At 41.3% G+C, this 461,373-nt stretch carries 458 protein-coding genes, 8 tRNA genes, 12 pseudogenes, 1 riboswitch and 1 other annotated feature (1 of these 480 only partly in view); of the genes and pseudogenes, 256 read left to right on the top strand and 222 right to left on the bottom strand.

Annotation, left to right across the window (positions count from 1 at the left end; all coding sequences use genetic code 11):
- The first annotated feature begins 240 nt into the window (after positions 1-240).
- Both RB151_RS10640 and RB151_RS10635 read left to right on the top strand, forming a co-directional pair.
- Positions 241-840, top strand: a complete 600-nt coding sequence (locus RB151_RS10640; RefSeq protein WP_042843857.1) for a DJ-1/PfpI family protein — start codon at positions 241-243, stop codon at positions 838-840.
- 517 nt (positions 841-1,357) lie between these two features.
- Positions 1,358-1,669, top strand: coding sequence for a helix-turn-helix domain-containing protein (locus tag RB151_RS10635; protein WP_071548052.1), 312 nt, complete (start codon positions 1,358-1,360; stop codon positions 1,667-1,669).
- A 224-nt stretch (positions 1,670-1,893) separates the two neighbouring features.
- On the opposite strand, the gene RB151_RS10630 is transcribed toward RB151_RS10635, so the two are convergent.
- The 11 genes from RB151_RS10630 to RB151_RS10585 all read right to left on the bottom strand — a co-directional run bounded on the left by RB151_RS10630 (position 1,894) and on the right by RB151_RS10585 (position 12,175).
- On the bottom strand, positions 1,894-2,889 hold the full coding sequence (locus RB151_RS10630) for a fimbrial protein (RefSeq protein WP_071548051.1): 996 nt from the start codon (positions 2,887-2,889) through the stop codon (positions 1,894-1,896).
- Positions 2,880-5,363 carry a fimbria/pilus outer membrane usher protein gene (locus RB151_RS10625; RefSeq protein ID WP_042843860.1) on the bottom strand — a complete coding sequence of 828 codons (2,484 nt, stop codon included), beginning with the start codon at positions 5,361-5,363 and terminating at the stop codon, positions 2,880-2,882. Before RB151_RS10625 ends, RB151_RS10630 begins: the two co-directional genes overlap by 10 nt.
- Positions 5,364-5,372: 9 nt before the next feature.
- Positions 5,373-6,074: a fimbrial biogenesis chaperone gene (locus RB151_RS10620; protein WP_048607139.1), complete on the bottom strand. Its 702-nt coding sequence runs from the start codon at positions 6,072-6,074 to the stop codon at positions 5,373-5,375.
- A 119-nt stretch (positions 6,075-6,193) separates the two neighbouring features.
- Positions 6,194-6,814 (bottom strand): fimbrial protein, encoded by a 621-nt coding sequence (locus RB151_RS10615; RefSeq protein WP_071548050.1) that lies wholly within the window; start codon positions 6,812-6,814, stop codon positions 6,194-6,196.
- A gap of 1,587 nt (positions 6,815-8,401) precedes the next feature.
- Entirely contained in the window at positions 8,402-8,641 is a 240-nt protein-coding gene (locus RB151_RS23655) for a putative hemolysin (protein WP_042843863.1), read from the bottom strand.
- Between the two features lie 299 nt (positions 8,642-8,940).
- Positions 8,941-9,150 carry a hypothetical protein gene (locus RB151_RS10605; protein ID WP_042843864.1) on the bottom strand — a complete coding sequence of 70 codons (210 nt, stop codon included), beginning with the start codon at positions 9,148-9,150 and terminating at the stop codon, positions 8,941-8,943.
- Positions 9,151-9,476: 326 nt separating this feature from the next.
- On the bottom strand, positions 9,477-9,599 hold the full coding sequence (locus RB151_RS24310) for a hypothetical protein (protein WP_257786028.1): 123 nt from the start codon (positions 9,597-9,599) through the stop codon (positions 9,477-9,479).
- A 29-nt stretch (positions 9,600-9,628) separates the two neighbouring features.
- Positions 9,629-10,069, bottom strand: coding sequence for a YcgN family cysteine cluster protein (locus RB151_RS10600; protein ID WP_042843865.1), 441 nt, complete (start codon positions 10,067-10,069; stop codon positions 9,629-9,631).
- A 20-nt stretch (positions 10,070-10,089) separates the two neighbouring features.
- Positions 10,090-10,746, bottom strand: a complete 657-nt coding sequence (locus RB151_RS10595; protein ID WP_042843866.1) for a fumarylacetoacetate hydrolase family protein — start codon at positions 10,744-10,746, stop codon at positions 10,090-10,092.
- A gap of 23 nt (positions 10,747-10,769) precedes the next feature.
- Positions 10,770-11,858, bottom strand: a complete 1,089-nt coding sequence (locus RB151_RS10590) for a lytic murein transglycosylase (RefSeq protein ID WP_042843868.1) — start codon at positions 11,856-11,858, stop codon at positions 10,770-10,772.
- A gap of 47 nt (positions 11,859-11,905) precedes the next feature.
- Positions 11,906-12,175, bottom strand: a complete 270-nt coding sequence (locus RB151_RS10585; RefSeq protein ID WP_042843869.1) for a YcgL domain-containing protein — start codon at positions 12,173-12,175, stop codon at positions 11,906-11,908.
- A 129-nt stretch (positions 12,176-12,304) separates the two neighbouring features.
- Here RB151_RS10585 and minC point away from each other — a divergent pair, with 129 nt between their 5' ends.
- The 3 genes from minC to minE are packed head-to-tail and all read left to right on the top strand — an operon-like array spanning position 12,305 to position 14,133.
- Positions 12,305-13,006, top strand: coding sequence for a septum site-determining protein MinC (gene minC / locus RB151_RS10580; protein WP_042843871.1), 702 nt, complete (start codon positions 12,305-12,307; stop codon positions 13,004-13,006).
- Positions 13,007-13,029: 23 nt separating this feature from the next.
- A complete protein-coding gene (gene minD, locus RB151_RS10575; protein ID WP_042843872.1) occupies positions 13,030-13,845 on the top strand; it encodes a septum site-determining protein MinD in 816 nt (271 codons plus the stop codon).
- A 3-nt stretch (positions 13,846-13,848) separates the two neighbouring features.
- Complete coding sequence (gene minE / locus RB151_RS10570; RefSeq protein WP_042843873.1) at positions 13,849-14,133, top strand: cell division topological specificity factor MinE; 285 nt, start codon at positions 13,849-13,851, stop codon at positions 14,131-14,133.
- Between the two features lie 202 nt (positions 14,134-14,335).
- Here the strand turns inward: minE and RB151_RS24305 are convergent, their stop codons facing one another.
- The 6 genes from RB151_RS24305 to RB151_RS10540 all read right to left on the bottom strand — a co-directional run bounded on the left by RB151_RS24305 (position 14,336) and on the right by RB151_RS10540 (position 21,708).
- On the bottom strand, positions 14,336-14,581 hold the full coding sequence (locus tag RB151_RS24305; RefSeq protein WP_042843874.1) for a hypothetical protein: 246 nt from the start codon (positions 14,579-14,581) through the stop codon (positions 14,336-14,338).
- A gap of 251 nt (positions 14,582-14,832) precedes the next feature.
- Positions 14,833-15,954, bottom strand: a complete 1,122-nt coding sequence (gene rnd / locus RB151_RS10560) for a ribonuclease D (RefSeq protein ID WP_042843875.1) — start codon at positions 15,952-15,954, stop codon at positions 14,833-14,835.
- A gap of 85 nt (positions 15,955-16,039) precedes the next feature.
- Positions 16,040-17,728, bottom strand: coding sequence for a long-chain-fatty-acid--CoA ligase FadD (gene fadD, locus RB151_RS10555; protein ID WP_042843876.1), 1,689 nt, complete (start codon positions 17,726-17,728; stop codon positions 16,040-16,042).
- 420 nt (positions 17,729-18,148) lie between these two features.
- Positions 18,149-18,745 carry a Slp family lipoprotein gene (locus tag RB151_RS10550; RefSeq protein ID WP_042843877.1) on the bottom strand — a complete coding sequence of 199 codons (597 nt, stop codon included), beginning with the start codon at positions 18,743-18,745 and terminating at the stop codon, positions 18,149-18,151.
- A gap of 244 nt (positions 18,746-18,989) precedes the next feature.
- Positions 18,990-19,688 (bottom strand): tRNA (adenosine(37)-N6)-threonylcarbamoyltransferase complex dimerization subunit type 1 TsaB, encoded by a 699-nt coding sequence (gene tsaB / locus RB151_RS10545; RefSeq protein WP_071548049.1) that lies wholly within the window; start codon positions 19,686-19,688, stop codon positions 18,990-18,992.
- 103 nt (positions 19,689-19,791) lie between these two features.
- A complete protein-coding gene (locus RB151_RS10540; protein ID WP_071548048.1) occupies positions 19,792-21,708 on the bottom strand; it encodes an ATP-dependent DNA helicase in 1,917 nt (638 codons plus the stop codon).
- A gap of 150 nt (positions 21,709-21,858) precedes the next feature.
- Here RB151_RS10540 and RB151_RS10535 point away from each other — a divergent pair, with 150 nt between their 5' ends.
- The 4 genes from RB151_RS10535 to RB151_RS10520 all read left to right on the top strand — a co-directional run bounded on the left by RB151_RS10535 (position 21,859) and on the right by RB151_RS10520 (position 26,344).
- Positions 21,859-22,206, top strand: a complete 348-nt coding sequence (locus tag RB151_RS10535) for a RidA family protein (protein ID WP_042843880.1) — start codon at positions 21,859-21,861, stop codon at positions 22,204-22,206.
- 356 nt (positions 22,207-22,562) lie between these two features.
- A complete protein-coding gene (locus tag RB151_RS10530) occupies positions 22,563-23,288 on the top strand; it encodes a gluconate 2-dehydrogenase subunit 3 family protein (protein ID WP_048607134.1) in 726 nt (241 codons plus the stop codon).
- 2 nt (positions 23,289-23,290) lie between these two features.
- Entirely contained in the window at positions 23,291-25,066 is a 1,776-nt protein-coding gene (locus tag RB151_RS10525; RefSeq protein WP_071548047.1) for a GMC family oxidoreductase, read from the top strand.
- 12 nt (positions 25,067-25,078) lie between these two features.
- Positions 25,079-26,344, top strand: a complete 1,266-nt coding sequence (locus RB151_RS10520) for a c-type cytochrome (RefSeq protein WP_094301205.1) — start codon at positions 25,079-25,081, stop codon at positions 26,342-26,344.
- A 98-nt stretch (positions 26,345-26,442) separates the two neighbouring features.
- On the opposite strand, the gene mdtI is transcribed toward RB151_RS10520, so the two are convergent.
- Both mdtI and mdtJ read right to left on the bottom strand, forming a co-directional pair.
- The gene (gene mdtI / locus RB151_RS10515; RefSeq protein ID WP_042843883.1) at positions 26,443-26,775 is read right to left on the bottom strand and encodes a multidrug/spermidine efflux SMR transporter subunit MdtI; all 333 of its coding nucleotides are present in this window, start codon (positions 26,773-26,775) and stop codon (positions 26,443-26,445) included.
- Position 26,776: 1 nt separating this feature from the next.
- Complete coding sequence (mdtJ, locus tag RB151_RS10510; RefSeq protein ID WP_042843885.1) at positions 26,777-27,205, bottom strand: multidrug/spermidine efflux SMR transporter subunit MdtJ; 429 nt, start codon at positions 27,203-27,205, stop codon at positions 26,777-26,779.
- Positions 27,206-27,839: 634 nt separating this feature from the next.
- Between mdtJ and pdxK the strand changes: the two genes are divergently transcribed.
- Complete coding sequence (pdxK, locus tag RB151_RS10505) at positions 27,840-28,688, top strand: pyridoxine/pyridoxal/pyridoxamine kinase (protein ID WP_071548045.1); 849 nt, start codon at positions 27,840-27,842, stop codon at positions 28,686-28,688.
- Positions 28,689-28,769: 81 nt separating this feature from the next.
- Here pdxK and zwf read toward each other — a convergent pair whose 3' ends face one another.
- Positions 28,770-30,245, bottom strand: coding sequence for a glucose-6-phosphate dehydrogenase (zwf, locus tag RB151_RS10500; RefSeq protein ID WP_042843887.1), 1,476 nt, complete (start codon positions 30,243-30,245; stop codon positions 28,770-28,772).
- A 474-nt stretch (positions 30,246-30,719) separates the two neighbouring features.
- Here zwf and RB151_RS10495 point away from each other — a divergent pair, with 474 nt between their 5' ends.
- Positions 30,720-31,565 carry a MurR/RpiR family transcriptional regulator gene (locus tag RB151_RS10495; RefSeq protein ID WP_042843888.1) on the top strand — a complete coding sequence of 282 codons (846 nt, stop codon included), beginning with the start codon at positions 30,720-30,722 and terminating at the stop codon, positions 31,563-31,565.
- A gap of 199 nt (positions 31,566-31,764) precedes the next feature.
- Positions 31,765-33,207: a pyruvate kinase gene (pyk, locus tag RB151_RS10490; protein ID WP_042843889.1), complete on the top strand. Its 1,443-nt coding sequence runs from the start codon at positions 31,765-31,767 to the stop codon at positions 33,205-33,207.
- Positions 33,208-33,269: 62 nt separating this feature from the next.
- On the opposite strand, the gene lpxM is transcribed toward pyk, so the two are convergent.
- The 3 genes from lpxM to znuA all read right to left on the bottom strand — a co-directional run bounded on the left by lpxM (position 33,270) and on the right by znuA (position 36,684).
- Complete coding sequence (lpxM, locus tag RB151_RS10485; RefSeq protein WP_042843890.1) at positions 33,270-34,244, bottom strand: lauroyl-Kdo(2)-lipid IV(A) myristoyltransferase; 975 nt, start codon at positions 34,242-34,244, stop codon at positions 33,270-33,272.
- A 118-nt stretch (positions 34,245-34,362) separates the two neighbouring features.
- Positions 34,363-35,703 carry a murein DD-endopeptidase MepM gene (gene mepM / locus RB151_RS10480; RefSeq protein ID WP_042843891.1) on the bottom strand — a complete coding sequence of 447 codons (1,341 nt, stop codon included), beginning with the start codon at positions 35,701-35,703 and terminating at the stop codon, positions 34,363-34,365.
- Between the two features lie 21 nt (positions 35,704-35,724).
- Positions 35,725-36,684, bottom strand: coding sequence for a zinc ABC transporter substrate-binding protein ZnuA (gene znuA / locus RB151_RS10475; protein ID WP_042843892.1), 960 nt, complete (start codon positions 36,682-36,684; stop codon positions 35,725-35,727).
- A 76-nt stretch (positions 36,685-36,760) separates the two neighbouring features.
- Between znuA and znuC the strand changes: the two genes are divergently transcribed.
- Positions 36,761-37,528, top strand: coding sequence for a zinc ABC transporter ATP-binding protein ZnuC (znuC, locus tag RB151_RS10470; RefSeq protein ID WP_042843893.1), 768 nt, complete (start codon positions 36,761-36,763; stop codon positions 37,526-37,528).
- Complete coding sequence (gene znuB, locus RB151_RS10465; protein WP_042843895.1) at positions 37,521-38,306, top strand: zinc ABC transporter permease subunit ZnuB; 786 nt, start codon at positions 37,521-37,523, stop codon at positions 38,304-38,306. Before znuC ends, znuB begins: the two co-directional genes overlap by 8 nt.
- Before the next feature lie 534 nt (positions 38,307-38,840).
- Here znuB and ruvB read toward each other — a convergent pair.
- From ruvB to aspS, 6 genes are all read right to left on the bottom strand, one after another.
- Positions 38,841-39,851, bottom strand: a complete 1,011-nt coding sequence (gene ruvB, locus RB151_RS10460) for a Holliday junction branch migration DNA helicase RuvB (RefSeq protein ID WP_042843896.1) — start codon at positions 39,849-39,851, stop codon at positions 38,841-38,843.
- Between the two features lie 16 nt (positions 39,852-39,867).
- Positions 39,868-40,485: a Holliday junction branch migration protein RuvA gene (ruvA, locus tag RB151_RS10455; protein WP_042843897.1), complete on the bottom strand. Its 618-nt coding sequence runs from the start codon at positions 40,483-40,485 to the stop codon at positions 39,868-39,870.
- Positions 40,486-40,627: 142 nt separating this feature from the next.
- The gene (ruvC, locus tag RB151_RS10450) at positions 40,628-41,149 is read right to left on the bottom strand and encodes a crossover junction endodeoxyribonuclease RuvC (protein ID WP_042843898.1); all 522 of its coding nucleotides are present in this window, start codon (positions 41,147-41,149) and stop codon (positions 40,628-40,630) included.
- A 276-nt stretch (positions 41,150-41,425) separates the two neighbouring features.
- The gene (locus tag RB151_RS10445) at positions 41,426-42,169 is read right to left on the bottom strand and encodes a YebC/PmpR family DNA-binding transcriptional regulator (RefSeq protein WP_042843899.1); all 744 of its coding nucleotides are present in this window, start codon (positions 42,167-42,169) and stop codon (positions 41,426-41,428) included.
- A gap of 31 nt (positions 42,170-42,200) precedes the next feature.
- Positions 42,201-42,632 carry a dihydroneopterin triphosphate diphosphatase gene (gene nudB, locus RB151_RS10440; RefSeq protein ID WP_042843901.1) on the bottom strand — a complete coding sequence of 144 codons (432 nt, stop codon included), beginning with the start codon at positions 42,630-42,632 and terminating at the stop codon, positions 42,201-42,203.
- Positions 42,633-42,641: 9 nt separating this feature from the next.
- Positions 42,642-44,426, bottom strand: coding sequence for an aspartate--tRNA ligase (gene aspS, locus RB151_RS10435; protein WP_042843902.1), 1,785 nt, complete (start codon positions 44,424-44,426; stop codon positions 42,642-42,644).
- 494 nt (positions 44,427-44,920) lie between these two features.
- Between aspS and RB151_RS10430 the strand changes: the two genes are divergently transcribed.
- The 5 genes from RB151_RS10430 (at position 44,921) to cmoB (ending at position 48,147) form a co-directional block, all read left to right on the top strand.
- Positions 44,921-45,244 carry a DUF4377 domain-containing protein gene (locus RB151_RS10430; RefSeq protein WP_042843903.1) on the top strand — a complete coding sequence of 108 codons (324 nt, stop codon included), beginning with the start codon at positions 44,921-44,923 and terminating at the stop codon, positions 45,242-45,244.
- Positions 45,245-45,342: 98 nt separating this feature from the next.
- Positions 45,343-45,747, top strand: a complete 405-nt coding sequence (locus tag RB151_RS10425) for an NUDIX hydrolase (RefSeq protein WP_042843905.1) — start codon at positions 45,343-45,345, stop codon at positions 45,745-45,747.
- A 149-nt stretch (positions 45,748-45,896) separates the two neighbouring features.
- Positions 45,897-46,295 carry an MAPEG family protein gene (locus RB151_RS10420; RefSeq protein ID WP_042843906.1) on the top strand — a complete coding sequence of 133 codons (399 nt, stop codon included), beginning with the start codon at positions 45,897-45,899 and terminating at the stop codon, positions 46,293-46,295.
- A 128-nt stretch (positions 46,296-46,423) separates the two neighbouring features.
- Entirely contained in the window at positions 46,424-47,173 is a 750-nt protein-coding gene (cmoA, locus tag RB151_RS10415) for a carboxy-S-adenosyl-L-methionine synthase CmoA (RefSeq protein WP_042843907.1), read from the top strand.
- 2 nt (positions 47,174-47,175) lie between these two features.
- A complete protein-coding gene (gene cmoB, locus RB151_RS10410; RefSeq protein WP_042843908.1) occupies positions 47,176-48,147 on the top strand; it encodes a tRNA 5-methoxyuridine(34)/uridine 5-oxyacetic acid(34) synthase CmoB in 972 nt (323 codons plus the stop codon).
- A 62-nt stretch (positions 48,148-48,209) separates the two neighbouring features.
- On the opposite strand, the gene RB151_RS10405 is transcribed toward cmoB, so the two are convergent.
- From RB151_RS10405 to RB151_RS10385, 5 genes and pseudogenes are all read right to left on the bottom strand, one after another.
- Positions 48,210-48,986 carry a dimethyl sulfoxide reductase anchor subunit family protein gene (locus RB151_RS10405; protein WP_042843909.1) on the bottom strand — a complete coding sequence of 259 codons (777 nt, stop codon included), beginning with the start codon at positions 48,984-48,986 and terminating at the stop codon, positions 48,210-48,212.
- A gap of 1 nt (position 48,987) precedes the next feature.
- Positions 48,988-49,605: a DMSO/selenate family reductase complex B subunit gene (locus RB151_RS10400; protein ID WP_042843910.1), complete on the bottom strand. Its 618-nt coding sequence runs from the start codon at positions 49,603-49,605 to the stop codon at positions 48,988-48,990.
- Positions 49,606-49,615: 10 nt separating this feature from the next.
- Positions 49,616-52,039, bottom strand: a pseudogene (locus tag RB151_RS10395) (DMSO/selenate family reductase complex A subunit).
- A gap of 281 nt (positions 52,040-52,320) precedes the next feature.
- Positions 52,321-53,082, bottom strand: coding sequence for a copper homeostasis protein CutC (cutC, locus tag RB151_RS10390; RefSeq protein WP_042843912.1), 762 nt, complete (start codon positions 53,080-53,082; stop codon positions 52,321-52,323).
- A gap of 182 nt (positions 53,083-53,264) precedes the next feature.
- Positions 53,265-53,816 (bottom strand): VOC family protein, encoded by a 552-nt coding sequence (locus tag RB151_RS10385; RefSeq protein ID WP_042844350.1) that lies wholly within the window; start codon positions 53,814-53,816, stop codon positions 53,265-53,267.
- A gap of 170 nt (positions 53,817-53,986) precedes the next feature.
- Between RB151_RS10385 and argS the strand changes: the two genes are divergently transcribed.
- A complete protein-coding gene (argS, locus tag RB151_RS10380; RefSeq protein WP_042843913.1) occupies positions 53,987-55,717 on the top strand; it encodes an arginine--tRNA ligase in 1,731 nt (576 codons plus the stop codon).
- Positions 55,718-55,917: 200 nt separating this feature from the next.
- On the opposite strand, the gene murJ is transcribed toward argS, so the two are convergent.
- Together murJ and rimJ are read right to left on the bottom strand one after the other, a co-directional pair.
- Positions 55,918-57,456 carry a murein biosynthesis integral membrane protein MurJ gene (gene murJ / locus RB151_RS10375; protein WP_042843914.1) on the bottom strand — a complete coding sequence of 513 codons (1,539 nt, stop codon included), beginning with the start codon at positions 57,454-57,456 and terminating at the stop codon, positions 55,918-55,920.
- Between the two features lie 91 nt (positions 57,457-57,547).
- The gene (rimJ, locus tag RB151_RS10370) at positions 57,548-58,135 is read right to left on the bottom strand and encodes a ribosomal protein S5-alanine N-acetyltransferase (RefSeq protein ID WP_042843915.1); all 588 of its coding nucleotides are present in this window, start codon (positions 58,133-58,135) and stop codon (positions 57,548-57,550) included.
- Between the two features lie 274 nt (positions 58,136-58,409).
- On the opposite strand from rimJ, the gene mdtH reads away from it, so the two are divergent.
- Both mdtH and RB151_RS10360 read left to right on the top strand, forming a co-directional pair.
- Positions 58,410-59,615 carry a multidrug efflux MFS transporter MdtH gene (mdtH, locus tag RB151_RS10365; protein WP_042843916.1) on the top strand — a complete coding sequence of 402 codons (1,206 nt, stop codon included), beginning with the start codon at positions 58,410-58,412 and terminating at the stop codon, positions 59,613-59,615.
- 38 nt (positions 59,616-59,653) lie between these two features.
- The gene (locus tag RB151_RS10360; RefSeq protein ID WP_042843917.1) at positions 59,654-60,214 is read left to right on the top strand and encodes a lipoprotein; all 561 of its coding nucleotides are present in this window, start codon (positions 59,654-59,656) and stop codon (positions 60,212-60,214) included.
- 143 nt (positions 60,215-60,357) lie between these two features.
- Here the strand turns inward: RB151_RS10360 and RB151_RS10355 are convergent, their stop codons facing one another.
- Together RB151_RS10355 and ghrA are read right to left on the bottom strand one after the other, a co-directional pair.
- A complete protein-coding gene (locus RB151_RS10355) occupies positions 60,358-60,909 on the bottom strand; it encodes a TorD/DmsD family molecular chaperone (RefSeq protein ID WP_042843919.1) in 552 nt (183 codons plus the stop codon).
- 194 nt (positions 60,910-61,103) lie between these two features.
- Complete coding sequence (gene ghrA / locus RB151_RS10350; protein ID WP_042843920.1) at positions 61,104-62,045, bottom strand: glyoxylate/hydroxypyruvate reductase GhrA; 942 nt, start codon at positions 62,043-62,045, stop codon at positions 61,104-61,106.
- 351 nt (positions 62,046-62,396) lie between these two features.
- On the opposite strand from ghrA, the gene RB151_RS10345 reads away from it, so the two are divergent.
- Positions 62,397-62,484: transfer RNA gene (locus RB151_RS10345), tRNA-Ser, on the top strand.
- 8 nt (positions 62,485-62,492) lie between these two features.
- On the opposite strand, the gene RB151_RS10340 is transcribed toward RB151_RS10345, so the two are convergent.
- From RB151_RS10340 to RB151_RS10320, 5 genes are all read right to left on the bottom strand, one after another.
- Positions 62,493-64,010 (bottom strand): alanine/glycine:cation symporter family protein, encoded by a 1,518-nt coding sequence (locus tag RB151_RS10340; protein WP_042843921.1) that lies wholly within the window; start codon positions 64,008-64,010, stop codon positions 62,493-62,495.
- A gap of 86 nt (positions 64,011-64,096) precedes the next feature.
- Entirely contained in the window at positions 64,097-65,581 is a 1,485-nt protein-coding gene (locus RB151_RS10335) for an aldehyde dehydrogenase (protein WP_071548044.1), read from the bottom strand.
- Between the two features lie 15 nt (positions 65,582-65,596).
- On the bottom strand, positions 65,597-66,463 hold the full coding sequence (dapA, locus tag RB151_RS10330; RefSeq protein WP_071548043.1) for a 4-hydroxy-tetrahydrodipicolinate synthase: 867 nt from the start codon (positions 66,461-66,463) through the stop codon (positions 65,597-65,599).
- An 18-nt stretch (positions 66,464-66,481) separates the two neighbouring features.
- Positions 66,482-67,729, bottom strand: a complete 1,248-nt coding sequence (locus RB151_RS10325) for an NAD(P)/FAD-dependent oxidoreductase (protein WP_071548042.1) — start codon at positions 67,727-67,729, stop codon at positions 66,482-66,484.
- 9 nt (positions 67,730-67,738) lie between these two features.
- On the bottom strand, positions 67,739-68,689 hold the full coding sequence (locus RB151_RS10320) for a 4-hydroxyproline epimerase (RefSeq protein WP_042843925.1): 951 nt from the start codon (positions 68,687-68,689) through the stop codon (positions 67,739-67,741).
- Between the two features lie 152 nt (positions 68,690-68,841).
- On the opposite strand from RB151_RS10320, the pseudogene RB151_RS23650 reads away from it, so the two are divergent.
- The 7 genes and pseudogenes from RB151_RS23650 to dauA all read left to right on the top strand — a co-directional run.
- Positions 68,842-69,399: pseudogene (locus tag RB151_RS23650) on the top strand (PAS domain-containing protein); the annotation flags it as partial.
- Positions 69,400-69,488: 89 nt separating this feature from the next.
- Complete coding sequence (locus tag RB151_RS23645) at positions 69,489-69,644, top strand: helix-turn-helix domain-containing protein (protein ID WP_237071530.1); 156 nt, start codon at positions 69,489-69,491, stop codon at positions 69,642-69,644.
- 236 nt (positions 69,645-69,880) lie between these two features.
- Positions 69,881-70,504, top strand: coding sequence for a CDP-alcohol phosphatidyltransferase family protein (locus RB151_RS10310; protein ID WP_042843928.1), 624 nt, complete (start codon positions 69,881-69,883; stop codon positions 70,502-70,504).
- A 13-nt stretch (positions 70,505-70,517) separates the two neighbouring features.
- The gene (locus RB151_RS10305; protein WP_071548041.1) at positions 70,518-72,284 is read left to right on the top strand and encodes a bifunctional alpha/beta hydrolase/class I SAM-dependent methyltransferase; all 1,767 of its coding nucleotides are present in this window, start codon (positions 70,518-70,520) and stop codon (positions 72,282-72,284) included.
- A gap of 203 nt (positions 72,285-72,487) precedes the next feature.
- A complete protein-coding gene (locus RB151_RS10300; RefSeq protein ID WP_071548040.1) occupies positions 72,488-73,825 on the top strand; it encodes a phosphatase PAP2/dual specificity phosphatase family protein in 1,338 nt (445 codons plus the stop codon).
- Positions 73,825-74,226, top strand: a complete 402-nt coding sequence (locus RB151_RS10295) for a hypothetical protein (RefSeq protein WP_071548039.1) — start codon at positions 73,825-73,827, stop codon at positions 74,224-74,226. Before RB151_RS10300 ends, RB151_RS10295 begins: the two co-directional genes overlap by 1 nt.
- A 274-nt stretch (positions 74,227-74,500) precedes the next feature.
- Positions 74,501-76,216, top strand: a complete 1,716-nt coding sequence (gene dauA / locus RB151_RS10290; protein ID WP_042843932.1) for a C4-dicarboxylic acid transporter DauA — start codon at positions 74,501-74,503, stop codon at positions 76,214-76,216.
- 64 nt (positions 76,217-76,280) lie between these two features.
- On the opposite strand, the gene RB151_RS10285 is transcribed toward dauA, so the two are convergent.
- From RB151_RS10285 to hemA, 7 genes and pseudogenes are all read right to left on the bottom strand, one after another.
- A complete protein-coding gene (locus RB151_RS10285) occupies positions 76,281-77,015 on the bottom strand; it encodes a tetratricopeptide repeat protein (protein WP_042843933.1) in 735 nt (244 codons plus the stop codon).
- Positions 77,016-77,037: 22 nt separating this feature from the next.
- Positions 77,038-77,940: a TIGR01212 family radical SAM protein gene (locus RB151_RS10280; protein ID WP_048607109.1), complete on the bottom strand. Its 903-nt coding sequence runs from the start codon at positions 77,938-77,940 to the stop codon at positions 77,038-77,040.
- Positions 77,941-77,952: 12 nt separating this feature from the next.
- Positions 77,953-78,807: a 3-deoxy-8-phosphooctulonate synthase gene (kdsA, locus tag RB151_RS10275; protein WP_042843935.1), complete on the bottom strand. Its 855-nt coding sequence runs from the start codon at positions 78,805-78,807 to the stop codon at positions 77,953-77,955.
- 45 nt (positions 78,808-78,852) lie between these two features.
- Complete coding sequence (gene sirB1 / locus RB151_RS10270) at positions 78,853-79,662, bottom strand: invasion regulator SirB1 (RefSeq protein WP_042844351.1); 810 nt, start codon at positions 79,660-79,662, stop codon at positions 78,853-78,855.
- A gap of 23 nt (positions 79,663-79,685) precedes the next feature.
- A complete protein-coding gene (prmC, locus tag RB151_RS10265; protein ID WP_042843936.1) occupies positions 79,686-80,519 on the bottom strand; it encodes a peptide chain release factor N(5)-glutamine methyltransferase in 834 nt (277 codons plus the stop codon).
- Positions 80,519-81,601: a peptide chain release factor 1 gene (gene prfA, locus RB151_RS10260; RefSeq protein ID WP_042843937.1), complete on the bottom strand. Its 1,083-nt coding sequence runs from the start codon at positions 81,599-81,601 to the stop codon at positions 80,519-80,521. Before prfA ends, prmC begins: the two co-directional genes overlap by 1 nt.
- 31 nt (positions 81,602-81,632) lie before the next feature.
- A pseudogene (gene hemA, locus RB151_RS10255) lies at positions 81,633-82,894 on the bottom strand (glutamyl-tRNA reductase).
- A gap of 628 nt (positions 82,895-83,522) precedes the next feature.
- Between hemA and lolB the strand changes: the two are divergent.
- The 3 genes from lolB to prs are packed head-to-tail and all read left to right on the top strand — an operon-like array spanning position 83,523 to position 86,028.
- Positions 83,523-84,152, top strand: a complete 630-nt coding sequence (gene lolB, locus RB151_RS10250) for a lipoprotein insertase outer membrane protein LolB (RefSeq protein WP_181469335.1) — start codon at positions 83,523-83,525, stop codon at positions 84,150-84,152.
- The gene (gene ispE / locus RB151_RS10245) at positions 84,149-85,024 is read left to right on the top strand and encodes a 4-(cytidine 5'-diphospho)-2-C-methyl-D-erythritol kinase (RefSeq protein WP_071548038.1); all 876 of its coding nucleotides are present in this window, start codon (positions 84,149-84,151) and stop codon (positions 85,022-85,024) included. The genes lolB and ispE overlap by 4 nt, the downstream gene beginning before the upstream one ends.
- Positions 85,025-85,080: 56 nt before the next feature.
- On the top strand, positions 85,081-86,028 hold the full coding sequence (prs, locus tag RB151_RS10240) for a ribose-phosphate diphosphokinase (protein WP_042843941.1): 948 nt from the start codon (positions 85,081-85,083) through the stop codon (positions 86,026-86,028).
- A gap of 274 nt (positions 86,029-86,302) precedes the next feature.
- On the opposite strand, the gene ychH is transcribed toward prs, so the two are convergent.
- Positions 86,303-86,575, bottom strand: coding sequence for a stress-induced protein YchH (gene ychH, locus RB151_RS10235; RefSeq protein ID WP_034783625.1), 273 nt, complete (start codon positions 86,573-86,575; stop codon positions 86,303-86,305).
- Between the two features lie 300 nt (positions 86,576-86,875).
- Between ychH and pth the strand changes: the two genes are divergently transcribed.
- Both pth and ychF read left to right on the top strand, forming a co-directional pair.
- Positions 86,876-87,466 carry an aminoacyl-tRNA hydrolase gene (gene pth, locus RB151_RS10230; RefSeq protein WP_042843942.1) on the top strand — a complete coding sequence of 197 codons (591 nt, stop codon included), beginning with the start codon at positions 86,876-86,878 and terminating at the stop codon, positions 87,464-87,466.
- 102 nt (positions 87,467-87,568) lie between these two features.
- Complete coding sequence (gene ychF, locus RB151_RS10225) at positions 87,569-88,660, top strand: redox-regulated ATPase YchF (protein ID WP_042843943.1); 1,092 nt, start codon at positions 87,569-87,571, stop codon at positions 88,658-88,660.
- Positions 88,661-88,851: 191 nt separating this feature from the next.
- Here ychF and RB151_RS10220 read toward each other — a convergent pair whose 3' ends face one another.
- Positions 88,852-89,745, bottom strand: a complete 894-nt coding sequence (locus RB151_RS10220; protein ID WP_071548037.1) for a LysR family transcriptional regulator — start codon at positions 89,743-89,745, stop codon at positions 88,852-88,854.
- Between the two features lie 124 nt (positions 89,746-89,869).
- Here RB151_RS10220 and RB151_RS10215 point away from each other — a divergent pair, with 124 nt between their 5' ends.
- The gene (locus RB151_RS10215) at positions 89,870-91,519 is read left to right on the top strand and encodes an alpha-keto acid decarboxylase family protein (RefSeq protein ID WP_048607080.1); all 1,650 of its coding nucleotides are present in this window, start codon (positions 89,870-89,872) and stop codon (positions 91,517-91,519) included.
- Positions 91,520-91,584: 65 nt separating this feature from the next.
- Here RB151_RS10215 and RB151_RS10210 read toward each other — a convergent pair whose 3' ends face one another.
- Both RB151_RS10210 and RB151_RS10205 read right to left on the bottom strand, forming a co-directional pair.
- Positions 91,585-92,562, bottom strand: a complete 978-nt coding sequence (locus RB151_RS10210; protein ID WP_042843946.1) for a Gfo/Idh/MocA family protein — start codon at positions 92,560-92,562, stop codon at positions 91,585-91,587.
- A 53-nt stretch (positions 92,563-92,615) separates the two neighbouring features.
- The gene (locus RB151_RS10205) at positions 92,616-93,533 is read right to left on the bottom strand and encodes a LysR family transcriptional regulator (protein ID WP_048607078.1); all 918 of its coding nucleotides are present in this window, start codon (positions 93,531-93,533) and stop codon (positions 92,616-92,618) included.
- 112 nt (positions 93,534-93,645) lie between these two features.
- Between RB151_RS10205 and RB151_RS10200 the strand changes: the two genes are divergently transcribed.
- The 5 genes from RB151_RS10200 (at position 93,646) to RB151_RS10180 (ending at position 98,813) form a co-directional block, all read left to right on the top strand.
- The gene (locus tag RB151_RS10200; RefSeq protein ID WP_048607076.1) at positions 93,646-94,122 is read left to right on the top strand and encodes a DMT family transporter; all 477 of its coding nucleotides are present in this window, start codon (positions 93,646-93,648) and stop codon (positions 94,120-94,122) included.
- A gap of 4 nt (positions 94,123-94,126) precedes the next feature.
- On the top strand, positions 94,127-94,555 hold the full coding sequence (locus RB151_RS10195; RefSeq protein WP_042843950.1) for a DMT family transporter: 429 nt from the start codon (positions 94,127-94,129) through the stop codon (positions 94,553-94,555).
- A 268-nt stretch (positions 94,556-94,823) separates the two neighbouring features.
- Positions 94,824-95,546, top strand: a complete 723-nt coding sequence (locus tag RB151_RS10190) for an IclR family transcriptional regulator (protein WP_042843951.1) — start codon at positions 94,824-94,826, stop codon at positions 95,544-95,546.
- Between the two features lie 26 nt (positions 95,547-95,572).
- Entirely contained in the window at positions 95,573-96,988 is a 1,416-nt protein-coding gene (locus RB151_RS10185; protein ID WP_048607074.1) for a YfcC family protein, read from the top strand.
- A 10-nt stretch (positions 96,989-96,998) separates the two neighbouring features.
- Positions 96,999-98,813, top strand: a complete 1,815-nt coding sequence (locus tag RB151_RS10180; RefSeq protein ID WP_071548841.1) for a CocE/NonD family hydrolase — start codon at positions 96,999-97,001, stop codon at positions 98,811-98,813.
- A gap of 82 nt (positions 98,814-98,895) precedes the next feature.
- On the opposite strand, the gene RB151_RS10175 is transcribed toward RB151_RS10180, so the two are convergent.
- The 9 genes from RB151_RS10175 to RB151_RS10140 all read right to left on the bottom strand — a co-directional run bounded on the left by RB151_RS10175 (position 98,896) and on the right by RB151_RS10140 (position 109,710).
- Positions 98,896-100,041: an ABC transporter substrate-binding protein gene (locus RB151_RS10175; protein ID WP_042843952.1), complete on the bottom strand. Its 1,146-nt coding sequence runs from the start codon at positions 100,039-100,041 to the stop codon at positions 98,896-98,898.
- Positions 100,042-100,059: 18 nt separating this feature from the next.
- On the bottom strand, positions 100,060-102,183 hold the full coding sequence (locus tag RB151_RS10170) for a TonB-dependent receptor family protein (protein WP_071548036.1): 2,124 nt from the start codon (positions 102,181-102,183) through the stop codon (positions 100,060-100,062).
- Between the two features lie 210 nt (positions 102,184-102,393).
- A complete protein-coding gene (locus RB151_RS10165; protein WP_071548035.1) occupies positions 102,394-103,248 on the bottom strand; it encodes a dimethyl sulfoxide reductase anchor subunit family protein in 855 nt (284 codons plus the stop codon).
- Positions 103,249-103,259: 11 nt separating this feature from the next.
- A complete protein-coding gene (locus RB151_RS10160) occupies positions 103,260-103,802 on the bottom strand; it encodes a DMSO/selenate family reductase complex B subunit (protein ID WP_042843955.1) in 543 nt (180 codons plus the stop codon).
- Positions 103,803-103,815: 13 nt separating this feature from the next.
- A complete protein-coding gene (locus RB151_RS23640) occupies positions 103,816-104,970 on the bottom strand; it encodes a molybdopterin dinucleotide binding domain-containing protein (protein ID WP_237071528.1) in 1,155 nt (384 codons plus the stop codon).
- A 14-nt stretch (positions 104,971-104,984) separates the two neighbouring features.
- Complete coding sequence (locus tag RB151_RS23635; RefSeq protein WP_225832910.1) at positions 104,985-106,397, bottom strand: molybdopterin-dependent oxidoreductase; 1,413 nt, start codon at positions 106,395-106,397, stop codon at positions 104,985-104,987.
- A 32-nt stretch (positions 106,398-106,429) separates the two neighbouring features.
- Entirely contained in the window at positions 106,430-107,107 is a 678-nt protein-coding gene (locus RB151_RS10150; protein ID WP_042843957.1) for a TorD/DmsD family molecular chaperone, read from the bottom strand.
- Positions 107,108-107,141: 34 nt separating this feature from the next.
- Positions 107,142-108,464, bottom strand: a complete 1,323-nt coding sequence (locus RB151_RS10145) for a radical SAM protein (protein WP_071548034.1) — start codon at positions 108,462-108,464, stop codon at positions 107,142-107,144.
- 784 nt (positions 108,465-109,248) lie between these two features.
- On the bottom strand, positions 109,249-109,710 hold the full coding sequence (locus tag RB151_RS10140; RefSeq protein ID WP_042843960.1) for an Lrp/AsnC family transcriptional regulator: 462 nt from the start codon (positions 109,708-109,710) through the stop codon (positions 109,249-109,251).
- A 171-nt stretch (positions 109,711-109,881) separates the two neighbouring features.
- Between RB151_RS10140 and RB151_RS10135 the strand changes: the two are divergent.
- Positions 109,882-110,492 (top strand): annotated as a pseudogene (locus RB151_RS10135) (LysE family translocator).
- Here RB151_RS10135 and RB151_RS10130 read toward each other — a convergent pair.
- Both RB151_RS10130 and RB151_RS10125 read right to left on the bottom strand, forming a co-directional pair.
- Positions 110,489-111,055 (bottom strand): HutD/Ves family protein, encoded by a 567-nt coding sequence (locus tag RB151_RS10130; RefSeq protein WP_042843962.1) that lies wholly within the window; start codon positions 111,053-111,055, stop codon positions 110,489-110,491. The pseudogene RB151_RS10135 and the gene RB151_RS10130 sit on opposite strands and share 4 nt — an antisense overlap.
- Before the next feature lie 92 nt (positions 111,056-111,147).
- Positions 111,148-112,572 carry a PLP-dependent aminotransferase family protein gene (locus RB151_RS10125; protein ID WP_048607059.1) on the bottom strand — a complete coding sequence of 475 codons (1,425 nt, stop codon included), beginning with the start codon at positions 112,570-112,572 and terminating at the stop codon, positions 111,148-111,150.
- 226 nt (positions 112,573-112,798) lie between these two features.
- Here RB151_RS10125 and RB151_RS10120 point away from each other — a divergent pair, with 226 nt between their 5' ends.
- The 5 genes from RB151_RS10120 to zinT all read left to right on the top strand — a co-directional run bounded on the left by RB151_RS10120 (position 112,799) and on the right by zinT (position 117,355).
- Positions 112,799-114,136, top strand: coding sequence for a cytochrome ubiquinol oxidase subunit I (locus tag RB151_RS10120; protein ID WP_042843965.1), 1,338 nt, complete (start codon positions 112,799-112,801; stop codon positions 114,134-114,136).
- Entirely contained in the window at positions 114,126-115,136 is a 1,011-nt protein-coding gene (gene cydB, locus RB151_RS10115) for a cytochrome d ubiquinol oxidase subunit II (protein WP_042843966.1), read from the top strand. The genes RB151_RS10120 and cydB overlap by 11 nt, the downstream gene beginning before the upstream one ends.
- The gene (locus RB151_RS10110; protein ID WP_048607056.1) at positions 115,093-115,272 is read left to right on the top strand and encodes a DUF2474 domain-containing protein; all 180 of its coding nucleotides are present in this window, start codon (positions 115,093-115,095) and stop codon (positions 115,270-115,272) included. Before cydB ends, RB151_RS10110 begins: the two co-directional genes overlap by 44 nt.
- 401 nt (positions 115,273-115,673) lie before the next feature.
- Positions 115,674-116,513, top strand: coding sequence for a siderophore-interacting protein (locus RB151_RS10105; RefSeq protein ID WP_071548033.1), 840 nt, complete (start codon positions 115,674-115,676; stop codon positions 116,511-116,513).
- 197 nt (positions 116,514-116,710) lie between these two features.
- The gene (gene zinT, locus RB151_RS10100) at positions 116,711-117,355 is read left to right on the top strand and encodes a metal-binding protein ZinT (RefSeq protein WP_042843968.1); all 645 of its coding nucleotides are present in this window, start codon (positions 116,711-116,713) and stop codon (positions 117,353-117,355) included.
- Between the two features lie 67 nt (positions 117,356-117,422).
- Here the strand turns inward: zinT and phoH are convergent, their stop codons facing one another.
- From phoH to RB151_RS10075, 5 genes are all read right to left on the bottom strand, one after another.
- A complete protein-coding gene (gene phoH, locus RB151_RS10095) occupies positions 117,423-118,208 on the bottom strand; it encodes a phosphate starvation-inducible protein PhoH (RefSeq protein ID WP_042843969.1) in 786 nt (261 codons plus the stop codon).
- Positions 118,209-118,254: 46 nt separating this feature from the next.
- Positions 118,255-118,437: a hypothetical protein gene (locus RB151_RS10090; RefSeq protein WP_042843970.1), complete on the bottom strand. Its 183-nt coding sequence runs from the start codon at positions 118,435-118,437 to the stop codon at positions 118,255-118,257.
- Positions 118,438-118,704: 267 nt separating this feature from the next.
- Entirely contained in the window at positions 118,705-119,655 is a 951-nt protein-coding gene (locus RB151_RS10085; RefSeq protein ID WP_164975511.1) for an endonuclease, read from the bottom strand.
- A 244-nt stretch (positions 119,656-119,899) separates the two neighbouring features.
- Positions 119,900-120,370: a threonine/serine exporter gene (locus RB151_RS10080; RefSeq protein ID WP_042843971.1), complete on the bottom strand. Its 471-nt coding sequence runs from the start codon at positions 120,368-120,370 to the stop codon at positions 119,900-119,902.
- A complete protein-coding gene (locus RB151_RS10075; protein WP_042843972.1) occupies positions 120,361-121,170 on the bottom strand; it encodes a threonine/serine ThrE exporter family protein in 810 nt (269 codons plus the stop codon). Before RB151_RS10075 ends, RB151_RS10080 begins: the two co-directional genes overlap by 10 nt.
- Positions 121,171-121,365: 195 nt before the next feature.
- Between RB151_RS10075 and RB151_RS10070 the strand changes: the two genes are divergently transcribed.
- Positions 121,366-122,004, top strand: coding sequence for a TetR/AcrR family transcriptional regulator (locus tag RB151_RS10070; protein ID WP_042843973.1), 639 nt, complete (start codon positions 121,366-121,368; stop codon positions 122,002-122,004).
- Here RB151_RS10070 and RB151_RS10065 read toward each other — a convergent pair whose 3' ends face one another.
- Positions 122,005-122,406: a hypothetical protein gene (locus RB151_RS10065; protein WP_048607047.1), complete on the bottom strand. Its 402-nt coding sequence runs from the start codon at positions 122,404-122,406 to the stop codon at positions 122,005-122,007. It lies immediately after the preceding gene.
- A gap of 238 nt (positions 122,407-122,644) precedes the next feature.
- Here RB151_RS10065 and RB151_RS10060 point away from each other — a divergent pair, with 238 nt between their 5' ends.
- Positions 122,645-122,938, top strand: coding sequence for a DUF5339 domain-containing protein (locus RB151_RS10060; protein ID WP_042844358.1), 294 nt, complete (start codon positions 122,645-122,647; stop codon positions 122,936-122,938).
- A gap of 75 nt (positions 122,939-123,013) precedes the next feature.
- Here RB151_RS10060 and RB151_RS10055 read toward each other — a convergent pair whose 3' ends face one another.
- The 5 genes from RB151_RS10055 to RB151_RS10035 all read right to left on the bottom strand — a co-directional run bounded on the left by RB151_RS10055 (position 123,014) and on the right by RB151_RS10035 (position 126,070).
- On the bottom strand, positions 123,014-123,451 hold the full coding sequence (locus RB151_RS10055; RefSeq protein WP_042843975.1) for a universal stress protein: 438 nt from the start codon (positions 123,449-123,451) through the stop codon (positions 123,014-123,016).
- Positions 123,452-123,622: 171 nt separating this feature from the next.
- A complete protein-coding gene (locus RB151_RS10050; protein WP_042843976.1) occupies positions 123,623-123,958 on the bottom strand; it encodes a hypothetical protein in 336 nt (111 codons plus the stop codon).
- A gap of 121 nt (positions 123,959-124,079) precedes the next feature.
- Entirely contained in the window at positions 124,080-124,508 is a 429-nt protein-coding gene (locus RB151_RS10045) for a universal stress protein (RefSeq protein ID WP_042843978.1), read from the bottom strand.
- Positions 124,509-124,619: 111 nt separating this feature from the next.
- A complete protein-coding gene (locus RB151_RS10040; protein ID WP_042843980.1) occupies positions 124,620-125,057 on the bottom strand; it encodes a glyoxalase/bleomycin resistance/dioxygenase family protein in 438 nt (145 codons plus the stop codon).
- Between the two features lie 74 nt (positions 125,058-125,131).
- Positions 125,132-126,070, bottom strand: a complete 939-nt coding sequence (locus RB151_RS10035) for a Gfo/Idh/MocA family protein (protein WP_042843981.1) — start codon at positions 126,068-126,070, stop codon at positions 125,132-125,134.
- Between the two features lie 157 nt (positions 126,071-126,227).
- Here RB151_RS10035 and RB151_RS10030 point away from each other — a divergent pair, with 157 nt between their 5' ends.
- On the top strand, positions 126,228-126,413 hold the full coding sequence (locus RB151_RS10030; protein WP_042843982.1) for a hypothetical protein: 186 nt from the start codon (positions 126,228-126,230) through the stop codon (positions 126,411-126,413).
- Here the strand turns inward: RB151_RS10030 and RB151_RS10025 are convergent.
- Positions 126,403-127,182 carry a YaeF family permuted papain-like enzyme gene (locus tag RB151_RS10025; protein ID WP_042843984.1) on the bottom strand — a complete coding sequence of 260 codons (780 nt, stop codon included), beginning with the start codon at positions 127,180-127,182 and terminating at the stop codon, positions 126,403-126,405. The two genes, RB151_RS10030 and RB151_RS10025, sit on opposite strands and share 11 nt — an antisense overlap.
- A 229-nt stretch (positions 127,183-127,411) precedes the next feature.
- On the bottom strand, positions 127,412-127,600 hold the full coding sequence (gene sra, locus RB151_RS10020) for a stationary-phase-induced ribosome-associated protein (protein ID WP_048607043.1): 189 nt from the start codon (positions 127,598-127,600) through the stop codon (positions 127,412-127,414).
- Between the two features lie 306 nt (positions 127,601-127,906).
- Here sra and RB151_RS10015 point away from each other — a divergent pair, with 306 nt between their 5' ends.
- Complete coding sequence (locus tag RB151_RS10015) at positions 127,907-128,551, top strand: glutathione S-transferase family protein (protein ID WP_042843986.1); 645 nt, start codon at positions 127,907-127,909, stop codon at positions 128,549-128,551.
- 43 nt (positions 128,552-128,594) lie between these two features.
- Here the strand turns inward: RB151_RS10015 and RB151_RS10010 are convergent, their stop codons facing one another.
- Positions 128,595-128,945, bottom strand: coding sequence for a hypothetical protein (locus tag RB151_RS10010; RefSeq protein WP_181469237.1), 351 nt, complete (start codon positions 128,943-128,945; stop codon positions 128,595-128,597).
- Between the two features lie 413 nt (positions 128,946-129,358).
- Here RB151_RS10010 and RB151_RS10005 point away from each other — a divergent pair, with 413 nt between their 5' ends.
- From RB151_RS10005 to catA, 3 genes are all read left to right on the top strand, one after another.
- Complete coding sequence (locus RB151_RS10005) at positions 129,359-130,054, top strand: aspartate/glutamate racemase family protein (protein WP_042843987.1); 696 nt, start codon at positions 129,359-129,361, stop codon at positions 130,052-130,054.
- 307 nt (positions 130,055-130,361) lie between these two features.
- The gene (locus RB151_RS10000) at positions 130,362-130,619 is read left to right on the top strand and encodes a helix-turn-helix transcriptional regulator (RefSeq protein ID WP_225832907.1); all 258 of its coding nucleotides are present in this window, start codon (positions 130,362-130,364) and stop codon (positions 130,617-130,619) included.
- A gap of 193 nt (positions 130,620-130,812) precedes the next feature.
- Positions 130,813-131,454 (top strand): type A chloramphenicol O-acetyltransferase, encoded by a 642-nt coding sequence (gene catA / locus RB151_RS09995; protein WP_042843990.1) that lies wholly within the window; start codon positions 130,813-130,815, stop codon positions 131,452-131,454.
- Positions 131,455-131,539: 85 nt separating this feature from the next.
- Here the strand turns inward: catA and RB151_RS23470 are convergent, their stop codons facing one another.
- Together RB151_RS23470 and RB151_RS09990 are read right to left on the bottom strand one after the other, a co-directional pair.
- Positions 131,540-131,680 carry a hypothetical protein gene (locus RB151_RS23470; protein ID WP_164975491.1) on the bottom strand — a complete coding sequence of 47 codons (141 nt, stop codon included), beginning with the start codon at positions 131,678-131,680 and terminating at the stop codon, positions 131,540-131,542.
- Positions 131,681-131,962: 282 nt separating this feature from the next.
- Positions 131,963-132,199, bottom strand: a complete 237-nt coding sequence (locus tag RB151_RS09990; RefSeq protein ID WP_071548030.1) for a YgdI/YgdR family lipoprotein — start codon at positions 132,197-132,199, stop codon at positions 131,963-131,965.
- An 878-nt stretch (positions 132,200-133,077) separates the two neighbouring features.
- On the opposite strand from RB151_RS09990, the gene ttcA reads away from it, so the two are divergent.
- On the top strand, positions 133,078-133,992 hold the full coding sequence (gene ttcA, locus RB151_RS09985; protein WP_042843992.1) for a tRNA 2-thiocytidine(32) synthetase TtcA: 915 nt from the start codon (positions 133,078-133,080) through the stop codon (positions 133,990-133,992).
- Positions 133,993-134,248: 256 nt separating this feature from the next.
- Here the strand turns inward: ttcA and zntB are convergent, their stop codons facing one another.
- Both zntB and RB151_RS09975 read right to left on the bottom strand, forming a co-directional pair.
- On the bottom strand, positions 134,249-135,232 hold the full coding sequence (gene zntB / locus RB151_RS09980; protein WP_042843993.1) for a zinc transporter ZntB: 984 nt from the start codon (positions 135,230-135,232) through the stop codon (positions 134,249-134,251).
- Positions 135,233-135,578: 346 nt separating this feature from the next.
- The gene (locus RB151_RS09975) at positions 135,579-137,201 is read right to left on the bottom strand and encodes a peptide ABC transporter substrate-binding protein (RefSeq protein ID WP_071548029.1); all 1,623 of its coding nucleotides are present in this window, start codon (positions 137,199-137,201) and stop codon (positions 135,579-135,581) included.
- Positions 137,202-137,862: 661 nt separating this feature from the next.
- On the opposite strand from RB151_RS09975, the gene tpx reads away from it, so the two are divergent.
- A complete protein-coding gene (tpx, locus tag RB151_RS09970) occupies positions 137,863-138,366 on the top strand; it encodes a thiol peroxidase (RefSeq protein ID WP_042843995.1) in 504 nt (167 codons plus the stop codon).
- A gap of 79 nt (positions 138,367-138,445) precedes the next feature.
- On the opposite strand, the gene RB151_RS09965 is transcribed toward tpx, so the two are convergent.
- The 8 genes and pseudogenes from RB151_RS09965 to pspA form a co-directional block, all read right to left on the bottom strand.
- Complete coding sequence (locus RB151_RS09965; protein ID WP_042843996.1) at positions 138,446-138,820, bottom strand: hypothetical protein; 375 nt, start codon at positions 138,818-138,820, stop codon at positions 138,446-138,448.
- Positions 138,821-139,039: 219 nt separating this feature from the next.
- A complete protein-coding gene (locus RB151_RS09960) occupies positions 139,040-139,468 on the bottom strand; it encodes a hypothetical protein (RefSeq protein WP_071548028.1) in 429 nt (142 codons plus the stop codon).
- Positions 139,469-139,473: 5 nt separating this feature from the next.
- Positions 139,474-141,033 (bottom strand): transcriptional regulator TyrR, encoded by a 1,560-nt coding sequence (tyrR, locus tag RB151_RS09955; protein WP_048607033.1) that lies wholly within the window; start codon positions 141,031-141,033, stop codon positions 139,474-139,476.
- 240 nt (positions 141,034-141,273) lie between these two features.
- Positions 141,274-142,329 carry a YcjF family protein gene (locus tag RB151_RS09950; protein ID WP_042843999.1) on the bottom strand — a complete coding sequence of 352 codons (1,056 nt, stop codon included), beginning with the start codon at positions 142,327-142,329 and terminating at the stop codon, positions 141,274-141,276.
- Positions 142,326-143,723 carry a YcjX family protein gene (locus RB151_RS09945; RefSeq protein ID WP_071548027.1) on the bottom strand — a complete coding sequence of 466 codons (1,398 nt, stop codon included), beginning with the start codon at positions 143,721-143,723 and terminating at the stop codon, positions 142,326-142,328. Before RB151_RS09945 ends, RB151_RS09950 begins: the two co-directional genes overlap by 4 nt.
- Positions 143,724-144,090: 367 nt before the next feature.
- Positions 144,091-144,447 (bottom strand): envelope stress response membrane protein PspC, encoded by a 357-nt coding sequence (gene pspC / locus RB151_RS09935; protein WP_042844002.1) that lies wholly within the window; start codon positions 144,445-144,447, stop codon positions 144,091-144,093.
- The gene (pspB, locus tag RB151_RS09930) at positions 144,447-144,677 is read right to left on the bottom strand and encodes an envelope stress response membrane protein PspB (protein WP_042844003.1); all 231 of its coding nucleotides are present in this window, start codon (positions 144,675-144,677) and stop codon (positions 144,447-144,449) included. Before pspB ends, pspC begins: the two co-directional genes overlap by 1 nt.
- A gap of 80 nt (positions 144,678-144,757) precedes the next feature.
- Positions 144,758-145,422 (bottom strand): annotated as a pseudogene (gene pspA, locus RB151_RS09925) (phage shock protein PspA).
- Between the two features lie 267 nt (positions 145,423-145,689).
- Between pspA and pspF the strand changes: the two are divergent.
- The 7 genes from pspF (at position 145,690) to sapF (ending at position 153,575) form a co-directional block, all read left to right on the top strand.
- Positions 145,690-146,700, top strand: a complete 1,011-nt coding sequence (gene pspF, locus RB151_RS09920; protein ID WP_048607030.1) for a phage shock protein operon transcriptional activator — start codon at positions 145,690-145,692, stop codon at positions 146,698-146,700.
- A 567-nt stretch (positions 146,701-147,267) separates the two neighbouring features.
- Positions 147,268-147,873 carry a hypothetical protein gene (locus RB151_RS09915; RefSeq protein ID WP_048607028.1) on the top strand — a complete coding sequence of 202 codons (606 nt, stop codon included), beginning with the start codon at positions 147,268-147,270 and terminating at the stop codon, positions 147,871-147,873.
- Positions 147,874-148,249: 376 nt separating this feature from the next.
- Positions 148,250-149,935, top strand: coding sequence for an ABC transporter substrate-binding protein SapA (gene sapA, locus RB151_RS09910; RefSeq protein ID WP_048607026.1), 1,686 nt, complete (start codon positions 148,250-148,252; stop codon positions 149,933-149,935).
- Positions 149,932-150,897 carry a putrescine export ABC transporter permease SapB gene (gene sapB / locus RB151_RS09905; protein WP_042844008.1) on the top strand — a complete coding sequence of 322 codons (966 nt, stop codon included), beginning with the start codon at positions 149,932-149,934 and terminating at the stop codon, positions 150,895-150,897. The genes sapA and sapB overlap by 4 nt, the downstream gene beginning before the upstream one ends.
- Complete coding sequence (gene sapC, locus RB151_RS09900) at positions 150,884-151,774, top strand: putrescine export ABC transporter permease SapC (protein WP_042844010.1); 891 nt, start codon at positions 150,884-150,886, stop codon at positions 151,772-151,774. Before sapB ends, sapC begins: the two co-directional genes overlap by 14 nt.
- Complete coding sequence (gene sapD / locus RB151_RS09895) at positions 151,774-152,769, top strand: putrescine export ABC transporter ATP-binding protein SapD (protein WP_042844011.1); 996 nt, start codon at positions 151,774-151,776, stop codon at positions 152,767-152,769. Before sapC ends, sapD begins: the two co-directional genes overlap by 1 nt.
- On the top strand, positions 152,769-153,575 hold the full coding sequence (gene sapF / locus RB151_RS09890; protein WP_042844012.1) for a putrescine export ABC transporter ATP-binding protein SapF: 807 nt from the start codon (positions 152,769-152,771) through the stop codon (positions 153,573-153,575). The genes sapD and sapF overlap by 1 nt, the downstream gene beginning before the upstream one ends.
- A gap of 21 nt (positions 153,576-153,596) precedes the next feature.
- Here sapF and RB151_RS09885 read toward each other — a convergent pair whose 3' ends face one another.
- On the bottom strand, positions 153,597-154,463 hold the full coding sequence (locus tag RB151_RS09885) for a DUF817 domain-containing protein (protein ID WP_071548026.1): 867 nt from the start codon (positions 154,461-154,463) through the stop codon (positions 153,597-153,599).
- 292 nt (positions 154,464-154,755) lie between these two features.
- On the opposite strand from RB151_RS09885, the gene gstA reads away from it, so the two are divergent.
- Positions 154,756-155,361 carry a glutathione transferase GstA gene (gene gstA, locus RB151_RS09880; RefSeq protein ID WP_042844014.1) on the top strand — a complete coding sequence of 202 codons (606 nt, stop codon included), beginning with the start codon at positions 154,756-154,758 and terminating at the stop codon, positions 155,359-155,361.
- A 55-nt stretch (positions 155,362-155,416) separates the two neighbouring features.
- On the opposite strand, the gene pdxY is transcribed toward gstA, so the two are convergent.
- From pdxY to anmK, 4 genes are all read right to left on the bottom strand, one after another.
- Positions 155,417-156,280, bottom strand: coding sequence for a pyridoxal kinase PdxY (gene pdxY / locus RB151_RS09875; protein WP_042844015.1), 864 nt, complete (start codon positions 156,278-156,280; stop codon positions 155,417-155,419).
- Positions 156,281-156,513: 233 nt separating this feature from the next.
- On the bottom strand, positions 156,514-157,788 hold the full coding sequence (gene tyrS, locus RB151_RS09870) for a tyrosine--tRNA ligase (protein ID WP_042844016.1): 1,275 nt from the start codon (positions 157,786-157,788) through the stop codon (positions 156,514-156,516).
- Positions 157,789-157,948: 160 nt separating this feature from the next.
- Positions 157,949-158,602 (bottom strand): pyridoxamine 5'-phosphate oxidase, encoded by a 654-nt coding sequence (gene pdxH, locus RB151_RS09865; RefSeq protein ID WP_042844017.1) that lies wholly within the window; start codon positions 158,600-158,602, stop codon positions 157,949-157,951.
- A 19-nt stretch (positions 158,603-158,621) separates the two neighbouring features.
- On the bottom strand, positions 158,622-159,743 hold the full coding sequence (gene anmK, locus RB151_RS09860; RefSeq protein ID WP_042844019.1) for an anhydro-N-acetylmuramic acid kinase: 1,122 nt from the start codon (positions 159,741-159,743) through the stop codon (positions 158,622-158,624).
- A gap of 519 nt (positions 159,744-160,262) precedes the next feature.
- Between anmK and RB151_RS09855 the strand changes: the two genes are divergently transcribed.
- Positions 160,263-160,730 carry a glycine zipper 2TM domain-containing protein gene (locus tag RB151_RS09855; RefSeq protein ID WP_042844020.1) on the top strand — a complete coding sequence of 156 codons (468 nt, stop codon included), beginning with the start codon at positions 160,263-160,265 and terminating at the stop codon, positions 160,728-160,730.
- 483 nt (positions 160,731-161,213) lie between these two features.
- Here the strand turns inward: RB151_RS09855 and slyA are convergent, their stop codons facing one another.
- Both slyA and RB151_RS09845 read right to left on the bottom strand, forming a co-directional pair.
- On the bottom strand, positions 161,214-161,648 hold the full coding sequence (gene slyA, locus RB151_RS09850; RefSeq protein WP_042844021.1) for a transcriptional regulator SlyA: 435 nt from the start codon (positions 161,646-161,648) through the stop codon (positions 161,214-161,216).
- Positions 161,649-162,185: 537 nt separating this feature from the next.
- Positions 162,186-162,425, bottom strand: coding sequence for a DUF1289 domain-containing protein (locus RB151_RS09845; protein ID WP_042844023.1), 240 nt, complete (start codon positions 162,423-162,425; stop codon positions 162,186-162,188).
- 176 nt (positions 162,426-162,601) lie between these two features.
- Here RB151_RS09845 and gloA point away from each other — a divergent pair, with 176 nt between their 5' ends.
- Positions 162,602-163,009 (top strand): lactoylglutathione lyase, encoded by a 408-nt coding sequence (gene gloA, locus RB151_RS09840; RefSeq protein WP_004910442.1) that lies wholly within the window; start codon positions 162,602-162,604, stop codon positions 163,007-163,009.
- A 127-nt stretch (positions 163,010-163,136) separates the two neighbouring features.
- On the top strand, positions 163,137-163,781 hold the full coding sequence (gene rnt / locus RB151_RS09835; protein WP_042844024.1) for a ribonuclease T: 645 nt from the start codon (positions 163,137-163,139) through the stop codon (positions 163,779-163,781).
- 81 nt (positions 163,782-163,862) lie between these two features.
- On the opposite strand, the gene RB151_RS09830 is transcribed toward rnt, so the two are convergent.
- A complete protein-coding gene (locus RB151_RS09830) occupies positions 163,863-164,210 on the bottom strand; it encodes a Grx4 family monothiol glutaredoxin (RefSeq protein ID WP_042844025.1) in 348 nt (115 codons plus the stop codon).
- A 470-nt stretch (positions 164,211-164,680) separates the two neighbouring features.
- On the opposite strand from RB151_RS09830, the gene sodB reads away from it, so the two are divergent.
- Both sodB and purR read left to right on the top strand, forming a co-directional pair.
- Positions 164,681-165,259, top strand: coding sequence for a superoxide dismutase [Fe] (sodB, locus tag RB151_RS09825; protein WP_042844026.1), 579 nt, complete (start codon positions 164,681-164,683; stop codon positions 165,257-165,259).
- 435 nt (positions 165,260-165,694) lie between these two features.
- Entirely contained in the window at positions 165,695-166,720 is a 1,026-nt protein-coding gene (gene purR / locus RB151_RS09820) for an HTH-type transcriptional repressor PurR (RefSeq protein WP_042844027.1), read from the top strand.
- A 9-nt stretch (positions 166,721-166,729) separates the two neighbouring features.
- Here the strand turns inward: purR and punR are convergent, their stop codons facing one another.
- Positions 166,730-167,635 carry a DNA-binding transcriptional activator PunR gene (gene punR, locus RB151_RS09815; protein ID WP_042844028.1) on the bottom strand — a complete coding sequence of 302 codons (906 nt, stop codon included), beginning with the start codon at positions 167,633-167,635 and terminating at the stop codon, positions 166,730-166,732.
- 122 nt (positions 167,636-167,757) lie between these two features.
- Between punR and punC the strand changes: the two genes are divergently transcribed.
- The 3 genes from punC (at position 167,758) to RB151_RS09800 (ending at position 170,345) form a co-directional block, all read left to right on the top strand.
- Positions 167,758-168,981, top strand: a complete 1,224-nt coding sequence (punC, locus tag RB151_RS09810) for a purine nucleoside transporter PunC (RefSeq protein ID WP_071548025.1) — start codon at positions 167,758-167,760, stop codon at positions 168,979-168,981.
- Positions 168,982-169,289: 308 nt separating this feature from the next.
- The gene (locus tag RB151_RS09805; RefSeq protein ID WP_225832903.1) at positions 169,290-170,048 is read left to right on the top strand and encodes a helix-turn-helix transcriptional regulator; all 759 of its coding nucleotides are present in this window, start codon (positions 169,290-169,292) and stop codon (positions 170,046-170,048) included.
- A gap of 24 nt (positions 170,049-170,072) precedes the next feature.
- The gene (locus tag RB151_RS09800) at positions 170,073-170,345 is read left to right on the top strand and encodes a putative quinol monooxygenase (RefSeq protein ID WP_048607016.1); all 273 of its coding nucleotides are present in this window, start codon (positions 170,073-170,075) and stop codon (positions 170,343-170,345) included.
- Between the two features lie 229 nt (positions 170,346-170,574).
- Here RB151_RS09800 and RB151_RS09795 read toward each other — a convergent pair whose 3' ends face one another.
- Positions 170,575-171,237 (bottom strand): riboflavin synthase, encoded by a 663-nt coding sequence (locus tag RB151_RS09795; RefSeq protein ID WP_042844031.1) that lies wholly within the window; start codon positions 171,235-171,237, stop codon positions 170,575-170,577.
- A gap of 283 nt (positions 171,238-171,520) precedes the next feature.
- Here RB151_RS09795 and RB151_RS09790 point away from each other — a divergent pair, with 283 nt between their 5' ends.
- The 6 genes from RB151_RS09790 to RB151_RS09765 all read left to right on the top strand — a co-directional run bounded on the left by RB151_RS09790 (position 171,521) and on the right by RB151_RS09765 (position 175,823).
- On the top strand, positions 171,521-172,894 hold the full coding sequence (locus tag RB151_RS09790) for an MATE family efflux transporter (RefSeq protein ID WP_048607015.1): 1,374 nt from the start codon (positions 171,521-171,523) through the stop codon (positions 172,892-172,894).
- Between the two features lie 158 nt (positions 172,895-173,052).
- Positions 173,053-173,129, top strand: a tRNA-Val gene (locus tag RB151_RS09785).
- 32 nt (positions 173,130-173,161) lie between these two features.
- A tRNA-Val gene (locus RB151_RS09780) sits at positions 173,162-173,238 on the top strand.
- A gap of 32 nt (positions 173,239-173,270) precedes the next feature.
- Positions 173,271-173,347 (top strand) — tRNA-Val (locus RB151_RS09775).
- 405 nt (positions 173,348-173,752) lie between these two features.
- Positions 173,753-175,165 carry a pyruvate kinase PykF gene (gene pykF, locus RB151_RS09770; protein ID WP_071548024.1) on the top strand — a complete coding sequence of 471 codons (1,413 nt, stop codon included), beginning with the start codon at positions 173,753-173,755 and terminating at the stop codon, positions 175,163-175,165.
- A gap of 421 nt (positions 175,166-175,586) precedes the next feature.
- Positions 175,587-175,823 carry a major outer membrane lipoprotein gene (locus RB151_RS09765; protein ID WP_004263789.1) on the top strand — a complete coding sequence of 79 codons (237 nt, stop codon included), beginning with the start codon at positions 175,587-175,589 and terminating at the stop codon, positions 175,821-175,823.
- 94 nt (positions 175,824-175,917) lie between these two features.
- Here RB151_RS09765 and RB151_RS09760 read toward each other — a convergent pair whose 3' ends face one another.
- The 9 genes from RB151_RS09760 to ydiJ form a co-directional block, all read right to left on the bottom strand.
- Positions 175,918-176,985 (bottom strand): L,D-transpeptidase family protein, encoded by a 1,068-nt coding sequence (locus RB151_RS09760; protein WP_071548023.1) that lies wholly within the window; start codon positions 176,983-176,985, stop codon positions 175,918-175,920.
- A gap of 237 nt (positions 176,986-177,222) precedes the next feature.
- Positions 177,223-177,639, bottom strand: coding sequence for a cysteine desulfuration protein SufE (gene sufE, locus RB151_RS09755; protein WP_042844037.1), 417 nt, complete (start codon positions 177,637-177,639; stop codon positions 177,223-177,225).
- 36 nt (positions 177,640-177,675) lie between these two features.
- On the bottom strand, positions 177,676-178,914 hold the full coding sequence (sufS, locus tag RB151_RS09750) for a cysteine desulfurase SufS (protein WP_042844038.1): 1,239 nt from the start codon (positions 178,912-178,914) through the stop codon (positions 177,676-177,678).
- Positions 178,915-178,919: 5 nt separating this feature from the next.
- Positions 178,920-180,227 (bottom strand): Fe-S cluster assembly protein SufD, encoded by a 1,308-nt coding sequence (gene sufD / locus RB151_RS09745; protein WP_042844039.1) that lies wholly within the window; start codon positions 180,225-180,227, stop codon positions 178,920-178,922.
- On the bottom strand, positions 180,202-180,948 hold the full coding sequence (sufC, locus tag RB151_RS09740; RefSeq protein WP_042844040.1) for a Fe-S cluster assembly ATPase SufC: 747 nt from the start codon (positions 180,946-180,948) through the stop codon (positions 180,202-180,204). Before sufC ends, sufD begins: the two co-directional genes overlap by 26 nt.
- Positions 180,949-180,994: 46 nt before the next feature.
- A complete protein-coding gene (gene sufB / locus RB151_RS09735) occupies positions 180,995-182,494 on the bottom strand; it encodes a Fe-S cluster assembly protein SufB (RefSeq protein WP_042844041.1) in 1,500 nt (499 codons plus the stop codon).
- Positions 182,495-182,510: 16 nt separating this feature from the next.
- Entirely contained in the window at positions 182,511-182,879 is a 369-nt protein-coding gene (gene sufA, locus RB151_RS09730) for a Fe-S cluster assembly scaffold SufA (protein WP_042844042.1), read from the bottom strand.
- Between the two features lie 410 nt (positions 182,880-183,289).
- Entirely contained in the window at positions 183,290-183,706 is a 417-nt protein-coding gene (gene menI / locus RB151_RS09725) for a 1,4-dihydroxy-2-naphthoyl-CoA hydrolase (protein ID WP_042844043.1), read from the bottom strand.
- On the bottom strand, positions 183,706-186,759 hold the full coding sequence (gene ydiJ, locus RB151_RS09720; protein WP_042844044.1) for a D-2-hydroxyglutarate dehydrogenase YdiJ: 3,054 nt from the start codon (positions 186,757-186,759) through the stop codon (positions 183,706-183,708). Before ydiJ ends, menI begins: the two co-directional genes overlap by 1 nt.
- Before the next feature lie 256 nt (positions 186,760-187,015).
- On the opposite strand from ydiJ, the gene ydiK reads away from it, so the two are divergent.
- Positions 187,016-188,131 (top strand): AI-2E family transporter YdiK, encoded by a 1,116-nt coding sequence (gene ydiK / locus RB151_RS09715; RefSeq protein ID WP_042844045.1) that lies wholly within the window; start codon positions 187,016-187,018, stop codon positions 188,129-188,131.
- 706 nt (positions 188,132-188,837) lie between these two features.
- Here ydiK and ppsA read toward each other — a convergent pair.
- On the bottom strand, positions 188,838-191,216 hold the full coding sequence (gene ppsA / locus RB151_RS09710) for a phosphoenolpyruvate synthase (protein WP_042844046.1): 2,379 nt from the start codon (positions 191,214-191,216) through the stop codon (positions 188,838-188,840).
- 295 nt (positions 191,217-191,511) lie between these two features.
- On the opposite strand from ppsA, the gene ppsR reads away from it, so the two are divergent.
- The 5 genes from ppsR (at position 191,512) to RB151_RS09685 (ending at position 198,370) form a co-directional block, all read left to right on the top strand.
- A complete protein-coding gene (ppsR, locus tag RB151_RS09705; RefSeq protein ID WP_269466240.1) occupies positions 191,512-192,333 on the top strand; it encodes a posphoenolpyruvate synthetase regulatory kinase/phosphorylase PpsR in 822 nt (273 codons plus the stop codon).
- 119 nt (positions 192,334-192,452) lie between these two features.
- The gene (locus RB151_RS09700) at positions 192,453-193,502 is read left to right on the top strand and encodes a 3-deoxy-7-phosphoheptulonate synthase (protein WP_042844048.1); all 1,050 of its coding nucleotides are present in this window, start codon (positions 192,453-192,455) and stop codon (positions 193,500-193,502) included.
- 532 nt (positions 193,503-194,034) lie between these two features.
- Positions 194,035-196,194, top strand: a complete 2,160-nt coding sequence (locus RB151_RS09695; protein ID WP_071548022.1) for a TonB-dependent hemoglobin/transferrin/lactoferrin family receptor — start codon at positions 194,035-194,037, stop codon at positions 196,192-196,194.
- Positions 196,195-196,322: 128 nt separating this feature from the next.
- The gene (locus RB151_RS09690) at positions 196,323-197,372 is read left to right on the top strand and encodes a hemin-degrading factor (protein WP_071548021.1); all 1,050 of its coding nucleotides are present in this window, start codon (positions 196,323-196,325) and stop codon (positions 197,370-197,372) included.
- A 626-nt stretch (positions 197,373-197,998) separates the two neighbouring features.
- Entirely contained in the window at positions 197,999-198,370 is a 372-nt protein-coding gene (locus RB151_RS09685) for a helix-turn-helix domain-containing protein (protein ID WP_042844051.1), read from the top strand.
- Positions 198,371-198,449: 79 nt separating this feature from the next.
- Here the strand turns inward: RB151_RS09685 and RB151_RS09680 are convergent, their stop codons facing one another.
- The 11 genes from RB151_RS09680 to btuC all read right to left on the bottom strand — a co-directional run bounded on the left by RB151_RS09680 (position 198,450) and on the right by btuC (position 209,441).
- On the bottom strand, positions 198,450-199,466 hold the full coding sequence (locus RB151_RS09680) for a lipoate--protein ligase (RefSeq protein ID WP_042844052.1): 1,017 nt from the start codon (positions 199,464-199,466) through the stop codon (positions 198,450-198,452).
- A gap of 65 nt (positions 199,467-199,531) precedes the next feature.
- Positions 199,532-200,020 carry a C40 family peptidase gene (locus tag RB151_RS09675; protein WP_042844053.1) on the bottom strand — a complete coding sequence of 163 codons (489 nt, stop codon included), beginning with the start codon at positions 200,018-200,020 and terminating at the stop codon, positions 199,532-199,534.
- 82 nt (positions 200,021-200,102) lie between these two features.
- The gene (arnF, locus tag RB151_RS09670; protein ID WP_048607002.1) at positions 200,103-200,516 is read right to left on the bottom strand and encodes a 4-amino-4-deoxy-L-arabinose-phosphoundecaprenol flippase subunit ArnF; all 414 of its coding nucleotides are present in this window, start codon (positions 200,514-200,516) and stop codon (positions 200,103-200,105) included.
- Positions 200,513-200,860 carry a 4-amino-4-deoxy-L-arabinose-phosphoundecaprenol flippase subunit ArnE gene (arnE, locus tag RB151_RS09665; RefSeq protein ID WP_042844055.1) on the bottom strand — a complete coding sequence of 116 codons (348 nt, stop codon included), beginning with the start codon at positions 200,858-200,860 and terminating at the stop codon, positions 200,513-200,515. The genes arnF and arnE overlap by 4 nt, the downstream gene beginning before the upstream one ends.
- Positions 200,857-202,515 (bottom strand): lipid IV(A) 4-amino-4-deoxy-L-arabinosyltransferase, encoded by a 1,659-nt coding sequence (arnT, locus tag RB151_RS09660; RefSeq protein ID WP_042844056.1) that lies wholly within the window; start codon positions 202,513-202,515, stop codon positions 200,857-200,859. The genes arnE and arnT overlap by 4 nt, the downstream gene beginning before the upstream one ends.
- Before the next feature lie 7 nt (positions 202,516-202,522).
- On the bottom strand, positions 202,523-203,416 hold the full coding sequence (gene arnD, locus RB151_RS09655; RefSeq protein WP_042844057.1) for a 4-deoxy-4-formamido-L-arabinose-phosphoundecaprenol deformylase: 894 nt from the start codon (positions 203,414-203,416) through the stop codon (positions 202,523-202,525).
- Positions 203,416-205,401: a bifunctional UDP-4-amino-4-deoxy-L-arabinose formyltransferase/UDP-glucuronic acid oxidase ArnA gene (gene arnA, locus RB151_RS09650; protein WP_042844058.1), complete on the bottom strand. Its 1,986-nt coding sequence runs from the start codon at positions 205,399-205,401 to the stop codon at positions 203,416-203,418. Before arnA ends, arnD begins: the two co-directional genes overlap by 1 nt.
- Positions 205,401-206,393, bottom strand: coding sequence for an undecaprenyl-phosphate 4-deoxy-4-formamido-L-arabinose transferase (gene arnC / locus RB151_RS09645; protein ID WP_042844059.1), 993 nt, complete (start codon positions 206,391-206,393; stop codon positions 205,401-205,403). Before arnC ends, arnA begins: the two co-directional genes overlap by 1 nt.
- Positions 206,393-207,538: a UDP-4-amino-4-deoxy-L-arabinose aminotransferase gene (gene arnB / locus RB151_RS09640; protein ID WP_042844061.1), complete on the bottom strand. Its 1,146-nt coding sequence runs from the start codon at positions 207,536-207,538 to the stop codon at positions 206,393-206,395. The genes arnC and arnB overlap by 1 nt, the downstream gene beginning before the upstream one ends.
- A gap of 128 nt (positions 207,539-207,666) precedes the next feature.
- A complete protein-coding gene (locus RB151_RS09635; protein ID WP_042844062.1) occupies positions 207,667-208,434 on the bottom strand; it encodes an ATP-binding cassette domain-containing protein in 768 nt (255 codons plus the stop codon).
- 5 nt (positions 208,435-208,439) lie between these two features.
- Positions 208,440-209,441, bottom strand: a complete 1,002-nt coding sequence (gene btuC / locus RB151_RS09630; protein ID WP_048606996.1) for a vitamin B12 ABC transporter permease BtuC — start codon at positions 209,439-209,441, stop codon at positions 208,440-208,442.
- Between the two features lie 115 nt (positions 209,442-209,556).
- On the opposite strand from btuC, the gene RB151_RS09625 reads away from it, so the two are divergent.
- Positions 209,557-210,495: a RhoGAP domain-containing protein gene (locus tag RB151_RS09625; protein ID WP_042844064.1), complete on the top strand. Its 939-nt coding sequence runs from the start codon at positions 209,557-209,559 to the stop codon at positions 210,493-210,495.
- A gap of 76 nt (positions 210,496-210,571) precedes the next feature.
- On the opposite strand, the gene ihfA is transcribed toward RB151_RS09625, so the two are convergent.
- From ihfA to fos, 12 genes are all read right to left on the bottom strand, one after another.
- Positions 210,572-210,868 carry an integration host factor subunit alpha gene (ihfA, locus tag RB151_RS09620; RefSeq protein WP_004263721.1) on the bottom strand — a complete coding sequence of 99 codons (297 nt, stop codon included), beginning with the start codon at positions 210,866-210,868 and terminating at the stop codon, positions 210,572-210,574.
- 4 nt (positions 210,869-210,872) lie between these two features.
- Entirely contained in the window at positions 210,873-213,260 is a 2,388-nt protein-coding gene (pheT, locus tag RB151_RS09615) for a phenylalanine--tRNA ligase subunit beta (RefSeq protein WP_071548020.1), read from the bottom strand.
- A 14-nt stretch (positions 213,261-213,274) separates the two neighbouring features.
- Positions 213,275-214,258, bottom strand: a complete 984-nt coding sequence (gene pheS / locus RB151_RS09610; protein WP_048606990.1) for a phenylalanine--tRNA ligase subunit alpha — start codon at positions 214,256-214,258, stop codon at positions 213,275-213,277.
- A 120-nt stretch (positions 214,259-214,378) separates the two neighbouring features.
- Positions 214,379-214,510, bottom strand: a sequence feature (Phe leader region).
- 87 nt (positions 214,511-214,597) lie between these two features.
- Positions 214,598-214,954 carry a 50S ribosomal protein L20 gene (gene rplT, locus RB151_RS09605; protein ID WP_042844069.1) on the bottom strand — a complete coding sequence of 119 codons (357 nt, stop codon included), beginning with the start codon at positions 214,952-214,954 and terminating at the stop codon, positions 214,598-214,600.
- Between the two features lie 45 nt (positions 214,955-214,999).
- Positions 215,000-215,197: a 50S ribosomal protein L35 gene (rpmI, locus tag RB151_RS09600; protein ID WP_004263702.1), complete on the bottom strand. Its 198-nt coding sequence runs from the start codon at positions 215,195-215,197 to the stop codon at positions 215,000-215,002.
- 81 nt (positions 215,198-215,278) lie between these two features.
- A complete protein-coding gene (infC, locus tag RB151_RS09595; RefSeq protein ID WP_071548019.1) occupies positions 215,279-215,818 on the bottom strand; it encodes a translation initiation factor IF-3 in 540 nt (179 codons plus the stop codon).
- Positions 215,819-216,190: 372 nt separating this feature from the next.
- Positions 216,191-216,730: a translation initiation factor IF-3 gene (gene infC / locus RB151_RS09590; RefSeq protein WP_071548018.1), complete on the bottom strand. Its 540-nt coding sequence runs from the start codon at positions 216,728-216,730 to the stop codon at positions 216,191-216,193.
- A gap of 3 nt (positions 216,731-216,733) precedes the next feature.
- On the bottom strand, positions 216,734-218,662 hold the full coding sequence (thrS, locus tag RB151_RS09585; RefSeq protein ID WP_042844073.1) for a threonine--tRNA ligase: 1,929 nt from the start codon (positions 218,660-218,662) through the stop codon (positions 216,734-216,736).
- Between the two features lie 257 nt (positions 218,663-218,919).
- Complete coding sequence (locus tag RB151_RS09580; RefSeq protein WP_048606987.1) at positions 218,920-219,507, bottom strand: hypothetical protein; 588 nt, start codon at positions 219,505-219,507, stop codon at positions 218,920-218,922.
- A gap of 73 nt (positions 219,508-219,580) precedes the next feature.
- Positions 219,581-220,030 carry a methyltransferase family protein gene (locus RB151_RS09575; protein WP_042844075.1) on the bottom strand — a complete coding sequence of 150 codons (450 nt, stop codon included), beginning with the start codon at positions 220,028-220,030 and terminating at the stop codon, positions 219,581-219,583.
- A 100-nt stretch (positions 220,031-220,130) separates the two neighbouring features.
- Entirely contained in the window at positions 220,131-220,529 is a 399-nt protein-coding gene (locus RB151_RS09570; protein WP_042844076.1) for a hypothetical protein, read from the bottom strand.
- Positions 220,530-220,634: 105 nt separating this feature from the next.
- On the bottom strand, positions 220,635-221,048 hold the full coding sequence (gene fos, locus RB151_RS09565) for a fosfomycin resistance glutathione transferase (protein ID WP_071548017.1): 414 nt from the start codon (positions 221,046-221,048) through the stop codon (positions 220,635-220,637).
- Positions 221,049-221,502: 454 nt separating this feature from the next.
- Here fos and RB151_RS09560 point away from each other — a divergent pair, with 454 nt between their 5' ends.
- Positions 221,503-222,207, top strand: a complete 705-nt coding sequence (locus RB151_RS09560; protein WP_042844079.1) for a MarC family NAAT transporter — start codon at positions 221,503-221,505, stop codon at positions 222,205-222,207.
- Here the strand turns inward: RB151_RS09560 and RB151_RS09555 are convergent.
- On the bottom strand, positions 222,201-222,860 hold the full coding sequence (locus tag RB151_RS09555) for a transglycosylase SLT domain-containing protein (RefSeq protein ID WP_042844080.1): 660 nt from the start codon (positions 222,858-222,860) through the stop codon (positions 222,201-222,203). The genes RB151_RS09560 and RB151_RS09555 overlap by 7 nt on opposite strands.
- Before the next feature lie 283 nt (positions 222,861-223,143).
- Between RB151_RS09555 and RB151_RS09550 the strand changes: the two genes are divergently transcribed.
- The 5 genes from RB151_RS09550 to RB151_RS09530 all read left to right on the top strand — a co-directional run bounded on the left by RB151_RS09550 (position 223,144) and on the right by RB151_RS09530 (position 227,925).
- Complete coding sequence (locus RB151_RS09550; protein ID WP_071548016.1) at positions 223,144-224,055, top strand: metal ABC transporter substrate-binding protein; 912 nt, start codon at positions 223,144-223,146, stop codon at positions 224,053-224,055.
- A gap of 1 nt (position 224,056) precedes the next feature.
- Complete coding sequence (locus RB151_RS09545; protein WP_042844082.1) at positions 224,057-224,947, top strand: manganese/iron ABC transporter ATP-binding protein; 891 nt, start codon at positions 224,057-224,059, stop codon at positions 224,945-224,947.
- A complete protein-coding gene (locus RB151_RS09540; protein WP_042844083.1) occupies positions 224,944-225,834 on the top strand; it encodes a metal ABC transporter permease in 891 nt (296 codons plus the stop codon). The genes RB151_RS09545 and RB151_RS09540 overlap by 4 nt, the downstream gene beginning before the upstream one ends.
- Complete coding sequence (locus RB151_RS09535) at positions 225,827-226,693, top strand: metal ABC transporter permease (RefSeq protein WP_042844084.1); 867 nt, start codon at positions 225,827-225,829, stop codon at positions 226,691-226,693. The genes RB151_RS09540 and RB151_RS09535 overlap by 8 nt, the downstream gene beginning before the upstream one ends.
- A 362-nt stretch (positions 226,694-227,055) precedes the next feature.
- Entirely contained in the window at positions 227,056-227,925 is an 870-nt protein-coding gene (locus RB151_RS09530; protein WP_042844086.1) for a fructosamine kinase family protein, read from the top strand.
- A gap of 151 nt (positions 227,926-228,076) precedes the next feature.
- Here RB151_RS09530 and RB151_RS09525 read toward each other — a convergent pair whose 3' ends face one another.
- The gene (locus tag RB151_RS09525) at positions 228,077-228,616 is read right to left on the bottom strand and encodes a YniB family protein (RefSeq protein WP_071548015.1); all 540 of its coding nucleotides are present in this window, start codon (positions 228,614-228,616) and stop codon (positions 228,077-228,079) included.
- Between the two features lie 282 nt (positions 228,617-228,898).
- Here RB151_RS09525 and hxpB point away from each other — a divergent pair, with 282 nt between their 5' ends.
- The 4 genes from hxpB to RB151_RS09500 all read left to right on the top strand — a co-directional run bounded on the left by hxpB (position 228,899) and on the right by RB151_RS09500 (position 232,538).
- The gene (gene hxpB / locus RB151_RS09520) at positions 228,899-229,564 is read left to right on the top strand and encodes a hexitol phosphatase HxpB (protein WP_042844088.1); all 666 of its coding nucleotides are present in this window, start codon (positions 228,899-228,901) and stop codon (positions 229,562-229,564) included.
- Positions 229,565-229,755: 191 nt separating this feature from the next.
- Positions 229,756-230,331 (top strand): metal-dependent hydrolase, encoded by a 576-nt coding sequence (locus RB151_RS09515; RefSeq protein ID WP_042844089.1) that lies wholly within the window; start codon positions 229,756-229,758, stop codon positions 230,329-230,331.
- 181 nt (positions 230,332-230,512) lie between these two features.
- Positions 230,513-231,904, top strand: a complete 1,392-nt coding sequence (locus RB151_RS09510; RefSeq protein ID WP_042844090.1) for an L-cystine transporter — start codon at positions 230,513-230,515, stop codon at positions 231,902-231,904.
- 247 nt (positions 231,905-232,151) lie between these two features.
- Entirely contained in the window at positions 232,152-232,538 is a 387-nt protein-coding gene (locus RB151_RS09500) for a YkgJ family cysteine cluster protein (RefSeq protein ID WP_042844092.1), read from the top strand.
- Between the two features lie 94 nt (positions 232,539-232,632).
- Here RB151_RS09500 and RB151_RS09495 read toward each other — a convergent pair whose 3' ends face one another.
- Positions 232,633-233,637, bottom strand: a complete 1,005-nt coding sequence (locus RB151_RS09495; protein WP_042844093.1) for a luciferase-like monooxygenase — start codon at positions 233,635-233,637, stop codon at positions 232,633-232,635.
- Positions 233,638-233,912: 275 nt separating this feature from the next.
- Here RB151_RS09495 and RB151_RS09490 point away from each other — a divergent pair, with 275 nt between their 5' ends.
- Entirely contained in the window at positions 233,913-234,236 is a 324-nt protein-coding gene (locus tag RB151_RS09490; protein ID WP_042844094.1) for a hypothetical protein, read from the top strand.
- Positions 234,237-234,534: 298 nt separating this feature from the next.
- A complete protein-coding gene (locus RB151_RS09485; RefSeq protein WP_042844096.1) occupies positions 234,535-234,723 on the top strand; it encodes a YegP family protein in 189 nt (62 codons plus the stop codon).
- A 61-nt stretch (positions 234,724-234,784) separates the two neighbouring features.
- Here the strand turns inward: RB151_RS09485 and RB151_RS09480 are convergent, their stop codons facing one another.
- Positions 234,785-235,102 (bottom strand): AzlD domain-containing protein, encoded by a 318-nt coding sequence (locus RB151_RS09480; RefSeq protein ID WP_042844097.1) that lies wholly within the window; start codon positions 235,100-235,102, stop codon positions 234,785-234,787.
- A gap of 2 nt (positions 235,103-235,104) precedes the next feature.
- The gene (locus tag RB151_RS09475; RefSeq protein WP_042844099.1) at positions 235,105-235,761 is read right to left on the bottom strand and encodes an AzlC family ABC transporter permease; all 657 of its coding nucleotides are present in this window, start codon (positions 235,759-235,761) and stop codon (positions 235,105-235,107) included.
- A 150-nt stretch (positions 235,762-235,911) separates the two neighbouring features.
- On the opposite strand from RB151_RS09475, the gene RB151_RS09470 reads away from it, so the two are divergent.
- The gene (locus RB151_RS09470; RefSeq protein ID WP_042844101.1) at positions 235,912-236,472 is read left to right on the top strand and encodes a helix-turn-helix domain-containing protein; all 561 of its coding nucleotides are present in this window, start codon (positions 235,912-235,914) and stop codon (positions 236,470-236,472) included.
- A 59-nt stretch (positions 236,473-236,531) separates the two neighbouring features.
- Positions 236,532-236,708, top strand: coding sequence for a DUF2526 family protein (locus RB151_RS09465; protein WP_071548014.1), 177 nt, complete (start codon positions 236,532-236,534; stop codon positions 236,706-236,708).
- 117 nt (positions 236,709-236,825) lie between these two features.
- On the opposite strand, the gene RB151_RS09460 is transcribed toward RB151_RS09465, so the two are convergent.
- The 6 genes from RB151_RS09460 to dalD form a co-directional block, all read right to left on the bottom strand.
- On the bottom strand, positions 236,826-238,010 hold the full coding sequence (locus tag RB151_RS09460) for an amidohydrolase (RefSeq protein ID WP_048606980.1): 1,185 nt from the start codon (positions 238,008-238,010) through the stop codon (positions 236,826-236,828).
- A 58-nt stretch (positions 238,011-238,068) separates the two neighbouring features.
- Complete coding sequence (locus tag RB151_RS09455) at positions 238,069-239,304, bottom strand: Zn-dependent hydrolase (RefSeq protein ID WP_042844103.1); 1,236 nt, start codon at positions 239,302-239,304, stop codon at positions 238,069-238,071.
- An 8-nt stretch (positions 239,305-239,312) separates the two neighbouring features.
- A complete protein-coding gene (locus RB151_RS09450; protein ID WP_042844104.1) occupies positions 239,313-240,536 on the bottom strand; it encodes a hypothetical protein in 1,224 nt (407 codons plus the stop codon).
- A gap of 637 nt (positions 240,537-241,173) precedes the next feature.
- Positions 241,174-242,463, bottom strand: a complete 1,290-nt coding sequence (locus tag RB151_RS09445; RefSeq protein ID WP_042844105.1) for an MFS transporter — start codon at positions 242,461-242,463, stop codon at positions 241,174-241,176.
- Between the two features lie 89 nt (positions 242,464-242,552).
- Positions 242,553-244,022, bottom strand: a complete 1,470-nt coding sequence (gene xylB, locus RB151_RS09440) for a xylulokinase (protein ID WP_048606978.1) — start codon at positions 244,020-244,022, stop codon at positions 242,553-242,555.
- 11 nt (positions 244,023-244,033) lie between these two features.
- Positions 244,034-245,422 carry a D-arabinitol 4-dehydrogenase gene (gene dalD, locus RB151_RS09435; RefSeq protein ID WP_048606977.1) on the bottom strand — a complete coding sequence of 463 codons (1,389 nt, stop codon included), beginning with the start codon at positions 245,420-245,422 and terminating at the stop codon, positions 244,034-244,036.
- Between the two features lie 176 nt (positions 245,423-245,598).
- Here dalD and RB151_RS09430 point away from each other — a divergent pair, with 176 nt between their 5' ends.
- Entirely contained in the window at positions 245,599-246,549 is a 951-nt protein-coding gene (locus RB151_RS09430) for a sugar-binding transcriptional regulator (protein WP_048606975.1), read from the top strand.
- 97 nt (positions 246,550-246,646) lie between these two features.
- Here the strand turns inward: RB151_RS09430 and crcB are convergent, their stop codons facing one another.
- Positions 246,647-247,027 (bottom strand): fluoride efflux transporter CrcB, encoded by a 381-nt coding sequence (gene crcB / locus RB151_RS09425; RefSeq protein ID WP_042844110.1) that lies wholly within the window; start codon positions 247,025-247,027, stop codon positions 246,647-246,649.
- Between the two features lie 111 nt (positions 247,028-247,138).
- Positions 247,139-247,208: riboswitch (Fluoride riboswitch) on the bottom strand.
- 117 nt (positions 247,209-247,325) lie between these two features.
- Complete coding sequence (locus RB151_RS09420; RefSeq protein WP_042844111.1) at positions 247,326-248,111, bottom strand: helix-turn-helix transcriptional regulator; 786 nt, start codon at positions 248,109-248,111, stop codon at positions 247,326-247,328.
- Between the two features lie 98 nt (positions 248,112-248,209).
- Between RB151_RS09420 and RB151_RS09415 the strand changes: the two genes are divergently transcribed.
- Complete coding sequence (locus RB151_RS09415) at positions 248,210-249,622, top strand: MFS transporter (RefSeq protein ID WP_071548013.1); 1,413 nt, start codon at positions 248,210-248,212, stop codon at positions 249,620-249,622.
- Positions 249,623-249,788: 166 nt separating this feature from the next.
- On the opposite strand, the gene RB151_RS09410 is transcribed toward RB151_RS09415, so the two are convergent.
- From RB151_RS09410 to RB151_RS09390, 5 genes are all read right to left on the bottom strand, one after another.
- Positions 249,789-250,751 carry a sugar-binding transcriptional regulator gene (locus RB151_RS09410; RefSeq protein WP_042844114.1) on the bottom strand — a complete coding sequence of 321 codons (963 nt, stop codon included), beginning with the start codon at positions 250,749-250,751 and terminating at the stop codon, positions 249,789-249,791.
- A 162-nt stretch (positions 250,752-250,913) separates the two neighbouring features.
- Entirely contained in the window at positions 250,914-251,567 is a 654-nt protein-coding gene (gene dhaL, locus RB151_RS09405; RefSeq protein ID WP_042844115.1) for a dihydroxyacetone kinase subunit DhaL, read from the bottom strand.
- Positions 251,568-251,578: 11 nt separating this feature from the next.
- The gene (locus tag RB151_RS09400) at positions 251,579-252,580 is read right to left on the bottom strand and encodes a dihydroxyacetone kinase subunit DhaK (RefSeq protein WP_071548012.1); all 1,002 of its coding nucleotides are present in this window, start codon (positions 252,578-252,580) and stop codon (positions 251,579-251,581) included.
- 12 nt (positions 252,581-252,592) lie between these two features.
- Complete coding sequence (locus RB151_RS09395) at positions 252,593-253,864, bottom strand: MFS transporter (RefSeq protein WP_042844117.1); 1,272 nt, start codon at positions 253,862-253,864, stop codon at positions 252,593-252,595.
- A 128-nt stretch (positions 253,865-253,992) separates the two neighbouring features.
- A complete protein-coding gene (locus RB151_RS09390; protein ID WP_042844118.1) occupies positions 253,993-255,105 on the bottom strand; it encodes an MDR/zinc-dependent alcohol dehydrogenase-like family protein in 1,113 nt (370 codons plus the stop codon).
- A gap of 323 nt (positions 255,106-255,428) precedes the next feature.
- On the opposite strand from RB151_RS09390, the gene rpiB reads away from it, so the two are divergent.
- Positions 255,429-255,881, top strand: a complete 453-nt coding sequence (gene rpiB, locus RB151_RS09385; protein WP_042844119.1) for a ribose 5-phosphate isomerase B — start codon at positions 255,429-255,431, stop codon at positions 255,879-255,881.
- 21 nt (positions 255,882-255,902) lie between these two features.
- Complete coding sequence (gene tkt / locus RB151_RS09380) at positions 255,903-257,912, top strand: transketolase (RefSeq protein ID WP_071548011.1); 2,010 nt, start codon at positions 255,903-255,905, stop codon at positions 257,910-257,912.
- A gap of 98 nt (positions 257,913-258,010) precedes the next feature.
- Here the strand turns inward: tkt and RB151_RS09375 are convergent, their stop codons facing one another.
- Complete coding sequence (locus RB151_RS09375) at positions 258,011-258,775, bottom strand: SDR family oxidoreductase (RefSeq protein ID WP_410054824.1); 765 nt, start codon at positions 258,773-258,775, stop codon at positions 258,011-258,013.
- 493 nt (positions 258,776-259,268) lie between these two features.
- On the opposite strand from RB151_RS09375, the gene fetA reads away from it, so the two are divergent.
- Together fetA and fetB are read left to right on the top strand one after the other, a co-directional pair.
- Positions 259,269-259,919, top strand: a complete 651-nt coding sequence (gene fetA, locus RB151_RS09370; RefSeq protein ID WP_071548009.1) for an iron efflux ABC transporter ATP-binding subunit FetA — start codon at positions 259,269-259,271, stop codon at positions 259,917-259,919.
- A 12-nt stretch (positions 259,920-259,931) separates the two neighbouring features.
- A complete protein-coding gene (fetB, locus tag RB151_RS09365) occupies positions 259,932-260,708 on the top strand; it encodes an iron efflux ABC transporter permease subunit FetB (protein WP_042844124.1) in 777 nt (258 codons plus the stop codon).
- Between the two features lie 65 nt (positions 260,709-260,773).
- Here the strand turns inward: fetB and RB151_RS09360 are convergent, their stop codons facing one another.
- The gene (locus RB151_RS09360; protein ID WP_071548008.1) at positions 260,774-261,802 is read right to left on the bottom strand and encodes a substrate-binding domain-containing protein; all 1,029 of its coding nucleotides are present in this window, start codon (positions 261,800-261,802) and stop codon (positions 260,774-260,776) included.
- Positions 261,803-262,039: 237 nt separating this feature from the next.
- Between RB151_RS09360 and RB151_RS09355 the strand changes: the two genes are divergently transcribed.
- Both RB151_RS09355 and RB151_RS09350 read left to right on the top strand, forming a co-directional pair.
- Positions 262,040-262,768, top strand: coding sequence for an SDR family oxidoreductase (locus tag RB151_RS09355; RefSeq protein ID WP_042844127.1), 729 nt, complete (start codon positions 262,040-262,042; stop codon positions 262,766-262,768).
- A 45-nt stretch (positions 262,769-262,813) separates the two neighbouring features.
- Positions 262,814-264,442: an FGGY-family carbohydrate kinase gene (locus RB151_RS09350; RefSeq protein ID WP_071548007.1), complete on the top strand. Its 1,629-nt coding sequence runs from the start codon at positions 262,814-262,816 to the stop codon at positions 264,440-264,442.
- 118 nt (positions 264,443-264,560) lie between these two features.
- On the opposite strand, the gene RB151_RS09345 is transcribed toward RB151_RS09350, so the two are convergent.
- The gene (locus tag RB151_RS09345; protein WP_225832900.1) at positions 264,561-264,884 is read right to left on the bottom strand and encodes a hypothetical protein; all 324 of its coding nucleotides are present in this window, start codon (positions 264,882-264,884) and stop codon (positions 264,561-264,563) included.
- 1,121 nt (positions 264,885-266,005) lie between these two features.
- Here RB151_RS09345 and RB151_RS24300 point away from each other — a divergent pair.
- Positions 266,006-266,296, top strand: coding sequence for a hypothetical protein (locus tag RB151_RS24300; protein WP_048606965.1), 291 nt, complete (start codon positions 266,006-266,008; stop codon positions 266,294-266,296).
- Positions 266,297-266,363: 67 nt separating this feature from the next.
- Here RB151_RS24300 and RB151_RS09335 read toward each other — a convergent pair whose 3' ends face one another.
- Together RB151_RS09335 and RB151_RS09330 are read right to left on the bottom strand one after the other, a co-directional pair.
- Positions 266,364-267,257 (bottom strand): endonuclease/exonuclease/phosphatase family protein, encoded by an 894-nt coding sequence (locus RB151_RS09335; protein WP_071548006.1) that lies wholly within the window; start codon positions 267,255-267,257, stop codon positions 266,364-266,366.
- A gap of 253 nt (positions 267,258-267,510) precedes the next feature.
- Positions 267,511-268,545 (bottom strand): LacI family DNA-binding transcriptional regulator, encoded by a 1,035-nt coding sequence (locus RB151_RS09330; RefSeq protein ID WP_042844132.1) that lies wholly within the window; start codon positions 268,543-268,545, stop codon positions 267,511-267,513.
- 230 nt (positions 268,546-268,775) lie between these two features.
- Here RB151_RS09330 and RB151_RS09325 point away from each other — a divergent pair, with 230 nt between their 5' ends.
- Genes RB151_RS09325 through RB151_RS09315 form a run of 3 tightly spaced genes read left to right on the top strand, consistent with a single transcriptional unit; the run spans position 268,776 to position 270,799 of the window.
- Complete coding sequence (locus tag RB151_RS09325; protein WP_042844133.1) at positions 268,776-269,222, top strand: PTS sugar transporter subunit IIA; 447 nt, start codon at positions 268,776-268,778, stop codon at positions 269,220-269,222.
- A gap of 21 nt (positions 269,223-269,243) precedes the next feature.
- A complete protein-coding gene (locus RB151_RS09320) occupies positions 269,244-269,531 on the top strand; it encodes a PTS sugar transporter subunit IIB (protein ID WP_042844135.1) in 288 nt (95 codons plus the stop codon).
- Positions 269,532-269,542: 11 nt separating this feature from the next.
- Complete coding sequence (locus tag RB151_RS09315) at positions 269,543-270,799, top strand: PTS ascorbate transporter subunit IIC (RefSeq protein WP_036958647.1); 1,257 nt, start codon at positions 269,543-269,545, stop codon at positions 270,797-270,799.
- A gap of 177 nt (positions 270,800-270,976) precedes the next feature.
- Here RB151_RS09315 and RB151_RS09310 read toward each other — a convergent pair whose 3' ends face one another.
- The 3 genes from RB151_RS09310 to RB151_RS09300 form a co-directional block, all read right to left on the bottom strand.
- Positions 270,977-271,426 carry a GNAT family N-acetyltransferase gene (locus RB151_RS09310; RefSeq protein ID WP_042844137.1) on the bottom strand — a complete coding sequence of 150 codons (450 nt, stop codon included), beginning with the start codon at positions 271,424-271,426 and terminating at the stop codon, positions 270,977-270,979.
- Positions 271,427-271,612: 186 nt separating this feature from the next.
- The gene (locus tag RB151_RS09305) at positions 271,613-272,557 is read right to left on the bottom strand and encodes an SPFH domain-containing protein (RefSeq protein ID WP_042844138.1); all 945 of its coding nucleotides are present in this window, start codon (positions 272,555-272,557) and stop codon (positions 271,613-271,615) included.
- 261 nt (positions 272,558-272,818) lie between these two features.
- Positions 272,819-273,562, bottom strand: coding sequence for an aspartate/glutamate racemase family protein (locus tag RB151_RS09300; protein ID WP_071548005.1), 744 nt, complete (start codon positions 273,560-273,562; stop codon positions 272,819-272,821).
- Positions 273,563-273,683: 121 nt separating this feature from the next.
- Between RB151_RS09300 and RB151_RS09295 the strand changes: the two genes are divergently transcribed.
- Positions 273,684-274,571: a LysR substrate-binding domain-containing protein gene (locus tag RB151_RS09295; RefSeq protein ID WP_042844140.1), complete on the top strand. Its 888-nt coding sequence runs from the start codon at positions 273,684-273,686 to the stop codon at positions 274,569-274,571.
- Between the two features lie 66 nt (positions 274,572-274,637).
- On the opposite strand, the gene RB151_RS09290 is transcribed toward RB151_RS09295, so the two are convergent.
- The gene (locus tag RB151_RS09290) at positions 274,638-275,921 is read right to left on the bottom strand and encodes a dicarboxylate/amino acid:cation symporter (RefSeq protein WP_042844141.1); all 1,284 of its coding nucleotides are present in this window, start codon (positions 275,919-275,921) and stop codon (positions 274,638-274,640) included.
- Positions 275,922-276,748: 827 nt separating this feature from the next.
- Here RB151_RS09290 and RB151_RS09285 point away from each other — a divergent pair.
- The 5 genes from RB151_RS09285 to RB151_RS09265 all read left to right on the top strand — a co-directional run bounded on the left by RB151_RS09285 (position 276,749) and on the right by RB151_RS09265 (position 281,332).
- Positions 276,749-277,702, top strand: a complete 954-nt coding sequence (locus tag RB151_RS09285; protein ID WP_042844142.1) for a 2-keto-3-deoxygluconate permease 1 — start codon at positions 276,749-276,751, stop codon at positions 277,700-277,702.
- Between the two features lie 10 nt (positions 277,703-277,712).
- Positions 277,713-278,987, top strand: coding sequence for a D-threonate kinase (gene dtnK / locus RB151_RS09280; RefSeq protein WP_042844144.1), 1,275 nt, complete (start codon positions 277,713-277,715; stop codon positions 278,985-278,987).
- Positions 278,988-279,003: 16 nt separating this feature from the next.
- A complete protein-coding gene (locus RB151_RS09275; protein ID WP_042844362.1) occupies positions 279,004-279,960 on the top strand; it encodes a D-threonate 4-phosphate dehydrogenase in 957 nt (318 codons plus the stop codon).
- Positions 279,961-279,963: 3 nt separating this feature from the next.
- Complete coding sequence (locus RB151_RS09270; RefSeq protein ID WP_042844145.1) at positions 279,964-280,734, top strand: DeoR/GlpR family DNA-binding transcription regulator; 771 nt, start codon at positions 279,964-279,966, stop codon at positions 280,732-280,734.
- A 166-nt stretch (positions 280,735-280,900) separates the two neighbouring features.
- Positions 280,901-281,332: a carboxymuconolactone decarboxylase family protein gene (locus RB151_RS09265; protein WP_071548004.1), complete on the top strand. Its 432-nt coding sequence runs from the start codon at positions 280,901-280,903 to the stop codon at positions 281,330-281,332.
- A 79-nt stretch (positions 281,333-281,411) separates the two neighbouring features.
- Here RB151_RS09265 and map read toward each other — a convergent pair whose 3' ends face one another.
- Together map and RB151_RS09255 are read right to left on the bottom strand one after the other, a co-directional pair.
- A complete protein-coding gene (gene map / locus RB151_RS09260; RefSeq protein WP_042844148.1) occupies positions 281,412-282,182 on the bottom strand; it encodes a type I methionyl aminopeptidase in 771 nt (256 codons plus the stop codon).
- Entirely contained in the window at positions 282,175-282,381 is a 207-nt protein-coding gene (locus RB151_RS09255; RefSeq protein WP_048606948.1) for a ParD-like family protein, read from the bottom strand. The genes map and RB151_RS09255 overlap by 8 nt, the downstream gene beginning before the upstream one ends.
- A 302-nt stretch (positions 282,382-282,683) precedes the next feature.
- Here RB151_RS09255 and RB151_RS09250 point away from each other — a divergent pair, with 302 nt between their 5' ends.
- Together RB151_RS09250 and RB151_RS09245 are read left to right on the top strand one after the other, a co-directional pair.
- Positions 282,684-283,109, top strand: a complete 426-nt coding sequence (locus RB151_RS09250) for a universal stress protein (protein WP_071548003.1) — start codon at positions 282,684-282,686, stop codon at positions 283,107-283,109.
- 140 nt (positions 283,110-283,249) lie between these two features.
- Positions 283,250-283,678 carry a hypothetical protein gene (locus tag RB151_RS09245; RefSeq protein WP_071548002.1) on the top strand — a complete coding sequence of 143 codons (429 nt, stop codon included), beginning with the start codon at positions 283,250-283,252 and terminating at the stop codon, positions 283,676-283,678.
- A 5-nt stretch (positions 283,679-283,683) separates the two neighbouring features.
- Here the strand turns inward: RB151_RS09245 and RB151_RS09240 are convergent, their stop codons facing one another.
- Both RB151_RS09240 and RB151_RS09235 read right to left on the bottom strand, forming a co-directional pair.
- Positions 283,684-284,457 carry a nucleotidyltransferase domain-containing protein gene (locus tag RB151_RS09240; protein WP_071548001.1) on the bottom strand — a complete coding sequence of 258 codons (774 nt, stop codon included), beginning with the start codon at positions 284,455-284,457 and terminating at the stop codon, positions 283,684-283,686.
- The gene (locus RB151_RS09235) at positions 284,438-285,667 is read right to left on the bottom strand and encodes a nicotinamide mononucleotide deamidase-related protein YfaY (RefSeq protein ID WP_071548000.1); all 1,230 of its coding nucleotides are present in this window, start codon (positions 285,665-285,667) and stop codon (positions 284,438-284,440) included. The genes RB151_RS09240 and RB151_RS09235 overlap by 20 nt, the downstream gene beginning before the upstream one ends.
- 230 nt (positions 285,668-285,897) lie before the next feature.
- Between RB151_RS09235 and RB151_RS09230 the strand changes: the two genes are divergently transcribed.
- Complete coding sequence (locus RB151_RS09230) at positions 285,898-286,443, top strand: toxin-antitoxin system YwqK family antitoxin (RefSeq protein WP_042844153.1); 546 nt, start codon at positions 285,898-285,900, stop codon at positions 286,441-286,443.
- 173 nt (positions 286,444-286,616) lie between these two features.
- On the top strand, positions 286,617-287,084 hold the full coding sequence (locus RB151_RS09225) for a YcxB family protein (RefSeq protein ID WP_048606943.1): 468 nt from the start codon (positions 286,617-286,619) through the stop codon (positions 287,082-287,084).
- Positions 287,085-287,150: 66 nt separating this feature from the next.
- On the opposite strand, the gene fabV is transcribed toward RB151_RS09225, so the two are convergent.
- Positions 287,151-288,350 (bottom strand): enoyl-ACP reductase FabV, encoded by a 1,200-nt coding sequence (gene fabV, locus RB151_RS09220; RefSeq protein ID WP_042844155.1) that lies wholly within the window; start codon positions 288,348-288,350, stop codon positions 287,151-287,153.
- A 126-nt stretch (positions 288,351-288,476) separates the two neighbouring features.
- Positions 288,477-288,791 carry a DUF1090 family protein gene (locus tag RB151_RS09215; RefSeq protein WP_048606937.1) on the bottom strand — a complete coding sequence of 105 codons (315 nt, stop codon included), beginning with the start codon at positions 288,789-288,791 and terminating at the stop codon, positions 288,477-288,479.
- 163 nt (positions 288,792-288,954) lie between these two features.
- On the opposite strand from RB151_RS09215, the gene RB151_RS09210 reads away from it, so the two are divergent.
- The gene (locus RB151_RS09210) at positions 288,955-289,509 is read left to right on the top strand and encodes an SMI1/KNR4 family protein (RefSeq protein ID WP_071547998.1); all 555 of its coding nucleotides are present in this window, start codon (positions 288,955-288,957) and stop codon (positions 289,507-289,509) included.
- Positions 289,510-289,542: 33 nt separating this feature from the next.
- Here the strand turns inward: RB151_RS09210 and RB151_RS09205 are convergent, their stop codons facing one another.
- From RB151_RS09205 to RB151_RS09130, 16 genes are all read right to left on the bottom strand, one after another.
- Positions 289,543-290,103: a hypothetical protein gene (locus RB151_RS09205; protein ID WP_042844159.1), complete on the bottom strand. Its 561-nt coding sequence runs from the start codon at positions 290,101-290,103 to the stop codon at positions 289,543-289,545.
- A 121-nt stretch (positions 290,104-290,224) separates the two neighbouring features.
- The gene (locus tag RB151_RS09200; RefSeq protein WP_042844161.1) at positions 290,225-290,377 is read right to left on the bottom strand and encodes a hypothetical protein; all 153 of its coding nucleotides are present in this window, start codon (positions 290,375-290,377) and stop codon (positions 290,225-290,227) included.
- Positions 290,378-290,647: 270 nt separating this feature from the next.
- Positions 290,648-290,734: transfer RNA gene (locus tag RB151_RS09195), tRNA-Leu, on the bottom strand.
- A gap of 132 nt (positions 290,735-290,866) precedes the next feature.
- Positions 290,867-290,953, bottom strand: a tRNA-Leu gene (locus RB151_RS09190).
- Positions 290,954-290,959: 6 nt separating this feature from the next.
- Positions 290,960-291,033, bottom strand: a tRNA-Cys gene (locus tag RB151_RS09185).
- Between the two features lie 23 nt (positions 291,034-291,056).
- A tRNA-Gly gene (locus RB151_RS09180) sits at positions 291,057-291,132 on the bottom strand.
- 165 nt (positions 291,133-291,297) lie between these two features.
- The gene (gene pgsA / locus RB151_RS09175; protein ID WP_071547997.1) at positions 291,298-291,846 is read right to left on the bottom strand and encodes a CDP-diacylglycerol--glycerol-3-phosphate 3-phosphatidyltransferase; all 549 of its coding nucleotides are present in this window, start codon (positions 291,844-291,846) and stop codon (positions 291,298-291,300) included.
- Positions 291,847-291,903: 57 nt separating this feature from the next.
- Positions 291,904-293,736 carry an excinuclease ABC subunit UvrC gene (gene uvrC / locus RB151_RS09170; protein WP_042844163.1) on the bottom strand — a complete coding sequence of 611 codons (1,833 nt, stop codon included), beginning with the start codon at positions 293,734-293,736 and terminating at the stop codon, positions 291,904-291,906.
- Complete coding sequence (locus RB151_RS09165) at positions 293,703-294,389, bottom strand: LuxR C-terminal-related transcriptional regulator (protein WP_042844164.1); 687 nt, start codon at positions 294,387-294,389, stop codon at positions 293,703-293,705. Before RB151_RS09165 ends, uvrC begins: the two co-directional genes overlap by 34 nt.
- A gap of 202 nt (positions 294,390-294,591) precedes the next feature.
- A complete protein-coding gene (gene pepT, locus RB151_RS09160) occupies positions 294,592-295,824 on the bottom strand; it encodes a peptidase T (protein WP_048606933.1) in 1,233 nt (410 codons plus the stop codon).
- 63 nt (positions 295,825-295,887) lie between these two features.
- On the bottom strand, positions 295,888-297,441 hold the full coding sequence (locus RB151_RS09155) for an AbgT family transporter (protein WP_042844166.1): 1,554 nt from the start codon (positions 297,439-297,441) through the stop codon (positions 295,888-295,890).
- A gap of 292 nt (positions 297,442-297,733) precedes the next feature.
- On the bottom strand, positions 297,734-298,141 hold the full coding sequence (gene psiE / locus RB151_RS09150; protein WP_370661220.1) for a phosphate-starvation-inducible protein PsiE: 408 nt from the start codon (positions 298,139-298,141) through the stop codon (positions 297,734-297,736).
- A 245-nt stretch (positions 298,142-298,386) separates the two neighbouring features.
- Positions 298,387-298,800 carry a GFA family protein gene (locus RB151_RS09145; RefSeq protein ID WP_042844168.1) on the bottom strand — a complete coding sequence of 138 codons (414 nt, stop codon included), beginning with the start codon at positions 298,798-298,800 and terminating at the stop codon, positions 298,387-298,389.
- A 96-nt stretch (positions 298,801-298,896) separates the two neighbouring features.
- Complete coding sequence (locus RB151_RS09140; RefSeq protein ID WP_042844169.1) at positions 298,897-299,157, bottom strand: hypothetical protein; 261 nt, start codon at positions 299,155-299,157, stop codon at positions 298,897-298,899.
- 171 nt (positions 299,158-299,328) lie between these two features.
- Positions 299,329-300,816, bottom strand: a complete 1,488-nt coding sequence (locus RB151_RS09135) for a DUF3999 family protein (protein WP_042844170.1) — start codon at positions 300,814-300,816, stop codon at positions 299,329-299,331.
- Positions 300,813-303,689, bottom strand: a complete 2,877-nt coding sequence (locus RB151_RS09130) for a DUF2339 domain-containing protein (RefSeq protein WP_071547996.1) — start codon at positions 303,687-303,689, stop codon at positions 300,813-300,815. Before RB151_RS09130 ends, RB151_RS09135 begins: the two co-directional genes overlap by 4 nt.
- Before the next feature lie 607 nt (positions 303,690-304,296).
- On the opposite strand from RB151_RS09130, the gene RB151_RS09125 reads away from it, so the two are divergent.
- The 7 genes from RB151_RS09125 to RB151_RS09095 all read left to right on the top strand — a co-directional run bounded on the left by RB151_RS09125 (position 304,297) and on the right by RB151_RS09095 (position 313,854).
- Positions 304,297-305,220 (top strand): AEC family transporter, encoded by a 924-nt coding sequence (locus RB151_RS09125; protein ID WP_048606927.1) that lies wholly within the window; start codon positions 304,297-304,299, stop codon positions 305,218-305,220.
- 148 nt (positions 305,221-305,368) lie between these two features.
- Entirely contained in the window at positions 305,369-306,346 is a 978-nt protein-coding gene (glpX, locus tag RB151_RS09120; RefSeq protein ID WP_197679472.1) for a class II fructose-bisphosphatase, read from the top strand.
- Positions 306,347-306,498: 152 nt separating this feature from the next.
- Positions 306,499-307,971, top strand: a complete 1,473-nt coding sequence (gmtY, locus tag RB151_RS09115; protein WP_071547865.1) for a gamma-mobile-trio recombinase GmtY — start codon at positions 306,499-306,501, stop codon at positions 307,969-307,971.
- Positions 307,968-310,589, top strand: coding sequence for a gamma-mobile-trio integrase GmtZ (gene gmtZ / locus RB151_RS09110; protein WP_071547864.1), 2,622 nt, complete (start codon positions 307,968-307,970; stop codon positions 310,587-310,589). The genes gmtY and gmtZ overlap by 4 nt, the downstream gene beginning before the upstream one ends.
- Positions 310,586-311,254 carry a gamma-mobile-trio protein GmtX gene (gene gmtX / locus RB151_RS09105; RefSeq protein WP_071547863.1) on the top strand — a complete coding sequence of 223 codons (669 nt, stop codon included), beginning with the start codon at positions 310,586-310,588 and terminating at the stop codon, positions 311,252-311,254. Before gmtZ ends, gmtX begins: the two co-directional genes overlap by 4 nt.
- Positions 311,247-311,687, top strand: coding sequence for a VPA1267 family protein (locus RB151_RS09100; protein ID WP_071547862.1), 441 nt, complete (start codon positions 311,247-311,249; stop codon positions 311,685-311,687). Before gmtX ends, RB151_RS09100 begins: the two co-directional genes overlap by 8 nt.
- The gene (locus RB151_RS09095) at positions 311,680-313,854 is read left to right on the top strand and encodes an AAA family ATPase (protein ID WP_071547861.1); all 2,175 of its coding nucleotides are present in this window, start codon (positions 311,680-311,682) and stop codon (positions 313,852-313,854) included. The genes RB151_RS09100 and RB151_RS09095 overlap by 8 nt, the downstream gene beginning before the upstream one ends.
- Before the next feature lie 179 nt (positions 313,855-314,033).
- Here the strand turns inward: RB151_RS09095 and RB151_RS09090 are convergent, their stop codons facing one another.
- The gene (locus RB151_RS09090) at positions 314,034-315,002 is read right to left on the bottom strand and encodes an integron integrase (protein WP_008169685.1); all 969 of its coding nucleotides are present in this window, start codon (positions 315,000-315,002) and stop codon (positions 314,034-314,036) included.
- A gap of 361 nt (positions 315,003-315,363) precedes the next feature.
- Between RB151_RS09090 and dfrA46 the strand changes: the two genes are divergently transcribed.
- The 7 genes from dfrA46 to RB151_RS09050 all read left to right on the top strand — a co-directional run bounded on the left by dfrA46 (position 315,364) and on the right by RB151_RS09050 (position 320,557).
- Positions 315,364-315,837: a trimethoprim-resistant dihydrofolate reductase DfrA46 gene (dfrA46, locus tag RB151_RS09085; protein ID WP_071547860.1), complete on the top strand. Its 474-nt coding sequence runs from the start codon at positions 315,364-315,366 to the stop codon at positions 315,835-315,837.
- Between the two features lie 180 nt (positions 315,838-316,017).
- Positions 316,018-317,241, top strand: coding sequence for an erythromycin esterase family protein (locus tag RB151_RS09080; protein WP_071547859.1), 1,224 nt, complete (start codon positions 316,018-316,020; stop codon positions 317,239-317,241).
- 124 nt (positions 317,242-317,365) lie between these two features.
- A complete protein-coding gene (locus RB151_RS09075; RefSeq protein WP_071547858.1) occupies positions 317,366-317,908 on the top strand; it encodes a DinB family protein in 543 nt (180 codons plus the stop codon).
- Positions 317,909-318,002: 94 nt separating this feature from the next.
- Complete coding sequence (gene maoP / locus RB151_RS09070) at positions 318,003-318,404, top strand: DUF413 domain-containing protein (protein WP_071547857.1); 402 nt, start codon at positions 318,003-318,005, stop codon at positions 318,402-318,404.
- A 553-nt stretch (positions 318,405-318,957) separates the two neighbouring features.
- Positions 318,958-319,464: a hypothetical protein gene (locus tag RB151_RS09060; RefSeq protein ID WP_071547856.1), complete on the top strand. Its 507-nt coding sequence runs from the start codon at positions 318,958-318,960 to the stop codon at positions 319,462-319,464.
- Positions 319,465-319,567: 103 nt separating this feature from the next.
- On the top strand, positions 319,568-320,008 hold the full coding sequence (locus RB151_RS09055) for a hypothetical protein (protein WP_071547855.1): 441 nt from the start codon (positions 319,568-319,570) through the stop codon (positions 320,006-320,008).
- Positions 320,009-320,092: 84 nt separating this feature from the next.
- On the top strand, positions 320,093-320,557 hold the full coding sequence (locus RB151_RS09050) for a GNAT family N-acetyltransferase (RefSeq protein ID WP_071547854.1): 465 nt from the start codon (positions 320,093-320,095) through the stop codon (positions 320,555-320,557).
- 453 nt (positions 320,558-321,010) lie between these two features.
- On the opposite strand, the gene RB151_RS09045 is transcribed toward RB151_RS09050, so the two are convergent.
- Positions 321,011-321,637, bottom strand: coding sequence for a hypothetical protein (locus RB151_RS09045; protein WP_228130981.1), 627 nt, complete (start codon positions 321,635-321,637; stop codon positions 321,011-321,013).
- 356 nt (positions 321,638-321,993) lie between these two features.
- Entirely contained in the window at positions 321,994-322,635 is a 642-nt protein-coding gene (locus RB151_RS09040; protein WP_000796664.1) for a hypothetical protein, read from the bottom strand.
- A gap of 293 nt (positions 322,636-322,928) precedes the next feature.
- On the opposite strand from RB151_RS09040, the gene RB151_RS09035 reads away from it, so the two are divergent.
- The 19 genes and pseudogenes from RB151_RS09035 (at position 322,929) to RB151_RS08945 (ending at position 336,834) form a co-directional block, all read left to right on the top strand.
- The gene (locus RB151_RS09035) at positions 322,929-323,249 is read left to right on the top strand and encodes a hypothetical protein (RefSeq protein ID WP_000547566.1); all 321 of its coding nucleotides are present in this window, start codon (positions 322,929-322,931) and stop codon (positions 323,247-323,249) included.
- A 303-nt stretch (positions 323,250-323,552) separates the two neighbouring features.
- Positions 323,553-323,738 (top strand): hypothetical protein, encoded by a 186-nt coding sequence (locus RB151_RS09030; RefSeq protein WP_001186917.1) that lies wholly within the window; start codon positions 323,553-323,555, stop codon positions 323,736-323,738.
- A 219-nt stretch (positions 323,739-323,957) separates the two neighbouring features.
- Entirely contained in the window at positions 323,958-324,926 is a 969-nt protein-coding gene (locus RB151_RS09025; protein WP_000085162.1) for an AAA family ATPase, read from the top strand.
- A 10-nt stretch (positions 324,927-324,936) separates the two neighbouring features.
- Positions 324,937-325,908, top strand: a complete 972-nt coding sequence (locus tag RB151_RS09020; protein WP_237071525.1) for a hypothetical protein — start codon at positions 324,937-324,939, stop codon at positions 325,906-325,908.
- Positions 325,905-326,435, top strand: a complete 531-nt coding sequence (gene ssb, locus RB151_RS09015) for a single-stranded DNA-binding protein (RefSeq protein WP_000987165.1) — start codon at positions 325,905-325,907, stop codon at positions 326,433-326,435. Before RB151_RS09020 ends, ssb begins: the two co-directional genes overlap by 4 nt.
- Before the next feature lie 94 nt (positions 326,436-326,529).
- Positions 326,530-327,118, top strand: a pseudogene (bet, locus tag RB151_RS24610) (phage recombination protein Bet); the annotation flags it as partial.
- A gap of 463 nt (positions 327,119-327,581) precedes the next feature.
- The gene (locus RB151_RS09005; protein WP_000706865.1) at positions 327,582-328,592 is read left to right on the top strand and encodes a YqaJ viral recombinase family protein; all 1,011 of its coding nucleotides are present in this window, start codon (positions 327,582-327,584) and stop codon (positions 328,590-328,592) included.
- 199 nt (positions 328,593-328,791) lie between these two features.
- Entirely contained in the window at positions 328,792-330,069 is a 1,278-nt protein-coding gene (locus RB151_RS09000; RefSeq protein ID WP_000170086.1) for a DUF3150 domain-containing protein, read from the top strand.
- An 84-nt stretch (positions 330,070-330,153) separates the two neighbouring features.
- Complete coding sequence (locus RB151_RS08995; protein WP_000039318.1) at positions 330,154-331,950, top strand: VWA domain-containing protein; 1,797 nt, start codon at positions 330,154-330,156, stop codon at positions 331,948-331,950.
- 61 nt (positions 331,951-332,011) lie between these two features.
- Positions 332,012-332,347 carry a hypothetical protein gene (locus RB151_RS24295; RefSeq protein ID WP_001071288.1) on the top strand — a complete coding sequence of 112 codons (336 nt, stop codon included), beginning with the start codon at positions 332,012-332,014 and terminating at the stop codon, positions 332,345-332,347.
- 264 nt (positions 332,348-332,611) lie between these two features.
- Positions 332,612-333,151, top strand: a complete 540-nt coding sequence (locus RB151_RS08985) for a hypothetical protein (RefSeq protein ID WP_000018872.1) — start codon at positions 332,612-332,614, stop codon at positions 333,149-333,151.
- 90 nt (positions 333,152-333,241) lie between these two features.
- Positions 333,242-333,742 (top strand): hypothetical protein, encoded by a 501-nt coding sequence (locus RB151_RS08980; RefSeq protein WP_000793769.1) that lies wholly within the window; start codon positions 333,242-333,244, stop codon positions 333,740-333,742.
- Between the two features lie 73 nt (positions 333,743-333,815).
- A complete protein-coding gene (locus RB151_RS08975) occupies positions 333,816-334,700 on the top strand; it encodes a hypothetical protein (RefSeq protein WP_000477209.1) in 885 nt (294 codons plus the stop codon).
- A 65-nt stretch (positions 334,701-334,765) separates the two neighbouring features.
- On the top strand, positions 334,766-334,990 hold the full coding sequence (gene yfaE / locus RB151_RS08970) for a class I ribonucleotide reductase maintenance protein YfaE (RefSeq protein ID WP_001102700.1): 225 nt from the start codon (positions 334,766-334,768) through the stop codon (positions 334,988-334,990).
- Between the two features lie 61 nt (positions 334,991-335,051).
- On the top strand, positions 335,052-335,441 hold the full coding sequence (locus RB151_RS08965; RefSeq protein WP_000026577.1) for a hypothetical protein: 390 nt from the start codon (positions 335,052-335,054) through the stop codon (positions 335,439-335,441).
- Positions 335,431-335,883 carry a hypothetical protein gene (locus RB151_RS22940; protein ID WP_001176699.1) on the top strand — a complete coding sequence of 151 codons (453 nt, stop codon included), beginning with the start codon at positions 335,431-335,433 and terminating at the stop codon, positions 335,881-335,883. Before RB151_RS08965 ends, RB151_RS22940 begins: the two co-directional genes overlap by 11 nt.
- Positions 335,884-335,887: 4 nt before the next feature.
- Entirely contained in the window at positions 335,888-336,163 is a 276-nt protein-coding gene (locus tag RB151_RS08955; RefSeq protein ID WP_000340223.1) for a hypothetical protein, read from the top strand.
- 57 nt (positions 336,164-336,220) lie between these two features.
- Complete coding sequence (locus RB151_RS08950) at positions 336,221-336,412, top strand: hypothetical protein (protein WP_000651508.1); 192 nt, start codon at positions 336,221-336,223, stop codon at positions 336,410-336,412.
- A gap of 2 nt (positions 336,413-336,414) precedes the next feature.
- Positions 336,415-336,834 (top strand): hypothetical protein, encoded by a 420-nt coding sequence (locus RB151_RS08945; RefSeq protein ID WP_001909295.1) that lies wholly within the window; start codon positions 336,415-336,417, stop codon positions 336,832-336,834.
- On the opposite strand, the gene RB151_RS23185 is transcribed toward RB151_RS08945, so the two are convergent.
- Positions 336,831-337,013 carry a hypothetical protein gene (locus RB151_RS23185; RefSeq protein ID WP_000498033.1) on the bottom strand — a complete coding sequence of 61 codons (183 nt, stop codon included), beginning with the start codon at positions 337,011-337,013 and terminating at the stop codon, positions 336,831-336,833. The two genes, RB151_RS08945 and RB151_RS23185, sit on opposite strands and share 4 nt — an antisense overlap.
- 12 nt (positions 337,014-337,025) lie before the next feature.
- Between RB151_RS23185 and RB151_RS23625 the strand changes: the two genes are divergently transcribed.
- The 7 genes from RB151_RS23625 to RB151_RS08915 all read left to right on the top strand — a co-directional run bounded on the left by RB151_RS23625 (position 337,026) and on the right by RB151_RS08915 (position 343,558).
- Entirely contained in the window at positions 337,026-337,577 is a 552-nt protein-coding gene (locus RB151_RS23625) for a hypothetical protein (RefSeq protein ID WP_227522997.1), read from the top strand.
- A gap of 77 nt (positions 337,578-337,654) precedes the next feature.
- Positions 337,655-339,034, top strand: coding sequence for a DNA cytosine methyltransferase (locus tag RB151_RS08935; protein ID WP_227511112.1), 1,380 nt, complete (start codon positions 337,655-337,657; stop codon positions 339,032-339,034).
- Complete coding sequence (locus tag RB151_RS24290) at positions 339,015-339,278, top strand: hypothetical protein (protein WP_227511111.1); 264 nt, start codon at positions 339,015-339,017, stop codon at positions 339,276-339,278. The genes RB151_RS08935 and RB151_RS24290 overlap by 20 nt, the downstream gene beginning before the upstream one ends.
- 60 nt (positions 339,279-339,338) lie before the next feature.
- Entirely contained in the window at positions 339,339-339,770 is a 432-nt protein-coding gene (locus RB151_RS08930; RefSeq protein ID WP_000687894.1) for a hypothetical protein, read from the top strand.
- Between the two features lie 73 nt (positions 339,771-339,843).
- A complete protein-coding gene (locus RB151_RS08925) occupies positions 339,844-340,398 on the top strand; it encodes a hypothetical protein (protein WP_001093868.1) in 555 nt (184 codons plus the stop codon).
- 232 nt (positions 340,399-340,630) lie between these two features.
- The gene (locus RB151_RS08920; protein ID WP_000042274.1) at positions 340,631-341,017 is read left to right on the top strand and encodes a hypothetical protein; all 387 of its coding nucleotides are present in this window, start codon (positions 340,631-340,633) and stop codon (positions 341,015-341,017) included.
- Positions 341,018-341,104: 87 nt separating this feature from the next.
- Entirely contained in the window at positions 341,105-343,558 is a 2,454-nt protein-coding gene (locus tag RB151_RS08915) for a phosphoadenosine phosphosulfate reductase (RefSeq protein WP_001187970.1), read from the top strand.
- Between the two features lie 58 nt (positions 343,559-343,616).
- Here RB151_RS08915 and RB151_RS24285 read toward each other — a convergent pair whose 3' ends face one another.
- A complete protein-coding gene (locus tag RB151_RS24285) occupies positions 343,617-343,742 on the bottom strand; it encodes a hypothetical protein (RefSeq protein WP_002210523.1) in 126 nt (41 codons plus the stop codon).
- 17 nt (positions 343,743-343,759) lie between these two features.
- Between RB151_RS24285 and RB151_RS08910 the strand changes: the two genes are divergently transcribed.
- From RB151_RS08910 to RB151_RS08850, 14 genes are all read left to right on the top strand, one after another.
- Positions 343,760-343,963: a hypothetical protein gene (locus RB151_RS08910; protein ID WP_000050848.1), complete on the top strand. Its 204-nt coding sequence runs from the start codon at positions 343,760-343,762 to the stop codon at positions 343,961-343,963.
- A 71-nt stretch (positions 343,964-344,034) separates the two neighbouring features.
- Entirely contained in the window at positions 344,035-344,640 is a 606-nt protein-coding gene (gene yfbR, locus RB151_RS08905) for a 5'-deoxynucleotidase (RefSeq protein ID WP_000071870.1), read from the top strand.
- Complete coding sequence (locus RB151_RS08900) at positions 344,633-344,902, top strand: hypothetical protein (protein WP_000184110.1); 270 nt, start codon at positions 344,633-344,635, stop codon at positions 344,900-344,902. The genes yfbR and RB151_RS08900 overlap by 8 nt, the downstream gene beginning before the upstream one ends.
- 13 nt (positions 344,903-344,915) lie before the next feature.
- Positions 344,916-345,134 carry a hypothetical protein gene (locus RB151_RS08895; RefSeq protein WP_000260293.1) on the top strand — a complete coding sequence of 73 codons (219 nt, stop codon included), beginning with the start codon at positions 344,916-344,918 and terminating at the stop codon, positions 345,132-345,134.
- 73 nt (positions 345,135-345,207) lie between these two features.
- Positions 345,208-345,765, top strand: a complete 558-nt coding sequence (locus tag RB151_RS08890; protein ID WP_000064432.1) for a hypothetical protein — start codon at positions 345,208-345,210, stop codon at positions 345,763-345,765.
- 74 nt (positions 345,766-345,839) lie between these two features.
- Positions 345,840-346,691, top strand: coding sequence for a hypothetical protein (locus RB151_RS08885; RefSeq protein ID WP_000595210.1), 852 nt, complete (start codon positions 345,840-345,842; stop codon positions 346,689-346,691).
- Between the two features lie 204 nt (positions 346,692-346,895).
- Positions 346,896-347,042 carry a hypothetical protein gene (locus tag RB151_RS23430; protein WP_001032042.1) on the top strand — a complete coding sequence of 49 codons (147 nt, stop codon included), beginning with the start codon at positions 346,896-346,898 and terminating at the stop codon, positions 347,040-347,042.
- Positions 347,043-347,148: 106 nt separating this feature from the next.
- Positions 347,149-347,535, top strand: coding sequence for a hypothetical protein (locus RB151_RS08880; protein WP_001077335.1), 387 nt, complete (start codon positions 347,149-347,151; stop codon positions 347,533-347,535).
- A gap of 177 nt (positions 347,536-347,712) precedes the next feature.
- A complete protein-coding gene (locus RB151_RS08875; RefSeq protein WP_000122923.1) occupies positions 347,713-349,440 on the top strand; it encodes a DUF7146 domain-containing protein in 1,728 nt (575 codons plus the stop codon).
- A complete protein-coding gene (locus RB151_RS08870) occupies positions 349,427-349,705 on the top strand; it encodes a hypothetical protein (RefSeq protein WP_000268337.1) in 279 nt (92 codons plus the stop codon). Before RB151_RS08875 ends, RB151_RS08870 begins: the two co-directional genes overlap by 14 nt.
- A 72-nt stretch (positions 349,706-349,777) precedes the next feature.
- The gene (locus RB151_RS08865) at positions 349,778-350,017 is read left to right on the top strand and encodes a permease (RefSeq protein WP_000714162.1); all 240 of its coding nucleotides are present in this window, start codon (positions 349,778-349,780) and stop codon (positions 350,015-350,017) included.
- Positions 350,018-350,263: 246 nt separating this feature from the next.
- Entirely contained in the window at positions 350,264-350,638 is a 375-nt protein-coding gene (locus RB151_RS08860) for a hypothetical protein (protein ID WP_000868821.1), read from the top strand.
- A gap of 113 nt (positions 350,639-350,751) precedes the next feature.
- Positions 350,752-351,477, top strand: a complete 726-nt coding sequence (locus RB151_RS08855) for a hypothetical protein (protein WP_000988732.1) — start codon at positions 350,752-350,754, stop codon at positions 351,475-351,477.
- Positions 351,478-351,609: 132 nt separating this feature from the next.
- On the top strand, positions 351,610-354,639 hold the full coding sequence (locus RB151_RS08850) for a DUF6531 domain-containing protein (RefSeq protein WP_021228991.1): 3,030 nt from the start codon (positions 351,610-351,612) through the stop codon (positions 354,637-354,639).
- Between the two features lie 198 nt (positions 354,640-354,837).
- Here the strand turns inward: RB151_RS08850 and RB151_RS08845 are convergent, their stop codons facing one another.
- The 4 genes from RB151_RS08845 to intI1 all read right to left on the bottom strand — a co-directional run bounded on the left by RB151_RS08845 (position 354,838) and on the right by intI1 (position 360,772).
- Entirely contained in the window at positions 354,838-355,842 is a 1,005-nt protein-coding gene (locus RB151_RS08845; RefSeq protein WP_000427623.1) for an IS110-like element IS4321 family transposase, read from the bottom strand.
- 78 nt (positions 355,843-355,920) lie between these two features.
- A complete protein-coding gene (locus RB151_RS08840) occupies positions 355,921-358,893 on the bottom strand; it encodes a Tn3 family transposase (protein ID WP_001138073.1) in 2,973 nt (990 codons plus the stop codon).
- 2 nt (positions 358,894-358,895) lie between these two features.
- The gene (locus tag RB151_RS08835; protein ID WP_001162012.1) at positions 358,896-359,453 is read right to left on the bottom strand and encodes a recombinase family protein; all 558 of its coding nucleotides are present in this window, start codon (positions 359,451-359,453) and stop codon (positions 358,896-358,898) included.
- 305 nt (positions 359,454-359,758) lie between these two features.
- Positions 359,759-360,772 carry a class 1 integron integrase IntI1 gene (intI1, locus tag RB151_RS08825; protein ID WP_000845054.1) on the bottom strand — a complete coding sequence of 338 codons (1,014 nt, stop codon included), beginning with the start codon at positions 360,770-360,772 and terminating at the stop codon, positions 359,759-359,761.
- A gap of 149 nt (positions 360,773-360,921) precedes the next feature.
- Between intI1 and RB151_RS08815 the strand changes: the two genes are divergently transcribed.
- The 6 genes from RB151_RS08815 to RB151_RS08790 all read left to right on the top strand — a co-directional run bounded on the left by RB151_RS08815 (position 360,922) and on the right by RB151_RS08790 (position 365,967).
- Positions 360,922-361,476 (top strand): aminoglycoside N-acetyltransferase AAC(6')-Ib3, encoded by a 555-nt coding sequence (locus RB151_RS08815; protein ID WP_032488579.1) that lies wholly within the window; start codon positions 360,922-360,924, stop codon positions 361,474-361,476.
- Positions 361,477-361,557: 81 nt separating this feature from the next.
- Positions 361,558-362,385 carry an oxacillin-hydrolyzing class D beta-lactamase OXA-2 gene (locus RB151_RS08810; RefSeq protein ID WP_001007673.1) on the top strand — a complete coding sequence of 276 codons (828 nt, stop codon included), beginning with the start codon at positions 361,558-361,560 and terminating at the stop codon, positions 362,383-362,385.
- A gap of 60 nt (positions 362,386-362,445) precedes the next feature.
- Positions 362,446-362,736 carry a DUF1010 domain-containing protein gene (locus RB151_RS23180; protein ID WP_000470556.1) on the top strand — a complete coding sequence of 97 codons (291 nt, stop codon included), beginning with the start codon at positions 362,446-362,448 and terminating at the stop codon, positions 362,734-362,736.
- Between the two features lie 104 nt (positions 362,737-362,840).
- Positions 362,841-363,188 (top strand): quaternary ammonium compound efflux SMR transporter QacE delta 1, encoded by a 348-nt coding sequence (locus tag RB151_RS08800; protein WP_000679427.1) that lies wholly within the window; start codon positions 362,841-362,843, stop codon positions 363,186-363,188.
- Positions 363,182-364,021, top strand: a complete 840-nt coding sequence (gene sul1 / locus RB151_RS08795) for a sulfonamide-resistant dihydropteroate synthase Sul1 (RefSeq protein WP_000259031.1) — start codon at positions 363,182-363,184, stop codon at positions 364,019-364,021. The genes RB151_RS08800 and sul1 overlap by 7 nt, the downstream gene beginning before the upstream one ends.
- Positions 364,022-364,425: 404 nt before the next feature.
- Complete coding sequence (locus RB151_RS08790) at positions 364,426-365,967, top strand: IS91-like element ISCR1 family transposase (protein ID WP_000050481.1); 1,542 nt, start codon at positions 364,426-364,428, stop codon at positions 365,965-365,967.
- A gap of 197 nt (positions 365,968-366,164) precedes the next feature.
- Here the strand turns inward: RB151_RS08790 and RB151_RS08785 are convergent, their stop codons facing one another.
- A complete protein-coding gene (locus RB151_RS08785; RefSeq protein ID WP_001067855.1) occupies positions 366,165-366,869 on the bottom strand; it encodes an IS6-like element IS26 family transposase in 705 nt (234 codons plus the stop codon).
- A 159-nt stretch (positions 366,870-367,028) separates the two neighbouring features.
- On the opposite strand from RB151_RS08785, the pseudogene RB151_RS08780 reads away from it, so the two are divergent.
- A pseudogene (locus RB151_RS08780) lies at positions 367,029-367,868 on the top strand (IS5 family transposase); the annotation flags it as partial.
- 325 nt (positions 367,869-368,193) lie between these two features.
- Positions 368,194-368,967 (top strand): 16S rRNA (guanine(1405)-N(7))-methyltransferase ArmA, encoded by a 774-nt coding sequence (gene armA, locus RB151_RS08775; protein WP_000359986.1) that lies wholly within the window; start codon positions 368,194-368,196, stop codon positions 368,965-368,967.
- On the opposite strand, the gene RB151_RS24605 is transcribed toward armA, so the two are convergent.
- Together RB151_RS24605 and RB151_RS08765 are read right to left on the bottom strand one after the other, a co-directional pair.
- The gene (locus RB151_RS24605; protein WP_172691603.1) at positions 368,948-369,157 is read right to left on the bottom strand and encodes an aminomethyltransferase beta-barrel domain-containing protein; all 210 of its coding nucleotides are present in this window, start codon (positions 369,155-369,157) and stop codon (positions 368,948-368,950) included. The genes armA and RB151_RS24605 overlap by 20 nt on opposite strands.
- A 291-nt stretch (positions 369,158-369,448) precedes the next feature.
- Positions 369,449-369,634 (bottom strand): hypothetical protein, encoded by a 186-nt coding sequence (locus RB151_RS08765; RefSeq protein ID WP_002026779.1) that lies wholly within the window; start codon positions 369,632-369,634, stop codon positions 369,449-369,451.
- A 48-nt stretch (positions 369,635-369,682) separates the two neighbouring features.
- On the opposite strand from RB151_RS08765, the pseudogene RB151_RS08760 reads away from it, so the two are divergent.
- Positions 369,683-370,435, top strand: a pseudogene (locus RB151_RS08760) (IS4-like element ISEc29 family transposase); the annotation flags it as partial.
- 32 nt (positions 370,436-370,467) lie between these two features.
- Here the strand turns inward: RB151_RS08760 and RB151_RS08755 are convergent.
- Entirely contained in the window at positions 370,468-373,476 is a 3,009-nt protein-coding gene (locus tag RB151_RS08755; RefSeq protein WP_071547993.1) for a Tn3 family transposase, read from the bottom strand.
- 163 nt (positions 373,477-373,639) lie between these two features.
- Here RB151_RS08755 and RB151_RS08750 point away from each other — a divergent pair, with 163 nt between their 5' ends.
- The 5 genes from RB151_RS08750 (at position 373,640) to RB151_RS08725 (ending at position 377,739) form a co-directional block, all read left to right on the top strand.
- The gene (locus RB151_RS08750) at positions 373,640-374,197 is read left to right on the top strand and encodes a recombinase family protein (protein ID WP_001235713.1); all 558 of its coding nucleotides are present in this window, start codon (positions 373,640-373,642) and stop codon (positions 374,195-374,197) included.
- Between the two features lie 182 nt (positions 374,198-374,379).
- A complete protein-coding gene (locus RB151_RS08745; protein WP_000027057.1) occupies positions 374,380-375,240 on the top strand; it encodes a broad-spectrum class A beta-lactamase TEM-1 in 861 nt (286 codons plus the stop codon).
- A gap of 141 nt (positions 375,241-375,381) precedes the next feature.
- Positions 375,382-376,242 (top strand): aminoglycoside N-acetyltransferase AAC(3)-IIe, encoded by an 861-nt coding sequence (gene aac(3)-IIe, locus RB151_RS08740; RefSeq protein WP_000557452.1) that lies wholly within the window; start codon positions 375,382-375,384, stop codon positions 376,240-376,242.
- Between the two features lie 12 nt (positions 376,243-376,254).
- Positions 376,255-376,548, top strand: coding sequence for an AAA family ATPase (locus RB151_RS08735; RefSeq protein ID WP_000587836.1), 294 nt, complete (start codon positions 376,255-376,257; stop codon positions 376,546-376,548).
- 52 nt (positions 376,549-376,600) lie between these two features.
- Positions 376,601-377,739, top strand: a protein-coding gene (locus tag RB151_RS08725; protein ID WP_162832797.1) for an IS3-like element ISKpn11 family transposase whose coding sequence is annotated in 2 segments (ribosomal slippage) — positions 376,601-376,868 and positions 376,868-377,739 — 1,140 coding nt in all. Because the reading frame shifts where the segments join, the coding sequence is not laid out codon by codon here.
- A 65-nt stretch (positions 377,740-377,804) separates the two neighbouring features.
- Here the strand turns inward: RB151_RS08725 and RB151_RS08720 are convergent.
- The 3 genes from RB151_RS08720 to RB151_RS22925 form a co-directional block, all read right to left on the bottom strand.
- Positions 377,805-377,990 carry a hypothetical protein gene (locus tag RB151_RS08720; protein ID WP_004197549.1) on the bottom strand — a complete coding sequence of 62 codons (186 nt, stop codon included), beginning with the start codon at positions 377,988-377,990 and terminating at the stop codon, positions 377,805-377,807.
- 272 nt (positions 377,991-378,262) lie between these two features.
- Positions 378,263-378,814, bottom strand: a complete 552-nt coding sequence (locus RB151_RS24280; RefSeq protein ID WP_002063129.1) for a DUF6596 domain-containing protein — start codon at positions 378,812-378,814, stop codon at positions 378,263-378,265.
- A 67-nt stretch (positions 378,815-378,881) separates the two neighbouring features.
- Positions 378,882-379,642 (bottom strand): IS5-like element ISKpn12 family transposase gene (locus RB151_RS22925; protein ID WP_085947932.1). Its coding sequence is split into 2 segments (ribosomal slippage): positions 378,882-379,318 and positions 379,318-379,642, totalling 762 coding nucleotides; the frame shifts between segments, so codons are not numbered across the junction.
- Positions 379,643-379,766: 124 nt separating this feature from the next.
- Between RB151_RS22925 and RB151_RS08700 the strand changes: the two genes are divergently transcribed.
- Positions 379,767-380,039, top strand: coding sequence for a helix-turn-helix domain-containing protein (locus RB151_RS08700; protein ID WP_004197545.1), 273 nt, complete (start codon positions 379,767-379,769; stop codon positions 380,037-380,039).
- A 95-nt stretch (positions 380,040-380,134) separates the two neighbouring features.
- Positions 380,135-380,422: a LexA family protein gene (locus tag RB151_RS08695; protein ID WP_122037036.1), complete on the top strand. Its 288-nt coding sequence runs from the start codon at positions 380,135-380,137 to the stop codon at positions 380,420-380,422.
- Between the two features lie 125 nt (positions 380,423-380,547).
- On the opposite strand, the gene RB151_RS08690 is transcribed toward RB151_RS08695, so the two are convergent.
- Complete coding sequence (locus RB151_RS08690) at positions 380,548-381,480, bottom strand: IS5-like element ISKpn13 family transposase (protein WP_004235553.1); 933 nt, start codon at positions 381,478-381,480, stop codon at positions 380,548-380,550.
- Between the two features lie 199 nt (positions 381,481-381,679).
- On the opposite strand from RB151_RS08690, the gene RB151_RS08685 reads away from it, so the two are divergent.
- On the top strand, positions 381,680-382,321 hold the full coding sequence (locus RB151_RS08685) for a type A-2 chloramphenicol O-acetyltransferase CatII (protein WP_011751353.1): 642 nt from the start codon (positions 381,680-381,682) through the stop codon (positions 382,319-382,321).
- Between the two features lie 279 nt (positions 382,322-382,600).
- On the opposite strand, the gene RB151_RS08680 is transcribed toward RB151_RS08685, so the two are convergent.
- Entirely contained in the window at positions 382,601-383,866 is a 1,266-nt protein-coding gene (locus RB151_RS08680; RefSeq protein ID WP_000812657.1) for an IS4-like element ISPa12 family transposase, read from the bottom strand.
- Positions 383,867-384,389: 523 nt separating this feature from the next.
- On the opposite strand from RB151_RS08680, the gene RB151_RS08675 reads away from it, so the two are divergent.
- Positions 384,390-385,322, top strand: coding sequence for an IS5-like element ISKpn13 family transposase (locus RB151_RS08675; protein WP_004235553.1), 933 nt, complete (start codon positions 384,390-384,392; stop codon positions 385,320-385,322).
- Positions 385,323-385,474: 152 nt separating this feature from the next.
- On the opposite strand, the pseudogene RB151_RS08670 reads toward RB151_RS08675, so the two are convergent.
- The 7 genes and pseudogenes from RB151_RS08670 to RB151_RS08635 all read right to left on the bottom strand — a co-directional run.
- Positions 385,475-385,645: pseudogene (locus RB151_RS08670) on the bottom strand (winged helix-turn-helix transcriptional regulator); the annotation flags it as partial.
- Positions 385,646-385,746: 101 nt separating this feature from the next.
- Positions 385,747-386,607 (bottom strand): TniB family NTP-binding protein, encoded by an 861-nt coding sequence (locus RB151_RS08665; RefSeq protein ID WP_000344784.1) that lies wholly within the window; start codon positions 386,605-386,607, stop codon positions 385,747-385,749.
- Positions 386,608-386,609: 2 nt separating this feature from the next.
- Positions 386,610-387,044 (bottom strand): annotated as a pseudogene (locus RB151_RS08660) (Mu transposase C-terminal domain-containing protein); the annotation flags it as partial.
- A 53-nt stretch (positions 387,045-387,097) separates the two neighbouring features.
- Complete coding sequence (locus tag RB151_RS08650) at positions 387,098-387,802, bottom strand: IS6-like element IS26 family transposase (protein ID WP_001067855.1); 705 nt, start codon at positions 387,800-387,802, stop codon at positions 387,098-387,100.
- 64 nt (positions 387,803-387,866) lie between these two features.
- A pseudogene (locus RB151_RS08645) lies at positions 387,867-388,046 on the bottom strand (ArsR/SmtB family transcription factor); the annotation flags it as partial.
- Positions 388,047-388,365: 319 nt separating this feature from the next.
- Positions 388,366-388,620 carry a hypothetical protein gene (locus RB151_RS08640; RefSeq protein ID WP_071547991.1) on the bottom strand — a complete coding sequence of 85 codons (255 nt, stop codon included), beginning with the start codon at positions 388,618-388,620 and terminating at the stop codon, positions 388,366-388,368.
- 39 nt (positions 388,621-388,659) lie between these two features.
- A complete protein-coding gene (locus RB151_RS08635; protein WP_071547990.1) occupies positions 388,660-388,926 on the bottom strand; it encodes a hypothetical protein in 267 nt (88 codons plus the stop codon).
- Positions 388,927-389,232: 306 nt separating this feature from the next.
- Between RB151_RS08635 and RB151_RS08630 the strand changes: the two genes are divergently transcribed.
- The 10 genes from RB151_RS08630 (at position 389,233) to RB151_RS08580 (ending at position 397,928) form a co-directional block, all read left to right on the top strand.
- Positions 389,233-390,186: a tyrosine-type recombinase/integrase gene (locus tag RB151_RS08630; protein ID WP_048821757.1), complete on the top strand. Its 954-nt coding sequence runs from the start codon at positions 389,233-389,235 to the stop codon at positions 390,184-390,186.
- A gap of 15 nt (positions 390,187-390,201) precedes the next feature.
- Positions 390,202-391,017 (top strand): DUF4365 domain-containing protein, encoded by an 816-nt coding sequence (locus tag RB151_RS08625; protein ID WP_071547989.1) that lies wholly within the window; start codon positions 390,202-390,204, stop codon positions 391,015-391,017.
- A gap of 20 nt (positions 391,018-391,037) precedes the next feature.
- Positions 391,038-392,045 carry a hypothetical protein gene (locus RB151_RS08620; protein WP_071547988.1) on the top strand — a complete coding sequence of 336 codons (1,008 nt, stop codon included), beginning with the start codon at positions 391,038-391,040 and terminating at the stop codon, positions 392,043-392,045.
- Between the two features lie 492 nt (positions 392,046-392,537).
- A complete protein-coding gene (gene lepB / locus RB151_RS08610; protein ID WP_071547986.1) occupies positions 392,538-393,287 on the top strand; it encodes a signal peptidase I in 750 nt (249 codons plus the stop codon).
- Positions 393,271-393,624, top strand: a complete 354-nt coding sequence (locus RB151_RS08605) for a hypothetical protein (RefSeq protein WP_135017213.1) — start codon at positions 393,271-393,273, stop codon at positions 393,622-393,624. The genes lepB (RB151_RS08610) and RB151_RS08605 overlap by 17 nt, the downstream gene beginning before the upstream one ends.
- 34 nt (positions 393,625-393,658) lie before the next feature.
- Positions 393,659-394,180: a GDSL-type esterase/lipase family protein gene (locus RB151_RS08600; RefSeq protein WP_048607698.1), complete on the top strand. Its 522-nt coding sequence runs from the start codon at positions 393,659-393,661 to the stop codon at positions 394,178-394,180.
- Positions 394,181-394,197: 17 nt separating this feature from the next.
- Positions 394,198-395,133 (top strand): restriction endonuclease, encoded by a 936-nt coding sequence (locus RB151_RS08595; RefSeq protein ID WP_071547984.1) that lies wholly within the window; start codon positions 394,198-394,200, stop codon positions 395,131-395,133.
- An 89-nt stretch (positions 395,134-395,222) separates the two neighbouring features.
- Positions 395,223-396,185 carry a hypothetical protein gene (locus RB151_RS08590; protein ID WP_048607629.1) on the top strand — a complete coding sequence of 321 codons (963 nt, stop codon included), beginning with the start codon at positions 395,223-395,225 and terminating at the stop codon, positions 396,183-396,185.
- 58 nt (positions 396,186-396,243) lie between these two features.
- Entirely contained in the window at positions 396,244-396,810 is a 567-nt protein-coding gene (locus RB151_RS08585; protein WP_048607627.1) for a hypothetical protein, read from the top strand.
- 41 nt (positions 396,811-396,851) lie between these two features.
- The gene (locus RB151_RS08580; protein ID WP_176489328.1) at positions 396,852-397,928 is read left to right on the top strand and encodes a hypothetical protein; all 1,077 of its coding nucleotides are present in this window, start codon (positions 396,852-396,854) and stop codon (positions 397,926-397,928) included.
- A 94-nt stretch (positions 397,929-398,022) separates the two neighbouring features.
- On the opposite strand, the gene RB151_RS08575 is transcribed toward RB151_RS08580, so the two are convergent.
- From RB151_RS08575 to RB151_RS08560, 4 genes are all read right to left on the bottom strand, one after another.
- The gene (locus RB151_RS08575) at positions 398,023-399,558 is read right to left on the bottom strand and encodes a UvrD-helicase domain-containing protein (RefSeq protein WP_048607625.1); all 1,536 of its coding nucleotides are present in this window, start codon (positions 399,556-399,558) and stop codon (positions 398,023-398,025) included.
- A 151-nt stretch (positions 399,559-399,709) separates the two neighbouring features.
- On the bottom strand, positions 399,710-400,120 hold the full coding sequence (gene traA / locus RB151_RS08570) for a TraA family conjugative transfer protein (RefSeq protein ID WP_230683873.1): 411 nt from the start codon (positions 400,118-400,120) through the stop codon (positions 399,710-399,712).
- Between the two features lie 62 nt (positions 400,121-400,182).
- Positions 400,183-400,989 carry a DsbA family protein gene (locus RB151_RS08565; RefSeq protein WP_071547983.1) on the bottom strand — a complete coding sequence of 269 codons (807 nt, stop codon included), beginning with the start codon at positions 400,987-400,989 and terminating at the stop codon, positions 400,183-400,185.
- A 16-nt stretch (positions 400,990-401,005) separates the two neighbouring features.
- The gene (locus tag RB151_RS08560; RefSeq protein WP_048607622.1) at positions 401,006-401,647 is read right to left on the bottom strand and encodes a hypothetical protein; all 642 of its coding nucleotides are present in this window, start codon (positions 401,645-401,647) and stop codon (positions 401,006-401,008) included.
- Positions 401,648-401,677: 30 nt separating this feature from the next.
- Here RB151_RS08560 and mobH point away from each other — a divergent pair, with 30 nt between their 5' ends.
- The 17 genes from mobH (at position 401,678) to RB151_RS08475 (ending at position 418,470) form a co-directional block, all read left to right on the top strand.
- On the top strand, positions 401,678-404,179 hold the full coding sequence (gene mobH, locus RB151_RS08555) for a MobH family relaxase (protein ID WP_048607620.1): 2,502 nt from the start codon (positions 401,678-401,680) through the stop codon (positions 404,177-404,179).
- On the top strand, positions 404,176-406,089 hold the full coding sequence (gene traD, locus RB151_RS08550; RefSeq protein ID WP_048607619.1) for a conjugative transfer system coupling protein TraD: 1,914 nt from the start codon (positions 404,176-404,178) through the stop codon (positions 406,087-406,089). Before mobH ends, traD begins: the two co-directional genes overlap by 4 nt.
- Positions 406,090-406,440: a hypothetical protein gene (locus tag RB151_RS24275; protein WP_048607617.1), complete on the top strand. Its 351-nt coding sequence runs from the start codon at positions 406,090-406,092 to the stop codon at positions 406,438-406,440.
- A gap of 11 nt (positions 406,441-406,451) precedes the next feature.
- Positions 406,452-407,111 carry a DUF4400 domain-containing protein gene (locus tag RB151_RS08540; RefSeq protein ID WP_048607615.1) on the top strand — a complete coding sequence of 220 codons (660 nt, stop codon included), beginning with the start codon at positions 406,452-406,454 and terminating at the stop codon, positions 407,109-407,111.
- Between the two features lie 82 nt (positions 407,112-407,193).
- Positions 407,194-407,475, top strand: a complete 282-nt coding sequence (locus RB151_RS08535) for a hypothetical protein (RefSeq protein WP_048607613.1) — start codon at positions 407,194-407,196, stop codon at positions 407,473-407,475.
- Positions 407,472-408,263, top strand: coding sequence for a DsbA family protein (locus RB151_RS08530; protein ID WP_048607612.1), 792 nt, complete (start codon positions 407,472-407,474; stop codon positions 408,261-408,263). The genes RB151_RS08535 and RB151_RS08530 overlap by 4 nt, the downstream gene beginning before the upstream one ends.
- A 21-nt stretch (positions 408,264-408,284) precedes the next feature.
- Positions 408,285-408,569: a type IV conjugative transfer system protein TraL gene (gene traL, locus RB151_RS08525; RefSeq protein WP_023159936.1), complete on the top strand. Its 285-nt coding sequence runs from the start codon at positions 408,285-408,287 to the stop codon at positions 408,567-408,569.
- A complete protein-coding gene (locus RB151_RS08520; RefSeq protein WP_048607610.1) occupies positions 408,569-409,222 on the top strand; it encodes a TraE/TraK family type IV conjugative transfer system protein in 654 nt (217 codons plus the stop codon). The genes traL and RB151_RS08520 overlap by 1 nt, the downstream gene beginning before the upstream one ends.
- Complete coding sequence (locus RB151_RS08515; RefSeq protein WP_048607609.1) at positions 409,215-410,216, top strand: TraK domain-containing protein; 1,002 nt, start codon at positions 409,215-409,217, stop codon at positions 410,214-410,216. The genes RB151_RS08520 and RB151_RS08515 overlap by 8 nt, the downstream gene beginning before the upstream one ends.
- A 3-nt stretch (positions 410,217-410,219) precedes the next feature.
- Positions 410,220-411,512 carry a TrbI/VirB10 family protein gene (locus RB151_RS08510; protein WP_053083858.1) on the top strand — a complete coding sequence of 431 codons (1,293 nt, stop codon included), beginning with the start codon at positions 410,220-410,222 and terminating at the stop codon, positions 411,510-411,512.
- Positions 411,513-411,528: 16 nt separating this feature from the next.
- Positions 411,529-412,041: a type IV conjugative transfer system lipoprotein TraV gene (gene traV / locus RB151_RS08505; RefSeq protein WP_023159932.1), complete on the top strand. Its 513-nt coding sequence runs from the start codon at positions 411,529-411,531 to the stop codon at positions 412,039-412,041.
- A gap of 130 nt (positions 412,042-412,171) precedes the next feature.
- A complete protein-coding gene (locus tag RB151_RS08500; protein WP_048607605.1) occupies positions 412,172-412,936 on the top strand; it encodes a thioredoxin fold domain-containing protein in 765 nt (254 codons plus the stop codon).
- On the top strand, positions 412,936-415,422 hold the full coding sequence (gene traC / locus RB151_RS08495) for a type IV secretion system protein TraC (protein ID WP_048607603.1): 2,487 nt from the start codon (positions 412,936-412,938) through the stop codon (positions 415,420-415,422). Before RB151_RS08500 ends, traC begins: the two co-directional genes overlap by 1 nt.
- On the top strand, positions 415,415-415,684 hold the full coding sequence (locus RB151_RS08490; RefSeq protein WP_048607601.1) for a hypothetical protein: 270 nt from the start codon (positions 415,415-415,417) through the stop codon (positions 415,682-415,684). The genes traC and RB151_RS08490 overlap by 8 nt, the downstream gene beginning before the upstream one ends.
- A 1-nt stretch (position 415,685) precedes the next feature.
- Positions 415,686-416,201 (top strand): signal peptidase I, encoded by a 516-nt coding sequence (gene lepB, locus RB151_RS08485; RefSeq protein WP_048607599.1) that lies wholly within the window; start codon positions 415,686-415,688, stop codon positions 416,199-416,201.
- Complete coding sequence (locus RB151_RS08480) at positions 416,195-417,415, top strand: TrbC family F-type conjugative pilus assembly protein (RefSeq protein ID WP_053083857.1); 1,221 nt, start codon at positions 416,195-416,197, stop codon at positions 417,413-417,415. The genes lepB (RB151_RS08485) and RB151_RS08480 overlap by 7 nt, the downstream gene beginning before the upstream one ends.
- On the top strand, positions 417,415-418,470 hold the full coding sequence (locus RB151_RS08475; RefSeq protein WP_048607598.1) for a TraU family protein: 1,056 nt from the start codon (positions 417,415-417,417) through the stop codon (positions 418,468-418,470). Before RB151_RS08480 ends, RB151_RS08475 begins: the two co-directional genes overlap by 1 nt.
- Before the next feature lie 61 nt (positions 418,471-418,531).
- Here the strand turns inward: RB151_RS08475 and RB151_RS08470 are convergent, their stop codons facing one another.
- On the bottom strand, positions 418,532-418,882 hold the full coding sequence (locus tag RB151_RS08470; protein ID WP_048607595.1) for a hypothetical protein: 351 nt from the start codon (positions 418,880-418,882) through the stop codon (positions 418,532-418,534).
- A gap of 82 nt (positions 418,883-418,964) precedes the next feature.
- On the bottom strand, positions 418,965-419,723 hold the full coding sequence (locus RB151_RS08465) for a hypothetical protein (RefSeq protein WP_048607593.1): 759 nt from the start codon (positions 419,721-419,723) through the stop codon (positions 418,965-418,967).
- Positions 419,724-419,904: 181 nt separating this feature from the next.
- Here RB151_RS08465 and RB151_RS08460 point away from each other — a divergent pair, with 181 nt between their 5' ends.
- The 11 genes from RB151_RS08460 to RB151_RS08410 all read left to right on the top strand — a co-directional run bounded on the left by RB151_RS08460 (position 419,905) and on the right by RB151_RS08410 (position 434,483).
- Positions 419,905-420,633: a hypothetical protein gene (locus tag RB151_RS08460; RefSeq protein WP_048607591.1), complete on the top strand. Its 729-nt coding sequence runs from the start codon at positions 419,905-419,907 to the stop codon at positions 420,631-420,633.
- Positions 420,634-420,763: 130 nt separating this feature from the next.
- Positions 420,764-421,261: a hypothetical protein gene (locus tag RB151_RS08455; protein ID WP_048607590.1), complete on the top strand. Its 498-nt coding sequence runs from the start codon at positions 420,764-420,766 to the stop codon at positions 421,259-421,261.
- A gap of 77 nt (positions 421,262-421,338) precedes the next feature.
- Entirely contained in the window at positions 421,339-422,628 is a 1,290-nt protein-coding gene (locus RB151_RS08450; protein ID WP_048607589.1) for a recombinase RecT, read from the top strand.
- A gap of 48 nt (positions 422,629-422,676) precedes the next feature.
- Entirely contained in the window at positions 422,677-423,771 is a 1,095-nt protein-coding gene (locus RB151_RS08445) for a lambda-exonuclease family protein (RefSeq protein WP_071547982.1), read from the top strand.
- A 37-nt stretch (positions 423,772-423,808) separates the two neighbouring features.
- On the top strand, positions 423,809-424,177 hold the full coding sequence (locus RB151_RS08440) for a hypothetical protein (protein WP_048607587.1): 369 nt from the start codon (positions 423,809-423,811) through the stop codon (positions 424,175-424,177).
- Positions 424,178-424,230: 53 nt separating this feature from the next.
- Positions 424,231-425,238, top strand: coding sequence for an AAA family ATPase (locus RB151_RS08435; RefSeq protein WP_048607586.1), 1,008 nt, complete (start codon positions 424,231-424,233; stop codon positions 425,236-425,238).
- A gap of 98 nt (positions 425,239-425,336) precedes the next feature.
- Positions 425,337-426,524, top strand: coding sequence for a DUF3150 domain-containing protein (locus RB151_RS08430; protein ID WP_048607585.1), 1,188 nt, complete (start codon positions 425,337-425,339; stop codon positions 426,522-426,524).
- 64 nt (positions 426,525-426,588) lie between these two features.
- Positions 426,589-428,529: a VWA domain-containing protein gene (locus RB151_RS23320; RefSeq protein ID WP_071547981.1), complete on the top strand. Its 1,941-nt coding sequence runs from the start codon at positions 426,589-426,591 to the stop codon at positions 428,527-428,529.
- 235 nt (positions 428,530-428,764) lie between these two features.
- Positions 428,765-429,796, top strand: coding sequence for a conjugal transfer protein TraF (traF, locus tag RB151_RS08420; protein ID WP_048607580.1), 1,032 nt, complete (start codon positions 428,765-428,767; stop codon positions 429,794-429,796).
- A 15-nt stretch (positions 429,797-429,811) separates the two neighbouring features.
- On the top strand, positions 429,812-431,221 hold the full coding sequence (locus RB151_RS08415) for a conjugal transfer protein TraH (protein ID WP_071547980.1): 1,410 nt from the start codon (positions 429,812-429,814) through the stop codon (positions 431,219-431,221).
- Positions 431,222-431,309: 88 nt separating this feature from the next.
- Complete coding sequence (locus tag RB151_RS08410; RefSeq protein ID WP_237071522.1) at positions 431,310-434,483, top strand: conjugal transfer protein TraG N-terminal domain-containing protein; 3,174 nt, start codon at positions 431,310-431,312, stop codon at positions 434,481-434,483.
- A 59-nt stretch (positions 434,484-434,542) separates the two neighbouring features.
- On the opposite strand, the gene RB151_RS24270 is transcribed toward RB151_RS08410, so the two are convergent.
- Positions 434,543-434,716, bottom strand: a complete 174-nt coding sequence (locus RB151_RS24270; protein WP_155405756.1) for a hypothetical protein — start codon at positions 434,714-434,716, stop codon at positions 434,543-434,545.
- A 239-nt stretch (positions 434,717-434,955) separates the two neighbouring features.
- Between RB151_RS24270 and traN the strand changes: the two genes are divergently transcribed.
- Positions 434,956-437,727: a conjugal transfer mating pair stabilization protein TraN gene (gene traN / locus RB151_RS08405; protein ID WP_053083867.1), complete on the top strand. Its 2,772-nt coding sequence runs from the start codon at positions 434,956-434,958 to the stop codon at positions 437,725-437,727.
- A gap of 33 nt (positions 437,728-437,760) precedes the next feature.
- On the opposite strand, the gene RB151_RS08400 is transcribed toward traN, so the two are convergent.
- From RB151_RS08400 to RB151_RS08385, 4 genes are read right to left on the bottom strand one after another with little or no spacing between them, the layout of a single operon-like run.
- Positions 437,761-438,600 carry a hypothetical protein gene (locus RB151_RS08400; protein ID WP_048609141.1) on the bottom strand — a complete coding sequence of 280 codons (840 nt, stop codon included), beginning with the start codon at positions 438,598-438,600 and terminating at the stop codon, positions 437,761-437,763.
- Complete coding sequence (locus RB151_RS08395) at positions 438,600-439,160, bottom strand: FlhC family transcriptional regulator (protein ID WP_023159982.1); 561 nt, start codon at positions 439,158-439,160, stop codon at positions 438,600-438,602. Before RB151_RS08395 ends, RB151_RS08400 begins: the two co-directional genes overlap by 1 nt.
- Positions 439,157-439,678: a hypothetical protein gene (locus tag RB151_RS08390; RefSeq protein WP_158516019.1), complete on the bottom strand. Its 522-nt coding sequence runs from the start codon at positions 439,676-439,678 to the stop codon at positions 439,157-439,159. Before RB151_RS08390 ends, RB151_RS08395 begins: the two co-directional genes overlap by 4 nt.
- A gap of 22 nt (positions 439,679-439,700) precedes the next feature.
- Positions 439,701-440,249 (bottom strand): transglycosylase SLT domain-containing protein, encoded by a 549-nt coding sequence (locus RB151_RS08385; RefSeq protein WP_023159981.1) that lies wholly within the window; start codon positions 440,247-440,249, stop codon positions 439,701-439,703.
- 486 nt (positions 440,250-440,735) lie between these two features.
- Between RB151_RS08385 and RB151_RS08380 the strand changes: the two genes are divergently transcribed.
- Entirely contained in the window at positions 440,736-441,194 is a 459-nt protein-coding gene (locus RB151_RS08380) for a hypothetical protein (RefSeq protein ID WP_048609139.1), read from the top strand.
- A gap of 335 nt (positions 441,195-441,529) precedes the next feature.
- Here RB151_RS08380 and RB151_RS08375 read toward each other — a convergent pair whose 3' ends face one another.
- Complete coding sequence (locus tag RB151_RS08375; RefSeq protein ID WP_071547978.1) at positions 441,530-441,949, bottom strand: hypothetical protein; 420 nt, start codon at positions 441,947-441,949, stop codon at positions 441,530-441,532.
- 323 nt (positions 441,950-442,272) lie between these two features.
- On the opposite strand from RB151_RS08375, the gene RB151_RS08370 reads away from it, so the two are divergent.
- The 18 genes from RB151_RS08370 to RB151_RS24260 all read left to right on the top strand — a co-directional run bounded on the left by RB151_RS08370 (position 442,273) and on the right by RB151_RS24260 (position 455,791).
- Positions 442,273-443,085, top strand: a complete 813-nt coding sequence (locus tag RB151_RS08370; protein ID WP_048609135.1) for a DUF4942 domain-containing protein — start codon at positions 442,273-442,275, stop codon at positions 443,083-443,085.
- A 296-nt stretch (positions 443,086-443,381) separates the two neighbouring features.
- Complete coding sequence (parM, locus tag RB151_RS08365; RefSeq protein WP_071547977.1) at positions 443,382-444,341, top strand: plasmid segregation protein ParM domain-containing protein; 960 nt, start codon at positions 443,382-443,384, stop codon at positions 444,339-444,341.
- Between the two features lie 4 nt (positions 444,342-444,345).
- Complete coding sequence (locus RB151_RS08360) at positions 444,346-444,726, top strand: plasmid partitioning/stability family protein (RefSeq protein WP_071547976.1); 381 nt, start codon at positions 444,346-444,348, stop codon at positions 444,724-444,726.
- A 10-nt stretch (positions 444,727-444,736) separates the two neighbouring features.
- Positions 444,737-445,228, top strand: coding sequence for a hypothetical protein (locus RB151_RS08355; protein WP_071547975.1), 492 nt, complete (start codon positions 444,737-444,739; stop codon positions 445,226-445,228).
- 1,115 nt (positions 445,229-446,343) lie between these two features.
- Complete coding sequence (locus tag RB151_RS24265; protein WP_158516018.1) at positions 446,344-446,490, top strand: hypothetical protein; 147 nt, start codon at positions 446,344-446,346, stop codon at positions 446,488-446,490.
- A 71-nt stretch (positions 446,491-446,561) separates the two neighbouring features.
- Positions 446,562-447,398, top strand: coding sequence for a replication initiation protein (locus tag RB151_RS08350; protein ID WP_071547974.1), 837 nt, complete (start codon positions 446,562-446,564; stop codon positions 447,396-447,398).
- Positions 447,399-447,478: 80 nt separating this feature from the next.
- Positions 447,479-447,628 carry a hypothetical protein gene (locus RB151_RS08345; protein WP_158516017.1) on the top strand — a complete coding sequence of 50 codons (150 nt, stop codon included), beginning with the start codon at positions 447,479-447,481 and terminating at the stop codon, positions 447,626-447,628.
- A gap of 261 nt (positions 447,629-447,889) precedes the next feature.
- Positions 447,890-448,723, top strand: coding sequence for a DNA replication terminus site-binding protein (locus RB151_RS08340; protein ID WP_048609121.1), 834 nt, complete (start codon positions 447,890-447,892; stop codon positions 448,721-448,723).
- Positions 448,720-449,016 carry a hypothetical protein gene (locus RB151_RS08335; protein ID WP_145927301.1) on the top strand — a complete coding sequence of 99 codons (297 nt, stop codon included), beginning with the start codon at positions 448,720-448,722 and terminating at the stop codon, positions 449,014-449,016. The genes RB151_RS08340 and RB151_RS08335 overlap by 4 nt, the downstream gene beginning before the upstream one ends.
- On the top strand, positions 449,013-449,438 hold the full coding sequence (locus tag RB151_RS08330) for a hypothetical protein (RefSeq protein ID WP_071547971.1): 426 nt from the start codon (positions 449,013-449,015) through the stop codon (positions 449,436-449,438). Before RB151_RS08335 ends, RB151_RS08330 begins: the two co-directional genes overlap by 4 nt.
- A gap of 251 nt (positions 449,439-449,689) precedes the next feature.
- A complete protein-coding gene (locus RB151_RS23520) occupies positions 449,690-450,442 on the top strand; it encodes a hypothetical protein (protein ID WP_071547970.1) in 753 nt (250 codons plus the stop codon).
- A 311-nt stretch (positions 450,443-450,753) separates the two neighbouring features.
- Entirely contained in the window at positions 450,754-451,170 is a 417-nt protein-coding gene (gene umuD, locus RB151_RS08320) for a translesion error-prone DNA polymerase V autoproteolytic subunit (RefSeq protein ID WP_048607663.1), read from the top strand.
- Positions 451,170-452,432 carry a translesion error-prone DNA polymerase V subunit UmuC gene (gene umuC, locus RB151_RS08315; protein WP_071547969.1) on the top strand — a complete coding sequence of 421 codons (1,263 nt, stop codon included), beginning with the start codon at positions 451,170-451,172 and terminating at the stop codon, positions 452,430-452,432. Before umuD ends, umuC begins: the two co-directional genes overlap by 1 nt.
- Before the next feature lie 426 nt (positions 452,433-452,858).
- Positions 452,859-453,905: a ParB/RepB/Spo0J family partition protein gene (locus RB151_RS08310; protein WP_071547968.1), complete on the top strand. Its 1,047-nt coding sequence runs from the start codon at positions 452,859-452,861 to the stop codon at positions 453,903-453,905.
- Positions 453,906-453,907: 2 nt separating this feature from the next.
- Entirely contained in the window at positions 453,908-454,252 is a 345-nt protein-coding gene (locus RB151_RS08305; protein ID WP_071547967.1) for a single-stranded DNA-binding protein, read from the top strand.
- The gene (locus tag RB151_RS08300; protein WP_071547966.1) at positions 454,245-454,667 is read left to right on the top strand and encodes a hypothetical protein; all 423 of its coding nucleotides are present in this window, start codon (positions 454,245-454,247) and stop codon (positions 454,665-454,667) included. Before RB151_RS08305 ends, RB151_RS08300 begins: the two co-directional genes overlap by 8 nt.
- 8 nt (positions 454,668-454,675) lie before the next feature.
- Positions 454,676-455,068 carry a hypothetical protein gene (locus RB151_RS08295; protein WP_071547965.1) on the top strand — a complete coding sequence of 131 codons (393 nt, stop codon included), beginning with the start codon at positions 454,676-454,678 and terminating at the stop codon, positions 455,066-455,068.
- A 354-nt stretch (positions 455,069-455,422) separates the two neighbouring features.
- Entirely contained in the window at positions 455,423-455,791 is a 369-nt protein-coding gene (locus RB151_RS24260; RefSeq protein ID WP_071547964.1) for a hypothetical protein, read from the top strand.
- A 96-nt stretch (positions 455,792-455,887) separates the two neighbouring features.
- Here RB151_RS24260 and RB151_RS08285 read toward each other — a convergent pair whose 3' ends face one another.
- Together RB151_RS08285 and parA are read right to left on the bottom strand one after the other, a co-directional pair.
- Complete coding sequence (locus RB151_RS08285; RefSeq protein ID WP_071547963.1) at positions 455,888-456,115, bottom strand: plasmid partition protein ParG; 228 nt, start codon at positions 456,113-456,115, stop codon at positions 455,888-455,890.
- 91 nt (positions 456,116-456,206) lie between these two features.
- A complete protein-coding gene (gene parA, locus RB151_RS08280) occupies positions 456,207-456,830 on the bottom strand; it encodes a ParA family partition ATPase (protein ID WP_071547962.1) in 624 nt (207 codons plus the stop codon).
- A 320-nt stretch (positions 456,831-457,150) separates the two neighbouring features.
- Here parA and RB151_RS08275 point away from each other — a divergent pair, with 320 nt between their 5' ends.
- The 4 genes and pseudogenes from RB151_RS08275 to RB151_RS08255 all read left to right on the top strand — a co-directional run.
- Complete coding sequence (locus RB151_RS08275; RefSeq protein ID WP_023159984.1) at positions 457,151-457,396, top strand: AbrB/MazE/SpoVT family DNA-binding domain-containing protein; 246 nt, start codon at positions 457,151-457,153, stop codon at positions 457,394-457,396.
- The gene (mazF, locus tag RB151_RS08270) at positions 457,396-457,728 is read left to right on the top strand and encodes an endoribonuclease MazF (RefSeq protein WP_071547961.1); all 333 of its coding nucleotides are present in this window, start codon (positions 457,396-457,398) and stop codon (positions 457,726-457,728) included. Before RB151_RS08275 ends, mazF begins: the two co-directional genes overlap by 1 nt.
- Before the next feature lie 159 nt (positions 457,729-457,887).
- Positions 457,888-458,680: pseudogene (locus RB151_RS22915) on the top strand (IS5 family transposase).
- A 67-nt stretch (positions 458,681-458,747) separates the two neighbouring features.
- Positions 458,748-461,373, top strand: partial view of a class I SAM-dependent DNA methyltransferase gene (locus tag RB151_RS08255; RefSeq protein WP_071547959.1) — the 5' portion only. Its footprint extends 83 nt past the window's final position; the window shows 2,626 of its 2,709 coding nt (coding positions 1-2,626); its start codon is at positions 458,748-458,750; its stop codon lies off the right edge, out of view.

Below are 461,373 nucleotides of genomic sequence, written 5' to 3'. Positions count from 1 at the left end.
CATTCTGGCTCTGACACAAAATGGGCAATGGTCATAAACATATAGTTTCATTTTTAACCTCATTGTTCAGGGAGTAAAAAAAACCAATACATATTTACAGTATACTTTAGTGATTTTGTTTATGTGTGAATGATTTGTAAAATTTCCCTTACTTTTAGTGTTAATAAAGTGCACAAAATCCCAATAATGAAGTAATAATCATGGCAAAATAGCCACATTACAGAAATGCCAGAGAGACTTATGACGTTAGACTCTATTGCTATCATTCTTTTTAATGAATTTGAAACCCTTGATGTCATGGGGCCTGTAGAGGTATTTGGCCGCTTAGATAATTGCAAAATTAACTTTATTTCCCCATCTGGCTTACCTATGACTAGCTCACAAGGTGTCACACTTGAAACTATACGAGTAGATAAGCCTCGCTATAAACATATTTTAATCCCAGGGGGACAAGGCACTCGGCCTTTATCGCAAGACGATAGGTACATCCAATGGTTAATGAAACAATTTGAGTTTGCTGATACTGTGATTTCAGTTTGTACAGGATCTGCACTCATTGCAAAAACCCCTCTTTTAAATGGGCTTCGCGCAACCACCAATAAACTAGCCTATGACTGGGTTACATCGCTAAATAAAAAATTTTTATGGCAACCTAGTGCAAGATGGGTGCATGACGGAAAATTTTATACCTCTTCAGGTATTAGTGCCGGTATTGATATGTCGTTGCAAATTGTTAATGATTTCTATGGGTTAAATATAGCAACTGATATCGCTATTAAAATGGAGTATATATGGAACCAAAACCCAAAACATGACCCATTTGAAAAAGTCATCATATAAGATTATTTAAGCATTTATTTAAATTAATAAACACTCACATTTTATTAATATTATTAACCTATTAAAGCGTGTGTTTTATAGTTAACTTATATTTAGAGTTAATATATTAAGCATAAAATTAACAATATAACACCACATTCTTAACTTTTTCATTTGAATTTTATAGTTTGCTATTAAAGATATCGTAATTGATTGTATTTATAGAGTTACCTATAGTACTTCCAATATAAAACATGCCCAGATTGAAAGTATTAAGCTAAATTTCCTATCTTTCACTTGTGCTAACAACCTTACTTTCAAGTAATAAAATAAAATTAATTATTTTTACTTATTAAGTGATACAATCCCCCTACTAAAAATAATGTTATTTTTTATTAATCATTAGTTGTAAATGGAGATTTTTATCATAATTATCATCATTAGAACTTTTAAAGTACTTTAGTTTTTAATATACTATATAATGTAAATCTTATTAAAAATATTAAATATAACCCTTCATATAAATTGAGGATGTCATATGGACATTCATACTCTAATAGGTATCAAGATAAAAAACCGGAGAAAAGAACTAGGTCTATCTGGAACCAATTTAGCTAATAAACTAAATTTAAGCCAACAACAAATATCACGTTATGAAAATGGTATTAATAAAATACCAATTAATCATTTAGTTGATATCGCAGAAGCGCTAAATTGCCCTATTGAATGGTTTTTTCAAGGTTATGTAAGTAGTTCAAAATCAAACGAAAATGGACTATCTAATGAACTTAATCAAGAGTTAAGATACACCGCTGAAAGTGTTATCGCCCCTTCTAAAGATCAATATTAATACAACCAAAACATTAAGTTCATACAAATAAAGTACAAATAACATAAGCATTTTTATGCCATGTTATTTGTACTTTTATTTTTCTAAGATTATTAAAATAAAATGGCTAATCTTCTACATAAAGATTAGCCATTTATTTAAAGTTGATTTTATCAACTTACAGAACAGCACCAAAAATTTAGTTTAATTATAATCACACTACATCAAAATTTATGTATAAAACTTTAATCATAGGTAATATTAAAAACCATTTTAGAATTTACTTCCCCAGCAGAAATTGTACGGCCATATTGGTAATAACGAGCTTTATAATTTAAATCAAGATATTTTGTTTGTCGGTCAACTAAACGTCCAACTTTGTATTTTTCATTAAACATAAGTGGTTTATTAGCTTTACGTTCTAAAACTTGAATACCAACCCCTGTAGCTCCGCTACTGGATTTATTCTGATTAACCAAAACACCTTGTCGATTATTCATATTTGTTGGAATATCGCCGCTGAAAGTCATATTAACATTTGCAAAACCAGAAATGCTAACACCACCACTGCATATTAATCGAATATCAAAATCTTTTTCGCCTGCCGTCGCCCCTGTACCATTCAGTTGTGAGCGCTTAATAGGATCAAGATACACATTTTTTTCAGTTCCCCCTTCAACTTGGCAAGAAGGTGAAACTATTGTGATAGCTTCAGCATCTAACTTAGTAATTAAAAACGGGTTGTTGTTTGGAGTATATCCATAAGACGTATAAAGGCCACTCGCTATAGTTCCAGAACCGGTAACCGGAGCAGTTTTCACCAGAGTTAAAATAAATTTTGAACCCGCAAGATAATAGTTACTTGATGAAGGCGCATAAAATGTATCCGGGTACGTCATTCTCACTGCACCTTCACGGTGAAATTTCATACCAATTCCTGGCACATTTGTCTGGTAAATTTTGTTCCCTACTGGAACTAAGCTTGGCATAGTTACGGAGGCTGTTATCGGTGTATTCCTCGTACAATACGCATAAATAGCACTTGAGTTTTCCCGCATATCCCATGTTTGCTCCGCAATGGTATCGCCAACATTTAAGTTAGGGTCTACCACGACTCCCCCCATCTGCATATTTAATTCATATGTCCGAGTTGAAGTCCTATTACAATACGCAGAAGCATAACTCGCGGTAAGAAACACACCAACTCCGATATACAAGCAAATTTGTTTCGTTATTGACATAAACTTTCCTTACTATTGCCAGCTTCTAAAGAAAATGAACACTGCCCGTTTTCCCATTTTATAATTGCCACTTTTGCAGTTTCGCTACTAATAAATACTGTACCACCTTGACCAACGATACCTATGGACTCACCATCTATATCAGTAACATTCGCCCCAAATGGCAATGGCTTATTTCCAGCTCTTACAACATTAAATGCGATATTCTTTTCGACTTTAGTACCAAATTTAACCTTAACGATACTCCCTTCATAAGGAACAACTTGCGTTGCTGTATTTTCAAAAACAATATCTTCAGGACTTCCTTTTGGATCAATTTCTACATTATTAATGCGATAAGCTCTGACATAAGGAGCAACAGCATAACCATTTCCGTCAATCCGTGTTCCCGGAGCTCCCATGATTGATGCACCTTCCGCACCTTTCGCTTCAATTAAAGCCAACGTTGTTGAAGTATTTGGTGTGAATGTGATGCCTTCAGAGTGCACAATCATTGAACCATTTGCACCAAGCCCAAACTGACGATACCCCTGACCTTGGCTATAGTTCGCATTCGTATTAACAAACGGTGCACGATACCCCGTATTCAAACCAATATTTTTCTGTCCACCATTTGCAACGGAAGTATTTACGCCATAAGTCCAATTATTATCTCTATCAAATGCACCACTCGCACCGATTTGGCTGGAACCAAATTTTTCATTATTGAATGCCGTATTTGAAGTTAATGTTGCGCTCTGACTCTCACCGAAATACAGTGGGTAGCTAAAGTTTAAGTTGATGCGGTCATCTTTTTTATTATTGGTATTTTCTGCATAAACTCTCATAAATGCGACGCCATAAGAAAGACGATTAAAATTATTGTTATAACTCAGTTGGTATTGCTTTTCTGTCCCTGACTTATCCCAGTAATTAGAAATACGGCCCGTAAAATAAACCCCACCATAACCATCAGGAAGGTTTTGATTTACTGTATAACTAAAGCCATTTTTCTCACGTCCTAATGTATTCTCTACACCACGCTTATCGTTATCTATCGCATATAATGCATTACTGACGTTATAGTAATCTTTCGTTGAATACCGATAAGCAGCTAATACCAAGTTAGTATCCGTTTGAGTAAACAAACGACTAAATGTTAGACGGTAACTTTGCCCATTTTCTGTTCTATATTTAAATGCGGTTCTAGACTGAGTTAAATCCACAGCAACTGCACCAAACCCAGTGTTAACACCAGTACCAACTAAGTAAGCTTGATAGTCATCAAATGCAGTGACACCACCATAAAGCGTAAACGTATTATTCAAACCATGTTGAATAGTACCTTGCATAATAAATGGACGATTTCTCAACCCATCAGCATCAGCTTTACCACCAGCAACTTGATAACGTGTAAAACCAGGACGTAATAGCTGTGCTAATGATGAATATGGCACGCTAAAGCTACTTTCACTTCCGTCAGCTTCTTTTACTGTTACAACCAAATCATTCCCGTAACCTGATGGATAAACATCCGTCAAGCTAAAAGGACCAGGTGAAACCGTTGTTTGATAAATAATAGAGTTATTTTGTGTTACTGTTACTAAGGCATTACTTTGTGCTATTCCTCTGATTTCAGGCGCGTATGTTGCCATTCCATCAGGATACATATTGTCATCTGTTGCTAGTTTTGCACCACGCAAACTAATACTGTCAAAGAGATCACCATCGGTATAAAACTGCCCTGCTGTCGCTTTTGATTTTAGTTCGGCGATTGGTTTTTGCAGATATGTTTGATTGCTATTCCAATTCGTCCCGCCATGACGCTGCCAATTAAAGTTTCCAATATGTTTGAGTAGCCACCCATCAAAACTTAAACCAGCATTCAGCCCTAAATAAGCGCTAGCGTTATTCGTTCCCTTTGAGCCACTGGTATGGTTATCATAATAGTTAGCCATATAACCGATATTTAGTGCAGGAATGCCCGTTTCCCAAAATTGAGGAGAAACATAACCACGGGAAGTTCTCTGTTCATATATTTGTGGAACAGAAATATCCAAACGCAATGTAGAAGAATGAAATGTATCTACAACGTCTTTTTGATCATTCCAATCCATTAAAGGTAAACAAGTATTACTATCTTTACTAACCGTAGGATTTAGCTTTTCAATATTAATACCAAAGTCAGAAAGCATTTCTGGTGTATAACACACTCCTAGTTGACCGTTTTTTTGTTCTTCAAAATTAAGATCGTAGCGCCCCTTCCAATTGTTATTCGTATATACGTCAACTGAATATTTACCGGGGCTGATCCCTGAAGAATTGAAACGCGTTAAATCAACATCTTCCTTACTACCTATAATAAAACCACTATTAAATTCATAGGTTGTATCTTCTTCACCCCAAGCATTAAATGTAGGCACCATGCATGCAGTGACAAAGCAAGTCACAGAGAGCGTATTGCTATATTTATTTATTAACTCTCGCTGTTTCATTATATATTCCTATTTAACGGTGGTTTTCACCGCAATATCTGACCCATAATCATTAATATTATTAATTACGATATGACTTCCTGACCTTACGGCTTGTTTTAATTCAACTGTTGTTTGACTTTTTGGTTCTAATAAAATTGTTTTTTCATTTAACCCAGATTTACCATCTGTTGAAATTTTTGTAATGGTAATATAGTAAGGTGTCGGGTTATCTATAATAATGCTCTTGCCATTTGCTTTTATAACAAGTTGCTCTGGCGCTAATTCACGGCTACTCAGCCCTGTTGGTCGATAAAAGAATTTAAATCTAGAACGGATCGCTAATTGCAATACATTCTGACTATCCCCTTCTTTAGCTTTAGCCATAGGGGGAATATCCAAAATATTCAACCACCATAAGCTTTCGCGGTCTTGAGGAATACTTCCTTTATCCATTAATTTGATTCGTAACGTTTGCCCACCTTTAGCTTCTACACGCGAAATTGGTGGTGTAATCTGAAATGGTGTTTTTATCGTATCTGGTGTTTCTGACGCATCACCTGTGTCAAGCCACGCTTGTGCAATTGCAGGACGATCGGCAGTATTATTTAATTGCACGGTAATTTCTTTTTCATTTCCAGGATAAATAAACCGTGTACCATTAACGATAATATTATTAGCAAATGAATGCATACTGAAAATGAAGCAGAAGATAAATACTATTGCTTTCATTTGAACCTCAAAATAAAAGCGGCAGTATACCTACCGCTTATCAAAGTAATGCTGATTAAATTAATATTTAAACAATGCTTACGTAATTAAAACTAATAAGGAATTAACTTATTACTTTCTTATTGATAAGTGATTTCATAAGTTGCATAACTTTTAACTTCACCTGTTATGACATCTTTAGGTGTAGAAGTTGCGTAACCAACGTAGTATTGGAAACGAGCTCCATTCTCAACTTTAGTTAAGTCACCTTTAACTTTTTTCTGAGATGGGTTACCAGGAATGATTTTACCTGATAAGTCAGAGCTATCATCAGTTGAAAGTGCTAATTGAATATTTTTAGCACCTGTAGTTTCAGTATTTGCTAAGTAACCTTCTGAGTTACCTGATGCACCTTGCAGTAAGTTACCACCAGTCCAGTTAACGTTTAATAACGTTTTATCGATCGCAGAATCATTAGCTACATCTTTAACATCTGCTGCAACACAATTAGTTACGTCAATAACAAAAGATTTTGGTTTTAACAATGCATCTGCACCACCATCACGAACTTCTGTTAATGAAACTGGCGCTAAGTAAACGCTAGCATCACTACCTTGTCCATCCACAGAAACAGTACAAGAAACATCGGTCACTTTACCGTGAAAATTAACTTGGCCACCACCAACGTTGGTGCTTGCAGCGTTAGCTGTTGATAAGCCAATAATAGTTGTTGCAACTGCAGTCAGTAGTACTTTCTTCATTTTCATTTCCTAATATGAGGGTATTTATTTTTTACATTAAAAAGAACTGATTAAGTTTTTTGTTTTATTGTTAGGCAAAAAATAAATGCAAGAGCCTAGTCATACATAGAGTATGACCGGTAGCTTATGCTTCATTTTGAACCATTCGTATTAATGCAAATAAATGTATTTCTTAATTAGTCCTATTTAGAATTTATAATCATATGCTCTATATGATTTCGAAGAGAGGATACATAATAACTTAAGTTTTATTAAATCGTTTTTATCATCGCTTATTTATTTTTTAATAGGCCACACCTATTAAACTGATCTATTGATTGAATTACTTGATATGGTTATTTCACTAAACTACTCGTGTTACGCTTACATTTTAGAAAAAAATCTTAATTTTATTGATTTATAGATTTAATTATCTATTAATTCCTAATAAATTAGATTTATATGAACAACAAAAAATACATTTATCATATTTAAATGATACTAAATTACACATTTTGATACTTTTAGTCGCAAAATAACACTAACACACATCCATTAATGATCATCCTTTAAAGATAGTATCATTAATTTTATTAATGTATAATCACTAATATTAGTAATAAATTTCGATTTCAAAAAAAAATTTAATACCGAATTTTTATGCTAAAAACCTAAAAAAAACACACTATGAGTGTATAATTGAGTTTTTATATCAACAGTCAGCTTTGGTCGTTATTAAAATTCTGAAATGTGTGTTTTGGAGGAATAAACATCGATTTTAATTAAAATAATAATATATATGATGAGGGGAAATTTAGAATGATAACGAAAATGACGATAAAATCGCAATATAATCCTCTTTTCATTCAACTCTAAATTATTACTAAAAACTCAATATCAACTTGTACAAGTAAGTCTATGTTAGAAAAAATTATCATTGTTTTTGATATAAAATAAAAAAACAGAATAGTTGCACAAACTATAAACTAACTTATGTCAATTTTTCTATTTTATAACCATATGAAAATACGGGTGTTTTCCTAAACCGAACAACAGCCAAAAATGTGATCTATACACTGTTTTTTATCATTAAGAATATTCCTAATTTACTCTCATAGTGTGTTAAAGTGTGATCCTAAGCTTAAAGCTATCAATAAATGATGTTTTTCTTACCCTCATTTAAGCATAAAAAGGAGAGTTTACCGTTTTTCAAACAATTCAATCCCATGAATAACACTCATTTTTTGTCGATTACATAACATAAAGTAGCTATCTCCATTTTAGTACCATAATTTAACAATTTTGAGACATTAACAGATAAAAATATTTTATATCAATAATTTGCCATATACCGACTAGCTTACCTTTACTAAATCAATATGCCTTTCTTAAAATGTCGCCTAAACTACATACGGAATAGTTGACGGATACTATCTGCAACATATCATTCCGTTATCTGCTTTATGACGAGCAAAAAACGATTGATACTCATTTAATATCGGCTAATAAATTGAAATGATTAATCACTAAAAAAGGAGAATGCCTGATGGTGGTATAGCAAAAGCCCATAAGGAGTAGAGCCTTTGCTAATAACGATGAAAAGGAAGGTTAGTTTGAATGGCCTTTACGATATAGCTCCCATTCTTCTATTCTTTCTTTTGAAGGCAAAATACAATAGCCAACCTGCCCGCTAGGAGTATCAACCGTCTCAGATTTACCACCAGATTGTACACAATATACCGATGCAGGATTAGGCATCCCTACTGCTTGTTGAGGCTCTGTTTTAGTATTTTTAGATACACAACCCGCTACTGCTATTAACGCAGTAAAAATGAATATTTTTTTCACACAACCCCCTATTTACGTTAGGCTAGCTTATTATAAATAAATAATAGCAAACTAACAACAAATTACCGTAAATATCACCTTTTAGTAGGTAAAAATACTACACGTTAGTGTTGTATATTAAAAATGTCATTATTATTTTGGATACGACAATTTGTGTCGATAAGATAAAAAAGAATCTAAGGGTTTAGACTCTTTCTGCTATATGGAAGGAATACATAGGATTATAGTTAGTTAATTTTAGTGATTTTAGTCTATATCTAGTAAGAAAAAGAGAGGACTTATCACCCCAAGCGGCCTTATTATTTACGCTTTCTACTATCAAAAATAACAATTAATACACCAAAAAAAGCAACCAACAAACTACCAATAATATAATTTTGCCTATCAAATGCTAAGCCTGTGTCTTTAATCGACTCTCCATAAACAATAGGGATACTAACATCCATATTATAAGAAATAATCGCTGTAATTAACCCAATAATTGTGAGCACAACACCAAACGTTTTCATTCCAGACCCTCAAATCACTTCTGTTAAAATAGGGTAGCGAACTATCTTTATAAAAGCAAAGCAAGGAGCCGCTAGTTGTGCGGCTGTTATTATAAATAGGCTTTTTTTTGCGTAACTACAATAATAAATGTGTTCTAAGGCACAGTTTAATTGGAAATTACAGCTTAATAAATGGAGTGTTTTTAATAAGCTAAAACAATCGAGTGATATTAATAAATAATTTTTTATCGTTAAAGTCAACATATGAAATAATATTTATGCTTAAAACTGACATTATTTCAAAATAGTTCTTTCGATATTATTGATTCTATTTAACTCAATAATGTCTAAAATGTATAAAGCATCATCTCTGCATACTGACAGAATTTTTCGATAAAAACCCCAAGAGCAGGCAATAAAGATGCATTGATGAGAATAGATAAAGCTGCGGTTAGTAAAGAGATACCCATTAAAATTACCTTACCAATGAGGGGGAATATTACCCCCTACCCATAGGCCGGTTCATAATGTGTTCTTCCCAATCCACCACATCAATTTCTTTTACAGCAATATGGCGAACCGAAATACCCTCACTATGCATCGCAGCTTTTGAACCTGTTTTCAATGGATGCCAAGCAGGGAGCGACTTACCTTCAAGTAACAAACGATAAGCACACGTATTGGGTAACCACTCAAACGTTTCTAAATTATAACGATTAAGTTTAATACAGTCCGCTTCATAACTAAACCTGTCTTCATAATGCTTACATTGACATGTTTTTAAATTTAGCTGATTGCAAGCTACATTAGTAAAATAGATTTCATCAGTGTCTTCATCCATTAATTTGTGTAAGCAACATTGCCCACACCCATCACAGAGAGACTCCCATTCCTCATCCGTCATTTCATCCAATGTTTTAACTTGCCAAAACTGCGACATAATACTAATTAATCCTATAATTAAATAATTCGAGTAGTCAACGAATGATCATTTATCGATAACTTCAGCATATCACCAGAAGCCAATGGGCCTACACCTTCAGGAGTCCCAGTCAAAATGACATCCCCTGCACGTAGAGTAAAGAAACGGGACATGTAGCTAATCAGTGGTAAAATTGGGGTGATCATATCACGCGTCGAGCCGCTTTGGCGAACTTCACCATTAATTTCCAAAGAAAGCTCAATATTTTGTAGGTCATTCGGGTTACTAACAGGAATAAAACCAGAAATTGGGCAAGAACCGTCAAAAGCTTTGCTTTTTTCCCATGGCTGCCCTGCTTGCTTAAATTTAGCTTGTAGATCACGTAATGTTAAATCCAGAGCAACTGCATAACCGACAATAGAACGCGAAACTCGGTCTTCATCGGCATTTTTTAACGGCATACCAATTAAAATTGCCATTTCAATTTCATGGTGAACCTCACCAAAATCTTTTGGAATAACAATTGATTGTGTAATATCGCATAAAGCTGTTTCTGGCTTAATAAAAACCACAGGCTCTTCAGGAACCGCTGACCCCATCTCTTTAATATGCTTTGCATAGTTACTACCCACACAAACTACTTTGTTTGCTGGGAAATCAAGTAACGCACCTTGCCAATCACGATGTTGATACATAAGGGGACTCCTATCTACTATCATTATTTTATTTTGTTAGCGATGCCATCTGCCATCATACAAACACTCAGTGCAAAATAATATGAGCGGTTCCAATGCATAATGGTGCGAAAGTTTTCAGTCACTAAAAATGTTCTCCCTTCTGGATCATCAGGGATAACTACCCATGTTTTCACGTCTGGAGATAATTGCGCACTTGTAGGCAATTTAACACCTAATTGTTGCCATTCGCTCACTGTTTTCCCTTGTTCAGTTTTTACGCCTTCCAGAGTTCGGTTGAAATCAGCAGGTAAAGTGACTTGATAACCCCAAGGTAATTGTGATTGCCAGCCCTCAGTTGATAGGTAATTGGCAATAGAGGCAAAAACATCGGCCTTATTAGCCCATATATCCATTTTCCCATCGCCATCGCCATCTGCGGCATAGGATAAGTATGAGGTTGGCATAAATTGGCTCTGCCCCATCGCCCCGGCCCATGAACCTTTCAATTGCTGGTCTTCTGGAATGAAGCCTTTATCCATTATTTCAAGTGCGGCTAATAATTGTTTACTAAAAAGCGCCTCTCTACGCCCTTCGAACGACAGTGTCGCAAGAGCAGAAATGACATCCTCTTTCCCTTGAGAGCGCCCAAATCCACTTTCTAATCCCCATAACGATACAATAAATTGGGGTGGCACCCCATATTTTTGGCTAGTGGAATCCAACAAGTTTTTATTTTCTAAGTATTTATTATACCCTGCGTTAACCCGTGATTGTGGCAAGACATTTTTTAAATAGCTGGCTAATGTAACGGTCGCTCTTTTTTCTGGCTGACCTTTATCTGCTTTTACCACTCGCTCTATAAAATGTATATTAGCAAAGGCTCGCTCAATCGTTGCGGGTTTAATCCCTTGTGCAACAGCATGTTCTTTTAGTAATTCCACATAGGCAGGAAATTGCTCTGGTTCACGTTGTTCAATTGGAAATGCTTTATCTAGCGCGGCAACTTCTTGAATTATTGCCTCGTTTTGTTTTGCAGTAATCGGTTGAGTTACCACGGATTCAGGTTGTGTCGCAGAACAACTTGCTAAAAGCAAACCAGCGACTAATGTATATAATAATGTTGGTTTCATTCGTATCCTCCAGACAGAATTACTTTTCAGGATTTTCTTAATTTGCTTCAGTTATTCAGTTCTTTGTGTTCTGAAAGCAAATTTTCCACCGGAGGTGGGAATTGTAGGTAATAACCAACATCGATAAGATCGGCCTTAACACGTGCTAAGTCAGCATTGGCAAGCCTGTCGCGTTTATCCAACGCAATAAGCATAGCAAATTGTGGTGTTCCAAATTGGGCTAATAAGTCCTCAGGAACCCGTGAAAAATCATCTTTCTTTTCAATATAAAGATAAGTTTGCTCACGCTTAGGGCTTCTATAAATTGCACAAATCATTATATTTAACTCTTTTTCTTAGTTCATTAGCTTGCTTGAAGAATACAGTAACTATAACATGCTATTGTTTTACAGAATATCTTCACCCGAGGATTGTTTCGGAAATTTTAATTTGCTGAGTCTAGATAGATGCCACAATCGCCAATAGAACTTAAAGGCAGCAGTTTTACTCTTTCAGTAATTCACTTATACAGTGAAGAGCCTAAACTCATCAAAAAAGCGCTGCAAGATAAAGTAAGTCAAGCTCCTGACTTCTTTAAAAATGCCCCTGTCGTAATTAATATTGCTGAACTATCACCAAATGTAGACTTATCGAGTATTCACAAGTCCGTTATTTCAGCTGGTTTACGAATTGTCGGTGTCAGCGGATGTACTGACCCACAGTTACGACAAAAAGCAAATGATGTTGGTTTACCGGTATTGAATGAAGGTAAAAGCCAAAAACCTGTTGAAGTGCAAGCTGAAACTCAGGTTACGACGGTTCAAACTGAGCCGCTGTATCGTAAAACTCGAATTATAAATACCCCTGTTCGTTCTGGGCAACGCATTTACGCACCAAATAGTGATCTAATCGTCACAAGTAATGTGAGCGCAGGTGCAGAACTGTTAGCAGATGGTAATATTCATATATATGGCATGATGAGAGGTCGCGCATTAGCAGGTGCCTCTGGTGATGTTGAAAGCCAGATTTACTGTACTCACTTGCAAGCTGAATTAGTTTCAATTGCAGGTGAATATTGGTTGAGCGATCAAATCCCTGCTGATTATCTTGCCAAAGCAACTAAACTTCGTTTAGTTGATAATAAACTTAACATCGAATATTTAATTTAGACCTTATTTACAAGGAATTATTCATGGCACGCATAATTGTAGTGACTTCTGGTAAAGGTGGCGTTGGTAAAACCACTTCAAGCGCGGCCATAGCTACTGGCCTGGCACAAAAAGGAAACAAAACGGTAGTGATCGATTTTGATATCGGCCTACGTAACCTTGACCTTATTATGGGGTGTGAACGTCGAGTAGTGTATGACTTCGTGAACGTCATCCAAGGTGACGCTACCCTAAATCAGGCACTGATTAAAGATAAACGCACCGAAAACCTATTTATTTTACCCGCTTCACAAACTCGCGACAAAGATGCATTAACTCGTGAGGGGGTCGCTAAAGTCCTTGATGAATTAAGTGATAACTTGGGCTTTGACTTTATCGTTTGTGACTCACCAGCTGGTATTGAAAGTGGCGCATTAATGGCGCTCTACTTTGCTGATGAAGCTATTATTACTACAAACCCAGAAGTTTCTTCCGTCCGTGACTCTGACCGTATTTTAGGTATTTTAGCCTCTAAATCACGTCGTGCTGAAAGAGGTGAAGAGCCAATTAAAGAACATTTACTACTGACTCGTTATAACCCAGGCCGTGTTACCCGCGGTGATATGCTAAGTATGGAAGATGTACTTGAAATCCTTTGCATTCCTTTAATTGGTGTTATTCCTGAAGATCAATCGGTACTGCGCTCATCTAACCAAGGTGAACCCGTTATTTTAGATACTGAGTCCGAAGCGGGCCAAGCGTATGATGATTGTGTTGCACGTATTTTAGGCGAAGAACGCCCTATCCGTTTCATTGAAGAAGAGAAAAAAGGTTTCTTAAAACGCCTATTTGGGGGATAAATAATGGCTTTATTGGATTTCTTTCTGTCGAGAAAAAAACCGACAGCGAATATCGCAAAAGAGCGATTGCAAATCATCGTTGCAGAACGTCGCCGTGGTGATAGTGAACCCCCATATCTGGCCGATATGAAACGCGATATTCTGCAAGTTATTTGTAAATATGTTCAGGTTGACCCTGATATGTTATCAGTGCAGTTTGAACAAAAAGGCGATGATATCTCTGTTCTAGAGCTCAATGTTACGTTACCTGAAGGTGACGAAATAAAAAGTTCAACAGCTGAAAAATAATTTGCAAAGAAGCCGCTATTTACTATGGCGGCTTGCTTTTCAACCCAAGCATTACATCGCTGTGATGCCAGTCTTTCTATCTTATTATTTCTCTAATGAGAAATAATAAGATAGGCTGTTCAATTTATTCTCACTCTATGAGCTTTTCTTGGGCTTATTCAAATTAATTTTTGTTTTTGATGACCTGTCTTTGCTATACGTTTCACTGTTTTTTTGCGACCTCAATTAGTGCGCTTTCCAATTCAACTGGCGAACTCATTAATCCACTCGAACCAACAAGGGGGTCTTCAGTTTTAGCGATTTGTTTTTCAACCAGTAATTGAGATAAAGCAACCGTTATGACATCTGAATTAATCGGTACCAATATTTTTGCAGATACTGAACTGCTCCGTAGACTGTAATAAGTTAGCCCACCATGTAGCAATAATGAGACAATAACTGCATACAAAAAACGTGAAATAGTGGTTTTATTTCCAGTTTATTAAAAAATAACCTTATAGTAATTAATTATATTATCCCTCTTTACTCTTTTTTGTTTGTTTATTTTTAAGAGTAAATTTAATTAAAAACCAATTTTAATTTAAATATAGCAGACGATTAACTAGAATTTATTTGTTAGAGTGATTAAATGAAATGATAATATAACTGAAAAGGATGTTTTTAGTAGGTACAAGGGAAAACCCCCTGTACCTTAAACGATTATACGTTTGTTAGTAACTTTGAAATAGGTTTTGCAAGCAACTTTCCACGCCAACCATCGAGAAGCTCAGGGGGCGTTGCCGAAGTTTTTAGCCCCCAATGTAAAGAAAGTAACTGGTTAATCTGCCTTCTTGAGGCTAATAATTCTGCATTAAATTTTTCATTTTCAGCGATATCTTTGACGATAGCTTTAATTTCTTTAAAGAGATTTTTATATTCACTTTGTTCAGTAATATTTGCCACAGGTGCAGGATATTGGCTTGCATCAAGTTTTTTAGCTTGATCCACAATAGCTAACAAACGCTTACCGTGACAACGGATTTCTTGCCCCGTCAAACCTAAGCTATCAAGTTCGCCGAGAGAACCCGGTAAAAAACGAGCCACTTTCCACAAGTGCTCTTCTTTTACAACAAAGTTAATTGCCATATCACGAGCTTTTGCCTGATTTAATCGCCATGCCGCGAGTAACTGTAAACACGCGAGTTGTTCATCACGTAATTGCCAAGCATTATGAATATTTAGGTATGCTTTTTCCGGTTTGAGTGTTTTTTGACGACGAGCGACAACACGTTGGCACTCATCTTTAACATCTTCTAAATACCCAGCCTCCATCACTTTAGCCATCAGGATTTCAGCTAATGGTAGTAAATACAGCACATCCGCTGTTGCGTAATCACACTGTTTTTCACTCAATGGGCGCGCTAACCAATCAGTACGAGACTCACTTTTATCCAACTCAATTCCCAGATGTTCTGATACCAACGACGCAAAACCACACGAAATAGGATACCCTAAAAAAGCCGCTATAATTTGCGTGTCAATCATGGGTTCAGGAACGCAGCCGAAATCATGCATAAAGACTTCGAGATCTTCACTGCCCGCATGTAAGAACTTAATTTGATTTGGGTTAGTCAAAAGTGCTTTGAACGGGCTAAAATCCGTTATTGATAACGGGTCAATCAACGAAACTTGCTTTCCATCATACAGCTGTAGCAAACCTAATTGAGGATAATACGTTCTGGTACGAACAAACTCGGTATCCAACGCAAGCCATGGCGCATGGCTCGCTTCTTGACATATTTGGGCTAGTTCACTATCTGTAGTTACTAAACGATAATTCAAAACAAGTTTCTCTTTTTATATTTTCATCACAGTAACGCCGGTATAAACCGGCGTTACTTATTATCTTTATGAGACTAAACCATCATCATACTGGTGTTTTATCTCTTTGCAATTTTTCTTCATCACGCAGATCTTTACGTAAAATTTTACCTACGTTAGATTTTGGTAATTCATCACGAAATTCAAATAACTTAGGCACTTTATACGCGGTTAACGAACGACGGCAAAAGGTTTTAAGTTCATCAGCAGTTAAATTCGTATTTTTCGTCACAACAAACACTTTAACGGCTTCCCCTGTACTTTCGCTAGGAACACCAATTGCAGCGCATTCAATCACATCAGGGTGTGCCGAAATGACATCTTCAATTTCATTTGGATAAACATTAAAACCAGAAACAATAATCATGTCCTTTTTGCGATCAACAATGCGAATATAGCCTTCAGTATCTATTTCAGCGATATCCCCTGTCGCTAACCAGCCATCAACGATGGCCTCCGCGGTTGAGTCAGGGCGATTCCAATACCCTTTCATAACCTGAGGGCCTTTTACCCACATTTCACCGGGTTCACCAATGGCAACTTCATGACCATCATCATCAAGGAATTTAACATCAGTTGATGGAACAGGTAAACCAATACTTCCACTATAAGACGTTAAGGTATAGGGGTTCCCCGTCACTAATGGTGAACATTCTGTCAAACCATACCCTTCAAGCAAATGTTTCCCGGTGAGCTGCTGCCATTTTTCAGCCACTGCTTTTTGTACTGGCATCCCCCCACCAACCGAAAGACGTAAACGTGAAAAATCTAACTTCTTAAATTCATCATTATGAAGCCATGCATTAAATAATGTATTCACCCCAGTAATGGATGTAACAGGATAACGCCCTAATTGCTTCACCGTGTCTGGTACATCACGCGGGTTAGTTATAAGTAAATTGACTCCCCCAACATTGATGAATAACAAACAGTTCACCATCAGCGCAAATACATGGTAAAGAGGTAATGCAGTCACAACAAACTCTTCCCCAAACTTCAACACAGGGCCGTAAGCTGCTCTCGCTTGTTCTAAATTCGCTAACATATTGCGATGGGTTAACATCGCGCCTTTGGCAACCCCTGTTGTTCCCCCCGTGTATTGCAAGAAAGCCAAATCACTACCTGCAATGTTTGGTTTAATATATTGCATACGATAGCCATAATGCATTGCACGACGAAATGATATGGCATCGGGTAAATTGTATTTAGGAACTAAGCGTTTCACATACTTAACAACAAAATCCACAATGGTCGCTTTTGGTCGTGAGAGTTGATCGCCCATTCGCGTCAAAATGACATGCTTAACTTTGGTGTTATAAACAATTTTTTCTAGCGTATGAGCAAAATTCGACACAATCACAATCGCTGCGGCACCGCTATCGTTTAGTTGATGTTCTAATTCTCGCGGTGTATACAGTGGATTAACATTCACCACTACCATACCTGCCCGCAATATCCCAAACAAAGCAATAGGGTACTGCAAGAGGTTCGGCATCATTAATGCAACACGATCCCCTTTTTTTAGACCAAGCCCATTTTGCAAATAAGCAGCGAAAGCACGGCTTCTTTCCTCCAGCTTCCGATAAGTCATGACTGCGCCCATATTGATAAATGCAGGCTGATCAGCATATTGAGAAACCGCGTTTTCAAGTAACTCAGCCAAAGAGGCAAAGCGATCAGGATTGATTTCTTCCGGCACATCAGTAGGGTAATTTTTTAGCCAGATTTTTTCCAAAATGTTACTCCTGAATTTAGTGAATTTATTATACTCAACACATGTTTTAACAAATTATTAACTCAGCGTACCAGTTTGAAAAACAGACAATGTCAAGGTTGAGACCTCTATCACTAAATAAATTTTATTCTTCTAAGAAAAAACAAGGCGGTCTATGCCGCCTTGTTTGTCTTAAGATTAATTAAATAGATGTAAATCTATACAAGATAACGTAATTATACACCGAACTACACTAAGTTTGGAGAGCTTATCGATGCTTAATAACTTGCCATATCAAAAAAAGATAGTTTTAGTGGTATAAAAGACTGCCGAAGAACGCCATTATTTATCTTCAAGCACAAAAAAAGGCCATTACTTTAAAGGTAACAGCCTTTTCCTTTTTACTTAGTGAGTCTTAAGTTCAAAAACAGAGATAAAATATTACTCAGTTAAGTAAGTGTGAACCTGAGCCGGGCCGCCTGGATAGCCATATCCCCACCCCCAAGGATGGTTATAATAGTAAGGGTCCCCGTAGTAGCCATAATTCCACGGCCCACTCGGTGGTATCATAACACTTTGTGCAATATTCCAACGTTGAAAACCTGTCACATCTAAAGTGACATATTTGTAAGGAACTTGCCCGACTTTACCTGGTTGTTCACCAGTGATTTTACCGACTACCGTAACGTAACGATTAGTGAAATCACTCGGCTCACGGAAACCATTCAAATAAGCATATATACGACCAATAGATGGAGCATTGAGTTCAGGTGCAGCATCGTATTTACTCAATGCCATCACCGCAATTTCTAAGCGAGTCCTTGTCGGCTCATTTGCCACAGCAAGGACTTTTCCACCAAAGCGTGCCTCTTGACCAATATACATTTCAGGTGCATTTTGTACGGATGTTAAGTTATCCGTAGGGTTTTGTACCGACCCTTGAATTGATGCGGGTATCGAGACGCACCCTGTTAGTGCTAATACGCTTGCGACAAAAAGACCTTTAAGTGCAGTGCGGCAGTTTAATTCAATATTCATAGACCACCTCCGATTAGCAATAGTATAATTTTATATTGTGTTGTTTAAAATAGTCTTAATTTGAGACAACACAATATGTTAAACAGGCATACATTACCTTTTAATAATAACCTATCTTTTTAAACAATTCGATTTGTATTTTAATTTATCAAGATATTATGTATTACCTAAATTAGATAATAAATTGGCTATATATTTAGTGATAAGATACAGCCAATTCAATTTTTGATGACTTCTGCTGAACTTATTCTCTACCGGGCAATTTTTTCCAAGTCACTTCATTACGCAAATAAGTTGGTTCTACATTTTCAACTGCAATCGCTTTACCTTGTTGCCATAACTGTGCAGCAATTGGCAGCATGTCTTGCGCATCAGGTAACGTCACCTGACTATCACTCAATGCCTTATCACCAGCTAATAATGTTGGATAAGCTGCCCAACCTGTACCGGCATAGCACCATTGCCCAGTCAATGAGGTGAATTGGGCTTTAAAGTCATCAGGTTGTAGAACAGCTTCTGTGCCTTCACCTAACCATTGCCTATCTACAACATATTGATATTGAGCACAATAGATTTCAGACATACGTGCATCAATGGCAACTAGGACTTGCGTTTGCCCCGTGAGACGTAATGCACCTTGAGCGAGAGTCATTAATGAAGAAACACCAATCATTGGCAAATCAGCACCTAATGCTAACCCTTGTGCTATCCCTACACCAATGCGCACTCCCGTGAAACTACCCGGGCCACGACCAAATGCTAATGCATCTAACTGGTTTAGCCCCATACCTGCTTCGGCCAAAACCTCTTCAACCATGGGTAAAACTTTTTGTGTATGTTCACGAGGGGAAATAGCAAAGCGTGAAATGATTTCACCATCACACCAAAGTGCAACTGAACATGCTTCGGTTGCTGTATCAACAGCAAGAATACGGGTCGACATGCCTAAACTCCGGCAAATTAATAATTTTTGATTAAAAGATGTTATGCATATTAACACAAACAACTTCCGTAACAGCAGAAAAACGCCAAGGAATTGACTCTTTTTAGGGAGACTGTCGCCTTTTTTCTTCAAGAAATTCGATAGCCTTGGTTACGCTTCTCGTCCGTGGAGATGGAGGAAGGCTGCGTAAAAATACCTCACCATAAGGACGAGTCACTAGGCGATTATCACAAATCACTATCACACCATAATCACTTGTATCACGAATTAACCGACCAACACCTTGTTTTAAGGTAATAACAGCATCAGGTAGCTGTACATCGGCAAAAGGGTCGCCACCGCGTAATTCACAGTCTTCAATTCGCGCCCTCAATAAGGGGTCATCTGGTGCCGTAAATGGCAGTTTATCAATAATCACACAAGTAAGTTCATCGCCACGTACATCTACCCCTTCCCAGAAACTACTTGTTGCGACTAACACAGCGTTTCCTGCCGCAATAAACTGAGATAACAGTTTGTTCTTACTGCTCTCCCCTTGCATTAATACGGGTAACGTTAATGAGGCTTTAAATTCTTCGGCTAATTCACGCATCATCACATGAGATGTACACAAAAAGAAGCACCGCCCTTGGTTTTTCTTGATTAAAGGCCGTAACATCGTTGCCAGTTTTTGCGCAACTCCGCGTTGATTCGGTTCCGGTAAAAAACGCGGCACACACAACAACGTTTGACGTTGATAATCAAATGGGCTCGCCAGTAATAATGTTTTGGCTTTAACCAAACCTAAGCGGTCTGTAAAATGACTTAGCTTTTCATTGACAGATAACGTTGCTGATGTGAAAACCCAACTCGCAGGTGTGCTATTAATCATCTCACTAAATTTTTCTGCGACCGTTAATGGGGTCAAAGCGAGTAAAAAATGACGTCCATAGCTTTCAAACCAATAACTGTAGCCAGCAATAGAAACATCTTTAAGCCGGTTTAGCCGGTTGCGATACATAGTCACTCGCTCGAAAATAGAATCTAAGCTTTGAGAGCGCCCTAAAGAGGTTTTAATTACCTCATAGCATAATTCTAATGAATCATCGAGTAATGTCAGCGCCCTTTGCACTGCAGGTAGCTTAAGTAAGTCACGTAAGTTCCCACGGAAGCTGTTTTCCCCCAAATTCAACCTAAAATCTAACGTGCTTTGCGTTAGCCTATCCGCACTTTTTTGCAGTTGTACTTGGTCTTTCAACTCCGTTCGATACGTCATGACCATGTCCCGGGCAAGGTCAAGTAATTGACGACTACTTAACTGTTGGCCAAAATATTGGCTGGCAATATCTGGAATTTGGTGTGCTTCATCAAAAATCATCACCTCTGCTTGGGGAATTAGTTCCCCAAACCCCGTATCTTTGACGACTCTATCCGCCATGAATAAATGATGATTGACGACGACAATATCCGCTTCTAAAGCTTTACGGCGAGCTTTGAGAACAAAACACTCTTTATAACGAGGGCAATCACTTCCCAGACAATTATCATTGGTACTAGTGACTAGTGGCCAAACCGGGCTATCCTCAGCAACATCATGGCAAGTACTGGTGTCGCCTAACTCAGACTCTATTGACCAACTACGTAACCTAACAACGGCAGATAAAATTTCTGGTTCGAGGCTTCCGCCACCTAATGATTGCTGATCTAACCTTTCTAAACACAAGTAATTGGAGCGCCCTTTCAATAAAGCTGTGCGCCCAGTATAGTTCATCGCTTCGATTATTGAGGGTAAATCCCGATGATATAATTGATCCTGTAGTGCTTTTGACCCTGTTGAAACAATAACTTTTTTCCCACTACGCAATGCTGGCACTAAATAAGCATAGGTTTTTCCTGTTCCCGTTCCCGCTTCAGCCACCAGCACCTGTTGCTGTTCAATCGACTCAGCTACGGCTTTGGACATAGTAACCTGAGCTTCACGAGGTTGAAAACCAGGAATTGTTCTGGCTAAAAAGCCATCCGCAGAAAAATCATCGTGCACAACAAAAACCTATTTATCAAAAAAATGAGTAGCACACTTTACCATGAGTTGGCTTACCCTGCTGAGCTAATTAATACTTGGTTGAACAACTGATTTTCATCCGGCTATCAAGCTGCTATTCTTGAGTTACATGTATAATAAGGAATGATTATGTCCATTAAACGTATTGACCCAGATAATCGTTGGTCTGAAGCTGTTATTCATAATAATGTTGTTTACTACACCAGCGTGCCAGAAAACCTCGATGCCGATATCGTGGCGCAAACCGCCAATACACTTGCTGCAATTGATGTCATGTTAGAGCGTATAGGTTCGGATAAAAGCAAAATCCTCGATGCAACAATTTTCTTGGCTGATAAAGCTGATTTTGCTGGGATGAACCAAGCATGGGATGCATGGGTCGTTGCGGGAAGTGCACCTGTACGTTGTACTGTACAGGCATTATTGATGAAGCCTGAATATAAAGTTGAAATAAAGATAATTGCTGCAATTGATTGATTTTATATTTAAAAATAAGTGATTGTAGGGTTAGCTTAGGAGTCCTAGTAACGAAACTGGGGCTCTAAACTAAAAATATACCCTTTAAATTTAAAACTGCCTCCTGTCTGCAATCGCCCGCGAATAAAATAGCTCAAGCAGCATCCCAATTTTCTCAATCCAGCTTCCCTTATTAACAATTTATTGCCACTAAAATCTGCGTTTTGTTACATAAAACACATTTAGAAACCTTTTTTAGGCAAACATCCCTCATTAAAATAAACGACTATAAATTTTAGATAGTTCTATCTTCTATCGCACACTAAAAGAAACTTATGTGTTTATTTAAATTAATAGATCATAACTGGGATAGTAATATGAGCAAAAAAGAAAACGTACCTCCTAGGCGAATTTTTTTACAAAAAACATTAGCTATCATTCCGCTTACCGCGCTAGGCAGCAATCTAATAACCATGGACAGTTTAGCTGCTACATCTCATTCACCCAATAATTTATCAACGCTATATTCCCCGCTTTTTTTTAATGAAATTGAGTGGCAATTCGTTCTTGCTGCCACCAATAGGCTTATTCCTGCCGACCAATATGGCCCAGGTGCCGTCGATGAAGGTATCCCTATTTTTATTGATAAACAAATGGAACAACCTTATGGATATGGGCATCTTTGGTATATGCATGGCCCCTTTGCAACTAGTGTTCCAGAATTAGGTTATCAATCTCCGTTAACCCCTCGTGATTTATGGCGCAATGGGATTCAGGATGTCAATGTATGGTGTCAACAACACCACAATAAAATGTTCGCTGAACTAGAAACGGCAGAGCAAGATGAAATACTCACTCAGCTTGAAAATGGCGCGCTTGAACTTTCCTCCGTTCCAAGCGAACTGTTCTTCACACAAATGCTTGAAAATACAAAAGAGGGCTATTTTTCTGACCCGATTCATGGCGGAAATCAAACGATGGCTTCGTGGAAATTAATTGGGTTCCCTGGTGCTAGAGCTGATTATCAACAAGTTATGGATAATCCTGGTCAACCGTACCCATTAGGGCCCGTGAGTATTTCAGGTAAGAAAAGAGGGATATAGCCATGGAAATTAAAAAAGATCCTGTTGATATTATCATTGTGGGTTTTGGTTGGACTGGGTCATTAATGGCCATGGAGCTCGCCAATACAGGTCTAAAAATAGTCGCTCTTGAACGAGGTGAAAAACGGGATACTTATCCTGATTTTGCTTATCCTCGAATTGCAGATGAATTGACTTATGGTATTCGACTGAAATTATTCCAAAATATATCTGGAGAAACCATAACGGTAAGGCATAAACAATCAGACACTGCGCTGCCTTATCGGCGTTTAGGCTCTTTCTTGCCCGGAAATGGGGTTGGTGGTGCGGGTGTTCACTGGAATGGCATGCTTTGGCGACCGTTACATGCAGATATCAAAATGCGCAGTACTGTTATTGAAAAGTATGGGGCTGACTTTATTCCATCGGACATGACTGTACAGGATTATCCTTTTAGTTATGAAGAAATGGAGCCCTATTTTGACAAATTTGAAAAAATTTGTGGAACTTCAGGCCAAGCCGGTAATATTAATGGCAAAATTTTGGATGGAGGAAACCCTTTCGAGTCTGAACGGAAAAACCCTTATCCAACTAAACCATTAAAAATGCAATATTCATCCATATTATTTAATGAAGCAGCAAAATCCCTTGGTTACCACCCTTTCCCAACACCAAGTGCTAACTGTACAGAGCCTTACGTCAACCCTTATGGCGTTCAACTTGGGGTTTGTAATTATTGTGGTTATTGTGAACGTTTTGGCTGTTTTAACTATTCTAAAGCATCCCCTCAAGCCTGTGTGCTCCCAGCATTAAGGCAACATAAGAACATTGAATTACGAACAAACTCACATGTTGTTCAAGTCAATATGGATTCGACGGGGAAAAAAGCAACGGGAGTCACTTATATAGATAGCCATGGGCAGCGTGTTGTACAGCCAGCAGACCTTGTTATCTTAAGTGCATTCCAATTACATAATGTCCGACTACTTTTGTTATCGAATATAGGAAAGCCTTATAACCCTACTACAGGAGAAGGGGTTGTCGGTCGTAACTTTGCTTATCAAATGAACGGTGGAGTCACTTTATTTTACGATCAAAACCAATTCATGAATCCATTCGCCGCCGCGGGCTGCACAGGTAGTTTTATTGATAACTATAACGCTGAAAATTTTGACCATAGCCAACTAGGCTTTATCGGCGGTTCAACAATATCGACGACAACTTCAGGTGGACGCCCTATTCAGCAAATGACGATACCAAAAGATTCGCCAACATGGGGAACAGGTTGGAAAAAAGCTATTAAAGAAAATTATTTACACTCAATGCATATTGGGGCCTCAGGGTCTGTCATGCCTTATAAACAATGTTACCTAGACCTTGATCCAACTTACCAAGATAAGCATGGCCTACCACTGTTAAGAATGACATTCGATTGGCAACCCAACGAATTGAAAATGACTAACTTTGTCGGTTCTAAGGCTGAAGAAATAACAAAAAGAATGAACCCTAAACATTATGAAATGGGGTTTATGTCAATGGATGCACATTATGATGTACGCCCATACCAATCAACCCATACCACCGGTGGTGCAGTGATGGGTGACTCCCCACAAAATAGTGTCGTCAATAAGTACATGCAAACTTGGGATGTTCCCAATGTATTTGTATTAGGGGCTTGTTGTTTTCCACAAAACCTTGCTTATAACCCAACCGGGATAGTGGGTGCGACAGCACTGTTTGCTGCAAACGCTATACGTGAACTTTATTTACCAAACCCAGGTCCTTTGGTTCAAGCCTAAATAAAGGGGAATATGATGGGTAAGCTAAAAATAAACTCTCTATTATTGATTATTGGCCTTTGTAGCATTGCAGCCAAAGCAGACAATAATTTCACTAATGGTCAACAGTTGGTCGCAGCTGGAGATTGTATTTCTTGTCATACCGCTAAAGACGGAGCTCCTTTCGCGGGAGGATTAAAGATGATCACCCCAATTGGGGCCGTTTATTCTTCAAATATCACACCAGATAAAACGTTTGGTATCGGTAATTATAGTTATGATGACTTCGTTAAGGCAGTACGTGAGGGGGTTGCCAAAGACGGCCGTAACCTCTACCCCGCGATGCCTTATACTTCATATGCAAAAGTGACTGACCAAGATATGCGCATGATTTATGATTATTTCATGACGCAAGTTAAACCCGTAAAGCAAGCCAACTTAGAAAGTGATATCCCTTGGCTAATCAGTATGCGCTGGCCGCTGGCTGTCTGGAATGAAATCTACTTAGACAACAGTATTTATCAAGCAGACAATTCAAAAAGCGAACAATGGAACCGAGGTGCTTATTTAGTTCAAGGGTTAGCGCATTGTGGGGCCTGCCATACCTCTAGGGGGATTGGATTCGCAGAAAAAGCACTAGACCAATCTGATCAGACTTATTTAACAGGGGCACTAATCGATAACTGGTATGCACCTGACTTAACTGAAAATGCGATAAGTGGATTAGGTAATTGGTCTAAGCAAGATATCATTCAATTTTTAAAAACTGGCCATAATGATAAAAATGCCGCATTTGGCTCAATGTCTGATGTGATTAAAAATAGTACACAATATTTGTCAGATGAAGACCTAACGTCAATAGCCGTGTATTTAAAATCATTAACATCAACGAGTAAACACTCAGCGTCTTCAACAACTAACAACACAACCACTTCGTTAGTTGCTGGAGATATGAGCCAACCTGGTGCTCAAGAGTATATGGACAACTGTTCTGCATGCCATCGTATTGATGGTCAGGGTTATACTAAAACCTTCCCATCCCTTGCAGGCAGCCCAGTAGTCTTAAGTGAAAAACCCGACTCTTTGATAAGGATAGTATTAAATGGCAGCCAAGTTCCTGTGACTCAAGATGCGCCAACCGGGTTAACTATGCCTGATTTTGCGTGGCGTTTAGATGACCTACAAATGGCTAATTTATTGACGTTCATCCGTAGTAGTTGGGGGAATAATGCAGAGAAAGTGACGGTTAGTGATGTCAAATCAGTGCGAGATGCAACTACGACAAAAGGCAAAAATTAAAAGAATATACTTTTAACGTATTGATAGATAACAATAAGCCCAAGCCGAACTCCTCAGTCCGACTTGGGCTTATATTACTTTTCAATATACCAAATAGGTTAAGACATTTTAATCAGCACCATTCCTAGCAATAGCAGCACTATCCCACCCCAACCTTTATAATTTAGCCGCTGGTTGAAGAGTATCCAGCCTGCAGCTACTGTGGCAATAATACCAAACGCGCCCCATAGAGCATAAGCAATTGATAATTCAATGCCTTTTACTGCTTGGGCTAAGGAACTAAAAGCCCCTAATACCGCCACCAACGATAAAATACCTAACCAATATCGTTTAAAACCATTCGACATCTTTAGTAAAATATTGGCGATAATTTCGAGTACTACCGCTAGGATCAAAAAGGCTGCATGCCACCATTCAAAATGACTGGCCATCTTATGCCTCCGACTTAGCTTCGCGTCCAACTAGAGCATTAGTTTTGGCTGCATTGACCGCATTTTGCGTTACTTGTTTTACCTTTTGTGCAGATTGGCGAACCGTGGCTTTTTTGGTCCCTGATTTAATCAAGCCAATACCGGTGATCAGTAATACTAACCCACCGATTTTCATGGGTGATAACGTTTCTCCAAACCACATTACGCTAAATGTCGTAATAAATAAAATCCCGATACCTTCCCACAGTGCGTATGCCACACCTAAAGCCACTTTTTTTACTGCAACGGCCAATAAAATATATGATGTTGCTATCATGACATACATCACCACCATACCGGTGAAATCGCCACTGACACTGGCATGTTTCATTGATAAGGTACCGATAACCTCGGTTATGATAGCTAATACTAAAAATATCCAATAAATCATTATAATATCTCTCTATATGCAACCGCGTAATAGACTATTTTTTATACAGACCAAGGGGTCAAAATACCCATACGCAGTTGTTGAAAATTCAAATAAATAACAACGTGTTGCTGAGTTTATTCAGCAGAATGAATAATCGAGAGAGACGCTATAATGCACCACACCAGTAGTGTTCACTGGAAAGGATAGCTGAAAGGAAAAGCCGATGTGTCGTTCTTTTTTGGGACTTACTGATCTTGCCGCTAGTTGAGCTAAGCATGATATCTCATTCTTTTCATCAGGTAGACATCTACCCAATTTACTCCGAACCCTCATGTTGATAGTTAATTACTGCTTATTTTTAGCATGTCATTTTTATTAAGTCAATGAATATAAACACCTTTTAGTTTGAATAAAAAATCGCATAATTATGCATCGATAAACACGATAAACGTAACTTTGGCATTCTAAAAACGAATAAAAAGTCGAAGATAATACGTTTTACACAAATATTTTTTAATAAAAAAATAGATTTTTACCCTTTTTTTCACTTTACAGGCAGCACTAATATGCTATTTGATCTTTAACATTGACAAGCCAGTTGAACAAGCTTCTTATAGTAGCTATATGATTGAAATATACCTAAGAGAGAGTCATGAACACCTTCAGCCTTACCTCCAATAGTTTTCAAAATGCCGCCGATGCGACTCCACTACCCTATGATGTTGTATCAATCCAATCTCAAGTTATTTATGGTAGCGTCGGTAATAGTATTGCGGTACCTGCACTCACCAAGCAAGGCCTGCGTGTTGCTGCCGTTCCCACTGTGGTACTCAGCAATACCCCACATTATTCTACTTGCTATGGTGGTGAATTGCCTGGTGAATGGTTTCGTGGCTACTTAAACGGCTTTATAGAGCGAGGTAGTTTAGACTCAGTAAGAGCTATCCTTACAGGTTACTTAGGTTCCCCTGAGAAAGCACAAGACTTAGCTAACTGGCTAATACGCATTCGGGAGCAACACCCAACATTGCCAGTTATTGTTGACCCAGTTATGGGGGATGAAGATAGCGGCTTTTATATTCCGCCAGAAATCGCCGAAGTTTACCGTGATAAGGTCATCCCTTTAGCAACGGGTATCATTCCAAATAAATTCGAATTAATGACATTGAGTGGTAAACAGGTCAATAATTTAGATGACGCTGTTAACGCAGCACGCACGCTACTAAAAGGTAATACTCAATGGGTGATTATCACCAGCGCATTTCAGCCTGATGAAGACAATATCGAGGTAGTTTGCGTGACACAACATGAAGTTGCGGTGATCCGTCACAAACGTTACCCCGTGACCCCCAAAGGGACTGGTGACTTATTTGGTGCAGAGTTAACCGCCCAACTTCTTGCGGGGCTTTCAGTACCTGACGCAGCCAAAATGGCCTGTTTACGTATCGAACAAGGCATTATTCATATGGTTGCCACGGGCCGCAGTGAGTTAATTCTCTAAGTGTTTATCTCCCCCTCACGACAAAAAAGCCAAACAATTGTTTGGCTTTTGCGGGATGAGTTAACTAAATAACATCAGCTGTTACTCAAATTCATTCCAAGAACGCCCATCGCGAGCAATCATGGCAACAGAAGCAATCGGCCCCCATGTACCTGCTTGGTATGGTTTTGGTGCGTCATTATCCATTGCCCATGCATCAATAATGGAATCAACAAACTTCCACGCTTCTTCTACTTCATCACGTCGTACAAACAATGCTTGGATCCCTCTCATCGCTTCGAGTAGTAAGCGTTCGTAGGCATCGGCTAAGTGTGTTTGATTGAAAGTTTCTGAAAAGCTTAAATCCAGTTTTGTAGTTTGTAACCGATGTTTATGATCAAGACCCGGTGCCTTATTCATAATTTCAATATCAATCCCTTCATCTGGCTGTAGACGAATGGTTAATTTATTTTGCGGCAGGTCTTGGTAGCTTTCAGAGAAAATATTCAATGCCGGTTTTTTAAAGTAAACAACCACCTCAGAACATTTTGCAGGTAAACGTTTACCGGTACGTAAGTAGAAAGGAACGCCAGCCCAACGCCAATCATCAATATCTACGCGCAGGGCAACAAATGACTCAGTCATGCTTTGTTTATTCGCCCCATCTTCTTCTAAATAACCAGGGACTTTTTTGCCTTGCACAAAACCTGCAGTGTATTGCCCACGAACTGCTTTTTCACGCACATTGCTGTGGTCGATTCGGCGCAGTGAACGTAATACTTTCACTTTTTCATCACGAATACGGTCGGTCGTTAAATCTGCTGGGGGTGACATTGCTATCATCGTTAAAATTTGCAACAAGTGGTTCTGTACCATATCACGCATTTGCCCTGCTTGGTCAAAGTAACCCCAGCGACCTTCAATACCAACCTCTTCTGCTACGGTAATTTGCACATGGTCAATAGTGCGATTATCCCAGTTATTAATAAATAACGAGTTAGCAAAACGCAGAGCTAATAAGTTTAAAACCGTTTCTTTACCAAGGTAGTGGTCAATACGATAAACTTGGCTTTCATCGAAATACTTCGCTACTTCATTATTAATTTCTTGTGAGGATGCTAAATTCGTTCCTAATGGTTTCTCCATTACGACACGATTAGGTTTTTTATTTAATTTTGCATGACCCAGTCCTTGGCACATAGCCCCAAATGTGCTTGGCGGCATAGCGAAATAATGGATAGCTGGTTGGGAATCTTGTTTTAACATTTCAGCGAGACGAACAAAACTTTCTGTTTCATTAACGTCCAAGTTACAGAAATCTAAGCGTGCGCTGAGCTTTTCCCACAATGCTGAATCGAGTTCCTCTTTTAAGAACTTATGTAACGCTTCTTCGACGAAGTTAACATAATCATCTTGGCTCCACTCTGCACGGCCAACACCTATGATACGCGTGTCTGGGTGAATGTAGCCTGCCTTTTCTAATTGATAAAGCGACGGCAGCAGTTTGCGACGTGCAAGGTCACCCTTGGTGCCAAAGATAATTAAGTCACAAGCTTGAGCAGCATTATGTACCGCCATATTGGTTCTCCTCAATTTGCGGAATCTAAGACCTAACTAGGATAGGCCTTATTGTAATTTTGTTAAAATTAGCCCTAATTCCGCTAATGTACCCTGTTGCAAGTGTCCAGTAAATGTTCATGATGCCGATCACAGTTTTTATGCTGAAAAAAACAACATAATTTTGTCCTAATCTCATGTTATAACGGGAATATTCTTTATTGTACGAAAAGTGCGCATCAAAACTGAATGGAGCCAGCCCGTGAAACAAAATAACCAAATCTGTAGGATGTTTACTAATCTGAAAATTAGATACGGGTCAAAGTTTCACAAAAAAGCTACCATTTAGCCTCTGCATTCAGATAGTTTACACATCATACATAGTATATTTTCACACACCATAACAGCCTCATGAATAAGAAACTTAAAATCAACACTAGGATAACGTGATGGCTCAAAAATTTCTCCTTTCGATGAAATAGGCGCTTTTGCTATATGAATATTTTAGAACAAATGAAAATGAGTCTCGATTTTTTAAGTAAATCAGAAAAAAAAGTGGCTGAAGTCATTCTAGGCATGCCGCAAAACGCTATTCATCTTAGTATCGCAGCCTTAGCACAATTAGCAGACGTTAGCGAACCAACAGTGAATCGTTTTTGCCGAAAAATGGACACTAAAGGGTTCCCTGATTTTAAATTACGGCTCGCACAAAATTTAGCGAATGGCACCCCCTATATAAACCGCCATGTGGAAGAAACGGATACCGTAAACACTTATACACACAAAATTTTTGAATCAGCTATGGCAGGCCTTGATAACGTAAAACATACCTTAGATATCAGTGCCATCAATCGAGCAGTCGATTTATTAACGCAAGCACGAAAAATAAGCTTTTTTGGTTTTGGTGCTTCTGCGGCTGTCGCTCATGATGCGATGAATAAATTTTTCCGCTTTAATATTCCTGTCATGTACTTTGATGATATTGTTATGCAACGCATGAGCTGCATCAATAGTATTGAAGGAGATGTCATCGTGTTAATTTCCCATACAGGAAGAACCAAAGCACTCGTTGATATGGCTTATTTAGCCCGTGAAAATGATGCCACCGTAATTGCTATCACCTCAGAAAATACCCCTTTAGCACAAGCCGCCTCCCTTGCCATTATTATCGATGTCCCAGAAGATACAGATATGTACATGCCAATGGTTTCCAGAATGGCACAGCTCGCTGTTATTGATGTGTTAACCACTGGCTTTACGTTAAGAAGAGGTGAAAAATTTAGAGATAACTTGAAGCGCGTCAAAGAAGCATTACGTGATTCGCGGTTTGATAATGCCTGAATACAATAAATTGGCAGTGTGAATGATTTTCTTTGCTTATCAGACTTTAATAGTTTTGCAGACCTGATAGCATAAAAATATTCGCAGTATATAATAGCTGTGCTCGTGTCAGCATCCCTATTTGCAGTAAACAGGTTTCGAAATGGAGTGAAATGGTTTCACTCTTTTATCAACACCATACAGGTCAACGGAGTAATACATGTCTAGACGGCTTAGAAGAACTAAAATTGTTACAACTCTTGGTCCAGCTACTGATCGTGATAATAACCTTGAAAAAATTATTAACGCTGGTGCCAACGTTGTTCGCCTTAACTTCTCCCACGGAACTCCAGAAGACCATCAAATACGTGCTAATAAAGTACGTGAAATTGCCGCTCGTTTAGGTCGTCATGTTGCGATCCTCGGTGATTTACAAGGTCCAAAAATTCGCGTTTCTACCTTTAAAGATGGCAAAGTTTTCTTAAATGTTGGGGACAAATTTATTCTTGACGCTAACCTAGGTAAAGGGGAAGGCGATCAGCAAAAAGTAGGTATTGACTATAAAGGTTTGCCTGCTGATGTAGTACCTGGCGATATCCTGCTCCTTGATGATGGACGTGTTCAATTAAAAGTACGTGAAGTCCAAGGCCTGCAAGTATTCACTGAAGTTACGGTTGGTGGTCAGCTCTCAAATAATAAAGGCATTAATAAATTAGGCGGTGGCCTTTCTGCTGAAGCATTAACTGATAAAGACAAAGAAGATATTAAAACCGCAGCAAAAATTAACGTAGACTATTTAGCTATTTCTTTCCCTCGTTCAGGTGAAGACTTAGATTATGCACGTCGTTTAGCACGAGATGCAGGCTGTGAATGCCAAATCGTAGCGAAAGTTGAACGTGCCGAAGCCGTTGCTAATGATGAAGTCATGGATGAAGTGATCCTTGCATCTGATGTCGTTATGGTTGCTCGTGGTGACCTCGGTGTTGAAATTGGCGATCCTGAACTGGTCGCGGTTCAGAAAAAATTGATCCGCCGCTCACGTCAATTAAACCGCGTCGTGATCACCGCGACACAAATGATGGAATCGATGATCACCAACCCAATGCCAACTCGTGCAGAAGTTATGGACGTAGCAAACGCGGTGCTTGATGGTACAGATGCGGTTATGCTTTCAGCTGAAACGGCAGCAGGTCAATACCCAGCAGAAACTGTTGCTGCGATGGCGCAAGTGTGTTTTGGCGCAGAAAAAATGCCTGGCTTGAATGTCTCTAAACACCGTTTAGATGCAGAATTTAATAGCCCAGAAGAAGCTATTGCGATGTCAACAATGTACGCAGCTAACCACCTTAAAGGGGTTAAAGCCATTATTGCGATGACAGAATCAGGCCGTACCGCTCGTATGATGTCACGTATTAGTTCTGGCTTGCCTATTTTTGCAATGTCACGCCATGAGAAAACACTCAACCAGTGTTCACTATACCGTGGCGTTACTCCAGTTTTCTGTAGCACCCATACTGATGGAATTGCTGCCGCCAATGAAGCGGTAACTCGCCTACGCGACAACGGCTATTTAATGAGTGGTGATATTGTCCTAGTTACTCAAGGTGACTTGATGGGGACTATCGGTAGTACCAATACTTGCCGTATTTTAGAAGTCGAATAACCTTTTGCCCTCGCCTATTCAGGCGGGGGCTCATTTCATTGTTAACGTATAGTATCCGATAGTTAGCGATATAAATCTTTACGCTGATAAGGCTCAATTTCCCCTTCTTTGCGGGTTTTTAGTAATTTCAATATCCACGTATATTGCTCAGGGTTCGGTGAAACAAGGTATTCCAATTCCTCATTCATTCTTCGTGCTATATATTCATCATCCTTACCATCAATATCATCCATCGGTTCACGAATATAAATATGTAATTGATGTGTTTTATGGTCATATACAGGAAATAGCGGAACAACTTTTGCTTTGCACACTTTCATCAACCGACCAATTGCAGGTAACGTCGCTTTATAAGTACCAAAAAAATCGACAAACTCACTGTGCTCTTCACCATGGTCTTGGTCTGGAAGATAAAACCCCCAGTATCCTTGCCTGACAGAGGCGATAAACGGTTTGATACCCGCCTCCCTTGAGTGTAAACGCCCACCAAAATGATAGCGGGCTTTATTCCATAAATAATCCGCTACAGGGTTTTTCTGGTGATGAAACATAGCGGCCATAGTCTGACCTCTTGCCGCTAATAACATAGCTGGGACATCAACTGCCCAACCATGAGGCACCATAAAAATCACATTACTTTGTTGTTGTTTTAAGCGTTCAATGATTTCTTCATTATGCCAATGTGTTCTTGCGAGTGTTTTATTTGCTCCGCGAAGACATAATTCAGCTAACATAACAAAAGACTGCGGCGCAGTTTCAAACATGCGGTCAACCAATTGTTCTCTTTGTGATTCCGTTAATTGTGGGAAACAATAAAGTAGATTGATTTTAGCGCGACGACGCGCACTTTTAGCTACCCGTCCTACCCATTTCCCTGCCTTTGCTAGTAATGGGTCCCGAACTTTAACAGGGATGTAAGCTAAGCCTGCTAATACAGCTGCGCCCATCCAAACTCCCCAATATTTAGGTAGTAGATAGGAACGATGAAAGGTTGGCACATACCCTTTTTTACTATCAGTGTCTTGGTCTTTATTCATGCTGCACTCAAGTGAATAACGGCTATCTTTTATAGCCTATAATAATAATTTTCGAAAGCATTACAAAGAAAACTGGCAGATACAAGTACCTGCCAGCTATGAAAAATAAGATCATTAATTATTGCAGTTTAAGTTGGGGTTTTGTTTCTTTAACTAACGCTAAATATTCTTTCCTTTCTTTCCCCGTTAAACCACCAGAACTTGGTAATTTTGCTGTTAGTGGATTCACTGCTTGTTGGTTAACCCACATTTCAAAATGCAAATGAGGCCCCGTTGAACGCCCTGTATTACCAGATAATGCAATACGATCACCACGTTTAACTTTTTGGCCTGGCTTCACTAATAATTGACGTAAGTGCATATAGCGAGTGGTATACTGGCGACCATGGCGGATCGCGATAAAATTCCCCGCCGCACCACTGTATTTCGATACAATCACTTCGCCATCCCCTACTGCAAGGACAGGTGTCCCTACTGGCATAGCAAAGTCGACACCTTTATGGGGTGCTACACGCCCTGTAACCGGGTTTACACGACGTGGGTTAAATTGGGAAGAAACTCTAAATTGTTTTGCCGTTGGGAAACGTAAAAAACCACGTTCTAAACCATTCCCTTCACTGTCATAATAACGGCCATCTTCCGCACGGAATGCATAATAGCTTTTCCCATTAGTTTGCAACCGAACACCTATTAACTGGCTTTGCTCACTACGACCATTAAGCATTTCGCGGCTCATTAGAACACTAAATTTGTCGCCTTTTTTCAATTTACGAAAATCAACTTGCCATTGTAAAGCTTTAATCACGTCACGACCTTCACTACGCGTTAAACCTGCTTTACTCGTGCTTTGTGCAAATGTACCGTCGACTGTCCCTTTTAAGACGCTATTTGTCCATTCGCCAGTGCGAATTTGTTTAGCTTCTTCAAATTTATTCGTTGCTCCAACACGGGTAAACACACGAGTTTCACGGCGAGAAACCTCCCATGTTAAAGACTCTAACTCGCCTTGATCTGTCAAAGACCAATTTAACGATTGACCTATTTTAAGATTTCTTAGTGATTTATGTTGATTTGATAGCGTCGCAACATCACCAGCTTCTATTCCAAATTGGGTTAAAATGGTTGTTAAATTATCACCACTTGCCACAACATACTCATGGGGTAATGGCGCAACCTCTCCACCGGTCTCAGCAGCTTCAACCTCAGTGTCAGCTAACCCTTCATCAGGAAGTTGATCGCTACTATCTTGAATTATATCGTCAGTGGCGTCACGAGGAGAAAGTAAAGAGAGTGGAATAATAGTATCAGGCGTACCATCATTTTCAGAAGTGGCTGGTATATGGACTGGCCGCCAAATTGCGACGGCCATGGTAGCTACTGTGAGCGTACTTAATACAATTTTGTGAGTTCTAGACAGGCTACCATATACCTGAGCCAGACTTTTGGCCATTTGCTGCACTTAAACAATTCCTTCTATTTTTTAATTCAGGCAGCTGGCGTATTGTTCCGACAATTGTGTCAAAAACTGCATGTAGCTATCTGGCCCTATAGCCAGCCCAATTCCAAGTGGGTCGAGAGTTCCCATTTTTACTCCCGTATTACGTGCTACACTTTCAATCACAGCAGGCCTGAATTGTGGCTCAGCAAAAACACATTGCGCTTTATGCTCAACCAATTGAGTTCGTATTTGATGTAATTTCTGCGCACCAGGCTGTATTTCCGGATTTATCGTAAAATGCCCCAATGGAGCTAATTGATAGTGTTTTTCAAAGTAGCCATAAGCGTCGTGAAAAACGAAATAACCCTTGTTTCTAGCTGGCTGCAAAATCTTAGCAATTTTTTCATCATTTTGCGCCATATTTTCTTTGAATTTACGAAGGTTTACGTCTAGCTTATTTTTTTGTTCCGGATAAAGCTCTACTAAATGTTCATAAATGTCCTGTGCAGCAGAATTTGCAATGTCTGGGGATAACCAGATGTGCATATTATACTCACCATGGTGATGATGTTCGTGATCCTTGTCATAGTTAGCCTCATCACCATGTTCATGGGTGTGCTCATCTTCGTGAGGCTCTGCTAAAAGTAATGATTTGATATTTTCCTGCTCGGCCAATGCTAGTCTTTTATTCTGTGGTAACGTATTGATTGGCTTTTGTAAAAACATTTCCATATCCGGTCCAACCCAAACGAATAAATCAGCCTGTTTAATTTTTTTCAAATCAGAAGGTTTAAGCGCATAATCATGGGGGGATGCGCCATCGGGAAGGAGAACTTGGGTACCGGTTACACCGTCAGCAATTCCCGCTGCGATAAAAGCTAATGGACGAATTGAAGTGACAACATCCGCATAGGATGCAGACACCATAGTTGCACTCAATACGGATGTTGCCACCGCCCCGAAAAGAAATTTACGGGCAATATGTTTCGATTTATGTATCATAGCAGTCTTTTTCCGTGATTTTAATTTTGAAATGTTATAATATAACACAACATGAATTCTGCAAGATGTTTTTCATATGCAACCATTACTCACTTTAAATAAGATTTCTGTTTCATTTGGCGAAAGACAAGTTCTCGAAAACGTCTCCTTTGAGCTAAATAAAGGGGATATCGTCACGCTTTTAGGCCCTAATGGGGCGGGGAAATCGACAATTGTACGTGTCGTGTTAGGGTTACTGGCCCCGACATCGGGTACCGTAACACGCGACTCTTCCCTTGCCATTGGCTATGTTCCACAAAAACTTCATTTGGACACAACCCTTCCTCTTACTGTTAAGCGCTTTATGTTATTAAAACTCGGTGCACGCAAAGAACATTTACTGCCTGCACTGGAACGGGTTAAAGCAGCACATTTACTTGACCAACCAATGCAAAAATTATCAGGTGGTGAAACCCAACGAGTTTTGCTCGCTCGCGCATTACTGAATAAACCTGACCTACTGGTTCTTGATGAACCTGCGCAAGGTGTCGATATTACAGGGCAAGTTGCGCTATATGACTTAATTAACCAATTAAGAACTGAGCTCGGTTGCGCGGTATTAATGGTTTCCCATGATTTGCATTTGGTTATGGCTAAAACGGATAAAGTGCTATGTATCAATGGGCATATTTGTTGTTCAGGCGCTCCGGATGTAGTTTCAAATCACCCTGAATTTGTTGCCATGTTCGGCTACCGAGGTGCACAACAATTAGGGGTATACCGTCATCAACATAATCACCAACACGATTTAGAAGGTAATATTATTTCAGGGCATCAGCATAACAAGGACTGTAAACATGATTGAATTGTTATTACCTGGTTGGATTGCAGGCATGCTACTTGCTATTGCGGCTGGCCCTCTTGGTTCTTTTGTTGTATGGCGCCGAATGTCTTATTTTGGCGATACGTTGGCCCATGCCTCTTTATTAGGTGTCGCCTTTGGGTTGCTTTTAAACATAAACCCATTTTATGCGATTATTGCCGTAACTTTGTTATTAGCTTTAATACTGGTATGGTTAGAAAAACGCCCTCAACTTGCTGTTGATACCTTGCTTGGTATTATGGCTCATAGCTCACTGTCATTAGGTTTAGTCGTTGTTAGTTTAATGGCAAATGTCCGTGTAGACCTAATGGCCTATTTATTCGGCGACCTACTCTCTGTAAGTTACGAAGATATTACCATAATACTGGTTGGTGTTATTGTTGTTTGTGGGTTGCTTTTTTATCGTTGGCGGGCACTTTTATCTATTACTGTCAGCCCTGAATTAGCATTTGTGGATGGTATTAATATCCAACGCTTACGTTTATTGCTTATGTTAGTTACTGCATTAACTATTGGTATCGCAATGAAATTTGTTGGTGCGCTAATTATTACCTCCTTATTAATTATACCCGCAGCTACAGCCCGTCGATTTGCTCACACCCCTGAGCAAATGGCATTTATAGCAATTATCATTGGTATGCTTTCAGTTACTGGGGGGCTCACCTTTTCCGCTTTTTACGACACGCCAGCAGGCCCGTCCGTGGTGTTAATTTCAGCGGTCTTATTTATATTTAGCTTATTAGTTAAAGCAAAGAATTAATTCATTATCAAAATATGCATATGCCCTAGTCTTTTTTAACTAGGGCACTTTGTTATGAGTTTACCCTCTTATTTATTATCTTTCCTTTATTTATTAATTTATTACTTTTCTTTTATTTTTTTGTATAGAGTGGCTAACTAATTTGAGTAAGATTAAATAAAAGCTACCTCTACCCTAGTGGGCTTACTTTCAGTATTCATCAAAAAGAATAAAGAGTCGTATTTTTATAGGGCAATTATTATTTAATAATAATTAAGTTTAGCCTATATTAACTTCAGACATAAGACAGCAAGGTTATATAATACGATACAATATTATAGTAATAAAAAAGTGACTACTAAGATCTTGCTACTTGCCAAGGTCGTAGAATTGAATAAGGCATAAATTATTAATAATATAACGAATAATTTAAGTTTAAACAGAATATTGATACTCTGTGAACATGCCCGTTTATGCCTTTGTCGTTATTTACAACCGTATATCAAGCTTGCAAACTACCTGTTATTTAGCTTTCCCCAACCGTGAAAAAAGTAATTAAACCTCTTTCGGAGACAAACCAAAGTGATTGTAGGCGTGTGTTGTTGCCATGCGACCTCGAGGTGTACGCTGGATAAAGCCTTGTTGGATCAAATAAGGTTCCAGTACATCTTCTATTGTTTCGCGTTCTTCACCAATAGCTGCGGCAAGGTTATCCACGCCAACCGGCCCCCCCATAAATTTATCAATAATTGCGACTAATAATTTACGGTCCAAATAATCAAACCCTGCGGCATCAACATTTAGCATGTCTAGTGCTTGGTTAGCAATCTGTTCATCAATAGACCCATCACCTTTAACCTGTGCGAAATCCCGTACACGACGTAACAAACGGTTTGTTATGCGTGGAGTCCCCCTTGAGCGCATGGCTACCTGATGAGCACCACCTTCGGTGATATCTAACCCCATGTATTGTGCACTTCTTTTAACAATATGCTGTAAGTCGTCCACTTGATAAAACTCTAAGCGTTGCACAATACCGAAGCGATCCCTTAACGGAGAAGTTAATGACCCAGCACGTGTAGTTGCCCCAATTAGAGTGAAAGGTGGTAAATCAATTTTGATTGAACGTGCAGCTGGGCCTTCACCAATCATGATATCTAATTGGTAATCTTCCATGGCAGGATAGAGAATTTCCTCAACAACAGGCGAAAGCCGATGAATTTCATCAATAAATAACACATCATGGGGTTCAAGATTAGTCAACATAGCAGCAAGATCGCCTGCTTTTTCTAAGACCGGACCTGATGTGGTACGTAAATTCACGCCTAATTCATTTGCGACAATCCCTGCAAGCGTTGTTTTACCCAGCCCTGGTGGCCCAAATATTAATAAATGATCGAGTGCGTCCCCCCGCATTTTGGCTGCTTGAATAAAAATTTCCATTTGGTTTTTAACTTGTGGCTGACCAATGTATTCATTCAACAGCTTAGGCCTGATCGCACGGTCAATAGCTTCTTCATCTGACTGCAACACTTCAGCGGTAATTAGGCGATCAGCTTCAATCATATTAATAGTCTCTCAATCAGAGTGCTGCACGTAAGGCATCACGGATCAATGTTTCTGAATCACTACCAGGTTTAGCTACTTTGCTGACCATCCGGCTGGCCTCTTGCGGTTTATAACCTAAAGCAATCAAGGCTGCCGCTGCCTCAGCTTCAATATCCGCAGTGCTTGGCTGTTTACTGTTAACATTAGGAAGATTGATATCACTTGTTTGATTAAACAGATCCCCATTAAGGCCTTTAAAGCGGTCTTTCATTTCAACCACTAAGCGTTCTGCGGTTTTTTTACCAATACCGGGAAGTTTCACTAGTGATGCAATTGCTTCTTGTTCTATTGCTGAAACAAATTGTTGGGCGGACATACCCGATAAAATCGCCAGAGCCAATTTTGGACCAACACCATTGACTTTAATTAATTCCTTAAATAGCGCTCTTTCTTGCTTATCATTAAAACCGTACAATAATTGGGCATCTTCACGAACTACAAAGTGAGTAAAAACAATAGCTTCTTGGCCAATATCTGGTAGTTCATAGAAGCACGTCATTGGCATATGGACTTCATAGCCAACCCCTTGCAACTCTAATAATACTATTGGTGGTTGTTTTTCTAATACAATGCCACGTAAACGACCAATCACATTGAGCCCCTCTGTTATCGTCTAAAATTCGACCAATTTAGCCTGCTATTATTAATACTGCTGTTTATACCATAAAAAATGCTGGATGCATATCCAGCTGAGAAGCTATTTACTATTAAAAAGTTACTTGAAGAGCAGTAAACTACCTCAATCGCCCGCGCGTTAACACCAGTCGTGGGTCTCCAACTTTCAGTAAATTTTGATTAAAATGGCAATGGGTGATCGCAATTGCCAAAGCATCAGCCGCATCAGACTGAGGGTTCGCTGACAACTTGAGTATAGACTTAACCATATGCTGTACTTGGCTTTTTTCAGCAGCACCTGTACCGACAACGGTCTGCTTTACTTGCCGTGCCGCATATTCGAACACAGGGATATTTGCATTGGCTGCAGCAACAATAGCAACTCCCCTCGCCTGACCAAGTTTTAAAGCTGAATCCGCATTTTTTGCCATAAAAACTTGTTCAATTGATAATATATCAGGTTGGTATTGGGTGATAATTTCCGAGACACCCGCGTAAATTCGTTGCAGACGACTTGGTAAATCATCAACTTGAGTCCGAATACAACCACTACCCAAATACAGCAGTTGCCTGCCTTGTTGGCGAATAACACCGTAACCGGTGACTCTTGAACCGGGATCAATCCCTAATATAATCGCCATATAAAATCTATTTATGCCTCTTTATATTAATTACATCATAATTTATTGTTCTGGTTAGCTGCATAATACTATCAATTTCAATTAAATAGCTATTTGAACATCATAATATTAGCCAAGCATATATGTAAAAATAAATTAAGTTATCAGTATTGAAAAGTATAGCGAATAAAAGAAGGGATATCATGGAAGGCGTTAGAGAAAACAGGCTGCAACAGCCCGCTTTCTCTACGCGGATATGTCTTAAATTGTAGCGAGTGTAATAAAACACCTCACTTTTTACAGTGTCGCTGCAACTTCGTCAGAAATATCACCGTTGTGATAAACTTCCTGAACATCGTCAGAATCTTCTAACATATCAATGAGTCGTAACAGTTTTGGCGCTGTTTCTGCATCCAACTCCGCTTTTGTTGATGGGATCATTGAAACTTCAGCGGCTTCGCTAGTAAAACCCGCGGCATCAAGTGCGTCTTTTACTTCACCGAAAGTTTCTGGCGTCGTATACACATCCATCGCACCATCATCGTAAGTTTCTACGTCATCGGCACCCGCTTCTAATGCCGCTTCCATCAAGGCGTCTTCATCAACACCCGGTGCATAAGTGATCACACCACGTTTAGTAAACAGATAGGCTACAGAGCCATCCGTCCCTAAGTTACCACCGGTTTTAGTGAAAGCATGACGCACTTCAGAAACGGTACGATTACGGTTATCGCTTAAACATTCAACCATAACCGCTGTTCCACCAGGGCCATAACCTTCATAAATGATTGTTTCCATATTATCGTTATCATCATTACCCACACCACGTGCAATTGCACGGTTTAAGGTGTCACGAGTCATGTTATTTGATAACGCTTTATCTACAGCTGCACGTAAACGTGGGTTAGTTGCGGGATCACCACCACCTAAACGGGCTGCTGTAACTAATTCACGGATAATTTTTGTAAAAATCTTACCGCGTTTCGCATCCTGGGCTGCTTTACGGTGCTTGGTATTGGCCCATTTACTATGACCTGCCATGAAATATCTCCAAAAACGTCAATACAATAAATTAAATAGCAAATTCTAAAATAGCCTGACTGTTACTCCATGATTTGGTTAATTTGGCGGCTTCTTGCGGCGTCAACCAACGAAAATCAGTATGTTCAGTCAGTAATGGCATTTGTTCTTCATCGAGAACTAGTTTAAACCAGTGCTCTTTGCAATGTGATACATCTGGTGCATAACGATGCCTGAAATGCGCGAAAATTTCAAAAATGATACTATGAAATAAGTCTTGTGGCGGATTTTGTTCGACGTCAAAACCTGTTTCTTCTTTAATTTCACGACACGCCGTTTCAAACGGCGTTTCGTTAGATTCCAGACTTCCCGTTACTGACTGCCAAAAGTCTGGATCATCGTTACGCCTTAACATAAGCACCCGACCACTATTTTTAGCCACGATAATGACTAATACCGATTCTGGGCGCTTATAGATTTTCATTCGGCGTTATCACTCTTCATTTTTTACTTCTAGGTCTTTTGCAACGACGGCAATGGCTAACTCAGTTAAAGCCTCTGGGTTCGCATAGCTTGGTGCATTTGTCATTAAACATGCTGCCGCCGTTGTTTTTGGAAACGCAATAACATCACGGATGTTATCAGTCCCAGTTAGCAACATCACTAAACGGTCAAGACCAAATGCAAGACCTGCATGTGGTGGTGTACCATATTTTAATGCATCTAATAAGAAACCAAACTTCTCTCGCTGATCTTCTTCATTAATACCTAAAATACTAAATACAGTTTGTTGCATCTCATTACGGTGAATACGAACAGAACCGCCACCCACTTCATAACCATTAATTACCATATCATAAGCATTGGCAACTGCTTCTTCTGGCTTGTTAGCGAGATCTTCTGGAGTGAAGTCTTTCGGTGACGTGAATGGGTGGTGCATAGCAGTTAAACCACCTTCACCATCTTCTTCAAACATTGGGAAGTCAATCACCCACAGCGGTTGCCAGCTATTTAAGTTGGTGATTTCAAAGTCGCGACCAACTTTCAAACGCAACGCGCCCATTGAATCTGTGACAATATTTTTCGCGCCAGCACCAAATAGAATGATATCACCATCAGCGGCACCTGTGCGCTCAAGCAATTGGTTAATAACCTCTTCGCTCAGGAATTTAGCCACTGGGCTTTGAATACCTTCAAGGCCTTTTGCACGCTCATTGACTTTCATCCACGCCAAACCTTTCGCGCCGTAGATACCTACAAATTGACCATATTCGTCAATCTGTTTACGTGTCATTGCGGCACCACCAGGGACTTTTAATGCAGCCACTCGGCCTTTAGGATCGTTTGCTGGACCTGAAAATACCGCAAACTCAACATCTTTAACGATGTCAGCAACATCCACCAGCTCCATTGGGTTTCGCAGGTCTGGCTTATCAGAACCATAACGACGCATTGCTTCCGCAAAAGTCATGATTGGGAAGTTGCCTAAATCAACCCCTTTTACCTCTAACCATAAGTTACGGATCATGCGTTCCATGATTTCACGCACTTGCTCAGCGGTCATAAATGAGGTTTCGACGTCGATTTGGGTAAATTCAGGTTGACGATCTGCACGTAAGTCTTCATCACGGAAACATTTTACGATTTGATAATAACGGTCAAAGCCAGACATCATCAGTAACTGTTTGAACAGTTGAGGTGATTGTGGCAGCGCGTAGAATTTACCTTTATGTACACGGCTTGGGACTAAATAGTCACGAGCACCTTCAGGGGTCGCTTTGGTTAACATTGGGGTTTCTACATCTAAAAACCCTTCTTTATCCATAAAATTACGCACAAAACTGGTAATTTTTGCACGGGTACGCAAACGCTCAGACATTTCAGGGCGGCGTAAATCCAAATAACGGTATTTTAAACGACGCTCTTCTGTATTCGTTTGATTGCTATCTAATGGTAGCGGCTCAGAGCGGTTAAAAACATCAAGCTCTTCAGCAAAGATTTCAATTTCCCCAGTTGCCATATCTTTATTTTTTTGGCTATCTGGGCGCGCGCGTACTGTCCCTGTGATTTGGATACAGAACTCATTACGCAGCTCTGACGCTTTTTCAAATATGTCTTTGCGATCCGGATCGAAAAAAACTTGTACGATACCTTCACGGTCACGCATATCGATAAAAATCAAACCACCTAAGTCACGACGGCGGTTTACCCATCCACAAAGGGTGACCTTTTGGCCTTCATGAGCAATGTTTAACTGCCCACAATAATTAGTACGCATACAATATCCTTTTACTCAGCTTGTTGTGCATTTGCTTGCTGCGGGAATTTGGCATTTTGCTGAACATTGAGCTGAAAATTCAGAATGTCAAAAAGGCAGACATTATACAGGAAATTCTGTCAGACAAATAGTTACGGATCTAACTTATCGCGTAAACCATTTTGTTTTTAATCATATTTTCATCAATTTTAATGCCACCAATAAATAACATTAAAATTAAATCACTAGGCATGCAGACAGCACACGATGATCTGTTCGATTTTAAGTGACTATGAGCACCATGTACATATTACTACAAAGGTTTATTTTATCTGTTCAAGGGAATATTGAATAAAAAAACAACCTTTTGTTGATTTCATTACCTATCGTCATTCAGCAACACCATTTTTAGTGACAAAATTTTCTATTTAGGAATCGTTACCTTTTTCAGTTTGCTATAATCGAAAACTGTATCAATGCTCAATTAATCATCATCTGCTGTTTAAGGATTGCATATGAAAAAAATGTTACTTGCCTCATCCATAATTATGCTACTTGTAGGATGCCAAACTGTGAAACCCGCAGATACTGATAATACCAAAACATTTTATGTCGATTCTTCACTCGCTGACTGTGTCGGCGTTGCTCCAATGAAATGTATGAAAGTAAAAGAAAACCCTAATGATGACTGGCAATTATTTTATAATTCAATTCAAGGCTTTGAATACCAACCCGGTTTCACTTATACCCTACAAGTGAAACAGTTTGATGTGCCAAACCCACCAGCAGATGCCCCAAGCATTCGCTATGAACTTGTCAAAATCATTGAAAAAAAATAATGTTTAATCATTAAGCTAGGGTTTCTACCCTGCTTAATGATTTTACTCAGTGTAAACTTCAAATTTTTATTATCAAAAAATAAAAGAGTGACGACATTGTGACTGATAAAATTATTGATAAGCTGGGGTTAATCGCCTTATCACAAAGCAAAATTGCCATGGTTCGCTCCCATAACAAACAGCTGTTTTATATCCCTGGCGGCAAAAGAGAGCTTGGTGAAACGGATGAACAAGCATTATGCCGTGAAATTGATGAAGAACTCACACTAAAACTGGACACTAGCTCTATTCGTTTTTACGGTGAATTCATTGGGTTAGCGGATGGCAAGCAAGATGGCACTCAAGTCCGTATTCGTTGTTATTTTGCCGAATATAACGGCAAACCGCAGCCTGCAGCTGAAATTGCTGAACTCGCTTGGTTTGATAGCCATGATTTATCACGCTGTTCCACAACAGCAGTACATATTTTACAACGATTAAAACAAGATGGTTTAATCAAATAAGATTGAATGATTACCCAAAAAAGTTGTGATTTTATTTGTCCTATGGCTTTTTAAGAATTACAATTTACAAAATATCGTTAATACACATTACTATAACTTATATTTTTAGGTGTTTTCATAGTTTGATTCGTTTTATGGTGGAGTAAAAAATGGTCAGCTCTTTGTACGCTGTACTAGGTGCCTTACTGCTACTTAGATTATCTTTAAATGTTGTGAAGCTGCGTAATCAATATCGTATAGCTTATGGTGATGGCGGTTTTTATGAATTACAAACTGCAATCCGTGTTCATGGCAATGCCATCGAATATATCCCTATCTCCCTTATTTTGTTACTTTTTATGGAGATGAACGGCGCACAAGTTTGGATGATCCACGTTTGTGGTCTTATCTTAATTGCGGGTCGCCTACTTCATTCCTATGGCTTAAAAAACCATGACTATACATATCGCCGTTCAGGTATGGTAGCAACCTACCTTGCTATGGCATTGATGGTTATGGCAAACACTTATTATTTGCCATGGATACAAATCGTTTCGTTTAATCTTTAATTTTTATCGTCTATACGGCACTTACTCACGTGCCGCCGCATTATTCCATGGTATATGGATAGATTTTCAGAAAGCAGCCTTTCTGATACAATCCCCCACTACTTTTGTTTTTGATTAATACAGAACTTATGTCAAGTCAGGACCCAACCCAAAAAGACAGCCTTTTTTCTGCACCTATTGCTAACCTTGGTGATTGGCAATTCGATGAAAAAGTTGCCGAAGTTTTTCCCGATATGATCCAGCGTTCAGTACCGGGGTATTCAAATATTATTACCATGATTGGCATGCTTGCTGGTCGTTTTGTTAAGCCACACAGCCGAGTCTATGACTTAGGGTGTTCGCTAGGTGCTGCCACTTTATCTATAAGACGCAACATTACCGTCGAAAATAGCCAAATCATCGCAGTCGATAATTCACCTGCAATGGTCGAGCGATGCCGTCGTCATATTGATGCTTACCGTGCAGATACACCGGTTGAGGTTATTGAAGGCGATATTCGAGATATCAATATCGAAAATGCCTCAATGGTTGTGCTCAATTTTACCTTACAATTCCTCAATCCGAATGACCGCCAGTTATTACTGAATAAAATTTATCAGGGGTTACAACCAGGTGGTATCTTAGTACTTTCTGAAAAATTTAATTTTGAGGATCAAAAAATCGGTGAATTATTGTTCAATATGCACCACGATTTTAAACGTGCAAATGGCTACAGTGAGCTAGAAATTAGCCAAAAACGCAGCATGCTAGAAAATGTGATGCTGACAGATTCTGTTGAAGCTCATAAAGAACGCCTAAAAAATGCAGGTTTTACTCACTGTGAGGTTTGGTTCCAGTGCTTTAATTTCGGTTCACTTCTAGCACTTAAAGAGGCTTGAGTATGATTGATTTTGGTCGTTTTTACCAACAAATCGCTGTTGGCCCTTTAAGTCATTGGCTTGAAACCCTTCCAGCGCAAATTACTGAATGGAAAAAGCAAGGTTTACATGGCGGTTTTTCCTCATGGGAAAAAATGTTAGATAACTTACCTGTCATGACACCAACACATTTAGATTTACTCAACAGTGTCACTGCCACACGTGAGCCCGAACTGACATCCGGTGAGACTCGACGTTTAAATAATATCCTTGAGCAATTAATGCCTTGGCGAAAGGGGCCATTTTCACTGTATGGCGTCAATATTGATACCGAATGGCGTTCTGATTGGAAATGGGATCGCGTTTTGCCTCATATTTCGTCGTTAAAAGACCGCTATGTGTTAGATGTCGGTTGTGGAAGCGGTTATCACATGTGGCGCATGTTAGGACAACAAGCTAAATTTGTCGTCGGCATTGACCCAACAGAGCTGTTTTTATGCCAGTTCGAAGCAGTCAGAAAACTATTAGGGGATGACCAACGTGCCCATTTATTACCTCTAGGGATAGAGCAACTCCCTGCACTTAACGCGTTTGATACCGTATTTTCAATGGGTGTACTATATCACCGTCGTTCACCACTTGATCACTTATGGCAACTGAAAAATCAGTTAGTTAACGAAGGTGAATTGGTCCTTGAAAGCCTTGTCATTGAAGGTGATGAGTTCCAATGTCTAATCCCGGGTGATCGCTATGCTCAAATGCGCAATGTGTACTTTATTCCTTCAGCTAAAATGCTCAAAGTTTGGTTAGAGAAATGTGGTTTTGTGGATGTACGTATTGTTGACCAAGCGGTGACATCTTTGGAAGAACAGCGCCGCACACAATGGATGAGAACAGATTCATTAGCGGAGTTTTTAGACCCTAATGACCAAACTAAAACCATTGAAGGTTATCCTGCACCGTTACGCGCTATCTTAGTTGCTCGCAAACCTTAAAACTAAAACGCCTAGGGGAAGTTTCCCATAGGCGTTTATTTTAATGATTATTTATCAGAAAGTTACATTGTTATTTGCCATAAATTATAAAAAGCAATTCGACCCGACAACTCTGCTAAGATCACGGCTATTGCACAAATACCCAGTAGCGCCGTCGAATTCCGTCCCCGGTATAAAAGTGCTGGGAAAACAAACAGCATCAATGCGAGAACAACCAGTTGGAAGCTCCAAAAACCCGCTTGTTCCGCACTAATTTCAGGCCCTGTTTCACCCAAAAATGACACATAAGCGGCTCTTGTAGCAAAAATAATAACTGCCCCAATAAGGAAGGCCAAAGCCCCTAACCGCTGAGCACCCAATAGAATGGCTAATGCCCCTCCACCGACTAGCAACGTCATCCACATTTGTAAGGTTGTGAAGACAGTAAACCAATTAGCAACTGTGGCAATGTTATAAACTTGTGGAATTGACCATACAAATGCCAGACCAAAAATCACCGTGCCGATGTTACATAGTTCACTTAATACTTTATTTTTAATAAATAAAGTAAACAGTAAAGTTGCAGCCCCAAAAGCGACAAAAATACCACTCAATAAAGCTTCATTACTCATTGGTGAGCGGCCAACGCCTAATAGCATATTAAAGAAGCGCAAAGGTTGCCCCACATGCAGTGCCCCCAAAGCTAACGCAATTATCATCGTAATAAAAGCCACTATATTGGCGTTACGCAATTGGTACTCATCAACCATCCCTATCTTTTTACTCAAATAAGCAAGTAAATATAGACCCGCTGCTGACTGACCCAATACGGTAAAAAATACAAGAGGAAGTTCGTGCATGTTATACCTCCGCCGGGTTTTGTAATTTACCGCTCGTATCACCATAAGGCTTCGCGTCTTTATGCGGTTTAATCACAATATTAGGGTTGGTTAGATTAGGATTTGGCATAGGTGCAATACCACTTATATTACCGTGACGTTCACGAAGTATATTGATATCGTCAAAATCTAATGCTCGCTGAGGGCAAGACTCCACACACACAGGTTTCATCCCCTTTTCAACTCGTTCGTAGCAACCATCGCATTTGCTCATCAGATGTTTCTTTTCATCGTACTGTGGCGCACCATAAGGACAACGTAATTCGCAGTAGCGACAGCCAACACAAACACTTTGGTCGACGACAACTAAGCCATCCTGTTCTCGCTTATGCATGGCTCCCGTTGGGCACCCTTCAACACAAGTCGGGTTAGAACAATGGTTACACGAAATGGATAAGTAATAGCTATAGACATTTTGTTGCCAAATGCCATCTTGCTGCTGCCAACTTCCACCACCGAACTCATAGACTCGACGAAATTTAGGCCCTAAATCGAGATCTTTTTCATCTTTACAACTGACCTGACAAGTTTTACATCCCGTGCATTTCGTTGAGTCAAAATAAAAACCATACTGTTTCATCAATCACTCCTTATGCACGTTTTACGTCAACTAAGTTAGTATGTTGAGGGTTACCCTTCACTAAGGCCGATGGCTGTTGGGTGGTTAATGTATTAATACATCCACCAATATCAACACCCTCATCATTCACTTCACGCCAAGCACCTTGTGGAACAGCAATAACCCCCGGTAAAACACGCTCAGTGACTTTAGCTTTGATATACATTCGCCCGCGGTCATTAAATATTTCGGTATTATCACCATCCTTGATCCCTCTAGCAGAAGCATCGATTGGGTTAATCCAATATTGATGGGGTACCGCTTCTCGCAATATTGCAATATTAAAATAAGACGAATGCGCATGGCCCTTATCATGGTAGCCGGTCATTTGTAGCGGATATTTTTGTTTAGCTTGTTTGTTTTCAACACCTTCTGTATTTACGCAATATTCAGGTACTGCTGGAATGCGTTGGTCTGACGGGTATTCCCACTCTTTCGCTATCTTCGCTAACCGTTCTGAATAGATCTCAATTTTCCCTGATGGTGTCGGTAGAGGAGCCGTTTCTGGTGAGTCACGGAATGATTTTAATGCAATATAGTCCGCACTATTCGCCAGTTTTCTATCGACAATCCCCATATCATTTGTTTCTTCAAATGTCGGTAAATGCGGGTTTTTCTCGCGCATTTGATTGTAGCAGTACTCAATCCACTGCTCATGGGTACGCCCTTCGGTAAATTGCTCTTTAATACCTAGTTTTTGCGCAATATCAGCCAGTACATCATAAGATTGGCGGCACTCCCATAATGGCGTAATCGCGTTTTGCAGGCGAATTGCATAATGATATGCACCACTTGCATAGGAATTATTGATCAGGTCATTAGACTCTACGCTCGTGACATCAGGTAAGATCAAATCTGCATATTTTGTCGATGGCGTCATATGTGTGTCCCAAACAAGGATAAATTCACACAAAGACTCATCCGTCAAAATGTTGTGAGTTTTATTTAAATCAGAGTGTTGATTGCCAGTAACATTGCTTGCGTAATGCCATAAGAATTTTACATTTGTTTCGAGGCGCTCTTTACCGATAAGCGTCGAATTTGTTGCTGTCATCTCCGTTCCACGGGCAATGGCATCCGTCCACATAAAACAAGGGATTTTAGTCTTGACTGGGTTAGGAATAGCAAACCCTGGCACTGAATAAGCAACATTACCGCCCCATCCTCCGGCGTTGGTACCAGGACGGCCAATATGGCCCGTAACAATGGGCAGCATCATCACTGCGCGAGAAGCCTGCTCGCCTGACGCTGTTCTTTGCAGCCCCCAACCTTGAGAGATCCACGCTGCTTTAGCATTCCCTAATTCACGAGCTAGTTGAACAATACGGGTAGCTGAAACGCCAGTAATTCGGCTCGCCCATTCAGGTGTCTTTTCTATGCCATCATCACCTTTGCCTAAAATATAATCTTTATAAGAGCCATTTTTTGGCGCAGACTCAGGCAATGTTTGGCTATCCCAACCAACACAGTATTGGGCTAAGAATGCCTCATCAGTTAGCTGTTCTTTAATTAAAGTATGGATGATTGCAGCAACCAAAGCCCCATCTGTCCCGGGGTAAATAGGTATCCACTCAGCGCCAAGTGTTGTCACACTATCTGTCCGGCGTGGGTCAATAATAATCACTTTAGCTTTGCTTTTTTCTAATGCATGGAGGGTTTCATAAAATTGCCCACCACCTGACATGCGTGTTTCTGCAATATTATGACCGAACATCACCACTAAATCGCTATTCGCAATTTCAGACAACAGTGAGTCGTCTAATTTCCCATAAACATAGGGAATAACACCGTTTATTTGCGCGGTTGAATAGGTACCATGTTGGTCAAGGAACCCACCCAGTTGGCTTAATAGGCGCTTACAAGCATTACGCCCTTGTAAATTTGCTCCTGTCGAGCCTGAACCATATTGGTAATAAATAGCTTCATTACCATAAGTATCAATAGTAGAACGTAGTTTTTGTGCCACTATTGTTGTTGCTTCATCCCAAGTGATACGTTTAAATTTCCCTTCTCCGCGCTTTCCTGTACGTAATAGCGGGTACTTCAGTCTATCTGGGTTGTAGGTTTTCCAACGAACAGAGCGCCCTCTTAAGCATGGGCGTATTTGATGTAAACCAAATTGCGAGTCATCATACATAGTCTCATTGGAGATTCGGGTAATTACATCATCCTTCACATGCACTTTTAACGGGCACCTGCTCCCACAGTTCACTAAACATGCGCTGTATTTAATCGTTTCATTGATTTCATCAGGTTGAATGGTAACTGGTGGTGTTGCTTAGGCAGAGAAAGGTAAAGTGATGGAACTGACAATGGCCGTTGTGGTCGCGACTGATGCAGAGGCTTGAATAAATTGCCGCCTACTCAGCGCTTTTTTTCTGATATTGTTAATCATTACATTGCTACCTTTTATTATTATAAATTGAATTACATCGTATTTTTATAGTAATTAAATAGTAGCCATATAAAAAACATGGTTAATTGATATGCATCAACACAACCGATAATCACACCATTAATAGCAAATAAATCATATTATTTACGGTATTAAGCGGTATTTATTAATGAATTAACTGCTAAAAAGCGCAAAAGCAATAAGGAAAACCAATTCATTGATTTTCCTTATCTTATACACAACACCTAAATACCGTATTGTTGAATGCCTTAAATTATCAGCTACGCAGAGGCTTTTTCTGTAATAGAAATAAAGTCTTTCATCGCTTCTACCGTTGGCCCATCAACACAATAATGAGTAAATTCATCACTTTCACTATTTGATGCCATTGTGACACCGACTTTACGATAATTCATCGTTGAAGGGACGGTTTTACCCGCTGAGCTATGAACTTCGGTCAAACCTATTTCGATAAACTTACTTAAATTAGCTAAACGAACGCCAGCCCCGGCCATGATTTTCGGCCCATCCATCTGGCGGCTTTTTTCATGCAGTTCTTTCAGGAGAGGTAAGCCCAATTCTGCACCTTGTTGTTGGCCAGAAGTTAATATCCGTGCAACACCTAGCTCTTTTAACTGTTCTAGTCCAAGCATTGGGTTGATACACATATCAAATGCGCGGTGGAATGTGATATTCATTCCCTGTGCTATTTCCATTAGTACCTGCATTCGGTTAATGTCAATACGTCCCTCTGTATCAAGGACTCCCACGACTGCCCCAGGAAACCCCATTTCTTTAATCATGACTAAATCTTCACAAATAACATCAAACTCACTAACGTTATAACAAAAATCACCACCCCGAGGACGAATAATAGGATGAACTGGAATATAAAGTTTTTCCCTTGCTAATTTCAGATAACCATAACTTGGTGTCAGCCCACCATCTGCGGCGCCAGAGCACAATTCGATACGATCCGCACCATATTCTTGCGCCACTTGGGCACATTCGATCCCGAAACAGCAAATTTCCAGTTTTGCCATGATGACCTCCAAAAAGTGGCAATAAAGCTAATGCTTTAAATACCCTACAATAACAGTAGGGTTATAATGTTAAACGTTAACACTTGAATTAATAATGCCATTAATCAGTGAATGTTATCGGATGGATATCACACCCCGAAAAGTTAACGGGGACTATTGATCAATAACGTTACTTGTATCACTTATTTTTCACTTTCAATTATCTTTTTTAGCGAAAATGGATGGTATTTAACCGTTATCTCACCATTTGACACTGCTAATGTTGGATTAGGCAACCTTTCTTGCTGGCCTTTGGGTTGACTTACTTTGATCCTGTAGCCATAAGGTAGAGGGTCTGGCAGTAGAGCACGTGCTGCCATTTCTAATTGTGAAGGCTCAACATCAATGACCATCTCAATATGTTCCCAGCTTTCTTTTGGGTAGATTTTATCTTTAGGGAATGGAAGCTCAATAATATAAACATCCTGCTGTGCAATACTAATCGGCTCTGCTAGCTCATATAAACGTATTGGGCGGCCATTGATAAGGTTATCTGACACCAGTTGCGCGCACTGCATTAAACCTTGGTGCCAACGTTCTGCGGTGTTAATCTGATGGCAACGTACTGAGATATGGTCAATAAGATATGATGACAAGGATAAATTTAATTCCTCAGCCATCTGCTGTAATTTATCCCTAAATACAGGTAAATCGTCCCATAAATCTTGTAATTGTGAAACTTCACTCAATTTCATGACGCCAAAAGCCCCTTTCAATAAAACTAATCCCCTAAACAATGGCGCAGACTGTAGCATGAGAGCCCTAAAATGTGGTATAAAACCTGCCGATTTTTCTCTTCCACCTTTTAGTTCTGCGCATGTGATGGCACAATGCGGTAACTATGTTCGTAATTTAAGGTATTTCGGTGAATATTCAGGCGATTCTTTCAGATAAAATTGGTGCTGCAATGCTAGCAGCAGGTGCTCCAGAAGGCAGTGACGCGCTGGTACGTCAGTCCGCGAAGGCTCAGTTTGGCGATTATCAAGCCAACGGGGTAATGGGCGCTGCTAAAAAAATGGGGATGGCTCCGAGACAACTTGCTGAGCAGGTTGTTAATCACCTTGATTTGGACGGGGTTGCAAGCAAAATCGAAATTGCAGGTCCTGGGTTTATTAATATTTTCCTTGAACCGACTTGGATAGAGAAACATATCGAAGACGCTTTAACTTCACAACGGTTAGGCATCGCACCCGTTAAACCTGAAACGATTGTTATTGACTACTCCGCACCAAATGTTGCAAAACAAATGCACGTTGGTCATTTACGTTCAACTATCATTGGTGACGCTGCCGCGCGTACTCAAGAATATCTTGGTCATAAAGTGATCCGTGCCAACCACGTAGGTGATTGGGGTACGCAATTTGGTATGTTAATTGCCTACCTTGAAAAAGTACAAAACGAAGATGCAAGTGATATGGCCCTTGCTGACCTCGAAGCGTTTTACCGTGAAGCGAAAAAGCATTACGACGAAGATGAAGAGTTTGCCGTGCGTGCCCGTGGCTACGTAGTAAAACTTCAGTCAGGTGATGAATACTGCCGCCAAATGTGGCGTAAATTGGTTGATATCACCATGCAACAAAATCAACAAACTTACCGCCGTTTAAACGTCACATTAACTGAAGATGACGTGATGGGTGAAAGCTTATATAACAGCATGTTACCTAATATTGTCGCGGACTTAAAAGCAAAAGGCCTTGCGGTTGAAAGCGAAGGTGCGACGGTTGTCTTTCTTGACGAGTTTAAAAACAAGGAAGGCGAGCCTATGGGGGTAATAGTTCAGAAGAAAGACGGCGGCTTCTTATACACCACCACAGATATTGCTTGTGCCAAATACCGCTATGAAACCCTACATGCTGACCGTTCGCTGTATTATATTGACTCACGCCAACATCAACATTTAATGCAAGCATGGACTATCGTGCGCAAAGCCGGTTACATCCCTGAATCCATGTCTTTGGAACACCATATGTTTGGTATGATGTTGGGTAAAGATGGTAAACCATTTAAGACTCGCACAGGCGGAACGGTACGTTTATCTGACTTACTTGATGAGGCTATTGAACGCGCACAAAACCTGATCCGCGAGAAAAACCCTGAAATGCCAGAGGACGAGTTGGTCAATGTTGCAAATGTTGTGGGCATTGGTGCGGTTAAGTATGCTGACCTGTCAAAAAATAGAACCACAGATTACATTTTTGATTGGGATAACATGCTAGCCTTCGAAGGAAATACAGCTCCTTACATGCAATATGCTTATACGCGTGTGGCCTCTATCTTCAAAAAGGCTAACTTAAGCCACACTGACCTCACTTTACCGATTTCATTACAAGATCCACGTGAAATTGCACTAGCAACACGGTTATTACAGTTTGAAGAAACCATCCTGACAGTAGCAAGGGAAGGAACTCCTCATGTTATGTGTGCCTATTTATACGAATTGGCTGGGTTATTCTCAAGTTTCTACGAGCATTGCCCTATTCTGTCAGCAGAAAATGAAAATCAACGTCAAAGCCGCCTGAAACTTGCAGCATTAACACAAAAAACACTGAAAACTGGTTTAGATACACTTGGTATAGAAACCGTTGAAAGAATGTAATTGTAGCTATCAAGCCCAAAAAACAGCCCACTATGTGGGCTGTTTTTTTATACTTAGAGACTAAACTCTTTGTCACTTTTCTAGATTTCATTGATGGAATTACCAACCTCATCATAAAAACAAATGATAAGGCTCGCGAAAAAGCAACAAAAAAGCCCAATACATTGATTGGGCCTTTCAACATTAGTCCGATTTACAGCTTAAGCGATACTGCGTTTCATAAAATCACGTGGCCGAAAACCGAGGGCGAACAAGGCAATAAAATAACTAGCCGCACCAATAACCACCACCATAATTAAACGTAGCATGCGCATTAGCATATTCCCTTCTTGCCATGATGGCATAAAGTGCAATACACCAAATAACACAAGCCCCATTACCACTAAAGCAACTAATAATTTAAATAGAAAACCTTTCCAGCCAGCTAGAGGTTGGAAAATATCTTGTTTACGTAATTGCCAATACAGAACACCGGCATTGAAGCACGCTGCTAAGCCAATAGACAAGGCTAAGCCAGCATGCTGGAGTGGCCCAATAAAAGCCAAGTTCATCAATTGAGTTAATATTAAAGTCACGATAGCAATTTTAACTGGTGTGCGAATATCTTGGCGTGAATAAAACCCCGGCGCTAAAATTTTCACTAAAATCATCCCTGTCAAACCCACACAGTAAGCCACTAAAGCATATTGTGTCATCAAAGAATCATGAGCTGTAAAATTGCCATATTGGAAAAGAGAAACCGTTAACGCTTCAGATAATATTGCTAACCCAAGAGCACAAGGTAGCGCCAATAGTAGACAAAGACGCAACCCCCAATCCATTAACTGACGATATTCATTCTGGTTACCGCTTGTGAAACTTTTCGCCAACGACGGCAGCAGAATAGTCCCTAAGGCGACCCCGAGTACACCAGACGGTAACTCCATCAGGCGGTCTGCATAGTACATCCAAGAAACCGAGCCTGACTGCAAAAATGAAGCAAAAATAGTATTAATAATTAATGAGATTTGCGCGACAGATACCCCAATAATAGCGGGTCCCATCATTTTCATTACACGCCAAACGCCGCTATCTCGAAATGAAAGACGTGGCAGAACTAACATACCAACCTTTTTTAAATAAGGTAGCTGATAGACTAACTGTAAAACCCCACCCACAAGTACTGCCCATGCAAGAGACATAATCGGTGGATCAAAATAAGGGGCAGCAAAAGCAGCAAAAATGATCATGCTGACATTGAGCAAGGTTGGGGCAAAGGCTGGAACAGAAAAACGGTTCCAAGTATTCAGGATTGCTCCCGCTAATGAGGCGAGTGAAATCAAAAAGATATACGGAAAAGTGACACGAAGTAAATCCGTTGTTAGGGCAAATTTACCCGCATCATCGGTAAACCCTGGGGCAGTTACATAAATAATCCAAGGTGCCGCCACCATACCAGCCACCGTCACAATTGCCAGTGCCAGTGTTAGCATCCCTGCAATATAAGCAACAAATGTACGAGTTGCCTCTTCGCCTTGCTGATTTTTATATTCAGCTAATATAGGAACGAAAGCTTGAGAAAACGCGCCTTCTGCAAAAATCCGACGCAATAAATTTGGTAATTTAAACGCGACAAAAAAGGCATCAGCTGCAGCCCCAGCGCCAAAAACCCGAGCAATGATAGCATCACGAATAAACCCAAGCACACGGGACATCATGGTCATTGAGCTTACAGCTGCTAGCGATTTTAATAAATTCATGATTGATAAACTAAAAGAATACAATCGTATCAGTTTAACAGCGCCCGCTGCTACTGACTACGATTGAAAGGTAAATTAGGAGTTTAGGTATTTAAACTTTATGGCGTCCCCACGCATCATCGGTTAATGCCGTCAAGACATGATCTCGCCATTCACCATTGATTTGTAAGTACTGCCTTGCATAACCTTCACGTTCAAAGCCCAACCTCGCCAGAAGGTTACCACTACGCATATTATGAGGCATATAATTAGCCATAATACGGTGCATTTTTTGATGCTTTTGCATATAACGCGTCACTTGCGTTAATGCCTCATACATCAAGCCATGACCTTGCCATTTCTCACCTAAGGAATACCCTAAATAACATGCATGAAATGAACCTCGTAGGACATTACTAAAGTTAGCAACCCCCATCACTTCATTTTCTTCTTTATCTAGTAAAAGAAAATGATAAGCACTTCCTTCACGGTGCATTTCATTCATCACTTGTAACCGGTTTTGCCAACCTGCGGGTTGATAATGTGAATTATCCCGCGTTGGTTCCCACGGCATCAAAAAATCTTTATTCAAACTATAATAATCAGCAAGTCGATAATTATCACGTTCATAAGTCAAACGAATAATCATTCTATCAGTAATAAGACGTACTTTAGGTACATTTGAACGATAACCAAACATCGTTAACCCTTAATTAATAATAAACCCTGACAACTGTTCTAGATTGTAATTTAAAGAGCTAGGAGCATACATAAATATGTGACTAGACTTGTTTAACGCAACCAATAACACTGCGATGCAAAATATGGCGGCTATTTATCGATAAAAATAAATCATCAATAACCACCTTTACCCACGATAAAAAAATATCATCTATTGCCTCATATTATACTGATATTATTGACAAGTAACATTAAGGTTCCATCCCTCTTGGCTATTTTTCTAATGGTGTGTCATGGCGCAGGTGTCACGGGCAAGAAGCCTTGGTAAGTATTTCCTTTTATTCGACAACATGTTAGTTGTTCTCGGGTTTTTTGTCGTTTTTCCCCTTATTTCAATTCGATTTGTTGACCAGCTAGGTTGGGCAGCCGTAATCGTTGGTTTTGCCTTAGGCCTTAGGCAATTTGTACAGCAAGGTTTAGGTATTTTTGGGGGAGCTATCGCTGACCGTTTTGGCGCCAAGCCCATGATTGTAATTGGAATGCTGTTGCGTGCTAGCGGGTTCGCCGTCATGGCAGTTGCCCATGACCCGTGGGTTTTATGGCTATCCTGTGTACTTTCAGCTCTTGGCGGCACCCTGTTTGACCCACCCAGAACTGCGCTTGTGATCAAATTAACTCGTCCTTACGAACGTGGGCGCTTCTATTCTTTGCTGTTAATGCAAGACAGCGCTGGGGCAGTAATTGGTGCCTTAATTGGGAGCTGGCTTTTACAATACGACTTCCACTATGTTTGCTGGGTAGGAGCCGCTGTCTTTGTTATTGCGGCTATTTGTAACGCTTGGTTATTACCTGCTTACCGCATTTCAACCGTTAGAACCCCAATAAAAGAAGGTATGGCTCGGGTATTAAAAGATAAACGTTTTGTCACTTATGTTGTAACTCTAGCGGGTTACTTCATGTTATCTGTGCAAGTTATGTTAATGTTTCCTATTGTTGTTAATGAATTGGCAGGGACACCAACCGCGGTCAAATGGATGTACGCTATCGAAGCCGCGATATCTTTAACATTGCTCTACCCGATTGCGCGCTGGAGTGAAAAACATTTCCGCCTTGAACAACGCCTGATGGCCGGCTTATTTTTGATGAGCATCAGCATGTTCCCAATTGGAATGACAACTTCGCTCAATACATTATTTGCACTTATTTGCCTGTTTTATCTTGGAACCGTTACCGCTGACCCCGCTAGAGAAACTCTCAGTGCTTCTCTCGCAGATCCTCGTGCTCGTGGCAGCTATATGGGGTTTAGCCGCTTAGGCTTAGCATTAGGAGGAGCCGTCGGTTATACCGGAGGCGGCTGGATGTATGATATTGGCCATCAATGGAATATGCCGCAACTACCGTGGTTTTTATTAGGCATTATCGGCTTTATTACTTTATGGGCACTCCACAAGCAATTTAATCGTAAAAAAATAGAAACAGTCATGTTGAGTGGGCAGTAATACGCTAAACTAGCAGTATTATTGTAAAAGGAGTCATTATGAAAAAATTTTTATTGGCGACAATGATTGGCTTTCTCACTTTGTTGACTGGCTGTAGTCAATTATCTGAATTCAGTATTAGTGAATCACAAATTAATAACTATCTGGCGAACAAAGTAAAATACGACCACAAGGTTGGGGTAACCGGCTTTGCAGATGCGGATATTCAACTGGCGAATTTAAAATCAGAAATTGGCCGCAGTGAACCGGGGAAGATAGCACTAACTGGGGATGCAACCGTTAAATTAGACTCCCTGATTGGTAAAGCGGAAGCGCAAATTAACCTCACGCTGACCGCCCGCCCATACTTTGACGCACAAACAGGCTCTATTTACCTAAAAGAATTAAATATTAGCCAATATACGGTGATGCCAGAAAAAATGGACACCGCAATGTCAGCCGTTATCCCTTATTTGAATAGCTCCCTTGAAACATTTTTCGAAACTCAGCCTGTTTATGTATTAAACCCAGATAACGGTGCAGCTGAGGCAACCGCTAAAAAATTAGCGAAAGGCTTAGAAATAAAACCCGGTAAACTGGTCATTCCATTAGTTGATTAGTTATCACCATAAATTATTTCGATTGAGAAACGCATTTAAGGCAACAGAGAAATCTGTTGCCTTTCTAGTTCAATCAAAAATATTAATCAATGCATGAGAATACTAGGCTAAAACCGGCCTCTCCTGATGTGACCCTGTCACAATCACTCTATTTCTGAATCCAACTCATCACGTAAAGCAATAACAGCGTCACGAGTAATTTGTGCCAGCGTACGATAAAATGCCGTTTTGGCGTGAGCTTCAACTTTACCTAAAAAAGTACCATACCAACTTAGGATATAACTATCGAATAGCTCTTCTTGTGCGGCTATTTCATCTTCCGCTGCTTGGTCTTCCAACCACGATGCTGCCAGTAATAAAGCCCCAAATGCGTCTGTTGGTGCATCGGTTAAAGACATGCCTCTCACCGTTAAAAACTCACGGACCTCTGCCTCAGTGATTTCGGAGTCGTAATCATTCGCTAGCATTGATACTGCCGGCACTTCACCCGTAAATAACGCATGATAATCCGCACTAATGGCTTTGACATCTAACCCTGTTGACATACGAGACCAAAGTTCATCTTGCTCTAATGGCCATGATGCTTTCAGTTTATCTTGTGCGATCAGGTCAATCAGCGGTTTAACTAGGCTGTCATCAGGGCTACGTTGAAATAGTGTGCCTAAAATACGGCAAACGATTGAAAATTCGTTCATATACATTTTCCTATTTTACAAATCAATAGCCACATCGTCGTGACCAACGCAATGATCTTTTAGTATATCGAAAAAATAGGAAATATATTAGGTAAGAAAAAGAGGAATAACCTCGACAGGTGAATAAATAGAAACAAGATAATAGCGAGTGGCTCTTGGTATACACCGCCCCACTCGCAATAACAGAACAGTAATTAATAACCGCGCTGCATATCAACAACACCAACTGGGGCTTCACCCGCTTCGATACGCTGAATATTACTGGTAATCATATCCATCGCTTCATTAGGTAGCGTAAACGCCGCGACATGTGGCGTAATGGCAATGCGTGGATGTGTCCAAAATGGGTGCATTTGCGATAATGGCTCGCTAGCAAACACATCTAGCGCCGCACCAGCAATTTGCCCTGAATCAAGCGCTGAGAGTAAATCTTGTTCAATTAAATGTGCGCCACGTGCTAAGTTAATCACATATGCGCCTTTTTGTAGCTGGCTAAATAATTGCTGGTTGAGAATACCAACCGTTTCAGGAGTACTTGGTAATAGGTTGATCACCACACGAGTTCCTGCAAGGAAGCTTGCAAGCTGGTCATGGCCATAATAACTCTTCACTTTATCAAGGTGTTTTTCAGAGCGGCTCCATGTTTTGACGTGGAAACCAAAGCTAACTAGGCGCTTAGCCACCGCTTGCCCTAGAGCACCAGCCCCCATCACACCAATAACAAATTCGTCATGTTGATACGCTGGCAATTGTTTCCATTGGCGCTGTGATTGTAACTGCCGGTATTCATCCATACGACGGAAGTAAGATAAGACTTTCGCACAGGCATATTCTTCCATTTGAATCGCCATCCCCGTATCTTCTAACCGCATAACAGGCACCCCAGCCGGTAATGTCCCAGGGTTATCGTGCTCCTGTTTTAAAATAGCGTCGACACCTGCACCTAATGCAAAAATCCCTTTTAAATCACTGCGCCCAGCTAAACACTCATAAGGGGGTAACCAAACCATGGCATAATCAGCTGCTTGATTATCCCCTTTTTCCCATTGACGAATATTAGCTTGTGGTAATCTAGCACGCATGCCTTCAATCCACTGTTTTGAATCAAAAAATGGATGGTAAAATAAAATATTCATGGCGACTCCTCTTCGGTTTCTAACAGAGTGTGCCGAATGGCTTTTCTTTTCAAGTTAATCAACCTTATACAGCTCACTCTATAAGAATTTTGTTAACTAGCTAACGGTTTTCACTCTCCCTTCTTGCAGTTCAAAATTAACATAACAAATATCAGTCACCCTAAAATATAACAATTAAGATTAGATAATAATCAAATTGATTTTTATTTAGCTAAACAACCATAAATGTGGGAAAAAGAATAAATAGATAGTTGACGCAAGACGCTATTTTCCCTATAGTAGCGCCCCGTTGCAGAGCAGGTTTTTATTACCTACTCCACAACGGATATAGCAGTACAGATTTAGAAAAACGGTGAGGTGTCCGAGAGGCTGAAGGAGCACGCCTGGAAAGTGTGTATACGGCAACGTATCGAGGGTTCGAATCCCTCCCTCACCGCCATTTTTCGTCTAGTTTTCCCTTTCTTCTTTATATAAAACTTCCTTTTCTTGCCCATTTTTAGGGCCAATACCGATACCTCTTTCATGGTACTCGCGGCTAATGTCTTCCCAAAGTTCAGCATTTTCCACCCCTGCTACTTTTGGGTCGAAAACAGGGTCAATTCCCAGTTTTTCTTGTCGTTCATAATCCCGTAAAGCACGCAATGCAGGTTTCGAAAGAAAGACTATCGCGATTAAATTGAGATAACTCATACTACCAAAGCCAATATCGCCTAAACTCCACATTAGGCTAACTGACTCCACACTTCCCATAAAGACGATAATTAAAAATACAAACTTAAGGATCAATTTGAGTACTGGATAAGACAGCTTCCTATCAAGGTAAACGATGGTTGTTTCTGCAATATAATAGTAAGCCATCAGTGTTGTGAAAGCGAAAAGGAATACGGCAATTGAAACAAACCCTGACCCGGCTGAAGTAAATACTGTGGATACCGCCATTTGTGTCCACGCCGTTCCTGCGGCCACTCCTGGGACATATTCAACTAATGCTGTTGCAGAACCGTCAGGGAACACATTGTACATATTGGTCACGAGGATCATCAACCCTGAAGCCGTGCATACCACAACTGTATCAATATAGATTGAAAAGGCTTGGATCAAACCTTGTTTAACCGGATGGCTCACTTCAGCCGCCGCAGAACTGAATGTTGCCTCACCTGCACCAGCAACATTAGAAAAAACAGCTCGGCGTACCCCCCATGAAACCGCAGTACCGATAATTCCACCAAAAACAGCATCCATCCCCATTGCACTACGGAATATCAAGCTAAACATTGCTGGGACTTTCTCATAATGGCTACCTAAAATAATCACCATCATCACGATATAAGCAAGAGCCATAATCGGCACAATTTTATCCGCAGCACTCGCAATACGCTTGACGCCACCAAAGATTAACCACGCCATTAGCACAGTGACGATTACACCTGTCACAATCGGAGGGAGATTGAAAGATGTTTGGAAAGCATCTGCGATGGTATTGGCTTGAATACCAGGAACTAATATCCCATAAGATAAACAAATGACAGCAGCCACCACGATTGCAAACGGTTTTAACTTTAAACCTTTTTCAATGTAGTAAGGGGAGCCGCCTCGATATTGGCCATCAGAACGTTGCTTATAAATCTGAGCTAATGTTGACTCAATAAAAGCACTAGCCCCTCCTAATAGCCCCATGACTACCATCCAAAAAATAGCACCGGGACCACCCGCGGCAACGGCGGTTGCGACCCCAGCAATATTACCAACACCAACGCGACCAGATAAAGCTAAGCAAAATGCTTGGAATGAAGAAATCCCATCCTTTGATGCTTTATTTTCCTTTAATAAACAAACCATTTTGATGATATAGCGAAACTGTACTCCACGTGTCGCTAAAGTAAAGTAAAGCCCCACACCTAGCGATAATATGACTAATGCATTACCCCAGATGTAACCAACGATTGTATTAACGATGGCTTCCATTTTGTACTCCTTCGTTATTGTAATTGTTTATTGTGTGTTTGCAGGGGAAAAAAAACCTGAGCCCTTAGAGCTCAGGTCAACGTTATTTATTGGTGAATAAACCAGATAACTTTCTTTTGTGTATATTGTTCGAAAGCCTCTAACCCATTATCTTTACCGCCAAAGCCTGATTGCCGGAAACCTCCAAACGGCGTAGCGATACTACCCTCACTGAATCCGTTTACCGAAACCGTTCCTGCATTAATACGACGGGCAACATGCATAACTCGATGAATATTCTGACTATAAAACGAGGCCGCTAAGCCGTAGTGCGTATCATTCGCTAAAGCAATTGCTTCATCATCATTTTTAAATGAAGTGACTGCTAAAATGGGCCCGAACACCTCATGTTTAAACAGTGACATTTGGGGAGTAACTTCATCAAAAATTGTCGGCTCGAGATACCAGCCTGAACCTATCTCATGATGGACTTTTCCACCTGTAACGAGTTGACCTCCTTCTTTTATTGTTATGTCTAAAAACGATTGAACCTTCTCAAAATGCGCTTGTTCAATCATAGGCCCTATTGACACCTCAGCCTGTCGTGGATCACCCAATTTCCATTCTTTCAGTGCCATCGTTAGCTTTGCTAATAGTGGCTGTTTAATACTTTCATGTACTATCAGACGAGAACCACAGCTACAGTTTTCACTCATATTCCAAAATGCAGCGGCCAAGATATGCGGAATTGCAGCCTCTATATCTGCATCTTCGAACACAAGTTGCGGGCTTTTACCACCACACTCAAGAATAATTTCTTTTAAGTTACTTTCAGCCGAATACTTTAGAAACAGGCGCCCTACCTCAGTTGAACCAGTAAAGGAAACAACATCAACATCATTGTGCCGCCCAAGTGCCTCACCGACTTTTTCCCCTAAGCCGCATACAAGGCTTAGTGCCCCTTTAGGAACACCCGCTTCATAGGCAAGCTCGACCAAACGATAAGCACTTAACGATGTTAGCTCCGCCGGTTTGACCACCACAGAATTACCCACAGCAAGAGCTGGCGCAACCTTCCATGCAAACATTTGTGCTGGGAAATTCCACGGAAGTACTGCCCCAACCACGCCAATAGGCTCATTAACAATCAGCCCTAGCTCTTGCTGACTAGTTGGTGCAATTTTACCAAACAGCTTGTCGAGAGTTTCAGCATACCAATAGAAAGTTTCAATGGTGGCGGGTAAATCCGTATTTAAACATTCAGTTATTGGTTTACCTGCATCAACACAATCCAACGCAGCTAACTCCTCGCTGTGCAGGCTAATAAGATCAGCCCATTTAAGCATTACAGCTTTACGTTCTTGAGGGGATTGGTCACGCCAAATTCCCTTTTCAAACGTGTTGCGAGCCACTCTTACCGCAGCTTCAATATCTTGGGCATCCCCATCTGCGATATACCCAATGAGGCTATTATCAATCGGCGTATGGTTTTCTAACTTATTATTATGATTTGCATACCCTTCAATCAAATTGCCCGCCCATAATTTCCCTTGATTAGCGCGTTCGAATACCTGTTCTTGAGTGATTTTCATTCTGTGATCCCCCAGCTACGATTTGACTAATTTGATAAATTCATTACGTGCTGCAGTTGCTAAATTTGATAATGGCAAGCGAACAGGCCCCGCATTAAATGAGCCATTTAAGCAGCCAGCTTTAGCTTTTTGGTTATAATCACCTGATTCCATAGAATAAATTGCTGGGTATATGGTCTTCATAATTTGCTTGGCTTTATCCCAATCCCCTAATTGAGCAGCCTCATAAATTGCCACCTGTTCAGATGGGAATACATTACCTGCTCCAGCAATCCAACTTTTAGAGCCCCAGAAGAAAAAGTCCACAGGCTGGTCATCACAACCGCAGATCACTTCAAAGTTTTTAAATGGCGTTTGGAGTAAATGAAGTGCGCGGCTAAAACTACCGCTGCTCTCTTTGATAGCGACAATGTTGTCAATTTCTGCCAACTTTATCACCGTATCAATTTCAATTTCTATACCAATACGAGCAGGGAAATTGTACATAATAATGGGTAATGAGGTTGATTTTGCTACTTTTTCATAGTGGGCATATACCCCTTGTTGATCGGGTAGACTATACGGAGGCGGTGATAACATTAAACCTTCATAACCGAGGTTTTTCGCTTGTTCAGCACGTGCGATTGCTCCCTCGGTTGACAAATCGTTAATGCCAGCAATTAATGTCACACGCCCTTTGGCGATTTTGCTGACCGTTGATAATACGGTTTGGCGTTCATCTTCATTTAATGCGTAATATTCACCCGTTGTTCCGCACACGACTAAACCAGTGACGCCCTTTGCAATTAACTGCTCCGTTAGTTCTGCTAATCCACTAATATTTAATGATAAATCATCGTGAAATGGAGTGACTAATGGTACAAGAATGCCATGAAAGTTCATTTGAATTATCCTCAAAATTTAAAGAAAACGCTCAATAGAAAACGGACTACAATCGACGGCTGTCGGCTGTTCATGAATAAAACAATTAACTATATCTGCGGTGATAGCCGCTTGGGTTAACCCTAGGTGTTGGTGCCCAAAGGCAAAGATATACGGGCCTTTGTGGTCAATTACGGGTAAAGAATCTGATGTGGAAGGGCGAAACCCCATCCACGGCGTTGATTCTTGGCTATTAAGCGGGGTGGTTAGCATCGGCTCTGCTAAGGGAAGAAAATGATGAGCACGTTGCATATTCGGCGGTCGTTTTAACCCTGCATATTCAACAGTACCCGCAAGGCGTAATCCCCCAGCCATTGGGGTCATAATAAAACGCCTATCCATACTTGAAACAGGAATATTCAGCCGCTGCCCCTCCTGCGGCAACATTAAATGATAACCCCGCTCAGTTTCTAGCGGCACATTAATGCGACTGACCATTCTGACTAATGATTTAGAAAATGCGCCGCCTGCGATCACGACTTTTCGTCCTGAAAATACGCCTTGCGTTGTTGTTACTGTCGCTTCCAAATTTGAAGTTGAAGTAATTTGCGTTACTTCACAGTGGGTTAACACTCGGCCACCCAAATTGATAAACGACTGAGTGAGCCTTGAGTGCAATTCTGCTAAATCAATAACATGCCCAGTATCAGGGTAGAAAATCCCTCCCAACTGGCTTGTTGATAGAGCTGGCTCACGCTGCAATAGTTCAGCTTGTTGAATTAATTGGTTTTTAACACCAATTTTTGTAAGGTATTCACTATGTTCACCCAGCTTATCAAGGGTTTCATTTTTTTCTGCAACCAATAACGACCCTTCCATTTTAACAAGGTCACTAAGTTGCCATTTTTGAATAAAAGTTTGCCATGAATCAAAAGCAGCACGATTCAACGTGGTCAATGTACGGTGGATGTGTGTAAAAGGCTTGTGACGCATATTACCCACCAGCTTACATAACCATGGTGTTAACGGTAATAAGTAGCGCCAATCTAAACGTAAGGGCCCAAGCGGGTCGAGAAGCATTTTCGGAATGGATTTTAACACTGCAGGGTCGGCAATAGGAAATACCTGTTCAGTTGCAATATGCCCTGCATTACCAAACGAAGCTCCAGAGCCAATTTCATGTTTATCAATGAGCAACACATCCGTACCATTAGCTTGCACACTTAGTGCAATACTTAAGCCAATAATACCACCACCAATCACGACTACAGGATATTGATAAGCCATACCATTCCCCTACGAAACCGAAATGCCAAAACGGAATGGGTCTTGCTCATCAATAAGCAAGGTATTTTGACCACTAATGTAAGCGTTGCCTCTAATCGTAGGGATAATCCCATTCGCATCAGCATGCTGAAAACTAGCTTGAAATTGGCTTCCGATAACGCTGGCTTGATGCCACACTTCACCAGCCACTAATTTTTTATCCGCAGCAAGGCAAGCTAGTTTTGCACTTGTTCCCGTACCACAAGGTGAACGGTCATAAGCGCCCCCAGGGCAAAGAACAAAACTTTGACTGTTCGCTGTTGGGTGTGAACTAAATAACTCAATATGGTCAATTTCTTGGTTATCTTTACCAAAAACTTTTTGGTCTAATAAGGCTTGTTTTATTTTTAAACAGATTTCTGTCAGTAGGTTTACTTGTTGAAAATTGACTGCAACAGGCGAATTTTCAACTAAGAAAAACCAATTCCCTCCCCAAGCGATATCTCCAGTGATGGTGCCAACTTCAGGGACATCAATCTGTACACCTTTACGATAACGATATGAATAAACATTTTGAATACTCACACTGCCATCCTGATGTAACTCGGCGGTGACTTCGCCTACGGGGGTTTCAATTAAGTGTTTTCCATATGAAATCTGCCCTAAAAAATGCAATGACGCGACTAAGCCAATTGTGCCGTGACCGCACATGCCTAAGTAACCTTCATTGTTGAAGAAAATAACACCAGCTGCAGCAGCTGGGTTTTGCGGCTTACATAGGAGTGCGCCGACAAGAATATCGTTACCTCGAGGCTCTAAAATGGTTGTACGACGCCAATCATCATGATGCTCACGCAGTAACTCTAATCGTGCAGCTATACTTTCATTTCCCAACTCAGGGAAACCGCCGATCACTAAACGCGTTGGTTCTCCGGCGGTATGAGAATCTATAACTTCAATTTTTTTATATTGAGATTGCATTTGTTAGCACCCTATCCACTTTAATTGTTAATAGAATGCTTGATTTTTGTTAACAACTCTTGATATCTTTCCAATCAACTTATGCGTTTTTCTGCACAATCTCAAAATATTTAAGAAAATTAGTTAAATTAATTTAAGAACCGGAGAACAGCATGATCAATTTAAATAAATTATTATTGATTAGTCAGGAAAATATGCTTTTTCCCGTTGATAATATTGATACTTTGCTAAATCACCTAGGTTTAGTGATGCCTCTTATAAATACATTGCCTAATGTGACTTTCTTTGTGAAAGACCATAATGCAAAGTATTTACTTGCGAATGATAATTTAGCCACTCGCTGTAAAATTGAGCATGTTAACCATGTAGTAGGTAAAAGCGCTGAAGATATTTTCCATTCTGAGTTAGGCCAAAGTTATAGTTCACAAGATTATTTAGTGATGGAAAAGAAAATTAGTGTCATCAATAAACTTGAACTTCATCTCTATAAAGTAGGTTTACTGGGTTGGTGTTTAACCACTAAAGTTCCTATTTTTAATACGAATAACCAAGTCATTGGGGTTGCTGGTATTTCAGTTGACCTTCAAGACGCGAAATCAGTGAGTCCAAAACTAAACAACCAACTTAGTCGAGTTGAACGCTACATTAGCGATAACTTTGATACTGCGATTAAAATGACAACGCTTGCGGAAATTTCCGGCTTATCTCTATCCCAATTGAATCGCCAATTTAAAGCTATTTTCTTGATCACTCCTCAGCAATATATTCAAAAAAGCGTCTTGAACATGCTATTGAATTATTGGAGGATAATTATTCAATCACTGAGATTTCCAGTAAATGTGCCTATGCTGATCACAGTGCGTTTTGCCGTAAATTCAAAGAAATGACAACCATGACGCCTAGCCAATTTAAACGGATGCGAGCAGCCATAGACAGACAAAAAATAATTGCCTAATTAATACTGAACTACTCAGTAAAGATTAGATAATGAAAGTTATTTAACATTCATTGATAATGTTTATTTTATATTTTAATTCAATGAGTTAGCCAACACTCAATCTCAATTTCTACTCTATTCTCCCTTTTCTATAATATTAACTTAAGATAGCTCTTATTGTGGCTTAAGATGGATCGCGTATTGATATGTCACAAACCTGCATACTATTCGCAGTGATAGGAAAGGATAAACCAATGACAATTTATGATCTGAAACCTAAATTTCAAGATCTACTCCGCCCGCTAGTGCGTTACTTATTTAAAGCCGGTGTGACAGCAAACCAAGTGACTATAGCCGCGTTACTTTTATCCGTAATGGTCGGTGCTGTTTTATTTTTCTTCCCCAACCCTCACTTGTTTGCTTTATTACCTTTTATTTTGTTTATTCGGATGGCATTGAATGCGATTGATGGCATGCTAGCCAGAGAACATCAGCAAAAAAGCAACCTTGGTGCATTTTTAAATGAGCTCTGTGATGTCATTTCTGATATCGCTTTATACCTACCATTTATTGTTATTTTTCACTCGTCCTTCTGGTTGATATTATTGATTTTAGTACTGTCAGTATTAACCGAGTTCATCGGTGTCATTGCCCAAGCCATTGGTGCATCACGACGCTATGATGGCCCTATTGGTAAAAGTGACCGTGCGTTTATTTTTGGGGCTCTAGGGTTATTGGTGAGCATATTCCCACACATAGCCTTATCAAACTGGGTTATTTACCTGTTGGTTATTATGTCATTGTTGCTGTTTTATACCTGCTATAACCGTATCCAGCGAGCACTTGCTCAGTTAAATACACCACTGGATAATAAATAATTAAGGAATAATTATGAACGTTCAGACAGATTATCTGACGCAACGCTCCGTTACCGAATCACACTTTACAACTAGCGACCATGCCTCTATTTTTTATCGCTATTGGCCAACTGAAACCCCCACTCAGAAAGCTATTGTCTTATTCCATCGCGGTCACGAGCATTCAGGGAGAGTGGCTCATTTAGTTGATGAATTAAATTTACCTGACTTTGCAATGTTCGCATGGGATGCTCGTGGGCATGGTCGAAATGACGGCCCGAGAGGTTATAGCCCCTCATTAAGTACATCTATTAGTGATGTAGATGAATTTATTCGCTATATATCTAGGCAGTATCAGATACCATTAGAAAATATCATTGTTATCGGCCAAAGCGTTGGCGCAGTGCTCGTCTCCTCTTGGGTACATGATTACGCCCCCAAAATCCGCGCAATGGTATTAGCTTCCCCCGCATTTAAAGTTAAATTATATGTCCCATTTGCACGTACTGGCTTAGCTTTAATGCAAAAAGCTCGTGGTTTGTTTTATGTTAATTCGTATGTAAAGGCAAAATTTCTCACCCATGACCAACAAAGAATTGATTCGTTTAATCGTGACCCTTTAATCACTCGCCCTATCGCTGTTAATATTTTACTCGAACTGTACAAAACGGCCGATAGAATCGTCGCAGATGCAGGTGCGATTACATTACCAACCCAATTATTTATTTCAGGTAGTGATCACGTGGTTCACCATCGCCCTCAACACCAATTCTTTGAAAAACTGAATACACCAATTAAAGAAAAACATGTGTTACCCGGTTTTTATCACGATACGTTAGGCGAAAAAGAGCGCCATATTCCTATTGAAAAAATTCGGGATTTTGTCGAAAAACTGTTTAGTTTTCCCCTTTATCAACATAATTACCAATATGAAGACACCTGGAGTGTTAGCGCAGAAAAATACCGCACTCTAATGACCCCGCTCCCTAAATGGTGCCCTAAAAACCTTATGTATAAAACCATGAGCAAATCCATGAGTACGCTTGGAAAAGCCTCTGAAGGGATACGTATTGGTTATGACAAAGGCTTTGATTCTGGTTCAACATTGGATTATGTATATCGTGATAAAGCCCAAGGAAAAGGCTTATTTGGCCGTATTATTGATAGACAATATCTCAATAGCATTGGCTGGCAAGGAATACGCCAACGAAAAGTAAACATTGAAAACATTTTACGCCAAGCTATTCGTGAGCTAAGCGAAAATGGCATACCTGTTCGGATCATGGATATTGCTGCTGGCCAAGGCCGTTATATCTTTGACGCTATTAATGATTATGGCAAAGTCGAATCTGTTTTGTTACGCGATTATAGCTCAGTCAATGTTGAACAAGGCCGTTTACATATTAAGCAACGTTACCTTGAGGATAAGATCCAGTTTATAGAAGGTAATGCATTTGATGCTGACTCCTTAGCTGCGGTAACACCATCACCAACGATAGGTGTAGTCAGTGGTTTATATGAGCTTTTCCCCAGTAATGAGTTAATTAAGCAATCATTAAATGGGCTTTCTCGTGCCATACCTTCAGGCGGTTTACTTATTTATACTTGCCAGCCTTGGCACCCCCAAGTCGAAATGATCGCGCGCGTACTACCAAGCCACCAAGGCGGCCAAGCATGGGTAATGCGTTGCCGAAGCCAAGGCGAAATGGATACATTAGTTGAAGAAGCAGGTTTTGAAAAATTAAACCAATCTATCGATAACTGGGGTATATTCAGTGTATCTATAGCTAGACGCCGCTAATTTACTTTCATAGTAAGTGATTGATAGTATGATTAATTTCGCCATCAATCACTTACCTTTAGCGGCCGTCATTATTGGTTAACATCAACGCTGTTATGTCATGAAAGCTGATTTGAAACGACCTTATACAACATATATACCTATTTATATGGCTATTGTTTATCATTAACCTATCCGTACTTTAAGGAAGATAGCAAAGGACTATGACTGTAATTTCTATTCCTAAACAAGCACCATCACGACGTCAAATTATATTATATGGCTTGTTATGGCTCGCGTTCTTAGCCCCTTTTTTCTTTCTAACTTATGGCCAAGTTAATGCTTATACCGCAACATTAAACCATGTCCCTTCCGTTGTTTTTTCTTGGGAGCCAGAGATCCCTTTTATCCCTTGGACGATCATTCCCTATTGGAGCATCGACCTTCTATATGGGCTATCGCTATTTATTTGCACAACTCGTAAGGAACAAACGATACACGGGTTACGACTCGCTATGGCTTCGGTTGTCGCTTGTATTGGTTTTTTATTATTTCCCCTTAAGTTTAGTTTCTCTCGCCCAACGACAGATGGCCTTTTTGGCTGGATGTTTGATAGCTTAGAGTTATTTGACCTACCCTTTAACCAAGCCCCATCATTGCATATTATTTTATTATGGATCTTATGGTTACGATTTCGTGCTCATACACCTAACAAATGGCGTTGGTTGCTCCATAGTTGGTCTGTATTAATTTTAATTTCAGTTCTCACTACTTGGCAGCACCATTTTATTGATGTAATAACTGGCTTTGCTGTTGGCATCATAATTAGTTATTTGTTACCTATGCATACCCGCTGGCAATGGCATTACACGGGTTCTCCTCGTAGCTTCAAAATGAGTAAAAATTATGGCTTAGGGTCAATATTTTGTTTTGCTTTAGCTTTTTTTATTCAAGGTACAGCATGGTTATTACTCTGGCCTGCAATAGCATTATTTTTTATCACTGTAGGCTATTTGGGAGCCGGCGCTAGTGTCTTCCAAAAAACCCCCGACGGCAAAATTTCCCTTTCAGCCGCTATCCTCTTACTGCCTTATCGGCTCATTGCTTGGGGAACCTATCATTACTTTGCTAAACATTGTGCACAACCGAGTATTATCAATGCGTATATTGTTTTGGGAGGGCGCCCGCTTTATCCTTTGCAAACACAAGCCGTTTTAGATATGACTTGCGAATGGCCTCGCAATACTTATAGCGAAGGGCAAGCTTACTGTAGCCAACCACAAATTGATTTGTTACCACTAAGCGCAGAAGATATCGAAAAATCAGTACATAGCATGGACCAGCTAGCAAAATTTGGTACTGTTTACATTCACTGTAAGCTAGGCTATTCACGTAGTGCTACGGTTGCTGTTGCATGGTTAGTCCACCATGGTGATGCAACAAACATAGAAGAAGCAATCGCGTTAGTTGAACAAGCACGGCCACAAGTTATTTTGAATGCGGCAACGAAAGAACAACTAAACTATTGGTATACACAATATCATTTAAATAGAGTGGCATAATGAATACTTTGATGGATAAAAATCATGGCGATATAATTATTGCTTTCACTAATAGCTGGCGCTATTTAGCAACGGGCTCCATTTTATCCTTTATTTGTCAGTTTAGCCTATTCCTCTGTTTAAATTATAATAAATACTATTTATTTATTGCCATAATTATATTTATTATTAGTCATTATTATATTTATCGACTTTGGTTAGATAACCATTTCTTTAAAATTATCTATCACCAAGAAAACACCAAAGCCTTTGATAATACTTTAACTTTTTTATTTCCCAGGAAAACCAAAGACAGAAGTATGGAGCAACGCTGGTACGGCACCAAACAGCTATTTACCCGGGCATTACTGTCAGTACTATTACTTTGGTTATGGTTATTAATTACTGTAGCTACATTATAAGTAAATTAATTAGTGGTGATTAATATATTATTTACTATTAATCCCCACTAAAAAACACTAATTAAATATAATTTAAACCGGCAAAATTAAATAGCCGAATAAAATAAAACTGGCTATTTAACATTATAATATAATGGCTTTTTTTACTTTCACCACTGAAAACGTTATGATAATTGCAGATTCATTGATACATAACAGTTTTTTTCAGGTTGCTAAGCGTATCATTATAGATACATTTTCGTTTATTTTTCACCCTGTTATTTGGTAGGGTATAATGAGTACAAAAAAAATTAATAGTTTGCGTCCTTTTAGTGCGCTGATAGATTCTTGTTGGAAAGAAAAATATACCGTTGCCCGCTTAGTTAAAGACTTAATCGCGGGGATTACCGTTGGGATTATCGCAATCCCTTTAGCTATGGCATTAGCGATTGCAAGTGGCGTTCCACCGCAGTATGGGTTATATACTGCAGCAATTGCTGGGGTTATTATTGCCATAACTGGTGGGTCGCGCTACAGCGTTTCAGGGCCAACGGCTGCTTTTGTTGTAATTTTATACCCAGTATCGCAACAGTTTGGGCTAAGTGGGCTACTCGTGGCAACACTGATGTCAGGTATCATACTCCTTGCCATGGGCTTTGCTCGTTTTGGTAAATTTATTGAGTATATCCCTGTTTCCGTTACTTTAGGGTTTACCTCAGGTATCGCAATTACCATAGCAACCATGCAAATAAAAGATTTCTTTGGCTTGCAAATGGAACATGTGCCTGAAAACTATGTTGATAAACTAATTGCGATTGGGAACACATTTCCAACGCTCCAATACAGTGACACACTCATTGGTTTATCAACCTTATTAGTTCTTATTTTTTGGCCAAAATTAAAATTAGCCTTTCCGGGGCATTTACCCGCTCTGGTTGTTGGTACTATCGTGATGTGGGTACTTTCATTATTTGGTCAAGAAGTGGCGACTATAGGTTCTGAATTTAGCTATTTACTTCCGGATGGCACCGAAGGTAATGGTATTCCGCCTATTCTTCCACAATTTATTTTACCGTGGGAACTCCCAGGAAGCTCACCAATTAGCTGGGGGATGATCACCGCATTAATGCCAGCCGCCTTTTCTATGGCTATTTTAGGTGCAATTGAGTCCCTACTTTGTGCTGTTGTATTAGACAATATGACAGGTAAAAAGCACCATTCAAATAGTGAACTCATTGGCCAAGGTATCGGGAATATTGCAGCGCCATTTTTTGGTGGTATCACAGCAACAGCAGCCATTGCACGCTCTGCGGCTAACGTACGTGCTGGAGCGACATCGCCAATATCTGCCGTGATCCACTCAATATTAGTCATACTCACCTTGCTCGTATTGGCTCCAATGCTTTCTTACCTACCACTCGCAGCAATGTCGGCTTTACTATTAATCGTTGCATGGAACATGAGTGCGGCTGGTAAAGTGATGTACCTAATTAAGCGCGCTCCAAAAGATGACATTATTGTATTAGTTCTTTGTATGTCTTTAACCGTGCTATTTGATATGGTTATTGCTATTACCGTTGGTATCGTTCTTGCTTCATTGCTGTTTATGCGTCGTATCGCCAACATGACTCGCTCAACACAACTTGCTGAAACCGATGAAGAAAAAAGCCGCTTAGTCGTTCGTATTAATGGCCCATTGTTCTTTGCCGCAGCCGAACGCATTTTCGATGAGCTACGGGTAAAAAGTGAAGGCTATGAAAGCATTATCATGCAGTGGGATGCTGTACCAGTTCTTGATGCGGGTGGTTTAGAAGCCTTTGAGAAATTCATAGAAGCGGTACAAAAAGATACACATATTTTAGTCTGTGATATCCCGTTCCAACCATTAAAAACATTAGCTCGCGCTAAAGTTATACCTATTGAAGGTGTATTGAGTTTCCATAACTCAATAGATAATGCATTGGAAGCAGTTAAAGAAATAGAGCAGAGTAAGGCGCCCACCCAAAAGTGACCCTGTAACAATTTAATTCTTTACTCTCGAAACCGCCACGTTAAATCACGTGGCGGTTTTCACATTAATATTCTAAACAAAACATTTCGTTTCCTGCTTTTTTACCTTTCTCACAAGCAAGTTCCCTAAGTTTTTTAGCTTTTTTCGGATCAATTCTTACCGTGCCTGTATTATCTTCAGAAAATTTAAATGCAGCCATCCATTCCGCATAGCCGGGATACGTCATATCATCAGCCTTATCAAACCATTGCTGCGCTTGTTTTTCATCTTTAGGGACACCTTGACCATCTAAATAGATAACCCCTAACCAAATTGGGGCAGTAAAATAATCAGGATTATTAAGAGCAACCACTTCATTAAGTAAATTCACTGACTGTGCGTAGTCTGTTTTACCAGCAGTTGGGTTAATTAAAGACTCTGCTAGGCTAATTTTCCCTCTAATACTGCCCAACTCAACCGCTTTTTTTGCATTTTTCCTTGCTTCAATAAACTCATCGTTAAAATAACTATCATTTAATAAGCTAATATCAGCCAATAATGCATATCCATCCGCATTACCATTCTTAGCTGCTTCATTGGCCCACAAGCGAGCACTATTGAGGTTTTGTAAAACACCTAAACCAGAAAAATACATCTCGGCTAATTGATATTGTGCTAATGCATCATTATTAATTGCTTTTTGCTGTGTCTGGGTAAAAACCTGCTTATCTTCGGGTGTAATATCTAGTTGAGCAACAGAATGAAAAGAAATAAAAAAAACAGAGGATACTATAATAGCGGTGTGATTTATCCGTAACATAAAATACTCTCATTAAAATAAATTAAAGTGCAGAACCTTGCCCGCCATTTTTTAAAAAATACTGATATAAATTATTCATTCCAACCCAATGATTTTCACACCACAAAGGTGCCAATAAGGTAGGTTTCCTTGCGCTAGCACTAATGCGGTGATAAACAATTTCAGGTGGTGTATAACGGATCATTTCCCCTGCAATTTGAGTATATTCATCAAGAGAAAGTGTTGCTAAGCGCCCTGCTCTCCAGCCTTTAGCCATCACACTGCCTTCGACGATATGTAATGGATGAAGTTTAATGCCATCAGTACCACAATTGAGTACTTTTTCGAGTGTCTGCATGTTCATTTGCATATTCTCACCCGGTAAACCACAAATTAAATGGGTGCAGACTTTTAGCCCTAATCGGCGGGCTTTTTGTGTAGTCTGCTGATAAGCAGCAAACCCATGACCACGGTTAATGCGATGCAATGTTTTATCATGGCCGCTTTGTAGTCCTAGTTCGAGCCAAATTTCATAGCCTTGTTCTTTATATTCGCTCAATAAAGATAATACAGAGTCGGGAACGCAGTCTGGACGAGTACCAACACACAGGCCAATAATATCCGCTTGCTGTAATGCCTCTTCATATAACTTCTTGAGTAGGCTCACTTCTGCATAAGTACTTGTATAAGCTTGAAAATAAGCAAGATAGCGCTTTGCTCGAGAAATGCGGGAGACTTGATGATTAATTTGCTCGCTAATTGTTTGCGAAGATTGGCTTTCATCTGAAAAGGAAGCGACATTACAAAACGTACAACCGCCTCGGCCGAGAGTACCATCACGGTTTGGGCAACTAAAACCACCATGTAACGTGATTTTATAAATTTTTTCACCATATCGACGCTGTAAATCAGCGCCGAACATGGAAACAACTTCAGTTAGTTGCATGTCACGTCTGATTTAGCGACTTGTATCTAACTCAGGGAAGCTTTTAACAACTTCATCAATTGCTTTCATTTGCTTCAGGAATGGTTCTAATTTATCTAAAGGCAGTGCTGATGGGCCATCACAACGTGCATTGTCTGGGTCTGGATGCGCTTCAAGGAATAACCCGGCGATCCCCACCGCCATACCCGCTCTAGCTAACTCTGCAACTTGCCCACGACGACCACCCGATGCCGCTCCAAATGGGTCACGACACTGTAAGGCATGCGTCACATCGAAAATGACAGGGCAACCTTTAGAAGATTGAACCATCACGTTAAAACCTAGCATATCAACGACTAAGTTATCATAACCAAAGTTTGCACCACGATCGCAAAGAATAATTTTATCGTTACCGCCTTCAATAAATTTCTCAACGATATTACCCATTTGCCCTGGGCTAATAAATTGTGGTTTCTTAATATTAATGACTGCATCCGTTTTTGCCATAGCAGCGACAAGGTCGGTCTGACGAGCCAAAAAAGCAGGTAATTGGATAACATCGACCACTTCAGCTACAGGTGCAGCCTGTGCCGGTTCATGGACATCCGTAATGATTTTAACGCCAAAGGTTTGTTTCAGTTCTTGGAAGATTTTCATCCCTTCTTCAAGACCTGGTCCACGATATGAATGTATTGATGAACGATTAGCCTTGTCAAATGAGGCTTTAAATACGTAAGGGACCCCCAGTTTTTGCGTCACAGTGACATAATGCTCACACACTTTCATCGCCATATCACGAGATTCAAGCACATTCATTCCGCCAAATAACACAAACGGCAAGTCGTTCGCGACATTGATATCACCAATATTGACTACTTTCTGTTGCATACTCTTACCTTTAATATTTAGACAGGCTATCTGTCTGTACGTTAATTAATGTAATATGACTGGATGGTTATCCAATGAGTAAATTTGTATTTTAATCATTTCAGATACGGGGTCTTCTGGGCAATGTTCAATAAAGTAATTGAGATCACTTAATGCCACATGGTTGCAATCTAAATGTGCAAGTATTAGCCCACGATCACGAATTTCATAAGGGTCTTCTGGGTCGAGTGTCAGTAGCGTTTCGCAAACTTTAAGCGCTAACTCCATCTTTTTCTCTTCCATTAGCGCTGCTTTTAATGTGTCAAAGATTTTACGAATAACAACACTATTTTCTGCGGTCTCAAGTTGGTCATAAAAAAACTCAGAAAAAGGGTCAACGGTGCCCTTTAACCACATATTAAGAGTATGCAATGATAATGAATCGCCATTTACAGGGTTAATAACCCACTGTGAACCATCATTTTTTTCTGCAATGAACAATAATTGTGTCGGGAAAATCGCTGGCGCTATCTCTATACCTAAACGCTCTGCAATATATAAAAAAAGCGAACCGAGGGATACGGGCGTCCCTTGCTTGGAAGATAATACTTTATCAAGCCACAACATATCAGACAGTGAATAAATCCCTTCTGCCGGGCCAAATGACCAATCCCGATAGAACAAAGTAATAAGTTGTTCAATTTTTGACTCATTATCAGCTTGTAAATCAATAGCTGTTTGTGCCGCTGAAACTAAACTATCTAACTGAGCTTGCACTTTCATTAGTGGAAAATCATGGCGGATACATTGTGAAACGGCCATGATCCCTTCACTTAAGGGGAGTTGGTTAAATTCTATATTCGCTATGGTTTTCATTACATTTCCACTGCTGTGCCCACTTAACCATTCCATTGACCAAGTGAAATTCTTTCTCGTCCACCATAATCAAGGCATGTCTCAATTTTGGTGTACCCATGTTCTTTAAATAAACCACGCACCGCGGGACCTTGTGTCCAACCGTGTTCAAGTAGTAACCACCCTTGATTCTTAATATATTTTTTAGACTCTTGAATAATATGTGCTAAATCGGCTAACCCTTCATTTTCAGCGACTAAAGCCGTTAAAGGTTCAAAACGCACATCCCCTTCACTTAGGTGATTATCATTTTCGTCAATGTAAGGCGGATTACTAATAATCATATCAAATTGTTGAAGAGATAGTGAAGCGAACCAATCACTTTGTATAAATTGCACATTTGAAATATTTAATCGCTGTTGATTTCGTTGAGCAAGTTTAACCGCATCAGGGTTAAAATCTACACCGATAACCTTGCTTTTAGGCATCTCAGATGCCAAAGCTAGTGCAATTGCCCCAGTTCCAGTACCTAAATCCAATAATTGGCTGGATTGTTCTGTTAAACGAGATAAAGCCTGCTCGACGATACATTCTGTATCAGGCCTAGGGATTAATGTGGCGGGAGAAACATACAGCGGAAGTGACCAGAACTCACGTTCGCCAACGATATAGGCAATCGGCTCACCTTTTTCTCTTCGTTGCAAAAGTGATTCTGCATGTTGAAACTCTTCTGCTTTTAATGTTGTTTCACCAAAAGCAAATAGATAGGTACGACTACGGCCTGTCACATGTTCCAGCAAAATCTCTGCGTCACGCTTTGCACTGTCACTTGCAGACAGCCGGTTAGCTGCCTGCTTTAGCCATTCTGTGTACTGCATTATTCCTGCTCAGACAACGCTGAAAGTTGGTCTGCTTGGTATTCGTTAATAATTGGTTGGATTAACGAATCTAATTTCCCTTCCATTACTTCATCTAAACGATACAAAGTTAGGTTGATGCGGTGATCTGTCACACGCCCTTGAGGGAAGTTATATGTGCGAATGCGGTCAGAACGGTCACCTGTTCCTAATAGATTTCGGCGCTCAGAAGCCTCTGCTGCATGGCGTTTATCCATTTCAGCTTGGCGAATACGAGCACCTAGCACAGACATTGCTTTCGCTTTATTTTTATGCTGAGAACGCTCATCTTGGCATTCAACCACGATCCCTGTTGGGATGTGCGTAATACGAATCGCTGAGTCAGTTGTGTTTACGTGCTGACCACCCGCTCCCGATGAACGGAATGTATCGATACGCAGGTCTGCTGGGCTGATTTCAGGCAATTCCGCTTCAGGGAGTTCTGGCAAAATAGCGACGGTACACGCTGATGTGTGAATACGGCCTTGTGATTCAGTTTCAGGGACACGCTGAACTCGGTGACCTCCTGATTCGAACTTCAAACGCCCGTATACGCTGTCCCCTGAAATTTTGGCAATGACTTCTTTAAAACCACCATGCTCACCATCACTGGTGCTCATTAATTCCACTCGCCAACGATTATTTTCTGCATAACGACTATACATACGGAATAAGTCACCTGCGAAAATAGCGGCTTCATCGCCCCCAGCTCCAGCACGGATTTCAACAAAACAGTTATATTCATCATCAGGATCTTTTGGAAGTAACAATAATTGTAACTGCTGTTCTAGCTCTTCATTGCGCGCTTTCGCTTCTTTTAGCTCTTCTTGAGCCATCTCTTTCATTTCAGGATCATCCAGCAGTAATTCTGCTGTTTCAATATCATCCTGTACTGTACGCCATGCGGTGAAGCATTTAGCCACATCAGATAATTGAGAATATTCTTTAGATAAAGCACGAAAACGGTCTTGATCGGCAATCACACCCGCATCGGCAAGGTGCGCTTCAATTTCTTCGTAGCGTTCTTGTAATGCTTCTAGTTTTGCGACAATAGAAGGCTTCATTCGTTATATCAGACCTATGATTAAAAAGTGGTTATTGATGGTCCAGCCCTAAGCTGTCCCTAAGTAGATTTAGACGCTCAATATCACCATTTCCTGCTGCTTGTTGCAAGGATTTGGTTGGGGCGTGAATAAGACGATTGGTTAATTGTTGCGATAATTGCGTGATCACTTGCTCAGGGTCTGCGCCTTGGCGAATTGCCATTAACGCTTTTTCAGCCATATTAGCCCGAATGACCTCAGCTTGTGCTCTATAATCGCGAATTGTAGACACTGCCGCTTGTGAGCGTAACCAATCCATAAAGTGACTACTTTCTTGCTCAACAATAAATTCAGCTTCAACGGCGGCTGCTTTTCTCTGAGCAAGGTTCTGTGCAATGATAGATTCAAGATCATCCACAGTATAGAGATACACATCCCTTAATTTTTCAACATCTTGTTCTATATCACGGGGAACTGCAATGTCTATCAACAACATTGGTTTACTGCGGCGCACTTTCATTGCGCGTTCAACCATCCCTTTACCGATAATAGGTAGTGGGCTTGCTGTAGAACTAATGACAATATCTGCTTCCGCTAAGCGGTTATCAATATCTGATAACGAAATCACCTGAGCATTCACTTCATTGGCTAATAGTTCTGCCCGTTCACGAGTCCGGTTCGCTATCATCATTTTTTGCACACCATGTTCACGTAAATGGCGAGCAACAAGCTCGATAGTTTCACCTGCGCCGACTAACAAAATATTTAAGTGCTTGAGTGATTCAAAAATTTGCCGAGCAAGTGTACAAGCTGCAAATGCGACTGAAACGGCATTCGCCCCAATTTCGGTTTCTGTACGTACACGCTTAGCAACCGAAAAAGATTTTTGAAAAAGACGCTCCAGCTCACTTGATAACGAATGGTTGCCTTGTGAAAGTGCAAACGCTTTTTTCACTTGCCCTAGGATTTGTGGTTCCCCTAGTACCAAGGAATCCAAACCACTTGCTACACGCATTAGGTGACTAACTGCTCTATCATCTTGATGCCAATACAAACTGGGTTGTAAATCTTTTGGGGTAATACCGTGAAAATCACACAACCATTTCACTAGCTGTTCTTGAGCCCGATCTTGCGATTCAAGGCTCAGGTATAGCTCTGTTCTATTACAGGTAGACAGCACAACGCCACCACTCACTTGGGGCTGCTTAAGTAGGTCCTCAAGTGCGTAGTCTATTTTTCAGGACCAAACGTTACCCGCTCACGCAGGGCAACAGGTGCTGTTTTATGGTTGATGCCTAAGGCTAATAAGGTCATTGTGCTTTACGACTTACTCACATTGCTTACATTGCTAATTATTTTCAGTAGCGCCTATCAATTAAGTTAACCATTGGCAGTACTGTTATTTATATTTTTCTATTGTAAATGATCCGCGCCCCTCTTTCTACGGTTTGCAAAGCGCTAACCCTCAGAAAGATGACCAACACCAAAAAATAAACCAAAAAAATGGCTTTCAATGGCTGTTTTTACAGGTTAAAGCAGATATCGGTTTTATAATTTATTAATATATCGTTACCAATTATCAGCCACATCATTATTAACTACAATAAGATGCATAAAGAATGCAATTATTTCGCACAGAAAGCAAACGCGGGCTGTTTGCCGTTACTTTTCCTACATAGTAAATTAAATAATAGGAATCTGATTGATTGGTTAGCAATTTTAGCGCACTATTTTTCTTATTATTACACTATGTTATCTGCATGTAATGGGGAATGTTCTATTGATATTAGCTCGCTATCCTATTTATCATCTAGACCATTAAGTGACTCCGACAACACAAAACCGCTAAACTAGCTCAATGCCAGTAACTCAATGGATGCTGCTATCGGCACCGAATACAACTTTGAGATTTGATATGCAATTAACCCAAATGTTACCCTTTATTCGTCCCAATGTCCGTTTGCTACGCATGCTCCCGCTGTCTTGCCTGCTCCTTACTGCTTGCGTGACAACGTCACAAAACACCACTAAAGGGACTAGCTCTGCTACAGATAGCCAGTGGAAAGCCCATCAACAAGAATTAAGCCAATTACGTGATTACCAAACACGCGGGTCATTCGCTTATAATGGTGGCGAAACCAAAACTTACGCTAAGTTTTTCTGGCAACAATATACCCCTGAAAAGTACCGTCTTTTACTCACTAACCCATTGGGGAGTCGTGAACTTGAGCTAACTGTTGAACCTGATTTAGCACGTTTAACGACCAAAGACGGGCAAACACATATGAGCGATGTCCCTAACGAGTTAATTTATCAGTTGACTGGGATGGAAATCCCCATCGATGACTTAACAGCTTGGCTGACCGGCTCTCCAGGCCGTGCCACAGATTTTACCTTAGATGAAAACCACCTCTTAAAAAGTGTCACTTTTGAAAATAATGGTGAAAAATGGCAACTTAATTATATCTCTTATGACAGCAAAACATCCCCGATGCTGCCAAATTACCTTGAACTACGCCAAGGTGATAGATTAATTAAATTGAAAATGGATAGCTGGACACTGAAAAAATGACATTAACATGGCCCTCTCCTGCAAAATTGAATCTTTTTTTATATATTACTGGCCAGCGCTCTGATGGCTACCATGAGTTGCAAACTTTATTTCAATTTGTGGATTACGGCGATGAAATCACCGTCACAACTCGTCAAGATGACCAGCTAAATTTATTGACAGAAATGGCGGGCGTCCCTGCCGATAAAAATTTAATTTTACGTGCTGCAAAACTGCTACAAACATACTGTCGACAAGTATTACAGTATTCTGGCCCGTTAGGCGCAGACTTTTCTATCCATAAAATATTACCAATGGGCGGTGGTATTGGTGGCGGCTCATCTAACGCTGCTACCACCTTAATTGCACTTAATGAGCACTGGGGGACTCAAGTTACTGATGAAACTCTGGCTGAACTTGGGGCAACATTGGGTGCAGATGTCCCTGTATTTGTTCGTGGTCATGCTGCTTTCGCTGAAGGTATAGGTGAAATTTTAACCAAAGCTTCCCCCAAAGAGAAATGGTATTTAGTCGCCCACCCCGGAATTGAAATATCAACCCCGATGATCTTCACAGATCCGCAATTAAATCGAAATTCTCCAAAACGCTCCCTAGCCGCATTATTACTGGCTCCGTACGCTAATGACTGCGAACCAATTGCAAGAAAACGTTTTCGTGAGGTTGAACAGCTTGTTTCTTGGCTGTTAGAATATGCTCCGTCTCGCCTGACAGGAACAGGCGCATGTGTTTTTTCTGAATTTGAAACACAAGCGGATGCCCTACAGGTGTTAAATCAAGCCCCATCGTGGGTGCAAGGGTTCGTAGCTCAAGGAGTTAATGTTTCCCCTCTGCACAAATTCCGCGCTGGGATAACCCGTGTATTGCACCAATAAGCACTGTCGCTATTGGTCAACAATATCTCTCTGGACGCAAGCCTGAGGTTTTTCTCGTGCCCGATATGAAGCTTTTTGCTGGTAACGCTACACCGGAACTAGCACAACGTGTTGCTAACCGCCTTTACACTAATCTTGGAGACGCGGCTGTTGGTCGTTTTAGCGACGGCGAAGTCAGTGTTCAAATTAATGAAAATGTTCGCGGTGGTGATATTTTTATCATCCAGTCAACTTGTGCACCAACCAATGATAACCTGATGGAACTGGTTGTTATGGTCGATGCCCTACGCCGTGCTTCTGCTGGTCGTATTACCGCTGTTATCCCTTACTTCGGTTATGCAAGACAGGATCGTCGCGTACGTTCTGCCCGTGTACCAATCACCGCTAAAGTTGTTGCCGATTTTCTGTCAAGTGTAGGTGTAGACCGTGTTCTCACTGTCGATTTACACGCAGAGCAGATCCAGGGCTTCTTTGATGTTCCTGTTGATAACGTATTTGGTAGTCCTATCCTTCTGGAAGATATGCTACAGAAAGATTTGGAAAACCCAATCGTTGTATCCCCAGACATCGGCGGCGTGGTACGTGCTAGGGCTATCGCAAAACTCCTGAATGACACTGATATGGCAATTATTGACAAACGTCGTCCTCGTGCAAACGTTTCTCAAGTTATGCATATCATTGGTGATGTTTCAGGTCGTGACTGCATCTTAGTTGACGATATGATTGATACCGGTGGAACTCTGTGTAAAGCAGCTGAAGCACTGAAAGAACGTGGTGCAAAACGTGTGTTCGCATACGCTACTCACCCAATTTTCTCAGGTAATGCTGTAGACAACATCAAAAATTCAGTCATTGATGAAGTCATTGTTTGTGACACTATCCCTCTTTCACCTGAAATTAAAGCGCTGAGCAATGTTCGTACTTTAACACTTTCAGGTATGTTGGCTGAAGCAATTCGTCGTATTAGCAACGAAGAATCAATTTCAGCGATGTTTGAGCACTAATTCCCGTTAGCTGGTTTTTAGCGTTCTGACAACGATTAAATGTCACCACAAAAATACAAGCCCCTACAGAAATAACTGTAGGGGCTTTATGATTTTAGAAAGAAAATAAACTATAGATACCTATTTCTATGACGCCTTAAGCCATAAAAATAACCAACTTACTCAAAAAACAAAAAGTTTTTGTGACATTACACTTGCAAGAGTGAAACTCACCTGACTTCCACTCTCACCTAGCCGTTAATAACATCAGCACGCCCTATAAACTAGTCACTATTTATGGATAACGGTGATTATCCCTACGTGAATGATAATGGCGTTTTAACAACCAATAACGGTCTGCAACTTTTTCTCGGCCACCGACTCTCGCACCCGTGAGCCAAACAATAGCACCGATGAAAATACCAAACAGGGAACCATTAGTAACAAGCTCAGAAAGATTGAGATTAACAATATGAGAGAATAAGTTGATGCCTATGCTCCCTATCATTAAAACCATCCCTATTCCCATAAGAACATTACCAAGAAGATGAGCGCTTTTCCGTTTCATATATACCTCCAGTACCAGTAAACTGATAAGCAAGCATGTGTAAAAAAATTCGGTAATACTTTATATTTATGTAATGATTATAGTGCATTAAGTAAAATTTTTTGCGATGAGCATCACATGGAAGGAAGTTAGCTAGGATTTCTACACAAAAAATGCTCTTTATCAAAAAAATAGAAAATCCGAATAATTTATAGCGTAACTATACTTAGGGTAATTTTACCCATGACAATTTTGTACATCTCCCATTTCTCAAGGTAAACTAGCGTATTACTTCCATAAACTGACAGTGAAATAGTCGCCGTGAGCAAAATTAAATTAATTGTTGGACTTGCAAATCCAGGTGCGGAATATGCACAAACACGTCACAACGCAGGGGCATGGTATGTCGATTTACTGGCCGAGCGCCATAATCAACCGTTAAAAGAAGAAGCTAAGTTTTTCGGTTATACCGCACGTATAAACATGGCTGGCAATGATATTCGCTTATTAGTTCCAACCACATTTATGAATCTTAGCGGTAAATCCGTTGCGGCCATCGCTAATTTTTATCGTATTAACCTTGATGAAATTTTAGTCGCCCATGATGAACTCGACTTGCCACCCGGCGTAGCGAAAATGAAATTAGGCGGCAGTAATGGCGGCCATAACGGTTTAAAGGATATTCAAAGTAAATTTGCCAATAACCCTAACTTTTACCGTTTACGTATTGGTATTGGGCACCCCGGTGATAAAAACAAAGTTGTTGGCTTTGTGCTCGGTAAGCCCCCGCTTTCTGAACAAAAGCTCATTGATGACGCTATTGATGAAGCAACAAGATGCACTGATATTCTACTTACAGATGGAATGGATAAAGCAATAAATAGGCTCCATAGCTTTAAAGCCTCCGCATAAGAGTTCATTTCATCAAAATCAACTTTTTGTGTATAATCAGCGCCAATTTCTAAACATTAGGTGCAGCATACGTCTGCCCCTTGCTATTAAGGTGAGAAACATATGGGTTTTAAATGCGGTATCGTTGGTCTACCTAACGTGGGTAAATCCACCCTATTCAATGCATTGACCAAAGCCGGCATCGAAGCAGCCAACTTTCCTTTCTGTACAATTGAACCCAATACGGGTGTTGTACCAATGCCAGACCCACGTCTTGAGCAATTAGCTGAGATTGTAAAGCCACAACGTATTTTACCAACCACTATGGAATTTGTGGATATTGCGGGCTTAGTGAAAGGTGCATCCAAAGGTGAAGGCCTAGGTAACCAGTTTTTAACTAATATTCGTGAAACTGAAGCTATCGGTCATGTCGTCCGTTGTTTTGAAAATGACAATATTATTCACGTTGCAGGTCAAGTTAACCCAGCAGAAGATATTGAAGTCATTAATACAGAGCTAGCATTAGCCGATCTCGATACCTGCGAGCGTGCTATTCACCGTGTACAAAAACGGGCTAAAGGTGGCGATAAAGACGCAAAAGCAGAATTAGAAGCTTTAGAAAAATGCTTGCCACATCTTGAGCAAGCCGGCATGTTACGCACTTTAGACTTATCAGCGGAAGATAAAGCCGCAATCCGTTATTTAAGCTTTTTAACATTAAAACCAACCATGTACATTGCTAACGTCAATGAAGATGGCTTTGAGAATAACCCTTTCTTAGATGTCGTTTATAAAATTGCTGAAGCGGAAGGTTCTGTCGTTGTTCCAGTTTGTGCGGCGATTGAGTCTGATATTGCCGAACTGGAAGATGAAGAACGTGATGAGTTTATGGCAGATTTAGGCATCGAAGAACCCGGTCTTAACCGCGTTATTCGCGCAGGATATGAATTGTTAAACTTGCAAACTTATTTCACGGCGGGTGTCAAAGAAGTACGTGCATGGACTATTCCTGTCGGAGCAACAGCCCCACAAGCAGCAGGTAAAATTCATACTGACTTCGAAAAAGGCTTTATCCGCGCACAAACTATCGCTTTTGATGATTTTATTCAATATCGCGGCGAACAAGGTGCTAAAGAAGCAGGTAAAATGCGCGCTGAAGGTAAAGATTATATCGTTAAAGACGGCGATGTACTTAACTTCCTGTTTAATGTGTAAACTACCACTTTAGTCTCACACTAATGCATTTTATTATCTAATAGTGTAAAGCGCATAAAACCTATGGGCTTTACACTTTTTATTTCACTTGAACATCAATATTTCTATAAAACCAAATGCCTCAATGCATTTAAACCCGCCCCTACTTGCTTCGTCCTGCATCGTATTTTTTAGTAATAAACACCAGGAATCTAGTGACTTTGGTCTTTAAGCATCTCTACCGCCAAATCATGCCATAGTTTTACACGGCGGTTTTGGTGACTGCTTTTTAATGTTGCTAAGGCTAAGTCATAAGACAATACAGGCTCAATCACCGAAATGGCAGATAACCCTTTCGAATTGCTTTTATTCCACATGCTATCAGGAAGCAATGTCACCCCAACCCCAGCTTTAACCATTGCAGTAACCAAATCTAGGTAGTGACTACGTCCTGCAATTATTGGTTGCTTCCCATAAATACCACATGCACTAATAACTAATTCATTAATTAAAAAATCATCTGAAAAGAAAATGAAAGGCTCATTCACTAATTCACTAAACTTGACCGTTTCTTTCTCAAACAATGCATGCTGTTCATTCACTAAGAGCACCAAGCGGTCAGTAGCAAAAATATGTAAATCATAGTCCTCATTGTCAAATGGCAGCATAACGGCGGCAGTTTCCACTTCTCCATTTAATAGTGCATCCATCATTTTACGTGTGCCTAACTCATGAATTTTCAACTCAATATCAGGGTAACTCTGGCTAAATTTCATGATTATGTCAGCAAAATATGTAGAAGCAATAACTGGGGGTAAACCCACATGTAAGATACCTGCTAATGGTCCTGACCTCTCTTTCAGTGATTTTTTCATATTGTTAAAAAGTTCAAGTAATTGCACCCCGTAACGGTACAGAATTTCGCCTTCATCGGTCAGCTTAACCCCATCAGGTGCCCTCACTAATAAAATATAACCAAGCTCCTGCTCCAACTTTTGAATACTTCGACTGATTGCCGGTTGTGTAATAAATAAGCTTTTCGCCGCTCGGCTGAACCCATTAAGTTGTACAACCTCTACAAAATATCGTATTGCGCGTACGTCCATTTCTTCACCTATTACTTTTAGTTATAGCTACGATGATTATATGTGATTTCCAAATAAGAGAATTATGCACTAGAAATAATATAAAGCAGAAGATTTGTCTAATATAATTACTAGGAGCAATATAATGAGTAAGACAGTCATTGAACATGTTCTGAGCCGCTTAAACGAAATTGGAATTTGTGACATTTTTGGTGTTGCTGGTGACTACGCCTTCCCAATTGAAGATGCAGTTTGTGAAAGTAAAAATATGCGTTGGATAGGCAATTGTAACGAATTAAACGCCTCATATGCAGCAGACGGCTATGCGCGGACAAAGGGTGCCGCCGCACTGTCTACAACCTTTGGTGTGGGCGAACTGAGCGCATTAAATGGTATTGCCGGTTCTTATGCTGAAAACCTTGCTATTTTCCACCTTGTAGGGATGCCAGCAAGCGGCGTGCAGAAAAAACATCGCTTAGTTCACCATTCTCTTGGTAATGGTGATTTTGATGTTTTTTATCAAATGAGCCAACATTTAAGCTGTGCTCATGCCATTTTAACACCTGAAAACTGCATAGCAGAAACCGAACGTTTAATCACGACAGCCTTACATGAGCGGCGCCCTGTTTACCTAGGTTTTCCCTCTGACTACGCAGTCATGCCTGTCATCGCAGATGAAAACACTGAAACAATCACTATACATAAAAGTAATGATGAGTCACTATCAGCTGCAGTAACCGCTATCATAGAAAAACTCAATTCAAGCTCACAAGCCTGCGTTATTCCCGGTATTTTAACGGCTCGACTCGGCTTAGCTGACGATGTTCAAACTATTATCAATAAAACAGGGCTTCCTTACGCAACCATGTTTATGGATAAAGCTATTTTAAGTGAGTCTAATCCGAGCTATATGGGGATTTATAATGGCCAATTAATGAACCATTCTGTCGCTGAATTTGTTGAAAATTGTGACTGTATTTTAGGTATAGGGGCTGTATTAACTGATTTTAATTCAGGGAGTTTTACCGCAACTGTTAAAGTGGAAAACTGGATTAATATTCTAGCAGACCATGTCAAAATAGGCTCTGCCGTTTATCCACAAGTTTATATGAAAGACGTGCTTAGCGAACTGAAAAGGCTAGCCCCATCATTAAACCATCGAGGCATCACAGCACAAGGGCTCGGAGAACCAATTCAAAATCAACAAGGGAAAATTACCGCCGCCTACCTCTATCCACGCCTAGAAAAAATGTTTAAAAAGGATGATATTATTATTACGGAAACAGGCACCGCTTCCATGGGCTTAGGTTTCGCCTTATTACCTGAAAATGCTCAGGTCTATAACCAGACTCTATGGGGTTCGATTGGCTGGGCGACCCCCGCTGCCTTTGGCGCGGCCATCGCTGCACCACAGCGACGTGTTATTCTAGTCACAGGGGAAGGTTCACACCAATTGACAGTACAAGAAATTAGTCAGTTTGCCCGTTTTGGTTTAAAACCCATTATTTTTGTACTCAATAATGATGGTTACCTAATTGAGCGCTTACTCTGTAAAAACCCTGAAGCTTATTACAATGATATAGCTCAATGGAATTATGCACAATTACCCGCAGCACTGGGGTGTACAAATTGGTATTGCCAGAGAGTCACTGATTGTAACGAGCTAGATGCCGCAATAAAAGCAGCAGAGTTATCAGACAATGCTGCTTATATAGAGATCGTTATGGATAGGTATGCCGCATCTGAACTCGCACAAAAACTCGGTGATTCTATTGCTTCATTATATTCGTTTTAAACCAGAGTGTTCAGTACCCTCGGTGTTTTCATACACCGAGGTATAAAAAGCAACCTAAAAGTAGGTTACTCAAATACTAAGCCTACATCATGTTTTGATTGACTCAGTATCTTCGAGACGGTTAATGCCAATTCTAGCAGTTCTTGGCAAGTCGTTAATTTATTGGAGGCAATCTGATCACGAAAGAACGCAAATTCGTAAACCATATGATTAATTGCCCTATCCCGAGAAACCGTTGTGATGTCCCCATCAATACACACCTCAACTGATTCACAAAGACTCGGTGCGCCAATAACACGAATATAGCCTTTCGTCCCTTGAATAATAAAATAACCTGGACTTGCTGAATCTTTAGCGCCAACACAAGTAGCTACCGCAGTAGAAAAATAGGCCGTTAATACACCTGAAGTATCAATCCCATTATACCCTTTGTTGCAAATATATTGGCTTTTCTCTGGAGCCCCCAATAATGCGGATAACAGATAAATATTATAAAGGTTGATATCATACAGTGCTCCACCTGCTTGTTTGGGGTCAAATGCAGCATGAATATGGCCTTGTAAATAATCATTATATCGGCTTGAATATTGTGAATAATTACCTTGAATTATTTTTATTTCGCCTATTTTATCAATATATTGCTTAATAAAATGAAATTCAGGTGTGTGTATTGATGTAATAGCTTCGAATAGATATAAACCTTTTTGACGTGATAAAGAAATTAACTCCTGCAACTGTTCCCAATCTGGCGTGAAAGGTTTCTCACAAATAACATGCTTATTTGCCATCAACGCATCATAGGTATATTTGTAATGCAGATGATTTGGAAGCCCAATATATACAACATCAATATCCGGCTGTTGTAAGAGTTTTTCGTAATCCGTATACAAGCTAGCTATATCAAATTGTTGACAGATTGACTCCCCCTTTTCAATACTTTCAGCCCTAACACATAATGCGGCCAATTCTACCCCTTGCACCTGCGTTAGCGCATCAAGAGCCATCATGATTATTTTACCTGAACCAATCAGCGCTATTTTCATCTACGTTACCTATATAAGAAGAGTAAATTTTATTCTGCCACAGAGCATCACAATTAAGAAATCCCTTCGATTAATTTTTGATACTGACTCCCCGTTCCAAACTGTTCAATTAAAAACTCGGTAAATGCTGAGACTTTTCGTGGTAAGTATTCTTTTGCAGGATATACCGCATAGATATTGTGCTCAGGTAATTGATAATTCCCCAATAAAGGAACTAATTGATGGTTACTGTCACCTATAGCCGTAATGAAATAAGGTAACAATGCGATACCTATATCCGCTAATACGGCTTGGATTAGTGCCTGACTATTATTGGCACGAAAAGACCCTTTTGGTATATGGCTATATTTTTTCCCTTTTTGGTAAAATACCCACTCTTGCCCTGCTTGGTAAAATGAATAGCACAAACAATTATACCCTTTAAGATCGGCGACTTTTTGGGGAGAACCATATTTCGCCAGATAAGATTTCGATGCATACAGCCGACTATGGCAAGGGGATAATTTACGCGCAATTAAGGACGAATCAGGCAACGCACCAATACGAATAGCTAGGTCATATCCCTCACTAATTAAATCTACTACTTTATCATTAAAAGATAACTCAACATTAAGCTCAGGGTATCTTTGCATAAACTGGGGGAGAACTTTAGCTAAGTGTAAAGTGCCAAAAGACATTGGAGCTGAAACCCTCAGAGTTCCTGTTATTTTATCACTAAATTTAGCGGCAATATCATCTGCCATAACCGCGAATTGATAAGATTGTCGAATATAACGAATATATACAGCCCCCGCTTCCGTCAAACTTACCGTTCGAGTAGTACGATGGAAAAGTTTTATTCCCAGTTTGTCTTCGACGATTTGAATTGTTTTACTTACCGCCGATTTAGTCATATTTAATGAATTTGCCGCTTTAGTCAGACTTAAACTATCAGCCACTGCAATCAAAACTGGAAATGCATTCATATCCATAGATACCCCATTGTCAATCAAAAGGAAACAGTGTGTTTTCTTGATACCAAAGAAAAAACAGCATACCTTATCGCTACAGAAATACAATGTTTACGCGATAAGACATATCATTATGAAAAATAAATATATTCTATCTTTTCTTGCCTTAGCCTCTGGGGTTTTACTGTCAATGATGATCATGGCAAATAGTTACCTAGCCCGCTTTACAACACCATTGACAGCATCATGGCTTACTCATGGCATCGGAACATTATTTTCACTCGTTATTTATTTTTTTTACTTACAAAAAAGGAAACAACAAGTAAGAAAACAACAAGTTCAGCCACAAGTCATAAAAAAAGGGAAAATGATTTGGTATTTAGGTGGTATTCCTGGGGGCTTTACCGTTTTATTGGCATCAATAACCGTTAATAGCCCACTATCACTTGCGGGAAGCATTATTTTAATGATCACCGGCCAAATTATATTCGGTTTGTTAGTAGACGCTATGGGCTGGTTTGGTGTGATAAAACGTAAAATTACAGTTAGTGACTTTCTGATGTGTACATTATTAATAACAGGCTGCAGCTTGTTAATTATAGGAAAATAATAAAATGAGTATATATATTTTTATCGCATTACTAAATGGTATTTGTATTGTCATTAGCCGCACATTAAATGGCAAATTAGCTCAACAACATAATGCGTTCTACAGTTCACTAATCAACCACTTTGTTGGTTTTTTGTTTCTCACTATCATGGTGCTCATTTTTAAAACATACCTGTTTAATTTCAATGAGATCCCGTTAGTTGCATTCATTGGCGGTATCATTGGTGCGTTTTTTGTTATCATTAATAGCTATGTTCTACCATTGCTTGGTGTCATGCTCACCTCAATACTGGCTATTTGCGGCCAAATGATTTCAAGCTTAGTGATTGACCTTGTAAATGGCGCACATAGTCAAAATGTATACTTACAATTAATAGGCGTTGTATTAATTATTGGTGGTGTATCCATTCATTTTATCAGGCGAACCAATTAAATTACTTTTTAAGGTTTTTTATCTCTGTTTATTTTGTTTTTTACTTGAACAGCCATCCGCTTTCTTTATTTGCCAAATAGAAATTAACCAATTGTTTTATATAAAAAATCAATTATTAAATACGCTTTCTAACACACTAAATTCATTTTCAAAAACCTAATCCACCTCACAATTTATTAACAACTCTCTTGAATCATTTTTAGTTATTCCCCATGCTAATTTTATTATATAAACCAGTGGTTTACTGTACAAACCAAGTGAGGCAATCATGAAAGACAATATTGTGACGGCTGTTGATGATGCTTTATTACTGATGATGTTATTAGGTGAGAAAAATAACCTTGGATTAAGTGAGCTAGCTCGCTTATCTGGAATGAATAAATCTAAAGTATACAGGCTATTATGCACATTGGAGCATCGTGATTTTGTACAAAAAAATGATAACCCTGTTACCTATCATTTGGGTCATCAATTATTAAGCTTAGGAAATTGTGCTCGCCAGCAAATCAACTATATCCAAGTAGCTGATATTGAAGCTGAACATCTACGCCAACTTTTTGATGAAAACATTCAACTGCGTATACGTGATCACCATGAAATTTTGCAAGTTCTTCATAAAGCTTCAGGGCAGTCACTACAAGTTCGCAGTGAAGCTGGTAACCGCCGCCCACTCGGTTCAGGTGCCTCAGGAAGAGTATTACTCGCCTATGCTCCTACCACTGTGCAGGCGCCCTTTGTTGAAAAAAATGCCTCCCTGACCAAATCCCTTGACGAAATACGGGCACGGGGTTTCGCCATTACACGCGGGGAATTAACGGCGGGAATAGGTGCTATTGCCGCCCCTATTTTTTCTCAACAGGGCGAATGCATTGCAGCACTCAGTATCAGCCTTCCTCTTAGCCGCTTTTCTGATGAAAAAGAACACAATATGACGGAGCAATTACTCCAAGCGACTCAACGTATTTCGAGGCAACTCGGTTACCACTTATAATTAATACAATAAAAGAGATAACACCCATGCAACCAACACAAACCACAATACACAGCCCATCACCATCTCCTGGCTGGCAAATGAACCCCGTTTTAGTGATGTTAACCATTGTTGTTATTGCTTTTTTAATGACTTACTTTGTTAATTCAGGGCAGTATGAACGCGAGGGTAAAAAGGTCATTCCAGGTTCCTACCAAACCATCACAAAACAAGTAACTGTTGACCAAGTATTGGGAATAGAAAAACCGGCTGAAAATGAAGCGGCTCCTGTCAGCCTACTTCAGCTATTCAAAGCCATTCCTGAAGGAATTATTAAACAATCCCCACTTATTTATATGGTTCTATTTATTGGTGGCATGTTTGGTATTCTCAATAAAACAGGCGCGATTGAGTCAGGTTTAGAAAGGTTGCTGCATGTCACTCGTGGCAATATTTACCTCTTAATCCCTTTTTTAATGATTGTTTTTTCTATGGGTAGTACCTTTATGGGGTTAGCTAAAGAGTATCTTTTAGTGATCCCGATGGTTATTGCCTTAATGAAGCGTGTCGGGCTTAATGAGCTCATCGGTCTTGCTATTGTCGCTATCGCTGTCAAAGTGGGTTATTTGGCATCAATTACTAACCCATATGCCTTATCTATTGCACAACCGCTCGTTGGCTTACCTGTGTTTAGCGGCCTCAGTATGCGGGTTGCAGCCTACTTTGTGTTTATTACTTTAGGGATCTTATTTGTTTTCTATAGCATTCGTAAGACAACATTAACTTCTTATGTTGTCGAAGAACATGTCCAATCAAGTCAGTTAACCCGCCGCCATAAACTCATGCTCATTGTTTTAGCGATTGGCGTGGCATTTTTAGTTTATGCGTCTAATCGCTGGCATTGGAAAAATAATGATTTATCTGCTTATTATTTATTTTTAAGTGTCATTCTCACTTTTTGTAGCGGATTAACCGCCAGTGCAGCGGCGGATGCCTTTGTCAGCGGGATGAAAAAAGTGCTGATTGCTGGTGTCTTAATTGGCCTAGCTACCGCCGTTGAAATTATTCTTTCACAAGGGAAAATTCTCGATACCATTATTCATCAACTAGTTGGTTTAGTTGGCGACCATGGTGCTTATATCTCGTCATATAGCATGTTCCTTTCGCAGTTATTACTGGATGTCGCCATCCCTTCCACATCAGGTCAAGCCGCCGTTACTATGCCAATTTTAGGTCCAGTAGGGGAAATTTCAGGCGTTTCGCCACAAACAACCGTCTTTGCGTTTTTAATGGGCAATGGATTAACCAATATGATCACACCAACATCCAGTGGGCTACTCATCTTCTTAGCTACCGCAGGGGTAAGTTGGACGACATGGGCAAAATACATTTTTCCTCTATTTTTAATTTTTATGGCAGTCGGAATTGGCTTATTAACCATAGCAGTAACCATAGGGTATTAGCAGGATGGATATGAAGAATTACCGCGTAACAATGCGCGATGGGATCACGCTTTCTACTGATGTTTATTTTCCTCAGGGAAAATTATCAGCAGCTTACCCAGTTATTATTGAGCGTACACCTTACGATAAAACTGCACCTTCACGCTCAGAAAAAACGGCTTCTGGACATCAAATTACACGCCAAGAGATGGCCCAGTATTTCGTTAACCACGGGTTTATTGTGATATTTCAAGATTGCCGTGGGCGCTATGACTCTGAAGGAGTATTCACTAAATACATTAATGAAGCCGAGGATGGTTTCGACACATTACAATGGATCATGGAACAACCTTGGAGCAATAAGAGAATAGGTTCAATGGGCCTCTCATATGCCGCACACACGCAATTGGCAATGGCTTGTTTGAACCCTCCAGGTTTGCTAACTATGGTGTTAGATTCCGGCGGTTTTGCCAATGCCTTTCAGTGTGGGATCCGCCAAGGAGGCGCATTTGAACTTAAACAAGCTACTTGGGCATTTAAGCAAGCAAAATTAAGTCCATTAGCGCAACAATCGGCTAAAATAGCAGCAGCACTTGAGCAAGAAAATATTCATGATTGGTTTGCTGCAATGCCATGGCATCAAGGACATACCTTACTAAAACATGTCCCTGAATATGAATCCTACTTGTTTGAGCAGTGGGAAGAAGAGTGTTTTACAGATTATTGGCAGAAAATAGGCATTTATGCGGAAGGATATTATGACCAAATACCTGATATCCCAGTACTATTCATGTCCAGCTGGTATGATGCCTATGTCAGTTCCACATTAGATAATTACCGTGCATTTGTCACCAAGAAACAATCCCCGCAAAAATTAATCATGGGGCCTTGGTTACATGGGGATCGTAATATCACCCACAGTGGTGATGTCGAGTTTGGTGATATCGCAACATTTGACCGCAATGTAAGCGAAGATTGGTTATCTTGCCGTTTATCTTGGTTCCAAGAACACTTACAAGGTAATACAACTGACTGCCCCCATGAGGATGTAACTATTTTTATGATGGGGGGAGGTTCGGGTAAACGTAATACTAACGGGCGTTTAGAGCATGGTGGCCAGTGGCTAACCCATCACCAATGGCCGCTGCCCAATATTAAGCCTACAGCTTTTTATTTATGGCCCGACAATTCATTACGCCATGAAAAATACTCTGAAGCAGTGACTTTATCCTATTGTTATGACCCTAAACACCCCGTCCCGACAATTGGAGGGGCTTTAACATCTGGGCAACCCATATTTTGGGGCGGTGCATTTGATCAGCGTGAATTACCGCAGTTTTTTGGTAGCAAAGGAAATAACCTTCCCCTTGCATCTCGTTCTGATGTACTGGTATTTGAAACGGAAGAATTACAAGAAGAGGTATGCTTAGCTGGGGATATTGAAGTCTCATTATGGATCAGTAGTGATGCCCTGGATACCGACTTTACAGCAAAGCTGATCGATGTTTACCCACCAAGTGATGATTACCCACAAGGGTATGCAATGAATATCACCGATGGCATCATACGTTGCCGCTTTCGTAATGGCTATGAACAAAAACAGTTACTCATACCGGAGCAAATTGTTGAAGTGAAGATAAAACCATTTGCTTGTGCTAACCGCTTTACCAAGGGCCACCGTATCCGGTTAGATATCTCAAGCAGTAATTTCCCCAAATATGATTTCAATACCAATACGGGGGAAATGATTGCAGGTGATAGGAAATTACAAGTAGCCCGCAATAGCATACATATTTCGAGCGAACACCCATCAAAAATTGTATTACCTGTTATTAAACCACGTTAATCGTTTTCAATAATAGTTAATGTATTCCGTTACCTGCTTTAGTTATTTGATAACACTAAAGCAGGTAAAACATGGTCATCGCCTATTGTGCTTGTACCCAAAATACACCGTCACCATCTAGCGCGGTAAAAGTTTGGTGTAAATAGTCGCTATCGGCTTGGGGATCAAGATCCGCAAATAGCTCCGGATGGATAAACTTCGCAATCGCCTCCACTGCAATAATATTAAATGGAGTATCATAATATTGTTGATATAGTGCTAATACTTGTTTGTTTTGAAATGCCGCTAACGAACGAAACTTAGGGCGTTCCATCAGCTTGTTCAGTCGCGCTAGAGACTTTTGTTTATCCCCTGTATAACCCAATGGTACTGAAGCGCTACCTTTACGGGTACTATCCCAATCAGCGGCTGTCATCAAATAGTAATCTGGGTTGCTGTGGATTAATTGCTCCTCACTAATTTCCCCACCCATGCCAATGCTAAACCATTGTGAACCGAGGTTATTTCCCCCTGCTGTTTCAACAAACTCACCAAAATTACCATTACCAAAGGTTTTACAACAGTAATCAACCCCTGAAATACCAGCGGCCCTTTCAATAAATACACTTGGACGTTTATCTTTATCAATCGAGGAGACCCTTGAACGAATTAACCCCAATTTTTGTTGATAAAACTGGTTAAATTCCTTCGCCTGCTGCTCCTCACCAAATACTTGCCCGAGTATCGTCATACTCGGCATAGTATTTTTAAGTGGGTATTGTCTAAAATCGATAAAAATGACAGGTAAACCGCTTTTTTCCAATAATGATAACGTCCCGCTTTCTGTTAGCTTGCTTTTCAAGCCAATATCAAAAATCAATAAATCGGGTTGAGCAACTAGCGCTTTTTCTACGCTGAAATCAGTAGTGTATGGGTTAGGAAACACAGGGATCTTTTTGAGTTCTGGGAATTTTTTGCTATATGCAACACTTAGGTCAGGTGCTTTTTTTATTAACGCGTCATCCCAAGCAATAACCCCTTTTAATGGCGTTTTTGGGTGTAGTATATTCAGTGCTACCAAGACACGGCTATCCGCTAACATTACACGGGATACTGGCACATTCACCGTGACTTCCCGACCTGCAATATCCGTGACCACAGTAGGTGCAGCCATGCTTGTAGCCGCAAAAAATAGGCTAACGACGCTAAGAATTACACCCAATTTTTTGATAGTTTGTCTACCAGTCATTATTTTGCCTTATATTCATTAAAATTTCACAGACGCTTGAACGTAGTAAGTTCTCGGCTGCCCAACATAAATGCCATAATTGTTATCCGTAGAGCGTGTGAAATAGGTTTGATCAAATAAATTTTTAATACCAGCGGATAGCGTTAAATCAGACAAACTTCTCCCAAAATGGTATTCACCGCGAGCGTCCCATACCATATAACCTGGGATAGTCCCATAACGGCCATCCACGCTTGGTTTAGTAACATATTGGTCTGTTGTGCCTGGTGACTCTTGGGTTGATTGCGCATAAGTATTCAAGTTCCAAACCCAATTCCCCGTTTCGTAACGGCCACCTGCGGTGAATACTTGGCGTGAATAAAAAGGTAAATCTTTATGAGCAAAGTTCCCTTTCTTACTCACCGCCTTAGTGTAGGTATAGGTACTGTAAACACTCGCGCCTTCAAGTGCATCAGTAAGGTCAGGTAAGTTGTACCTCGCGGCTAACTCGACACCTTGGTGTGTTGTTGCACCTAGGTTCGTCCAACCCGTTGTATTTTCAACGTATAATAATTGGTCATCAAAATCGATATAAAATAATGTTGCTTCAAGGGACAAGGCGGTATTGTCGTATTTAGTACCTACTTCATAATTATGCGCTTTTTCTGCACTTAACCCATTCGCAGGTGAGTTACCAACCCCTTTAGTATTCAATTGGAAATATTGCAAACTCCCAAATGATGTGCTGGCATTGGCAAATAACTTCCATTCATCATCAATATGGTAGATCACTGCTAGTGCAGGAAGTGGTTCACTATAACGTTTACTGCGATGTTGTTCTTTAAAGCTATCGTCTAAATGAATGTTAATATTTTCGTATCTAATTCCGGGAATAAGCGTCCAATTACCAACATCGATAGTGTCATCCAAATAAATCGCATGGGCTTCTGTTCCCCCAGACGTGTGCTGATAATAATTATTGGTATCAGGGCGAGTGCTTTGGCTCCCCGCTTGGTACCAATTTGAGCGGTACGCTTTTTCATCTGCCGTTTCATTTAAATAACGATAACCAATGGTAACCTCATGGGAAATATCATTAAAACGGAATAATTGCGAGTAACTTGGTTCAATCGCATAAGCAGTATAATGACGAGGGTAAGACACTAAGCGCCTTTCATTCGCTTTTTCTTTATGGTCACTTTCTATATAACTCCCCCGGTAACTTTTGCTAAACCAAGTCATCAATTCAAATTGTTTGTCATCTACTTCGTGCTTGTATTTCAATGACAGATCCTGCCGATTACCTTCAAAACGGTCATAAGGCCGTGTTGATTGGAATGGGTCAGCATTATATTCAGCTTGGGTCAAGCCTCCGGGCATACCCGACATTGCACGGTAATAATGAAAATTAGCTAATAATTCATCGTTATCTGTTAAGGCATAACGCGTTTTCAGCATGAGGTCATCAATATCCGTGTTATCATTGCTTTTACGGTAACCTTGCCCGTGTAAACCCGAATAAAGCAAAATTGCCCCAGCAGAATCATCCGCTTTAGAGCCCCCTAGCGAGGCATCCACTAATGTTTTTAACCCGCCTGTTTTGGCACCCTGCGTCTGTACTGATACACCGCCACCAAAATCTTTAGGGATAGGCTTAGTCACAAAATTAATCACTCCCCCTACATTTTGTGGCCCATAACGTACCGAAGCCCCTCCGCGTATGACATCAATAGATTCAATACTTCCCAAAGATAATGGGGACATAGAAAGCTGCGGCTGGCCATAAGGTGCTGCGGCTAATGGCATCCCATCAAGCAAAATAGTTGAGCGCGGTGAAAGACGCGAAGTTAACCCACGGACTCCCACATTCAAAGAAACATCACTGCCACCGGTTCCATTACTTTCACGAACTTGTACACCTGGGATCCCTTTTAATGCATCTGCGATTGTTTCACTGCCAGTTTCTTTTATTTGTTGTTGTGTTTTTACCGTTCTAGCGCCGGGATGATTAAATACCACTTCACTGTCTTGTGTATTTTCGAGCCAATTGCCCGTAACTGTGATTTGGTCACTCTTTGTATTATCAGCCGCAACAGCGTAATGAGATATCAGAGCAGTAGAAATTGCGAGGGGGGTAAGTAATTTGCGAGTTTTTAATTTCATAACCGATGAGCTAAAAGAGAATTAAGAGCGATAATGATAATTATAATCATTAATAACAATCAACATAATTTACTCACTTTTGGTAATTAATTTGTCAATAACCCACTTTTATAATCATAATTTAGTTTTTGCTGTACTAAAATGCACATAAGCATATAAAAAAAATCCGAAGGAGCTCACCTTCGGATTTTAGATTAATATGATGATAAATTAACCACCAAGTGAGAAAAATACCACTCGTCCAACACCCTCACCGGCAAAAATACACAGCGTGGCCAAAGACATCACAACCGTAGCGTTGGTATTTTGCCCCGTCTTTTGGCACAGCAAGCGGCCAACAAATAGTATGCCTAATGCGATTAGCACTACACGAACAAGGCTTAAACTCAGTAGCCCTTCTGGCATTTCACGCTGGGTCATACCGAGGTAAATCGGCTCACCTATATTACCAAGCAGCGATAAAGCCCCTAATAACATAAGTAGTACCCCCATAATACCTAGCCCTAAGGTAATTTTAACCACTCGTTGTACCTGCTCTTCTTTCGCACTTCGGCGCAAAGACCCCACCAGCAAAAGTGCAGCAACAACACCGCCTACCAGTAATACCGCGCCGAAGAAACTCGCGTAAGTGAATAAACCATTCCATAAGTTAAATAATGTATTGGCATATAACGCTGACATCGCATACATATACATCAAGCCAGCAATCGCACTCAGTACCAGTAATGCAGCATTCGCTTTTTGTTTCAGTAAAAGTAAAGCGACACTAAAAAATAGTAACCCCATGTAAATTGCAGTCGCCCAAACTTCACGGCTCATCCATGAGGTCGACACGTGCAGCATAGTGTAAAACATGTGCAGAGGGTTCCCCATGTGAAATAACGAACCGAGTAACCCAATGCAACCTAAAACAAAACTGGCTAAAACAGGTCGTTTGATAAACTGAACATTCTGAATATCATTTCCCCCGCCAAGTACCCGGAAATAACAGATTAATGCAACAACCAAGCAGCCCACTGAGGCCTGCATAAATAAGGTGAAAATCACCAATGGAAATTCATGCATGATAGTTTTCCTTATCCTTTCGTGCCGACAACAAGGTTCGGCTTCGTGATTGATGAGCTTGGTAACCCATCAATATCCGCATTTGTGCCATATTTTTTGCGCAATTCACTGATTAAGCCAAATTCAATGGCACGCATTGGGCAAGAATCCACACACATAGGGTTTCCCCCTTTCTCACGCAGGTCGATGCAGGTATCACATTTGGTCATCATACCAATACTCGCATCAAATTGTGGTGCTTCATATGGGCAAGCCCAAGTACAATAGCGGCATCCAACACATTTATTGTGATCGACCAACACAACCCCATCTTCTTCACGTTTATGCATTGCCGTTGTTGGGCAATGACTGACGCACTGAGGGTCATCACAGTGATTACAAGCTATTGATAAATGCCAGAGACGAGGCCGCGGGTATTCCCCAACTTCAACGTCATATACTCGGCGAAAATTACGCCCAACCTCAAGGTCGTTCTTGTCTTTACAAGCTACTACACAGGTTTTACACCCAATACAGGCAGCAACGTTTATATAAAATCCGACTTGTTTATCCATTTCTTATTGCCCCCTAAAAAATAATACGCTGTGGAATAGCAGCATCTGGAACTAATTGATCACCATGCCATTTCTCGATATTACACAGCATGGTGTTCCAACCTGATGTGCCAAGACCCGTTGGTACTTGGATCGTTAGCGTATTATCAGCCCCTGCCATATCTATCCCTGTTTTTTCATCCACATTCGTCCAACTACCATGAGGTAATGCAACCACTCCTGGTTTCATCGTTTGGGTAACCAATGCTGGACGTACAATTTTCCCTTGTGGGCTTGTAACTAACACCGTTTCACCATGCTTAATTCCTAGGCGCTTTGCATCCGACGCATTGATGTAAATTGGGCTAGGCCACTGCTCGCGTAACCAAGGCACATTATCAAGGGTACTGTGTGAACGGCGTAAATAATGAGGGTTATAGATTTGGAATGGATAATCCCCTTTTTCTTTTTTAGAGAAATCCTTAAAGCTAGCTTCATAGCCATTTGCTGAAGGAATGTACTCAGGGATCGGAGGTAATTTTGTCCAACCACATTCATCCGCTTTTTCTACCAATGTTTGGCAATAAATTTCAAATTTACCACTTGGCGTTGGGCGCGGATTCCCTTCAGGGTCTCGAATAAAGTCTTCATAGGCGATATAACCATAGTTATCACCTTTAGTTCGTTTAACTTGATATTTCCCAACGGTAAGAAACTCATTCAATGTAATGCGACCTTGCTGAGGTTTGCCTGTCACTTGCCATTCATCAATGTCTGCTTGGGTAATTGTCAGCAATGGCTCAGTGGTTTTACCATCTTCACCAATAATTGTTGCACCATTAAGCTTATTGAAGAACTGCTGTTTCTCAGAAACAGGGAATACTTCATCGACATTAATGCCAAGGCGTTTTCCGATTTCTTTGGCAATCCATTGGTCACTTTTCGCTTCATAAAGAGGTGGGGTCACATTAACCGCGGCAATAATAACTTCGCGGTTGCTTGGATTTAATATGGTCCCTTCACGCTCCCATTCGGTAGTTACTGGCAGTACAATATCGGAGTATTTAGCGCAAGTGTGTGGAACATAAGCTGCTGTTACCACTAATTCCACATCTTTACGGTAGGCTTCAATACTCTGCGAAATATTGGCGCGTGTTTGCAGTGTGGCATTAAATGGGTGGATAATCATTTGAATGTTAGCGTTTACATCACCCACACCGCGTTGACGGAATTTTTCTCTAATAATGCACGGTTGAGTTCATTATGGTTAATTTTCAGGCTAATTGGGTTTGGCACCGCCGGTAAACCACTGTCGCCAGCCATCACTAAGCGAGTACCGTTATTCCCTGCCGCAAAATGGCAGCTTACCCCTGTCATACGCCCCGGTTTACCCATATGCCCTGTCATAAAACCTAAGGTTGAGAATGCTTGTACCCAACCTTCTCCATTATGAACACGAGCTGGAGCCCAGCCAGTAAGTAGTGCCACTCGGTTTGTCCCACCAATTTCACGGGCCAATTTACGGATATCTGTAGCGGATAGCCCACAAATGTTAGATGCCCATTCAGGTGTTTTCGGCTCCCCTGTATACGTACCTAATAAATAATCTTTAAAATTACCTTTTGGATCAGCCCCTGCTGGCATATTAGTTTCATCAAAACCAACCGTACAACGGCGCAAGAAATCCCAATCAATTAATGGGTTATCTTGGCTGTCCATTTCCAATAGAGCATACATGATGCCCAACGCTAAAGCGTGGTCAGTACCCGGGTTAATAGGGTACCAATCAGCATCCATTAATTCCGCTGTCGCAGTATAGCTTGGGTCGATACAAATAAACCGAGCTCCTGCTTTTTTTGCTTGATAGTAGTTATAGGTTGGGCTACCAGGGCTACTCCACGCAGGGTTTGCCCCCCACATAACAATCAATTGTGAATTACGCATATCAAAGCGATCATTGGTACCAAAGGTATAAAAACCTTCTAACAACCCTAAATGGGCTGGTGTTTCAAACCATGCTCCCCATGACGTTGTTCCCCAGTCGCCAACAAATCCACCCGCTTTCGCATAAACATTTTGGATATCAACACCATTGCCGCCTGTGATCCAAATGGATTCATTACCATATTTTTCTTTGATGCGTTTGCTTTCTGACGCAACAATATCAAGTGCTTCATCCCAGCTAATACGTACCCACTGGTCACGCCCACGCAAGCTTTTATCTCCCCCTCCGGGAGCCCAACCTTTACGTTTCATTGGGTATTTTAATCGATCGGCGCCGAACACCTGTTTACGTTGAGAACGCCCACGTAAACAGCCTCGTTGTTGTGGAAAGTCAGGTGAGTCCGCTACCACATCATCTGTTTTTTGCCTAACAACGACACCTTCAACGACGAGGGCTTTATTGACACAACGACCACCGCAGTTATGCCAACATGCCACGGGCTTCCATGTCCCTTGAGTGACAGCGTCGGTTGCTTGGGCAACGGCTTTTTCCTCTTCTGGTGTTGCAGCATAAAGTCGTTTACTTAGCGGCAACGTAGCCATCACTGATGCCGCCGATGTCCATGCTAAAAATGAACGACGACTTAAGGCTACTTTCTGTCTTTCTGACATTGCTCTTACCTCTTCACTTTGCTTTATTATTATTAATTAACTAATTCATTGATTCTTTTAAGGTCGTTGCGCAAAAAAAGCTCTAAAAGTGAGCTTAATTGGCGATAAAATAAGGTTTCTGCATGGTTATGCATTGCACGGCAAAACGGGGTAATAAATGCTAAAAGATGCGTATCTAAGAATGCAGATGACCCTAACAATAATTTTTTTGCGTCTTCGCCTAGCTCATTTCCAACATCGACAATCGCAACAATGCGTTGACTTAAATTCCACATAAAATCTAACTCAAACCCAATATGATCTGCTGCCTCCATGTCACCCTCAGGTAATTGGAACCCATATTTTTGATAAAAGGTTTTTACAGCTAATGTGTTTTCTTGAAACAACAATTTGTCACGGGAGACATAAGTAGACTCCCATGGTGCCGCCGGAGGCGCTTCTGGGCCAATAAATAAGCGGGTAAAATCCCAATGTAAATCTTCAAAACTATCCGCGTTTGCTTGTAACGTCCGTGACTGTAAATCTTTTCCCATTTCCTCAATTGCATTTTTCATCGCGGGTAATGCTTCATCACAAGGGAATAATGCCAACCCCGTATTATCCAAATAATTTAATAACTCAGGGGTAGGTTCTTCTATTAATAAGCGTCTTAATACGTCATAAGCAAATTGACGCGCATAGAGATAATCAAATGTTGGGATGTTATTCATTACAGGAACCTTCATGCAAATCGGCCAATAAAAATTAAGTTGGTGTCGTTAATTCAACCTTCACTTCTTTAATTAAAGGGTTGCCCTGCTCATCAGGCTCAATGATGTGTGAGGTGAGTGCGATGGGTAAATCAACGAGGGAAGTTAAATACAAAATAGATTCGGGATTAAACTGCAAAAAGCCGTGCAACAACTCTTCGTGATAAGAAATTCCCGCTTGTTTTAATAGTCTTGCTACTTGTGGGCGGTCATCACCAAATACTTTGGCGCTTTTATAAAAATAATCGCGAGATGAAAATAGATAATGTTGCCCAATAAGCTGAGCATGTTGCCGAAAAAATGCGTTACTTTGGTATACTTGACCTGTGTGTTTATTCTCCAAGGAACAATAATGCACACCAAGTGATAGCTGTTGTTCTAATGCAAATTTAACCACACGCAAACAAGCTAATTCACTTTGGGAGACAGCAAGCCCACCTGCATACCAATAATTGTAATACACTTCATAAGGGGGGTTTTTAAGTTGAAAGCCCCGTGATTGGTAAGCGTCACTATTTGTTAAAGGAAAACAAAATTCCAATAAGTTAATCCCATCTATACCAATATCATCTAACCGCATGAGTAACTTGTACATTTGCGGTTCAGTGCCTGGGATAACCGGCATCTCCACCATCACCGTCGGGAAAATTTCTCTTGCTAATTCAATGCGGTGTAAAACTTTCTCAATCCGTTCTTCTGCATCATCAATTTTGATGCTAAAGCGAATTTCTTTAAGGCCTGCGTTTGCTAAGGCTACCGCTGTGCTACGGTCTAATGGGTCACCAGCTGTATATAAGCGGCTATGAACCTGAGGTAATTTCTGTTGAACTGCTGCGAAAAACGCAATGCTCTCTTGGCGGAAAAGTAATGGTTCACCTCCCGTTAAAGCAATATGTGTTAGCGGGTATTCTTGCTCTGCAATTGCAGCAACTTCGCCAACAGCATCCCTCATCTCATGTTGAAAACCTTGGTAGTTCTCTTGGTTAGGATTGAAACAAAAATAGCAGTCGCGGTGGCATTTTAATGATAAAAATGTGGTGTAACTCCCTTCCCCTGTGCGGCACTGCACACAAGCACTCGATAGCCAATGACTATGTATACTCTTTCCATTATTCGCAAAACATGCACCTAGCGCTTTAATATCCTGTTTAAGCTGGTTTATCTCACTTTGCTGTGAAAAAGCAGGTTCAAAACTAACCCCATATTGAGTAATAGCTTGCTGTGTTTGTCTCTCAATATCCAAATAACGCATAGCATAACGCTTAAACTCAGCGTTATTGATGGTAGGCAACAGCCTATCAGTAATCGGATAAATCATAGTTTTCCTTCAATTTACTGACGAATAGTTTCTTTAAAATTTGAGCTTCATAATTCGAATAAAGAAATATAATAACCATCTAATTCACTGGCAAACTGATAACAGAACAAAGCCGTGCCAATAATTACATTCGTGTTATTGAAATAAACTGGAAATTACTAACTTCATTAAATAAGAAATATTCGCATTATATTTTTTTGATTAATACTAGTATAAGGAAGGGATATAAAATGATGTTGCGCAGGATCAAAAAAAAACCATTTCATTACTGACATATCAAGCAATTAGATTACGCTATCAGTAGTATTGATTTATAAACCCAACAGTTACTATTATTGAGCCAAATACCTAATCAAAAAACGAACCGATATATAAATAAGTACATTTCACATTCTCACACTAAACAACAACGCTACTATTTCACCATAACTTTTCTCTCTATATATTAAAATCAATAATTATATTTCAATTTGTAAAATTAATTTTCAAAATACAATTAAATATCACCTACCCATAGTTAAACAATATTTAATAAATAAAAATTTTATTTTATATTTTACTTATTGTCTTTTCTTAAAATACTAAATAATATATCGGTTACTATTATTGATTCGTCACAACCGCCATAATGCCTGATGCAAGGCATATTATGCCCACTATTTTAATTGTTAAATCAAAAAAATGGGGAAATCAGGCTATTTTTACTTACCTGATAACACTGTAGAGCTAACTGAATGTGCCCCAACAAAATTGATAAAACAACAATAAACGATTAGCGATACTGTCATAATGGTAATGCATAAGTCACTTTAACTGTTTCCATTGGCACTTCAGTCTTAATACTTTGAATACTATTAATTTGTGTCAGATGGTCGGCATGGAAACGGCGATATGATGCAAGATCATGTGTCACAATACGGACTAGCGCATCACATTCCCCTGCCATTAAGTGGCATTCAACAACCTCTGGCATTTGCTTTATCTCTTGGACAAATTGATTGATGGTGTGAGCATCCTGCGTTTTAAACCAAATACGCGCAAATAAAGATAACCCCGCCCCAATCTTAGCGCCATCAAGCACCGCAACGTAACGTTTTATCACCCCAGCTTCTTCCAATAATTTAACTCTGCGTAAACAAGGAGAAGGGGAAAGCCCAACTTCTTTAGCTAATTCAATATTTTGAATTTTACCGTCTCGTTGTAAAACCCGTAAAATATGTTTATCTATGGCATCAAGTTTTACCATATTTTCACCTATTGAATCTGAGTGCTATTTTTAAGTTAATTTTTGATATTTAATATCAAAAATTAACGCTTTACAAGCAATAAAAAAACCCAACACTATCGATACATAGTTATAATTTTATTGCGACTGGCCAGTTGTGTTAAATAAAAATAATCAACATGAGGTATTCAAATGGAGTTACAAACTTTGCTGTTATTTAGCGCAACTGTGATCCCTCTGGTATGTACACCAGGACCTGATCTGCTGTTTATTTCTGCTCAAGGTCTTTCCGGCGGGGCCATTGCTGCTTGGAAAGCTAATTTAGGAATTATTATGGGCTATATGACCCATGCTATACTTGCCGCATTAGGGTTATCAGCGATTGTTGCTGCCTCACCAGCCATTTTCCATACAATTAAATGGGTAGGTGTCGCGTATGTGGCTTATCTCGCGGTTTGTATGCTGCTATCAGCCATCAGAACACGTGAAATATGCATTAAAACAGCCTCGACAAAATCAATCATCGGCAAAGCCTTTTTGACCAGCTTTCTCAACCCTAAAGGTCTCTTAGTTTACTTCGCCATCTTACCTAATTTTATCCAATTAAATGAAAGTGTTGCTATTCAATCGTTGATCTTGTCTGCCACTTTTATTTTTCTTGTATTGTTATTTACGGTGTGATCGGAGCATTATTTGCGTCCATGCATAACAAGCAAACTTATAATGATAAAAAACGCCGCATAACCGAAGGTGTTGCAGGGGGAATGCTGACTTTTGCTGCAATTGGCTTAGCAACCAGCTAGTGAGGCAACAACTCAATCCAAATTAATTTGCTATCGGTGCTAAGTGGCTTAACCTCCCCTTCACCGATATCAGGAAGCCACCAGCCCCCTTGCCCTTTTGCCATTATGTTACAATTTCCACCAAAAACCTCCCACTGGCCCTCAAGTACATAAACAAGGCCTGCTTGGTTTGCCGGTAACCTACGTTTTTCAGTCACTAAATAATTTTTAACGCTCCACCTATCTTGTCGAAAAATAAAATTCAATAATTGAGTTGAGGGTTGCTTTATATTAACTGCACAATACTGCTGAGCAGAAAACTGAATACTGTCACCCACTTGCCCTAGTGGATATTCAACACCCTTGTTATCGGTTAATGAAAGCGGCTGTTTATTAAGCAAGATAGCTAGCCTTTCGCCTTCCGCATAGCGTTTTAAGTAGCTATCTTTATTAATCGTTGCAATACTTGCACGTAAAGAGTAATCCGATGCGACAGGCCAGCAAAAAACCTCTTGGCTAAACCCCCCGCCATCATTCCAATCAAGGATAGGTAACTCCGTCATATCAAAACATTTTATTTTCACATTACCCCCTATGCTGCCATTGGTACTTGTGGTTTTAGCTTAGATTGGCAAAGTTAGTCTCTCAAGGCAATGAATTAACAACAATAATGTGACTATTCGCGCCTCTCATTAATTAAATAGTGACATAAACGACCTAAAGTTTTCATGGCCTCTTCTACTTGCTCGTTCCATGTAAATGAAGCATTCAGACGAAATGCATGGTTGAACTGCTCGCTCGTTGAAAACATACTACCAGGCGCAATACTGATCCCTTCTTTAAGAGCCAATTGATAAAGACGAATAGCATTAAAAGGTGCTTCAAATTCTAACCACAAAAAATACCCGCCTTTAGGCATATTAACTTTTACTGAAGCCGGCATATATTTTGCTATGGCCCCGAGCATCTGATGTTGACGTTGCTCCATAGTTTGCCGCAGTTTACGCAAATGATTGTCATAACCGCCCAGAGAAAGATACTCAGCAATCGCCAATTGAGTCGGTACACTGGCAGAAACTGTGCTCATCATTTGTAAATGTTGAATTTTTGTCGCGTGGTGACCAGCCGCAACCCAGCCAACCCGATAACCCGGCGCTAAACATTTGGAAAATGAAGAGCAATGGAAGAAATTACCTTTGGTATCTAAAGCCTTAGCAGGGATGGGTTGTTTATTGCCAAAATAGAGTTCACCGTAAACATCATCTTCAATTAACGCAATTTGGTGTTTATTGAGAATATCAACTAAGCGCTTCTTGTTAGCCTGTGGCATCGTGCCGCCAAGGGGGTTTTGATAGTGAGTCATTAACCAACAGGCTTTAATTGGGTATTTATTCGCTATCTCTTCAAGTGCATCTAGGTCGATACCAAAGATAGGGTCAGTTTTGATAGCTATTGCTTTGAGTTTTAAACGTTCTATCGCCTGTAAAGAACCATAAAATGCTGGAGACTCGATAACAACCCAGTCCCCTGGTTGCGTAACTGATTGTAAGCTAAGAACTAAGGACTCCATCGCCCCAGCTGTAATGACAATTTCATCGGGTGCAACGTGGATCCCTTGAGTGGCATAACGTTGGGCAATATTACGCCGTAATTGCTCATTCCCCGGTGGAAGGTTCGCTGGTGTATTAAATTTTGATAAGCGCCTTGCCACTGAAGCTAGCGATTTAGCAAGCTTTGGTTCATCTAACAGGGCGGGTTCTGGAAATGCGGAGCCAAATGGGATAATATCTGGGTCCTTACAAGCTTGTAGCACACCAAAAATAGAGGCGTTAATCTCTACATTCTCATTTAAATGTAGCCCTTTTCCTCCCTTTGCCGCAGCAAATGAATTATTACGGTTAGCCACATAGTAGCCTGATTGCGGGCGAGCAACGACCCAACCTTGGCTTTCGAGTAATTGGTAGGCTTGTACCACGGTCATTAAACTCAGACCTGATTGCTTAACGCTTTCCCTAAGTGAAGGTAATCTGTCACCAACTTGCCAGATATGGTCTTCAATTTGTTGACGAATTTGCGCTGCTAACTGTTCATATCTCGTCATAGCCGCCTCAACTGTTATAGTTAATTTCTCAATAATTGTTACTATTATAGTTTATCGTCTCATGTTCTACTTATCCACACATTCACCTGACTTTTTTTAACTATAAGCACAAAACATTTTTAGCTGTATCCGGCGTTAACGATTTTTTGCTAGGGATAAGCGCTTCGATTGTTATCACCAAAGCTTTAAATGGGCGTGCCATTAACATTTCCATTCAGGGGTCAATATGTTTGGACTAAGTGCGTTGGAACTCGCCCGTATTCAATTTGCGTTTACGGTCTCGTTCCATATTATTTTTCCCGCCATTACGATTGGGCTAGCGAGTTACCTCGCTGTGCTTCAAGGTTTATGGCTTAAAACTCGTGATGAAGACTATATAAAGCTGTTCCATTTTTGGTCAAAAGTTTTTGCGGTTAATTTCGGAATGGGTGTCGTTTCTGGGTTGGTAATGGCTTATCAATTTGGGACTAACTGGAGCTTCTTCTCTGATTTTGCAGGCGGTATTACTGGGCCATTACTAACTTATGAAGTCCTCACTGCATTTTTCTTAGAAGCGGGTTTCCTTGGTGTAATGCTGTTTGGTATGAACCGTGTGGGTGAAAAACTTCACTTTTTTGCGACTTGCATGGTCGCACTCGGAACCATTATCTCAACATTCTGGATCTTAGCATCTAACAGCTTCATGCAAACGCCACAAGGCTTTGAAATCATTGATGGTCGTATTGTACCCGTTGACTGGTTGGCCGTTATTTTCAATCCATCCTTCCCTTATCGCCTACTGCACATGACAACCGCAGCATTCCTTGCGGCAGCTTTCTTTGTCGGTGCTTCTGCTGCATGGCACCTACTAAAAGGTAACAAGTCCAGTGCCATGAAAAAGATGTTTTCCATGTCACTGTGGCTAATTTTGGTATTAGCCCCCGTTCAAGCTTTGATTGGTGATGCACACGGCTTAAATACATTGAAGCATCAACCAGTTAAAGTTGCTGCAATGGAGGGCCATTGGGAAAACAAACCCGGTGAAGCGACGCCACTTATTTTATTTGGTATCCCCAACCAAGAAAAAGAAAAAACGGAATACGCTATCGAAATCCCTTATCTGGCAAGTTTAATTTTAACACACAGCATTGATAAACAAGTGCCAGCGTTAAAAGAATATGCACCAGAAGATAGGCCAAATGTGTTTATGGTGTTTTGGTCATTCCGCGTCATGGTCGGGCTAGGCTTGTTAATGATAGTTGCTGGCGTGTGGGGGCTATGGCTGCGTTATCGTAAAAACCTTTACGAGTCAAAAGCATTTTTACGTTTTATTTTCTTCATGGCACCTTCTGGTTTAATCGCTATTCTTGCAGGGTGGTTTACCACAGAAATAGGCCGCCAACCATGGGTTGTCTATGGGTTACAGCGAACCGCTGATGCTGTTAGTGCACACGGTGAAATGCACATGAGTATTAGCCTAATCGCTTTCTTTGTCGTCTATGGCAGTGTATTCGGTATCGGTTACATGTACATGATGAAATTAATTCGTAAAGGTATCGCGGAGGACGCAACTCATGGGCATTGATTTACCTCTCATTTGGTTTGTCATCATTGTATTTAGTATGTTGATGTATATCGTAATGGATGGCTTCGATTTAGGTATAGGGATCTTGTATCCAGCCCTGAAAGATAGCCAAGACCGCGATTTGATGATGAATAGCGTTGCCCCCGTATGGGATGGCAATGAAACTTGGCTGGTTTTAGGTGGTGCCGCCTTATTTGGTGCATTCCCACTCGCCTATGCAATTGTATTAGATGCTCTTTCTATCCCTTTAACCTTCATGTTATTAGCGTTGATTTTCCGAGGTGTTGCTTTTGAGTTCCGCTTTAGAGCAGACGAATCGCATCGTCGACATTGGGATCATGCCTTTATTTGGGGGTCTATTTTCGCCACATTTGTACAGGGTGTGGTTGTCGGGGCATTTATTCAAGGCTTCCATGTTGAAAACCGCGTTTACATGGGGGGCTATTTTGATTGGTTTGCGCCGTTCCCACTATTTTGTGGTTTTGGCTTAGTCGTGGCATATGCGTTGCTCGCTTGTGGCTGGTTAATCATGAAAACTGAAGGCCACCTACGCCGTACCATGTATCGTATCCTGCGCCCATTAACCTTACTGATGTTAGCTGTTATTGCAATCATTAGCTTATGGACACCAATGTTAAATGAAGCTGTGTTTGACCGTTGGTTCTCACTCCCTAACCTATTCTTCTTTTTACCTGTTCCATTACTAGTATTAGGCTGCACTTGGTTGATCTTAAAGAGTGCTAAACGCCAGCAACATGATAGCGTGCCATTCTTGGCGGCACTTTTACTGATTTTCCTTGGTTTTACTGGCCTAGGGATCAGTATTTGGCCAACGCTCATTCCGCCAGTAATTAGCTTCCGTGAAGCCGCTGGTCCACCGGAAAGCTTGGGCTTTATGCTCGTTGGTGCATTATTCATTATTCCCGTTATTTTGGTTTATACCTATTGGAGTTACTATGTCTTCAGAGGAAAAATTACCCCAGACCAAGGCTACCACTGATAACGTGATAGCCTCACCTTGGTGGAAAAAACTTGGTTGGATGGCGGTCATTTGGCTAGGGAGTGTATTCGCGTTATTCGCATTCTCTTATCTATTTAAGTTAATGATGACCGCCGCCGGAATGAAAGTGAAGTAGTTAACCTATTGAATGCCGTATAGTTTATATACGGCATATTTTATAAATACGCTGAGTGCATTCAGTGAGTCGAAAGAGTTCATTGCCTAAACGTTACAACGTAACAAAGTACCTTTTTACATATTCAGTCAATTTTTCATGCCTTCAAATGTATTCTTACGACCATACTATACCGCTTTATTTTACTGATTTATCGATTAACCCCTGCTGAATAGTCATCCCATCGCTATTCCTTAAGTGACGGCTATCAGTACAGATCAATCACTCAATTGACTACCGGTTAATAAAACACAAAAATCCTCCCCACAATCATAGACTATGTATTGCAACTTTTCGGCATATTCATGATAATGATAATAATTACCATATAATAAAATTATCATTAACATAGGAGATTGTCCGTGGCTACCGAACAACCCGTTGAAAAAAATATCTACCGCCCGGCTCCACCACAGCTTATCCAAGTTAAATCGATTAGGGATGTCAGCCCTTCTATCCGTTGCATTACCTTCACCGGAGAAAAACTCAGTGCTTATCCTACAGGTTGTGAAGGTGGGCATCTGAAAATTTTTCTCGCTCCTGATTTAAAAAGCCAGCCAGCATTACCTGTATTAACAGAAAAAGGTCGTAGTTGGCCAGAAAATGAGCCCCACCCATTTGTGAGAACCTATAGTGTGCGTGCTATTCGACCTGAAATAAAAGAAATTGATATTGAATTTGCAATGCATGATGGCGTGACAGGCCCCGCTTATCTTTTCGCTCGGGATGCAAAGCCGGGTAATTGGATGGGGATCACCAATCCTGGTGGTCCAGACCCACTCTTACCTATTAGAAAACACTATTTTATGGCTGGGGATTCTAGCTCATTACCAGCCATTGCCGCATTACTAGAAAAAATGCCTAAAGATGCACAAGGTAAAGTTGTTTTACGGTTAGATAGCCAAGAAGATATTCGTGAATTAGAAAAACCACAACATGTTGAAATTATTTGGATTTGTGGTGATATCACTAAAACGGATGCGTTAATCTCTACTTTTAAATCATGGGACATTCCAACCAGTGATACTGCTTTTTGGATTGCCGGAGAAGACCAAATAATTCGTGATTTACGCCGTTTTATTCGTCGTGAAAAGGGTTTTGGCCGTGAAGATATTTATGCTATCCCATACTGGCGTCATGGCTATGATGAAGAAGGTTACCATCATGAACGCCACGCCGTAATGGATAACCCAGACGATTAAAACCCCCTCTACTCGCTTATTAGCCCTAATAAGCGAGTTTATCTACCCCACCAAACTGTCATTCACAAACGCCACCATTTTATTGCATCGCTTAAAAATGACGTTAAAACACTTTTCATTGCCATTAATGTTATGTTATAACATACCCATCATTTTCTTATCCACTCGATAAAATAGGGAAAATTATTGTGTACAAAATGGCAATTCTAAAAGCGAGCTTATGCACTGTTCTTGCTGTAACCAGCTTTACTGCAACTTCTCATGGTTCACACAGTCACGCTCATCCCCAATCAGAAAAAGCACTTCAAGCTTCCAAAGGGGTTTTTGATGATGCTGATGTCAAAAATAGGTCACTGAGTGATTGGCAAGGTATTTGGGTATCCGTCAACCCATTATTATTAAATGGAAAACTTGATGAAGTGCTCGAAAATAAAGCGAAAAAAAATAAAGATAAAACCGTTGAAGAGTACCGAGAGTATTATAAAAAAGGCTATGCAACGGATGTTGATAGCATCGGTATTGAAAATGACATTATCGAATTTACCCAAAATGGTGTCGTAAATAGCTGCCACTACACATATTCTGGTTATAAAATACTGAATTACGTTTCGGGGAAAAAAGGTGTTCGCTATTTATTTGAGTGCCAAGACGCAAACTCGAAAGCACCAAAATATATTCAATTTAGCGACCATATCATTGAGCCGCAAACCTCGGGCCACTTCCATTTATATATGGGTAATGATTCGCAAGAAAAATTATTAGGGCAACTAGAAAATTGGCCAACCTACTACCCTTATACTTTAACCGATGAACAAATTGTACACGAAATGTTATATCACTAATCAACCGCTTTCAGATTAAACAAGATGCCCCGTAATTAACCACGGGGCATCAGCAATAATGACGATATTAATGGTTATAAGCCAACAATGCCTTATGACACAATTGTGACCGAACACAATCTTCAATCGTGAAATTCACCATTGAGACCATTTCATCACTACTAAAACGTTGTAATGCATCTGCCAACCCTGATGGCACATTCTCAGGTAAATCACATTGTGTGACGTCACCATTAACAATTACCGTCACATTCTCACCTAATCGGGTTAAAAACATCTTCATTTGTGTGACTGTGACATTCTGCGCTTCGTCTAAAATTACAATCGCATTTTCAAAGGTTCTACCACGCATATAGGCAAATGGCGCTATTTCCACCTTAGCAATTTCAGGACGTAAACAATATTGTAAAAAAGAGGCTCCTAACCTTTTCAGCAAAACGTCATAGACAGGACGAAAGTAAGGTGCAAATTTTTCCGACATATCCCCCGGTAAGAAACCGAGATCTTCCTCCGCTTGAAGAACAGGTCTTGTCACAATAATCTTATTGATATCTTTATGAATTAACGCGTCCGCAGCAAGTGCAGTACTTATGTAGGTTTTCCCACACCCCGCTTCACCATTAGCAAAAATTAATTGCTTATGCTTAATGGAATTAATATAGAGCTTTTGAGCGTCATTTCTTGGCAAGATAGGAGATTCATCACGACGTTCTTTTGCCATACCAATAGGCTCAATGCCTGTAAATTCAGCAAAAGACGCAACATTATTCATATCAAACCGACCAGAACGGTCTTTACGTGATGAACGTTTCATTTCACGACGTGCCTTTGTTGCAGCTTTCTGTCTACTCATAGTATTAACCCTTCCAGGTATCAGTGATGTCAATTCAAATGACGGACTATTCAAAACAGAGAGGAGCTCCCTTCAAGCTCATAGTTAATGGTGGAACTTGTGCTTGGCGATATAATTTCATTTCAGAAAAGTCACCAATAAAAAAACCGGTTACCAATCTCACCATGACAGTTCCATGATGGAGTGGTAACCGGTTTTGCATACACCTAAATAAACAATTATTTCCCATTAGTTTCTCCTGTGACAGCGATACCTTTAAACTAATGAATCTGTATGACATTAATATGACAAACTGCAACATTTTTTGAAACCCGATGAGCTCATGTTTTTGCTACAGTTTTTTATTTACATTAAATATAGCGTTATTTTTTTTCGAAAAGCAACATTTTTCTAACATTTTTTAATGGTTTTGTGATAAAAAAACATTTGGTGTCATAGCTAAAAAATAAAATAAGCTAATCAAATAATTACCTAGTTAGGTGAAATAAACATATCGTCAACGTGGTTTACAATTTCCCGCTAATATAAAACCAGCTGCTTTAGCCTCGGCCTCTGTTGCAAACATTTTAGCATTTTTATCTGCGGTGGTTTTAAAGCCTGAACAGTGTGAAAAATGGTATTTTTTTGAGTTAATGTTGCCTTTGATTTCATAGGATTCAGGTCTATTTGTCACTCGTTGCTGATTGTGACTATAAGTGGATGATGACGGTTGTGAAACACGCAACCCTTCCCCTGTATTTTTATGATTTAAACGCCATTTTTTTTCCCCTGTCACAAATGGATTATGATGCCCCATGACTTTTGCTATTCGCTCATCTCGTTGCATTTCCCACTGACTAGGCGGATATTTTTCATCCCAAGCCATTAATAATTGTTGCTGTTGGCGTGACATCGATAAATTATAACGGTCATGCATATAAAAATAGACACGAGCAACTTGGCCTTTGACTTCATTACGGGGCTCAAACACCCTCTGTGCAAAGTCTACACGGCTCTGGCACATTCCATACGGATAAGCTACATCATTGCCCAATTGCCCAAAACGGTAATTGCTTCGGTCACCATTAACTTCCCCTATGGATGGAGCCAAATTATGCAAATCAGCCTCCATCATCCCAAATACTGGGTCAGTTGAAACACAATTTTTTCTGCCGCCTTTTTGCCAACATTGTCGTTGATGCCCAAAGACCCACGCCGGAACAATATGCTCCCATTCAATTCGTTGAGCACGTGTTTGCTGTTTACGCACTTGGTAGCCGCAGGAGGCTAAATCAACTTGTCCACCGCTTTTGCCAGACCATTCCCACTGACAACCACAATATAGTGTCCCTTCGCCCTGTTTATTTTGGTCTTTATACACCTGATTTTTACTGAGAACTTTAGCTTCTGTAAACGAATTTGGTGATGAAAATGCAGGAATGGAAAAAAGAATAATTATAAAAGGAATAAAACGTTTAACGTATTTAAATACACTGGATTGTTTCAAAATAGCACCGATGACTAGAATAGCAGCAAAAAATAAGAATAAGGTGATAGGATTAACGCTAACACCTTAAAGTATATAAGAAAATATACATCTATTCTAATCAAATAAAAACACAAATGGTATCAGGAGTCACTCAATTTTATCTATTAAAACCATGATGAGAATTTATGCAAAGTTAGTAGAAACTGTTACTTTTAATTTATCATTAAACACTCGGCCTTTTGCGGTAAAGCCATAAGCCAGGTAACGAGATACCAATAGATAATGCCCCAACGATAAAAGATGCTTTGAGAAAATTAGTGACTAAAACCTCAATTAACTCAGGGTTATAACCAAATTGAGAGATTTTCACGACCGAAATCATCGCAATATAAGCACTAATTCCCGGAAACATCGGTATCACCGCAGCGACAGTAAAAACCTTAGGGTGTGCTAACCACCAGCGAGACCACTGAATACCAATCACCCCAACGAGTATAGCGGATACAAAACTGGCCCATTCTATTTGTAAACCAAATTCAATTAATACAATTCTAGAGCCATAACCAATCGCGCCTAATAATGCACAATATTTTAATGCTCTAGCAGGAACATTAAATACCATAGCAAAACCTACCGCAGGGATTGCAGCTAACGCCATCTTTTCAGCTAATTCAAGTAGAAAACTTATGCCCATTCTCTTAAATCCCATATTGTCATAGCAACTACCACACCAATACATGTCGCTAATGTCAGCAAACTTGCCATGGTCCAACGTGCAACCCCTGTATTGACATGCCCTTTGAACATATCAGCAACCGCATTGATCAACGGAAAACCAGGCACTAACAGCAATACGCTTGCTGCCATCGAGATGGTTTCTGTAACCGCCAAATATGGGATCTTCAACAATAGGCCTGAAACGGAGGTGGCAACAAACGCAGTCATACAGAAATTAATCAACGGGTTCATTTGGTGAGACGTTAAGACTTGGCGAATATACATCGCACATCCACTGGCTATAAATGTAATCAATGCACTTTCCCAGCCCCCGCCATTTAAGGTACTAAAACAAGCACAAGATAATGCCACCATGAATACCATTAACCATCGGGGGTAACGTAACGGTTTAATTAACGACAGTTTTTTCTGCAATTGTTTACTGTCTAATAAATGATGCTCTACAAGGATCACCGCATGTTGAACCTCAGTAACAACATGCATGTTAATCCCACGATCAATAATACGACGAGTGGATGTTAAACAACGCCCATCAATAATTGTGGTCAATACCAGTGAATTCGATGAAATTGCACTATCAACCTGACTTGCCCCAAGAGCAATACCAACACGTGTCGTAAGTTGTTCAACTAACATACTTTCGGCACCATGCTGTAAGAGAAGTAAACCACACTCGATACACAGCCTGGTTATTTCTCTCTGCTTATTAATTGATTCATTCTCGCTGACGTTTTGCTCTGTTGCACACCCTACCATCTCGTCCCCCTAATGACATCCATTCAGATATCGACTTAAACATGTTAACCTCTAAAATATCATAGAGCTAAACATACGTTGAATTTATGATCTCTTTCAGGTAAAAGCGCGAATAAGGTGACTTGATTCAAACTATTTTGGTAAAATTGATAACATTATTTTGTTGTTGAGTAAAAAGGGGAAGATTAATCATTTATGAATAACCCATTAGTGGCTAAAACCCCAAAAGGGAAACGCCGTAATCAAGCATTAATCACTGCCGCTGCTGATATTTTTCTTCAGTATGGTTTTGAAGGGGCGACTTTGGATATGATTATTGAGCGGGCGGGTGGTTCTCGTTCTACCCTGTACAAAAACTTTGGTGATAAAGAAGGGTTATTTGCAGCCGTGGTTGCCGCTATGATAGATGACATCTTTATTGAGCCAAATGAAAAAGCTCCAAAACTTGATACCATTGAAATGGTTTTATCATTTTACGGTTCCCGCTTTCTCTTGAATGTCCTTAAGCCACAATCCATTGGTTTATATCGGCTAATTCTTGGCGAATATAACCGATTCCCCGAAATCAGTCAGGCCTTTTTTGAACAAGGCCCTGTAAAAAGCTACCGTTCACTCACACAAAAACTCAGTCAATTACCTGATGTTAAAGTGGATGAAACAACACTCCTAAGTATTTCTTCCCGTTTCCTAGAAATGTTAAAAGCGGATGTATTCATTACAACTTTTTGTGTCGCTGATTTCAAACCTAGCGATGAATTTATTGAACAACAAATCACCCTTTCTGTTGATATCATTGCCAGCTATATACGCAAAATAAGTTCCACTGCAATATAACTAAATTAAAGCTAACTCAGCTTGCTCTTTGGCTGTTTTAACATCAACGGCTAACAAAACTTCAGGACCATACAATTCTGATAACATAGGTGCCATACGTTCTTTTTCTTCTTTATCGCTGCCATCTGGTTGCAACGTCACAACCATGGCACGGCAATGTTGTTCCATAGGTTCTTTTGCATATTTTAGCCAACGGCGTACATATTTCATCCCTTCCATATCTTCCCTCGATGGTTTTTCTTGCACGGCAATTGGCGGATAAACCAACACAAATTGCTCTCTTCTCGCTAATAGTAAATCCATTTCCTCTACCCATAAGCGTGTTTCATCCATTGATGTAGGAAAGGTATTCATTACACAGACAGGCCAGTTCTCTGTGCTGACCATAATTTTATTTGCCATAGTTATTCTCTCATACCAATAAAGTGTACTTGAATGTACACTTTTTCACTGCACTAAGTCAAGAATGATTATCATTTCTATTTTGCAAAATATGCTATAACGCCAAGTTATGGAAAGGAATAGTCTTAATATGTATGTAATTTTTATATCTTAAAAACATTAGCAACCTTTGAGTGGTGCGTTTTTTTATATGGAATGTTATCCTGATTATATTATGACTTTTAAAAGCGAAATTATGATGAAAAGAACTCTTCCGTTAATCTGTGGTCTATTTGTGGCTCTAACCGCTTTTAATGCAAGTGCAGGGCCAACATGTGATACCTATTTTAAAGAAATGAATGATCTGGTTAAACAAGCAGAAGAACAATACAAAGACGAAGCTAATGCGGGAGAGCAAATTGCCTTAATGAAATCCCAATTAGAAGAGGCGAAAAAGGCATTAGCAAGCTACCCCGATGATGCCCAAGAGCAAGCCTGTAGCCAAGCCCTTAAAGCTATTGAACAAGCGAAAGAAGCGGTCAAAACGAAGTAGTTTCGTTCATATATATCACCTAAAAAAATACAGCCTAGAATTAGGCTGTATTTTTATTCTTACTTGCATTTCTTTCTAGCGAACAACAAGTACTGATATTTTAGCGTAAGAAACAATACCTGAAGCATTAGAACCTAATAAATGGGTTGAAATACTCGGATTACGAGAACCTATTACAATTAAATCAGCATTAATACTTTCAGCTTCTGATAACACTTTATCTCTTGGTGAACCAAATTCAACCTTATAAGTGATTTTGTCTGAAGGGTAATCAATTTTTTCAATAATTTCTTTTAATTGCTCTTCAGAACGTTCTACTGCTTTTTTAGCGAAAGAAGACAGTAAATCATAATGATAACTATAGCTCATAGAGAACCTTGAAACATCAGGTACTGAGTGAAATAAGTGAATTGTCGCATTAGTCATTTTAGCCAAGTAAACAGCATGTTTTAATGCGTTATCTGTTAGTACATCTTCAGATATATCCACGGGAACCAAAATTGTCTTATACATATGATGCCCTCTTTAATTGTGTTTATCCTCTTTTAAACCGTATTTTAGTTAGTTTTTACGATTTAATCGTTAGGAAGTGCGGGTGAATATTTACTATTTCATCGATAAAAGTATAGTATTTCTATTGTAAAAAAGCTGTGAACTTCCCTAACATTACGACAAAAAATAGACCTATTCTTCTAAATGCCATTTATGCAAAATACGATGAATAAAGGGTGTTACAATCAAGCCAATACTGATAATAAAAACACTTTGTAGAAATAAACCATAAATAGCAATAAAAAAGCGACCAGCACGCGTAATCGGTGCAGGCTCTATTGGTTGCCCACTTAGCATTGATAATGCATTTAGCATTGACTCAATCAGTGAGTGACCTTCTATACAATAGAAACCGATAATACCGGGCAATAACCCGAGGAAAAACACCAAAAGCGATAACAAATAAAAACGCAAAACTCGAAGCAAGAAATACTCAATACGTAATAATTCTTTTGAAAATTTTTCCATAGGGATTCAAAAATTCCTTACTATAAATAAAATAGATTCTATACTTTACCCACTAAATTTATAACTAAAGAAATCCTATTTAGAAAGAACCTACATTTATAGGTAGGTTCTTATCTGTAAATTAACGAACAACAAGCACTGAAGTTTCTGCGTAACGAACAATACCCGCAGCTGTAGAGCCTAAAAGATGAGTCGTGATATTCGGGCGGCGTGAACCAATGACAATAATATCAGCATTGATATCCTTTGCAGTATTAATCACTTCATCACGAGGGGAACCAAATGTAATGGTGTAGCTAACATGATCATGAGGTAGATCTATAGAATCCATTAGCATTTTCATATCCTCTTCTGCTTTAACTGTTGCACGGTCTTTTATTTCCATGTAACCCAAAGCATAGGCATTAATAATTGCAGATGATATAGGCAAAACGTGAATAAGATGAATGTTAGCACCCGATTGTTTTGCAAGATTGACAGCATGACGAACCGCTTTACTGGTTAATTCATCTTCAGTTAAATCAATAGGGACCAGAATCGTTTTATACATAACCCCTCCACAAAATAGTTAAAATTAAGATTTACCATAAAATTATAAACAATTAGCTAAGAATGTCTCTCATTCACAAAGATAAATGAGATCTCTAGCGATAATTTAAAACTATTCTCTTAACCAAGGTGTAACTGTTAATCCAATAAGAATACCTTCAGGACTTAACAAACGAGTTACCGTTTGTCCCCAAGGCTCAATTTGATTAGAGACTAATAATTTATAGCCATGTTCGAGGCAAGTTTGAGTGATTTTATCAATATCTGAAACTTCAAATTCCATCCAACTTTGGGGGATAGGAATTTCAACTGGCCATTGTCGTTCTTTAAAACAAGACAATGCTGCTTGCTCAATCGGCCAAAGTGCAAAATGTTTAGTTCCATTGAGAGCATCTTGCTCACAAGTCAAATACTGACTCCCCTCTTCTATTGGTTTTAAGGGCAGTTTTAGTACATCCAAATAAAAATGCTGACTCATTGGGTGATCAACAACAATGGGGCCAAAACCCGCAATAAATAACACCTCTGAACTATTTGTTAAGTTTAGCATATGGGGATCTCACTATCATGGCTGCTGAAATAAAAAAATGATAATCGACTTTATATTTAACTCTAACTATTTAATTAAGTATTCGCCATTTGCTTTGATTCTAAAATCATTTTTTCAACCAGCCTTTGAGCCATAATCGCCTGCTCACCACTGATCAATGGTTGAGACTGGTTTGAAACCGAGTCAATAAAGTGACGAATTGCCCCATCGAAACCACGTTGTAGTAAGGTTGAATCCCAACTTCCGGGATTTGCCTCATGAATACCAGTGCCGTCTTCACTTCGCCAATGATTCATATTGGTTATTTGGTGTATGCTATCTTCTGCCACAGCAATCAATTTCTCTTGTTGGCTCCCAGCTTTTCGATGCATAGATGTCGTTAGCCAACATAGCCCTGCTTGTATATGGTGTTCCGCGTAAAAAAGTTCACCTTGTGATGTTGCTTGAATATTTCCACTGATTAATTTCGCCTCTGAGTCAGCCCCCGCCATCCAAATTACGGTGTCGACCACATGCAAGTAATCATCTAATAATGTGAACCTAACATCTTTTGGTCCAACACTGTTCGTACGATGTTTTTCCATACGAAGTGAAGAAATATTTTGTAAGTCATATTTTAAAGCCATGTAGAAAGGTGAAAACCGGCGATTAAAACCAACCATTAACCCTTTCTGTCGAAGGTCTGCTAATTCAATTAATTGCTCAGACTGTTCAATCTGCTCAGTTAATGGTTTATCGACATAAACATGCACATTTAAATCTAATAACCTTTTTATGACCTCATAGTGGCTTGCAGTAGCACTATGTACAAAAACCGCATCACACTGCTGAGCGAGAGAATCAAGACGACTAAATAGCTCTATTCGATATCTGTCACAAACTAATCTGGCTTTCGATTGATTCGGCGAAAATGCGCCTATTAATTCCCAATTATCTTCCTTGGTTAAGATGGGTAAGTACGCCTTTTGCGCAATTGAGCCTAAACCTACGACACCAATTTTTAGTTTTCTCATACTGAATACACTCTTTAGTCGATTATCTAGGCTGAAATAATCGCATTAAACGATTTTTTTTAAATAAAATTATTAGTAAAAATACAAAAAAACAGCTTAATTAGCATTAACTAATTGTTTTTCATGCATAAATAAAATAAATCAGTAGAAATAAAGAATGAGTAGCAATACAAAAAAAGGGGTTGATTTATTAAATGAGAATGGTTATCTTTTACCTCGTGAATACTTGAGTAAATTACTCAAGTTTATCACAAACGACATTGCTCACATTGCTTCCAGTTTAGCAGGCCAACTTAATACGTTGGCCTTTTTTTTGCTTGTAAAACAATGCGCTATTTTTTAAAGATAGCGTTACTGAAGCTCCACGATTTCAAATGGCCAACATAAACTAAGCGCTGAGTTGGCATAAACGTTGGCACATCCCCTGTACGCATATGTAATATATCTGCTGGGGTTATCCATGATGAATTTCCTTCAAATAAAGGAATACCTGCATATTTGTATGCATCAATAACGAACTGAGAACAAAAGAAACCATTTGCTTGGTCTACGTCATCACCTAACTGGACTTTAGCTAACGTCTGTAGACAAAAATTGCGTATTGTTTCACCAATTAATGGTAGTTCACATATTCTTTTTGTCACCATCCAAGGGGCTATCATCACAATACCTTTATAATTATATTTACGCCCATCATTACGCATCGAAAATTCACGTAATTTATCTGCGTGTAGTGATGTAAGACCCGACTGTCGCAATACCACCATATTATTCGAATCCCTTACGGCTTGGTTCAATGAAATAACTCTCACACCACTGCCAACAGATTCAGCAACCTCACCAAGTCCCAAATAAATAGATGCATGACTTACACCACTAATACTAAATAGCCTAATTCCCCACGAGTTTAACCCTGTCGCTGAAGACAAAAGAATATCGCCAGGCAACATGTCGGAAACAGCAAGTGGTTCAACGGAATCTTTAATAGGAATAGTATTGGCATGTTGGATACTGAATTTTAAACGATTTGTTTTTTCATCTGATTTAAATTGAGTAGAACACCCTGTTAAAAACATATAACACAAAAACAACAACCAACAGTAAGATTTCATCCAAAAGCGCCTAATCGTAATCATTATTTTTCATTTTATACAATGGATGGAATCTTAACGTTTAATTATATTTCTGACTACAATTATTGTTATAAAAAATTATATTCAGCTAAATATGATTAATTTATTTCGTATTAAAAATAGGATAAGAAATGAGTTTTTTATTAAAAACTAAGTGAAGAGTGTTATTTTAACCCCCTAGAGGGTACTAGAGGGTTAAAAATAATAATTAACCGACTACATATTCAGGGTAAAAAACGGTAATTGAATGATATGTTTTCTTTTCTGTTGCTTTGTTTTTTTGGACTGCTACAGCAATATTATCTTTAGAACCAATAGACACTCGAATATTCTTCTTAGAACGGCTCAATTTGTAAGGCATACCTAATAAACGACGTGCGCTATTATTACTAACCATTATCGACTCCTTAAACTACTAAATTAAAATTCATTAAAAAAATGAATATCAACAAATATAGTCATCGTTGACCACAAAGGTTTTTTTTGTTTTGTATCAATAACAAAACCAACTACAACTCAATTAGTATACCATTAATATAAATATATATAATCCAGTTATTCTTATTAGTTTACACCCGTAACTACAACTGGGTTTTATTTCAATCACCGTAGGTGGGGTTATCGCAATAACTATAAAAATACAATTGCATAACATAACTATCTATGTTATTTGAATATTATTATTTTTAAGGGGCTAGATAAAATGTTAAAGATATTAGGTCGAACATCCTCAATTAATGTTCGTAAAGTGTTATGGACAGCACACGAACTGAACCTTGAATTTATTCATGAAGACCAATGGGGAAATACAGAATCTCTAAAACAACTAAACTACTTAAAACTAAACCCTAATGCACTCATTCCAGTATTAATTCATGACCAAGGAGCATTATGGGAAAGCAATACAATATGTCGCTATTTAGCAGCAACAACCCAACATGAAAATATATTACCAACAGACCCTCTTGCTAGAGCCGAAGTTGAAAAATGGATGGATTGGCAAAGCGCTGAACTAAACCCTGCTTGGCGAGCCGCTTTCATGGCCCTAATTAGAAGAGACCCCTTCTATTTACAACACTATGAGCTAGTAGAATCCAGTATTGTTTTATGGAACGAAAAGATGCTAATACTGGATTCTGTTTTAGCACAAAATAAGACCACAAAAAACCACTACGACTACCTATGCGGGGAGTATTTTACCCTGGCAGATATTGTTGTAACACTGTCTATTCAGCGTTGGCTACTAACACCTTTAAATCGGCCGAACACTCCATTTTTAATCGATTATTATCATAGGATGATAAACCGCCCAGCAGCATTAAAATGTATCGACCCAAACACCGCCTAGCATTGCCTTATAACAAGCTACTGACAGCAATAAATACAAATAGCTACGATAACGACTCTAACGGAGATGCTGGGCTAGAACATTTGTCATGCCAAATTTGGTTGACCTGTTCTGGCAACAGTATTTCATGACCGCCATCAACAAATGGAATGGAAATATCCATTCGACCTTCATCATTCGTATACGCTTTAACGATAAAACGTTTAAATCCGTCAGGCTTATCATTTTTATACCGATAAACTTCCCCACATACATAACCAACCTTACCTTTATCGGCAGTATAACGAGCGAAGTGATATTCTATATTTCTAAACTCAGCGGCTTGCGGGTATGCCAAAACATCATTAACATTCTTTTTGACTTGCTCAACTAAACTTAATTGGGTTGGCTTCATATATAGTGCCCCTAATAGAAAAGCAGCACCAAAAATAAGTATCGCAATGATTATTTTAAAAAAATTCATTTGATGGTCGCCATTACCTTACCAATATTATGCATGTGATTTCATTTATGATAATAACTGTATATCATTTAAAATCCATCTTTAAAACGTAAATATTGTTAACTTAGCTCATTTTATTTGATTTTTATTACATCAACAGCCAAAGACCATGCAATAAGTAATGTTTAAATGAAATTAATACCATACATAAGCCAAATATAAAAACAGATTAAACTTAGGTTTAAGACCATGCATATTTTTATATAAGTAAAAAACAGTCATCTTTATAATGCTATCGCATTGTGATTATCGATAAAATATTAGTATAGTCAAAACTAAAACTGTCAGTTATACGGAGCCCCACAATGAAAACAATTGGACTTATTGGTGGTATGAGCTGGGAATCTACTCTGCTTTATTATCAACAACTTAATGAAGGCATTAAACAACATTTAGGTGGCTTACATTCTGCAAAAATTATTTTATATAGTGTAGATTTCGCCGAGATAGAACACTACCAAGCCAATGGTCAATGGGATTTGGCAGCTCAATGCTTAGCTGAGGCAGGGAATCGTTTAAAGCTTGCAGGCGCTGATTTCCTTGTTCTATGTACGAATACAATGCATAAAGTTGCCACGGCAATTGAAATGGAAACTAACCTCCCTCTACTACATATTGCTGATGCAACAGGTGAGCGGATAGTACAATATGGTTTAAAAAAAATAGGGTTACTGGGAACTTCGTTTACTATGGAGCAACCTTTCTATAAAGATAGGCTAACAAATAAATTTAATTTAGACGTATTAACACCTAATCTTAATGATAGAAAAATTATTCATGAGATTATTTATAATGAGCTTTGTTTAGGGAAAATAAACCAAGCATCAAAAAAAGAATACCAACGGGTTATGTCATCATTAGTACAACAAGGAGCCGAAGGGATTATTTTCGGATGTACTGAAATTACATTATTAGTTAATGAAAAAGATACCACAGCCAAAGTATTTGATACGACAGCTATCCATGCTCAAAAAGCGGTGGAAATCGCATTATCTATTTGATTATCAGGGTAACAATAGATACTGCCTTTAATACCATTAGAAGGTAGTATCTACTAATTAAATCTAATCTATTCAGCATACTTATTAGTGTAATAAGCATAATTTATCATTCATCATGATACATCCTACTAATTTCAAACATATAGCACATATAAAATGTCATTAAATTTTGATAGCCAAACTATTCAAATTAAATTAGTTTAAATTAACATTGCTTATTAATAACTTTAATCTTTCATTTTACAGATTATTACCCATTGAATATTAATTTTCATCTACGATAATCACTAAAAAACTCACTGAAAAAATGGCTATTATGAAGAAAAACAAAGTTGGTAACATCGTATTAGGTAATTTTATTAAGGAAAAACGTCTAGAAAGTCAATTAACGACAAAGCAAGTAGCAGAACTGATTTCTGTTTCTGAACGCGTCTATATAAAATATGAGGATGGTTCCCTATCTATATTTATAGACCACCTTGTATTACTTTCTAAGATATTCAAGGTTGATCTTAAGGTGCTGTTTGATATTTATATTGATGCAGAACCATCTTCTAAATTATAGTATTACCTTTATGACTGTACACTAAGGACGCTCTTATTTAGATTATGTCACATTTAACTCGACAAGATGTAACTATTCAGTAAAATATTAATCTATTATAACCATTATACAGGGGGCTATCATAATGTTACCAAAAGCAGAAAAACTCCCCTTCTAATAAAAAATTTCCATTTATTATTAGAAGGGTTTAAAAGTGAATTACATAAAATTTAACGTTGATACATGGCAACGTAAAGAGCACTTCCATGTATACGACCAACTTATAAACTGTGGTTTTAGTTTAACAACGAAGATAAATATCACCAATTTAAAAAAGCAAATAGATTCAACAAATTATAGTTTTTACCCAATTATTATTTATTTGCTATCACAAGTGGCAAATACCTATGATGAGTTTAAATTAGCCAAAAAAAATGGTGAGCTTATTTTATGGGATAAAATTAACCCAAGCTTTACAATTTTCCACCAAGAAACTGAAACATTTTCTGCTTTATGGTGCGAGTATTCTGATGATATTTGCCAATTTATGGAGAATTATCATCAACAGTTGATATTGTACAAAGATAACCCCAAATTATCTCCTCAGCCAATACAAGCTGACAATCTCTTTTATATATCATCTTTGCCATGGGTAGAATTTGATAGCTTTAATTTGAATATCTCTGATATAACAAAAAATTTCGCCCCAATTTTTACTATAGGGAAATTTTACAGTGAGAACGATACATTATTACTTCCACTAGCAGTACAAGTACATCATGCTGTCTGTGATGGTTTTCATGTTGGTAGGTTTCTCATGAGATTACAAAAACTGTGTGATGAATTCACTATTTAGTTCTATTTAACCAGTCAGAAGGAAGTTAAACCTTCCTTCTTTCCAGATAAACACAGGCGATAACTATTAATATGGTGCAGAATTTTTACCCTATAAATAGCCAACTGATAAATACCACATCACCTATAGCCCCACTTTGAACGATATATTCTACTGGGGTGACCACCATTTTTATGGTATTTGCTATAGTATATGAAATCAACTCCATCGGGTTTATTGTAGGCATGTTTCCTCCATTTTTATCTAGGTTAATCACTTGTTTATTAGTATTCAATCAGATAAAAACTATAAATTTTTCTATTCCATTTTTACTTAACCACACCAACTTCTATCTTAGTTGTACCATCATATCCCTTCTAGCGACATTATTGTACTTTGGAGGTTTCAATTACCTATCCGAACAAATAAAAAACCTCTACATAAAGAGGTTTTTTATCACATCAATGACCTAGCTAAAGTACATCGATGAATGCGATTAAATTAACACCAAAACAATATATGAACTTAATTAATTTTGTAACTCATTCATATTTTTTATTTGGTCTCTGTTTATCTGCTCAATCTCACCCGTTTCAGCATTTTTATAGGAAACCAGTCCTGTTTCGCTATCCACTTCAGGTTTTCCATCTGAAATAATAGCCCGGCCGTCAACAGTCTCTATTTTTTGATTTGATGAACACCCTGCGATACCCATCGCTGATATAGAGGCGAATATAAAAATGGCAAATAACTTTTTAATTTTCATATCTATCTCCTAATTCAGTTAATAACAACGCCTACATATATTAAATATAATATATAAGTCGAAACTTTCAAGTAAATAGATTAAAGTATCAATATTAAAATTAGGTTTATCAACTTTTTATTTACCAAAAAAACACCATAACTAATTGATAGTTAACAAAAAAATAAATCCAACAACAATCATCAACTTACACTATTACTCATTATATTTACAAATATAACGGTAACTTTATAAAAAACAAAATTAATAACTAAATTAAAATCATAATATTAATCACGCGTTGTTAATTAAAACTATAGGGCATTTTTTGTCACCCCTCTATAAAAATAGAAATATTAATAGCGGTATATTTAATAACTCAAATCTAATATAAGCTAATTTGGACTATTTTTACATAACTCAAATATTTTTAGAAAAAATCGCTCGTTTAATATAATGAACTCAAAAAATTAAACAAAGTTAACTAGCTGTACGATAGTATTAACCCTACATTTTTAGCTCTACCATTTTAGATTGGACTTCGACTCATCAATTAGAGCTTACCCATTATTTTTCAAGTTAATGTACCTCCTCAAGTTGCTTGCCAAACTATCATACTAGTCAAGAAGCAAGACACATAATAAAGCTTTTTTACTAATTAGTATCGAAAGCCCCCAACCATCTGCTATCATTACAGGCTAAGAAATTTCTATGCTAGGAATGTTTTTTAGTTTTGTGTCTGTTAGCTATTTATTTCTAATCTTGGGACTTGGTTTTTTTGATTTTTTCAGGCAAAAATAACCGAAAAGTGACACCCAACCATGAACATCACAAAGCTAAAAAACAATTAATTTACAGCTAATTGCGTAACAACCAGCAACAATGAAGAACAATTTAGAATGACAAACAATAAAGAACAATACAACTTAAACAAGCTGCAAAAAAGGATCCGCCGTGATGTCGGCCAAGCGATCGCTGATTTCAATATGATTGAAGATGGTGACCGGATAATGGTTTGTTTATCCGGTGGCAAGGACAGTTATACCTTACTTTCCATTCTACAAAGCTTGCAAAAAAGTGCACCAATCCAATTTTCATTGGTGGCTGTAAACTTAGACCAAAAGCAACCGGGTTTTCCTGAACATATTTTACCCGCCTATCTTGACAACCTTGGCGTTGAATACAAAATTGTTGAAGAAAATACCTATGGCATTGTTAAAGAAAAAATTCCGGAAGGCAAAACAACCTGCTCCCTATGCTCCCGTTTACGTCGTGGGATCTTATACCGCACAGCCACAGAATTAGGCGCGACAAAAATAGCGCTTGGTCATCATCGTGATGATATTTTGCAAACCATGTTCTTAAATATGTTTTACGGTGGTAAATTAAAGGGTATGCCACCTAAACTAATGAGCGATGACGGAAAACATATCGTTATTCGCCCTCTGGCTTATTGCCGTGAAAAAGACATTGAGCGTTTCGCACAAGCTAAACAATTCCCCATCATTCCTTGTAACCTTTGCGGTTCACAGCCAAACCTGCAACGGCAAGTGATCAAAGAAATGTTACGTGATTGGGATAAACGCTACCCTGGTAGAATTGAAACCATGTTCCGTGCCACCCAAAATGTTGTTCCATCTCATTTATGTGATACCGAGCTTTTTGATTTCAAAAATATTTCTCACGGCGATGACATCATCGATGGTGGAGATTTAGCATTTGATCGAGAAGAAATCCCACTACAAGCTTTTACTGATGAAGATGATACCCCAGATTTTATTACACAACGTCTTGATATCGTAGAAGTGAAATAATTAACCTATAGCCTCCATAACGGAGGTTATTTTTTGTCGGATTTTAAGCAAAAAAAAGCCGATGTAATCAACATCGGCATTACAGTGGTCAATTATTCTGTATAAGAACTCAATATGAGAAAAACTACAATTATGGAGCACAACGTTCATCGCTCAACGTTGCATTCACCTGCAGGACTTATACTGCCCTAAAACCCCATTGGTTTTATTGATTTATCTCAAACTAGGTTGGGTTATAAATAATAAGTCATCAATTTTAGAGCCAACGGCTTTTTCTCAACCACCATAAGACCGTTCCAATTAAGATCGCCAATAAAACACAAAAGGCGCTAAAAGCAAAACGGAACTCATTTCCTGGTATCCCGCCTAAATTAACACCAAACAACCCTGTCAAAAAAGTAGTGGGTAAAAATATCATCGCCATTAATGACATTGTATAGATACGACGATTCATCATCTCTGTCATCATATTAGTTATCTCATCAGAAATAATCGCGGTACGAGCAATAAAACCATCGAGATCTTCAATACAGCGCCCTAATCTATCTGATATTTCTTGAATTCGACGACGGTCGGTATCATCTAACCACAGTAATTTTTCAGTCGTTAAACGTGAAAACATATCCCGCTGAGGAGCCATGTAACGGCGAACTACAATAATCTGCTTGCGAAGTAAAGCAAGCTCCCCTCTTTCCGGAATTTGGCCATTTAATATAAAATCTTCCATATCAATTAGGCGTTCATGCAGAGAGTCAGTAAAATCACTTATTTCATCCGTAATCGAATCAGCAACCTCAACTAACCAATCCCCCGTACTTTGTGCGCCCACGCTTTGTTTTAAATCATCGATAACAGGGTCAAGTGAATTAACTTTTCGGTGGCGGCTTGAAATTATCATCCGGTTGTTAATGAATACACGAAAAGCAATTAACTGCTCAGGGCGCTGACCGACATTAGTATTTAAGGTTTGCAGTGTTAATAAAATACCATCACCAACCCGGATCAACCGCCAACGACCAGAATGACCTGATAGCGCTGATTTTACTTGGTCATTAAATAAACCCGATTGTTGGATCCAATTAAAACTTTGTGGGTCTTTATAATCGTAATGAAGCCAAAATGGCGATTGCTGACTGGCACTCGCATTAACATCAAGTGGCAGCAGCCCACCGTCCCCATTTAACTGAAACGCATGTACAGGATTTGAGTTTTGAAATAATGAACCATAAATCAGCCCCATGCAATTTCTCCCTTTTATTAACAATATGTTATTTTTAATCGAATAAATGAAGTATTGCAATTATTTCAAGGCGATGTTTGAAATCAAAAGCGCAGAACAATAAAAACCCATAGAAGACAAATAGACCATGATAAATAGTAAAATATCGCCATTTTTGCTAAAAAAAGACACATCGTTGACACAAACGAGCAATAAAATAACTTATAAATTTTTTATTATAAAAAGGTAGTGTTTATTCCTTTTTGGTCCTCCTTCCCTTTCTCCAGAGGAAGGAGTTTTTTTAGATACTAATTTAAAAAATTAGCCTATACCTAGTACAGGCTAAGTAAATATTTAATATGTTACGTTAGTGTTTTATGATATAAAAACTATGGCTATAGGCCACATCCTCTGGGTTTTCAATCGGATACCCCTTTAACCAAGGCTTAATTAAACGTGCATTAGTATATTGATAGATAGGAGCAATAGGTGCCTCTTTAGCAATAATTTTTTCCGCGTTATTATAATATTGGTTACGTAATCGCTCATTGGTCTCAATACTGGCGGACCCCATAACGTCATCATATTGCTGGCTATTAAATTTTGGAATATTGCCACTATGTTGTGATGTTAATAAAGACAAAAATGTCGACGGCTCATTAAAATCCCCAATCCATGATGCCCTGATAACATCAAAGTTCCCAGTATTACGGCTATCAATATATGTTTTCCACTCCTGATTAACTAACTTAACTTCAGCACCTAATTTTTTCTTCCACATAGAAGCAATAGCAATGGCTATTTTTTGATGGTTTTCCGAACTATTATACAATAATGTTAATTTCAACGGGTGATTTGTACCAAACCCAGCTTCTTGCAACAAAACTTTCGCTTGCTGGTCTAATTCTTTTTGCGAGTAGCTGTTATATAAGCCTTTCTCTGGTTTAAACCCGTCGGTAACATCTGGAGTAAAATAATAAGCTGGCTTTTCTCCTGTCCCTAATACCTTGCTCGCAATTAATTGGCGGTCAATCGCCATAGACAACGCTTTTCTGACCCTAACATCACTCGTTGGCGCACGTTGTGTATTAAAAGCATAATAATAAGTCCCTAATTGATCTGGTGTAAAAACCTCATTAGGAATATCCCTTAACAATTTTTGATAGCGTTGCTTGGGGAATGATTCTGTAATGTCTAAATCCCCAGCTAGATAACGGTTTGTTGCATGAGATTCTTGATTAATAGGTACAAAAGTCACCTTAGTAACCACCGTATTTTTATGATCCCAATAATTTGTATTTGGCGTTAAAACAATTTTTTCATTTACAACACGGTCAGATAATACAAATGCACCATTACCAACGAGATTTCCTACTTTTATCCAATTAGCACCAAATTTCTCAACGGTTTCGCGATGTACTGGAAATAAACTAAAATTGGCAGTAAGAGATGGAAAGTACGGGACTGGTTTATTTAACACAATTTTTAACGTGTGTTGATCAACTGCCTCCACACCAAGTTGCTCGACAGGCAATTTCCCATCAATAATATCTTGTGCATTGTTGATACCAGCTAATGCAGCAAACCAAGCAAAAGGGGACGTCGTATTAGGCGAAACAAGCCGTTGCCAGCTATAAACAAAATCTTGTGCTGTCACCGGTTCACCATTAGACCAGCGTGCATCAGGACGAAGATTAAATATCCAAACTCGGTTATCCGATGTACTCCATTTAAGCGCAGTTCCAGGAATAGGTTTGCCATGCTTATCTTGGTTAACTAGACCTTCAAAAAGATCTCGCATGACTTGTGCTTCTGTTAACCCTACGGATTTCACTGGGTCCAAAGAAGCTGGTTCATCTTTAAGGTGGCGAGTCACTTCCTGATTTTCAGCTAAAACAGTCCCCGCAGGAATAACTGCACTAATAGCAGGTGTAGTAAAAAAAACTGAAGCAAATAAAATAGTTAAAGGTGTGAATGGACGTTTATGCATTTTATTTTCTATCTGGTTAATATGTAAATTTAACTAAAAATCAGATTTAGCTAAGTGATTTGAATAGAGACAGAGTATGAACAATATTAATCTGTTGAGCCCCCTCTTTATTCACAATTTTTCCTTTATGCAGCATATGCTTTGAGCTTTAAAAAATCCATATCCTAGGTTTTCTTTAGCGTATTGTAAGCTTAAATAGATCTGAGCCTTGGAGCGCGTCGCCATCCCAAAATTTTATGAGTCGCTGCGTCCAATAAAATAACATTAAAGATCATGATATTTTATCCTATAAATTATAGGTTGCTAAAGAAATGGATACAGGCTAACGAGCTTTTGTTACACTCAACAGAGTACTTTGAAAAAGGTATGATAAAAAATGTGGGCATTAACAAGGCTTAACAGTTATATAATCATCCGACGTGATACCTTAATAAGAAACTTAATTTATCGTTATGTCGCCGTGTTAATGAGTCACTTGCCCCACACACAACTTAAGGTATACAGTAAGTCAATGTAGGCAGCAGTATAAATTTTGGTCATTAATAGAGTATAAAACTCAACACTGTGTCACTTTATCTATGAAAGCCTTTAATCGCGAAGACTTTTCTTTAAAAAACAGATTAAGTAACCAGTGACTCAATTTATAAACGGGAGAATATTCATGTCGCAAACAGTTAAACTAAAAGGCAATGATGTTGCAGTTAATGGCGTATTTTTACAAGCAGGAACAAAAGCAAAGCCTTTTACCCTTGTTACGAAAGATCTCAGTGAAGCAACTTTAGAAACGTATGCAGGCAAACGTAAAATCTTAAATATTTTTCCAAGTGTTGATACCGGTGTTTGTGCGGCATCAGTTCGCAAGTTCAATCAACTGGCTAGTGCTTTAGATAACACAGTGGTTCTATGCATTTCAGCCGATTTACCATTTGCACAAGCTCGTTTTTGTGGTGCAGAAGGTATAGACAATGTTGTTATGCTATCCGCTTTTCGTAGTGATTCTTTCGCTGATGATTATGGTGTTGCTCTCGCAAGTGGCCCTTTAAAAGGCCTCACCGCTCGCTCTGTTGTCGTTTTAGATGAAAATGACAATGTTATTTATAGTCAACTAGTACCAGAAATCACTGAAGAACCTGACTATGACGATGCTTTAAACAGTTTAAAATAAGTGATTTAATATTATTTAGGTCACCACCAAGCGGGAAGGTTTATTTCCCGCTTTCACCTTGCTGCAACAAAATATCAAGTCAATCAACATGTGCCCAATAGAGTGGGTGATGGTTCTTCGCATTAACGACATTCGCAAACAATTTATTACCGCTCATGAGTGAAATCAATGTGTGCGATAACGTGCTTAATACTTTTAATGCTTGCTCCTGTGTCACAGGGCAACACGATGTCAAAATATCGATAATTAAATCGCGGGGTTTATAACCATTTTTTACTAAGGCTTCCCACGTAAAACGGTTTTTTTTGGTTAAATATTTCACAGCCGCTTTATTCATTAAATACAATTCAGCAGCCGATGCCGCAGACTCAAACATATCATTTTTATAATGAGACTGACTCATGTATTCACGCAACTTAAGGTTTACAACAAAATTAATGGTGAATTGATCCATGGCGACTCCTTGTAGGCTTTAACCTATTGAATGAGATTAGGTACCCATAAACAGCTGCTATATTTATTATATAGCAGGAAAAATCACCAATTAGCAATAGTATTAGTCGGGTTTTGCCCGTTTGAAATCTAAATATGAGTGGTTAAACAGAAAAATAAGCATTCAGCAAGACAAGCGCGTTTTATCGCCTCCCCGCCGAATGGTTAATAAAGAAATGAATTAATCAAGGTGTTTAGTAATTTCTAGCGATGTCCCATCACTATTTTGCCTAAATTGTAAGTGAGTTTCCCCACCTTCAAATTCCTGTTCAATTTTTAAGTTCTGACCACCATTCCAACGGTAGCGAATAGCAACACACCCTTCAGATGGACATGGCATATCCATATCTGTTTTTATCATTAGCTTTTTAGTTAAGAATTGTTGCCCATCAACCAACCCTGCTCGGTAGTGTTGATAGGCTTCTAGGATTGAATCACCCGTAAAATAGCATTTAGTCAACGCACCATTTTCATAGATTTCATCCATAGTTTGCACAGTATCTTGGCAATATTGGTTTAGCTCATTATTTGGTATCGATGTTTCCGCCATCATTGGTGTACTCACTCCAACCAATATTGCAGCTAATATGAATGTTAATCTTTTACTCATTGTATTTAATCTTGCTCTTTTTTGGTATTGAGGCCATATTCTCTCAGCTTATTGGCAATTGCTGTATGAGAAATATCCAAACGTTTTGCTAATTTGCGCGTACTTGGATAATCACGGTATAAACGTGACAACACCGAAGCTTCATAACGCTTCGTTATTTCATCTAGAGAACCATTAAGTGAATCCAACGCCAGAGCAGGTGTGTTCGCAACAGTTGGCAGTTGGACGTTATCTGCATCTAAAGTATGGCCATCTAATTGCGTTAAACTTTGATAAAGTGCATTTCTTAACTGCCTTACATTGCCCGGCCAGTCATAACTTCCCAAATACTCAATTAATGAAGGCGTTAATTTAGGTTCAGCCATATGTAATTCTTTCGAGAAACTCGCAACAAATGCTTTAGTCAACGGTAAAATATCTTCTTTGCGTTCACGTAATGGCGGTATAGCTAGTGTTAACACATTTAAACGGTAGTAAAGGTCTTCCCTAAATTTCTTCTCTGCGACTAGCTGAGGTAAATTTTTCTGCGTAGCACAAATCACGCGAACATTCACTTTCACTTCCCGCTCTTCGCCAACACGCCTGAATGTCCCATCATTTAGAAAACGTAATAATTTAATTTGCATTTGAGGCGACATTTCCGCAATTTCATCAAGTAAAACAGTGCCACCATTTGCTTGTTCAAAAAAACCTTTTTTACCTTCAACTGCATTTGGATACGCCCCTGCGGCATAACCAAATAATTCACTTTCCACCACATCATCAGGCATCGAAGCACAATTTAACCCCAAGAAAGGTTCCTTCCCCCTCGCGCTATGTAAATGGCAAGCTTTCGCTAAAATATCTTTCCCTGTTCCTGTTTCACCCACAAGTAACAAGGGTTCATCAAGCATCGCTATACGTTTTGCCCGTTCAACCACATTTACCATCACAGGGCTAACAGCAATAATTTGTTCAAAGCCGCTTTTATCAATTTCAACCACTTGTTTACGCTGTTGGTCTAAAATTTCAGCCGATTTCAGCAATAACACTGCACCTGTACAATGGGATTTACCATTTTCATCAGCCAAGATAATTGGTGTGACTTGCATTAAATAGTCTCGGCCTTTAATAACGACTTTTTCTGTATAAGGCTCTGGTGATTCACGTTCAAACCAACGCAATAAACCTTGGCTACCAACGAGTTGAGAAAATGTTTTCTCACGAATCTTGGTTTCATCGTAGCCAAATAACTGTAATGTCATTGGGTTAACCAATTCGATATTTAATTTATTATCAATAGACAAAACGGGCTCTGGAAATGAATTTAATAACGCCCAAACAGCTTTATGCTCTCGTTCTGAAGGCATAAAGTAAATTCGACGTACATCAATGACACCATTAATACGGCGAATCTCTGCCATCAATGTACTAAATACCTGAAAATCTACAGGTGTGAAGTTAAGGTAAATTTTACGTTGTGGTGAAATCTCAATCCCTTTCAAGTCAATATTTTGCAGGACTAAAAGATCAAGTAATTCACGTGTTAAACCGATTCGGTCTTGGCAGGTCACTTCGAGGCGCATGGATAGAAACCTTTATCAGAAAAGTCGATTGAATAAAGGTATTTTAGCGTTAAATACTAGGGGAATACAGTGTTTGTGTCACATATTGTTGACAGTCTGTAATGTTAACGTGAATACTCAGACAATATCACTATTTTAGGCTTTTTTTTGTGTGTTGGAATAGCAATAAAACTATTAATTGACAAATAATGCTGCAGGGTGAGTCAAAACTGTCAACTCCCCCTGCCAATTATTCTCTATTTATGATTTATTTTTCTTACTGGGAATAACATTCTTTAATTGACCAATAAGTTGATGACGAAAATCAGCTAACCTTGGTTTGTCTTCAATCCAAGGCAATGGCCGGCATAGCTCCATCGCTTTGATACCAAGGCGAGCGGTTAGCAAGCCTGCACCGATACCTTGTGCGGCACGTGTCGATAAACGCGCGGTGATATCCTGTGACAGCCAATCCATACCGACCTCACGGATCAATTCAGATGCTCCAGCGAATGCAATATTGATTAACACCATACGAAACAACCTAATACGGCTATAATAGCCCAATTCTATGCCATAAATTGCAGCGATTCGGTTGATTAAACGAATGTTACGCCATGCAATGAAAGCCATATCGACAATCGCTAATGGGCTAACCGCGATCATGATTGCCGACTCTGCCGAGCAACGACTAATTTCTTTGCGTGCTTGTTCATCCAAAATAGGTTGAACCATTCTGCTGTATAATTCTACGATTTCTCGGTCATTATGAGAATCATGGATAGTTGCCTGCCAACGTTGCAGTGCGGGGTGTTGTGCCGATAATGCCGATTGTTTGGCTAATTTTTCACAAAAAGGCTTCCCTTGCCCCATGCCATGGCTGTGTAAAAGTTCTCGCGCAAAATCCCGTTCTTGCGCCCGCTCTCTTAAGCGGTACAAGCGCCGCCATTCTCCCGCAATTGACCCTACACCGGCAATAATAATCAAGCCCCCTGCTGCCGCAGTACCTAGGGCCGTCCAATCCTGAGTAACCCATGACTGGTGTATCCAAATACCTAATTGAGCGACCACACTGACAGCAAAAACCCCCACTGCGGTTCCGACTAACTTACGCCAAAAACTTCTTTTAGGTTTTAATGCTTCGTTAATTAGGCTTTCTACCTCACCTTCTTGGTTATCTTGTTCTAATTCCAAAGAGATAGGCGTAAATTTTTCAAGCTCTTGCTCATCAAAAAAATGTGCCTTTTTCAGCTTTTCTTCATTTTCTTTTTCAAGGCTATCAGCAAAATCAAGACGTTGTTTTAGAGGTTCATTCATTTTAGTTTATCTCCCAACAGAAATTCTAGCGCGCTATCCATACGGATATGGGGCAATGGTTGGTCAATAGGTGTAAATCGTGGCCTAAAGTTTTCAAACTGGAAACCTTGCCGTTGCCAGAATTGCTCATTTGGCAGCCGTTTTGGCACTTCCCCTGGATAAAAAGTCAACGGCAAACCATCACTTAAGCGCTCGCCTTTTAAAGCGGGTAGTTTCTCGCCTTTATAATCCACAAGACCGCTTTCTGTGGCCTGTATCGACGCTAACCCAACACAATCCATGCTTATCCCTTCAAATGCGGCGTGTTGCCAAGCTTCTTGAACCAATTGTTGTAAAAGCGCCACTAAATTTGCATGTTGATCAGGGGTAACATGATCGGACTTACTGGCAGCAAACAGTAATTTATCAATACAAGGAGAAAATAAGCGTCTTAATAATGTCCGTTTCCCATATTGAAAGCTGCGCATCAATTGGGTCAGCGCCATTCTCATATCATTAAATGCATCAGCCCCACTGTTTAACGGTTGCAAGCAATCAACTAAAACAATTTGCCGATCAAAGCGTTGAAAATGCTCCCGATAAAACCCTTTTACTACGTGCTCACAATAATATTGATAACGCTGTTGTAACGCGCCAATATTCGTATTCTTACCTGCTTGGGCGAGCTTTTTCTCCCCATATTTTGCAATATTTGGCCAAGGGAAAAATTGCAACGCTGGAGCCCCAGCCAATTCCGCAGGTAATACAAAACGACCAGGCTGAATAAAATGTTGCCCTTGGGCCTTACATTCTAATAAATATTGTGTATACGCTTCTGAAATTTCGGCCAATAAATTCTCATCGACAGGCGCTAATGGGTCACATTTCTCACACAAAGTCAGCCATGATTGCGCTAAATGAGCTCGTTCCCCTTTGACTAAAGTATGCATTTGCTCTGACCAAGCCAAATAATGCAAATCCAGCATAGGAAGATCCAATAGCCATTCACCTGGGTAATCAACTATTTCCAAATATAGCGAAGAATTATCAACAAAATGGCGAAGGAAAGAATCTTCTGAACGATAATGTAATTTTAAGCGGATTTCACTCACGCCTCGAGTCGGCGTTGGCCATTGTGGAGGTTGACCATAGAGTGAAGCGATCCCTTCATCGTACGCAAAACGTGGTACCGATAAATCACGGTGAGGAACGCGTTTAACACCCAATAATCGTTTGTCCCTTGCAGCGGAAAATAATGGTAACCGGGCACCAGTATTAACATTCAATAATTGATTAACTAACGAGGTGATAAATGCCGTCTTACCACTACGGCTAAGCCCGGTTACTGCTAGCCTGACATGACGGTCAACACTCCGGTTCATCAAATCAGTTAATTCATTTTGCAGCCGTTTCATGCTCCTCCGAAGACTTATCCTTTAAATATAAATCAATTTCACCAACAACACTGGTGGTTAGATAGATAATACCCTTATTAATTTAGCATAAAACAACAAATTGAATTAGGTTAACCGCTTAATTAACGCATTTATTAGCCACTTACTGCTCAACAGCTTAATTATTTTCCCGATGACACCCGCAGGGCCATAAGTCATCAATAACAATAAAATAAATTTAACTCCTCTCTTCAATATTAGTTGTTTAGCGAATTTTTTTAATCGAGGATTGGTTTGATTTGACATACTGCGCTCACTGACACGTTGAAAACAAAAGGGATTCGGCATCAATACCTAACCCCTTATCGTGTGATGACAATGCGAAATGTTATAGATCACGAAATTTACTATTAACAGTATAAGTATCTGAAGTTACATATCTTTCAATCTGGCGTAGCTTCATTTCACCTGATTTTAACTGTGTATCTATTTGGTTTATTAGGCTACTCACTTCAGGCCCAATATCTTGCTCTGAGCGATAACCACTTGGCGCGGTTTCAACAACAAAGCACATAACAATATACAAAATTAATGTAATTCCGAAACTGACAAATAAAGCCAGTACAGCCAATGCCCTAACCAAAGCAACCGGAAGTTCCAAGTATTCTGCAATACCCGAACATACACCACCGAACACTCGTCTATCCGTTAAACGGTACAGCTTACGGCCGCGAAATTGAGTCATTATTTTTGCCTCCAATTTGGGTGCTCTGCATCCAAAATGTCTTCAAGCGTTTTAATACGTTGCTGCATATGTGATGCCTGTTCAGCCAATTGCATTAAACGCTGTATTTCATTTTCGGTTAGCTGACTCCCTTGCCCATTATTCTTTTTGCTGTAGTGTAACCACAGCCAAATAGGCAAAATAAAAATGAGAAAAATTATTAATCCGAGAGACAGAAAAACGTAGCCCATCACATTTCCTTATACATATGGTTTGCTTGTCTACAGCACTGATACGATGTTACCAACGCATCAGTGCATCAAAAATACTGTTATTGCTCTTTGTTTATTTTAGCTTTAAGTGCAGCTAATTGCGCACTAATTTCATCGTCTGCTTTCAATTCAGCAAACTGTTGGTCCAGTGATTTTTGTTTGCCAATACCATAACTTTGGGCTTCGCCTTCCATATGGTCGATACGGCGTTCAAACTGTTCGAAACGCGCCATAGCTTCATCAAGCTTGCCGCTATCCAACTGACGGCGAACATTACGGCTTGATTGCGCAGCTTCCATACGAACTACCATGGACTGCTGCTTAGCACGCGTTTCCTGCAGTTTATTTTCCAATTCAGTAATTTCGCCTTTCAAACGGGCTAATGTTTCACCAACAATAATTAGCTCATGTTTTAATGTATCTACCATGTCACTAACTTTTTGTTTTTCAATCAATGCAGCACGCGCTAAATCTTCTTTATCTTTAACGAGTGCTAATTCTGCTTTTTCTTGCCAATCAGCAACTTGCTTTTCACCCATTTCAATACGGCGTTCTAGCCCTTTTTTTCTGCTAGAGTACGTGCAGATGTTGAGCGAATTTCAACCAACATATCTTCCATTTCCTGAATCATCAGGCGGATCATTTTTTGCGGATCTTCAGCTTTGTCTAACAAAGAAGCGATGTTTGCATTAATGATATCGGCAAAACGTGAAAAAATACCCATTATTTATTTCCTCTTGATGGATTTTATCATTCTGTAGCGCCTCGACCTGATTTGGCTTCCAACCAATACCTGACGCTCCGTAAGTCATACAATTAATTCGTTATACCAAACTATTTGCGAAGAAAATATTGCAACTAGCGTGCCAACTTTAAAATTTATTTATATCCAAATGATTTTTAAGTAAATAATTATATGCTTTCCCTTTTATTTCATTTTAGCCTATAGTAAAAAATAGGCATTTTAAACCAACTATTGGTAAAAATAACCATGAAAGAGACTAATGACCCGATCCTTGGTATTTCAAGTAATTTTTTAGACGTACTAGAACAAACCTCCGAGCTCGCTCAACTGAGTAAACCTATACTGGTTATTGGTGAACGAGGTACAGGTAAAGAGCTTATCGCCGATAGGCTTCATTACTTATCCCCTCGATGGCAAGAAGCTTTTATCTCTCTCAATTGCAGTGGACTCAATGAGAATTTACTGGATTCTGAATTATTCGGACATGAGGCAGGGTCTTTTACAGGCGCACAAAAACGCCATCAAGGCCGCTTTGAACGCGCTGATAAAGGGTCACTTTTTCTGGACGAATTAGCCACAGCCCCAATGTCAGTACAAGAAAAATTATTACGAGTAATTGAATATGGTGAATTAGAACGAGTGGGAGGAAGCCAATCATTACATGTTGATGTTCGTTTAATTTGTGCTACTAATGCGAATTTGCCAGAACTGGCGAAACAAGGTCGATTTCGAGCAGACCTCTTAGACAGACTTGCTTTTGATGTAATCCGCATACCACCTTTGCGTGAACGCCAACCAGATATTTTACTACTAGCAGAGCATTTCGCCATTTTAATGTGTGGAGAACTAAAACGTTCACATTTTACTGGTTTTACTCATGATGCCCAACAAACACTACAACAATACCCTTGGCCTGGTAATGTACGTGAATTGAAAAATGTCATAGAGCGCTCCGTATACCGTCATGGTGACCGTGCAGAGCCTGTCAACAATATTATTTTTAACCCCTTTGGAGAGCGACTCACAGAATTACATGAGTCATTACCTGCTCAACAATCTGTGTCTCCTTCTTCCTCAACATTGCCCTCGTTACCTTGTGACTTGCGCCAATGGCAACAAACATCTGAGAAAAGGTTGTTAGAGCAAGCACTTGAAATAAGCCATTTTAACCAACGTAAAGCTGCAAAATTACTTTCATTAAGTTATGACCAACTACGTGGTTTGATTAAAAAACATCAGATTAAATTAGAGCCCTAATAATAAATAGTGTTCAAGTGACATTATGGTTATTTGAACACGGCTTTAAATTTAGACATTATTATCTTCCTTATTAACTGTATTTTTATTGCCAAATATTTCAAAAAATTGGCCTCAACCTTTATTACCTAATACGCGATAACACCTAATAATATTTAAATTTTAAATACATATATATTATTTTTTCTAAATAAAAGCAAAAAACCAAACCCCGAGTTTAAATTCACGCATATCAATTAGATAAGGTTCAATTTTTATCAACTTGCCTTAAATTAATTAATCTGCAATTATTTTCAATGAGATAAAAAATTAAGGTTATCTTAACTAAGTATTTTATACAATTTTATTGGGTAAATCTTCTCGCACAATAAGTTAATTATTAACATAATGATTATGGCAATGTTATACCCTGCATTCTTATCATTATAATTTTTTACTATTCTCAGAACACTCTTTAATAAATTAAATTATTTCTTTATTTTACAAATTGTCATATTTATCTACTGTGCGAAATGTATTTATGTGATATCTCTAGACCATAACTTTATTTACTAAAAGGAGACTATTATGAAAAATATAAACATTTTAGCTGTAACATTTTTTATTCTAGCTTTATCTCCTATCACCAATGCTGAGTCATTAATGAGAACTTTTTCTTATTGTGACTCATCCTTTTTTGAGAAAATTAAAGAAAGCCCTGTCTTACAAGATGTCTCTGACATTTTAAATAAATCACAGCTTAGTGATGGTAAGCAAATTTCTGTCAATATCAATTTTTCCCCGACAAATAAAGTCACTTTTAACCGTTTTATTGCTAGTCATAGTGATTTTGACAAATATGATGACTTTTCTTATATGGGAATGCGTGGACAGTATTATTTTTGGGGGTTCGAAACAACACAAAGCCTTGAAGAAGTGATCCGCCATACTACATCAAGGATTAGCATTATCAAGATTGGTAATAGTTATATATATTCCCCCATGATTAGGCATAATTTACAAGATCACTGGGTATTTAACGAAAATGCAGCTCAACGTTACAACCTTGACAAGAATGCCGCTGAAAAAATGCTGATTATTGAAAAGGATGAGCAAAGAGGTGTCGTTCGCTTTTTGTGTACCCTTCAAGGCAAAGTGACAAAAGATGATTTAAAATATGTTGGTTTAGAATAAATTCGCTTTTTATTACTGCCGTCTGTGCCAATTGACTGCTTATGTTTGGATAAAAAAAAGCCAGCACCCATGCTGGCTATCAAATAAAACACTGGAAGCAATGTGAGCAATGTCATGCCTTGTCTACATAAGCGTTTGCTTAATCGACAAAACGAATGATAATCGTTATCAATGCCGTTTGTAAAGCTTTTTAATGAGATTTTTTCTCATTAAGACATAGTTCAATGATAAACCTAATAATTTAAAGTTAGATTATTAGGTTTACTCCATTAATTACGCCTATTCATTCCTATTTTTTTGATTAAAATTTTGCTTATACCCAGAGCCCCTATTTTTACGCTACAATAGGCTCATTCAGGTTAACGATATCAGTGTTATGCGCCAACTAACTTTTTGGTTTTTACTTATCATTTCTTTATCTGCCCGTGCACTTGCTAACCAAGGGCATTACCCAGACATCGTGGCAAACGAGGTCCCAGCTGATATACGCCAAAAAGGTTTTATTTATTGTGTAAATGGCATCGTCACAACATTTAACCCTCAGTTGGTCAGCAGTGGGCTCATTGTCGACCCTCTTGGCGCACAAATTTATGACCGCCTATTAGATGTCGACCCTTTTACCTATCGTTTAATTCCCGAACTTGCATCACGTTGGGAGGTTCTTGATAACGGCGCAACTTACCGTTTACACCTACGTAAAGACGTAAAATTCCAAAATACGCCTTGGTTTTCACCGACCCGTAACATGAATGCAAATGACGTTGTGTTTAGCTTCGCCCGTATGTTTGAGGTAAATCATCCTTACCATTATATTAATGGTGGCCGTTACCCTTATTTTGATAGTTTGCAATTTGCGAGTAGCGTACAAAGTATACAAAAAATTAATAACTATACGGTTGAGTTCCGTTTGAACTCACCGGATGCCTCCTTCTTATGGCACTTAGCGACTCACTATGCCCCTATCCTGTCGGCTGAATATGCAGACTACCTTTCGAGTATTAACCGCCAAGAGTTGATTGACTGGCGTCCTGTTGGCACAGGGCCATTTAATTTAGATGACTACCAAGCTGGGCAATTTGTTCGTTTACTTAGAAATGACCAATATTGGAAAGGTCAACCTCGTATGGAAGAAGTCGTCGTCGATATGGGTGCCGGTGGAACTGGGCGTATTTCAAAATTACTCACAGGGGAATGCGACGTTTTAGCTTACCCCGCGGCAAGCCAACTAAAAGTGTTACGTGATGACCCACGCTTACGGATTTCCATGCGCTCGGGTATGAATATCGCTTATTTATCATTTAATACCAGTAAACCGCCATTAGATAAGCTAAAAGTACGCCAAGCTATTGCTTATGCGATCAATAATGAAAGGCTAATGCAGTCTATTTATTATGGTACCGCTGAAACAGCGGCATCAATCCTACCTAGGGCTTCGTGGGCATATGATAACCAAGCAAAAATAACAGATTACAATCCAGAACTCTCAAAGCAAATGCTACAAGAAATGGGGTTAGAAAACCTCAAGTTAGACTTATGGGTGCCAATTGCTTCACAATCATACAACCCCAGCCCATTGAAAATGGCTGAGCTTATCCAAGCTGATTTAGCACAAGTCGGAGTTATTATGAATATCCGTTCTGTTGAAGGCCGCTTTCAAGAAAACCAATTAATGGATAGGTCTCATGATATGACACTCGCAGGATGGACAACAGACAGTAATGACCCTGACAGTTTCTTTCGTCCTTTGCTTAGCTGTGCAGCAATAGGTTCACAGACCAACTTGAGCCACTGGTGCAACCCTTCATTTGATGAGATTTTGCATAAAGCATTGCTGACACAACAACTCGCTGCTCGTATCGATTATTACCATCAAGCGCAGCAAATTTTAGGGGAAGAGCTTCCCGTTTTACCCCTAGCCTATTCTTTACGTTTACAAGCATATCGTTATGATATTAAGGGCTTAATGATCAGTGCCTTTGGTAACACATCCTTTGCTGGGGTGTATCGTGAAATGGAGCAAAAAATTAAAGTTGCACCTAAAAAGCCGAGTTCGCAACCATGATAATTTATTCTCTGCGTCGTTTTTTATTGCTACTAGTTACCGTATTCTTTTTATCATTAGTGAGCTTTAGCTTAAGTTATTTTACACCTAACGCGCCGTTAAGTGGTGCGTCACTCATTGATGCTTATATTTTCTATTTCGATGGTTTACTTCATTTTGATTTTGGTGTTTCTAGTATCAATGGTGAGCCAATAACCGAACAGCTAAAAGATACCTTCCCTGCAACAATGGAGCTGTGTATTTTAGCCTTTATCTTTGCATTAACCACAGGGATCCCGCTTGGAATTATAGCGGCTTTTTGGCGTAACAAACCTGCCGATATTGTTATCAGTATTTTTGCTTTATTGGGCTTTTCTGTGCCTGTCTTTGTACTAGCGCTTGTTTTAACTTTATTCTTCTCATTACATCTTGGGTGGCTCCCCGTCTCTGGTCGTATTGACCTTTTATATAATCTTAAACCGGTAACAGGGTTTGCTTTAATTGATGCATGGCTTTCAGATTCGCCCTATCGTAAGGATATGATAATTAACGTACTTGAGCATATGATGCTGCCCGTGCTAACCCTAGCACTCGCTCCCACGACAGAAGTTATACGTTTGGTGAGGAACAGTACCGAAGAAATTGCTAGTGAAAACTATATAAAAGCCGCAGCTATCCGCGGCCTCTCAAGAATTAAAATTATTCAGCGCCATATTTTTCACAATGCTATTCCACCTATCATCCCTAAACTTGGGTTACAGTTCTCAACAATGCTAACTCTCACAATGGTAACCGAGCTAGTCTTTAACTGGCCGGGGCTTGGCCGTTGGTTAGTCACTGCGATCCGTCAAGAAGACTATTCGGCGATTTCAGCCGGGGTAATGCTAATCGGTGCATTAGTCATTACAGTAAATGTACTTTCTGATATTTTAGGCGCTATGATGGACCCATTAAAGCATAAGGATTGGTATGTCCTCAGATAATTTTTATCGTGAACAAAAAATGCCATCCCCAACACGTGTGGTATGGAATTTATTTTCATCAGATGTTATTTCAATGGTGGGGTTTATTGGCGTCCTAATTTTGTTGGCTCTATGCTTTACAGGTTCTTATCTTGCTCCTTACGCATTAGATCAACAGTTTTTAGGTTATCAATTAACACCACCCTCTTGGTCGCACTACGGTGAGGTCGCATTCTTCTTCGGGACTGACGATCTTGGTCGCGATATTCTTAGCCGGCTATTAATCGGTACTAAATCAACTTTTGGCTCTGCTATTTTAGTGACCTTCATTGCGACAATTATCGGGTTGGTTTTAGGTTGTTTAGCCGGAATGACTCGTGGGTTAAAATCCGCAGTGTTTAACCATATACTTGATACCCTATTGTCTATTCCCTCATTATTATTAGCCATTATTGTTGTGGCATTTATGGGGGCTAGTTTGCAAAATGCTATGCTAGCTATTTGTCTTGCATTGATTCCTCGAATGGTAAGAACTATTTATGTTGCAGTGCATGATGAATTAGATAAAGAATATATTGTCGCCGCACGCCTTGATGGGGCGTCAAATATTTTTATTTTATGGTATACCGTACTTCCTAACATCACACCAATTTTGGTTACTGAGCTGACTCGCGCGCTATCAATTGCCATATTAGACATTGCCGCTTTAGGCTTTCTTGATTTAGGTGCACAACTCCCTTCCTCTGAATGGGGGGCAATGCTTGGTGATACTTTAGAACTTATCTATGTCGCACCTTGGACCGTGATCCTTCCTGGTATTGCTATCATGATAAGCGTGCTCTTTGTTAACCTTTTAGGCGATGGGTTACACCGAGCGATTAATGCGGGAGTTGAATAATGCCACTATTAGACATCCGCAATTTAACCATCGAATTTATGACGGCGAATGGCCCTGTTAAAGCGGTTGACCGTGTATCCATGACTCTATCTGAAGGTGAAATACGCGGTTTAGTCGGCGAATCAGGTTCAGGTAAGAGCCTAATCGCCAAAGCAATTTGTGGGGTAACTAAAGATAATATTAGGGTAACAGCCGACCGCTTTCGTTTTCAAGATATCGACTTATTAAAACTCAGTCCTCGTAAACGCCGCCGGTTAATTGGCCATAATATTTCAATGATATTTCAAGAGCCCCAGTCTTGTCTCGACCCTGCGGCAGATATTGGTAAACAGCTAATTCAATCTATTCCCAGTTGGACCTATAAGGGCCGTTGGTGGCAACGCTTTAATTGGCGAAAACGCCGAGCGATAGAGTTATTACACCGGGTTGGTATTAAAGACCATAAAGATATTATGCGTAGCTATCCCTATGAACTCACTGACGGTGAATGCCAAAAAGTGATGATAGCTATCGCCATTGCTAACCAACCCCGTTTATTGATTGCGGATGAGCCGACCAACGCAATGGAGTCCACCACGCAAGCTCAAATATTTCGTTTACTTGATAAGTTAAATCAAAACAATAACATGGGTATTCTACTGATTAGCCATGATTTGGAAATGATGTCAAAATTAGTTGACCGTATTAATGTACTTTATTGTGGTCAAACCGTTGAAAGTGCGACTCCTGAAGATATGTTACAGCGCCCACGGCACCCATATACACAAGCCCTAATTCGTTCAATTCCTGATTTTGAAAGCCCAATTCCTCACAAAGGGCGGTTGAATACCTTACCCGGTGCAATTCCTTCACTGGAACATTTGCCTATTGGTTGCCGCCTTGGTCCACGTTGCCCTTATGCGCAGCGTACTTGTATCATTGCGCCTCAATTACGCAGTATTAAAGGCCATCTCGTTGCTTGTCACTATCCGTTAAACACCGAGGAACAGCCATAATGGAAACCTTACTTGAAGTACGTAACCTCACTAAGACTTTCCGTTTCCGTGAAGGGCTATTTCATCGCCATGAGTTACAAGCCGTAAAACCTGTCAGTTTTAACTTACAAGCGGGCCAAACCTTAGCCATTATTGGCGCCAACGGTTCAGGGAAGTCGACACTTGCACGTATGTTATCAGGTGTTGTCGAGCCCACTAGTGGCGATATTTTTATCCGTGGGCAGCACCTCAAATTTGGTGATTACAGTTACCGTTGTCAACGGGTTCGCATGATATTCCAAGACCCCAGCACCTCATTAAACCCAAGGCAGCGTATTGGCCAGACCCTTGAGCTTCCTTTAAAGCTAAACACTGATTTAACAGGAATTGAGCGTGAAAGGCGTATAATTCAAACACTTCGCCAAGTAGGTTTACTTGCTGACCATGCAGAATATTACCCTCATATGTTAGCATCAGGGCAGAAACAACGCATCGCATTGGCTAGAGCACTTATCCTACAGCCGGAAATTATTGTTGCGGATGAAGCATTGGCTTCTTTAGATATGTCGATGCGTTCGCAAATCATTAATCTAATGTTGGATTTACAAGCAAAGCAAGATATTGCTTTTATTTATGTCACCCAACATTTAGGCATGATGAAACATATTAGCGATAAAATGCTAGTGATGGATAAAGGAGAAGTTGTCGAGCGAGGCAATACTGCTGAAGTTTTAGCCGCCCCTCTGCATGATGTCACTCGCCGCCTAATTGAAAGCCATTTTGGTGAGCCTTTATCTATCGATGCATGGCGGCAAGATTTATCATAATTAATGCCGCTATTTATGCTATTAGCGTGAGATTGTCACATTTGCCTTAATATGTTTGAGATGTACAACAATTGTGAAGGTGACAATCACTAACAGTGACCATGCTCCCCATTTGCCCGCATGCACCATTGACCAAGCACCAATTTGGTTTGGGTATTGCCAAACACCAAAAAATGTCCCAAAGTTTTCAGCTAACCAAATAAAAAAACCAATCAACATAAAAGCTAGTAATAAAGGCATTCTGCGTTCTTTATCTAATGGGGTATAAAAAACGACACTACGTGCATACAAGCCAAAAATAAAAGCTGTCAAATACCAACGGTAATCATCAATATAATGGTGGCTAAAAAAATTCACATAAATGGCAAGAGCAACAAATGTCGCCATCCAATAAGGTGGGTAATGTTCAATTCTAACGTTAAAAAACCGCCAAGACTGAATGATATAGCTCCCTACCGCCGCATACATAAAACCAGTAAACAAAGGAACGCCCCAAAGCTTGGAATAAGCCTCATCGGGGTATTGCCATGAACCAATAGTTGCAGAGGTTTTAAATAACTCCATCATAAAACCGACTAAATGAAAAACACAGATTGCTTTTAATTCATCCCATGTTTCTAGTTTTGACCATACCAATAAAGCTTGAAATGTGACGGCAAAAATTAATAGGGCATCATAGCGAGGAAGCCCCATTACCCCTTTCGCTGGCACTAAAAATAAGGCCAAAAAGAAAAAACCAGCAAATAAACAAGAACGTGCATTGATGATACCAAAGAACCAGAACTCTAAAATAAAACGTTTAATCCCTTGGCTATTATTTGGCGTGTGCGCCATCAAAATTTTATCTAGCTTCCCTAAGATATTTAATTTTTGACACCCGTTGGTCATTTATTTACTCGCTAATTTCAATTGTGCGACTGTATTTTTATATACAAAGTAAGCTGTAGATTTTAGCAAAGCATAGCGAATACACCTAAGGCAACTATCTTAATTTTATGGCTTTTTTTCTTTTACCTTAACATTCTCATTTTTACTCTTGGGCCCTATTTTTGTTTAAATTTTAATTTTTGTATGTATCTCGCACCTGATGGCAATTCGTTAACAGAAAGTAATGATATACTTAAGTGATATGTGTTTATTTGCTATATGAATGCCCACTTAATAACTTAGGAGTTTTATCATGAAATTGTATTACGCTCCCGGTGCTTGCTCGCTGTCCCCTCATATTATTCTGCGTGAGACTGGATTAGACTTCAGTATTGAACGAGTTAATATCAAAGAGAAAAAAACAGAGAAAGGCGAGGATTATTTAGCAATAAACCCTAAAGGACAAGTTCCAACTTTAGTGCTAGATAATGGTGAGCAGTTAACAGAAGGTGCTGTTATTGTTCAATATATTGCTGATCAAAAACCTGATCGTAACCTAATCGCACTACCAGGGTCGATGAAACGTTATCACCAACTCGAAGCCCTTAATTTTATTTCGACAGAATTACATAAAAATTTCTCGCCGTTATTTACCCCCGGTACACCAGAAGAATATAAAGACACCGCTCGTGGCATATTATTTAATAAGTTTAAATATGTCGACAACGTACTATCAAAACAGGCTTTCTTTGCTGGTGATAGCTTTAGTGTTGCCGATGCTTATTTATTTACCGTTAGTGGTTGGGCAAAACATGTCGGGCTGGATTTAGCTAGCCTAACCCACCTACAAGATTACATGGCTAAAATTGCCAAACGCCCTAATGTCCAAGATGCATTAAAAGCTGAAGGACTGATTTAATCCGTAAGATAGCGCTCAACCAACGGGCGCTATCTATTTTATTAACTCATTAAATTTAATCTAACTGCGTCGCACAGAATTTATGTTCAGGATTGACCATTTTGTCTTGGGCTGCAACCAGTTGTAATTCGTATTCACCCATTTCTTTGGTTTTAATCATCACTTCGTATATTGCGGCTGCAACATGCTCAAGCCCTTTATCAAGAGGCTCCCCTTTCAATAAATTGACTAACATTAAACCACTCGTTAAGTCACCGACGCCTACTGGTTGTTTTTCACCAAAATCTACAAGTGGACGACTCACATGCCAGCTATGCTCTGCCGTCACTAAGATCATTTCAAAACGATCAGCCCGATAGCCTGCTCGGCTTAAATGCTTCACCAGCACAATTTTCGGCCCTTTGTGACATAATTCACGAGCGGCTTGTGCTGCTTCATCTACTGTTTTAATACTTCTACCAACTAAAGTTTCTAACTCAAGTAGATTTGGGGCGATGACATCGCTTACTGCTAATGCACGGTGACAAAGAAACTCCGCAACACCTGGTGCAACGATACAGCCTTTTTCAGGATGCCCCATGACAGGGTCACAAAAATAAAGTGCTTGTGGATTTGCCGCTTTAACTTTTTGTACAATCGCAAGGATATCATCCCCTTGCTCTGCGGAACCGATATAACCACTTAAAACCGCATCACAAACTTCTAATTTATGGATTTTTGCTAAGCCTTCAACGATATCGGTTAAGTGCTGAGCTGAAAAAACATTCCCTGTCCACTGTGGATATTGCGTGTGATTCGAAAATTGTACGGTATTAAGTGGCCACACATCTACGCCCATTCGGCACATAGGAAATGCAGCGGCACTGTTTCCTGCATGGCCGAAAACAACATGGGATTGAATTGATAATACGCTTTTCATTAAGAACCCAAAGAATTGTTATGTCGAATGAAGAGAAATCAGTGATTCGCCATTGCTAATATGAATATACTCCAAATAATTCGAGTTGCATGGAGGCGACAAGAGAAGAAAGCCCTATGAGTATACTTGACTCTATACTCGGCTAACTGGACACAATCAACACCTATGCAAATTGAAATATGACGAGTATAGCCTGGGGAACCCCAGGCTAATATTACAAAGGTTAGTCAGAGCTATTTCCAATTAATTAAACAGTCGTTTTTCTTACCACGACGGATTAAAGTATAACGACCAAATAAACGGTCTGCATCACTAAATACATACATAGGGTCTGTTTGTTTTTGACCGTTAATGGATACTGCATTAGAACTGATTGCAGTTCTTGCTTGTCCACGAGATGGCGTTAATTCTGAATCAACTAGAGCTTGTTGTAAGTCAGCTCCCGCATCTAGTGTAATACAAGGCATGCCGTCTTGTGCTAGTTGCTCAAAATCAGCTTCTGTTAAATCAGATACCGCACCTGAGAACAAACTATCAGTAATACGTTTTGCTGCGGCTAACCCGCTTTCACCATGCACCAGTTTAGTCACTAACTCAGCTAAAACATATTGAGCACGAGGTGCTTTACCGCTATTTTTATCTTCTTCTTCCAATGCTTGAATTTCTTCTAATTCCATAAAAGTGAAGAATTTTAAGAAACGATAAACGTCAGCATCAGCGGTGTTAATCCAGAATTGATAGAATTTATATTGGCTAGTTTTCTTAGAATCTAACCATACTGCACCACCCTCGGTTTTACCAAACTTAGTACCGTCCGCTTTTGTAATTAGAGGAACTGTCATACCAAACACTTGATTTTGATGTAAGCGGCGAGTTAAGTCGATACCGGAGGTAATGTTACCCCATTGGTCTGAACCCCCAATTTGCAGTTCAACACCCATCTCTTTATTCATATTGGCAAAGTCATAACCCTGTAGCAGGTTATAAGCAAACTCGGTGAACGAGATCCCTACATCATCACGGTTTAAACGTTGCTTAACAGATTCACGGTTGATCATTTGGTTAACGGAGAAATGTTTACCAATATCACGTAAGAATGTCAGCACATCCATTTTACCAAACCAATCATAATTGTTAGCAAGGCGTGCGCTGTTATCACCACAATCAAAACTTAAAAATGGTGATACTTGGTTGCGTATTTTTTCTACCCACTCTTGAACGGTTTCTGTGGTGTTTAATTTACGTTCAGTAGCTTTAAAGCTCGGATCGCCAATTAGGCCCGTTGCGCCACCCACCAACGCCACAGGCTTGTGCCCGGCTAGTTGGAATCGTTTTAAACACAGCAAAGGAACCAGATGTCCCAAGTGCAAGCTGTCAGCGGTAGGGTCGAAGCCGCAATAGAGGGAGATAGGCCCTTGCGCCAGTCTCTCTGCTAACGCATCCTCATCCGTTACCTGGGCAACGAGGCCCCGCTCTTGCAATTGTTTAATCAGGTTATTGCTAGACATCAATGACTCCATCGGTTGAATTTTGTCTATCTATTTAGGGTTAAAAAACCAACGATTTTGAGACTCATATCAAAAGCTCGTCAGTTTAATTTGTCAATTTTATTAAATGAGTCTATAGCATAAAGCGCATATCAATTAAGTGCCAGTTAAAAAACTATAATTAAGGGGCTAATCTGTCAATTTTCCAGCCATCCCCTTCGCGTTGATATAAAAAGCGGTCATGAAGGCGGTGAGCGCCCCCTTGCCAAAACTCAACGCTATTAAAAACCACTCGGAACCCACCCCAAAAACTGGGTAATGGAACCTCGCCATTTTTGAATTTTTGTTTTAGCTCTAAAAACTTGCCTTCTAAAATCCCTCGAGCAGAGATTTTAGATGATTGCGCAGAGGCCCACGCTGCAATTTGGCTGTCTTTAGGCCTACTATGAAAATACTTAACAACTTCAATTGGATTTAATCGCTCAGCGACACCCGTAAAATTGACTTGGCGCTCTAGCGGGTACCATGGAAAGTGCAAACTTATTTTGTTATTTTTTTCTAAATGTTGCGCCTTTCTGCTACCTAAATTGGTATAAAAAATTAAACCGTTATCATCAAAATGCTTTAACAATACAATACGTTGATAGGGCTGCCCTGTTTCATCAACTGTAGCAACCGACATTGCTGTTGGGTCACTTAAACGAGCCTCGCACGCTTGCTTCATCCACAATTCAAACAGTGTTAATGGGTTTGGTGTTAAATCATTACGTCTTAAACCACCTTTTGTGTATTCACGACGTACCGATGCGAGGTCTATTTCATCTAGCTCGTTCATTTTTATATCCTTAATACGGTTATTTTTTAGCGATATTTTTAGGGTATATCGCACCGAGAACAGTTTCTTCACTTGCCCCTGTTACAGAAGCAAGATTTCCTGATAAACCGGCTACAGTTCGAGCCGCTAACCACGCAAAAGCTAACGCTTCCATATCGTCACCACTTAACCCAAATTTATCACTAGGAGCGACCTCAATCCCCGGTAACAAAGCCGCTAAACGCTGCATTAGAAAGTGATTCTTTGCGCCACCACCACAAACAATTAAGCGCTCACAGCCGCCACATAATAAAACTTGGTCAGTAATCGATGTTGCCGTCAGCTCACAAAGCGTTGCTTGAACATCCTCAGCAGAAATTAATGGAAACTTATCTAAGTGTTTCTCTAACCATTGCATATTAAAATATTCACGCCCTGTGCTTTTAGGGGATGAGCGTCTAAAATATGGGTCGCTTAGCATGGATTTTAATAATGTGTTATCAACCTTGCCACTACTCGCCCATTGACCATCTTTATCATATGCTTTCTGTTTATTACGCCAAGTCCATGTATCCATTAACATATTCCCAGGACCTGTATCGTAGCCTTTAACATAAGCACCAGGTAATAAAGCTGTCACATTCGCAATTCCACCAATATTTAATACAATGCGTTTCTCAGTAGGATGCCCTAATACAGCAAGGTGAAATGCAGGCACCAATGGTGCACCTTGCCCGCCATATGCCATGTCCCTACGACGAAAATCCCCAACAGTGGTGATCCCCGTTAAAGCGGCAACTCTGTTGTTATCACCTAATTGCATGGTAAAAGGCTGTTCGCCATCAGGTTCATGCCAAACAGTTTGACCATGGCAGCCAATAGCGATGATATCTTCAGACGTTAAACTGGTTTGTACCAACAGCTGATTAATAGCATCTGCATACAATGACCCTAACTGCCGATCAATTTTGCCAACCTCTGACAATGTTGTTGTTTGCCCTTGGCAAATATTTAAAATTTTTTTCTTTAATTCAATTGGGAATGTGACACTCAAACTAGATTGTTCAGCAACAAACTTATCACTGATTGCTGCAAGCACCACATCAACACCGTCTAAACTCGTTCCCGACATGACACCTATGTAACGACCGGACTTAATCATTATGCTTGTTCCTTCAGTGTGCACATTAACTTGACTAAATATCACTATAAAAGATTGTGCTTTGATGAAGATTTTTGTCAACAATTCGATGCAATTTCTCGGGCAGCTTCGCAGGAATAATAAATAATCACCTTTAAGTTAAAAATAACTAGACAAACTAAATAAAAAAGGCACTTTTTAATATCACGATTTCTCTTTTTGTTTACAATGGTTCATAATAAAATTATAAACCAAGCACTAGTTACAGGGTCTTGACTAAGATGATAAGGCGTCCTATTTAGCTATAGATGCGAAATCATACTCATAACTTGACATCCCTTTAACAAACAGTGCCTTTGTCAGTGAAATAATCCTGAATTTGAGATATTTTACCTAGTGTTTACACTCTATTTAAACCAAAATAAGTAATCTAACCTTCGCTTTTTAATACCATTATTTTGATAATTGTTGTGTTTATGGTGAAAACAAATATACGATGCTATGTTAGTGCCACAGACAGCAAATCTCATAGGAGTTATTATGCTTAAGAAAGTTTTTGTAGGTGTTGTTGCAGTTGCAGCGTTATCAGGCTGTGTCAATACCAGTACGCTTTCTGGTGATACTATTTCAGCCAAGGATGCGAAACAGGTACAGACTGTAACCTATGGTACCGTTTTGAATGCCCGCCCTGTGACAATTCAAGCTGGTGAAGATGGTAACGTTATTGGCGCAATTGGTGGTGCTGTGCTCGGTGGTTTATTAGGTAACACTATTGGTGGTGGTACTGGTAATACACTAGCAACTGCAGCAGGCGCAATAGCAGGTGGCTTAGCAGGTCAGCAAGCACAAGGCGCATTGAATAAAAGCCAAGGGGTTCAGTTAGAAATTCGCTTAGATAGCGGCAAAAATATCGTGGTTGTTCAAAAACAAGACCCAAGCACTTTCCGTAACGGTCAACGCGTTATGATTGCAAATAGCGGCAATACAGTCACTGTATCTCCTCGCTAACTTTACTATTCTAAATTAAAATATGTTCACCGGCTCATGGTCGGTGAACATACTTAGTGTTAATTAACTAATATTTAGTTATTAATAACCTCTATTAATTAATTATTTTCCTATATTTTTATCTTTAATATCATGTGTAGTATTCTAGTTAGTCATCCCTCTAGTTATACATATAGATATTTCATTATTCAATGTGAAATAGTTATTTAAGTTATCATTTTTTAGTGAAGGTTTTATTGCTGAGTATTCTACAAGCCGTGTATCATCACTAACTAATGATTGCAGAATAATGTTAAAGAAATTATTTTAACTCAAACCATACACTACAAAAATAACTGCAATACAATATATATTTCACAGAAATAATTTACCATCTATAAAGATCATTTTATTTAAAATCAATTTGAATAATTATTGTCTTTATAATAATCACCATAATAATAGTTGGTGTTATATTTATTCACATGCTAAATTATACCAAATTCAAGAGTCATTCTGTAACTGTATAATGTTTCTTTCAAGTTTAAGAAGTAACTGAGACAGTTGCTCAAGCTCTTCTTCACTAATATTATTCAATATTTCTAGCCGTGTATTATTAATTACTTGGTCTACTGTCTTAATAAATGGTTCAGACTCTTCTGTCAATTTTATTCTTTTAGCTCTCCTATCATTTGCACATATATGCCTAGAAATGAGTTTTTTTTCCTCTAATTGGTCAAGGGTTCTCACTAGTGATGGTTGTTCTATTCCTATTGCCTTTGCCAGTTGTATTTGCGATTGTTCCGGTGGTAACTGGCTAATATTATGTAATGTAACCCAATGTGTTTGCGTAAGTTTAAGGGGTTTTAAACGATGATCGATTAATGCTCTCCACATACGGACTACACGTGATAATTCTGTTCCAATTTGTGATTCCAATTTACCCTCCTTTATATAATTATAATGTCTAAAAAATATACCAGACTCATATTATTTTTTAAATTATATATTAATTTCCTTTTATATTTACAACTTTTTATTGATGCATAGGACAACAAATACCTATTTATAGTGATGACAAACTCTTCATGAGACGATGTACCTCTAACTAATACCTTGCGACTCATGCCTTTTCAAATTAGTAGGCTTAATAAAGCAACCTATCAATTATCTTATTAATAAGAATAGCCTTACTCTCCTTTCGGATCTATCTATTTTAACCCTTATAGTAATTACAACTAACAATAAAAAAGCAATACCAAATAAATGGTTTAAAAACAAAAGTATATAGTTAATCTTAAAAATATGTTATTTATGGTTGTTTTTATAGAATCTATAGCTATTTTGAATAAATAAAATTTTATTGAAAGATAAACAACGAAATTAATTAAAATAAAATAATTAAAAAAGAACTAGTTACTTTAATTAACAAAACAATTAATTGAATTATAAAAATAGATTCATTTGTATTACACTTTAAAAAAGCTGTTGTTGGGGATCGGGTAAATCTTTTGCAGTCGCCTGTTTACTCAGTGACCTTAAGTACCGTTGACGGCATAATCGAATAATATTTCGTTTTTCAGGATCAGAAAATTTTAACCAGTTAAAACGCTCATCTCGTGTACGATAACAACCTCGGCAGTAACCTTGTTCATTTACTTGGCAAATACCACGGCAAGGGCTTGGAATATCAAAGAACTCGAGTTGCTCAGCCATATAGGTATCCCCTTAAAAGAAAAAACACAATAAATGTATGATATACTATGAAAATAAGCATCACTGCCGTTCGATTAAAAAATATGCTACAACCATTGTATTTATCAATATAGACACGTTATATTAATAAATACAACGATTCAGGTTTTTTCTGGAAATTTTAAGAGGTTTATAATATGCGCTTACTTCATACTATGTTGCGTGTTACAGATATGCAGCGTTCAATCGATTTTTACACCAAAGTACTGGGCATGCGCCTGTTAAGAACCAGTGAAAATACTGAGTATAAATATTCTCTTGCTTTTGTTGGTTATAGTGATGAAAGCGAAGGCGCAGTCATTGAGCTAACCTATAATTGGGGTGTTGATCAATACGATATGGGGAATGCTTATGGTCATATTGCACTAGGTGTCGATGACGTTGCAAAAACTTGTGATGATATCCGCAATGCAGGTGGTAATGTTACTCGTGAAGCCGGCCCTGTAAAAGGGGGAACAACTGTTATCGCATTTGTTGAAGACCCTGATGGCTATAAAATTGAATTAATTGAAAACAAAAGTGCAAGTAAAGGCTTAGGTCACTAATTGACCTTTCAATTACAAAATTAAGGCTGCCAATTGGCTGCCTTAATTTTCTTCTATGTTTACCTACAAATTTTTACTGGTTTTGGCATAATACGAGCCAATCAGAAACTTATAATCGAAAGTCCTAATGTCTGAAAAAAATAATCCTAATGCCCTGGTTAACCGTTTCAGGGGTTATTACCCTGTTGTTATTGATGTTGAAACCGGTGGGTTTAATGCCAAAACTGACGGGCTGTTAGAAATCGCCGCGATTACCTTAAAAATGGATAAAGACGGCTGGCTGTCTATGGATGAAACATTGCATTTTCATATAGAGCCATTTGAGGGTGCAAACCTTGAGCCATCTGCGCTCGCCTTTACTGGCATTGACCCTACTAATCCATTACGTGGGGCCGTAAGTGAATACGAAGCATTACACGCAATATTTAAAGTGATCCGCAAAGGAATGAAGAACACGGATTGTAACCGCGCAATTATTGTTGCTCATAATGCAAATTTTGATCACAGCTTTGTTATGAATGCCGCAGAACGCGCGAGTTTAAAACGTAACCCATTCCACCCATTTGCAACCTTCGATACTGCAGCATTAAGTGGTTTAGTGTACGGCCAAACTATTTTAGCAAAAGCATGTGTCGCTGCGGGTATTCCATTTGATGGGAAACAAGCCCACGGTGCTCTGTATGATACTAACCGTACTGCCCTATTGTTTTGTGAGATTGTCAACAAATGGAAAAAGCTTGGTGGCTGGCCTATCGTTGAGAACGAAGAGTAATTGAATTACATATAAAAAAACCGTATTTGCTAAAATACCACTACGTTAGCTAAATACGGTTTTTTGTTATCTATCGCAATATTATTCTGCGCTAGTTTCGTCTGTTGGGCGATATTTATCCGCAGTTTCTTTAATCAATGATTGAAGTTCACCGCGCTGGAACATTTCCATGATAATATCACAGCCCCCAACCAGCTCCCCATCAACCCACAGTTGAGGAAAAGTTGGCCAATTTGCATATTTTGGCAGTTCTGCACGAATATCTGGGTTTTGTAGGATATCAACATAAGCAAAGCGTTCACCACAAGAAGACAGAGCTTGGACTGCTTGAGCAGAAAAACCACAGCTCGGAAGTTTTGGAGAGCCTTTCATGTATAATAAAATTGGGTTTTCTTTGATTTGGCGCTCGATTCTTTCAATTGTCGTCATTTTTACTTCCTTAGAACAAAGATGCTGGTTTTGCAGTCAGCCGACAAGCATGATTTACTGCGACTTAATAGAATGCATTGACCATTATAATGTGAAACTTAATTGTTTCATACAATATGCCAGTTTTACAGGGGCATTACTATAACATCCAAAAAACCAAAAAGGCACCTTTTCTATCTTCTGCTCACCTAAGTCAAACAAATAACTCGCTATTGTTTAAATTCAAAAAACTGGCGTTCTTCCTCACAAATACCCATACAATATAAATAGTTAATGATTTTGTTTTTTGCTAACATATAAGTAACATGATTACCATTACCCTTTGTAAGGTTTATCGTGTTATCATTAATATATTAAATACCATCTCGCCAATGAGCGAAATGTTGATAACAAATTGCCATCTTTTAATTAGCTCATTTTAAGAGCAAACACCCGAAGTATTTTATACAAAAGCAATCAAGGAGTACGCAATGTCTTTTGAACTACCCGCTCTACCGTATGCTAAAGATGCTTTAGAACCATATATCTCTGCTGAAACCTTAGAATATCACTATGGCAAGCACCACAACACTTATGTTGTTAACTTAAACAACCTCATCAAAGGCACTAACTTCGAAGGTAAATCTCTAGAAGAGATCATCAAAACTTCTGACGCTGGGGTTTTTAACAATGCTGCTCAAGTTTGGAACCACACCTTCTATTGGCATTGTTTAGCGCCAAATGCAGGTGGAGAACCAACAGGCAAAGTTGCTGATGCGATTAATAAAGCATTCGGTTCTTTCGCTGAGTTTAAAGCGCAATTTACTGACGCTGCGACCAAAAACTTTGGCGCAGGTTGGACATGGCTAGTGAAAAAAACCGATGGTAGCTTAGCTATCGTTAATACATCTAATGCTGCAACGCCAATTTCTGGTGAAGATAAGCCTGTATTAACAGTTGATATTTGGGAGCATGCTTACTATATCGATTACCGTAACGCGCGTCCTAAATACTTAGAAAACTTCTGGGCGCTAGTCAATTGGAAGTTTGTTGAAGAAAATTTAGCATAGTGATATCTGTTGATTTCTAAATAGCTAAGGGCGAGATATCTCGCCCTTATTTTTTACGCACATTGCTATGAGTAAAAATAAAATCAAAAAATATGTGCAGCAATAAAAATAATCATTGCTAATGAACCCAACGCAGCCAGTAATCCATATTTAACATCTGTATCCATGAGTTCCTCTCATCTAAACGTAATTGAATTAGCGAATAACCATATTAACATAAAGGTTATTAAGTATATATATCCAAAAAAACAAAACTCGTGCCTATATCACATGTTATAACATCAATTATTTCTTTCGTTTTTGCGCTAGATCAGACAAAATCGACAACAAATCGCTAAATTATTGCCAGCAAAGGATCAATGCATCAATATGCTGGTAATTTTTTAACAAGAATGCTTATAGAGACCTATTGTTGGTCAGGAGTTTTTTTACCCCATGGCAACGATTAAAGATGTGGCGAAACGCGCTGGCGTATCTACCACAACCGTATCCCATGTTATTAATAAAACGCGCTTTGTGGCTGATGATACTAAGGCTGCGGTCTGGGCTGCAATTAAAGAGCTCAATTATTCACCAAGTGCGGTTGCCCGTAGTCTAAAAGTTAATCACACTAAGTCGATTGGTTTGCTGGCAACCTCCAGTGAAGCACCCTATTTTGCTGAGGTAATAGAATCAGTTGAAAATAGCTGCTATGAAAAAGGCTATACACTAATCCTCTGTAATTCCCATAATAATTTGGGTAAACAAAAAGCCTATCTACAAATGCTTGCGCAAAAACGCGTAGATGGTTTACTCGTTATGTGCTCTGAATACCCAGATACTTTAATCAGTATGTTAGAAGATTATCGTAATATTCCAATGGTCGTTATGGATTGGGGTACGTCACGAGGTGATTTTACTGACAGTATTATCGACAACTCATTCCATGGCGGCTACCTTGCAGGGCGTTATTTGATTGACCGTGGCCACCGTGATATCGGTGTCATTCCTGGTTCACTCGAAAGAAATACAGGCATTGGTCGTTTAACTGGTTTCCAAAAAGCGATGGAAGAGGCCAAAATTACGTTAAAAGATGAGTGGATCGTCCAAGGGGATTTTGAGCCTGAATCAGGCTACAAAGCAATGATGCAAATCCTTAGCCATAAACAGCGCCCTACCGCGGTATTCTGTGGTGGCGATATTATGGCAATGGGAGCGATTTGCGCCGCAGATGAGATGGGCCTGCGTGTACCGCAAGATATTTCAGTGATTGGCTATGATAATGTGCGTAATGCGCGCTATTTTACCCCTGCTCTAACGACTATCCACCAGCCAAAAGAGCGTTTAGGGCAAATGGCCTTTACAATGTTACTCGATAGAATTGTGAATAAGCGCGAAGATGCGCAAACTATCGAGGTACATCCACGGCTGGTTGAACGCCGCTCTGTTGCTGATGGGCCATTTATTGATTACCGCCGATAACTTAGCAACCTAAGTTGAAAGCCATTCCGCGTTAAGTGTTTCAGTATCACCGAGGTAATCTAATAACCAACTTAACGCTGGAGATGTGTTTTTTTCAACCCAAGTTAGGCAGCAAGGGCTTGGTGGAAATGGTTGTACTAATGCCAATTCCACTAACTTCCCTTCCTCGCATAAAGGGGTTGCGCGGTGTTCGGGCACCATGCCCACACATAGCCCATTGACTAAACATGCCAAACCATTTTCCCAATAAGGCACAACAAGACGCCGCTGGTTATCAAGGGCCCATGTGTCTCTTTTAGGTAAATTACGGGAGGTATCTTCTAAGCATAAACTGGGGTATTCACGCATTTGTTCATCTACCAGCTTACCTTCTATTTTGGCTAATGGGTGCTCAGGGCTCGCAACACACATCCAAGACATGAAACCCATATCACGAAAACTGTATCTTTCACCAATGGGGGAAGCACGTGTTGCGCCAATCGCCACATCAACACGACCATCAGCTAAAGCATCCCAAACACCATTAAACACTTCAGGGTGAATATACAGTTCAATATCAGGAAAATGACGATAGAAATCTAGAATGAGTTGTTCTGTGCGCTGCGGTTTGACAATGCAGTCAACTGCGATACTAAATTGACCACGCCAACCATTTGCGACTTGTTGGCATTGATGTCTGGTATCTGTCATTTTTTTGATAACAGAACGACTTTGTTTAATAAATATTGCCCCCGCCTCGGTAAGAACTACATCACGATGGCGACGTTCAAATAAAGGGACAGCAAGCCATTCCTCAATTTGTTTTACCGTATAGCTAATCGCAGATGGAACACGGTGCAACTCATCGGCAGCACCACTAAAACTTCCCGTACGAGCCACTGCATCAATGACTTCGAGCGCATGAGCTGACCACATAACATCTCCTTTCAAAAATTTTGATAGCAAGATCCAAATATTACCGTTTCACAACATAAAAAAATAGCCTATACAATAGAACTACTGTTAACATTTTTTTAAATATCAAATAAGTAATAATTATGACGAATACTGTGAAAAAAAATTCCCCTGGGTTTATGATTTACCTTGCAGGGTTAAGCATGCTGGGGTTTTTAGCGATTGATATGTATCTACCTGCTTTTGGGGCAATGCAAAACTCACTGCATACCACAGAAGGGGCTATCAGCGCTTCTCTCAGTATATTTTTAGCTGGTTTTGCTTTTGCTCAGCTTCTATGGGGACCATTATCAGACAAACTTGGTCGTAAACCTGTGCTTATCGTTGGGTTGGCTATTTTCATTTTAAGCAGCCTAGCTATTTTTTGGGTTGAAACTGCGACACAACTCTTAACTTTGCGTTTTCTACAAGCTGTCGGTGTCTGTTCTGCGGCCGTTTTATGGCAAGCTCTCGTTATTGACCGCTATGATGAAGCAAGCACGCAAAAAGTTTTTGCTTCTATTATGCCATTAGTCGCTTTATCCCCTGCTTTGGCGCCTTTATTAGGTGCTTGGGTTTTAGAACACCAAACTTGGGAAGCCATTTTTCTGATCCTCATGGCCGTAGGTATATTACTTTTATTACCAACGTTATTTTTGAAGAATGTTTCTGTCAAAAACATCACGGATGAAAAACAACCCAAAACTAAAGTCTCTTTTGCTAAATTGTTAAGCTCACCTATTTTTAGTGGTAATGTACTTGTTTATGCCTCTTGTAGTGCTGGCTTTTTCGCTTGGTTAACGGGCTCGCCATTTATTTTGCGGAATATGGGGTTTAACCCAGCAGATATAGGCTTAAGTTATATCCCTCAAACCTTAGCTTTCATTGTTGGTGGCTATGGCTGTCGTATTGTATTAGCAAAAGTTCGCGCTGAAACTTTATTCCCTCTATTATTGACGGGTTATGCAGTAAGCATGGCAATCTTATTCATTATAGCTATCTACAGTACTCCGTCACTAACTATGATTTTGATCCCATTTTGCTTTATGGCGGCGATGAATGGGGCTTCCTATCCAATCGCTGTTTCGAAAGCATTAAATGCATTCCCGAGTGCAAGTGGTAAAGCGGCGGCATTACAAAATGCCTTGCAATTAGGGTTATGTTTTTTAGCCAGCTTGCTCGTTTCTGCTCTTACTTTCGACCCACTTCTGGCAACAACGGGGGTAATGGCTGCAACCATCATTCCAATGACGATTGGTTATTTTATGCAACGTTGTTCCAGCAACAGTGAAAAAGCGCTAAAACATGCCGATTGCCAAGCCGATTGATAACAACATATGATTCACTTTAAACCATGCCGCAAGCTTAGCGGCATGGTTTTCGTTTATTAACCAATAAAAATACTCCCAACTTCTCACCGCGAATATTCAGTTATTCATGACAAATAATCTTATCTGTTATTTAGACACTCAAAGACTAAAAACTGTATCTACTTCATATATTTCTACTATTTAAAGCGTATTTCACTAAAATAGAGGGATTTTATTTTTTTATCTACTAAGATATAGATTTTCTATAGTTAATTTTCTTGTTAGAAAGCGTTATCATTGCCATATCAAATAATGAGTGCTCAAGAATGATGTTGAAACAGTATTATCCACCAGATGAATTAAAGTCCTTTGTTAGTTCAATTTTGATCATTAAAGAATTTTCAGGAACAATTAAAATTTTTCCAGGAACTGGGGCTGAAATTTGGGTTTCATCAGATTCTTTTTGCATGTCAACAGAAAAACATTCAACAACAGACTCTTTCCAATTAATTATTCCTAGAGTCAATACATTCACGGCTAATCCTAACCATTCAAAAGTAATGGTGTTGCGTATACGCCATGATGCACTGCGCTTTTTACTTCCCCTTAGTACGTTTAATTACACTGATAGGCCTATGGCTCTGAGTGAAATATGGCAAGATCGCTGGTTTGAGTCCTTAGCCAACTCATCATTTAAAGAACTTTTAGATTGCTTCAATCGAACTAAAGCCAATAAAAAGCCTCATTTTATCGATGACATTTTAGAATTGCTGTATCGCAACCCTACAAAAAAAATAACAGAACTTGCTGAAGAAACAGGATTACATGTACGGGTTATTCAAAAAGAGTTTTTAAAAGAGTATGGCATTACCCCAAAACGTTATCAGATCAATTGCCGCTTAGAGCATGTTTTGAAGAGTATGGTAGTAGAACAAGATACATACCGATGGTTTGAAACAGGCTATTATGATCAGTCCCACTTTTATCGCGATTTTAAAAGATACTTTACTATGACCCCGTCGGCATTTTTAAAATCAGAGTATTCGCTTTTTTACAATACAAAAACTAAGTACCCATTAAGATAGTTCTTAATACATAAGGAGAAAGGAATGAGTATTGTTGTGTATGCCCAAATTACGACGGAAAAATCAGATGGGTATTTGACGCGAGAAATCGTTCGTGACTTAGCAAAATTAAGTCGCCGAGAGAAAGGATGCATTCAATATGATCTTATGGCTAAAGAAAATGGTTACATTGTTTTCGAAGAGTGGGAAAATACTCAAGCGCTAGAGATGCATAAAAATAGTCCACATTTCAAACGTCTAGTCGATGCAATTGAGCGTGATAACGCTAGTTTTTCAGTCAACTTCAGTGAAAAATAACTAGTTGACGTTTAAGGTTAGCCATTAATAAAAATTTCACCCTCTTTTATTAATTTTAACTTATTGTAATTAGCAGAATTGTAGAATTAGATTATTAAACACGCCCGATAAATTAATTCCCCCTTCGTAATTGACCTTGGCTATAGCACCATAAACCGCTGCTATAGCCTAATTAGATAAAGTAATCAAACCTAACTAACAGCTTAAGACCCCTTAAAGGTAATATTTACTAAGGCTCATTAGCTTCTATTGTTTCATTAGTTTGTTGTAAAAACTTTTCTTGTTCTTTTTGGTTCAAAACACGTTCAACCGTATCAACGATTGCCTGAGTCTGAGGATCGATTTCAATATTCACTTTGTCCCCTAAACGTTTTTGACCTAATGTAGTTCGCTCCAAAGTCTCTGGGATCAAATGCACACAAAAACGATTATTGATGACATCACCTACAGTTAAGCTGATACCATCTATGGCAACAAACCCTTTATGTAAAATATATTTCATCAATGATTTATCGTGAATCGCCAACCAAATTTGATGGTTATCTTCTGAGGTGAAAATTTTACTGATTTCTGCAGTTGTCATAATATGACCAGAAACAACATGCCCCCCAATTTCATCACCGTATTTAGCAGCACGTTCAATATTAACCACATCCCCTTCTTTTAGTGCGCCAAGGTTGGTTAAACGTAATGTTTCTTTAATGAGATCAAAGCTAACCTTTTCACCATCAATTTTTGTCACTGTAAGGCAACAGCCGTTATGTGCAACAGATGCCCCTGTTTCTAAGCCGACTAATAATTCAGGGGTAAATTTCATTACATGAGTACGAAAATTAGCTCTTTCAGTGATTTCTATAATAGGAGCTGTAGCTTGGACAATGCCTGTAAACATAATAAATCTCAGTGTAGTGAATTAATGACTTCAGTTTACATAAGAATTCTTAGAGATCTATCTTATTTGAGTGATAAGCGACAGACCAATTCACTGGCAAACTAGCGATATAACCAGCACCTAGGTTTAAAAATGCTTTTTTATTACATTCAATTATATCATTATTGGATTCTCTCTAGAAAAGGGATAGAATGAGCGGTTTTTATTAAAGCTTATACTTTAAGTAAATCATTTATTTTTCTAGTTTTTTTCCTATTACTCGTTTTATTATGAAGGTGTATGCGTGCAGAAATATTTTACAGAAGCGCGTAGCTTGCTGGCACTCGGTATTCCTATTGTTTTAGCTCAATTTTCACAAACTGCAATGGGGTTTGTGGATACTATTATGGCTGGAAGCGTTAGTGAAATAGAGATGTCCGCAGTTGCAGTTGGGGTTTCAATCTGGCTGCCCGCTATTCTTTTTGGGCAAGGGCTATTGATGGCATTGACGCCTATTGTCGCTCAAATGAATGGGTCAGGTCGCCGAAATTTAATTGGCGATCAGGTTCAGCAAGGTCTATGGCTTGCATTGTTCTTAGCGTTGGGCATTATGTGTTTGCTCTATAATAGCCAGTTAATCATTCATAACATGCCGCACATTGATGCTGAATTAGCCGATAAATCAGTGCGATTCTTACATGCAATCATGTGGGGAGCGCCAGGATACCTATTTTATCAAGTCTATCGTAGCCAATGTGAAGGTTTATCGAAAACGAAACCGGGGATGGTTATTGGTTTTCTTGGTTTGATGGTGAATATTCCTATCAATTATATCTTTATTTATGGGCACTTTGGAGCACCTGCACTAGGTGGTGTCGGTTGTGGTGTTGCGACAGCTACAGTGTATTGGGCTATGTGCATAATGATGAGATGGTATGTGAAACGAGCGCATTCTCAGCGTGATATTCGCCCTACTCTAGTTTTTACATCGCCAAATCCATTAATTTTAAAGCGCATCATTGTATTGGGTACTCCTATTGGTTTAGCTCTGTTCTTTGAAGTCACATTATTTGCTGTTGTTGCACTATTAGTTGCACCGTTAGGTGTCATAGCCGTTGCCGGTCACCAAGTTGCTCTTAATTTTAGCTCAGTGATGTTTATGTTCCCATTATCATTAGGGATCGCTGCAACAATCCGGGTTGGTTATAATTTAGGGCAAAAATCTACCGAGGCCGCTAAAGTTTCATCTTACACTAGCTTAGCGGTTGGCTTAATGGTGGCTTGTATTACTGCTATTTTAACTATCGTATTCCGTGAGCCAATTGCGATGATGTATAACAAAAACCCGGAAGTTGTGGCTTTAGCGTCTAGTTTGATGCTATATGCCGCAATTTATCAATTATCAGATTCCGTACAAGTTATTGGTGCTGGTATCCTACGGGGTTATAAAGATACACGTTCTATTTTCTTTATTACTTTTACTGCTTACTGGCTACTAGGATTACCTGCAGGCTATATCTTAGCCTTAACCGATATTGTTGCTCCAGCCATGGGGCCTAAAGGGTTTTGGATTGGTTTTATAATTGGCTTAAGCGCAGCAGCCATTGGTATGGCAACACGGATTATGTGGCTTCATAAACAATCTGAAGAGTTTATTTTAGTTCGTTCGACTCGCTAATTGACGGTTTTTTAAGCTTTTAACTGTACGGGAAGATGTATTTCGCATCAGATAGTTTTAAATACGAGCAAACTATCGCAAAAATACATTTTCCCCTTGCCAGATGCGCATCATAACGTTAATATTCGTTCCCGTTGTCAGCTAGATAATTTTTCAATGCGTCCGTAGCTCAGTTGGTTAGAGCACCACCTTGACATGGTGGGGGTCGGTAGTTCGAGTCTACTCGGACGCACCATTTCTAGTGAACAACGCTTGTTAATTTTCAATGCGTCCGTAGCTCAGTTGGTTAGAGCACCACCTTGACATGGTGGGGGTCGGTAGTTCGAGTCTACTCGGACGCACCATTTCAAGTTAACTCAAAGCATACTCTTTCAGTGCGTCCGTAGCTCAGTTGGTTAGAGCACCACCTTGACATGGTGGGGGTCGGTAGTTCGAGTCTACTCGGACGCACCATTTTGCTAACCTCCTCCTATTGATTCTAATATTTTCCTTGATTGTCTGTCGATCTTCCCTTACTTTGTTGCGCAACAAAATAAATCTCAAACTATTTACTGAGTATTTGATCTGAGTGACGACTTCTTTCAATTTAAGAAAATTTGATTTGTCTCACAGTTTTTTGTTGTCTATAATACTCATGCTGGCTGAAAGGTTTCAACAGCAATAAATCAGTGTGTTAGCTTTAATTGAATTTGTCATCTACACTATAATAAGAATCAAAATGAGATAAATTTTAGCGTAAAATGAATTAACCACCAGACTGTCGCCTATTCTTATAAATGAGTTGCGCAACACATTTTATCATGCGCACTAAGCATCGGCGACAATACCGATTTCCTTTATAACCTTAGATAGACTGCCATGAAAAAAACCAAAATTGTTTGTACTATCGGTCCAAAAACCGAATCAGAAGAAAAACTGACCCAACTCCTTGATGCTGGCATGAACGTTATGCGCCTCAACTTCTCTCACGGTGACTATGAAGAACATGGTCAACGTATCAACAATCTTCGCTCTGTGTGCGCAAAAACTGGTAAACAAGCAGCTATCCTGCTGGACACAAAAGGTCCTGAAATTCGTACCATGAAATTAGAAGGTGGTAACGACGTCTCTCTTGTTGCCGGTCAAACCTTTACTTTTACGACAGATACTTCCGTTATCGGCAATAAAGATAAAGTTGCTGTCACTTATGCAGGGTTAACTTCTGATTTAGAAGTAGGCAATACTGTATTAGTCGATGATGGCTTAATTGGCATGAAAGTCACTAGCATCACTGCTACTGAAGTTATTTGCGAAGTCTTAAATAACGGTGACCTCGGTGAGAAAAAAGGGGTTAATCTACCCGGCGTTTCAATTGGCTTACCCGCATTAGCCGAAAAAGATAAAGAAGACTTAGTTTTTGGTTGCCAACAAGGTGTGGATTTTGTAGCTGCCTCTTTTATCCGTAAACGTTCTGATGTAGAAGACATTCGTGCTCACCTGAAAAAACACGGCGGCGAAAACATTCAAATTATCTCTAAAATTGAAAATCAAGAAGGTCTAAATAATTTTGATGAAATTTTAGAAGCATCTGATGGCATCATGGTTGCACGTGGTGATTTAGGGGTAGAGATCCCTGTTGAAGAAGTTATTTTCGCGCAAAAAATGATGATTGAGAAATGTGTTGCAGCACGTAAAGTGGTTATTACTGCGACCCAAATGTTAGACTCAATGATCAAAAACCCGCGCCCGACTCGTGCAGAAGCAGGGGATGTTGCAAACGCGATTTTAGATGGTACCGATGCAGTGATGCTATCAGGTGAAAGTGCAAAAGGTAAATATCCTGTAGAAGCTGTCACTATTATGGCAACGATTTGTGAGCGCACTGATAGTGTGATGCAAACTCGCATCGATAACCAAAAACCAAGCCAGCGTTTACGTGTTACTGAAGCGGTATGCCGTGGCGCAGTAGAAATGTCTGAAAAATTAGATGTTCCTCTGATTGTTGTTGCAACATACGGCGGTAAATCAGCAAAATCGGTTCGTAAATATTTCCCAACCGCACCTATTCTTGCATTAACAACTAACGAAGAAACTGCTCGTCAGTTATTATTAGTCAAAGGCGTGATCCCGATGATTGTTGGTGGGTTTACTTCTACTGACGACTTCTATCGTGAAGGTAAACGTGCAGCGTTAGAAAGTGGTTTAGCAGTTTCAGGTGATGCTGTTGTTATGGTATCCGGCGCATTAGTACAAAGCGGTACGACCAATACTTCATCTGTTCATGTGCTCTAAATAAACTCTCATAAGTTGTATGCAAAAAGGCCGATGGTAATTAATTTAACCATCGGCCTTCTTATTTAAAGTTAACATTTTGTGCTGTCCTGAAGTAACTATTTACTTATTTTGTACCCCCAAGTAAATATTCTCTTATCATTATTAGTGTAAAATCAAAAAAAGCCCTTAAATTGGTCAAATAACCGCCATCATTGTTCTTGATTTAAATTTTTCTTCTTTTTCCTAGTACTAATATTAAAGTATTTCTAGCAAAACTTTATATTTAGTACTAGCATAAGACTAAGTAAGTGCCATACCCTAATTTTCATTAGGTTGTTTTAAAGGGATATAGCAAGCTTTAAGATAACAGTCTTGGCTCTATTGTTTGGTGACTTGCTTTTTTATATTTTCAAGATAAATCAATCTAGAGGGTAAAATAATGATTCGTACTAAAATTGTACTGGGCTCTATCGTATTAGCTTCAGCATTACTAGCGGGTTGTTCTAACAGCACTGAAGTGCAAAAACTCTCTTCAGACGTACAAACTCTGAATGGTAAAGTTGATCAACTGAGCAACGACGTTCAGTCTCTGCGTTCTGACGTACAGACAGCTCAAGAAGAAGCAGCTCGCGCTAACCAGCGCTTGGACAACCAAGTTCGCACTTACAAAAAATAAGTTCGATTTGGTCGTTATTTAGTCGAAAAGACGCTTCTTTGAAGCTAGTAGCATTTATGAGGGCCTATGAAAATAGGCCCTTATTTTATTGAAATTATTGCGTTATTGCAGAAGAGCGGTACTTAGCCGGTAGCAATGCACCAACTTTACCATCATAGATAGGTTCAGGTTGTGAGATACTAAAGGGTTCAATAGGAACTAAACCTTGCTGTGTTTGGCTTTCAGTATCAGGAATACTATTACCTTGATCATTATTGACCCTCACAGGCATACCAGAACGCCTTGCCAGTTCTTTTTCTACTAAGCCCTTGTCAACCCCTTCATTTTCTAAAAAACGCTTGAAATCGTCAGACAATTTGATTGGCATCGTTTGTGGGTCATCACTGCTTGTCCGAGATAACGGTTGATGTACTTCAATATAATAGCTTCCATCCGCTTCTTTAGAATATTTCACCGGTTGGTCAATAACTTGGACCCGTGTTCCTTTTGGTACCGTTTTGAATAATGCTTCAATATCATCAGGCCGTAAGCGAATGCATCCCGAACTAACTCTCATGCCAATACCAAAGTCTGCATTAGTACCATGAATTAAATATTCACCTCGACCATAAGATAACCGTAACGCATATAGCCCCATCGGATTTTCTGGTCCCGCAGGAACTACCGCAGGCAAAGTTATCCCCTCTTTGGCATAATTTTTACGAATGTTTGCTGTTGGTGTCCATGTAGGGTCTTTAATTGATTGGCTGACAGATGTCACCATTTCAGGCGTGTCACGCCCCAATTGACCAATACCTATTGGGTAAACAATAACATTTTCACTATTCGCAGGGTAATAATATAAACGAAGCTCAGCGAGGTTAATGACAATCCCCGTTCTTGGTGTAGCGGGTAATAGCATTTGTGCGGGGATGATCAGTTCCTTGCCCGCTTCAGGAAGGTAAGGGTCTGTCCCAGGGTTTGCTTCTAACATACCCAATAAGCCTATTTGGTAATCACTGGCGATAGCTTCTAACGGGCGCCCATCATTTGGTACAACATACGTCAGGTTTTCCCCGATTAGGCGTGTATTACTGTCAGGTAATGGATACTCTTTTGCCTGAGCCGGAGCCAACAAAGCACTCATGACAAACAAACTTACCGCCGTCAAAACTCTTTTCATACCTACTCCAAGGAAAATGGTGTTCTTACAATAATGCAATGATTATTGCTCATAATAGCAACTATCTTGCATATCTTTAATACTAAATAAATATTTTAGTTAATAATTAGCACTGAGCTTATCCATAATAATTAGTCTAATAATAATAACTTAATTAAATACATGAGTTTAGAGTAGCATAGAAAAGAAAAAAGATTGGCTAGGAGAAAGGGAGCAAACTGTACTCCCCTGATATTATTATGCTAATTGACCTGCACGAGCTAAAATTGAGCGGATCATGGCATTTAAGCCTTGTGTACGTGAAGGGGTTAAATGCTGCTCCAATGCTAATTGCTCAAAAAAAGACTTAACATCGAGCCCTAATATTTGTTGCGCGGTTTTGCCTTGAAAAAGAATAATGACAATTGCCACTAGCCCTTTAACTATTGCTGCATCGCTGTCACCAGCAAACATAATAGCCCCGTCCGATTGCTTTTGCATGTCAATCCAAACCTGACTTTGGCAACCTGCAATCAAATTATTATCACTTCTTTGTGCTTCAGTTAAGTCAGGTAAACGTCCACCAAGTTCAATCATATATAAATAGCGTTCTTCCCAATCCTGACAACGGGAAAAGTTACGTAATAACTTATGTTCATCGGGTAATGCGGGCATACTGATTTCCTTTACCAAAACAATCTGTTTTATGTGCTAGCCTAACAATTTTTTAATTCGCTGTAACGCACTGAATAAAGAATCGATTTCTTCTTTGGTCGTGTAAATCCCCACAGAAGCTCGGCACATAGCAGGAACATGATAGTGTTCCATTAATGGTAAAGCACAATGGTGCCCTGTACGTATCGCTATTCCATATCTATCAAGAAAAGACCCGACATCATAAGCATGGTGTTGCCCTAAATTAAATGCCAGTACCCCTTCCCGTTTATCATTACCATATAATGTGACTGACGGTATTTCTTGCAGTTTTTCCGATGCGTATGCCATCACTTGAGCTTCATGAGCAAATACATCCGCCAAATTTAGTGCATTCAAATAATCAAATGCCGCCCCTAAACCTATAATGGCACTAACATTCGGGGTACCTGCTTCAAAACGCCATGGGGCATCAGCAAATGTGATACCTTTGGTCAAGCTGACTTGGCGGATCATCGCCCCACCGCCTTCCCATGGTGGCATATTATCAAGGACCGCTTTTTTACCGTAAAGTACCCCAATCCCTGTCGGCCCATATAATTTATGGCCGGAAAAAACGTAAAAATCACAGTCTAAGGCTTGTACATCAACTTGCTGATGCATAGCACCCTGCGCACCATCAACAAGAATGGCAATCTCACTCCCTTTCGAAGCCGCAATAGCCCTTGCTTGTTTGATGATATCTTGTACAGGGTTAACCGTTCCTAATACATTGGAAATATGCGCAAAACTCAATAAACGAGTGCGAGCATCAATAAATTCATTGAGTGAATCTAGCTGCAACCTTCCATCATCAGAAATCGGAATAACACGGATCTCGAAACCGATTTCTTCAGCCAACATATACCAAGGAACAATATTCGCATGATGTTCCATTTCCGTGATAACTATATTATCCCCTTCATGGAAATACTTGCGGCCAAAGCTATTTGCAACAAGATTAATGCCTTCCGTGGTGCCTTTTACAAAGACAATTTCTTCATTTGATGCAGCATGGATAAAATTAGCCGCTTTTTGGCGCACTTCTTCCATCATCGTGGTTGCATTAGCACTGAGAGTATGAATTCCACGATGTACCGCAGCATAGTGATGCAACGTGAACTCACTTTCTTTCTCAATAACTTGCAGCGGTTTCTGTGCACTAGCAGCAGTATCTAAATACACCAAAGGATGATTATTGATTAGTTGAGATAAGGCAGGAAAGTCCTGCCTTACTGAAGCTACATTGAACAGCATAGGTATTAAACCTCCGCTAAGCGCTGGCGGATGTTTGCCATCACAGCGTGTTTTAATTCTTCCGATTCAATAGATTCTGTTAATTCAGCAGCAAATGCGATAATAATCATATGTTTTGCTGCTTTGCCATCGATTCCCCTTGAACGCAGATAAAATAATTGCTCATCATCGATTCGACCAACTGTTGCACCGTGACCGCATTTTACATCATCAGCATAAATTTCAAGTTGTGGCTTAGTATCAATTTCTGCTTTTTCCCCTAACAATAATGTATTGTTAGTCATTTGACCGTCTGTTTTCAACGCATTTGGCGCAACTTTAATCATACCATTAAACACGGCCTTGCTATTGTCCATAGCAATGACTTTATGCCACTGCTGGCTGTTACAGTAGCCTTTGTTATGCTCAAGATAGGTTCGAGTATCTGCAATTTCACTGCCCTTCGGCAATAGCAAACTATTAAGTTCGAAATCGCTATTTTCCCCATCAAGACGTGCGCTAGTATGGTTACGGGTTAATGAGGCACCGAGTAAAAAACTACTGCTTTTTACTCTGCTATCGCGCCCAACAATAATATCATTGTGCGCAAAATGCTGGGCTTGTTCATTTTCTACATTCAATTTGAAATGGCTAAAATCAGCATTATCACCCACTTCAACGGTTAAACGACTTCCCGTCATGTGAGCTTGACCATTTAAGCTTACAAAATGTTCAATTACCTGTGCTTTACTATTGGCTTCTAAACTTAAGTGGTAACGATATTGGCTAAGATTTGTTGCTTGTGTACCCTGATTACCACTAGAGATATTCAATAAATAAAGTGGTTTTTCAGCAATTTTATTCGCCGATAAAGAAATTACCAACGGTTGCACCGCTAAACTTTCTGTTAAATGTAAAAAAATTTCACTATTAACTGGAGATGGCAGCAAATCTTGGTTATCGAGTAAAGCGACTTGGAATGGCCCCATATCGATAGAACTTAACGCAGAACTATAACGACCATCAACTAACACAATGCGGTATGCATCAATGTGTAGAGCTAAGGCTTCGCATTCCGCTGCAGCAACATCTGCTTCACTAAAACGATACTCCGTTTCTAATACACTATTTAATGGCGTGTAATGCCAGTCTTCATGACGAAATGTAGGTAAACCGACATGCTTTGCCATTTCCCAATGGGTTTTAGCATGTTGTGAGTTCGCCCCATGACGCTGTTCATATAATGTCGCAAAACGTGACATTGCGCGCTCATTGAGCGCAGCAACTTGAGCACGTTTCTCTGCTTTCTCACTGTTGGTCAATAAGCCAGCCATAACCTTGCTCCTCAAGTTTTTTCGCTAAACTGAAATCACCCGATTTGATGATTTTCCCTTGATAAAGCACATGGACAAAATCTGGCTTCACATAATCCAAAATACGCTGATAGTGAGTCACAATTATGAATGAGCGATCAGGCGAACGCAGAGAGTTAACCCCATTTGCCACAATTTTCAACGCATCGATATCCAAGCCTGAATCCGTTTCATCTAAGATACACAGTTGCGGCTCAAGTGCTGCCATTTGCAAGATATCATTACGTTTTTTCTCACCACCAGAGAAGCCTACATTCACTGAACGCGCCAGTAAGTCTTCGGGCATTTCCAATAGTTTGATTTTATCTTCGATAAAGTCTTGGAAATCAAAGCGATCTAAAGCTTCTTGTTGACGATATTCTCTTACCGCATTCACCGCAGTTTGTAGGAAAAACTGATTACTTACACCAGGAATTTCAACGGGATATTGAAAGGCTAAAAAGACGCCCTCACCTGCACGCTCTTCAGGGTCTAGCTCAAACAGGTCTTTACCTTTAAATGTCACTTCACCACTGTCAACTTCATATTCTTCACGGCCTGCGAGAGTGGCTGACAATGTACTTTTACCAGAACCATTCGGCCCCATGATGGCGTGGACCTCCCCTGGTTTTACTTCCAGAGATAACCCTTTTAAAATCTCATTCCCTTCTACACTCACGTGTAAGTTTTTAACACTTAACATATTCACATGCCTTTAGCGCTTAAGCGCAAATAAACTCATATTAGGATCAGCCAACGCTGTGTTCTAAGCTGATCGCCAGCAATTTTTGTGCTTCTACGGCAAATTCCAACGGAAGCTCCGAGAACACATCCTTACAGAAACCATTTACAATCATTGAAATGGCATCATCTTCGCTAATGCCACGTTGTAAACAGTAAAACAGCTGGTCTTCCCCTATACGTGAGGTTGTTGCTTCATGTTCTAATTGTGCCGTATTATTTTTTACTTCCACATAGGGAAAAGTATGTGCTCCGCATTGTGTCCCTATTAACATAGAGTCACACTGGGTAAAGTTACGCGCGTTATGAGCACTCGGTAAAATTTTCACTAATCCGCGATAACTGTTCTGACTTTTACCTGCTGAAATCCCCTTGGAAATAATTGTAGAACGCGTATTTTTCCCAATATGGATCATTTTCGTTCCAGTATCAGCTTGTTGATTACCATTGGTTAATGCAACGGAGAAAAATTCACCTACTGAGTTATCACCTTTGAGAATAACACTTGGGTATTTCCATGTAATAGCAGAACCGGTCTCAGACTGTGTCCATGACATTTTAGAATTTTCACCTTCGCATAATGCACGTTTAGTCACGAAGTTTAAAATCCCACCCGTTTCGCTATCACCACCAGAAAACCAATTTTGCACCGTTGAATACTTCACTTCTGCATCTTTGTGAATAATCACTTCAACCACAGCAGCATGGAGCTGGTAGCTATCACGGACAGGCGCTGAACACCCTTCGATATAACTCACGTAGCTCCCTTCATCAGCGATGAGGATAGTACGTTCAAATTGGCCTGTTTTCGCCGCATTAATCCTAAAATAGGTTGAAAGCTCCATAGGACAATGCACCCCTTTCGGGACATAAACAAACGTACCATCTGATGCAACCGCAGCATTGAGTGCCGCAAAAAAGTTGTCATGACTTGATACAACAGTACCTAGGTATTTTTGTACCAGTTCTGGATATTCTTGGATCGCTTCACTAAACGAACAAAAAATAACGCCATGTTTGGCAAGGTCATCACGATATGTCGTCGAAACGGAAACCGAGTCAAAAATAGCATCAACCGCGACGGCTTTCCCTTCACGAACCGGAACACCTAGTTGATTAAACGCTTCTTCAACTTCTGCCGTTAAATAACTATTGGTTTCAGCAACACCAGTACCTTGAGTTGCACCTGATTGAGAACCGCACGTATCATCACACGCACCACATGATGGTGCAGAGTAATAGCTATAATCTTGATAATCTAAGCTTGGATAATTCGCCTTAAGCCAATGTGGCTCCTCCATGCCTTTCCAATGATTAAAAGCATCGAGGCGGAATTGTAGCATCCACTCTGGTTCATTACGTTTTGCTGAAATGGCGCGGATCACATCTTCGTTGATCCCTTTTTCCATTTCATCCGTTGCGACTTCAGTAAAGAAGCCTTCTTTATAACGCTGGTCATCAAGCCAGCTTTGAACATCATCGCCAACTTCTACATTGCTCTGTGACATAATCTGACTTCACATGTTAAACGCCGAAGCTTTCACCACACCCACAGGCATGTTGTGCTTTCGGGTTATTGAATTTGAAAATTTGATTCAGCCCTTCTTGGACAAAATCAACGACTGTACCATCAATAAATGGCATTGCTTCTTTTGGCACATAAAGACGTGCGCCATCGAGTTCAAATAACAGGTGTTGGTCTGTTGGGTTTTCGATCATTTCAAATACATAACCGAAACCTGCGCAGCCAGACTGTTTTACGCCCAGTGAAAGCCCTTTCGTATTTGGGTTTTGCACCATCAATTTTTTGATTTGTTTTGCAGCGCTTTGTGTCAGGCTAACTCCCTGCCAACTGTTTTCATCAAATGAAAATGTCTCTACACCGTCAGTCATATTGACCCCACATTTCTTATGGCTTTTCAGCCTGTTATCAGGAGATTAACTCTGTCTACCCTATGGTAATGATTAGCTATTCTACTTCAACCATTTGTTTTAAGAGGTTATAGCTATTTTAGTTCTTTTTTTATTCATTATGAGCTTATCGAATCACCAATAATGTCTTTCTTATCACTTAACTTATTGAAATAAGAAAAATAAAATAGAACTATTTTTTTATTTGATTTTGTACTGAATAATACAATTAAATGACACAAATTAATAAAGATGTATTTATTATACAACTTTATTAATGCGATAAAAAACGAATTTACGGATAAAACAGCAGATAAAAACACTACTAATAGGAAGGTTATTGGTGGCTTTTAGCTACTCAAAGCCTACAAGCCACCTAAACATAGCTGTGATTATTCAAATAATACCGCAGTCGTTAGACGGGAAGTACAACACAGTTTTCCTTGTTCATTGAATATTTCAATATTCCAAACTTGCTGGCGACGCCCTAAGTGAATAGGTTTGCAAATGCCTTTAACAACCCCCGAACGCGCTGCACGGACATGGTTTGCATTAATTTCTAGGCCAACCACTCTTTGCTCACCTTCCGTACATAAATAACCCGCTATTGACCCTAAAGACTCAGCAAGCACCACGGAAGCGCCACCATGAAGTAAACCAAACGGTTGTTTAGTTCGCTCATCAACAGGCATTGTTCCCTCTAAATAATCATCACCAAATGCTGTGATCTCAATACCAATATGCCCTAACATGCACGTTTTTGACATTTCAGCTAATTGTTGCAAATTAAATTGACGTTTCCAAATCATTAAACTATCTCCAACAGTGCTTGAATCGGGTGTTTTATAACTGTATTTTCCATACGCTTCACTTGGCTACGGCAAGAATAACCGGGGCTTAAGCAACGCTCTTTTGGTAAAGAGGCCATCGCTCCTTTCCAAGATAAGTTATAAATTCCTTTGGAATTTTCAAGGTTTGCCACTTCATGACCGTAAGTTCCCGCCATTCCACAGCAACCCACACTGACATTATTCAGTTTGTGGCCAAAACGTGCAAATAAGCTTGCCCATTGGCTCGCACTATTTGGTAAAGCCGTTGATTCCGTACAATGCCCAAAAAAGTACCAAGGCTCAGCTGCATTTACTTTGGCATTTTGTGGTGCAGGTAAACTCACTAACCATTCATGAGCCAACATTACAGTAAACTGGCACTGTTCTTTTCCTAAAATTTCATGGTATTCATCGCGATAACATAAAACTAATGCAGGGTCGACGCCAACCATGGGTAACTTTAATTTTGCTACGCGATTTAAAAAGTCTGCGGTTCTACGTGCTGTTTTCGCAAATTTTGCCAAAAAACCCTTAATATGCTGCGCCTTACCATTCGGTGAAAATGGTAATAAAACAGGTTTATAGCCCAATTTTTCAATTAATCGCACAAAATCTGCGACCACTTTCGCATCGTAATAGCTGGTGAAAGGGTCTTGTACTACCAACACGTATTTTTCGCGCTGAGCAGCCCCCATACCTTCTAGTTGCTCGAGTGTTACTGACACCGCAGTATGCCCCAAAAGCTCTTGTTTCAATGTAGGCTGAGAAAATAAGGGTAAATCGACCATACCTATCGTGTGTTGGCTAAGCTTTTGCACTATTGGCTGACGTAAAAAGAAATTAAATACACCTGGTACCTTAGAGAATAATGGTGCACTGCTCTCTACGTTAGCAACAATATGATCACGCACAGGGCGTAAGTAGCGACCGTGATATAAGGCTAAAAATTTCGCTCTAAATGAAGGTACATCAATTTTGATTGGGCACTGTGTTGAGCAGGCTTTGCAAGCAAGGCACCCGGCCATTGATGCTTTTACTTCGTGAGAAAAATCGTAATCTCCTTGCTTTGCCCGCCAAGTATTACGCGTTTTCTCAATTAAACCACGTAAGGAAGGTGAGTCTTGCTTAATGCCCTTTTCGAGGTAGTCCGGAGTCACTCCTTGATCTGCTAATAGCCTTAACCATTCTCGAACAAGTGTTGCACGACCTTTAGGTGAATGAATGCGCTGACCACTCACTTTCATCGACGGGCACATAGGGCTTTTAACATCAAAATTAAAACATAGCCCATTCCCATTACACTCCATAGCTCCCCGAAATTGCTCGCGAACCTGAACAGGGATTTGCCTATCATAAGTGCCTCGTTTGATATCATCGACCTGTTTCATTGGAGCATCAAGCCCTGCTGGAGGGCAAATCTTCCCAGGGTTCAAACGGTTGTCTGGGTCAAATGCCGCTTTGATGTTACGTAATTCGCTATACAGTACGTCCCCAAAAAACTCAGGGCTATATTGTGCGCGAAAACCTTTACCATGCTCTCCCCACAGCAACCCACCATATTTAGCTGTTAATGCAACAATTTCATCAGAAATTTGTTTCATCAATATTTCTTGTTGTGGATCACACATATCTAGAGCTGGCCGAACATGTAATACCCCCGCATCGACATGCCCAAACATGCCATAATTCAGATTATGGCCATCGAGTAGCGCTCGGAACTCAACAATATAATCAGCTAGATGCTCTGGTGGTACACAAGTATCTTCTACAAATGGAATTGGTTTTGCCGCACCTTTACTATTACCTAACAAGCCAACTGCCTTTTTACGCATATTATAAATGCGAGTTATATCATCAAGGTCATGACAAGTTTGATAGCCAATCACACCCGCTTGATTATTTGCCATTAACTCATCAAGTCGTTGGCACAAACTGTCTGTCAGCTGGTTAATTTCACTTTCATCATCGCCACTAAATTCAACGATATTAAGACCTAACATTTCTTTATTAGGAATATCAGTAATTAATGCTTTTACAGAGTGCCAAACGATATCTTCACGGGCTAGATTCAGCACTTTAGAATCGACGGTTTCAACAGATAATGCTTTAGCATCAACCATAAAAGGGGCATTACGCAGTGCTGACTCAAAAGAGTCATATTTTACGTTAACCAGCCTGCGTACTTTTGGCAATGGCGTGATATCAAGGGTGGCTTCAGTAATAAACGCTAAAGACCCCTCTGAACCCGTCAAAATGCGGGTAAGGTCAAATTCAGTTAATTCATCATTAAAAACATGACGTAAGTCGTAGCCTGTCAGAAAACGATTTAACTTTGGGAATTTTTCTTCAATTAATGGCCGCTGTTCTAAGCAGCGTTCTAGTACCGTTTTATAAATACGCCCGACAATAGAATCCTCGGACGCAATCGATTGGGCGAGTTCGATAGGCATAGCACGAGTATCAATGCACTCCCCCCCTAATACCATGGCTTTAACACCTAAAACGTGGTCGGATGTTTTACCGTAGACTAATGAACCTTGCCCTGATGCATCGGTGTTGATCATTCCCCCCAAGGTTGCACGGTTACTGGTCGATAGCTCAGGAGAGAAGAAATAACCATAAGGTTTTAAAAATTGGTTTAACTGATCTTTGATTACGCCAGCTTCAACTTTGACCCAACCTTGCTCGGGGTTTATTTCTAAAATACGATTCATATAGCGGGACATATCCACGACAATCCCTTCTGTTAAGGATTGCCCGTTAGTCCCTGTACCACCACCTCTTGGCGTAAAGCTAAGTTCACGATATTTGGATTGCCCGGCTACGCGTGTAATAATTTGTACATCTGCACTAGAACGCGGGAAAACAACCGCTTGAGGCAATAGTTGATAAATACTGTTGTCTGTCGCCATGGATAACCGTTCAGCGTAGCTGGTACCGTTATCACCAGTAAAACCTTGTTCTTGTAGCTCATGCAAGAACTCAATGACTAATTGACTAAGATGAGGAGCTTCTGATATACGCGGGATCATTATTAACGATGACTCTTGTTGTTTAGTGTTCGCATTACTCGTTATGTACTATCTTTACTTTAAGTTGCACAATAGCGTCTCAGGTTTATGACTTATTACCTTCACAGCTAGTAAAAACGGTACAGCCGCTGATGACATTGTCATAATGAACCATATCACAATATTGTTTTTTTTAATCGTGAAAAATAATTTCGTTATTTTCACCTAAAAATTTGCCGTATAAGCAGAATTTTCATTTATTAAGGATCAATCATTAATGGAAAAATCGCAAAAACGTTTGGATCTCCCCAAACTTATTTTCGGCCTATTGTCCATCATCTTAATGATAGCCGCCTGTTTTTGGGTACTTAATCCCTTTATTCTTGGCTTTGTATGGGCAGGGATGATGGTTATTGCAACATGGCCACTATTATTACGGCTAGAAGCGCGCTTATGGCGTAAGCGTTGGCTAGCTGCATTAGTGATGGTTCTTCTTATATTACTGTTGTTTGTTATCCCATTAGGGGTTTTGATTGGAAGTATTATTGATAATAGCACTCCATTGATTGATTTAGCCAAGTCCCCTTCAAGCCTGACATTACCAGAGCTAGAATGGCTAAATACCATACCGATGGTAGGCGAAAAAATTTATTACGCATGGCATAGCCTTGTAGCAAGTGGCGGTAACGCCCTACTCGCAAAAATCCAACCTTACTTTGGTCAAGCCGCGGGGTGGTTCGCCACACAAGCGATCAGCGCAGGGCGCTTTGTATTTCATTTAATCTTAATGTTACTGTTTAGCGGCTTACTTTACCTTAAGGGTGAATCTGTCATGTTAGGCATACGTCACTTTGCTGTGCGCCTTGCAGGCATGCGTGGTGATGCAGCTGTTTTATTAGCAGCTCAATCAATAAGAGCGGTGGCATTGGGCGTCGTCGTGACAGCGTTAATCCAAGCTATTGTCGGTGGGATTGGCCTTGCACTTTCTGGCATTGGTTATGCTGCAATCCTCACTGTTTTACTGTTTATCTGCTGTGTTGCTCAAATAGGGCCGCTGTTGATTATGGTGCCATCTGTTATATGGTTATTTTGGACTGGTGATACCACTTGGGGAATTATTCTCGCCATTTGGGCTGCGGTTGTGGCAACAATGGACGGTGTTCTTCGTCCTTGGTTGATTAAAATGGGTGCCGATTTGCCGATGGTACTAATCTTAGTTGGGGTTATCGGGGGTATCTTATCATTCGGGATGATAGGCCTATTTATCGGTCCCGTTGTATTAGCTGTTTCATATAGTTTATTAAAAGCATGGATGAATGAGGTAGCTATGCCTAATGAGAACTTAGCTGAAACAGAGAAATTTCTTGAAGATGTGTTCATGATTAAGAAATAGTTGCAATTAATTGAAACAGGCATGTTGTCGATATACATGTCTGTTTCATTAATGATTTCATTTCTCATTAATATTTAGAAACAATATTTAACATTCTAATGTTAGTATTTAGCCTAATTTATGTTAACATAATTCTATTGGAATAATTCTCTTAAGTAACAACAAGTAAGTTTATTATTGAGAGTGTTCTTAATGCTTGTATAATATAAATACTTTATTATCTAGCCATTGAATCAAACAAACATGAAAAGCCATGCTACCCCCTTAAAGCACGGTTTTATTAACCAAATTGCTGTGTGTAGTCTTTGCCTGTCAGCCCATGATAGGCTTTTTTTTTATCTAGTTCCTCAATATGAAAATTATTCACATCAAAATTAAATCATCTGTTTTATAAGTATTGATAAGAATCAACTTCTGGTACCAAACATAAGTAAACATACTCCTTTAGCGTTATATATAACCCGCACTATTATTACTTTCATGAGCTTTATAATTAAAGTACATTTAATTACTCATCATACGTGTAATTGATTTGGAATAATTATGTTTATGTACGCAAAAAGAATTGCATAATCATTCAATCGAGTTATTTAGTATGAAATAACTCAATAATAGCTATTAACTATTGTAATAATAGATAATTTAAATTAATAAAAAAAGCCGAAAGGTTTTCACCTCTCGACTTTCATTATTAGCTCAGTAATGATTACTGATTTTCAGCGATCGTTAACCAAGTTTGCACGACAGTGTCTGGGTTTAAAGATAAACTATCAATACCTTCATCAACTAACCACTGAGCGAAGTCTTGGTGATCTGAAGGACCTTGCCCACAAATACCAACATATTTATTTTGGCGTTTAGCTGCTTGTATTGCCATCGATAGCATTGCCTTAACCGCGTCGTTTCGCTCATCGAATAGCTCAGAAACAACACCAGAATCCCTATCAAGGCCTAATGTTAATTGAGTCATATCGTTTGAACCAATAGAGAACCCATCAAAGTGCTCAAGGAATTGGTCAGCCAGCAAAGCATTCGATGGTATTTCACACATCATAATCACTTTTAAGCCGTTCTCTCCGCGCTTAAGGTCATGTTTTGCCATCTCCGCAATGACAGCCTCAGCTTGTGCGACAGTACGCACAAACGGGATCATTACCTCAACGTTCGTGAGCCCCATAGTATTACGCACGCGCTTAACGGCTTCGCATTCCAACGCAAAACATGCACGGAAGCTATCAGAAACATAACGCCCTGCACCACGGAAACCAAGCATAGGGTTTTCTTCTTCAGGCTCATAAATATCCCCACCGACTAAATTGGCATATTCATTTGATTTGAAGTCTGATAAACGCACAATAACGCGTTTTGGCCAGAAGGCTGCTGCTAACGTTGAAATACCCTCGGTTAATTTGCCCACATAGAACTCGATTGGGTCGTCATAACCGGCCATCATTTCGCGGATTTCAGTTTGTAATTCAGGAGACTGTTCATCAAATTCTAACAATGCTCTTGGGTGAACACCAATCATGCGATTGATGATAAACTCCAGTCTCGCTAAACCAACACCTTCATTTGGCAAACAAGCAAAATCAAATGCACGGTCAGGATTACCCACATTCATCATGATTTTGACACCAAGGCTTGGCATTTCACTCACTTCAGAACTGTGAATTTCAAATTCCAACTTGCCTTGGTAAACAAAGCCAGTATCACCTTCCGAGCAGGAAACAGTGACTTCTTGACCTTCTTGTAAACGGTCAGTTGCATCACCACAACCAACAACAGCAGGTATCCCTAGCTCACGAGCGATGATAGCGGCATGGCAAGTACGCCCACCACGATTAGTGACAATCGCAGCAGCTTTTTTCATGATTGGCTCCCAGTCAGGGTCTGTCATGTCTGTAACTAAGACATCACCAGCCTGAATGCGATCCATCTCACTTAAATTATGAATCACTTTTACTACACCGGAACCAATGCGGTGACCAATAGCGCGCCCTTCAACTAAAACCTGTCCTTGCTCTTTAAGTTGATAGCGTTCCATGACTTGTTGATTTGAACGCACTGTTTCTGGTCTTGCTTGGACAATATATAAACGCCCATTGTGACCATCTTTAGCCCACTCAATATCCATTGGACGACCATAATGCTTTTCAATCTGTAAAGCTTGACGAGCGAGCTCTTCAACTTCATGGTCAGCCAGAGAGAAACGATTGCGTAGGGTTTCTGGCACATCTTCAATCTGAACTTGTTTACCGTGCTCTTTACTATCGGCATACACCATTTGTAGTTTTTTAGAGCCTAGAGTACGGCGTACAATCGCAGGGCGGTTATTTTTCAAGGTTGGCTTATGGACATAAAACTCATCCGGATTTACCGCCCCTTGTACCACCATTTCACCTAGGCCATAAGCTGAGGTAATGAAAACTACCTGATCAAAACCAGATTCGGTATCAATAGTAAACATCACGCCCGAAGATGCTAAATCAGAGCGTACCATTCTTTGCACACCCGCCGACAGAGCTACTCCACGGTGATCGTAACCTTGGTGAACACGATACGAAATAGCGCGGTCATTAAACAACGAAGCAAAAACATGTTTAATCGCCACTAATACAGCATCAATCCCTTGAACATTAAGGAATGTCTCCTGTTGCCCCGCAAATGAAGCATCAGGCATATCCTCTGCGGTTGCTGATGAGCGAACAGCAAATGATGCTTCGGCTTCCCCTTCTGAAAGTTGAGCGAACGCGTCACGAATATCTTGTTCCAACTCCTTCGTCAATGGCGTATCAATCACCCATTGACGGATCTGAGCACCTGCAACAGCCAGTTGGTTCACATCATCAATATCCGTTTCATCTAGCAGGTTATAAATGCGTTGATTTACACCGCTCTGCTCCAGAAAATCATTAAACGCCTGTGCGGTTGTCGCGAAACCGTTAGGTACGGATACACCCAGATCAGATAAGTTTGTGATCATTTCACCTAAGGAGGCATTTTTACCGCCAACCCGGTCAACATCATTCATCCCTAATTGGTTATACCAAAGTACATTACACGGAGTAAGGCCATTTGTGGACATTGAAAGTGATCCTTTTATAGCAATTTAGTGACAGAGTACAAATCGTAAAAAATCTCATTGGCGAAAATTCGCCTCGTGAAATAGACTAGCACAGACATTAGTAGAAGATGGACTGGTGAATCGTTCCATCAAATAAGAAAAATGTTTTGTTCTAAAAATCGCTCAAATAATGGCTATACTTTCCCTTATAAACTAATTTTTAAACTTTAAACAAAGATAATATCTCTATAAAACTAGTGATAAATACAATAAAAGATAAATAACAATGAATAAATTAGATTCGATGAACAACCCAATACAAAGAACTGTTTTCTTTATTTCAGATGGTACAGCTATCACTGCTGAAACTCTGGGGCATGCTGTCCTTTCACAATTTCCACTAGCTTTTATTTCTTATACCCTGCCTTTCGTTACCACGCCGGCCCGCGCACAAGAAATAAAACAAAAAATTGATACCATATTTGAAGAAACACAACTTCGCCCATTAGTGTTCTATTCGATTATTTCCCCTGAAGTTAGGCAAATCATCACGCAAAGTTCTGGTTTTTGCCAAGATATTGTCCAAAGTTTAGTTGCTCCAATCCAAAAAGAAGTTGGCCTTGAACCAGAACCTAAGCTCAATCGTACGCACGGCTTGTCAATGCAAAATATGATCCAATACGATGCTCGTATTGCAGCCATTGAATATACACTCGCACATGATGATGGTATTTCTCTGCGTAATTTAGACCAAGCTCAAGTCATTCTTATCGGTGTTTCTCGCTGTGGCAAAACCCCTACCAGCCTATATTTAGCTATGCAATTTGGCATTCAAGCCGCCAATTATCCATTTACTGCTGATGATATGGACAATCTAAAGCTCCCCGTGGCTCTTCGCCCTTATACCCACAAATTATTTGGCTTAACGATTAGCCCTGAACGTTTAGCCGCTATCCGTGAAGAACGCCGTGAAAATAGCCGTTATGCATCGATAAGGCAGTGCCGTATTGAAATTGCTGAAGTCGAAGCATTATTTAGGCAGAATAAAATCAACTACTTAAATACAACTAACTACTCAGTGGAAGAAATTTCAGCAAAAGTGATTGATACAATGGGTTTACAGAGACGTATATTTTGATAAAAAATATAAAATATAATTGATACAAATTACTTTGTAGGTTGAAATTAAGCCATTTTCGTTTATTGTGATCTTTATCACTGATACGGCATCTGCCTATTAAAGTTTTGAGAACCAAAATGCAAAAAACTGATGAATTACGCACTGCAAGAGTGGACAGTTTAATTACACCACAAACTCTCGCTGATGAATTTCCTATTTCCCAAAAGGTTGCCAATAACGTGACAGCGTCACGTAAGCGCATAGAACAGATCTTATCGGGGGAAGACCCGCGTTTACTTGTTATCGTCGGTCCTTGCTCAATTCATGATATTGACGCGGCAATTGAATACGCGACAAAGCTGAATGTATTAAGGGAACGTCATCAAAACCGCTTAGAAATTGTTATGCGGACTTATTTTGAAAAACCGCGCACCGTTGTTGGCTGGAAAGGACTAATTTCTGACCCAAATTTAGATAACTCCTGCCAAGTCAATACAGGAATACGCCTCGCGCGAAAATTACTAATAGAAGTTAACCAGCTTGGTTTAGCAACAGCAACTGAGTTTCTCGACATGGTTACGGGCCAATATATTGCTGACCTTATTAGTTGGGGGGCTATTGGTGCGCGAACGACAGAAAGCCAAATTCACCGCGAAATGGCTTCTGCGCTCTCCTGCCCTGTTGGTTTTAAAAATGGTACAGATGGCAATATTAATATTGCTATTGATGCAATTAGAGCCGCAAAAGCACAACATATGTTTTTGTCCCCAGATAAAAACGGCCAAATGACCATCTACCAAACCAGCGGTAATCCACATGGCCATATTATTATGCGCGGGGGGAAACAACCGAATTATTCTGCTGGGGACTTAGCCGCAGCCTGCGATAAGCTGCGCAAATTTGAACTGCCAGAGCATTTAGTCGTCGACTTTAGTCATGGTAATTGTCAAAAAATTCACCGCCGTCAATTAGAAGTCGCTCGGGATATTGCAGAGCAAATAAAGGATGGCTCTACCGCGATAAGCGGTGTAATGGCTGAAAGCTTTTTAATTGAAGGCACACAGAAAGTCATCGCTGACCAAGCTTTAGTTTATGGTCAATCGATTACTGACCCATGCCTTGGCTGGGAAGATACTGAACAACTCATTGAAATCCTTTCTCAAGCGGTTGATTCTCGCTTCAAATAGCCTAGCTTAGTATCAAACATTTCTATCACGCCCTTTAGTTATATTCTAATTAAAGGGCTTTTTAATATAAAATAATAATAACACTCAATTAAATATAATTTATTTATATTAATAACTGTTTATTTAAATTAAAAGCACAGATTAAATCAAAAAAACTCTTGACCACTCAAACCTTAACGATAATAATTCTCACTACAGCTCGTTTTATCTATTAGCTCACTGTAAAACAACGCCATTATTTCTATTAATGACTATAAAAGACGATAAACAATAGGTTAAGTCCCCATAAAAATTCGGGTATGTATTCATCTAAGGTGCTTACTAAATTGAAATGGAGCTCTTTGTTTATTGGCAATAAATAGCAAATATAACAATGGATTGTTTTATATCGCTATCAAATTTATCAACCAAAAGGCGGGGTTGATAATAAACGCTAATAAATAAAAACGTTATATAAAATACTTTTAGCATGCCACCCAGATAATCTATCCAGGCAGCCAGCGTAACCTAAAATATAAGGAAAGGACTTCCTATGCAGTTTAAACCGATGCCTGCATCTATATTCCAAGAAAAAAAATTCCCTATTTCAACACTCACCATCGCTATTACTTTAGCCGGGTTGAGCCATTCCGTATTAGCTCAAGATGTTATCCAAGTTTCAGCCTCCCCCTTCGGTTTTGAAGAAATTGCCGTGGCTGAGCAAGTTGATGTGATTGACGCCCAAGCGCCTGAACAACAATCTGCAACTTCTGCCTTGGATTTACTAAAAGGCCAACCCGGCGTATTTGTCTCTGGGTCTAATAGCACTTATGGCCAAGGCATTCAAATGCGAGGGTATGACTCTCGGGGGGTAAAAGTCACAATAGATAACATCACTCAAGATTTTAACTCAGGGTTATATGATGCCACTTTTATCGACCCGACTTTGATTAACAAAGTGTATATCCACAAAGGCTCCGCATCAGTTCATCATGGTGGAGGTGCTCTCGCTGGGGTGGTCGCATTCAAAACATTAAATGCCGCCGATATTTTAAAACCGGGGCAAAAATTAGGTGGGCGAGTGTTTAGCGGCATTAACCGTAATGACCATAGTTACTATGCAGGCGCAACTTTATTAGGTCGTTCTGAGTCATTTGACACATTGCTCAGTTACAGTCAGCGTAAAAAGCATATTATGGGTTCTCCCGAATTTGAGCTGGCACATAATGTTGAAAAAATCCATAACTGGATGCTCAAAACTACTTGGCTACCACACCCATCTTACAACCTAACATTACAGTTAAAAGAATATCGAAACGATAGCCTGAGCTTAAAACAACCGGCAAAACCCACGGAAAAAACTAAGTATCCGAACGCCCCCTATGAAAGGCAAAGCCACCAGCGGGATATTGCAATTAATCAGTATTTTAAGCCGCAAAACAGCTTAAATTGGCAAGCTGAATGGAGTGTTTATTATACCGACTTGTATTTAGACCAAACTGATACCATCAAAATTATCAAAAAGCCTGGTGAATATGGCCCTGAGGAACGCAACCAATATACCTATGGGACTAAATTTTCTAATAGCGTCTCTTTACCAATGTATAACTGGGTAAACCACTATATTCAAAGTGGTTTTGAATATTACCAACAGAAACAAACATCAAATCAATATGCAATCAGCTATCCGCCATCAGAATTGTCTAACATGTCTGGCTGGCTGGTAAATGATATGACTTTGCATCATTTACCCATCACTTTCTCCGCAGGGACACGTTTCACCCAGTACCAAGCTTCTAGAGAGAATTTCCCTGAAAACAAGCATACTAACTGGTCATCTCGCTTTGCTGTAAGTGCAACCCCTACTAGCTGGTTAAATCTTCATTCATCATACGCTGAAGCATACCGTACTCCAAGAATGTCGGAGCTTTATAACAATTCAAACCATTTCACTATTCCACTTTTTTTTGGCGCCTCTATTAAATCTGATTTCCGTCCATCACCAGATTTACAGCCTGAAACCAATAAAACATGGGAGACAGGTTTGAAACTCAGTTTTGACGAGCTTTATTTTAAAAATGACTCCCTTCAATTTGGTTCGACTTATTTTCACACTAAAGCAAAAAACTACATAACTGTCGATGGCGAGTACCCCTTATCCTTCAATCCAAGAGCTCGAGATGGTAATAAAGTTGGTCGAATGGAACACTTCCCGAAGAAAATATTTTTTATAAATATTCCATCCGCAACTATTCATGGATTTGACAGTTTTGTTCACTATAAAACACATTGGTTTGATATTGCTGTTAACCATAATCACACGATGGGAAGAGAAGATGGTACAAATTATTCTTTATCATCTATTCGCCCCCAAACGTTGACAGCCAGAATTAATGCTCCAGTTGCAACAACAGGAATTCAAATTGGCTGGATTGGTGAGTTTTCAGCCAAAACCAAGTTCCAAGGCAACGCTAAATATCAACGTCCCCATCACAAATCTGATAAAGGCTTAGATCGCTATCATAAAGAAGTCATTCAATACGCAGGATATGGAGTTCATGATTTTTATGTGAATTATCAAGCTGATGAATTCATTAAAGGGCTAAGTTCCACGCTTACTATGAAAAATGCCTTTGATAAACAGTATATCTCTTCCATGGGGGTCCCACAGGAAGGTAGGAATTTTTACTTTAACGTAAATTATAACTGGTAATTTAGTAACAAATAATAGTTAACAACCAATAAGTTATGTTATCAGCTAATTTCATAGCGCAAATTACTATGTCCTTATACGAAATTAGTTGATAACACTTTACTCTACTTAGCCTTAAGGAAATTATTTTGAATTCAAATAGCTATAGTGATTACCAAAAAATACGAAAAGAGCATAAGGGTATATATGCGCGCGAAATAGCAGCACAACTAAATATTTCAGAAGCACAGCTTCTTCATTGCCGCGTTGGTCAAGATAACGTGCAAAGGTTATCTGGAAAAATGCCTGATATCTTGCAAAGTTTAGCATCCATCGGGGTAGCAAAAGGGGTTACCCGTAATGAGTACGCCGTTAATATTCAAATTGGTCAATATGATAATGCAAGGCTCAGCTCACATGCGGGTTTATTTCTCAATCCTCGAGCTCTTGACCTTAGAATGTTCTTTGCTCAATGGCGTTCAGCATTCTCATTAGTAGAAGAAACAACTGAAGGCCTACGTCATAGCATTCAGTTTTTTGACAAACATGGTGATGCCTTACACAAAGTTTTTACCACAAAGTCGACGAATCTCGATGCATGGCAAACATTGATTAAACAATATGTTACATCAGAAAACCGCCCTCTCACCATCCATGAAGTCAAACCGTTTTCTGAACGGTCGATTGATCGTGAACTTGCACAAAAACTAGAACAAGAATGGCGCAATATGACAGATGTCCACCAATTTTTCACCATCTTAAAAAATAATAATCTAAGCAGACAGCAAGTCTTCCGCGTTGTTAGCCGTAAACTAGCATGGCAAGTCCCTCGCAGTGCATTATCAGGTTTACTGTCACTCGCCCACCAAGCACAAAATGAAATTATGCTTTTCGTTGGCAATCGTGGCTGTGTACAAATTTTCACTGGTAAAATCAGTGAAATAACATCATTAACCGTAGAAAATACCCAAACTCACTGGTTAAACATTATTGGTCCTAATTGCAAACTGCACATTATTGAAAATGGTATCGCTGAATGTTGGGTGACAAGAAAACCGACTAAAGATGGCTTTGTAACAAGCTTGGAGGTTTTTGATACCCAAGGCAATCAGATTATACAAATGTATGGTCAGCGTACTGAAGGCACACCTGAGCAAGATAAATGGTGTAAGCAAGTTTTAGCTTTACCCCATATTTAATAGGGGTAAATAGCATGAAACATTGGCTTCTAATCGCCATTTTCCTTGATGTGACAGCCTCATGAAAACATAAAGCTCAGTGGGAGTAGGTTTAGTTAAATACGCCAAAAGCTATGTCACAGACCCAGCATCTACAGCGTTTTGACAAAAAAGAGGTAAAATTCATTAACGGAGTATTATGTTGATAATAAAACCAATCACCATAATTCTCCCTATAACTGCCAATCATTTAGTGTTTTTCTCTAAAAAAATCAACTCGGAATTTCCTGTTTATCGTTATAGAACTGTCTTTAAATGTAGTACGATAATTTTTCAATTATTTACTTGGTTAATAAAATCGAACAGCTTGAACAATTAATTTGAATATATAGTAAATCCACCAGAATAACCTATCATAAAAATCAAAGTTAAAACACAACCCATTGATTTTTTATATATTTAAACATACAATGATGTATGTTTAAAATGTTAAATTTATCAACATCTATCGTAGTGATAGGTATTCTCATTAAAAAACCGCACGTTTAGCCTATCGATATATCGGAAAAACAGGAAGAATAGATCCTAATTTCGTGAGTTATTATTAGTTATTAATGAACAATAGCCTACTTGAGTAGGAGGTAAATATGTCAGAAAGTGTAGTCAATGATATTGTTAAGTGGCTAGAAAGCCAGTTGCAACGCAATGAAGGCATCAAAATCGACACAATAGCCGATAAAAGTGGTTATTCGAAATGGCATTTACAGCGTGTTTTCAAAGAAATGAAAGGATGCACGCTTGGCGAGTATGTGCGTAAACGCCGCTTGTTAGAAGCCGCTAAATCATTACGTGAAGGCAACTTACCTATTCTTGATATTGCGTTGCAATATGGCTTCAGTTCACAAGCTACATTTACTCGTATATTTAAAAAACATTTTGATACAACGCCGGCAAAATTCCGCCAAACTGGTGAAATGCCGGAATGTAAAAGCTTTATGACTTGTAACTGTCATAGTTAATTATTTTTATTCAATAAGTCCCTTTTCCTATACGTTATTTTAATGTCTATGTCTGAGCCGACAACTGTCGGCTCTTTTTTTAACTTAACTCTAAAACCAACCAGTTTTCTAAATCAGCCAATTGTTCCTGTAATTGAGGCCATTTCTGCATCATTTGTTTACTTAATAAACGAATAGTCTCTGTTTGATAGACCTTACCAACTAGCTGTTCACTGAGCCACTCTAATGGCGAAGGGTCTAAGCTATCAGTAAAAAATTGACAGCGGTTAATCACACCTTTTTCAATATCAAAATGAAATTCAATTCCCCCCCACGGGAATCGAGTATCAGAGTAATGTGAAAAGGCAGGCGCCTGCCCAAAATTCCATTCCCAGCTACTTTGTTTAGCAAAAGTTTCCTTGAAATTGGGTAGATCAGGTAACTTCTCAGGGGAAATATATTCGGGGTCAACCGTCTCACCGAAATGCTCGAAAAAGCTTTTAATAATGCCTTCGCATACTTTTTCGTGGGAAATATTAGGGACTAATTCAGATAAATTTGCGACCCGAGAGCGTACCGAGGTGATCCCCTTTGCTTGCAACTTTTTAGGGTCTGGGTTCAAATAGTTTGCTAGACGACTTAAATCTGCATTTATTAACAAGGTTCCATGATGAAAACCCCTGTCTTTTGTTTCACGATATGCAGAGCCAGAGATTTTTCTTAGGCCATTTTCAGTGTCTAAAACCAAATCATTACGCCCAGAAATTTGTGCAGCGATACCCACTTGAGCTAAACCATCAACGATAATTTGTGTAGAAACTGTTTTATCGTATTCAGGTTTCCCCGCCATAAACGTAAAACATGTATTTCCCAGATCATGGAATACTGCGCCACCGCCACTACTACGACGTGCTAAGCGAACATTGTCCTCATCCATCCTTCTGGTATTACATTCTTTCCAAGGATTTTGAGCTCGACCAATAACCACCGTGTCCGCATTACGCCATAAAAACATAACACGTTGATCTGCTGACATTTGTCGAAAAATAGTTTCTTCAACCGCAAGGTTAAACCAAGGATCAAAAGATTCGGAGATAAGTAAACGTAACCTAGACATTAAAAACTACCCTTAAAACAAAAATTGCTTCTAAGATAGCATAATCACTGAAAAAAATAGCGAGTTTAGATGCGCCTTGCTTGCCAGAACACTTTTCGCCAATAAACGTTATCCATTGAGGAACGGATCACCCCTTTACTGGTTGAAGCATGAATAAAAGTATTATCGGTATCATAAATACCCACATGTAACCCATTTTCCCCTGAACCAGTCTTAAAGAAAACCAAATCCCCTGGCATCAAATCCGATTTATCAATTCGCGTCCCTAACTGAGTTTGGTCCACCGTCGTTCGGGGCAGCTGGATAGCAAAACGATCGTTAAAGGTGCGATAAACAAAACCTGAACAATCCACACCACTTTGGTTCATTCCACCATAGTGATAAGGCGTCCCATACCATTGTTCTAATTGGTCTTTTAACTGTGCTATTGTCATTATTGGGTCGGACAACTGTGTTTTTAGCGGCGGAGGCGGTGTTCTTTTAACTGTCGTTGATGAACAGCCGATTAAAACTAGACACAAAAGTAATGGTAGGTGTTGTATTTTTATAAGCATAAAGCACCTTATTCATCGTTCTTATTACAATATTTAACTGAGATTATAGTGCGTGAAGAATAAAAAATAAGCAACTTAGATTTTACCCCCCCTTATTATTACTTTTCATTTGTTTTGTTGGTCGGCTAATCAACCAAACGCCTAATAAAATAAAGGTAATTCCCGCTGCTTTTAACCATGTCGCAGGTTCATTAAACCAAGGTAACAAAACAGCGAGAATATAGACGAATACGTAACTAAGGCTGATAAGGGGGTAGGCTTTATTTAATGCGATATATTTTAATGCAAATAACCAACAGAGCATCGATAATGCGTAGCAAACTAACCCTATAAAAATAATACTTAGGCTAACAAAATTTGCCAATAACCAATCTGCTTGTAACCAGTGCCAGCCAAGTGTAAATGAGGGTAACTCAACCACACCAGCTTTCAAGCTCAGTTGGGCCACAGTCACTAGTAATGCACTGCCAAGTACCCATAAATATCCTTTATTCATACACTGATACTCATTAGCAAAATACCAAACATGATCGCTGCGACCCCTAGCCAATGACTAAGCCCTGTTTGTTCTTTATAGATAAACTGGCCAATCAAAGTAATTAATACAAAGTTAATACTTAGCATTGGGTAAGCAATACTGAGAGGCATGGTTTCCAATAACTTCAGCCAAAACAACATGCCAAGACCCAGCATGAAAACCGCCAGCACCAGCCACCGAAGTGCTGATGCTGTTTTATTGGTTTTTTCACTCTGCCAATTTACCACAGCTTGTTTTTGAGCCACTTGCCCCATGCAAGTTAATACGCTAACAAGTAATAATAGTAATAGTTGAGCTATCATTGTTGATGATAAACCACAATCGCCATACGCGAATTTTTAATGACTTCATCTGGTTTAGGTATATCCGGTAACCCTTCTTTACGACCTAATAAAAAGACCACCGTTACCTGCCCTTCTTGACGTGCTTTTGCTAACCATTGTGCAAATTGGTCTGGTTTAACTAACCGATGTTGGCTGTCAGGGTATTTCAAACCGTAGGTCAACTCACCACTACTATTATATAAATAAATATTTGAGTTTTTAGTTTCCCAAGCAAGACCAGCCGCAACACCAACATTACTCGCCATTAAATAACGGCTATTCATCAACAAATCATGGTTTTGATGAATAAAGTTTTGCGGCAATTTCGAATCAATGGTGTTGTTTGGTAAGGCACTACCAATACATAAGCTAACCGCCAATGAACATGACGCAGCCCAAAGCCAATATTTGGCATTAAGCACGGTGCAAAGGTAACCGATGATCGCCCAGATAGAGAAAGCAACGACACCTAAAACCATTTTTGACCATTCATCTGGCTCATATAACGGTTTCTTTATCACTGTGCTTATCACAATCACAGCAATCACTGCAGCAATGCCCAATACAATATTAATAATACCATTAACTTTTAGCGCTCTCATCGTGCCATTACGCACGCAATCAACCCCATACTTTGCCATTAAGAGAGCTAAAGGCGCCATAAACGGCAACATATAGGTTGGTAACTTACCGCGAGAAATACTAAAAAAGATAACTGGCACTATAAACCAACACAGTAAAAAGAACATATCAGGGCTAGATTTACGTTCTTTCCACCCTTTGATTATTGCGCCGGGTAGTAAACCCGCCCAAGGGATGGCACCGAGCAATATAATGGGGATATAATACCAAAAAGGTGCAATATGCTGAGCATCATCCGCAGTAAAACGTTTAATATGCTCTATCCAGAAAAAATAATTCCAATAATCAGGTTCTTGTTTAGCAATCGCCAATGCCCATGGAAGGCTAATAATGACCGCTGAAATTATCGCAAGTGGCCCATACTTTACTAATTCAAGAAAACGCCTTTGATACAGTGTGACTGGAAGCATGACGATCACGGGTATAGCAAGGGCTAAAAAACCCTTAGTCATAAATGCCATACCACAAGCTAACCCAAGGCAAACCCATGCCCCAAGTTTAGATTTGACTTCTCTGGCTTTCATCGCCCATAAACAACAAAACATACTCGCCGCTATCCATAAAGATAACATTGGGTCAAGTACACTGTATGTCCCGATGGAAAAAACTAAAAACATCGAGATGTAAATCAGGCTTGCAACATAAGCAACGTGGCTATTACGCCACATCATTTTTGCCATGCGATAAACCAGTAATGCACTAAGAAGAATACAAAAAACAGAACCGAAACGAACTGCAAAGTTAGTATCACCAAAGATCATTTGGCTGATATTGTTTATCCAATAACCTGCAACTGGTTTTTCAAAATAACGCACATCCAACATATAAGGGACAATCCAGTCCCCCCGCTGTAGCATCTCGCGGCTGATTTCTGCATAGCGTGTTTCATCGGGTTGCCAAAGTAAACGGCTGTTCAACGGCAATAAATAGGTCAGGATAAAAAAAAGAGCCAGCAGAGAGGCTCCTACTTTGCTCGCTCGGTTATTCAACATAGATTGCTTATACCTCTTCTTGGCAGCCTAGCCAGCCTTCACGCCCAGGGAATGGTGCTCTGACCACACGCCCTTTTGGCAATGAATTTAAATCCTCTGGCAGTAATTCACTCAATGTACAGAATTGGATTTCTTCTTGTGTGATTCGTTCCAATAATTGTAAAAATTGTTCCGATTTTGACATTCCTTCCACTTCTGTGTGGATAGTATAAACTGGAACGCCTTGATCTTCTTTAATTGCTTGAAGAATAAAATCATTAAATGCTTCATCACTCACGACAGTCCCTACGACTTCATCGTAAGTTGGTAATGTTACAGGAATTTGAACTGTCCCAAGAGAACCATCCGCCATAATCGGTCGAAATGGATATTTGCCACGACAATCACTATTGTAGTCAAAATTAAACGTTTGTTTAACTTCTAATACTCGCTCATCACCTCGCCAGCCAGCAACAGCCGAGCATGTTACACGTTGACCAATGGCACATTCTAATGCATCAACACCTAACTTCACTTGTTCGGTAAGTTGTGACTTACTCCATTTTGCAACTTTAGCTTGCCAACCTTGATGATCCCATGCATGTAGACCAACTTCATGGCCTTCATCCAACGTTTGTTTCATCAAGTAGCCTAAATCTTTAGCAATCTTTTTACCCGGCCAAGCGGTGCCTGCGAGTAAAATATCTAACCCATAAAGAGACGCTGCATTCGACCTGAGCATTTTCCACAGAAATTTAGGACGCAAAAGGCGCCATAAATGGCGCCCCATGTTATCTGGTCCTACACTGAAGAAAAAGCTGGCCTGAATGTTGTGCAGTTTAAGCACTTTGAGTAATTGTGGAACCCCTTTTAATGTACCTTGGTAGGTATCCACATCAATTCTCAAGCCAACTTTTTTCATTAGTCTTTATTACCTAGTTCTTCAACTGCACCTTGCAAGAAGAAATCTAATGTTTCTTCAATAGTATCTTTCATGTCGATAGTTGGAACCCAATCTAATAAGCGGCGTGCGTTTTCAACACTTGGCTTACGATGCTCGACATCTTGATAGCCTTGACCATAGTAGCTACTGCTTTCAATTTCACGGAAGCCAGCAAACGGAGGGAACTTATCGCGTTGTGGGTGATTTTCAAAGCTTTCTAACAACATTTCAGCCAGTTCACGAATACTTGCTTCGTTCGTAGGGTTACCAATGTTGATGATTTGACCATCACATTTACCGTCTTTGTTTTCAATAATGCGGAACAACGCTTCGATACCATCTTTTATATCAGTAAAGCAACGTTTCTGCGCACCACCATCAACAAGTTTGATTGGCGAACCTTCAACTAAGTTTAAAATTAGCTGAGTAATCGCGCGTGAACTACCAATACGTGCAGAGTTTAGGCTATCTAAACGAGGCCCCATCCAGTTAAATGGACGGAATAAGGTAAATTTCAGACCTTCTTTTGCACCATATGCCCAAATTACTCGGTCAAGTAACTGTTTAGAGACAGAGTAAATCCAACGCTGCTTATTGATAGGACCGACGATCAAGCGTGATTCGTCTTCATCAAACTCTTTATCATCACACATACCATAAACTTCAGAAGTTGATGGGAAGATGATGCGCTTGTTGTATTTCACGCAATAGCGAACAACTTTTAAGTTTTCTTCAAAGTCTAATTCGAAAACACGCAGCGGATTACGGGTGTATTCGATTGGTGTTGCAATCGCAACCAATGGCAGAATAACGTCACATTTTTTAATGTGATATTCAATCCACTCAGTATGGATGCTTACATCACCTTCAATAAAGTGGAAACGAGGGTTACCAATAAAACGCTCAATTGCTGATGAACCGATATCCATACCATAGATATCGTAATTTCCATCTTTTAATAAACGTTCAGTTAAATGGTTACCAATAAAGCCATTTACACCCAAAATAAGAACACGAGTACGACGTTTAACTTGTGCAGTTGGTTTCGCACCTACACGAACATCAGTCACGATACCCATTTCGGTAGCAAGGCGGTTACCTTGCATATATAAACCTGCTTCACTTTGCCCACTAACAACTTCAATCGCACCTTGACCACAAGCAATACGCAGAGGGTCATTAGAAAGTACAGTCCCCGCAGCTTTACCTTGATTGTCATCTAGAACACGTGCACGCCAAATAACCATTTTGCGTGCGCCTAAATAAGTAAACGCGCCTGGATATGGCTCAGTCACCGCACGGATAAGACAATCAATTTCTTTTGCGCTACGGTTCCAGTCAATTTGACCATCTTCCGCTGTACGACGCCCAAAATACGTTGCTTGACTTTCGTCTTGAGCAACCGCTTTATAGGTACCCGCTTCGATTAGTGGTAGTGTTTTATCTAATAAAACTTCTGCCGCCTCACGAACTTTTGCATGTAAGGTTAAGCCCGTATCAGTTTCAGTGATTACCACTTTTTCTTGCGCAATGATATCGCCAGCATCAGCTTTAGCCACCATCTTGTGCAAGGTTACACCCGTTTCATTTTCACCTTTTAATAGTGCCCAATTGATAGGCGCACGACCACGATATTTAGGCAGTAATGAACCATGCAAGTTAAAAGCCCCTTTAGGTGCAATTGACAGCAGTTCTTCACTTAGCATATCACGGTAGTAAAAAGAGAAAATCACATCAGGTTTCATTTCGCGAATACGTTCAATCCACAGTGGGTGATTAACGTTTTCAGGTGCGAAAACAGGAAGCTCCATGTCAGCGCTTAAGCGTGCAACTGAAGAGTAAAAGTGGTTTTCATTTGGGTCATCAGTGTGAGTAAACACTGCTTGAATATCAAAACCCGCTTTTTCAAGCGCTTTTAGCCCTACGCAGCCAATATCATGATAGGCAAAAACAATAGCTTTCATTAGTCTTCTTCCTGATTTTTGTCGGATTTAAGGTCTGCTCCGACGACTTTTTGAATAAAATAACGAGGTCTCGCGCGCACATCATTGTAAATTCTACCGATGTATTCACCTAATAAACCCATAGCAACAAACTGCGCACCAATAAACATAAAGAGTACTGCAAACAGGGTAAATACGCCATCTGCTGCCCACTCTGCGCCAAAAATTAAACGTAGTGCAATCAATAAAACCGCCAGCAGGAAACCACCGACAGCAATAACACTACCCACAACGCTTAATAAACGCAGTGGCGCAGTAGTTAGGCAAGTCAACAAGTCATACATTAAGTTAATCAGCTTCATAAAGCTGTATTTAGAATCACCAAACTCACGTTCCGCATGCGCAACATCAATTTCAATCGTTCTACGCGCAAACGTATTCGCAAGAATAGGAATAAATGTACTTCTTTCATGACATTGCAACATAGCTTGAATGATATGGCGGCGGTAAGCACGTAACATGCAACCGTAATCCCCCATTGAACGCCCTGTTGCTTGAGTGATCATCGCATTAATCATCTTAGATGCCGTTTTACGGAACCAAGAATCTTGGCGATTAGCACGACGCGTGCCTACTACATCATAACCTTGCGACGCTGTTTGCACTAAACGTGGGATTTCCTCAGGTGGATTTTGTAAATCCGCATCCAAGGTAATAACTAAATCCCCATCTGCTTGATTAAAGCCCGCCATAATAGCAGAGTGCTGACCATAGTTACGATTAAGGATAATAGCAATCACATGGTTATCAGGGTTTTCTGCTGCATCCGTTAACATTTGTGCTGAGCGGTCACTACTACCATCATCGACCAAAATTAACTCATAAGATTGAGTCAGTTGTTTACATGATTTGATAGTACGTTCTAATAATTGTGGCAAGCTCTGTTCTTCATTATAGACAGGGATTACCACTGAGACTTTTTTTATCTCATCAAATTCATCTGCGTATGACACTATTTAGACTCCAAAAGAACTGCTTCTACTGCTTTTACAACCCGTTTAACATCATCATCCGTCATATCTGGAAACAGCGGTAACGAACATAATGTCGCACTATTCCATGTCGATTCAGGTAACGTTAATTCAGGATATTTTTCACGGTAATATTTTTGTGTATGGGCTGCGCGAAAATGTAGCCCCGTTCCAATATCGTGCTCTTTCAATTTTTCCATGAAAGTGTCACGGTCAATACCACATTCGTTTTTATCAACACGAACCATAAATAAATGATTAGCATGCAAATGAGGGTAATTAGGAACACTAAGCATCTGTAATGGAGAGTCTTTTAGCAATTCACGATACTGTGCTGTCAGTTCGGCTCGACGTTGATTTAATTGCTCAACACGAGATAACTGCACTACCGCTATTGCGGCATGGATATCCGATAAATTGTATTTAAAACCGGGTTCTACAACTTCAGCTTGTGGCTTGCGGCCTTGCATTTGCCTATCAAACGCATCAACCCCTAAACCATGAAATTTAAGTGTGCGTACGCGCTGAGCAAGTTCGTCGTCATCTGTTGCGACTAACCCCCCTTCTGCACAAGTAACATTTTTAATAGCATGGAATGAGAAAATAGACGTGCCTTTCTCGCCAATCCACTCATTTTTATAACGCGTACCAACAGCATGTGCAGCATCTTCAATCAATACAACGCCCGCTTTTTGAGCAATTAAACGCAACGCGTCTAAATCACAAGGAGCTCCTGCGTAATGTACCGGAATAATTGCTTTAGTTTTTGTTGTTAGCGCTTTTTCTACCGCTTCGGGTTGGATCATCAATGTATCGCGGTCAACATCAATCATTACAGGTGTAGCACCCAGTAATTCAATCATATTAATGGTTGAAACCCATGTTTGTGATGGTGTAATCACCTCATCACCTGGGCCGATACCTAATGCCATTAAGACAACATGCATACCCGCAGTAGCAGATGAAAGTGCTATCGCATGCTTACAACCATAGCGTTTACAGAAATCCTCTTCTAACTGGTGATTCTGTGGGCCTGTTGTAATCCAGCCTGAACGCAGAACTTTTTCAACTGCCTTGACCTCTTCATCACCAATTGCTGGTTTTGAAAATGGTAAGAAATTGCTCATATTGTTTATAGCCTAGTTTTCATTGTGAATAGAATATTCTAGTTAATTATACTTTAACCGAACCTCAACACTTGCGAATCTTGCTGTATTATCCCGCATAAAAATAAGTGATTAAATCAACTTTTCGATTAATCCGCTAATTTTATAATTTGCCACATTCTATTCGATGTGTTTTGACTTAGCTTAATTTCAGACATAAAAATGTCAGATAAATTTTTTTCGGTCATCACCTCATCAGGTTTTCCTATCGCCATTAGCCTTCCTTGTTTCATCAGCCAAATACCAGACGCATTTTTATAAGAATGGTTGAGGTCGTGTCCACTCATTATAACGGTTCCTAGGCAATCACAAAAATATTTAATCCATTTATCTAACGTTGCCTGTTGGATAATGTCTAAATTGCTCATTGGTTCATCAAATAATATGAATTTTCCCGCCAATGACTGTTCATCCCAAACCTGTAAAAATGCTGCGGTAAGTCTAACTCGTTGCCACTCACCTCCAGAAAGTTGTGTAATCCGTTTTCGAAGTAAGGGCATTAATTGAAAATCAGTACATAAACGTTCAAAAATACCTATTAGTCGCGAGTTTTTAGGTGAAAATAACTCAAGATATTGAAAAACTTTCAAGATAGGCATGGTATTGACGAACTGAGGAAAATACGCACGTTGGGTAGCTAATTGAGAAACACGATACTGTTGTAGATTAATACCATTAATGTGGATATCCCCCGCTACAGGCAAATAACCACTTATCGCACCTAATAACGAACTTTTCCCTGAGCCATTTGCGCCTAATAAATGAATTTGCTCACCGGGAAAAGCCTGAGCTGAAATATTAATTAACCGTTTATTAACGTTAATATTTTTAATATCAATTATTGGTTGATCATTCATCGTATTTACCGCCATTGTTGATGACGAATTAATAATACGATAAATATTGGTGCACCCAATGTGGCAGTGACCACACCAATTGGTATTTCTGCATTCGCGATTAATAAGCGAGAAAGTAAGTCTGCAACCAATAAGCCCAACCCGCCGGCAACCGCACAACCCAGTAATAATAAACGATTATCCGTGATACCACTTAACCGCAATATATGTGGAACAACTAAACCAATGAAACTAATAGCACCTGCAATGGCAACACTAAGCCCAATCAAGACTCCGCTAATAACAATTAAAATAATTCGCCATTTATGTATTGAGATACCTAACTGATAAGCTTGAACGGCCCCCAATGAAATATAATTCAACACATTCCCTTGAAAAAGAGCCCAAAATAAAAAGGGCAAACATGCAGCCACTAAGCCCATTTGGCGCCAATCAACCCCACTAAAACTCCCCATCATCCAATAGAGTAATTGGCGTAAATCCAAATTACTGCTCATATACACCATCCATGTCATACAAGCCCCACTAATCACACCAAGTGCAACCCCAACAAGCAATAAACTGGAATTATTCATATCCTTACGACGAGCAAAGTAAAGCAATATAGAGGTAAACAATAAAGCACCTATAATCGCGCTAACACTTAATAGCCAGTAATGTGTCATGCCTGACGATAGTAATACAGTCAATACTACAGCAACACCTGCGCCATTACTCACACCTAATAAGCCAGGTTCTGCTAATGGGTTTTCAAATAAGGCTTGCATTATTGCCCCTGTGACAGCAAGAGCTGCACCAATCACAATGACCGTAAGTGTGCGAGGAAAACGAATTTGCCAAACAAAAAGTTGTGCTGTGTCATTCATCCATTGGCTAGGCCAATACCAAATCTCCCCTGCACTAAGCGATAATATTGCAATGATAAAAAGGGAGAAAAACAAAAACACGATTAAACGTATGTCTGATTTATTTTGTTGTTTTTGTAATCCAAGCAAAGAATAAGTCATATATATATTTACTTATTTATTATTGAGTTAGAAAATTACCGTTTTTTATGCAAGATATATTATCACCATAGATTTAAATTAATTTTTAATTTTAACATAATCTCTATGGAAACCTATGAAAGTTAGAAACAATGCACTCAAATCATCACTGATAACAAATCCTCACGAAAATATGCGTCCCTCTAGTGAGAAGAAGAAAGGGTTTATAAATTCAATCAGAAAAATCAATGTTCTGTCTAGTATAAAAAACTATATCTTACACAAGTTTCAATCAAATACGGTCAAACACTATCCCACCTTCTCTACTGAAATGCCCCCAACCTCACCAATTTGTGAAAAAAACAAATTAGCTGCGAAAAAGATAGAGCAAGAAAACATAAAGGCTATCGGTTACTGTAAAGAGCTCACTAGCGATGAAAAAATGAATTATCTTCAGCTTAATAAACTGGGTAGCGCCATTTTAACTCACCCAAACTACAGTGAAACAATTGGTATTTTTCGCACATCAGCAAATGCGCTTGAACGTGATAAGTTAGTCTCACACCTGCTCGCAGGCAAACCACTTAAAGAATACCTTTTAAACAAAGATATTGTTGATATTAAAATTTATACTTCAGCTTACAAAAGGATTGCTGCTAATCTAATAGAAAAAAATATTCATTCATTAGAAACCCCTCCAGAATCCATTCATAAATTAGCCGATGCAATACAACAGAAATCTGCGTTATTAAAGGAAATTTTTACTCAAAACTCAATCAATCAGGACAAAAGAGAGCAACTGAAAGAACTAGATTTAAATGCTCAACATGCATTTTTATCTCTTGAAAAAACACCGTTAACACTACAATTAGTTATTCCTCTATTCGCTGAAATCACAAAAAATCAGGAAACAAATAAAATGGGTGCTTACAACTTAGCAACTTGTTTTGCACCTAGTTTGGTCACTAGATCAGATCTACCTCCTGATTCTCAGTTTAAATTAAATAGTGACGCACAAATTTACATAGAAGCTCTAATTAATCACGATTTAAAATTGCAATCCTATGATGTCTAATCAACTCTCAACTACTATCACAGTTTCCAAAAACAAAAGACCGCCTAGGCGGTCTTTTCTATATCAATTGATATGATTACTCTTTAGGTGTTGCTTTTTCCACGCGGCTTTTTAATTTTTGGCCTGGACGGAAAGTAACAACACGGCGTGCAGTAATTGGAATATCTTCCCCAGTTTTTGGGTTACGTCCGGGACGTTGATTTTTATCACGTAAATCAAAGTTACCGAATCCAGATAATTTTACTTGCTCACCATTTTCTAAGGAAAGGCGAACCTCTTCAAAGAAAGTTTCGACAAGGTCTTTAGCATCACGTTTGCTAACACCCAGTTTTTCAAACAAATTTTCTGACATTTCAGCTTTAGTAAGCGCCATAGGTTTAGTCCCTCAAGGAGGCTTGGAATCGCTGTTTTAACGCAGCAACACACAGATCAACGGTCGCGGTAATCTCTTCTTCTTCCATCGTACGTTGAGTATCTTGGAAGATAAGACTGATAGCTAGGCTCTTATAACCCTCTGCTATTCCCTCACCACAATACACATCAAATAAGTTTATGCCAACTATATGATTTATGCCAACTTTTTTACACTCTGCTAAAACTTCTGCAGCAGCTACATGTTCTGGCACGACCACAGCGATGTCACGGCGGTTCGACGGATAGCGTGAAATCGCCTTAGCTTCAGGGATGACACGTTGTGCTATCGCATCACTACGAACCTCAAACACCACCGTACGACCATTTAAATCGAGTTTACGTTCTAATTCTGGATGAACCACACCAATAAAGCCAATGTGTTCATTTTCCAGATAAATCCCAGCACTTTGACCTGGATGCAATGCAGGATGTGCCTCAGATTTAAATGTAATTTGATTTAGTTTCCCAGTCAATTCAAAAACAGCTTCAAGATCACCTTTTAAGTCAAAGAAGTCAACAACTTGTTTATCTAATGACCAATGTTCTTCAAATCTGTTACCTGTAATGACCCCCGCCAACATAGGTTCTTGGCGAATTCCATATTCTGCTTGATTATCAGGAATAAAGCGTAGACCTGTTTCAAATAAACGAATTCTATTTTGTTGACGATTTTGATTATAGACAACCGTTGTCAATAAACCAGTCCATAGAGACAAACGCATCGCCGACATATCCGCAGAAATTGGATTCGGCAACATTAATGCATCTTGTTGTGGGTGCAATAATGCCTGAACTTTCGGGTCCACAAAGCTATACGTAATCGCTTCTTGATATCCACGGTCAACCAACATCGTTTTAAGACGTTTTAATGGTAAGTTAGCTTCTTTATGATTAGTCATAACCAGATCGGCGCGTAACGGCACATCAGGAATATTGTTGTAGCCATAAACACGTGCGACCTCTTCCACTAAGTCCTCTTCGATTTGCATATCGAAACGCCAGCTTGGTGCCACTACATCCCAACACCCTGCTGAAACCACAACTTGGCAACCTAAACGCGTTAAAATGTCGGTAACTAATTCATCTTCAATAACATGGCCAATCAAACGGTCTAATTTATTGCGCGTCAGCTTAATATTGGCTGCTTTTGGTAAGTGTTGCTCACTCGTAGCATCAATAATTTCGCCGACTTCACCACCACAAATTTCAACGATTAACGCTGTCGCACGTTCAATAGCTTTAAATTGTAGTTGTGGATCAACACCACGCTCAAAGCGGTGAGAGGCATCAGTATGCAAGCCGTAATTACGTGCGCGACCTGTGATTGATAGAGGGTCGAAAAATGCACACTCTAGCAGGATATTTTTCGTCTCAGCATTAACACCTGAATGTTCACCACCAAAAATACCCGCAATTCCCAATGCTTTAGATTCATCAGCAATAACAAGTGTATCTGGTTTCAATGTAGCTTCACTACCATCAAGAAGAACCAGTTTTTCCTCTTCTTTTGCCATACGTACAACAATAGCGCCATCTAAACGGTCTAAGTCATACGCATGCTGAGGTTGCCCTAGTTCTAGTAATACATAGTTGGTAATATCAACAACAGCATCGATAGAACGCACACCACCACGACGCAGCTTTTCTTTCATCCACATCGGTGTCGGTGCAGACACATCGATATTTTTGATTACACGGCCTAAAAAGCGCGGACAGGCCTTAGGAGCTTCAACACGGATAGGAAATGTGTCTTTAGTCGTAACAGGGACCACATTGATAGCAGGCTCAGTTAGCGCTAATTTATTAATAACAGCAACATCACGAGCCACACCAAGAATACTTAAGCAATCTGCACGGTTTGGCGTAATGCTGATTTCAATTGCGTTATCATTAAGTTTTAAATATTCGCGGATGTCGGTTCCAACAACGGCGTCTAACGGTAATTCTATAATCCCGCTATGGTCATCAGAAATACCCAGTTCCGAATAAGAACACAGCATGCCTTCTGATGGCTCACCGCGTAATTTTGCCGCTTTGATTTTGAAATCACCCGGCAGTTCTGCGCCTACCGTTGCAACTGCAACTTTCAACCCTTGACGACAATTTGGAGCACCACAGACAATATCTAATAAGCGATCGCCACCAACATTCACTTTGGTAACACGTAATTTGTCTGCATTGGGATGTTGACCACATTCAACCACTTCACCAACAACAACACCGTGAAATTGACCAGCAACAGCTTCAACCCCATCAACTTCAAGACCAGCCATAGTGATTTGGTCTGATAGTGCGTCACTATTGATCGCCGGGTTCACCCATTCGCGTAACCATAGTTCACTGAATTTCATGAGATAAACCCGCCTTATTTAAACTGTTTGAGGAAACGAAGATCATTTTCGAAGAATGCACGTAGGTCAGAAACGCCATAACGCAACATTGTTAAGCGTTCCATTCCCATACCAAATGCAAAACCTGAGTAGACCTCTGGGTCAATCCCAACATTGCGAAGTACATTCGGGTGTACCATGCCACAACCTAACACTTCTAGCCATTTACCATTTTTCCCCATGACATCAACTTCAGCTGAAGGTTCTGTGAATGGGAAATATGATGGGCGAAAACGTACCTGTACTTCTTCTTCAAAAAAGTTATTCAGGAAGTCATGCAATGTGCCTTTTAAATTAGTAAAGCTGATGTCTTTATCAACAATCAGACCTTCTGTTTGGTGGAACATTGGAGTATGTGTTTGGTCATAGTCGTTACGATATACACGACCTGGTGCAATGATACGAATTGGAGGTTGTTGACCATTCATAGTACGAATTTGTACCCCAGAGGTTTGGGTACGTAACAAACGCTTAGCATCAAACCAAAAAGTATCATGATCTGCACGTGCTGGGTGGTGAGCAGGAATGTTTAGCGCATCAAAGTTATGATAGTCATCTTCAATTTCAGGGCCAGTCTCAACAGAGAAACCTAATTCACCAAAAAATTCTTCAATTCGCTGGATCGTGCGGGTCACTGGATGTAGTCCACCGTTTTCCATACGACGTCCAGGTAATGATACATCCACTTTTTCTGAAGCGAGACGCGCATTGAGGATCTCAGCTTGCATGGCATCTTTACGGGCGTTTAGTGCATCTTGAACCTGTACTTTGGCTTCATTTATTACGGCCCCTGCTGCTGGACGTTCATCGGCAGGCAGATCACGCAACGTTTTCATCTGTAGTGTGAAGTGGCCGCTTTTGCCTAAAAATTCAACACGCACTGACTCCAACGTAGCAACATCTTGGGCCTGTTCAATGGCTGCTTTTGCCTGTGCAACCAACTCAGCGAGATGTGGCATTGTTTCCCCTTTATGACCACTCGGTCTTTTTGCTAGTTATTCACTAAATTATTAAACCCACATTCCATTTAAGATGGCGGGGTAGTTAACTGATTTTACTGTATTTAATCCTAAACCAGAAACAAAAAAGCCTCCCTAAGGAGGCTTTAGCGTAACTTTTCGTTTATTCTTTCTATCTTTACGCGCAAAAGCCCCCGAGAATCAGGTGCTAAAGTAAAAAAAGAAACGAAAAATAACAAAACACATGCAATGATTTCTCAAAAAATGGGCTATTAAAGTATTAACACAAATAGTTATAAATGAAAAGAGGAAGTTACCTTCCTCTCTTCAAGCAAACAATTAAGCTAAAGCGCTTTTTGCTTTTTCAACTAAAGCAGTGAATGCTGCTTTATCGAAAACTGCGATGTCTGCTAAGATCTTACGGTCGATTTCAATCGAAGCTTTTTTCAAGCCATTGATGAAACGGCTATAAGACAGACCGTTCTGACGAGCCGCTGCGTTAATACGCGCGATCCACAGTTGACGGAACTGACGTTTACGTTGACGGCGGTCACGGTAAGCGTATTGACCAGCTTTGATTACCGCCTGAAACGCTACGCGGTAAACACGTGAACGTGCACCATAGTAACCTTTCGCCTGCTTCAGAATTTTTTTGTGACGTGCACGGGCGATTACACCACGTTTTGCGCGAGCCATAGCTATCTCCTATCGTCTTTTATCTTAATTAACTAAATTGTTTACTTATGCGTAAGGCAGGCAGGCTACTACCAGACCCAGATCGCCCTTAGATACCATTCCTTTCGGACGTAAATGGCGTTTACGCTTAGTTGACTTTTTAGTCAGGATATGACGAAGGTTTGCATGCTTGCGCTTAAAGCCACCGCCTGCAGTTTTTTTAAAGCGCTTTGCTGCGCCACGTACAGTTTTAATCTTTGGCATTTCTTTTATTTCCAACTTCGCATTGTGATAAACTACGAATTAATTAGGCGAATAACTTTCGCTATTACTTGCAAGGCCTAATTATTTCTTCTTCGGTGCCAACACCATAATCATCTGACGTCCTTCAATTCTTGAAGGGAATGACTCCACTGACGCCAGTTCTTCCAGATCAGCTTTGATGCGATTAAGCACTTCCAGACCAATCTGTTGGTGAGCCATTTCACGACCACGAAAACGCAGCGTAACTTTAGCTTTGTCACCATCTTCTAGAAAGCGAACCAGGTTGCGTAGTTTGACCTGATAATCACCTTCATCTGTACCAGGGCGGAATTTAATTTCCTTCACCTGAACAACTTTTTGTTTCTTTTTCTGTTCTTTTTGAGATTTGCTCTTCTCATAAAGGAATTTGCCGTAATCCATGATACGACAAACTGGCGGTTCAGCATTTGGGCTGATTTCCACAAGATCTACACCTGCTTCTTCAGCTTTTTCAAGCGCTTCGCGTGCGCTCATAATGCCTAACTGTTCACCGTCTAAACCTGTTAAACGGACTTCAGGAACACGGATTTCATCGTTAATACGATTTGGACGTGTTGTTGGGATTCTTTTTCCGCCTTTAATACTTCATTCCTCCAACTGGATAAAGAGATTTGCATACTCTCTAAAGCAATACGCAGAACTATTATTGCTTAATACAACATCTGCGTACAAGATTCTTTGGCTTGTCTGCTTATGATTTAAAAACTGACAAAGCGATTCGACCGCGGATTTTAATGCTTATTGTCCGATTACTCAAGTAAATCTTGAAATAAATCACGTTAACTTATTTAAAAATTTAGTTTTACCGTATTTATTTCTATCAGTCAGTCTATTTTAATTAGTTATTAATTTAGCTTATTACTGAATAAGCACGACATTTGCTCACATTACTGACAATACAAGATAAGCAGTGCCCATAACGAGCACTGCTTAGCTATACCAATACTGGCTTAATTATTTTTTCTTTGGTGCCAATACCATGATCATCTGGCGCCCTTCAATTCTTGAAGGAAATGATTCCACTGACGCCAGTTCATCCAGATCAGCTTTGATGCGATTAAGCACTTCCAGACCAATCTGTTGGTGAGCCATTTCACGACCACGAAAACGTAGTGTGACTTTAGCCTTGTCACCTTCTTCCAAAAAGCGAATTAAACTACGTAATTTAACTTGGTAGTCGCCTTCGTCTGTTCCTGGACGGAATTTAATTTCCTTCACTTGAACAACTTTTTGTTTCTTTTTCTGTTCTTTCTGAGACTTACTCTTCTCATAAAGATACTTACCGTAGTCCATAATACGACAAACGGGTGGCTCAGCATTTGGGCTGATTTCGACTAAGTCGACACCTGCTTCTTCAGCCTTAAAGAGTGCTTCACGCACACTCATAACACCGAGTTGCTCACCGTCTAGACCTGTGACACGGATTTCTGTAGCACGGATCTCTTCGTTAATACGATTAGGACGTGCTGTTGGGAGTTTTTTTCCGCCTTTAATACCTTATTCCTCCATCTGATTGAGTTGACGACTGCGGATCTCTTCAAGCAGTTTAGTCATGAATTCGTTGACATCAAGGCTACCTAAATCTTTACCACGACGGGTACGTACAGCAACTTTGCCTGATTCAACTTCTTTATCACCACATACTAGCATGTAAGGGACTCGACGCAGCGTGTGTTCGCGGATTTTAAAGCCAATTTTCTCATTACGTAAATCTGCTTTCGCGCGAATGCCAACACTTTGCAGCTTGCTAACTAATTCTTGAACATAATCAGCTTGGCTATCCGTTATGTTCATTACAACCACTTGTTGTGGTGCTAACCATGTTGGGAAAAAGCCTGCGTATTCTTCTGTTAAAATACCAATAAAGCGCTCAAGTGAACCCAATACAGCACGGTGGATCATAACAGGAACGATACGTTCGTTATTTTCGCCTACATAGGAAGCGGTTAAACGGCCCGGCAAGAAGAAGTCTAACTGGACGGTACCGCATTGCCATGCACGGTCAAGGCAGTCATACAGTGTAAATTCAATTTTAGGACCATAGAATGCGCCTTCGCCTGGTTGGTATTCGAATTCAATACCTTTTGATTTCAGAGCGTTAGCTAAGTCTTCTTCCGCTCTGTCCCACATCTCGTCAGTACCGATACGTTTTTCAGGGCGAGTTGATAGTTTCACAACAATCTTTTCAAAACCAAAAGTTGCGTAAACATCATAAATCATTTCAATACAACTGGTTACTTCACTTAAAATTTGTTCTTCTGTACAGAAGATATGTGCATCATCTTGAGTAAAGCCACGCACACGCATCAAACCATGTAAAGCACCTGATGGCTCATTACGGTGACAGCTACCAAATTCTGCCATACGTAATGGTAAGTCACGATAAGATTTCAAACCTTGGTTAAAGATTTGTACGTGACCAGGGCAGTTCATTGGTTTTACACAATACTCACGGTTTTCTGATGAAGTCGTGAACATTGCATCTTTATAGTTATCCCAGTGACCTGTTTTTTCCCACAGTACGCGATCCATCATGAATGGACCTTTAACTTCTTGATAGTTATAAGCTTTCAGTTTCGTACGTACAAAAGTTTCCAGTTCACGGAAAATTGTCCAACCATCATTATGCCAGAACGCCATACCTGGCGCTTCTTCTTGCATATGATATAAATCTAATTGTTTACCGATTTTACGGTGGTCACGCTTAGCGGCTTCTTCTAAACGCAATAAATAGGCTGCCAATTGTTTCTTATCAGCCCATGCGGTACCGTAGATACGCTGCAACATTTTATTGTCGCTGTTACCACGCCAATACGCGCCAGCCACTTTTTGCAATTTGAAGTGGTGACAAAAACGCATATTAGGTACATGTGGACCACGACACATATCAACATATTCTTCATGGTGATATAAACCAGGGCGATCATCTTGGCTAATATTTTGATCCAAGATTTCAACTTTATAGTCTTCGCCGCGGGCAACAAATGTCTCACGAGCTTCGCTCCAAGAAACACGTTTTTTCACCACATCATAATCTGTTTTGGCAAGCTCAAGCATACGCTTCTCTAGCTTTTCCAAATCTTCCTGCGTCAGCGTATGGTCTAAATCGACATCATAATAAAAACCGTTGTCGATAGTTGGACCGATTGCCATTTTGGTGTTTGGCCATAATTGCTTGATGGCATGACCTAACAAGTGAGCACAAGAGTGACGAATAATTTCGAGTCCGTCGTCATCTTTACTCGTAATAATTGACACATTAGCATCATGTTCAATCATTTCACACGCATCAACACGTTCGCCATTAATGCGACCGGCGATACACGCTTTTGCTAGACCCGCGCCAATATCGCGAGCCACGTCCATCACAGAAACAGGATGGTCAAACTGACGCTGACTTCCATCAGGAAGAGTAATAACAGGCATTAAAAAATCCTTATCAGCAGTGGTGACCCACACGCCAGATCACTTGCTTGATTATTCCAAAATTATAAATCAATACGTTACTAACGATTTCTCACTTCACTATGCGAGATATGTACACAATTCTAGTTAAATTAAGATAACATAAATTGATACATCGCGAGTAACTCAACTATCAATGATAACACAGACATAATTTATGGCGATAGCGCAAAGCCGTTTATTGTTCTTCTTCATAAGAAAAATCAATACCTTCCCAATTAAATGGCGAATAAACCATCCAAAGCAGGAAATAGTTTTTCTTTTTCTTTGAAATACACCCTATACCAAAGAGATCCACTAGGCGCCGTTAATTCTTCAATGATTAAGTTACCTTGTTTAAGAGTAATATATCGCTGAATTGATACCCATAACGTATACCCAAGATATACCACTCCAATCAAGGTAAGTATTTGTACATTGATATTATCTAATCCCCATATTTGCCAAAGAATATAGCTACAAAATATAACTTGAATTAAAACCCTAATCATAAATGCATTGCTGAAAAATGACTGGGCGTGCTGTAATGTTGCAAAACAGGGGTTAGCTAATGTCTGCCTTTTCTCTTCAACTGGAATACCTTGGATATAAACCATCCAATCTGATGTATCACTGTTTTTTAGTATTACTCCCTTTTCTTTCATTGCATGTATTTTGAACGATACCAATACTGCCCATCCCACACCAATAACCAGTAAATATGCGATAAAAGTACTTACAGAAAAAAATGCAAGGAACAAACTAATAACAATCAAACACGCTAACTTACCTGAATTAATCCAAAATGGAGCCACTTGATAATTCATTAATTACCTTAGCCTGTGCGTTATAGAAAAATAGACTCAATCATAGATGAGAATAAGTCTCATTAATATGATTTTATAACCAACGCCTCGTTTGTTTGTGATAACTATCCCATTCTGCTTTAAAGGATTTAGCTAAAAAGTTTTCTTCTTGCGGAATTGTATATAAATCGGTTACTAGCCAGAATACTAAGCCAGAAACTAAGAAATATGGGGAATGTGTTAATAGAGCCAGTGCCAAACTCATGGAAGTAAAAGCCAGATACATGGGGTTGCGGGATAATCGATATGGGCCATTTGTGATGAGGTGCGTTGCCCGCACACTCGGATTAGGCGATGTTTTATGTTTATAAAAATAAAATAAACTTGTTGCCACCCAACTGACACTTTCTAGAGCAACTAAAATCCCTAAAACCCCCAGCCAGCCAGAAAAATACCAATCTAACGCACCTTGTTTAAAAAGAAAATAAACTGCAACGCCATTCGCAATTAGCCAATTCAACAATGGAAATTTTAGAATTTTCATTATGCTGCCTTAAACTCAAAAATAAGGTAATCAGCATATTATAAAACAATAGAAAGGCTTTGTATGGGATATTACCAAGCAAAATAACTAACCCAAAAAATTAATTATTAGGCCCTAAAGAGAATACACTTTTTAATCCTTCTAATTTGCTATACTCCTGCTGGCATACAAGGTCACGAACATCTGACGGCATTGCATCAATCCTTGCTTGGATATTCGTCAGTTGCTCATCTAAGCTATTCATACCCTTAATATCTACAATGTCTTGGTTAACTTTAAGGTAGCTTGCAAAGTTTTGCAGATTATCCTCTAAGCTATCACAGACATTATTGCTCACTAAACTTTTAGGTAAAATTGTACTAAGCGATGTTGGCAATAGTTGAGATATAGTTGGATAAATATTTTGTTTCCACTGCTGAGGGAAAACAATCAAAATCATTGCGGTAGCCAAAACCAACAACATTGACGCCCCTGCGAATGTCGCTATGAGTTTTTTCATACCTATTCCTATTTCTTTAATAATTCATTAAAAATAGGATATATCACTCTACGTAAAGCTATTTTTAAAATTAAAAATCATTTGTAAAGAAATTCTCAGGCTTATTTAATAAAATTTCATACCCTCATAAGGGGCTTTTTGGCAGCTTTTTAAACGCTGCAATAAGCCACCCACATGCAGTTCTAATTTGTGCCCATCAGGGTCAAGAAAATAAAATGATTTCCCCTCACTCTTATTTTCTTTCCAAACAATGACATTAGCCTGTTTTAGTTTGGCAACACAGATAGGAAAATCTGCCTCACTAACTGTAAAAGCATAATGAGTGTAATCTGTTTCGGTATGTGAAAAAGATAAGCGTGTTTTATCTAAAGATAAACATAACCATAAATCCCCACAGGAGATATACGCTCCATTTTTCCAACTTGCATGTAGCTTCATACCAAGTAATGATTGATAAAAGAAGATGCTTTTCTCAACATCAGTCACTGCAATGGTTAAATGGTTAATTCCAACTAACATACTATTTTTCATCCTATATGAACGCTAAACGATTTCTTTTAATGAATTTACATAAACTACCAGTAAATAACATTGTAACCGTTACAATCTATAACACATCAACATTAAGACAACCTGTTAATAGATGCCCTTAACCTTTTTATGACCCCCATAAAAAGGTTTTTTTTTGCCTATTATAATTGAATACTTTTAGCTCATCCACATATGTCTATGTTATTGATAAAGTTAATTGAGTTATTCACAAAGGAAACTGAGGGTTATCCACAGTTAATGTGAACAACTTTTTCGTCCCAGTACTCATTTGTAGTTTACATAAATTCTTAATCGTATTTTGTTTTAATATTAAAACATTAATCTAGGTAGATATGCTAAGGTACAGATCTATAACAAATTTTGTTATCATCTAAGATAAGGGTACTCATCTATCTAAACTGGGAGCTTGTATTTAATCACTATGACAAATTTCCTCGAGCTATTTCAAGCTGTTGGTATTGGCCTTGTTTTATTGCTTCCACTCGCTAACCCTTTAACAGCGATTGCGGTCATGCTCAGTATTTCCGCAAATATGACCAAAGAGCAACGTGATCACCAATCGTTACTCGCTTCTATTTATGTATTCGCAATTATGACTATAGCCTTTTATGCAGGCCAATTAGTGATGAATACATTTGGTATATCAATACCTGGGCTTCGTATTGCAGGTGGGTTAATTGTTGCATTTATTGGTTTTGGTATGTTATTTCCCAGTAATGATTCAGGAGAAGACCAAACAGCAGCGGCCCTTGATGACCCTAATGTCCCTAAAAAACGCCAAGAGTCACCCAGTATTGCCTTTGTTCCATTAGCAATGCCAAGTACTGCGGGGCCAGGTACTATTGCGATGATCATCAGCTCAACGGCCTCATTGCAAGGGAATGTCAGCTTTGCTCCTTGGGTATTAAAAGTAGCGCCAGTACTCACCTTTTTAATTGCGAGTCTAATCGTGTGGATTGGTTTGAGAGGTGCGACATCAATTATGCGATGGTTAGGAAATAGCGGTATTGATGCAATAGCCCGTGTAATGGGTTTCTTATTAATCTGTATGGGAGTGCAATTTGTTATCAACGGTATTGTTGAGATTGTCGCGCAACTCCCACACTTATTGAAGGAATATCAGTAAGACATCGCTAATGCATTGTATGCATTTTTAACTTTCCACAAATAGCGCGGAGCTTGTGGTGCGGGATGCTTAGTTTGAACGTGTTGATAAAACTCTTCAGGTGATAAACTATTAATCATAGCTATTGCCCTACTTTTATCATTATCAAACGTTCTTAATAGTGCCCCTGCGCCATTCACATAAGCCACAACTGTTGCGTAATATAACGTTTGCGGGTGGCTAATACCTGCAAGCTGCTGCTCCCTCAAAATTCGAATATATGCAGTGCCTATATCAATATTTTTTCGAGGGTCTTTTAAATCGCTAGAACTAGGTTCACCGGACTTTCCTTGATAACGATAAGCGTCTCTCCCCGCAGTTGATGCTTTAATTTGCATCAAACCAATCGCATTTGATTTGCTTACAACTTCCGGCCTGAAATTCGACTCTACCTCAATGATGGCCCTAATTAAAGTTTCATCAATACTGTAGCGGGCTGCTGAGTCCCGAATAAATTCATCAAAAGGAGTGCGAGGGAATACACCATTTTGTGTCGTCGCTGGCAAGGTGTTAGGGTTATCCAACATTCGTTGCTTCGCCACTGGTCTATCTGGTTCACTAGAACAACCAGCAAGTAGCAGTAACAGAATAGCCCCGCTAATCATTTTCTTCACTATTATAATCCTCTGCTACTTAAGCCGATGGAAGAATAACTAATCCTAGGAAAAATAAAATTATTTTACTTAACTTTTACTTCAGGACGTGTTTTAGTCATACAAAATAACAATAAAAACCAGCATTTCATAATGGGTATGTATGTTATTCCACAATATTTGTGTTTATTTACTCAAACGATATTGATTATCATTATCAGTTGAGTTATAAAATGTAATTGTTATAAACCTTAACAACTATATGCTAGAAAACGCTAAACCAATAATGTCAGGGTCAATTTTTATGAAGAAGAATTTATCTCGTTTATCTGCACCTCTAATAACAACCTTATTTGTGCTAACGGCAATTATATTTGCTAGCCAACCCGCCTTTGCGAAAAAGTTTAAAGTTGTTACTACTTTTACAATTATTCAAGACATAGCACAAAATGTAGCTGGTGATGCCGCAATTGTCGAGTCAATAACCAAACCGGGTGCTGAAATTCACGGGTATCAGCCAACCCCTAAAGACATAATGAAAGCCTACGATGCGGATTTAATCCTATGGAATGGTATGAATTTAGAAGTTTGGTTCCAACGTTTCTTTGAAAACTTCAAAAATGTCCCTGCTGTCGTGGTAACCGAAGGGATTGAACCCATGCCAATCCGTGAGGGTGAATATAAAGATAACCCGAACCCTCATGCATGGATGTCACCCGCTAACGCTAAAATATATATAGAAAATATCCGTGAAGCCTTAGTGAAATATGATCCTGAAAATGCTGAAGTATATAATGCAAATGCCAAAAAATATGCGGCGCAAATTGCAGCACTTGACGCTCCGCTTCGCGAACGTTTAAACCGTATCCCAGAAAACGAACGTTGGTTGGTGTCAAGTGAAGGGGCATTTAGCTATTTAACTAAAGATTATGGCTTTAAAGAGGTTTATTTGTGGCCGATTAATGCTGAAGAGCAAGGTTCTCCACAGCAAGTTAAAAAAGTCATTGATACTGTACGCAAATATAAGATCCCTGTCGTATTTAGCGAAAGTACGATTTCTGATAAGCCAGCTCGTCAGGTCAGTAAAGAAACAGGGGCAAAATATGGCGGTGTATTATATGTAGACTCATTATCCACTGCTGATGGTCCTGTACCCACTTATATTGACCTGTTAAATACGACTGTAGACACGATAGCGAAAGGATTTTCACAGTAATATGAATCACTCTAATCAATTCGAACACCCGAATCTTATCGTCGATGATGCAACTGTAACCTATAACAATGGCCATACAGCTATCTATGACGCAAGCTTCAATATCTCAGGTGGCTCTATTTGTGCTCTCGTTGGCGTAAATGGGAGTGGTAAATCGACGCTGTTTAAAACGATTATGGGGCTAGTCACCCCATCTTCTGGCAGTGTAATGTTAAACGAACAACCCATCAAAGCTGCCTTAAAAGAAAACGTCATTGCTTATGTTCCACAAACAGAAGAAGTTGACTGGAATTTTCCCGTTTTAGTTTCAGATGTTGTGATGATGGGGCGTTACGGAAAAATGGGTTTTTTCCGTATTCCCAAACAAGCAGATAAAGATGCCGTAAAAATGGCGCTAGATAGAGTTGACCTTACAGGGCTTGAGCATCGTCAGATAGGCGAACTCTCCGGTGGTCAAAAGAAACGGGTTTTTCTCGCTCGGGCTCTCGCACAAGAAGGTAAAGTTCTATTACTTGATGAACCGTTTACCGGTGTTGATGTTAAAACAGAAAATGCCATTATCGACCTATTACGCAGTTTGCGGGATGAAGGGCACCTGATTTTAGTTTCAACCCATAATTTAGGGAGTGTTCCTGAATTTTGTGATCATGTGATTTTAATTAATCGCACTGTATTGGCGAGTGGTCCGACCGAAACCACATTTACACAACGAAATTTACAACAAGCCTTTGGTGGGGTCTTGCGCCATATCAACTTGTCAGGTCAAGAACTTCATGACGACGATGACCCGCGTTCTGTTACTGTTATTACCGATGATGAAAGAGCTGCTGTCTTCTATGGTCATGACCATGATGCGCCAGTTCGAAAAAATCAAACTAAGGGTTCCGAATGATTGAAATGTTATTACAGCCCTTTCAATATGACTTTATGGTAAAAGCCATTTGGGTAAGCGCCATTGTCGGTGCAGTCTGTGCTTTTTTATCTGCATATTTGATGTTAAAGGGCTGGTCATTAATGGGAGACGCACTTTCCCACTCCGTTGTTCCAGGCGTGGCTGGTGCTTATGCGTTAGGTTTACCTTATGCTGCGGGGGCTTTCTTTACTGGTATCCTTGCGGCACTTGCCATGACATTAATAAAACATTTAACGCGGTTACGTGAAGATGCTGTCATAGGCTTTATTTTTTCCACATTTTTCGCTGCAGGTTTATTGATTGTTTCTTTAAACCCGACTTCAGTAAATGTGCAAAGTATTATTTTCGGTAATATTTTAGGCATTGCTGATGCTGATGTCTTACAAGTAGAAATTATTATCGGTGTTTCATTCATCGTTTTACTATGTCTATGGAAAGATTTATTAGCCGTCTTTTTCGATGAAAGCCATGCTCGTTCTATTGGGTTAAACCCGTTACGTCTGAAAATTATTTTCTTCACGTTATTAAGTGCTTGTACGGTCGCAGCATTACAAACTGTTGGCGCTATATTAGTTATTGCCATGGTAGTTACCCCAGGAGCAACCGCATATTTATTAACTGATCAGTTTAAGCGCTTACTTATAATTTCAGTTACCATTGGCACAGTCACGAGCGCAGTTGGTGCTTATATCAGCTATTTCCTTAATGGTGCTACTGGTGGTCTTATCGTCACATTACAAACCATTATTTTCCTGCTGGCATTCTTCTTTGCACCTAAACACGGTATTTTTGCTTCACGCCGTAAGGCAAGGAAAGAAGTCGCCCAGCTCCACCAATCACACCAACAAGGAGCATCTCATGAGTGATTTTATTGACGTATTGATGGCTCCGTTTGCATTTCCATTTATGCAAAAAGCACTCGTTACCGCAATAGTCACTGGGACCGTCTGTGCTATTCTCTCGTGTTTTTTGGTGTTAAAGGGCTGGTCACTAATGGGGGATGCTATTTCCCATGCTGTTTTGCCGGGTATTATTATCGCTTCAGTATTAGGTATCCCACTCGCTATTGGGGCATTTGCTTCGGGTTTATTCTGTGCTGTTGCAACAGGTTATTTAAAAGAAAATAGCCGAATAAAAGAAGATACGGTTATGGGGATCGTTTTCTCAGGTATGTTTGCCATTGGTTTGGTTATGTTTGCCAAAATCGATACTGAGCAGCACCTCACACATATTCTTTTTGGTGATATTTTAGGGATAACCAATAGTGAGTTTAAACAGATTTTACTGTTTGCCGGAATCACCATCGCAATTATTTTACTGAAGCGTAAAGACTTTATGCTTTATTGCTTTGATCCAAACCAAGCCCGTGTGATTGGCCTACCCGTCAAGCTGATTCATTATGGTTTACTGTCTTTACTTGCATTAACCATTGTCGCTTCACTGCAAGCTGTTGGGATCATTCTGGTTATTGCCATGCTGATCTCACCGGGAATTATTGCGTTTGTTCTGTGTCGGAGCTTCGGAAAAATGCTCGTTGTCGCGATTATCGCTTCGGTAACATCAAGTGTGATAGGAACTATTCTAAGCTTCCATATCAACGCTACCACTGGGCCAACAATTGTAGTGACTCAAGCAGTTTATTTTGTAATTGCTCTGTTATATAGCAAATTAGTGTTAGCTCGAAAAAGAAACCAAACTAACCCTCAAAGTATGCATACCGCATAATGCATTGAGAGAAAAAATAAAAGCTGAACCGCTGTATGATAAGTTCAGCTTTTTCCTTTCTGAATAAAGATAACATACAAACACTTTGGCATACTGATATCCCTCCTCTTTTATTGATAAAATTATTAACTAACAACACTATTAAAATGGTTAATTATTTTCTCCAGCAGACCTCGGGGTTAATTAATAAAAAACAAGTAAACCGAACCGCCTCTGCAATAACCTAGATTTAGGTTTTATACCTGATAATTATTCAGTTTTTTCGTGATACCCTCTTATTTTTAAACAATTATCACTGTTAATTCCTAAATTATCACTATAGTATTGTATTAATGAATACCAAAGCAGAGGCGAGGTGAGTCATGTGGCAAGCAATGTGTCGTTTATTAAGTGAACACTTAGGTGAGGCAGAGCTACGTAACAAAGTCATTCTCTCTGGTGGTGATATTCACCATACGCTACGAATTGACTACGGCGACCATACCGTGTTCATTAAGCAAAATCGGCGTGAATTTTTACCTTTGTTCAAGCAAGAAGCCGAACAACTTGAAATGCTCGCTAAAAGCCAAACCATAACTGTACCAAAGGTTTATGGTGTAGGTAGTAACAAACACCACAGCTTTCTTCTTCTCGAATATTTTCCTCTTAAACCCTTTGATAGCACCAACGCTTGGCACTTTGGTCAACAATTAGCAAGGTTACATCAATGGGAAGAGCAACCCAGCTATGGGTTTGATTTTGATACCATGCTAAGCACTGTGGTTCAGCCCAATGGTTGGGAAAAGCGCTGGAATTCATTCTTTGCAGAAAAGCGGATTGGCTTACAATTACAACTTGCCTCAGAAAAAGGGATGGTTTTTGCCGATATTCAGCAAATTGTCGATATTGTTAAACACAAGCTAGCAGGTCACCAACCCCAACCCTCTCTTTTACACGGCGATTTATGGCCTGCTAACTGCTCTATCACCCATCAAATTGATGGCGTACTTTATGACCCAGCATGTTATTGGGGAGATAGAGAATGTGATATTGCTATGCTCCCACTATATAAAGAATTACCAATACAAATTATTGATGGCTACCAAAGCGTTTGGCCACTTCCAAATGGTTTTTTAGATAGGCAACCCATTTACCAGTTGTATTATTTAATCAATCAAGCCCATATTTTTGGTAATGAACAAAGTTATCAATTAGCACGTACTATTGTAGATAACCTACTCAACGAAAAATAACTTTTTAGCAACTCTAATCACAAAGTATCAACCAGCCAAATAAGTTGCGTTATGAATTAGCGGTAAATACTGATATCTCGGGGAGCATACCTAAGTATGTGCCCCGAGTCGCTAAACACAGCTAACACTCTCATAACGTAAAATTTGAAAATCACCAGTTCAAGAAACGTAATAGAAAATACAAGGCAATTCCTAAAACAATAGGCCAAAAATAAAGAATAAAAAATTGTGTAAAAATAGTGTGCCGTGGAATAGTCACTTTTGCTTCGAGTTCTTCTTTGGAAATTACTAACCCCTTCGCTTTTTCTATAATCACGTGGTCTTCTAAGCTTTCGCGGATAAATTTAATTTGCCGGTACATACGTAAACCTGAAGCACTAAGCGCTAGCCCAACAAAAATAAAGATAAAAATAATGATAAAACCAATATTGCTACCTGAAAAGCCATTCGCGACTTGAGGCACTGGTGAGTTATTCCAAAAGAAATTTAAAAACGGTGTCGTTTGACGTACCATTTCAGCCATTAATTTAATAAAGTCATTGGCAACCGCATTAATGCCTTCACCTGCAAGCCCTTTCATGCCAGCAAGTTTAATTAAAGACGCTAACGTCGAAATTAATGCTACCAGAAAAACAACCCACCCAAAAATACGTTTGCCGATCGCGACATAATTGGCATTGTGGTAATTCATTACTGCTTTTCCTCAGAGTTATTATTCTTGATAAACTTTCATGGCTAATAATAGCTGAAATAATGAAATGCCTCCAAATTTCAATTCATTATTGATAGTAATAATTCGACTTTCAGAATGTTCAACATACTAACATCCTGGGTTCAAGGCGATTTATCGCGCAGAATGCCTAATTATCTTGCCATAAAGCTGATAATACTGATGTCAATTAATACGAATATTAGCCCTTTGCTGGTACTATAGTTGGCTCGTTAATTAATACGACCTGAATGGAGTTTTGATATGTACCATAACCTTCCCATCCAATCGGTTATTTTTGATATGGATGGTTTATTGATCGACTCGGAACCTTTCTGGGCACAGGCTGAACTTGAAGTTTTTTCACAACTTGGTGTCGACGTTTCAATTGCAGATACCCTGCCTGATACACTGGGTTTACGTATTGACCATGTGGTTGAACTTTGGTACCACGCTTCCCCTTGGCAAGGATGTAGCCAAGAAGAAGCCAAACAACGAATTATTGACCGAGTTGTTGGCTTAGTTGAAGAAACTCGCCCCATTTTGCCAGGCGTACAACATGCGATGGAACTTTGCCGCTCGATGGATCTAAAAATAGCCCTCGCTTCAGCTTCCCCCCTGTACATGTTAGAAAAAGTGTTAAACTTACTGGATATTCGTGACTACTTTTCTGCCGTCGTTTCCGCAGCGGATTTACCGATGAGTAAACCACACCCAGAAGTTTACCTTAAAGCAGCCTCTGAATTATCAACTAAACCAATTAATTGTGTTTCATTGGAAGACTCTTTTAACGGTATGATTTCTGCGAAGGCTGCAAGAATGCGCTCTATTGTTGTGCCTGATAGCCAGCATTTTAATGACCCTCGCTTTGGCTTAGCCGATATCAAACTCACCTCTTTGAATGAGTTAAAGGCTGAGCATTTACGTTAAGAATCAGTATGTTGATTAATTATCACTCACCCCTGCCTACTTAGGTAGGGGATTTGCTTAAAAATATAAAATCCTTTCCTTATTTGCTAATAAATAAGAGTTTTTTTACCTTTCTGCCTCTATCATATTCTTTTCAAACACTTTATACTGCCAATTAACTGTATAGATAAACAGATGGTATTTTATCCACCATGACTGCTGAAGGGCATCTGCTTTTTTCCGTCGCCTCTTTAATAATGGCCCATAAACTTCAACTCACCCCTGAGCTTGCTCAAGGTGATTGGCTACACATGGTTCCGGGTGCATTATTAGGCGCGTTATTGCCCGATATTGACCACCCTTCATCTCTTCCCGGCAGGTTGCTACGCATTTTTTCATTACCAATTTCTAAACTCTGCGGTCACCGGGGTTTTACTCATAGCTTAGTTGCATGGTTACTAGTAATGGCAGCTTGTTATCAATGGATGCCAGTAGAATGGCAAGTGCCAAATGACCTTATTCAAGCCTTTTTATTAGGTTACCTCAGCCACCTAATCGCCGATATGCTTACACCATCTGGTGTACCGTTTTTATGGCCATTACCTCAACGTTTTTGTTTTCCCATCATTCGAGGGAAAAATAGCAAACGAACAGAGCGTTTTATTGCTGTTATTTTGACGGTTTGTGCCTGTTTTTTGCCTATTGGATACCAACTGGATTTTTATAGCCAAATTGAGAATGTGATAAAATACATTCATTATCAGTTAGATACTCACTTTGCTATCTAAATTAAAGTTTTGTCATATACTGTAAGTATGAATAATACTATCTTATTACTATTTGATATAAGAAATGTGCTTTTTCTATTGATAACATATAACCAGTTGTTTGAAGCAACTAAATCCTTATAACCATTAAGGATTAAAGGGCAAGTAACATACCTTATAAAAATATGATTTGGAGTTCGGAATGAATATTCCTCTAATTATTAATGTGCTCGGCTTTGTAGCACTGCTAATACTGTTGGCAAAACTGGGAGCTAAAGGCTGGAGCCTATCTAAAAAAGTGTTAGTAGGTCTGGTTTTTGGTGTCGCCTATGGCGTTATACTGCACCTAGTTTATGGCAGTGGTCATCAAACGGTAAAAGACTCCATTCTATGGTTTAATATTGTTGGTAATGGTTATGTTCAGCTATTACAAATGGTAATTATGCCATTAGTGTTTGCTTCAATTTTAAGCGCAGTAGCAAGGCTACATAAAGCGTCATCACTGGGTAAAATTAGTTTTTTAACCATTGGTACATTGTTGTTTACCACGGCTATTGCCGCATTAGTTGGTATTTTAATTGCTAACGTATTTGGTTTGACTGCTGAAGGCCTAGTCCAAGGCCAGTCAGAAACAGCTCGCCTATCCGCTATTGAAAGTAACTACATTGGTAAAGTCTCTGACTTAACTGTACCTCAGTTAATCTTATCCTTTATCCCTAAAAACCCATTCGCAGATTTAACCGGTGCTAATCCAACATCGATAATCAGTGTCGTTATCTTTGCTGCCTTTTTAGGGGTAGCCGCTTTACAACTGTTTAAAGATGACAAAGAGCGCGGTGAAAAAGCATTAGCAGCAATTGATGTATTACAAGCATGGGCGATGAAGTTAGTTCGCTTAGTGATGCGTTTAACCCCTTATGGTGTTATGGCGCTAATGATTAAAGTGGTTGCGAGTTCGAATCTTCACGACATTATTAACTTGGGTACTTTCGTTGTCGCATCCTATGTGGCACTAGCCATCATGTTTGTTGTACACGGTATATTGGTTACCTCTACCGGCTTAAACCCAATTAAATTCTTTAAGAAGGCAGGCCCTGTATTAACATTTGCATTTACGAGCCGTTCGAGCGCAGCAAGTATTCCATTAAATATTGAAACACAAACTCGTCGTTTCGGTATTCCTGAATCTATTGCCAGTTTCTCAGCCTCTTTTGGGGCAACCATTGGTCAAAATGGTTGTGCCGGTATTTACCCTGCTATGTTAGCCGTCATGGTGGCACCAACAATGGGGATTAACCCATTTGATCCCCTCTGGATCGCAACGTTAGTTGGTATTGTCACAATCAGTTCAGCGGGGGTTGCTGGTGTCGGTGGTGGCGCAACATTCGCAGCATTAATTGTGTTGCCAGCAATGGGGCTACCCGTCACTTTAGTCGCACTATTAATCTCTGTTGAACCATTAATTGATATGGGTCGTACCGCATTAAACGTCAGTGGTTCAATGACCGCCGGTACGGTGACGAGCCAACTTATGGGAGAAACGGATAAAACCGTATTTAACCAAGACGATGATGGCGAATTAAAGCATGTCTAGTTTTTAAACACTCATCGATACAAAAACCTGCTTATTAGCAGGTTTTTTATTGCTGTAAATTTATGATTAATCACATTAACCCTGCATTTAATAATAAAACGCGGGCTTTTATACTGAAAATTATTGCCATCAACTAACATAACATTAGATAATAAAATCTGAGCAACGTTTTCTTGAGCTTCCTGCTTGTGTTGCGTCATCCCATTTTCTATGGGAATTCTATCAACATTTATTTGTGGTTTTTAATATGACTAATGTCCATATACTAAAAACTGATCCTTCAGATAACCCCTGTATAAGCTGCGGTGCTTGTTGCGCCTATTTTCGTGTCTCATTTTATTGGGCTGAAGCCGAAAGCGGCGGCGGTGTTGTTCCCCAACATTTAACTGAGCAGATTACGCCGTTTATGAGCTGTATGCAGGGTACTAACCAAAAACAAAACACCCGTTGTACCGCCCTAGAAGGTACAATAGGCAAATGTGTATCTTGTTCCATTTATGCTCAAAGGCCTACGCCGTGTCGTGAATTTGAGCAATCTTGGCAGGATGGAATATATAATGAAGCCTGTGACAGAGCGCGAGCAGCGCATGGTTTACCGCCTTTAGAGCCTCACCACCCGCAAATCGCTTGCTAACCGTCAATGACCCAGAGTTCTCTGGGTTATCTTTTCTGGTTATGAATAAAAGTTGATTGCCCGCGCTCTTGCAAACAAATGCTATGAAGCTAATTTAAACAATTTCATTCATGACTTGCATAGCTAACTCGAAGGAATATAAACGTGCTTGATGATCGAAAATTTGACCATTTACCATGATTTCATCGGCTTGAGTTTGGCGTAAAATGGTTTGTAAACCGTAACCCACCTTAGTTTTATCCCCCACTAATGACATCCCCAATGCTTGTTGCACACCAAATTCCTCTGCTGGCGACCAAATGTTTTCCATACTTTCAACAGGGGCGGGAAGCTGCGATGGCTGACCTCGGCGTAACATAACGAAAGCTTGTTGCATCGACGTAAATAAAAACTCGGCCTCGCGCTGGGTGTCTGCCGCAATAATATTAATGCAGACCATGGCATAAGGTTTTGACAACCGTGATGATGGCTTAAAGTTAGCACGATAAACCTCAAGTGCTTGCAGCAGCAAGTCCGGTGCAAAATGTGAAGCAAACGCAAATGGTAACCCCATTTGAGCCGCTAACCTCGCACTGTATAAGCTTGAGCCAAGTAGCCATACGGGGATTTTCTCACCATACCCAGGAACCGGGCGTACCGCAGGCTCTGGGTTAGTTGCATCAAACCAACTCACGATTTGTGCTACATCTTGCGGGAAATTATCAATATCCGTATTCATATGACGACGTAATGCTTGCATTGTCCTTTGGTCACTTCCAGGAGCTCGCCCAATACCTAAATCAATTCGCTCAGGATACAACGTATTAAGTGTGCCAAATTGCTCGGCTATCACCAATGGTGAATGGTTCGGTAACATGACGCCCCCAGAACCAAGTCTCAAAGTGTGAGTATTCGCGGCAAGGTAGCCAATTAACACTGAAGTCGCAGCACTAGCTATCCCTGTCATATTATGGTGCTCTGCCAACCAATAACGGTGATAACCCAATTTTTCCGCTAATTTTGCGATATCAAGGGAATGAGCGAAAGCCTCCTTGGCTGTGGAACCTTGAATAATTGGTGCTAAATCAAGCAAAGAAAGGGGTGTTTTTTTATCAGACATATACGCTCACTTTGTTAGGGTTTTATTGATATAGAACCTAACTTACCATCGTAGACTATCCGATTTGATGTCTCCAGTGCTTAAGTTCCCATTAGCACAAGAGGTCTAAAAATGTAAAAAAAAGTCTACTAACCCACTGTTTTCTCATGAATATGAATTAAGATTGAACAAAAAGTGCAGTAATTAAGGAGCTTCAGTCAGCGGAGGTAAAAGCGATTGCGGGTGGAAATCAATTGGTTAACTATTGGTTCATCACCAATATAAAGGAAATCGCAATGAAAAAAATAACTACCAGTTTATTTGCCCTAACGTTAATGTCTATCGGCTTTGCTGCGACAGCAGCAAACATCGGCAATGGAGGGAATAACCACATGCCACGTCAACATATGGGAAATGGCAATCACCATAATATGGTTTATAACGTGGCGGAACAGACAACTACCCCAAATGAAACAATAAAAAAGCTGGCGGATAATACACCTAAAATTGAAGATGGCAAACGCTACATGGTTAAAGTAACCGTGATGGAAGTCCCTGAATTTAAGAACATAACTCCAATGCCGATGCCTAAAGCTAACAATACACCAGTAACCCAGTAGTAAGCTATATCAGTTAACTTACATGGCGTTATCGGCAAAACCTTTTTTATCGATAACTATAATCGACTAGCCTTATAAGATAGAAGCCGATATCTTAGCCACATAATAAAGAGTTCTATATATCCTACGATTGCCTCTGTTTATCAGGGGCTTTTTTTTGAACTTTTTCTGAATTTTATCCCCTCTTCTAGTAATAATACCTAATAGCGACTAACCTTATTTAAGCAGATATTTATTTGCTGCTTATGATTTATTCCTCGGTTTTCATATTTTTAACCACAAAAGTCAGGAGCCTACCATGGGGTATTATGAATTAAAAAAATCCACCAAAGATGTTGCTCAGCCTTATTATTTCGTTTTAAAAGCAGCTAACCATGAGATCATTGCGACAAGTGAAATGTATGCATCTAAACAATCTGCATTAAAAGGTATTGCGTCAGTACAAACCAATGGCCCTTCTGAGACGATTAAAGACTTAACCGCTTAATTGATAGCCCCTACTTTCTTTAGGTAGGGGCTTTATCGCGCTAATTACAATTAGTTGTATTCTAAATTAACCGAAGTAGCGCAGTGACAATTGCCGCAGACAAGACTATGACAATAAATGGTTTTTTATACCATGTAAGTACGCCTGCAACTAACACCCCTACTATTTTTTGCCAATCCGACAACTGTTCTCCTGAAAATAATGTAGAGGTTACGGCCACAGAAAACAAAATAATAATTGCTGCCGCTGAAAAAAGGGCTTTGCTATTTTCTGATAAAATCACCCGGCCTCTAAGTAATGCACCAGATGCGCGCATTAAATAAGTACCGACCGCTAGTAGTAAAACCCCGCAAAATATTAACCATGGGCTGTTTGTCATGACTATTTCCTTATATAAATAACTAGGCTCAATAATGCGAGTAAAACAGGTATCCCAGCAGGTAAGACGGGGGTTACCAAAACAGCAATAACGGCGCCCACAATGGCCGTAATCCGTAAGCGTTTATCCGTGAGCGCAGGCAATGAAAGCGCTAAAATAATCGCAGGAAACATAGCATCCATGCCATAGACATGTGTGTCACTGATTAAACTGCCTAATACTTCCCCAATCAGTACACCTATAGGCCAACAAAGTAAAATCCCGACCCCACACAGCCAAAATGCGGCGCGTTTTTCTGTATTTGTTTCTTGTGCTAAGCCAAATACAACGCTTTCATCGTTCATGATGTGGTAACCCAATAGCGCTTTTGCCCCCTTGCCTGTTAGGTCACTAACCGCAAAACTAAAAGGAATATGCCTTGAATTAACCAGTAGACCCGCTAAGGCAGCTGAAATGGGGCTTCCCCCTGAAAAAATAACCCCAATAAATAAAAATTCAGAGGCTCCAGCAAGTACTAAAATAGATAACGTCAGAGGGACCCACCAATCAAAACCTTGAGAAAGGGCAAGTGCACCATATGAAATACCGACAATTAAGTCCGCAATACAAACGAGAGCGATATTTTTCACTGTGCTATTATTAAGTGTTGAAGTTAGCATTTTCCAATCGTTCGATATAAAATACATTTGTTCATTATGTCGATCTTTACTATAAAGTGCAATCAATACTCAGAAAAATTCAAGTTGCAGGTAGGTGACAAATGCGTAAGCCTCATCATCTGTAGCGAGTATTATAAATAGGATAAAAAATTGAACTTACCTTCGCCCCCCATTGAGTTGATCTCCAAAGCACTGGCTCGTGAAAGGCAAAAAAATGGGTTATCGTTGTCCGAGTTATCTCGTAAAGCAGGTATTGCGAAGTCGACCTTATCGCAATTGGAATCTGGTAGTGGTAACCCAAGTATCGAAACCTTATGGGCGCTTTGTGTTGCGTTAGATATCCCTTTTGCTCGTTTAATTGAAGAAAAACAAGATGCTGTCACTGTGATACGCCACGGGGAAGCCCTTCCCGTCAGTGCGGAACATGCTAATTATTTAGCATTTTTATTATCATCTGCACCTAATGATTCACGACGTGATATTTATACTGTTATTGCCCAACCGGGTCGTGACCGTATTTCAGAACCACATATGCATGGTGTAAGTGAACATATCATTATTATGGCCGGTAGGGCTTTGGTTGGCCCATTAGATAACCCTGTCGAGTTAAAAGTTGGGGATTATATTCATTATCCAGGAGATGAGCCGCATATCATGCGAGCCTTAGAACCCAATACGATGGCCGTTATGGTCATAGAGAAACAAAATTGACATCATAAATACCTATAACACTCTAATAGCCATAGACTATATTAATTGGAGCTTAAAACATGCCCTACTATGATGAAATTATCGAAAAAGTTGACCGGCTCATTGGTGAAAACTCTGTTCACCATATGAATGAAATGCTAATGCAGTTATCCCATGACCCACAACTCAATGAAGACCAACGTTTTACACAACAACAGCGTCTAAGGGAGGCTATATTTGCCCATCATAATGTATAGCGACCAAATACTTAGCCGCTATACTGAGTGTTAATAAACAAAATAAATAGGCAACAAAGTCAAAGGGAGGCCCGGTATAGGTAGAATAACGAGCCCTAAGAGCATTAACATACTCAATTAAAATGCCTGCTGCTGTAAATAGGCCCATGCATATTGTGCATGTAACTCAGCCCCCGTCGCCATCGTATCTTCATCGATATTAAAACAGCCGTGGTGATGTGCCCATTGCGTATCCTTCTCAGCATTCCCGGTACCTAGCAACGCAAAACACCCCGGAATATCTTCAATGTAGAAGCTGAAGTCCTCGCCCCCTGGGGTTGGCCTTTCGTTGATCAACGCTTGCTCACCAAAGGCTTGCGAAATAACTGACTGAGCAAGCAGTGCGCTGCGCTCTTCATTGATCACAGGTAAAGTCCCATAAATATAATCGACTTGTGCTGTTGCACCATAAATCGCTGCAGTATGTTCTGCATAACGGCGGATAGCGGCTTCAATACGATTACGCGTTTCAATATCGAAACACCGTACCGTTCCGTCCAATACCGCATTTTCAGCGATAACATTAAAGCGAGTTCCCACTTCCATTTTACCAATCGTTACCACTGCTGAATCTAATGATGAGGTTTCACGAGAAACAATAGCTTGTAAATTCATCACAAAAGCCGAAGCAACAACCGCAGCGTCTATTGTCGCCTCTGGCATAGAACCGTGCCCACCTCGCCCTTTAAAGGTGACTTTTAATAAATCCGCAGACGCAAATGAACCGCCAACATTACAAGAAACTTTGCCTGATGGCGTCGTTGTCCAAATGTGCATACCAAACACGTTATCCACATTTTCGATAGCCCCTTGTTTGATCATCGCTAATGCACCCTGAGCAATCTCTTCCGCAGGTTGAAAAATCAAACGCACATTGCCGGCTAACTCTTCACGTACCTCGTATAGTGCTTTGGCCGCGGTTAACAACATGGCTGTGTGTGCATCATGACCGCAGGCATGCATTTTCCCTGCTGTAGTGGATTTATATTCTAACGAATCGTTTAATTCCAATACGGGTAACGCATCAATATCAGCACGTAATGCAACGGTTTTGCCTGGCTTCGCCCCCTTGATTTCAGCGATAACCCCTGTTGGCTCAGTTAAGCGATATTCTATGCCTATTTTGTCTAATTCTTCGGCAATACGTTTTGTTGTACGTACTTCTTCAAATGGCAATTCAGGATGAGCATGTAAATCACGTCGAAATGCAATCATTTCTTGAGTATGTTTTTTGATTGCGGCTGTAATAGTTTTGCTGATCATTTTTCTACCTTTTACCCCATCACAAAATAACGTTTTGCATGGCTTATATAATTAATAATTAACATTCTATGAGTGACTTAACGGTTTCAAACATCACATCAACACCGCGTGCAATTTGTGCATAATCAGTCCATTCATCCGGATGATGACTAAGCCCATTGCGACTTGGGACAAATATCAGTCCCGTTTGGGTGATCTGTGCAAAAATCATCGTATCATGCCCTGCACCACTGACCATGCTACGAAAACGTAGCTTTTGAGCGCTGGCATGTTCTTGCATTAGAGTATGAATCTCGCTATTTAGCTCAGTCGGTTGAACATATAATGGCTGAATAATGTCACTGCCTATTCCCGCTTCAGTACTTTCTTGCTCTGTTAAAGCCATAATTTGAGCGATGACTTTTCTAAGGGCTTCATCGTTTTTAGAACGAATATCAACACTGAAGGTGACTTCACTTGGGATCACGTTAGCCCCATTTGGTAAAACCGCCAACCGTCCCACTGTCGCGACAGTATTATCCCCCGCAGCTTCTGCAAGCTTAGGGATTTGGCTGATAATTCGGCTAGCGCAAACAAGGGCATCTGCGCGCATATTCATCGGTGTTGTGCCAGCATGCCCTGCTTTACCTGTGAGTTTTATTTCTAACTGGCTAATACCAACAATTGTTTCGACGATGCCAACATCTTCATTCGCCTGTTCTAATACGGGACCTTGCTCAATATGTAATTCTAAAAAGGCTTTCACTTTTTTAGGGTCAAGCACAGCTTCTGACGCTTTGTCGGCATTAAAACCCGCAGCAGCCATTCGCTCAGCGGCACTTACCCCTTGCCTATCTTTTAATTGGTGCAATTCTTTGGTGCCAATTAGCCCCGTGATCACACTTGAAGCCATCAAGCCACGGCCAAAACTGGTTCCTTCTTCTTCCACCAGCGCAATCACCTCTAATGGGTACTTTGGTGTTAAGTTTTGTTCGCGTATCCGAGCAACAACATCTAACCCCGTGACTATCCCCGCTGGTCCATCAAATGCACCACCGTGAGGAACTGAATCAAAGTGAGAACCAATAATAACTGCCGGTAAATCAGGCTGTTGACCTTCCAAACGCCCATAAATATTTCCGATCGCATCTTCGCGAACGTGTAAACCTAACGCGGTCATTTCCTGCTTTAAATAATCACGAGCTTGTTTATCTTGCTCGCTATAGCTCATCCGCGTTGTACCTTGACCTGGTGTCGCGGTATATTCTGCCAATTGTTCTAAATGGCGCTGAATTCTTGAAGTACTTGTTTCCATTGTTTTATTTACCCCGCTACTGGAACAATATACGCAACCATAATGCCCGCTAATACCACAGAAACCATAGTGACAGAAATAAAACCACCCACTAACATTGGCCCTAACATATGGCTAGTTAATACTTGGCGCTCTTTTTCATCTTTTGTTAATGCATTAATCGCTTCATTGGTAATGATGTAATCTGCAGGGAAACCATACAATGCAGTGAGCGCAACAGCAAAAGCCATTTCTTTAGTCACGCCTAGAATTTTGCCAACAATCCATGATGCGATAAACATTCCAATCACTGCAGCACAAATTAATACCACCATCGGATAAACTAGGCGTAATAACATATCTGGGGTGGCATGGTTTAATGTATCAAAAATAAACAACATTAACGCCATAATAGCAAAGCCAAAGCCATTAGCCTTTTGCAATGGCTGCCTTTCTAAAAAGCCTAATGAAGATGCAATTACACCGAATAATAAGCACAGTACAAAAGGGCTAATACTAACAAAAGGTGCGGCAAAACTGGACGCTAAATATGCTAAATACCCTACGAAAGCTAGACGTAAGAATTTGAAATAGCTTGTATTATAGTGGCTAGGAATTTTTTTAAACATACGAGGCATTTCGTCTTCAGAAACGAGTGTTTTGACTTCAACCTCTTTTGTTTCTCCAGTAGCTAATGTTTCTTTCCATTGACCATTACGGTATTTTTCCAGAACTCGGCGCCCTTCTTTTTTTAACATTATTGCGGTTAACGGATAACCCGCAAAACCTTGCATAACATAAATTAAAATAGCGAAAACCGATAAATCAACCAAACCAGCTTCCGCTGCACCTTTTGACATAATTAGTGAAGAGACAATACCACCAACTAATGGAGGTACAGCAACCAATACTGTATTTAAATCGAATAGCATTACGCCAATAATTAAGGTAAAAATGATGATCCCTAAAATACCCGCTAATGAAACTAAAATAGTTTTCCACTGACGCAATAATTCTTTTAAAGATAACAGTGTTCCCATATTGGTAATTAGCAAATACATTAAGGCAATTGCCACCACTTGAGGAATACCCGCAATACTGACAATATCTTTTGGGAAAATAGTCCAATAACCGATTAAAAATAATACCGCACACACGAAAACAGAAGGAACCCACGCTTTCGTTCTAACCGCAATAGCATCCCCGATATATAATATCCCCACAATCAGAAACAGAGCTAACATCTGTGACATAACTTTTTCCCCGCATTTATCTTTTTTTATTAGATTATTTTTTGGTGTTATAAGCTTTTAATTTATCTTTTAACTTTATTAAAAAATTTATTTTGTTTGATAAAACATCAGTATTAAGAGCAATTCGCTGCAAAAATACAAAATTGCAACAAAAATCATAATAACACCGAAAATACAGATGTATAGATAACAAAACAGGAATTAAGTAGGTTAGAATAAAGGTAATAATCTTGTTCAATAGTCAGATATAACAACAGAAAGCATCGTCTCCTTAATATCATCTTAATGATAGTTCAGATATTAATATTTAATCTCACTTATTAGCTTATTTATAACAAGATCGACTATAGACTAAATTTTAATCTATGAAATTATATTCTATTGCTTCAGGATGTATTTTCAATAAATCTCGCGATAACAGCAGAAACAGCCTTACAAATATGACTAATATTTCCATTTTCGTGGAATATTATACTTTATTTAACCGTTAATCTGTTTCTCTTTATATTGCCACTGTAAAGGAGGATATACCTTTCGCTTTTTTTGCCTTTTCTAATACCTTATTTACTCTCTAAATGAGAAAAGCCCTATAACCATAATATGGCCATAGGGCTCGATTTGAGTTTAATAAAATAAGTTAATTACTCGTTTGCTGCTCTACTACAGACTTAGTGGTTTTTACCTTACGATTATTTTCAAAACCCGGTTGTGGGACTTTAATAAAGAATGTCAGAACACCTGCAAAAATATACAACCCTGTATACGCCCAAACCACGCCAACAATATCAAAGAAAGGTAAGACCAAACTGGCGATCGCAGGCGCAGCAAAGTTACTTAACCCAGCCGAAAGATTATAAATAGAAACCGCTGCGCCTTTATGGTTAGGCTCAATACTTGGGAAAACCGCAGTCATAGGTACAAAGGCAGCGACAAAAATCCCTAATAAAATGGCAGGTATTAAAGCAATCGCAAAGTTATGCCCAAAATAGACCGGTAAGTAGTAAAACATCAGGCTTGAGATAGCCATGCCTAAACAGCCAAACCACCTGACTTGGCGTATCCAACCTATATGCTCCCCAACAATCCCCCAGAAAATATTAGTAAAAATAGTCACAAAGAAGAACACGGCCCAAATTTGTAACCATTCTGAGATGGTAAACCCTAAGCGGTCAACAAATAGCAATGGCATGATGATCGCAAAACCAAACAGAGAAATCGTGTTAATGATGCGAATCAAACTGGCCATAAAGATATCTTTATTGGTGAATAAAATGGTCGCAGCACGCGACAATTCCGCCATTTTATCCTTCATGGGTAAGTTTACTTTTGAACGGTCTACTGGAACATGGCGTAAACTAAAATAAGCAATCGCACCACCAACTGCGACCCAGCCGATTGCCATCCATAATGTGCCGGTTTCCCCTATCATTGGAATAGAAAAACTAGGTAAATAGCTACCAATTACGCCTATCCCAACAGAATACATCGCCCAAAACCACCCAGTTGCGGCAGCAAGGTGAGCTCGGGGGATCACCTGTACTAACATCATCATAAATGAGTAAATAAATAGCGGGTAAGCCAACCCACGAATACCGTAAAATAATAACATTAGAGTATAGCTTTTCAGGCCTAAACCAAAAGCCATAAATAAGGCATGCATCACTATCCACAGAATAAACCCAATCATCATCGCTTTAAGTGGAGTAATAATTTCAGCCACCACACCCGATGCCCATGCGGCAACCGCTGCCATTAAGCCATATACCGTAAATACCATAGCGGATTGCGTCGGTGTAAAACCTAAGTCAGTAATATGTTTGGATAAAAAAGCCATTTCAAAACCATCACCACTCATAAAAATAGCGATAGCGATGAACCCCCAGAACAAATGCTTAGGTAAACCAAGCCAATACTGCTTCTGTTCCATTGCAGTTTCCTCATTGTCATTTTGTTATTTTAATCAATCGCGAAGAGTTAACAGTAATGGCGGTGTGTAGGGAACACCGCCATACTGACTTACTGTGGCAGTAATTCCCTTGCTTGTTTTTGCTGTTGGTACAATAAACGGAATACATCAAGCCGTTGATGTAACCAAGTTTGGTATTGTTCTTGCGGTGAATAAGTGTCTAACACATCAGGTTTTTGGCATACTGTTTCGGTATCTCCGCCATCCGCCAGCCACGCTAGGCGTGCTGCACCTAACGCACCGGATGAACTTGCAGGGTGTGTAACAATCGGTATATCAATCACATCGGCAATTAATTGTGCCCAGACAGGGCTACGAGCTCCCCCGCCAGTTAAACTACAACGGCTAATTTGTGTGCCCGTTTCAGTTAGAACTTTCATGCCATCTGCAAGGGCAAACGTCACTCCTTCTATCACCGCATAACCAAGCTGAGCACGTGTTGTTTCATTCCTTAAGGCGAAAAAAGACCCCATTGCGTAAGGATCATTATGCGGAGTTCGTTCTCCAGAAAGGTAAGGTAAAAACACGGGAGATTGTTTTTTTTGCTGTTCAGTCAATTGGCCTACTTCATCCATCAATTGGTTTTCCGTTGTAGACAACAACTGGCAAAGCCAACGTAAACAGTTGGCGGCGCTTAGCATCACACTCATTTGATGCCAACGGTCTGGTAAAGCATGAGCAAATGCATGCACGCCTTGATGTGGTGCCGCCTGCAATTGATTGTTCACGACAAAAATGACACCTGACGTGCCAAGAGAGATTAATGCATCCCCTTCATTAACGGCACCAACCCCCACAGCGGAGGCGGCGTTATCCCCACCGCCTCCCGCCACAATAACATCTGCACTGAGCCCCCATTGGGAAGCTAAATCTGCACGAAGTACACTGCTTTTCTCTGCACCTTCCACTAAAGTAGGCATATGTTCGCGAGTTAAATTTGTTGCAGCCAATAATTCATCAGACCAATCACGCTTTGCGACATCGAGCCATAGGGTTCCTGAAGCATCTGACATATCACTGATAAACTGTTCAGTCATTTTCCAGCGCAAATAGTCCTTTGGTAGCAATACCTTAGCAACTTGATTAAATACCTCAGGTTCATTACGTGCTACCCATAATAATTTAGGCGCAGTGAAACCGGGCATGACAAGGTTGGCACCTATTGTCAAAAACTCGGGGTGGTTTTCCATCAGCCATTCACATTCATTCGCGCTTCGGGTGTCATTCCATAAAATACAATCCCGTAGCACTTGATGATGATTATCAAGTAATACCGCACCATGCATTTGCCCAGATAAACCTATCGCTTTTACTGCTGCCCATGCTTCTGGTGCTTTTTGACGAAGTGTGGCTACCACCGAATTAGTCGCTTCCCACCAGCTATCTGGCGATTGTTCCGCCCACTGAGGGTGGGGCCTTTGCACGGTTAATGCCATATGGCTAGAGGAGACAATTTCTCCCTGCCCATTAATTAAAACTGCCTTCAATTCTGAAGTGCCGAGGTCTATTCCAAGGTACATCGACTTTCTCCTTACAGAGGTTGATGTGGTGATTTCAACCAGCGTTCAACATCTGCCACTGTATTTTTCATTAATTCATGAAACTGCGTTGAATGCGCTAATGTGCTAAATAGCATTTCACTGGAAACGAATTTTTCCAATGCATCACTGGCATTCATCAAGGGTAGATAATATGCAGCATCAAGCACGCCATCTTGGTATTCATACGGTAATTTGCCTTGTGCCCAACGCTGTAAAAAGACAAAAAATAGTGCGGGAAGTACTGCTGTTGCTGCAGGAACTTGGCCTCGTTGATAGCATTCTTGTAGTGTTGGAGTGATAAAGCCTGGAATTTTTGATAAACCATCAGCGGCAACTCGCTGATTAGTATCTTTTATGTAAGGATTACTAAAACGAGCTAAAACGACATCGCGGTATTGCTCAAGATCTAGCGGGCTTGGTGATAACGAAGGGATGACATCTTGCGTTACATAGTTCCAAGCCATCTGTTTAATAGCCGCTTCACGGGTGCTATCATCAATAAAATTCAAACCAATGAGTGTTCCCGCCCAAGCAATACAGCTATGGCTTGCATTCAAAATACGGATTTTGGCTTCTTCCCACGGTAATACTGAATCCACCATTTCAACATCGACATTTTCTAGTGCTGGACGCCCATTAATAAAGTCATCTTCAATTACCCACTGAATGAATGCTTCCCCCATTACCGGAGCTTTATCATCCCAGCCTGTATGTTGTTTTACACGTTCAGCCACATCTGGTGTTGGCCGAGGTGTGATCCTATCTACCATGGTATTTGGTGAGCGAGTGCTTTCTTTTACCCACTGATATAATTCTGTTTCACCTTTTAATTGTAAAAAAGATAAAAAACCATGCCTGAAACGCTCACCGTTATGACGTAAATTATCACAGTTTAATAAGGTTACCGGCTCACCATGTGCGGCTAAGCGTGCCCGTAAAATATGGGTCAATGCACCATAAATAGTACACATTGCGCCTGCCAAATCAGCCTTGATATCTGGTTGCTCAGCATCCAGCTCATGCTGTGGAGTCAAATAATAACCTGCTTCTGTTACGGTAAATGCGATCACTCGAGTCGCTTTATCACAACCTTGTTCAACGAGTTGGCTTAAATTAGAGTCCCAATGAAGTATTTTACGCACCGAGGTAATTTTTTCGTACTGACGTTCCCCTTCAGGGGAAACCGTTTCGAGTGTGTATTCTCCATTTTGTTTAGCTAAGTTATCAAGCAATGTATTAGCATCATTGCGGATATTCCCTAATGCGATTGACCAACTATCATCACCTTGTTGAATTAAGCGGTGTAAGTACCAAGCTTGATGAGCACGATGAAATGACCCAGCACCGATGTGCATCCACACTGATTTTTGCTTTAACATTGTGACCCCTTAACTTAGAATAAATATTTGCTACAAGTTTGGGCATATGCCCGTTTGTTATATTTTAGTTTCAACTTGATCACAATTACTGCGATAATGCTCACAATATTGACTTTTGCCCTTTTAATAAGCAATTGCCCAGAATTACAATATCGTAAAAAAGCAGGAGACAGTCCATGCAGAAAGAATTAAAAAAAATGGAGCAAGCAGCGCGTGCAGCATGGTTATATTTTGTGGCAGGCAAAACTCAACAAGAAATTGCTCATGAACTTGGTTTATCACGACAAGTAGCACAACGCCTTATTTCACTAGCCAAAGAACAAGGCATGGTCCATGTTCAGATCACTCACCCAATTACTGAGTGCCTTAAACTCGCCAATGAAATTCAACAGAAATACCAACTCACACATTGTTGTGTGGTTCCATCAGGCCAGCTTGATACTGGCTCAACCCTCGATATGATTTCAGTGGCTGGCGCTGAATTAATGGAACAATTAATCGAACAAGACAACCCCCAAGTGATCGGTATTGGTTCAGGCCGAACATTACGAAGTATTATTGATGCCCTTCCTTACCTAGAAACCCCGCAACATCAATGTGTTTCATTGATTGGCGCTATCGCTCGGGACAGTTCGGCAACACGTTATGATATTCCACTGCGTTTTGCAGAAAAGCTGCAATGTCGCCATTATATCTTACCTGCCCCGCTATATGCAGATAGCCCAGAAGATAAGGCCATGTGGTGCCAACACCGTGTGTATAAGGAAGTAACAGAAAAAGCCTTAAATGCAGACATAACTTTTATTGGTATTGGTGAGGTGGGAAAAGGCTGCCCGCTGAATTCGGAAGGCTTTGTCACCGATGAACAACTGGAAATGTTACTTGAGAAAGGCGTAGCCGCTGAGCTATTAGGCCATTTTATTCAAGCCAATGGGGAAAGGCTATCGACAGCGTTAGATGACACACACACCAGCGTCCCTCTATTTGCACCACCGAATAAACCTGTTATTGCTTTTGCTGGGGGTTCCCATAAAACTCACGCGATACAAGCGGTATTAAATGGCGGTTGGGTCACAGGGTTAGTAACCGATGAAGCCACAGCTCATCATTTATTAGGAAATAATTAAAACAGAAACTCAGGCGATAATGCATCGCTTGAGTTTCTTCTTTTTTATAACGAATCATTCCATTAAAAAATGGTTTGTTCAGTTTATAAGGTTAATATTACCCCTGTGCTAACCAGTGATGACACAGCATACCGAGCAAAGTAAAGACCAACGCGCCAATAACATGGATGGCAATGGTGCTGATGGCAAAGCCAAATTTCCCCTCTTGAATTAAAACGACCACTTCAAGTGAAAATGTGGAGAAAGTGGTGAATGCACCACAAAAGCCCGTCACAATAAATAACTTATAGGCGGGGCTAATATTGGCGTTGGCAAAATAAGAAATAGCAAAACCAATAACAAAGCCACCCACTAAGTTGACAACAACAGTACCAAGGGGAATATTGGGATAAAAGTGATTAAGTTTCAGGCTAACAAACCACCTTAACCACCCACCGAGAACAGAACCCAGCGCTATTGCAAATAAAGAGGCATACATAGAAACTTCCTTTAATGTCTGGCGGGATAAATGAAAGGAAAGTTTCCTATTAGATCATTCATGCCCTAAATTCAGGGCACATAATACCTACGTACCCTATCTTTTGAAAAGGTTAACGTAGGCATCATCAGCCCTACATGGGCGGTTTTGTAACAGGAGGAATGCCATCTCCCATAGTTCTACATAAAATCATAATGTTATTTATTATATTATGTGAACTCTTTTTAAAAACATACTCCTAAATAATTCAAGTTGCAACTCGTCAAGGCGAGAGATTAAAAAGAAGTAAGCATATAATTTATTTAGGAATATAAACTAATAGTCGATTCCCTTTTTCAATATCAAACGTCAGTGATGTGTAGTCATAATGTTCTAAATTTCCTTGATAAACCAATTCACGGACACCTGTACAAGGCTGATAAATCTCATGCTTATTCCATAATTGATTAAATAGCGCAGATTGCCCCACCAGCGTTTTTACTAATGTTTTGATATTAGGGTCATTTTTAGTCAAAGCATAATCACGACGAAAACTTGCGAGTAACTGTTTAGCGACTAACGGCCAATCCGCAAACCGTTCTTGATAGCGAAGGTCTGTGAATAATAAATAAAGAAAATTACATAAATACGGTTCAGCTTCGGAAAAATGAAAATAATCATCAGCACGTGAATTATAAGCCAGTACATCCCAATGCAAATTAAGCACATAACATAAATAGTTATCTGGAAAATCAGTGATCATTTTTGAAATTGCCGAAGGCACACAGTGTTCTGTATTTCCAGTCGCTATAGGCTCTCTGTTATGCGTAAGTAGATAAAGATGCTGGCGTTCAGCCGTATTTAAATTAAGTGCGTTTGACAGGTTATCAAGAAATTGCGTTGAAACCCCTATCTCTCGGCCCTGTTCAAGCCATGTGTACCACGTCAAACCAACACCAGCGAGTGCGGCAACTTCTTCTCGGCGCAATCCTGGCGTTCGACGGCGAGTTGTGCGTGGTAAACCGACTGATTCAGGAGAGACACTTTCACGTTTTTGCTTTAAAAAATCAGCCAACTCAGGGCGGTTACGTTCTCTATTTTTCATAACCTATTGCTTTTAGTAATAGTATAACTAGTTAAATTGTATCAGGATAATGCATTCATTATAGTCCCCATTTATTTGTCTGTCTAAATGGGAAAAATATGAACCGACACCAAAGTATTGCGCTATTTGTTTTATTACTGGCAGGTTTTGTGACAATTTTTGATTTGTTTGTTGTCAATGTAGCCATTGTAAGTATCCAGCAATCATTGAATGCCAATCTGACACAAATCACACTCATCATTGTCGGCTATGAATTAGCATTTGGGCTGCTGCTGATCACGGGGGGACGATTGGGCGATATTTATGGCAAAAAAAGCTTATATCGTGTCGGAATGACGCTGTTTACAATCACCTCTCTACTTTGCGCTTTAGCACCAACGGCATCTTTATTAGTCACTTCTCGGTTTCTACAAGGGTTATCTGCTGCCTTATTGTTCCCTCAAGTCTATTCCAGTATCCGCATTAATTTTAATGAGCAGACAGCTAAAAAAGCCTTTGGCTATCTGGGAATGAGTTTAGGATTGGCCGCTATTGCTGGGCAAGCTTTAGGGGGTTGGTTAATTACACTCGACCTGTTTGGCTTAGGCTGGCGGACAATTTTTCTAGTCAACCTCCCCATTGGTGCGGTAGCTGTTTTTTTATCGGGTTTTCTACTTGAAGGCCATCGAATGAAAGTAAATTTAGATTGGTATGGTGTATTCCTGTCCAGTAGCGGTATTTGTTGCGCATTATTTCCATTACTCATGCTACCCGTCTGGGGATGGTCAACGATAGGCACAGTATTACTCATTAGTGGGATTATGCTTCTTACCTTATTCGTCTATCAAGAAAAACGATTAGAAAAGCAAGGAAAAGCACCGTTATTTACCCTATCCATTTTAACCCATCGTGACTTTGTCATTGGGCTTTTGGTTGTCATGAGCGTGTACGCAACATCATCTGCTTTCCCTTTGATGCTATCGTTGCTACTGCAAAAAGGCATGGGCTTAACCCCGTTTTTATCCGGTTTAATATTTGTTCCTTCAAGTATTGGTTTTGTTATCTCATCAATTATAACGCCATATTGGACCCGTCGTTATGGTGACCGAGTCATATTTTGGGGGGCCATATTCTACGCAATAAGTTATGTGCTACTCCTGATAGCATTGTATGCTTTTTCATTAAACAGCCCAGTGGAATGGCTATCTCCAATATTATTCTTCATCGGCTTTACACAAGGCATGATTATGACGCCAATGTTAAATCTCGTGTTAGCAAAAGTCACCCCTGAGCTTGTCGGCCAAGCATCAGGTTTTACCGCAACACTACAACAAATTGGCGCGGCGATGGGGGCGACAAGTGTTTCGGTCATTATGCAATATGCATTGGCGGCTATGCCAAAACAATTACCATTTGAACAATTAAAATGGGCCATCAGTTGGGGGCTAGGGTTTAATGTATTGATGGCAATCTGTGCCGCTGTTTTGTTATTGATGATCACTGGGCGGTTGACCTTGCTGTATAAAAAATAGCTTACAGCACGGTTTCGCTATCAACGTAGCTCTCGGCATGGTGGTTTGCTTTTACAGCATCACCATGCCGCTTAAAAAAGACAAAAATCAATCACCCTTAGGAGGATTGTCATGTGCCATAGGCTCACCAACAGGGTTATTGCTTATTTAAGATAGGTGTCGTCCATTATTGGGACATTTTTAAAATCGTCCGCACATTGCTGGCACTAGTGGCGATAATATCAATCGCCCCAGTACGTAAGGCCCCCATGATCGCCATCGCTTTTGATGACTCAGATGCAATCGCAATTACACAGGGGATTTTTCTCAGCTCATCAATACTTAAACCAATCACCCGGTCATTCATGACAGTGTCTACATGTTGCCCTTGTGCATTAAAAAAATCATAACCCGCAATATCCCCAATAACCCCTTGATTTAAGCTGGCATCAACAATTTCACGAGGCGTAAACCAACCTAGCTTAACCATATAGCTGTCTTCATTCATGTCACCAATACCAATCAACGCTATATCCGCTTTACGGGCGCGATCTAAGGTTTCCTTGATGGTGCCGTTTTTCATGAATGACTGTTTTAATTCGTTATTTTCAACATAGGCTGGTGCATATAAGGTTTCACTGGTTCCACCAAATTTTTTCGCTAATCGGCGGCTGATATGGTCTGCATTAATCGAATCACCAGGGCGATGAGTCCCGCCTATCCCACAGATAAAACGGCAATCTTTTTCAGGTACAGCTCCTCCGCTGTCTGCCACAACCGCTACATTGCGCCCTTGCCCTACAGTAACAATCATATTGTCGCGTAATGTGGTTGATAAATAATTGGCAACCAACGTTCCAACTTGATAGCGTTGCTCTTCTTCATCTGGATGGTCTAATGCGATTAATGCACGGGATATTGGAAAACGGGAGAGTAATTGTTGCTCTAACTGAGTACTAAAAATAGGATGATAGCGTACGTTGATCTCAACAATGCCTTCCTCTTTGGCGCGCTTTAATAGGCGCCCCACCTTAATCCGCGATATACCAAACTTATTGGCGATCTCTTCCTGAGTAATTTCATCACGATAATACGCTATCGCAATTTCAGTGAGTAGCTCGATATCGGAAGATGTTTGTGATCTATCCATAAGATAGTGGTTTCCTCTTTATTGGTGTTAATCGCAACAAGGATAATAAGGTTTTAGTATAGCGTTTCTAGTGGCAATTAATAAGTAAGTTGTAAAATAGAGTGGATATATACGCCTAAACAACGGTGACGTATATATCCATATAATGACTAGGTTAGGTAATCAGGCATTAGCTAGAGCAGCTTGTTTTTCGACACTTTGAGCCAATTGACATAACAAGAGACAGCAAGAGGTTGCTCCCGCATCTAACACGCCTCTTGAACGCTCACCTAAACGGCTTGCACGACCAATTTTTGCCACTAAATCCAATGTGGAATCACGCCCTGCAATCGCAGCTTCTTGCATTGCGTCAAGCGCTTGTTTAAAGCTTTTACCTGATGTTGTCGCTTCTTCGAATGCTTGGGTCGCGGGGATCAACGTGTCCATTAAACACTTATCACCAACAGTGGCACTGCTGATATCTTGTAATTCAGATAACCCATTTTGCAGCATGGCGAGAAAATCTTGTTGCGTTAGCTCTGTTTTACCTGAAATGCTGTCAGACATGCCCATAAAGAAGCTACCATACAACGGCCCCATTGACCCGCCAATACCTTCCATCAACGCATCTGAAATTTCTTCAAACCCTTCACTCAATGATAGTTGACGACCTTCAATTGCCTTAGCACATAAATTGAAACCTTTTGCCATATTGATCCCATGGTCACCATCACCAATAGCACCATCAATTTCGCTCAGGTATTCACGGTTTGTCACAATAATATTCACTAAATCAAGGGTTACTTCACTGCCACAATCCGTTGATATAACTTGCATAACTGGCTCCTTTACTTAACCTGAGTTAAACCTAATGAATACGCAGGTACATCCATCAGTGTTTTTAATTCATCATCTACCTTCATTAAGGTTAGAGTAACGCCCATCATTTCTAATGAAGTAAAGTAATTACCTACGTAATTGCGAACAATGCGCACACCTTTCTCACTCAATTGTTTTTCAACTTCTGCGTAGTAAATATACAGTTCCATTACGGGAGTCGCGCCCAATCCAGAAACTAGCACCACGACTTCATCCCCTTGTTTTGCCTGCGTATCATCTAAGATTGGCGTTAACATTGTTTGAGCCATTTGTGCAGCAGATTGAATTGGCATGATTTCAATACCCGGCTCACCATGGTGCCCAATGCCTAATTCCATCATGCCATCTTCAATATGAAAATTAGGATGCCCTACCGCTGGAATGGTGCAAGACGTTAGACCGACACCAATAGAATGGCAGTTATTAATAGCTTTTTGTGCTGCGCCAATCACGCCATCTAGGTCATAACCTTTACTGGCGGCGGCGGCACCAACTTTCCACATTAAAATTTCACCGGCTACACCACGACGCTTTTCTTTTTCGCTGGCGGGTGCTGAGGCAACATCATCGGTTGCCACCACCGTTTTAATTTTCATGCCCGCTTTTTCAGCTTTTTTCATCGCCATTTTGACGTTCATGTTATCGCCTGCATAGTTGCCATATAAGCAAGCAACACCAGCGCCACTGTCAGCCGCTTTAAAGGCATCTAAGAATGCGCCTGCGGTTGGTGAGGAAAAAATTTCGCCAATCGCCACCGCATCTAGCATATTTTCGCCAACATAACCTAAAAATGCAGGTTCATGACCAGAACCCCCGCCGGTGACAATCCCTACTTTTCCTGGTACTGGCGCTTGTGGATATTTTAAAACCCGAGCGTTCTCCGTTTGCGCAAAATATTCAGGGTGCGCTTTCAAATAGCCTTGAATCGCATCTTCAACAACAAGATCAGGTTCATTAATGATTCTATTCATAATTCCCTCAATTTACTTATTTTCTGGTGTTAGCTGCATCTTTGCTGACTGTTCAAGCAGTTCTTGCGGTACAGTGATAAATTTCATCAGTATCGCACTAAATAAATAAAGCCCTGAGAAGATCCAAATCACGCCCAATGCCCCAACACTACTAATGAATATCCCTACTAATGCTGGACCAACAAAGGTACTTAACCCAGCACCTAAGTTAAGTACTGACATTGCGGCACCTTTGTTTTCAGGAGCTAGCGTTGGCATGATAGCTGAAAGTGGCACATATCCTGCCAAGCATGCGCCAAACAAACCGGCGGCAATCATCATCAGGGTATAACTGTGACCGAAATAGTACGGTACGTAATAAAACATTAGGGTACAAATCATACAACCGACACAACCGAACCAAATCACAATATTGCGCCAACCAATTCGGTCACTCACAACACCAAAAATAAGGTTAAAGGCAATATTGACAGTCCAAAGTGCGGCATAGATATGTAACCATTCTGTTCGAGAAAAACCAAAGTCAGCGAGAAACATTGGCATGAAGATCACAAAACCATATGCCGCTGATGTGTTAATGGTTCTTACAATGCCCCCTAAACCGATTTTAGGGTTTTCAAATGCGATGGTAATTCCTTTAAATAAATAGCTGAGCGAAACTTTTTCTTTTGGTTTGTCTTGTACATCGCCCGCTTTATTACGATTGAGCGCTATCGCTATAAATGCCCCAATAGTGACAAATATCAGCCCACTCCATAACGTCGCCATTTCACCGAGAATAGGTAATGCATAACTTGAATACATCACGCCTAATACACCTAGCCCGCCACTATAAACGAACCAGAAAATTCCGACGGCTGAACCTAATTTTTTAATAGGTGCTTCATACGCTACCCAAACTAAAAAACCATAAGCAAACATTGGATAACCAAACCCGCGTAAGGCATAAGTTGGGACCATGATAGATAAACTATTGCTTGGCAGCCCGACGGATAAGAAAATAACCGAGCCAATCACAAACATCACAAAGCCAAAAATCATCACTCGACGCGCCGTATAAATCTCAGCAAGCACCCCTGATAACCATGCGGCAACCGCTGCAAAAAAACCATATACACTAAAAAGTAATGAAGATTCTTCAATACTCATTCCACGGCTAATAATAAAAGGCGATAGCCAACCTTGTTCTAGCCCTTCCCCCATCATAAAGATAAGGACGCCAAAATAGCCAAGTAGTAACTTTGGTGAAAAACCCGTTACTTTAGACAATTTATTGATTATCATATCGTTAACCTCAGTGCTTGTTCGCTGGGTTAGGACCTGAATAACAAGCCTTGGTAGGGTGACATTTATTCAGGTCCAATTTTTATCGTTATTTTTTATTTCGCGTTTAATTTGAACCGGCTACAGCATTATAGGTTCGGGTCTAAAACCACTTTAATATGCGGGTCACCTTTCGCCATCATAGAAAAGCCTTCTGCGAATTTTTCTAATGGTAAGATATCAGTGACGACACCTTTTGTTGGGAAATCACCATTACCGATACCTTCAATAACTAACGGGTAGCAATATGGGCCTAGGTGAGAACCTAATAAGTCCAGTTCCTTACGGTCGCTAATAATGCTCCAATCAACGGTCACTGGGTCTTTAAATACAGAGAACTCGACAAATGTTCCAAGTTTACGGATCATTTTCAGCCCCTGTTCTACAGATTTTGGTGCGCCTGTCGCTTCAATGTAGATATCGCAACCGTAGCCTTCCGTCATGTCTTTAACGATTTTATCCACATCATCACGTTTCGGATTCAATACGATATCCGCGCCAAATTCTTTTGCTAGTTCAAGGCGTTTATCAAAGAGGTCTAAAACAACCAGTTTTCCAGCACCAGACTTTTTAATCGCACCAATCATTCCTAAGCCTAATGTTCCTGCGCCTGAAAGTACTACCACATCCCCCAATTTGACATTGGCGCGCTGCACTGCATGTAAGGAGCAAGCATAAGGCTCAATCAAAATGGCATCTTCAATTGGCATATCAACAGGAACATGGTAGTTAATCGCTTCTTTAGTGAATTTCATGTATTGAGCCATACCGCCATTCACATTTTTTTGGAAGCCATACAGGTCATGTTTTTCACACATCCAATATTCACCACGTTTACAAAAACGGCACTCCCAACATGGGACGATTTGTTCGGAAATAACACGGTCGCCCAATGCAAAACCTTCTACCTTTGAACCAAAACCAACAACATGACCAATAAACTCATGCCCTGGGATCATCGGCGCTTTAATATACGCAGGTTGTTCATCATCCCCCCAAAAACTTGGGGCACCTTCGAAGGCTTTCACATCACCTGCACAAATACCGCAAGCTTCTACACGCACTAGAATTTCTTCTTCACTAATTTTTGGCACATCCACCGTTTCTAAACGGTAATCTTTCGGTGCATAAGCAACCACGGCTTGCATTTTTTCTGGGATGCCTGCGCTCATCGTTGCTTTTGAATCACAGTGTTCACACATAGTTCTATCCTCGGCGGTTTGTAAAATGAACATAAGTTCAATGAAGATACAAATTAACCATACCTTCTTTTCTTTATCCTTGCCCATAACCAGATTGTCAAAGTGTGATTTAGAGCAAATATTCTTATAAAATAGCTTTTAAACGACTACTTTTCGCTATTTATCGAAAAAAAATGTAATTTAAAGCCCTAGATCACAGAATCAAGCATACCAAAAATAAAAACACATGTTCACCTATTGATTATTTGTTCATAAGATCCTATTTTCTATTTAGTACAATTGAATAGTTAATGAACATTTGTTCAATCATAAGGATCTCTATCATGCTATCTATTGCCATTGGTGCTGATGACGCTGCATTTGAAATGAAAGATTTAATTAAAGCTCATTTAAAAGAGCTAAATATTGAAGTGACAGATTACTGCTTAAAGACTGGGGTTGAAGATGAAATGTACCCCGACGTTGCTCATGCCGTCGCCACCGCTATCACACAAGGTAAACATCAACGCGGAATTTTAATTTGTGGCACGGGTATTGGGATGTCTATCGTAGCCAATAAAGTTGCGGGGATACGTGCAGCGCTTTGCCATGATACTTACTCAGCAGAGCGGGCACAAAAAAGCAATGACGCGCAAATTATCACTTTCGGAGCACGGGTAATAGGCCCCGAATTAGCCAAAATAATCGTCGACACATGGCTAGCTTCCCATTATGAAGGGGGACGTTCAGCACCCAAAGTAGCCCGTATTAGTGAATATGAAAATGGGGAACGTTAGTTTTAATTTGGGAGTTTTGTTATGTGCACACAAACACAAAATAAATTAGCAAATGCAATCCGCTTTCTTTCAATCGATGCTGTACAACAGGCAAATTCGGGTCACCCAGGTGCCCCTATGGGGATGGCAGACATTGCTGAAGTATTATGGAGAGACTACTTACAACATAACCCAGCCGACCCCTGCTGGCCTAATCGCGACCGTTTTGTGTTATCAAATGGCCACGCCTCAATGTTGCTATACAGTTTGCTTCATTTAACGGGCTATGATGTTTCTATCGAGGACTTAAAGCAGTTTAGACAATTACATTCAAAAACACCTGGTCATCCTGAATTAGGCTACACACCGGGAGTTGAAACCACCACAGGCCCTCTGGGACAAGGTATTGCAAATGCAGTGGGAATGGCTATCGCGGAAAAAACACTAGCGGCTACCTTTAACCGCTCAGGTTTCCCTGTTGTCGATCATTTTACTTATACTTTCCTCGGTGATGGCTGCTTGATGGAAGGGATTTCCCATGAGGTTTGCTCTTTAGCAGGGACTCTTAAGCTCAATAAGCTGATTGCTTTTTATGACGATAACCAGATCTCTATTGATGGTGATGTACAAGGCTGGTTCACCGATGATACCGCACAACGCTTTGAAGCCTATGGTTGGCATGTTATTAGAGCCATTGATGGGCATTCGCGTCCTGCAATTAAAGCCGCGATTGAGCAAGCCCATCAACAAACCTCTAAACCAACATTGATTATTTGTCGCACCACTATCGGATATGGCTCCCCCAATAAAGCGGGAACAGCGAGTTCACATGGTGCTCCCCTTGGGAACGATGAAATTGCATTAACGCGTCAACAATTAGGCTGGGAGTACCCACCTTTTGAAATCCCTGAAGAGATTTACCAACCATGGAATGCAATAGAGCGTGGTGCTGAACAGCAATTACGTTGGGAACAGGCTCTACGGGAATATGCCAAGCAATATCCCGAATTAGCCCTTCAATTAAACCAGCGCTTATCAAACCAACCCACCGGATCATTTAGTTCAGTTATCAATGAGTACATTCAGCACCTGAATAATAACCCAGCAGAAATTGCCACTCGTAAGGCTTCACAAAATGTTCTCGATATTATCGGCCCTGTTTTACCTGAGCTAATGGGTGGCTCGGCAGATTTAGCGCCGAGTAACCTGACTTACTGGTCAGGCTCAAAACCTATCAATGAATATCCTGCGGGTAATTATATTCATTATGGTGTACGGGAATTTGGCATGACTGCCATTGCCAATGGTATTGCATTACACGGAGGGTTTCGCCCTTACACCGCAACCTTTTTGATGTTCTGTGAATATGCTCAAAATGCGGTACGCATGGCCGCCTTAATGAAATTACCGCAAATTCTGATTTACACCCATGATTCGATTGGCTTAGGTGAAGATGGACCGACTCATCAACCGGTCGAACAATTAGCCGCATTGCGGGCTACTCCCAACCTTTCCGTATGGCGGCCCTGTTGCCAAGTAGAAACCGCAGTTGCTTGGCAACAAGCCATACTGCAACAAAATAAGCCGACGGCCTTAGTCCTTTCAAGGCAAAATCTCCATCAGCACTCACGTACCTCTGAGCAACTTACCTGTATCCAGCGTGGGGGGTATATTTTACGAAGTAATAGCCAATCACCTGAGTTATTGTTAATTGCGACGGGCTCTGAGGTCACCTTGGCGGTTGAAGCCTGGCAGGTTTTAACCGCACAGGGTTTTAACGTCAATGTTATATCAATGCCATCCACTGATACTTTTGATAAACAACCTGATGAATATAAACAACAGGTTTTACCTAATCATGTTCGTCAACGTATTGCCATTGAAGCTAGCATTGATGATTACTGGCGTAAATATGTTGGCTTGGATGGGTTAATAATGGGAATGAATAGCTTTGGCGAATCTGCACCTGCTAAGCAGTTATTTGACTATTTTGGTTTCACTATTGAAAAGCTAATTAGTATGTCACTTTCATTATTACAGGCCGATAAATAATTAAAGCTAAGTTTTATTAAAATTCGTTATCCTACTTTGTAATTATTATTACAAGCCAAATAATAACATTATTATTTGGCTTATTTTTAATTAGATAATTATTGAATACTATATCCACCATCAATAACTAAATTATGTCCAGTGATCATATCAGATGCATCACTGGCTAAAAATAACGCACATGCCGCAATTTCTGACGGTTCAGCAAAACGTCTAGCAGGAATTTTTTCTTTCATTTCATCACCTTTCTCCCCTTCCCATGCTTTTTTACCTAATTCCGTCATCACAATAGTTGGAGAAATTGCATTAGTTTGTATCCCTTTAGGGCTCCACTCCAGCGCTAATACTTGAGTTAAGCCAATGATCGCTGCTTTACTGGCACAATATGCGGCATGCTGATCTAAAGCAATGACCCCTGCTTGGGAAGCCATATTAATTATCTTCCCTTTTCCTTGTTTAATCATGATATTACCAACTGCCTGACAAACAAGAAAGGTACCTTTTAAGTTCACATTCATGGTTAAGTCCCAATCAGACTCTGCTAAATCTTCCGCAGGAGCTAATGCCACAATCCCCGCACTATTTACAGCAATATCCAATGAGCCATAATGCTGTAAAACCTGTTGAACCATTTCTGAAACTGACTCAGAATTTGTGATATCACATTGAATACCTAAGCTATTTCCTAGCATTTTAGCTACCTCAGTAACCTTTTCTGATTTATCAACTAAGGCAACTTTAGCCCCTTTCTCGGCATATAACTGAGCAATGGCGAGCCCAATACCTGCGGCTCCCCCTGTGATCACGGCCACTTTACCATCAAGAGAAAAGTTGGTGTTATATCCACTAAATTTTTTCATTATAATTCCTTAACATCATGATGTGATATTTAATAAAAATATAATATGAATACGATGGTGAAACTGAAACACCATGATATTCGATGAGAGTTAATTAATATTTAGTTTTACTAATATAATAGTGTTACAGGTTTAAATCTATATTTATAATTTATAAAAATGAGCCACTTCTCATATTATTAGAAATGAAAAATAAGATTAAGAACATTTGTTCACAATTAAATTCAAACTGATTATTTGTTTATATTAACATGAGTATTTAATCCATTTTTTCGATAGCACAATGACAGATTATAAAACAATCATAGTCCCCTATTGATAGTCCTTTAACCACTATCTGCATAATACAGTATAAATTTAGCAATAACTGGCGCATAATATTAGTTATATCTAAATTGATATTGAACAACGTAAATGTACTGTCATCAGATAAAATAATGGAATGGGTATCATTCGCGTTAAACTGCGTATTTTAGTTAAATAGGTCATTGATAATATGGAACAAAACCATTTACTGCTACAATTGAAGGATATTGGTTATACCATTGATGGGAAAACAATTCTCGATAATGTGCAGATTAACCTACAAGCAGGTGATTTCAAATTAATCACAGGGCCTTCCGGTTGTGGAAAAAGCACCTTATTAAAAATAGTGGCATCTTTAATTTCCCCCACTCAAGGTTCGATCACCTTCAAGGGAAAAGATATCAATACTATTTTACCAGAAACCTATCGCCAACAAGTTTCATACTGTACGCAAACGCCTGCTTTATTTAGCACAACAGTATATGATAATTTGGCATTTCCATACCAAATAAGAAAGTTACCTTTCAATAAAGATAAGATAATAAGTGACTTAAACTATTTCTCACTGCATGAAACTATTTTAGAAAAAGGTATCAATGAGCTTTCTGGTGGGGAAAAACAACGTATTTCTCTTATCCGTAACTTACAATTTTTACCGCAAATTTTGCTATTAGATGAAATAACCAGTGCCCTTGATGAAGAAAATAAAATCAAAGTAAATGAATTTATTCACCACCTTACCACTGATAAAAAAATCGGGGTGTTGTGGGTAACCCATGACCAAGATGAAATATCTCATACCAATGAGGTTATTACCCTTCCCATTCATCATGAAGAATAATAGGATATTACTGTGCACCAACCAGCCATCTCCAATGAATCACTAACATTTTCGGTCATGTTAGTTTTAGTGGCTATTTTTATTAGCCATAAAGAAAAACTTTCCCTAGAAAAAGATATAATTTGGAGTACCTGTCGAGCTATCATCCAGCTACTAATAGCGGGTTATATCTTAAAATACATCTTCAATGTTGATCATAAACTGCTCACCATCGCCTTAGTCATGTTTATTTGCGTTAATGCTGCGTGGAATGCCAAAAAAAGAAGTAAGTATATTGATAAAGTTTATGTTACGGCATTAATAGCGATTACATCTGGTACATTCCTAACGCTGCTTATCCTAATATTATCCAACGCAATAGAATTTACGCCTATGCAAGTCATCCCTATAACGGGCATGATAGCCGGGAATGCGATGATAGCCGTAGGATTATGCTTTAATAACCTTGGTCAACGTTTTGCCAGTCAACAGCAACAAATCCAAGAAATGCTGAGCTTGGGAGCAACACCGAAAGTGGCTTCTGCTTCCATAATCCGCGATAGTATTCGCGCATCATTAATCCCCACGGTTGATTCAGCTAAAACAGTTGGAATTGTTAGCCTTCCCGGCATGATGTCGGGGTTAATTTTTGCAGGCGTTGACCCACTGCAAGCGGTCAAATACCAAATTATGGTGACATTTATGCTACTGGGAACCGCCAGCCTTTCAACTATCTTGGCCGGTTATATGACTTATACCAAGTTTTATAATCAACGGCATCAACTCTTAGTCACAACACTCAATAAGTAATTCGCCATAGCCCGCCTGTAAGTTAATTTTGTGCAGGCGGTTTCAATCATCATTATTAGCGTGGATTAGCTTATTCCTACTGGCAAGACTTCAATCAGTTGAGCTTGGCTATTTTCGTTATCAATTAAATTAAAAATATGATTAAGCATAGTAGGCACATCTTGTTTAACCATTTCAATATCATTACCTAGCAATGCAACAAATGGGTCCCAGTCGAAACAACCTAAATTAGGTTGCTGTAACCCAGTATACCCTTTATGCCCTAACCAACGCATCACTCCTTCTAATGAAATTGTTGAATTAATAAATAAGCCACATTCCGCTATCTTTTGCGGGTCATTATTATGCTGCTTAAAGAAAACAGAGAGCGCTTTTTCTGCTTTTTCAGGCGCATAGCCACAAGCCAAAATATTTTCACTGGGGACATCTATGCTTAGCTCGCGATGGGCATCAATAAACCCGCGAATACGCTCGCGAGTATTATGATCATGCTCACGTCCACCAATAAAAATTAGAGCGGCGCCCTGTATAAGTGGCGTTTTTTGTTTGCGCAAAATACGTTGGGTTAGCGTTTTCGCCCCGAGATAATTGTCTGAAATGACCGAAGACGCCAATGTGCCCGGCAAGTCTAAATTCAAAGTAGGCACGCCGGAGACTTGGCAGATTTCCGTAATTTTATCGGGGTTGGTTGCCCCTGTCGAAATCAACCAATCCACCTGATATGAAAGCATAGCGCGTGCCGCTTCAATTTCGAGTTTAGGATCACGTCGCGTACAGGTGATAATAGGAAATAGCCCTCTTTCACGTGCCATTTCCTCAAAATGCTCAACAATTGAACCGAAATAACGGTTGTCATATTTGGGTACTAACATGCCGATAATTTTAGACCTATTGCTGCGTAATAAGCTGGCCTGCTTATTTACAGAATAATTTTGTTCTTCCGCGATACGCATTACTTTCTGTGCAAGCTGTGCGCTAATCCGCCTTTTTTGCCAATTTCCATTGAGTACAGCACTCACCGCACTGGCTGAAACCCCCGCTAATTCTGCAAGGTCGTAGATCGTTGTTTTCTTATTTTGTCTGATCTTTGTCACAGATTCATATCTCCATTTTTTACTAGCTTGACACCAAAGTAGAAAAGTCGCAATACTGCTACATCGATTGAGCAGAACTGAAATTGATGAATTCTGAGCTGATATAAAACAAAAAAATATTATCAGTCTTTCATATGTAGCCACCTATCCGTTCCTGTGACTCATTGTCATTTCATTGATTTCACAATGCTTTTTATTCTTATATTTCCGCTAAAATATCCAATTGGAGTAAAAATTATGGCTATTTCCATTGAAAACAAAGTCGCAGCAATCACAGGTGCCGCTTCTGGTATCGGTCTTGAGTGTGCTCGTACACTGATCAAAGCAGGCGCTAAAGTCGTTTTGATAGACCGTGCTGAAGAAAGATTGAATCAACTCGTGGCTGAACTTGGCGAAAACGCTATTCCATTAGTCATCGATTTGATGAACCCCAAACAAGTTGATGGGATGTTAGATGAAATCCTAAAAAAAGCAGGTCGTTTAGATATCTTCCATGCCAATGCGGGTGCCTATATTGGTGGGCCCGTTGCTGAAGGCGACCCCGATGTATGGGATAAGGTATTGAATTTAAATATTAATGCAGCTTTTCGTAGTGTTCGTGCCGTATTACCACATTTTATTGCTCAAAAGTCTGGCGATGTATTATTCACCAGTTCAATCGCTGGGGTCGTTCCTGTGATCTGGGAACCAATTTACACTGCATCAAAATTTGCCGTTCAAGCGTTTGTCCATTCTACGCGCCGCCAAGTCTCTGAGCATGGTGTGCGTGTTGGTGCAGTATTACCAGGCCCTGTTGTCACCGCACTACTCGACGATTGGCCGCAGGAAAAAATGGATGAGGCATTAGCTAATGGCAGTTTAATGCAACCGATTGAAGTGGCTGAAGCCGTTTTATTCATGTTGACGCGCCCCAAAAATGTCACTATCCGTGATTTAGTTATCGTTCCAAATAGCGTCGATCTCTAACCTACCAACTTGTCATAGATTACAGCCCACATCTTGGAGGAAAAAATGAGTAATCCAACGACCTCATTAAATAATAATGACAATGTCGTTATTGGTATTGATGTTGGCACCGGTAGCGCGCGTGCCGGTGTTTTTGATATGGCTGGTAATATGCTAGCCTCAGCCAAACATGATATTTCACTTTTTCGCGATAGCGCTAATTTTGCGGAACAGTCGAGTAATGAAATATGGAAAGCAGTTTGTTACTGTGTCAAACAAGCGATCACCTCTTCTAATGTAAAACCACAACAAGTGGTTGGAGTCGGTTTTGATGCAACCTGCTCACTGGTCGTCATTGGACACGATAAGCACCCGATCACTGTTAGCCCGTCGAATGACCCTGAACGTAACATCATTGTGTGGATGGATCATCGAGCGACTGAACAAGCAGAGCGTATTAACCAGTTAAAACACCCCGTTTTAAATTATGTGGGCGGCAAAATTTCTCCAGAAATGGAAACACCAAAGATATTGTGGTTAAAAGAAAATTTACGCCAAACCTATGATAACGCATGGCAGTTTTTTGATTTAGCTGATTTTTTGACATGGAAATCAACGGGTTCACTGGCACGCTCAACCTGCACCGTCACCTGCAAATGGACCTACCTTGCCCATGAAAAACGTTGGGATGCTGATTATTTCCAACAAGCTGGTTTATCTGAACTGGTCGAAGAAAATTTCTCCCGCATTGGGCAACAAATCGTTGAGCCGGGCACGCCTTGTGGTTCAGGGTTAACAGAACAGGCCGCACAGCAAATGGGCTTACTCGCAGGCACTCCTGTTGCTGCCGGTATGATTGATGCTCATGCAGGAGGGATTGGGACTGTAGGTGTGAACGGTGATGCAACTGCAAATATGGCCTATGTATTTGGTACCTCTTCATGCACCATGACAACCACCAAAGAACCTGTTTTTATACCTGGGGTCTGGGGGCCTTATTATAGCGCTATGGTTCCTGGTATGTGGTTAAACGAAGGGGGACAAAGTGCCGCTGGTGCTGCAATAGACCAACTGCTTTCATTACACCCAGCCTCAGCGCAAGCTCAAATAACAGCCAAAGGACAAGGGAAATCATTACCTGTCATGCTAGCAGATTTAGTTCTAGAAAAAGCTGATTCTCCTTCTCAATCCGTTGAACTAGCACAAAAAATACATGTTGTCCCAGAATTTCTAGGTAACCGAGCGCCTTTTGCCGATCCACATGCAAGAGCTGTGATTGCAGGTTTAACAATGGATAACAGCATGGAAAATTTACTGTCTTTCTATGTTGCCGGTGTTTGTGGTATTGGGTATGGTTTGAGGCAAATTATTGAAGCACAAGCTAAATCAGGTGCTTCAATCGAAAATATCGTTATTAGTGGTGGAGCGGGTCAACACCCACTAATCCGCCAATTACTTGCAGACGCATGTGGTGTGCCAGTTATTTCAACCCGAGCAAGTGAACCTGTATTGCTGGGTTCCGCTATCCTAGGTGCTGTTGCAGGAAAAGTCTGTAATGATGTCGCACAGGCTATGAATAAGTTTAGTGCGATTGATTTAACTTACCACCCGAATAAGGCCTATAAAGCGCATCACGATATACGGTTTGCGTCTTTTTTACACTTACAGAAATGCGCTAGAGAGTTAAAAGGTTAAATAACTATTAGCTAGCCTTATCTAGCCTTATAATGAAGAAAGCCGCTTTATGGCTTTCTTCTCTCTGTTCCCTGTTTATTTGTATGTTGAACGGATAAAAAGCCCTTACCGACTAATCTCAAAAGCAATATTTTTGCCATAATGCATTTACCATCTCCATCGGTAATAAGTCATAGTCCCCTTCAACCATTGGAATAGACATTGTGACTCTACCATCATTATAGGTATACGCTTTCACAATAAATTTTTTGTACCCTTCTAACTTAGCATTTTTTACGCGAAAAACTTCGCCACAAACATAGCCTAAGTCCCCTTTGTCTGCTGTTTGCCGAATAAAATTATATTTCACTCCTTTAAATGACGCAGATTCAGGATAAGACAAGTAATCTTCCACACTACTTTTTGCCATTTTTACCAAATCAGGTGTTGGAGCATAATTCATCGTTACTCCTAAAATAAAAGAGCACCCAGTTAACAATAAGATTGTGAGCAACTTTATGATATTCATGTTTTTAAGCTCTCATAAACGCAATGACACAGCCAATTGACCAAAATGACACAACAGTACTTCTCTCAAAAATACCTGAGTAGTTATTTTTAGCTAATTGTAAGTAAATAAGAATTAATTTAATAATAGATGGTACTACCTACTTAAGAATACCTTATTAGGCAACCGCATTTGACCTAATCGCTATTTTCCGTAATAGTAATAATCTACGTAAATAGACACAACTAGTTTCATATAGGTTATTCGTATTTATACTTTATTTTACCCATCACATGAGTAAGTATACCAGCATTAAGCTAAAAATATAAATAGTACCCGAAAGATTAACTGTTTCAATTTGTATTTTTTTCACAAAAAGCGTTTCTCTTTTATATGATAGAAACAATAATTGGACTTAATTGTTAATTATCATTTAATAGTAATCACTTCAAATATATTATTAAACAATTCGAATTAAGAATTAGTGTGTCTAATTGTTAATAAACTCATATAATGCGTATATAGACTCAGTATATGAGTAAATTATTTATTTATTTTATTATTGAGTAATTTTATAAATAAGATTATCTCTTCCAAGAAAAACACACAAAAGATAAAAGTAAATATAAATCAATAAATTACAATCAAAAGGAAAGTTAGGTTATCTTCTTCTACTAGTTTCATAAGTAGCGTCATTACCTTTCCATTATCAATATTATTTTACATCCCATATTGCCCACAGCCAAAAAACCAAAACAAAAAATATCGTAATGAATTGATTAATAATTGAAAATTATCGATAATGAGATTGCAATGAGCATTTTGAAAGTGATAAAAAACAGATTAATACAATAATTTAACAAATAAACCATAAGAATATTTAACGATATCATTATGATTTAAATCTTGTGTGTACCTCAAACATCTCCCAATTCGTCTAGTTAAACTAACCCAAATTACAGAATATTCCTATAAAAACCCCCTATTAAACTAATACATAAAATTTTCCGACTAAAAATGACAAATTTAAATTTCAAATTCAGGTAGCATTGCCTTCCAAAGAAAAAGGGTATGCCATGACACAAATTCAATTACTTTTGCTTGCAACCAACAATATAAAAAACAATACAGACCTAAGCCATTCTCAAGAATCTTATGTTTACCAATACTATTATGCTAATGTGGCTAATCAGTTTGGTTGTATTAAAAGCTATATTGCTGAGTTTATTAAACAAACCTCTTCCGCCTTAGATAATGACCCACAGTTATCGGAACAACGTCAACAAATATATTCAACCGTTGAACGTTATTTGGAAATAGCTGAAAAACGTTATATTCAGAGACAGAAATTGCTTCAGAAACAATGAAAGTACAGATGTAACAAAGGCCTGCAAATGAGGCCTTTACCGATACAACTCCGTTTTACCTACCTATCTACTGCTCTTGTAACTCCAATTCCGCTATCACTGGCAGATGGTCACTGACACTTGACCATTGAAACTCTTCGCTATCCGTTGGTATTTGCATTTCATTTACATTCCACACTTGCCCTTTAAATGTAAAAATGTGGTCTATGTCAATCGCTGGATTAACTGCTGGCCAACTACGATAATCCGTCCCTTTTTTCTCAACGGGCTGCCACATATAACGGATTTCTTGAATAGGTTGTTCATTAGCCGTTGAGTTAAAGTCACCAGCTAATATTTTTATTGATGCAGCTATATTATCAAAACCAGTGTCTGTATCCCCAATGCTCGCATCTAAAATATGACGAACCTGCCCAATACGCACTGTTGGGTCTTTTTGCCAATCAAGATGAGTCCCCATTATAATAATTGGCGCATCAAAACCCGGTTTTGTTATCTGAGATAATAATACAACACGTTGCTCCGCATCGCCTGAAGGCAAGTTAATGACTTTTGATTTTTCAATTTTATATTTTGATAAAATTCCTACGCCATATTCACCACCATCAAAATCTAATGCTTTACCAAATGCAAAGTGCATCTTGTTAGCCTTAGCGATTTCCTCCAGTTGATTAACATGTTTACTGCGCGCCGTTTTGTTATCAATTTCGGTTAAAACAATGACATCTGCATCAATTCTCGCAATTGCTTTATTTAAAGCATCGAAATTTTTCACATCTGATGCCAACTCGTTCTTTCCGATATTATAAGTTGCAACTTTAATCGTAGGCTTATTCGCGGTATAGACCTTATTCGGCGTACCTCCGTCTTGCACCTTAAGTACTTCAGACCCCGTGGTTGTTGCTAATGCACCGCAAGAAACTAAAATTGCGGTAGAAATAACTGTTTTTAATAATTTCATTATATTTCCCCTGCTATTGTCTAAAGCTATAAAGAGGTCAATACCCGTCAAAAGTCTAAACTTAAGTACAGGTGAAATATGACCTACTAATATACTGTAGCAAGGAATAAGAATGATGCAGTGACCAAGTCGACAATCTTATTTTGAGAGCCAAAAAAACAATCTTTTTTAGAACAAAAAAGTGACTTCTTATAGAATTTCTTGTTTAAGAGACAGTTAAATAACAAAATAGTGTGACTAAATCGATACCCCCCTATGCACTTTGCCTAGCTTCGAACTTATAAGGGAAAATGACTTCTTCTTGTCTCTGTGAAAGATCACCGTCAGTATCCGCTAACCATCTTTGCAACTTCTTGGCAGCTTCTCTCGCCATTTTGCTATAATCAATGCGTACCGAAGTCAAGGATGGGTGAATATGGTCGCAATTTGCGGACCCTTCAACACAAGCAACAGCCAACATTTTCGGCACTTTAATCAAGCGCCTTTGACATTCAAAAATAACCCCTAACGCAATCATTTCGTGGCTACAAATCACAGCCTCAAGTTCAGGCTGACGAGTTAGCATTTCGCTAATTGCCTGACGTCCAAAATCCATGGTAGCAACATAAGGAGTCGTAATGCTTTGATCTGCACTTTGGTTATATTCGAGCATGGCCTTATTCCAGCCACTTAGTTGCTGGCTTTGCATTTTATTATCCATTTGAGCGCCAATATAGCCTATCTTCTTATACCCTTTTTGTAACATATAATGTGTTAAAAAATTAACCGCTTCCCCTATATTACTTTTAATATTCAATGTAAATGGATGACTCCCTCCCCCTGCAACACTGATAACAGGTATATCTACATTTTTAAGGTAGGTGTATACCCCCTCTGAATTAATCGCACCAAAAATGATCAAGGCCGCAGGGTTACTCTGTAATAATGTAGATAAAACTTCAGATTCTTTTTTCTGCTGATAGTCATGACTACCAATGACAACTTGATAATTATTTTTATTCAAAACCTCTTGTAATGATTGTAGAAATACCGAACTAGCATTATCACGTAACGACGGAATTAAAACGGCGACTGTTCGGCTTTGGCCTGACGCCAAAATACCCGCAGCTGAATTTGGAATATAACCCAGTTCTTCAACTGCCTCGTTGATTTTTTCACGTAATTTGTCTGAAACCAATTCAGGCGTACGAAGCGCTCGGGATACTGTCATTGACCCAACACCTGCATATTTTGCAACATCTTGCAGCGTGACTCGCCCTGTATTTTTTCTTTTTCGTGTTTTTTCCATAAAATACTTTTAATTAGCCTAAACTTATTATTAACCCGAGTAACTTACCATAGGTTGAATTTGTTAATCAGCCAACAAGTGTCCTGAATTAGTATTTGTTCGCTATTTTTATTCAAAATGATAGCGCTATCACGAAAATGAAAGTTTAAGCTAGATAGCGCTACCATAGATCACTACTATTCATTCAACCATTAAAAAAGATAAAAATTCAGCATACCAGGAGTAACTCTATGCTAACGACATTACTGACCCCTAACGTCATTCAGGTCGTCGAAAGCGCCACTGATTGGCAAGATGCGATAAAAATCGCCTGTAGCCCTTTGGTTAATAATAAATTCATCGAACCAAGATATATTGATGCCATTATTAAATCACATGAGAAAATTGGCCCTTATTATGTATTAGGACCTGGCATTGCGATGCCACACGCACGCCCAGAAGATGGCGTAAATCAATTATCACTAGGTTTAACTGTTATTAAACAAGGCGTTGAATTTGGTTCTGAAGGCAACGACCCAGTTAAGTTATTAATTGTTCTCGCAGCAACAGATAGCAACAGCCACATTGGCGCTATCGCAAAGTTGGCGGAGCTTTTTGATAATCAAGAAGATATAGACAGCATCATGCAATCAGAAAACGTAGATGACATTCTTAGCATCATCGCTAAATATGAATAATTAAATATTAAGGTAAATATTATGAAAATTACTGTTGTTTGTGGAAATGGTTTAGGCACAAGTTTGATGATGGAAATGAGCATCAAAAATATTTTGAAAGACTTACAAGTAAGTGCTGATGTAGATCACGTCGATTTAGGCTCAGCAAAAGGAACTGTAAGCGATATTTTTGTAGGAACAACTGACATTGCAGAGCAATTGGTTGCCCAACAAGTTGGTGGCGAAATCGTAGCGCTCGATAACATGATTGACAAAGTCGCGATGAAAGAACGCCTGTCTGTTGCTTTACAAAAACTTGGTGCAATGTAAGCGGAGGCACTATGTCATTTTTTCGTTTTCTGATGCAGGATGTTTTATCTGAACCTGCTATTTTAGTCGGTTTAATCGCCCTTATCGGTTTAATAGCGCAGAAAAAACCGGTGACTGAATGTATTAAAGGCACCATTAAAACCATCATGGGTTTTGTCATTTTAGGTGCAGGTGCTGGTCTAGTCGTAAGCTCATTAGGTGATTTTTCAGCTATTTTCCAACATGCATTTGGTATAAATGGTGTTGTACCGAATAACGAAGCAATTGTTTCCATTGCACAAAAAAGCTTCGGCCGTGAAATGGCAATGATTATGTTCTTTGCGATGTTAATCAATATTTTGATTGCTCGTCTGACGCCTTGGAAATTCATTTTCTTAACCGGTCATCATACCCTATTCATGTCAATGATGATTGCAGTGATCTTAGCTACAGCAGGAATGGAAGGAACCTTACTGGTTACTGTAGGCTCACTGATTGTTGGTTTCTGTATGGTCTTTTTCCCAGCAATCGCTCACCCCTACATGAAAAAAGTCACGGGCTCAGATGATGTTGCAATCGGCCATTTCTCGACAATTTCTTATGTATTGGCCGGCTTTATTGGTAGCAAATTCGGTAATAAAGAACACTCTACCGAAGATATGAATGTACCAAAAAGCTTATTATTCCTACGTGATACTCCAGTCGCCATTTCATTTACCATGTTCATTATCTTCATTATTACTTGCTTATTTGCAGGTGGTGATTTTGTACGTGAAGTCAGTGGCGGTAAAAATTGGTTCATGTTCTCATTGATGCAATCTATTACATTCGCTGCGGGCGTCTATATTATTCTGCAAGGTGTGCGTATGGTTATTGCCGAGATAGTTCCTGCATTTAAAGGGATTTCTGACAAATTAGTACCAAATGCAAAACCCGCTTTAGACTGCCCAGTCGTATTCCCATATGCCCCAAATGCTGTATTAGTAGGCTTTTTAAGTAGTTTTGCAGCAGGTGTTTTAGGCATGTTTGTATTGTATGCATTAAACATGACCGTCATTATTCCTGGTGTTGTCCCACATTTCTTCGTCGGTGCAGCCGCTGGGGTATTCGGTAACGCAACAGGCGGCCGTCGCGGGGCTATTTTAGGTGCGTTTGCTCAAGGCTTGTTGATTACTTTCTTACCTGTATTCCTATTACCTGTTCTGGGTGATATTGGTATTGCTAACACTACATTCAGTGATGCTGACTTTGGTGCAATCGGAATTTTATTAGGTATTATTGTTCGTTAAAACACATAAACTCCCCAATATTGTTATACTATTGGGGAGTCATTGATTAATCCAGAAACATTAAGCATCACAGCAACTCCTTGTTTACTTGATTACGATATAGCACAACTATCAAATAACTATCACAAAAATACAAATTAGAGCTACCACCTTAGCGATAAAGTCTGACTTTAATGCCTATAGGTTCAAAGCATATATATGCTCACCATCAATAATCTCACCAGTAAAGCTGAACCCATGACTGCAATATATTTTTTTAGCAATCATATTTTCCTCATCTAACCCAAGAGAGATTTTTCGTATTCCTAAGCTATTTAAATACACCAAAATTGCAGAAAAAGACTGTTTTCCTAAACCTTTACCAAGGTATTTATAATCCAACATAAAACGACAAATAAAAGCATGAGTTGGCTGTTCATCAACTATTTTGTACATAAAAAAGCCAATTAATTTATCATCCCAATAAAGTGCTTTGGGGATATATTCCGGATAATAGTGAGACTCCGCTATTGAGTATGCATTGCAACATACGTGCTCTTCTAATACGGTAGCAATACCATTTTTATTTGATGTAAGTTCACATACATCCCAAAAATTGAGTTTTGTTATTTCTTCAATATGAACCATAGATATTTTACCTAATTTTTAATACCGCTAAATACCGGTTAATTTCTGTTGTTAAATAATCGGGGAAGCTTATTAGACAACAAGTCGTTGGTCGATTTCGCGTCAATTGTGCTCAGTAAAATAAAAAACCAGCCCTAAATGAATAGAGCTGGTTTCAATAATATAGTTTTTGTTAATCAGTGCTGATTATTGGCTATTTCGCATATCCATAATCATTTTACCGTCATAATCTGCGCCAACAACAATGTTAGGCACTTCACCTTTATATTTATGTGCTTTAATTTGTTCAATTTCTAACTGTTTCCAGTTAATCATTTCACGGGTGATTGTGCGTTGTAATATCGCATTAGCCTCTGCTTCCTTCTGAGCCGCATATAATTTTGCATCAGCCTCTTGACGCATCGCAAAAGAACTTGCTTGCGCATTACGTTCCCTCGCTATCGCTTGCTGTTCCGCTGATTCCCTTTCAGCTTCAGCAATCACCACTTTTTTCTGTGCTAACTCACGCTCTTTTTCGGCTTCTGCTTTCGCTTGGTTGATCTGCTCTTGGCGCATTTTAGTGTTGACCACTTGTTCCTGAACAACTTCTGGTAGAGTAATATCTTGGATCATGATTTCTTTTATTGTATACCCATATGGGGATGCATACCCTTGAATTGCATCACGGATAGACTCTTGAAGCTTCCTTTGTGTATCAGCCGTATACAGGTCTTGTGCATTAGCGACGTCTTTACCAAATTCGAGAATGGTTGAGATAAGCTTTTGGCGTACATATTTATCCAATGCCTCACTTTCAGTACCACCGTTAATACGCAATACTGGTGCTTTAGCACCATCAAACTGTAGCATTACAGTAATATCGACAATCGATTTTAGCTTATCCTGTGAAGGCACTCTTAATTCCTTTAATGAAACACGAATGTCTTTCGTCGAATATGTATCGAAAGTAGTAAATGGGTTAATAGGGAAATGCAAACCTGCATCATAAGCGACAGGGTCTACTTTACCTAGAAATGTTCCCACTTTAACAGAACCGTCTTGCACAATTGTATATGAATTAATACCAATAATACCGATTACAAATAGCAATACTGCACCAACAACCAATTTAACCATTGATTTAAATTGCATGAGTTAATCCCTATCTAACAATATTAGTCATTATAATAAACCGACTATTGTCACTACTTATCGGACAACTACAAGTCTAATATTCCTAAAGTTAAAGGCTAACCCATCTATCCAACAAGATAAAACAGCTCAAATTACAGTCAATTAAAAATTGAATGCAAAAAAATCACAATTACATGTTATACAATGCATTATTATATATTTATTATTTAATAGTTTTTATGTTTATCAGATTACCCCAGTGATGGCGAATGATAATTTTCAATGAAATTCAATTAATTTATTTGTTTTTTCTTCATCTACCTCTCTTTTCTCATCGATAGTATACCAATTAATAGCTTCTTTTATTAATGCTTCTGTTGCATCAATAAAATCCTCAGGGTTATTTTTTGAAAGCTCTTCTAATATTAAAGGAATTTCAGTGCAACCCATTACAAACTTATCAATACCACGTGATTTTAGTTGGCTAATATAAGGATAGAGCAACTCTCTTGCTTTAGCTAAATCACCCGATTTATATAAAATAATACTCTGCATTATTTTATATTGATTAACCTCATCGGGAACAATACATTCAATATTGTTCACATTTAGTTTTTCTTGATATAATTTAGTATGAATGGTTGCTGTCGTCGCCAATAGTGCTACCTTTTTAACATTATCCTCAATTATTTTTTTACATGCTGCATCAATAATGCTGATAAAATTAATATTAATTTCTTTCTTTAAGTCCTCATACCAATAATGTGCCGTATTACATGGCATAATAATGCAAGATACACCTGCACTTTCAAGTATTTTAAGTGAGTGTATCATTGCTGGTAATGGTGATGGCCCATTATAAATAATATTTTCTGTTCTATCTGGAATATCAGGCAATGACACAATAATAATAGGAATATGTTCTTGGTCCTTACTTGCATGTGTATTATTGATTAATTTAATAAAAGCATCCGCGGTTGCTCCGGGTCCCATTCCCCCTAACATACCTAATATTTTTTTCATAAGCCCTCCATCAAATTAATGATATCATGACATATTGTTAGCATTAGGTAATTGCAGAGTTTCTATAAGTCATGCTAAATTTGCATAGTAGATTAATAACTAAAAACCATTAGAGGACACAATGATCAGTAATCTTGAAATTAAATGGTTGCACGATATTGTTGTACTAGAAGAATGTAGAAGTTTTACGTTAGCTGCAGAAAAAAGAAATATATCACAGTCTTCTTTCAGCCGAAGAATTCAATCAATTGAATCATCGGTTGGCTTTGAAATATTTGATAGAAATACCAACCCATTACAACTTACCACACAAGGAAAAAGCTTTATTGTTTATGCCAGAAATTTACTTGATGATATTTATTTTCAAATAAACCGAATTAAAGGTATAGATAATGACAAGCAAAAAATTAATATTTCGGCTGCGCATTCACTTTCAGTATTTTTACTTCCTGACTTTATTTCACAATTTTCAAAAAATGTAGATAAGATTTTTTTTGTAGAGTCAATAAATGTTGATGAAGCAGTACATAAACTCAAAGAAGGGCAAAGTGATTTTATATTATCATTTTATAACGAAGAGTTAATGTCATCACCATTCTTACACACGAAAATACTAGAAAGCCGGCTACATCTTGTCTCTCCCTGCGACGAAAAAAAACGCCCTATTTTCAATATTGATAGCTCAACATTGCCTTTAATGAAGTATACAGATGAAAGCTATATGGGGAGGCAAGTCAACCAATTAATCAATAAATCAGATAACCTTCCCTTTGAACTTTCTTTTGTTTCATCTATGAGCGATGTATTAAAACGCATGATACTAACAGGTAGCGGCGTTGGTTGGTTACCTGATTACTCAATTAAAAATGAACTTGAAAAAAATGAATTGGCTATTTTAGACCCAAAATTATCAGTCACTATGGGGGTTTATATCTATCGAACCGAAGCTAGGTTAAATATCTCATCAGAACGCTTTTGGCAGTTTATGAGAAACCAAACCGCGCAATAACTACCAATGCTTAAAGAAATAGCCCTTCTGATAAGAAGGGCGTTAACTAGATAATAGTGACCATCACTATAAAGTTGTGGGTGTTTTTTCGCTCATCACTATTTCAGACTCCTCATTTACACGCCCTTTTCTCTCTTCTAAACGAGATATAACCGCGGTAGAGATACTGTTACCAACAACATTTGTTGCCGTTCTTCCCATATCAAGAAATTGATCGATGGCAAGTAATAGCAAAATCCCAGCTTCAGGTAAACTAAACATAGGTAATGTCGCGGCAACAACCACAATAGATGCCCTTGCTACACCAGCCATACCTTTACTTGTTACCATTAAGGTTAACAAAATAAGTATTTGCTCTGTGATACTCAAGTCAATCCCATAGGCATTCGCAATAAACAATACGGCAAAAGACTGGTACATCATTGAACCATCAAGGTTGAAGGAATAACCAAGAGGCAATACAAAACTTGTCACTTTTTTAGGGACACCATACTGATTTAAAGCTTCCATTGTTTTTGGATAAGCTGATTCACTACTTGCAGTTGCGAAAGCGAGAGCGACAGGCTCACGAATTAATTTCCCCAAACTAAAGACAGATTTTCCTAAGAAAACATAGCCAGCAAAGAAAAGTACTGCCCACAATACCGCTAAAGCAATATAGAAAAGCCCAATTAATTTCCCATAGTCATAAAGTAAACCTAAACCTTCAACCGTCACGGCTGAAGCAATTGCAGCGAATACCGCAATCGGTGCAAAGCTCATCACATAATCGGTAATACGGAACATGATGCGAGATAAGTCTTCAATTAAAGTCACTATGGGGCTTTTTTTGTCTTTACAAATAAAAGCAAGACCAGAGCCAAAAAAGATTGAGAAAACTAATATCTGTAAAATTTCATTGTTCGCCATTGCTTCCGCAAAGCTTTTAGGGAAAATATGCGTGATGAAAGCTTTCAGAGTAAACCCTGATGTATTTAAACCACTATCTACCGCAGCCGCTGGAACAGTTAAGTTTAAACCTACACCTAATTGGAATACATTGACAAAAACCATTCCAATTAATAATGAAATTACAGCTGCTGAAATAAACCATACCATCGCTTTAATTGTAATACTACCAACAGAAGAAGAGCCTCCCATTGATACAATCCCTGACACGATTGTTGCAAATACAAGTGGTGCAATAATCATTTTTATTAAACGTAAAAAAACATCAGTAATAATATTCATATAAGATGCGATATTTTTTGCTTCTTCTACTGATGCGGCATAATTATGAAAACCCCATCCTAATATAATACCTAGAATAATAGCTATCATAATTTGTTTCATGAGTTTGTGTCTGTTCATTCGTACCCCTATTTTATTTATTTAAAGTCATAGTTATCACCTATAACCTTTTATTGGATGCGACTCTTGAGCCTGAAATCGATAGTTACATTTTTTTAACTTAAAGAGAAATGCAAATGGGCGAAATACCATGCAAAAAATGCATAAGACAATAATTTAATTTAACACACTGAGATATAAGGCTTTAAATAGAATAGACCTTACAATAAACCTAACATTATATTTTAAAAACTATCCTTTTTATTTAAAAAATTTATTTTATTTCAATGTTGATAAAAATAATTCTGTATTAGATTAAATACTGTTTGAATAAAAATAAGTTTAAAGACCGCTATCTACTTAACTAAAGCAAGTATGACTTATATAATTTTTGATACTTCTGATCCTTTCTTGTGGTCCTTTCTTCTACTGCATTTATTCATCTGGAAATTAGCCATAAAATAGAAGTGGTAATGCTAATTATTATAGTCAGTGAACAGTTAAATTTAGCAACGCTTATTATCTCACCTATTCAACTCCTCCTTTAAAATACGACTTTTATCCCGTTAAATTTGAACCAAGAAATGTTAGCTAATATGCCATCAATAAGCTTATGTGCATGATTGTAGTCATTAAATAGTCAACATGATCGATTTCAATCAAAGTATCAGTGCACTCCATACGCCCTATTTCTGAAGTCATTTCACTATATTTAACGATAAAAAGGCTGTTTATGAGTAAAAATGATACTTCCCCACTAAAAATCATTAATGAGATCTAGGTCACTGCTGTTTTATTTTGATTGAATACAATCATTATGACTAAAATAAATCATGGCGGAGAAAACCATGCAAATAAAAAAATCGATAGAACGTATACCTGGCGGCATGATGGTTGTGCCATTAGTCATCGGTGCTCTGATCAATACCTTTGCACCCCAGTCTCTCGAAATAGGAGGCTTTACCACTTCACTATTTAAAAATGGCGCTCCCGCACTGATAGGGGCGTTTTTACTGTGCATGGGGGCAGGCATTAGCTTCAAAGCAGCCCCTCAAGCCCTATTACAAGGCGGTACAATCACATTAACAAAATTAATTGTCGCCATCGCTCTCGGGCTCGGTGTCGATTACCTGTTTGGTATGGATGGCATCTTTGGTTTAACTGGCGTTGCAATTATTGCTGCTATGAGTAATTCAAATGGTGGCTTATACGCTGCGTTAGTGGGGGAATTTGGTAACAAACGGGATGTCGGTGCTATCTCAATTTTATCTCTCAATGATGGCCCTTTCTTTACCATGATCGCATTAGGTGCCGCAGGGATGGCAAATATTCCTTTAATGGCCTTAGTCGCAGTTCTCGTCCCACTGATTGTTGGTATGATTTTAGGTAACTTAGATCCGCATATGCGTGACTTCCTGACAAAAGGCGGGCCAATATTAATCCCTTTCTTTGCTTTCGCATTAGGTGCAGGGATCAACTTAGAAATGCTATTACAAGGGGGCTTAGCGGGAATTTTATTAGGTGCCCTCACCACATTTGTTGGAGGTTGGTTCAATATCAGAGCTGACCGTTTAGTTGGCGGCTCAGGTATTGCTGGCGCAGCCGCATCAAGTACCGCTGGCAATGCCGTTGCAACGCCACTGGCAATCGCCCAAGCAGACCCATCCCTTGAAGCGATTGCGCTATCTGCAGCCCCATTGATTGCAGCCTCGGTGATCACAACGGCCATTTTAACCCCAGTTCTGACGTCTTGGGTCGCTAAACGTCAACAAGCTAAACAGCCTCAAGCTGCCGAAGAGTGAGGAATTCGTCATGAAACTACTCGTTATTGCGGACGATTTTACAGGCGCCAATGATACTGGCGTCCAGTTTGCAAAAAAACAGGCTCGAACTGAGATATTACTCGATAGCACACAAAAACATTCGTGGTTTGCTGATGTCGTGGTGCTCAACACCGAAAGCCGTGCACTAAATGCAGAAACTGCCTCGGATAATCTCCGAGGTAGCTTAAAACCCTTTTTATCACAAACTGAAAAGCCTTTAATTTATAAGAAAATTGACTCAACATTCCGCGGTAATATCGGCATAGAAATTGAAACGGTTATGTCTGAAGCCAATCTTAAACTCGCTATTGTTGCCGCAGCTATTCCTGCTGCTGGACGAGTAACCTTAAACGGTGAGTGCTTAGTTAATGGAAAACCACTGATAGAAACTGAGTTCGCATCTGACCCAAAAACGCCCGTAGTTTCATCACGTATACAAACGATAATTCATCAGCAAACTGCTCTTCCCGTGATCGAGATCTCTTTAGAACAAATACGTTCAGGGCAGTTCGCAACATGGCTACAAACACAAGCGCCTACACAAGCAACTATTATTGTTACCGATGCCGAAAATGAGCGTGATTTAACCTTAATCGCTGAGGCCGTTTCCTCATTAGTTGAACCTTGCCTATTAGTCGGAGCCGCTGGGTTTGCAAATGCCTTACCTGAAGATAATTTTATGAGTAAAAGGCGAGGATTACCGCTATTTATCGTTGCAGGCTCCATGAGTAGCGCGACCATTGAGCAAGTAAATTATGCACAAACACACTGTAATGCCAGCGTCATTGATATTGATGTAACACAGATCCTTGCATCCAATACACAAAATGACTACATGGCTGCACTCATTAAAGAAGTTAGTCATACATTAAACCAACAAAAACACACCATCATACGTAGTAGTCGAGATGTGCAAGATAGGCATCATATTGATGAGCTATGCATAACCTATGGCATGACGCGTAATGAATTGGGAAAAACAATCAGCGACTTTATTAGTTTGCTGACATTAAACACGCTGTCTGTTGCCAGCATCGGGGGACTTTTTTTAACTGGTGGTGATATCGCTATTGCGGTTGCCAATACTTTGGGAGCAAAAGGTTATCGAATCCAATCTGAGGTTATGCCATGTATACCTTGTGGCACCTTTATTGATAGTGAAATCGATGACTTGCCCGTCATAACAAAAGCGGGAGGGTTTGGCCAAATAACCACTTTATGCGAAGCCATCAAATATATTGAGGAAATTTATTGTGAAAAATAATGTCGTTGCTATTACTATGGGTGACCCTGCGGGAATTGGCCCTGAGATTATCGTTAAATCCCTTGCCGAAGGTGAATTAGCAGGAGCTCCCGCTGTTGTTATTGGTTGTGCAGCAACAATGCAACGTTTAATTACATCGGGTTTGGTTCCTCAAGTAAAACTTAATATCATAAACAATATCAATGAAGCCCAGTTTTCGGCCGATACTATCAATATCATTGATGAACCTTTAGCTGCCCCTGATGAACTTGTCGCGGGCAAAGTTCAAGCACAAGCCGGTGACTTAGCATTTCGCTGTATCAAACGAGCAACTGAGCTTGCGCTGGCTGGTGACGTTAAAGCAATTGCTACTGCGCCATTAAATAAAGAAGCTTTGCACCTTGCAGGGCATAATTATCCTGGGCATACCGAACTCCTTGCCCAGCTAACGAATACTAAAGATTATGCCATGGTGCTTTACACTGAAAAATTAAAAGTCATTCATGTCACAACCCATATCGCATTACGAAAATTTTTAGACACATTAAACAGCGAACGTGTTGTTACTGTGACTCGCATTGCATCGGATTTTTTAAAACGAGTTGGCATTGAAAAACCACGTATTGCTATTGCAGGGGTTAATCCCCATGCTGGAGAAAACGGTTTATTTGGTGACGAAGAAATCGTATATTTACAACCTGCTATAGAACAGGTAAGGTCTGAAGGCATCGATGCGTATGGTCCTTGTCCCCCAGACACTGTATTTTTACAAGCTTATCAAGGGCAGTACGATATGGTTGTTGCAATGTACCATGACCAAGGCCATATCCCATTAAAATTATTAGGTTTTTATGATGGTGTTAATATCACTGCTGGCCTTCCATTCTTACGCACATCTGCGGATCATGGAACCGCATTTGATATTGCTTGGACAGGCAAAGCAAACCCTGAAAGCATGGCTATTTCCCTTAAACTTGCAATGAATGTAGTGTAATCAATGAGCACAATGGATAGATTGGATTTAATACTTGAGTACCTTAAACAGCATAACCTTGTGACTGTTGATGAGCTTGTACAAGCATTATCTGTTTCTGCGGCCACTATCCGGCGTGATTTAATTAAACTAGATGAAACTGGGGTTATATCTCGCACTCATGGTGGGGTAACGCTAAATCGTTTTATTCCAGTGCAACCCACGACAGTCGAAAAAAACCAACGTAACCTAAGAGAAAAGCGGGCTATTGCAAAAGCAGCAGCCCGTTTAATTGAACCGGGAAACACTGTCCTTCTTGATGCTGGGACTACTATGCTTGAGCTAGCTCGCGAGCTAACGCATATGCCGCTGCGCGTTGTGACCGCCGACCTTCACATTGCCCTTTTCCTTTGCGAGTTTAAACAGATAGAAGTAACCATTATTGGTGGGCGTATTGATGATAGCAGCCAATCCTGCATCGGTGAGCATGGACGAAGCCTTCTTCGTAGTATCTACCCTGACATTGCATTTATTAGTTGCAACTCTTGGAGCTTGAGTAAAGGGATCACGACACCAACTGAAGAAAAAGCAGGTCTAAAACGTGATCTTATTAAAAATGCAACACAATCTGTTATGTTAGCGGATAGCAGCAAGTACGGGAAATGGTCATTATTTCGCGTTGCCCAAATGGATGAACTGACTCATATTATTACAGACAATCACCTTCCTCCCGATGTTCAACAGCAATTTAGTCACTCTTGTAGCGCTAAACTATTACTGGTCCCCAGTAATTAATCTGTTAAGCAGCCTATACAACCATCACTCCTCTTCGTCGGCGAATAAGTATATACTCACTTAAAATTAGTATAAAAATATGACTAAAAGCCCGACTAATAAAAGATTCATAAAAATATTTTTAATATTGTATTTATCTAATAACGGAACTTACGAGGAATTATCCATGAGTGCACTAAGACTGGCTTATCCGACATTATCCCCTGATGCCTATAAAGGGCTTATTGATTGTAAAAATGCACTCAATAAAAGTGGATTAGGCAAAGAACTTGTTGAACTTGTTTACTTAAGGGTTTCTCAAATCAATGGCTGCGCTTTTTGCCTAGATATGCATGCCAATTCCTTACGCTCTTCGGGGGTTAGAAATAAAAAAATTGACACGCTAGCAGGTTGGCAAGTTAGCCATCATTTCGACCCGAAAGAACGAGCCGCATTAGCTTGGACTGAAGCGGTTGTGAATATCGCCACAAGTGGTACATCGGATGAGCTATTTGAAACACTAAAAACCCATTTTACCGATGTACAAATTTCAGACCTTACTATAGCCATTGGGTTAATGAGTGCATTTAATCGCATAGCAATCGCACTAAGGCAATAATTAATAACAATCAGCCAGTTTGCCATCGATTACTGATCACAAACTGGTATTTTAGTTTTATCTAATAATTTATAAGGGGCTATTTTTCTTCATCTCGTAATGTCAGCACTTCATAACCGTCTTTAGTCACTAATACTGTATGCTCTGATTGCGCTGATAATTTTTTGTCTCGAGTCACTACCGTCCAACCATCTTTTTTGGTTTTAATTTTCATTCCACCTTGGTTAATCATCGGTTCTATCGTAAATGTCATGCCTTCTTTTAATTCAATTCCTTTACCGCGTACACCATAATGCAGCACTTGTGGATCTTCATGCATTTCACGCCCAATCCCATGTCCGCAATATTCCCTAACGACACTATACCCATGAGACTCCGCATAATGTTGGATTGCTGAACCAATATCACCCAATGTGGCACCTGGTTTAACTTGTTTAATTCCTTCCCACATCGCAGCATAAGTATCTTTAACTAGCTTACGTGCTAAAGGGGAGGCTTCTGGCATAACATACATTTTGCTAGAATCAGCAATAAAGCCATTTTTTTCTAATGTGATATCAACATTAATAATATCTTTTGCTTTTACTATTTCATCTGTTTTAGGAACGCCGTGGCAAACAACTTCATTCAATGAAGTATTCAAAACATACTGGTAACCATATTGCCCTTTACTTGCAGGACGTGCCTGCAATTCATTAACAATGTAACTCTCAACTTTGTCGTTAATTTCCATCGTCGAAATACCCGGAACCATAATAGAATCGAGCATCTTAAATACGCTAGCTAAGAGCCTTCCTGACTCACGCATGAGTTCAATTTCATCTGCTGTTTTAATTTTAATGTTATTCATGAACTTTTCCTTTTGATTCAATAGACTCTTTTTCTAGCATTTCGCTGATTAGCATAGTAAATGTTTTATGCGGATTTAATTCAGCTTGCATACCAACTTTGATCCAAAACTCTGCCTGTGAGTTAATTGAACGAGACATTACTTGGCTTGCATGACGTAAATAATCATGTAATTCATCTGAAATTTTAACAATCCCCAAAATACCCTCACAATACAAAATAGATACAAACCATATACGGATCATATAACATTGAATTAACCGATAAAAGAGCGATAACGGTCAATAGCACAAACCGCATTAAAATTTTTGATTGCGTATTGAGTAAGTTATTGAGATTGAATACTTCATCAAAGTATTTGCCTAATTAACATGCTAACCTTAGTTTTAGAGGCATATTTTATTCTATAATTAGCTATGTCTATTTTATCGGTTTACCGCCCTATTTTTGTAAAAATAAAGCTTAATGGTTGCATGTTCACAAGATGATAGCTGGAGAAAAAATGTACACTAAAATCTTAGTCCCCATTGATATTACAGAAAAAAGCTTAGCTCATTTAGTCATGCCTCATATTCAGCACCTATCTGAGTATGAAAAATCGCAAGTTCATTTTTTAGCGGTTATCCCTACCATTCCCTTTTATACAACAATGGGTTTTGGTTTTGCAGAAAAAGCCGATAGCGAACAAGAGAGCGTAACCAAAAAACTAGCAGAGATTATTAAAGAATTTAAAATTCCCGCTGATAAATATAATGCACAAGTTCTGATGGGTACCCCAAGGGATGAAATCTTACGAGTTGCAGAAGAAATTAATGCAGATTTAATTGTTATCGGCTCACGTCGACCAAGTATGTCCACTTATTTCTTGGGGTCGACCGCCTCAATGGTTATTCAAAACTCTAAAGTTTCTGTTCTCACAGTACGATAAAACCCTTATCAAAAATAATAAAATGCGGCTCCAGCCAAGTTAGCTTACGTTTAATCATTTATCCTAAATATATTTAAAATAAACCTAGTTAACTTATAATCAATACAAATAAAACTTTATCTTTTTACTTAAGGGATTTAATGAAAAAGTATCTACTCGGGGTCAGTATTGCTATAAATGTTATTTTAGCTATTGCTTTAATTACTACTATTATGATGTTTTTCAACATAAAAAGTAAAATTAATACCATGGTTGAACAGATAAAATCAGGGGAATATATTGAGCTGGTTAAGCAAAACTCACAACAACTCGTACCTGATTCACTAAAAGAACTGAGCACCATAGAAATCACTGACAACCCATGTGGGTATTTCTACCAAAAAGTTGACAGTACAGTAGAATATTTAAACAACAACCCTGACATAATTGGCGCTGAAACTTATGCAAGCCAGCTAACAAGCCTAAAAGGTGCAATCGATAAAACACCATCAGTTTTAAAAGAGAAAGCCTGTAGAAAAGGCATTTCAAGCTTCAATTACATAATTGAATCAATACAATCAGAAAAATAATAAGCTTAACCCGCTATATTTCTTTCATGATCTAACCAATTAATAAAGGCTATTAAATTATCTATAAATTGGTTAGCATCAGCTGAAGGATGTAAACTCTGAGTAAAAAAATAATCTAATCGACTTTTTTGCTCAGGGTATCTACCCGTAAATTTTTGCATATAATCCTTTAAACTACTTGGCCAATCCCGATCAGTATCTAACCTTAATACATCTGTTGAACGTATTAATTTCCTTGCAGCCGCTCTTTGTAATAACTTTAATTCATCGAAATTATTGCAATTTTTTATTTTCTGTATATAGCCATTTAGCACCTCAACAAAATCACCATTCACCGCTTCAGCAATCTGCCGTGAAGGCATAAAAGGATTAAATTGGGTAGACAAATCCGCCCCGCAAATACAACGGCATTGGTGCTTTATCCAATACCCCCAGCTATATAAATTATCTTTATCAATAACTTCAGAGTATAAACCTATATCAAAATCTATTTTACTAACGTTGCTGTACTGAGTGACTAATTGTAGTTGCATTTCAGTTAGCCCAGCATTCTCTTGTACAGTCGCTGGTTGCAATAAAATGACACAAAGGTCGAGATCCGATTGCTGAGGCGTTGCGCTTCCCCTCGCAACGCTTCCATATACATAAACACTATGTAATTTCGTTTTGAATAGCCAAGCGAGTTGCTCCACTGTTTCAGTAATTATTTCCTGAAATTCCGATTGGATTGGAACCTCTTCTAGCATTGGAATATAGCCATTAAGATTTAACGTCATCATTTAGCTCATTATCCAGAACCAAAGTCTCAATTTGAACTATCCACTCATAATAACCAATAACTTCTCGAGCATTTAACCAGCGCGACAGCATATCTAACATTAACATGACGCTCACTTCTTGTTTTTCTTTTTGGCTATGATTATTAGGTAAGTAGTGTATCCGCTGTGCATAGCTTCCTGTTGGTGTTGATAGCGCTACATTTAAGTATTGGTCATGATAATCACCAATTGCGAGCCCAATCTGTACGGATTGTTGAGCTGCATTATCTTTGGCTTGTTGCAATAGGCTTATTAAGCCTTGTTCCGACTGCGGAACAATAACTTGACCATGATGCACTAAGATATTAGCCGCATGTAATGTCCAATTTAATAAACCTGCGCTAAATTGTTCACTCAGCGCTATTTGGAGCCCCCTATCTTGTAATTGTTTAGCAATTTTCTGAGCAAAACCTTCCGTCCCCTCAAAAATCATATTATCGCCAACACCTTGTTTAATCGTATGCCAGCATTTCTCCATTTGTTGGCGTCGTGATGCAGGCCCTGTCAGTTTTAATTCAATAATTGGCATTGATGAACGATATCCAAGCACACAATCATCCGGTAAAGAGATACTATCAAACTGTTTTGCCAAACTACTTTCGCTACGCCCAAAACTAGTTAAACGCAAACAAACTGGCGGTTCCGGTAATGTAAATTTCTCACGTATTTGAGGTAAGATTTGTTCAGTAATCATGACCTTAAATTCTGAAGGAACCCCAGGCGTGAAAAAAAGCACACAATCATTTAGTTTTAATGAAAAACCACAAGCAGTTCCAACGGGGTTATCAATTAATTCTGCATTTTCAGGTAATAATGCCTGCTTGCGATTCGTTTCAGGCATGACTCGCCCTCTCGCAATAAAATAGTTTTCCATAACCGTAACCCACTGTGAGTGTTCTACCAGAGGAACTCCCACAGCTTTAGCCGCTGCTAATGCACTTAAATCATCGCTTGTTGGGCCGAGCCCTCCATTAACAATCAGAATGTCTGCATGCAAGCTGCGTTCAAGAAAAGTAGAGATTAAACTCTCTAAATCATCCCCAACAGTCGTTCTGCTAGATAAAGGAAGCCCTTGCTGAAAGAAATAATCCGCCAACCAAGCCGCATTTGTATCGATTATTTGCCCATGTAAAACTTCATCGCCGGTACTTAACATTTCAACAACTAACATCCATGACTCCCTTTTTTACAAAACCACTTAACTTCATTAAATTACCTTATAATCGTCCTGACTAAAATCAGTTATTTAAAAATGTTCAAATAAACGATAAAAACAAATGCTGGGCTTATAACTAAAAATGAATAAATTAAGATAATTCTCACAACACGCCGTTATAAAAAGGCTATAGTCATATAGTTATTTGAATCAATTATTTTTTCACAGCAAATAATAGGGTTTATATGTTAATGCTAAATCGTTTTAAATCAGTTGTATTATGTTCTCTAGTTTTATTTATCTCAGGGTGCCAACTCGCTACTTCCTCAAAATCAGAATCCAAATTTTCATCCTTAGATGAACTTAAAAATATTGAATTTCCGTCCACAAAAGCACCAAAAGGTATTTCGGATGGGCCATTTGGAATGGAATATGATAATGGTAAACCAGAATTCAAAACATGGATAAAAAAAGGATGTTTCGACAAATACATCAAAACCTATTATGAAAATGGGAATCCAGAATCTGACATTCAACTTAAAGATTGTTTAGTCAACGGAACTATACGTAATTATCATAAGAATGGGCGTATTGATCTTGAGATGACGGTAAACAAAGGTAAATTATCAGGTCCATTTACAATTTTCCATGATACCGCAAGCAATAAACCTAATATTACAGGTACATTTAATAATGGTGTACTCGTAGGTACGGTAACAGAATTTGATGAAAACGGTACAGTCACTGGCAGAGCCGTCATTCGAAATGGCGAAGTTTTTATAGAACAATAATCACTTAGCTTATTTTTTGAAGAAACTAATCTGATTGTTTATTTTATATAAGCGATCAGATTTACACCTCCCACAATTATCGTTACTATCCTCACTATAACCACTCTATAAAACAACCTAAAAACCTGATTATGATAGATCCAATTTCTGTAATACTTAATCGTGCAGATTATATGAAATTCAGTCGTTACAGCCATAAAAACCATTATTTCACTAAAGATAAAACCAATAATTTACCTTTTTTAGTTTTAGTCATGATTTTTGTCGTTGCCTGTGTTTTCACTTTTCGGTATTTTAATGCAACCTTACCAATTATATTCACTTCATTTTTACTAGCAGTACTGCTGTTTATCACTTTTGCATTACGTCTTGTTCAGGTCCTAAATAAAGCAATTCCTGATGATAATGGTTTTTTATTTACTGAACGAGAATATTGTATTGATGAAGAAGGTATACATGAGGAAAGTATCCATGGAACTTCTTTAATAAAATGGAGTGCTGTACAATTTATTAGAACCGATGGTGATTTATTATATCTGTACTTGGATAGAATCTACGCAATTATTATCCCCGCTCGTAGTTTCGCATCAGAACAAGCCAGCCAACAATTCATCCAATATGTGAAAAGTAAAATAGATTAATAGATAATATAAAACCCGCATTAATAAATGCGGGTTTTAATCACAGCTTCTATGGTATTAAAGCAATTAAATGAGTTCTTTTACTTCAAAGTTAACTTCACCGCTTAAATCAGCATCATAATCAACACCATCTAAGCCGAAACCAAATAAGCGTAAAAATTCAGCTTTATACCCTTGGTAATCTGTTAATTCATTGATGTTATTATCATTAAGCTGCTGCCAAATTTCGCGACATGTACTTTGTACATCATCACGCAGCTCCCAATCATCTAAGCGCAAACGGTGCTTTTCATCTGTTTCAGGTGACGTGCCTGTAAACAATTTAGTTGCGAATAAACGTTGGATTTGTTCGATGCAGCCTTCATGTATCCCCTGCTCTTTCATGATCTTAAATACAATTGAGATATAAAGAGGCATCACAGGAATAGCTGAAGACGCTTGAGTAACGACAGATTTTAATACTGCGACGTACGCAGCCCCACCCTTCGCTTGCAATTTTTGGTTGATTGCATACGCAGCGCGGTCTAAATCTTCTTTAGCTTTACCTAACGTCCCATGCCAGTATATTGGCCAAGTCAAATCTGTACCGATATAAGAATAAGCCACAGACTGTGCATTGTCTGCCAGAACACCGGCTTCATCTAATGCGTTCATCCACAGTTCCCAGTCTTGCCCGCCCATCACCTTAACGGTATCAGCAATTTCTTGTTCATTTGCAGGTTCAACAACGGCTTCAATCAGCACATCTTTGTTGGTATCCAACGCAACTGATTTATACGGTTCACCGATAGGTTTTAACGCAGAACGTACCACTTCACCTGTCTCTGGCATTTTACGAACGGGTGATGCAAGTGAATAAACAACAAGGTCAATTTGGCCTAAATCTTGTTTGATTAAATCAATGACGGTTTGACGGCATTCATTCGAGAAGGCATCACCATTGATGCTTTTTGCATATAGCCCCTCTTCTTTTGCTGCTTTATCAAAACCGGCTGAGTTATACCAACCTGCAGAGCCTGTCTTACTTTCACTGCCTGGTTTTTCAAAAAAAACGCCGATAGTAGCCGCACCGCTGCCAAATGCAGCATTGATACGAGATGCTAGGCCATAACCGGTGGATGCCCCAATAACTAGAACTTTTTTAGGACCATTTTTCAGCTCGCCGCGTGATTTCACGTAGGCTATTTGCTCACGTACATTGGCTTCACAGCCTGCTGGATGAGCTGTAGTACAGATAAAACCACGAATTTTAGGTTTGATAATCATAATAATTTTTTCTTGGTAGCTAACAATCAGGTTCTAATATACCTGATATTATCCATTTACTTAAGACAGAGTGAGCATAAACATAGTGAACAGACCAGTTTATTTCTCATTTTGCCAATAATGTGTCTATTTTAAGTCGTTCAAAGCTTCAAGAACACGCCTCAGTGAATCCAGTTCTCTCTCAAGCTCACTGGCTTTTCCTCTAGGATAATAATCATATCCCCTTGTTGCTCCTGAATAACTGTCATAACATTTATCACCCAGCTTATGGATTTTTTTCTTTATTTTATAAATTTTATGTTTATTACCATGAGATACAGCACTACGAAACTCTTTCTCTAATTTTATCAGTTTTTTCTCACAACTATAATAACTAGAACCCGCTTGTGACGATAAGGGTATCAACATGACAAATAATGTAAGTAATACGGCTTTTTTCATTATATTTTCTCAGTCTACTTAATAAAATATTTATCATTAGTCCATCACCTAATGATATTTTCATCTACAAGACTTTTCTTAGTTGGAAAACGATCGCAATTTATGTAAAAAATCCGGAAAATAACGCACTTTATATACCCATAAGATTAAGGAGTATTTCACTATGCCCCCAGAACAATTTTATGAACTGATTTGGGAAACTCTGCAGCAAATAAATAAAAAAGATTTTCACGTCGTTGCGGCACATTCACCGACTGAGGAAGCAATTCGTGATTTAGAGAATGTAACAGGCATTACGCTACCCGAAGATTTTTTGCGCTTTTCGCAACGTACTAATGGGCTATGTGTCTTAGCTCAAGAAGACGCTTGGCCAGAAGCAAAGCTGTTTGATGTTGGCCCTGCGTGGACATTTCATCGTGGTTTAGTCATTTTAGGCATCGAAACTGAAAAACTACCTGAGTGGGCAAGTATTAAAACTGCTTATAACAGTCTAAGGGAAATTTATGAGGTTACTGATGTCTTACCATTATTAAAAATCATTGGGGACGGCAACCATTACTGGGGAATTAAACAAGATGGTAGCTATGTTGAAGTCTTCGATGGGGAAGCAACTTCTTTAGAATGTCATTTCACTGATATCTACCACGCGGAGATTGAGTCACTTATTCAAAGGCAGAAAGATATGAGCGAGCTGATTAAAAAACGCAAAAGCAAATAAATCTAAGAAGTTGCGTACTTGCTTAGAAGCCGCCTATTGCGGCTTATTTGGAATTAAACTATGAATAACCATAACTGAATAAATAATGTCCTTTTTGTCTTGTATCTTTCTGAAATGGGAGTTACTCACAATCCCGACCATAATTCGCATATCACCTTGTTCATATACTCGCTTAAATGGTGTCGTTTCATCATCTGAGATTTTATCTAAGAAAAACACGTCTCGCTTATAACGTTCAATGGTTTGTTTTGGCAAGCCATATGATTCAAACATTCTCTGGTTAATTTCATCATATTCATTAAGGATCACCATCTGGTCACGACTAGCATTTCCCTGTGCTGAAATTAACATCAATGTATTATTTTCCCGTGAAAATATTAATAGAAAGGGTTTATTATGAAATTCAGGAGAACCTACAACAGAGCATAGCGCCCCGCCTTCTTGAAACCCAGTGCACTGGGTTTCTTTTAACCGTAATTTTTTTAAATCACTTGGTTGTAGCCCCCACTGAAAACCATAAGGGGCACTCTGTTTATTTGTCATGCAACCAGAGGTTAATACAACCAAAATAGAAATCAAAATTCCCTTTATCATTGCTTGTAGCATCCTAATTAAATTATCTCATTGGATACTAACAAAAGTAGTCGATTAATCAAAAGGTAACCTTCCTTTTATCAAAAAAAATAACCTCGCATAATAAAGGTAATTTACAACTTTATGCTTCTTTGTTTTTTCGTTGTTTTGCCTCAGCCATTGCAATTTCTTTCAACCAATCAGCTAATAGCGGCTTTGTTTTCACCGTATCTAATAGCGCTCGTTCGTGTTTAGTTAACCGTACAACGACAACTTCTGTTTTCATGTTAGACATAGTCAGGTCCTCTTTTAAAGTTAGAATACTGACATAAAACACTGGCGGAACGGTCTGACTTACGGTTTTTTACACCAATTTAGTGTTAATTTACATGGCATACCCATGTGCTTTCTTTTGGTGGGTGATATATGAGTGGGAAGTGAAAAATGGCTGGGCAGTTAAAGCATTACGTAACACTAACTTTGTTAAGCCAAAATTTAGATACAAAAAAACCACCTCAAGGTGGTTAAATGTTAAACTTAAAGAGTAACCTCAATTAAGTTTAGATGGTGCCCAGGGCGGGACTTGAACCCGCACAGCCTAAAGGCCGAGGGATTTTAAATCCCTTGTGTCTACCGATTTCACCACCTGGGCCAAATTGTCTTTCTTACAACATCTAGGTAAATTACTCATTTACCCACTAATCAATATACTGTGGTAGACAATATATATTGACCAGTTATAACTTAAAATAAAACACACCATTGAGGCTTGTTTACTTCAAGATGGTGCCCAGGGCGGGACTTGAACCCGCACAGCCTAAAGGCCGAGGGATTTTAAATCCCTTGTGTCTACCGATTTCACCACCTGGGCTAAATTTGGAGGCGCGTCCCGGAGTCGAACCGAGCTACACGGATTTGCAATCCGGTGCATAACCGCTTTGCTAACGCGCCTTATCCTAATTTCTTGCGAAATTTGGAGCGGGAAACGAGACTCGAACTCGCGACCCCGACCTTGGCAAGGTCGTGCTCTACCAACTGAGCTATTCCCGCTTAAAGCTTTACTTTCAGCTTATGCTTTTCAAACTGGCTGATTTACTTATTTATTTTGGTAAACCATGTTGCCGTTCGATGCGATGCATTCTACTGATTTCACCTTTCGAGTCAATACAATTATTGAAATAATTGGATCGTTCGCTGTTTTTTCAATCATTTCGATCACGCTTCGCTCAAATCAGCCCAAGCAGCCTTTAAATATTGGAACATTGACCAAAATGTTAAGATAGCCGCGATGTACATTAATGCAATTGAAAGGTTTTCAATTAATGGCGTTGGACGCCACAATAGCCCCACTAGTGACATCATTTGTGCTGTCGTCTTAAATTTACCAATCCAAGAAACAGCCACACTGCTACGTTTACCAATTTCAGCCATCCATTCGCGTAAAGAAGAGATGATAATTTCACGAGCAATCATCGTTGCGGCAGGTAAAGTCACATACCAGACATCATAGCTTTCCGTGACTAATACTAATGCCGTAGCAACCATAACCTTATCAGCGACAGGGTCTAAAAACGCACCAAACTTGGTGGTTTGCTTCCATAGCCTTGCTAAAAAGCCATCAAACCAGTCAGTAACCGCCGCGATGACAAAAATAAGCGCGCATGCGAAAGGCCCCCAACTGGCAGGGAGATAAAAAGCTAATACAAAGAATGGTATTAGGATGACGCGAAATAATGTCAGCCACGTTGGTATGTTTAATTTCATCACGCTCACTAACTTTTTGACCAAGTTGGATATTATGAATATGTTGCCCTAAGACACTCACTGTTTCAATGCATTATAGATCTTTTCTGCTAGTGCGTATGAGATCGAGGGCACTTTTGCGATTTCTTCTATACTTGCATTACGTAATGGCTGCAAGCCACCCATATATTTTAATAACATCTGTCGGCGTTTCGGCCCAACACCTTCAATCGATTCTAGCGCACTGGTATTCTTTACTTTTGCCCGTCGCTGGCGATGCCCTGTAATTGCATGATTATGTGACTCATCACGAATATGTTGGATCACATGTAATGCTGGCGAATCCGGAGGTAATACAAACCCTTCCCCTTCCGGTTTTAAAAATAATGTTTCCAGCCCTGCTTTACGGTCGGTACCTTTAGCCACCCCAATTAATAACGGGTGGTTTTTATCCCAATCCACCTCAAGTGAAGCAAAAACATCTTTGGCTTGCCCAAGTTGCCCCTTTCCGCCATCAATAAAAATGATATCCGGTACTTTACTTTCATCAATATGTTTACCATACCGACGGGTCAACACTTGATGCATTGCGGCATAATCATCCCCAGGCGTGATCCCAGTAATATTATAGCGCCGATATTCTGATTTCACTGGCCCTGTTTTATCAAACACAACGCAAGAAGCGACCGTTTGCTCCCCCATGGTATGAGAGATATCAAAACATTCCATTCGGTTAATCGACGTTAAGTTAACAACTTTCCCAAGTGAATCCAGACGTTGCTGTATTGTTGAGTGTTGAGCTAACCGTGTAGAAAGCGCTATTGATGCATTCGTACGTGCTAATTTCAAATAACGCGCTCTTGCTCCACGTGGTTGGCTTTGAATATTAATTTTTCGCCCTGCTAGTTCAGACAATGATTGTGCTAATAGGTCTTTTTCTGTTAATGCGAAATCAAGCAGAATTTCACCTGGCAAGGTTCGATTTTCGCTGCCTTGTAGATAAAATTGCCCTAAAAATGTTTGGACGACCTCTTCAAGTTGAGTATCTGTTGGCACTTTAGGAAAATAGCTTCGGCTGCCAAGCACTTTACCTTGGCGGATAAAAAGAACATGGACACAAGCCAAACCCGATTCAAAAGAAACGCCGATGACATCAAGGTCATCACTATCACCAGAAACATATTGCTCTTCCGTCACTGCGCGCACTGCTTGAATTTGATCTCGAAAACGAGCAGCCTCTTCAAAACGCAATGCTTGGCTGGCTTGTTCCATTCGTTCAACTAACCCAGCTAGAACTTGTTTATCTTTGCCCGTTAAAAATAGGCGTACATAATCAACTTGTTGCTGATAATCTTCATCAGACACTAACCCTTTTACACAAGGGCCTAAGCAGCGACCAATTTGATATTGCAAACACGGCCTTGAGCGGTTTTTATAAACACTGTCCTCACATTGGCGAATAGGGAACAGTTTCTGCATTAAGGCTAATGTTTCCCTAACCGCGTAAGAACTTGGGAAGGGGCCAAAGTACTCCCCTTTCGCATGTTTAGCGCCTCGATGCATTGAAATACGCGGGTGGGCTTCTTTGCTTAAAAAAAGATAAGGATATGACTTATCGTCTCGTAGCAACACGTTATAACGAGGTTGGTATAATTTAATATAGTTATGTTCAAGGAGTAATGCTTCCGTTTCAGTATGGGTCACAGTGACATCAATAGAAGCAATATGCTTAACGAGCTGCTCTGTTTTACGGCTGCCCACATTTTCACGGAAGTAGCTTGATAAGCGTTTTTTAAGATCTTTCGCTTTACCAACATAGATAACAGTGCCCCCAGTGTCATACATTCGATAAACACCCGGTTGATTCGTTACTGTTTTTAAGAACGCTTTTGACTCGAACTGTTCTGCCACTCGGATAAACCCTGTTTTGCTGTAATTAAACCATAACCAATAGCTATATGTGTTAATTCTACATCACTACCGATATTAAGTTTACTAAACATTCTATATCGATAAGTATTTACTGTTTTTGGGCTTAGAGATAGAGCCTCCGCCACGACCTTAATCGGCATACCTTTGGTGATCATCAACATGATTTCGAGTTCACGTCCCGATAATAAATCACATAAATCTTTCTGGTGACTATAATCTAACCGATGCAGAGCAAGGTCTTGGGCTATATCTGGAGAAATAATTCGGCGCTTTACATTAACCACCCGTATCGCCTCTATCAGGTCTTCTTCTGTGACATGAACACTCAACAAACCAAAAATACCTATATCTAATGCTTTTAAAAAAAAGGCATAATTATTTCTTACATTATAAATAATTATCCCAACATCTGGTTGAGTTCGTCGAAGTGTTTGTAATGTTTTCAATGAATCATATTGTAATTTAACACTACTGATTAAAATAATATTCGCTTTTTGGTTTCGATTCCATGTAATCACTTGCTGAATAGATGGAAATGAAGCGATAGTTTTGTAACGTGAATGCCGAGAAAATATAGCTTCAAAACCGCGAATAGTAATATTATTATCATCAATGATTATAATATTAATCAATTACTCCCCCTGTGTTTATTTAGAGATAACAGTTAGAATAATAAATTAAATAGTTACAAAGTCATATATTCTTTTTCATTTATCTTATTTTAAAGTTAAAAAAACTATAACTACAAAGTATTCACCAAGTAAATAATATTAACTATTCAATAAAAAAGGCCACTTTATAACATGGCCTTTTACGCATAATATCAATACTAAACTATTTTTGCCCAACTAAACGGCAAATAGTCTCTGATACCAAATAACTTTTCTCAAAAGAACTCACAGGTAAAAATTCAAAACAGGAGTGGAAATTGAGTGCCCCTGTGAAATAGTTTGGTGTTAAGATGCCTCGAGCCGATAAAGCAGAGCCATCAGTCCCTCCACGCATAGGGATTACATTTGCTTCAATACCTTGAATTTTCAGTGCATCAAAAATCAAATCGATAGCAGTACGGTCATCCCCTAGAGAATCACTTATATTGCTATAAACATCATCAATTCTAAATTCAATTTTAGCTTTAGGGTGACGGGCTCGGATCAACTCAATACTTTGTTCAATAAAACGCTTACGCGCTTCGTAGCTATTGCGATCAAAATCACGAATAGCCATTTTGATTTTTGCGTTATCGGGGTTTGCTACTAAATCTGTCACATAGAAATACCCTTCGCGCTGTTCCGTATGTTCCGGTGTATCAAAACGATCAAAACAGCCAATAAAATCATGCGCAACACGAATAGGGTTTAATAATACATTCTTAGCTGACATAGGATGCGCAGTAATACCTTTAATTGATACCTCAATAGAGGCCGCATTAAAGGTTTCAAAAACAACTTCACCTAATGCACAACAATCAATAGTGTAAGCAAAATCTACCTGAAAACGGGATAAATCCATGATTTTCGAACCACGTAAACCGATTTCTTCATCAGGTACAAACGCGACATAAATATCGCCGCAATCAAAATCAGCATGTTGCAGTTTATTCATTAATTCCATCACAACGGTAATCGCTGCTTTGTTATCTGCACCAAGTACACTGGTTCCATCACTGAAAATAATATTTTCACCTACATAGGGTGCCGCTTCAGGATGCTCTGCCGTTTTGAACCAGATATTTTCATTGGCATTTAAACATAAGTCTTTCCCCTCATATTTTAATGTCTGTGGTTTAATCACGGGTGATAAGCCAACATCAACGGTATCTAAATGGGTGACGAATCCGATTTTTGGCGCAGTAGGCTTATTGCCTGGTCGCATCGCATATAATATGGCGTGCTCATCAATATAAATATCTTTTAAGCCGTAACTTTCAAGTTCTTCCGCTAACAGTTTAGCTAATTCACGCTGCCCTTCTGTACTTGGTACAATAGTACTTGCTGCATCACTTTGGCTTTCAATTGCGAGGTAGCGATAAAAACGCTGCTCTAATTGTTTACCTAACTCATTCATTTTATATTCCTTAACTTTTTTATATCTACCCGACATATCAAGTATGTCGGGTATTAAGCCCGCTTATTGTGCAGGGTGCCATGTATAACCACTGTCAAAACCGATTGGGATATCGAATGCCCAGAAAAGATATAACGTACTCGTCAGAATAATTAATAACCCGATGGTAAATGGGATCATCATAGAGCACAACGTCCCTATCCCTGCATTTTTATAGTATTTCTGGCAATACATCAGTATCAAAGGATAGAAAGGGAACATCGGTGTGCTTACGTTCATCGCTGAATCACTCACACGGAACGCAGCTTGAGTTAATTCTGGCGAAATTCCTACTGCCATAAGCATTGGTACTAATACTGGCGCCATAATTGCCCATTTAGATGTCGCTGATGTGATCATGATATTTAATATCGCGGTCAACAAAATAACACCAAAAACAGTCATGCCAGAAGGCATATCTAATGTCCGCAATAATTCAGCACCTGATAGTGCTAATAATGTACCTAAATTAGAATGCTGAAATGAATATAGGAATTGAGCGGCAAAAAAAGCAAAAACAATAAATGGGATCAATGATTTAGTAATGTTTTCCATTGCCTTAACGACATCTCTTGTAGATGTAAAAGATTTCGTCATATACCCATAAACAATCCCTGGTAACGCAAAGAAAATGAATAACAATGGCACAACGATTTGCATAATCGGGGCTTTCGGGCTGGTTAAACTGCCATCAGGGCCACGTAATGGAGAAGAATCTGGCCATAACAACGCAAATAAGCCAATACCTAAAGCAATCAGAACTAACCCTGAAATACGAAAAGCACGATGTTCAACTGCGGTAATCATCCCTAATTTTTTCTCAGAGTCAGTATCAACATCGCTTGAAGTAATCGGGCAATTTTTATTTAACCAAGGCTCAACAATTTTTTCAGTAATAAACCAACAGGTAAAAATAACACCAAATGTTCCACCCAAACTAAAAAAATAGTTACATAGCACATTAACGCTATAACCGGGGGCCAACATTTGTGCGGCATCCTGCGTAAAACTCTGCATAATTGGGTCAATAATAGAAGGCGTATAACTTGCAGTAAATCCACCAGCTAACCCCGCAAAGGCTGCTGCAATACCAGCTAATGGATGACGTCCACTGGCATAGAACATCATAGCAGCAACTGGCATTAGAATGACATAAGCAGAATCAGAGGCAATGTGAGAAACAATACCCACAAAGACCACGGTTGGAGTCAACATTCTTGGGGAAATAAACGATAGCATTTTTTTCAATGCCGTATTAATAAACCCACTACTTTCTGCAATGCCAATACCTAGTGTGGCAACAATTGTTATACCAAGCGGAGGGAAATTAATGAAGTTTTTAACTGCCGCTGTAATAAATAGTATTATTTCCTCATACTGAAACATATTAACAATAGAGATTTTATCTTTTGATATTGGGTGGTAATAATTGAAATCTACAAATGAAAGTAGATAAGATAAAAACCAACATATAATAAGGGCATAAACGAACAGCATGGTAACATCTGGCATAACATTACCGATCCGTTCGACACGGTTTAAAAACCCTTTTTTCTTAGAGAGTGTATTAGTTGTCATATTTACAAGTTACTTATGTTATTAGAATTGGGACTTTATAACAGTAAATAACCTATATTCAAAAGTAAAACACTTTCGTTATTAGTTTTTATAGGATAAACCAGATAAATTCAATTTCATTAATAACATTTAAGTTTATTAGTTTTTAGCTAATTTACCGTATCTTAAATTTTATTAATTTATAGTATGACATCCAATATATATTGCTTAAGTATCCACCAGAATCATCTATAGACAAAAAAGAAATCGAATCTACTCTTTTTTGCCTATGGATAAATTAGCTTAATTAATATTACTCTCGTTTTAGTTTTTCAGTGTTTGCAATAAAAAGGGCAATGACAAGAACCAGAATTGCACCAGCATGCAATAAAGTTGTCATTGGGTCACTATGATCGACAATGATAAGGCGAATGATTGCCGTTATACCGATATAGATAAAATACCTTAGTGGGAAGTGATAACCTGACATAAAATACTTGATTATTAAGGCAATAAACTCAAAATACAGAAAATATATGACAATGCCTTCTAATAATTCATACGCTGTTGCCCCATTGGTACTTCCAAACATCAATGAAGCCATCGTAACGGTTTCTTTTGCTAAAAAGAAAACAAGCACCGCGGCTAATGCTATCAAACCAAGGTTTAATATCCACTGCAGTACCCACGCGATATTGCTAGCGTGACGCATTCCTTTCATACTGTTCATTTATTTTCCCTCAAAACAACCTGCGGATGATTTCAATAATGCAATGCCCGACGACTAATGAGCAATATTTAAACTAACTTGCCGAGGCGAGCCCATGCCCTTAATTATAAATCAAATTTAATGCACACGCATAACATACAAATTAAATTTAACAAAAGAAATAGAAAACAAAATACGAAATGAGGCTTTTTGCCCTGTTGTTTATAGCATATAGTTTAATCCATAAGCTGTGCAACTTAATCCGATACCCCTCCCATTAGTTTTATGATGTCTTGCTCTGTAAGCATAGGGGTTTTTTCAACGAAATTATAATACTTTGGCTTACTTTCAATATAAATCTGCATACTCATTTGCGCATTTTTACTTTCTTCGAATAAAGCTGCGGACACATAATAAGTGGATGGGGAAATTAAGTGATAAAAAAGATGGGTACCGCAATGTTTACAAAATGCTCTTTCTCCCCAAGACGATGAAGCGAATACCGTTATTGCCTCCTTTCCTTCGATAGTTAAATTACTTCCCCCATCAATGCTGAAACCCGGGCCCCCGTTCCATTTTTGACACATACCACAATGACAAACACTAATTTGATCAACAGACTTAGACACGCTGATTGTTACAGCACCGCATAAACATAAACCCTTATACATGTTTTATCCTCATACTGATTGAGATTGTTTTTTTCGTTATCAATACGGATTTTAGTGATTAGTTATCTTTAAAAACATCATAGATACTTATTTAACTTATATTTCAAACTGCCGTCCAGTAAATCGTTTATCATTCGTGATGCTACGCAACTGGGCACTATCTAACTCTTTAGTTTCACGTTCTGACTCAATATCAGCTTCGTTTTGAGTGATATTTAACACACTGTATTCATAAGCCGTTGTCTTATGTAATGCTAACTCCGTTAATACTGTGTTATCTGCTGCCTGAGCGAATATTGAAGTCCCCGTAAAAAAAATGATTGCAACAAATAAACGTGTTAGTAATGATTTTTTCATAATGCATCCTCCCTTTAACCACAGTTTTAGCGCAAATGCTTGTCAACGAATACAGATTTTAAGTAATTGTTCTCATGATAAGGTAAAGGGATGTCAGGTTTATTTTATTTAAATTTTATTAGCAAAAAGGGAGCAAAAGCTCCCCCTTTAAGTTAGTGAACAAAAAACTATTTAGAGTTCATCATTATTGGTTTTATTTGTCGAATTCACTTCTTTTAAAAGGTACCAGCAGAAGTACAATAACGCGAGTATCCCTAAAAATAATAAGACCCATAACGAAACTGTTATCCAATTAGAGGTATCATCGACTTGTTTGGCTACGGTTAACCTTTCAGCACCACCGAGCTCAATCACTTCATTATTAGGATATAACTGGGGATAATGCGACATTAACTCGTCAACACTATAAGCCTGCCCAACTAGTTGGTTATATGTTAATTTATCAAGCTCTGCTTGCTTATTCCCCCACACTAGCAAGTAAGGTGCAGCGCCTTGTAAATTAACGATAAGATTATACCCATCACGCTTACCGATAAGCCGCGGCGGCTGATCTTCCCAACTACCTTTAAGTGCAGATACTCTAACTTTATTAACCATTTCCCCATAAAGATTGATGCTTGGGTTACTGACTAGTTCCCCATCTATTGTTTGGTTATAAGCAACAAGATTAGCTAATGGTTTCCAAACATCCCCTTTATCTGATGAATATTCAACCTTTAATGGAATAACTCGATTTGATTGCTGTAAATGAATTTGCAATTCACCTAATGGTTGGGTCGTGGGTAATTGATATATAATATGGTCTTTTGAAACCCCATCATTTGTCATTTCAAAATTGAATATTTCTTGTCGGCGAGTTGAGTTCAGTGTGTTAGATAGCGCCTTGACCTTCACTAACTCAGGTAGCGTTACATCTGGCGCACTGACAATAACGGCCATTAGATATGGCGCGCTTAGCGCTTTAGAATTGCCATTTAACAGCTCAATATTATTACTCGCAATTGTTTCTGAATTTAATTTCAAATTCATGATAGGTTGATTAGTTGCGATATTTAACCATTTTTCTTTATCATCACTTGCAAAAACAAAGACTTTTCCTTGCCACTCTTCCTCCGTTTTTGCCCACTCCAATGTTAATTTTTGAACTGGCGTATTTTGGGCTTGGCTTTGATCTCGTGTTAATAAATAAGCATGATAAGCAGCATTATCTTTTAGTTGTATATTTGGTAATTCAATACGATCGACTTTACCTGGTACCGTCTCAACAAGCAGATGCTGCTTTTCTCTACGGATGTCCTCACGAGAATTTACATTATCCAGTTGAGTCACTAAGCGCTGAGGAGCAAATGAGACTTTATTGCTAGAAATAGACTTTTCAGCATCATAAAAAAGTACAGAAGGTATTTCATCCCCCGTACCATTAAATACCCGAACATCTTGCAATGTATTTGGATATGCTGAATTTATATAAGCACTTGTAGGAACTTCTAACCAATAAAATGGCTCTGATGTATCTGGAATATCAATTTCCATCCCTTGGTAAAAACTATAAGGCGTATTTTCTTTCGGTGTTCCAGCATTAAGGTAGCTAGAAAACAATGATGACAACAAGAAGACAGCAAATAGCCCTCCTAGCCTTTTACTTTTTATTTGTCTCATGATTGCGTCTCCTGTTCGACTTTCTCTTTTATATCCTTTGGTGGTAATGGTGAAAAGTACCCAACAATTAATATCAATAATGCAACACCGATAAAGGAGATAGCGCGAGATATCCCCCCTTGTCCATGAATATCCACTAAGAATAATTTAGCGATAACACATGCGAAAATACTGGCCCCCATAAACCACCAGATACGACTTTTTTTCATCGCTGCAATAACAATGCAAAGCAATGCAGCAAGCGCCCAGCTAATGGATAAAACAGTTTGAATCAAACGAGAATCATAAAGCACCGCATAATTCCAACTTAGCCCAGCAAAATCAGCTACTGCGCGAATTAAAATACCGTTAAACCAAAATGCTGATAATAGAATAATTGAGACCAATAAACCTCGAATTATCCAATAATCTACCTCTGTAGCCTTACGTATTTTTTGCACAAAACCTTTTTGCATAAGAATAAGGGCAGCAATACTGAATAAGCCCGCCTCATCTAATGGATTAATTAATGGAATATAATTCCAGAATGTTAATTTGCCATCTTCTAAATTAGCGTAAGCAGATAATATAATTAACCCGATAGCAACAGGAAGCATCCAATACCAATACATTAACCCATTACGTTTCATTGGTGGCATTTTATTTTGCTGTAACCAATACAGGGCTAAGATAGTTAAGGTTATCGCCATCACATAAATAAAATAGCCCATCTCATGCATACCCCAAGGTAAAATAGAGACAAACCAATTTACTTGGGTCAAAATAAATACAAGGATTAACCACAAGTTAGCGCCATGGAGGGTCCATTGCATCCATTGATTACGAAGTTTATACGCATGAATAACAAACAAAATTGAGCTACCGAGTATCACCGCCCATATTAATGAGTTTTCCCCGCGCCCCATTGGGTTTTTATCATATAAGAAATCTAAACCAAGGTAATAGTAACCAGCAACCCATAAAATTGATTGGCAAAATAACAAAGGTATCCAGTTAATTCGAATAGCATATAGACGCCATAACCAGACGGAGATCACCACTAACACTAATATTATAAAGCCTTCAGACTCCCGACTCCACGATAAAATATCAGTAAATAGTGGTAACCAGCAGAGCCATGTAAGCAAACCTAAAAATAAAAAACCATAACTAAATAGGGCAAAGTTACTGTTTTCTTTGCGGCGAATATGAAATAACCCACCAGCACCAAAACAAGCTACCAATAATAATGGCACCATATAAGTACTGCTTCGGCTCCAATATACGTAAGGGTAGTCCATTAGTAACGTAATCGCACTGATTACAATTAATAATGAACCAACCGTAGCCATTTTTTTCTGCCCCTGTTGTAAACCAAGCCAGAGTAGTAATAACCCTTCTAATGACCAAACAATCGATGTCCATTCAAGTGTCAATGCCAATGGGATAGCCAGTGTTACAAAACCTGCACCAATAAGAATATTTGCTAAAGCCATATTCTTACCGACCTCTTTATAGCGCTTATGTACCTGCAACCCAGCAACCAAGTACAATAAACCAATTAACAGAGAAATAAATGCAGGCAATAAACCTACATCATCCGCAATAAAGAATTGAAGGGCAATACTGATTAATGGCGGTACAAACAACAATGTATTATCAACAATTAATTGCTTGTCGTGCTCAAAGCGGAGTGAAAATAATTGTGTTAACGCATTAAATACTACTAAATTAGCAATGATAAATAATTGACAGGAGATGTAATAATCAGATTGGTAATTGCTCAAACCCCATAAAATAGCGACACCATAGGTCATCACCATACCAACTAAATTCAGAGGGCGCCAAGCTTGCCATACACTAATAATTAAAATCCCAATCGACAACATTAGGTAATAAGAAAACAAAATTACATGGCTACCCCCTCCCGTCGAAAGTAAAACAGGAGCCAAATAACCACCAAGAGAAGCAAGAATAGCCAAGCTAATCGTACGTTGTAATAATGCTAAGGCAATACTCGCTGCACAAATCAACAACATAAACACAAATGCCATGCTATAAGGCAACATGGTATATAACTTAAAGGCAGCAAAAATGGTGATATATAAACAGCCTACCCCTCCACCTTGAAGGATAAGCCCAAATAATGGTTTCTTATTACGTAATCGCCAGCCAATTCCTAGTAAAACTAAACAACCTACCGCGCTAAAAATTAAGCGTATTTGGGGGGAAATAATCTCATTTTGCACACTGTAATTTAATAAATACGCGACCCCTAGGAATAATAATAGTATCCCTATTTTGGCAACTGGGTTCCCTTTTAGTAACCAACTAAAGAAATGCCCAAATATAGACTCATTATTTCCCGTCGTTTTTTGATTAAATTGACCCTGAGTAGATGTATCTACTTCCTGATCATTAAAACGATTTGGTTTAGTCGCTTTATTAAACCGATTTGGGTCCACCCCGCTACGTGCTTGAGAGCCTACAATTGCTGATTGCGTATATGCCGGCACTGGAATGGTTTGGTTTGTAGAATCAGCTGCTTTTTCAGATTGCTGATATGCAGTATCGCCGGATAAGGGTTTAAATGATGGTTCAGGCTCACTTACTGGACTAGATTGGATTGGTACGTTTGTAACTACCTGTTCTAGCTCATCTGTTACCCCAAAAATGCCTTGTTGGTCATCAGACGAACTGGCAACATTTTTCGAAGGCGTAACATTCGATTGCTGATATTGGCCTAAACGAGTTTCTAGAGAGAAAACTTTCTGGTTTAATTCAGAAATTTGGTACTGCATACGGCCCGTTCGGCTGATTGCTATGATAGCCAATATTGGTGCTAACACAAGCAAACATACTAATACGACTCCTACTAGTATCCAAGTATCCACAAATAGGTTTCCTCAAAATAAATTTCACAATCTAAAATACAGCTAGAATAGGGTTTTGTGATCACCGCTAGTGTAGATAGCATTGATTATCTTGCCAACTCAATGTAATAAACTGTTACAAAATAACCCTTATACTACGTATTTAGTTGAAAAAATACGCTTCCTACCCTTTCAATCTCAGTTACTAATACCCCCATTGAAAGTTTTAGTAACTAAGAAAATCCTTAATCATCATTTAATGATGATTTGACATATTAAATTAACACTTACCTATTTATTTTTAGTTCCTCTAATTATAATTAGAGTTGCTCTGAATAACAAAATTAGTCTAATTATGATATTTATATCATGCTTCCATGCTTCAAATATTCATACAGAAAAACACCATCTTTAAACGATGGTAGTTATTTATTATTTTATCAATTATGATTTCCATCAATTATAAGTTTATCTATTGATGGAGGTTAAATATCTACCACTTCCAACGTGAAATGAGTTTATTTAAACCACAGTAATATGAGAGATATTCGATACCGCTTTAGTATGAACAGGCTCATAACTAATTATTTACACATCAAAATCTGACGAATAGTTTAAGGAAAATATAATGCTACTCCACATTATTCTAGCCGCCCTTGGTCCTATCGTTTTAGGGTTAGCTGTTGGTTGGTTATCAGGTAAATACGGTTTTATTAAAAGAGAATATTCACAAGCATTCGCTGACTTTGTTGTCAAAATAGCCTTACCATTTGCATTATTTTTAGCCGCCGCACAAGCACCACCCTCAGTACTCTTAAATATTGATTATTTGTTAGCATTGGCCGTCGGTTTAATCGCTACATACGTTATTGGTTTCATTTTCGGTAAGTTTATCTTCCGGCACAATAAAAAAGATGCAGCAATGCAAGCGCTATCTGTTTCTTTTCCGGATATGGCTTATTGTGGACCACCAGTCTTACTAGCTACTGTCGGTTCATCAGGTTTAATTGCTATGGTGCTAGGAAACCTTATTTATACGGTGATTATTATTCCATTTACTTTGCTGATGATCAGTGGCTCGCAACAAGGGCATAGCGTGATTAAATCAATCGGTAAAGCTATTGCCCAACCTTTAGTATTCCTTCCTATTTTAGGCGCCTTGCTCGCTATTTTTGGTGTTAAGTTACCTGAAATCTTACAGAATTCAGTCAATGAGCTTGGTAAAACGGCAGGAGGTGTTGCTTTATTTTTCCTTGGTTTATTGCTATCCGGTATTAAGTTAACTATTAGTAAAGAAATTATATTTAACGTTTTTATTAAAAATTTTGTTCAAGCCGCGTTGATTTTGGCAACAGGTCTTGCAGTAGGTTTACAAGATGACCTCCTAAAAGCCGCCTTTATCATTGGCGTATTACCCACCGCCACTGCGGTTCCCGCCTTAGCAATCAGTAATCAAGCTTATACTGAAACCTCCGCAGGCACCGTGTTATTAAGTACACTTGCCGCTTTAATCTCCATTATCGGTGGAATCGCTATTGTTGAAATGCTTTAAATTGAGCGGTGGGTTTATATTCACCCGCCGCCCCTCAACTTTTCCCCGTTGATTTAATCACCAATTATTTGCCAGATAGATCACAAAAAACGTATCATATCCCTAAGTACTTTTCTTTTATGCACCTGGGATATTTATAAAAATGAAAATTAGTGATGAGTTAGCTGTTGCTATTGCTTCCGTCACCGAAGTTGCCGCTGTTGCTGCCTTCGATTGGGTTGGTAAACAAGATAAAAATGCAGCCGATAAAGCCGCTGTAGAAGCCATGAGAAATCGTCTTAATGAAATTGATTTTCATGGTAAAATTGTGATTGGTGAAGGTGAAATTGATGATGCTCCGATGCTTTATATCGGCGAGCAAGTAGGTAAAAAATCAGGCGCCCAAGGGCTCGATATTGCGGTTGACCCCATTGATGGCACTCGTATGGTTGCGTGTAATGAACACAATGCCATAGCCGTACTGGCTGCTGCTCCAACAGGTTCATTACTCCAAGCACCAGACATGTACATGGAAAAACTCGTCGTTGGTGCCGCTGCAAAAGGGGCTGTTCATCTCGCTAATCCCCTCGAAAAAAATTTAGAATTCCTTTCCGCTGCATTGAATAAACCCATTTCAAACTTATCAATCGCAGTATTAGATAAACCACGCCATCAGCATATCATCAAAACTATTCGTAATTTTGGTGCTAACGTGATTACCATTCCTGATGGTGATGTATTGGCATCATTGCTGGCAATACTACCCGAGCATTCAATTGATATGATGTATGGCACTGGTGGCGCACCTGAAGGCATTATCAGTGCGGCCATCGCTCGTGCATTAGGCGGTGATATGCAAGCAAGATTGGTCCCTCGTGACAAAGCAAAGGGGGATAGCGAAGAAAATAAACTACTCGCCGCTCAAGAAGCCATTCGATGCCAGCAAATGGGCATTGAGATTGGGGAAATTTTATCATTAGAGCAAATGGTAAATACAGATGATGTGATTTTTGCCGCAACGGCAATTACGCCAACAGTGTTAATGGGCGGAATTTCAACAGATGCTTATAGCCGTTTTTCAAATACCCTTTTAGTTAACGGCCGTGACCGCTCATTAAAAATCATTAATAACCGCTTATTTAATTAGCCTTTCCATGATATTAAAAAAGGGCCTTTCGTTCTCTATAGTACATAGAACTGTGTAAATTTGATAAAAACCCCCTTAATTGGGGGTTTCTTTTTCCTGAAGACTGCACTATATATATAGTAAATAATGTGTAATTTGTGTAGGATTCAAGGATGTTTGCAACGAAGGTTACAGCCAAGGTAGTTCAGGATAACAGTGGAGTAACCACAGAGATCCCGGTCATTCTGACCGACCAAGGGGTTTTGGGGTCGGTCACAGATTATGTGCTTAGCCTTCACCTAAATGGCATCTCATTTTCAACAATCACCAACCATATTCAGTCGATTAGACTCCTCATCGAGTTCATGGATGCCAACGAAGGCATGTTCGATGAACCCGAAGCGTTGTTCGCGGGCTTCGTCCGACGGCTCTACAGCGGGACCATCGGTGAAGATGGATTGGACCCCTCTGGCCTGTATTGGATACCGGCCAGTAATGGCACGATACATCGACACATCAGCAATCTGACGAATTTCACCAATTGGCTCTCGGACAAAGGTCTGGGCAAGCCTCTCAATACCTTGCGCACAGCCACTCGACATGAGGAACGCATTCAGTACGCCGCTTGGTTTAGGCGTAACCAGAATGATTTCCTCGGGCACATTAAAGACACCTCGGTTAGTACCACGGTAAAAAGAGCCCGCAGCATCAAGGGCAGAACACCTCTGGCAAAAACCAATGACGATGCCATCGCCTTCCCTACGGGAAAGTTTGAAGACTTCTATATGAAGGGCCTGGGAGGAGCCAAAGACCCGCGAGTTGCGCTGCGGGACAAGCTTATCGTGCTCCTGATGCACGCGACCGGATTGAGGGTGAGCGAAGCACTGTTACTCTGGGTCACCGATGTCTTTGAAGACCCCTCCGATCCAGATCGGGCAATCGTGAGGATCTACAACGAGATAGAAGGTAAGGCACCTGAAGGCTGGAAGTCCCGAAAAGGGATAAAAACCCGCAAGGCGTACCTTCAAGAAAAATACGCACGCATCCCGCGCCAGGAGATGCAAAAAACCCCACATCTCGGCTGGAAATCCAAAACCCTAGATGACAAGGATGGCTACCTGGAGGCGCATTTCTTCCCGCAAGAGTTTGCCCAAGTATTCATGTCGCTGTGGCGACAGTATTTGGTTTTCCGTGCATCGGTGGAGTGCCATCATCCCTATGCGTTTGTTAGCTTCGACTCTCGCTATCTGGGCAATCCCTATACCTACAATTCCTTCAACCAAAATTATGCGGCTGGGTTAAGACGAATTGGTCTCGAACCCGACAAGACCGTAGGGTTAGATCCACACGGCCATCGCCACAACTATGGCCGTCGATTGACGGATGCCGGAGTCGATCCGCTTATTCGCAAAAAGTGCCTGCATCACGCAAGCCTGGAGTCTCAGGTTCCTTACACCATGCCCTCCAGCGCGAAAGTCTCGGAAGCGCTGTCCCAGGCAACACAACAACTTCAGTTGGGATCGGATAAGGAAAAGCCCCCCGCATCTTTCGATTGGAAGACGCTTGCAGAACACGGTTTTGAAGACATTGATCCAAACGGCCACTTTACGGGCAAGAATCCACGATTGGGCAAAGGTAAATCATGACAAAAAGAAGGACGAGTAAAGGCTACACCACGGATCTGACGCTGGGGTGGGTGACTAAGGAACTGGGGCACAACTGGCTGCAATGGCAGCAGTACGCCGCCGAATGGCTTGCGGAGCAAAACGTAGGCATTGATCTGCGATTAAAATGCTTAAGACACTTCTTTAACTATCTGAACGCTAAAGCCCCGTACGCCGTTGACGTGGCCACGATGTTCAAGGGCCATCCGGGTGGTCACAAGGTGTCCACGGAAGAGTTTGAGGCCTTTCTGGTTAGCAGTGGATCGATTACTAAAAACTCTAAACACATTTCGTCCACGGTCGATTTATGCAATTACATCCTCAAGCACCATTTGAGCGCCGAGGACGATAACGGCGTTGGGCGGCCCCTATTCCCGAATCCGTTCGAGAAAATCACGAATAACACATCAAACACCGAAACCGTCCACAGCCCCTTGCCCTATCGCTACATCCAGCAACTGAGGCACATCCTCTGCCCCTATCCAACCGACGACCCCGGCAATAAAACGCCGTGGGTAGGCCACCATTTCCGGGACTGGCAATGGGCCATCGATCACCTTCAGTCTGGCAATGGGGCATGGGTGGAAGTGCCGCCCGAGGTCATCGACCCTGATGATCCGGATTGCGTTTTCCGGACTCGGATTGTGCCCAGGAAGGGAGAAAGAGTTGAGGTCCACGAAATCTGGTCGCCGGTCATGGCGATGTTCCTGTTTACCAAGCTGCACCTACCCCTGCGCTCTTTTCAGGTGAGGTTTCTGGACTCCGGCGAAGCCGATACCTGGCGCTATGAAGGTGGGCAATGGGTGGAAAACACCAAGCACCCCTTCAAGTATGGAACGCCCAAGCGACCTTATGAGAAAGGCGTCTTCCGCCGCATATATGACTCCATGACCGAGGGGTACTCGACCGGCCTCTACGTGTCCACCAACAAAACCGCCGATCAAAACAAGGATGAACTTCAGCGGGGATACACCATCCCTTGGCAGCACGAAGAGCTGCTGTATTGGCTGGAAAAGCTCCGCAGTTGGCAGGAAAAATACAACCCGATTAACCGACTGGTCAGTGGCACAGAGCTTAAGCGTAGCCATATTGGCGTCGCTAAATCCAAGCAACAATTGAAACAAATGGGCGAGTTTGCCTTTTTATTCAGGGAGCGTAATTCTGCTTTTCCAATTACCTACACCTCATTGGCTAGTTCGTGGTATCGCCTGTTGTCCAAACTGGAAGAGGATGTCTTCCAGTCGGGCCAAACGATGGCCAACGGGGATCGCCTTCGGTTTGTGAAAGACTACGGCGAGGACTTTGAAGGTACGGAAGCCGCTAAGGTGGCAACGGACTACCCGCTTCACAGCCTTCGGGTCTCCTTGATCACCTGCTACACCATGGACACCGACCTCCCCTTGCCGGTGATCGCGAAGCTTCTGGCCGGCCACACACGGCTTCTGATGACGATCTATTACAACAAGATCACGCCCTCCGTGATGGCCGACAAAATGAAGGAGGCACACGCAGTTCTGTCCGAACGAGGTGAAGGCTCGCTCCGAAACTTCCTGGTGGACGCGGAAATGAGACAGATCCCGCTCCGGGCTGCCTTTCACAACGACCAGCACAATTCCGTCGAGAGCGTGCTTGCCAACCGGAATCCCATCGGCTGGGAGGAACGAGCCACGGGCTTGTGCCTGGTTGGGGGCAACACCGTGCGCTCAGATGAGCTGTCCACCGTAGGCGGGTGCTGGAACGGTGGCCCGATAGTTAGGGGTTCAGAAAGCGCACATTCAAGAGTTTATGGCCCGGTCCCCCTCGGGCCGGAAAACTGTCCCCGCTGTCGCTGGCACATTACCGATGCCACCTATCTTCCGGCTCTCAATTCTGCGTTCAACCAGGTGAGCTACAAGGCGCACCAGGCGGCCGAGCTGTCTGTTCACCTAGAGGGTCAGCTAGAAGCACTAAAGGATGAGCTGTTCATCGCTGAGGAAACCGGTGCAGTGTTTCTCAAGCACAACGAACTTCAGGCGATAGAACGGCGCTACGAGAAGCAGAGGGTGGAGGCGGATGAGTACGCCAAGGATTGCATCGCAATTTTCAACCTGATCAATCGGGTGATCCAGATCGAGAATGGGCGTGAAGAGGACGACGACGGGCAAAAGCTGATCGCGGTCGGCTCTGATGAAGACCTCAAATATAGTATGAAGTTCGTCGAAACTGACTCGGAGTTACTGCACCTGGCACTGCTGTGCGAGGACGCTGAGTTCCACCCCGATCTGCATGATGATCTGCGCAAGACGCCCGCGATAGCCAAGCGTACCAACGCCTTGAGCCGCATGATGGCCCGTTCCGGGTACAAGCCCGTTTTCCTTGAAATGGACGAACAAACCCAGTTGATTGCGGGTAACGCGCTCATGCGCAAGATGGCCAAAATCGCCGCCCCCGAAGATCGGCTTGAGGGCTACCGGATCGCGTCCAATTACATTGAGGCGCAGGAATTCCTGAAAGACGATCGGCTGCTGAAATCCGGGTTTGACGCCGTGAAGAAGATAGCCCCAATCACCTTGCCTACTGAATCCGTGGCGCGGATTCCCGCCCTGGAGGTGGAAGAATGAACATCGATACCAATGCGGTTCTGGAGTCCCTCAAGGACGGTAAAACCGCTAAAACACAGTCGTCCCTGGATACGCTCAACCAGACCCTGAAGGACTACTACGAATCCGGTGCCCGGGACTTCTCCATTACCACCATAGGGCGTGTCTCAGAGGAAAATGACGGCGTTGGCTATCAGTCGATTCGTGCCACCGCGAACAAGCATTACCGGGACCTGATTGAAGCGTGGGCCGCTAAGGCGAAGACCACCACCAAGAAGCCACCGGTAGGGCCTGCCAAGAGACCAACTCAGGACCATCAGTTGCTTGAGCGGATTGATGATACAGCTGTGCGAGCCCTTTTTGGGCAAATCATCCGTGAGCGGGATCGCTACAGGAGCGAAGCCAACATGCTCAAGAACCAAACCCAGATCGTCATCGACAAGCGCCCTACGGTTTACAGTGAACCCCAGTCAGACGCCAGTGTGGAGCTGCTGCCCTCATTGAAGGGAGTCTGCTCTGACAACGAGATTAAAGCCCTGCAAACCGTCTGCACCGATGAGTGGCTCGAAAAGCTCGGGTTCCAGGCGAACGAATTGGGTCAGGTGAAGGATGAGTATGGTGTGGAAATCCTGCCTCGTGGCTTCCTGACCGGGCTCAAGAAGATCCTGGGGGAAATTGATGAGTAATGGTCAGGAAAGAGCACGTCAGAACCTGAGTGCCTTCCAGAGCTGGGTGGCCACCCAAACGGATGACGATTTTAAGCAGATCCTCCATCGGGGCCAGTTAAACCGTGGCGAAGTGGCCAAAGCCATAGGCATCGGAAAGAGCGCGTTGCGCCAGAATCCGGCCATCAAAACGGCATTGGAGAATCTGGAGCAGAACCTGCGTTATCGGGGTGTTCTGCCAGAACTGACCGAAACCGCCAAGGCCCAGCGATCAGAACCCAAACGCTATGATCCCAGCGTTAACAAAAGAGCCATGGAATCGAGAAGGCTCTCAGTGCTGGAGCAGGAAAACATTGAACTAAAGGCCCGGGTGGCAACCCTCGAAGCCAAGCTAAAACGTTACGGTGAACTGTCCGAAGTCCTCACAGAGTTCGGAGTAGCGCCCGATGCATGAAGAGTATTTCCGTGTCACCAGCTGCCAGCATAACGGCTATAAATACACGATCTTCACGGGCGTTCCCCTCAAGACTGACAGTTACAAGATCAACTCGGGCAAATACATCGTCAGCATCCGATGCGAAAACCAGTCCCTGCCTATCAAGCCGTCCGTTGGTCAGCAATGGCGAGTGCGTGGCGTAAGGACGCTGGAGACCGTTCAGGCAGGCGATTATAAGCTTCAGCAACATTTGTATGACGCCCCAGCTGAGATGGAGTGCACGCTGCCGGAAACGGGCGAGGCGCTGATCCGTTTCATTGCCAATGAAAAGGAGTTCACCGGTATCGGTGAGGCCAAAGCACGCGCCCTCTGGAACGTTTTTGGCAGTGACCTGCACCCCATGCTCCAATCCAATACCTCCGAGCACAGAGGCCGTCTCAGGGAGGTTCTTAGCGAGGTTTCAGTAACCGCGCTATACAACGGCTACGCCAAGTACAAAAACCTTGCGCATGCGAATTGGCTGGCTTCTCTGGGAGTGCCGCTGAGCATCCAGCAACGCATTCTAAAGTACCACGATAATCGAACCGTTGAGGTACTCAAGACCAATCCCTACGCATTGCTCGGATTCGGAATGCCTTTTCCCGATATCGATGCGATTGCTGAAAAAATGGGCATGGATAAATCGGCACCGGTGCGGCTCGCAGCTGCGTTAGAAAGCGCGATACGAAAAGAGGTAGAAAAGGGGCACACCTACGCCTCCCATCCGGCGCTCAGGCCCGAGGTGACCAAGCTTCTGGGCGATAAAGCTCTGGTCGCAGAGGCGTTCGCCAGCGGTTATCGCAACGGCCAGTTCATTCTCAGGCCAGAGACCGGCACCTACCACCCTACCGCCCAAATCATGATGGAGTCGGTCGTTGCGAAGCGGCTCAAGGCCCTGGCCGCCATCAAGAATGAAGATGAATCCGTCTTCAAGGCGCTCACCGAGGCCGTTCAGGAGTTGCCCTACGACCTGACCGAGCAGCAGGTCCAAGCGGTCGAGTTGAGCCTTACCAATGCGGTGTCCTGCATTACGGGTGGTGCCGGTACGGGTAAAACCACGGTCCTTCGTGCCGTGCTCAAAGCCTATGCCGCACTAGGCTATCAGGTTCATGCCGTCGCTCTGTCGGGGCGAGCTGCTATGCGACTGCACGAGAGCATCGGATTCTTCACCATGACAATTGCTCGCCTGTTGCGGGAAGAGCCGATCTCGCCGTCACTGGATCAGGCGCAGCATCTCCTGGTCATCGACGAAGCCAGTATGACCGACCTGCCGACCATGTATCGGATTGTTACGCACCTCGATCCTTCGGTACGCATCATCCTGACCGGCGATCCGAACCAGCTACCAGCCATCGGCTGCGGCAAAGTCCTCTCAGACATCGTTGAGTCCGGTGCAATCGCTACGGTTGAGTTGAACATCGTCAAACGCCAGGAAGACTCAACGGGCATCCCGGAATACTCGGCCACCATCAATCGGGGTGAGGTGCCTCCTGCGTTATCGGTTGGCGCAATCACGTTCCACGAGACGCCTCCGCAGAAGATGGTCGATAAGTGCAAATCCTTGTATGCGGAGTCACCCTATAACACTCAGATCATCGGAGCCACCAAGGCTCTAGTTGGCGAGGTGAACCGTGAGTGCCAAAAGCTGATCAATCCCGATGGGGAGTGCTTGCAGTTTAGACTGCATGGCGATGAATTCTTCCTCGATATCAGAGTGGGCGACCCGATCCTCTTCACCAGGAACAAGTACAACATCGGCATTCAGAATGGGTCTCTTGGCGTATTATCCTCAACAGAGCGCGACACCAAGGACGGCCAGGAAACATTTGGTGTCGTGACGCTGGATACCGGCGAAGCCATTTCAATTACGGATGAAGTCTTCGATTGCATGGAGCTTGGCTACGGAATCACGCTCCACAAGGCTCAAGGGAGCCAGTTCCCGAGAATCATCGTGGCAGTCCAGACGGGGCGTATCTCAGACCGTGCGTGGCTTTACACGGCGATTACCCGTGCCGAGGCAGAGATACATATTGTCGGGCAGGCTAGTGATTTTGCGTCCATCGTAAAATCGGTAAGCAATGCCACCAGGCGGGCGAGTTTCTTGAGGGAGCTGCTGCAAGAGAGGGATTCGGGGGTAAGCCATTAATGGCACGCCCCCTCATCGCCGGTCGCGGCCATCGGGACCTCTCCCTGTACCGCAACTTCATCTTAAACGATCATCGCTGGTCGTCAAATACCTCGAAATCAGCTCATAAACAAAAGCGGACATTCGCCGCACTCCCAATTCCAGGCTTTACGCCCCTTAAACGGGTAAGCAACGCCCCATCAAGAACTTGGCAAACGATCAAAAGGGCTGACGGTTCCAGCACGTCGATCGCCAATGACATGCGTGTAGATTTCTGTCGTTCGAATGTCGCTATGCCCAAGAATTTCCTGGACCGTCCTGATATCGCTCCCCGATCTCAATAACTCTGTCGCAAAGGCATGCCGAAAGGTATGAGCCGTCACACGCTTGGTGATTCCCGTGGCCAGAACGGCCTGCCTCAATCGCCGCGAGTACGATGAATGATGAAGATGGTGGCGGCACACATAACCAGCGATGGGATGAACGCATCTTGTTACGGATGGGAACAGGTACTGCCAACCAAAGTCCTTCATGGCCGGTCCATACTTCTTGTGAAGTGAGGCCGGCACTGACGTAAGCCCGAATCCATCGGCCAGATCGGACTCATGTACAGCCCTGACATGGGCGAATTGTCGCTCCATGTTTTCTCTTAGATTGCCTGGAATCAGTGTGTATCGATCTTTTCGTCCCTTACCGTTGAATACGAGCAAACTGCGGCTTTTTAGGTCGATGTCTTTCACGCGAAGCGAAAGAGCTTCGTTGATTCTCAAACCGCATCCATAAAGAAGCGCAGTGATGAGCCAATACTCTGCATCCATGTTTTGAAGAATAGAAGCAACTTCATCGGGACTCAGAACGGTTGGCATGCGTCGAGGCGTTTTCGTCATCTTGTACTGTAGGTTTTCAATCTCCCGCTTCAGCACATGCTTGTAGACAAAAATAATCGCGCATAGCGCCTGATTTTGAGTGCCCGGACTGACTCCCCGATTGACGGCGAGGTGATTCAGGAAACGCTCAATTTCGTGATTACCCATGACTTTTGGGTGCTTCTTGTCATTGAAAAGGATGAACTGACGAACCCAGTAAAGATAGGACTTCTCGGTTCGGTAGCTGTACTGCTTTGTCCTAATTTCTGTGCGGACCGATTGTAGAAACGGTGATTTCGACACGCTCGCCCTCCGTGGCTGAATGCTGTATGTACGTACAGTTATAATAAAAAACACCCAAAAACACCAAAATTCTTGCGGCTTAATTTGCACGGCCCTGCTCACTTTTCACAATGCATCTCTGTAGGTATCTGTTTCAGCATGGGAAAAATTCGACCCACTGGATTTAACGTGCAAAAACGTGCATAAATATCCCGCGTGCACACTTTTCACAGAACCAAAAGCTCAAAAGCCCCCTGAGATGGAGGGGTAATGATCTGAAAAATCGAGGTTATTCAGGTTGTGAAGCAGTATTGGACTGGGTGATGGTGTTGCGGTTTAATAAGAAAGCAAACTAATAAGCTGTTAGCCCTCAGGAGGAAAAATGAAAATATCCATTATGGCAGCTGTTTCCGAGAATGGAGTAATTGGCTCTGGATTGGATATACCTTGGCATGTATATGGTGAGCAGCTCCTGTTCAAAGCTATGACTTACAATCATTGGCTTTTAGTCGGTCGTAAAACTTTCGACTCAATGGGTAAACTTCCGAATAGGAAATATGCTGTGGTTACTCGTACTGAAATGGCCTCGAATGATCCTGATGTTGTTTATTTCACAAGCGTTGAATCGGCATTAGCTTACTTAGACAACACGACAACACATGTCTTTGTTTCTGGTGGTGGTGAAATTTACAAAGCATTAATCGAACAAGCAGATGTTATCCATCTTTCAGTGATTCATAAGCACATCTCTGGCGACGTGTTTTTCCCTTCAGTTCCACAGAGTTTCAAGCAAACATTTGAGCAAAGTTTCAGTTCAAATATTGATTACACGTACCAAATTTGGACAAAGGGCTAACAAACTGTTCAAGAGTGATTCGCAACGCGTGGCATTTTCACTATGCGTTGATTTAAGTGATTAAGGTGGTGTGTGGAGGCTTCGGTATTGCGTTGCTCACACCTTAACAGGGCGTTATGTATCCTGACCTAGGAACTAGATACAGCAGATCCATCATAATGAAGATATTGAGTTGAACATATGACGTACAGAACAATCAGAACGCTCTTACAGCCTTGTAATGTAGATTTCAGTGAGCTTGAAGATCTATCTTCGATGGCGAAATATGCCAGAGTGATAGGGATTGGCGAAGGGGCTCACTTTGTTTCTGAGTTTTCCTTGGCCAGAGCCAGTTTCATCCGATACTTTGTAGAGATGCACGAGTTTAATGCAATTGGGCTGGAGTGCGGGGCGGTTCAGGGTAACCGGATCTCCGAATGGCTCAAATCTTCAGCGAGCACGGATAAGCTAGAGGAAATCACGAACCCATTGACCTTCGCTCTGTATGGGTCGGTGCTGACTTGGCTCAAATCTTATCTTTTAGAGACTGGAAAAAGCATTATGGTGGTTGGCGTTGATTTGCCCAATACGCTGAACCCACTTGACGACTTACAGAGATTGTCCGCGGCTATTGATTTACTGGATCCCATTTTGAAGCCGGACGTCGATGCGTTAATCCAGTCTTTGGAATCCATATGTGGCGATTCCCCCGTGATTTCATCCGCGCAATGGGGTGAACTGGGTACCGCTAAACAGGATCAAGCCTTCTCCCGGATTAGTCGGTTAAAGTTGCGGTTGTCTGGATTGGAACCAATTCTAGTCCAGCGAGGTGGAAAGGAGCTGTTTCAAAGGGCGTCGGAGTGTGTCTGTTCGATTGAACATACGCTCGAAACATTGCGCACCATGAAGATGCTCTTTGATGGCACTTCACTCGATGGTGACACTTCCGTTCGTGAGATGTTCACAGCTACCACTGTTGAGAGATTTCTTCACGCAGATCCAAATTTGAAGATACTTCTACTTGCGCATAACAACCATATCCAGAAGACTTCAGTTTCCTTTTCTGGAGAACTTACGGCTGTTCCTATGGGCCAGCAACTTGCGTATCGGAGGAAAGATTACCGTGCCATTGGAGCAACGCATCTAGGGGGTACTGTGCCGGAGATGCAGTTTCCTTCGCCTGACAGTCCGTTAGGCTTTTCGGTGGAGCCCACAGACGCTGATAAAATCCAAAGAGACAGTGTGGAACAGCATATTATGAGTGCTAGGGGTGTGGCGGGCTCATGTTTAATATTGTCGGACGACGTTAAAGGCGCTAGCCGAGTTAGATCGCAGAGCTCATCTGTTGAGACGAATGTGAGTGATGCCTTTGACGCTATATTCTGCGTTCCTAGCGCCAACCAAGATAAATTAGTGAAATTATAGGCATCGGAAATTGGACTACATAACAATCACATGCACTCGGAGAGCAAAAAGTACCGCTCGTCCCTCGCTTTGCTTTTCGCTCCCGGTGATGTGAGGCGTTATACAGTAGAAGGACCTCAGTCAGATGAGCCTGAAACAACATTTTGAGCTGATGGCCGAATACAACCGGTGGATGAATGAGAGGGTATATGGCGCCGCAGGCAACCTGAGCAAATCGGCTCTTTTAGAAGATCGAAGAGCCTTCTTCGGGTCAATATTGGGTACGCTAAACCATATCGTTGTTGGGGATACGATTTGGCTAAAGAGGTTTGCTGCACAACCAGCAAGCGCTGAACCACTACGTGAAATCACTGAGCTAGCGGCTCCCAAAAACCTCAACCAAATAATTTTCGAAGATCTTGATGAGTTGTATAGCCACCGAAAGTGGCTAGATGAGAAAATCATCAAATGGATTTCAGGGCTCACTGATAGTGATTTAGATTTTATTCTCAGCTATCAGAATACCAAGGGTGTGCCCGCCACCAAACGATTTTCCTCCTTGATCTATCATTTCTTCAATCATCAAACTCATCATCGGGGGCAGGTAACTACGCTACTTTCGCAATCTGGCGAAGACGTTGGGGTAACGGATTTGCTAGCACTGATCCCGAGTCAGAACAATGTATAACCAGGGGCTCCAGCGGACCGGTTTTCCGGCGCGGTGCGCCTCCAAATCGGCCGCTGAGCCCAGGCGTTAAAACGGGGTATGCCCTGGTGATACCATGAACGATGAACAACAACATAAAAAATATCGAGAGATGGATTTTCTGTTACCCGCATGGCTCGAGCGACAATTTAGCCATCAGGAAAATATGGAGCTGGAGCTGAATGGGTGTTGGATTAGGGCTTTAGAGCAAGGTGTTCTCAATCCCATCAATATCGAGCACCAACATTTGTTGGATGTGGTTACGGGAAAGGCAGAACCAAGCACATTGCTTGAGCAAACATGGCTTAAGTATAAAAAGCTCTCAGCAAATGGCTGCCCTTGCGAGGTATGCGCCGGTGTCGGGTATTACGACAACCCGAAAACTGGGGAAAGGGAAACTTGCTATGGCTGCCATGGTGCCGGACGTGTTGGCTGCACTCCGGTACAAATTACAGTAGAGGGGCATTATTCCAAGTGACCCAAGAGGTTTTAACAAGGCCAGTCACGGCGACGTCTACTACATTGCGGCTTCGCCTCCATTCCGTAGCCGCGCATGCTGGCTGGCGTTATGCAATCAAGGAGGACAAGTTACGTGATCACTGACCGAGAAACTGAACTGGCTGAGCGACTAATCAAGCTACATGACGGAAGGAGCTATCGGGAACTCCAAGAAATGTCGGCGCTGCCTAAGGACCCGAATGACGATGGGAAGATCACTGAAGACATGTATCTGGATATGTGTCGGGATATAGAGAACGAAATGGGTGCGTTGGAAAGCATCGAGTCTATAGATTGCCTACCGAGAAATGAGTCCAAGTTGACGTTGTGGAAGGCGAAGTACAGCAAAAGTGATATCAAAGTGTTTTGGGCGATTGGATTCGACTCGGAGACACTGAAAGTTCAAGACGTTTTGGTCCAATGGTAAATGCATAACAAGGCCAGTCACGGCGACGTCTACTACATTGCGGCTTCGCCTTCATTCCGTAGCCGCGCATGCTGGCTGGCGTTAAAACGTAAATACAGGAGGTCACATGCAACGGATCGCAACACAAATTACTCTGCGGGTTAATCTGCTCTTTCTATCCTTGATTCCTAGCATTGCTCTTGCCGACAACTCGGCTCCTGAAGACTATCTCGCCAATAAAACGCTGGTGTTGGAGGTTCGGTATTGTGAGTGTCAGGCTACACAATCGGATAGCTTACCCTCTGATTTATTGCCAAGCTTTCTGGAAGAATCGAGACTTTTAAGGGTTAGCGTATCGAGCAAGGATAAAGGCTTTGCCTCTTCCAGTGAGTTGTCCATAGGTTATGAACTCAAGCCAATCATGGGCTCGTCCGGCCAATTCCAGTTCAACTATGCTGGCAATTACACTACAAGCAATGGGAGCAATGGGAGCAATGGGAGCAGTGTTGGCAACGGGGAGTTGGTGTTGGTTCAGGGGCAGTGGGTCAATCTTTTCGGCTCACAGCATGAGAATGAAACTGGATCGCAACACAGCAACGTTGCGGTGCGGCTGGCTAACCCCGGAGGTTCCTGATGGTAGGTTTTAACCAATGCAGGCACGGCGACGCCTACTACATTGCGCCTTTGGCTCCATTCCGCAGGCGCGCATGCTGCAAGCGTTGTACGAGTAGGTACTGATGAACTTCGAGATTGGACGATCAGAAGATTTTTTAGTCGAGCACTGCTATTCCTGTGCTGTGCCCGGCTATTTGATCGTCTCTCCGTTGGCTTCAGTCGAATCGCTAGATGCTCTACCAAGGCAATCGGTCGAGAGCCTTGGCCCTCTATTGGCCAATGTCACTTCGCTGGTAAAGGAAGCAGTGAATCCCTTGCGCATCTACTGCGCTCAGTTTGGGGAAGAGCAGTCTCGACTTCATTTTCACATTTTTCCCAGGGGAGCCGCCCTTACTGAAGAGTACTTGGAGGCATTTCCCCACCATGCGTCACAAATTCGAGGCCCTATTGTTTTGGATTGGGCCAGGGACCGTTACCGTTGCTCTCACGAGGTGGTGTTTGAAACGGTCGCGGGTGTCATTGGCCAGCTGCGGGAGTCTTGGAACGTACAACAAATCGCTTAAGTACGTTCCCGGCCTGACGGCCGTCCACCGGACGTCCCTGACGGGCCGCCGCTTAGCTTCGCGTTACATGGTGAGGTCGGCCTTATGATTCCAGTGAAGCTGAGGGATCTTCAACAGAAAGATAAGACGGCTGTTATGTCGATGCTTCGAGATCCTGAGGTCATGCGATTTCTTGGGCCGGGTCGCGCCCTGACAGAAGATGAGGCGAATTCTTGGTTCGAGAGTGCTCTCACTAACCCAACTCGCTTTGCTATTGCAGAGGCTGATAAAGATGAATTTATCGGGTTCTGCGGTATTAAGCAGATAGATGGCGTTTTCGACTTCGGCTATTTCATCAGGTCGGAGTTTTGGGGAAACGGGATAGCTGCCAAGGCTTGCGAGTTGGCGGTTGAAAGGCTATCCACAGAGTTCGACCTCGATACCGTTCAGGTCTTCATCGCGGACGATAATGTGGCCAGCAAGAGAGTGGCCCAAAAATTGGGTTGGCAGGCCACGCACAGTGGTTCTAAGGATGGAGAGTATGGCGGATACTATCGAATCACCATGTAACAAGGCGGTCAACCGGACGCCAAAAGCGTGCCGCTTTTGGTTCCCTCCGCTGGCGCTCCGGCGCCGGTTACCTAAGCGTTATTCCGAAATCTGAACGTTCGCTTTGCGACCAAAGCTACGGGCGGCCAATTTATTATGGCATCCTCCAGCTACAGTATGAGTATGGTGGTACGACCATTGCTCACTTTTAAGCATCCCCGAGGAAGTTATCTGTATCTGTGCTCTCACTGGATCACATCGCTGGTCGTGAAATACCTCGGGTGAATCGCCGCTTGCGGCGAGAGGGCAGAGCCCTTGGAGCAAGTGCTCCTATTTTTACACACCAAATTACATACCGTGTAAAAACTAAAAATGCCCCAAAAGCCTTTGCTTATGGGGCATTCACTCACTCACCAACAGAAGTACACAAAATTCACTATATACTCTCTTAGGCCCCTTTCTCATGTAGATTGATTACGCTTCTGGGTAAACAAATAACTCTGCTTTTCCCTGATCAAGAAGGTAAGGGAAAGCAACTTTTTCGCCATTATCCAGCTCAACCGATTTTGGAGCAAGGTAGAGGTAGGCCCAAGCTGGTAGCTGTTTGCTAATAGCTGCGTAGATCGCTTGCTGAGGAGCATGGCTTGCTGCCCCATTACCGACATTCACAAAGTTGTATGCGGTCTCATGGCCTGATGTGAAGGCATACGCTGTACCTTGAACGCCAGAGACAAAATTAGGAGCTGACCCTAGGCGAGGCTCCACGATTTTCACCTTAACGGAACACATGTCAGCTACCTTACTTTGTCCGTTCACCCACGTCGGGCAACCCCATTCATTCTTGTAGAACTGATAGGTTAGGCGACCATCTTTGTCATACAGAAGCGTGAAATTGGCACCCAAATCAGTCAGCGCTGACTCAATGGAAACTTTCACATGTGAAAGAAATTTGGCCTGAGCGTCTGCCGGTGAAACTGCTTCGTTAGCAGGCATCCAAGCGATCAAGCTATTGCGAGCGCCATGCTGTTTGGGGCCGATAGCCCAGTTCGCAAGGTTGACCAAGCCACCTTGCCAGTCGGTCATTCCGAGCTGAGGGGACATGTAGCCAGACAGCACGTAGGCTGCCCCAAACGTTTTGGTGTCGGTCAGACGCTCCAGCTTGTCACGCGGAACAGAAGCGTCTTGGATGCCTGTTACCAGGCCACCGGCCTCCGCGATGTTGTAAGCGCGACTGTGATTGGTTTTGTACGCTGTGGGTTCGTAACTGCTGGTGGATGCACAGCCAGATAGAGCTGCTACAGCCAGAGCCACGGTGGTGATTAAAGCCTTTTTCATGTTGTTCTCCGTTCTTACCTGAGTTGAATCTGATTTACTTCGATAATATCACAGCATCAAAAAATGCAACCATAAAAGACAAAAAAAAGCCCCTCGGGCGAGGGGCAAAGGTTTGGGCTGGGTTATGCTGCTTTTGTTTTCTCGGCTTCGTCTGCGATTTCCTTGTCGCCGGTTGCAGATTCCGGAGCGGCTTCGGCCACTTCACCTTCTTTGCCTTTGCTGTGGGCGGAAATGCGAGCCCGTTTCTCGATGCCGATGATTCGACCGGCCAGCTTGATGAGGCGTTGCTGCCATTGGTAAGTGGCGTCGGTGCGCTGCTTGCTGGTCAGTACGGTGTTCAGCCAGAGAGTGTCAACGATCCCCATCAGGGTATCCAGTTTGCGGATCAGGTGTGCAAACTGAGCAACCTGAGGAGAGTTGATCTCGATGGTGTATTCATTCGGGTTGGTGTAGCCGGGCATCATGTCGATGCCGTTGTCTTCCATCAGCTTGTTGAGCTGGGCGGTAGCTTTGTCCAGGTCTTCGGAGACCTTGGAAATGTGTTCCAGGATGACGGTTTCAACCTGGTCGATTTCGTCCTGCTCACCGATGATGCGAAGGATCACGTCGATGGAGAACAGGGAGTTGGAAACTCGCTCAAAGCTGCGTTCCATGACGCGCTGAGCTTGGAGGCTGTTTACTTTCAGAACTTGCTTGAAAACAGGGCGAGAGTAGTGGTTGCTGCGGTCGTTGTTTGTGTCCAGTGCTACTTGTGCTTCTGCCATTAGAGATACTCCTAAATTTGAGGTACAGATAAACGCACTGGAAAGGATAAATGCGGTCAATCTGTAACCTGACCTCTCGAAGTGCCCAAAATGGACAGTTACAGCGTTTTCTGTTTAGCAAAGGTGAGCTATATTTGAATCATCTTAGTCGCTCTGCGGCTATAGGTGAGATAGCTGGTCTCCGAAAACAAACAGCATCTAGTCTTATGCCGTATGGCATTACTTAACCCCAAGCCGGGGGCTTCTCCCGGTTTTCGGGTGTTGCCCCTGTTTTTTTACATAGGAGCAACACCATGCACATCATCACTTTCATTGTAGTTCTGCTTGCATCTCTGGGCGCACTGTACGTAGGCGCGAAGGCATTTGCTTTTTCCTTCATCGTTCTCGCTAAAGTGTTCCAGCGTATCGGTTTGTTCCTTTGGAACAAATTCGCAGTTCCTGCAATGCGGTCTGTACAGGCCGTCATCAAAGAACGTGCTGCCAAGGCTGAACAAGCCAAAGCAGTCGTTGAACCTGAGGTAACTCAAGTTCAAGAAGTCGCTAAACAAGAACCTGACTGGGATTATCTCGAAATCCCGACTTACCTTCGTAAGGGCAAGGAACTTGTTTGGTAATAACTGTCGCTGAGTAATCTTCGACACTTTCAAACCCATCGGGGCAACCATACCCCGACGGGGATGTTGCCCCTTTTTGCTTAGGAGCAACATCATGGAAATCGCTATCATCGCTTTGTGTATCCCTACTGGTTGGGCAATCTCTCGTCCTTTCGTGAGAATCGCTGAATCGTTCGGTTACTGCTGATAGTCAACGCAAAGGGAGGGGGCAACCCCTCTCTTTCTGGTCAAGCCTCTGTGGCTTGTCCTCAAAGTCTTCTGGTGTCAGTTGGCTTTGACGACAAGCTACAGGGGGAATGTCGAATGCAACAGAATCTTCATGTTTACGACGATCACGCAGGCATCATCTATCTGGCTGATGGACGCGAGGTGAAATTTGATCCGAAACTGTATTCCAGCTCCTACCAGGCGCACAGTGAAGCAGTGAAGTGGGCCAAAGAAACCGGGGTCATTGGTCAAAACGACGATGTGGTGATGTTCGTCCATTGAGGGAGTGGCCTCCAGGAGAGGCTACTCTCCTCGCTCCTTAAAAGTCTTCTTACTCATGGTGAATACCATCAGTAAGCAGATTTTGTTCTCTTCGGAGAGCGAAAAGTGCGATAGCTGGTCGCCAAAAACAAACAGCAAATTAACGTTAATTTACTAGCCCAACCGGGCGCATCCGCCCGGTTCGGGACGTGGTGCGCCTGTCACAATAGGAGCGCACCTATGTCTCAATACTCTCAATTCTCAGTAAGCAAGGTTTTCGGTATGCCCAGCATTCCGGAGAAGGTAACGGCCATCGGCTACGCTGACGGTTCAAACCCTTTCATCCCTGCCACTGATACCAACTACGTTTTCCGCAAAGAGTTTCTGCGAGAGGTCTTGGCCTATCTCAAAGAGCCTGGCGGTGACGCATTGTTCGTAACCGGCCCTACCGGGTCTGGCAAAACCTCAGGTATCACCGAGATCGCTGGTCGTCTCAACTGGCCTGTTCAGCAAATCACTGCCCACGGGCGGATGGAGCTGACAGATCTGATTGGACATCACGCTCTGGTCGCGGAAAAGCCTGGTCAACCACCTGTCATGAAGTTCATGTATGGACCTCTGGCAGTCGCTATGCGTGAAGGTCATCTGCTCCTCATCAACGAGGTGGATTTGGCCGACCCTGCCGAGCTGGCTGGTCTCAACGATGTCCTTGAAGGGCGTCCCCTTGTGATCGCTCAGAATGGCGGGGAAATCATCAAGCCGCACCCGATGTTTCGTGTGGTCGTTACTGGTAACTCTACGGGGTCCGGTGATGCTTCTGGTTTGTACCAGGGGGTGATGATGCAGAACCTCGCAGCTATGGATCGCTATCGTTTCACCAAAGTAGGGTATGCGGATGAGGAAGCTGAACTCAGCATTCTTGGCCGTGTTACTCCGAAACTTCCGGAAAATGTGCGGAAGGGAATGGTTCGGATTGCTAATCAGGTCCGCAAACTGTTTCTTGGCGAAAACGGTGAAGATGGTCAGATCAGCGTCACCATGTCCACTCGGACGTTGGTGCGTTGGGCGAAACTGTCTCTAGCGTTCCGTGGTGCCCCAAATGCTCTTGAATACGCCCTGGATCAAGCTCTGCTTATCCGTGCGGCCAAAGAGGAGCGTGAAGCCATCCTGCGTGTTGCGAAGGATGTGTTCGGGGACCAATGGCGCTAAGGGGTGACGCATGAAGAAAAATGACTGTTTGTGCCGTCGTTACACTGCTAAAGAGTGGGGCAATGACGAAACCACAATAGAAGTCTTCATTGGCTACAAGTTGCTCCGGGAGCCCAGCTCCTCGGAGCCAGGCCAATTCACGATGGTCGAGCTACGCCGAACCGTCACTGATGGGAAAGCTGAAAATTGGTCTGAGACAAAGCTCGAAGGACCTTTTGAAGCTAACGGCCCAGACACGATCCCAATGTCCTACAAGGACAAAGAAAGCCAGTATGTGTCACAGTTTCTCAGCCAGGGGTACACCTTTCTGGATGAGGTGCTGGTAAACGCAGAGACACAGACGGTGCTGGAAGGGGGGAATGTTTCAGCCGGACAAACAGCCAGCTTGGGATCTCTCAACTGGCTGTTATCTCCGCCCTCTGAGTTACCTCCAGGTGACATAAACCTCTTCAAAGGTTTTGTTGCTGGGGTTTTTGCCAAAGGAGCCGGTTTAATCGGCTTTGAGGTTGCTCGGAGCGAAGGCTCAAATGACTTGCTACCCAGTGTGCTGATGCGTACTGACAGCGGTTATGAGCTTGGGGTTAGCACTGGACTAGGCGAAAACACTATCCATCCAGCTACGCTGGAAGGCGCTGGTGAACTCCGCCCGGAACATGGTCACAAACCCCTGCTGATGTTGGTTTACCTGCAACAGCGTTTCGCGGATGACTTTTCAAACGTAGAGAAGCCGCTGGTGGCATTCTGTGATGAACAGGGTGATACCTTCGACTACGAGCGTTTTGATTCACTAAAACCCCTCATTGAACGGTTTGGTTTCAGCTACGACGAAGTAAGAGCAGATGCAGAAAGGCTTGGCCTTGTATCTGAGCTGATTCGCCTGGCAGAGATCGACGCCGAACAAGAGGATCACTTTTTTAACCCTTACGGGGGCTTGCTCCCCGAAAGGGGCGTTGGCCCTCTCCAAATAACTTGGAGGTCATGATGTCTAAAGGCGTCAACAAAGTAATTCTGGTCGGTAATCTCGGTTCTGACCCGGAAATTCGCTACATGCCAAGCGGAACTGCCGTTGCCAACTTCAACGTTGCAACAACGGATACGTGGCGCGATAAGCAGTCTGGCGAGCAAAGAGAGCATACTGAGTGGCACCGTATTGTGCTTAAAGGTCGTTTGGCAGAAGTCGCTGGTGAGTACCTGAAAAAGGGCTCCCAAGTCTATCTCGAAGGGAGCAACCGCACCCGGAAGTGGACTGACAGCCAACAAATCGAGCGCTACACCACCGAAGTACACTGCGTTGAAATGCAGATGCTTGGTGGTCGTGGAAATGCACCTCAGGACAACTCTCAACGTGCAGCGCCCCAAAAAGGGCAACGTACAGGAGCCGGTACGCAATCTGCTCCTGTGCAGCAATCAGCACCGCAAGGTGGTATGGGCGGAGGCTATGGTCCCGCTCCTGATGGCTGGGATGATGACATCCCGTTCATGCGGCTGCACCACTTGGCTGGCGGGTAACACCGCCAACTCTTACTAAACCCCACGGGGGCACTCATGCCCCGAGGGGGTCATGGTGTCCTCAAACCGTTCATTCGTGAATTGGAGAAACACCATGTCTGATAACAAATCTCTTGTAACCCGTATCGCAAGCCGGTTTGGCGTGGACACCCGAAAGTTCTATGAAACTTTGAAGGCGACCGCATTCAAGCAGCGAGATGGAAGTGCCCCGACCGATGAGCAGATGATGACGCTCCTGATCGTGGCTGAACAGTACGGTTTGAACCCTTTCACTCGGGAAATCTATGCGTTTCCTGACAAGCAAAATGGGATCATTCCGGTAGTAGGTGTTGATGGTTGGAGCCGCATCATCAACGAGCATCCCCAGTATGATGGCGTCGAGTTCGTGTATTCGGACAAGATGGTCAGAATGCAGGGGGCGAAAGTTGACTGCCCTGAGTGGATTGAATGCGTGATTTACCGTAAGGACAGATCTCGCCCTATCCGCATCAAGGAGTTCATTGATGAGGTGTACCGTGAACCGTTTCAGGGTCAAGGTCGCAATGGTGCTTACACTGTTGATGGCCCCTGGCAAACGCACACCAAGCGTCAACTCCGGCACAAGTCGCTGATCCAGTGTTCTCGTGTCGCATTTGGTTTCTCTGGTATTTATGACCAGGATGAAGCTGAACGCATCCGTGAAATGGAGCAGGCATCGGCCATTAACCCGGCTATTGCCAATCTCCCTTCACCATCTCAAGTTCAAAGCCAAGAGCCTTTGGCTATTGAGCACAAAGAGCTTGACCCGATCCTAACCAAACTCGCAAATCGCGCCATTGCTGAAAACGCATGGTCTGCGGCGCATGAGTATGTGAAGGGACGGTATGAAGGTTCGGAACTGCAATATGCGACTCAATTCCTTCGTGACAAGGAGATGGATCAAATGGAGCCTCCGAAACCTGACTACCAGGAAGCGCACGAGCAAGAGTCCGCCGCTGGTGGTTCTGCAAATGCTGAACCTGGTGCCGAAGAAATGCCGCCTTTGAGTGACGAGGACATGATCCCTGTTACAGAAGAGGAGGGCGCGGAAGGCAGTTACTACTAACCCCAACGGGGGGGACTCCCCCGCTGGGGGAGATCTCCCTCCTAACCATTGGAGAGAGGTCCATGAAAATAGTCAACCTATCGCAACGAGAGGAAGATTGGCTTGATTGGCGGCGTCAAGGTGTAACAGCCACTGACGCCGCTATCCTGCTCAATCGGTCTCCGTACAAAACACGATGGAGACTGTGGGCCGAGAAGACTGGGTATGCGCGTGAAGTCGATCTGAGTCTTAATCCGCTGGTTCGCCGGGGGATAGAAAACGAAGATGCTGCAAGACGCGCTTTCGAGGAGAAGTATGATGACATGCTGCTCCCCGCCTGTGTCGAATCGGTTCAATACCCGCTCATGAGGGCCTCCCTGGATGGCCTGAGAGATAACGGGGAGCCCGTCGAGCTGAAAAGCCCGAGTGCGACTGTCTGGGAAGATGTTTGTGCTGAGAAAGCAAACAGCAAGGCATACCAGCTTTATTACCCGCAGGTGCAACACCAGCTCCTGGTAACGGGGGCCAAGCAAGGCTGGTTAGTCTTCTACTTTGAAGGTCAGATTCAGGAGTTTCCAATACTCCGAGACGAAGCCATGATTCAAGAAATCTTGGCCGAGGCTAAAAAGTTCTGGCAACAGGTAGTAGACAAGAAGGAGCCCGACAAAGATCCAGAGAGAGACCTGTACATACCGCAAGGTGAAGAGGTCAACCGTTGGATTGCTGCTGCTGAGGAATACCGCCTCTATGATGCTGAGATTCAGGAGCTGAAACAGCGACTGTCTGAGCTTCAAGAAAGGCAAAAGCCTCATCTCGACACCATGAAGTCCCTCATGGGGGAATACTTCCATGCCGACTACTGCGGTGTGATGGTAACGAGATACAAAGCGGCTGGCCGGGTAGACTACAAAAAGCTGTTGGCTGATAAGGCGTCAGGCGTGAAGCCTGAGGATGTTGACCAGTACAGAGAGAAGTCATCAGAGCGGTGCCGTGTAACGGTTACTGGCTCTGTGAAGCCACGGTACATTGTTGATGAGGACGTGCTTGCTCCTCTTGATGATTTGCCGGAAGAAGTAGAGACGTTCTACTGGTGAGTGGGGGATTTTCCCCCGCTTTCCCTTGGGGATTCTGGGAGTCTCCAACGGAAAGCAAGATTTTGTTCTCTTCGGAGAGCGAAAAGTGCGATAGCTGGTCGCCAAAAACAAACAGCAAATTAACGTTAATTTACTAGCCCAACCGGGCGCATCCGCCCGGTTCGGGACGTGGTGCGCCCCCAACTTTTTGGAGTGCATCATGACTAAAGTGAACCATCTACAAAGCCTCTGTGTTATCCACGTAGACTTTGACATCTGGAGTGGACAAACCCGTTTGTCTGCATCTGATCTCAAGCTGGGCGAGGGTGGTGAAATTCCACCTGAGAAAGTAGCTCAACTGGGAAGTAAGAAGATCTGTGATCCGGCTAAGCTGAAAGGCTTTCATCGCCTGAAAACAGAAACTCGTCGCCTCCTGCTGAAATTCGGTATGCCGTTCATGAACGGATTTGCCGTACCCGTCAGCAAGACCGATGAAATCTGTAACAAGCTGAATGACATAAACTTTCAGTTTAACCAACTGAAACAGGATTTCATCAAAGGTTACAACAAAGCCGTGGATGAATGGTGTCAGGAGAACCCTGAGTATGAACGAGCTATCCGTGCCGGAGCCCTTCCAAAGGAAACGGTCGAGGAGCGGATTGGCTTTGAGTACCAGGTGTTCATGATCCAGCCTGTGAACGAAGATGAGGCCAACGCCAAACGCCTTAACCGCAAGGTTGAGCGCTTGGGTGACGATCTCATCTCCGAAGTGGTTCAGGAAGCGAATAAGTTCTATATGGAACGTTTGGCCGGTCGAGACCAATGTGCGGTCACTACTCGGCAGACACTCCGTAACATCCGCGACAAGGTGGATGGGCTTAGCTTCCTGAACAGCGCTTTTAACCCTCTGGTCAAGCTGCTCGACCAAACCCTCCGGGGATACGAGCAACATGCCGATGGCCGAAACATCGTTGCGCCTTTCTTTTATCAGGTCGTGGCCGCAGTGCTGATCATGAGCGAGAGGGACCGCATCGAGCAGTATGCCAATGGCTCGATTACTGTAGAGGGCATGGCTAATGACATTGGCGGTTCGGGAGCCCAGATGGGGGACCGTTCTAAAGATGAAAAGGCCGAACAGAAAAGCGATAAAGCCGGTGAGCTTATCCCTGCAACAGAGGGTGGCGAAACCAAGCAGCAACAGGTAGGTGGTACTGAATCTGTTCAATCAGAACAGACTAACAGCGGTGGTAACGCTGTTGACCTGGATGAAGACATCGACAACTTCTTCAAGAGTTTTGCAGAACGAGGCGAGGGTGAATCGGAAGATGAATCCAATGCCGGTGATGTGGTTCGAGAAGAGCGCGTTGATGTTGAGGATGAGCCGGTTTTGCCTGAGGAAACTCCGGTAGAGCAAGAGCCTGTCCAAGAGGAGCCGACAGAGGAGCCTCTCAACCAGGAGCTGCCTAAAACTGACGACGATGGCGACTATTTCTTCTAATAGTCACTTCAACTAAACCGACCCGGAGGGGATAGCCATTCCCTCCAGGGGTGGACTATCTCCTTCCCTACCAGGAGAAAAGATATGTCCAAAAAACGCACCATTTACAGCGCTCTACCAATCGTGGCCGCAGCCTATGGTGAAAAACTCGGTGTCAAAGTCGCCATCGGTAACGATGACGCATACACCGATGGTAAGACCATCGTGGTTCCGAATATCCCCGACGACTATCCTCACATGGATGCTGTCTGGGGGTATTTGGCCCATGAAGCAGCCCATGTCCGGTTTACGGACTTTGGTGTTGAGCGCCGCAGAGGTCTTCATGCTGAGTTGTCCAACGTTTTGGAGGACTGCCGCATAGAACGGGCCATGATGGAACTCTTCCCCGGTACGTCGCAGACCCTGAATGAGGTTGCTCGCTATATGGCTCAAGCTGGTCATTACGAGCACGTCACAGACAAAGAGGCCCCTGCCTCCATTCTGACAGGGTTTTGTTTGTACTGGTTGCAAACCAAGGCTGTAGGGCAATCCGTCCTTCAACCCTATCTCGATTCGGCTACCCCCGTATTCGAGCGCGTGTTCCCTCAGGGTGTTGTTGTTCGGCTGAACGCTTTACTGCGTAAGGCTGTGAACACTAAGTCAACCGCAGAGGTGACATCCTTGGCCGACCAAATCATCAAGATGATCGAGGAGGAAAAGGAGAAAGAAGAGCAAAAGCCCCTGAATGGTCAGGATGGTAACAACCAGCAGAATGCTGGTGGCAACCAACCTCAGAACAGTCAGGGCGGAAGTGGTAACGATCAAAACCAAGGGCCTGATGCCAATGGTGGTGATCAGCAAGGTAAAGACCAGAAGCAAGACGATGCTAACGGGAAATCTGATCCGAAAGGACAGGGCGACCAAGGCAAGTCGGATACTGATGGTGGCAGCAAGGCAGGACAAAGCCAGGCTGGTGGCAATTCTGACGCGGCGAAACAAGACGCGGCCAAAATGCTCCAGCAGGTTCTGAATGCCGGTGCCGGTGATTTGCGTGGTGACGCGCATGATGCACTTAAAGCCGAGCTCAACCGGGTGGCTCAAGATAAGGGGGACAGTAGCTATATGACTGTTCGCTCTGCTGTGAACACCCAGGACAACCCTGCTGTTGGCAAAAGCCTGGTAGGGGATGTGAAGAGCACCACTTCAAAGATAAGAACGCAGCTCTACGGATTGGTCCAGGCCAGCCAGCGAGTTGCTCACCGTAACCAACGATCAGGGAAGCGTGTGGATGCTCGGAAACTACATCGTGTAGTGACGGGTGATACCCGCGTATTCCTCAAGCCGGAAGCCAAGAAACGCCCTAATACGGCGGTTCACATCCTGGTTGATATGAGCTCCTCGATGGCCTACAAGGCCGCCAATGGAAAGGAGCGTCAAGACATTGCGCGGGAAGCGTCCTTGGCTATTTCGATGGCTCTGGAAGCAATACCCGGCGTAAACCCGGCAGTCACCTTTTTTGGTGGCAACCGGAACCAGCCAGTGTTCAGTGTCGTGAAGCATGGAGATACGGTTCAGAATCGGGCCGGTCGGTTTGGGTTCAAAGCAACTGGCGGTACGCCTATGGCGGAAGCTATGTGGTATGCAGCTTTTGAACTCACCAAGACCCGTGAAGAGCGAAAAATGTTGATCGTAGTGACTGACGGGCAGCCTCAAAGCGCCCCGGCATGTCGCTCAGTGATTGACCTCTGTGAACGAAGCGATGTTGAGGTGATCGGCATAGGGGTAGAGACTACCGCAGTGTCAGGACTGTTCCAAAAGAACATTGTCATTGATGATGCGGCAGCTCTGCAACGCACACTGTTTAAGTTGATGGAGCGGTCATTGACTGCTTTTGCAGCTTAACAGGAAGTGAAACGACAAACGGCTATCCCTTCGGGGGTGGCCGTTTTTATTTGGAGAGTCTATGAACCAATTCCATTCATCTTTGGATTTGTATCATCGGAACAAAGGTAGAAGGGCTACAGTGCCGGAGACGCCTTTTTTACTGCTTGCTAAGCGCATTCCTCCGATGTACTGGAGACTGTTCCAGGGTGTTACTTTGGATAGTCGTATGGGATACACAGGCAGGCGGCAGTTCCACAGTCTTGGGCAAGCAATCGACTGGGCAAAGTCATCAGTTGGCGATTCCTGGTCAAATAAGCGCTTTCACAAGCCGGTAGGCCTCGATGTATTGCTGGCCTGTACTGCGAGTAAGGTGCCTGAACATCTGGTCGAAGAACTGAAAAGACGGGGCAGTTGATGCGTCTTTGAGCTTTGCACCCGAAAAGGGCAGTTTGAGCGTTCCTGTTCACACAGCTCTCGTGGAACAATCAAAGTGAGGAGGGAATACCCTCCCACTTTCTCAGAGGCCTTCATTGAGGGTTGCTGAGAAAGTGAATTTTGTCCTCTCTGAGGGCGAAACGTGCGATAGCTGGTCGCCAAAAACAAACAGCATTCAACCTCAGCCTAAGGGCGCACTGCGCCTGACAGGCTCTGTGTGCCCAAGTTACTTTAAGGAGCACACATGTCTCATCTGAACAATCTCAAATCCGTAATGATCTCTCTCGCCGCCGAACATAAGCTGCCTGAAATCTACCAGGATGACATCACTACCGATGTGGAGTCTCTGGATCGATTCGATGGTTTACGTCTGGTCTGGCTGTTGCGGTCTTGCGGCAGCGTATTGGTGCCAGCGGAAGTTGGCGTTAATCCGATCTATATCACCCATTGGTTGTGGTCTAACCACGGTCAACAGGTGGTTCCATTCTCTGTGGATACCCGCACGGGGTTGATTGAAAAAATCGACTTCGAGCAAGCTGAAAAGCTGATCATGCAGATGCCTTGCAACCTCTCTTCATTGCAGAACAAGGAATACTTGGTTGACCAGGTAAACCGAGTGTTGCAACGAGGTTGTGAAATGCGTATCTGGGGTATCTTCGAGTCTCCAAGCTCGGTGGAATCCGTTGGTGGTTGGAAAGAGTGGCAGAGCTATTTCAGCTCTACTGGGAATCGACTGATGGCCGATTTCGTTGGTAAAGCCATTCGATTCACCAACCCTCGATAAATCGCCGTTCAACCATTAACCCTAATTAACCCTATGGGGCTCCGATAGCCCTGAGGGGACGGGGCTCCGCAATCGCAATAAGGAGTCCCTATGAAAAACCTATCAGCTTTGGAAGCAGTTCTTGACTACGACAAACCTTCTCGACGTTTTCTTGATGAGCTCAACGAAAACCAGATGAAGGATTTGTCCGGGGAAATCTTCGCCAAGCTCTACTGGAGCAAGCGTAATCCCCAGTGGTACGAGAAAGACACCAATCGGCTGTTTGCACGACTTCGTTGGGTTCAGCGCATCATCAAGAAGCGCTTGAAAACCGGCAAGGTTAAACCTGAACTGACAGAAAATGGTTCAGTGATGGAGCGCTTCAACTTCCCTTATGGTGACACTCTCGATTTCTTCCATCGGTACTTGCGACATCCCAAATGGGAGGTTGTGTATCAAGAATCGGGGTGCAGTGCCTTTTGGAAAAATGAAGCAACGCTTGAGCTATGCACCTACTGCGAAGGTGATGTGGTCATGATGAAGGCTCCTGATGAAGCAACCTTCTTTCGTGATTGCAATCGCCTTAGCTGGTGGTATGCAGATAACGCTTGATCTTAATCCCTAACCAGGGGCGAACCGGCCCCTGATGGGAGCATGGTGCGCCCCATCTATGATGGAGGACGCCATGTTCAAATCATCAGTATGCTCCTACGAAAACAGGGGGCCTTACGGAAACAACAAGTACCGAGGCAACTGCTCGGGCTTTATCGTTAAAGACTTCATTGAGTCTTACATGAGAAAGCCGAACGGGCTGGTGGCAGACCCAAGTGTTGGGGGTGGCTCTAGCATCGACGTTGCCAATGAACTTGGTGTCCGTTTCAAAGGGACAGACTTGCATCAGGGGTTCAACCTGTTGCGGGATGACTTCCTTTCGTTCCTCGGAGAGCCTGCACACCTGATCTGGTGGCACCCTCCTTACTGGGACATGATCCAGTATTCAGGTAAGCAGTGGGGCGAGCCCAACAAATGGGATATGAGCCGCATGAATTTGCCTGAGTTCGTTGAAGCCCTTGAGCTGGCCGTTATGAATATTCATGACGCCTGTGAGCGAGGAGGGCATTACGGAATCCTCATGGGAAACCTGAGGCGCGATGGGGATTATTTCAACCTGTCCAGCCTTGTGGAACGTATCGCACCTGGGAAGCTGGTGGATGAGATCATCAAAACACAGCACAACTGTGTGAGTGACCGAACTCAGTATTCCGGGAAGCTGGTGCGTATCGCCCATGAAAAGCTGTTGGTGTTTCGTCGTAACGACGTTGCCTCATCGCTCTGTCTTCTTGCTGCCGTACACCGTCGAGCAACCAATATGGTTTCGACTACGTGGAAAGCTGCAATACGCCGAACCCTACAGGGGAAAACGTTGAAGCTGGAGCAGATTTACAAAGAGATTGAACCCTACGCAAAGCATCGAGAGAACAACCACTGGCAAGCAAAGGTCAGGCAAGTTCTTCAAGATGCCAGGTTCTTTATTCGCATCGAGGTAGGTGTCTATGCACTTGCTGAGTAGCCCAACCGGGGCGTGACATCCCGGAGGGGATTGGTCGCGCTCATCAACAACAAAGGAGCGTGACCATGAACGTACAACTTCAAGCCAGCAACAATGTGCTGTTGGCGCAAATCGAAAGCAAAGGCCTCACTGTTGAAACGCATTGTCGCAGTGGCTTTTGTGGCATGTGCCGGGTTCGTCTACTCGAAGGTCAAGTGGCCTATGACGAGACGCCCATCGCATTTGTCAAAGAAGGGGAAGTGTTGGTTTGCTGCGCTAAAGCAAAAACCGATGTGACCTTGGAAATTTAACCCATCCGGAGGAGCCTTTCCTGCGGGTGGGGCTCCTCTATCCATTACGAGGAGAAACACTATGTCTATCAATACCAAAGTTGAACAAATCGCATACGGTCATGCTACCGCTCTAGTGCTCAGTGAACTGGGCCAACAAGAGAATTGGTGCAAGGCTTATGAGTATTTGTCTGAGTGTGTCGAACGGGGAGACGAGCCTGAGGATCTGGTCGTTTGGCAACCGTTTGAGCACTGGGAATGGAAAGACATTCTGGAGCAAATCGAGAGCGAAGCCGAGTCTCTGCTTTCGACTATTAAGTCCGTTTTAGGCTTGGCCCACAAAGGCATCATTCAGTCAGCAATTGACTGCTCTCTGGATTCGGACATGACCCAGCTTGACCTGATTGGAATGGTCGAGCTCGGAAGTGAAATCGAAGATGGGGAGTGTGCTGGAGGTGGCTATGCAGCTTAACCGATACACGGCCAGGGAGTCTGACAAAAGTCGGATACTTCGGACCATCGGCTGGTGCAAGCGCAATCACCTTACACTTGCCGGTCTTCCATACGAGGACAATCTTGCAGGAAGTGACGGGATCAGCATAGAGATCATCACTCCTCCTGGTATGTCGCGGGAAATGTTGGAGCAAGCCGTCAGAGAGGGGTATTCAGAGCGAGATGTCGTAAGGCATCGCATTCTGGAGTGCCCTGTCGGTTGGTTCATGGAAGCTGATGGCAAGGCATTTGATCATGAAGTGTTCCACGATTACGTGGTGGCTCATGGTTATGGCGAACCTTCCAGCGAAGCCTATGAGCTGGCGGAGCGGTGGTTCTGGCAGGGCAACGATTATGCGTTGATAGCTGCGGAAATAGTTGCTCGTGATCTTTGTGTTCGTGATGACGAAGATGAGGACTGATCCTATGGATGCTGTAGCGCATATAGCAGCAGATAACCTTGTACCGGCATGTGGAGGTGCAGAGAAGCCGTTTACCGTTAGTGGTAGACAGTGGCTTTACTGCTATCACCCAGCCAGTGGGAGGCACTGCTACTTAGACCTCGATAATGACCGTCCAGTCTGGCATCGAGGATTTCATCCTGCTTTTCATCCTGAGCTTGAGTTCGCTGATGAAGCTGAGTTGCTTCGACCAGTTGAGCGAAAGCCTGACCATGAAGAGCTGGAGGATTTTTACTTTTAACCCACGGGGCCGCTCTTCCTGATGGGAGACGGTCCTCCATTCTCAAAGGAGAAGACCATGAAAGATCACAGTCAAACGATTGTGTTCCCTGGGAACAATGTTGAATCACTTGCTGAGGCTAACGCCATGTTGAGCGCTGTGTCGGAAGATGCACGTAAAGCCAGCAATACGGAAGACAAACGTGACCTTGAATCGCTTCAAGGCTGGCTGGAAGAGAACATCAATTCTCAACTGGCAGGCGTGAAGTAACTATGACTGTAACCCCACTGGGGGCTTCATGCCCCTGTGGGGGCATGGTGCCCGTAAAAGGAGTCACCATGAATGCAGTGAAGATGATCCAGAAGGAAAACCAGCTTGAGCTGCCGCTTTTCTTCCTGGATGAAGAGCCGAAGACCGCAGAAGTCATTCCATTTGAGCCAAAGCCTGAATGGACTGATGATGAGGTAAGGCAGTTACGTGATGGGCTTTTATGGCATAGCCTTAGAGTCCTTGCTGATGGTCGAGCTGGAAGTGAAATCAAGCAGGAAACGATGGCTTGGGTGATGTCCGATGAGGTACATCCATTCTCATTTGTGGTCTGCTGCGATGAAGCAGGTTACGATCCATCTGGAGTAAGGGAAGGCGTGAAGTCTATCCTAAACCGCTTAGCGCGGGTTAAAGCGGGGGGTTAACCCCCTGCTTTCCCAGTGGCATCGACTTTCACATGTGAAAGTTTGTGCCCCTCGGAAAGCAAGATTTTGCTCTCTGTCGAGAGTGAATAGTGAGGTAGCTGGCCTCCCCAAACAAACAGCATTCTACATAACCCTTGGGGGATCACTGCCCCTCGGGCTGGTGGTTCCCTGACAAACATGGAGCCACAACTATGACTACTCTTGCCAGCTTTGCGAATCCGATTTCTGTTATTCAACGCTCACCAACCAGTGGGGTGTTTGGCACAAATCAGTTCGTAGGAGACAAAGAGGGATTTGTACAAAAGGTGCTCGGAAAGTGGTACTGCAATCCAGGGAATACCATTCCCGTTGAGAGCATGTCCCACCTTGAGCAGGCGGAGAAACTGTATGACTTCTATGTCAAGGGACGTGGTGCGCCCCCAAACTATTTGGAGTGCATCATGGAAAAACATAACCTCAAATCCGGATTCAGCATCTATTTCGCTGACGTCCATTTCGAGAAACAAGTCTACGCATTCGGCTCAGGACTTGGCTTCACCTCTGTGATTTACGCCTACTCGCTGGGCCGAGATCCGGAAGAAGCTGAGAAGCTGGCGCTTGAAAAGTACGACTCTGACGAAACGAAGGTGAAGAAGGTGCATGTCAATCTGGCTCGCAGCCAGGACATCAACCGCTACACCTTCCCTGAACAAATGGCTGGCTTTGCTAATGCCATTCAGTCTCACGGCATCGCTGTGAACTGAGAACCACTTTAAACCCATCGGGGCCATTACTTCCCGATTGGGACGGTAGTGGCCTCTCAACCGAAAGGAGAGAGCTCATGGCTACTATCGTAAACACCAAGTTAGGAGAACATCGAGGCAAGAAGCGCGTCTGGCTGGAAGGCCAAAAGCTACTGCGTGAAGGTTACTATCCTGGCATGAAGTATGATCTGGAGCTGAAAGATTCCCAGGTTGTGCTTCGCGTCAAAGAGGAGGGTAAGTTCACCATCAGTAAGCGCGAGCGCAATGGCCGGGTGTCTCCAATCATCGATCTGACCGTGCAGGAGCTTGCTACCGTTTTTGACGGTGTAGAGATGCTCCGCGTGTTCATCCGTAACGGCGCAATTGTGATCTCTGCTCACCATCAACAAGAGCGAGTGATCGAGCGCGTCAACCGGCTTATCAGTAAGCTGGAGAATGGAGAATCGCTTTCGGTATGCAGCCTCTTTCATGGGGGTGGTGTGCTTGATAAAGCGATTCACGCCGGTTTTCACAAGGCGGGAATTGCCAGTGCCATATCTGTGGCCGTGGAGATGGAAGGGAAATATCTCGATTCGTCTTTGGCAAATAACCCGGAGCTTTGGAACGAAGATTCTATTGTTATCGAATCGCCAATCCAGGCTGTGAATCTCAGCAAACGCCCACCACAGGTGGATGTTTTGATGGGGGGCATACCGTGTACCGGCGCGTCAAAGTCAGGTCGCAGTAAGAACAAGTTGGAGTTTGCCGAATCGCATGAGGCGGCAGGTGCCATGTTCTTCAACTTCCTGCAATTCGTAGAAGCGCTAAACCCAGCCGTTGTGCTGATTGAGAACGTGCCTGAGTACCAGAACACCGCTTCGATGGAAGTGATTCGTTCGGTGCTCTCTTCGTTGGGTTACTCCCTACAAGAGCGCATTCTCGACGGCAATGAGTTTGGGGTTATTGAGCGCCGCAAGCGTCTTTGTGTTGTTGCGCTTTCCCACGGGATCGACGGGTTTGAACTTGAGAAGGTTCAGCCTGTTCGCACCAAGGAAAGTCGCATACAGGACATCCTGGAGCCAGTTCCGCTCGATTCTGAACGTTGGAAGTCATTTGACTATCTGGCTGAGAAGGAGTTGAGAGACAAAGCTGCTGGCAAGGGGTTCTCTCGCCAGCTTCTGACTGGCGACGATGAGTTTTGCGGCACCATAGGTAAGGACTATGCAATGCAGAAGTACCGAACCTTTCATTGTTCATCCAGAACAGCCGGAGTTGTCTCGCATCTTTACACCGACAGAACATTGTCGAGTGAAAGGGATACCAGAGGAACTCATCCAAGGTCTGTCGGACACTATTGCCCACCAGATTCTCGGGCAATCGGTAGTCTTTCCCGCGTTCGAGGCTTTAGCCCTCGCATTAGGGAACAGCCTGTGGAGCTGGGTTGGAATGATGCCAATCATGGTCGAAGTCGTGGATGAATCACAGCCGGTGATCGGTGGTGAAGACTTCCATTGGGCAACGGCATTGGTTGACGCAAAGGGCACTCTCAAGCTGTCACCGGCAGCGAAAAAACAGGGGATGCCCTTCAACATTATGGATGGTCAATTGGCTGTCTATTCACCTAACGGAACTAAAAAGAGCTGCGGCCATGAGCCTTGCGAATATCTCCCGGTAATGATGTCCGGAGACGCAATCATGGTCACTTCATCTTTGGTTCATTAGTAACTCACCGGGGCAATGCCGAAAGGCCTTTGCTCCGGCCTATCCGAAAGGAGAGTAATCATGAAAATCGAAACTGTTGTGCCTTTACCTCCCGAGGATTCAGGCCTTCAACACTGCATTGCCAGGTTCCATAACCGCAACATGGATTCCAAGCGAAAAGACAAGACCCGTTTTTTCAGGAGGGAGCCGGTTATGATCGTAAACCCAGAGACCAAAGCAAAGGTTCTCCGGTATGCGATGGGCAACCCTGGGAATTTATCCATCACAAAGCTGGCGGTCGCGCTGGATTACGATGCGGTAGATGCTCTGGGTGTTCGTTTTAAAGACACTGTAAATCTTGAGGTTCGCAGAGCCAGGCGCTGGGAAGTCTGGCAGTGGTTCTGGAACCATCCGGATCAAAGTGTCCAACTGTCAATCAAATTGGGCGTGGTTGGCGCTGTGTTGGGAGTCATGGGCTTCCTGACTGGCGTAGCTCCGTACCTCTTGGGATAAACCAATAAAGCCGTTAACGGGCAATGTAAGTCCGGAGACGGCTTGCATTGCTCTCTCGAAAGTGGAGAGTCAAATGAACACATTAGAACAACTTGTAAATCAGAGAGTGCTTGAGGAAGGTCTGAAAAAGGCGAAGCCATTGGCCGCGCAAATGGGGCTTGAATCTGTACCTGATGAGATGCTTGAAATGATCTGCCCAAACTTGAACTACTCTGGGCAGTTTACGCCAGCTCTGTACGCGAGATTTCAAAGCGTAAAGCGATTACTGAAAGAGTTGTCGGAACAAACCTCACCTAAGCACGGGCATATTGTGAAGTTTACCAACCAATATGGGAGCTACGATGAGTCAGCTTTGCTGTTCAAAGAAGGCGACGTCAGAAACCAGAACTTGGTTGCTTGTGTGGGCGGGAAGACGCTAAATCTCGGAGAGCTAGAGCTTCGAGATTATGGGCTCAATATGCACATCGGTTGCGGTGGACCATTTGAGCCGATCTCAGAAGCGCAGATTCAGTCCTTGTCTGAGTTTGACTTCTATGAGACGACCTACAGATTCTGGGGCCAGAATCCATGTGGAAACGGGATGATAGACATCACCGTCCCTATGAAACGTTGGTTCTTGACTGTGTAGCTTCAACCTGAGTGCGCCGAGAAATCGGCGTACCGGCCCCTTAAAAAGGGTAATCAGCGCAGGGGGAAACCCCGCGCTTTCCCAAGCATCTCGGTTTCCCAGGGTGCTTCGGAAAGTGCCTTAGGCGCTCAAGTGCGGTAGCTGGCTGCCAAAAACAAACAGCAAATTATCAACCCTGACGGGAGCACCTCCTGTTAGGGGGGCTCCGTCATAAACTGAACGGAGATATAGCATGTCTAAAAACGTCAACGATGTTTTTTCAAACCGAACTTCTTTGGAATGTACTGTAAATGCAGCGCTGGATCGTCGTATCGGTCTGCGTGTCGGGTTCCCTCATTACAGAGAAGGAGCAAACGGTGTGGTTTGTGAGATCGAAGCAGAGTACCCATTGCTCAACACTCATTCGAGTGTTGCATGGCCCCTGCTCGATGAACTCAACAGTTACACCATCCAAAAAAACCAATCGCTCATTGATCACATTGATAATGCGGTCGCTGAACTGTTGAAACACAAGGCTCGTCTACAGCTTGATATTCAAAAGCTGCAAGACGGTGACATTGATCTGGTGAAACAGGCCAAGCAGCAATACGAAGACAACCAGATGTCGAGTAGCAGCTAGTTCAGGTCTGATAGCCAGGATTCAATTTTAACCCTACCGGGGTGCTTTCCCGGAAGGGATGGGCACCCTGCTAATCCAGGAGGCCCTATGCAACAAACATTAAACTTTGATCTATCAGAACAACCCATCCCAGTGCTTTTGCGTGGGGATAAGTGGGATTCTGTTTGGTCAGAACTGACTGATAACGAGGATTTGAACTTCGTTGATGCCAGTAGAGGAACCAGTCTGTCATCGTTGATCACGTCATCGGTTGAGTCCATTCACACGGCCTTAATTGATGGGTGGACCATGATGATCGGCTATTCCAGTGGTAAAGATTCTGAAACGGTCTTGCACCTGTTCCTGATGGCCCTGATCCGGGCTGTAAGGAGTGGGGCGACCATCAGCCAGCACCACTTCATCTTGCACACTGACACACTGATCGAAAGCCCAGAGGTAAGGTGGCTGGCGGATCAGAAACTGGCCGAGCTGGAGCGTTTCATTGCGAAGGAAAACCTTCCTCTGACCATCGTTCTAGCAAAGCCTGGGATCTCGCAGAGTTGGACGGGCCGAATCCTTACTGGGAGGGGGTTGCCTACGTTTTCCAACTCCACGGCCCGCCAGTGTAGCCAGGATTTAAAAATCACCTCTGCCAAAAGAGCGAAGGCAGCTTATATGCGAGAGCTTCCCAAAGAGGTTCGACAGAAAGTCTGCCTTTTGCTGGGCAGTCGTGATGCTGAAAGCACTATTCGTGCGGCCAACATTGCAAAACAGCGAGGAAGCTCAGATCGCGTCATTAAGACGAAAGATGGGGGTGAGCTGTATGTGGTGAAAAACTGGTTGGCGAGTGATGTCTGGGAGTTCTTACTATCCGCTGGCATGGGCTCAGCATATCCTCTGCCAAGTTACTTGGAGAGCAATGTCACTACGGCAGAGCTTTACAAGGCGGCAACAGGGGAGTGCGTGTGGTCGGCAACAGAGAAGAAGGCCAGTGACGCCTGTGGCGCTCGCTTCGGTTGCTGGGCTTGCCAGGCTGTTGGGTTGGATAAGTCAATGGAGACGTTGCTTGCCACGGACCCTGAAAGGCATGGCTATATGTCGGGGCTGAACCGCATCCAGCGCTACTTGGCAAAACGCCGGTACGCATGGGAAGACCGCCATCCCGTAGGTCGAACGATTTACGAGGGCGGATACATCAAAATACAGCCGGACGTTTACAGTCCTGTTTTCCTAGAACGATTGCTTCATGTCTGTTGCAGCATGGACTACATGGAGCAAAAGAGAGCTGATGAGCTGGCATACAAGCTGGCTACTGGTCAAGCAGAGGATAACGACTGGAACCGTCGAATGGCAGAGCCACAATTCCGGATCATATCGGAAGAGGCTTTAGTCCATATCGACTTCATGTGGGCCTTCCATCATTTCAATGATAAGCCTTTCCATGCCCTGGAGATTTACCACAGGGTTTGGTCGATGGGTGATCTGGACTTGCTGGAAGACGAGCCGCAGTGTGAAACCGTTCCTCAGTCACCAATTCCGAAGCCATTGTGGTTGAAGGTTGGTCGCTGGGGCGATGGTTCGCTTTCTGATGGCTTGGCCGATCCGTTAGCGGAAATGGCTTACTTTGACGGCGGGGATGACCCGTTGGCAGCGCAAGTGATCAATACCGCAGACGGAAAGAGAAGGGTGGTTTGCTTCGCAGAAGATGATGAAGTGAAAGTCGATCCCGACTCCGCTGCGTTCATCATCTGGAACGAATACCCGCGACTAAGGGAGTCTGTACTGAAGGGACATTATACGCCCGGTAGTGCAGCGCAGTTCTACCTTCGGTTCGGAGCAATCCAGCTTGCGAAAGGAAAAGGCGCTTTGTATCACCGTATGATGCAAAGAGGTCAAACCTACCACCAGATGGGCCTTACAGGGCTACAGACGATGGAAGGAATCCAACAGCGCAAGGATGTCAAAGTGCTTAGCGATGCTAAGTACAAAGATCTGGTGAAGCGAAAAATCAAGGGAAGACTGGCAACGGTACGCTGGTGGGTCAACTTGCACTTAACGTTCAAGTACCATCTGCACCACCGTACTCCGACGGGGTTGTTCATCGAGAAGCAACTTGACCAGGAAGCAATGGAAGAACAGAAACGGCATCAGGAGCGATGGTTTAACTACGTGACTGACGCGATGCTTTGTTACTCCAGCGCATTCTGTATGAGCGTCATGGAAGGGCGAGAGGGGAGCGGAAACGCCAACATTCGTCGTTACATGGCCGCGACCAGAAGGAAGGCTTATACGGCCCTCTGCGAGCTCTTGGACAATACTGACGCCCAGTGGGTGAATGATGTGGTCCAGAGTGCCGTAGGGCAGTATGAGGCGATACAGGCAGCCCTAACCGAAGGTTCCGCGCTTGCTATCTATCTCGACTGGATCAACCTACTGTCAAAACGCCATCCAGCCTCTTTGGAGCGACATGTCAGAACGATGATCAAGGCGGTTCAACGCTTACATCGCCGCGACGACACAGAGTTGCAAAGAGGACAGCAAGGCTTGTCCTTGGCCGCATAAAAAGCCCTCCTTCGGGAGGGCTTTTTCTTTTGCACCCCAAAAGGGCAATTACAGCGTTTTACCCTTTTAGGTGGCTGTCATACTCTTTGTTCATTGTCAGCGCTTGCTGGCTATAACGGTAGCTGGCCCAAAACAGCAATAACCTAACCCCTCGGGAGGAAACCCCTCCTGGGTTCTCTCCCACAAACAAAGGAGAGAAGCATGAGCCTAGACAAGTTAAGTCGGCTGGTGGACCAACAACGAAAGACCCAGGATGAAATCGACAATGAAATCATTCTGGCCGTCAAAGAGGTGTTGGCTACAAACTCAGTCGGTTTAGCCCGTGAGCTTGTTGGGGGTGTCCCGCAAGATCATCCATTCCATCCGTTTTTACTCGCTATAGCTAAGCAGCTTGACCCGAGATAACTAAGTAACCCAACCGGGTACACCAAGGCCCGGTCGGCTTTGGTGTACCTCCAACCAATTTTGGAGGCACTATGTCTAATTCAAATTTCGGCTTTCTAGCTCTGGCCTTGCGCCAACGCCTGATCAAACGCTGGTCACTGATGCACTCTGTTCAACCGGAGTCTGTGTTGGAACACAGCGCTGTTGTTACCCTGCTTTCCTACCTGGCTGGCAATATTGCCATTCAGCAAGGGAAGTCGGTGGATCTGGCAGTCATGCTTGCTCATGCTTCGTTGCATGATGCAGCCGAGGTTCTCTGTTCGGATGTTGTAACACCGGTCAAGAAAGCAAACGCTGTTTTGCAGCGTGAGTTTGAACGACTGGAAAAGGCCGCAGAGGACAAACTCATCCAGACTCTTCCCGAAGAACTCCAGGATGCAGTCGCCATAGCCTTCGCTCCCGGTGGCTATGAACAATCACTGGTTAAGGCCTGTGATACCTACTCCGCTTACATCAAGTGCAAACTTGAGGTGGCCGCAGGTAATGGCCTTGAGTTCCAGGATGCTCTCAGCAAAATGGAACGTGTTGTTGCTCAGGTGAAATCGGACTTCCCGGAAATCGACGCTCTGGACAAATGGTTTGGTAACGGACTCGGCCATTCAGTAGATAAACTGCTGGCAGGGGGTAACGATGACTAATCCAATCCCTGGCGACATCAAGATTAAGGACTTTGGCCGCGACCGGAAATTCCGTTCGGTTGATGAGCTTCAAAGCACTTTGTCAGAACAGTACAAAGGTCAGCATGTCAGCATCGTTTACCCTGCAAAGCCCAGCGGTTTACTCCGCACGGTTTTTGTCAGTGTCGATGATGCTGGTGGCGTGAATCGAACCTATGGGGACCAGTCTCCTGTCGATTTTTCTGCCATCAAAGATGACCTGTATGTACCAAGTGACCTGTAGGAGAGCACTAGCTATGGTGGTGATCATCGTAAACACAGGACACTATGAGTTTATCGGCCTTGGTGAGACCCACGGACAAGCCACAGAAGGGCTTTTGAAACGCTGGGACGAACACTGCGAACGTAATCCGGATGCTGAGTCTGGTTACATGCAGGAGCTGATAGAAGAAGGAAGCGCACAAGTTGTCGAGATGGAGCCCGGCTCCGCCGTAATTTACGGACTTGACGGCTAAGCCTTCTCAACTAACCCACTCGGGCGCATCATCCCGAGAGGGTGTGGTGCGTCCTAACCAAAAGGAATGCACTATGTCTAACTTTGAACAAGCTCTGGAGCGTACTGACGGTAAAACACTGATTCTCAGCAATGGGAGTAAGTGGGCAGGCCAAGACCCGGACAGCATTCAGACTTTACTGGATGTCCTGGGTGACAACGTTCTTGACCCGATGTTTGAGCAGTATCACTGTTATCGCCCATACCCGTTTGAACCAATGGTGAGGACGGGGCGAAATGGCGAAATGTTCCAGCCTTGGCTTGGGGCAGCCTGCTTCTTTGGGAACTTCCTGACCGTCTCTCATGTTTTCAACATCATCACGAAAGATGACGGTGTTGTTGAGGCCTTAACAGAGGCGATCCGGAAGAATATGGCGACTGAACAGTACCAGCAGAATGCCTATGAGCGTTATGCCGGTTGGTTCTACGCTGAAACCAGCGAAGGGTTAAGGCTAGTCTCTCCAAGTGAGGCTGCCGACATCCGAGCTGGCGCAGTTTCAAAGCTGCGTTACCCAAGAAACTTCGAGGTTATGAAAACTGCGGTTCTCAAAGGTCCTCGATTTGATACTGAATTAAGCCGCAAGGCTTCTTAACCCAAACATTAACCCCACGGGGGACATCGGTCCCTGAGGGGATGGTGTCTCCCTCTGAAATTAAGGAGATACCAATGATTAAACAGCATTTTCAAAACGAACTGGTTAAGTGTGGATACCCGGATGATCTGACGATTGAGTACAGTCTCGGATACTGCCAGGGGGATGGCGTAGCCTTCTACGGGGATTTGAGCGTTGATGACGTCAAAGCTCTCATGAATCGCCTATTCAGCACTGAGCCCGGCCAAGTGGATGCTGTCAGCCGCGTGAAGAACCTGATGGCACAGAAAGACATTGAGAATATGCTTTCTGTCCTCCGCGAATATGGTTCCTGTGACCTGTCCATTACTCGGAATAGTCACGGGCATCACTACAGCCATTGGAACTGCATGAACATCGACGACAACGTGGACTTCACAGGGATCTTCCCTGATGATGATTCCATGATTGGCACCGGCATTGAAGGGATTAACCAGGATATGGTCGAGCGCTGGCAAGACCTCTGGGAACGCTTTGTGCTGGAGCTGGCGGATGATGTAAAAAGTCTTTCCAAGAAGCTCGAAGCGGACGGGTACTCGCTGATCGAGGCCTCTCCATGCGAAGATGAAGTGGTTTGGGAACGGGCCACTGAAAACTACCTGGTGCGTGTTACTGAACTCCCTGAGCGGGATTTCGATATGGGCCACTGGGATGACGAAGTAAGAGACCAAACAATTTGTTCTATCCTGGAAGGGAAAGAGCGAGTGCTTGGCCTACGTGTTGAGGTACTCTCTCGTGAAAACGAGATTGTCCTGGGTGAAGAGAGTCTGCACGGCTTGACCGTTGCCAGTGATGACAAGAGCTACGCTGGCTACAGACGAGAACTTCTCCGGGGCGCTATCCAGCAAACCAGGGACTTTTTCTCTCGCCACCTCAAAGCGGCATAACAAGGCAGGGGGAAACCCCTGCTTTACTTCCCAAGTCTTCTTACTCATGGTTAAGCCATCAGTAAGCAGATTTTGTCCTCCCTGAGGGCGAAAGCGTGCGATAGCTGGTCGCCAAAAACAAACAGCAAATTAACGTTAATTTATTAATCCCTGCGGGAGTCTATCTCCTGCTGGAGATACCTCCCGTTATTTCTGGAGGTATCCATGAACAAATTCCAAGACTTTAAGTTGGTTTATCGTCAAGGTGGTCGTCGCTTAGAGCGTGTCTTTAAGGACACTCTTTACGCGAATGTGAAGCGTGTCGCTGACTCGTTTCCTCCGACCGTTCTTTGGCGCATTCAGCCAGCGTAAAACTCGGAACCTTAAAGCTCGGCTTTGGCCGTGACCTTTCAATAACCCATGCGGGTACACTTCCCCGCACGGGGTAGGTGTACCCATTAACTTTGGAGTACACCTTATGAACCAAGTAGCTAAATTGGACCTCGCCCAAATCCGTCAACAAGCCATCAATGATGGTCTGCTGGTGGACCAATCTTCCATCGGTAAACAAGCTGGTTTCCTGACCAATGTGGCAGTGACCCCGGCAATTGTCGATGGAGTATTTGGTGCAGATGGTAAGCACTCGGTAGAAGACTTCCTTTTCATGTTTTTGCAGCTTTGTGTTGCTCAAACAAAGGTCGCTTTTACCGACAACAAGAATTGGGGAAAGATTCGTCTTTATTACCCCATGCCCACTGTAGATGGCTTTTTCAAACCCACTGAGGTTGTGATTAAGTCAGATCCTGTAACCGCAGATGTCACAATCATGATGGCCTCGGAAGATGGCACTCATTTGTGCTTGTGATATTCACAAAATTCGCCTCCGTTTCGGGGGCGACCTTTTTAAACCCCTCGCCGGGGAGTTCTCCCCGGCTGGGGAGCCTCCTTGGCACATTCTCCCGGTGTCGGGGTTTCCTTAAAACCCTGGCGACGGGGGTTTAAGGAAGCCTCGATGCTGGGGTTCACGCTAAGGAGAAAACCTATGTCTTACTACAAAGCTGACACCGTTCGTGAAGCTGCAAACGGAAACTGGCTATTCATCCTGGCGGCCCTAGCGCCCCATCTTGAACCAGCTCTCCGTAAACCTGGTCGTCATGTTTCTTGTCCTATCCACGGCGGGAAAGATGGCTTCCGACTGTTCAAGGATGCCCACCTGACTGGTGGCGGCGTATGCAATACATGCGGTGCCAATCATGATGGTTTTGAGCTGCTGATGTGGCTCAATAACTGGGACTTTAAACAGTGCCTGAGCGAGGTTGGTGATTATCTGGGCGTTGAGAAAGAGCAACCCCAGTATCAACAAGCCGCTGCACCGACACGAGCTCCTGTCCAGGCCAAAGCGCCTGTTCAGCAAGAGCCTATGAAGGTGAATAACAAGGTTCTCGATTCCAAGAATCGTAAAAAATCCATTGCCGGTACTCTGATTGCCCACGGTAAAGCTCCTTATGAGCATAACGAAGACAACGAGCTCAGCTACTTTGCCTTCATCCGTGACAAGAGCGGTTTGGAACGCACCATCTGGGGCGTGGATCTTGAAAGAGCCATTGGTGAAAGTGAAGCCAAGTATGGGGATGAGATCGTCATGACAAACCTCGGGCGCGAGCCTGTAACTGTCGTCGTTGAAGTTAAGGACGAGCAGGGGAATGTTGTGAGAGAACAACCTATGCAAACGCATCGCAACACCTGGCTGGTGGAACGTCGCGGCGCTACGGTAACGCAGTTCCGCGCTCGCTCGAACGGTGGTGTTGAGCCGGTGAGTCACCATGTTGAGTCGGCCCCTGTGGTCAACCGCACGGTAGAAGCTCCGGCACCGCAAGTACAACATGCGGCCACACAACCGGAAGAGCAAAGCAGCGAAAACAAGCCGAAAGTTGTTCCGATGTTTCGTGAACAACCTAAGCCTTGGCTGCTTGAGCTCCAAGAAGAAATGGAGAAGAGAATGGAGCGCGAACGCGCTTACAGTGCTCGTCTCCGTGAGAAAATCGAGAAGGTATGGAACGAGTGTTTGCCGTTCTCCAGTCATGTGACTGAGCCAATGCGTCTGTACTTCAAAAACCGCGAGCTTCTGTTCAAGGTTGATGAAGTAGAAAAAACAGACTGTCTGCGGTTCAATCCGGCTATGGCCTACTACGACGAAGATGGCAATGAAGTTGGGAAATTCCCGGCTATCGTCTGCGCTATCCGAGATGTGGAAGGCAACCTGGTAACGCTCCACCGCACCTATCTCACCCAAAACGGTAAAAAAGCCAAGGTCGGCAACGCCAAGAAGATGATGCCCATTCCTGACGGTTTGGATGTCAATGGCGCGGCCATCCGCCTCGGTGAACCGACTGAGGGTATCCTGGGTGTTGCAGAAGGGCTGGAAACAGCCCTGTCAGCTTATCGAGTCACTCAAATCCCGGTTTGGTCAACGGTCAATGCGACCCTGATGGAGTCCTTCGAGGTTCCAGAAGGTGTTCACACCGTACTGATCTGGGCTGACAAAGATAAGTCTGTGACTGGTGAGAAGTCAGCGAACGTGCTGAAAGCCAAGCTGGAGAAGCGCGGCATTCGTGTGTACGTCCTGCTGCCTAAACTCCCGATCCCGCCCAGAGCGAAAGGGATTGACTGGAACGATGTCCTGATGAGTCAGGGAAGCCTCGGTTTCCCGAATGCTCGCTACCTGCGCGATTTCATTGCGAGAAGGAGAGCTGAGTATGGCCGTCATTGATGTCTCGAAGGTTGATACAACGCCTGGTAACGACGCGGTGTGCCCCTTTTCTCCCCCTGAGGGGTGGGAGGGGGACTCTGCGGCCTACGTTGAGCTTATGCGGTCTCGGTATCGTCATCTGATGCACGGCCAGAGAATGATGGTGACAGCCTCCTTCGCAAGAAGGGAGCCTATCCAAGTTACTGGCCCGTTTGCTGATGAAGCGACGAAGATCATTAACTCAATGAAGATGAACAAGGCGAAGCCAACAGCTTTGTCTGCCTAAAACTTTAACCCTGAGGGGGTGTTCATGCCCTCTCGGGCATGATTCGCCTCCTCTTCAACTATGGAGGTAATCATGAAAAAGTTTTTGCGTATTAAGACGTGGTTTGTGCGTCTTTTCTCTCCTGACAAGAAGACTCTGGGAGCTATCGGTGAAGACCTGCGTAAGGTCGCCGTAACAGCCATCGGTGTCGGTATTGTAGGATTGGCTGTATCTGGGGACACTATAACCGTCAAAGAAGCCGGTTTGGTGTTGGTCATTGGGGTTATCCTGTGGATCTATGGTATAATCTTAACCAAGGTCAGCAATTCCTAAGGGGGTCAAATGGACGCTTTCACATTAGGCATGTTGGGGTTGCTCATTTTTTTCACTGTCGTCACTGGCGGCAGTCTGTATCTCTACCATGAGAAACAGAAGGAAAAAAAGCATCACAACGCCTAAAGAGTAACTGCGATAATGAACGTAAAGGCCAGCAATAGCTGGCCTTTTTTTATACTTGCAGTTTGAAGTGTTACATGTCACGATGAAGTTGGTGTGACATGTAACGGTAAAGGTGTTTTTTTGAAAGTATCCAATGAAGATGCTCAGGCTACGGCGATCTATCTCCTCAGAGCTGCTTCGCGCCCAGCTTTCTGGCGTGACGTCCCATTCGATAAGAAACTTGAAGCCGTGGACAGCCTGAACAGCATGGGGCGATCACCATCAGAACTCACTGAATGGATTAATAAATATCTGACAGCAGAGCAAATCAATAAACTCGGGACATCAATTAGGCAACGTCGCAGAAGGGGATATGGTGTTGGTAAAAGCATAACTATAAGCGATAAAGCCCACAGGATTTTGAAGCGGTTGGCAGAAGTCGATGGTTGCAATTTGTCAGAAGTGATAGAGAAACGCCTAGCCCGAGCTTATAAAAATACTTGGGACCACAAATAGAGTGGCACTAGGGGTTGCATTTTTAAAACCCGTGGTAGCATCTAAATGAACCCTAACGAATAGGGGTGCTGGCGGCGATGCCGACCATTATCCCGATAATGGAGAAATAGACCATGATGACACTGACTACTGTCTCGAAGAAAACTTCTAATAATTCAGCCCTTGTATTCTGGCGCGTTGGTACAAAACGGAAAGGCATCCTTGATGTTCGTATTGATTTTGACAACGAGGAGGCAGATCTTTTGGCTGAGCTCGTAGCCATTCGCTATCTGGCGCTGGACAAACAGGTTTTTTGCAGAGAGCCAGGTGCTGGTGCTGGTTACAAGCTGGTGGTATCCAAAGGTGCGATTAAAAAGCTGGCGCTGGGCAAATCCACCAAGGAGTTTGCATTCAAGTTTGCGGCTTGCCTCACTGGACGTTTAAAGGGCGCTACTATTGAAGTTTCGCAGAGCATGGAGTTTATGGATGAGCCGGGTGAGGGCAACGTTGAGCTCCTCGATGTGGACAAGCAAGCCTATACTCAAACCCATGACGAAATCTCTACACCGGCCATTGGTCCCGTCCTTGTTACTCAACATGCCATCGATCAGTATCAGGCCCGGATAACCTCTGGAGACCCTAAAAAACCGTGGGCCTCACTCGTTGGTCGCCTCCAGCATCCAGAGTTACAGGTTCAACCCTTTGACGAGAAAGTGGCTCGCCATAAAGCCAGAAAGTATGGCCGCGTAGATAACGTGGAAGTCTGGGGCCATAGAGATTCCAAGTTCAAGTACCTGATGGTGATCAACGACGACAACCAAAAACGTGTTCTTGTCACAGTGTTTGAGCGAAATGAGTAACCTGCTTCTCATTTGTTCTGAATACACAACCTCTCCAAATCACGTATTCATACCCTAAAAGGGCAAAAACGCAGTCGTTGATAACGACTCTCCCACCTGAAAATAGCTCCAGCATAAAAACTGGAGCTGTAAATGAGATCGAGACCTTCCCTTTTACTGATGCGAAACCTGCGGTCATTGGCCGTTGTGGTGCTCGCAACTTTGCCATGCGTTGCTTTTGCACAATGGCGGGTTGTAGCCGTGAGCACCGAAGTAGACAAAATGCGCTTCAACACCATCATAGACGCGCATTCCTTCATGAAGAATTATCGCTCTGGTGAGGAGCAAGGGAAGGGAACGCCAGTTGGGGATGCGCTTTATCCGGTTGCCAGTTATGGTGATGGCCGTTATGTCTCCAGGATCTGTTTTAAGTATCTAGGTGCTACTGGCGATTATGACCCCACTACCTGCACTGGCGACCCAGCTACGGTCTACTGGCGCTCAACCTATGTTCTGCCGGGTGAGATGGATAAAACACCGTTCCTGGACAGGGATCTCGGCTTACCAACAACGACCATGTGTGTAGGGAACCCTATCCATCTTGGCACCGGCAACAAGTTCCAGGCTGAACTGGATTATCAAAGCGGAGGCTCCGACCCTTTCACATTCACCAGATACTACAATAGCCACCTTCCTGATGAAGAGCTCGGCGGCTGGCGGCATACCTACTCGCGGAGCGTCGAGGTCAACGCCTCGAAGTACGGTGAGAACATGGTTGTCCTGCACCGGCCAGAAGGGCAACAACTCGCGTTCTACAACTCGTCCTCTGTCTGGGTGCCAACATGGAAAACCGATGATACCTTGACGAAGGATGCTACCGGCTGGCGTTACACTCAATCTGACGGGGTAGTCGAGGCCTATGATGAAACCGGACGACTGACCGGCATCGAGAAGCCCAACGGCAATCACATCACCCTGAGCTATCTGAACGGAGAGCTATCCTCGATCACTGACGGCTTTGGCCGCAACATCCAGTTCCAGCATCAAGATGGCCGCATGGTCAGTGTCACCGATCCTGCTGGTGGCAGTATTCAGTACCAGTACAACAGCGCTGGCAAGCTGGCGGAAGTGATCTACCAGGACAATACGAGCCGCAGCTATCTCTACGATGACCCGAATGCACCGGGTTTGCTCTCTGGGCTGGTGGACGAGAACGGCAACCGTTTCGCCACATGGGGATATGATGCTCAGGGGATGGCAGTTCTAAGTGAACACGCCGGGGGCGCAGAGAAGACTCAGGTAAGCTACAACGCTGACGGAAGCGTCTCTGTCACCAACGCCCTCGGCCACGTTCAGCGATATACCTACAGCCGTCACAACGGGATGCTCAAGCCTGATGTTGTTGAGGGTGCGCCGTGTACCGGCTTTGTGGGAGGCAAGGAAACCTACGTCTACGACAGCAAAGGCCTCGTCTCCAGCATTACAGATCGTGCTGGACAGAAGCGCACGTTCACCCATAACGACCGGGGATTGGAAACCACCCAGATAGACCAGGATGGGGGCAAGGTTACGACCGACTGGCTTCCTTCCAAGTCGCTCCCTGCAAAAATCACGGAACCAACCAGGATCACTGAGCTTACCTACGACACTCATCTCCGGGTGATAAGCCGCAAGGTCACAGATCGCAGCTCGGGCGCTTCCCGGACATGGACCTACACCTATGCCCCTGTTGGTACAGGAAAGCCGAGCCTGTTGGCCTCGGTTGATGGTCCGCGCACCGACGTCAGCGATGTTACGACATTTGACTACGATGACCAGGGCAACCTGATCCGGACAACAAACGCGCTGGGGCAGGTGATGCAGTTTGGTGACTACGACGCGAACGGTCGCGCCGGGACCATTCAGGGCGTCAACGGTGTAACCCAAACCCTCACCTATGACGCCAGAGGAAGACTTGTCAGCTCCACTGGACCAGAAGGAACCACGGCCTACAACTATGATGCTGTGGGCCTCCTGAGCTCGCTGACTAAGCCAAATGGTGCAACCGTCAGCTATGAGTACGACGCTGCACATCGGCTGGTGGCGGAAACAGATGCACAGGGCAACCGGCGCGAGCTTGAGCTCAATGACCTCGGGAACCCAGTAGAAGAGCGACTGCTCGATGCGCTGGGCCAGACCCGTTGGATAGAGCGCCGGATCTTCAACGAAATCGGCTGGCTCTCCAGTGTCTCCGACGCCTATAGCAATCAGTCATCGTTTTCCTACGATGTGGTGGCAAACCTGATACAGGAGACCAGTCCCTCTGGTAACACACACTCCTACAAGTACGACGGCTTCCATCACCGGACACAAACGACCGATCCACTCGGGAAGGTCACGCAGGTGCTCTACAAGGATACCGGCGATGTTTACCGTGTCTCCGACCCTCGTTCGCGCCTGACCTACTACAGCTACAACGGCTTTGGCGAAGTGACTCAGGTCCGGAGCCCGGACACCGGCACCACCGACATTACCTATGACGAAGCCGGTAACGTGGCAACGCGCAAGACGGCCAAGGGACAAACCACAAGCTACAGCTACGACGCGCTGAACCGGATCATCGAGGCATCCAGCGGTGTCGCTGGCGAATCGCCAATTCTGTACGGGTACGACGAAGCAACCTCACCATACGGCATGGGCCGCTTGACCTCAGTCGATGATGGCAACGGTGTCCGGAGATATGGCTATACACCCGAAGGATGGTTGGCTTACGAGACCTGGGAAACCCACGGGCAGAGCCTTACTACCCAGTACCAATACGATGGTGCAGGCCTCATCACGAAGATCACGTATCCCAGTGGTCGTGAGGTTTCCTACACCCGTGATTTAGCCGGTGACGTCATCGAGGTGGCAACGACACAAGCAGGCACCACAACAAGCCTGGCAAGCCAGATCGAGCGAGCGCCCTTTGGCCCCGTCACCAGTATGGTCAGATGGAACGGCATTTCAGAAAGTCGCTCTTTGGATCTCAATTACCGAGTCACCGGCATCGACGCTACTAGAGTGCATTCGCTGGTCTATCGGTACACGCCAGACTCGTTGATTTCAGCCATAGACGACAATCTGGGGTCGTCTCAGAAAACGGAATCTATGGTCACTCCCGTTTTTGCAACACCGATTTTGACGACAAGTTGGCTTGCTTGAATCTATCCGGCGTCTGAATGGGATTTTATTCCCGCGCCTTGATGAGTTCCGCGCCTGATGAACCTCCAGAAAATATACGGCTTCAATGAGCCTTTCCGTTTTACAGGTTCCTCAACAGGCCGGTGGGCCGTTAGTATCATCAATATCAGTATTCGCAAAACCAGATCAGTAATTCTTTAAACCGGTGTATTTCTGCCGTTATGCTACATAAGTTTGCTGTCGTGCCGTTAGGGCCCAGGCTATTCTGGCCAGCTTGTTTGCCAGAGCACAAGTGACGACAAAGTTGCTTTTCCGGCACAGTAAATCCCTGACCCAATCGGCCAATTTGCCAGACTGGTGTTCCAGTTTTTGTATGAATACCCTGGCACATTGAACCAACAAAGTTCGGATCTTTTTATTACCTCGCTTACTAATTCCCAGCAATGTCGTCCTACCTCCCGTGCTGTACTGCCGAGGTACAAGCCCTGTTGCCGCCGCAAAGTCACGGCTGCTGGCGTACTGCTTCCCGTCGCCAATCTCAGTTGAAATAGTACTCGCTGTCAGTGTTCCGACGCAGGGAATGCTCAGCAAGCGCTGTCCAACCTCATCTTCGTCCAACTTTCGTTTCAACTGGGATTCCAAATCTTTAATCTGCTCAACAAGATAGTGATAATGCTGTTGTAATTTCAGCAATAACTGGCTGAGGTAAAGAGGCAAACTATTATCCTCAAGAATGGTACTCAGTCGGCTAATAACGGCAGCTCCTCGGGGAACGCTAATGCCAAATTCCAGCAGAAAAGCATGCATTTGATTGGTTGTTTTTACCTTATCCTGAACCAGGGATTCACGGACACGATGCAGAGCCCGCATTGCCTGCTGAGATTCCGTTCTGGGCTGCACAAAACGCATAGACGGACGCGATGCAGCTTCACAAATAGCTTCGGCGTCGACAAAGTCGTTTTTATTGCTTTTAACGAACGGGCGGACAAATTGTGGTGATATCAGCTTTGGGGAATGCCCCAACTCTTCCAACTTGCGTGCCATAAAGTGAGAACCGCCACAGGCTTCCATTGCGATGGTTGTAGCGGGGCATGTCGCCAAAAATTCGATCAACTTTGGCCGGGTAAATTTTTTACGGTAAACAGCCTTCCCGCGACGATCCTGGCAATGAATATGGAAAGAGTTTTTACCCAGATCGATACCAATGAGCGCAATGTTTTCCATGATAGTTCTCCGAATGAAAGCCTGTCCTCAGCATAGTACCGGGAAGGAGGGAGTGACCATCTCATTAAATAAAGCACGCTAAGCCGGTGGCAGCGGTCGCAATGGCCTAAACTTCCCCGCACCGACCTTGGCGCTGCTGCGCCATAGGTAATCGCCGGTCAGGTTGATGTGCTCCCACCCCAGCGGCGACAGATATTGCAACAATGTGTCGTCCAGCGCCGTGCCGTTGCCACGCAAAGCACTGGTGGCACGCTCCAGATATACCGTGTTCCACAACACGATGGCCGCCGTCACCAGATTGAGGCCGCTGGCCCGGTAGCGCTGCTGCTCAAAACTGCGGTCGCGGATTTCACCCAATCGGTAGAAGAAGACCGCCCTGGCCAGCGCGTTGCGCGCCTCGCCCTTATTCAGCCCCGCATGGACGCGGCGGCGCAGCTCCACGCTTTGCAGCCAATCCAAAATGAACAGCGTGCGCTCGATGCGCCCCAGCTCGCGCAACGCCACGGCCAAGCCGTTCTGGCGCGGGTAGCTGCCGAGTTTGCGCAGCATCAGCGAAGCCGTTACCGTGCCTTGCTTGATGGAGGTGGCCAGCCGCAGAATTTCATCCCAATGGGCGCGTATTTGCTTGATGTTCAGCCTGTCGCTGCTAATCATCGGCTTGAGCGCGTCATAGGCGGCATCGCCCTTGGGGATGAATAGCTTGGTTTCGCCCAAGTCACGGATACGCGGCGCGAAGCGAAATCCCAGCAAATGCATCAAGCCAAACACGTGATCGGTGAAGCCTGCCGTGTCGGTGTAGTGTTCCTCGATGCGCAAGTCCGACTCGTGGTACAGCAGGCCATCAAGCACGTAAGTTGAATCACGAATGCCCACGTTGACCACCTTGGCACTGAAGGGCGCGTACTGGTCGGAGATATGGGTGTAGAAAGTCCGTCCTGGACTGCTTCCATACTTCGGGTTGATATGACCAGTGCTTTCTGCTTTGCTGCCGGTTCTGAAGTTCTGGCCGTCCGACGATGACGTGGTGCCGTCACCCCAGTTGCCGGCGAAGGGTTGCCGAAACTGCGCATTCACCAGCTCGGCCAGCGCCGTCGAATAGGTTTCATCGCGGATGTGCCAGGCTTGCAGCCAAGACAGCTTGGCGTAGGTGGTGCCAGGGCAGGACTCGGCCATTTTGGTCAGACCCAGGTTGATCGCGTCGGCCAGGATCGTCGTCAACAGCAAGGTTTTGTCCTTGGCCGTGTCGCTGGTCTTCAGGTGTGTGAAGTGGCGGGTGAAGCCCGTCCATTCATCGACCTCCATCAGCAACTCGGTGATTTTGAGGTGCGGCAGCAGCATAGCTGTCTGGTCGATCATGGCTTGCGCGGCGTCTGGTACTGCCGCGTCCAGCGGCGTGATCTTCAGGCCTGACGCGGTGGTGATGATGGCATCCGGTAAGTCGTTGGCCGCAGCCATGCGGTTGACTGTGGCGAGTTGCGCCTCCAACAATTCCAACCGGTCATGCAGGTATTGGTCGCAGTCGGTGGCCACTGCCAGCGGCAATTCGCTGGCCAGCTTCAAAGTGGCGAACTTCTCGACCGGCACCAGGTATTCGTCGAAGTCCTTGAACTGGCGAGAACCCTGCACCCAGACATCACCGGAGCGCAGCGCGTTCTTCAGCTCCGACAGGGCGCATAACTCGTAGTAACGCCGGTCGATGCCGTCGTCGGTCAGAACCAGCTTTGCCCAGCGCGGCTTGATGAATGCGGTTGGCGCATCGGCGGGCACCTTGCGCGCGCTGTCGCTGTTCATGCCGCGCAGCATGTCGATGGCATCGAGCACACCCTTGGCGGCGGGCGCAGCCCGCAATTTGAGCACGCCCAGGAACTGCGGCGCGTAGCGGCGTAGCGTGGCATAGCTTTCACCGATGTGGTGCAGGAAATCAAAGTCGGCAGGCCGCGCCAATGTTTGCGCTTCGGTGACGCTGGCGGCGAAGGTGTCCCAGGGCATAACGGCCTCGATGGCGGCGAACGGATCGCTGCCGCTTTGCTTGGCCTCAATCAACGCTTGACCGATGCGCCCATACATCCGCACCTTGTCGTTGATCGCCTTGCCGGAAGCCTGGAACTGCTGCTGATGCTTGTTCTTGGCCGCGTTGAACAGCTTGCCGATGATGCGATCGTGAAGGTCGATGATTTCATCGGTGACGGTGGCCATGCCTTCGATGGCCAGCGCTACCAGCGTGGCATAGCGTCGTTGCACCTCGAACTTTGCCAGATCAGCAGGCGTCATCTGGCCACCTTCACGAGCGATTTTGAGCAGGCGGTTCTGGTGAACCTGCCGCTCGATGCCTGCGGGCAGATCAAGTGCTTGCCAGGATTTCAGGCGCTCAATATGTTCGAGCATGTGGCGAGAGTTCGGTTTGGCAGGCGACTGGCGCAGCCATGCCAGCCACGTCACTTTACTGCCGTCCTTGCGCTTGAGAAGTTCGTCCAGGCGCTGACGGTGGGGTGATAACAAAGAATCGGTCAGCGCCGCGTAAATGCGTCGGTTGGCACGGGTGATGGCCTCGGCGCTTGCGCGCTCGATGGCATTCATGGCGGGCAGGATAATGCTCTGCCGCCGCAGATTCTCGACAAGTGCGCTCGCCAGCACGATGCCTTTGTCGGTCTGCAAGGCCAGCTCGGTCAATGTATGCACGGCTTGCCGATAGTGGCTCATGGTGAAGGGCTTGAACCCAAAAACCGTTTGCAGCTCGACCAAGTGCTCCCGCCGTGTCTGTTCGCGCTGGCCGTACTCGCTCCAACTTTCCACTGGCATCTTGAGTTGCGCGGCCACCATGCGCAACAGGGGCGGAAACGGAGGCTCATCGACGCCCAAAAAGGTGCCAGGGAATCGCAAGTAGCAAAGCTGCACAGCGAAGCCCAATCGATTCGCGGCGCCGCGACGCTGACGGATCACCGACAGGTCGGTTTCGTTGAACGTGTAGTGCCGTATCAGTTCGTCTTTGGCATCTGGCAGTGCCAGCAGGCTTTCGCGCTCGGTGGCGGACAGGATTGAGCGGCGTGGCATGGTCAGTCTTCCCGCAGGTACTGGTACAAGGTTTCGCGGCTGATGCCGAAGTCACGGGCCACCAAGGTTTTTTGGTCGCCTGCCGCAACTCGCCGTTTCAACTCGGCAATTTGTTCGCTGTTCAGCGATTTCTTTCGTCCCCGGTAGGCACCGCGCTGCTTGGCCAGCACGATTCCCTCGCGCTGACGTTCGCGGATCAGGGCGCGCTCGAACTCAGCGAAGGCTCCCATGACCGACAGCATCAGATTGGCCATCGGTGAGTCCTCGCCGGTGAACTTCAGCCCTTCTTTGACGAACTCCATGCGCACGCCCCGTTGTGTCAGCCCTTGGACGATGCGGCGCAGGTCATCAAGGTTGCGTGCCAGCCTGTCCATGCTATGCACCACCACGGTGTCGCCCTCGCGGACGAAGGCCAGCAGCCTTTCCAGCTCGGGACGCTGGGTGTCCTTGCCAGAAGCCTTGTCGGTGAACACCCGCGCCACCTGAACACCCTCCAATTGCCGTTCCGGGTTCTGGTCGAAGCTGCTGACGCGGACATAGCCGATGCGTTGACCTTGCAAGATGCCTCCAAAGGCAAAAGTGTCAGGATGAAATCTATTACCTTTGACGGAATATGTCAATCAATAGGAAATTTAACTCTATTCTGACATCGTTTGCACATGGTGTCGTTTTCAGAAGACGGCTGCACTGAACGTCAGAAGCCGACTGCACTATAGCAGCGGAGGGGTTGGATCCATCAGGCAACGACGGGCTGCTGCCGGCCATCAGCGGACGCAGGGAGGACTTTCCGCAACCGGCCGTTCGATGCGGCACCGATGGCCTTCGCGCAGGGGTAGTGAATCCGCCAGGATTGACTTGCGCTGCCCTACCTCTCACTAGTGAGGGGCGGCAGCGCATCAAGCGGTGAGCGCACTCCGGCACCGCCAACTTTCAGCACATGCGTGTAAATCATCGTCGTAGAGACGTCGGAATGGCCGAGCAGATCCTGCACGGTTCGAATGTCGTAACCGCTGCGGAGCAAGGCCGTCGCGAACGAGTGGCGGAGGGTGTGCGGTGTGGCGGGCTTCGTGATGCCTGCTTGTTCTACGGCACGTTTGAAGGCGCGCTGAAAGGTCTGGTCATACATGTGATGGCGACGCACGACACCGCTCCGTGGATCGGTCGAATGCGTGTGCTGCGCAAAAACCCAGAACCACGGCCAGGAATGCCCGGCGCGCGGATACTTCCGCTCAAGGGCGTCGGGAAGCGCAACGCCGCTGCGGCCCTCGGCCTGGTCCTTCAGCCACCATGCCCGTGCACGCGACAGCTGCTCGCGCAGGCTGGGTGCCAAGCTCTCGGGTAACATCAAGGCCCGATCCTTGGAGCCCTTGCCCTCCCGCACGATGATCGTGCCGTGATCGAAATCCAGATCCTTGACCCGCAGTTGCAAACCCTCACTGATCCGCATGCCCGTTCCATACAGAAGCTGGGCGAACAAACGATGCTCGCCTTCCAGAAAACCGAGGATGCGAACCACTTCATCCGGGGTCAGCACCACCGGCAAGCGCCGCGACGGCCGAGGTCTTCCGATCTCCTGAAGCCAGGGCAGATCCGTGCACAGCACCTTGCCGTAGAAGAACAGCAAGGCCGCCAATGCCTGACGATGCGTGGAGACCGAAACCTTGCGCTCGTTCGCCAGCCAGGACAGAAATGCCTCGACTTCGCTGCTGCCCAAGGTTGCCGGGTGACGCACACCGTGGAAACGGATGAAGGCACGAACCCAGTTGACATAAGCCTGTTCGGTTCGTAAACTGTAATGCAAGTAGCGTATGCGCTCACGCAACTGGTCCAGAACCTTGACCGAACGCAGCGGTGGTAACGGCGCAGTGGCGGTTTTCATGGCTTGTTATGACTGTTTTTTTGTACAGTCTATGCCTCGGGCATCCAAGCAGCAAGCGCGTTACGCCGTGGGTCGATGTTTGATGTTATGGAGCAGCAACGATGTTACGCAGCAGTAAAACAAAGTTAGGCATCACAAAGTACAGCATCGTGACCAACAGCAACGATTCCGTCACACTGCGCCTCATGACTGAGCATGACCTTGCGATGCTCTATGAGTGGCTAAATCGATCTCATATCGTCGAGTGGTGGGGCGGAGAAGAAGCACGCCCGACACTTGCTGACGTACAGGAACAGTACTTGCCAAGCGTTTTAGCGCAAGAGTCCGTCACTCCATACATTGCAATGCTGAATGGAGAGCCGATTGGGTATGCCCAGTCGTACGTTGCTCTTGGAAGCGGGGACGGATGGTGGGAAGAAGAAACCGATCCAGGAGTACGCGGAATAGACCAGTTACTGGCGAATGCATCACAACTGGGCAAAGGCTTGGGAACCAAGCTGGTCCGAGCTCTGGTTGAGTTGCTGTTCAATGATCCCGAGGTCACCAAGATCCAAACGGACCCGTCGCCGAGCAACTTGCGAGCGATCCGATGCTACGAGAAAGCGGGGTTTGAGAGGCAAGGTACCGTAACCACCCCAGATGGTCCAGCCGTGTACATGGTTCAAACACGCCAGGCATTCGAGCGAACACGCAGTGATGCCTAACCCTTCCATCGAGGGGGACGTCCAAGGGCTGGCGCCCTTGGCCGCCCCTCATGTCAAACGTTGGGCATTAAGGAAAAGTTAATGGCAATCCGAATCTTCGCGATACTTTTCTCCATTTTTTCTCTTGCCACTTTCGCGCATGCGCAAGAAGGCACGCTAGAACGTTCTGACTGGAGGAAGTTTTTCAGCGAATTTCAAGCCAAAGGCACGATAGTTGTGGCAGACGAACGCCAAGCGGATCGTGCCATGTTGGTTTTTGATCCTGTGCGATCGAAGAAACGCTACTCGCCTGCATCGACATTCAAGATACCTCATACACTTTTTGCACTTGATGCAGGCGCTGTTCGTGATGAGTTCCAGATTTTTCGATGGGACGGCGTTAACAGGGGCTTTGCAGGCCACAATCAAGACCAAGATTTGCGATCAGCAATGCGGAATTCTACTGTTTGGGTGTATGAGCTATTTGCAAAGGAAATTGGTGATGACAAAGCTCGGCGCTATTTGAAGAAAATCGACTATGGCAACGCCGATCCTTCGACAAGTAATGGCGATTACTGGATAGAAGGCAGCCTTGCAATCTCGGCGCAGGAGCAAATTGCATTTCTCAGGAAGCTCTATCGTAACGAGCTGCCCTTTCGGGTAGAACATCAGCGCTTGGTCAAGGATCTCATGATTGTGGAAGCCGGTCGCAACTGGATACTGCGTGCAAAGACGGGCTGGGAAGGCCGTATGGGTTGGTGGGTAGGATGGGTTGAGTGGCCGACTGGCTCCGTATTCTTCGCACTGAATATTGATACGCCAAACAGAATGGATGATCTTTTCAAGAGGGAGGCAATCGTGCGGGCAATCCTTCGCTCTATTGAAGCGTTACCGCCCAACCCGGCAGTCAACTCGGACGCTGCGCGATAAAACCGCGCAGCGCCGGTTACTTCAACGTTAGTACCACTGAAACCCTCCTTTATTTCGCCCATGTTTATTCAAACGGCATTCAGTTTCTCAAACGCTGTGCAGCGCTGGGTTTGCCGTTTCTCTGGGCTTCGCCTGGTGGCGTTACGCTGGTTTGTGGTCTTTTTGGCCTCTGGCCCTTGTGTAGCAAGCGCGAGCAGCTATTTTTTTCGTAGTGCTGTGCCGCCTCGGTGGCACCGTGCCTTTTCGCAGTTAGCGCCCGTCGCCAAGTTACGGTTATCCGTTTTGGCTTCTGGCTCTAACATTTCGGTCAAGCCGACCCGCATTCTGCGGTCGGCTTACCTCGCCCGTTAGATGCACTAAGCACATAATTGCTCACAGCCAAACTATCAGGTCAAGTCTGCTTTTATTATTTTTAAGCGTGCATAATAAGCCCTACACAAATTGGGAGATATATCATGAAAGGCTGGCTTTTTCTTGTTATCGCAATAGTTGGCGAAGTAATCGCAACATCCGCATTAAAATCTAGCGAGGGCTTTACTAAGCTTGCCCCTTCCGCCGTTGTCATAATCGGTTATGGCATCGCATTTTATTTTCTTTCTCTGGTTCTGAAATCCATCCCTGTCGGTGTTGCTTATGCAGTCTGGTCGGGACTCGGCGTCGTCATAATTACAGCCATTGCCTGGTTGCTTCATGGGCAAAAGCTTGATGCGTGGGGCTTTGTAGGTATGGGGCTCATAATTGCTGCCTTTTTGCTCGCCCGATCCCCATCGTGGAAGTCGCTGCGGAGGCCGACGCCATGGTGACGGTGTTCGGCATTCTGAATCTCACCGAGGACTCCTTCTTCGATGAGAGCCGGCGGCTAGACCCCGCCGGCGCTGTCACCGCGGCGATCGAAATGCTGCGAGTCGGATCAGACGTCGTGGATGTCGGACCGGCCGCCAGCCATCCGGACGCGAGGCCTGTATCGCCGGCCGATGAGATCAGACGTATTGCGCCGCTCTTAGACGCCCTGTCCGATCAGATGCACCGTGTTTCAATCGACAGCTTCCAACCGGAAACCCAGCGCTATGCGCTCAAGCGCGGCGTGGGCTACCTGAACGATATCCAAGGATTTCCTGACCCTGCGCTCTATCCCGATATTGCTGAGGCGGACTGCAGGCTGGTGGTTATGCACTCAGCGCAGCGGGATGGCATCGCCACCCGCACCGGTCACCTTCGACCCGAAGACGCGCTCGACGAGATTGTGCGGTTCTTCGAGGCGCGGGTTTCCGCCTTGCGACGGAGCGGGGTCGCTGCCGACCGGCTCATCCTCGATCCGGGGATGGGATTTTTCTTGAGCCCCGCACCGGAAACATCGCTGCACGTGCTGTCGAACCTTCAAAAGCTGAAGTCGGCGTTGGGGCTTCCGCTATTGGTCTCGGTGTCGCGGAAATCCTTCTTGGGCGCCACCGTTGGCCTTCCTGTAAAGGATCTGGGTCCAGCGAGCCTTGCGGCGGAACTTCACGCGATCGGCAATGGCGCTGACTACGTCCGCACCCACGCGCCTGGAGATCTGCGAAGCGCAATCACCTTCTCGGAAACCCTCGCGAAATTTCGCAGTCGCGACGCCAGAGACCGAGGGTTAGATCATGCCTAGCATTCACCTTCCGGCCGCCCGCTAAATATCTCCTTTTGGGTTGTTAATAAAACATCCAATAAGTTGACTGTGCGTGAAAAAGAAAGTTTTGTGTGATGGCGTTGAAGATCGCACCGTTAAGCTCTTATGTGGGATGGTGCAGAGCTCGACGACTACCGATAAAACGCAACCGCCGCAAACAGACAAGAAAAAGCCCCAACTGATAACAGTTGGGGCTTCAGTATTGTGATTGGTGGAGCAATAGCACCCTGAACCCAAAACCTTCTCGCTCAACCGGTAGTGGCTGATAACAACTCGTGAGGGCTATTGCGGGTTAAGCATTTAGCGATGTCTAGGGCCAGACTGGACGTCTGAACGCAAGCCGCTGATACTGTACATAACCACAGTATCAGCGGAGGATACCCATGTCGCTGGCAAGGAACGCCACGGCGAGTCAATCGCCCACTCAAACAAACGGTTACGAACGCCACCAACCCGACCAGACGCTGCTCTACCAGCTGGTTGAGCAGCACTACCCAGCCTTCAAAGCCTCACTCGAAGCCCAAGGTCAACACCTGCCTCGCTACATCCAACAAGAATTCAACGACCTCCTCCAATGTGGCCGTCTGGAGTATGGTTTCATGCGGGTTCGCTGCGAGGATTGTCATCACGAGCGTCTGGTCGCCTTCAGCTGTAAACGACGCGGCTTTTGCCCTAGCTGCGGTGCCCGCCGGATGGCCGAGAGTGCGGCGCTGCTGATAGACGAAGTCTTCCCCAAGGAGCCCATTCGCCAGTGGGTGCTCAGCTTTCCTTTCCAGCTACGCTTTTTGCTGGCTCGCCATCCCCAGCTGATGGGCCAGGTCTTGAGTATCGTCTATCGTACACTCTCAACTCATCTGATCAAAAAAGCCGGTTACACCAAAGCCTCTGCACAAACTGGCTCAGTGACTCTTATCCAACGCTTTGGCTCCGCGCTAAATCTCAATGTCCACTACCACATGCTGTTTCTCGATGGTGTCTATGCCGAAGATGACTATGGCAAGCAACGCTTCCATCGTGTCAAGGCACCCACTTACGATGAGCTGAATACGCTCGCTCACACCCTCAGCCATCGCATCGCTCGCTGCATGGAAAAGCGTGGGATTTTGGAGCGTGATGCCGAGAATACGTGGTTGACACTGGAAGAGGGCGAAGACGATACGCTGACTCAATTACATGGTGCTTCGGTTACGTATCGCATTGCCGTCGGCCCCCAGCAAGGGCGCAAAGTCTTCACCCTGCAAACCTTGCCAGGGCGTGAGGATAAAGCCGACTCAAGCAGTCGAGTAGCCAACCATGCTGGTTTCTCGCTACACGCCGGTGTGATGGCCGAAGCGCATCAGCGGGATAAGCTTGAGCGCTTGTGTCGCTACATTAGTCGGCCAGCGGTTTCAGAAAAACGTCTGGCATTAACCGCCAATGGGCAGGTGCGTTACGAGCTCAAAACTCCGTACCGCAATGGCACCACCCATGTGATCTTCGAGCCGCTGGACTTCATCGCCAAACTCGCTGCGTTGGTACCTAAGCCGCGAGTCAACCTCACACGCTTCCACGGCGTCTTTGCACCGAACAGCAAACACCGAGTTCAAGTAACACCCGCCAAGCGGGGCAAGAAGCCCGACAAATCGGAAGGTCTCGATACTAACTGGCGTGACAAGAGTCCTGCAGAGCGCCACCGCGCCATGACCTGGATGCAACGCCTCAAGCGAGTCTTCAATATTGATATTGAAGTCTGCGAACACTGCGGCGGTCACGTCAAAGTGATTGCCAGCATCGAAGATCCGAAGGTCATTGAGCAGATTCTCAAGCATCTGAAACAGAAAACAGCCAAGGCGAATGCCGCCAAGCAGCGTGAGCTGCCACCAGAACGAGCGCCGCCACTGACTCCCAGCCTGTTCGATCCATCACAGAGTCGTCTCTTTGACTGACGACCCCAAATCCAACACTGCTCAACACTGCCAACTTTTAAACGGGGCGGTGGGGCAGTTTGTATCTCTCGAGCTATCAGGCTAGAGATTTTACCGCCAAATCGAACCTTATTAGAGCGGTTTAGGCTGGACCGGCAGTTAAAATGGCACTGTTGCAAAGTTAGCGATGAGGCAGCCTTTTGTCTTATTCAAAGGCCTTACATTTCAAAAACTCTGCTTACCAGGCGCATTTCGCCCAGGGGATCACCATAATAAAATGCTGAGGCCTGGCCTTTGCGTAGTGCACGCATCACCTCAATACCTTTGATGGTGGCGTAAGCCGTCTTCATGGATTTAAATCCCAGCGTGGCGCCGATTATCCGTTTCAGTTTGCCATGATCGCATTCAATCACGTTGTTCCGGTACTTAATCTGTCGGTGTTCAACGTCAGACGGGCACCGGCCTTCGCGTTTGAGCAGAGCAAGCGCGCGACCATAGGCGGGCGCTTTATCCGTGTTGATGAATCGCGGGATCTGCCACTTCTTCACGTTGTTGAGGATTTTACCCAGAAACCGGTATGCAGCTTTGCTGTTACGACGGGAGGAGAGATAAAAATCGACAGTGCGGCCCCGGCTGTCGACGGCCCGGTACAGATACGCCCAGCGGCCATTGACCTTCACGTAGGTTTCATCCATGTGCCACGGGCAAAGATCGGAAGGGTTACGCCAGTACCAGCGCAGCCGTTTTTCCATTTCAGGCGCATAACGCTGAACCCAGCGGTAAATCGTGGAGTGATCGACATTCACTCCGCGTTCAGCCAGCATCTCCTGCAGCTCACGGTAACTGATGCCGTATTTGCAGTACCAGCGTACGGCCCACAGAATGATGTCACGCTGAAAATGCCGGCCTTTGAATGGGTTCATGTGCAGCTCCATCAGCAAAAGGGGATGATAAGTTTATCACCACCGACTATTTGCAACAGTGCCGTTAAAATTGGGGCTTGAGCGGTAAACGAGTGAGGGAATTTCAGGTAAGATACTTCGGATGAGGAGCAAAAAGGTGGTTTATACTTCCTATACCCCTGGATGGACGAACAAGCCATTAAGCAGTGGCATTGCCTGGTCCACCATGGCCGCCGAGGGAGAGGTTTCCACTACAGTGACACCGCCATTGAGACGGCCCTGATGCTAAAAGGCTTGTTCAAGTTGCCGCTGCGGGCGCTAGAAGGCTTCATTAACTCGTTGTTCCAACTGATGGCGGTGCCTTTGCAGTCGCCGGACTATAGCTGTATCAGCAAGCGCGCCAAGACCGTCGACATCAAGTACCGCCTCCCCAGCCAAGGCCCGGTGGCTCACTTGGTCATTGATGCCACCGGCCTCAAGGTCTATGGCGAAGGCGAATGGAAAATTCGCAAACACGGCAAGGAGAAGCGACGAGTGTGGCGCAAGCTCCACTTGGCGGTGGATGCCACAACCCATGCGGTCATCGCTGCCGAAGTCAGCCTGGAGACGGTGGCGGATAACGAGGTGTTACCGACGTTGCTCAACCCCTTACGACGCAAGATAAAACAGGTCAGCGCCGATGGTGCGTATGACACCAAGGCCTGTCATGCGCTACTGAAGAAAAAGGGGGCGAAAGCCACCATACCGCCGAGAAAAAATGCGGCACCGTGGGAGGAAGGCCATCCCCGCAACGAGGCGGTGACGGCGCTCAAGGCCGGTGAACTGAAGCAATGGAAGAAAGACTCCGGCTATCACCAGCGCTCGATAGCCGAGACCGCCATGTACCGGTTCAAGCAACTCATCGGGCCAACGCTGAGCCTGCGGAACTACAACGCCCAGGTGGGCGAAATCCTGGCTGGCGTGAAGGTGATGAACAAGCTGATAGGGCTTGGTATGCCTGTTCGCCAGCCAGTGAATTGAGTGGTATCAACGGGTTGGGGAACGGCCATCCAGCGACGGATTTGGTCAACAACGCCGATAACACCTCGAAATCGGAGTTTATATGGCTTCGTGGGGGAGTTATGTGTTTGAGCTTTGTCGCATTAACGCGAATCAGGGGTTGACGGCAGAAATGGACTGGAATTACACTTCTTAGAGTCGGCGTTGCCGGAAAATTCTGATTGGATTAGTTGTTCGGGGTGCGAAAACAGTCGTAGTTCGGGGGAAAAACCGAATTTTGACCCGAAACCGCAAAAAACCCGAAATGACAGTTCCTATCAAATACTTAACTTGTAGGTTCTTTCAAATGGATAAGAATGATGTTGTTAAGAAGATACTTGAATCAAAAAAGTACGAAAACCTTGATTCAGATATTGTTGAAAAGGTTGTTTCCATTTCTGAGAAGAAATATAAATTAAAGGAAGTTGAGAATTATTCTAAAAAGAAATTGCATCAAATATGGGGGTCTTACTATTCTGCCTATCCTAATTGGGATAAATTATTAAAAAAGTACAATCAGGGGCAGTTATCAATAGAAGATTTACTAAAGATTCATTCTTCGACGAATGAAAGAGTCGCAACATTAAATGACTTTTACACTTATGTATTTGGAAATATCAAACATGTCTCATCTATTTTAGATTTTGGTTGTGGCTTCAATCCATTAGCTTTATACCAATGGAATGAAAATGAAAAAATAATATATCATGCATACGATATTGATAGAGCTGAGATAGCTTTTTTGAGTAGCATTATTGGGAAGTTAAAGACGACGATAAAGTATAGGTTTTTGAATAAAGAGAGTGATGTCTACAAAGGTACTTATGATGTAGTATTCCTTTTAAAGATGCTTCCTGTGCTAAAACAGCAAGATGTAAATATCTTGGATTTCCTACAGCTTTTTCATACTCAAAACTTTGTAATATCTTTTCCAATAAAGTCTTTATCTGGAAAGGAGAAGGGAATGGAAGAGAATTACCAGCTATGGTTTGAATCTTTTACAAAAGGTTGGATAAAAATCCTTGATTCGAAGGTTATAGGGAATGAGTTAGTATATATTACTAGTGGATTTCAGAAATAACTCCGCCTCCAAGGCACTCATTTTCTTGGAAAAGTACTAAACTCTGTCCAACGGCTGGAGCCCATTGTGGTGCAGAAAATTCAAATATATATCCATTTTCATTCTGGGTTACTTTTACTGGTGTATCCTGACTTCTATAACGGATAGATGCTGTATAGTTATTATTAAGTAATGAAGTTTCGTTTATCAAGTGCAATTCTGAAACACTTACTATGTTTTTCCAAAGTTTTGGATTATCTTTTCCTTGGACAACATAGAGGATATTTTGAGGAAAAGATAGGTTTCAACTACAGTTTAGAAGGTTAAAAACAAATGCATGCATGGCTCAAAAGCAATCTAGGGAAGGTGCGAATAAGCGGGGAAATTCTTCTCGGCTGACTCAGTCATTTCATTTTTTCCTGTTTGAGCCGTTTTTTCTCCCGTAAATGCACTGTATACCGATATGGGCAGGGCGAAGCGCTAAAGTACAACAATCTTATTGTTAGCTATTGTCTTGGCGTTCCAGAAAATCTTTAAACTCAATAGTATAAAGCCGTAACAGCACCATGGTTAACGCAAAAATAATTGGCCCATAAATCAAACCAATTAAACCAAAGAGTTGCAAACCACCTGAGGTATCCCCAGAAATTCTGTAGTTAAAATAAAATGTTAGTTGATTGGGGAACATTCATGGCGGTTCCTGATCTGATCATTCGCCAAAACTCCCACACCGCGGATGCTCACCATGAATGTAAAAGCTATGCTCGCTGATTTCCTCACCTTTGTCACGCCAAAATCAATGCATAAAGCCCGATTTTCGGTTTTGCTAGATGCGGTAACCGCCCTGGCAAAGGATGCGTGTTGCACCGTTACTGCGATTGGCCGGGCGATGCCTGGCTCTTCAGATAAGGTCAGTATCAAACGGGCAGATCGTCTACTCAATAATCCTAACCTGCAACGAGAGCTGCCATTGATTTATGCTGCGCTGACGGCTTCTATTGTTGGCCATAAAACTAAGCCGATGATTTTGGTTGACTGGAGCAATGCCGATACTGCCAAGCGACACTTTATCCTGCGTGCCAGCATTGCCGCTGACGGTAGAGCGTTGACTCTGCTACAGAAGATTGCCGCCGCAGAAGATTATACCTGCCCACACCTACACGGGGCGTTTTTAAAGCAGCTTAAAGCCATGCTACCCAAGGACTGTAAGCCCGTAATTGTCACTGACGCGGGGTTTAAAGTTCCATGGCTGAAACAAGTGCGTAAGCTGGGATGGCATTATGTAGCTAGAGTTCGAGGCAATGTGAAGCTTAAATTGGCAGAGCAGGACAAGTTTATCAGTGTTAATCAGCTTTATCGGCAAGCGAAGAAGGATCCAAAAAGTGTAGGAAAAATCATGCTTGCCCAAACACAACACTATGAAACGCAGGCCGTCCTGGTTGGCAAAGGTTATAAGCTATTGAAACGCGATAAAAATAAGACGTATAAGGGGTTTGAGGGCCAATGGAACGAAAACGTACGCTAAGAAGTTAATTCATTGTTTAAATTGAAATTTAGTTCTCTCAGTTCCCCCTTCAAAATATCCTCCGGTAGCGTAAACGTATAATGCCCCAGCATATTGATATGCCCGTGCATCAGTGGGGACAACCGGGCGATATCTTCAACCCCGATTTCTTCTCCATTACTGCGTATCCAGCTCAGGGCTTCCTGCATATAAAGTGTGTTCCACAGTACCACTGCGTTAGTGACCAGGCCCAGTGCCCCCAGCTGATCTTCCTGACCTTCACGATAGCGCTTTCTGATCTCACCGCGCTGCCCGTAGCAGATCGCCCTCGCCACAGCATGGCGGCCTTCCCCCCGGTTTAGCTGCGTCAGGATCCGCCGACGATAATCCTCATCATCAATATAATTAAGAAGGTACAGCGTCTTGTTGACGCGCCCCACTTCCATGATCGCCTGTGCCAGCCCTGATGGGCGCGAGCTTTTCAGCAAAGAGCGAATGAGTTCTGAAGCATGAATGGTGCCCAGTTTCAGCGAACCGGCGGTTCGCATCATCTCATCCCACTGATCCTCGGCTTTCGACAGATCGGCACAACCACGTGCCAGTTCGTCCAGTGCACCGTAATTTGCCGATTTATCCACTCGCCAGAATACCGCTTCACCGGCATCGGCAAGCCGGGGGGAAAACTGGTATCCCAGCAGCCAGAAGAGGCCAAAAATAATGTCGCTGGTACCGGCTGTGTCTGTCATGATCTCAACCGGATTCAGCCCTGTCTGCTGCTCCAGAAGGCCTTCCAGCACAAAAATGGAATCTCGTAATGTGCCGGGGACAACGATGCCGTGGAATCCAGAGTACTGATCAGAGACGAAGTTGTACCAGGTGATGCCACGTCCGGAACCAAAATATTTTCTGTTAGGTCCTGAATTGACGGTTTTCACCGGCGTGACAAAGCGCATGCCATCAGCTGAAGCCACTTCGCCACCACCCCAGCGGCCAGCAAGCTCCAGTGTGGACTGAAAATCAACCAGGCGGGCATTGGCGCTGACCAGCGTTTCTGCCCGGAGGTAATTCTGTTTTACCCAGCTAAGCCGGTGGCGCGTCAGCGCCGGTATATTGTGCTTTATCAGCGGTTCCAGCCCGATATTGCAGGCCTCTGCCATCAGGACCGCGCACAGGCTGATGTGCAGATCCTGTGCCCGGGCCCCGGATTCACTGACATGCGTAAACTCACGTGTAAATCCCGTTCTGGCATCTATTTCAAGCAACAGTTCCGTCAAATCTACTGGCGGGAGTAGCAGCCTTACCCGACTGTTGAGACGATGCAACGATGGTGGCTCCTCCAGTTTCTCCAGGCTGCTGATAGTCAGGGAAGGATGTTTACCGTCATGGCAAATATGAACCTCCGCATTTCCTTCAAAGCGGGATGCGACGGTTTTCCAGGTTTCATCTAGCTGGACCGCCAACTGTTGCACGCCTTTATGTCCATCAGTGGGATGTCCCAGCGCCCGGCAAATGGGGACCCGCTGAGCCTGCCATTCTTCCCCCTGCAACAGCTTCTCGCGGGGATTTCCCCAGCGATCGCTGTTTTCGAGCCAGATGTCCCTTCGACGTAGTGCATCCTGAAGGCGCTCCAGCAGACAAAGCGAGTAACCGGCACGCTGTATCCGGCCCTCCGCATCGTATACCAGGCGTTTCCAGGGGCCGGTAATAATATGTTCAGGCGCATTGTCCAGGATGCGCTTTTTCGAGCCGTTCAGTTCGGTCAGATAATGAATGGCGGACAACGTATGTTCTCCGGCTGGCGCTGCCTGGAAATGCAGGTCGCGCAATACCGCCGGAAGAAAGCGCTTTACCCGCCCGTACTGCTCCACCATTTCGTCATGGAAATTGTTGTTCTGAGGCCGGGCCAGCTCATTTACCTTGCTGACGGATTCTGCCAGCCTGCTTTTCGGTATGCTGTTGAATATGGTCTCCCTCAGTTCAGCATCGTCAGCCTGTTCATCCAGCAACAATGAACATGCCCGCGCCAATATTAGCGCAGCACGATCAAGATCTTTAAGCGTCCTGAGCCGTTTTTTCTGCCCCGTTTTCTTCGCCGCACGAGTGATATCCAGTATCAGCATATCGAGCACATCAACGGCCTCATCCAGCGCCGCAGTCTCCTGCGCTTTAACGAATGCTGTGAGTACGGCCAGTTTTCTCTGCTGTGGCATTCGCGCGATATATTTTACCGACGCCATGCCTGCGTAACGGGCCAAATTACGCAGTTGTATAGCAGGCAGACCGGTAAAATTCAGTCGGGAAAATTCCAGGTTTCGCAGCCGGATATATCGCTCCAGCGCTTCGGTAAATGCCGGGCCGCTGACGGTGACCGGTCCCTTTTTCAGTTGCTCCAGCGGTGAAGTACGCTGCCCCTCAGGAATGTCCAGAAGCTCCGTCACGCGGGCGGTCTGCCAGCTGTCCGGCAACGCGGCCAGTTTCTTCCACAGCCGCTGATTTGCCCGTTCGCGTATTTCACTGACGAGACGTACAAGTGTGGTTGCTCCGGGCAGCAGGACCTTATTCTGAAGCAGCCACGCGGTGGCAAAATCAAACATAAGGCCGGGTCGCTCATTACTGAGCCATGCGCGGGTGTACAGCAGGCGCTTCAGGCGGAAAGACCAGGGGAAATCGCCAAATTCATGGTAACCGTAATATTCCTTAATCAGCGCAGTATGCTCTCTGAGGGTGGTAACCCGTTCTGCGTAGCGGGTAAGGACTTCCGGACGGCGAATATTAAGCTGCACCGCGACAAATTGCTGAACACCTGGCAGAACCCGGGTTAAGTCTGTCAGAAAGGTGCCCAGAAAACGGGCGGTGGTGAGCTGAAGCGCAATTCCCAGCCGGTTATGCCTTCCCCGCCGCTGGTTAATGAAGGCAAGATCCCGCTCATCAAGATGAAAATAGCGCGCCAGCTGCACGTCATTGGGTTCTGCAACATAGCGACCATAATTCAGTTCCTGCTCAGTGGTCAGAAAATCGACGGGCATACCGGCCTCCCTGCCTGATGGTCATGAATTAACAATTTCGCAACCGTCCGAAATATTATAAATTATCGGACATCGTAAAACTGTTACATTAATATGTCTATTAAATCGTAAATTTGTAATAATAGACATGAGTTGTCCGATATTCGATTTAAGGTACATTTTTATGCGACTTTTTGGTTACGCTCGGGTCTCAACCAGTCAGCAGTCTCTTGATCTTCAGGTCAGAGCACTCAAAGACGCAGGTGTGAAAGCAAACCGTATATTTACCGATAAGGCATCCGGCAGTTCAACAGACCGGGAAGGGCTGGATTTGCTGAGGATGAAGGTGGAGGAAGGTGATGTCATTCTGGTTAAGAAGCTCGACCGTCTTGGCCGCGACACTGCCGATATGATCCAACTGATAAAGGAATTTGACGCTCAGGGCGTGGCAGTCCGGTTCATTGATGACGGGATCAGTACCGACGGTGATATGGGGCAAATGGTGGTCACCATCCTGTCGGCTGTGGCACAGGCTGAACGCCGGAGGATCCTAGAACGCACGAATGAGGGCCGACAGGAAGCAAAGCTGAAAGGAATCAAATTTGGCCGCAGGCGTACCGTGGACAGGAACGTCGTGCTGACGCTTCATCAGAAGGGCACTGGTGCAACGGAAATTGCTCATCAGCTCAGTATTGCCCGCTCCACGGTTTATAAAATTCTTGAAGACGAAAGGGCCTCGTGATACGCCTATTTTTATAGGTTAATGTCATGATAATAATGGTTTCTTAGACGTCAGGTGGCACTTTTCGGGGAAATGTGCGCGGAACCCCTATTTGTTTATTTTTCTAAATACATTCAAATATGTATCCGCTCATGAGACAATAACCCTGGTAAATGCTTCAATAATATTGAAAAAGGAAGAGTATGAGTATTCAACATTTTCGTGTCGCCCTTATTCCCTTTTTTGCGGCATTTTGCCTTCCTGTTTTTGCTCACCCAGAAACGCTGGTGAAAGTAAAAGATGCTGAAGATCAGTTGGGTGCACGAGTGGGTTACATCGAACTGGATCTCAACAGCGGTAAGATCCTTGAGAGTTTTCGCCCCGAAGAACGTTTTCCAATGATGAGCACTTTTAAAGTTCTGCTATGTGGTGCGGTATTATCCCGTGTTGACGCCGGGCAAGAGCAACTCGGTCGCCGCATACACTATTCTCAGAATGACTTGGTTGAGTACTCACCAGTCACAGAAAAGCATCTTACGGATGGCATGACAGTAAGAGAATTATGCAGTGCTGCCATAACCATGAGTGATAACACTGCTGCCAACTTACTTCTGACAACGATCGGAGGACCGAAGGAGCTAACCGCTTTTTTGCACAACATGGGGGATCATGTAACTCGCCTTGATCGTTGGGAACCGGAGCTGAATGAAGCCATACCAAACGACGAGCGTGACACCACGATGCCTGCAGCAATGGCAACAACGTTGCGCAAACTATTAACTGGCGAACTACTTACTCTAGCTTCCCGGCAACAATTAATAGACTGGATGGAGGCGGATAAAGTTGCAGGACCACTTCTGCGCTCGGCCCTTCCGGCTGGCTGGTTTATTGCTGATAAATCTGGAGCCGGTGAGCGTGGGTCTCGCGGTATCATTGCAGCACTGGGGCCAGATGGTAAGCCCTCCCGTATCGTAGTTATCTACACGACGGGGAGTCAGGCAACTATGGATGAACGAAATAGACAGATCGCTGAGATAGGTGCCTCACTGATTAAGCATTGGTAACTGTCAGACCAAGTTTACTCATATATACTTTAGATTTGAAATGTAAGGCCTTTGAATAAGACAAAAGGCTGCCTCATCGCTAACTTTGCAACAGTGCCTCTCGATAGGTATAGTGTTTTGCAGTTTAGAGGAGATATCGCGATGCATACGCGGAAGGCAATAACGGAGGCAATTCGAAAACTCGGAGTCCAAACCGGTGACCTGTTGATGGTGCATGCCTCACTTAAAGCGATTGGTCCGGTCGAAGGAGGAGCGGAGACGGTCGTTGCCGCGTTACGCTCCGCGGTTGGGCCGACTGGCACTGTGATGGGATACGCGTCGTGGGACCGATCACCCTACGAGGAGACTCTGAATGGCGCTCGGTTGGATGACAAAGCCCGCCGTACCTGGCCGCCGTTCGATCCCGCAACGGCCGGGACTTACCGTGGGTTCGGCCTGCTGAATCAATTTCTGGTTCAAGCCCCCGGCGCGCGGCGCAGCGCGCACCCCGATGCATCGATGGTCGCGGTTGGTCCGCTAGCTGAAACGCTGACGGAGCCTCACGAACTCGGTCACGCCTTGGGGGAAGGGTCGCCCGTCGAGCGGTTCGTCCGCCTTGGCGGGAAGGCCCTGCTGTTGGGTGCGCCGCTAAACTCCGTTACCGCATTGCACTACGCCGAGGCGGTTGCGGATATCCCCAACAAACGATGGGTGACGTATGAGATGCCGATGCTTGGAAGAAACGGTGAAGTCGCCTGGAAAACGGCATCAGAATACGATTCAAACGGCATTCTCGATTGCTTTGCTATCGAAGGAAAGCCGGATGCGGTCGAAACTATAGCAAATGCTTACGTGAAGCTCGGTCGCCATCGAGAAGGTGTCGTGGGCTTTGCTCAGTGCTACCTGTTCGACGCGCAGGACATCGTGACGTTCGGCGTCACCTATCTTGAGAAGCACTTCGGAGCCACTCCGATCGTGCCAGCACACGAAGCCGCCCAGCGCTCTTGCGAGCCTTCCGGTTAGAGGCCGTCGACAATGATAATCTGGATCAACGGACCTTTCGGCGCCGGAAAGACGACTCTCGCTGAGCGGCTGCGCGATCGGCGTCCGAAATCGCTGATCTTTGACCCTGAGGAAATCGGGTTCGTGGTGAAAGAAACGGTCCCCATACCAGCGAGCGGAGACTATCAGGATCTCCCCTTGTGGAGGGGACTTACGATCGCTGCGGTCAGCGAGATTCGCAGGAATTACTCGCAGGACATCATCATCCCAATGACGCTCGTGCACCCGGACTATCAGAGGTGGCTCGGGAAATCTGCACAGCGGTGATAAGTGGAATTTCTGCCTGACTTCGGCTTAGATGCCGGGAACAGGAGATACCATGACAAGACGACCGCGCCGGAACCACAGCCCGGCTTTCAAGGCAAAAGTGGCGCTCGCCGCGATCCGAGGTGAGCAGACGCTGGTGGAATTGTCCCAGCAGTTCGACGTGCATGCCAACCAGATCAAACAGTGGAAAGACCAGCTCCTTGATGGGGCGACAGGCGTTTTCGGCGATGAAGCGAAGGCGGAACCGGCAGGTCCAACCGTCGATGTCAAAACGCTGCACGCCAAAATAGGCGAACTGACATTGGAGAATGATTTTTTAGCCGGAGCGCTCGGCAAAGCGGGATTGCTGGGCGGAAAGAAATGATCGACCGAACACACAAACTGTCGGTCGCACGTCAGGCCAGGCTTCTCGGCTTCAGCCGTGGCAGTGTCTACTATTCTCCACGTCAAGTGTCCGACGGCGATCTGGACCTGATGCGGCGGATCGACGAACTGCACCTCGACTATCCGTTCGCCGGAAGTCGGATGTTGCAAGGGCTTTTGAGGGGTGAAGGGACCGAGGTCGGGCGGTTGCACGTCGCCACGCTGATGAAGAAGATGGGCATCGAGGCAATCTACCGTCGCCCGAACACCTCCAAACCAGCGCCAGGTCACAAAATCTATCCTTATCTCCTGCGCAAGCTGGCGGTCACCCGGCCCAACCAGGTCTGGGCAATGGACATAACGTATGTGCCGATGGCGCGGGGATTCGTCTATCTCTGCGCCGTCGTGGACTGGTTTAGCCGGCGGGTTCTGTCCTGGCGGCTGTCGATCACGATGGAGGCGGACTTCTGCATCGAAGCGGTCGAGGACGCGCTGGCCCGCTATGGAAAGCCTGAAATATTCAACACCGATCAGGGTTCGCAGTTCACCTCCATCGACTTCACAGCCGTGCTGAAGAAGGCGGAGATCGCCATCTCGATGGATGGCAAGGGCGCGTGGCGCGACAACGTCTTCGTCGAGCGGCTCTGGCGGTCGATCAAATACGAAGAGGTCTATCTCCACGCCTACAAGACCGTATCCGAGGCTCGCGCTGGCATCGGCCGCTATCTCGCCTTCTACAATAGCCGACGTCCACATTCATCCCTTGACCGGCAGACGCCGGATCAGGCCTACTTCAACGCGCTGGCACCAATGATGGTGGCGGCATAATCAAGGCGGAAATCCACTTAGCAAAACGCCCAAAACTGTTCAGACAAACCGAGCCACCTCTGATGTCAGCAACAGATGGTCACGCTTTCCTTATCGCTGGCAGATTTTATCGACCACCTCACCAACACGGTCGAAGTCTTCTGCCAGCAGATCGCTCTCTGCAAAACATAGCAATCTTGTCCTACTGCGGTGATTGGGCAGCCGGTGGCGAAGATCTCATCAACGAAATCCGGGATCTGATCTTTACGCATTTCATCCTCCTGATGGCAGGGCGCCGATCGCATGATCTGAATAAGGTATGATCGTCATGGCTGACTGACCGCGCGACGCTTTCAGCGGCGTTGAGGCATAACCGGAGAGCCGCCGTTCATACGTGATGCGGCCTGCACATAGGAAACATGTCCTCACCGTAGAAGTGCAGCCGGATATGATGGCGCCGGCACAGCCAGCGGACGTTCAAAGGCTCGTCATACCTGTCATGATGCGCGTCCACGTGCGCGCAATCACCGTCAATCGACTGATGTTATCCAACATCTGTCCGAGACCCTGCCAGGCATTCCTCAGCGCGCGTGACCAAGAACAACTTTTGAGGTAGGTTGGTGCTGAGTACGGCCGCAGCCTGATAGGCTGCCGCAGCTTGGTCTTGGAAACCAAGACGCGAAAGGAAATCCGCCCGCGTCGCGTGAAAAAGCGGGTAGGTCTCCACGTCCCACTCGTCCTCAATCGCCTTAAGGACCGCCATCCCTGCAGCGGGGTTCATGGCCCACGACACAGCGACTGCTCGATTGAGGGCAACTACGTATGTAGGGCTCAACAGGAAGAGCGCGTCATATCTCGCCAGTATCTCTCGCCAATTGGTGTCTCGAAAGCTCGCAGCCCGCGCGTGACAAGCAGAAATCAACGCTTGCAGAAGATACCATCCAGTGGGAGACGACATGCGGCATGCTCGCTCAACTATCTCCAGACCTCGACGTATGAGCAATCGATCCCACAAGCCACGATCCTGACGATCGAGCGGCACTGGCAAGCCTTGACGATCTTGTCGGGCAAGCAGCCGAGAGCACTGGAGTTCCATGAGGGCTAAAAGACCAAGTACCTCAGGCTCCTCTGGCTTGATATGCGCTAGGGTCAGGACTCATTGCTCATAGCCAGAAGATAACGGTCGCAGCGAGAGCGATGGCGGAGAGAAAGGCCATTGGGCACCGGTCGTAACGCGTAGCGACACGCCGCCAGTCTTTGAGACGCCCGAACATGATCTCGATCCGGTTGCGCCGTTTGTAGCGGCGTTTGTCGTATTTGATGGTCTTCTTGCGGGATTTTCGACCTGGAATGCAGGGAGTGATCCCCTTCGCCTGTAAAGCGTCACGATACCAGTCGGCATCATAGCCACGGTCGGCCAGCAACCATTTGGCCTTGGGAAGTTCATCAAGCAAGGCGGCAGCACCGGTGTAATCGCTGACCTGGCCTGCCGTTATGAAGAAGCTGATCGGGCGACCACTCGCATCCGTTACGGCATGAAGCTTGGTGTTCATGCCGCCTTTCGTGCGTCCAATCAGGCGGCCCGCGCCCCCTTTTTTACCCGCAAGCTGGAAGCCGTGCGGTGGGCCTTGAGATAGGTCGCATCGATCATGATGGTCTTGTGCTCTGCGGCTTCAGGCACGGCCAGACCTTCCATCATCTGGATAAATACGCCCTTGTCGCCCCAGCGTTTCCAGCGGTTATAAAGCGTCTTCGCCGGGCCATATTCCTTCGGCGCATCACGCCAACGCAGCCCGTTGCGGTTGACGAAGATGATGCCGCTCAGAACGCGTCGATCATCAACGCGCTGGCGGCCATGGCTCTTGGGGAAATAGGGCTGAAGACGAGCCATTTGCTCGTCCGTCAGCCAAAACAAATTACTCATCAGTCGGGCTCCTATACGCCCATCTGAATCACAGCCGTCAGTTCAAATCAATGGGTCCTGACCCTAGGGCTTATGAAATGATGTGTTGTTTATCGCTTGTGTTGAGCTGGTAAAGGTTGGCTGTATGAATGAAATAAATGAAATCGCAGACCGCTTGAAAGAAGTTCGCAAGAAGTCCGGCAAGCGACAACAACCCTTTGCTGATAGCATTTTAGTATCACAAAGTGCTTATAGTGCTTATGAACACGCTAAGCGCGAGATACCTATGAAAGTTTTGCGCTCGCTTGTGATCGAATACAATGTGAATCCGGCGTGGTTCTTACTTGGAACCGGCAATTTTTCATATCTGCCTGAAGCTGAAGAAATGACAAACATCGCGGCCAAGTTGGAAATTTGACGAGAACAACACAGCTTAAAAACTGCCGCCAGAAGGCAGATTGAAATTAACCTTTGTTCATTATATGTTCTTGTAGTGTAGCAAATGGTAATTCAATGATTTTAAGCCCTGTTTCAGTTGCCTATGAAGGCCAAACCGTTATTTTATCCTCAATTGTCGTTCCTGCTGGTTTCCCATCACCGGCCAGTGATGATTTAGAGGATGAAATTGACCCTATTGCTTGGATCGTACCGCATCCGAGCGCCACATTTTGGTGGCGTGTTTCCGGTGATAGCCTTGTCGATGAAGGTATTCACGATGGAGATTTAATTGCCGTGGATCGTTCCGGTAAAGCGCGGGTAGGCCGCATTGTTTTAGGGAAGGTGCGATTTAATCAGTCATGACGATCCAGAGCCTGGATATCCTCCTTACGCGGCAAAGTAAGCACCCCAGTTTGGACAATATTTAATCTCCCCCATCAACTCAGGGTAAGCAAAATGTCACTGCTCCACTGATATTACAATGATTTTCACGACATCCCCGCCAGTTGTCCCGCCCGCACCAAATTGCACATTGCAAACAGCATTGAAAGCCGGTTGTGGTTCTTCATCAGTCCCCGTAATCGTGTTTTGCTGAAACCAAACTGGCACTTCAGTATCCGGAAAGGATGCTCAACCTTTGCCCTAATACCTGCTTTCACATATTCATCATGCAGCGCCTGCTTATTCAGCCGGGGATGCTGTCTGAGCTTTTTTACGGCATGAGGACCTTTGGCAATAAACCACTCTTTAACCCGATGTGTCAGAGAGTCCCGTTTTTCTGCCCCGCGATATCCGGCATCGGCGAAGACAATTGCTACCGGCTCCGTAATCAGGCTATCCGCCGCATTCAGGTCATGCACATTTGCCGCCGTGGTCACTACTTTTTCCGTCAAGCCTGTGGCCGCATCAACAGCAATATGAGCTTTCATACCAAAGTACCACTGATTTCCCTTGCGGGTCTGATGCATTTCAGGATCCCGTTGACCGGCTTTATTTTTTACGGAACAGGGAGCGGAAATAATGGTCGCATCGATAATGATGCCCTGACGTAACATCAGTCCGGCCTGCTTCAGTTTCTGGTTAATCAGTGCCAGTATCTGTTCTCCTGCATGATGTTTCTCCAGAAAATGGCGGAAATTCATGATGGTTGTGCGATCTGGCACCGTGTCACAGATCCCCGCAAATTGACGGAACGGCAGGACATCATGCAGGGCGTCTTCAGCCGCTCCGTCACTGAGGTCAAACCAGAGTTGCAGGCAGTGGATACGGAGCATAAGCACCAGGGGGAAAGGCCGTCGGCCGCGACGGGATGACGGATAGACGTGAAGCAGCTTATCAGCAATATCCTGCCACGGCACCAGAACATTCATACGGTCAAGAAAACGGGATTTACGGGAGGAATAGCTGGAAATGGCAGGCATTGTAAACAGCTCATGATAAAGAAAGCTTTATGTTCTCACATATGACGATTAAATCGCACCTTCCTTAATACATCTTAAGCGAATCTGATATCATTATTCTGTACCAAGCGGCTTACGGAGGACGGGATGCTGCCCATTGAGACAACCAGACTGCCTTCTGATTATTAATATTTTTCGCTATTAATCAGAAGGAATAAACATGAATTTTACCAGAATTGATCTGAACACCTGGAACCGCAGAGAACATTTTGCTCTTTATCGTCAGCAGATAAAATGCGGATTCAGCCTGACCACAAAACTCGATATTACAGCTTTGCGTACCGCACTGGCGGAAACGGATTATAAATTTTATCCGGTGATGATTTATCTGATCTCCCGGGTTGTTAATCAGTTTCCGGAGTTCCGGATGGCAATGAAAGATAATGCACTGATTTACTGGGATCAGACCGATCCTGTATTTACTGTTTTTCATAAAGAGACTGAAACATTTTCTGCGCTCTTCTGCCGTTATTGTCCGGATATCAGTGAATTTATGGCGGGCTATAATGCGGTGATGGCAGAATATCAGCATAATACTGCATTGTTCCCGCAGGGAGCGTTACCAGAGAACCACCTGAATATATCATCATTACCCTGGGTGAGTTTTGACGGATTTAACCTGAATATCACCGGTAATGATGATTATTTTGCTCCGGTGTTTACTATGGCGAAGTTTCAGCAGGAAGATAACCGCGTATTATTACCTGTTTCTGTACAGGTACATCATGCCGTTTGTGATGGCTTTCATGCAGCCAGGTTTATTAATACACTTCAGATGATGTGTGATAACATACTGAAATAAGTTAATTAATACTTTATTTAAGCCACTGTATCCGGAAGGAATGGTGGCTTTTTTTTATCTTTTCGTCGTGATGTGTAATCTCGTTTCAGAATGGTTCAGGATCACTGTACGATAATGCTCCCGTAGTTTGGTAATATCCTTAATAAGAAAAAACAAGCAAAGACGAACAGCAATAGTAATAAAGAAAGCAGTAACAATAACAGTAATAAGTTAGTAACAACACCAGATGCAGTTATAACAATAATAGTATTTCATACGTATGTCTTTAGCGAACTAACATCATGATTCATATGTGATTTCCAACACTTTAAAAGCCCCTGATTTTTGATCTCGCTTTACATTTACCCTCTGGCAATGTTCCGCGAGAAACGCAAAAACCTTACCCAATTCCGCAGCAATTTCAGTTATCCCTGAACAAGCCCATTTTATACAAAAGGGAAGCCACCACTGATTGGCTGTTTTGGCCCCGCTGAACATGGACAACACTCGCCGATATTTTTGCTGTGCTCCGTTGATTAACCAACGCTTGAGCGTTGCCGCCAGCAGACTTCCCCAAATCAACGTTTCGGCTATCGTTGAGTATTCCGTATTAAATTTATTCAAACTATTCAACGATTTCCATTCTTTGAACAAGAGTTCTATCTGCCAGCGCAGACGATACCATTCGCCCACTGTTGCGGCTGGGAATGTGTGCCGGTCCAAATTTGTACACAGACAAACCGGTTTGTCTTTATGGTCAGTGGAAGCAAACAAAACACAACGGTACACCGGACCATCTGGCCACTGCACATCCAAATCCAATTCGCCATGCTTAGGCAATACGGCCAGCCAGCTGCGTAGCGGCTGACAGAGTCCTGTTTGGTTGCAAGTCGCCATTGGATTCACCGAAGCGGGCATCCGAAGCACAAAGCTGGCCGCTTCGTTTTGGAGCGATTCAATGTAAGCTTTTGAAAAATAACCTGCATCGGCCATGAGCAAACAACCACGTAGACTTTGAGCTACGGGGAGATAGTCGCGTTCAGATGCAGTATCTTCGCTCAGAGAAACGCGGACAGGCTGGGCTTTTTCAAGGTCATAGGTCACGTGAAGCTCCACTGCCGCAGGAGAGTGTGTACTGAATCGCCCGGGGAAATGCAGGCTGAGGCCGTCATGAACAGCGAAACTGGTGCCATCCTGCAACAGTACCTGCTTGAAATGCCCCCGATAGGCGTCCGAAAAGGTGTGCATGGCTGGCAAATGAAGTGCCAGCGCCTGCTCAAACACTTGACGCATAAATTCAGGAGTTCCGAGCTTAACTAACTGATTATGGAATGGTTTAAGGCGTACTGACATCGAATGCAAGTGGTTAAAGTAACGATGTATATCAGCGATTGTGCGGGCATTTCCACTTCCCAGGGCACACACAAATGCCAGGCAAAGTTTTGCGGGAGTGATCAGGCGAAAGCGTTCAATCATGTGAGTTTGAACACCAAGTGAATTTAATTGTTGCTCTGAAAACAGGGCTTCAAAAATGGTTGAAAATGCGGTAATTTGATTTTGCTTCATTCGTTTTAGCCCTCTGGGCGTTCTATTTTATTCGCAAAATCAATTAGATCACGAATGAAGCACCTATTCAAATCCTAAAGATCATACGTATCAATAGTATTTATAGTAATAGCACTTACAATAATAGTATTTACAACACCAGAAAGACTGCTGCGACAGTCGTTTTAAACAATACCAGAATGCTGTAAAAGCACCTGTAGTATTAACATTAGTATTAATACCAGTAGTAACACCAGTGAAAACATCATGATGGTATAGAAATATGCCTGAATATGTTTAATTAAACAATAAATAAACCGCCATGTATAACAGAAGATAATATTCTGGTTGGCATTCTTTCTGTTCAGTATAAACATATCGTCCGGCTTCATCAGGAAGGTATATAATAAGTTAAGCTGAACAGGTATATATTTTAGTTTTATTTTTTGATGTTATAAATAAAGTAAGACGATCTGCTAAGGAAGGTGCGATTTAATCGTCATATGTGAGAACATAAAGCTTTCTTTATCATGAGCTGTTTACAATGCCTGCCATTTCCAGCTATTCCTCCCGTAAATCCCGTTTTCTTGACCGTATGAATGTTCTGGTGCCGTGGCAGGATATTGCTGATAAGCTGCTTCACGTCTATCCGTCATCCCGTCGCGGCCGACGGCCTTTCCCCCTGGTGCTTATGCTCCGTATCCACTGCCTGCAACTCTGGTTTGACCTCAGTGACGGAGCGGCTGAAGACGCCCTGCATGATGTCCTGCCGTTCCGTCAATTTGCGGGGATCTGTGACACGGTGCCAGATCGCACAACCATCATGAATTTCCGCCATTTTCTGGAGAAACATCATGCAGGAGAACAGATACTGGCACTGATTAACCAGAAACTGAAGCAGGCCGGACTGATGTTACGTCAGGGCATCATTATCGATGCGACCATTATTTCCGCTCCCTGTTCCGTAAAAAATAAAGCCGGTCAACGGGATCCTGAAATGCATCAGACCCGCAAGGGAAATCAGTGGTACTTTGGTATGAAAGCTCATATTGCTGTTGATGCGGCCACAGGCTTGACGGAAAAAGTAGTGACCACGGCGGCAAATGTGCATGACCTGAATGCGGCGGATAGCCTGATTACGGAGCCGGTAGCAATTGTCTTCGCCGATGCCGGATATCGCGGGGCAGAAAAACGGGACTCTCTGACACATCGGGTTAAAGAGTGGTTTATTGCCAAAGGTCCTCATGCCGTAAAAAAGCTCAGACAGCATCCCCGGCTGAATAAGCAGGCGCTGCATGATGAATATGTGAAAGCAGGTATTAGGGCAAAGGTTGAGCATCCTTTCCGGATACTGAAGTGCCAGTTTGGTTTCAGCAAAACACGATTACGGGGACTGATGAAGAACCACAACCGGCTTTCAATGCTGTTTGCAATGTGCAATTTGGTGCGGGCGGGACAACTGGCGGGGATGTCGTGAAAATCATTGTAATATCAGTGGAGCAGTGACATTTTGCTTACCCTGAGTTGATGGGGGAGATTAAATATTGTCCAAACTGGGGTGCTTACTTTGCCGCGTAAGGAGGATATCCAGGCTCTGGATCGTCATGACTGATTAAATCGCACCTTCCTTAACTTGCCAACGCTGTCTCGCGCTGGGTACTGCGGTTCAACCACCTTGCTTTGCAAATACTTGCGAACGGTGTTCCTGGACAGGCCGCTTCGTCGGGCTATTTCCCGAATCGACGCACCATCGCGAAAATGCCAGCGTCGAATTGCGCTCAATATCGCCACGTTTATCACTCCTTGATTTCTCCCGCCATATCCAGACGGGAAACAGTGTCATACGTGGGTCAAATTTCGACGCAAATCTTTACCCTAAGTGGGTCAATTTTAGATGCAACTCAACAGGCCATGCTGAGTGTGCGATGGTTGATCGCTTCCTCGCCGCTCTCCACGGCGACGATGGCCGCCGCCATCAGCAAGTGCGCCAGTTCCCCTATGGTGCCCTCGCTGCGTGTGAGCAGGTAGCGAGCCATGTCCAGCGTGGCAATTGGGGAAGGCCGGCGCAGCGGGAGCGAAGCGGCGAAGCTGGCCAGCAGTGAGCAGCAATCGTCGTTGGCCTCCCATACCGGCAGCATCATCGGCTCGAAGCGATTTTCCAACTGGTCATCGGAGCGGATGGCTAGGTAGGCGTCGCGCGTGCCTACCCCAACCAACGGGATGCGCAGTTCGTTGCCGAGGAAGCGCAGCAGGTTGAGGAATTCCCGGCGGTTGACGCTGTTGCCGGCCAGCACGTTGTGCAGCTCGTCGATCACCAGCATGCGCACGCCGACCTTGCGCAGCAGTGCCAGAGCCAGTTGCTCCATTTCCGGCAACCGTGGGCGTGGGCGCAGCGGCGCGCCCATCGCGGCGAGCAGCGCGACGTAGAAGCGGATCACGGACGGCTCGGACGGCATCTGCACGACCAACACCGGGATGTGCTCCTGGTCGGCGTCGGAGCTGGCCGGGTGGGTGCGGCGGAACTTCTCGACGATCATCGACTTGCCATTGTTGGTCGGGCCAACCAGCAGCAGGTTGGGCATGCGTTGCTTGTTTGGCCACGCATAAAGGGCTTCCAGCCGGTTCAGCGCCTCGACTGCGCGCGGATAGCCGATCCAGCGGTCGGCGCGAAGGCGCTGGATGCGCTCGTCCGCCGGAAGACGGGCCAAGCCCTGGGCCGCCGGCAGCAGGTGGGACAGGTCGATGATGGGATATTCGTCCACGGCTACCACTCCTCAATCTGGTCGAACGGTTTGGCGGGTGGCAAGTTGTCTGCCTGCGGGTCGGCAATATCCGTATCCGGCGGAACGGGCTTGTCCGGCCGAGCTGATGTCTTGAGGTGCTGGCGGCGATCCGCGTCACGCCGCGCCTTGCGTGTGGCCTTCTGCGCGCTGGTCACAATCTCACGCATCTGGCCGATCATGCGGAACAGCGCCGACTCATCCACCTGTTCGCGCCCTTGCTGCCGCAGTTTCGCCAGCGCCTGCCGTTGTTCCCAGAGGGTGACAGCCGGATGCGACAAGGTACGGTAGGGAATTTCCAGGTAATGCTGTCCCTCCGGTTCCAGGACCCAGATACGGCTGATGTCGCGCGGATCGCGCCGGATCAGAAAGGACGGCCAGCGTTCACGCCGCGCAATCCACGGCTTGAGCGCATCGGCGGGCACTGTTGCAAAGTTAGCGATGAGGCAGCCTTTTGTCTTATTCAAAGGCCTTACATTTCAAAAACTCTGCTTACCAGGCGCATTTCGCCCAGGGGATCACCATAATAAAATGCTGAGGCCTGGCCTTTGCGTAGTGCACGCATCACCTCAATACCTTTGATGGTGGCGTAAGCCGTCTTCATGGATTTAAATCCCAGCGTGGCGCCGATTATCCGTTTCAGTTTGCCATGATCGCATTCAATCACGTTGTTCCGGTACTTAATCTGTCGGTGTTCAACGTCAGACGGGCACCGGCCTTCGCGTTTGAGCAGAGCAAGCGCGCGACCATAGGCGGGCGCTTTATCCGTGTTGATGAATCGCGGGATCTGCCACTTCTTCACGTTGTTGAGGATTTTACCCAGAAACCGGTATGCAGCTTTGCTGTTACGACGGGAGGAGAGATAAAAATCGACAGTGCGGCCCCGGCTGTCGACGGCCCGGTACAGATACGCCCAGCGGCCATTGACCTTCACGTAGGTTTCATCCATGTGCCACGGGCAAAGATCGGAAGGGTTACGCCAGTACCAGCGCAGCCGTTTTTCCATTTCAGGCGCATAACGCTGAACCCAGCGGTAAATCGTGGAGTGATCGACATTCACTCCGCGTTCAGCCAGCATCTCCTGCAGCTCACGGTAACTGATGCCGTATTTGCAGTACCAGCGTACGGCCCACAGAATGATGTCACGCTGAAAATGCCGGCCTTTGAATGGGTTCATGTGCAGCTCCATCAGCAAAAGGGGATGATAAGTTTATCACCACCGACTATTTGCAACAGTGCCGTCCAGCGGATATCAGCGCTGAAAGATGATGGCTGAGCGTGGAGGCAGGAATCTCAAGGTGCTTCTGCAGTTCGCCAACCGGCAGGCCTTCATGACCCGCCCTGACCAGCTCCCGGTATATGCTGAGACGTGTCGGGTGGCCCAGTTCTCGAAGTGCGTTTGCAGCAGTGTTTAAATCCATAATACCTCCTTTATCTATATTTCCAGAATAATAGAAATATAGCCTGCGTCAATCGTTTCTGCCGTGAGGGTACCGCTTTCCCAATCATGCTCTGTCCGCCAGGTTATGGGGGGCAGAGCCAGAGCACTACCGAAATCCTTGCGAATACCCGTGCAGGGAATAATTTCCGCCCCCTTTATGGCCGGAAAAAAAACTGATAAACGTCGCCTTTTCAGAAGGTTGCTTTCTTAACGTGGTTTTTCGCATGGTTGGACCTCAGACCCCTACTACAAACAGGAGAAAAAACACTAATACTTTACTATGATAAATTTGTTGAAATTTAAAGAACAAATATCAAGGCAAAAATAAGTATTAGCAAAAGAATTATAGCAATTGAATAAGCAATAATTTTACTGACTGGTCCATTACGATTATAGGTAATCAAAAATATATTTGCACCAGCAAGAATATATAATACAACAAAGAAAAATCCATTTAATCGAATTGAACCTTCAAATAGAAACATACCAAATAAAACAAAAATCATTACCGAAAATGCAAGACTGACCACCATTTCTAGTTTTTTTAAATTCATATCAACCTCATTGATTAATAAAGAAATTTACAAAAAATATTACTTAATAGACTGATTATATTTATCAATAGCCGCATCGTAATAATCCTTATCTACTTCAATACTGTAACTTTCATCACCTAGCACGTAGAGAATTTTGTAATCTCGCTCGATGGTTCGGTAAATCTTTAATTGGCTATATCGCTTTCCATCTTTCACGGCTTTCTTATTCAAATCGGATTTGAATATGTAAACTAATAACATGACAAATGCTAGACAGATCCAAAATGTAATAACCAAACCAAACCAAACCAAAGCCCAAGTCATTTATCGCTGACATTATCCCTCTCCGAAACATTTAGGTAATTAGTAATGTAAAAATCATTATTATTTTTAAGAACTTACTACGTAATTCCATTATACAACAGTTTAAAGATTGCAAGCCTTTTAATGCGTACAAATACCTGTATTTTAGCTATTCGATGATAAATACCTGTGCTACCCTTTACTCGGTTAAATATACGTTTAATGTAGTAACTTTTTTTATTTTATGATTTATGGTTAGTGATGCTATTTGATGCACCAGAATTCACCACAATTTTCACACCGATTTTCAGCACCAAGGAGGCACCGATGGGAGAGTTAATTTTACGTGACAACGTAACAGAAATTGTTGATGTAAATAACATGACGAAAAACACCAACAATCCAGCAACCAGCTACTTGCTACGGCTGCGTTCCAAACAAAGCCAAAAGACAATGCGCTCCTGCCTAGTGTCAGTGGTTAAATTGTTTCGTGCTATGGACCCGTTTACTTTCGATTGGTCAATCATAGATCGAGATGCCGTTCAATTGGTACTTCAGAAATTAATACTGGAGAAAAAGACACCTAATAGTATAAACCTAATTCTGAGTGCTATTAAAGGGGTGGCTGAAGAAGCCAGAGCATCACGAATTATAGACAGTGATACATATCAAGATATTAGAAGCATACGCCGGATTCGTGGGAACCGTATCGGTCGAGGGCGTTCACTGAGTAGTAGTGAAATAACTGCTATTTATCAACACCTTGATAGCCTAAATACCGCAGTCTCGGTACGTGATGCGGCGATTGTATCATTAATGCTTGGCTGTGGTTTGCGCCGTGCTGAAGTCACTTTATTGGATATGGAAGATATCAATTTTGATAATTACTCCATTAAAATCATGGGTAAAGGAAACAAAGAAAGAACTAACTTCATGCCAAGTGACACGCTCCGTCGTATTCGTTTATGGATAGAAACTGTAAGAGGGGATCATACCGGTGCAGTTTTTACCCGCATACGTAAAAATGATGATGTGACTTGCGATAGAATAACAACCGATGGTTTACGGTATATTATTGATAAACTGGTGAAAGATTCAGCCTCTGATTCATTTACCCCCCATGACTGCCGACGAACCTATGCTACTAAGCTGTTAGAACTCGGTGAGGACCTACTTACTGTCAGGGAGGCTATGGGGCACAGTAGCGTAGCAACCACACAGCGGTATGACAAACGAGGTGTAACACGCTTAGAAGCTGCTGCAAGGAATCTTATATACTAATGATAGGATGGAAAAATGAGATCTGAAACGCACATTACCGAAACAGAAGCAAAAAAAATTGTTAATAACCAGATACCTAGCGATAAGTGGGTGTTACGTTCAATTGATGAACGTGACTATGGGACAGACTTCATGATTGAAATATTTGAAAACAGTAATCCAACGGGTGATTGTTTTTTTGTACAATCTAAAGGAACTGTCAGTTCATTTGATGAAACTGTAAAACTAAGTTTTCCTGTTAAAACAATAAAATACGCATTATTATTTAACGTTCCTTTTTTTATATTTTACACATCCATACCATCAAATGAAACTAAATACATATGGTTACAAAAGTATGTGGAAATACACCTTAATAATAAAAATCAAAAATGGCAGCAACAAGAATCAGTGACAATCACATTCCCTGAAGAAAATGATCTATCCTCGAATATTGAAAAAGTAAATGAACTATTAACGAATCACCGCGCAACGTCACAAAGTTTAGCATTTCTAAAAGTATATGAAGAATTAGTGTTTCACGCTAGAAATGTTTTATCTGGTGAATTTGGAGTGGGTCATACTTGTGTTATTTACTGTTATAAATTAGTAAAATTAAATTGGTTAATTAATTATCTAGCATCTAATACTTGTGTGAATATCGAAAGAATGAGTATTTTCAATATGAAAGATGCATTTGAAGAAATTGCAAGTACAAATATTATTGACAATGAAAACAGGAACGTAATTACTGAACAATTAAAATTATTGAGCGAATTGAAACAAATTATTATATCAACAGAATCAAGAGAAGAACTAGGCTGTGAAAATTACGGTTTATTCCCATTTTAATTACATCAAGTGAAATAAACATGCGAAATCTAACGGTATGGACATTATCTGAAATAACAAAACTATTCGGAACCATTAATGAGCCGTTTTTCATCGAAAAGATATGCAGATTTACCGGACGTAGTGTAAATGATGTCCTCTCAAAATTATTGAACATGGGGTTGTGTGAAATAAACTATAAGGATAATAAGATATCTACGGCTAGGAATACTAATTTAAATCACCTCATTCCTCATTCATCATTTATTCCTAAATTATTAGAACTTGGTTGGATATATGAGTTATCAAACAGGGAGGAATCTCTTAAAGCCCCCAAGTGGTGGGTAAGTAATGATCAATTCCCTATGAGCAACACTAACGATTTGAATCGTAATGAAACAGTATGGGTTAATGAAGAAATTCATACAGTTATCTCCATGATACAAAACAAGATGAACCTAAGCTCAATCGCAGATAAGATACATAGAAATCAATCATCTATAACTACAATGTTAATGGATCTTGGTATTTTGGAATGCATTGACAAGCAAGAAATATTTTTGTCTGAAGTTAATGAAGTGAAACTTTCAAAGTATACATTTAATAATGCGCTTGTTCTTATTAATCATGGATGGGTTGTTACTAGCAATAATTTACATGCGCCTAATTGGTGGCTTGAAAACAACAAGGATAATGAGAATGTCCATAATATCCACTGCAATGAAAGTGAAAAAATAACCGGTAGTGACAGCAGACAATTGTATATGTTTGTTAAAACTGAATTAGAGGGTATCCTAAACACTATTCATGAAAATAAGTGTATCGACGAATTGTCAGATATCACGTATTTGGGTTATACACTGTCAGACTTAACAACCTACATTGGTATTACTTCAGTTAGGGCAGGGCAGCTCACAAGGAACAATAAAACCCACATGAGTTATTTTATGGATAAACCTTATAATATAAAGAAAATGTTGATTAACTTTGGTTGGAAAGTTTCAGAGGATTCATTAGCAGCTCCTGAATGGTGGTCTAATGAAGAATAAATACACTACATTCATTCGGATCATTTTTTTAACCGTCATTTGTGTATATCCAGCATATATGTTAATTCGAAAAAGAAATATAATTGATATTTCAGTATTAATATTAACTGTTTTAATTGCATTAGTAGGCGATTTTGTTGAATCTATTCCGTTAATTGAATTATCTAAGGTATTCGCATCATTCTTTCTTCTTACAATTTATGTATATTGCTATCATATCTATTTTGAACACTCTAAAAATTATATTGATTCAATCAGCTTTAAAACAGTTAATAATAAGATAGGACATCTTGTTTTTTCCAGTGACACTATATGTTATTTTTTGCCTTTAAAAATAAGTAGCCACTTTAATATGTTATGGTTTTATGGATATTTGAGAGCCATAACCATGCACCACCAAAATAGAAAGTGATACTTTTATGACTGTTTACTAAGAAAAAAGATACTACATAACGGGTACATTGCCTTTTTGATTTCTGAAGGCTGAAGGTCATGAACTTCATAAGTACCCTTATTATTGCACTTATCCTACGAATTCTTTACCTCGTATATCGTAAACGTAAGCCTAGTTTTTATACTGTCAGTTTGGTAATAATTTCACTTATTGTATGGTCCGTTAAATCCTACCTATTGGACTATTACATTATCCCTACATCCTCTATGGCACCGACATTGAAAGCTGGTGATCTCATTTTTGCAAAGCCGGTTGATGCGCAAAAAGAGCAATTGATGCGTGGGGATATCGTGATTTTCCGAGCTCCTGCATTCCCTTCATTCATTTATGTAAAACGCATTATCGGATTGGCTGGCGATACTGTCACTTATACCGATGATAAGTCGGTCCAGATCAACGGAAGGATGATCGGGCAGCTAAACCTTCATAATGACCATACGAGTACCTATCAGGCGCTTCAGGAACGTAATGCGCAACAATATGAGTACGTCATTGATAACCGTAAACCATTCGTTAAGCCAATTTATACACAATGGGTAATCCCTGATGGATATGTTTTTGTTCTTGGCGATAACAGGGATCACTCATGGGATTCACGGTTTTTTGAAAATGCGGTTGGAACTCCACGGCATTTGCGAGGGCTTGTTAAAAAGGAACTTTTGATAAGCCGGTATTTAGCCACGGCTTTTACACTTGAGTTTATGAAAAGCGATTTTGATATAGGGGAGAATAGCTTAAAAGTAATTTCTGAAGCTCAAACGGCAGAGGGGAATGATGGGGATAAATAGAAGCTGTATCGCATTAGTTTGCTTTTTCTTGTCCTCTTGTGGTTCTACCACAGGGGCGATCACTACACACGAGCATCTTGTGACGCAAGCCGCACAAGATAAGCATGTCAGTTCTGGTGGCTTCGACAGAGTAGCTGATACCTATGTACTGGCAAGAGAGATTACTGGTCTTGAATCCAACGAAATAAAGCAACTCTATGAGGTGAAGGGGAGTGGCAACACATTAATAAAAATTGATATGGCATCTATACCATGCTCGATATTGCTTAAAAAGAACACAAGTCAAAGTAGTGAGATTTGGCTTATAACTGATATGGGTTGCAATGAATATTTATAAAATCTCAGTAATCAGCTCCCTTTTATTTTCTTCTATGTCATACAGCAAACCTGTTTTTATAGGAGATTCACTTACCTATGAGATAGCTAAAGGGTACAGCACAATCCAAGCTGTTGATGCTCGATACAAAGTAGGTAGCGGATTATCCACAAAGAAGATCCTTGATTGGCAGAGATACGCAGAGCAATTCAGTTTTGAAAAATACGATACCGTTTATGTGATTCTCGGTACTAACGACCATGTTCAAATATCAGAAAAAGAAAAGTACACCTCTAAAGTTCGGCATTTTATCCAAACCATAAAAGCCAGAAACCAAAATGTGATCTGGTTACTTCCTCCAACCCTTAAAGACCCCACCAAAAACAGACTATTAGATAACACTCGGCACGCCATAATGACGGCTTCGCAGATAGAGGGGATCACCACCGTAGATACGCGAACGGTTCTTGGTGAAACATACAAGGATGCCATAGATGGGACAACAGTTCGCACAAAGGATGGAATACATATCACTCCGAACGGAGCCTTACTTACTGTGACAGAGCTACTATTTTAGTAAATTGGAATGTTGTAATGAGAAGAAAGCGTAGATTTAAGAAACGAAATCCCTATGTAACTAATATGAATATTGCATTTATATTCTATATGACCATTCTGGTATTTCTTAGATTTGATTCTATTGCGAGAGTTTTAACTTTAGTAATACCTTTATTCGCTATTTATATGTTATCACCTAGCAGCAAAATATTGAGGTTACACAAGAAAAAGAAACCTGAATGGGCTTCAGTGGGAATTAAAAGAAATGCCCCTCTATTAAACCCTCAAGTTGCATTAGTGATAATTGCTGTTACAACAATAACGGTATTTTTTCTTCGTTATGACCATGTAATAACAACGAAAATCATACAACTAATATGGGGTGATATTAAAACAGCATATGCTGATATTTTTGGGAAAAGCAGTGCGAATAAATTATTCTCTCTGAGGAATATTCCCGTTTGTTCATATTATATTTTCCATATATTACGTTCGTGCGTTGCATTTCTGCTCGTGGCTTATTCTGCAAGTGTCTACTTTCGTTATAAACAGCAAACTATGTTTAAAAAGGTACTTTTTAACGCCACCTATCATGAAGATGCATTGCAATTTATTCGCGAACTATCGTGGAGAGAATTTGAGGAATTTATAAGAGAGTTATTCAACAGCCTTGGGTACAGAGCTACTGTCACTAATTATGGACCAGACGGTGGGAAAGATATCATTATGGAACGTGATGGAATCAAGGTTTTCGCTCAATGCAAACACTGGAAATCAGACAATGTAGGTGTTGCTATCGCTCGTGAAATGGTTGGTGTGCTTGAATCAGAACCCGAATTTAAGCATGTATTTCTAGTCACATCAGGTAAATTTTCAAACGATGCAATTCTATACAGTCACAGAACATCTGACCGTCTAACACTCATGGACGGAAAAATGATAGCCAATAAATTATTTCTGTTGAGAAAGTAATACGATTTTAGAACCTTTGCGCCCTATTCGTAGGGCGTAATTCTATAACATATAGCAGATACACGTAACGCAGATTATTGAGGCTCAAAATGACGGATGTTTCTTCCAATACTAAAAAAAGTGAAAGTAAAAAAGGACTTGGTTTTCTTCTGAATAAAAAATCCGTGATTGCAATTGCGGTTTCAGCGGGTGCAATAGCAGCATTTTTTTTACTCAAGCCAGCAACAGACACGACAGAAATTGATGTTAATTATTATAGTGACGTTGAAACCTCTATTCCTGTTTTTAACAATCCCAAAGAGGCAGAACCAGAATCGAACAATGCCGAGAACGTAGCTAAAACCGATTCTCCTACATTAGAAGTTAAATCCGACACTGTGACAGTTGAAGTTGCTAAAACGCTCTCAGAAGCAGTAAAGGAACATTCTGGCGACACAGAAAAACAACTAGCATCAGATAGCGAACAAAAAAATAATGAAATGCTTGAGCCTGTTAACGAAGCTGCTACTTCAGTAGTAGAACACACTCAGGCATTAAGTACCGACTTTACAGGTCAACCGCCTGCACCGGTAGAGCAGGAACTCAGTGACGTATATTACAGCAATCAGGCTCCAACACAGCAACAAGACTTTAAAAACGTATTCGATGCAGCGTTGGAAGAAAGAAACAAACGTCATGAAAATGACCAAAACCTCGACTATGTAGGGAAGCAATTAACGATCCCATACGCTCCAAATTCACAAACAAAAGTCTATCTATACCGTAATTTTGCGGTGAAAATTTTCCTACCTACACAATCCGAAGCCGTGAAAGAGCTCAACTACTTCATCAATGGCTCCGACCATGACGATCATTTCGATATCAAATTGTTACCAAATAATATTTTGCTCCTATCGAAAAAGCCAAGTTCTGAAGTGTGGGGCGGCACAGACTTATTCATCACTCACGGTAAACAAAATTATACATTTATATTACTTAGCGCGAAAAACCCCGATGAAAGAACGGATTCTATTCATTATGAAAAAGTAAACGCGAACACCACCAATAAATGATCGGTAACTCTCCCAAAACTACCTTACAGCCCTTTTTTGGGGCTTTTTTGGATTCAAAATGGAAAAATACACGAGTCTGAGAACAATAGCTGACGATATTCAGATGTACCCATATTCATATCTTTTATGCCGACAATTATTAAAAGAGGGATACATCGAGGGCGAGGCTGTGATTGGTATCTATAAGCAAGAACTGGTCCAAACTCCGGAGACGGATTTAGCTTACACAAACAGCATTTTGCAATACTCATGGATCGAGACAAAGGCTCATACCGTCATAGACCCTTTAATTGATTTTCGCGACGGAAACCAAGCAATTAACCTTATCGAAAGAGACAAAACAGGAAATTATCATGGTGGCGTAAATCCCTTGAAAATCACGAAGGAATTACTTCCAGAACATCGTTGCTCTGATGAAGTGTTTACTCTCATGAGAGGGGCTGAATCAGAGGCTATGAGGCGAATTTTAGGTTTAGAACAAAACCCTAATGGTATAACAATGACTGAAGCCGCATTCATTGCTAATTTATCAGTCGAGCAATATCTCGGTTATGATAGAGTCATTATCAAATTTCTGGTGAAACATCATTTAGAAATGCTTTTAGCTATACAAACTGATAGTTAATGTTTATCGTATTTTGTGTATCTTACTATAAGTGAAAAACTATGAAACGCCTAGAACGGAACCCTGAAAAATTCGAAGCACTAGAGGTATTTACAGCATTCAGCCGTGAACATGGCTTTAAGCTTAGATCACAAGAAGATACTGAAAAATTTCTTCATGTATTTCGTGACTCTCTCAAAGCATCACAGGAAAATGCAATTTTACTTCACGGCAAGCGTATGGAATCCTGTTTTAGTGAAGTGGTCGCTGGTCTGCATGGTTGTAGACTGATTAAAACTGAAGATACCGGTGATGTAATTTATGATGATGACGAAATTGAGTTACCAGATTACAGACTCATTTTGAAAGATGGGAGACAAATATTTGTTGAAGTGAAAAATTGTAATCAACCTAACCCTAAAGCATCATATTTTCTTACAAATAATTATGTTGAAAAGCTTCAGCGATACAGTGAAATAAACCAAATACCTCTCTTTTTTGCAATATACTATCGTAGTCTAAGAATATGGACTTTACTTCCGGTAACTTCATTTATTGAACGCAAAACAAAATATGAAACATGTGCTTTGCATTCTTTAGGAAATAGTGAAATGGCAATGCTTGGCGATGTCATGATTGCAACAAAGCCTCCACTTATCATCGAACTAGTAGCTGATAATACAAAAGATATTTCTATCAATGATGACAATTATGCTCATTTTGTCTGTGGTGATGTGAAAATGTATTGTGATGGAGAAGAAATTATTGAGCACAATGAAAAAAATATAGCTTTCTATCTTATGAGATTCGGTCAGTGGGAGTGTGGTGAACCAGAAGCGGTAATGACTCAGAGTAATACGTTACAGAGTGTACGTTATTCATTTTCCCCCCAATCTATGGAGGACTTTGAAAAAAATGGATTTTCAATACTTGGTAATCTAAGTTCTATGATAACTGAGGCATTCAATGAACATACCGTATATGAACAGGAAGTAACAGCTATTACCTCTAGAGCGGAACCTGACGTTTTTTCAGTTAAAATCCCTGAAGATTACAAAGGAAACGTTCTTGGGCTGTGGCGCTTCTCTTTAGAAGCAAATCCGGATTTTAAAGTTGGTGAGGATAGAATTACCGAATAATAACTATACTTCATTAGCTTTAAAAATCACCTTGCCGATACAACTATTTTTGGATTGGATAAATGATGGCTATTATCGGCATTTATATATTCTTTCAAACAACATGTTTTTGATTAATAAATAAAAATAGCTCTGCTGGAGTAACAATAGGTATCGGAATATTTTTATTTTTCCTTTTCTTTATTAACGAAATAATTTCCATTATCAACATTGATACTGACAGGGCTTTCGTAGCTCTTGTTACTGCTACATATAATAAATTTAATTCATCATTAATAAATATAAGGTTTTGTCTTTCCTTTGGTGTTTTTTCAATATATTCAACTAATGAAACATAATCATCATCAATCTCAATATATTCCCATTCGAGCCCTTTAGATGAATGTGCAGTTACAAGCGTTAAATCAGCTTCTTTATAATTAATAACAGCTACTTCTTTAATTTTATCAACCAGCTCTAGAATATCAGGCTCATTTTCAATTAGGTGTATCGTCCTTTTCAATGTATTGTCGCCTGAATTTTCTGCAACGCTTACAACGCGGTCCCAATTGGGATAGTCGTATAAAAATGCTTTTCTCTTTATCATTTTCGTATTGCCGATATACAGATAGTAAAAATCAGCAATATCGTCTAAAGCATATCTATCAATACCACCTACGAAGAACACTTTTTTACCGCATCTTCCAGCGTCAATTGCATTGATCAACACAGATAGATTGGTGCGTGAAATCACAGTTCTAGGGAAGATATTCTTGATTTCAGCTTTACTTATGAGCCTATCGGTAATACCGGTCGTTTTAAGGCTTACAGTCTCACCTTTTAGCATCAGTATGGCATTAGCTATAGCAGCTACACATCGTCCAAACCGATATGACGTAGTTAGACGCAATATCTGAGCCCCATCACGTACAGATGCATTTAGGGCATCATTTGCCCCACGCCAGCGGTTGATCATCTGGTGCGTATCACCTACAAAGATTCGTTTACATTCACATTTATCAAGCATTGCCTTCGTTACTAAGTTGGCATCCTGTGCTTCATCAAACAAAATGATGTCGAACCATGTATGTAGGGGAGGGGCGACTAACTGAAAATATTTTATGTAAAAGTCAGGGGGAGCAGGAAAGTCATTTTTAGGGTCAGCTTGTAATTCAAAAATGAGTTTTGAATTTTCTAATGCGCTTTTCCTAACATTTTCAGCATGTTTTTTACCATTGCTTGTGTTCTCTGTTGGAACGTGATGTATATGTAAGGAATAATCATCAGACCTATAAAATTTATTTAAAGTCTCGATTATGAGAAATTGCAATTGAACAGATGTAATGTTTAGTAGCCTTGCCACATCGAATCCATTGAAATTAAACTTCATTTTGTATTTCAAATTCTTCAAATACCGATATGCCATTGCATGAGTGGTGATCACTTTGGTATTAGAAGGAAATTTTTGTGATGCTTCTGTCTGTATGCCTTTGTTGTAGGCTAAGTACAAAATACGTTTATCCGGATTACGCTTTGCCAATTGAGTCAATATGAAGGTTTTTCCAGAACCTGCATAAGCCTGACAACAAATATACTTTTCTTCTGAGGCTAAAATTGCTTCTTGTTCTTGAGAAAGAGTGATTTTTGGCATACCTTTCAATCCATTACTATTCGCAGGAATGGAGAATATCATAGAAATGAAGCGACTTTAGAGGGTAATGAAATTCTTAAGGGAGCGAAATTTATAATAATAAAGCCGTATATAAATACGGCTTTCTGTATAACGAGATTTTATTTGCCAATTATAAAACTGGCAGTGCAGTGGTCACTGCTACTGATGAAGTCATGATACCGTTGATGATATCCGGTGCGTAGTACAGACCAATTGCCGCACCAACCGCCACTGCAAAGGTCATTAACGACTGACGAACAACCGCCGCCGCAATACCAACAACGACAATCAGACCCACTAACACACGTCCTAATGACCCCTGCATATATGCAGTGATTTGCATCCATACTTCTTTGAAACCGGACTGTTCGGTTCCTTTGCCATAGGCGAACATAACTGCCAATGCCGCTACACACAACACAGCTAAAACTACGAAAAGCAGTTTTTTGGTATCAATTTTAGGCATGGCACATGTTTTTACTAATTGCATATCTAACCCTTCTATATTTACAGTATTAAATTGACAGCAAACTACTATCAACGTGGATTTTACATTTACTAATTAATATTTATCTTTTGAAAGGTTGCTAAAACGAATTGGTTTTATTGTGATTTTTTCATCATGACTTCGATGGTGTTTACAAACATATCCATTGGTACAGCACCTTCTATCACACGTTTTTCTCCTGTTTTATTATCAACTATTACCGTTGTAGGAGTGCCTGAAACACCAAGAGCTCGACTTTCTGCCTTGTCTTTATCTAAAGTTAACTTTACAGAATCAGTTTTAAGGCATGTGTTATACGCAACAGGGTCTAACTCAAACATTCCGACCATATCTGCGGTAGCAAAATCAATTTCATGATTCCCCCACATTGAAATGATCTTCCAGTGATTGTCAGTGTTTTGAGCGCCAGCGCAGAGCATTTTCACGGCATAATCCGTAGCATTCGGCTCGTGGAATGGTAGAGGGCTGTTTTTCCATTTCCAATTGACTAAGCCACCGTTCGCCTTATCAACTAATGTTTTAGGAGTAGACGCGAAACGTTGGCAATATGGACATTGGAAATCCATATATGTTACAAGCGAAAATCTTGCGTTTTCATTGCCATACGTTAGTGTGTTGGAATCAAGCTGGACCTGAGAAAGATTGAGATCTGGTTCTTCAGGTTGCGCTTCAGGCTGTTGCACCGGCTCAGTATTTTCGGACAGAGACAAAATTTTGCTTAAAGACTGATTTACACCCGCACTTTCTGTTTTTATATGATTTTGAATAGTAATTGACGAAGCCAATAGTGCATTCGTTTCCTTTAACTCACTTGTGGTTAAATAGGTACTGGTTATTCCTACGCCAACCATTGTAGTTAAAAGCGCAATCACTGATTTTTGATACGTTGATGATTTATTCATAATGAAAAATACCTTTCTACTTTATTGCAGGTGATGGTTCGTTTTGGTTATTAATATAGATTTTCATCCGGTAGTTTTTGAGAGAATCGGGTTCTCCATTTTGCAAAATAGCCAATTCTTCATTAGTTAATTTATGCTCCGGATCTGAACAGTATTTTTCTTTAATACGAATATATTCATTTCGAGAATTTCTATTTTCAGGTGTTTCCTTCAGAAAATAGCTTCGTGAATTTTCTCCGCAAAACGATGGTAATTCGGGTTTGGCATATATGTGCGATGAACTACTGCGAGCCAAACTACTTATTAATAGGTCTGTATGAAAGCTACGGTCCACAGGAATATGCTTTTTGCCTTGGTCGTAGATCTCGTATGGTGATGCAATAACGTGCCTGTACCCTTGTTGTCGCAATGATGCTCCCCCCCTATTCGTATCTTTCCAATTTTCACGATAGGTATAGTCAGCAGGATAAGTAGCTGTTACTGCTTTTCGGGCAATTCGCTTATCAATTACGTCATTGGCTGTACCGCCATAACCCGATTCAATGCTAATTGTGGATGTTTTTACATAATTTCCGCACCCAAATATGGGCTTATCTGCGCTACTGCAACCTGATAAGGATGTCGCAAGCAGACAACAAAATATAAATGACTTTTTCATCTAAGTTCCTCACTGAAAATCGTGGTGAGTATGAACTATTTAGGTGCAGTTTTTCCCGATATAACAATGCAAAACGGTTCTAATTATGAAATTGCAAATTTAAAAACAGGTAACATTGTTGCATCAAAAAATCCTAAAAATTTAGAGAAGCAGGTTCACCGAATGTTTATAAATTGGTTAAAATCCATACTGAAATCAGGGAAAGATCCCTTCTCGGTAGATGTGTCAACATTGCCAGATATGCAGGACTCACAGCATTCCATACTTCAAAAAGGTGAGATTGAAATTCCGGATGATATTAAATCTCAAATAGAAACATTCAAAATGCCGATTGGATATCCGCCAAAAATTGAAGGATATCCTGCAAGAATCAGCGGAAAACAATTGCTGATTAAAACCCAAGCGGAAATGATCACAAAAATCAAAAGAGAAATGCAAATCGGTGAGCTATTTGATGAATTGGTCATGCCACTACTATGTAATACTGCTGATTTCATACACTTACTACCAGCTTCTGAAGCACATCACCACAGAGCTCAAGGAGGGCTTTTACGACACAGTTTAGAAGTCTGTTACATCGCAGTTAAGCACACAAAGACCACGGACTTTGATAGCAATGAAACCCCTGAAGAACGGTCTGCTAACGCTTTGAAATGGCGTCTTGCAGTGGCTGTAACTGCATTACTGCACGACATTGGTAAACCAGTGTCTGACTATGAAATTTGGGATCAGACTGGTGTATATCAGTGGAAACCTAGTGGAAAAAATCTGTTTCATTGGGCTGTTGAACACGACATAGAAAGGTATTTTTTACAGTGGAACAAGAAAAGACATAATAATCATAGAATTATAGCACCTTCGCTTATTGATAAAATTGTTCCTGCGAAAGTGATAGAACTACTTCAACAAAATAGTAAAAACCTATATTTCAAAGTCATAGAGGCAATTTCTAACAGCGATAACATGGAACAGGCGGATAAAAAAGCAATCAATGGCAATCAGTTGTTTAATATTCTGTTACTCGCAGACCGAGCCTCTGTTGCAAATGACCTCAAATTGACATCAGGTGATGCGATACGCGCTGCCGGTTCTGGTGTATCAACAATTCAGCGTCTGGTTGATACTATGCGCCAATTTATATCATCAGGTCGTTGGACCCCAAACGTTCCTCCAAGTCCGATTTGGTCAACGCCAGATGGGGTCTACATTATTTGGGCTAGTGCCGCTGAAGAATTATGCAAAGAGATAAAAAACCTTGGAATTTTTATCCCACAATCAGCAGATAGTTTAGGTGAGATACTATTAGCTCATGATGTAATCATTGAAGCGCCAAGAGGTTCACTCTATTGGAAGATTGCACCAAAAAAGTTACTCAAATCGGCGTCGTTTATAAAAGATCCAGACACGTTCTTTTACTGCGTGAAATTAGCTTCAGACGAATTACTATTTGGCGAAAATATAAAACCAACACATGCATCTGTTTATGTCAAAAACGAAACGAGTTGGGTTAGTTTTGAACCAAAAACAGGAACTAATGTAGAAATCACAGGTGAAAAAACTGAACCAACTATCGTAAACAAAGATTTTAAGCATCAACCGATTGATATTGTAGATAAAATAATAAATGATACACCTCCAGAATCTGATAATGTAACTAGCATAATGGAAACGCTTGAAGAACTAGCCATTATCGAGCCGGTATGTAATGAACAAGCCGTTGAAGTACCTGAAGTTCAAGTTATAGCAGCATGTGATCTCAAGATACAGGGTGGTGATACACTGCCAGTAGGCAATCCTGCTTCTGAGATAACCCATAAACACAGCCTAGGGTTAAAAGAACGGATTATTGCCATGAGTAAACCGTCAGTAGCACTACCAATGAAATCACTGACTGATATACCAGTAGCTACTCAATTATCTGAGCAGAAATCATTGTTTGCAGACGTGAAACTTGATGACACCGACTCCGTAGAGATTACAACTCAAAAGGGTATGCATAGTGATATCTATATTACAGCTGATCTTCATATCAGAGAGGCTTTTGAAATATATCTATTAGGGCTTTCAAAAGAACAGTTAATTAGCAACATAAATCAAAATCACTTACTGGTTGATGATAAACTCGAAATACCCTCGGCATGGAAAGCCAGAAGCCCTCAAGCATCACGTTCTAAAGATGATGAAGCGCTGGTGCTTTTAAGATCAAATTTCTATCTTGTTTTGAAAAAAGAATTACTCATTGATGTATTTATCATCACAGGATTTTCTGAAATTGAACAAATGTTAAATCCAGCCATTCCTGACTTAGCAACCTCATTAATTGAAGATGTCATATTTTCTATTCACAATGAAAACGACATTTCCGAAAACCAATTTAAAACGATTCAATATATAGAGCTGAGTCGGACTGAACTTATTGAAATATCTGCTAAGTTGGGGGTGTCTCAAACGACATTCAAACAAATCATGGCTGTTAGTTTTGAAAGCTACAACAGCCATTTTGGACTTCAATTTATGCGAGAAAAACAATGAGTGATTGGAAACATTTAATGCCATTTCGTACTAACTACGAGATGTATGAAGTTTGTGGGTGGGGAACCGGTGTATTAGCTACGGTAGGTGTTGGTGCATATCTCTCAATGCCTTTTACTGCTACGCTATCTGCTGCTGCGATACAAAGCATTTTCGCCATGAAATCATTACCAAATGCAATTAAAATTGCAGTCTTGCATAAAAACCTGAAAACCAGACCAGCTCCTACGTTTACTTCAGCCTATGATGTTGTCAAAGAAATGATGAACAATCGCGACACGACATTGATAGGTAAAGGATTTACATGGCGGCATGAGCATGGTCAACGGGCGTATGAAATTTTAAAAAGCGGTGTTGCTGACAGGTTTTTACCCGATGATCATGAAAGCATGGGACATGGCTGGATTCATAAATTAGGGAATTCAAATGAGTGGATCAGCGTACCTGATGATTTAATGACGCTACATACGTCATTAACTGGTACTACGGGTTCCGGTAAAACGACTCTTTACAAATTACTTATTCTGCAAGCCGCTTTAAAACGGCAACCTCTTATTCTCATTGACCCTAAAAATGATGAGGAACTTGCGGATTACATGTATAAGTGCATGAAACTAATGGAACGAGAAGATGATTTTTATTATCTTTCCATTGCACACTTGGATAAATCCAACCGGATTTCACCAATATCAAATTATTCCAACTCAACTGAAGTAGCCAGCCGTATTATTTCTGTTATCCAGAAGGCTGATAACACAACTGATCCATTTATTTCATTTGCGACAATGACGTTGACAACTATTGTGCAGTTGATGAATTTCGCAAACGTAAAGCCTACTCTTGTAAATATAAAAGCACAGCTTGGTACTAATTTGGGTAATTTTGCTGAATTACTTGTTAAAGCAATCGACAAATTAGGATATGAGCTATTTCCTGATGTATACGACTCACTTCTTGATCGTAGATTAGAACATCAATCAATGACTAGAACGACAGGAACTATCGAGAACCATGCCGGAATAAGAATCACTATCTATCTGAATGATATTGCAAAAATTAAGGAATATACATTCATTAAAAGTGGAATTGACCTATTTCAGCATAATCGTGAACATTTCCAAAAAATGATATTAACAGCACTACCTGTATTAAGTATGTTAACTAGTGATGGGTTAGATGAAGTATTGTCACCGTCCAGTGAGAATATTGATGATGAAAGAGTCATTACTAATATGAAAGATATCATCAATACAAACGGAATGATGTATTTAGGGCTTAATTCTCTTGCCGATGGTGATAAAGGAAACGCCGTTGGCTCAATATTTCTAAGCGATATCACTGCTGTTGCGGCTGATATTTATAACTATGCCAAACCGCGTGGTGAAAAGAAACGCGACACAAATATTCTTATTGATGAAGCTGCTGAAGTTATCAACGATCAGGTTATTCGGCTTCAAAATAAAGGGAGAGGGGCAGGGTTTAAGTTATTCATTGCCTCACAGTCTACCACTGACTACGTTGCAACCCTTGGCTCTGAAGCGAAAAAAGAACAAGTTAGTATAAATGCGAACCATAACATTGCATTACGGACTATCAATATTCAAGGTCAAAAAGATTTAATAGAAAGAATACCAACTACAAATTTCAAGTACATCCAAAGAGGGCATGGTACGAGTTCGGGGGAAGATCCAGAAAAAATCACCGGAAGTATTGGTGAGCGATTGATGGAGGTTGAGAGTGAGTTATTTCCTCCACAACTATTAGGAAACCTCCCAAATCTAGAGTTTTGCGCTATTTTAAAAGCGGGGAATATATGTAAAGGTCAAATTCCAATTGTACAATTACCAACCAGCGAAAAAGAAGTATTAAAGTTAAAGATGCTAATCAAAGAATTTAATAAGGCACGTTAAATGGATAATATTGTCCCAGAGTATGAGTTTAGATCCAATGCAAGCGACATATATTTTGGTCGTTTTCTTCTCCAGTGGAATATTTGTAGCCGTCAGATCATATTAATGCTTCTATCTATGAAGGACACTGAATTTGAAACCATTTTCTGTGACTACTTCAACGAACAAATTGAGAAATATTATCAAAGAAAAAAAACTGATTTGAAGATTTCAGATTGGGACAATCTAGCAATAGTCATTTCAAAATCCATAGTTTTTCTTTCAAAGTTAAATAACACTTCGCCTTTAGATGAATATCACAAGTATAAATTCCCTGAAAGGTTAGATAATAGCGTTATTTCCAGTTTCTAAAGAGGTTATTAATGTCAGCCGATACACAATCTAACGGTAGTTCAATTAAAAAACTGTTACTTACGGTAACAGTTTTACTCATTATCATGTCATTGTTTATCCCTGCTGAATGGTATAAATCAAACATGGTTAGCGAGTTAAAAATGGGCGAATTGATTACTGGTAAAAGTGGTTTTCATAGCCAGATTCTCCCATTTGCCAATGAGTTATATAATGACTTTTTTGTTCAAACCGGTATCAACTCTGCATTAACAAATTACTATGCACCATTGCCAGTGTCAGTTGACCCGCTGGAGCAAACGTTTAACAATATAAGTGGGATTTTCTATCCATTTTTCATTAACTTAGCGAAAATGATAAATTACCATAACTATATGATTGTGTATCGTATGGCTCTTTTATCATTTTGGTTGCCGTTCTTTTGTATCATTTTAGTACCCTCACTCATTGCCGGTGTTTGCAGATGGAAGCGGAAGCAATACGACTTCTCATATGTATCACCCTTTTTAAACAGACGTAGTATGAAGCTCATAGGGTTGACTGTTTTCTTGGTTGCAGTATCAATTTTGATACCACTGCCCGTACCACCAGTTATAAATGCAGTCATGACATTATTTGTCATACCTACTTCCATTATTTTAATGATCAGTAATCTCCCTAAGCAAATCTAAAAACAATCATCATTGTTTTAATACCCTTCTGCCAAAAAAAACCCCGATAGATTGGTACATTATGCCTCTGTCGGGGGGTCCTATGCTTAATAAATCCAGTCATTTAATTACGTCAGTTTTAGCGAGTATTTTTGTTTTCAATATCATTACGTTGGCTGTCAATTTTCATTTGTCTAACTCGCTTAGAACATTTAACAGCGATATTTCAAAAGTCACATTGAGCTCTGTCTATCTTGAAGATGAAAGCGAACTTGTATTGAAGTTATTTGAGCTCACTAAAGATGAACTCGAAGCGTCTAATCAAATGCCACAAAGGAAAATGATTTCTCGTAGCGATTTAATAGAACTTGGTCAGAAGAAATGAAAAAAATAACTTTTACACACGTCAGTGTTGTTGCTCTTGCATCGTTAACTGCTTTTACGGGTATGAAAACATACTTTTTAAATGCTGATATGAATGAAATTCAGATAGCAGTTGACAGTATTGAAATACCTAAAATAGCCAATGATGATGATTTGGCGAACTTTTTTAGCACGTATATCGCTGCAACTGGTTATAAACCAACAACCCTAAAAACACCTGAACAAATCTCAGAGAGCAATAAAAGTACACTCGAACAACCATCACCAACGAATGATCGCGTTTACGGGAACATAAATGCACCGTTTTTATTGATTCACTATTCTGATTTTGAGTGTCCGTATTGCGGTCAGGGGTTTCCTGAATTACTCGATTTCGTTGATTCATCCGGCGGTAACGTAGCTCTTGTGTTCAAACACACACTTGGTCATGGTCAACGCTCGCTGTATCTATCAACGTTGACAGAGTGTGCGTATGAGCAAAAAGGTAATTATGGTTTTTTTGAAGTTGCGAAATTCATTTTCGATTCTCAACGAAGTGGCGGATTTAGCACGCCTATTGCTCAATTAGCAAGTAGTTATAGTCTCGATGAGACAGCGTTTCAGAGCTGTGTAAACAGCAATAGCAGCAACGCGAAAATTTTATTCGATACACAAGAAGCCATTGGTCTTAACTTTGACCGAACTCCAAGCACTATCGTTTCATATCAAGAAAAAGCGGTTCCGTTACAAGGCGCAGTTCCATTAAACGAAATCAAAGCAGTAATGGGACAGTTAACACAAGTCAATTAGTTGATATATAAGGTATTTAAAATGAGTAAGGTAGTAAATATATCTCACAGTGTTGATGATCCACCTAAGCTATTTTTCTGGACCGTTGACGAGCTATTTCCATTCATGGTCATGATCGGTATTGGAGTTTTTACTGGAAAATTATTAACCATGATCGCGGTTGGCGTTGTTCTTAGCAAGATATATGGACGTTTTCTTGATAAAGCATCTGATAAATATTTAGCCCATTTGGTCTACTGGCGATTTGGCATCGGTGACAACAAAATTACATTTATTCCTGATTCATTTGACAGAGAATTCTACTGATGAAATTTTTCAAAATGACAAAAACAGTTTCCAGACTACAGGAAACATCAAAAGTCCTATCACTATCTAATTTATGCACTGGCTTCATTGCGATTGGGTTACTGTTCCTTCTGTATGGAAAGAATGAAAAGATCATAATTGTGCCGCCTAACTTACAAACAACTGGCTGGATTGATGAAAATGAAGGTTCTACGGCATATATGCAATCGTGGGCGAGTTATATCGCAACGTTACTTGGCAATACTAATCCCTCATCAGTAAATTTCGTTAAATCCTCATTAGCGCCGTTTCTTTCTCCCAATAGCTACCAACGGATTATGCTAAGTATTGATGATGCTATCAGTCAGATAAATCGTGACCGTGTATCACTGTCATTTACACCAACTCGTATTTCAACAGACCCGAAAGCGAAGGGCGTCTACTTTGTCGAGGGTTCACAAGAAGTTAAAAGTGTGACAGGAAGAACTACGACTAAGACAGTTCATTACATTGTCACAGTTTATATTCGTGGCTATAAGCCCGTTATCGAAGATATTCAATTAAAGAATGGTGATGCATATTTGCCGACGTATGAGCAGGAAGCAAACGGCGGTGTGTTACCAGATGATTCACAGTCTAAAGATATTATTGAAGGAAGTAGAGTAAATGATTAATTATCAGGCTAAGTTCAATTGTAAGGTTCTGCTTCTTTCACTAGCTTTGAGCTCATTCGCTTCAGCGAAAACCATTTCTGTCTATGGTCAGGATCAACAACCTTCAGGCGGTGCTGAGAATCAATCCAGCTCGATTAAAGAGATTGCTTCAGACGACTTAAATATTCAACCGGTGCCATCGTCTGTCATTTCATCAAAAGCTAAAACTAATTCCCGTATGACATACACAATTCGTTCAGGTGAAAACACGTTAATTCCAGTCTCATTAGGACAACCTAACAGAATTGTTACACCGTTTTCAGAACCGGTTGTTCAAACGATAAAAAAGAATGAAATAAAAATAAGACAGGAGGGTAATGTAATTTACTTTACTGCATTCAAAGATAATCCTGTTGCTATGTACATCACGAATAAAGGTGATGAAAGTAAAGCAATTTCACTATCCCTGCACCCACAAAAAAGACCGCCTGTTGAAGCAACTCTACTTTTAGAAAAAGACGATGAAAACGTGGCTGTATATAACAGTGGCAAGTATTACACCCCTACAGCCTCGGGTAATAAGGAAGTCGCAGATAAATGGGAAAAAAGTGATTCATACACTCGCACAATCACTAAATTACTAAGAAATGTCGCATTGGGTGATGTACCTGCTGGCTATGAAATTATGGGGATCAACAATGCAGGTATTTCTGTACCCAATTGTGCGTTCAGAACAAATAGCCCACAAGATAATATCAAATACACATTTAGCGAAGGACAGTATCTGTCAGGCAGTAATTTCGGCGTAATAATTGGGGTTGCTAAAAACATTGGTAACACAACCGTCACTGTTGATGAGTCACTGTGTACACATCCAAGATTAGCTGCAAGAGCTCTATGGAGCAATAACACGTTAGAACCGCAGCAATCGACTGAGGCTTACTTTGTGATTCGTAAATCTAATACGTCAGAGGAAACTCGTTCTGAAAATTCTCGCCCACGTCTAGCGGAGTAATGCATGTCTATCAAAGACCAATACGAAAACCTGAGCCCAAAACAGAAAAAACTTGTCTTATGGGGTGGTGGTGGAATTTTACTGGTAACAGCTTTGTATTTTTTAACCAGTGAACCCGAATATCAGACCGCTGCATCAGCAGTGAACAACAAACCGGTGACAAACTTGCTCACCAACGCTGACACACAGGGAGTTAGTCAAGAATCAATTGCCGCTGATTTACGTCGAATTGATGACCGAATTGATAGTCTATTATCCGTACAGGAATCGTATAAAAAGGAAGTTACACAACTGTATGCTCAACAAAAAATATTAGAAAATCAAAAAAATGATCTCTCTGCTGAACTAAAGCAACAGCTTGATAAGCAACTGAAAGAGAAGATTAACACGCCGGATTATACGAATAGCTTTTCCAACACCGGCAGAACTTCAAGTCAGACAGGGGGCGGTCGTAACCTGAATGATGTTTATGAAAATGATATACCGTACAGTCCGAACACAACACAGGAAGCAAATACGTCTGGATCAGATGAAGAATACCCTGAGCTGACTACCTATGATGGTACAAATAATCACGACTCAGAATCCAAAGCGAATAATACATTATCAAAATCCGAAACGGATGCAAATGTGAACCCTGAACTGGAAGGAACGTACTTACCGGCTGGCTCTATTATTTCCACAGTTGCTTTGTCAGGGATGGATGCACCCACAGCGAAAGCGGCAAGAGAACACCCTTATCCAATGTTAGTGCGTGTGAAAAGAGAAGCAATTTTACCTAATAACTACACCGCGGATATTCGTGATTGTGCAATTATTAGCAGTGGTTATGGCGAGCTATCATCAGAACGTGCCTACTTACGCAGTAACACGATCTCCTGCATCAGAGAAGATGGGGCAGTTATTGAAGCAACCTTTGATTCGTATGCCGTCGGAGAGGATGGGAAAATCGGTATTCGTGGGCGCTTAGTAACAAAACAGGGGCAATATCTTGCGAAAGCGCTTATTGCAGGATTTCTTCAAGCTGGCTCGGAAATGTTCAGTGTTCAGCAAATTCCATCTATCACGTTAACACAGGACGGAATAGGACCAACTCAGTCACCTTATCAACAAATTAACAGCAATAAGGTACAAGGTGCAGCAATGAAAGGCGTAGGCAGCGCACTCAACCGGTTAGCTGACTTTTACATGGATATGGCACAAGACCTGTTCCCTGTAATTGAAATTGACCCTGCCAGATCAATAGATTTTGTTGTCACAAAAGGCGTTCAACTTCAATTCAGACAAACCAATTAAAATACGGACTTACTCTATGAAATTTTTACTATTGCCACTGATGGTTTTAACTACCCTTTCATTAACCGCCTGTTCATCTCTTATGGTCGGTGAAACAGAGTTTGGCTGTAAAGGTATGCCTAATTCAGTAACGTGTATGAGTGTTCGTGACGTACACAAATTGACTGATGGTGAAAACTATCAAGAAAAAATTGATACTGTTTCTCAAATGCAGCTCAACGGAGAAGTAGTAAGCAAAAGCGATATGGATAACATACTCAAATCAGAAAACAGTAAATGGGTTGGTACAGAGTCTGGACAATATGTACCTGTGCCAAAACCTGCGGCAAACCCACAACCCATTAGAAGCGAGTCGATGGTAATGCGTGTTTTAATCGACCCATACGAAAACACAGATGGAGATCTTATCATCACAGGGTATGTCTACACGGAGATATCGCCTCGTAAATGGGAAGTCGGTGTTTCTCGTCCAGATCGCAAGCACAATGCGGTTCTCAAACCACTACAAACACCAGATAACCGAAAATAACTGGTGGTCAGCAACAATTTTAAAAAGGACTTTTTAAGTCCTTTTTTTATTGCCAAACAAGAAAAGAAATTTTTCAGATGTGAAAGAATCACAATCCACAGATAAATACGCAGATGGTGCAGGATTCAAAATGAAAAATAAGATACACCTTAGTTTAATATCATTAGCTTTAGCTTTCACAACCGCACACGCTCATGCGAACTATGCTGATATCGAAAAAACAAATACACAGACTGTTTTCAATCAAGAAGCATTAAAAGCACATCCCACAAAAACGCCTGATATTCCCAAATTTCTATTACCAAGCAACGGGATAATTGCACTTAATAACAATGGTAATTTACAGCTTCTTACATCGAATGGGCGATTTGTTATCAAGGGAACTTTATATGATACATGGGCGAAAAAAGATTTAACCTCGTTTGAAGAAATTCAAAAGTTTGGATCAATTATTCCTGTAAAGAACCTCAATATTAAAATGGATGATTTGCAGTCTGCAACGTGGGGAAAAGGTCCAAAGCAGACCATTATTTTCACTGACCCGTTCTGCGTTCAGTGCCATGAAACTTTACAGCAACTAAATAATCTGGACCCTGAGAAATATACTGTTCATGTACTTTCCGTAGGCGTTTTAAACAGTAATAGCCAGCAACGCAATTTTGAATTGTATTGTGCAAAAGACAGATACAGAGCTGACAGAGCAATCATTACAGGGAATAACAGTGTACGTTTCGATCAAATTGAAAACTGTGACCGTGAGGCTTTGATGAAAAGGGAAATTACCGCACAAGTTTTTGGTGTGAGTATGATCCCTTTCATTATTCGTGACGATGGAACTTACAACGTAGGTAAACCAGTTGAAGGGTTAAAGTCATTTTTGGAGAGTGGTAAATAATGGCAACAGCTACTATCTTAAAAAAATTGCAAACCTTTAAGCGTTTTTCATCTTTATGTCCAGTTTTAGCAATTCATGACGATGATAACATTTTTATTTGTGAAAATAACTATATCGGTTTTGGATTTAAATGTATTCCCTTGTCTGGTACAACGGGAAAAGAGCTCTCTCAATTAAAAACGCTTTTATCAGGGTATTTCCCGAATAGTACCGTTATTCAGATATCTTTGTTTGCCTCACCAAATATCAGCCACATTGCAAATAGATCTGATTTCTTACGCATGAATTGTCAGAATCAGGTTATGAAAACGACGAACTTAAAACGCTCACGTTTTCTGCTGGCTCATACATCGAAAGCGTTTAGCGGCACTAATACAAAAGCTCGTAACTGTGAATTGTACTTTACTGTCAAAGTGCCTATTAAAAATGATCTTTCTCCTTCACATAATGAATTAAATACTGTTAAAGAGATGCAGGGTAACTTTGAAACCACTCTTAGAATGACGGGTTTCGCACCTCAGCAACTTACAAGAGAAATATATCTTACCGCTATCACTTCAATGATAAATCAAGGCAGTAATGCGACATGGCGCGACAGAATGCCGATTGAAGTTGATGAAGATAAAATGATTTCGGAACAGCTACTAGAACTAGATAGCTTGTTTTTCGTTCGGTCTAATTATGTCGGTTTCGGCAATCCAGAGGATGAGAGTAGTAAAACAGACACAAACACTACTTTTGCAAGAACAATTTCAGCTAAAAAGTTGCCTCGCAGATTTCAAGAGGGTTCGGCTCAGTATTTTTTAGGCGATTTGATGAACGGTGCAACCGGTATAAAAAACCCCTGCATCATCAACATGACACTGGTTTATCCAGACCAGCAGAATGCTAAAAGTACATTTACATCAAAACGTACAGTTGCTACACGCAACGCAGATGGACCATCTTCAAGATGGGTTCCATCAATGAAAACCACAAGTTCGGGATTTGATGTTTTGGCTCAGAAAATTGATGATGGACAGCCAATTTACAAAGCTGCCTTTTCTGTTTCAATTTTTGCCAATTCAGTTCAACAACTTAATCAATCTGTACAGGAAGCAACTAGCTACCTTAACAATTTATCTTTCAAAATGATTCCCGATGTCAATTTCGTCGCACCGATATTTCTAGGCACACTGCCATTATTTTATGAAGCAAGTGCTGACAAATTTTTCGGTCGCTCTCGAACTCTGGCGGTGGAAGAAGCACTCGTTCTTTCTCCACTGTATTCAGATTGGCAAGGAACTGGTAATCCGGTTCTGACTCTTACATCAAGAAATGGTCAGGTCCAGACAATGGACTTTTTCCAAAGCGATACAAACTACAACGTATGTATTGCCGCATCATCTGGCTCAGGTAAATCATTCTTAACTAACTACATTATCTCTGCATACCGTTCACTAGGGGCTAAGATATGGGTAATTGACGCTGGCGACTCATATAAAAAACTGTGTCAGATGTTTGATGGTTCGTATGTGGATTTTCATCCATCGACCAAACCATGTCTTAACTTCTTTGAAATTATTGAAGATTACTTTGGTGAAGATGAAGATGCAGATGAAGGAACCGGTGAAGAAGATTTAGTTATTGGTTTGCTGTCAGTGATGGCTGCACCACAAGACGGTTTAGGGGATTTTGAAACATCCCGTTTGAAAAATCATGTTGCCAAATTAGTTAGGGAACATGGTAAAGAAACAACTATCGACATGGTAGCAGACTCCTGCAAAAACGATCCTGATCAGCGCATTAAAGATATCGGTGAGCAGTTATATCCGTTCACAAAAGAAGGTCAATACGGCAAATATTTTACCGGTAAAAACAATATCTCGTTTGATAATCCGTTTACTGTACTTGAGTTGGGTCGCATTGAAAAATCCGAACACCTGAAACAAATCATTCTGATGCAATTAATTTATCAAATTCAACAGGATATGTATCTAGGTGATCGAGATCAAATGAAGATTGTAATCATTGATGAGGCATGGGCTTTACTAACAGGAAACATCGGTGCATTTATCGAAAAAGGGTATCGCCGGTTCCGAAAATACTACGGTAGTGCTATTACGATAACTCAATCTATCAATGATATGTATAAAGACCGCGTTGGTCTTGCTATCACAGATAACTCCGCATTCCTTGCCATGCTAGGACAAACAGAATCTGCGGTGAACAAAGCACGAAGGGAAGAACGTTTACCGCTCGATGAAGCTGGTTACGAATTTTTGAAAACAGTAAAAAGCCAAGCGGGTATCTATTCAGAAATCTACTTTATGAGTGCTATGGGGGGAGGAATTTGCCGGTTCATTGTCGATAAGTTTTCTTACATGCTTTACACAACAAAAGCATCTGAAGTACAGGCGATTGAGGATAAATTGAAGAAGGGGCAAGACGTCATTGAGGCAATTGATGATTATTTAATAGAACAGGGGTACGGAAACGATGATTAAAACCGTTTTTTTACCGATTTTGTTCGGGTTTATCGGTGCGGGTATTTACTCGCACTTAAAGCCACCAAAGCCACTGGTGGCACAAATTGCTGTGATAAACATGAGTAACCCTGACGGGAGTATCAAATCCCCCCAAGAACGAGCGGTAATACAGCATAGAGCTGACATTTTGAAAGGCAAAGGTTTCATCATATTCAATCAATCAGCGCTTCATACGGCTCCTGACGGCGTATACATCAGTGGAAAGCTAAAAGATAACTGATATGCACCTGAAGAAACTTTATAAAAGAATTTCAAAGAAAAAACGGGGATGGGGGCGGCAATCTCTTTATATGTTGATTATTGTCGCCACTGTCGCACCTGCAAGCCATTACATACTTAATCGTTTTTCAATTGGGATTGATCCGCAAAACTACCCCTGCCTCCCTGAACACAGAATTTATCTAATTGACAAAATGGATAAAGATATTCAGAAAGGGAAAATATTTGCTTTTCGGTCTGAATACATCAGTAGCATTGCGATCAAATTTATAGACGGTGTAGCTGGTGACAAGGTTAGGGTCAATCCTGAAGAAACCACTGTCAATGAGCTGATGGTGGGTGAAGGACTTCTATTAGCAAGAGAATCTGGTCATACAGAGCAGGAATTACAACGTGAAGGGATAATTCCTGCTGGTCACATCTGGCTAATGGGTCGAACTAAGGTCAGTTTTGACTCACGGTATTGGGGCGTACTCCCCATAGAAAATGTGATCGGGAGAGCATATCCGATATGGTAAAAAAGAAAGTTACATTATTAATTTCTCTATTAACACTGTCCATTACATCCAGTGCAAATAGTAAATTAAATATGGTTACTCCATATACAGAATCCATTCCTACTGTCGAACGAGCTACTGATACAGACATGGCAGATTTGGAAAAACTGAAAGCAGTGGCAGCGGCACAAGCTGAAGTTCACAGAGAAGCAACGCGCCAGCTTATCGCAGATAAAAACGTCATGGCAAATCAGGCTATTAACAAGCTAACGACTGATGAAGGTCAGATACTGAAGGAGATGATCAAAAGTCAGAATGAAAGTGGAAATTTCAACCAACAGCAAAAAGGTAATGTATTTTACATATTGATTTCGGCAAGTCTTAAAGATACTGAAGTAATTGATATTATGCGGTCAGTATCAGGTCGTAATGATGTAATCCTAGTTGTTCAGGGAGTTAAAAATAAAGATTCACTGGTCGATGAAATAAATCACTGGCATAAATTAATTCGCGATACGAAGTCAGAAGTGAATTTCACAATAGACCCGAACATTTTTATCAAATATGGTGTGCGAACCATTCCGACTATCATTCATGAAAATGATGGTGAATTTGTATCTCTGGTACATGGAATTTCCAATGTTAATTATCTCGATAACAAAACAGGGAATATGGGTGTGCAAGGACCAGTTGTTGAGGTAATTGAACGTAATATGCTGGATTTAATTGAAGAAGGTATTAAAAATCTAGATTTCGAGAAAATGAAAAAGGATGCCTATAACCGATACTGGAAGAATAAAGATATATACAAATTCCCTGAAGCTCTAAAAGATAGCACCCACTATGTAGACCCAAGCGTTGTGATACCACAGGATATATTATCTCCAGATGGACGCATAATTGCCAAAAAAGGGCGAGTAAACCCTATGGACGTTATCCCGTTTAACTTGAAGTTAATTTTTTTCAATCCTGCTTCAGAATGGCAACGTGTATTTGCACAACAGCAATATCAAAATGCCAAAGAAGAAAACTTAATTCCTACATTAATTGCAACTGACGTTTATGGGAACGGTTGGGAAACATTTTCCGACAGCAATTTATATGGTGATGATGCCACTTTATATTTTATTCAAGAAGGCATGAAAGAGCGTTTTGGGATTCGTAATGTTCCAAGCATTGTAACCGGTGATGATAAGCAATTTATTGTTAATGAATATGCAGAAAGGAATTACTGATGAATAAATTTAAATTGTTATTATCATCTGCACTCCTGTTAACTTCGTTAAGCTATGCAGAAAGTGTACAAAATAATAATACTGGATCATTCACATGCAAGGATAATGAATTTTTAACAAAGGGCAAAATGTTTACTGATGTTTGCTGGAGTTGCATTTTTCCGATAAAGATATCAGGAGCTAATATTGGACCTAGCGGTGATATGCCTGATGATGCCGCAAAGGGCGTATTCTGCGCCTGTCCTGACGGATTAGGGGTTTATCACGCAGGGTTGTTAACTGGAGTGTGGGAACCTCGCAAAATTATGGAAGTTACGCGAGTTCCTGGTTGCTTCTCTACGATGGGCGGGTTAAAAATCAATGTGGGGAATAAATACAGTTACGGTACACAGGTATCAGATACAGGTCATGAGATAGACACGAACTCTGGTATCAGTTTCTATCACTATCATTACTACTCTGCTCCACTGTTACGTATATTAGATTTGTGGTTGCCGAAAGGTTGTCAACCAGACGCATACAGTGACTTTGATATCATTAGTTTTTCAGAGATTGACCCAACTTGGCATAGCGCAACTCTGGCATTCTTCCAGCATCCTGAGTCCGTAGCGGTAGCAAATATAATTGCACATCAAGCGTGTACAATGGAATCTGTTGCCATTACTGGCGGCGGAAAGCCGATGAACAAGCTGTGGTGGTGCGCCGGATCATGGGGTGGTCAATATCCGTTAACCGGTTCAACATCATCAAGAGACACACCTAGGACAACCAGCTTGACCGCAGCAAAATCATTATCACTTGAACACCGCAGAGGGCTTGCACGTCTTACCGTAGGTCGTGAAGTGGCTTGTAAACCTCGTGTTTACCCAACTATCCCCAAACAACAATATAAATTTAATATGGTTTATCCAACACCAGAAACAAAGAGATCACACGTTCTTGGTGAAACTCCTTACAAGTGGCAAGGAGGATCATTCAGATACCCTACGGGGTCAGGGCAAGAAAGTACGTATATGATTTTTCAATGGATGGACTGTTGCCGTATAATTTTATAAAAAAAAACCCACGATTAGTGGGTTTTTTTAATCATGGTGAAAATAAACCAAATTATTATACTTATTTATTTAATCTTTCATTATACGCATCAATTGCATTATTATATTTAGATGTTGATACATTATCAAAGACCCCATTACATTCTATTTTATTAGTGTTGGACTCTAAAAACCCATTGGATATATTTGATTCTATTAATTTACATTGCTTCACATAATATTCCCCTAGCAAAACCTTTTCTTCATAATAAACAGCTTGTGAATATAATATAGCTGCAAGCACAAGTGGAATTAATAATAACCGACGATTAATATAACTCCCATTATCTTTAGAGATTTTATAAAGATAGTAAAAAAATAAAGCAATATTAAAAACAACACACCCAATAGCTAAATAGTGATAGGTATTCATTTGCTTACCATTAATTAGGTTTCAATTGTAGTTAAATAAAGATGATCCTTACGACCATCTTTAGTCAACCTGATATATTCAATTAATCATTTTCAATTGCGCTATCTGACACAGGTTTATCATCACGGACTGCCTTCTTCTTGGCATACTCAATCTCCAACCGCTTCATTGTTTCACCATGACGAATGATTGTGCTAAAGATGCCTCGCATACGTTTATCAGCGGTGCTTTGCGTTTCAAGAATCTCAGGCAATGGCACTAAAGAATAATGTCGGCAAACATCAAGATACTTAACTACAAGATCGAGAGTCTCTAACCCTACACACATTCTAGTTGCAAAATAAGTACGATTTTCAATAGTCATATCGCGAGGGGTAGAATAGGTTAATAACTCATATTTATCACCACGTTCATTCCCAACTTCAGATATGACTTGCACCAATGTGAGTTTGTAATTTTCTAAATCAGTTAAATTACTGTCAACAGCCTGATTGAGTGTTTTTATGATAGCAGCAGCACGATCACGTAGTAATTTATCTCGATGCATCAAACAGCGTTCAAGGCGCTGTTCCATCAAATAGGCAGCTTGGCTTGCTACATAGAACCGTTGATGATATGCATCAATTGCAATAGTAGTGTCCAAGTGCATTTTGTATTCAGACGACGGTACAGAAGTTACTTTTTTCCGTCTTGTTTTTTGTGTAGTCGTTGAATCGACAACTTCTTTCTCCTGACTCATATTTTCTCCAAAACCGGTTTCAAAGACCTTCATTATACGTACCAATAAAAAAGATCTTTTCATGATAGCAACAAAAATTGCAATCAAAAAAGGGACTTGCATTCTTAGTTTTTTTGAAACAGAATAGTTCCGTTACAAGTGTCTGATTGACACTACCTCTAGCTATGTTAACTCATAGTTCAATTCAGAGAGATTTCAATAATCCCTCGCTCCCCCGAAGTAGTTTTGACTACTAACGGTTTTAAACTCTCCAATAATACCCAAGTTTACGAAGGTAAATTATATGTTAATCATATCAATACTAGTGATTGGTGTGCTTGTTCACGCCTGCCTGAACTATAAATTCACGGTTGCATACGCTTCAATAATGTTTGCGCTTGTGTTTTTGTGGGATGGATCACTACCAAACGTAGAAAGTTTTAGCACTAAAAATCTGGTTTCGATTGCTATCAGTACAACTATCTTCATGATTTTGTATCTGAATAAACGCAATAGAGATCAGCTAAATAGACGAAAGGCACATTTTCGCAATGCCGATGATGTGAACCTATATCCAAACGCTGAAGTTCCAACTTCACACGAGTTAATGATTGCACACGATTGTGAGCAAAAAGACGACTCAAGCAATAATTATCCGGAAATTTGCGCCTCAAATAGCGATAGATTGGATAGAAACGAAGCACAGCTTTCATCTTCTAACGACTGTCGAAAGGGTTCTCACAAAGAATACCACGGTATTTTACGTGATTTCGGAGTAGCGCACTACCAGTTCAAACCTCAAAACAGACGGTCCTATTACGTTCGTATTGATGAAGATATCATTTGGGGTTTAGGTCTGGCAGATGCAATTGCTAACTCAACGGTGCAGAAAGGTGATTTCATCACTCTCAAAAAAGAGCGTGAAGAAGTTGTTGAATATGCCCGTATAATTGATGAGTCAGGAAACCGACTCGGTAGTGAGAAACTGGCAGCTCCCAAACGGAGATCTTTCTGGTTAATCACAACTGTTTAGCATCACGCTTAACAGTCAAGGCTTTTCTACGCCCTAATAAAATATAATCAATCATTGAATATACTTTATTCAAAAACTCTGAGCTCATAGTTTTAATTATGTGTCTCTTATTAAATAAATAGGTGAAAATATGTGTGAATTATCATTCTCAGGTAAAATAAATATTATTCGCTCGACTCAAGTAAAAGACAAAATAGTTTATGATGTCATGCTTGAAGATCAAAGTGCTTACTTTCATATAGTTTGTAAGGACACCAAACTTGCAGAGATATTATCAAATGCAAAAAGCAATGATACGATATTTGCAAAGGGTGAGGTTAAATTAAAAGAATCTGTAATTAACAATATTGTTAAAGAAAGATTCTATATTCTTCCATTTATATTATCAATCAATGGCGTTAATACTTATCAAACGAAATCAGAGGTTGAAATAGATGAAGAAGCAAGACAACAGCGCGTTAGAAGTTTAGAACGCATCAGAGAGTTAACGGATATATTAAACTTTAATAAATCCAGAAATTCGCTTGATGAATCAAATAAAAAATTGGAAGAAAATAAATATGATAATAATCAGCTATTGTTAAAAAGCCAATTATTAAGTTCATTAGATAGTAAAAAATCTATTTGAACTAATATTCATCAATTCCAATTCAAACAATAGCCGCTATATGCGGTTTTTTTGTTTCTTAAATAGGTATCTTATATATGTCATCATCGAATATAGTTCAAGGTAGCAAAGCTGTTTCTAACATAATTGCAAGTTTAAAACCGAAATTTACTGAGAACTCCCTTAGTGAAGCATCGTATTTTAATGAAGCAATTTTTGCTAAGAATCAGATTGATAACAACAAAAAACTAATGGCGATTGCTATTAATAATCCCGCTAGTTTTAAAACTGCATTTTTACAGCTTGCAACAACGTCACTAACGTTAGACCCTGCTCAAAAATTAGCATACTTAGTACCCAGAGATGAGCGTGTTATTCTTGATGTCTCGTATTTGGGGTTAATAAAAATGGCTATTGAAGCTCAAATGTGTAAAAACTTAATTATAGATTTAGTTTTTGAAAAAGATAAGTTTGAGTTCAATGGCAGACGGACACCACCAACACATCACTATGACCCTTTTGCAGATGTTGGAAATATTCTTATAGACCAATTCGACAAAGGCTCAATCGGTGAAAGAGGTAATTTCAGGGGGGTATATGTTGACTACCTTCTGCATGACGATACTCACTTGATTTACTTCATAACCAGACGTGATATTGCAAGTGCCCGTTTAAAATCTGCAAGTTGGCTGTATAGTCCTGATAAATCTCCGTGGTCGTTGTTTACTACACAGATGATCAGAAAAACTGCTATCAAATCCTGTATACACTTACTTCCTAACGCTAATCAGGCAATCATGCGAACAATTGATTATCTGAATACAGATGGGGGTGAGGGTTTTACTCAAAATCGTCCTGTTTCGCTCGAAACAACTAGTTATGAAGCTGTACACGCATTTACTGACCAAGACTCAGCAGTAGTAACAGACTCGTCTAAAAACGTGTCTGAGGCTATTGTAGTTGATGTCATTCGTAATGGAGTGAAACGGCGGATTGACAAGCTAGTTGAACGGTGCAGCAAGACCAATGCATTTGAAAGTATGCTTGATGAAATCTCAAATAACTTTGAGTTTAATCCTACAGAAATTGAATATGCAAAGGAAGAATTAATAGCAGAAAGAAAGAATGTATTTAATAAAATACTATCTAATGCAATCCAGAATAATGATTTTAAAGATGTTGATAATTTCATTTCAACTGTTTCAGGCTCAGATCAAGTAGCATTTATAAAAACACTTGAGCAAGTTAAATCTGATTTAGCTTGTTGCCGACAGTTATTCTCTGATTGTAAAAAACAAAGCGATATGGCACCACTTATAAATAAGTTGTCTATTATCGAATTTAAACCGTTATCTGATTATATTTTGCGTACTATTGAGCAGAATTAATAGATATCAACCGGACCCGTAGTTTATCTACGGGTTTTGGATATTAATATGAATAATTTCGATATATATGATCTCATTCAAGGTTCTGATAAATGGTTAAGCTGGAGAAAAACGGGTGTAACAGCTACGTGTACCCCCACTCTTAATCCCGACGTTAAAAATGAGTTCAGCAATACTCCTTACAGCTTATATTTAGAATGGATCGGAGCTATTCCACCAAAGGATTTGTCATGTATACGGCAAGTTGAAGTAGGGAAGCTATCCGAACAGTTCGCCCGACACTGGTTTGAAAATCAGTATGGGGAAATCAGTAGTCCTTGTTGTGTGCGAAGTAGGAAATATCCGCACATGATAGCCTCACTTGATGGACTTATTGAAAATAATGATGTTGTAGAGTTCAAAAATATATCCCCAAAAAACCACCGTTTGTTATTAGAAGAAAAAGCAAAATCTTCAATTTTCAACTATTACAAATGGCAGGTTTATCATCAAATGGTAGTTACTGGCAGCACATATGGGTACTTGGTATTCTGGTCTGCTAAAGAAACACCTCTTGTCTTTAAATTAAAAATTAATGACAAAATAATAAATAAGGTTGTTACCATCACTAAAAGATTCTGGAATTGCGTTAATAACAAAACGCCTCCTGAGTTTGATGTAAATAAGGATATAATTTATTTAAATAGTGATGATGTACTAAAAGAACGTAATATTAACCCTGAAGATTTAATTTCACGCACAAAAAAGTTAGTTGAATTACAATCTGCATTTCAATTAGCACAAAAACAATTGAATGAAGCTAAAGAAAAAGTAGCATCATTTGATGAACAGATAAGAAATGAAATAAAGGTTTTCTCATCTGTATTAAAGTTACAACCTAATGCTCCCTTGAGGCTTGAAGGCTTTGGTATTCGATATTTAGAATCTCACAGCGCTCCACGGTTTTCTTGGAAGAAGCTAAGAGAGAAATTAGGTATCAATGAAGAAGATCATCCTGATTGTTATGGTGAGTCGTCAATTAAAACATCAATAACAAGTTATGAATATCATTCTTCCAATTCAATATCACCTTCTGATAATCATTATGACAATGAAAACCGTCAGAAAGGTGATTCAATAATAGATATATATAATTATTTATAATAACCCTGAGTTTTAATTCAGGCGTTAAGGACTATCAATGAATAATATCATTAATATGACAACTTATGCTGCATCCGATGAACAGAAAAGTTTTGGCGTTATTGATTTAACTCAAGATGAAAATGAAAAACTTCGTATGTTATTACGTGTCACAAACACTGAAAGAAATGATTTATTAAACCAAGCAAATAACATTGCTTTGTTTGCTGATTTCCTAAGTGTTAAATACAAAACAAATAAATGTCTTATTGGTGGAAAATCATTTCTCATTCCTTTTATTACTAAAAGCATGAGAGATTTTGATATTGAAACTTACATGACTAACGTAAAACAAGTAACAACATTTGTGAATGGCGAGATATTAAAAAGTCAACGTCATTGCGGTGTTGTTAATTGTTCAATTTAACAAACTTAAACCTCAAATTAATTTGAATGTTTATTATTTAAATAGGTAAATATATGAACGCTGTAAATAACAGTTTTGATATTAAACGTAACACTCCGGTCGATATGGAATCTTTAGGTATTATTCTGCCTGAGAATTTAAAGGGCAAATATAGTATCAAGGGTTTTTCTAATGACCATCAATTTTCAGAGTATATCCCGAAATTTAATGAGAAGTATGTGTTTGAACCTTCACTCAGAAAGCATGTATTAATGTGGTTTGATAACCCATTAGATACATCACTCTGGATTTCTGGACCTACTGGCTGTGGAAAATCTTCAATAGTTGAGCAAATTGCTGCTCGTATGAATTGGGGATTGATGAAAGTAACAGCCAGTCCTGATCTTGATATGAGTAGCTTACTCGGTAGTTTTCGCCTAAAGGTCGATAAATTAACGGGTGATCAAGAAACCGTCTTTCATGAAGGACCGCTAACCATCGCGTATAAGCATGGGTTGGTTTTTCTGATTGATGAGTATGACCAATTAGAACCTTCCGTAGCTAACTCCCTCAACGGGATCTTAGAGATGGGTTCTCTTGTCATTCCTGAAACAAATGAATGCATTCATCACCATGAAAACTTTAGATTTGCAGTAACTGCAAACAGTAATGGGACCGGTGATATGACAGGAAATTACAGTGGTGTAAAACCACAGAATATAGCCAACCTCGATAGGTTTATGTTTGTTGAGGCTGACTATATGCCCGAAAAAGAAGAACGTAAGCTACTTGCTTCATTTTTGTCTGATCCTGAATCACATCAGTTACTGACGGATGGGCTGATAAAGCTGGCTAACGATGTACGTAAAAGTACATCTGCGACAGTCACTAGCTTCAGTAGTACCGCTATTTCAACTAGAAGCCTTGTGAATGTTGTTCGCCGTTTCGATTTTATGCTTCGTTCTAAACAACCACCGGTAGATATTCTGTTAGATGCATGGCAATTACATATCTCTAACAGAGCTCCTGAAGATGAAAAAATAGCATTGAACGATATGTTTAATGTTTATTTTAAATCTTAATTCAAATCTTATTTTTAATTTTAATTATTAATAAATCGACAAGGTAAATAGATTTATCTATTTGCCTTTTTTAAATATATAAATATGTAGGTGAATTTATGAGCCCAAACATTCTTGAAAATGTAGTAATTTTTTCTCTGGAAGGTATCCGTTTAACTACTGGAAGAAAAACACTTAAAGGTAAAGATATTAAGGTTATTAACACTGGAGATATAGTTCTGCCTCCCGAAACAATAGCCAGCCTCGGAACCAAAAAGGTTATTGACCCTGCAAAAATCAACAAAATGCGTACCTTTCGTACTGGTGCTGATGCAATCTGTTCAAAATATGGTGTTCCATTCTTGAACGGGTATGCAGTGCCGACTTCACTTGCAAGTCACGTAAGGCAGCAGCTAAATGATTTAAAGGACCAATTCTATATATTCAAAAATGAGTTTTTATCCGCTATATCAACTGATTTTCTTTCATGGTTAGATAAAGAAGATGAAACTGTAAAAAAACTGTTTGAGTCCGAAGTTATTGACGTCAAACGGTTAGATGAAAAGCTACAATTTGGTTTTTCTTCTTTCAATATTTCACCCTTTGGTGAAGGCGAGTCAGAAGAAAAAGTACAAAGCCTTAAAGAATCTGTCCTGCTTGATGTTGTTGATAGAATTTCTGAGTTACGGGAACGTGGCTCATACAATGCATCAAACATATCTCAAACTACACTCAATACGTTACGAGAAGTTGCAAGTAAGCTGAAAGGATTAGCTGTATTAAATCCAGATGCTGGCAGTTTAAGTGATTATTTGAGTAACTTTATTTCAACGTTGCCAAGCGTTGGTAGATTGTCTAATGACGAATCAATTGCCGTAACAACACTTTTTATTACGTTATCAGACATTAAAACTTTGAAACAGTTAATAAACTCCACCAATTTGAACGATGTATCAGATGTGGAATTAACTGTTTTACCACAAACTACAAACAACATTGATTTATCAACTGCCATACCAACTTCAGTACCTGTAACGGGTAATACTGATAGTGATTTCATTGAAATTATAGTCGATGAAGATGATGATGCTGAACCAACAGAAAACGATTTAAACATTGTGAATGTCGCCGAAAACTCACAAACGGTTACAGTGCCGAATGTGAGTCAAGATGTTGTAGAAAATACGACACCAACTCCGACACCAATTGATGTTCAATCAGAACCTGAAGTAGTTTCTTCGGATCTACCTGTAAATTCATCCTTTAGTGTTGAAGATGAAAATCAGGATGTTCCATTTTTCTACTAATAATATGGGAAACCAAACTAACGCCTGAATTTATTCAGGCGTTTTTATTTAAATAGGTATATATATGAAACAATTAAGAAGTGCAGCCTCATTAGCAATCGTTGCTAATGTATTAGCTGGCAAATTTGACATTTCAATTAAGTTTACTACTGACGAAGCGTATTGTGGTGTATCTGAAAGTGGTAAATATGAAATAGGGATTCCTTACACAACTGATACATCTTTCGGTAATATTTTGTTAGGTTTTTTAATTCATGAAATTGGACATGCCAAATTCACTGATTTTTCATTTGTTGCTCAAACAGGCAATAAATATATTAGTGTATTAGAAAATATTTGCGAAGATATCTGGATTGAATCAAAGTTAGAGCATGTTTATGGTGGTGCCAAGTATTACTTGGATGCCGTCAGACAACATGTTTTTACAGAAAAACCTATTAACTCCGTCATTTCCATTGAGGAAAAAATAACGTTTTTCATAAACTATGTTTTACTGCATGGTAGAAGTAAATACAACGGAGTCGTTGTTAACAACATTAACGAACTAAAACTTCAATTCATTTCAATCTTTACCATAGCAATTTCTGACAAGGTTGATAGATTATTAGAAATGGTGCTTTTATCCACAACTACTGTCGATAACAATCTGATTGCCAAAAAATTATTCATTGTTCTAGCAACAGCCCTTCAGCTCAAACCACAAGATACGTTACCTCCCTCTAATGGTAGCTCTGGCGATGCTGGTAACTCTGAGGGTAATGACCCTGATGGTTCCGGTAACTCTGAAGGTAATGACCCTGACGGTTCTGGTAACTCTGAGGGTAATGACCCTGATGGTTCCGGTAACTCTGAGGGTAATGACCCTGACGGTTCTGGTAGCTCTGAGGGTAATGACCCTGACGGTTCCGGTAACTCTGAGGGTAATGACCCTGACGGTTCCGGTAACTCTGACTGCTCTGGTGTGGGTGAAAGTTCAAATGGACCTAATGACGTCAATGTTTCAACCGAAACTGATACTGACGACTTAGATTCAGATCCAGAGAGTTTTAACGATATTTTTAAGGACGTTTCATTCGATAGTGTAAATGAAAATGTTATTCAAGATATAACATCTACAATCTCGAATACGGAACAACTTAAAAAGGATATGAGTTCCAAGGGAATAGTTAATGATTTTTTTAACGTTGCGATTATTAACACAGAGTGGAAGAAAAATTTTAATCAAGCCACACAAACAATAACTTCACTTGATATTAAGAGAAGTTTGAATACAGGATGTAGATTACGCCGGTCATTTGAAAAATTAGTCCATGATAATACTACATCCACTTCACGGTTAAAGGAGCAAGGCGCAAGAATTAAATCCAGTAAATTAGCAGGTGTAAAAACGGGAAACACTAACATTTTTAAGACTAAAAGTGTTATCCAAAGCCCAAATTGTGCTTGTTCTATTTTACTTGATACTAGTTCCTCAATGCATGAATACCACTTTGATACATCCCGTATTCGAGCTGCATTATCTTCCGTCATTGCAGTATTGGAAGGGTTAAATATCACAGGTGTTTCAACAGCTTGCTATGCATTTCCTTTTTACGTTGAAGAATCCAATTCACTACTAGTACAAACGATGAAGCCAAGATATACACCGCTTCGCGCAAGTATTTCTCAAGGCGTTTTTACTCACAAAGGATGTTTAGGCTCTACTCCATTGGCTGAAAGTTTGATTCCCGTAATAAGCGAAATCGCTCTATCAAGGGAAAAGAAAAAGATGATTTTCATTATCACTGACGGAGAACCTAATGATGATAATAAGACTCAAGAAATCATCAACTCAGCAACAATCGAAGGAATAGAAGTCTGTACCTTTGTATTGAACGAAGATGGGACAAACGAAGCCTATTTCAAGAGGATATTTGGTAAAAACACTATATTTATCAATAAATTCAATGAAATTGAGCAATCCATACTTCAAATGTGTGCGAATTTAATAGTCACAGCACGATAGTGAAAGGTTACTTTTCGCGTTGTTACCCCAAATTTGCTTCACTGAAAACAACTATAAAGCCTCCCTCATCGGAGGCTTTTTTTTTGCTTGAAATTTATCACTTTAATACAAGAAAAAATAATTTTTGCAAATATAAAATACAAATATTTTCCATGTAAAAACTGAATAAAAACAGTGTTTTCCTAATGCAAAACATTTTTATTAGGTCGCTGACATCAAACATAAGTGAATTTCAATGAGAAAACATAAATATTTATCTATGGCTGTAATTGTGGCTATTTCAATTTCAGGAACAGGTTATTCTTTGGCAAATCAAGAGCCTAAGAAAGCATACGATGATTCTGAGCAGGTAATTGGTGGAAGTGTACAAGACTTGGAAAAAAAAGATGAAGGGTGGTTTTTCTATAATGAAAAGCAAGTCGCGAAACCAAAGCCAATCATTCCAACTAAACAAAAACCAGATACACCAAAACCTAAGCCACTCGAACCAAAACTAACACCAGCGCCAGCTCCTGCACCAGAGCCGAAATTTACGGTTAAATGGTATCGGGAGAACATTCAGAAGCTACGAGATGATGCAATTGATAATCCGACTAAAGAGAATGTAAGGCGATACTATTACGTGCAACGGATCATGCTTGACAAAGCCAGTCGTTATGCAGATATGGCGAGACTGGTAACTACTACTGATCCGTTCATTGATGAAAACAATCGCCGATCCACATCCTCATTTGCGGCTATGGAGCAAACACGAATAGCTGACGAAAACAGAGGACGTGTCTTGAATAGCATTTCAAGTAAAGCAGGTATCTTTTTCTTTTTTAAAGGAAAGGACTGTCCTTTATGTGAGAAGCAAGCCTTCGTTTTAAAAACATTTAGTCATGAAACCAGCATAAATGTAATTCCTATTTCTGTTGATGGTCTCCCTCTACCTCAAAATGAATTTAACAATATGAAAATTGATACCGGTCAAGCCAAAAAACTTGGAATTACTAATGTACCGGCGATTGCATTAGCCATACCGCCTAAAGATATCAGAATCATTTCGTTTAGCGCTATCAGTAGTGATTCTCTGAAGGAACGCACTGTGTTGATTGCTAAAGATGCAAAACTAATTTCTGAACAAGATTACACAAGCACACTTCCCCTTAATCACAATGGATATATTGACAGCGACATAATCAAAGATATGCCAGACGATATTTTAAATGACCCAATTCTATTTGTTGAATATATCCAAAAACGATCTCAAGTTATAAAACCTTAAAAGGCTAATTTCGTAATGAAAAAGACATTATTAAGTTTGGTTGTTACCGCTCTTTTCGGATTTACTCCTATTAGTCAATCCGCTGATGTAAACGAGCAATTAAATAAGATGTTTGGCTCTATGTCGAACACAACCAGCGGTGGTTCTTATAAGAGTGTTACTCGCGAGGGGTACGTAGGAGGGGGCTTCGTGGTCCGTAATCAGCTACGAACCCTTACACCCGTTAACGTAACGTTACCTAAAGCATCTGGTGGATGCGCCGGTATTGATTTCTTTGCTGGATCATTCAGTTTCATTAACACGGAAGAATTTATTCAATTGCTCCGAAATATCGCGGCTAACTCTGTCGGACTGGCATTTCAGTTGGCTATTAACGCTATGGATGCCGTACTGGGAGGGGAGTTATCAAAACTACAATCCATCATACAAAAGCTGAATGAATACACCGCCAACTCATGTCAATTATCAAAAGGCTTAATGGTAGATATGGCAGGTGCAATTAGCGAAGAAATGAAAACGTCAGTGTCTGCACAGCTTTCATCTAAAGGTATTCAGGATTCATTCAATAGCTATAAATCCGAGGTGTTAGGTAAACAACCGCCAATGATGGCAGCACAAAAAGCCGGTTTAACAAAACCGTGTACTCACTACGGTAATGTAATGTGGTGTTTATTAAGTAAAGGTGGATTTAATAGTGGATTTTTAAATTCTACGGACGAACAAAAGGAATTAGTTATGAGTTTGACTGGTATGGTTATTGTAAAAGAAGCCACACAATCTAATGACAAATCCACTCCTATATTGCACCAAACAATTGCTCCCATTCCTATTGAGGAAGTCTATGAACTATTGATGAAAGGCTCAAAAGAAAAAGAAAATGTTCAAATCTATGGCTGTGGTACATCAAAAGACACCTGCATAGCTCCAGCACCAAAGAAAATTAAGGTTGATGGGCTTCAGACTCAATTCTTAGATATATTTGAAAAATATAACTATCTTCAAAAATATATAAGCAATGAGAAACCTGCTGAAAACATAAAACAAAAAGTATTGTTTTTCAATGTTAATGGGGCTGTCACTAATGGCTACAAATTAATAGATGGTCAAGATACTACTAGAGCAATGCACTATTACAGAAATATATCAGAAATAATTAGTTATGAAGCAGCTTTCGTATATTTAAACGATATGTTAACTGCCGCTGAAAGCAGTGCAGATAGAATTATAGAAAACAATGAGGAACCTATTTTTGCTCATATAAAAAAACAGCGCGAAATGATACGAGATGCAAAAGTAACCCTTCGACAAATACATGATGGTTACATTGTTAAGCATGGTGGTTTAGTCAGAATAAACGAAATATTTAATACATTCATGGTTGGTACGAAACCAATTCACGTTCCAGATGGTGTGAACGCTCAATAATCAATCGGAGTAATCAGTAATGGATTTTCACGTATACACATCATCTGGTGGAGCTTCGGCGCTTTCAATGGTGTTTAACGGGCTTAGTATGCTCAGTAACGATGGTGTCTTGGCAGGATCATTTAAAATCGCTTTTTTGTTATCCATCATCGGATATGTAATAAAATCTGCCGCTGATGGTGGTAGAACCATAGCATTTCAACAAGCTGCCGTATCAGTAGTTCTATTTTTATGCTTCTTTCAAGTTACAACAAGAGTCACGATTGAAGATGTTACAACCGGCGAAGTACGGGCTGTTGATAATGTACCTTTCGGTGTTGGTTTTACAGCATCAATTATCAGCAATACTGGTTATCAGTTTACACGAAAAATGGAACAGGCATTTTCAATGCCAAGCATGACTGAAAACGGTCCCGTTGACCCATTGTATACCCTTGCATCAATGTTTGATGCAATGCGAGATCCGTTAATTTGGTCCAGTGGCGATAGTAAAAGTGCTCACTTAGAGGAAGCTATAAAGGTTTATACAAACCAATGCCTTGCATTTGATATTGCAAGAGGGGCTCAAAGTTTCATGGGAATCATGAATAAGCCATTTGATGATCAACTAGCAACAAGCCCAAACAGAACTATTGCCATTGAAGTAAACGGTAAAGTTGATGATGTGTCCTGTCTTGAGGCAATGAAAAGTATCAGGCTTATGGTTGGCGGGCAAGCTGACTCAATCGGTAAAGGTGTGCTCAGTGTAAGAAATGGGTTTAGTGAAAAATGTAAAACATACGGCTCAAAGAACCAGTGTTCACTTCCATTTGCAAACCAGACCATGACTGAAGCAATGACATTTTTTGGGGCTACAGGGAAAAACCTACGTGATTTTCAAGCGCAGTTATTAATGTACCCGTTCGTTGTTAATATGCCTCAAACCGCTAATGAAAACGCCTATCACTCCTATGCGGCGGTCGCTAAATCACAGTCTCAAATTCAACAATCATTCAAATGGGCGTCTGAAGGTTCGTCATTTCTAATTTGGATTCAATATCTTCAGTCTTTTATACAGGCGGCTGTATACGGTCTGGTGCCATTTGTTGCCTTCGCTTTAGCATTCGGATTAATGGGCGTAGGTTTGAGCCTTAAATACGTTCTGGTGCTTTTGTGGATTCAAACATGGCAACCGTTACTTGCGATCATGAACGCTATTATGTTAACTAAAACACAGTCTGATATCTCAGTGCTGGTTTCTGGTGCTTCTAGTTTCTCCGATTTATACCATTTGTTATTTGTTACACAGAAAAATATCGCCATTGCAGGGCACATGATGGCATCAGTACCGATGTTGGGCGCATTTGTCGTGTTTGGTTCCTCTTATGCTTTCACGGGGTTAACAAAAGGTCTATCAACAACAGGTGCTCCTGATACGTCACCAATGACTCCAGATGCTACTGATTCTCCAGCTTTACACAAGCAATCAGCAGTTACTGAACAATCAGCACATAATGCAGTATCAACGATAACAGGCGGGAATAGCACTGCTCCAAAACTGGACTTATTAAATACGCGACAACAAGCTATACAATCTGCTTCCAGTAGAAATATTACAGCTCAAGAAACCTTAACTTCAGCTATTGATAAAGGTGTTAGTTCTTTGAGTTCTATGGGGATAAATACATCTCATAACTACGGATCTACAATCAATAGTGATACCGGTTTGAGCAATACAGTTAGCAATTCATCCAATAATGGCTCAATGATCACAACTGGTAACACATCCTCTACTATTGATGAGAGCGCAAAAATTACCGCTTTATCCGGTGACGCAAGCGTATCAGGTGGTATGGGCGTAGGTTCACCGGATACTGGTGGAGCTGGTGGCTCTGGTGGTAAAGGCGTTTCTATTGGCGGTAGCGCTGCCGTTAGTGCTCAATCCTCCGATATTCACCGTAATTCTGGAGCTCAAACAACCGGCATAATGACAAATGACTCAGTTGCAACGAATGATGCAACCAGTTTATCCAATAATATTCAATTTGCTGAACACATTGCGGATCAACTTGATAAACATGGTGGTACTCAAGAGTCAGCACAACTAGCACAAAGTATCAGACAAGCCGCCTCGCAAGCAGAAACAGCCCAAGAATCATATAGTGAGACTGTTTCTGCTAATAATTCTGTATCTACAAAACAGTCTTATACCGCAGGTCAGGTAGCAAATTTAGCAAATGAAAACAGTAATGTTGTAGACAAAATCAATAATGAAAATCTAAGTAATGATGAATTCCAGAACAGAAAAAAAGAATATCAACAGCAGCTTAGTTCCATTATGGGAGCATCGGACGCAGAAAGCGCGGCGACAATTTATGCAGCAAACGATACTGGCGGTTTAGTTAACCACTTTGGAGAATTGTTCGGTCCTGCTACAAACCCTACTGGTGCTATGAATGGCGAAGAAAGTAGAAACATGAATGTTGCACAAAATACTGCATCGGAAGTTCAAGGCAATATTTCCAGCACTCAGGGGGCTGTTAATACCAAATTCGGTAATACTACAGCTCAAGCCCAACAGTTCTTAAACAGCCAACAGACTAATGTAGAAGATGTTTCAGCTAAAAATAGTGCAGGACTAGGAATGTCTGAGCATTATTCAGAATCTAAGATGGCTAGAGAACAATTACATGGAAGTTCTGTATCAGAAAATAGCTCTCGAATGATTTCAAATGATGGCACAAGTGTTGCTGCAAGCATGAATGCATTGAACAATTCAGTTAGTAACGTGGGTGCAGATCAAAACAACATAGAATCAGATACAACGGCAAATTTAAATTCTATGAAGCCAGTAAACACAGTGGCTATGCCGTATGAACAGTCCAACAATATTACAGACGGACTAGCACAATACGCAGCTATTGCTAAAAATTCCACTTCTATTAATCAAATAAATGAAGCAGCAACAAATTTCGCAAATACATATTATGAAAATGGCGGTAATGCCAGCCGTGACCAACTTTACAGCGCACTTAATAATGTGCAAATTGAAGCAAGAACGGGTTCTGGGAATACTCAATTAAACATAACCAACAACACGTTAGCAGGTGGTAATGGCAATCAAATTCCACAAAGAAGTCGTAGGGACATAATTATCGGTACAGATCTATCACCTAGTTCTATACCAGAGAAACCTGAAAAATCAGAAGGTTCAGGTGAAGATAAAGCAATTATTACAAAAGGTAACCCAATGCCAAGAGTAGAACAAATTAAACCGCGATAACGGACATAAAAAAAGGCAAAAACATTGTGTTTTTGCCTTATCTTTATGATCTGCGTTACTCAAATTGGCATTAAAAAAAACGCCAGAAAAACGACAATAGCAATACCTAATCCATAATCTTCTAAAAAACTACCGAAACCAGAGCCGCTTTCACGCTTCCTAACATAAGCAGAGCCATATAAATCAATATCGTGTTGACGCTGTTCTGCGGCTTGTTGTTCTGCTTTTTGCATTCTCTCCGCATGACACTTACACGAACGGGTGAAGTGATAATAACGCGGTCGTCTGTATATGAAACCGTGATTAAAAGACATATCGCCCCCCTCAACTGATTAATTTATATACGATTAAATCATACCTTATTTCATAAAAAATTACATGCTAAATAGAACCCTTTTCTAAGTATTTATCCTGAAAAATAGAAATGTAAGGTGTTTATCATGTAATGATCCGAAAACCATGAGGAAAGAAAATGATTCAAAATTTTAGGAGAAGAAATTTTTCTTCGGTGGTGACTCATTTATCACTAATAGCCTATATCTCAGTGATGATAACACCCGTTAACTCATTTGCTGAAGTTCCGTCCACACCTCCAGAAAACACAGGTAAATATCAGACAGATAAAAATAATTTGGAGGGAGTTACTGCTGGTCATGACACAGCTAAAGAGGCTTTAAATTTTTATAAAACATTACCAAGCCTAAATGTAGACTCGAAAGGTACTTCACAATTTGGTAAAGGTGAATCAGTCAATTTTAACAGTATTTATTATAAAGACAGCCTTGCTATGGGAGTAGATGATGTATCAAACGTCTATGGCAATGATAGCAAAACAAATGAAATTGGGTTTCATGAATCAAAAAAACTTAAAACAGAACAAAGCCCCAAGGGAGAGGCATACCGAACTTTAGTAGGGGCATCCCGTCATTCCTCAATTGACATTAACAAAGATGATGATGTTTTTAATGTTCATAACGATTTTCTCTCAAATGAAAAAAAATATTCCGATGCTATTTCAAAATGCGAAACAAAACAGGTATTTGAGGATTATGTAGATAAAAAGCACATACCTGATTATAAGGAATGCACAAAAACAGTCGATGTGACAGGTGGTTACATAGTTAATCATCCATATTTAGCAGGTTTGGTATCTCATAATTCAGGTCCTGCAAATATTAAAACCTGTGGGGAGACATGTGTTGATATCTGGTTAGGAAAAGTAGGTGATGACTACTGGAAAGGTAACTGCCGAATATTTGAAGATTATATGTCTGTGAATGTTATTAACCCAACCGCTGTTATTAGCGCAAAAATAACCCGCGCTAAATGGGATGATTACATGCAAATCTATGCTGGTACAAGCACTGATCTTGAACAGGTATGGGGTGGACCACACGGAAAAGATGTTTTTCCACCTGAAACTCCTGGTCGTTGCGAACTTTCTACAAGTTGGGACCAGCAATTAGATGTTGATGTGACTGAAAAATTTAGTAAGGTCCAACCGTATGATGAAGTGTTTTTTAAAAACAGAGTTTCTGTAACTGGTGCAGGTGAAGGCTTTGCACAATTACGCATTCAATTTGATAAAAAAAAGGCACTTACTAACGATGTATGGAGTTCGCCACAGCAAGGTGAATTTAACAAGGCAGTCAAAGCCATTAAAGAAGGATTTTGTCAGGATTACACTGTTGTTTGTCATGACACAATAATCCCCGATAAAGACGGTTGTGCTGTCATAGATGGTGTCAAACTCTGTAAAGAGGACTTCGTGCCACCGCCGTTAGATAAAATATCTCCATTCTGTAAGCGAGCAGAAGTGATCACGCATTGCGGTAAAGAGCATGGAGTTAACAACACATGTAAAAAATACGAGAAGCAAGGTTGTTCATTTATAAAGTCTCAATGTTTAACGGGAAAAGAAGGTGATATTGCTGGTTGCTGGCAATCTAGTGAAACATGGGATTGTGGAAAAGATGTTACCTTTAATAATGGCGCAGTCCATGAAAAGCTAATTTGTGACGGCGCGGTACAATGTCTAAATGGATCATGTTTACGTCCTTCATCTCAAGAGAATGGTGATTTTGCAACAGCGGCTGCTATGTTGAATGCGGCATCTTTTGCATTGGCAGATACTAATTGTGCTGATGCAGAAGAAGCAAACAACGGTGAATCTTCTTTGAATAAAGAGCAATGTGTCATTTTCAAAGGTGAAGCTCTGACATGCCGAACGGCAATGGGAGGATGGGTAGATTGTTGTGATCAACCGGTCGGTGTGAGCTGGATAGAATACGTACAGCTTTCAATGATGACTATGAGAGCGGCAGATGCTTTAGCGATAGAAGCAGGGTTGTTTGATGGTGGTGTAGGCTTATTTGATATGGCAAGCACAGCAGCTATGGATGCGGTGGAAGCTATTACAAAACCTGCTATTTCCGCTTTTAACTCTTTTGTCGGAAATGCCGGTGCTGAAGTAGCTCAAGGAGTCGCTGAAAAAGGCGTTGTCTCGATGACAACAGCAGCGCTTAACAACCTAACAACCAAAGTTGCCGAATGGACTGCAAACACCTTCGGTGAGGCTGTTACAAACGCTATTTTCCAATCCGCAGCTACTGAAGGCGGAAAAACCGCAACTCAATCATTAGCAGAAAACGGAGGGGCTAGCTCCGGTGCTTCAGTAGTGCAACTTTCATCAACGATCACAACAGCCATGTCAGTTGTCGGATATGCATACTTGGCATACCAAATGGCAAACCTATTGGTGAATATTATATGGGCTTGTACCGATGAAGAATTCAAACTGGCAATCAAAAAAGAAACTAAGTTAGCGACAAAGGTAGACAGTTGGTGTTCTAAGAAGGTTCTTGGCGCATGTATCGAAAAGAAAAGTAGCTACTGTGCGTATAACTCTCAGGTAGCCAGAATAATCACTGAGCACGTTAGAGGAACAATAGGATACGGTGATACAAAAAATCCGAATTGTGAAGGAATTACATTAGCAGATATGGATAAAGTAGACTTCACCAAAATAGACTTTTCTGAATGGACCGCAACTCTTAAAGAAGCCGACATGCTTCCTGATTTCAAAGAATTTGACCTCGATAAATATACGGGTTCTGGAAGTACACTCAATGCTGATGGAAAGCGAGTAAACTCTGTCGAGCGATTTACCAGAGGGGTTGAAGGTACAGATTTAGATGAAGTTAGACAAAGAGCGAAAACAAGGTTAAGTGTTAAAGATGAATAGATAAATAAATCCCGCTAATAAGCGGGATTTTTTTTATCTAAATTTATATACCTGACCATTCCGTATTATTTTTGGCTCACTTTTCAAATTGCTCGGCAAAAACAGTACGGTTTCAGGACCTAACTCAACACTAATTTTCTTGAATTCTTCCTCATACTTACCAGTGTCGTGTAAATAATGAACACACTCATGATCCGTATAATTATATGAATACTTCAGATTAGTGAATGGTGCTTGATGCACATTTACATATAGATTCTGCTCGGAAATAGTTCTATTTTCTGTAACAGATACAAATTTAGCAGCGTTACATGCTAAAACATTTCCAGCCACTTCAGCTTTAATTGCATTTGATAAGTATTTATCAAAGACAGAGTTAATACGCTTCGTTTTCAAAAGCTGGTCACTGAAACTCAGCGGTGTAGACCCCCATTCGGTTACTAGTAAACGACCTTCCATCATAGGTGCTCGTTCTTCAGGTGTGCTTGTATCAAAAGCTAAAAGCCCAAAAACAGGGTTTACTGTTGCAGCAAGGGTAAGATCCACTACATTTACTGCATTCTTGCTTTGTAAGGTGATTTCTCTTAACTGATCCATCCCTTTTGTATCGTTTACAACAATAGGTTCCTTAATCTTTTTTAATGAATTTCCTTTCTGACTTGGTACTAACACAGCAAAGATCGTGTAATTATCCGCATCATCATCCAGATTATTCAACCCTATTGATTTAGCAATTTTGAGAGCCTCACTTCCATTTTCAACCACTGGTTTTGAAGCCTCATTATTATATATCCAATTACTATTTTCATTATTAGCACAGCCGGATAACACTAATGAAAATAGAATCCCTGTAATCATTTTACAACTTTTCATTATTCACCCTTATTATTAATAAATTCATTTTCTTTAGATTCAGAGCAATATGGACATTTCATATTGCAGGAATCCTCTGATTCGTGTGTAAGATAGATATATTTCTGCCGACACTCAAAACAGCCAGTTAAACCAATTATTCCATTTCGGTAATTGGTTGCGATTTGCCATGCCAAGTTCGGATCAATTATGTGTTTCTTTAATGGATCATCAAAGAAGCCACAATGAACATTAAATAAATGGCGGTATGCTTTATAAGCACCAACCAATTCTTCTATTTGCAATCTATTTTCTGGATCTTGTGCAGTCATTAAATATACATGTAAAAAATCAGTAGCAGATCGTTTATCATGTTGATTAGCTAATATAGTGCTAATTTTTCTTAGTCGTCCTAACGTAAAATCATTATCCTCATTATCAATTCCTGAATCATTTCGTAAACATCCATACATACGTGGAGATATTGCTGGAATCTCAGACAATATTACATTCTTTCTAAATCCAAGTTTTATCATATCAATTGCTAATTGATAATCTTCTGGCGCAATAGTTAATTTCATTTAAACACCTTTCCACATAAGCGCGCTCTAGATTTAAGATAGAATAATACATCATCATATTTTTTATGATAACCATCATTATCGACTAACCTAGTTGATATAATCGAAGGTCTGTAAATTGGAGAAATATATATTTGTTTTGAATACAAAGAAAACAGTATTTCTTTAAAAGAAAACTTATTAATTGTATTGTATGACTGACAATCATTAAACCAAAAGAAATGATTAGTATCTGTGCCAGACATGCTGTTAATAATTGCTGATTCAATTAGCATTGTTAAACGCAAAAATGAAACATCCAACAGTGATTTTTTAAAGTTCGGGTCTTTCTTAGTATATAAAGACTGAGAATCCTCTTTATAGCTCAATATATATGCTGGCACTTTCAATCCACTGAAAAAATCTCTCATAATGGAAAAATCTTCAACAAAACAGGTTTTGTCAGAATTGACGACCACAAATGGATTATTATCAACTCTTTCAGAATTACTTAATAAACTGAAAAGTACATCAGTCATTTCAGTGTTGTAGCAATTTATTTTATTGTTCATTTTCTTTCAATCTTTTCCATATGAGCAGAACTGATTCACCATATTCTTTAGCTTTGTTCTTTAACGCTGGATTTGGTGTGTGATAATTACCGATGGCTTGCGCTATATCATTTGGAGATAGTTCAATCGCTCGACACAAGACCTTCGCTGATACCTCAATGTTCTTATCTACATCTAATAACTCAGCAGGGTCAGAAACATAATTACTACCGTTCCAACGCCAATTAATTTGTGTAATACCGATATCAGTCAATGCTGAAACGCTTACATATTCCCGCACTTTTCGGACAGCATCATCTCGGTTCACCGGATAATAAGAGCCCATAATTGGGTTATTTAAAGCATAGCGATGGGGTGCAACAAAAGATTTATCGCCTGTTCTATGGGAGCTCTCTTTAAGAGCAATAGCATAGAGTAAAAGCGGATCGAGGTTACATTGTTTAGCGTGCTTTTCCCACGAGGTATTAGTTAAATCTACAACAGCAGCCTCGCAAATCGCAGCATTAAAAATGCTTAAAAACAGAAGAAAGCGTTTCATCCTCCCCTCACTTATTCTGAGCATATACGTATATATCAGTATAAATTATAGTAAGACATGCATTAGTCGTCAACACACTAACTACGACTAATGCAATTTATTATACATTTATTTACAGTATGCGTAAACAGAGAGAGAATGAAATTTCACACATATTCAATACGTTAAATAACCAAAATAATTATTGGCATGATACTTATAATCCAAAGAAATTAATAACATTCACATTTAGTCGAAAATAGGTGTTTTATGGCTTATGAAAGACAATTCTTTCTTCTGCACCAAAATTGTTATCGGCACATTTTCAAAAAACATTAAGTCACCAAAGGGGTTTTGGTGACTTAATGTATCTCAGATATTAAGTCACCAAAACGGTAGTTACGACTTAATGTAATCGGGCTAATAAGTCACCAATAGGGTAGTTACGGTATAATTAGTTTATGTTAAAATAACTTTTTCTGAACCTTTTCTGGAGTGCTGAAATTCATGTCAGTATCATATGAAGATGCGTTATTGCTAAAGCTGGAAGCAATCCTTGCTGACTGTGAGGAAGCAATAACTGTATGCGCTGATAATGCGGTAAATCTGATCCAACAGTTTATGCAAGAAATAAATAACAAAGAGTTATTTTCCCCATACCTGCCAGTAATTCATAACGACAGGGGCTCAGTACGGATTCGATGGGGAATGGTTGTGATGAACAAGGCAACTAAAAAAGTTGGCTCTATGCGCAATGCTCCAACCACAGGTAATGGCGATTTTGACATACGCTATTTTTCAATTCGGTCTGATGAAGTGCGCCAGCTTATTCAAAAATACGAGGATAAGTTTAAAATTATCAGGGCTGACATTAAGCAAACCAAAAATATTACTAAGTCATTGAAAATGAGAATTACACATTTGAAAAAGGGCACAAGAAAAACGGCTATCGGTGTTACTAGCTGAATTTTATGTTTTTTTTGGTTTACTGTGAGCCGTAGGCGATCTTTTAGGGGGTACTGTGAGCCGTAGGCGATCCTTTCCCTGTCTTTAAAAACAGCGTAGGGGCGATTTTGAGAGGATTTCCACATATCATCGTGGGTGAGCACTGGCATACAGGCTAGAGTGGCTCAGAATCGCTTAGACGAAGCATATATGATATTAAAAGCCACTACTTGCATCCATTCACTTTTTTCAGCCATTTTGTGCAGTATTTTACGAATAAGTAGAGGCTTTCCCTTTGGTGAAGATAGCCAGACACAATAAGCTCTGACTATTTTTCTGTAATTTAATATTGAAACTTAATTAATTAATCTTTTCCATATATCCATACTTGAATCTGCTGATATTTTAATTACATCCCAATTAATACCATAATTACAATCATGGTTATTTTTAAGTGACTCCAAAACATCTAAACAAAATTCCTTTTTATCATCATCATTTAAATTAAAATAGAAAACATCAAGATCAGTTTTATTAAATTCATCTAATTCTGTTTCACTATCCCAACCGGAAACAATACTTGTATGAATATCTTCAGCACACCACGTTACTGAGAAAAAGTCTTTCTCAGTAACAGTATATTCCTCAACGCCTATATTCGACTTACTTATTATTTTACGCGCTTCCTTTTCTGACTTTGCCTGTACATCAAATGAAGCCAGCACATAGTTATTGTTATTAAGGTTAACTTTATACGATACATTATAGGTATTCATGACTCATCCTCGTTTAATTATTATTAGCTGTGTAATTAATTAGATTTGTGAATTAATACTATATTCGTATAAAGCTGAAAGCAATATATTTGTAAAAATGATAAATACAATACCATTACTTATTTAAATACAACAATTCATTATATAATTGATTACCAAATTAACAGGATTAAATTAAACCATAATAATTCATTTTTAATTAAACAATGAAGTTTCCATTTTGACAAATATATATATTTATTGGTATTTGCTTGATATGGTATTACTTCTATTTTTTTCTCGCATAACGTATTTCATATAAAAAATTTAATTGGATTTTATTAATGAACCTTAATACCAATACTAATATCATCGAATCAATTGAGATAGACAGAGTAATTGCGATCCGAGAACATGCTATTAGCCTATATAAAGAATCACTCTCTAAAGCAGCAGAGGCAATCGAAATAATAAAAACAATCCCCAATACCAATAATCATTTTCCTCACCAATGCATAGAGGACGATTTAATTGATTTACAATATCCTAGAAATACTAATGATGATGATGACAGAACACGGTTTGAACTTTGGTTAGACAGAAAGATATGGCAAATGTTTATTGATAAATCTGGTATCAAAACAATCATGAGCAATAAACAAATAGAGAAATTACAATACGATCTTTACAATATGAAATCTCCGGTGTTTAACCTCGAAAATGCATCATGCACTTTTACAAGTTTAAGTGTTAATCGCGCTGATTCATTCAAGAATGGATTAATGGATGTATTGCAATCAGTTTCATGGGATTACAAAAGCAACAATCCCCGCTGTCTTGGAAAAAAAATAATAATAGATAATGCCATTACAGTAGGTAAGTATTCAACAAGGTTTAATAAGACTGATACAGTTAATGACTTAGTTAGAATATTTTGCCTTCTTGAACAAAAACCTATTCACGAATTTCAAAATAGTGTTGGGCTATATATATCTGATAATGTGCAAACTAATAATAAAAATTTTGAAACTGAATTTTTCTTCGTTAAGTGGTACAAAAAAGGCACAATGCATCTATTATTTAAAAGTGAAAGTTTGATAAACAATACTAATGATTTGATCGCAAAACTTTTCCCCTCAGCATTGCCGCCTTTGTGAAACACATTCACAGTCAAGGTATCGAGGTATATCTACACACATCAGATATACCTCAATTAATCCTCACACAGTAACACCACACAGTACAAGCCTCATATAAACCTCAGTTACGCATCACACCAACATCTAAATGATATATTTTCATTTTCATTATGATTTTTACACCCTGATATTTCTCAAATTAATCTCACATCAACCTCTTGCGACACTCAAGTTCCACTGTTAAAATTACAAACATACTCAATATCGCATCAAATAAATCTCAGATGCATCACATTAACAATTAGAGGCTTCAAATGCGTATTTATATAGATGATGGTTCTACTAACATAAAAATGCTGTGGGAACAGGATCAGGAAGGTGAAGTAATTAAAATTAGTCCTAACAGCTTCAAACGCGGTTGGGGTACGGCTTTTGGTACTGGCAAACCATTCAACTATACCGTTGATAACGAGAAGTATTCATTCGATATTATTGATCCTGACAATTTGCCAACTAACAACGTAGCTTGGCAGTATAGCCCTCTAAACGCAGTTGCAGTGCAACATGCACTTCAGATTAGCGGTTTACCTCCCCAAGAGGTTGAAATCGTTGTCACTCTACCATTGGCAGAATTTTACGATCAGGATGCGCAATATCGAATGGATAACATCCAACGCAAAAAAGATAACTTAATGCGCGAAGTTCAAGTAAGCCGAAATGAACCTTTCAAAATCAAAAAAGTAACCGTTCGTCCTGAGTCAATTCCTGCGGGTATATCTTTGTGTGATGAATTAAGACCCAATCATTCTGTACTGATTATTGATATTGGAGGCACCACAACTGATATCTCAATGGTTTCTGGTCAAATGACGTCTGTATCACGCATTTTTGGTGATCCTACGCTTGGCGTATCATTGGTGACTAACGAAGTCAAAAGAGCTTTGGCGAACGCTTCAACAGAAACATCCAGCTATAACGCAGATCAACTCATTATTAACCGGCACGATGAAAACTATCTGTTAGATAACATCAACAGCGTTGATGATATTCAGATGGTGAAAGATGCCATGAACAGCAGTATTGAACGACTAAATACCCGTGTGCTCGATGCGGTCAGCACCTTTAAGGGCTATACACATGTCATGGTTATTGGTGGTGGAGCTGCGCTTTCCGCTGATGCAATCAGAAAGAAAATAGCAATCCAACCAGAACGTTTCTACGTGGCTGAAGAACCTCAGTTTGCTTTGGTTCGGGGTCTGAAATTATTAGGATAACGTTATGAAACAAGAGCGTAAAAAGATAATTTTGTATCTTCGTCCCGAACTCAGCGAGGCTGATAAATTCGCAATTAAAAAGATTGAAGAATCGCCGGTTCAAACTGAAGCAGTACGTACAGCGTTACTGGCAGGGATCGCATTAGGGGAAATTGATGATAGATTGCCTTCTTTGCTGGCTTCAATTCTATCAGACAGGACAAAGGCTGATACCTTCAAAGTAATGTTAGATTCCTTTCTAACTGTTGATAGTGACGGCACTCATGCTCACAATAAAGTAAATTTGAGTCAGGCAAAACGGGCGTTACTGACTGATAAAGTAAAAATAGAGAAGGAGCCCCCAAGTCAGGCAGCAAAGAATTTGAAAGGTTCATTACCAGATTGAAGGGTGGTGTATGTCCGAACAAGAGTATGGTGAAACTTTAAAGTTCTTCGCCGATTGGCAGAAAATCGAAAAAAAACGTTCCTGTCTTAACTTTCAAAAGGTAGTTTCCAGATCTGGCGTTCCTACCATTAACATCGAGATAGCACCTCTTGAAAAGGATGGAACTGCAAGATGGGAGCAAAAACAGACTATTCAGTTATCCTTAAAAGAACTGACTCAGCTCTCTGCATTAGTGCTTCTATCAAAGAAGTATATTGATAATTTTGAAGCTCGATATCATGGGGATAGTAGGAACAAAGGGTTGTCTGTTTTTGATAATGGTAAGTCAGGAATGATTTTCTTGATCTCTGAAGCAGGACAGACGCTAGAACACGGTATAGATCAATACCAACGTTTGGAACTTGCTGTGTTCATCGTACAGCAGCTATCCGCAGCGTTAAAAATAAGTTATGCATGTACTGTTGTAACGCTAAAAAGTCTGTATTTGATCGACACTCATTAACTGAGAAGCCTAAACATTTGTTTGGGCTTTTTTTTTCAATCATAAATGAATTTACATTTTTAGCTCTGAACAGCGAGAGACATGAAAACTTGTTTTCGTGTCGGTGTCGCTGTTGAACAAACGAGCAAAGCGAGTGCGTTAGAAAGCATAAGAAAATTGTCCACAGTGAAGCACATCTTAGCATATTAAGATCTTTTCTTTCTTTTTAGATCTTAAAAAATTAAAACCTTAGATATGGGGATATATTCATAATAATCATTTAGTTACGATATTAAAGGTCGTCACTGATGCAGTGAAAGGTCGTCGCTGATGCAGTAAAAGGTCGCCGTTGATGCAGTGAAAGGTCGCCGTTGATGCAGTGAAAGGTCGCCGTTGATGCAGTGAAAGGTCGTCACTTGTAAAGTATATGCGGTTAATTATTAACCAAGGCTCGTTATTTAATCAAAAAATCATATCCTATTAATTAATATTAGTTTATTTTCTAATTTTGTTGTGGATAAGTACGATTTTCTTAAATGTTTTGTAATATTCCACTACCGAAAAAGTATATTTTTGATTTGCTGCAAAAGGTCGCCGTTGATGCAGTTAATCAATAAAAAGGTATTTTTCTGCTGGTGGCTAAAGGTCGCCGCTGATGCAGTATAAATATATACTTTTATCATAATTTAATTCATATATATCAACATGTTATACAAAAGGTCGCCGTTGGTGCAGTATAGTCATAAAAAAAGGTACTTTTCTATTAAAGGCTAAAGGTCGCCACTTGTGCAGTATATAACGGTGTAAATGCTTAAAATAAATCCTTATATATCATATTGTTACACTAAAGGTCGCCGTTGATGCAGTACGGTCATAAAAAAAGGTATTTTTCTGCTGGTGGCTAAAGGTCGTCGCTAATGCAGTATAGAATGGTGTAAGCATGTATATATAATCCTTATATATCAATCGGTTATGCTAAAGGTCGTCATTGGTGCAGTATGATCATAAAAAAAAGTTACTTTTCTGTTTAAGGTAAAAGGTCGTCGTTGATGCAGTATAGAGTAGTATGGTGGACTTCATTAACTTACTGTTTATCAGTGTGTTAACGAAAGGTCGTGACATATGCAGTTTGTCATATGGAAATTTCGTTAACTGACTTGGCAATAAGCCGTCATGGAAGTATTGCTAATGTGAGAGGTAACATACTTTATGTATTTATTATCACAACGTTAAGGCTATTTTCGTCTGGTGTTCAATACTCCACCAGCTACGTATTACTTTAAAGGTCACTTTGCTTTTAGACAAAACAACCTTTAGAATATATACCTATCATGTTGGAATTGAGTCTTTTGTGATGAAAAAGAAGCAAATCAGTAACTTAACACTTTATACTAATGTTCGTCATTCTGATGATTTCAATCTTTCTCTCGCCAGCTTACCTATACCGGCGAAAAGAGTGCTGTTTCTTATTCTCGCTCAGATATCTGATCCTAGAGAATCTGTTGATGAAGATGAAATATGCTTTGAGGTTAAAGCTAAGGAGTATGCTGAAATTTGTGACGTGGACCTTTCAACTGCGTATAAATCCCTTCCACTCGCCGTAGATACTCTGTTGAGCTCTCACATATATGAAGATCTAAGTGAGGAAGGTTTTAAACGAGCTTCAAAAACCAACATTACAACGAGTGCTACATATTACTTTGACGAAGGCTACTGCAAAATATTCTTTAACCGTAGGGTATTTCCCTATTTCTTTGAATTATCAAAAAAATTCACGACACAAAACCTTTTTTATGTAGCTAGATTATCGGATGCTAGTTTGGCAAATCTATATCAGCTAATTATGAAACGGTACTCTAAACGTAATACTATTGCCGAATATAAAACGTCTTTCACAATTGGAGTTGACGAACTTAAGGACGAAATGTGGCTGTTCAATATAGATAAGAAAGGCAATAAGGAATATCTCTATCAAAGCTATAAGTATTTTGGTCAGTTTTTAAAGCGGCTGGCGGTTAGTTTGGGTGAACAAACGAATATCAAGGATGTTTCAATTGCGATTGAGTCACGTAGAGGACGCAAGGCTTCTGTGTTACGCATATCCTATGTTATTCACAATGAAAAAGTGGGTAGTTCTATGCCTACCGATAAGGAACTGGACGAGCTCGAAAAGCAGATAGGTTTATTATAGTAATGATGTATAAAAATAAACGATTACAAGAAAAAATTACTCAGTTCAGTTTGCAGAACCCGAATTATAAAAAAAATGCTATGTTGAACCATATTCAGGATGATTTATTTGAAATGAAATCATCAGGCATGTCTTGGAATGCGATTATGGATGCTTTACCGGCTTACGGCTTGATGGTCAGTGATAGCAGTTTTAAAAAATTTTTGAAGAAATCCAGAGAACAAGAATAATAGCATGAGCGGTCATATTTCATTTTGTAAAAGTCGCCATGAAATATGCCAACATACAAAAGATGGTGTAGTTACATGGGCGTTCCACCCTGAACAGCCGCGTCTAGAGAAAAGGGGGAGAAAAAAAGAGAAAAAGAGAGAAAAAAGAGCGAGTCAGGGGCGCAGATGTGTAAGTTTTGCTCCTGTATTTGTTAGACACCTATTTGTATGTTGGCATATTTGGTTATGATTCTTTCTTTCTAAGAACAGGAGTTTCATGTGATGCTTGATAGCTATATTGGTTCATTGCTGAAGTACCTCCACCAGCTTGACTCTCTTTTTCGAGATACAAAGGTAATTTCAGCTCTTACCTGTGTCATTCCACCGGTAGAAAATGGTTGTGATGATATCGGTAAATGCATTGAGCCGGTTGTGAATTGGGGTCCTCATGCCTATACATCGGTTATCTCATGTTGGCAGGACTTATACATTTCTCCGTTGTACTCACAAAAGTTTGCGAGGCGAACAGCCGGATATGTACAGTTATCAACTGCGGCTATGGAACTTGCTGATCATCTAATCAAAATCAATACCGTAAAAAACAATATCAGAAGCTCGGTTGTCGCACTGCCAAAATCTGAGCGTTTCAGAATTTTGCGTAAACATCTGAGTAACGTAATGACACTGCATTTGTACCGGAACATTCCTGTATTTAACTCTGACGATGTGATCACTCATGCTTCATATACGTGGGGCTTAAAAGGACTCATGCAGAAAACAGACCCTGTTAAGCTTTATCAGCTCATAGCTGACATAGCAAAAGGCAACGCTGAGTTACAGGACTTAATGGATAAAATCCAAGAGTGCCCTGCTAATAGGCTCAGAATAAAGCGTAGCGTTACGCCGCAGCCGATCTGCAACCTAACCTTTGCCAGTGGGAAAAAACGCTGCATAAACGCTCCTGTGCCGTTTTTGATAGTGCAGGATCAGGATTTTAAAGTAAGTCCCCTGCCATTGTTTACTGCTGAAGCAGACAGACAAGAGCGTTCTGACAAACACAAAACGACTCTCCTTGGCGTGTTTAGGGGGCAACAGATAATTAAGTTGGAAAAATGATGAAGAAAAAAACACAACGGGAATTCTCAACCGCCCGTTTTTACTTTTGTGCTTCAATTGCTATGTTTTTGTTGATGGGGTGTAGCTCATTGGAGGAACGTGAAAGAGCTGCGTTTGAACTCGTAACAAATGAACCAAACCAAGAGAATATTCAATCTTATCTGAAGCTGGCTGAAGAACTACAAAGAAAGCAGGTTGATGAAGCCAGACAAGCGGCAGATGCGGCTACGTATGAGCGAGACAAAGAGCTCAATGAATATTTCAAACAGTATGGGAGGACCTATAAAAAATGATGAACAACACAGCGTTGTTACAGCACATAGCCTCTGAATTTATAGCCCATTCAGGAGTTCCTGTGAAACCGGCATTTGATAAAATTAGTGCAGGTGATGAAACATTCATTAATGAACTGTCACCATCGGATCTGCTTGAACTACTCGAAAACCCCCTGCCTATTATCATCAATACTTTGACCGGTGAGCCTCATTCCGCAATACATAGCCACAGTGACGATATATTGCCCGACTGTAAAAACTATGCATATGGGATAGGGTATGAGTCTGCTACTGTTTTGTTTGTGGTGATTGCGGGGATTGAGAGTTACTATCTCGCGCTTAAAGCAAAAGCATATCTGAAGAACCAGAATTATTTACCGTTACTAATAAAATTAAACGGTTTAAATAAACATGCAGGTCGTTCAAACTTCCACTATTAATTATGTAAAAATCATTATGAAAGGCAAGGTTACTATTCCTTTAGATGAGGTAGTTGGCAAGATGCTGGATGCGAAAAATGCTCATTAGATCCCATTGAGCTTACCTCATAAAAAGGTATACACCTCAGAGTTTATCGGCAATTCAAGCCCTATTTTCAGCTTTCTCTTCCCCCAAAAATTTCATACAATTCAAATTGTAACCTCACATAAAAGTGGGGTTTGTAACCAACTTTGGTATGTAGAGGGTTAATATGAGTAGACAACGGGTATCAAAAGGCAGTGTTATACCAAAAAAAGAATTCAAAATAGCAACGGTGCTGTCTCTCCTTGCTGTTGATTGTGATTTTGATTCCTTCTTTTCTGAGTTTAAACGTATCTATCCAAAGGATTGGGAAAGAGTTAATAAGCGTTACCAAGAGCATGAGAGATTAACAAAGCCGGGTAAATCACATCCTATGGCAGAGCCTTTGCAATACATGAAGACTGCTTTCAATAGTTTTAAAAGAAAGCTATTAAAAGAATCTATTACCGCTAAGGATTTCTTATTATCTCTTGAGGAGCCAAAAGAGAAATATAGTGAGTCAGAACCATCAGAAAAAGTATGGAAAGATATTAAAAGAAATATAAGTGTTGTTTACTCCTTTGAGAAAAGGCTACTGGCGATTCACTTACTTGGTAAATATAAGTGTACAGAATGTATAGATATGCTAGTTAATACTATGAACAACGATCATATCTTTGAAGTACAAAAGTTGGCTCATGATAAACTTGTTCGTTTCGGACTCGATGTCGGTGCTCAACCGAAAAGACCACCACACCACACCGACCCTCAAATTACACAAAAAATTGCTTCACTAGGTTTTTCATCAGAACAAGTAAAAGATAAAAAAACATGCGAACGAGCTATCAGCGAGTTCCGTAAAAAGTATCCTATTGATTACGACCTGTACACTCACTCAAAACGCAATCAGTTCAAGGCTTGGTTTAGAAAACAGATCAGTTAATTAGAAATAGCCTCTATTTTCGTTCTCGAAATCATCTCATGAAAACGCTGGTAGTCTGGCTGAAATATCGTAACGGGCATCTCGCATAGTTTCGTCTTAGACTCAATTATGATTGGGGGAAAATGTGCTCTCCCCCATCGCGCATTCAGTTCAATAATAGGCTTACAGTACAATAATTATCTATATCGTGATTTGTGAGCAGCTAAACAGTAAATGCCGTTATCCAGTCATTTTAATATCTAATACATAGCTTGCAATTTCCTAACTCGGATGTATACAATACTGTGTTTTTATACAGTATTGAGATTCGTATGAAATTAATCCCATGTACCGTAGATGAAGCCCTTCCATTACCTTTTTTCGCAGAGCAGATCCCTGCGGGGTTTCCTTCTCCTGCGAGTGATTACTTAGAGGATCGTATCGATTTAAACTCTTTGCTGATCAAGCACCCTTCAGGCACATACTTTTTACGAGTATCTGGTACTTCTATGATGGACGCACAGATTCTAGATGGAGATATCGTCATAGTAGATAGTTCGATTGATGCAAAACATGGAGATATCGTCATTGCTTCTCTCGATGGAGAGTTTACGATAAAACGACTACAAACCAGCCCTGTTATTGCCCTTATACCCATGAACAGCAACTACTCACCGATATACATCAGTGAGGGTGAAGAATTGAGTATATTCGGCACTGTGACTTACATTATCCACAAGGCGAGATAATGTTTGCCTTAGTTGATGTAAACAGTTTCTACGCCAGTTGTGAGCGGATTTTTCGCCCTGATATTGCCAATAAGCCGGTTATTGTTTTATCAAACAATGATGGTTGTGTCATTGCACGTTCCAAGGAAGTGAAGTTGCTTGGGATCAAAATGGGGGCTCTATACTTTGAGATTCAGTCACTGGTCAAAAAGCATGACATTCAGGTTTTTAGTAGTAATTACACTCTTTATGCTGACATCAGCAACCGCGTAATGGACACACTATCAGGTTTTGCCCCACGAGTAGAAACATATAGTATTGACGAACAATTCCTTGATATGACCGGTATGCTTAGAAATTTCCCGTTAGAAGATTACGGTCGCAAGATACAACAACGAATTTTGCAGATTGCTCATGTACCTGTCGGTGTTGGTTTTGCTCAAACTAAAACACTGGCTAAACTGGCAAACCATGCTGCTAAAACATGGACCAAAACAGGCGGTGTAGTCGATTTGAGTGCTACTTCACGTCAGAAAAGGCTCATGTCCCTTGTGCCTGTTAATGAAGTATGGGGTGTGGGTAGAAAAATAAGTAACCGGCTAAATGCTATGGGAATAGTTACAGCGCTTGATTTGGCTAGGGCTGAAACAACCATGATCCGTAAAACATTCGGTGTGGTTGTAGAACGCACTGTGAGAGAGCTGAACGGTGAATCTTGCATCGAGCTTGAAGAAGTAGCAAAAACTAAAGAGCAAATCATTTGTTCACGTTCATTTGGAAAAAAAATTGAGCTCTATGAGCATATGCATCAGGCTATCTGCGAGTATTCAGAGAGAGCAGCAGAGAAACTTCGAGCTGAAAAACGAGTCTGTTCCTTTGTCTCTGTTTTTATCCAAACCAGCCATTACGCCAGCGGAACGCAATACTACAACCACCGTTCTGAACGGTTAGAATATCCAAGTGCTGATACAAGAGACATTATCAATGTCGCAGTGCGTTTGTTAAAGACAATCTGGAAATCAGGGGTTAGATATCACAAAGCTGGCATCATGCTCACTGATTTTTCTGATCCATCAGTTACTCAACTTAATTTATTTTCTGAGAGTAAACCCTACAAAGGAAGTGAACAATTGATGAAAACCTTGGACCAGATAAATAATCGAGGCGTTAGCAAAATATGGTTCGCTGGAAAGGTAATGGATACAAGCTGGCGCATGAAGCGAGAAATGCTTTCACCGGCATACACTACGAGAATATCAGATCTTCCCGTAGTGAAGATTTAGGGGCGACTCTAATCAAGACCGATTAGCTTCGTTTATCACATTCATTGATAAACGCATTATTAATTAATACTTAGATAATACCCCTAATCAAATTAAGCAGGATTCACCACGACCCTGCTAATTGTATCAGCCAAAATACTCACATTGAGAATTCCTTTCGTTTAGAATTATATTCAAATAATCAAATATTATTCAGATAAAGAAACAATCATTATCAATTTATGATTATCAATGCAAGCCATTGATTTAATTATATTATCATGTATTACTCTATATGATTGTCATCTCTTAACCGATTGATAACAATAAACATAAATCGAAATGATACCGTTTTCCCTATGTAACTAAGGAAAATAGAAAATCCTGTGTGATAGCCTTACGTTGAATAAAAATAATACCTAGTTACACAATGACAAGGCGAGGACTATGAATACTAACGCAGCAATTTCTACGAATGGTAGTCAACACAATTCGGATATGAGCAAGGTACTTCTCAATGACCTACCCTACCCTACGCTGAAAAAAAATACTGAAGCACACAACATCTCAACATTACGCAAAATGTCGGATGCTTTTGAGGAAAAGGTGTGTTCACGTGGTGATATTTATCGCGTCAACGTAGAGTTACTGTACGTACAGGAAGGGTTCAACCTGAGAGAGATCGATACTGAACATGCCGCACGTATCAAAAATTCGTATGTAACTGGTGTTTATGTTCCTCCAATCGTTGTGAAAGTAGTAACGGTTGATAATTTGCCACGCTTGCAGATTATTGATGGACACCACAGATACTGTGCTCTACGCATGGCAATGGAAGAAGGCTGCACGATTAAGGGCGTATACGTCACGGAGTTTTCAGGCAGTCAGCAACTCGAAATCGTCAATATGCTGACATCTTCTGAAGGTAAACCTTTAGCCCCGTTAGAAAAAGCTGATGGTTTCCATCGTTTACTTAGTATGGGATGGGAAAAAAAGGAAATTGCACGATATACGAATACAAGTGTTGTTACGATCAACAGATTATTACGCTTGTTCCGAGCAGATTACCGAATTACTGATCTTGTCAGGAAGAACCTGATTACTTCTGATTTAGCTATCGAAATACTGCTTGAGTGTGAAGAAACTAATCAAGAGGCATATGATGTGATCATTGCAGGATTGCAGAAGGCGACTGACAGCGGCAAAAATAAAGTTACACGGAAATTTGTACCTTCAGTGAAGAAAGTACCTTTTTCAAAAAAAGAAATACATTCTGTGTTTTCACAATTAAGTGAAATCCGCACAACAATTCACGACAAAGTTGCTGATATTCAAGAAAATGATGAAACAGTAACGGTAGAAATGCCAGTAACAATTGTGACCCTGCTTAATGATGTACTTCAGAAGTTTGCGAATGATGAATCAGCCGCATCTAATGATGATGAGAACGAACCGCACGAAACCGAATCTAACACTGAAGCTATTCAGGCATAACAATGGAATTACTTAACAAGGTGCAACTGATCGCTCGATTAGGTTCGTCCCCGAAAGATAATCTGAAGTATTCAGAGCTTAACGGTGACGCTATGACCTACTTCTCTGTTGCAATTAACCGGCATGACTCGAAAGGAAACCCGATAACAGATTGGTTTAACATTAGTGCATACGGAAAAATAGCAGAAATAGCAGCTAATTTTGGTCAGAAAGGACAACTTGTTTACATCGAAGCAAGGCTACAACCGACTAATAATTCCTGTTCTATAATAATGAATTACCAGACAGGTGTGTTTAGAGTATTACCTAATAGTAAAAATACAAATGCAGGAGAGCAGAATGGCTAAGGCAGACCAAATTTCAAATTGTAACGTTCAAAATCCTAATTATGTGATGGCAGAAATGAAACGTGATCAAACAGTTCTAAACTATGCCCTATTTAAAGCCCGTGAGAAGCTACACGAGCTCAAACACCTTATGAATACGTCACAGTGCAGTGAAAGCGAAATTATGCGCTATAACGGGGTTTTAGAGATGCTGGATAGCATATTTTCAGCAGATGAAAAGGAACGCCAGAACTTATATCACGCAATGATCATGTCAGGTGTACAAATCATGTCCGGTAAGTTAAGTGGTGAGAACCGACAAGCCGTGTTAGAAGCAACGACACCAGATCAGTTGGATGAGGTTTTAAAAGCCTCGGAAACTGAGGTGTGGACTGAGTTGCAACTACTAAGTGAACAGCAGAACAACCTAAACTAAGAATAAAAATGAAACTTACAATATCCTTACCTTTCATTCTGATAACTTCACTGTTTGCAGTGCCAGCATTAGGTAATAGTTATTCTGCAATGGAAGGGATTGAAGGACAGCGATATTCTGATTTAGAGAAATACAAAGCAAACTGTCCAGCTTGTATGAGTGTTGTTCAAAACATTATAGATATCCGCTATCAGGTATGTGCGCAGTCAGTCACGGCAGACGATGTGATAGTTAGGGACCCTTTATATGGCTATCTGAATAGTTTGAAATTCATGTTGAATGATGATGCTTATAAACAGGTATTGACAATCATTGGTCATGAGAAGGATTGTTCTAATAGTATGAATTGGCTAGAAAAGGCTAATTCAAAGATCGAGCCACAGCTAAACAAAGCATACTGACGGCTATGTGCTTCGCTTTGAGCTTCTATTTTTCCTGCCCTGCCCTTCCTAAATGACAGCCAAAAAAAAACGCCACAATGTGGCGTTATAACCCTAGTGTTGGTACTTATTATAATCATATAACGTATGGCAAAACTAATTATACACATAAACACGTATGTGTATATGTGTTAATGTGTTAATGTGTATTTGTGTGGGGTTAATCACATGAACACGTATGTGTTAATGTGTGTTCACACATTTGAGTGTGTTTTACGTGATATAGCAATTAGCCTAATATCAAAGTGAAGAATTTAATCACAGGTACAATTATAAAAAGCAAAAACACTGCCAGTTAGTGTAGAGGACCGGAGCATGTTTGTTTTTAATGAAGAAACGTTTCAACGAAACCCGAGCAACCCATGTCCAGATAATGAATTCAATAGTGACGTGATTGATTTTATAAAGGAAATAAGAAGGTTTTATCCTGAGTTAGAACATTGGAGCAATACCGGTGTGCTGTTTGCTTGGGAAGCATATCTACAAGATATATACGCGGTCGGTTGGACTGAATTGGTACGCAAGAGAGAGAACGGGTTTCTCGCGTACTGCTACATATCGCAGTTACGACCAAGCCTTGATTTTGGTGGAACAGGAACATACAACACTGAAATTTGGAATCTTGGAGAGCAGGAGCCGTGGAAAAGACAACCATTGCCAAAGCTACCAGATTGGGTCGAATAGTTGAGCATGAGACACTTCTGTTTTGAATTTTACATAGTGAAATTGAGATAAAAGTAAAATAAAAAGGGATGAAATATCATCCCAAGAAAACACTACCTATTCATTTTGCTTCAGCCACTGATGAACATAATCTGATATTACATCTTTCATAGTGGTGTTTCGTTTGACACATGCAGATTTGAATCGAATTTGAGTATCTTCATCAAGATCTACATTTATACGTTTTGTTTTTGTACTTTTTTCAAGAATTTTATCTAAGTCTCTGTTTTCACCGAACTTCATCTTTTGTGAATTTGATGATTCATTTACTTTTTCTAGTGCCATAAAGTATCTCTTTTCATTAAAAACACATATGCGCTTTTGTGTTTTAGTGCTTATGTGTAAACACACATTTGTGTTTATGTGTTAGTTCACATTATGACTCAAAAATAGTCAGAATTTCTTTGGTTAGTATTTCAATCTCGCCTTTTGCATTACCATCGTTAGTTTCAAAAATACTCTTACCATCCAGAATAGATTTAATATAGCTCTGCCGTTGAGCAATGGCGGTTTTGAAAGAAGGTAAGCCGGTATCTTTGAGGTTGTCTTTTAATACTTGCAACATAGTGGTTTGGTCAATTTTGCGAGTGATCAGGAACCTAGCTTCTACTTTGCGGCTGTATGCCTGAGCTTCAAGAACTGATGTAACACTACCGGCTGCGGAAAAATCAAGAGGGCTTGGCGAGACTGGAATTATAACAAGGTCGCTAACCATAACCGCTGCTGAAGTAATTACAGAAAGTGAACCAGCACCATCTACAATGACAAAATCATAATCACTTAGATCCTTACGGATGCTATAAACGTCTTTCTCACTGGCTGCGGTGAAAACATCGTAATCACAGTTCCCTTCTTTAGACCAGTTAGATAGGCTCATTTGAGGGTCTGTATCGACAACCGCTAACGAATAACCGGCTCTTTGCATAGCAGTAGCAACGTTTATGACGGTGGTTGTTTTTCCAGACCCGCCTTTCGGATTTAAAAAAGAAATTACCTTCACTGGAAACCCTCATATGTGTGTTTGTGTTTTGTTCATTATCTAAGTAAGCCAAAAAATAATCAATGTGTATTTGTGTTTATGTGTATATGAGCAAAAACACATTAACTCGTAAAGGTACATACCTAACTCTTGAAATCAGTTAGTTACACATGCACACGCACATGCGTCAATGTTTTTATGTATATTCTTACTTATGCTCGCTTGTGTCTATGTGTTTATGTGTTTATGTGTTTATACACATCAATACCATCAACAATGTTGATACATTTAAAATAGGGTGCTACTATTTAAACTCGAACGTTGAATTGTAGAGGTGATAAATGGCTCAGGTCACAGTAAAAAAATGGGGCAATAGCCCGTCTGTACGGCTTCCTGTTGCAATCATGCAAAAAGCGGCACTTAGCGTTGATGATACGGTTGAAATAGCGGTAGAAGAAGGTCGTATCATCATTACGCCAGTTAAAGCGGTAGAATACTCATTAGATAATTTGTTAGCCGGTATCACACCGGAAAATATTCATGAGAAAGTAGATTTCGGAGCTCGCACAGGTAAGGAATTAATATAATGGTATCTCGCTACGTGCCTGATTCTGGTGATTTGATTTGGATTGATTTTGATCCAGTTGAGGGACATGAGCAGGGCGGTCATCGTCCTGCTGTTGTCCTCAGTCCATTTGCATACAATAATAAAGTAGGGCTCTTACTATGCGTACCATGTACAACTAAAGGCAAAGGCTATCCATTTGAATGCGAGATCTCGAACGAAAGAGACAGCTACGCATTAGCTGATCAAGTTACTTGTGTTGACTGGAGAGCTCGTAAGGTTACTAAAAAAGGCAAAGTGGAAGCATCAGAACTGGCAGAGATAAAAGCTAAAGCAAAGGCGTTAATAGGATAGATATAATACTTAAAAGGGTTATGGGATAGAATGGAAAATGAAACACTACACACAGCAACAAGTAATCAAATTCCTTTAGATAATGCTATATCATCATTAAGAACCTATCCCAAAAGGAATTGTCAGATAATACATAATGATAATTTCTGAAGGCGAAGCGTGACGGGCAACAAGTGGCAGATCAGTGATGGACTCTGGGAGAAAATGGCTCAACTGATTCCGGAGCATAAAACTCACCATCCTCTGGGTACGCACCGCAAGCGGGTTGATAATCGCGCTGCAATGAACGCCATCTTCTTCGTACTCAGGACGGGTTGCCAGTGGAATGCGCTGAATGCCACCGGTATATGCTCGTCAAGCTCTGCTCACCGCCGATTTCAAGAGTGGCGGGATGCTGGCGTATTTGAACGCTTCTGGCAAAACGGGTTGCTTGCCAGCGAACAGCTGGACGCTATTGACTGGTCGTGGCTGTCGATTGATGGTTGTATGACAAAATCACCCCTGGCAGGCTCAAAAAAACAGGCCGGAACCCTACAGACCGTGGGAAACAGGGAGTAAAGCGCAGTCTGATGACTGACGCGAACAGGCTTCCGCTTGCACTGGTTGTAGCCGGAACATAAAGCTGGTTGCGGATACGCTCGATGCCCTCCAGACGGGCAGACCATGCAAGAGGCTCCGGTTGTGCATGGACAAAGGGTATGAAGCGGAATGGTTGAAATCGTATCTGAAAAGTCGTCGCTATGAACCTCATATCCAGTCACGGAAGGATGAGTCAGAAGCCATCAAAAACACGGATTTTAAGGCTCACCGCTGGGTTGTAGAGAGAACACACAGTTGGATGAATCGCTATCGTCGTGTCCTGACTCGTTGGGAGAAGAAAGTCGAGAATTATGAGGCGATGCTGCATTTTGCCTGTGGTGTCATTGTCTGGAATAAAAACCTATTGGGATAGGTTCTTAGTCATATTAACTCATTGTTTATTTAACAAATTATCAGCTTAAAAATGGTTGTCATGTCACATGAATATTGTCCAAATCGAAGAAAATGTTAAACAGATCATCAGTAAAATTACTCAAGATGAGTTAAACAAACAAGACTTTATCTATGAGTTGCTTTTAGCTTATGGACATCGCAGTCAGTCTGTGGGGCGTGTGCGCTCTGGTGAGCGAAATTTAGCTGAAGATAAGGAAAACTCTGTTTTTTGGAAGCGCCAACTCTATTTTAAAATTGCAAAACAACAAGATCTATATGGTCTCATTGACCAAATGAAGCAAGAAAGACGAACTGAAGGCAATAAGATTCGTTTCTTAATAGTCACGGATTTTAAAAAATTATTAGCTATTGATACCAAAACAAATGATAGTTTGGATATCGAGTTTAGTGATTTAGCTAAAAAATTTGATTTCTTCCTACCATGGGCTGGGATGGAGAAAGCTGTATATCAGGGTGAAAACCCAGCGGATGTTAAAGCAGCCGAAAAATTGGCAAAGCTCTTTGACGAAATTAAAGCAGATAATTTCGATGAAGATGGCTTAAATAATAAAGAGAATTTACATCAACTCAATATTTTCTTATCACGATTACTGTTTTGTTATTTTGCTGAAGATACAGAAATTTTCAAAGATAAACAGTTTTCTGATGCTATTGGTTCTCATACAAAACAAGATGGTTCAGATCTATCAGACTATTTAAAGCGATTGTTTGTTGTTTTAAATCAATCAAAACAGCAACGCCCTAAAGATCTACCAGACTACTTATCAGATTTTCCTTATGTAAATGGTGGTCTCTTTAAGGATGATATCCAAGTTCCTAAATTTAACCGTAAATCACGCCAAATCTTGATTGAATGTGGTGCAGAATTAGATTGGTCTGATATTAATCCTGATATTTTTGGTTCAATGTTCCAAGCAGTTGTTCATACGGAACAACGTAGCAATATGGGACAGCACTATACGTCTGTTCCAAATATTATGAAGGTTATTGAACCTTTATTTTTGAATGACCTTTACGAAGAACTAGAAAAGAATCAGGACAGCATAAATAAATTATTGCAGCTACAGCAGCGTTTAGGGCAATTGAAAATTTTTGACCCTGCATGTGGTTCAGGAAACTTTCTTATTATTGCTTATAAAGAGCTTCGTAAGTTTGAAAAGGAGCTTTTAAAACGTATTCAAGAGCTTGAACTTGATAAAACAGGTCAGCTTTCAAAACCATTTTCAGTGATTCAGGTTTCTCAATTTTATGGTATAGAAATTGATGATTTTGCACATGAAATAGCCATATTATCTTTATGGTTAGCTGAACACCAAATGAATATTGCTTTTAAAGATGAATTTGGAGAATCTTTACCATCCTTACCTCTTAAAAAAGGAGGTAATATCATAAATGCAAATGCCGTCCAAATAAGTTGGTCAGATCTATGTCCAATTACAGAAAACGATGAAGTCTTCGTGCTAGGGAACCCTCCTTACAAAGGTTTTTCACAACAATCAGAAAGTCAAAAAAATGATTTATATGCTGTAATTGGTTCAACTACGAAATTAGATTATATATCCTGTTGGTTTATTAAAGGTTCACAATATATTAAAAGTACTAAAGGCTCTCTTGCATTTGTTTCAACAAACTCTTTATCTCAAGGGGAGCAAGTTTCATTACTTTGGCCTCTCATTTATCAAAATAATGTAGATATACATTTTGCACATAAAGCTTTTAAATGGACTAATAGTGCAAAATCTAATGCAGGTGTTACATGTATTATTGTTGGATTGATTAATAACGAATACTTGCCTTTAAATAGAAAGCTTTATCAGGAAAATAGAGTCCTAGTTTGCAAAAATATTAGTCCTTATTTAACCTCTTTAAATACTCCTACTGTCTCTAAAAGAACAAAAGTTCTATCAAATTTACCTAAAATGGTTTTAGGAAATATGCCTAATGATTGGGGATATTTGCATTTTTCAACAGAAGAAAAGGATCAATTAATTAATGAGTATCCAAAATTAAAACCATTTATTAAAAAAGTTGTTGGTTCTAATGAGTTTATTAAAGGCATAGACAGATGGTGTTTATGGATATCAGAAGGAGATTTACATGAAATTAAGGATATTCCACCAATGCAAGAGCGGTTAAATTCAGTGTATGTCGAGCGTGCACAAAGTAAAAAAAAGTCATATCAACAATTTGCCGATCGTCCATATCGTTTTATTGAGATTAGACACCAAGCAGGTTCAGCTATAATTATTCCAGGAACATCTTCGGAACGTCGTCCATATATTCCGATAGGTTTTTTAGATGATTCGATCATAATTAATAATCTTGCGTTTGCTATATATAATCCAGAACCTTATGTATTTTCCCTTCTAACATCCAAAATGCACATGCTTTGGGTAAGAGCTGTCGGAGGGGCACTTGAGACACGTTTAAGGTATTCATCGGTGCTTTGCTACAATACATTCCCATTTCCTAAAATTACTAAGGAGTTAAAGGAGGAGTTAGTTGCATCAGCATTTAACATCTTAACGATTAGAGAAACATATTCAAATTTACCAATGTCTAAATTATATGATCCAGATACTATGCCATTAGATCTATTATTAGCACATCAGGAAAATGATAGAATTGTTGAGCAGTGCTATTATAAAAAAA

It is taken from the genome of Providencia rettgeri (assembly GCF_001874625.1).
Lineage (GTDB): Bacteria > Pseudomonadota > Gammaproteobacteria > Enterobacterales > Enterobacteriaceae > Providencia > Providencia huashanensis.
The sequence above is the reverse complement of the archived record's forward strand: the minus strand, read 5'-3'. Positions and strand labels throughout refer to the sequence as shown.

Bases quoted from the DNA above. Each gene is read 5' to 3' on its own strand.
- arnF (WP_048607002.1), bottom strand. From the start codon at position 200,516: ATGAATAAAGGATATTTATGGGTACTTGGCAGTGCATTACTAGTGACT.
- RB151_RS08765 (WP_002026779.1), bottom strand. From the start codon at position 369,634: ATGTTCCCCAATCAACTAACATTTTATTTTAACTACAGAATTTCTGGG.
- pspF (WP_048607030.1), top strand. From the start codon at position 145,690: ATGAAAGAGACTAATGACCCGATCCTTGGTATTTCAAGTAATTTTTTA.
- sapD (WP_042844011.1), top strand. From the start codon at position 151,774: ATGCCACTATTAGACATCCGCAATTTAACCATCGAATTTATGACGGCG.
- RB151_RS09420 (WP_042844111.1), bottom strand. From the start codon at position 248,111: ATGAAAAATAGAGAACGTAACCGCCCTGAGTTGGCTGATTTTTTAAAG.
- tyrS (WP_042844016.1), bottom strand. From the start codon at position 157,788: ATGTCTAGCAATAACCTGATTAAACAATTGCAAGAGCGGGGCCTCGTT.
- RB151_RS10520 (WP_094301205.1), top strand. From the start codon at position 25,079: ATGATGGGTAAGCTAAAAATAAACTCTCTATTATTGATTATTGGCCTT.
- RB151_RS08520 (WP_048607610.1), top strand. From the start codon at position 408,569: ATGAAATTTTTCAAAATGACAAAAACAGTTTCCAGACTACAGGAAACA.
- RB151_RS09135 (WP_042844170.1), bottom strand. From the start codon at position 300,816: ATGAGACAAATAAAAAGTAAAAGGCTAGGAGGGCTATTTGCTGTCTTC.
- RB151_RS08895 (WP_000260293.1), top strand. From the start codon at position 344,916: ATGGTGGTGATCATCGTAAACACAGGACACTATGAGTTTATCGGCCTT.
- RB151_RS10420 (WP_042843906.1), top strand. From the start codon at position 45,897: ATGGTCAGCTCTTTGTACGCTGTACTAGGTGCCTTACTGCTACTTAGA.
- RB151_RS10125 (WP_048607059.1), bottom strand. From the start codon at position 112,572: ATGACGAGATATGAACAGTTAGCAGCGCAAATTCGTCAACAAATTGAA.
- RB151_RS10025 (WP_042843984.1), bottom strand. From the start codon at position 127,182: ATGAAATCTTACTGTTGGTTGTTGTTTTTGTGTTATATGTTTTTAACA.
- RB151_RS09830 (WP_042844025.1), bottom strand. From the start codon at position 164,210: ATGACGACAATTGAAAGAATCGAGCGCCAAATCAAAGAAAACCCAATT.
- gloA (WP_004910442.1), top strand. From the start codon at position 162,602: ATGCGCTTACTTCATACTATGTTGCGTGTTACAGATATGCAGCGTTCA.
- RB151_RS09295 (WP_042844140.1), top strand. From the start codon at position 273,684: ATGATCAGTAATCTTGAAATTAAATGGTTGCACGATATTGTTGTACTA.
- fos (WP_071548017.1), bottom strand. From the start codon at position 221,048: ATGTTAGTTGGAATTAACCATTTAACCATTGCAGTGACTGATGTTGAG.
- RB151_RS08695 (WP_122037036.1), top strand. From the start codon at position 380,135: ATGATTTTAAGCCCTGTTTCAGTTGCCTATGAAGGCCAAACCGTTATT.
- RB151_RS10525 (WP_071548047.1), top strand. From the start codon at position 23,291: ATGGAAATTAAAAAAGATCCTGTTGATATTATCATTGTGGGTTTTGGT.
- RB151_RS09560 (WP_042844079.1), top strand. From the start codon at position 221,503: ATGACAAATTTCCTCGAGCTATTTCAAGCTGTTGGTATTGGCCTTGTT.
- RB151_RS09025 (WP_000085162.1), top strand. From the start codon at position 323,958: ATGTCTCAATACTCTCAATTCTCAGTAAGCAAGGTTTTCGGTATGCCC.
- mazF (WP_071547961.1), top strand. From the start codon at position 457,396: ATGGTATCTCGCTACGTGCCTGATTCTGGTGATTTGATTTGGATTGAT.
- RB151_RS08625 (WP_071547989.1), top strand. From the start codon at position 390,202: ATGAGATCTGAAACGCACATTACCGAAACAGAAGCAAAAAAAATTGTT.
- RB151_RS08340 (WP_048609121.1), top strand. From the start codon at position 447,890: ATGCTTGATAGCTATATTGGTTCATTGCTGAAGTACCTCCACCAGCTT.
- RB151_RS09210 (WP_071547998.1), top strand. From the start codon at position 288,955: ATGCCCCCAGAACAATTTTATGAACTGATTTGGGAAACTCTGCAGCAA.
- RB151_RS09885 (WP_071548026.1), bottom strand. From the start codon at position 154,463: ATGACCAACGGGTGTCAAAAATTAAATATCTTAGGGAAGCTAGATAAA.
- traD (WP_048607619.1), top strand. From the start codon at position 404,176: ATGAGTGATTGGAAACATTTAATGCCATTTCGTACTAACTACGAGATG.
- RB151_RS08675 (WP_004235553.1), top strand. From the start codon at position 384,390: ATGCCTGCCATTTCCAGCTATTCCTCCCGTAAATCCCGTTTTCTTGAC.
- RB151_RS09410 (WP_042844114.1), bottom strand. From the start codon at position 250,751: ATGGATAGATCACAAACATCTTCCGATATCGAGCTACTCACTGAAATT.
- dhaL (WP_042844115.1), bottom strand. From the start codon at position 251,567: ATGCAAGTTATATCAACGGATTGTGGCAGTGAAGTAACCCTTGATTTA.
- RB151_RS10150 (WP_042843957.1), bottom strand. From the start codon at position 107,107: ATGAATAACATCCCAACATTTGATTATCTCTATGCGCGTCAATTTGCT.
- RB151_RS10075 (WP_042843972.1), bottom strand. From the start codon at position 121,170: ATGGTAGGGTGTGCAACAGAGCAAAACGTCAGCGAGAATGAATCAATT.
- RB151_RS08620 (WP_071547988.1), top strand. From the start codon at position 391,038: ATGCGAAATCTAACGGTATGGACATTATCTGAAATAACAAAACTATTC.
- RB151_RS09945 (WP_071548027.1), bottom strand. From the start codon at position 143,723: ATGAAACGGCTGCAAAATGAATTAACTGATTTGATGAACCGGAGTGTT.
- sapC (WP_042844010.1), top strand. From the start codon at position 150,884: ATGTCCTCAGATAATTTTTATCGTGAACAAAAAATGCCATCCCCAACA.
- znuB (WP_042843895.1), top strand. From the start codon at position 37,521: ATGATTGAATTGTTATTACCTGGTTGGATTGCAGGCATGCTACTTGCT.
- RB151_RS08975 (WP_000477209.1), top strand. From the start codon at position 333,816: ATGTTCAAATCATCAGTATGCTCCTACGAAAACAGGGGGCCTTACGGA.
- mdtI (WP_042843883.1), bottom strand. From the start codon at position 26,775: ATGGCCAGTCATTTTGAATGGTGGCATGCAGCCTTTTTGATCCTAGCG.
- RB151_RS10355 (WP_042843919.1), bottom strand. From the start codon at position 60,909: ATGAACGAATTTTCAATCGTTTGCCGTATTTTAGGCACACTATTTCAA.
- RB151_RS09205 (WP_042844159.1), bottom strand. From the start codon at position 290,103: ATGATAAAGGGAATTTTGATTTCTATTTTGGTTGTATTAACCTCTGGT.
- RB151_RS10035 (WP_042843981.1), bottom strand. From the start codon at position 126,070: ATGAGAAAACTAAAAATTGGTGTCGTAGGTTTAGGCTCAATTGCGCAA.
- armA (WP_000359986.1), top strand. From the start codon at position 368,194: ATGGATAAGAATGATGTTGTTAAGAAGATACTTGAATCAAAAAAGTAC.
- RB151_RS08875 (WP_000122923.1), top strand. From the start codon at position 347,713: ATGTCTTACTACAAAGCTGACACCGTTCGTGAAGCTGCAAACGGAAAC.
- RB151_RS24270 (WP_155405756.1), bottom strand. From the start codon at position 434,716: ATGCAAAAAGCAGAACAACAAGCCGCAGAACAGCGTCAACACGATATT.
- RB151_RS09330 (WP_042844132.1), bottom strand. From the start codon at position 268,545: ATGGAAAAAACACGAAAAAGAAAAAATACAGGGCGAGTCACGCTGCAA.
- RB151_RS08885 (WP_000595210.1), top strand. From the start codon at position 345,840: ATGATTAAACAGCATTTTCAAAACGAACTGGTTAAGTGTGGATACCCG.
- RB151_RS09235 (WP_071548000.1), bottom strand. From the start codon at position 285,667: ATGTTAGTTGTTGAAATGTTAAGTACCGGCGATGAAGTTTTACATGGG.
- RB151_RS10595 (WP_042843866.1), bottom strand. From the start codon at position 10,746: ATGTATCAACATCGTGATTGGCAAGGTGCGTTACTTGATTTCCCAGCA.
- RB151_RS09760 (WP_071548023.1), bottom strand. From the start codon at position 176,985: ATGAAAAGAGTTTTGACGGCGGTAAGTTTGTTTGTCATGAGTGCTTTG.
- RB151_RS09140 (WP_042844169.1), bottom strand. From the start codon at position 299,157: ATGAAAAAATCATTACTAACACGTTTATTTGTTGCAATCATTTTTTTT.
- RB151_RS09270 (WP_042844145.1), top strand. From the start codon at position 279,964: ATGAGCACAATGGATAGATTGGATTTAATACTTGAGTACCTTAAACAG.
- RB151_RS08490 (WP_048607601.1), top strand. From the start codon at position 415,415: ATGATTAAAACCGTTTTTTTACCGATTTTGTTCGGGTTTATCGGTGCG.
- RB151_RS08785 (WP_001067855.1), bottom strand. From the start codon at position 366,869: ATGAACCCATTCAAAGGCCGGCATTTTCAGCGTGACATCATTCTGTGG.
- rimJ (WP_042843915.1), bottom strand. From the start codon at position 58,135: ATGTTTGGTTATCGTTCAAATGTACCTAAAGTACGTCTTATTACTGAT.
- sufA (WP_042844042.1), bottom strand. From the start codon at position 182,879: ATGACTGACGGTGTAGAGACATTTTCATTTGATGAAAACAGTTGGCAG.
- RB151_RS09495 (WP_042844093.1), bottom strand. From the start codon at position 233,637: ATGTCTGATAAAAAAACACCCCTTTCTTTGCTTGATTTAGCACCAATT.
- RB151_RS08430 (WP_048607585.1), top strand. From the start codon at position 425,337: ATGAGCCCAAACATTCTTGAAAATGTAGTAATTTTTTCTCTGGAAGGT.
- RB151_RS09975 (WP_071548029.1), bottom strand. From the start codon at position 137,201: ATGCATAAACGTCCATTCACACCTTTAACTATTTTATTTGCTTCAGTT.
- RB151_RS09155 (WP_042844166.1), bottom strand. From the start codon at position 297,441: ATGACAACTAATACACTCTCTAAGAAAAAAGGGTTTTTAAACCGTGTC.
- RB151_RS09960 (WP_071548028.1), bottom strand. From the start codon at position 139,468: ATGAGTAAAAGATTAACATTCATATTAGCTGCAATATTGGTTGGAGTG.
- RB151_RS10110 (WP_048607056.1), top strand. From the start codon at position 115,093: ATGTCTTCAGAGGAAAAATTACCCCAGACCAAGGCTACCACTGATAAC.
- traC (WP_048607603.1), top strand. From the start codon at position 412,936: ATGGCAACAGCTACTATCTTAAAAAAATTGCAAACCTTTAAGCGTTTT.
- RB151_RS10190 (WP_042843951.1), top strand. From the start codon at position 94,824: ATGAAAGACAATATTGTGACGGCTGTTGATGATGCTTTATTACTGATG.
- RB151_RS10065 (WP_048607047.1), bottom strand. From the start codon at position 122,406: ATGGCAAATAAAATTATGGTCAGCACAGAGAACTGGCCTGTCTGTGTA.
- RB151_RS08585 (WP_048607627.1), top strand. From the start codon at position 396,244: ATGGAAAAATACACGAGTCTGAGAACAATAGCTGACGATATTCAGATG.
- dapA (WP_071548043.1), bottom strand. From the start codon at position 66,463: ATGAACTTTCATGGCATTCTTGTACCATTAGTCACTCCATTTCACGAT.
- RB151_RS09245 (WP_071548002.1), top strand. From the start codon at position 283,250: ATGAAAAAGTATCTACTCGGGGTCAGTATTGCTATAAATGTTATTTTA.
- RB151_RS09795 (WP_042844031.1), bottom strand. From the start codon at position 171,237: ATGTTTACAGGCATTGTCCAAGCTACAGCTCCTATTATAGAAATCACT.
- RB151_RS09480 (WP_042844097.1), bottom strand. From the start codon at position 235,102: ATGACAAACAGCCCATGGTTAATATTTTGCGGGGTTTTACTACTAGCG.
- RB151_RS09550 (WP_071548016.1), top strand. From the start codon at position 223,144: ATGAAGAAGAATTTATCTCGTTTATCTGCACCTCTAATAACAACCTTA.
- RB151_RS10400 (WP_042843910.1), bottom strand. From the start codon at position 49,605: ATGAAACAGTATGGTTTTTATTTTGACTCAACGAAATGCACGGGATGT.
- RB151_RS09050 (WP_071547854.1), top strand. From the start codon at position 320,093: ATGATTCCAGTGAAGCTGAGGGATCTTCAACAGAAAGATAAGACGGCT.
- RB151_RS10050 (WP_042843976.1), bottom strand. From the start codon at position 123,958: ATGGAAAAATTTTCAAAAGAATTATTACGTATTGAGTATTTCTTGCTT.
- mobH (WP_048607620.1), top strand. From the start codon at position 401,678: ATGAACTATTTAGGTGCAGTTTTTCCCGATATAACAATGCAAAACGGT.
- RB151_RS09680 (WP_042844052.1), bottom strand. From the start codon at position 199,466: ATGTCTAGGTTACGTTTACTTATCTCCGAATCTTTTGATCCTTGGTTT.
- RB151_RS10005 (WP_042843987.1), top strand. From the start codon at position 129,359: ATGAAAACAATTGGACTTATTGGTGGTATGAGCTGGGAATCTACTCTG.
- RB151_RS08915 (WP_001187970.1), top strand. From the start codon at position 341,105: ATGCAACAAACATTAAACTTTGATCTATCAGAACAACCCATCCCAGTG.
- RB151_RS08605 (WP_135017213.1), top strand. From the start codon at position 393,271: ATGATGGGGATAAATAGAAGCTGTATCGCATTAGTTTGCTTTTTCTTG.
- RB151_RS10430 (WP_042843903.1), top strand. From the start codon at position 44,921: ATGAAAAAAATGTTACTTGCCTCATCCATAATTATGCTACTTGTAGGA.
- RB151_RS10630 (WP_071548051.1), bottom strand. From the start codon at position 2,889: ATGTCAATAACGAAACAAATTTGCTTGTATATCGGAGTTGGTGTGTTT.
- RB151_RS08395 (WP_023159982.1), bottom strand. From the start codon at position 439,160: ATGAAATTAACTATTGCGCCAGAAGATTATCAATTAGCAATTGATATG.
- sra (WP_048607043.1), bottom strand. From the start codon at position 127,600: ATGGTTAGTAATAATAGCGCACGTCGTTTATTAGGTATGCCTTACAAA.
- RB151_RS09500 (WP_042844092.1), top strand. From the start codon at position 232,152: ATGACTAATGTCCATATACTAAAAACTGATCCTTCAGATAACCCCTGT.
- RB151_RS08535 (WP_048607613.1), top strand. From the start codon at position 407,194: ATGCTTAATAAATCCAGTCATTTAATTACGTCAGTTTTAGCGAGTATT.
- RB151_RS08600 (WP_048607698.1), top strand. From the start codon at position 393,659: ATGTCATACAGCAAACCTGTTTTTATAGGAGATTCACTTACCTATGAG.
- RB151_RS09275 (WP_042844362.1), top strand. From the start codon at position 279,004: ATGGGTGACCCTGCGGGAATTGGCCCTGAGATTATCGTTAAATCCCTT.
- ghrA (WP_042843920.1), bottom strand. From the start codon at position 62,045: ATGAATATTTTATTTTACCATCCATTTTTTGATTCAAAACAGTGGATT.
- RB151_RS10090 (WP_042843970.1), bottom strand. From the start codon at position 118,437: ATGGGAAATAATTGTTTATTTAGGTGTATGCAAAACCGGTTACCACTC.
- RB151_RS09225 (WP_048606943.1), top strand. From the start codon at position 286,617: ATGAAATTCAGTCGTTACAGCCATAAAAACCATTATTTCACTAAAGAT.
- dtnK (WP_042844144.1), top strand. From the start codon at position 277,713: ATGAAACTACTCGTTATTGCGGACGATTTTACAGGCGCCAATGATACT.
- RB151_RS09990 (WP_071548030.1), bottom strand. From the start codon at position 132,199: ATGAAAATTAAAAAGTTATTTGCCATTTTTATATTCGCCTCTATATCA.
- RB151_RS09455 (WP_042844103.1), bottom strand. From the start codon at position 239,304: ATGGAAACAAGTACTTCAAGAATTCAGCGCCATTTAGAACAATTGGCA.
- map (WP_042844148.1), bottom strand. From the start codon at position 282,182: ATGAATAACATTAAAATTAAAACAGCAGATGAAATTGAACTCATGCGT.
- RB151_RS09305 (WP_042844138.1), bottom strand. From the start codon at position 272,557: ATGCAATTTAAATCAATGGTTAAATTGGTTGTTGGTGCAGTATTGCTA.
- gstA (WP_042844014.1), top strand. From the start codon at position 154,756: ATGAAATTGTATTACGCTCCCGGTGCTTGCTCGCTGTCCCCTCATATT.
- RB151_RS09700 (WP_042844048.1), top strand. From the start codon at position 192,453: ATGCAAAAAACTGATGAATTACGCACTGCAAGAGTGGACAGTTTAATT.
- murJ (WP_042843914.1), bottom strand. From the start codon at position 57,456: ATGAATTTATTAAAATCGCTAGCAGCTGTAAGCTCAATGACCATGATG.
- RB151_RS08595 (WP_071547984.1), top strand. From the start codon at position 394,198: ATGAGAAGAAAGCGTAGATTTAAGAAACGAAATCCCTATGTAACTAAT.
- RB151_RS23470 (WP_164975491.1), bottom strand. From the start codon at position 131,680: ATGCCTACAATAAACCCGATGGAGTTGATTTCATATACTATAGCAAAT.
- RB151_RS10445 (WP_042843899.1), bottom strand. From the start codon at position 42,169: ATGGCAGGTCATAGTAAATGGGCCAATACCAAGCACCGTAAAGCAGCC.
- arnB (WP_042844061.1), bottom strand. From the start codon at position 207,538: ATGAGCAATTTCTTACCATTTTCAAAACCAGCAATTGGTGATGAAGAG.
- RB151_RS09415 (WP_071548013.1), top strand. From the start codon at position 248,210: ATGAACCGACACCAAAGTATTGCGCTATTTGTTTTATTACTGGCAGGT.
- RB151_RS10605 (WP_042843864.1), bottom strand. From the start codon at position 9,150: ATGAAAACGTTTGGTGTTGTGCTCACAATTATTGGGTTAATTACAGCG.
- RB151_RS10215 (WP_048607080.1), top strand. From the start codon at position 89,870: ATGAGTAAGACAGTCATTGAACATGTTCTGAGCCGCTTAAACGAAATT.
- RB151_RS09290 (WP_042844141.1), bottom strand. From the start codon at position 275,921: ATGAACAGACACAAACTCATGAAACAAATTATGATAGCTATTATTCTA.
- dfrA46 (WP_071547860.1), top strand. From the start codon at position 315,364: ATGAAAATATCCATTATGGCAGCTGTTTCCGAGAATGGAGTAATTGGC.
- xylB (WP_048606978.1), bottom strand. From the start codon at position 244,022: ATGTACCTTGGAATAGACCTCGGCACTTCAGAATTGAAGGCAGTTTTA.
- minE (WP_042843873.1), top strand. From the start codon at position 13,849: ATGGCTTTATTGGATTTCTTTCTGTCGAGAAAAAAACCGACAGCGAAT.
- RB151_RS09510 (WP_042844090.1), top strand. From the start codon at position 230,513: ATGAATATTCCTCTAATTATTAATGTGCTCGGCTTTGTAGCACTGCTA.
- RB151_RS10300 (WP_071548040.1), top strand. From the start codon at position 72,488: ATGACTGTAATTTCTATTCCTAAACAAGCACCATCACGACGTCAAATT.
- RB151_RS08415 (WP_071547980.1), top strand. From the start codon at position 429,812: ATGAAAAAGACATTATTAAGTTTGGTTGTTACCGCTCTTTTCGGATTT.
- RB151_RS08850 (WP_021228991.1), top strand. From the start codon at position 351,610: ATGAGATCGAGACCTTCCCTTTTACTGATGCGAAACCTGCGGTCATTG.
- RB151_RS09490 (WP_042844094.1), top strand. From the start codon at position 233,913: ATGAAAAAAATAACTACCAGTTTATTTGCCCTAACGTTAATGTCTATC.
- RB151_RS09310 (WP_042844137.1), bottom strand. From the start codon at position 271,426: ATGGTTCATATTGAAGAAATAACAAAACTCAATTTTTGGGATGTATGT.
- maoP (WP_071547857.1), top strand. From the start codon at position 318,003: ATGAACGATGAACAACAACATAAAAAATATCGAGAGATGGATTTTCTG.
- psiE (WP_370661220.1), bottom strand. From the start codon at position 298,141: ATGAAAGGAATGCGTCACGCTAGCAATATCGCGTGGGTACTGCAGTGG.
- RB151_RS09445 (WP_042844105.1), bottom strand. From the start codon at position 242,463: ATGGAACAGAAGCAGTATTGGCTTGGTTTACCTAAGCATTTGTTCTGG.
- RB151_RS09855 (WP_042844020.1), top strand. From the start codon at position 160,263: ATGCTTAAGAAAGTTTTTGTAGGTGTTGTTGCAGTTGCAGCGTTATCA.
- RB151_RS10620 (WP_048607139.1), bottom strand. From the start codon at position 6,074: ATGAAAGCAATAGTATTTATCTTCTGCTTCATTTTCAGTATGCATTCA.
- ychF (WP_042843943.1), top strand. From the start codon at position 87,569: ATGGGTTTTAAATGCGGTATCGTTGGTCTACCTAACGTGGGTAAATCC.
- RB151_RS08455 (WP_048607590.1), top strand. From the start codon at position 420,764: ATGTGTGAATTATCATTCTCAGGTAAAATAAATATTATTCGCTCGACT.
- rplT (WP_042844069.1), bottom strand. From the start codon at position 214,954: ATGGCTCGCGCAAAACGTGGTGTAATCGCCCGTGCACGTCACAAAAAA.
- RB151_RS10285 (WP_042843933.1), bottom strand. From the start codon at position 77,015: ATGTTACGGATAAATCACACCGCTATTATAGTATCCTCTGTTTTTTTT.
- RB151_RS10640 (WP_042843857.1), top strand. From the start codon at position 241: ATGACGTTAGACTCTATTGCTATCATTCTTTTTAATGAATTTGAAACC.
- RB151_RS24265 (WP_158516018.1), top strand. From the start codon at position 446,344: ATGGAAATTTCGTTAACTGACTTGGCAATAAGCCGTCATGGAAGTATT.
- thrS (WP_042844073.1), bottom strand. From the start codon at position 218,662: ATGCCTGTTATTACTCTTCCTGATGGAAGTCAGCGTCAGTTTGACCAT.
- traL (WP_023159936.1), top strand. From the start codon at position 408,285: ATGAGTAAGGTAGTAAATATATCTCACAGTGTTGATGATCCACCTAAG.
- RB151_RS08855 (WP_000988732.1), top strand. From the start codon at position 350,752: ATGATGACACTGACTACTGTCTCGAAGAAAACTTCTAATAATTCAGCC.
- ruvC (WP_042843898.1), bottom strand. From the start codon at position 41,149: ATGGCGATTATATTAGGGATTGATCCCGGTTCAAGAGTCACCGGTTAC.
- RB151_RS10320 (WP_042843925.1), bottom strand. From the start codon at position 68,689: ATGCAATCTCAATATAAAAAAATTGAAGTTATAGATTCTCATACCGCC.
- RB151_RS24280 (WP_002063129.1), bottom strand. From the start codon at position 378,814: ATGGAACTCCAGTGCTCTCGGCTGCTTGCCCGACAAGATCGTCAAGGC.
- dalD (WP_048606977.1), bottom strand. From the start codon at position 245,422: ATGTTAAAGCAAAAATCAGTGTGGATGCACATCGGTGCTGGGTCATTT.
- RB151_RS08375 (WP_071547978.1), bottom strand. From the start codon at position 441,949: ATGAATACCTATAATGTATCGTATAAAGTTAACCTTAATAACAATAAC.
- RB151_RS08965 (WP_000026577.1), top strand. From the start codon at position 335,052: ATGTCTATCAATACCAAAGTTGAACAAATCGCATACGGTCATGCTACC.
- RB151_RS09020 (WP_237071525.1), top strand. From the start codon at position 324,937: ATGAAGAAAAATGACTGTTTGTGCCGTCGTTACACTGCTAAAGAGTGG.
- RB151_RS09540 (WP_042844083.1), top strand. From the start codon at position 224,944: ATGATTGAAATGTTATTACAGCCCTTTCAATATGACTTTATGGTAAAA.
- pspC (WP_042844002.1), bottom strand. From the start codon at position 144,447: ATGACTCAATTTCGCGGCCGTAAGCTGTACCGTTTAACGGATAGACGA.
- sufB (WP_042844041.1), bottom strand. From the start codon at position 182,494: ATGTCACAGAGCAATGTAGAAGTTGGCGATGATGTTCAAAGCTGGCTT.
- RB151_RS08575 (WP_048607625.1), bottom strand. From the start codon at position 399,558: ATGCCAAAAATCACTCTTTCTCAAGAACAAGAAGCAATTTTAGCCTCA.
- cydB (WP_042843966.1), top strand. From the start codon at position 114,126: ATGGGCATTGATTTACCTCTCATTTGGTTTGTCATCATTGTATTTAGT.
- RB151_RS09035 (WP_000547566.1), top strand. From the start codon at position 322,929: ATGCACATCATCACTTTCATTGTAGTTCTGCTTGCATCTCTGGGCGCA.
- RB151_RS08530 (WP_048607612.1), top strand. From the start codon at position 407,472: ATGAAAAAAATAACTTTTACACACGTCAGTGTTGTTGCTCTTGCATCG.
- RB151_RS08685 (WP_011751353.1), top strand. From the start codon at position 381,680: ATGAATTTTACCAGAATTGATCTGAACACCTGGAACCGCAGAGAACAT.
- RB151_RS08460 (WP_048607591.1), top strand. From the start codon at position 419,905: ATGTTAATCATATCAATACTAGTGATTGGTGTGCTTGTTCACGCCTGC.
- RB151_RS10080 (WP_042843971.1), bottom strand. From the start codon at position 120,370: ATGGGCATAAGTTTTCTACTTGAATTAGCTGAAAAGATGGCGTTAGCT.
- fetA (WP_071548009.1), top strand. From the start codon at position 259,269: ATGGAACAAAACCATTTACTGCTACAATTGAAGGATATTGGTTATACC.
- pheT (WP_071548020.1), bottom strand. From the start codon at position 213,260: ATGAAATTCAGTGAACTATGGTTACGCGAATGGGTGAACCCGGCGATC.
- RB151_RS09430 (WP_048606975.1), top strand. From the start codon at position 245,599: ATGCAGAAAGAATTAAAAAAAATGGAGCAAGCAGCGCGTGCAGCATGG.
- fabV (WP_042844155.1), bottom strand. From the start codon at position 288,350: ATGATTATCAAACCTAAAATTCGTGGTTTTATCTGTACTACAGCTCAT.
- RB151_RS08680 (WP_000812657.1), bottom strand. From the start codon at position 383,866: ATGAAGCAAAATCAAATTACCGCATTTTCAACCATTTTTGAAGCCCTG.
- RB151_RS09045 (WP_228130981.1), bottom strand. From the start codon at position 321,637: ATGTCCCCTCAGCTCGGAATGACCGACTGGCAAGGTGGCTTGGTCAAC.
- gmtZ (WP_071547864.1), top strand. From the start codon at position 307,968: ATGACAAAAAGAAGGACGAGTAAAGGCTACACCACGGATCTGACGCTG.
- mdtJ (WP_042843885.1), bottom strand. From the start codon at position 27,205: ATGATTTATTGGATATTTTTAGTATTAGCTATCATAACCGAGGTTATC.
- RB151_RS08880 (WP_001077335.1), top strand. From the start codon at position 347,149: ATGAACCAAGTAGCTAAATTGGACCTCGCCCAAATCCGTCAACAAGCC.
- RB151_RS08945 (WP_001909295.1), top strand. From the start codon at position 336,415: ATGACTGTAACCCCACTGGGGGCTTCATGCCCCTGTGGGGGCATGGTG.
- phoH (WP_042843969.1), bottom strand. From the start codon at position 118,208: ATGAGTAGACAGAAAGCTGCAACAAAGGCACGTCGTGAAATGAAACGT.
- arnT (WP_042844056.1), bottom strand. From the start codon at position 202,515: ATGTTGAATAACCGAGCGAGCAAAGTAGGAGCCTCTCTGCTGGCTCTT.
- RB151_RS09465 (WP_071548014.1), top strand. From the start codon at position 236,532: ATGCCCTACTATGATGAAATTATCGAAAAAGTTGACCGGCTCATTGGT.
- RB151_RS09545 (WP_042844082.1), top strand. From the start codon at position 224,057: ATGAATCACTCTAATCAATTCGAACACCCGAATCTTATCGTCGATGAT.
- traF (WP_048607580.1), top strand. From the start codon at position 428,765: ATGAGAAAACATAAATATTTATCTATGGCTGTAATTGTGGCTATTTCA.
- anmK (WP_042844019.1), bottom strand. From the start codon at position 159,743: ATGATTAAGTCCGGTCGTTACATAGGTGTCATGTCGGGAACGAGTTTA.
- RB151_RS08400 (WP_048609141.1), bottom strand. From the start codon at position 438,600: ATGAAAAGTTGTAAAATGATTACAGGGATTCTATTTTCATTAGTGTTA.
- intI1 (WP_000845054.1), bottom strand. From the start codon at position 360,772: ATGAAAACCGCCACTGCGCCGTTACCACCGCTGCGTTCGGTCAAGGTT.
- RB151_RS08540 (WP_048607615.1), top strand. From the start codon at position 406,452: ATGTCAGCCGATACACAATCTAACGGTAGTTCAATTAAAAAACTGTTA.
- RB151_RS09285 (WP_042844142.1), top strand. From the start codon at position 276,749: ATGCAAATAAAAAAATCGATAGAACGTATACCTGGCGGCATGATGGTT.
- RB151_RS08445 (WP_071547982.1), top strand. From the start codon at position 422,677: ATGAATAATTTCGATATATATGATCTCATTCAAGGTTCTGATAAATGG.
- ychH (WP_034783625.1), bottom strand. From the start codon at position 86,575: ATGAAACGGAAAAGCGCTCATCTTCTTGGTAATGTTCTTATGGGAATA.
- lpxM (WP_042843890.1), bottom strand. From the start codon at position 34,244: ATGAATAAAGACCAAGACACTGATAGTAAAAAAGGGTATGTGCCAACC.
- RB151_RS08980 (WP_000793769.1), top strand. From the start codon at position 333,242: ATGAAAAACCTATCAGCTTTGGAAGCAGTTCTTGACTACGACAAACCT.
- mdtH (WP_042843916.1), top strand. From the start codon at position 58,410: ATGGCGCAGGTGTCACGGGCAAGAAGCCTTGGTAAGTATTTCCTTTTA.
- RB151_RS10010 (WP_181469237.1), bottom strand. From the start codon at position 128,945: ATGAAGCCAACCCAATTAAGTTTAGTTGAGCAAGTCAAAAAGAATGTT.
- RB151_RS08410 (WP_237071522.1), top strand. From the start codon at position 431,310: ATGCTCAGTAACGATGGTGTCTTGGCAGGATCATTTAAAATCGCTTTT.
- RB151_RS08390 (WP_158516019.1), bottom strand. From the start codon at position 439,678: ATGACTGATGTACTTTTCAGTTTATTAAGTAATTCTGAAAGAGTTGAT.
- RB151_RS08870 (WP_000268337.1), top strand. From the start codon at position 349,427: ATGGCCGTCATTGATGTCTCGAAGGTTGATACAACGCCTGGTAACGAC.
- RB151_RS08890 (WP_000064432.1), top strand. From the start codon at position 345,208: ATGTCTAACTTTGAACAAGCTCTGGAGCGTACTGACGGTAAAACACTG.
- pykF (WP_071548024.1), top strand. From the start codon at position 173,753: ATGAAAAAAACCAAAATTGTTTGTACTATCGGTCCAAAAACCGAATCA.
- RB151_RS08800 (WP_000679427.1), top strand. From the start codon at position 362,841: ATGAAAGGCTGGCTTTTTCTTGTTATCGCAATAGTTGGCGAAGTAATC.
- RB151_RS10360 (WP_042843917.1), top strand. From the start codon at position 59,654: ATGAAAAAATTTTTATTGGCGACAATGATTGGCTTTCTCACTTTGTTG.
- RB151_RS10310 (WP_042843928.1), top strand. From the start codon at position 69,881: ATGACAATTTATGATCTGAAACCTAAATTTCAAGATCTACTCCGCCCG.
- ssb (WP_000987165.1), top strand. From the start codon at position 325,905: ATGATGTCTAAAGGCGTCAACAAAGTAATTCTGGTCGGTAATCTCGGT.
- RB151_RS09965 (WP_042843996.1), bottom strand. From the start codon at position 138,820: ATGGATCAATTCACCATTAATTTTGTTGTAAACCTTAAGTTGCGTGAA.
- RB151_RS09695 (WP_071548022.1), top strand. From the start codon at position 194,035: ATGCAGTTTAAACCGATGCCTGCATCTATATTCCAAGAAAAAAAATTC.
- RB151_RS08475 (WP_048607598.1), top strand. From the start codon at position 417,415: ATGAATAAATTTAAATTGTTATTATCATCTGCACTCCTGTTAACTTCG.
- traV (WP_023159932.1), top strand. From the start codon at position 411,529: ATGAAATTTTTACTATTGCCACTGATGGTTTTAACTACCCTTTCATTA.
- RB151_RS08930 (WP_000687894.1), top strand. From the start codon at position 339,339: ATGAAAATCGAAACTGTTGTGCCTTTACCTCCCGAGGATTCAGGCCTT.
- RB151_RS08865 (WP_000714162.1), top strand. From the start codon at position 349,778: ATGAAAAAGTTTTTGCGTATTAAGACGTGGTTTGTGCGTCTTTTCTCT.
- RB151_RS10590 (WP_042843868.1), bottom strand. From the start codon at position 11,858: ATGAAACCAACATTATTATATACATTAGTCGCTGGTTTGCTTTTAGCA.
- RB151_RS10280 (WP_048607109.1), bottom strand. From the start codon at position 77,940: ATGCAACTAACTGAAGTTGTTTCCATGTTCGGCGCTGATTTACAGCGT.
- RB151_RS10625 (WP_042843860.1), bottom strand. From the start codon at position 5,363: ATGAAACAGCGAGAGTTAATAAATAAATATAGCAATACGCTCTCTGTG.
- RB151_RS10140 (WP_042843960.1), bottom strand. From the start codon at position 109,710: ATGGTAAAACTTGATGCCATAGATAAACATATTTTACGGGTTTTACAA.
- crcB (WP_042844110.1), bottom strand. From the start codon at position 247,027: ATGTATGCCTCTTTATTTGCAATAGCGCTGGGTTCTGTTCTCGGTGGG.
- RB151_RS09000 (WP_000170086.1), top strand. From the start codon at position 328,792: ATGACTAAAGTGAACCATCTACAAAGCCTCTGTGTTATCCACGTAGAC.
- menI (WP_042844043.1), bottom strand. From the start codon at position 183,706: ATGATTTGGAAACGTCAATTTAATTTGCAACAATTAGCTGAAATGTCA.
- purR (WP_042844027.1), top strand. From the start codon at position 165,695: ATGGCAACGATTAAAGATGTGGCGAAACGCGCTGGCGTATCTACCACA.
- RB151_RS09685 (WP_042844051.1), top strand. From the start codon at position 197,999: ATGTCAGAAAGTGTAGTCAATGATATTGTTAAGTGGCTAGAAAGCCAG.
- kdsA (WP_042843935.1), bottom strand. From the start codon at position 78,807: ATGCAACAGAAAGTAGTCAATATTGGTGATATCAATGTCGCGAACGAC.
- zntB (WP_042843993.1), bottom strand. From the start codon at position 135,232: ATGGGGCTGATTTATGGTTCATTATTTCAAAACTCAAATCCTGTACAT.
- RB151_RS10145 (WP_071548034.1), bottom strand. From the start codon at position 108,464: ATGATTTATCCGATTACTGATAGGCTGTTGCCTACCATCAATAACGCT.
- RB151_RS09200 (WP_042844161.1), bottom strand. From the start codon at position 290,377: ATGTCTAACATGAAAACAGAAGTTGTCGTTGTACGGTTAACTAAACAC.
- rpmI (WP_004263702.1), bottom strand. From the start codon at position 215,197: ATGCCAAAGATTAAAACTGTACGTGGCGCAGCAAAGCGCTTTAAAAAA.
- RB151_RS08720 (WP_004197549.1), bottom strand. From the start codon at position 377,990: ATGCGTAAAGATCAGATCCCGGATTTCGTTGATGAGATCTTCGCCACC.
- RB151_RS10165 (WP_071548035.1), bottom strand. From the start codon at position 103,248: ATGCATGAATTTCCATTGGTGATTTTCACCTTATTTATGCAGGCCTCA.
- RB151_RS08590 (WP_048607629.1), top strand. From the start codon at position 395,223: ATGACGGATGTTTCTTCCAATACTAAAAAAAGTGAAAGTAAAAAAGGA.
- RB151_RS09325 (WP_042844133.1), top strand. From the start codon at position 268,776: ATGCTAACGACATTACTGACCCCTAACGTCATTCAGGTCGTCGAAAGC.
- RB151_RS10175 (WP_042843952.1), bottom strand. From the start codon at position 100,041: ATGACTGGTAGACAAACTATCAAAAAATTGGGTGTAATTCTTAGCGTC.
- RB151_RS22940 (WP_001176699.1), top strand. From the start codon at position 335,431: ATGCAGCTTAACCGATACACGGCCAGGGAGTCTGACAAAAGTCGGATA.
- ppsA (WP_042844046.1), bottom strand. From the start codon at position 191,216: ATGTCCACAAATGGCCTTACTCCGTGTAATGTACTTTGGTATAACCAA.
- RB151_RS09075 (WP_071547858.1), top strand. From the start codon at position 317,366: ATGAGCCTGAAACAACATTTTGAGCTGATGGCCGAATACAACCGGTGG.
- RB151_RS09450 (WP_042844104.1), bottom strand. From the start codon at position 240,536: ATGTCACAGATGTTAGCTCTGTTTCTGATTGTGGGGATATTATATATC.
- tkt (WP_071548011.1), top strand. From the start codon at position 255,903: ATGTGCACACAAACACAAAATAAATTAGCAAATGCAATCCGCTTTCTT.
- RB151_RS08285 (WP_071547963.1), bottom strand. From the start codon at position 456,115: ATGGCACTAGAAAAAGTAAATGAATCATCAAATTCACAAAAGATGAAG.
- traN (WP_053083867.1), top strand. From the start codon at position 434,956: ATGATTCAAAATTTTAGGAGAAGAAATTTTTCTTCGGTGGTGACTCAT.
- RB151_RS10185 (WP_048607074.1), top strand. From the start codon at position 95,573: ATGCAACCAACACAAACCACAATACACAGCCCATCACCATCTCCTGGC.
- RB151_RS10170 (WP_071548036.1), bottom strand. From the start codon at position 102,183: ATGAAATTAAAAACTCGCAAATTACTTACCCCCCTCGCAATTTCTACT.
- RB151_RS09675 (WP_042844053.1), bottom strand. From the start codon at position 200,020: ATGCTTATAAAAATACAACACCTACCATTACTTTTGTGTCTAGTTTTA.
- znuA (WP_042843892.1), bottom strand. From the start codon at position 36,684: ATGATACATAAATCGAAACATATTGCCCGTAAATTTCTTTTCGGGGCG.
- RB151_RS08900 (WP_000184110.1), top strand. From the start codon at position 344,633: ATGACTAATCCAATCCCTGGCGACATCAAGATTAAGGACTTTGGCCGC.
- RB151_RS08305 (WP_071547967.1), top strand. From the start codon at position 453,908: ATGGAATTACTTAACAAGGTGCAACTGATCGCTCGATTAGGTTCGTCC.
- RB151_RS08750 (WP_001235713.1), top strand. From the start codon at position 373,640: ATGCGACTTTTTGGTTACGCTCGGGTCTCAACCAGTCAGCAGTCTCTT.
- RB151_RS09485 (WP_042844096.1), top strand. From the start codon at position 234,535: ATGGGGTATTATGAATTAAAAAAATCCACCAAAGATGTTGCTCAGCCT.
- RB151_RS10045 (WP_042843978.1), bottom strand. From the start codon at position 124,508: ATGTATAAAACGATTCTGGTCCCTATTGATTTAACTGAAGATGAATTA.
- RB151_RS08640 (WP_071547991.1), bottom strand. From the start codon at position 388,620: ATGAATTTAAAAAAACTAGAAATGGTGGTCAGTCTTGCATTTTCGGTA.
- RB151_RS23640 (WP_237071528.1), bottom strand. From the start codon at position 104,970: ATGATTATCCACCCATTTAATGCCACACTGCAAACACGCGCCAATATT.
- RB151_RS09345 (WP_225832900.1), bottom strand. From the start codon at position 264,884: ATGAATTATGCTCCAACACCTGATTTGGTAAAAATGGCAAAAAGTAGT.
- RB151_RS09215 (WP_048606937.1), bottom strand. From the start codon at position 288,791: ATGAAAAAAGCCGTATTACTTACATTATTTGTCATGTTGATACCCTTA.
- RB151_RS10335 (WP_071548044.1), bottom strand. From the start codon at position 65,581: ATGAAAATCACTCAAGAACAGGTATTCGAACGCGCTAATCAAGGGAAA.
- RB151_RS09100 (WP_071547862.1), top strand. From the start codon at position 311,247: ATGAGTAATGGTCAGGAAAGAGCACGTCAGAACCTGAGTGCCTTCCAG.
- RB151_RS10305 (WP_071548041.1), top strand. From the start codon at position 70,518: ATGAACGTTCAGACAGATTATCTGACGCAACGCTCCGTTACCGAATCA.
- RB151_RS09145 (WP_042844168.1), bottom strand. From the start codon at position 298,800: ATGTATAAGGGTTTATGTTTATGCGGTGCTGTAACAATCAGCGTGTCT.
- RB151_RS08910 (WP_000050848.1), top strand. From the start codon at position 343,760: ATGAGCCTAGACAAGTTAAGTCGGCTGGTGGACCAACAACGAAAGACC.
- RB151_RS10200 (WP_048607076.1), top strand. From the start codon at position 93,646: ATGAAAAATAAATATATTCTATCTTTTCTTGCCTTAGCCTCTGGGGTT.
- RB151_RS09250 (WP_071548003.1), top strand. From the start codon at position 282,684: ATGTACACTAAAATCTTAGTCCCCATTGATATTACAGAAAAAAGCTTA.
- RB151_RS23520 (WP_071547970.1), top strand. From the start codon at position 449,690: ATGAGTAGACAACGGGTATCAAAAGGCAGTGTTATACCAAAAAAAGAA.
- RB151_RS09320 (WP_042844135.1), top strand. From the start codon at position 269,244: ATGAAAATTACTGTTGTTTGTGGAAATGGTTTAGGCACAAGTTTGATG.
- pdxH (WP_042844017.1), bottom strand. From the start codon at position 158,602: ATGAACGAGCTAGATGAAATAGACCTCGCATCGGTACGTCGTGAATAC.
- sufD (WP_042844039.1), bottom strand. From the start codon at position 180,227: ATGGCTGGCTTATTGACCAACAGTGAGAAAGCAGAGAAACGTGCTCAA.
- pdxK (WP_071548045.1), top strand. From the start codon at position 27,840: ATGAACACCTTCAGCCTTACCTCCAATAGTTTTCAAAATGCCGCCGAT.
- RB151_RS10040 (WP_042843980.1), bottom strand. From the start codon at position 125,057: ATGCTAAACTTAACAAATAGTTCAGAGGTGTTATTTATTGCGGGTTTT.
- sapF (WP_042844012.1), top strand. From the start codon at position 152,769: ATGGAAACCTTACTTGAAGTACGTAACCTCACTAAGACTTTCCGTTTC.
- RB151_RS08935 (WP_227511112.1), top strand. From the start codon at position 337,655: ATGGCTACTATCGTAAACACCAAGTTAGGAGAACATCGAGGCAAGAAG.
- RB151_RS08335 (WP_145927301.1), top strand. From the start codon at position 448,720: ATGATGAAGAAAAAAACACAACGGGAATTCTCAACCGCCCGTTTTTAC.
- znuC (WP_042843893.1), top strand. From the start codon at position 36,761: ATGCAACCATTACTCACTTTAAATAAGATTTCTGTTTCATTTGGCGAA.
- aspS (WP_042843902.1), bottom strand. From the start codon at position 44,426: ATGCGTACTAATTATTGTGGGCAGTTAAACATTGCTCATGAAGGCCAA.
- RB151_RS10295 (WP_071548039.1), top strand. From the start codon at position 73,825: ATGAATACTTTGATGGATAAAAATCATGGCGATATAATTATTGCTTTC.
- RB151_RS10015 (WP_042843986.1), top strand. From the start codon at position 127,907: ATGTTAAAGATATTAGGTCGAACATCCTCAATTAATGTTCGTAAAGTG.
- tsaB (WP_071548049.1), bottom strand. From the start codon at position 19,688: ATGTCGACCCGTATTCTTGCTGTTGATACAGCAACCGAAGCATGTTCA.
- RB151_RS10205 (WP_048607078.1), bottom strand. From the start codon at position 93,533: ATGGATATGAATGCATTTCCAGTTTTGATTGCAGTGGCTGATAGTTTA.
- RB151_RS10340 (WP_042843921.1), bottom strand. From the start codon at position 64,010: ATGGAAGCCATCGTTAATACAATCGTTGGTTACATCTGGGGTAATGCA.
- RB151_RS08920 (WP_000042274.1), top strand. From the start codon at position 340,631: ATGTCTAAAAACGTCAACGATGTTTTTTCAAACCGAACTTCTTTGGAA.
- RB151_RS09230 (WP_042844153.1), top strand. From the start codon at position 285,898: ATGTTAATGCTAAATCGTTTTAAATCAGTTGTATTATGTTCTCTAGTT.
- RB151_RS24295 (WP_001071288.1), top strand. From the start codon at position 332,012: ATGAACCAATTCCATTCATCTTTGGATTTGTATCATCGGAACAAAGGT.
- RB151_RS09525 (WP_071548015.1), bottom strand. From the start codon at position 228,616: ATGAATTACCACAATGCCAATTATGTCGCGATCGGCAAACGTATTTTT.
- RB151_RS08700 (WP_004197545.1), top strand. From the start codon at position 379,767: ATGAATGAAATAAATGAAATCGCAGACCGCTTGAAAGAAGTTCGCAAG.
- RB151_RS08950 (WP_000651508.1), top strand. From the start codon at position 336,221: ATGAAAGATCACAGTCAAACGATTGTGTTCCCTGGGAACAATGTTGAA.
- RB151_RS10060 (WP_042844358.1), top strand. From the start codon at position 122,645: ATGAAAAGAACTCTTCCGTTAATCTGTGGTCTATTTGTGGCTCTAACC.
- pepT (WP_048606933.1), bottom strand. From the start codon at position 295,824: ATGAATGAGTTAGGTAAACAATTAGAGCAGCGTTTTTATCGCTACCTC.
- RB151_RS09800 (WP_048607016.1), top strand. From the start codon at position 170,073: ATGAGTATTGTTGTGTATGCCCAAATTACGACGGAAAAATCAGATGGG.
- ydiJ (WP_042844044.1), bottom strand. From the start codon at position 186,759: ATGATCCCGCGTATATCAGAAGCTCCTCATCTTAGTCAATTAGTCATT.
- RB151_RS10585 (WP_042843869.1), bottom strand. From the start codon at position 12,175: ATGATTTGTGCAATTTATAGAAGCCCTAAGCGTGAGCAAACTTATCTT.
- umuD (WP_048607663.1), top strand. From the start codon at position 450,754: ATGAAATTAATCCCATGTACCGTAGATGAAGCCCTTCCATTACCTTTT.
- RB151_RS10385 (WP_042844350.1), bottom strand. From the start codon at position 53,816: ATGAAATTGAGTGAAGTTTCACAATTACAAGATTTATGGGACGATTTA.
- tpx (WP_042843995.1), top strand. From the start codon at position 137,863: ATGTCGCAAACAGTTAAACTAAAAGGCAATGATGTTGCAGTTAATGGC.
- RB151_RS09575 (WP_042844075.1), bottom strand. From the start codon at position 220,030: ATGAAAATTCTAAAATTTCCATTGTTGAATTGGCTAATTGCGAATGGC.
- RB151_RS09535 (WP_042844084.1), top strand. From the start codon at position 225,827: ATGAGTGATTTTATTGACGTATTGATGGCTCCGTTTGCATTTCCATTT.
- yfbR (WP_000071870.1), top strand. From the start codon at position 344,035: ATGTCTAATTCAAATTTCGGCTTTCTAGCTCTGGCCTTGCGCCAACGC.
- RB151_RS23185 (WP_000498033.1), bottom strand. From the start codon at position 337,013: ATGTTTGTCAGGGAACCACCAGCCCGAGGGGCAGTGATCCCCCAAGGG.
- RB151_RS09805 (WP_225832903.1), top strand. From the start codon at position 169,290: ATGATGTTGAAACAGTATTATCCACCAGATGAATTAAAGTCCTTTGTT.
- RB151_RS08515 (WP_048607609.1), top strand. From the start codon at position 409,215: ATGATTAATTATCAGGCTAAGTTCAATTGTAAGGTTCTGCTTCTTTCA.
- RB151_RS08635 (WP_071547990.1), bottom strand. From the start codon at position 388,926: ATGACTTGGGCTTTGGTTTGGTTTGGTTTGGTTATTACATTTTGGATC.
- RB151_RS08275 (WP_023159984.1), top strand. From the start codon at position 457,151: ATGGCTCAGGTCACAGTAAAAAAATGGGGCAATAGCCCGTCTGTACGG.
- RB151_RS09080 (WP_071547859.1), top strand. From the start codon at position 316,018: ATGACGTACAGAACAATCAGAACGCTCTTACAGCCTTGTAATGTAGAT.
- RB151_RS08370 (WP_048609135.1), top strand. From the start codon at position 442,273: ATGAACCTTAATACCAATACTAATATCATCGAATCAATTGAGATAGAC.
- RB151_RS09060 (WP_071547856.1), top strand. From the start codon at position 318,958: ATGCAACGGATCGCAACACAAATTACTCTGCGGGTTAATCTGCTCTTT.
- RB151_RS23320 (WP_071547981.1), top strand. From the start codon at position 426,589: ATGAAACAATTAAGAAGTGCAGCCTCATTAGCAATCGTTGCTAATGTA.
- pyk (WP_042843889.1), top strand. From the start codon at position 31,765: ATGTCTAGACGGCTTAGAAGAACTAAAATTGTTACAACTCTTGGTCCA.
- lepB (WP_071547986.1), top strand. From the start codon at position 392,538: ATGAACTTCATAAGTACCCTTATTATTGCACTTATCCTACGAATTCTT.
- RB151_RS10070 (WP_042843973.1), top strand. From the start codon at position 121,366: ATGAATAACCCATTAGTGGCTAAAACCCCAAAAGGGAAACGCCGTAAT.
- RB151_RS09915 (WP_048607028.1), top strand. From the start codon at position 147,268: ATGAAAAATATAAACATTTTAGCTGTAACATTTTTTATTCTAGCTTTA.
- arnD (WP_042844057.1), bottom strand. From the start codon at position 203,416: ATGAAAAAAGTTGGCTTGAGAATTGATGTGGATACCTACCAAGGTACA.
- RB151_RS08465 (WP_048607593.1), bottom strand. From the start codon at position 419,723: ATGCAAGTCCCTTTTTTGATTGCAATTTTTGTTGCTATCATGAAAAGA.
- RB151_RS10550 (WP_042843877.1), bottom strand. From the start codon at position 18,745: ATGAATATTGAATTAAACTGCCGCACTGCACTTAAAGGTCTTTTTGTC.
- RB151_RS08560 (WP_048607622.1), bottom strand. From the start codon at position 401,647: ATGAAAAAGTCATTTATATTTTGTTGTCTGCTTGCGACATCCTTATCA.
- RB151_RS09475 (WP_042844099.1), bottom strand. From the start codon at position 235,761: ATGCTAACTTCAACACTTAATAATAGCACAGTGAAAAATATCGCTCTC.
- gmtY (WP_071547865.1), top strand. From the start codon at position 306,499: ATGTTTGCAACGAAGGTTACAGCCAAGGTAGTTCAGGATAACAGTGGA.
- RB151_RS08995 (WP_000039318.1), top strand. From the start codon at position 330,154: ATGTCCAAAAAACGCACCATTTACAGCGCTCTACCAATCGTGGCCGCA.
- pgsA (WP_071547997.1), bottom strand. From the start codon at position 291,846: ATGAAATTAAACATACCAACGTGGCTGACATTATTTCGCGTCATCCTA.
- sufS (WP_042844038.1), bottom strand. From the start codon at position 178,914: ATGCTGTTCAATGTAGCTTCAGTAAGGCAGGACTTTCCTGCCTTATCT.
- RB151_RS10160 (WP_042843955.1), bottom strand. From the start codon at position 103,802: ATGGATAAACAAGTCGGATTTTATATAAACGTTGCTGCCTGTATTGGG.
- RB151_RS08435 (WP_048607586.1), top strand. From the start codon at position 424,231: ATGAACGCTGTAAATAACAGTTTTGATATTAAACGTAACACTCCGGTC.
- RB151_RS23430 (WP_001032042.1), top strand. From the start codon at position 346,896: ATGAACAAATTCCAAGACTTTAAGTTGGTTTATCGTCAAGGTGGTCGT.
- RB151_RS08985 (WP_000018872.1), top strand. From the start codon at position 332,612: ATGTCTCATCTGAACAATCTCAAATCCGTAATGATCTCTCTCGCCGCC.
- ttcA (WP_042843992.1), top strand. From the start codon at position 133,078: ATGACAAACAATAAAGAACAATACAACTTAAACAAGCTGCAAAAAAGG.
- RB151_RS10120 (WP_042843965.1), top strand. From the start codon at position 112,799: ATGTTTGGACTAAGTGCGTTGGAACTCGCCCGTATTCAATTTGCGTTT.
- RB151_RS08925 (WP_001093868.1), top strand. From the start codon at position 339,844: ATGAACACATTAGAACAACTTGTAAATCAGAGAGTGCTTGAGGAAGGT.
- RB151_RS24290 (WP_227511111.1), top strand. From the start codon at position 339,015: ATGGTCGAAGTCGTGGATGAATCACAGCCGGTGATCGGTGGTGAAGAC.
- yfaE (WP_001102700.1), top strand. From the start codon at position 334,766: ATGAACGTACAACTTCAAGCCAGCAACAATGTGCTGTTGGCGCAAATC.
- RB151_RS08480 (WP_053083857.1), top strand. From the start codon at position 416,195: ATGGTAAAAAAGAAAGTTACATTATTAATTTCTCTATTAACACTGTCC.
- RB151_RS08450 (WP_048607589.1), top strand. From the start codon at position 421,339: ATGTCATCATCGAATATAGTTCAAGGTAGCAAAGCTGTTTCTAACATA.
- RB151_RS08350 (WP_071547974.1), top strand. From the start codon at position 446,562: ATGAAAAAGAAGCAAATCAGTAACTTAACACTTTATACTAATGTTCGT.
- RB151_RS10535 (WP_042843880.1), top strand. From the start codon at position 21,859: ATGTCCATTAAACGTATTGACCCAGATAATCGTTGGTCTGAAGCTGTT.
- RB151_RS23635 (WP_225832910.1), bottom strand. From the start codon at position 106,397: ATGTCAGAAAGACAGAAAGTAGCCTTAAGTCGTCGTTCATTTTTAGCA.
- arnE (WP_042844055.1), bottom strand. From the start codon at position 200,860: ATGATAGCTCAACTATTACTATTATTACTTGTTAGCGTATTAACTTGC.
- RB151_RS08580 (WP_176489328.1), top strand. From the start codon at position 396,852: ATGAAACGCCTAGAACGGAACCCTGAAAAATTCGAAGCACTAGAGGTA.
- RB151_RS10600 (WP_042843865.1), bottom strand. From the start codon at position 10,069: ATGTCGCAGTTTTGGCAAGTTAAAACATTGGATGAAATGACGGATGAG.
- RB151_RS08380 (WP_048609139.1), top strand. From the start codon at position 440,736: ATGTCAGTATCATATGAAGATGCGTTATTGCTAAAGCTGGAAGCAATC.
- nudB (WP_042843901.1), bottom strand. From the start codon at position 42,632: ATGAAAATCTATAAGCGCCCAGAATCGGTATTAGTCATTATCGTGGCT.
- RB151_RS09635 (WP_042844062.1), bottom strand. From the start codon at position 208,434: ATGAATGATCAACCAATAATTGATATTAAAAATATTAACGTTAATAAA.
- btuC (WP_048606996.1), bottom strand. From the start codon at position 209,441: ATGACTTATTCTTTGCTTGGATTACAAAAACAACAAAATAAATCAGAC.
- RB151_RS10635 (WP_071548052.1), top strand. From the start codon at position 1,358: ATGGACATTCATACTCTAATAGGTATCAAGATAAAAAACCGGAGAAAA.
- RB151_RS08735 (WP_000587836.1), top strand. From the start codon at position 376,255: ATGATAATCTGGATCAACGGACCTTTCGGCGCCGGAAAGACGACTCTC.
- RB151_RS24275 (WP_048607617.1), top strand. From the start codon at position 406,090: ATGGATAATATTGTCCCAGAGTATGAGTTTAGATCCAATGCAAGCGAC.
- RB151_RS08810 (WP_001007673.1), top strand. From the start codon at position 361,558: ATGGCAATCCGAATCTTCGCGATACTTTTCTCCATTTTTTCTCTTGCC.
- RB151_RS09580 (WP_048606987.1), bottom strand. From the start codon at position 219,507: ATGAATTATCAAGTGGCTCCATTTTGGATTAATTCAGGTAAGTTAGCG.
- RB151_RS24310 (WP_257786028.1), bottom strand. From the start codon at position 9,599: ATGGGTATCTCTTTACTAACCGCAGCTTTATCTATTCTCATCAATGCA.
- RB151_RS09240 (WP_071548001.1), bottom strand. From the start codon at position 284,457: ATGATGACGTTAAATCTTAATGGCTATATTCCAATGCTAGAAGAGGTT.
- RB151_RS09030 (WP_001186917.1), top strand. From the start codon at position 323,553: ATGCAACAGAATCTTCATGTTTACGACGATCACGCAGGCATCATCTAT.
- pdxY (WP_042844015.1), bottom strand. From the start codon at position 156,280: ATGAAAAGCGTATTATCAATTCAATCCCATGTTGTTTTCGGCCATGCA.
- RB151_RS09355 (WP_042844127.1), top strand. From the start codon at position 262,040: ATGGCTATTTCCATTGAAAACAAAGTCGCAGCAATCACAGGTGCCGCT.
- RB151_RS08385 (WP_023159981.1), bottom strand. From the start codon at position 440,249: ATGAAACGCTTTCTTCTGTTTTTAAGCATTTTTAATGCTGCGATTTGC.
- RB151_RS08745 (WP_000027057.1), top strand. From the start codon at position 374,380: ATGAGTATTCAACATTTTCGTGTCGCCCTTATTCCCTTTTTTGCGGCA.
- RB151_RS08345 (WP_158516017.1), top strand. From the start codon at position 447,479: ATGTTGAACCATATTCAGGATGATTTATTTGAAATGAAATCATCAGGC.
- cutC (WP_042843912.1), bottom strand. From the start codon at position 53,082: ATGGCAAAACTGGAAATTTGCTGTTTCGGGATCGAATGTGCCCAAGTG.
- RB151_RS08690 (WP_004235553.1), bottom strand. From the start codon at position 381,480: ATGCCTGCCATTTCCAGCTATTCCTCCCGTAAATCCCGTTTTCTTGAC.
- minC (WP_042843871.1), top strand. From the start codon at position 12,305: ATGCCACAATCGCCAATAGAACTTAAAGGCAGCAGTTTTACTCTTTCA.
- RB151_RS09460 (WP_048606980.1), bottom strand. From the start codon at position 238,010: ATGATCAGCAAAACTATTACAGCCGCAATCAAAAAACATACTCAAGAA.
- punR (WP_042844028.1), bottom strand. From the start codon at position 167,635: ATGTGGTCAGCTCATGCGCTCGAAGTCATTGATGCAGTGGCTCGTACG.
- RB151_RS08650 (WP_001067855.1), bottom strand. From the start codon at position 387,802: ATGAACCCATTCAAAGGCCGGCATTTTCAGCGTGACATCATTCTGTGG.
- RB151_RS08630 (WP_048821757.1), top strand. From the start codon at position 389,233: ATGGGAGAGTTAATTTTACGTGACAACGTAACAGAAATTGTTGATGTA.
- RB151_RS09315 (WP_036958647.1), top strand. From the start codon at position 269,543: ATGTCATTTTTTCGTTTTCTGATGCAGGATGTTTTATCTGAACCTGCT.
- RB151_RS08300 (WP_071547966.1), top strand. From the start codon at position 454,245: ATGGCTAAGGCAGACCAAATTTCAAATTGTAACGTTCAAAATCCTAAT.
- RB151_RS10220 (WP_071548037.1), bottom strand. From the start codon at position 89,745: ATGGACGTACGCGCAATACGATATTTTGTAGAGGTTGTACAACTTAAT.
- RB151_RS10405 (WP_042843909.1), bottom strand. From the start codon at position 48,986: ATGCACGAACTTCCTCTTGTATTTTTTACCGTATTGGGTCAGTCAGCA.
- cmoB (WP_042843908.1), top strand. From the start codon at position 47,176: ATGATTGATTTTGGTCGTTTTTACCAACAAATCGCTGTTGGCCCTTTA.
- sufC (WP_042844040.1), bottom strand. From the start codon at position 180,948: ATGTTAAGTGTTAAAAACTTACACGTGAGTGTAGAAGGGAATGAGATT.
- RB151_RS09515 (WP_042844089.1), top strand. From the start codon at position 229,756: ATGACTGCTGAAGGGCATCTGCTTTTTTCCGTCGCCTCTTTAATAATG.
- RB151_RS08565 (WP_071547983.1), bottom strand. From the start codon at position 400,989: ATGAATAAATCATCAACGTATCAAAAATCAGTGATTGCGCTTTTAACT.
- ydiK (WP_042844045.1), top strand. From the start codon at position 187,016: ATGGAAAAATCGCAAAAACGTTTGGATCTCCCCAAACTTATTTTCGGC.
- RB151_RS08470 (WP_048607595.1), bottom strand. From the start codon at position 418,882: ATGAATACCTATCACTATTTAGCTATTGGGTGTGTTGTTTTTAATATT.
- RB151_RS08845 (WP_000427623.1), bottom strand. From the start codon at position 355,842: ATGGAAAACATTGCGCTCATTGGTATCGATCTGGGTAAAAACTCTTTC.
- RB151_RS08755 (WP_071547993.1), bottom strand. From the start codon at position 373,476: ATGCCCGTCGATTTTCTGACCACTGAGCAGGAACTGAATTATGGTCGC.
- zinT (WP_042843968.1), top strand. From the start codon at position 116,711: ATGGCAATTCTAAAAGCGAGCTTATGCACTGTTCTTGCTGTAACCAGC.
- sodB (WP_042844026.1), top strand. From the start codon at position 164,681: ATGTCTTTTGAACTACCCGCTCTACCGTATGCTAAAGATGCTTTAGAA.
- arnA (WP_042844058.1), bottom strand. From the start codon at position 205,401: ATGAAAGCTATTGTTTTTGCCTATCATGATATTGGCTGCGTAGGGCTA.
- RB151_RS10000 (WP_225832907.1), top strand. From the start codon at position 130,362: ATGGCTATTATGAAGAAAAACAAAGTTGGTAACATCGTATTAGGTAAT.
- RB151_RS08955 (WP_000340223.1), top strand. From the start codon at position 335,888: ATGGATGCTGTAGCGCATATAGCAGCAGATAACCTTGTACCGGCATGT.
- RB151_RS09265 (WP_071548004.1), top strand. From the start codon at position 280,901: ATGAGTGCACTAAGACTGGCTTATCCGACATTATCCCCTGATGCCTAT.
- RB151_RS08840 (WP_001138073.1), bottom strand. From the start codon at position 358,893: ATGCCACGCCGCTCAATCCTGTCCGCCACCGAGCGCGAAAGCCTGCTG.
- pheS (WP_048606990.1), bottom strand. From the start codon at position 214,258: ATGCCACATCTCGCTGAGTTGGTTGCACAGGCAAAAGCAGCCATTGAA.
- gmtX (WP_071547863.1), top strand. From the start codon at position 310,586: ATGAACATCGATACCAATGCGGTTCTGGAGTCCCTCAAGGACGGTAAA.
- RB151_RS10055 (WP_042843975.1), bottom strand. From the start codon at position 123,451: ATGTATAAGACAATTTTGGTTCCCGTGGATATATCTGAAGATGTACTA.
- ispE (WP_071548038.1), top strand. From the start codon at position 84,149: ATGACATTAACATGGCCCTCTCCTGCAAAATTGAATCTTTTTTTATAT.
- RB151_RS10210 (WP_042843946.1), bottom strand. From the start codon at position 92,562: ATGAAAATAGCGCTGATTGGTTCAGGTAAAATAATCATGATGGCTCTT.
- ruvB (WP_042843896.1), bottom strand. From the start codon at position 39,851: ATGATTGAAGCTGATCGCCTAATTACCGCTGAAGTGTTGCAGTCAGAT.
- RB151_RS09625 (WP_042844064.1), top strand. From the start codon at position 209,557: ATGAAAGTTAGAAACAATGCACTCAAATCATCACTGATAACAAATCCT.
- lepB (WP_048607599.1), top strand. From the start codon at position 415,686: ATGCACCTGAAGAAACTTTATAAAAGAATTTCAAAGAAAAAACGGGGA.
- RB151_RS08295 (WP_071547965.1), top strand. From the start codon at position 454,676: ATGAAACTTACAATATCCTTACCTTTCATTCTGATAACTTCACTGTTT.
- umuC (WP_071547969.1), top strand. From the start codon at position 451,170: ATGTTTGCCTTAGTTGATGTAAACAGTTTCTACGCCAGTTGTGAGCGG.
- RB151_RS08330 (WP_071547971.1), top strand. From the start codon at position 449,013: ATGATGAACAACACAGCGTTGTTACAGCACATAGCCTCTGAATTTATA.
- RB151_RS08360 (WP_071547976.1), top strand. From the start codon at position 444,346: ATGAAACAAGAGCGTAAAAAGATAATTTTGTATCTTCGTCCCGAACTC.
- RB151_RS10180 (WP_071548841.1), top strand. From the start codon at position 96,999: ATGAAGAATTACCGCGTAACAATGCGCGATGGGATCACGCTTTCTACT.
- prfA (WP_042843937.1), bottom strand. From the start codon at position 81,601: ATGAAGCCTTCTATTGTCGCAAAACTAGAAGCATTACAAGAACGCTAC.
- RB151_RS08510 (WP_053083858.1), top strand. From the start codon at position 410,220: ATGTCTATCAAAGACCAATACGAAAACCTGAGCCCAAAACAGAAAAAA.
- pspB (WP_042844003.1), bottom strand. From the start codon at position 144,677: ATGGGCTACGTTTTTCTGTCTCTCGGATTAATAATTTTTCTCATTTTT.
- RB151_RS09335 (WP_071548006.1), bottom strand. From the start codon at position 267,257: ATGAAATTATTAAAAACAGTTATTTCTACCGCAATTTTAGTTTCTTGC.
- sufE (WP_042844037.1), bottom strand. From the start codon at position 177,639: ATGCCCGCATTACCCGATGAACATAAGTTATTACGTAACTTTTCCCGT.
- RB151_RS09005 (WP_000706865.1), top strand. From the start codon at position 327,582: ATGAAAATAGTCAACCTATCGCAACGAGAGGAAGATTGGCTTGATTGG.
- RB151_RS24300 (WP_048606965.1), top strand. From the start codon at position 266,006: ATGACACAAATTCAATTACTTTTGCTTGCAACCAACAATATAAAAAAC.
- RB151_RS09950 (WP_042843999.1), bottom strand. From the start codon at position 142,329: ATGAATGAACCTCTAAAACAACGTCTTGATTTTGCTGATAGCCTTGAA.
- hxpB (WP_042844088.1), top strand. From the start codon at position 228,899: ATGTACCATAACCTTCCCATCCAATCGGTTATTTTTGATATGGATGGT.
- ihfA (WP_004263721.1), bottom strand. From the start codon at position 210,868: ATGGCGCTTACTAAAGCTGAAATGTCAGAAAATTTGTTTGAAAAACTG.
- RB151_RS10495 (WP_042843888.1), top strand. From the start codon at position 30,720: ATGAATATTTTAGAACAAATGAAAATGAGTCTCGATTTTTTAAGTAAA.
- prmC (WP_042843936.1), bottom strand. From the start codon at position 80,519: ATGCAGTACACAGAATGGCTAAAGCAGGCAGCTAACCGGCTGTCTGCA.
- RB151_RS09390 (WP_042844118.1), bottom strand. From the start codon at position 255,105: ATGTGTGAACACTGTGATTCAAAAGCAACGATGAGCGCAGGCATCCCA.
- RB151_RS08790 (WP_000050481.1), top strand. From the start codon at position 364,426: ATGTCGCTGGCAAGGAACGCCACGGCGAGTCAATCGCCCACTCAAACA.
- RB151_RS09350 (WP_071548007.1), top strand. From the start codon at position 262,814: ATGAGTAATCCAACGACCTCATTAAATAATAATGACAATGTCGTTATT.
- minD (WP_042843872.1), top strand. From the start codon at position 13,030: ATGGCACGCATAATTGTAGTGACTTCTGGTAAAGGTGGCGTTGGTAAA.
- sapA (WP_048607026.1), top strand. From the start codon at position 148,250: ATGCGCCAACTAACTTTTTGGTTTTTACTTATCATTTCTTTATCTGCC.
- RB151_RS09570 (WP_042844076.1), bottom strand. From the start codon at position 220,529: ATGAAAAAACTCATAGCGACATTCGCAGGGGCGTCAATGTTGTTGGTT.
- sapB (WP_042844008.1), top strand. From the start codon at position 149,932: ATGATAATTTATTCTCTGCGTCGTTTTTTATTGCTACTAGTTACCGTA.
- rpiB (WP_042844119.1), top strand. From the start codon at position 255,429: ATGCTATCTATTGCCATTGGTGCTGATGACGCTGCATTTGAAATGAAA.
- RB151_RS09040 (WP_000796664.1), bottom strand. From the start codon at position 322,635: ATGGCAGAAGCACAAGTAGCACTGGACACAAACAACGACCGCAGCAAC.
- RB151_RS10530 (WP_048607134.1), top strand. From the start codon at position 22,563: ATGAGCAAAAAAGAAAACGTACCTCCTAGGCGAATTTTTTTACAAAAA.
- RB151_RS09530 (WP_042844086.1), top strand. From the start codon at position 227,056: ATGTGGCAAGCAATGTGTCGTTTATTAAGTGAACACTTAGGTGAGGCA.
- tyrR (WP_048607033.1), bottom strand. From the start codon at position 141,033: ATGCGCCTCGAAGTGACCTGCCAAGACCGAATCGGTTTAACACGTGAA.
- RB151_RS08500 (WP_048607605.1), top strand. From the start codon at position 412,172: ATGAAAAATAAGATACACCTTAGTTTAATATCATTAGCTTTAGCTTTC.
- cmoA (WP_042843907.1), top strand. From the start codon at position 46,424: ATGTCAAGTCAGGACCCAACCCAAAAAGACAGCCTTTTTTCTGCACCT.
- RB151_RS09400 (WP_071548012.1), bottom strand. From the start codon at position 252,580: ATGAATAGAATCATTAATGAACCTGATCTTGTTGTTGAAGATGCGATT.
- RB151_RS09095 (WP_071547861.1), top strand. From the start codon at position 311,680: ATGCATGAAGAGTATTTCCGTGTCACCAGCTGCCAGCATAACGGCTAT.
- sul1 (WP_000259031.1), top strand. From the start codon at position 363,182: ATGGTGACGGTGTTCGGCATTCTGAATCTCACCGAGGACTCCTTCTTC.
- RB151_RS08440 (WP_048607587.1), top strand. From the start codon at position 423,809: ATGAATAATATCATTAATATGACAACTTATGCTGCATCCGATGAACAG.
- RB151_RS09845 (WP_042844023.1), bottom strand. From the start codon at position 162,425: ATGGCTGAGCAACTCGAGTTCTTTGATATTCCAAGCCCTTGCCGTGGT.
- dauA (WP_042843932.1), top strand. From the start codon at position 74,501: ATGAGTACAAAAAAAATTAATAGTTTGCGTCCTTTTAGTGCGCTGATA.
- RB151_RS09765 (WP_004263789.1), top strand. From the start codon at position 175,587: ATGATTCGTACTAAAATTGTACTGGGCTCTATCGTATTAGCTTCAGCA.
- rnt (WP_042844024.1), top strand. From the start codon at position 163,137: ATGTCTGAAAAAAATAATCCTAATGCCCTGGTTAACCGTTTCAGGGGT.
- RB151_RS10615 (WP_071548050.1), bottom strand. From the start codon at position 6,814: ATGAAGAAAGTACTACTGACTGCAGTTGCAACAACTATTATTGGCTTA.
- RB151_RS09125 (WP_048606927.1), top strand. From the start codon at position 304,297: ATGCTACTCCACATTATTCTAGCCGCCCTTGGTCCTATCGTTTTAGGG.
- RB151_RS08310 (WP_071547968.1), top strand. From the start codon at position 452,859: ATGAATACTAACGCAGCAATTTCTACGAATGGTAGTCAACACAATTCG.
- RB151_RS23625 (WP_227522997.1), top strand. From the start codon at position 337,026: ATGACTACTCTTGCCAGCTTTGCGAATCCGATTTCTGTTATTCAACGC.
- RB151_RS09300 (WP_071548005.1), bottom strand. From the start codon at position 273,562: ATGAAAAAAATATTAGGTATGTTAGGGGGAATGGGACCCGGAGCAACC.
- RB151_RS23180 (WP_000470556.1), top strand. From the start codon at position 362,446: ATGTTTATTCAAACGGCATTCAGTTTCTCAAACGCTGTGCAGCGCTGG.
- RB151_RS10195 (WP_042843950.1), top strand. From the start codon at position 94,127: ATGAGTATATATATTTTTATCGCATTACTAAATGGTATTTGTATTGTC.
- RB151_RS08355 (WP_071547975.1), top strand. From the start codon at position 444,737: ATGTCCGAACAAGAGTATGGTGAAACTTTAAAGTTCTTCGCCGATTGG.
- RB151_RS09395 (WP_042844117.1), bottom strand. From the start codon at position 253,864: ATGATAATCAATAAATTGTCTAAAGTAACGGGTTTTTCACCAAAGTTA.
- punC (WP_071548025.1), top strand. From the start codon at position 167,758: ATGACGAATACTGTGAAAAAAAATTCCCCTGGGTTTATGATTTACCTT.
- RB151_RS09055 (WP_071547855.1), top strand. From the start codon at position 319,568: ATGAACTTCGAGATTGGACGATCAGAAGATTTTTTAGTCGAGCACTGC.
- RB151_RS24260 (WP_071547964.1), top strand. From the start codon at position 455,423: ATGTTTGTTTTTAATGAAGAAACGTTTCAACGAAACCCGAGCAACCCA.
- sirB1 (WP_042844351.1), bottom strand. From the start codon at position 79,662: ATGAAAACCATAGCGAATATAGAATTTAACCAACTCCCCTTAAGTGAA.
- RB151_RS10030 (WP_042843982.1), top strand. From the start codon at position 126,228: ATGAGTAGCAATACAAAAAAAGGGGTTGATTTATTAAATGAGAATGGT.
- RB151_RS10325 (WP_071548042.1), bottom strand. From the start codon at position 67,729: ATGGCTTATCAATATCCTGTAGTCGTGATTGGTGGTGGTATTATTGGC.
- zwf (WP_042843887.1), bottom strand. From the start codon at position 30,245: ATGGCGGTACATAATGCTGCTCAAGCTTGTGACTTAATTATCTTTGGC.
- parM (WP_071547977.1), top strand. From the start codon at position 443,382: ATGCGTATTTATATAGATGATGGTTCTACTAACATAAAAATGCTGTGG.